Origin of the sequence: Bacillus sp. FSL W8-0645, assembly GCF_038007905.1 — a bacterium.
GTDB classification, from domain to species: domain Bacteria; phylum Bacillota; class Bacilli; order Bacillales; family Bacillaceae; genus Bacillus; species Bacillus pumilus.
The window spans coordinates 2,417,892-2,879,264 of the sequence record NZ_JBBOYC010000001.1 but is presented as its reverse complement, the minus strand read 5'-3'; the positions used below and the strand labels follow the sequence as shown (position 1 = coordinate 2,879,264).

At 41.6% G+C, this 461,373-nt stretch carries 461 protein-coding genes, 23 tRNA genes, 3 rRNA genes, 1 other RNA gene, 8 pseudogenes, 4 riboswitches and 9 other annotated features (2 of these 509 running past the window's edge); of the genes and pseudogenes, 384 read left to right on the top strand and 112 right to left on the bottom strand.

The window, feature by feature from the left end; translation table 11 throughout:
- The 15 genes and pseudogenes from NST39_RS14885 to NST39_RS14815 form a co-directional block, all read left to right on the top strand.
- Positions 1–993: the 3' portion of a baseplate J/gp47 family protein gene (locus NST39_RS14885; protein WP_113768008.1), read on the top strand. It extends 57 nt beyond the left edge of the window; 993 of the gene's 1,050 nt are visible here — the last part of the coding sequence; its start codon lies off the left edge, out of view; the stop codon is at positions 991–993.
- A complete protein-coding gene (locus tag NST39_RS14880) occupies positions 977–1,900 on the top strand; it encodes a YmfQ family protein (protein WP_341029044.1) in 924 nt (307 codons plus the stop codon). The genes NST39_RS14885 and NST39_RS14880 overlap by 17 nt, the downstream gene beginning before the upstream one ends.
- Before the next feature lie 11 nt (positions 1,901–1,911).
- Positions 1,912–2,295 (top strand): phage tail-collar fiber domain-containing protein, encoded by a 384-nt coding sequence (locus NST39_RS14875; protein WP_065099033.1) that lies wholly within the window; start codon positions 1,912–1,914, stop codon positions 2,293–2,295.
- 14 nt (positions 2,296–2,309) lie between these two features.
- Positions 2,310–3,188 carry a hypothetical protein gene (locus tag NST39_RS14870; RefSeq protein ID WP_341029042.1) on the top strand — a complete coding sequence of 293 codons (879 nt, stop codon included), beginning with the start codon at positions 2,310–2,312 and terminating at the stop codon, positions 3,186–3,188.
- Positions 3,189–3,198: 10 nt separating this feature from the next.
- A complete protein-coding gene (locus NST39_RS14865) occupies positions 3,199–3,528 on the top strand; it encodes an XkdW family protein (RefSeq protein WP_341029041.1) in 330 nt (109 codons plus the stop codon).
- Positions 3,525–3,698 carry an XkdX family protein gene (locus NST39_RS14860; RefSeq protein WP_341029040.1) on the top strand — a complete coding sequence of 58 codons (174 nt, stop codon included), beginning with the start codon at positions 3,525–3,527 and terminating at the stop codon, positions 3,696–3,698. Before NST39_RS14865 ends, NST39_RS14860 begins: the two co-directional genes overlap by 4 nt.
- Before the next feature lie 8 nt (positions 3,699–3,706).
- On the top strand, positions 3,707–4,918 hold the full coding sequence (locus NST39_RS14855) for a hypothetical protein (protein WP_341029039.1): 1,212 nt from the start codon (positions 3,707–3,709) through the stop codon (positions 4,916–4,918).
- 22 nt (positions 4,919–4,940) lie between these two features.
- Positions 4,941–5,066, top strand: a pseudogene (locus tag NST39_RS14850) (BhlA/UviB family holin-like peptide); the annotation flags it as partial.
- 385 nt (positions 5,067–5,451) lie between these two features.
- On the top strand, positions 5,452–6,777 hold the full coding sequence (locus NST39_RS14845; protein WP_341029037.1) for a hypothetical protein: 1,326 nt from the start codon (positions 5,452–5,454) through the stop codon (positions 6,775–6,777).
- 13 nt (positions 6,778–6,790) lie between these two features.
- Positions 6,791–7,111 carry a hypothetical protein gene (locus NST39_RS14840; protein WP_341029036.1) on the top strand — a complete coding sequence of 107 codons (321 nt, stop codon included), beginning with the start codon at positions 6,791–6,793 and terminating at the stop codon, positions 7,109–7,111.
- Positions 7,108–7,251, top strand: a complete 144-nt coding sequence (locus NST39_RS14835) for an XkdX family protein (protein ID WP_341029034.1) — start codon at positions 7,108–7,110, stop codon at positions 7,249–7,251. The genes NST39_RS14840 and NST39_RS14835 overlap by 4 nt, the downstream gene beginning before the upstream one ends.
- A 36-nt stretch (positions 7,252–7,287) precedes the next feature.
- Positions 7,288–7,500: a BhlA/UviB family holin-like peptide gene (locus NST39_RS14830; protein ID WP_003213245.1), complete on the top strand. Its 213-nt coding sequence runs from the start codon at positions 7,288–7,290 to the stop codon at positions 7,498–7,500.
- Between the two features lie 11 nt (positions 7,501–7,511).
- The gene (locus NST39_RS14825) at positions 7,512–7,775 is read left to right on the top strand and encodes a phage holin (protein ID WP_341029033.1); all 264 of its coding nucleotides are present in this window, start codon (positions 7,512–7,514) and stop codon (positions 7,773–7,775) included.
- 19 nt (positions 7,776–7,794) lie between these two features.
- On the top strand, positions 7,795–8,598 hold the full coding sequence (locus NST39_RS14820) for a peptidoglycan recognition protein family protein (protein WP_341029031.1): 804 nt from the start codon (positions 7,795–7,797) through the stop codon (positions 8,596–8,598).
- Between the two features lie 114 nt (positions 8,599–8,712).
- Positions 8,713–8,901 (top strand): hypothetical protein, encoded by a 189-nt coding sequence (locus NST39_RS14815; protein WP_319610232.1) that lies wholly within the window; start codon positions 8,713–8,715, stop codon positions 8,899–8,901.
- A gap of 54 nt (positions 8,902–8,955) precedes the next feature.
- Here NST39_RS14815 and NST39_RS14810 read toward each other — a convergent pair.
- Positions 8,956–9,028: transfer RNA gene (locus NST39_RS14810), tRNA-Ala, on the bottom strand.
- 72 nt (positions 9,029–9,100) lie between these two features.
- Positions 9,101–9,658: a choline uptake/conversion transcriptional regulator CudC gene (gene cudC, locus NST39_RS14805; RefSeq protein ID WP_106066358.1), complete on the bottom strand. Its 558-nt coding sequence runs from the start codon at positions 9,656–9,658 to the stop codon at positions 9,101–9,103.
- Positions 9,659–9,865: 207 nt separating this feature from the next.
- On the opposite strand from cudC, the gene betB reads away from it, so the two are divergent.
- Together betB and NST39_RS14795 are read left to right on the top strand one after the other, a co-directional pair.
- On the top strand, positions 9,866–11,335 hold the full coding sequence (betB, locus tag NST39_RS14800; RefSeq protein ID WP_341029026.1) for a betaine-aldehyde dehydrogenase: 1,470 nt from the start codon (positions 9,866–9,868) through the stop codon (positions 11,333–11,335).
- Between the two features lie 27 nt (positions 11,336–11,362).
- Positions 11,363–12,571: an iron-containing alcohol dehydrogenase gene (locus tag NST39_RS14795; protein WP_341029023.1), complete on the top strand. Its 1,209-nt coding sequence runs from the start codon at positions 11,363–11,365 to the stop codon at positions 12,569–12,571.
- 239 nt (positions 12,572–12,810) lie between these two features.
- Here the strand turns inward: NST39_RS14795 and NST39_RS14790 are convergent, their stop codons facing one another.
- The gene (locus NST39_RS14790; protein WP_003213650.1) at positions 12,811–13,290 is read right to left on the bottom strand and encodes a DinB family protein; all 480 of its coding nucleotides are present in this window, start codon (positions 13,288–13,290) and stop codon (positions 12,811–12,813) included.
- A gap of 204 nt (positions 13,291–13,494) precedes the next feature.
- Here NST39_RS14790 and NST39_RS14785 point away from each other — a divergent pair, with 204 nt between their 5' ends.
- Together NST39_RS14785 and NST39_RS14780 are read left to right on the top strand one after the other, a co-directional pair.
- On the top strand, positions 13,495–14,025 hold the full coding sequence (locus NST39_RS14785) for a hypothetical protein (RefSeq protein ID WP_341029020.1): 531 nt from the start codon (positions 13,495–13,497) through the stop codon (positions 14,023–14,025).
- Positions 14,026–14,036: 11 nt separating this feature from the next.
- Positions 14,037–15,584, top strand: coding sequence for a flotillin family protein (locus NST39_RS14780; RefSeq protein ID WP_003213366.1), 1,548 nt, complete (start codon positions 14,037–14,039; stop codon positions 15,582–15,584).
- A gap of 230 nt (positions 15,585–15,814) precedes the next feature.
- Here NST39_RS14780 and ftsW read toward each other — a convergent pair whose 3' ends face one another.
- The 3 genes from ftsW to NST39_RS14765 are packed head-to-tail and all read right to left on the bottom strand — an operon-like array spanning position 15,815 to position 18,758.
- Positions 15,815–16,948 (bottom strand): putative lipid II flippase FtsW, encoded by a 1,134-nt coding sequence (gene ftsW / locus NST39_RS14775; RefSeq protein ID WP_445662398.1) that lies wholly within the window; start codon positions 16,946–16,948, stop codon positions 15,815–15,817.
- 5 nt (positions 16,949–16,953) lie between these two features.
- Positions 16,954–18,108 (bottom strand): rod shape-determining protein RodA, encoded by a 1,155-nt coding sequence (gene rodA / locus NST39_RS14770; protein ID WP_341029015.1) that lies wholly within the window; start codon positions 18,106–18,108, stop codon positions 16,954–16,956.
- Positions 18,109–18,122: 14 nt separating this feature from the next.
- Positions 18,123–18,758 (bottom strand): DUF1232 domain-containing protein, encoded by a 636-nt coding sequence (locus tag NST39_RS14765; protein ID WP_341029013.1) that lies wholly within the window; start codon positions 18,756–18,758, stop codon positions 18,123–18,125.
- 169 nt (positions 18,759–18,927) lie between these two features.
- Here NST39_RS14765 and NST39_RS14760 point away from each other — a divergent pair, with 169 nt between their 5' ends.
- On the top strand, positions 18,928–19,482 hold the full coding sequence (locus NST39_RS14760; RefSeq protein WP_341029011.1) for a GNAT family N-acetyltransferase: 555 nt from the start codon (positions 18,928–18,930) through the stop codon (positions 19,480–19,482).
- Between the two features lie 240 nt (positions 19,483–19,722).
- Here the strand turns inward: NST39_RS14760 and thiT are convergent, their stop codons facing one another.
- Positions 19,723–20,298: an energy-coupled thiamine transporter ThiT gene (thiT, locus tag NST39_RS14755; RefSeq protein ID WP_044140737.1), complete on the bottom strand. Its 576-nt coding sequence runs from the start codon at positions 20,296–20,298 to the stop codon at positions 19,723–19,725.
- A 98-nt stretch (positions 20,299–20,396) separates the two neighbouring features.
- A riboswitch (TPP riboswitch) is annotated at positions 20,397–20,498 on the bottom strand.
- 435 nt (positions 20,499–20,933) lie between these two features.
- Here thiT and NST39_RS14750 point away from each other — a divergent pair.
- The 3 genes from NST39_RS14750 (at position 20,934) to rrf (ending at position 25,772) form a co-directional block, all read left to right on the top strand.
- Positions 20,934–22,482, top strand: a 16S ribosomal RNA gene (locus NST39_RS14750).
- Positions 22,483–22,664: 182 nt separating this feature from the next.
- Positions 22,665–25,595: ribosomal RNA gene (locus NST39_RS14745) — 23S ribosomal RNA — on the top strand.
- A gap of 61 nt (positions 25,596–25,656) precedes the next feature.
- A 5S ribosomal RNA gene (rrf, locus tag NST39_RS14740) occupies positions 25,657–25,772 on the top strand.
- The 16S, 23S and 5S rRNA genes sit together here, the layout of an rRNA operon.
- 259 nt (positions 25,773–26,031) lie before the next feature.
- Here rrf and NST39_RS14735 read toward each other — a convergent pair.
- Both NST39_RS14735 and NST39_RS14730 read right to left on the bottom strand, forming a co-directional pair.
- A pseudogene (locus NST39_RS14735) lies at positions 26,032–27,036 on the bottom strand (IS3 family transposase).
- 112 nt (positions 27,037–27,148) lie between these two features.
- Positions 27,149–28,339 carry a cytochrome P450 family protein gene (locus tag NST39_RS14730; protein ID WP_341029008.1) on the bottom strand — a complete coding sequence of 397 codons (1,191 nt, stop codon included), beginning with the start codon at positions 28,337–28,339 and terminating at the stop codon, positions 27,149–27,151.
- 460 nt (positions 28,340–28,799) lie between these two features.
- Between NST39_RS14730 and NST39_RS14725 the strand changes: the two are divergent.
- Positions 28,800–28,982, top strand: a pseudogene (locus tag NST39_RS14725) (IS1182 family transposase); the annotation flags it as partial.
- A 75-nt stretch (positions 28,983–29,057) separates the two neighbouring features.
- Here NST39_RS14725 and NST39_RS14720 read toward each other — a convergent pair.
- Positions 29,058–29,936 (bottom strand): helix-turn-helix domain-containing protein, encoded by an 879-nt coding sequence (locus NST39_RS14720; protein WP_341029006.1) that lies wholly within the window; start codon positions 29,934–29,936, stop codon positions 29,058–29,060.
- Positions 29,937–31,034: 1,098 nt separating this feature from the next.
- On the opposite strand from NST39_RS14720, the gene NST39_RS14715 reads away from it, so the two are divergent.
- The 21 genes from NST39_RS14715 (at position 31,035) to NST39_RS14615 (ending at position 33,007) form a co-directional block, all read left to right on the top strand.
- A tRNA-Val gene (locus tag NST39_RS14715) sits at positions 31,035–31,110 on the top strand.
- A gap of 33 nt (positions 31,111–31,143) precedes the next feature.
- Positions 31,144–31,219 (top strand) — tRNA-Thr (locus NST39_RS14710).
- A gap of 37 nt (positions 31,220–31,256) precedes the next feature.
- A tRNA-Lys gene (locus tag NST39_RS14705) sits at positions 31,257–31,332 on the top strand.
- An 8-nt stretch (positions 31,333–31,340) separates the two neighbouring features.
- Positions 31,341–31,423, top strand: a tRNA-Leu gene (locus tag NST39_RS14700).
- Between the two features lie 30 nt (positions 31,424–31,453).
- A tRNA-Gly gene (locus NST39_RS14695) sits at positions 31,454–31,525 on the top strand.
- A 12-nt stretch (positions 31,526–31,537) separates the two neighbouring features.
- Positions 31,538–31,623, top strand: a tRNA-Leu gene (locus NST39_RS14690).
- Positions 31,624–31,634: 11 nt separating this feature from the next.
- Positions 31,635–31,711: transfer RNA gene (locus NST39_RS14685), tRNA-Arg, on the top strand.
- A 7-nt stretch (positions 31,712–31,718) separates the two neighbouring features.
- Positions 31,719–31,795: transfer RNA gene (locus tag NST39_RS14680), tRNA-Pro, on the top strand.
- A gap of 8 nt (positions 31,796–31,803) precedes the next feature.
- Positions 31,804–31,876, top strand: a tRNA-Ala gene (locus NST39_RS14675).
- Positions 31,877–31,900: 24 nt separating this feature from the next.
- Positions 31,901–31,974, top strand: a tRNA-Met gene (locus NST39_RS14670).
- 4 nt (positions 31,975–31,978) lie between these two features.
- Positions 31,979–32,055, top strand: a tRNA-Ile gene (locus NST39_RS14665).
- Positions 32,056–32,062: 7 nt separating this feature from the next.
- A tRNA-Ser gene (locus tag NST39_RS14660) sits at positions 32,063–32,155 on the top strand.
- 23 nt (positions 32,156–32,178) lie between these two features.
- Positions 32,179–32,255 (top strand) — tRNA-Met (locus tag NST39_RS14655).
- Positions 32,256–32,303: 48 nt separating this feature from the next.
- A tRNA-Asp gene (locus tag NST39_RS14650) sits at positions 32,304–32,380 on the top strand.
- Between the two features lie 18 nt (positions 32,381–32,398).
- Positions 32,399–32,471, top strand: a tRNA-Phe gene (locus NST39_RS14645).
- A gap of 27 nt (positions 32,472–32,498) precedes the next feature.
- Positions 32,499–32,574 (top strand) — tRNA-His (locus NST39_RS14640).
- Positions 32,575–32,585: 11 nt separating this feature from the next.
- Positions 32,586–32,659, top strand: a tRNA-Gly gene (locus tag NST39_RS14635).
- A 17-nt stretch (positions 32,660–32,676) separates the two neighbouring features.
- Positions 32,677–32,753 (top strand) — tRNA-Ile (locus NST39_RS14630).
- Positions 32,754–32,759: 6 nt separating this feature from the next.
- Positions 32,760–32,834: transfer RNA gene (locus NST39_RS14625), tRNA-Asn, on the top strand.
- Between the two features lie 3 nt (positions 32,835–32,837).
- Positions 32,838–32,928 (top strand) — tRNA-Ser (locus NST39_RS14620).
- A gap of 7 nt (positions 32,929–32,935) precedes the next feature.
- Positions 32,936–33,007: transfer RNA gene (locus tag NST39_RS14615), tRNA-Glu, on the top strand.
- 77 nt (positions 33,008–33,084) lie between these two features.
- Here the strand turns inward: NST39_RS14615 and NST39_RS14610 are convergent.
- From NST39_RS14610 to NST39_RS14600, 3 genes are all read right to left on the bottom strand, one after another.
- Positions 33,085–33,561, bottom strand: coding sequence for a TspO/MBR family protein (locus NST39_RS14610; protein ID WP_106066853.1), 477 nt, complete (start codon positions 33,559–33,561; stop codon positions 33,085–33,087).
- 86 nt (positions 33,562–33,647) lie between these two features.
- Positions 33,648–34,382 carry a TraR/DksA C4-type zinc finger protein gene (locus NST39_RS14605; protein ID WP_341029004.1) on the bottom strand — a complete coding sequence of 245 codons (735 nt, stop codon included), beginning with the start codon at positions 34,380–34,382 and terminating at the stop codon, positions 33,648–33,650.
- 117 nt (positions 34,383–34,499) lie between these two features.
- Positions 34,500–35,438, bottom strand: a complete 939-nt coding sequence (locus NST39_RS14600) for a 1,4-dihydroxy-2-naphthoate polyprenyltransferase (protein ID WP_341029003.1) — start codon at positions 35,436–35,438, stop codon at positions 34,500–34,502.
- A 381-nt stretch (positions 35,439–35,819) separates the two neighbouring features.
- On the opposite strand from NST39_RS14600, the gene NST39_RS14595 reads away from it, so the two are divergent.
- From NST39_RS14595 to menC, 6 genes are all read left to right on the top strand, one after another.
- Positions 35,820–37,238, top strand: a complete 1,419-nt coding sequence (locus tag NST39_RS14595; RefSeq protein WP_341029002.1) for an isochorismate synthase — start codon at positions 35,820–35,822, stop codon at positions 37,236–37,238.
- Positions 37,231–38,973: a 2-succinyl-5-enolpyruvyl-6-hydroxy-3-cyclohexene-1-carboxylic-acid synthase gene (gene menD, locus NST39_RS14590; protein ID WP_341028999.1), complete on the top strand. Its 1,743-nt coding sequence runs from the start codon at positions 37,231–37,233 to the stop codon at positions 38,971–38,973. Before NST39_RS14595 ends, menD begins: the two co-directional genes overlap by 8 nt.
- The gene (gene menH, locus NST39_RS14585; RefSeq protein ID WP_341028996.1) at positions 38,958–39,776 is read left to right on the top strand and encodes a 2-succinyl-6-hydroxy-2,4-cyclohexadiene-1-carboxylate synthase; all 819 of its coding nucleotides are present in this window, start codon (positions 38,958–38,960) and stop codon (positions 39,774–39,776) included. The genes menD and menH overlap by 16 nt, the downstream gene beginning before the upstream one ends.
- A gap of 20 nt (positions 39,777–39,796) precedes the next feature.
- On the top strand, positions 39,797–40,615 hold the full coding sequence (menB, locus tag NST39_RS14580) for a 1,4-dihydroxy-2-naphthoyl-CoA synthase (RefSeq protein WP_003217719.1): 819 nt from the start codon (positions 39,797–39,799) through the stop codon (positions 40,613–40,615).
- Between the two features lie 71 nt (positions 40,616–40,686).
- Positions 40,687–42,147: an o-succinylbenzoate--CoA ligase gene (locus tag NST39_RS14575; protein ID WP_341028994.1), complete on the top strand. Its 1,461-nt coding sequence runs from the start codon at positions 40,687–40,689 to the stop codon at positions 42,145–42,147.
- Positions 42,134–43,258, top strand: a complete 1,125-nt coding sequence (gene menC / locus NST39_RS14570) for an o-succinylbenzoate synthase (RefSeq protein WP_341028992.1) — start codon at positions 42,134–42,136, stop codon at positions 43,256–43,258. The genes NST39_RS14575 and menC overlap by 14 nt, the downstream gene beginning before the upstream one ends.
- A gap of 106 nt (positions 43,259–43,364) precedes the next feature.
- Here menC and NST39_RS14565 read toward each other — a convergent pair whose 3' ends face one another.
- The 4 genes from NST39_RS14565 to NST39_RS14550 all read right to left on the bottom strand — a co-directional run bounded on the left by NST39_RS14565 (position 43,365) and on the right by NST39_RS14550 (position 46,208).
- The gene (locus tag NST39_RS14565) at positions 43,365–43,556 is read right to left on the bottom strand and encodes a hypothetical protein (RefSeq protein ID WP_111911376.1); all 192 of its coding nucleotides are present in this window, start codon (positions 43,554–43,556) and stop codon (positions 43,365–43,367) included.
- Positions 43,557–43,581: 25 nt separating this feature from the next.
- Positions 43,582–43,740, bottom strand: coding sequence for a DUF1540 domain-containing protein (locus tag NST39_RS14560; RefSeq protein WP_111911374.1), 159 nt, complete (start codon positions 43,738–43,740; stop codon positions 43,582–43,584).
- Positions 43,741–43,808: 68 nt separating this feature from the next.
- On the bottom strand, positions 43,809–44,855 hold the full coding sequence (locus NST39_RS14555; RefSeq protein WP_185108921.1) for a cytochrome d ubiquinol oxidase subunit II: 1,047 nt from the start codon (positions 44,853–44,855) through the stop codon (positions 43,809–43,811).
- 21 nt (positions 44,856–44,876) lie between these two features.
- Positions 44,877–46,208, bottom strand: a complete 1,332-nt coding sequence (locus NST39_RS14550; RefSeq protein ID WP_065098664.1) for a cytochrome ubiquinol oxidase subunit I — start codon at positions 46,206–46,208, stop codon at positions 44,877–44,879.
- 175 nt (positions 46,209–46,383) lie between these two features.
- Here NST39_RS14550 and NST39_RS14545 point away from each other — a divergent pair, with 175 nt between their 5' ends.
- A complete protein-coding gene (locus tag NST39_RS14545) occupies positions 46,384–46,626 on the top strand; it encodes a type B 50S ribosomal protein L31 (RefSeq protein WP_003217579.1) in 243 nt (80 codons plus the stop codon).
- A 278-nt stretch (positions 46,627–46,904) separates the two neighbouring features.
- On the opposite strand, the gene NST39_RS14540 is transcribed toward NST39_RS14545, so the two are convergent.
- Entirely contained in the window at positions 46,905–47,894 is a 990-nt protein-coding gene (locus NST39_RS14540) for a metal ABC transporter substrate-binding protein (protein ID WP_341028989.1), read from the bottom strand.
- Positions 47,895–48,107: 213 nt separating this feature from the next.
- Here NST39_RS14540 and NST39_RS14535 point away from each other — a divergent pair, with 213 nt between their 5' ends.
- The gene (locus tag NST39_RS14535; protein WP_044142136.1) at positions 48,108–48,674 is read left to right on the top strand and encodes a beta-class carbonic anhydrase; all 567 of its coding nucleotides are present in this window, start codon (positions 48,108–48,110) and stop codon (positions 48,672–48,674) included.
- 1 nt (position 48,675) lies between these two features.
- Here the strand turns inward: NST39_RS14535 and yidD are convergent, their stop codons facing one another.
- Positions 48,676–48,900: a membrane protein insertion efficiency factor YidD gene (gene yidD / locus NST39_RS14530; RefSeq protein ID WP_003217666.1), complete on the bottom strand. Its 225-nt coding sequence runs from the start codon at positions 48,898–48,900 to the stop codon at positions 48,676–48,678.
- A 126-nt stretch (positions 48,901–49,026) separates the two neighbouring features.
- On the opposite strand from yidD, the gene NST39_RS14525 reads away from it, so the two are divergent.
- Positions 49,027–49,500 carry an S-ribosylhomocysteine lyase gene (locus tag NST39_RS14525; protein ID WP_003217624.1) on the top strand — a complete coding sequence of 158 codons (474 nt, stop codon included), beginning with the start codon at positions 49,027–49,029 and terminating at the stop codon, positions 49,498–49,500.
- Between the two features lie 114 nt (positions 49,501–49,614).
- Positions 49,615–50,049: a FixH family protein gene (locus NST39_RS14520; RefSeq protein ID WP_341028985.1), complete on the top strand. Its 435-nt coding sequence runs from the start codon at positions 49,615–49,617 to the stop codon at positions 50,047–50,049.
- Between the two features lie 8 nt (positions 50,050–50,057).
- On the opposite strand, the gene ytzI is transcribed toward NST39_RS14520, so the two are convergent.
- Positions 50,058–50,204: a YtzI protein gene (gene ytzI / locus NST39_RS14515; protein ID WP_034665318.1), complete on the bottom strand. Its 147-nt coding sequence runs from the start codon at positions 50,202–50,204 to the stop codon at positions 50,058–50,060.
- Positions 50,205–50,335: 131 nt separating this feature from the next.
- On the opposite strand from ytzI, the gene NST39_RS14510 reads away from it, so the two are divergent.
- The 4 genes from NST39_RS14510 (at position 50,336) to NST39_RS14495 (ending at position 52,003) form a co-directional block, all read left to right on the top strand.
- On the top strand, positions 50,336–50,773 hold the full coding sequence (locus tag NST39_RS14510) for a Dps family protein (RefSeq protein WP_044142138.1): 438 nt from the start codon (positions 50,336–50,338) through the stop codon (positions 50,771–50,773).
- Between the two features lie 125 nt (positions 50,774–50,898).
- Positions 50,899–51,090: a hypothetical protein gene (locus NST39_RS14505; protein WP_003217712.1), complete on the top strand. Its 192-nt coding sequence runs from the start codon at positions 50,899–50,901 to the stop codon at positions 51,088–51,090.
- 156 nt (positions 51,091–51,246) lie between these two features.
- Positions 51,247–51,651: a phage holin family protein gene (locus NST39_RS14500; protein WP_341028983.1), complete on the top strand. Its 405-nt coding sequence runs from the start codon at positions 51,247–51,249 to the stop codon at positions 51,649–51,651.
- 43 nt (positions 51,652–51,694) lie between these two features.
- Positions 51,695–52,003 (top strand): hypothetical protein, encoded by a 309-nt coding sequence (locus NST39_RS14495; RefSeq protein ID WP_044142141.1) that lies wholly within the window; start codon positions 51,695–51,697, stop codon positions 52,001–52,003.
- Positions 52,004–52,040: 37 nt separating this feature from the next.
- Here the strand turns inward: NST39_RS14495 and NST39_RS14490 are convergent, their stop codons facing one another.
- On the bottom strand, positions 52,041–52,832 hold the full coding sequence (locus NST39_RS14490; protein ID WP_341028982.1) for an AIM24 family protein: 792 nt from the start codon (positions 52,830–52,832) through the stop codon (positions 52,041–52,043).
- A 22-nt stretch (positions 52,833–52,854) separates the two neighbouring features.
- Positions 52,855–53,508: a TerD family protein gene (locus NST39_RS14485; RefSeq protein ID WP_341028981.1), complete on the bottom strand. Its 654-nt coding sequence runs from the start codon at positions 53,506–53,508 to the stop codon at positions 52,855–52,857.
- A gap of 248 nt (positions 53,509–53,756) precedes the next feature.
- Between NST39_RS14485 and ytkD the strand changes: the two genes are divergently transcribed.
- Positions 53,757–54,233, top strand: a complete 477-nt coding sequence (gene ytkD, locus NST39_RS14480; protein WP_044142144.1) for an RNA deprotection pyrophosphohydrolase — start codon at positions 53,757–53,759, stop codon at positions 54,231–54,233.
- Positions 54,234–54,268: 35 nt separating this feature from the next.
- Here ytkD and NST39_RS14475 read toward each other — a convergent pair whose 3' ends face one another.
- From NST39_RS14475 to NST39_RS14465, 3 genes are read right to left on the bottom strand one after another with little or no spacing between them, the layout of a single operon-like run.
- Positions 54,269–55,015, bottom strand: coding sequence for an ABC transporter permease (locus NST39_RS14475; RefSeq protein ID WP_419250643.1), 747 nt, complete (start codon positions 55,013–55,015; stop codon positions 54,269–54,271).
- Positions 55,016–55,049: 34 nt separating this feature from the next.
- Positions 55,050–55,820 (bottom strand): ABC transporter ATP-binding protein, encoded by a 771-nt coding sequence (locus tag NST39_RS14470; RefSeq protein WP_341028979.1) that lies wholly within the window; start codon positions 55,818–55,820, stop codon positions 55,050–55,052.
- Positions 55,821–55,835: 15 nt separating this feature from the next.
- Positions 55,836–56,837, bottom strand: coding sequence for an ABC transporter substrate-binding protein (locus NST39_RS14465; protein WP_106065805.1), 1,002 nt, complete (start codon positions 56,835–56,837; stop codon positions 55,836–55,838).
- 173 nt (positions 56,838–57,010) lie between these two features.
- On the opposite strand from NST39_RS14465, the gene NST39_RS14460 reads away from it, so the two are divergent.
- The 6 genes from NST39_RS14460 to NST39_RS14435 are packed head-to-tail and all read left to right on the top strand — an operon-like array spanning position 57,011 to position 62,147.
- Positions 57,011–57,739 (top strand): carotenoid biosynthesis protein, encoded by a 729-nt coding sequence (locus NST39_RS14460; RefSeq protein WP_341028976.1) that lies wholly within the window; start codon positions 57,011–57,013, stop codon positions 57,737–57,739.
- On the top strand, positions 57,708–58,454 hold the full coding sequence (locus NST39_RS14455) for a lysophospholipid acyltransferase family protein (RefSeq protein WP_341028975.1): 747 nt from the start codon (positions 57,708–57,710) through the stop codon (positions 58,452–58,454). The genes NST39_RS14460 and NST39_RS14455 overlap by 32 nt, the downstream gene beginning before the upstream one ends.
- A complete protein-coding gene (locus NST39_RS14450; RefSeq protein WP_341028973.1) occupies positions 58,439–59,566 on the top strand; it encodes a glycosyltransferase in 1,128 nt (375 codons plus the stop codon). Before NST39_RS14455 ends, NST39_RS14450 begins: the two co-directional genes overlap by 16 nt.
- Positions 59,563–61,044 carry a phytoene desaturase family protein gene (locus NST39_RS14445; RefSeq protein ID WP_341028971.1) on the top strand — a complete coding sequence of 494 codons (1,482 nt, stop codon included), beginning with the start codon at positions 59,563–59,565 and terminating at the stop codon, positions 61,042–61,044. The genes NST39_RS14450 and NST39_RS14445 overlap by 4 nt, the downstream gene beginning before the upstream one ends.
- 26 nt (positions 61,045–61,070) lie before the next feature.
- A complete protein-coding gene (locus NST39_RS14440; protein WP_268453136.1) occupies positions 61,071–61,865 on the top strand; it encodes an alpha/beta hydrolase family protein in 795 nt (264 codons plus the stop codon).
- A 39-nt stretch (positions 61,866–61,904) separates the two neighbouring features.
- A complete protein-coding gene (locus NST39_RS14435) occupies positions 61,905–62,147 on the top strand; it encodes a DUF2584 domain-containing protein (protein WP_003217584.1) in 243 nt (80 codons plus the stop codon).
- A gap of 45 nt (positions 62,148–62,192) precedes the next feature.
- On the opposite strand, the gene pckA is transcribed toward NST39_RS14435, so the two are convergent.
- Entirely contained in the window at positions 62,193–63,779 is a 1,587-nt protein-coding gene (gene pckA, locus NST39_RS14430) for a phosphoenolpyruvate carboxykinase (ATP) (RefSeq protein ID WP_003217554.1), read from the bottom strand.
- A 227-nt stretch (positions 63,780–64,006) separates the two neighbouring features.
- A riboswitch (SAM riboswitch) is annotated at positions 64,007–64,140 on the top strand.
- 195 nt (positions 64,141–64,335) lie between these two features.
- On the opposite strand from pckA, the gene metK reads away from it, so the two are divergent.
- Positions 64,336–65,538, top strand: coding sequence for a methionine adenosyltransferase (gene metK / locus NST39_RS14425; RefSeq protein ID WP_003217547.1), 1,203 nt, complete (start codon positions 64,336–64,338; stop codon positions 65,536–65,538).
- 148 nt (positions 65,539–65,686) lie between these two features.
- A complete protein-coding gene (gene asnB, locus NST39_RS14420) occupies positions 65,687–67,585 on the top strand; it encodes an asparagine synthase (glutamine-hydrolyzing) (protein ID WP_044142155.1) in 1,899 nt (632 codons plus the stop codon).
- Positions 67,586–67,727: 142 nt separating this feature from the next.
- On the opposite strand, the gene NST39_RS14415 is transcribed toward asnB, so the two are convergent.
- Positions 67,728–68,243: a gamma carbonic anhydrase gene (locus NST39_RS14415; RefSeq protein ID WP_012010975.1), complete on the bottom strand. Its 516-nt coding sequence runs from the start codon at positions 68,241–68,243 to the stop codon at positions 67,728–67,730.
- A gap of 45 nt (positions 68,244–68,288) precedes the next feature.
- On the opposite strand from NST39_RS14415, the gene NST39_RS14410 reads away from it, so the two are divergent.
- Together NST39_RS14410 and NST39_RS14405 are read left to right on the top strand one after the other, a co-directional pair.
- Positions 68,289–69,068: an alpha/beta hydrolase gene (locus NST39_RS14410; RefSeq protein WP_065098653.1), complete on the top strand. Its 780-nt coding sequence runs from the start codon at positions 68,289–68,291 to the stop codon at positions 69,066–69,068.
- Between the two features lie 31 nt (positions 69,069–69,099).
- On the top strand, positions 69,100–70,179 hold the full coding sequence (locus tag NST39_RS14405; RefSeq protein WP_341028966.1) for a tetraprenyl-beta-curcumene synthase family protein: 1,080 nt from the start codon (positions 69,100–69,102) through the stop codon (positions 70,177–70,179).
- Positions 70,180–70,325: 146 nt separating this feature from the next.
- Here the strand turns inward: NST39_RS14405 and NST39_RS14400 are convergent, their stop codons facing one another.
- Together NST39_RS14400 and NST39_RS14395 are read right to left on the bottom strand one after the other, a co-directional pair.
- Positions 70,326–70,898: a tRNA (mnm(5)s(2)U34)-methyltransferase gene (locus NST39_RS14400; protein WP_341028965.1), complete on the bottom strand. Its 573-nt coding sequence runs from the start codon at positions 70,896–70,898 to the stop codon at positions 70,326–70,328.
- Positions 70,895–71,860 carry a TIGR01212 family radical SAM protein gene (locus tag NST39_RS14395; RefSeq protein ID WP_216886899.1) on the bottom strand — a complete coding sequence of 322 codons (966 nt, stop codon included), beginning with the start codon at positions 71,858–71,860 and terminating at the stop codon, positions 70,895–70,897. The genes NST39_RS14400 and NST39_RS14395 overlap by 4 nt, the downstream gene beginning before the upstream one ends.
- 152 nt (positions 71,861–72,012) lie before the next feature.
- Here NST39_RS14395 and NST39_RS14390 point away from each other — a divergent pair, with 152 nt between their 5' ends.
- The 7 genes from NST39_RS14390 to NST39_RS14360 all read left to right on the top strand — a co-directional run bounded on the left by NST39_RS14390 (position 72,013) and on the right by NST39_RS14360 (position 76,899).
- Positions 72,013–72,288: a YtzC family protein gene (locus NST39_RS14390; protein WP_034665376.1), complete on the top strand. Its 276-nt coding sequence runs from the start codon at positions 72,013–72,015 to the stop codon at positions 72,286–72,288.
- 141 nt (positions 72,289–72,429) lie between these two features.
- Positions 72,430–72,609, top strand: coding sequence for a hypothetical protein (locus tag NST39_RS14385; RefSeq protein WP_003217546.1), 180 nt, complete (start codon positions 72,430–72,432; stop codon positions 72,607–72,609).
- Between the two features lie 17 nt (positions 72,610–72,626).
- On the top strand, positions 72,627–73,019 hold the full coding sequence (locus tag NST39_RS14380) for a GntR family transcriptional regulator (RefSeq protein WP_044142160.1): 393 nt from the start codon (positions 72,627–72,629) through the stop codon (positions 73,017–73,019).
- Entirely contained in the window at positions 73,012–73,890 is an 879-nt protein-coding gene (locus tag NST39_RS14375; RefSeq protein ID WP_003217564.1) for an ATP-binding cassette domain-containing protein, read from the top strand. Before NST39_RS14380 ends, NST39_RS14375 begins: the two co-directional genes overlap by 8 nt.
- Positions 73,884–74,879 carry an ABC transporter ATP-binding protein gene (locus tag NST39_RS14370; RefSeq protein WP_341028961.1) on the top strand — a complete coding sequence of 332 codons (996 nt, stop codon included), beginning with the start codon at positions 73,884–73,886 and terminating at the stop codon, positions 74,877–74,879. Before NST39_RS14375 ends, NST39_RS14370 begins: the two co-directional genes overlap by 7 nt.
- A gap of 21 nt (positions 74,880–74,900) precedes the next feature.
- Positions 74,901–75,599 carry an ABC transporter ATP-binding protein gene (locus NST39_RS14365; protein ID WP_044142163.1) on the top strand — a complete coding sequence of 233 codons (699 nt, stop codon included), beginning with the start codon at positions 74,901–74,903 and terminating at the stop codon, positions 75,597–75,599.
- Positions 75,589–76,899: an ABC transporter permease gene (locus NST39_RS14360; protein WP_341028960.1), complete on the top strand. Its 1,311-nt coding sequence runs from the start codon at positions 75,589–75,591 to the stop codon at positions 76,897–76,899. Before NST39_RS14365 ends, NST39_RS14360 begins: the two co-directional genes overlap by 11 nt.
- A 62-nt stretch (positions 76,900–76,961) precedes the next feature.
- On the opposite strand, the gene NST39_RS14355 is transcribed toward NST39_RS14360, so the two are convergent.
- Positions 76,962–77,663 carry a coiled-coil domain-containing protein gene (locus NST39_RS14355; RefSeq protein WP_341028959.1) on the bottom strand — a complete coding sequence of 234 codons (702 nt, stop codon included), beginning with the start codon at positions 77,661–77,663 and terminating at the stop codon, positions 76,962–76,964.
- A gap of 86 nt (positions 77,664–77,749) precedes the next feature.
- Positions 77,750–78,553, bottom strand: a complete 804-nt coding sequence (locus NST39_RS14350) for a PAS domain-containing protein (RefSeq protein ID WP_341028957.1) — start codon at positions 78,551–78,553, stop codon at positions 77,750–77,752.
- A 425-nt stretch (positions 78,554–78,978) separates the two neighbouring features.
- Here NST39_RS14350 and NST39_RS14345 point away from each other — a divergent pair, with 425 nt between their 5' ends.
- The 6 genes from NST39_RS14345 (at position 78,979) to NST39_RS14320 (ending at position 86,582) form a co-directional block, all read left to right on the top strand.
- The gene (locus NST39_RS14345; RefSeq protein ID WP_223250657.1) at positions 78,979–79,308 is read left to right on the top strand and encodes a DUF4257 domain-containing protein; all 330 of its coding nucleotides are present in this window, start codon (positions 78,979–78,981) and stop codon (positions 79,306–79,308) included.
- Positions 79,309–79,411: 103 nt separating this feature from the next.
- Positions 79,412–79,633, top strand: a binding site (T-box leader).
- A gap of 97 nt (positions 79,634–79,730) precedes the next feature.
- Positions 79,731–82,145, top strand: a complete 2,415-nt coding sequence (leuS, locus tag NST39_RS14340) for a leucine--tRNA ligase (protein WP_065098645.1) — start codon at positions 79,731–79,733, stop codon at positions 82,143–82,145.
- 130 nt (positions 82,146–82,275) lie between these two features.
- Positions 82,276–83,178 (top strand): dienelactone hydrolase family protein, encoded by a 903-nt coding sequence (locus NST39_RS14335; RefSeq protein ID WP_111911352.1) that lies wholly within the window; start codon positions 82,276–82,278, stop codon positions 83,176–83,178.
- A gap of 46 nt (positions 83,179–83,224) precedes the next feature.
- Positions 83,225–83,977 (top strand): NAD-dependent epimerase/dehydratase family protein, encoded by a 753-nt coding sequence (locus NST39_RS14330; RefSeq protein ID WP_065098643.1) that lies wholly within the window; start codon positions 83,225–83,227, stop codon positions 83,975–83,977.
- A gap of 219 nt (positions 83,978–84,196) precedes the next feature.
- The gene (locus NST39_RS14325) at positions 84,197–85,057 is read left to right on the top strand and encodes a carbohydrate ABC transporter permease (RefSeq protein WP_087976618.1); all 861 of its coding nucleotides are present in this window, start codon (positions 84,197–84,199) and stop codon (positions 85,055–85,057) included.
- Between the two features lie 25 nt (positions 85,058–85,082).
- Positions 85,083–86,582, top strand: coding sequence for an extracellular solute-binding protein (locus NST39_RS14320; RefSeq protein WP_341028954.1), 1,500 nt, complete (start codon positions 85,083–85,085; stop codon positions 86,580–86,582).
- A gap of 45 nt (positions 86,583–86,627) precedes the next feature.
- Here the strand turns inward: NST39_RS14320 and NST39_RS14315 are convergent, their stop codons facing one another.
- Entirely contained in the window at positions 86,628–87,467 is an 840-nt protein-coding gene (locus NST39_RS14315) for an aldo/keto reductase (protein ID WP_341028953.1), read from the bottom strand.
- Positions 87,468–87,479: 12 nt separating this feature from the next.
- On the bottom strand, positions 87,480–88,667 hold the full coding sequence (locus NST39_RS14310; protein WP_341028951.1) for an MFS transporter: 1,188 nt from the start codon (positions 88,665–88,667) through the stop codon (positions 87,480–87,482).
- 155 nt (positions 88,668–88,822) lie between these two features.
- Between NST39_RS14310 and NST39_RS14305 the strand changes: the two genes are divergently transcribed.
- The gene (locus NST39_RS14305; RefSeq protein WP_003217763.1) at positions 88,823–89,194 is read left to right on the top strand and encodes a winged helix-turn-helix transcriptional regulator; all 372 of its coding nucleotides are present in this window, start codon (positions 88,823–88,825) and stop codon (positions 89,192–89,194) included.
- 37 nt (positions 89,195–89,231) lie between these two features.
- Here the strand turns inward: NST39_RS14305 and NST39_RS14300 are convergent, their stop codons facing one another.
- Positions 89,232–91,532 (bottom strand): helix-turn-helix domain-containing protein, encoded by a 2,301-nt coding sequence (locus NST39_RS14300; RefSeq protein WP_065098638.1) that lies wholly within the window; start codon positions 91,530–91,532, stop codon positions 89,232–89,234.
- Between the two features lie 230 nt (positions 91,533–91,762).
- Here NST39_RS14300 and NST39_RS14295 point away from each other — a divergent pair, with 230 nt between their 5' ends.
- The 7 genes from NST39_RS14295 (at position 91,763) to NST39_RS14265 (ending at position 97,045) form a co-directional block, all read left to right on the top strand.
- Positions 91,763–92,728: an ABC transporter permease gene (locus NST39_RS14295; protein WP_065098637.1), complete on the top strand. Its 966-nt coding sequence runs from the start codon at positions 91,763–91,765 to the stop codon at positions 92,726–92,728.
- An 18-nt stretch (positions 92,729–92,746) separates the two neighbouring features.
- A complete protein-coding gene (locus tag NST39_RS14290; RefSeq protein ID WP_341028946.1) occupies positions 92,747–93,859 on the top strand; it encodes a glycoside hydrolase family 88/105 protein in 1,113 nt (370 codons plus the stop codon).
- Entirely contained in the window at positions 93,856–94,380 is a 525-nt protein-coding gene (locus NST39_RS14285) for a lipoprotein YteS (protein ID WP_341028944.1), read from the top strand. The genes NST39_RS14290 and NST39_RS14285 overlap by 4 nt, the downstream gene beginning before the upstream one ends.
- Before the next feature lie 17 nt (positions 94,381–94,397).
- Positions 94,398–95,690 carry a Gfo/Idh/MocA family protein gene (locus NST39_RS14280; RefSeq protein WP_341028942.1) on the top strand — a complete coding sequence of 431 codons (1,293 nt, stop codon included), beginning with the start codon at positions 94,398–94,400 and terminating at the stop codon, positions 95,688–95,690.
- Positions 95,691–95,711: 21 nt separating this feature from the next.
- Entirely contained in the window at positions 95,712–96,395 is a 684-nt protein-coding gene (locus NST39_RS14275; RefSeq protein ID WP_106065789.1) for a YesL family protein, read from the top strand.
- A gap of 54 nt (positions 96,396–96,449) precedes the next feature.
- Positions 96,450–96,761: a rhodanese-like domain-containing protein gene (locus NST39_RS14270; protein WP_341028940.1), complete on the top strand. Its 312-nt coding sequence runs from the start codon at positions 96,450–96,452 to the stop codon at positions 96,759–96,761.
- A 101-nt stretch (positions 96,762–96,862) separates the two neighbouring features.
- Positions 96,863–97,045 (top strand): sporulation protein Cse60, encoded by a 183-nt coding sequence (locus NST39_RS14265; RefSeq protein ID WP_003217582.1) that lies wholly within the window; start codon positions 96,863–96,865, stop codon positions 97,043–97,045.
- Between the two features lie 45 nt (positions 97,046–97,090).
- Here NST39_RS14265 and NST39_RS14260 read toward each other — a convergent pair whose 3' ends face one another.
- The 4 genes from NST39_RS14260 to NST39_RS14245 form a co-directional block, all read right to left on the bottom strand.
- Complete coding sequence (locus NST39_RS14260) at positions 97,091–97,615, bottom strand: CbrC family protein (RefSeq protein WP_044142183.1); 525 nt, start codon at positions 97,613–97,615, stop codon at positions 97,091–97,093.
- 339 nt (positions 97,616–97,954) lie between these two features.
- The gene (gene opuD / locus NST39_RS14255) at positions 97,955–99,487 is read right to left on the bottom strand and encodes a glycine betaine transporter OpuD (protein ID WP_106066867.1); all 1,533 of its coding nucleotides are present in this window, start codon (positions 99,485–99,487) and stop codon (positions 97,955–97,957) included.
- A 139-nt stretch (positions 99,488–99,626) separates the two neighbouring features.
- Entirely contained in the window at positions 99,627–99,824 is a 198-nt protein-coding gene (locus tag NST39_RS14250) for a hypothetical protein (protein WP_050943538.1), read from the bottom strand.
- Positions 99,821–101,092 (bottom strand): BaiN/RdsA family NAD(P)/FAD-dependent oxidoreductase, encoded by a 1,272-nt coding sequence (locus tag NST39_RS14245; protein WP_341028938.1) that lies wholly within the window; start codon positions 101,090–101,092, stop codon positions 99,821–99,823. Before NST39_RS14245 ends, NST39_RS14250 begins: the two co-directional genes overlap by 4 nt.
- 175 nt (positions 101,093–101,267) lie before the next feature.
- On the opposite strand from NST39_RS14245, the gene NST39_RS14240 reads away from it, so the two are divergent.
- Positions 101,268–102,890 carry a putative polysaccharide biosynthesis protein gene (locus tag NST39_RS14240; protein WP_341028935.1) on the top strand — a complete coding sequence of 541 codons (1,623 nt, stop codon included), beginning with the start codon at positions 101,268–101,270 and terminating at the stop codon, positions 102,888–102,890.
- A gap of 16 nt (positions 102,891–102,906) precedes the next feature.
- Positions 102,907–103,623, top strand: coding sequence for a pseudouridine synthase (locus tag NST39_RS14235; RefSeq protein WP_341028932.1), 717 nt, complete (start codon positions 102,907–102,909; stop codon positions 103,621–103,623).
- A 76-nt stretch (positions 103,624–103,699) separates the two neighbouring features.
- Here NST39_RS14235 and NST39_RS14230 read toward each other — a convergent pair whose 3' ends face one another.
- Positions 103,700–103,921 (bottom strand): DeoR family transcriptional regulator, encoded by a 222-nt coding sequence (locus NST39_RS14230; protein WP_008356419.1) that lies wholly within the window; start codon positions 103,919–103,921, stop codon positions 103,700–103,702.
- A gap of 371 nt (positions 103,922–104,292) precedes the next feature.
- Positions 104,293–105,591, bottom strand: a complete 1,299-nt coding sequence (locus NST39_RS14225; RefSeq protein WP_044142189.1) for an NCS2 family permease — start codon at positions 105,589–105,591, stop codon at positions 104,293–104,295.
- A 94-nt stretch (positions 105,592–105,685) separates the two neighbouring features.
- Between NST39_RS14225 and pepV the strand changes: the two genes are divergently transcribed.
- Together pepV and NST39_RS14215 are read left to right on the top strand one after the other, a co-directional pair.
- Positions 105,686–107,086, top strand: a complete 1,401-nt coding sequence (gene pepV / locus NST39_RS14220) for a dipeptidase PepV (protein WP_341028929.1) — start codon at positions 105,686–105,688, stop codon at positions 107,084–107,086.
- 23 nt (positions 107,087–107,109) lie between these two features.
- Complete coding sequence (locus NST39_RS14215) at positions 107,110–107,736, top strand: Type 1 glutamine amidotransferase-like domain-containing protein (RefSeq protein WP_341028928.1); 627 nt, start codon at positions 107,110–107,112, stop codon at positions 107,734–107,736.
- Positions 107,737–107,953: 217 nt separating this feature from the next.
- Here the strand turns inward: NST39_RS14215 and cysK are convergent, their stop codons facing one another.
- Positions 107,954–108,883, bottom strand: coding sequence for a cysteine synthase A (gene cysK / locus NST39_RS14210; protein WP_044142192.1), 930 nt, complete (start codon positions 108,881–108,883; stop codon positions 107,954–107,956).
- 94 nt (positions 108,884–108,977) lie between these two features.
- On the opposite strand from cysK, the gene thpR reads away from it, so the two are divergent.
- The 4 genes from thpR to NST39_RS14190 all read left to right on the top strand — a co-directional run bounded on the left by thpR (position 108,978) and on the right by NST39_RS14190 (position 112,550).
- On the top strand, positions 108,978–109,529 hold the full coding sequence (gene thpR / locus NST39_RS14205) for an RNA 2',3'-cyclic phosphodiesterase (RefSeq protein ID WP_052465550.1): 552 nt from the start codon (positions 108,978–108,980) through the stop codon (positions 109,527–109,529).
- A 25-nt stretch (positions 109,530–109,554) separates the two neighbouring features.
- Complete coding sequence (locus tag NST39_RS14200) at positions 109,555–110,490, top strand: hypothetical protein (protein ID WP_044142194.1); 936 nt, start codon at positions 109,555–109,557, stop codon at positions 110,488–110,490.
- Between the two features lie 48 nt (positions 110,491–110,538).
- The gene (locus NST39_RS14195) at positions 110,539–111,468 is read left to right on the top strand and encodes a YegS/Rv2252/BmrU family lipid kinase (RefSeq protein ID WP_044142195.1); all 930 of its coding nucleotides are present in this window, start codon (positions 110,539–110,541) and stop codon (positions 111,466–111,468) included.
- Positions 111,469–111,749: 281 nt separating this feature from the next.
- The gene (locus NST39_RS14190) at positions 111,750–112,550 is read left to right on the top strand and encodes a phosphotransferase family protein (RefSeq protein ID WP_189286481.1); all 801 of its coding nucleotides are present in this window, start codon (positions 111,750–111,752) and stop codon (positions 112,548–112,550) included.
- On the opposite strand, the gene NST39_RS14185 is transcribed toward NST39_RS14190, so the two are convergent.
- Positions 112,547–112,822, bottom strand: coding sequence for a YtzH-like family protein (locus NST39_RS14185; protein ID WP_126740821.1), 276 nt, complete (start codon positions 112,820–112,822; stop codon positions 112,547–112,549). The two genes, NST39_RS14190 and NST39_RS14185, sit on opposite strands and share 4 nt — an antisense overlap.
- 188 nt (positions 112,823–113,010) lie before the next feature.
- Here NST39_RS14185 and trmB point away from each other — a divergent pair, with 188 nt between their 5' ends.
- The 3 genes from trmB (at position 113,011) to NST39_RS14170 (ending at position 116,387) form a co-directional block, all read left to right on the top strand.
- Positions 113,011–113,652: a tRNA (guanosine(46)-N7)-methyltransferase TrmB gene (gene trmB / locus NST39_RS14180; protein WP_044142198.1), complete on the top strand. Its 642-nt coding sequence runs from the start codon at positions 113,011–113,013 to the stop codon at positions 113,650–113,652.
- 115 nt (positions 113,653–113,767) lie between these two features.
- Complete coding sequence (locus tag NST39_RS14175) at positions 113,768–114,616, top strand: YtnP family quorum-quenching lactonase (protein WP_341028925.1); 849 nt, start codon at positions 113,768–113,770, stop codon at positions 114,614–114,616.
- A 73-nt stretch (positions 114,617–114,689) separates the two neighbouring features.
- Positions 114,690–116,387, top strand: coding sequence for an NAD-dependent malic enzyme (locus NST39_RS14170; protein WP_341028924.1), 1,698 nt, complete (start codon positions 114,690–114,692; stop codon positions 116,385–116,387).
- A gap of 42 nt (positions 116,388–116,429) precedes the next feature.
- On the opposite strand, the gene NST39_RS14165 is transcribed toward NST39_RS14170, so the two are convergent.
- Positions 116,430–116,744 carry a PepSY domain-containing protein gene (locus NST39_RS14165; protein ID WP_065098623.1) on the bottom strand — a complete coding sequence of 105 codons (315 nt, stop codon included), beginning with the start codon at positions 116,742–116,744 and terminating at the stop codon, positions 116,430–116,432.
- A 199-nt stretch (positions 116,745–116,943) separates the two neighbouring features.
- Between NST39_RS14165 and NST39_RS14160 the strand changes: the two genes are divergently transcribed.
- Positions 116,944–118,017 (top strand): M42 family metallopeptidase, encoded by a 1,074-nt coding sequence (locus tag NST39_RS14160; protein WP_341028922.1) that lies wholly within the window; start codon positions 116,944–116,946, stop codon positions 118,015–118,017.
- 42 nt (positions 118,018–118,059) lie between these two features.
- On the opposite strand, the gene NST39_RS14155 is transcribed toward NST39_RS14160, so the two are convergent.
- A complete protein-coding gene (locus tag NST39_RS14155; protein ID WP_044142201.1) occupies positions 118,060–118,506 on the bottom strand; it encodes a YtoQ family protein in 447 nt (148 codons plus the stop codon).
- Positions 118,507–118,707: 201 nt separating this feature from the next.
- Between NST39_RS14155 and NST39_RS14150 the strand changes: the two genes are divergently transcribed.
- The 11 genes from NST39_RS14150 (at position 118,708) to ccpA (ending at position 130,294) form a co-directional block, all read left to right on the top strand.
- On the top strand, positions 118,708–119,736 hold the full coding sequence (locus NST39_RS14150) for a PTS transporter subunit IIC (protein ID WP_065098621.1): 1,029 nt from the start codon (positions 118,708–118,710) through the stop codon (positions 119,734–119,736).
- Positions 119,723–120,043, top strand: a complete 321-nt coding sequence (locus tag NST39_RS14145; protein ID WP_003217665.1) for a thioredoxin family protein — start codon at positions 119,723–119,725, stop codon at positions 120,041–120,043. Before NST39_RS14150 ends, NST39_RS14145 begins: the two co-directional genes overlap by 14 nt.
- Before the next feature lie 19 nt (positions 120,044–120,062).
- A complete protein-coding gene (locus NST39_RS14140) occupies positions 120,063–120,875 on the top strand; it encodes a DUF1444 domain-containing protein (protein WP_341028920.1) in 813 nt (270 codons plus the stop codon).
- Between the two features lie 16 nt (positions 120,876–120,891).
- On the top strand, positions 120,892–121,497 hold the full coding sequence (ytpR, locus tag NST39_RS14135; protein ID WP_044142204.1) for a YtpR family tRNA-binding protein: 606 nt from the start codon (positions 120,892–120,894) through the stop codon (positions 121,495–121,497).
- A 196-nt stretch (positions 121,498–121,693) separates the two neighbouring features.
- Positions 121,694–124,447 carry a DNA translocase FtsK gene (locus NST39_RS14130; RefSeq protein ID WP_341028918.1) on the top strand — a complete coding sequence of 918 codons (2,754 nt, stop codon included), beginning with the start codon at positions 121,694–121,696 and terminating at the stop codon, positions 124,445–124,447.
- Between the two features lie 303 nt (positions 124,448–124,750).
- Positions 124,751–126,049, top strand: coding sequence for a UDP-N-acetylmuramate--L-alanine ligase (gene murC, locus NST39_RS14125; protein WP_065098618.1), 1,299 nt, complete (start codon positions 124,751–124,753; stop codon positions 126,047–126,049).
- 225 nt (positions 126,050–126,274) lie between these two features.
- Positions 126,275–126,694 carry a DUF948 domain-containing protein gene (locus NST39_RS14120; protein ID WP_024424855.1) on the top strand — a complete coding sequence of 140 codons (420 nt, stop codon included), beginning with the start codon at positions 126,275–126,277 and terminating at the stop codon, positions 126,692–126,694.
- Between the two features lie 26 nt (positions 126,695–126,720).
- Positions 126,721–127,191: a YtxH domain-containing protein gene (locus NST39_RS14115; RefSeq protein ID WP_341028915.1), complete on the top strand. Its 471-nt coding sequence runs from the start codon at positions 126,721–126,723 to the stop codon at positions 127,189–127,191.
- A 33-nt stretch (positions 127,192–127,224) separates the two neighbouring features.
- Entirely contained in the window at positions 127,225–127,548 is a 324-nt protein-coding gene (gene ytxJ, locus NST39_RS14110) for a bacillithiol system redox-active protein YtxJ (protein ID WP_003217729.1), read from the top strand.
- A gap of 216 nt (positions 127,549–127,764) precedes the next feature.
- Positions 127,765–128,841: a bifunctional 3-deoxy-7-phosphoheptulonate synthase/chorismate mutase gene (locus NST39_RS14105; RefSeq protein WP_268485218.1), complete on the top strand. Its 1,077-nt coding sequence runs from the start codon at positions 127,765–127,767 to the stop codon at positions 128,839–128,841.
- Positions 128,842–129,292: 451 nt separating this feature from the next.
- Positions 129,293–130,294 carry a catabolite control protein A gene (ccpA, locus tag NST39_RS14100; protein WP_034665514.1) on the top strand — a complete coding sequence of 334 codons (1,002 nt, stop codon included), beginning with the start codon at positions 129,293–129,295 and terminating at the stop codon, positions 130,292–130,294.
- 42 nt (positions 130,295–130,336) lie between these two features.
- On the opposite strand, the gene NST39_RS14095 is transcribed toward ccpA, so the two are convergent.
- Genes NST39_RS14095 through NST39_RS14085 form a run of 3 tightly spaced genes read right to left on the bottom strand, consistent with a single transcriptional unit; the run spans position 130,337 to position 132,807 of the window.
- Positions 130,337–131,497, bottom strand: a complete 1,161-nt coding sequence (locus NST39_RS14095) for an acetoin utilization protein AcuC (protein WP_341028913.1) — start codon at positions 131,495–131,497, stop codon at positions 130,337–130,339.
- Positions 131,494–132,135, bottom strand: a complete 642-nt coding sequence (locus tag NST39_RS14090; protein WP_044142210.1) for a CBS and ACT domain-containing protein — start codon at positions 132,133–132,135, stop codon at positions 131,494–131,496. The genes NST39_RS14095 and NST39_RS14090 overlap by 4 nt, the downstream gene beginning before the upstream one ends.
- Positions 132,136–132,174: 39 nt before the next feature.
- Positions 132,175–132,807 (bottom strand): GNAT family N-acetyltransferase, encoded by a 633-nt coding sequence (locus NST39_RS14085; protein WP_044142211.1) that lies wholly within the window; start codon positions 132,805–132,807, stop codon positions 132,175–132,177.
- Positions 132,808–132,962: 155 nt separating this feature from the next.
- Here NST39_RS14085 and acsA point away from each other — a divergent pair, with 155 nt between their 5' ends.
- The 6 genes from acsA to NST39_RS14055 all read left to right on the top strand — a co-directional run bounded on the left by acsA (position 132,963) and on the right by NST39_RS14055 (position 141,395).
- Entirely contained in the window at positions 132,963–134,687 is a 1,725-nt protein-coding gene (acsA, locus tag NST39_RS14080; RefSeq protein ID WP_044142212.1) for an acetate--CoA ligase, read from the top strand.
- A 59-nt stretch (positions 134,688–134,746) separates the two neighbouring features.
- Positions 134,747–134,985, top strand: a binding site (T-box leader).
- 52 nt (positions 134,986–135,037) lie between these two features.
- Positions 135,038–136,306, top strand: coding sequence for a tyrosine--tRNA ligase (gene tyrS, locus NST39_RS14075; protein WP_106065767.1), 1,269 nt, complete (start codon positions 135,038–135,040; stop codon positions 136,304–136,306).
- A 319-nt stretch (positions 136,307–136,625) separates the two neighbouring features.
- Positions 136,626–137,204 carry an esterase/lipase family protein gene (locus NST39_RS14070; protein WP_376699985.1) on the top strand — a complete coding sequence of 193 codons (579 nt, stop codon included), beginning with the start codon at positions 136,626–136,628 and terminating at the stop codon, positions 137,202–137,204.
- 369 nt (positions 137,205–137,573) lie between these two features.
- Positions 137,574–138,122 (top strand): hypothetical protein, encoded by a 549-nt coding sequence (locus tag NST39_RS14065; RefSeq protein ID WP_341028910.1) that lies wholly within the window; start codon positions 137,574–137,576, stop codon positions 138,120–138,122.
- A 390-nt stretch (positions 138,123–138,512) separates the two neighbouring features.
- Positions 138,513–139,076 carry a cysteine hydrolase family protein gene (locus NST39_RS14060; protein ID WP_341028907.1) on the top strand — a complete coding sequence of 188 codons (564 nt, stop codon included), beginning with the start codon at positions 138,513–138,515 and terminating at the stop codon, positions 139,074–139,076.
- Positions 139,077–139,352: 276 nt separating this feature from the next.
- On the top strand, positions 139,353–141,395 hold the full coding sequence (locus tag NST39_RS14055; protein ID WP_341028906.1) for a collagen-like protein: 2,043 nt from the start codon (positions 139,353–139,355) through the stop codon (positions 141,393–141,395).
- A gap of 178 nt (positions 141,396–141,573) precedes the next feature.
- On the opposite strand, the gene rpsD is transcribed toward NST39_RS14055, so the two are convergent.
- Positions 141,574–142,176 carry a 30S ribosomal protein S4 gene (gene rpsD, locus NST39_RS14050; RefSeq protein ID WP_003216816.1) on the bottom strand — a complete coding sequence of 201 codons (603 nt, stop codon included), beginning with the start codon at positions 142,174–142,176 and terminating at the stop codon, positions 141,574–141,576.
- A 299-nt stretch (positions 142,177–142,475) separates the two neighbouring features.
- Entirely contained in the window at positions 142,476–142,973 is a 498-nt protein-coding gene (locus NST39_RS14045) for a GAF domain-containing protein (RefSeq protein WP_066030548.1), read from the bottom strand.
- A 126-nt stretch (positions 142,974–143,099) separates the two neighbouring features.
- Here NST39_RS14045 and refZ point away from each other — a divergent pair, with 126 nt between their 5' ends.
- Entirely contained in the window at positions 143,100–143,765 is a 666-nt protein-coding gene (gene refZ / locus NST39_RS14040) for a forespore capture DNA-binding protein RefZ (RefSeq protein WP_044139330.1), read from the top strand.
- Here the strand turns inward: refZ and hisJ are convergent.
- Entirely contained in the window at positions 143,735–144,550 is an 816-nt protein-coding gene (gene hisJ, locus NST39_RS14035; protein WP_106066880.1) for a histidinol-phosphatase HisJ, read from the bottom strand. The two genes, refZ and hisJ, sit on opposite strands and share 31 nt — an antisense overlap.
- A 340-nt stretch (positions 144,551–144,890) precedes the next feature.
- Here hisJ and ezrA point away from each other — a divergent pair, with 340 nt between their 5' ends.
- On the top strand, positions 144,891–146,594 hold the full coding sequence (ezrA, locus tag NST39_RS14030; RefSeq protein ID WP_341028902.1) for a septation ring formation regulator EzrA: 1,704 nt from the start codon (positions 144,891–144,893) through the stop codon (positions 146,592–146,594).
- A gap of 41 nt (positions 146,595–146,635) precedes the next feature.
- Here the strand turns inward: ezrA and brnQ (NST39_RS14025) are convergent, their stop codons facing one another.
- Positions 146,636–147,979, bottom strand: coding sequence for a branched-chain amino acid transport system II carrier protein (gene brnQ / locus NST39_RS14025; protein ID WP_065098606.1), 1,344 nt, complete (start codon positions 147,977–147,979; stop codon positions 146,636–146,638).
- Between the two features lie 208 nt (positions 147,980–148,187).
- On the bottom strand, positions 148,188–149,531 hold the full coding sequence (gene brnQ, locus NST39_RS14020) for a branched-chain amino acid transport system II carrier protein (RefSeq protein ID WP_065098605.1): 1,344 nt from the start codon (positions 149,529–149,531) through the stop codon (positions 148,188–148,190).
- A 200-nt stretch (positions 149,532–149,731) separates the two neighbouring features.
- On the opposite strand from brnQ (NST39_RS14020), the gene NST39_RS14015 reads away from it, so the two are divergent.
- The 5 genes from NST39_RS14015 to NST39_RS13995 all read left to right on the top strand — a co-directional run bounded on the left by NST39_RS14015 (position 149,732) and on the right by NST39_RS13995 (position 154,937).
- Positions 149,732–150,874 carry a cysteine desulfurase family protein gene (locus NST39_RS14015; RefSeq protein WP_113767557.1) on the top strand — a complete coding sequence of 381 codons (1,143 nt, stop codon included), beginning with the start codon at positions 149,732–149,734 and terminating at the stop codon, positions 150,872–150,874.
- Positions 150,875–150,878: 4 nt separating this feature from the next.
- On the top strand, positions 150,879–152,084 hold the full coding sequence (gene thiI / locus NST39_RS14010; RefSeq protein WP_341028899.1) for a tRNA uracil 4-sulfurtransferase ThiI: 1,206 nt from the start codon (positions 150,879–150,881) through the stop codon (positions 152,082–152,084).
- Positions 152,085–152,173: 89 nt separating this feature from the next.
- Entirely contained in the window at positions 152,174–152,386 is a 213-nt protein-coding gene (locus NST39_RS14005; protein ID WP_003216385.1) for an alpha/beta-type small acid-soluble spore protein, read from the top strand.
- 225 nt (positions 152,387–152,611) lie between these two features.
- The gene (mbcS, locus tag NST39_RS14000; protein ID WP_341028897.1) at positions 152,612–154,192 is read left to right on the top strand and encodes an acyl-CoA synthetase MbcS; all 1,581 of its coding nucleotides are present in this window, start codon (positions 152,612–152,614) and stop codon (positions 154,190–154,192) included.
- A 130-nt stretch (positions 154,193–154,322) separates the two neighbouring features.
- Positions 154,323–154,937: a LysE/ArgO family amino acid transporter gene (locus tag NST39_RS13995; protein ID WP_341028895.1), complete on the top strand. Its 615-nt coding sequence runs from the start codon at positions 154,323–154,325 to the stop codon at positions 154,935–154,937.
- 115 nt (positions 154,938–155,052) lie between these two features.
- Here NST39_RS13995 and NST39_RS13990 read toward each other — a convergent pair whose 3' ends face one another.
- Positions 155,053–155,484, bottom strand: a complete 432-nt coding sequence (locus NST39_RS13990) for a MarR family winged helix-turn-helix transcriptional regulator (RefSeq protein WP_341028893.1) — start codon at positions 155,482–155,484, stop codon at positions 155,053–155,055.
- A gap of 117 nt (positions 155,485–155,601) precedes the next feature.
- On the opposite strand from NST39_RS13990, the gene NST39_RS13985 reads away from it, so the two are divergent.
- Positions 155,602–156,189 carry an NAD(P)H-dependent oxidoreductase gene (locus tag NST39_RS13985; RefSeq protein WP_044139320.1) on the top strand — a complete coding sequence of 196 codons (588 nt, stop codon included), beginning with the start codon at positions 155,602–155,604 and terminating at the stop codon, positions 156,187–156,189.
- A gap of 104 nt (positions 156,190–156,293) precedes the next feature.
- Entirely contained in the window at positions 156,294–157,646 is a 1,353-nt protein-coding gene (locus NST39_RS13980; protein ID WP_341028891.1) for an amidohydrolase family protein, read from the top strand.
- Between the two features lie 40 nt (positions 157,647–157,686).
- Here the strand turns inward: NST39_RS13980 and NST39_RS13975 are convergent, their stop codons facing one another.
- Entirely contained in the window at positions 157,687–159,624 is a 1,938-nt protein-coding gene (locus NST39_RS13975; RefSeq protein ID WP_341028889.1) for an ABC transporter permease, read from the bottom strand.
- On the bottom strand, positions 159,614–160,375 hold the full coding sequence (locus NST39_RS13970; protein WP_341028888.1) for an ABC transporter ATP-binding protein: 762 nt from the start codon (positions 160,373–160,375) through the stop codon (positions 159,614–159,616). Before NST39_RS13970 ends, NST39_RS13975 begins: the two co-directional genes overlap by 11 nt.
- Before the next feature lie 309 nt (positions 160,376–160,684).
- Between NST39_RS13970 and NST39_RS13965 the strand changes: the two genes are divergently transcribed.
- Together NST39_RS13965 and NST39_RS13960 are read left to right on the top strand one after the other, a co-directional pair.
- Positions 160,685–161,029: a PadR family transcriptional regulator gene (locus tag NST39_RS13965; protein WP_044139316.1), complete on the top strand. Its 345-nt coding sequence runs from the start codon at positions 160,685–160,687 to the stop codon at positions 161,027–161,029.
- Positions 161,020–162,258 carry an FtsW/RodA/SpoVE family cell cycle protein gene (locus NST39_RS13960; protein WP_341028886.1) on the top strand — a complete coding sequence of 413 codons (1,239 nt, stop codon included), beginning with the start codon at positions 161,020–161,022 and terminating at the stop codon, positions 162,256–162,258. Before NST39_RS13965 ends, NST39_RS13960 begins: the two co-directional genes overlap by 10 nt.
- Positions 162,259–162,328: 70 nt before the next feature.
- On the opposite strand, the gene NST39_RS13955 is transcribed toward NST39_RS13960, so the two are convergent.
- The 8 genes from NST39_RS13955 to NST39_RS13920 all read right to left on the bottom strand — a co-directional run bounded on the left by NST39_RS13955 (position 162,329) and on the right by NST39_RS13920 (position 170,691).
- Complete coding sequence (locus NST39_RS13955; RefSeq protein ID WP_341028882.1) at positions 162,329–163,333, bottom strand: sensor histidine kinase; 1,005 nt, start codon at positions 163,331–163,333, stop codon at positions 162,329–162,331.
- The gene (locus NST39_RS13950) at positions 163,333–164,022 is read right to left on the bottom strand and encodes a response regulator transcription factor (RefSeq protein ID WP_148660152.1); all 690 of its coding nucleotides are present in this window, start codon (positions 164,020–164,022) and stop codon (positions 163,333–163,335) included. Before NST39_RS13950 ends, NST39_RS13955 begins: the two co-directional genes overlap by 1 nt.
- 110 nt (positions 164,023–164,132) lie before the next feature.
- Complete coding sequence (locus NST39_RS13945; protein WP_044139313.1) at positions 164,133–165,053, bottom strand: iron-hydroxamate ABC transporter substrate-binding protein; 921 nt, start codon at positions 165,051–165,053, stop codon at positions 164,133–164,135.
- Positions 165,054–165,254: 201 nt separating this feature from the next.
- Positions 165,255–165,854 (bottom strand): response regulator transcription factor, encoded by a 600-nt coding sequence (locus NST39_RS13940; protein ID WP_341028879.1) that lies wholly within the window; start codon positions 165,852–165,854, stop codon positions 165,255–165,257.
- The gene (locus NST39_RS13935; RefSeq protein ID WP_341028877.1) at positions 165,851–166,987 is read right to left on the bottom strand and encodes a sensor histidine kinase; all 1,137 of its coding nucleotides are present in this window, start codon (positions 166,985–166,987) and stop codon (positions 165,851–165,853) included. The genes NST39_RS13940 and NST39_RS13935 overlap by 4 nt, the downstream gene beginning before the upstream one ends.
- A gap of 118 nt (positions 166,988–167,105) precedes the next feature.
- Complete coding sequence (locus NST39_RS13930) at positions 167,106–168,155, bottom strand: fatty acid desaturase (protein WP_065098593.1); 1,050 nt, start codon at positions 168,153–168,155, stop codon at positions 167,106–167,108.
- Between the two features lie 189 nt (positions 168,156–168,344).
- Positions 168,345–169,787: a DEAD/DEAH box helicase gene (locus NST39_RS13925; protein ID WP_341028873.1), complete on the bottom strand. Its 1,443-nt coding sequence runs from the start codon at positions 169,785–169,787 to the stop codon at positions 168,345–168,347.
- 100 nt (positions 169,788–169,887) lie between these two features.
- On the bottom strand, positions 169,888–170,691 hold the full coding sequence (locus NST39_RS13920) for an NAD kinase (protein WP_105926307.1): 804 nt from the start codon (positions 170,689–170,691) through the stop codon (positions 169,888–169,890).
- A 444-nt stretch (positions 170,692–171,135) separates the two neighbouring features.
- Between NST39_RS13920 and sppA the strand changes: the two genes are divergently transcribed.
- From sppA to NST39_RS13885, 7 genes are all read left to right on the top strand, one after another.
- A complete protein-coding gene (gene sppA, locus NST39_RS13915) occupies positions 171,136–172,137 on the top strand; it encodes a signal peptide peptidase SppA (RefSeq protein ID WP_050943576.1) in 1,002 nt (333 codons plus the stop codon).
- A gap of 14 nt (positions 172,138–172,151) precedes the next feature.
- Positions 172,152–172,673 (top strand): RDD family protein, encoded by a 522-nt coding sequence (locus NST39_RS13910; RefSeq protein ID WP_065098589.1) that lies wholly within the window; start codon positions 172,152–172,154, stop codon positions 172,671–172,673.
- A gap of 98 nt (positions 172,674–172,771) precedes the next feature.
- Positions 172,772–173,479 carry a DUF2953 domain-containing protein gene (locus NST39_RS13905; RefSeq protein WP_044139306.1) on the top strand — a complete coding sequence of 236 codons (708 nt, stop codon included), beginning with the start codon at positions 172,772–172,774 and terminating at the stop codon, positions 173,477–173,479.
- Between the two features lie 14 nt (positions 173,480–173,493).
- Positions 173,494–173,946, top strand: coding sequence for a GerW family sporulation protein (gene ytfJ / locus NST39_RS13900; RefSeq protein ID WP_341028871.1), 453 nt, complete (start codon positions 173,494–173,496; stop codon positions 173,944–173,946).
- A gap of 112 nt (positions 173,947–174,058) precedes the next feature.
- The gene (gene tpx, locus NST39_RS13895; protein ID WP_003216787.1) at positions 174,059–174,559 is read left to right on the top strand and encodes a thiol peroxidase; all 501 of its coding nucleotides are present in this window, start codon (positions 174,059–174,061) and stop codon (positions 174,557–174,559) included.
- 88 nt (positions 174,560–174,647) lie between these two features.
- Positions 174,648–175,622 (top strand): class I SAM-dependent methyltransferase, encoded by a 975-nt coding sequence (locus NST39_RS13890; RefSeq protein ID WP_044139305.1) that lies wholly within the window; start codon positions 174,648–174,650, stop codon positions 175,620–175,622.
- A gap of 229 nt (positions 175,623–175,851) precedes the next feature.
- A complete protein-coding gene (locus NST39_RS13885) occupies positions 175,852–177,036 on the top strand; it encodes an acetate kinase (protein ID WP_044139304.1) in 1,185 nt (394 codons plus the stop codon).
- A 134-nt stretch (positions 177,037–177,170) separates the two neighbouring features.
- Here NST39_RS13885 and NST39_RS13880 read toward each other — a convergent pair whose 3' ends face one another.
- Positions 177,171–178,523 carry an IS1182 family transposase gene (locus tag NST39_RS13880; RefSeq protein ID WP_341026608.1) on the bottom strand — a complete coding sequence of 451 codons (1,353 nt, stop codon included), beginning with the start codon at positions 178,521–178,523 and terminating at the stop codon, positions 177,171–177,173.
- 194 nt (positions 178,524–178,717) lie between these two features.
- Here NST39_RS13880 and NST39_RS13875 point away from each other — a divergent pair, with 194 nt between their 5' ends.
- The 7 genes from NST39_RS13875 (at position 178,718) to NST39_RS13845 (ending at position 185,616) form a co-directional block, all read left to right on the top strand.
- Positions 178,718–179,233 carry a MogA/MoaB family molybdenum cofactor biosynthesis protein gene (locus tag NST39_RS13875; protein WP_341028867.1) on the top strand — a complete coding sequence of 172 codons (516 nt, stop codon included), beginning with the start codon at positions 178,718–178,720 and terminating at the stop codon, positions 179,231–179,233.
- Between the two features lie 173 nt (positions 179,234–179,406).
- Positions 179,407–180,618, top strand: coding sequence for an argininosuccinate synthase (locus NST39_RS13870; RefSeq protein ID WP_003216486.1), 1,212 nt, complete (start codon positions 179,407–179,409; stop codon positions 180,616–180,618).
- Positions 180,615–181,988, top strand: coding sequence for an argininosuccinate lyase (argH, locus tag NST39_RS13865; protein WP_341028866.1), 1,374 nt, complete (start codon positions 180,615–180,617; stop codon positions 181,986–181,988). Before NST39_RS13870 ends, argH begins: the two co-directional genes overlap by 4 nt.
- A 119-nt stretch (positions 181,989–182,107) precedes the next feature.
- Entirely contained in the window at positions 182,108–182,509 is a 402-nt protein-coding gene (locus NST39_RS13860; RefSeq protein WP_341028864.1) for a hypothetical protein, read from the top strand.
- 130 nt (positions 182,510–182,639) lie between these two features.
- Positions 182,640–183,395, top strand: coding sequence for an SDR family oxidoreductase (locus tag NST39_RS13855; protein WP_044139333.1), 756 nt, complete (start codon positions 182,640–182,642; stop codon positions 183,393–183,395).
- A 67-nt stretch (positions 183,396–183,462) separates the two neighbouring features.
- The gene (locus NST39_RS13850; RefSeq protein ID WP_065098585.1) at positions 183,463–184,146 is read left to right on the top strand and encodes a metal-dependent hydrolase; all 684 of its coding nucleotides are present in this window, start codon (positions 183,463–183,465) and stop codon (positions 184,144–184,146) included.
- Positions 184,147–184,293: 147 nt separating this feature from the next.
- Positions 184,294–185,616 carry a CBS domain-containing protein gene (locus NST39_RS13845; protein WP_341028861.1) on the top strand — a complete coding sequence of 441 codons (1,323 nt, stop codon included), beginning with the start codon at positions 184,294–184,296 and terminating at the stop codon, positions 185,614–185,616.
- Positions 185,617–185,683: 67 nt separating this feature from the next.
- Here the strand turns inward: NST39_RS13845 and NST39_RS13840 are convergent, their stop codons facing one another.
- Positions 185,684–185,986 (bottom strand): YtpI family protein, encoded by a 303-nt coding sequence (locus NST39_RS13840; protein WP_003216665.1) that lies wholly within the window; start codon positions 185,984–185,986, stop codon positions 185,684–185,686.
- 147 nt (positions 185,987–186,133) lie between these two features.
- Between NST39_RS13840 and NST39_RS13835 the strand changes: the two genes are divergently transcribed.
- On the top strand, positions 186,134–187,075 hold the full coding sequence (locus tag NST39_RS13835; protein ID WP_044139298.1) for a DHH family phosphoesterase: 942 nt from the start codon (positions 186,134–186,136) through the stop codon (positions 187,073–187,075).
- Between the two features lie 51 nt (positions 187,076–187,126).
- Here the strand turns inward: NST39_RS13835 and NST39_RS13830 are convergent, their stop codons facing one another.
- From NST39_RS13830 to NST39_RS13820, 3 genes are all read right to left on the bottom strand, one after another.
- Entirely contained in the window at positions 187,127–187,312 is a 186-nt protein-coding gene (locus NST39_RS13830; RefSeq protein WP_003216400.1) for a hypothetical protein, read from the bottom strand.
- 109 nt (positions 187,313–187,421) lie between these two features.
- Complete coding sequence (gene ytrI / locus NST39_RS13825) at positions 187,422–187,925, bottom strand: sporulation membrane protein YtrI (protein ID WP_341028859.1); 504 nt, start codon at positions 187,923–187,925, stop codon at positions 187,422–187,424.
- Complete coding sequence (locus NST39_RS13820; RefSeq protein WP_034661856.1) at positions 187,922–188,263, bottom strand: YtrH family sporulation protein; 342 nt, start codon at positions 188,261–188,263, stop codon at positions 187,922–187,924. Before NST39_RS13820 ends, ytrI begins: the two co-directional genes overlap by 4 nt.
- 137 nt (positions 188,264–188,400) lie before the next feature.
- Between NST39_RS13820 and dnaE the strand changes: the two genes are divergently transcribed.
- The 7 genes from dnaE to NST39_RS13785 all read left to right on the top strand — a co-directional run bounded on the left by dnaE (position 188,401) and on the right by NST39_RS13785 (position 198,836).
- Entirely contained in the window at positions 188,401–191,736 is a 3,336-nt protein-coding gene (gene dnaE / locus NST39_RS13815) for a DNA polymerase III subunit alpha (RefSeq protein WP_341028858.1), read from the top strand.
- Between the two features lie 141 nt (positions 191,737–191,877).
- Complete coding sequence (locus NST39_RS13810) at positions 191,878–193,110, top strand: NAD(P)-dependent malic enzyme (RefSeq protein WP_341028857.1); 1,233 nt, start codon at positions 191,878–191,880, stop codon at positions 193,108–193,110.
- Positions 193,111–193,414: 304 nt separating this feature from the next.
- Positions 193,415–194,290: an acetyl-CoA carboxylase, carboxyltransferase subunit beta gene (gene accD / locus NST39_RS13805; protein WP_065098582.1), complete on the top strand. Its 876-nt coding sequence runs from the start codon at positions 193,415–193,417 to the stop codon at positions 194,288–194,290.
- Positions 194,275–195,252 (top strand): acetyl-CoA carboxylase carboxyl transferase subunit alpha, encoded by a 978-nt coding sequence (gene accA, locus NST39_RS13800; protein ID WP_003216264.1) that lies wholly within the window; start codon positions 194,275–194,277, stop codon positions 195,250–195,252. Before accD ends, accA begins: the two co-directional genes overlap by 16 nt.
- A 341-nt stretch (positions 195,253–195,593) precedes the next feature.
- On the top strand, positions 195,594–196,553 hold the full coding sequence (gene pfkA / locus NST39_RS13795) for a 6-phosphofructokinase (RefSeq protein ID WP_341028856.1): 960 nt from the start codon (positions 195,594–195,596) through the stop codon (positions 196,551–196,553).
- Between the two features lie 27 nt (positions 196,554–196,580).
- Entirely contained in the window at positions 196,581–198,341 is a 1,761-nt protein-coding gene (gene pyk, locus NST39_RS13790) for a pyruvate kinase (RefSeq protein WP_050943588.1), read from the top strand.
- A gap of 105 nt (positions 198,342–198,446) precedes the next feature.
- The gene (locus tag NST39_RS13785) at positions 198,447–198,836 is read left to right on the top strand and encodes an FxsA family protein (RefSeq protein ID WP_061409064.1); all 390 of its coding nucleotides are present in this window, start codon (positions 198,447–198,449) and stop codon (positions 198,834–198,836) included.
- 25 nt (positions 198,837–198,861) lie between these two features.
- Here the strand turns inward: NST39_RS13785 and ytvI are convergent, their stop codons facing one another.
- Positions 198,862–199,980, bottom strand: a complete 1,119-nt coding sequence (gene ytvI / locus NST39_RS13780) for a sporulation integral membrane protein YtvI (protein ID WP_341028853.1) — start codon at positions 199,978–199,980, stop codon at positions 198,862–198,864.
- Between the two features lie 100 nt (positions 199,981–200,080).
- Here ytvI and NST39_RS13775 point away from each other — a divergent pair, with 100 nt between their 5' ends.
- The 20 genes from NST39_RS13775 (at position 200,081) to NST39_RS13680 (ending at position 222,554) form a co-directional block, all read left to right on the top strand.
- Complete coding sequence (locus NST39_RS13775) at positions 200,081–200,545, top strand: DUF441 domain-containing protein (protein ID WP_044139290.1); 465 nt, start codon at positions 200,081–200,083, stop codon at positions 200,543–200,545.
- 375 nt (positions 200,546–200,920) lie between these two features.
- Positions 200,921–202,039, top strand: a complete 1,119-nt coding sequence (gene citZ, locus NST39_RS13770) for a citrate synthase (protein ID WP_341028852.1) — start codon at positions 200,921–200,923, stop codon at positions 202,037–202,039.
- Between the two features lie 150 nt (positions 202,040–202,189).
- Complete coding sequence (icd, locus tag NST39_RS13765) at positions 202,190–203,461, top strand: NADP-dependent isocitrate dehydrogenase (RefSeq protein WP_044139289.1); 1,272 nt, start codon at positions 202,190–202,192, stop codon at positions 203,459–203,461.
- A gap of 34 nt (positions 203,462–203,495) precedes the next feature.
- Complete coding sequence (gene mdh, locus NST39_RS13760; protein WP_007501693.1) at positions 203,496–204,434, top strand: malate dehydrogenase; 939 nt, start codon at positions 203,496–203,498, stop codon at positions 204,432–204,434.
- A gap of 186 nt (positions 204,435–204,620) precedes the next feature.
- On the top strand, positions 204,621–205,349 hold the full coding sequence (locus NST39_RS13755) for a response regulator transcription factor (protein ID WP_341028850.1): 729 nt from the start codon (positions 204,621–204,623) through the stop codon (positions 205,347–205,349).
- The gene (gene pnpS, locus NST39_RS13750; RefSeq protein ID WP_341028849.1) at positions 205,342–207,084 is read left to right on the top strand and encodes a two-component system histidine kinase PnpS; all 1,743 of its coding nucleotides are present in this window, start codon (positions 205,342–205,344) and stop codon (positions 207,082–207,084) included. Before NST39_RS13755 ends, pnpS begins: the two co-directional genes overlap by 8 nt.
- Positions 207,085–207,338: 254 nt before the next feature.
- Positions 207,339–209,978 carry a DNA polymerase I gene (gene polA, locus NST39_RS13745; RefSeq protein ID WP_341028847.1) on the top strand — a complete coding sequence of 880 codons (2,640 nt, stop codon included), beginning with the start codon at positions 207,339–207,341 and terminating at the stop codon, positions 209,976–209,978.
- 28 nt (positions 209,979–210,006) lie between these two features.
- A complete protein-coding gene (gene mutM / locus NST39_RS13740) occupies positions 210,007–210,840 on the top strand; it encodes a DNA-formamidopyrimidine glycosylase (RefSeq protein WP_065098575.1) in 834 nt (277 codons plus the stop codon).
- A 174-nt stretch (positions 210,841–211,014) separates the two neighbouring features.
- Entirely contained in the window at positions 211,015–211,647 is a 633-nt protein-coding gene (gene ytaF, locus NST39_RS13735; RefSeq protein WP_003216274.1) for a sporulation membrane protein YtaF, read from the top strand.
- 14 nt (positions 211,648–211,661) lie between these two features.
- Positions 211,662–212,267, top strand: coding sequence for a dephospho-CoA kinase (coaE, locus tag NST39_RS13730; protein ID WP_341028846.1), 606 nt, complete (start codon positions 211,662–211,664; stop codon positions 212,265–212,267).
- A gap of 170 nt (positions 212,268–212,437) precedes the next feature.
- Positions 212,438–213,460, top strand: coding sequence for a glyceraldehyde-3-phosphate dehydrogenase (locus NST39_RS13725; RefSeq protein ID WP_065098574.1), 1,023 nt, complete (start codon positions 212,438–212,440; stop codon positions 213,458–213,460).
- Positions 213,461–213,694: 234 nt separating this feature from the next.
- Positions 213,695–214,075, top strand: coding sequence for an adenosylmethionine decarboxylase (speD, locus tag NST39_RS13720; protein WP_003216492.1), 381 nt, complete (start codon positions 213,695–213,697; stop codon positions 214,073–214,075).
- A gap of 185 nt (positions 214,076–214,260) precedes the next feature.
- Entirely contained in the window at positions 214,261–214,647 is a 387-nt protein-coding gene (locus NST39_RS13715) for a cytosolic protein (protein WP_321999454.1), read from the top strand.
- 4 nt (positions 214,648–214,651) lie between these two features.
- Positions 214,652–215,110, top strand: coding sequence for a transcriptional regulator NrdR (gene nrdR / locus NST39_RS13710; RefSeq protein WP_003216720.1), 459 nt, complete (start codon positions 214,652–214,654; stop codon positions 215,108–215,110).
- 102 nt (positions 215,111–215,212) lie between these two features.
- Complete coding sequence (locus NST39_RS13705; RefSeq protein WP_341028842.1) at positions 215,213–216,637, top strand: replication initiation and membrane attachment family protein; 1,425 nt, start codon at positions 215,213–215,215, stop codon at positions 216,635–216,637.
- A gap of 17 nt (positions 216,638–216,654) precedes the next feature.
- The gene (gene dnaI / locus NST39_RS13700; protein ID WP_065098572.1) at positions 216,655–217,584 is read left to right on the top strand and encodes a primosomal protein DnaI; all 930 of its coding nucleotides are present in this window, start codon (positions 216,655–216,657) and stop codon (positions 217,582–217,584) included.
- Between the two features lie 33 nt (positions 217,585–217,617).
- On the top strand, positions 217,618–218,256 hold the full coding sequence (locus tag NST39_RS13695; protein WP_113767543.1) for a TVP38/TMEM64 family protein: 639 nt from the start codon (positions 217,618–217,620) through the stop codon (positions 218,254–218,256).
- Between the two features lie 60 nt (positions 218,257–218,316).
- Positions 218,317–219,186 carry a putative sporulation protein YtxC gene (ytxC, locus tag NST39_RS13690; protein ID WP_065098570.1) on the top strand — a complete coding sequence of 290 codons (870 nt, stop codon included), beginning with the start codon at positions 218,317–218,319 and terminating at the stop codon, positions 219,184–219,186.
- 43 nt (positions 219,187–219,229) lie between these two features.
- Positions 219,230–219,477, top strand: a binding site (T-box leader).
- Between the two features lie 45 nt (positions 219,478–219,522).
- Positions 219,523–221,463 carry a threonine--tRNA ligase gene (gene thrS / locus NST39_RS13685; RefSeq protein WP_065098569.1) on the top strand — a complete coding sequence of 647 codons (1,941 nt, stop codon included), beginning with the start codon at positions 219,523–219,525 and terminating at the stop codon, positions 221,461–221,463.
- Between the two features lie 170 nt (positions 221,464–221,633).
- Positions 221,634–222,554, top strand: a complete 921-nt coding sequence (locus NST39_RS13680) for a methyl-accepting chemotaxis protein (RefSeq protein WP_341028838.1) — start codon at positions 221,634–221,636, stop codon at positions 222,552–222,554.
- Positions 222,555–222,607: 53 nt separating this feature from the next.
- Here NST39_RS13680 and NST39_RS13675 read toward each other — a convergent pair whose 3' ends face one another.
- Positions 222,608–223,387 (bottom strand): HAD family hydrolase, encoded by a 780-nt coding sequence (locus NST39_RS13675; RefSeq protein WP_061409040.1) that lies wholly within the window; start codon positions 223,385–223,387, stop codon positions 222,608–222,610.
- Positions 223,388–223,562: 175 nt separating this feature from the next.
- On the opposite strand from NST39_RS13675, the gene NST39_RS13670 reads away from it, so the two are divergent.
- The 8 genes from NST39_RS13670 to NST39_RS13635 all read left to right on the top strand — a co-directional run bounded on the left by NST39_RS13670 (position 223,563) and on the right by NST39_RS13635 (position 229,138).
- Positions 223,563–225,296, top strand: coding sequence for a sensor histidine kinase (locus NST39_RS13670; RefSeq protein ID WP_341028836.1), 1,734 nt, complete (start codon positions 223,563–223,565; stop codon positions 225,294–225,296).
- Between the two features lie 20 nt (positions 225,297–225,316).
- Positions 225,317–226,054 (top strand): LytR/AlgR family response regulator transcription factor, encoded by a 738-nt coding sequence (locus NST39_RS13665; protein ID WP_044139936.1) that lies wholly within the window; start codon positions 225,317–225,319, stop codon positions 226,052–226,054.
- Between the two features lie 136 nt (positions 226,055–226,190).
- Entirely contained in the window at positions 226,191–226,634 is a 444-nt protein-coding gene (gene lrgA, locus NST39_RS13660; RefSeq protein WP_003216712.1) for an antiholin-like murein hydrolase modulator LrgA, read from the top strand.
- Between the two features lie 14 nt (positions 226,635–226,648).
- Positions 226,649–227,344, top strand: coding sequence for an antiholin-like protein LrgB (lrgB, locus tag NST39_RS13655; RefSeq protein ID WP_170966027.1), 696 nt, complete (start codon positions 226,649–226,651; stop codon positions 227,342–227,344).
- A 129-nt stretch (positions 227,345–227,473) separates the two neighbouring features.
- Positions 227,474–227,605 (top strand) — a sequence feature (ribosomal protein L20 leader region).
- A gap of 71 nt (positions 227,606–227,676) precedes the next feature.
- A complete protein-coding gene (infC, locus tag NST39_RS13650; protein ID WP_044139937.1) occupies positions 227,677–228,192 on the top strand; it encodes a translation initiation factor IF-3 in 516 nt (171 codons plus the stop codon).
- Between the two features lie 24 nt (positions 228,193–228,216).
- Entirely contained in the window at positions 228,217–228,417 is a 201-nt protein-coding gene (gene rpmI / locus NST39_RS13645; protein WP_003216324.1) for a 50S ribosomal protein L35, read from the top strand.
- 31 nt (positions 228,418–228,448) lie between these two features.
- Positions 228,449–228,808, top strand: a complete 360-nt coding sequence (gene rplT / locus NST39_RS13640) for a 50S ribosomal protein L20 (protein ID WP_003216409.1) — start codon at positions 228,449–228,451, stop codon at positions 228,806–228,808.
- Positions 228,809–228,871: 63 nt separating this feature from the next.
- Positions 228,872–229,138, top strand: coding sequence for a DUF1294 domain-containing protein (locus NST39_RS13635; protein WP_044139938.1), 267 nt, complete (start codon positions 228,872–228,874; stop codon positions 229,136–229,138).
- Positions 229,139–229,155: 17 nt separating this feature from the next.
- Here the strand turns inward: NST39_RS13635 and NST39_RS13630 are convergent, their stop codons facing one another.
- Entirely contained in the window at positions 229,156–229,560 is a 405-nt protein-coding gene (locus NST39_RS13630) for a sigma-w pathway protein ysdB (protein ID WP_341028832.1), read from the bottom strand.
- Between the two features lie 179 nt (positions 229,561–229,739).
- Here NST39_RS13630 and NST39_RS13625 point away from each other — a divergent pair, with 179 nt between their 5' ends.
- Together NST39_RS13625 and cstA are read left to right on the top strand one after the other, a co-directional pair.
- On the top strand, positions 229,740–230,828 hold the full coding sequence (locus NST39_RS13625) for a M42 family metallopeptidase (protein ID WP_050943605.1): 1,089 nt from the start codon (positions 229,740–229,742) through the stop codon (positions 230,826–230,828).
- Positions 230,829–231,180: 352 nt separating this feature from the next.
- Positions 231,181–232,977 carry a carbon starvation protein CstA gene (gene cstA / locus NST39_RS13620; protein ID WP_065098566.1) on the top strand — a complete coding sequence of 599 codons (1,797 nt, stop codon included), beginning with the start codon at positions 231,181–231,183 and terminating at the stop codon, positions 232,975–232,977.
- 41 nt (positions 232,978–233,018) lie between these two features.
- Here the strand turns inward: cstA and sspI are convergent, their stop codons facing one another.
- Complete coding sequence (sspI, locus tag NST39_RS13615; protein WP_003216243.1) at positions 233,019–233,240, bottom strand: small acid-soluble spore protein SspI; 222 nt, start codon at positions 233,238–233,240, stop codon at positions 233,019–233,021.
- Positions 233,241–233,353: 113 nt separating this feature from the next.
- Between sspI and NST39_RS13610 the strand changes: the two genes are divergently transcribed.
- The 3 genes from NST39_RS13610 to pheT all read left to right on the top strand — a co-directional run bounded on the left by NST39_RS13610 (position 233,354) and on the right by pheT (position 237,938).
- Positions 233,354–234,097: a TrmH family RNA methyltransferase gene (locus tag NST39_RS13610; RefSeq protein ID WP_044139942.1), complete on the top strand. Its 744-nt coding sequence runs from the start codon at positions 233,354–233,356 to the stop codon at positions 234,095–234,097.
- Between the two features lie 376 nt (positions 234,098–234,473).
- Entirely contained in the window at positions 234,474–235,508 is a 1,035-nt protein-coding gene (pheS, locus tag NST39_RS13605; RefSeq protein WP_341028828.1) for a phenylalanine--tRNA ligase subunit alpha, read from the top strand.
- A 15-nt stretch (positions 235,509–235,523) separates the two neighbouring features.
- A complete protein-coding gene (gene pheT, locus NST39_RS13600) occupies positions 235,524–237,938 on the top strand; it encodes a phenylalanine--tRNA ligase subunit beta (RefSeq protein WP_341028827.1) in 2,415 nt (804 codons plus the stop codon).
- Positions 237,939–238,179: 241 nt separating this feature from the next.
- Here the strand turns inward: pheT and rnhC are convergent, their stop codons facing one another.
- The gene (gene rnhC / locus NST39_RS13595) at positions 238,180–239,103 is read right to left on the bottom strand and encodes a ribonuclease HIII (protein WP_341028826.1); all 924 of its coding nucleotides are present in this window, start codon (positions 239,101–239,103) and stop codon (positions 238,180–238,182) included.
- Between the two features lie 134 nt (positions 239,104–239,237).
- Between rnhC and zapA the strand changes: the two genes are divergently transcribed.
- The 15 genes from zapA to NST39_RS13520 all read left to right on the top strand — a co-directional run bounded on the left by zapA (position 239,238) and on the right by NST39_RS13520 (position 256,134).
- A complete protein-coding gene (gene zapA / locus NST39_RS13590; protein WP_044139945.1) occupies positions 239,238–239,504 on the top strand; it encodes a cell division protein ZapA in 267 nt (88 codons plus the stop codon).
- 7 nt (positions 239,505–239,511) lie between these two features.
- Entirely contained in the window at positions 239,512–240,045 is a 534-nt protein-coding gene (locus NST39_RS13585; RefSeq protein ID WP_003216761.1) for a CvpA family protein, read from the top strand.
- A 114-nt stretch (positions 240,046–240,159) separates the two neighbouring features.
- Positions 240,160–241,872, top strand: a complete 1,713-nt coding sequence (gene polX / locus NST39_RS13580) for a DNA polymerase/3'-5' exonuclease PolX (protein ID WP_341028824.1) — start codon at positions 240,160–240,162, stop codon at positions 241,870–241,872.
- Positions 241,873–241,893: 21 nt separating this feature from the next.
- Positions 241,894–244,251: an endonuclease MutS2 gene (locus tag NST39_RS13575; RefSeq protein ID WP_341029976.1), complete on the top strand. Its 2,358-nt coding sequence runs from the start codon at positions 241,894–241,896 to the stop codon at positions 244,249–244,251.
- Between the two features lie 14 nt (positions 244,252–244,265).
- Positions 244,266–244,670 carry a DUF350 domain-containing protein gene (locus NST39_RS13570; RefSeq protein ID WP_007501637.1) on the top strand — a complete coding sequence of 135 codons (405 nt, stop codon included), beginning with the start codon at positions 244,266–244,268 and terminating at the stop codon, positions 244,668–244,670.
- A 162-nt stretch (positions 244,671–244,832) separates the two neighbouring features.
- Entirely contained in the window at positions 244,833–245,288 is a 456-nt protein-coding gene (locus NST39_RS13565; RefSeq protein ID WP_126740793.1) for an immunity 63 family protein, read from the top strand.
- A gap of 101 nt (positions 245,289–245,389) precedes the next feature.
- Complete coding sequence (locus NST39_RS13560) at positions 245,390–247,111, top strand: AMP-binding protein (protein WP_341028822.1); 1,722 nt, start codon at positions 245,390–245,392, stop codon at positions 247,109–247,111.
- A gap of 167 nt (positions 247,112–247,278) precedes the next feature.
- Positions 247,279–247,863 carry a TetR/AcrR family transcriptional regulator gene (locus tag NST39_RS13555; protein WP_003216590.1) on the top strand — a complete coding sequence of 195 codons (585 nt, stop codon included), beginning with the start codon at positions 247,279–247,281 and terminating at the stop codon, positions 247,861–247,863.
- Positions 247,864–247,889: 26 nt separating this feature from the next.
- Entirely contained in the window at positions 247,890–248,669 is a 780-nt protein-coding gene (locus tag NST39_RS13550) for an enoyl-CoA hydratase (RefSeq protein WP_126740791.1), read from the top strand.
- A gap of 31 nt (positions 248,670–248,700) precedes the next feature.
- Positions 248,701–249,474, top strand: coding sequence for an electron transfer flavoprotein subunit beta/FixA family protein (locus tag NST39_RS13545; RefSeq protein ID WP_065098560.1), 774 nt, complete (start codon positions 248,701–248,703; stop codon positions 249,472–249,474).
- Between the two features lie 44 nt (positions 249,475–249,518).
- Positions 249,519–250,496 carry an electron transfer flavoprotein subunit alpha/FixB family protein gene (locus NST39_RS13540; RefSeq protein WP_341028819.1) on the top strand — a complete coding sequence of 326 codons (978 nt, stop codon included), beginning with the start codon at positions 249,519–249,521 and terminating at the stop codon, positions 250,494–250,496.
- A 75-nt stretch (positions 250,497–250,571) separates the two neighbouring features.
- Entirely contained in the window at positions 250,572–252,050 is a 1,479-nt protein-coding gene (locus NST39_RS13535) for an alpha-N-arabinofuranosidase (protein ID WP_341028818.1), read from the top strand.
- 245 nt (positions 252,051–252,295) lie between these two features.
- The gene (trxA, locus tag NST39_RS13530; RefSeq protein WP_341028815.1) at positions 252,296–252,610 is read left to right on the top strand and encodes a thioredoxin; all 315 of its coding nucleotides are present in this window, start codon (positions 252,296–252,298) and stop codon (positions 252,608–252,610) included.
- Positions 252,611–252,749: 139 nt separating this feature from the next.
- A complete protein-coding gene (uvrC, locus tag NST39_RS13525) occupies positions 252,750–254,522 on the top strand; it encodes an excinuclease ABC subunit UvrC (RefSeq protein ID WP_341028812.1) in 1,773 nt (590 codons plus the stop codon).
- A gap of 63 nt (positions 254,523–254,585) precedes the next feature.
- A riboswitch (Lysine riboswitch) is annotated at positions 254,586–254,763 on the top strand.
- Positions 254,764–254,904: 141 nt separating this feature from the next.
- Positions 254,905–256,134 carry an aspartate kinase gene (locus tag NST39_RS13520; RefSeq protein ID WP_341028809.1) on the top strand — a complete coding sequence of 410 codons (1,230 nt, stop codon included), beginning with the start codon at positions 254,905–254,907 and terminating at the stop codon, positions 256,132–256,134.
- A 168-nt stretch (positions 256,135–256,302) separates the two neighbouring features.
- Here the strand turns inward: NST39_RS13520 and NST39_RS13515 are convergent, their stop codons facing one another.
- A complete protein-coding gene (locus NST39_RS13515; protein WP_113767532.1) occupies positions 256,303–256,746 on the bottom strand; it encodes a YslB family protein in 444 nt (147 codons plus the stop codon).
- A gap of 280 nt (positions 256,747–257,026) precedes the next feature.
- Between NST39_RS13515 and NST39_RS13510 the strand changes: the two genes are divergently transcribed.
- The 5 genes from NST39_RS13510 (at position 257,027) to NST39_RS13490 (ending at position 261,580) form a co-directional block, all read left to right on the top strand.
- A complete protein-coding gene (locus NST39_RS13510; protein WP_044139954.1) occupies positions 257,027–257,635 on the top strand; it encodes a succinate dehydrogenase cytochrome b558 subunit in 609 nt (202 codons plus the stop codon).
- Positions 257,636–257,672: 37 nt separating this feature from the next.
- Positions 257,673–259,433: a succinate dehydrogenase flavoprotein subunit gene (sdhA, locus tag NST39_RS13505; RefSeq protein ID WP_003216403.1), complete on the top strand. Its 1,761-nt coding sequence runs from the start codon at positions 257,673–257,675 to the stop codon at positions 259,431–259,433.
- Between the two features lies 1 nt (position 259,434).
- Entirely contained in the window at positions 259,435–260,199 is a 765-nt protein-coding gene (gene sdhB / locus NST39_RS13500) for a succinate dehydrogenase iron-sulfur subunit (protein WP_003216443.1), read from the top strand.
- Positions 260,200–260,320: 121 nt separating this feature from the next.
- Complete coding sequence (locus tag NST39_RS13495; protein WP_044139955.1) at positions 260,321–260,782, top strand: acyl-CoA thioesterase; 462 nt, start codon at positions 260,321–260,323, stop codon at positions 260,780–260,782.
- A 78-nt stretch (positions 260,783–260,860) separates the two neighbouring features.
- Complete coding sequence (locus tag NST39_RS13490; RefSeq protein ID WP_341028804.1) at positions 260,861–261,580, top strand: biotin--[acetyl-CoA-carboxylase] ligase; 720 nt, start codon at positions 260,861–260,863, stop codon at positions 261,578–261,580.
- Positions 261,581–261,805: 225 nt separating this feature from the next.
- On the opposite strand, the gene NST39_RS13485 is transcribed toward NST39_RS13490, so the two are convergent.
- Positions 261,806–262,936 (bottom strand): 2-methylaconitate cis-trans isomerase PrpF family protein, encoded by a 1,131-nt coding sequence (locus tag NST39_RS13485; protein ID WP_341028802.1) that lies wholly within the window; start codon positions 262,934–262,936, stop codon positions 261,806–261,808.
- 136 nt (positions 262,937–263,072) lie between these two features.
- Here NST39_RS13485 and NST39_RS13480 point away from each other — a divergent pair, with 136 nt between their 5' ends.
- From NST39_RS13480 to NST39_RS13435, 10 genes are all read left to right on the top strand, one after another.
- Positions 263,073–263,933 (top strand): LysR family transcriptional regulator, encoded by an 861-nt coding sequence (locus NST39_RS13480; protein WP_003216318.1) that lies wholly within the window; start codon positions 263,073–263,075, stop codon positions 263,931–263,933.
- Between the two features lie 153 nt (positions 263,934–264,086).
- A complete protein-coding gene (locus NST39_RS13475; RefSeq protein ID WP_044140038.1) occupies positions 264,087–265,403 on the top strand; it encodes a CitMHS family transporter in 1,317 nt (438 codons plus the stop codon).
- Positions 265,404–265,608: 205 nt separating this feature from the next.
- On the top strand, positions 265,609–265,833 hold the full coding sequence (gene gerE / locus NST39_RS13470; RefSeq protein WP_003184172.1) for a spore germination transcription factor GerE: 225 nt from the start codon (positions 265,609–265,611) through the stop codon (positions 265,831–265,833).
- A 149-nt stretch (positions 265,834–265,982) separates the two neighbouring features.
- The gene (locus NST39_RS13465) at positions 265,983–266,423 is read left to right on the top strand and encodes a MarR family winged helix-turn-helix transcriptional regulator (protein WP_003216546.1); all 441 of its coding nucleotides are present in this window, start codon (positions 265,983–265,985) and stop codon (positions 266,421–266,423) included.
- Between the two features lie 7 nt (positions 266,424–266,430).
- Entirely contained in the window at positions 266,431–267,249 is an 819-nt protein-coding gene (racE, locus tag NST39_RS13460; protein ID WP_445662386.1) for a glutamate racemase, read from the top strand.
- A gap of 101 nt (positions 267,250–267,350) precedes the next feature.
- Entirely contained in the window at positions 267,351–268,412 is a 1,062-nt protein-coding gene (locus NST39_RS13455) for a GerMN domain-containing protein (protein WP_341028799.1), read from the top strand.
- A gap of 151 nt (positions 268,413–268,563) precedes the next feature.
- Complete coding sequence (rph, locus tag NST39_RS13450; RefSeq protein WP_341028798.1) at positions 268,564–269,292, top strand: ribonuclease PH; 729 nt, start codon at positions 268,564–268,566, stop codon at positions 269,290–269,292.
- 10 nt (positions 269,293–269,302) lie between these two features.
- Positions 269,303–269,899, top strand: a complete 597-nt coding sequence (locus NST39_RS13445) for an XTP/dITP diphosphatase (RefSeq protein ID WP_341028795.1) — start codon at positions 269,303–269,305, stop codon at positions 269,897–269,899.
- Between the two features lie 14 nt (positions 269,900–269,913).
- On the top strand, positions 269,914–270,438 hold the full coding sequence (locus NST39_RS13440) for a metallophosphoesterase (RefSeq protein WP_341028792.1): 525 nt from the start codon (positions 269,914–269,916) through the stop codon (positions 270,436–270,438).
- Positions 270,439–270,558: 120 nt separating this feature from the next.
- A tRNA-Arg gene (locus NST39_RS13435) sits at positions 270,559–270,632 on the top strand.
- A gap of 153 nt (positions 270,633–270,785) precedes the next feature.
- On the opposite strand, the gene NST39_RS13430 is transcribed toward NST39_RS13435, so the two are convergent.
- Entirely contained in the window at positions 270,786–270,974 is a 189-nt protein-coding gene (locus tag NST39_RS13430; RefSeq protein WP_106029063.1) for a hypothetical protein, read from the bottom strand.
- A 231-nt stretch (positions 270,975–271,205) separates the two neighbouring features.
- Between NST39_RS13430 and NST39_RS13425 the strand changes: the two genes are divergently transcribed.
- Both NST39_RS13425 and NST39_RS13420 read left to right on the top strand, forming a co-directional pair.
- On the top strand, positions 271,206–271,385 hold the full coding sequence (locus NST39_RS13425) for a hypothetical protein (protein ID WP_341028790.1): 180 nt from the start codon (positions 271,206–271,208) through the stop codon (positions 271,383–271,385).
- Between the two features lie 521 nt (positions 271,386–271,906).
- Entirely contained in the window at positions 271,907–272,548 is a 642-nt protein-coding gene (locus NST39_RS13420) for a DUF4241 domain-containing protein (RefSeq protein WP_341028787.1), read from the top strand.
- Between the two features lie 174 nt (positions 272,549–272,722).
- On the opposite strand, the gene NST39_RS13415 is transcribed toward NST39_RS13420, so the two are convergent.
- Positions 272,723–273,112 (bottom strand): immunity 50 family protein, encoded by a 390-nt coding sequence (locus NST39_RS13415; RefSeq protein ID WP_341028784.1) that lies wholly within the window; start codon positions 273,110–273,112, stop codon positions 272,723–272,725.
- A 20-nt stretch (positions 273,113–273,132) separates the two neighbouring features.
- Positions 273,133–273,291 (bottom strand): HNH/endonuclease VII fold putative polymorphic toxin, encoded by a 159-nt coding sequence (locus NST39_RS13410; protein ID WP_341029975.1) that lies wholly within the window; start codon positions 273,289–273,291, stop codon positions 273,133–273,135.
- 101 nt (positions 273,292–273,392) lie between these two features.
- Between NST39_RS13410 and NST39_RS13405 the strand changes: the two are divergent.
- From NST39_RS13405 to NST39_RS13375, 7 genes and pseudogenes are all read left to right on the top strand, one after another.
- Positions 273,393–273,578: pseudogene (locus tag NST39_RS13405) on the top strand (Kelch repeat-containing protein); the annotation flags it as partial.
- Between the two features lie 254 nt (positions 273,579–273,832).
- The gene (locus NST39_RS13400; RefSeq protein WP_024427820.1) at positions 273,833–273,982 is read left to right on the top strand and encodes a teichoic acid D-Ala incorporation-associated protein DltX; all 150 of its coding nucleotides are present in this window, start codon (positions 273,833–273,835) and stop codon (positions 273,980–273,982) included.
- A 14-nt stretch (positions 273,983–273,996) separates the two neighbouring features.
- The gene (gene dltA, locus NST39_RS13395) at positions 273,997–275,502 is read left to right on the top strand and encodes a D-alanine--poly(phosphoribitol) ligase subunit DltA (protein WP_341028782.1); all 1,506 of its coding nucleotides are present in this window, start codon (positions 273,997–273,999) and stop codon (positions 275,500–275,502) included.
- Complete coding sequence (gene dltB / locus NST39_RS13390; RefSeq protein WP_065098549.1) at positions 275,499–276,683, top strand: D-alanyl-lipoteichoic acid biosynthesis protein DltB; 1,185 nt, start codon at positions 275,499–275,501, stop codon at positions 276,681–276,683. Before dltA ends, dltB begins: the two co-directional genes overlap by 4 nt.
- Before the next feature lie 21 nt (positions 276,684–276,704).
- Positions 276,705–276,941, top strand: coding sequence for a D-alanine--poly(phosphoribitol) ligase subunit 2 (gene dltC, locus NST39_RS13385; RefSeq protein WP_003216498.1), 237 nt, complete (start codon positions 276,705–276,707; stop codon positions 276,939–276,941).
- Positions 276,941–278,107: a D-alanyl-lipoteichoic acid biosynthesis protein DltD gene (gene dltD, locus NST39_RS13380; RefSeq protein ID WP_341028780.1), complete on the top strand. Its 1,167-nt coding sequence runs from the start codon at positions 276,941–276,943 to the stop codon at positions 278,105–278,107. Before dltC ends, dltD begins: the two co-directional genes overlap by 1 nt.
- A 95-nt stretch (positions 278,108–278,202) precedes the next feature.
- A complete protein-coding gene (locus NST39_RS13375; protein ID WP_113767517.1) occupies positions 278,203–278,622 on the top strand; it encodes a YkvA family protein in 420 nt (139 codons plus the stop codon).
- A gap of 230 nt (positions 278,623–278,852) precedes the next feature.
- On the opposite strand, the gene NST39_RS13370 is transcribed toward NST39_RS13375, so the two are convergent.
- Positions 278,853–279,896 (bottom strand): lactonase family protein, encoded by a 1,044-nt coding sequence (locus tag NST39_RS13370; protein ID WP_341028779.1) that lies wholly within the window; start codon positions 279,894–279,896, stop codon positions 278,853–278,855.
- Positions 279,897–280,328: 432 nt separating this feature from the next.
- Here NST39_RS13370 and ilvE point away from each other — a divergent pair, with 432 nt between their 5' ends.
- From ilvE to yihA, 14 genes are all read left to right on the top strand, one after another.
- Positions 280,329–281,243, top strand: a complete 915-nt coding sequence (gene ilvE / locus NST39_RS13365) for a branched-chain-amino-acid transaminase (protein ID WP_044139975.1) — start codon at positions 280,329–280,331, stop codon at positions 281,241–281,243.
- Positions 281,244–281,251: 8 nt separating this feature from the next.
- Positions 281,252–281,498: a binding site (T-box leader), on the top strand.
- Between the two features lie 121 nt (positions 281,499–281,619).
- Complete coding sequence (ilvB, locus tag NST39_RS13360; RefSeq protein WP_341028777.1) at positions 281,620–283,344, top strand: acetolactate synthase large subunit; 1,725 nt, start codon at positions 281,620–281,622, stop codon at positions 283,342–283,344.
- A complete protein-coding gene (ilvN, locus tag NST39_RS13355) occupies positions 283,341–283,859 on the top strand; it encodes an acetolactate synthase small subunit (RefSeq protein WP_003216637.1) in 519 nt (172 codons plus the stop codon). The genes ilvB and ilvN overlap by 4 nt, the downstream gene beginning before the upstream one ends.
- A gap of 18 nt (positions 283,860–283,877) precedes the next feature.
- On the top strand, positions 283,878–284,906 hold the full coding sequence (gene ilvC / locus NST39_RS13350) for a ketol-acid reductoisomerase (RefSeq protein WP_341028774.1): 1,029 nt from the start codon (positions 283,878–283,880) through the stop codon (positions 284,904–284,906).
- The gene (locus NST39_RS13345) at positions 284,893–286,446 is read left to right on the top strand and encodes a 2-isopropylmalate synthase (RefSeq protein WP_113767514.1); all 1,554 of its coding nucleotides are present in this window, start codon (positions 284,893–284,895) and stop codon (positions 286,444–286,446) included. Before ilvC ends, NST39_RS13345 begins: the two co-directional genes overlap by 14 nt.
- An 18-nt stretch (positions 286,447–286,464) precedes the next feature.
- The gene (leuB, locus tag NST39_RS13340; RefSeq protein WP_126740778.1) at positions 286,465–287,562 is read left to right on the top strand and encodes a 3-isopropylmalate dehydrogenase; all 1,098 of its coding nucleotides are present in this window, start codon (positions 286,465–286,467) and stop codon (positions 287,560–287,562) included.
- 40 nt (positions 287,563–287,602) lie between these two features.
- The gene (gene leuC / locus NST39_RS13335; protein ID WP_113767512.1) at positions 287,603–289,018 is read left to right on the top strand and encodes a 3-isopropylmalate dehydratase large subunit; all 1,416 of its coding nucleotides are present in this window, start codon (positions 287,603–287,605) and stop codon (positions 289,016–289,018) included.
- A 13-nt stretch (positions 289,019–289,031) separates the two neighbouring features.
- A complete protein-coding gene (gene leuD / locus NST39_RS13330) occupies positions 289,032–289,631 on the top strand; it encodes a 3-isopropylmalate dehydratase small subunit (protein ID WP_003216415.1) in 600 nt (199 codons plus the stop codon).
- A gap of 131 nt (positions 289,632–289,762) precedes the next feature.
- Complete coding sequence (gene ddcA, locus NST39_RS13325) at positions 289,763–290,770, top strand: DNA damage checkpoint antagonist DdcA (protein WP_065098542.1); 1,008 nt, start codon at positions 289,763–289,765, stop codon at positions 290,768–290,770.
- A gap of 239 nt (positions 290,771–291,009) precedes the next feature.
- Complete coding sequence (gene tig, locus NST39_RS13320; protein ID WP_003216748.1) at positions 291,010–292,284, top strand: trigger factor; 1,275 nt, start codon at positions 291,010–291,012, stop codon at positions 292,282–292,284.
- Between the two features lie 251 nt (positions 292,285–292,535).
- Positions 292,536–293,801 carry an ATP-dependent protease ATP-binding subunit ClpX gene (gene clpX / locus NST39_RS13315; protein WP_044139984.1) on the top strand — a complete coding sequence of 422 codons (1,266 nt, stop codon included), beginning with the start codon at positions 292,536–292,538 and terminating at the stop codon, positions 293,799–293,801.
- Positions 293,802–293,937: 136 nt separating this feature from the next.
- Entirely contained in the window at positions 293,938–295,599 is a 1,662-nt protein-coding gene (gene lonB / locus NST39_RS13310) for an ATP-dependent protease LonB (protein WP_012010784.1), read from the top strand.
- A 171-nt stretch (positions 295,600–295,770) separates the two neighbouring features.
- Positions 295,771–298,095 (top strand): endopeptidase La, encoded by a 2,325-nt coding sequence (gene lon / locus NST39_RS13305; RefSeq protein WP_113767509.1) that lies wholly within the window; start codon positions 295,771–295,773, stop codon positions 298,093–298,095.
- Complete coding sequence (yihA, locus tag NST39_RS13300; protein ID WP_003216344.1) at positions 298,092–298,679, top strand: ribosome biogenesis GTP-binding protein YihA/YsxC; 588 nt, start codon at positions 298,092–298,094, stop codon at positions 298,677–298,679. Before lon ends, yihA begins: the two co-directional genes overlap by 4 nt.
- Before the next feature lie 43 nt (positions 298,680–298,722).
- Here yihA and NST39_RS13295 read toward each other — a convergent pair whose 3' ends face one another.
- Positions 298,723–299,208, bottom strand: a complete 486-nt coding sequence (locus NST39_RS13295; protein ID WP_044139987.1) for a hypothetical protein — start codon at positions 299,206–299,208, stop codon at positions 298,723–298,725.
- Positions 299,209–299,450: 242 nt separating this feature from the next.
- Here NST39_RS13295 and hemA point away from each other — a divergent pair, with 242 nt between their 5' ends.
- From hemA to ysxE, 8 genes are all read left to right on the top strand, one after another.
- Positions 299,451–300,818 carry a glutamyl-tRNA reductase gene (gene hemA, locus NST39_RS13290; RefSeq protein WP_268453079.1) on the top strand — a complete coding sequence of 456 codons (1,368 nt, stop codon included), beginning with the start codon at positions 299,451–299,453 and terminating at the stop codon, positions 300,816–300,818.
- A 7-nt stretch (positions 300,819–300,825) separates the two neighbouring features.
- On the top strand, positions 300,826–301,656 hold the full coding sequence (locus NST39_RS13285; RefSeq protein ID WP_044139988.1) for a cytochrome c biogenesis protein: 831 nt from the start codon (positions 300,826–300,828) through the stop codon (positions 301,654–301,656).
- Positions 301,657–301,697: 41 nt separating this feature from the next.
- Positions 301,698–302,633 carry a hydroxymethylbilane synthase gene (gene hemC, locus NST39_RS13280; RefSeq protein WP_341028768.1) on the top strand — a complete coding sequence of 312 codons (936 nt, stop codon included), beginning with the start codon at positions 301,698–301,700 and terminating at the stop codon, positions 302,631–302,633.
- Positions 302,630–303,421 (top strand): uroporphyrinogen-III synthase, encoded by a 792-nt coding sequence (locus NST39_RS13275; RefSeq protein ID WP_065098537.1) that lies wholly within the window; start codon positions 302,630–302,632, stop codon positions 303,419–303,421. The genes hemC and NST39_RS13275 overlap by 4 nt, the downstream gene beginning before the upstream one ends.
- Positions 303,418–304,389: a porphobilinogen synthase gene (gene hemB / locus NST39_RS13270; protein WP_106066908.1), complete on the top strand. Its 972-nt coding sequence runs from the start codon at positions 303,418–303,420 to the stop codon at positions 304,387–304,389. Before NST39_RS13275 ends, hemB begins: the two co-directional genes overlap by 4 nt.
- Before the next feature lie 27 nt (positions 304,390–304,416).
- Entirely contained in the window at positions 304,417–305,709 is a 1,293-nt protein-coding gene (hemL, locus tag NST39_RS13265) for a glutamate-1-semialdehyde 2,1-aminomutase (protein WP_044139991.1), read from the top strand.
- Between the two features lie 317 nt (positions 305,710–306,026).
- On the top strand, positions 306,027–307,292 hold the full coding sequence (locus NST39_RS13260) for a LysM peptidoglycan-binding domain-containing protein (RefSeq protein ID WP_113767504.1): 1,266 nt from the start codon (positions 306,027–306,029) through the stop codon (positions 307,290–307,292).
- 37 nt (positions 307,293–307,329) lie between these two features.
- Positions 307,330–308,361, top strand: a complete 1,032-nt coding sequence (gene ysxE / locus NST39_RS13255) for a spore coat protein YsxE (protein WP_341028764.1) — start codon at positions 307,330–307,332, stop codon at positions 308,359–308,361.
- A gap of 46 nt (positions 308,362–308,407) precedes the next feature.
- Here the strand turns inward: ysxE and NST39_RS13250 are convergent, their stop codons facing one another.
- A complete protein-coding gene (locus NST39_RS13250) occupies positions 308,408–308,596 on the bottom strand; it encodes a hypothetical protein (RefSeq protein ID WP_003216497.1) in 189 nt (62 codons plus the stop codon).
- Positions 308,597–308,764: 168 nt separating this feature from the next.
- Positions 308,765–308,994, top strand: a binding site (T-box leader).
- 59 nt (positions 308,995–309,053) lie between these two features.
- Here NST39_RS13250 and NST39_RS13245 point away from each other — a divergent pair.
- The 20 genes from NST39_RS13245 to pheA all read left to right on the top strand — a co-directional run bounded on the left by NST39_RS13245 (position 309,054) and on the right by pheA (position 327,315).
- The gene (locus NST39_RS13245) at positions 309,054–311,696 is read left to right on the top strand and encodes a valine--tRNA ligase (RefSeq protein WP_341028762.1); all 2,643 of its coding nucleotides are present in this window, start codon (positions 309,054–309,056) and stop codon (positions 311,694–311,696) included.
- A 65-nt stretch (positions 311,697–311,761) separates the two neighbouring features.
- A complete protein-coding gene (locus NST39_RS13240) occupies positions 311,762–313,066 on the top strand; it encodes a bifunctional folylpolyglutamate synthase/dihydrofolate synthase (protein ID WP_341028759.1) in 1,305 nt (434 codons plus the stop codon).
- A 147-nt stretch (positions 313,067–313,213) separates the two neighbouring features.
- Entirely contained in the window at positions 313,214–313,933 is a 720-nt protein-coding gene (locus NST39_RS13235) for a prepilin peptidase (protein ID WP_341028757.1), read from the top strand.
- 168 nt (positions 313,934–314,101) lie between these two features.
- Positions 314,102–315,121, top strand: a complete 1,020-nt coding sequence (locus NST39_RS13230; RefSeq protein WP_341028754.1) for an SPOR domain-containing protein — start codon at positions 314,102–314,104, stop codon at positions 315,119–315,121.
- A 177-nt stretch (positions 315,122–315,298) separates the two neighbouring features.
- Positions 315,299–315,868, top strand: a complete 570-nt coding sequence (locus NST39_RS13225) for a Maf family protein (protein WP_065098531.1) — start codon at positions 315,299–315,301, stop codon at positions 315,866–315,868.
- A 48-nt stretch (positions 315,869–315,916) separates the two neighbouring features.
- The gene (gene radC, locus NST39_RS13220) at positions 315,917–316,591 is read left to right on the top strand and encodes a RadC family protein (RefSeq protein WP_044139998.1); all 675 of its coding nucleotides are present in this window, start codon (positions 315,917–315,919) and stop codon (positions 316,589–316,591) included.
- Positions 316,592–316,681: 90 nt separating this feature from the next.
- Entirely contained in the window at positions 316,682–317,701 is a 1,020-nt protein-coding gene (locus NST39_RS13215) for a rod shape-determining protein (RefSeq protein ID WP_003216532.1), read from the top strand.
- A 27-nt stretch (positions 317,702–317,728) separates the two neighbouring features.
- The gene (gene mreC / locus NST39_RS13210) at positions 317,729–318,628 is read left to right on the top strand and encodes a rod shape-determining protein MreC (RefSeq protein WP_003216396.1); all 900 of its coding nucleotides are present in this window, start codon (positions 317,729–317,731) and stop codon (positions 318,626–318,628) included.
- Positions 318,625–319,143 (top strand): rod shape-determining protein MreD, encoded by a 519-nt coding sequence (gene mreD / locus NST39_RS13205; protein ID WP_217012257.1) that lies wholly within the window; start codon positions 318,625–318,627, stop codon positions 319,141–319,143. The genes mreC and mreD overlap by 4 nt, the downstream gene beginning before the upstream one ends.
- 54 nt (positions 319,144–319,197) lie before the next feature.
- Positions 319,198–319,881, top strand: a complete 684-nt coding sequence (minC, locus tag NST39_RS13200; RefSeq protein ID WP_034661644.1) for a septum site-determining protein MinC — start codon at positions 319,198–319,200, stop codon at positions 319,879–319,881.
- 2 nt (positions 319,882–319,883) lie between these two features.
- Positions 319,884–320,687, top strand: coding sequence for a septum site-determining protein MinD (gene minD / locus NST39_RS13195; RefSeq protein WP_003216504.1), 804 nt, complete (start codon positions 319,884–319,886; stop codon positions 320,685–320,687).
- A gap of 312 nt (positions 320,688–320,999) precedes the next feature.
- Positions 321,000–321,791 (top strand): M23 family metallopeptidase, encoded by a 792-nt coding sequence (locus NST39_RS13190; RefSeq protein WP_113767499.1) that lies wholly within the window; start codon positions 321,000–321,002, stop codon positions 321,789–321,791.
- Positions 321,784–322,653, top strand: a complete 870-nt coding sequence (locus tag NST39_RS13185) for a M50 family metallopeptidase (RefSeq protein WP_044140001.1) — start codon at positions 321,784–321,786, stop codon at positions 322,651–322,653. The genes NST39_RS13190 and NST39_RS13185 overlap by 8 nt, the downstream gene beginning before the upstream one ends.
- Positions 322,654–322,719: 66 nt before the next feature.
- Positions 322,720–322,792 (top strand) — a sequence feature (ribosomal protein L21 leader region).
- A gap of 12 nt (positions 322,793–322,804) precedes the next feature.
- Positions 322,805–323,113 carry a 50S ribosomal protein L21 gene (gene rplU / locus NST39_RS13180; protein ID WP_003216781.1) on the top strand — a complete coding sequence of 103 codons (309 nt, stop codon included), beginning with the start codon at positions 322,805–322,807 and terminating at the stop codon, positions 323,111–323,113.
- Positions 323,114–323,127: 14 nt separating this feature from the next.
- Entirely contained in the window at positions 323,128–323,466 is a 339-nt protein-coding gene (locus tag NST39_RS13175; RefSeq protein WP_044140003.1) for a ribosomal-processing cysteine protease Prp, read from the top strand.
- 12 nt (positions 323,467–323,478) lie between these two features.
- Complete coding sequence (gene rpmA, locus NST39_RS13170; RefSeq protein ID WP_003216586.1) at positions 323,479–323,763, top strand: 50S ribosomal protein L27; 285 nt, start codon at positions 323,479–323,481, stop codon at positions 323,761–323,763.
- Positions 323,764–324,017: 254 nt separating this feature from the next.
- Complete coding sequence (locus tag NST39_RS13165) at positions 324,018–324,602, top strand: sporulation initiation phosphotransferase B (RefSeq protein ID WP_012010758.1); 585 nt, start codon at positions 324,018–324,020, stop codon at positions 324,600–324,602.
- A 30-nt stretch (positions 324,603–324,632) separates the two neighbouring features.
- Positions 324,633–325,919, top strand: coding sequence for a GTPase ObgE (gene obgE / locus NST39_RS13160; protein ID WP_012010757.1), 1,287 nt, complete (start codon positions 324,633–324,635; stop codon positions 325,917–325,919).
- 55 nt (positions 325,920–325,974) lie between these two features.
- Complete coding sequence (locus tag NST39_RS13155) at positions 325,975–326,418, top strand: ACT domain-containing protein (protein WP_003216269.1); 444 nt, start codon at positions 325,975–325,977, stop codon at positions 326,416–326,418.
- A gap of 18 nt (positions 326,419–326,436) precedes the next feature.
- Complete coding sequence (pheA, locus tag NST39_RS13150; protein WP_034661622.1) at positions 326,437–327,315, top strand: prephenate dehydratase; 879 nt, start codon at positions 326,437–326,439, stop codon at positions 327,313–327,315.
- A gap of 24 nt (positions 327,316–327,339) precedes the next feature.
- Here the strand turns inward: pheA and NST39_RS13145 are convergent, their stop codons facing one another.
- Together NST39_RS13145 and NST39_RS13140 are read right to left on the bottom strand one after the other, a co-directional pair.
- Entirely contained in the window at positions 327,340–327,882 is a 543-nt protein-coding gene (locus tag NST39_RS13145) for a transcription repressor NadR (RefSeq protein ID WP_050943655.1), read from the bottom strand.
- Positions 327,883–327,885: 3 nt separating this feature from the next.
- Positions 327,886–329,028, bottom strand: a complete 1,143-nt coding sequence (locus NST39_RS13140; RefSeq protein WP_445662385.1) for an IscS subfamily cysteine desulfurase — start codon at positions 329,026–329,028, stop codon at positions 327,886–327,888.
- A 94-nt stretch (positions 329,029–329,122) separates the two neighbouring features.
- Between NST39_RS13140 and nadB the strand changes: the two genes are divergently transcribed.
- The 5 genes from nadB (at position 329,123) to NST39_RS13115 (ending at position 334,799) form a co-directional block, all read left to right on the top strand.
- Positions 329,123–330,697 (top strand): L-aspartate oxidase, encoded by a 1,575-nt coding sequence (gene nadB / locus NST39_RS13135; protein ID WP_341028748.1) that lies wholly within the window; start codon positions 329,123–329,125, stop codon positions 330,695–330,697.
- The gene (nadC, locus tag NST39_RS13130) at positions 330,679–331,542 is read left to right on the top strand and encodes a carboxylating nicotinate-nucleotide diphosphorylase (RefSeq protein ID WP_113767493.1); all 864 of its coding nucleotides are present in this window, start codon (positions 330,679–330,681) and stop codon (positions 331,540–331,542) included. The genes nadB and nadC overlap by 19 nt, the downstream gene beginning before the upstream one ends.
- Positions 331,529–332,638, top strand: coding sequence for a quinolinate synthase NadA (gene nadA / locus NST39_RS13125; RefSeq protein WP_217012253.1), 1,110 nt, complete (start codon positions 331,529–331,531; stop codon positions 332,636–332,638). Before nadC ends, nadA begins: the two co-directional genes overlap by 14 nt.
- Before the next feature lie 131 nt (positions 332,639–332,769).
- Entirely contained in the window at positions 332,770–334,050 is a 1,281-nt protein-coding gene (safA, locus tag NST39_RS13120; protein ID WP_278175887.1) for a SafA/ExsA family spore coat assembly protein, read from the top strand.
- 131 nt (positions 334,051–334,181) lie between these two features.
- Positions 334,182–334,799, top strand: a complete 618-nt coding sequence (locus tag NST39_RS13115; protein WP_113767490.1) for a YhcN/YlaJ family sporulation lipoprotein — start codon at positions 334,182–334,184, stop codon at positions 334,797–334,799.
- 48 nt (positions 334,800–334,847) lie between these two features.
- Here the strand turns inward: NST39_RS13115 and NST39_RS13110 are convergent, their stop codons facing one another.
- Positions 334,848–335,480 (bottom strand): LysE family translocator, encoded by a 633-nt coding sequence (locus NST39_RS13110; RefSeq protein WP_113767489.1) that lies wholly within the window; start codon positions 335,478–335,480, stop codon positions 334,848–334,850.
- Positions 335,481–335,717: 237 nt separating this feature from the next.
- Positions 335,718–335,826, top strand: a riboswitch (TPP riboswitch).
- Positions 335,827–335,954: 128 nt separating this feature from the next.
- On the opposite strand from NST39_RS13110, the gene thiC reads away from it, so the two are divergent.
- Positions 335,955–337,715: a phosphomethylpyrimidine synthase ThiC gene (thiC, locus tag NST39_RS13105; protein WP_126740764.1), complete on the top strand. Its 1,761-nt coding sequence runs from the start codon at positions 335,955–335,957 to the stop codon at positions 337,713–337,715.
- 35 nt (positions 337,716–337,750) lie between these two features.
- On the opposite strand, the gene NST39_RS13100 is transcribed toward thiC, so the two are convergent.
- A complete protein-coding gene (locus NST39_RS13100; RefSeq protein ID WP_003216600.1) occupies positions 337,751–337,897 on the bottom strand; it encodes a hypothetical protein in 147 nt (48 codons plus the stop codon).
- 192 nt (positions 337,898–338,089) lie between these two features.
- On the opposite strand from NST39_RS13100, the gene NST39_RS13095 reads away from it, so the two are divergent.
- Positions 338,090–338,272, top strand: a complete 183-nt coding sequence (locus NST39_RS13095; protein WP_003216799.1) for a hypothetical protein — start codon at positions 338,090–338,092, stop codon at positions 338,270–338,272.
- Between the two features lie 231 nt (positions 338,273–338,503).
- Here the strand turns inward: NST39_RS13095 and NST39_RS13090 are convergent, their stop codons facing one another.
- Positions 338,504–339,148 (bottom strand): protein kinase family protein, encoded by a 645-nt coding sequence (locus NST39_RS13090; protein ID WP_341028742.1) that lies wholly within the window; start codon positions 339,146–339,148, stop codon positions 338,504–338,506.
- Between the two features lie 238 nt (positions 339,149–339,386).
- Here NST39_RS13090 and NST39_RS13085 point away from each other — a divergent pair, with 238 nt between their 5' ends.
- From NST39_RS13085 to yajC, 7 genes are all read left to right on the top strand, one after another.
- Entirely contained in the window at positions 339,387–339,887 is a 501-nt protein-coding gene (locus NST39_RS13085) for an intercompartmental signaling factor BofC (protein WP_185107331.1), read from the top strand.
- A gap of 148 nt (positions 339,888–340,035) precedes the next feature.
- A complete protein-coding gene (gene ruvA, locus NST39_RS13080; RefSeq protein ID WP_044140019.1) occupies positions 340,036–340,641 on the top strand; it encodes a Holliday junction branch migration protein RuvA in 606 nt (201 codons plus the stop codon).
- A gap of 11 nt (positions 340,642–340,652) precedes the next feature.
- Positions 340,653–341,657: a Holliday junction branch migration DNA helicase RuvB gene (gene ruvB / locus NST39_RS13075; RefSeq protein WP_050943663.1), complete on the top strand. Its 1,005-nt coding sequence runs from the start codon at positions 340,653–340,655 to the stop codon at positions 341,655–341,657.
- On the top strand, positions 341,650–341,850 hold the full coding sequence (locus NST39_RS13070) for a DUF2905 domain-containing protein (protein WP_012010741.1): 201 nt from the start codon (positions 341,650–341,652) through the stop codon (positions 341,848–341,850). Before ruvB ends, NST39_RS13070 begins: the two co-directional genes overlap by 8 nt.
- Before the next feature lie 34 nt (positions 341,851–341,884).
- Positions 341,885–342,913 carry a tRNA preQ1(34) S-adenosylmethionine ribosyltransferase-isomerase QueA gene (queA, locus tag NST39_RS13065; protein ID WP_044140021.1) on the top strand — a complete coding sequence of 343 codons (1,029 nt, stop codon included), beginning with the start codon at positions 341,885–341,887 and terminating at the stop codon, positions 342,911–342,913.
- A 31-nt stretch (positions 342,914–342,944) separates the two neighbouring features.
- Positions 342,945–344,090, top strand: coding sequence for a tRNA guanosine(34) transglycosylase Tgt (gene tgt / locus NST39_RS13060; RefSeq protein WP_044140022.1), 1,146 nt, complete (start codon positions 342,945–342,947; stop codon positions 344,088–344,090).
- 48 nt (positions 344,091–344,138) lie between these two features.
- Positions 344,139–344,405 (top strand): preprotein translocase subunit YajC, encoded by a 267-nt coding sequence (yajC, locus tag NST39_RS13055; protein WP_003216659.1) that lies wholly within the window; start codon positions 344,139–344,141, stop codon positions 344,403–344,405.
- A 49-nt stretch (positions 344,406–344,454) separates the two neighbouring features.
- Here yajC and NST39_RS13050 read toward each other — a convergent pair whose 3' ends face one another.
- Complete coding sequence (locus tag NST39_RS13050) at positions 344,455–344,832, bottom strand: TIGR04086 family membrane protein (protein WP_044140023.1); 378 nt, start codon at positions 344,830–344,832, stop codon at positions 344,455–344,457.
- Between the two features lie 165 nt (positions 344,833–344,997).
- On the opposite strand from NST39_RS13050, the gene NST39_RS13045 reads away from it, so the two are divergent.
- The gene (locus NST39_RS13045) at positions 344,998–345,660 is read left to right on the top strand and encodes a DUF421 domain-containing protein (protein ID WP_044140024.1); all 663 of its coding nucleotides are present in this window, start codon (positions 344,998–345,000) and stop codon (positions 345,658–345,660) included.
- Between the two features lies 1 nt (position 345,661).
- Here NST39_RS13045 and spoVB read toward each other — a convergent pair whose 3' ends face one another.
- Positions 345,662–347,212 carry a stage V sporulation protein B gene (gene spoVB, locus NST39_RS13040; protein WP_341028735.1) on the bottom strand — a complete coding sequence of 517 codons (1,551 nt, stop codon included), beginning with the start codon at positions 347,210–347,212 and terminating at the stop codon, positions 345,662–345,664.
- Between the two features lie 115 nt (positions 347,213–347,327).
- On the opposite strand from spoVB, the gene NST39_RS13035 reads away from it, so the two are divergent.
- From NST39_RS13035 to dtd, 8 genes and pseudogenes are all read left to right on the top strand, one after another.
- A complete protein-coding gene (locus NST39_RS13035) occupies positions 347,328–347,624 on the top strand; it encodes a post-transcriptional regulator (protein WP_003216788.1) in 297 nt (98 codons plus the stop codon).
- Positions 347,625–347,665: 41 nt separating this feature from the next.
- Positions 347,666–349,894 (top strand): protein translocase subunit SecDF, encoded by a 2,229-nt coding sequence (secDF, locus tag NST39_RS13030; protein ID WP_003216337.1) that lies wholly within the window; start codon positions 347,666–347,668, stop codon positions 349,892–349,894.
- A 185-nt stretch (positions 349,895–350,079) separates the two neighbouring features.
- Positions 350,080–350,569: pseudogene (locus NST39_RS13025) on the top strand (cation:proton antiporter regulatory subunit).
- Between the two features lie 102 nt (positions 350,570–350,671).
- A complete protein-coding gene (locus tag NST39_RS13020; protein WP_144469243.1) occupies positions 350,672–351,025 on the top strand; it encodes a LapA family protein in 354 nt (117 codons plus the stop codon).
- Between the two features lie 81 nt (positions 351,026–351,106).
- Complete coding sequence (gene recJ, locus NST39_RS13015; protein ID WP_217012248.1) at positions 351,107–353,431, top strand: single-stranded-DNA-specific exonuclease RecJ; 2,325 nt, start codon at positions 351,107–351,109, stop codon at positions 353,429–353,431.
- Positions 353,432–353,454: 23 nt separating this feature from the next.
- Positions 353,455–353,967 carry an adenine phosphoribosyltransferase gene (locus NST39_RS13010; protein ID WP_003216770.1) on the top strand — a complete coding sequence of 171 codons (513 nt, stop codon included), beginning with the start codon at positions 353,455–353,457 and terminating at the stop codon, positions 353,965–353,967.
- A gap of 142 nt (positions 353,968–354,109) precedes the next feature.
- The gene (locus tag NST39_RS13005; protein WP_044140028.1) at positions 354,110–356,320 is read left to right on the top strand and encodes a RelA/SpoT family protein; all 2,211 of its coding nucleotides are present in this window, start codon (positions 354,110–354,112) and stop codon (positions 356,318–356,320) included.
- An 18-nt stretch (positions 356,321–356,338) separates the two neighbouring features.
- The gene (dtd, locus tag NST39_RS13000) at positions 356,339–356,782 is read left to right on the top strand and encodes a D-aminoacyl-tRNA deacylase (protein WP_044140029.1); all 444 of its coding nucleotides are present in this window, start codon (positions 356,339–356,341) and stop codon (positions 356,780–356,782) included.
- 96 nt (positions 356,783–356,878) lie between these two features.
- On the opposite strand, the gene NST39_RS12995 is transcribed toward dtd, so the two are convergent.
- Positions 356,879–358,435 (bottom strand): SH3 domain-containing protein, encoded by a 1,557-nt coding sequence (locus tag NST39_RS12995; RefSeq protein WP_426552288.1) that lies wholly within the window; start codon positions 358,433–358,435, stop codon positions 356,879–356,881.
- A gap of 161 nt (positions 358,436–358,596) precedes the next feature.
- Between NST39_RS12995 and NST39_RS12990 the strand changes: the two genes are divergently transcribed.
- The 5 genes from NST39_RS12990 (at position 358,597) to NST39_RS12970 (ending at position 363,326) form a co-directional block, all read left to right on the top strand.
- Positions 358,597–358,767: a YrzK family protein gene (locus NST39_RS12990; RefSeq protein ID WP_157957781.1), complete on the top strand. Its 171-nt coding sequence runs from the start codon at positions 358,597–358,599 to the stop codon at positions 358,765–358,767.
- A 58-nt stretch (positions 358,768–358,825) separates the two neighbouring features.
- Positions 358,826–359,065, top strand: a binding site (T-box leader).
- Positions 359,066–359,139: 74 nt separating this feature from the next.
- Positions 359,140–360,414 (top strand): histidine--tRNA ligase, encoded by a 1,275-nt coding sequence (gene hisS / locus NST39_RS12985; protein ID WP_003216423.1) that lies wholly within the window; start codon positions 359,140–359,142, stop codon positions 360,412–360,414.
- Between the two features lie 18 nt (positions 360,415–360,432).
- Positions 360,433–362,211, top strand: coding sequence for an aspartate--tRNA ligase (gene aspS, locus NST39_RS12980; RefSeq protein ID WP_341028728.1), 1,779 nt, complete (start codon positions 360,433–360,435; stop codon positions 362,209–362,211).
- 77 nt (positions 362,212–362,288) lie between these two features.
- Positions 362,289–362,469: non-coding RNA, 6S RNA (gene ssrS / locus NST39_RS12975), on the top strand.
- A 92-nt stretch (positions 362,470–362,561) separates the two neighbouring features.
- Complete coding sequence (locus tag NST39_RS12970; protein ID WP_044140034.1) at positions 362,562–363,326, top strand: tRNA threonylcarbamoyladenosine dehydratase; 765 nt, start codon at positions 362,562–362,564, stop codon at positions 363,324–363,326.
- 33 nt (positions 363,327–363,359) lie between these two features.
- On the opposite strand, the gene NST39_RS12965 is transcribed toward NST39_RS12970, so the two are convergent.
- A complete protein-coding gene (locus tag NST39_RS12965) occupies positions 363,360–364,625 on the bottom strand; it encodes a replication-associated recombination protein A (protein WP_065098515.1) in 1,266 nt (421 codons plus the stop codon).
- A 207-nt stretch (positions 364,626–364,832) separates the two neighbouring features.
- Between NST39_RS12965 and cymR the strand changes: the two genes are divergently transcribed.
- The 8 genes from cymR to NST39_RS12925 all read left to right on the top strand — a co-directional run bounded on the left by cymR (position 364,833) and on the right by NST39_RS12925 (position 371,695).
- Positions 364,833–365,252 (top strand): cysteine metabolism transcriptional regulator CymR, encoded by a 420-nt coding sequence (cymR, locus tag NST39_RS12960; protein WP_044139599.1) that lies wholly within the window; start codon positions 364,833–364,835, stop codon positions 365,250–365,252.
- An 18-nt stretch (positions 365,253–365,270) separates the two neighbouring features.
- Positions 365,271–366,413 carry a cysteine desulfurase family protein gene (locus NST39_RS12955; RefSeq protein WP_106066921.1) on the top strand — a complete coding sequence of 381 codons (1,143 nt, stop codon included), beginning with the start codon at positions 365,271–365,273 and terminating at the stop codon, positions 366,411–366,413.
- A gap of 95 nt (positions 366,414–366,508) precedes the next feature.
- Positions 366,509–367,627, top strand: a complete 1,119-nt coding sequence (mnmA, locus tag NST39_RS12950) for a tRNA 2-thiouridine(34) synthase MnmA (RefSeq protein WP_341028724.1) — start codon at positions 366,509–366,511, stop codon at positions 367,625–367,627.
- Between the two features lie 60 nt (positions 367,628–367,687).
- The gene (locus tag NST39_RS12945) at positions 367,688–368,341 is read left to right on the top strand and encodes a tetratricopeptide repeat protein (RefSeq protein WP_185107042.1); all 654 of its coding nucleotides are present in this window, start codon (positions 367,688–367,690) and stop codon (positions 368,339–368,341) included.
- A 19-nt stretch (positions 368,342–368,360) separates the two neighbouring features.
- The gene (gene recD2, locus NST39_RS12940; protein ID WP_065098513.1) at positions 368,361–370,745 is read left to right on the top strand and encodes an SF1B family DNA helicase RecD2; all 2,385 of its coding nucleotides are present in this window, start codon (positions 368,361–368,363) and stop codon (positions 370,743–370,745) included.
- A 134-nt stretch (positions 370,746–370,879) separates the two neighbouring features.
- Complete coding sequence (locus NST39_RS12935) at positions 370,880–371,338, top strand: PRC-barrel domain-containing protein (RefSeq protein WP_065098677.1); 459 nt, start codon at positions 370,880–370,882, stop codon at positions 371,336–371,338.
- Positions 371,339–371,351: 13 nt separating this feature from the next.
- Positions 371,352–371,543: a hypothetical protein gene (locus tag NST39_RS12930; protein WP_003216308.1), complete on the top strand. Its 192-nt coding sequence runs from the start codon at positions 371,352–371,354 to the stop codon at positions 371,541–371,543.
- Between the two features lie 20 nt (positions 371,544–371,563).
- Complete coding sequence (locus NST39_RS12925) at positions 371,564–371,695, top strand: YrzQ family protein (protein WP_003216198.1); 132 nt, start codon at positions 371,564–371,566, stop codon at positions 371,693–371,695.
- A 208-nt stretch (positions 371,696–371,903) separates the two neighbouring features.
- Here the strand turns inward: NST39_RS12925 and NST39_RS12920 are convergent, their stop codons facing one another.
- The 4 genes from NST39_RS12920 to NST39_RS12905 form a co-directional block, all read right to left on the bottom strand.
- Positions 371,904–372,554 (bottom strand): amino acid ABC transporter permease, encoded by a 651-nt coding sequence (locus NST39_RS12920; RefSeq protein WP_065098512.1) that lies wholly within the window; start codon positions 372,552–372,554, stop codon positions 371,904–371,906.
- Positions 372,555–372,569: 15 nt separating this feature from the next.
- Positions 372,570–373,223: an amino acid ABC transporter permease gene (locus tag NST39_RS12915; RefSeq protein ID WP_341028718.1), complete on the bottom strand. Its 654-nt coding sequence runs from the start codon at positions 373,221–373,223 to the stop codon at positions 372,570–372,572.
- 79 nt (positions 373,224–373,302) lie between these two features.
- Positions 373,303–374,112: a transporter substrate-binding domain-containing protein gene (locus tag NST39_RS12910; RefSeq protein WP_341028716.1), complete on the bottom strand. Its 810-nt coding sequence runs from the start codon at positions 374,110–374,112 to the stop codon at positions 373,303–373,305.
- A 13-nt stretch (positions 374,113–374,125) separates the two neighbouring features.
- Positions 374,126–374,854 (bottom strand): amino acid ABC transporter ATP-binding protein, encoded by a 729-nt coding sequence (locus tag NST39_RS12905; protein ID WP_044139592.1) that lies wholly within the window; start codon positions 374,852–374,854, stop codon positions 374,126–374,128.
- Positions 374,855–375,021: 167 nt separating this feature from the next.
- On the opposite strand from NST39_RS12905, the gene NST39_RS12900 reads away from it, so the two are divergent.
- The 16 genes from NST39_RS12900 to NST39_RS12825 all read left to right on the top strand — a co-directional run bounded on the left by NST39_RS12900 (position 375,022) and on the right by NST39_RS12825 (position 392,102).
- Positions 375,022–376,086 carry an AI-2E family transporter gene (locus NST39_RS12900; RefSeq protein WP_341028714.1) on the top strand — a complete coding sequence of 355 codons (1,065 nt, stop codon included), beginning with the start codon at positions 375,022–375,024 and terminating at the stop codon, positions 376,084–376,086.
- Positions 376,087–376,132: 46 nt separating this feature from the next.
- Positions 376,133–376,341, top strand: a binding site (T-box leader).
- A gap of 80 nt (positions 376,342–376,421) precedes the next feature.
- The gene (gene alaS / locus NST39_RS12895; RefSeq protein WP_340960713.1) at positions 376,422–379,058 is read left to right on the top strand and encodes an alanine--tRNA ligase; all 2,637 of its coding nucleotides are present in this window, start codon (positions 376,422–376,424) and stop codon (positions 379,056–379,058) included.
- Between the two features lie 89 nt (positions 379,059–379,147).
- Positions 379,148–379,414, top strand: a complete 267-nt coding sequence (locus NST39_RS12890) for an IreB family regulatory phosphoprotein (protein WP_024718370.1) — start codon at positions 379,148–379,150, stop codon at positions 379,412–379,414.
- A 3-nt stretch (positions 379,415–379,417) separates the two neighbouring features.
- Positions 379,418–379,834 carry a Holliday junction resolvase RuvX gene (gene ruvX, locus NST39_RS12885; protein WP_003216519.1) on the top strand — a complete coding sequence of 139 codons (417 nt, stop codon included), beginning with the start codon at positions 379,418–379,420 and terminating at the stop codon, positions 379,832–379,834.
- Positions 379,835–379,849: 15 nt separating this feature from the next.
- On the top strand, positions 379,850–380,134 hold the full coding sequence (locus NST39_RS12880; protein ID WP_003216483.1) for a DUF1292 domain-containing protein: 285 nt from the start codon (positions 379,850–379,852) through the stop codon (positions 380,132–380,134).
- Positions 380,135–380,288: 154 nt separating this feature from the next.
- Positions 380,289–380,855 (top strand): biotin transporter BioY, encoded by a 567-nt coding sequence (locus NST39_RS12875; RefSeq protein ID WP_341028711.1) that lies wholly within the window; start codon positions 380,289–380,291, stop codon positions 380,853–380,855.
- Positions 380,852–382,315: an acyl-CoA synthetase gene (locus NST39_RS12870; RefSeq protein WP_341028710.1), complete on the top strand. Its 1,464-nt coding sequence runs from the start codon at positions 380,852–380,854 to the stop codon at positions 382,313–382,315. Before NST39_RS12875 ends, NST39_RS12870 begins: the two co-directional genes overlap by 4 nt.
- Positions 382,303–383,391, top strand: coding sequence for an acetyl-CoA C-acyltransferase (locus NST39_RS12865; protein ID WP_126740749.1), 1,089 nt, complete (start codon positions 382,303–382,305; stop codon positions 383,389–383,391). The genes NST39_RS12870 and NST39_RS12865 overlap by 13 nt, the downstream gene beginning before the upstream one ends.
- A gap of 73 nt (positions 383,392–383,464) precedes the next feature.
- Positions 383,465–384,547, top strand: a complete 1,083-nt coding sequence (gene mltG / locus NST39_RS12860; protein ID WP_065098505.1) for an endolytic transglycosylase MltG — start codon at positions 383,465–383,467, stop codon at positions 384,545–384,547.
- A gap of 210 nt (positions 384,548–384,757) precedes the next feature.
- Positions 384,758–385,423 carry an O-methyltransferase gene (locus NST39_RS12855; protein WP_113767474.1) on the top strand — a complete coding sequence of 222 codons (666 nt, stop codon included), beginning with the start codon at positions 384,758–384,760 and terminating at the stop codon, positions 385,421–385,423.
- Complete coding sequence (locus NST39_RS12850; RefSeq protein ID WP_113767473.1) at positions 385,420–386,349, top strand: peptidase U32 family protein; 930 nt, start codon at positions 385,420–385,422, stop codon at positions 386,347–386,349. Before NST39_RS12855 ends, NST39_RS12850 begins: the two co-directional genes overlap by 4 nt.
- A gap of 20 nt (positions 386,350–386,369) precedes the next feature.
- Complete coding sequence (locus NST39_RS12845) at positions 386,370–387,638, top strand: peptidase U32 family protein (RefSeq protein ID WP_169056908.1); 1,269 nt, start codon at positions 386,370–386,372, stop codon at positions 387,636–387,638.
- Between the two features lie 7 nt (positions 387,639–387,645).
- Positions 387,646–388,278: a uridine kinase gene (gene udk / locus NST39_RS12840; protein WP_065098502.1), complete on the top strand. Its 633-nt coding sequence runs from the start codon at positions 387,646–387,648 to the stop codon at positions 388,276–388,278.
- 824 nt (positions 388,279–389,102) lie between these two features.
- On the top strand, positions 389,103–389,576 hold the full coding sequence (gene greA, locus NST39_RS12835; protein WP_003216248.1) for a transcription elongation factor GreA: 474 nt from the start codon (positions 389,103–389,105) through the stop codon (positions 389,574–389,576).
- Between the two features lie 50 nt (positions 389,577–389,626).
- Positions 389,627–391,369, top strand: coding sequence for a peptidoglycan D,D-transpeptidase FtsI family protein (locus NST39_RS12830; protein ID WP_341028705.1), 1,743 nt, complete (start codon positions 389,627–389,629; stop codon positions 391,367–391,369).
- A 67-nt stretch (positions 391,370–391,436) separates the two neighbouring features.
- On the top strand, positions 391,437–392,102 hold the full coding sequence (locus NST39_RS12825; protein ID WP_106065657.1) for a YrrS family protein: 666 nt from the start codon (positions 391,437–391,439) through the stop codon (positions 392,100–392,102).
- Positions 392,103–392,226: 124 nt separating this feature from the next.
- Here the strand turns inward: NST39_RS12825 and NST39_RS12820 are convergent, their stop codons facing one another.
- Both NST39_RS12820 and NST39_RS12815 read right to left on the bottom strand, forming a co-directional pair.
- Positions 392,227–393,579, bottom strand: coding sequence for an IS1182 family transposase (locus tag NST39_RS12820; RefSeq protein ID WP_341026608.1), 1,353 nt, complete (start codon positions 393,577–393,579; stop codon positions 392,227–392,229).
- A 126-nt stretch (positions 393,580–393,705) separates the two neighbouring features.
- Entirely contained in the window at positions 393,706–393,909 is a 204-nt protein-coding gene (locus tag NST39_RS12815; protein WP_034620637.1) for a YrzA family protein, read from the bottom strand.
- 186 nt (positions 393,910–394,095) lie between these two features.
- Between NST39_RS12815 and NST39_RS12810 the strand changes: the two genes are divergently transcribed.
- From NST39_RS12810 to NST39_RS12780, 7 genes are all read left to right on the top strand, one after another.
- Complete coding sequence (locus tag NST39_RS12810; protein ID WP_341028704.1) at positions 394,096–394,737, top strand: class I SAM-dependent DNA methyltransferase; 642 nt, start codon at positions 394,096–394,098, stop codon at positions 394,735–394,737.
- Positions 394,738–394,751: 14 nt separating this feature from the next.
- Complete coding sequence (mtnN, locus tag NST39_RS12805) at positions 394,752–395,447, top strand: 5'-methylthioadenosine/S-adenosylhomocysteine nucleosidase (RefSeq protein WP_044139580.1); 696 nt, start codon at positions 394,752–394,754, stop codon at positions 395,445–395,447.
- Positions 395,448–395,493: 46 nt separating this feature from the next.
- Positions 395,494–396,417, top strand: coding sequence for a PLP-dependent cysteine synthase family protein (locus tag NST39_RS12800; protein WP_044139579.1), 924 nt, complete (start codon positions 395,494–395,496; stop codon positions 396,415–396,417).
- Between the two features lies 1 nt (position 396,418).
- On the top strand, positions 396,419–397,567 hold the full coding sequence (locus NST39_RS12795) for a bifunctional cystathionine gamma-lyase/homocysteine desulfhydrase (RefSeq protein WP_044139578.1): 1,149 nt from the start codon (positions 396,419–396,421) through the stop codon (positions 397,565–397,567).
- 72 nt (positions 397,568–397,639) lie between these two features.
- Positions 397,640–397,870 (top strand): YrhC family protein, encoded by a 231-nt coding sequence (locus NST39_RS12790; RefSeq protein WP_041815772.1) that lies wholly within the window; start codon positions 397,640–397,642, stop codon positions 397,868–397,870.
- A gap of 446 nt (positions 397,871–398,316) precedes the next feature.
- Complete coding sequence (locus NST39_RS12785; RefSeq protein WP_065098496.1) at positions 398,317–398,451, top strand: YrzI family small protein; 135 nt, start codon at positions 398,317–398,319, stop codon at positions 398,449–398,451.
- A gap of 160 nt (positions 398,452–398,611) precedes the next feature.
- Positions 398,612–398,773, top strand: a complete 162-nt coding sequence (locus NST39_RS12780; RefSeq protein ID WP_155114467.1) for a hypothetical protein — start codon at positions 398,612–398,614, stop codon at positions 398,771–398,773.
- Positions 398,774–398,816: 43 nt separating this feature from the next.
- Here NST39_RS12780 and NST39_RS12775 read toward each other — a convergent pair.
- Positions 398,817–398,900 (bottom strand): annotated as a pseudogene (locus NST39_RS12775) (YjcZ family sporulation protein); the annotation flags it as partial.
- A 308-nt stretch (positions 398,901–399,208) separates the two neighbouring features.
- On the opposite strand from NST39_RS12775, the gene NST39_RS12770 reads away from it, so the two are divergent.
- From NST39_RS12770 to NST39_RS12725, 10 genes and pseudogenes are all read left to right on the top strand, one after another.
- The gene (locus NST39_RS12770; RefSeq protein WP_065098495.1) at positions 399,209–399,811 is read left to right on the top strand and encodes a class I SAM-dependent methyltransferase; all 603 of its coding nucleotides are present in this window, start codon (positions 399,209–399,211) and stop codon (positions 399,809–399,811) included.
- A 420-nt stretch (positions 399,812–400,231) separates the two neighbouring features.
- Positions 400,232–401,446: a formaldehyde dehydrogenase, glutathione-independent gene (fdhA, locus tag NST39_RS12765; RefSeq protein ID WP_050943691.1), complete on the top strand. Its 1,215-nt coding sequence runs from the start codon at positions 400,232–400,234 to the stop codon at positions 401,444–401,446.
- A 198-nt stretch (positions 401,447–401,644) separates the two neighbouring features.
- Positions 401,645–402,589, top strand: coding sequence for an ABC transporter ATP-binding protein (locus NST39_RS12760; RefSeq protein ID WP_341028702.1), 945 nt, complete (start codon positions 401,645–401,647; stop codon positions 402,587–402,589).
- 19 nt (positions 402,590–402,608) lie between these two features.
- Positions 402,609–403,775, top strand: a complete 1,167-nt coding sequence (locus NST39_RS12755; protein ID WP_341028700.1) for an ABC transporter permease — start codon at positions 402,609–402,611, stop codon at positions 403,773–403,775.
- The gene (locus NST39_RS12750; RefSeq protein WP_341028697.1) at positions 403,768–404,889 is read left to right on the top strand and encodes an ABC transporter permease; all 1,122 of its coding nucleotides are present in this window, start codon (positions 403,768–403,770) and stop codon (positions 404,887–404,889) included. Before NST39_RS12755 ends, NST39_RS12750 begins: the two co-directional genes overlap by 8 nt.
- An 88-nt stretch (positions 404,890–404,977) precedes the next feature.
- A pseudogene (locus NST39_RS12745) lies at positions 404,978–405,217 on the top strand (alanine:cation symporter family protein); the annotation flags it as partial.
- Positions 405,214–406,371 (top strand): iron-containing alcohol dehydrogenase, encoded by a 1,158-nt coding sequence (locus NST39_RS12740; protein ID WP_341028694.1) that lies wholly within the window; start codon positions 405,214–405,216, stop codon positions 406,369–406,371. The pseudogene NST39_RS12745 and the gene NST39_RS12740, both read left to right, overlap by 4 nt.
- A gap of 167 nt (positions 406,372–406,538) precedes the next feature.
- Positions 406,539–407,288: an SDR family oxidoreductase gene (locus NST39_RS12735; RefSeq protein ID WP_106066927.1), complete on the top strand. Its 750-nt coding sequence runs from the start codon at positions 406,539–406,541 to the stop codon at positions 407,286–407,288.
- A 372-nt stretch (positions 407,289–407,660) separates the two neighbouring features.
- Positions 407,661–408,881, top strand: a complete 1,221-nt coding sequence (locus NST39_RS12730) for an MFS transporter (protein WP_106065651.1) — start codon at positions 407,661–407,663, stop codon at positions 408,879–408,881.
- Between the two features lie 70 nt (positions 408,882–408,951).
- Positions 408,952–409,992, top strand: coding sequence for a 2,3-butanediol dehydrogenase (locus NST39_RS12725; protein ID WP_341028690.1), 1,041 nt, complete (start codon positions 408,952–408,954; stop codon positions 409,990–409,992).
- Between the two features lie 156 nt (positions 409,993–410,148).
- On the opposite strand, the gene NST39_RS12720 is transcribed toward NST39_RS12725, so the two are convergent.
- From NST39_RS12720 to NST39_RS12705, 4 genes are read right to left on the bottom strand one after another with little or no spacing between them, the layout of a single operon-like run.
- The gene (locus NST39_RS12720; protein ID WP_341028688.1) at positions 410,149–410,862 is read right to left on the bottom strand and encodes an amino acid ABC transporter permease; all 714 of its coding nucleotides are present in this window, start codon (positions 410,860–410,862) and stop codon (positions 410,149–410,151) included.
- A 12-nt stretch (positions 410,863–410,874) separates the two neighbouring features.
- Complete coding sequence (locus tag NST39_RS12715; RefSeq protein ID WP_003216763.1) at positions 410,875–411,573, bottom strand: amino acid ABC transporter permease; 699 nt, start codon at positions 411,571–411,573, stop codon at positions 410,875–410,877.
- Positions 411,570–412,430: an amino acid ABC transporter substrate-binding protein gene (locus tag NST39_RS12710; RefSeq protein WP_341028687.1), complete on the bottom strand. Its 861-nt coding sequence runs from the start codon at positions 412,428–412,430 to the stop codon at positions 411,570–411,572. Before NST39_RS12710 ends, NST39_RS12715 begins: the two co-directional genes overlap by 4 nt.
- Positions 412,427–413,191, bottom strand: a complete 765-nt coding sequence (locus NST39_RS12705; protein ID WP_034620634.1) for an amino acid ABC transporter ATP-binding protein — start codon at positions 413,189–413,191, stop codon at positions 412,427–412,429. The genes NST39_RS12710 and NST39_RS12705 overlap by 4 nt, the downstream gene beginning before the upstream one ends.
- Positions 413,192–413,335: 144 nt before the next feature.
- Between NST39_RS12705 and NST39_RS12700 the strand changes: the two genes are divergently transcribed.
- From NST39_RS12700 to NST39_RS12585, 24 genes are all read left to right on the top strand, one after another.
- Positions 413,336–414,499, top strand: coding sequence for an acyl-CoA dehydrogenase family protein (locus tag NST39_RS12700; RefSeq protein ID WP_341028686.1), 1,164 nt, complete (start codon positions 413,336–413,338; stop codon positions 414,497–414,499).
- Positions 414,500–414,623: 124 nt separating this feature from the next.
- Entirely contained in the window at positions 414,624–415,412 is a 789-nt protein-coding gene (gene blaBPU / locus NST39_RS12695; RefSeq protein WP_341028684.1) for a BPU family class D beta-lactamase, read from the top strand.
- A gap of 166 nt (positions 415,413–415,578) precedes the next feature.
- Positions 415,579–422,574, top strand: coding sequence for a DNRLRE domain-containing protein (locus NST39_RS12690; protein ID WP_341028683.1), 6,996 nt, complete (start codon positions 415,579–415,581; stop codon positions 422,572–422,574).
- A 4-nt stretch (positions 422,575–422,578) separates the two neighbouring features.
- Positions 422,579–423,070, top strand: a complete 492-nt coding sequence (locus tag NST39_RS12685; protein ID WP_341028681.1) for a DUF2716 domain-containing protein — start codon at positions 422,579–422,581, stop codon at positions 423,068–423,070.
- Between the two features lie 182 nt (positions 423,071–423,252).
- A complete protein-coding gene (locus tag NST39_RS12680; protein WP_341029973.1) occupies positions 423,253–423,450 on the top strand; it encodes a DNA-binding protein in 198 nt (65 codons plus the stop codon).
- 67 nt (positions 423,451–423,517) lie between these two features.
- A complete protein-coding gene (locus NST39_RS12675; RefSeq protein WP_341028679.1) occupies positions 423,518–424,198 on the top strand; it encodes a hypothetical protein in 681 nt (226 codons plus the stop codon).
- An 89-nt stretch (positions 424,199–424,287) separates the two neighbouring features.
- On the top strand, positions 424,288–424,632 hold the full coding sequence (locus NST39_RS12670; RefSeq protein ID WP_341028678.1) for a hypothetical protein: 345 nt from the start codon (positions 424,288–424,290) through the stop codon (positions 424,630–424,632).
- Between the two features lie 12 nt (positions 424,633–424,644).
- Positions 424,645–425,493: a hypothetical protein gene (locus NST39_RS12665; protein WP_341028677.1), complete on the top strand. Its 849-nt coding sequence runs from the start codon at positions 424,645–424,647 to the stop codon at positions 425,491–425,493.
- A gap of 72 nt (positions 425,494–425,565) precedes the next feature.
- Positions 425,566–426,036: a hypothetical protein gene (locus NST39_RS12660; RefSeq protein ID WP_341028675.1), complete on the top strand. Its 471-nt coding sequence runs from the start codon at positions 425,566–425,568 to the stop codon at positions 426,034–426,036.
- Between the two features lie 150 nt (positions 426,037–426,186).
- Positions 426,187–426,843 (top strand): hypothetical protein, encoded by a 657-nt coding sequence (locus NST39_RS12655; RefSeq protein WP_341028674.1) that lies wholly within the window; start codon positions 426,187–426,189, stop codon positions 426,841–426,843.
- 73 nt (positions 426,844–426,916) lie between these two features.
- Positions 426,917–427,675, top strand: coding sequence for a hypothetical protein (locus NST39_RS12650; protein ID WP_341028672.1), 759 nt, complete (start codon positions 426,917–426,919; stop codon positions 427,673–427,675).
- A gap of 47 nt (positions 427,676–427,722) precedes the next feature.
- On the top strand, positions 427,723–427,965 hold the full coding sequence (locus NST39_RS12645) for a DNA-binding protein (RefSeq protein WP_341028671.1): 243 nt from the start codon (positions 427,723–427,725) through the stop codon (positions 427,963–427,965).
- A 70-nt stretch (positions 427,966–428,035) separates the two neighbouring features.
- Positions 428,036–428,353, top strand: a complete 318-nt coding sequence (locus NST39_RS12640) for a DUF2750 domain-containing protein (protein WP_341028670.1) — start codon at positions 428,036–428,038, stop codon at positions 428,351–428,353.
- Positions 428,354–428,437: 84 nt separating this feature from the next.
- Entirely contained in the window at positions 428,438–429,052 is a 615-nt protein-coding gene (locus tag NST39_RS12635; protein ID WP_341028668.1) for a hypothetical protein, read from the top strand.
- Between the two features lie 71 nt (positions 429,053–429,123).
- Positions 429,124–429,729: a hypothetical protein gene (locus NST39_RS12630; RefSeq protein ID WP_341028666.1), complete on the top strand. Its 606-nt coding sequence runs from the start codon at positions 429,124–429,126 to the stop codon at positions 429,727–429,729.
- A gap of 93 nt (positions 429,730–429,822) precedes the next feature.
- Positions 429,823–430,299 (top strand): hypothetical protein, encoded by a 477-nt coding sequence (locus NST39_RS12625; protein ID WP_065098479.1) that lies wholly within the window; start codon positions 429,823–429,825, stop codon positions 430,297–430,299.
- 60 nt (positions 430,300–430,359) lie between these two features.
- Entirely contained in the window at positions 430,360–430,758 is a 399-nt protein-coding gene (locus tag NST39_RS12620) for a YxiG family protein (protein ID WP_341028663.1), read from the top strand.
- Between the two features lie 59 nt (positions 430,759–430,817).
- Positions 430,818–431,165, top strand: a complete 348-nt coding sequence (locus NST39_RS12615; protein WP_341028661.1) for a YxiJ family protein — start codon at positions 430,818–430,820, stop codon at positions 431,163–431,165.
- 18 nt (positions 431,166–431,183) lie between these two features.
- A complete protein-coding gene (locus tag NST39_RS12610; RefSeq protein WP_341028659.1) occupies positions 431,184–431,390 on the top strand; it encodes a hypothetical protein in 207 nt (68 codons plus the stop codon).
- A 224-nt stretch (positions 431,391–431,614) separates the two neighbouring features.
- On the top strand, positions 431,615–432,484 hold the full coding sequence (locus NST39_RS12605; RefSeq protein WP_341028657.1) for an alpha/beta hydrolase: 870 nt from the start codon (positions 431,615–431,617) through the stop codon (positions 432,482–432,484).
- 75 nt (positions 432,485–432,559) lie between these two features.
- On the top strand, positions 432,560–432,916 hold the full coding sequence (locus NST39_RS12600; RefSeq protein ID WP_113767452.1) for a winged helix-turn-helix transcriptional regulator: 357 nt from the start codon (positions 432,560–432,562) through the stop codon (positions 432,914–432,916).
- Between the two features lie 189 nt (positions 432,917–433,105).
- The gene (hxlA, locus tag NST39_RS12595; protein WP_003216301.1) at positions 433,106–433,738 is read left to right on the top strand and encodes a 3-hexulose-6-phosphate synthase; all 633 of its coding nucleotides are present in this window, start codon (positions 433,106–433,108) and stop codon (positions 433,736–433,738) included.
- Complete coding sequence (gene hxlB, locus NST39_RS12590) at positions 433,735–434,292, top strand: 6-phospho-3-hexuloisomerase (protein ID WP_341028652.1); 558 nt, start codon at positions 433,735–433,737, stop codon at positions 434,290–434,292. Before hxlA ends, hxlB begins: the two co-directional genes overlap by 4 nt.
- A gap of 140 nt (positions 434,293–434,432) precedes the next feature.
- A complete protein-coding gene (locus NST39_RS12585; protein WP_341028650.1) occupies positions 434,433–435,158 on the top strand; it encodes a DsbA family oxidoreductase in 726 nt (241 codons plus the stop codon).
- A 33-nt stretch (positions 435,159–435,191) separates the two neighbouring features.
- Here NST39_RS12585 and NST39_RS12580 read toward each other — a convergent pair whose 3' ends face one another.
- Positions 435,192–436,292 carry a GntR family transcriptional regulator gene (locus NST39_RS12580; RefSeq protein WP_044139549.1) on the bottom strand — a complete coding sequence of 367 codons (1,101 nt, stop codon included), beginning with the start codon at positions 436,290–436,292 and terminating at the stop codon, positions 435,192–435,194.
- A 273-nt stretch (positions 436,293–436,565) separates the two neighbouring features.
- On the opposite strand from NST39_RS12580, the gene NST39_RS12575 reads away from it, so the two are divergent.
- The 4 genes from NST39_RS12575 to NST39_RS12560 all read left to right on the top strand — a co-directional run bounded on the left by NST39_RS12575 (position 436,566) and on the right by NST39_RS12560 (position 441,750).
- A complete protein-coding gene (locus tag NST39_RS12575; RefSeq protein WP_341028647.1) occupies positions 436,566–438,191 on the top strand; it encodes a xylulokinase in 1,626 nt (541 codons plus the stop codon).
- Positions 438,185–438,889: an L-ribulose-5-phosphate 4-epimerase gene (locus NST39_RS12570; protein ID WP_341028645.1), complete on the top strand. Its 705-nt coding sequence runs from the start codon at positions 438,185–438,187 to the stop codon at positions 438,887–438,889. Before NST39_RS12575 ends, NST39_RS12570 begins: the two co-directional genes overlap by 7 nt.
- Positions 438,890–438,906: 17 nt before the next feature.
- Complete coding sequence (araA, locus tag NST39_RS12565; RefSeq protein WP_341028643.1) at positions 438,907–440,328, top strand: L-arabinose isomerase; 1,422 nt, start codon at positions 438,907–438,909, stop codon at positions 440,326–440,328.
- Positions 440,329–440,409: 81 nt separating this feature from the next.
- A complete protein-coding gene (locus tag NST39_RS12560) occupies positions 440,410–441,750 on the top strand; it encodes a sugar porter family MFS transporter (protein WP_341028641.1) in 1,341 nt (446 codons plus the stop codon).
- Between the two features lie 35 nt (positions 441,751–441,785).
- Here the strand turns inward: NST39_RS12560 and NST39_RS12555 are convergent, their stop codons facing one another.
- Both NST39_RS12555 and NST39_RS12550 read right to left on the bottom strand, forming a co-directional pair.
- On the bottom strand, positions 441,786–441,998 hold the full coding sequence (locus NST39_RS12555; protein ID WP_044139544.1) for a hypothetical protein: 213 nt from the start codon (positions 441,996–441,998) through the stop codon (positions 441,786–441,788).
- Between the two features lie 35 nt (positions 441,999–442,033).
- Positions 442,034–442,351, bottom strand: coding sequence for a hypothetical protein (locus NST39_RS12550; RefSeq protein ID WP_341028639.1), 318 nt, complete (start codon positions 442,349–442,351; stop codon positions 442,034–442,036).
- 178 nt (positions 442,352–442,529) lie between these two features.
- On the opposite strand from NST39_RS12550, the gene NST39_RS12545 reads away from it, so the two are divergent.
- The 5 genes from NST39_RS12545 (at position 442,530) to NST39_RS12525 (ending at position 445,879) form a co-directional block, all read left to right on the top strand.
- Positions 442,530–442,823 carry a CotD family spore coat protein gene (locus NST39_RS12545; RefSeq protein WP_044139542.1) on the top strand — a complete coding sequence of 98 codons (294 nt, stop codon included), beginning with the start codon at positions 442,530–442,532 and terminating at the stop codon, positions 442,821–442,823.
- Positions 442,824–442,874: 51 nt separating this feature from the next.
- On the top strand, positions 442,875–443,441 hold the full coding sequence (locus NST39_RS12540; protein WP_341028638.1) for a GNAT family N-acetyltransferase: 567 nt from the start codon (positions 442,875–442,877) through the stop codon (positions 443,439–443,441).
- 43 nt (positions 443,442–443,484) lie between these two features.
- Entirely contained in the window at positions 443,485–444,015 is a 531-nt protein-coding gene (locus tag NST39_RS12535; protein WP_445662397.1) for a delta-aminolevulinic acid dehydratase, read from the top strand.
- A 159-nt stretch (positions 444,016–444,174) separates the two neighbouring features.
- On the top strand, positions 444,175–445,587 hold the full coding sequence (locus tag NST39_RS12530) for a polysaccharide deacetylase family protein (protein ID WP_341028635.1): 1,413 nt from the start codon (positions 444,175–444,177) through the stop codon (positions 445,585–445,587).
- 100 nt (positions 445,588–445,687) lie between these two features.
- Positions 445,688–445,879 (top strand): hypothetical protein, encoded by a 192-nt coding sequence (locus NST39_RS12525; RefSeq protein ID WP_003217441.1) that lies wholly within the window; start codon positions 445,688–445,690, stop codon positions 445,877–445,879.
- A gap of 52 nt (positions 445,880–445,931) precedes the next feature.
- On the opposite strand, the gene NST39_RS12520 is transcribed toward NST39_RS12525, so the two are convergent.
- Positions 445,932–446,063 carry a hypothetical protein gene (locus tag NST39_RS12520; protein ID WP_341028633.1) on the bottom strand — a complete coding sequence of 44 codons (132 nt, stop codon included), beginning with the start codon at positions 446,061–446,063 and terminating at the stop codon, positions 445,932–445,934.
- A 140-nt stretch (positions 446,064–446,203) separates the two neighbouring features.
- On the opposite strand from NST39_RS12520, the gene NST39_RS12515 reads away from it, so the two are divergent.
- From NST39_RS12515 to NST39_RS12505, 3 genes are read left to right on the top strand one after another with little or no spacing between them, the layout of a single operon-like run.
- Positions 446,204–446,629, top strand: coding sequence for an NUDIX hydrolase (locus NST39_RS12515; RefSeq protein ID WP_341028631.1), 426 nt, complete (start codon positions 446,204–446,206; stop codon positions 446,627–446,629).
- A 32-nt stretch (positions 446,630–446,661) separates the two neighbouring features.
- A complete protein-coding gene (locus tag NST39_RS12510; protein WP_341028629.1) occupies positions 446,662–447,078 on the top strand; it encodes a hypothetical protein in 417 nt (138 codons plus the stop codon).
- A 9-nt stretch (positions 447,079–447,087) separates the two neighbouring features.
- Positions 447,088–447,384 (top strand): DUF3986 family protein, encoded by a 297-nt coding sequence (locus tag NST39_RS12505; RefSeq protein ID WP_341028628.1) that lies wholly within the window; start codon positions 447,088–447,090, stop codon positions 447,382–447,384.
- A 109-nt stretch (positions 447,385–447,493) separates the two neighbouring features.
- Here the strand turns inward: NST39_RS12505 and NST39_RS12500 are convergent.
- The 6 genes and pseudogenes from NST39_RS12500 to sigK form a co-directional block, all read right to left on the bottom strand.
- Positions 447,494–447,891, bottom strand: a pseudogene (locus NST39_RS12500) (sigma-70 family RNA polymerase sigma factor); the annotation flags it as partial.
- A 40-nt stretch (positions 447,892–447,931) separates the two neighbouring features.
- Complete coding sequence (locus NST39_RS12495; protein ID WP_341028626.1) at positions 447,932–448,252, bottom strand: hypothetical protein; 321 nt, start codon at positions 448,250–448,252, stop codon at positions 447,932–447,934.
- A gap of 12 nt (positions 448,253–448,264) precedes the next feature.
- Positions 448,265–450,130, bottom strand: coding sequence for a DEAD/DEAH box helicase (locus NST39_RS12490; RefSeq protein ID WP_341028625.1), 1,866 nt, complete (start codon positions 450,128–450,130; stop codon positions 448,265–448,267).
- 96 nt (positions 450,131–450,226) lie between these two features.
- On the bottom strand, positions 450,227–450,694 hold the full coding sequence (locus tag NST39_RS12485) for an ImmA/IrrE family metallo-endopeptidase (RefSeq protein ID WP_341028624.1): 468 nt from the start codon (positions 450,692–450,694) through the stop codon (positions 450,227–450,229).
- 72 nt (positions 450,695–450,766) lie between these two features.
- On the bottom strand, positions 450,767–451,405 hold the full coding sequence (locus NST39_RS12480; protein WP_341028623.1) for a hypothetical protein: 639 nt from the start codon (positions 451,403–451,405) through the stop codon (positions 450,767–450,769).
- Between the two features lie 584 nt (positions 451,406–451,989).
- A complete protein-coding gene (gene sigK / locus NST39_RS12470; protein WP_034738387.1) occupies positions 451,990–452,718 on the bottom strand; it encodes an RNA polymerase sporulation sigma factor SigK in 729 nt (242 codons plus the stop codon).
- 231 nt (positions 452,719–452,949) lie between these two features.
- On the opposite strand from sigK, the gene NST39_RS12465 reads away from it, so the two are divergent.
- The 4 genes from NST39_RS12465 (at position 452,950) to NST39_RS12450 (ending at position 456,031) form a co-directional block, all read left to right on the top strand.
- Positions 452,950–454,071: a response regulator aspartate phosphatase gene (locus NST39_RS12465; protein WP_044139447.1), complete on the top strand. Its 1,122-nt coding sequence runs from the start codon at positions 452,950–452,952 to the stop codon at positions 454,069–454,071.
- Positions 454,072–454,249: 178 nt separating this feature from the next.
- Positions 454,250–454,990 (top strand): polysaccharide deacetylase family protein, encoded by a 741-nt coding sequence (locus NST39_RS12460; RefSeq protein ID WP_217012229.1) that lies wholly within the window; start codon positions 454,250–454,252, stop codon positions 454,988–454,990.
- Positions 454,991–455,074: 84 nt separating this feature from the next.
- Entirely contained in the window at positions 455,075–455,803 is a 729-nt protein-coding gene (locus NST39_RS12455; RefSeq protein WP_341028618.1) for an SGNH/GDSL hydrolase family protein, read from the top strand.
- A 78-nt stretch (positions 455,804–455,881) separates the two neighbouring features.
- The gene (locus tag NST39_RS12450) at positions 455,882–456,031 is read left to right on the top strand and encodes a hypothetical protein (protein ID WP_003217499.1); all 150 of its coding nucleotides are present in this window, start codon (positions 455,882–455,884) and stop codon (positions 456,029–456,031) included.
- Positions 456,032–456,167: 136 nt separating this feature from the next.
- Here NST39_RS12450 and NST39_RS12445 read toward each other — a convergent pair whose 3' ends face one another.
- On the bottom strand, positions 456,168–456,308 hold the full coding sequence (locus tag NST39_RS12445; protein ID WP_003217327.1) for a sporulation histidine kinase inhibitor Sda: 141 nt from the start codon (positions 456,306–456,308) through the stop codon (positions 456,168–456,170).
- A gap of 362 nt (positions 456,309–456,670) precedes the next feature.
- Here NST39_RS12445 and NST39_RS12440 point away from each other — a divergent pair, with 362 nt between their 5' ends.
- The 8 genes in view from NST39_RS12440 to NST39_RS12405 are tightly spaced (at most 21 nt apart) and all read left to right on the top strand, a layout consistent with a single transcriptional unit that may run on beyond the window.
- Positions 456,671–457,192 carry a YqeG family HAD IIIA-type phosphatase gene (locus tag NST39_RS12440; RefSeq protein ID WP_044139602.1) on the top strand — a complete coding sequence of 174 codons (522 nt, stop codon included), beginning with the start codon at positions 456,671–456,673 and terminating at the stop codon, positions 457,190–457,192.
- A 2-nt stretch (positions 457,193–457,194) separates the two neighbouring features.
- On the top strand, positions 457,195–458,295 hold the full coding sequence (gene yqeH / locus NST39_RS12435; protein ID WP_044139444.1) for a ribosome biogenesis GTPase YqeH: 1,101 nt from the start codon (positions 457,195–457,197) through the stop codon (positions 458,293–458,295).
- Positions 458,296–458,316: 21 nt separating this feature from the next.
- Positions 458,317–459,159: a shikimate dehydrogenase gene (gene aroE, locus NST39_RS12430; RefSeq protein WP_341028615.1), complete on the top strand. Its 843-nt coding sequence runs from the start codon at positions 458,317–458,319 to the stop codon at positions 459,157–459,159.
- Positions 459,153–459,443 carry a ribosome assembly RNA-binding protein YhbY gene (gene yhbY, locus NST39_RS12425; protein WP_003217501.1) on the top strand — a complete coding sequence of 97 codons (291 nt, stop codon included), beginning with the start codon at positions 459,153–459,155 and terminating at the stop codon, positions 459,441–459,443. The genes aroE and yhbY overlap by 7 nt, the downstream gene beginning before the upstream one ends.
- 13 nt (positions 459,444–459,456) lie before the next feature.
- On the top strand, positions 459,457–460,026 hold the full coding sequence (locus NST39_RS12420) for a nicotinate-nucleotide adenylyltransferase (protein WP_341028612.1): 570 nt from the start codon (positions 459,457–459,459) through the stop codon (positions 460,024–460,026).
- A complete protein-coding gene (gene yqeK, locus NST39_RS12415) occupies positions 460,016–460,579 on the top strand; it encodes a bis(5'-nucleosyl)-tetraphosphatase (symmetrical) YqeK (protein ID WP_341028610.1) in 564 nt (187 codons plus the stop codon). Before NST39_RS12420 ends, yqeK begins: the two co-directional genes overlap by 11 nt.
- A 12-nt stretch (positions 460,580–460,591) precedes the next feature.
- Positions 460,592–460,948 (top strand): ribosome silencing factor, encoded by a 357-nt coding sequence (gene rsfS, locus NST39_RS12410; protein WP_003217467.1) that lies wholly within the window; start codon positions 460,592–460,594, stop codon positions 460,946–460,948.
- Positions 460,945–461,373, top strand: partial view of a class I SAM-dependent DNA methyltransferase gene (locus tag NST39_RS12405; protein WP_341028609.1) — the 5' portion only. The gene runs 315 nt beyond the window's last position; only the first 429 of its 744 coding nucleotides appear in the window; the start codon lies at positions 460,945–460,947; its stop codon lies off the right edge, out of view. The genes rsfS and NST39_RS12405 overlap by 4 nt, the downstream gene beginning before the upstream one ends.

Sequence of the window (461,373 nt, the reverse complement as noted above, 5' to 3'; positions counted from 1 at the left end):
GATGACATAGATAAAAGAGAAAACAGTGTCATTTGGAATGCCTTGGCACCTGCTGCAGCTGAACTGGCCCAGTCCTATATTTGGCTTGATCAAGTATTCGAGCTGGTCTTTGCAGATACAGCACAAGGAGAGTTTCTAGATCGGCGGGCTGCTGAAGTAGGAATTGAAAGAAAAGCAGCGACTAAAGCGGTTTGGTCCGCAGCTATTCAGCCGGAGGATATCAATATCCCAGCTGGCTCACGGTTTTTTATTGAAGACGTCTATTTCCAATATTCGATTGATGGCACGCTAGAATGCGAGACACCTGGCAGGGTCGGCAATGGTCAATTAACAGATCAGCCGCTACTTTCACTTGATACAATCCCAGGGCTTGAATCGATTATCATGAAAGATTTGGTGATACCCGGACAAGAGGAAGAAGATGACGCTTCGTTATATGATCGCTACTTAATACGTGCTAGGCGGGAGGCTGTCAGTGCCAACAAGGCGCATTATAAAAAATGGGCTGAGGAAGTGACAGGGGTTGGCAGAGCGAAGGTATTCCCGCTTTGGAACGGAGAAGGGACGGTCAAGATTGTCATCACAGACGGCAATCTAGATGTTGCATCAGATCTGCTTGTTAAAAGAGTACAGGAATATATTGACCCAGTGCCAGGCGAAGGAGAAGGACAAGCGCCTATCGGTTCAAAAGCGACCGTCGAAAGCGCCAAATGGCTGAATATTGACATAGAAGTAGCCGTCGAACTTCAAATGGATTGGACCCTTGAAGGAGCGCAGAAAGAAATAGAAGAAAAGGTCAAAGCGCTGTTGAAATCAATCGCATTTGAAAAGAGTACCATTCGAATGTCCGCATTAAATGACATTCTGTACCATTCAGAAAGTGTATCAGATTATGCAAACGTGTTATTGAATGGGGAGTCAAAAAACTTAGTGTTACAGGACATTGAGATACCGCGTCTGAGGCAGGTGAAGGTTATTGAGCAAACAGGATGAAATGAAAAACTACTTGCCGCCATATTTTACAGAGATTTATGAAGTCGATCACCTGCTCAAAACAGAAGCGCCAGAGTTTGAGCAATTGGATGAATCCATTTTCGATTTAACGGATCAGTTCTTCCCTTTGACAGCGACATGGGGATTGAATAGATGGGAAAGAATGCTGAAGGTGCAGCGAGAATCAGATGATTCCATTGAACTTCGCAGAGCACGCTTACTCAATATGATGTCAAACATTCCACCGATCACGTATCTTTCTTTAGAGAAATCGGTGAATCGTTTTCTCAAAAATCCAAGTGCCATCATCCGTCTGACCACCAATCGCTATCATTTCGCCTTACGTGTGAACCTAGATGATCTGCAAAACACTAGATATATTGTAGAAATACTTGAAACGTTAAAGCCGGCTCATTTGGCTTATACGTTCACTGCATTTCATCATACCGATGTACATGAAAAAAATGATCATCACGGGAGGCTCACACTGCGAAGCAGAGTGGGTTTTTTCGATCATATCCCAATTTTACTCAATGGTGAATTTGTATTAAATGGTACGTTTTATCTGAGCGGAACACGAGGGACAACAGAGGTTCCGACTCGTTTTCAGCATTCGTTGAAGATGAGAATGCCGCTTCAGCATAAGTCAGAGAACACATACCGAATGAATTATGTCATGACTGGAGCGGTACATGAAACAAGGCAAAAAGCGGCACTGACATTACGCACAAAAAACCAGCTGTCACATCAAACCAAAAAGAAAATGACGTTCCGATTGCCAGTACATGTCCAAACTGAACAGGGCGGCAGCTTACTAATTAAGGATCATTACTGGATTCTCGACGGATCTGTTCCGCTGGACGGATCAAAAATGCTAGCAGCTACTTCTCAAAAAATAGAGCTATAAGGAGGATCACAATGGCTGATCAATTAACCGTAACAACATTATATGCACGTCAACAAATGGCAAAGGCAAGAGCAGAAGGAACAAAACTCACAAAAGTCGTTAAAATGGCATTTGGAAATGGCGGGACGAAGGATGGCAAACCGATCTCACTAGACGGTACTGAACAAAAACTCAAAAAAGAACTCGTCCAAAAAGAGATTGATTCGTTTACATTCATGGAACCAGCAAAAATCCGCTACACCTGCACGATCGCCGAAGGAGAACTTGCAGGAGAAGTCATCAACGAACTAGCACTTGTCGACGAAAGCGGCAAATTCACCGCCATCCGCACCATGACAGACAAACAAAAAGACGGCGACATCGAATTCGTTTTTGAGATTGATGATATTTATTAATGGAGGGGAATGAAATGGACATCAAATCACCTTTACCGTTTGAAACCTCTGACAAAGCACATGCCAACTTATTTAACCGGATGGTCGACACTCTAGTAGAGAATGACAATGCGCTCAGGCTACAAATAGAAGGAATCACAAATGAAAGCTTATTTAAACTAACAGGCGATCAAGCCATTCAAGATGCATCAGTCAGCGGTGAGGAATATCCAGATGGCATTACGTTCATGGATATTGGACAAGCGAATGATACCGGATATCCTACGAGATTTGGCTTTGTGAAAAATGAAAAATATAGTAACTTTCGATTTGTTCAATATTACTATGGGACTGGAAACGAAGCGGGCAGTTATTTTGATAGCACGGGTACATGGTGCCGTCATTGGTGGACTGGATCTGGTTGGACCGACTGGCAAAAAATCTCTGGCTTTCTTCATACGAACATTGGTACAACTGGTAAGCAGTTGCTTAATAATGCTGAGCGACAAAAAATTCTTTTTAATCGAAAAATAAAAGATAGTCACAATAATTTTGATATAAAAAATAGTCGTTTTATTTGTCCGGAAAACGGAATGTACCTAGTAAACGCAGGAGTCTATATTGAGACGGTTCAAATGTATGCAAATTTTGAGCTGTCTATCTTTTTAAATGGTAAAAATTATAAAAATATATCTCATTATAGACATCTCCCTGCCACACCCTCTGAAACTGCAAAACTTGATATAGGTTTATATGGGGCTGCGAATGTGCCAGCGAATAAAGGAGATTACGTTGAAATTTACATGTATATAGGCTATGCGGGAAATTCCGATCGTTATATATCTGATAATTCAGGCTGGTACAACTATTTCGATATTATGGAATTAGGCGGCCGCAATTTCCCGAGAGTGTAGGAGGATTCAGATGATTTTATATGAAGCCATTAAATATAAATACCCCGATGCGGACCCGCAAAAGGATTTTGAATTAAGAAATGACGGTGCTGGTTCGTATATAGACGAGTGGCATCTAGATGTGCCAAAGCCAACGGCAGAAGAATTGAAAGAATGGTGGGAGGAATCTCAAATCAATCCAAGGTATCACCCACCCCTTCCTCTAGATTATCTAGCACAAGAAGTAGCTAAAGAAAAGCTGATGAGAAAACAGCTTGAACACCAATGTGATTTTCTAACAAACGAACTAGTGGCGCTAAAAAAAGAGATCCTTTTATTTAAAGGAGAGAGTGAAACATGAATTATTGGGTAATGGCATTATATTTTCAATGGGTGACACCTGGATTGGTCAAACAAGCAGTTGAACTAGGTGATTGTTCAATGGAAGATCTAAATGAAGGATATGAGCAAAGGGTGCTCACTTTAGAGCAACTGCAAGAAATTAAACCAAGCATCAAAGCAAGGGAGTGAAAACAATAATGGAAATAAAAGAACCAATACCTTTTGAGGTGAATGATAAAGCGCATGCCGATTTGTTCAATGACATGGTCAAAGTACTACTTGAAAATGATACTGGATTATTAGAACAGCTCTTAAAACATACAAGTGATGCGAGAGCACATGCATCTGAAGCAGAAAAGAAAAAATGGAACGAATCTCAGAGCTATAAGATTACAGCAGATAATGGAAGTCAGTTAATTAATGTTCCAGCTGATGCTAGAATTTTTGATGCGATAAAAGGCAAAGGAACATGTACATTTTATGCAGCTTCTGGAGTCGAAGATTCACCAACCCCAGCAAATATTTCATTGAGAGGTTTACAGACAGTAGGTCAAGATAACATTGGTACTGGTTTTGCTGTAGATGTTGCGGGTAATGCTTATAGTTTTTACTATAATGCTGCACATACCGCTATTAACTGGACAAAGCTCCCATCGAATACTGAAAGAAACAAATGGAATGATGGACAACTATCTAAGATCACCTCAGATAATGGAGGGGTGATTCTATCTGTTTCTGATGGTGAAGATTTACTTGAAAAGGTTGTTTCTTTAGGGCCAAGGCATGGTACATTTTATGTCACAGGTAAAGCATTAAACACCCCAACAACCAGATCGTGTCGGGGTATGTATCATTTTACTTCTCAAGATAGCAATGGAAAAGGGACATTTGGATGGATCATGGCAATAGATTATAACAATTACATGTATACAAACTATCTTGACTTAAATTTGGGATGGCAAGGCTGGAAACGTGTTTTAACAAAGGAGGATATGGATAATACTTCTTTTGTTGATACGTATGATCTTGATAATTCCTCCGTTTCAGCTGCTGAAAATGTTCCAACAAAGCTGAATTTCGGCGAATCAAGGTCAGATGATTTAGGAGAATATAATCGTTCACGGTCTGAAATCACGTTGAAAAATAATGGTCTGTATTTGATTAGACTTTATCTTAATAGCAATAACATTACTGTTGGATCAGATAGTATTTTGTCATGCTATGTGAATGGGACAGAATTTCAACGTTTAGGAAATTGGAATCCTGTCATCTCATCAAGTATATGTGTATTGTATCTTCAACAAAAGTTTAAAGCGGGAGATAAGTTAACATTTTATATTACACCAAAAAACACTGGCAGAACAATTACGGTAAATAGAGCTTATGTCACCTTGTCGCAGCTAAGATAGGGACATTTGAAAAAGAAAGTGTGTGAGCAAATCGGAGGAAGATGTCGTTCAAAACTTTAAGACACAAGGCTCATTTGCCGTTCTCTTTTGTATTCTGTTTTATGTGCTCAATACAACAAAGGAACGGGAACATAAGTTCAATGCACAATAGATGTTGTTGAAATAATTGGTTTAATTGCGGAGGAAAGATATGGTTTAAATCTATTGTTTTTACATTAAAGAAAGGGTACAGGTTCATAAAAATCAACCCACTTTATTGGAGTAGGGTCAAGTATAGGTAAGAGCAATACACCACAAATTCATAAAACCGCAATCGGGACAGATGGAAAAGTTTGTGTTCAAGATTGTTCTAATCATCTTAATCCTAATGAATTTATCACGTTTGGATTCCGATTTAGAACGAAATGAAATAGCTGATTTTATCATAACATCGCCTAAATAATAATGTTTTTTGAAAGGAGAAATAAATCATAAAAACACCTCAACCTTTTCAGACGAGCGATAAAGCTCATGCAGATCTCTTTAACGATCTAGTGAAGATTTTGATTGAAAATGACCAGGAACTATTAGAACAATTCAACCTTCATACGGGAGATGCAATTCCTCACATATCTGGTTCAGAAAAGAAGAAATGGAACGAATCTCAGCTATATAAACTGACAAATGATAACGGATCACATTTGGTCAGTATTCCTTCAGGTGGCAGTATTTATGAGGAAATTAAAGGGCTAGGTGCCTGCTCATTCTATGCCCCAGGTGGGGTTGGAGTAGTCGATTCTCCTGCTATTGGTAACGCTGCATTAAGGGGCTTCCAGCTTGTAGGACAAAACCATATTGGTGTAGGAATCGCAATTGACACATTAGGAAATACATTTTGTTTTTCTTATTATGTAAAAGATATTGCAATCAATTGGGTGCAAATGCCAACTCAAAATGAAAAAAACAAATGGGATGCAGGACAATTGTCTAAAATCACGGCTGACGATGGAAAAGCATATGAAAGAATTAATGCAGATGATCCTAGTATTTTAGATAAGTTGATACAATTGCCGGGGGTTCACTCTTGGTACATTCATGAATCACATCCAGATCTTCCGACAAGAAGTTCCATGAGGGCTTTGTCTGTTTTTAGTGAAAATACCTATGGCTGGGTCATTGGTGCAAACAATACAGGAGATGTCTATATTAACCGTTCAACAACTGATGTAACAGGTACACAACAAGAGTGGAGCGGTTGGAAACGCCTTAATGACCATAATCTATTAAATTCAAAGGGACTAAGACTTTCAATGTCAATAGGAACTGATATTTTAACGTTACCATCAGGATTTTACTTTGCTGTAGGGTCTAATGTTTTAAATATGCCTGTCGATAATGATTCTTCTTGGTTTAATATCGATATCTTAGAAACTGTAAATGGTAGAAAGAGCATTCATGTCATTAGAAGTTATGACAACACTCATTGGTTTGGTACTGTTCATACTGACGGTGTCTTTAAAGGGTGGAAAAAAATAGTAACTGATGCTGATTTTGAAAATGTTCAGTGGCTAAATGTCACATTAGACAATGGCTCCTCTATTGGAGACAGACCGGTTCAGTATGCTAAATGGGGAAATTTATTATTGTTGAGAGGTCACCTAATAGCAAATAGAGAAGTGATCTGTGGAAAGATTCCAATCACGGGCTTACCGAATTTACCAGATAAAGGCATAGTAGTATCAGTTCCGGTATCAGGTACAACGGGTCATAGTAAATTATATATATATAAGACAGGAGAGCTAAAATTAACCGGTTTACATGCAGTGAATAACAGTGCAGTAACAGGCTACTATTTAGATACGGTCGTCCCATTAAATTAAGGAAGTGATAAAAATGATACTAGCTTATGAATACAATCATCAAAATGAATTGGTCAGACCTATCGAAGTGTTCGAAAGAGATGATGAAGGCAATTATGTCATTCCAGATCAATGCATAACGATTGCACCACCCAATCATCCTTCTTTTTATAAAGCTGCATTTGATGTGGAAAAACAACACTGGTATGAATCAGCGACACAGGAGTATATAGATAGCCTAAAGCCATCCCCTCTCCCGCCAAGTGATATAGAACTTTTAAAGAAACAAAATGCTTTGTTATCAAAACAATTAACGCAGTTATTGGCTATGCAGAAAGGGGGAAATTCAGAATGATGTTTCCAACTGTAGCAGATATCAAACAATTCTGGGACTGGCAGTGTTACGGCCCAGAGGACATTGCATTTTATGTAAGCATTGGCTGGATCTCGGCAGATGACTATCAAGAAATAACAGGAGATAAATACAAAGCCTAATGGCTTTATTTTTTTGCCGGAAAGAAGGTGATTTCAATGGAAGTAGATGTTGTTCAAAACTTAATGACACAAGGCCCGTTTGCCGTTCTCTTTTGTTGGGTGCTGTTTTATGTATTAAACACAACAAAGGAAAGAGAAAACAAGCTCAATGAACAAATCGAGGCGCAAAATGATGTGTTAGCAAAGTTTAGTGAGAAGTATGATGTGGTGATCGACAAACTCGACAAAATTGAACGGAATTTAAAATAGGAGGAGAAATCATGAAGACATTCGACAAAGGCACTGTGATTCGCACAGTGCTTCTTTTTATTGCCCTCATCAATCAAACGCTCGTGATGTTTGGACAAACGGTGCTGCCGATTAGTGAGGAACAAGTACAAACCGCTGGTGAGGCACTTTATGTAGCAAGTTCTAGCATTTTTACGATGGTTACAGCCATTATCGCTTGGTTTAAAAACAATTATGTAACCTACAAAGGTCAATTACAAAAAGATACCCTGAAACAAAGAGGGCTAACAAAATAATCGTTGAAGGAGAAACAATATGGTCAATATTATTCAAGCCTATATTCCAAAACACAACCGCAACAGACCAGGAAATACGATGAAGCCACTCTATATTACGGTGCATAATACCTCTAACACGGCAAAAGGTGCAAATGCGGGGAGTCACGCTGCATTTGTTGCACGTTCAAGTACCGGAGTCAGCTGGCATTACACTGTCGACGATCAGGTGATTTATCAACATTTACCGTTAAACGAAAACGGCTGGCACGCCGGAGATGGCAGAGGCAATGGCAATATGAAATCAATCGGAATTGAAATTTGTGAAAATGCAGACGGCAACTTTGAACAAGCAGTCGAAAATGCCCAATGGCTCATTCGAAAGCTGATGGGCGATTTGGGAATTCCTTTATCAAATGTAGTGCCTCATAAACATTGGAGCGGGAAAGAATGTCCAAGGAAATTGCTCGGACGGTGGGATCAATTTAAAGCTGGAATAGCCACAGATCGTACCGGCAGCAAAAGCACAAGAAAGCCAGTTCGAACAGAGAACTTGAGTCACAAAGCACCAGTTACCAAACAGAAATCGTCAAATCTGCCATCTGGCATCTTAAAAATAACCAAGCCCTTAACAAAAGGACCACAAGTCACAGCTGTCCAAAAAGCCTTATCTTCCCTCTATTTTTACCCAGACAAAGGGGCAAAAAACAACGGAGTTGATGGCTATTATGGACCAAAAACAGCGAATGCGGTCAAGCGGTTCCAGCTCATGAATAGTCTAGTGGCAGACGGGATATACGGTCCGAAGACGAAGAACAAAATCGAACGATTGCTGAAAAAGTGATCATTCATAAAGTGCTATCAGCAGGTGAATGGATTTCCCCTTGCTGATAGCTAACAAAAAATGACATCATTTGTGATATAATCGACCGAATCACTATCATAAGGGGAGAGTGAAATGAAAAAGGAACTGTTCCAAGTCATCATGCTGTCAGTGCTGCTCATCTATTTCTTTTATCACGGAATGACGAGTGATTATCCTGTGTCTTACACAATCATTCTCATCACGGCTTATGTCTCTGTGATCGCGTACCGCATCATAAAGATATTAAGGTTAAGAAAAAACAAAGAACAAACAGAGCTGTAAGAAATAAATACATAAAAAAACCATCCTTGATTTCTCAAGAATGGTTTTTCGTTATGGAGCATAGCGGGATCGAACCGCTGACCTCTACGCTGCCAGCGTAGCGCTCTCCCAGCTGAGCTAATGCCCCGATGTGTTACGACATAATTAATTATAATCAATCCTCCTGTAAAATTCAAGCTTTAAAACGCACACACATCGTCTATTTATCTTTCTGATCAATCGGGATATAGTCAAAGATTTCCCCTGAATGAACAGAGTCTGCTAAGCGTCTCAGCCAGTCATAGTAGGCCTTTGAGCTTTCAAGCTGCTCTATGAGCTGCTGCGCTTCCTCTCTTATATGTTCCTCCAGCTGATCATCACGAGCCACCTCTTGAAGCCGCACTTGCGCTTCTTCTATCGCCGCTAAATTGACCTCGACCTCTCGTTCCCACTTTTGTGGAAAGAAGTTCATGAAAAACTTAAAAAAGTCTTTTTCAGCAACAAAGCTGTGTTTTCTTCGTCCTCGGTGAAAGGTCTTTTTGACAATATTCATGTCTTGCAGTTTTTTCACACCCGTACTCATACTTGGCTTGCTCATTTGCAGCTCTTCACGCATTTCATCCAGCGTCATTTCTTCATTTAAATACATGGTCCCATAGAGAATACCAGCACTTCGTGTAATTCCATAGAGATCCATCGTTTCAGCTATGGAATCAATGACTAGATCTTTAGCAGCTAAAATACGATCCTCTGCTTGTGACTGCTCCTGCTTTTTCATCTTGTCCCTGCTTTCTATTTAGAGAATTCAATACGTTCAAAAAAATCTTTATGGACTATATGTTAACGAAAGAATGAAAAATGTCAAAAGAAAATGAAGCATATCTCCCTTTGACAGAAAAATTTGAACATGATACGTTAATTATGTTCAAAACGTTAAATTTTTATTTAACAAATTTATTGAAAAGAATCAAAGGAGGTTCCTTCTATGAGTCAAACACTATTTATAGATGGACAATGGGTTGGCGCCAAAAGTGGCGACACGCGGGATATCATCAATCCATTTAATCAAGAAGTGATCGCGACAGTCAGTGAAGGATCAAGAAATGACGCGCAGCTCGCCATTAAGGCAGCGAGAAAAGCCTTCGATCAAGGTGACTGGGCAAACTTGCCTGGACTTGAAAGAGGAAATATGGTGTTTAAGATTGCTGAATTGATTAGACGTGATCTTGATGAACTAGCCAAATTGGAATCGCTTGATACTGGTAAAACAGTAGAGGAAAGCAAAGCTGATATGGACGATATTGCGAACGTGTTCCAATATTATGCAGGGCTTGCCGACAAAGATGGTGGGGAAATCATTGCATCGCCGATCCCGAACTCAAAAAGTGAATTAGTCAGAGAGCCTGTCGGTGTATGCGGGCAAATTACTCCTTGGAACTATCCATTGCTTCAAGCGAGCTGGAAAATCGCTCCTGCTCTAGCGGCGGGGAATACAATCGTATTAAAGCCAAGTGAGATTACACCACTCACCACGATCAAAGTATTCAAACTCATGGAAGAAGCAGGCATTCCAGCAGGGGTTGCGAACCTAGTCCTTGGGCCAGGTGCAACGGTTGGTGATGAGCTTGCTGTGAATGATCAAGTAGATTTGATTTCATTTACAGGCGGTATTGAAACAGGCAAGAAAATCATGCAGGGAGCCAGTGGGAATGTGAAGAAAATCGCCCTTGAGCTCGGCGGGAAAAATCCGAATATTGTGTTTCAAGATGCTGATTTAGACGTAGCGGTTGACCAGGCAATGAATGCTGTGTTTTTCCATTCAGGGCAAGTGTGTTCAGCAGGTTCACGTTTGCTAGTGGAAGAATCCATTCATGATGAATTTTTAGAAGAACTGGTGAAGCGTACGAAAAAAATCAAGCTAGGCAACGGCTTTGATGAAGAAACCCAAAGCGGCCCGCTCATCTCAGCTGAGCATCGAGAAAAAGTAGAAAAATACGTCAGCATTGGGTTAGATGAAGGCGCCAAATTAGAAACAGGCGGAAAAAGACCTGACGCAGAGGAGCTTTCAAATGGGTTCTTCTACTTGCCAACGATTTTCTCAGGCTGCACGTCAGAGATGCGAATTGTCCAGGAAGAAGTCTTTGGCCCAGTATTGACAGTTGAATCCTTCCGTACAGAGGAAGAAGTGATTGGGCTGGCAAACGATACGATTTATGGATTAGCAGGAGCCGTGTGGTCTTCTGATATCAGCAAGGCCGAAAGAGTCGCTCGTCAATTAAGATTAGGCACAGTTTGGATCAATGATTTCCATCCTTATTTCGCTCAAGCACCTTGGGGTGGATATAAGCAATCAGGTCTAGGACGTGAATTAGGGCGCACCGGGCTCGAGGAATATACGGAGCTGAAGCATGTATATCGTAATACAAAACCTGAAGCGATTCGTTGGTTTCAATAAAAATCACACATTTGGAGGAGATTCTATATGACATTAAATATGAAAATTGAAAGCATGCAGAAATTCCATACATTTGAAATTCCGACTGTCATCAAACATGGCATCGGTGCAGTGAAACATGTTGGGGAAGAAGTAAAAGCATACGGTGTCTCAAAGGTATTACTTGTAACAGACCCAGGTATTTACCTGGCGGGCGTGGTAGATCCAGTGATTGCTTCATTAAAAGAAGCACAAATCGATGTGGTGCTATTTGATAAAGTAGAGCCAAACCCGCCAGTCCGGTTAGTGAATGAAGGCTCTGCGTTATATGAAAAAGAAGACTGTAATGGATTAGTTGCAGTAGGCGGCGGAAGCTCAATGGATACAGCGAAGGCGATCGGTGTAGAAGCGACGCATGAAGGCTCAGTCCTTGATTACGAAGCGGCAGAGGGAAAAAAAACGCTTGAAAAGAGAATCCCACCTTTAACCACTATTCCAACAACGGCTGGTACAGGTTCAGAAGTAACGCAGTGGGCAGTGATTACAGATGAAGAAAGAGAATTCAAATTCAACACAGGTGGCCCGCTCATTGCAGCTCACCTCACAGTCATTGATCCAAAGCTTCATGTATCCATGCCGCCTCATGTGACAGCAATGACTGGAATTGATGCACTTGCACACGCCATTGAATGCTATACAATGAAATTTGCTCAGCCTATTACAGATGCGGTCGCGCTCATGGCCATTGAATATGCAGCTCATTATATTCGCCGTGCCTTTGCCGATGGTGAGGACTTAGAAGCCAGATATGGAATGGCACAAGCTGCAATGCTTGCCGGGCTTTCTTATGGAAGCGAATCAGCTGGAGCTGCACATGCGATGAGTCAAACACTCGGAGGCATTATTCCTGTAGCGCACGGTCAGTGTGTCGCAGCAATGATGGGACCGGTGATGGAGTATAACTGGAAAGGGTATCCCGAAAAATTTGCTCGTATTGCGCAAGCATTTGGAATTGATATTAGCCGAATGTCAACAGAGGAAGCCGCAAAAGCAGCAGTGAACTGGATGTATGATTTAGTGGAAGACCTAGAAGTTCCTTCATTAGAAGAACAAGGGGTATCAAAAGATATGATTGACCGCTTATCTAAAGAAGCAATGAAAGATCCGCAAACAATTGGAAATCCAAGAGATCTAAACGAAAAAGCGTACAACTGGATTTATGCTCGCTGTTTTGATCTAACACCTAAAACAGTGTAACAATGAAAAAAAGGCTCCCAAAAGGGAGTCTTCAGATTGTTGACAAAGGGCTAAAATGATCTTGATTTTAGCCTTTTGTCTTCTTTTCAGCGTGATAGAAAACCTTTGCAGTCTAGAAAGGACGAGTACTGGCGCGGAGCGAATTTGTCATTCGTGAGCACCAGCACGCAGGACTGACACCGAATGCGAGGTTTTGTCTACACGCTGAAAGGCTCCCAAAAGGGAGTCTTTTTTATGTCTTATAGCTGTTCTTTAATTTCTTTGATTTGATGGATATGGCGTTTTTCGTGTGCGCCGATAAAATCAAGATATTGCTTAAGGGATAACTCTTCAAACACAGGGTGTGCAATGACGCGCTTGAAATCATCCTCAGTAAATGTTGATAAAATTTGATTGAGCTGCTCACGTGCTGTATCGAGCTCATCTTTTAAATGTGTAGGTGTCACATGCTTGCGCTCAGGCTCAACAATACTAGGCGCAGTCGCTTTTCTAGAACGATCCTCTGCCATTTCCACCGGCTTTGGCTCATATTCTTTGATCGGTGCTTTTTTTCCCTCAGCAGCTAGATGTTTTGCTGCCACGAGGTCCATCTTCTTTAAATGATCTGCCACCTCTTGAATACTCCAAGTATCATCAGATAATTTTTGATTCAATTGTTCTTCGTTCAAACCTTGTAGCTCTTGCCACAATTCTTGTCTTGCATCATGTAATAAACTCATTTTCATCACCTCAAGATCAAATTTTAACATACTGGTACATGACAATCATTCTTTAGCTATCGGCGAATTCCTGTGAAGAATTGTGAGGAAATTTGAAACCTTTACAAAAGTGGTTCGTATTACCTGTTAGAAGGAATACATTGGAGGTGAGCATGGTCTAAATGAAACAAAGGCTGTTCATTTCATGAAGAAAGGGTGAGGAAGATGGATGTGTTCGGGCTGCCACTTCAGACGCTGTATTTATACATATTGATCATATCAGGAATCCTGACACTTGTTTTCGTCTTTTTCGGCGATGTATTTGATGGATTGTTTGAAGCGATTCCTGTTCCATTCCTTCAACCAACATTAATTCTCGCATTTCTTACCTTTTTCTCGGCTGGAGGGTTTATCTCTGAAAAAACAGCAATTGTAGGGAGTGGACTTGGCGCAGTCTTATCTGCCATCCTCGCAGTAGTTCTTGTGACCTGTTTGAATGTATTTGTCTTAGTCCCGCTTTCCTCAGCTGAAGAATCTCTCTCATATACGGAAGCCGACTTAAAAGGAAGAACTGGGGAGATCATTGTATCTGTTCCAAAAGACGGGTTTGGAGAAGTGCTGTTAATTAGTAATAGCGGGAAAATCTCAAAGCCTGCCGTCAGTTTCGACGAAGAGGAGATTCCATATGGAACTCGGGTACTGGTCGTCGAAGTGAACAAAGGCGTCTTATCAGTTATACCGAATGAAGAAATCTAGGAGGGAATGCTATGCCAGGAACAACCATTTTGATTATCATTGGAATTGTGCTTGTGATTCTGATTGCACTTATTGGTGTATTTGTTTCGAAATACCGGACTGCAGGTCCAGATGAAGCGTTAATCGTCACAGGAAGTTACCTAGGAAGTAAAAATGTCCACGTGGATGAAGGTGGAAACAAGATTAAGATTGTAAGAGGCGGAGGTACCTTTGTACTCCCTGTTTTTCAACAAGCAGAGCCGCTCAGCTTACTATCTAGCAAGCTAGATGTTTCAACACCTGAAGTCTATACTGAACAAGGTGTTCCAGTCATGGCGGACGGAACAGCCATCATTAAAATTGGTGGATCGATTGAAGAAATTGCTACTGCTGCAGAGCAATTTTTAGGTAAAACAAAAGAAGACCGCGAAAACGAAGCGAGAGAAGTTTTAGAAGGACACCTTCGCTCCATTTTAGGGTCAATGACAGTTGAAGAGATTTATAAAAACAGAGAGAAATTCTCTCAAGAAGTACAGCGTGTCGCTTCTCAAGATCTAGCGAAAATGGGCCTTGTCATTGTATCGTTTACAATCAAAGATGTCCGTGATAAAAATGGCTATTTAGAATCACTAGGTAAACCTAGAATTGCCCAAGTGAAACGCGATGCAGATATTGCAACAGCAGAAGCAGATAAAGAAACACGTATCAAACGTGCAGAAGCAGATAAAGATGCGAAGAAATCTGAGCTTGAGCGTGCCACTGAAATCGCTGAAGCAGAAAAGATCAATGAGCTGAAAAGAGCAGAATTCAGACGTGAACAAGATACAGCAAAAGCAAGTGCCGACCAAGCGTACGATCTTGAAACAGCACGTAACCGTCAGCACGTAACTGAACAAGAAATGCAAGTGAAAATCATTGAACGTCAGAAGCAAATTGAATTAGAAGAAAAAGAGATCCAGCGTCGTGAGCGTCAATACGATTCTGAAGTGAAAAAGAAAGCAGATGCGGATCGTTATGCGGTTGAGCAGTCAGCTGCGGCGGAAAAAGCGAAACGCCTCGCTGAAGCAGATGCGAAGAAATACAGCATTGAAGCAATGGCAAAAGCAGAAGCTGAGAAAGTCCGAATTGACGGGCTTGCCAAAGCGGAAGCTGATCGTGCGAAAGGGGAAACAGAAGCAGAAGTCATTAGACTGAAAGGACTTGCGGAAGCGGAAGCGAAAGAGAAAATCGCTGAAGCATTCGAACAGTATGGTCAGGCAGCAATCCTTGATATGATTGTGAAAATGCTTCCTGAATATGCGAAGCAAGTCTCTGCACCACTTTCTAACATTGATAAAATTACGGTTGTGGATACGGGAGGTAACGGAGAAGGTAGCGGTGCCAATAAAGTCACTGGCTATGCTACAAACCTCATGTCCAGTCTGCAAGAAAGCCTGAAAGCATCCTCTGGAATTGACGTCAAAGAAATTATTGAGAACTTTTCCGGCAAAGGCAATGTGAAGCAAAGCATTCAGGAACTAACGAATGAAATCAAACAACCAAGAAAAAAAGAGATCGCTGATACTCAAATAGAAGAATAAAATCAATAGACACCTTCCATCAGAAGGTGTCTTAGATTGTTGACAAAGTGCTAAAATGATGTTTATTTTAGCACTTTGTCTTCTTTTCAGCGTGATAGAAAACCTTTGAAGTCTAGGAAGGACAGCTACTTTTGCGGAGCGAATTGAACATTCGTGAGCACCAGCGCGCAGACCTGACAACGAATGCGAGGGTTTGTCTACACGCTGAGACACCTTCCATCAGAAGGTGTCTATTTGGCATGCGCCCGATATGGATTCCTTTTTACATATGAAGAAAGATTTACGAGAATACCAGCAGATATCATCATGAACACTAGGGAGGAGCCGCCATAACTAATGAAAGGAAGCGGAATGCCTGTGATCGGAAGGAGACCAAAGACAGCACCTAAATTAAAGACTGCTTGGAGCATGATTTGAAACGTAAGCCCGATCGTTAACAGTTTTCCAAAAGGGTCATGTAAAGCCCGCACAATTCGCATTGCGCGATACATGATGAGTAGATATGCACCCATCACAATCAAAATGCCCATGATGCCCAGCTCTTCACTGATAATGGCCATAATAAAATCCGTATGGGCTTCTGGAAGAAAGCCTAGCTTTTGAATACTCCCGCCTAAGCCATTCCCTGTCAGTCCGCCTGAATTCATTGCGAGATACGAATGAATCAGCTGATAGCCATCTCCATCTTCATACTGAAAAGGATCACGAAAAGAAGTCAGCCGCTTCAAACGGTAAGGAGCAGTCACTGCAAAAAAAGTGATACATGCTAAGGCAGTCGATCCTAGCAAAATGAGATGGCGCGTTTTCAGCCCAGCGCATAATAAAATGATGCCACAGCTTAATAAAATAGACACAGCTGTGCCTAAATCAGGCTGCTTTAAGATTAATAAAAAAACAAGACTTAAAAGGATGAGTGGCGGCAGCACGCCTTTTTTAAAAGATGTAATGTACGCCTGTTTTTTCGCGTACACATAGGCAAAATAGATCACCATCACTAGTTTCACAGCTTCAGAAGGTTGGAGCATAAGAGAGCCCAGCTGAATCCACCGCTGTGAATTGTTTTTGACAACACCGATTCCAGGAATCAGGACTAGGATGAGACATAGCAATGACAGCATGACAAGCCATTTCATCCATTTACGATAAATCTGATAAGGGAAAAGAGTGGCAATGAAGAAAAAGAATCCCCCAATCAGGAGCCATTGCCATTGTTTGATAAAGAAATAGCTGCCCTTCTCATACTTTACTTCTCCTAAAGGATAACTTGCACTGTACACCATCAGTAAACCAAATAAGCAGAGGAACACAATCGTTCCAGCAAGAACGCGGTCAACTTTTTTGAAATGAGATAGAAGAAATACCATCATCTTCAATTCCAGTTGTCTCCAAACATATAGGATGATGACCTGATATTGACACTAAACACGAGGCCAATGGCGATCATGTTAGTCAATAGCGCACTGCCTCCATAACTGATAAAAGGAAGCGCAAGTCCCGTCACAGGCATTAAACCGATTGTCATCCCTACGTTTTGGAAAACTTGAAACACGATCAGCCCAACGACACCTGCACATATGTACAATCCATAAAGCGTATTAGCATGCATAGCCACATGAATGATTCGATAAATCATCATTAAGTACAAACACATCAAAAGGGAGGCGCCGATAAAACCAAACTCCTCACCAATGACGGCAAAGATAAAATCCGTATGCGCTTCAGGGATATTACCTCCTTGTACTTGATGACCCTGTGTAAAACCGCTACCTGATAATTGACCTGATCCAATGCCGAGCATCGATTGTTTCAGCTGATACCCGTATGTTGAATCAAATTCATCGGGAGAGAGCCAGCCATAAATGCGATCAAGCTGATGTGGCTTAATGATTTTTGTGAAATGCTCAAAGTGTTCGTTGTGTAAGTAGACCAAAAATGAAAGAAGTGCAAGAAAAGAAGCCATTAATGCGGCCATCATCTTGCTGGAAATTCCTGACACAAGCATCAGTGTAAAGGCGATAGATAATATCACGAGGGCTGTCCCTAAATCAGGCTGAATTAAGATGAGGAAAAAAGGGACAACGGTCCAGCAAACGACTTTACTTATAGGAATGATGCTTTCTTTAAACGAAAATCGCTGATGCTTGTATTGGTTCAAGACAGCCGCTAGCAGCAGGATCACAAAAATTTTCATGAACTCTGATGGCTGAACTTTGATTGAACCGAAGCTGATCCATCTTTGGGATCCGTTTTGACTCGTTCCGAAAAAATGCACAAGAATAATGAGAAAAATACCACCTGTAAATAACCGAAAAGATAAACGCTCAAGAAGTTCATAATCAAAGTATGCAGCAACGGCCATAAGACCGAAACCGACGATATACCAGAAAATTTGTCTTTTGACGAAATAAAACATATCCTGTGATTCATACTGTCCTGATCCGCTATATACAGCTATCAGGCTGATGACAAATAAACAAATCACAGTGAGTAAAAGTATGAAGTCAATGTTGTACTGTTTTTTCATAGCTTCTTGTCCTGTTACCTATTTGTCAGCTGGTCTATGACGATTTTCACAGCCGCAGCATCATCAATATAGCCGATCGGAAAAATAAAATCTGGTATTAAGTCAACAGGCATAATGAAATAAAGGAGTGTGCCCCCCATCAGCATTAATTCTCGAGAAGTACCTCGTTCGGTCATAAATAAGCTGTACATGTCTTTCAAATGCTGAAGGAATGGCCCGGCGCCGTTTACCGCCTTCATCTTTTTCTCAAACTTTGCTGAGATCGTTTTTTTTCCCTCGTTTGTTTGGCTATAGGTCTCATATTCGTTTAGCTTTTGTTTCAATTTGATCTGACTAAATGTACCGTCGTAGACCTCCTCATCTTTCAGTGTTTTTTCGATCTCTACGACCGTTTGTATGAACGTATCACTATGTACCTTTTCGTTTTTGATTGGAAACCCTGAAGCAGCTAATAGTTGATCTAATGATAGGTTCAGAGAATCTGAAAGCCGCTGCAGATGATTCAAAGTTGGTTTTCTTTTTCCATTCATGATTCGAGACAGTGTCGCTTTATCAATTTCTGTGTACGTGCTGAGCTCTCTTAAAGATAGAGATCGTTGTTGCAATCTTTCCTTTAAGAGAGACCCAAGCTCAGTTGTTTTAGAATCCATTTTACGCCTTCCTTTGTATGATGTATCAACTCTTCTATAAAAGAAGTCGTACCCAATATAAAGGCGTGTTGACAAAATGTCAACGAATATCCTTTATTGATTGAATTTTAGGAAATAGGAATTTATCATAATAAAGATAGGATGAAAACAGTGAGAAGGAGTGGCGCGTATGAAGGTGAGGCATGCTGTACAACAAGATATTCCTAAAATTGCAGAAATACATGTGAAGAGCTGGCAGACGACTTATCAAGGCATTATTAATCAGGATTATTTGGATGGTTTAAATATAGAAGATCGAGAAGAGAGCTGGAGAAGAAGGTCACTTGAAGGGACGTTTGTCGCAGAAGATGCCGAGGGGGTATTTGGTTTTGCTTCTTTTGGAAAACAACGTGATGAGCGCTATCCAACATATGATGGAGAACTTTACGCGATCTATTTATTGCAAGAGAAACAGAGATCAGGAGCAGGTATCGCTTTAATTACAGAAGGAGTGAGTTATTTAATAGAGAAAGGGTATCAGAATATCATGCTGTGGGTATTTGAACAAAATTCGGCAAAGCATTTTTATCAAAAGCTTCAACCTCATTTTGTCGTTACCAGCCAGTTCAAGCTGGCTGGCGAGAAGCATGATGAAATAGGGTATGGGTGGGAGCTGCCTGTATTAAATGACCATCTACACCGAATTAAATCGTCAGCTTCCAATAATAATGAGAGAAAAAAGTGAAAAGCACAGCTAAAAGCATATAAGAGATAAGAGGAGAAGCTTCTACTTTTCCTTTTATTCCTGCTATTTTTAAAGCTTCATGGAAACCTGCCAAAAAATAAGCAAGACTGAGAATATAGCAGCACAGCATAATGGAGTAAGGGTTCATTGGCGTACCTCCAACATGAAATCTTCTACTATTAATAGATTCCATAGAGCGGCAAATTATGCATAAAAAAATAACCAGCTGAAATCAGCCAGTTATTTTTGGTGAGGAAAAACCAAACGAGATGCACTTGGTATGAGTATGCAAAGAACGATACTGCAAATAATAAATGAAGGAACCATATATGTGCTGTTATAAATTAAAGAGTAAACCCAACCTGGAGTTCCTTTTGGTGCATAATGAGAAAAGAAAACAACACCAGAGATAAAGAACGTCAACAGTCTAAAGAAACTTGCAACAAATACGGATAAGGTAATATAGAAGAATTGCTGCTTTCGCTTTTGATCCTGAATGGCTTTTTTAATCAATCCAGAAAATAGGCCGCTTAGGGAAATGACAACAGATGCGACGAAATAATCGAGAAATCCTTGAACTGGTGTAGCGATAATAGGGCCATTCATCAGCTGAAGGCCTGCAATAAGCACACCAATGATAAACCCGGTTGATATTCCCCATCTAATAGACATAAGAATGACGGGTATCATAATCAGCGCAAGAGATCCGCCGTTCGGCATTCTTAAAAAGAGACCTGATAAGTAATCTAATACTAGTGCAAGTGAAGTCATAATTGCGATTTCCATCAGTCGTACCAATTGATTTGATTGCTGCATAAAAAAATCTCCCTTTTCATGAATTGAGCAAGGAGAGACCGTGTAAGGATGAGTATGTTATTCATAGAAAAACATATCGAGTTGAATACACCACATGTATTCAATTGAATCCACATTCCTACTTCAGTATTAACTGACAGGTTCAAAGGGTCAGAACAACGAATGTTCACTCTCAGCACAAAGCTCCCCCTGCGGTTATTTAGTTTTCTTCTATTATAAATATACTAAAGACCTTCAGGATCAACAATAGAGAATTCCTGTGACAATCAATTTTTGTATGATTATATAGGAAGAGATAAGAAAAAATAAATTATTTAGAAAAAATACTTGTTTCCTCTCTCAAAAGGTGTTATATTTGTATTCGCCGCTAAAACAGCGCGGTTATTAAATAACATAAAGAAAAAAGTTATTGACTTTATCTTGATAGAATGTTATATTAATAAAGTCGCCTCTGAGAGACGGCGAAGATGATCTTTGAAAACTAAACAAGACAAAACGTACCTGTTAATTCGAGTTTTATAAAAAATCCTATGAAACATCATAGGTAGTCAGTCAAACGCTGACGAGGCAGGAAATGATCACATACTAAGTTCGCTACATCGTGTAGCAACGCATGTGTGATATGCATCCTGCATACCTCGGAGAGTTTGATCCTGGCTCAGGACGAACGCTGGCGGCGTGCCTAATACATGCAAGTCGAGCGAACAGAAGGGAGCTTGCTCCCGGATGTTAGCGGCGGACGGGTGAGTAACACGTGGGTAACCTGCCTGTAAGACTGGGATAACTCCGGGAAACCGGAGCTAATACCGGATAGTTCCTTGAACCGCATGGTTCAAGGATGAAAGACGGTTTCGGCTGTCACTTACAGATGGACCCGCGGCGCATTAGCTAGTTGGTGGGGTAATGGCTCACCAAGGCGACGATGCGTAGCCGACCTGAGAGGGTGATCGGCCACACTGGGACTGAGACACGGCCCAGACTCCTACGGGAGGCAGCAGTAGGGAATCTTCCGCAATGGACGAAAGTCTGACGGAGCAACGCCGCGTGAGTGATGAAGGTTTTCGGATCGTAAAGCTCTGTTGTTAGGGAAGAACAAGTGCGAGAGTAACTGCTCGCACCTTGACGGTACCTAACCAGAAAGCCACGGCTAACTACGTGCCAGCAGCCGCGGTAATACGTAGGTGGCAAGCGTTGTCCGGAATTATTGGGCGTAAAGGGCTCGCAGGCGGTTTCTTAAGTCTGATGTGAAAGCCCCCGGCTCAACCGGGGAGGGTCATTGGAAACTGGGAAACTTGAGTGCAGAAGAGGAGAGTGGAATTCCACGTGTAGCGGTGAAATGCGTAGAGATGTGGAGGAACACCAGTGGCGAAGGCGACTCTCTGGTCTGTAACTGACGCTGAGGAGCGAAAGCGTGGGGAGCGAACAGGATTAGATACCCTGGTAGTCCACGCCGTAAACGATGAGTGCTAAGTGTTAGGGGGTTTCCGCCCCTTAGTGCTGCAGCTAACGCATTAAGCACTCCGCCTGGGGAGTACGGTCGCAAGACTGAAACTCAAAGGAATTGACGGGGGCCCGCACAAGCGGTGGAGCATGTGGTTTAATTCGAAGCAACGCGAAGAACCTTACCAGGTCTTGACATCCTCTGACAACCCTAGAGATAGGGCTTTCCCTTCGGGGACAGAGTGACAGGTGGTGCATGGTTGTCGTCAGCTCGTGTCGTGAGATGTTGGGTTAAGTCCCGCAACGAGCGCAACCCTTGATCTTAGTTGCCAGCATTTAGTTGGGCACTCTAAGGTGACTGCCGGTGACAAACCGGAGGAAGGTGGGGATGACGTCAAATCATCATGCCCCTTATGACCTGGGCTACACACGTGCTACAATGGACAGAACAAAGGGCTGCGAGACCGCAAGGTTTAGCCAATCCCATAAATCTGTTCTCAGTTCGGATCGCAGTCTGCAACTCGACTGCGTGAAGCTGGAATCGCTAGTAATCGCGGATCAGCATGCCGCGGTGAATACGTTCCCGGGCCTTGTACACACCGCCCGTCACACCACGAGAGTTTGCAACACCCGAAGTCGGTGAGGTAACCTTTATGGAGCCAGCCGCCGAAGGTGGGGCAGATGATTGGGGTGAAGTCGTAACAAGGTAGCCGTATCGGAAGGTGCGGCTGGATCACCTCCTTTCTAAGGATATATGGAGCAGCGTGCGTTTTCGTCTTGTTTAGTTTTGAAGGATCATTCCTTCAAGACATGTCTCTAGCGAGACAGGATTGTTCTTTGAAAACTAGATAACAATAAGTAATACATTCACATTGAATGCAATGCAAAGTTCATCACACATAGTGATTCTTTCTAAAGTAAGAAATGGTTAAGTTAGAAAGGGCGCACGGTGGATGCCTTGGCACTAGGAGCCGATGAAGGACGGGACGAACACCGATATGCTTCGGGGAGCTGTAAGCAAGCTTTGATCCGGAGATTTCCGAATGGGGAAACCCACTGCTCGTAATGGAGTAGTATCCATACTTGAATACATAGAGTATGAGAAGGCATACCCGGGGAACTGAAACATCTAAGTACCCGGAGGAAGAGAAAGCAAATGCGATTCCCTGAGTAGCGGCGAGCGAAACGGGAACAGCCCAAACCAAGAGGCTTGCCTCTTGGGGTTGTAGGACACTCTATACGGAGTTACAAAGGAACGATATAAGCGAAGAGGTCTGGAAAGGCCCGCCAAAGAAGGTAACAGCCCTGTAACTGAAATGTTGTTCTCTCCAGAGTGGATCCTGAGTACGGCGGAACACGTGAAATTCCGTCGGAATCCGGGAGGACCATCTCCCAAGGCTAAATACTCCCTAGTGACCGATAGTGAACCAGTACCGTGAGGGAAAGGTGAAAAGCACCCCGGAAGGGGAGTGAAATAGATCCTGAAACCGTGTGCCTACAAGTAGTCAGAGCCCGTTAAAGGGTGATGGCGTGCCTTTTGTAGAATGAACCGGCGAGTTACGATCCCGTGCAAGGTTAAGCAGAAGATGCGGAGCCGCAGCGAAAGCGAGTCTGAATAGGGCGCATGAGTACGTGGTCGTAGACCCGAAACCAGGTGATCTACCCATGTCCAGGGTGAAGTTCAGGTAACACTGAATGGAGGCCCGAACCCACGCACGTTGAAAAGTGCGGGGATGAGGTGTGGGTAGGGGTGAAATGCCAATCGAACCTGGAGATAGCTGGTTCTCTCCGAAATAGCTTTAGGGCTAGCCTCAAGGTAAGAGTCTCGGAGGTAGAGCACTGATTGGACTAGGGGCCCCTACCGGGTTACCGAATTCAGTCAAACTCCGAATGCCGATGACTTATCCTTGGGAGTCAGACTGCGAGTGATAAGATCCGTAGTCGAAAGGGAAACAGCCCAGACCGCCAGCTAAGGTCCCAAAGTATACGTTAAGTGGAAAAGGATGTGGAGTTGCTTAGACAACCAGGATGTTGGCTTAGAAGCAGCCACCATTTAAAGAGTGCGTAATAGCTCACTGGTCGAGTGACTCTGCGCCGAAAATGTACCGGGGCTAAACGTATCACCGAAGCTGCGGACTGTTCTTACGAACAGTGGTAGGAGAGCGTTCTAAGTGCTGTGAAGTCAGACCGGAAGGACTGGTGGAGCGCTTAGAAGTGAGAATGCCGGTATGAGTAGCGAAAGACGGGTGAGAATCCCGTCCACCGAATGCCTAAGGTTTCCTGAGGAAGGCTCGTCCGCTCAGGGTTAGTCGGGACCTAAGCCGAGGCCGAAAGGCGTAGGCGATGGACAACAGGTTGATATTCCTGTACCACCTCCTCACCATTTGAGCAATGGGGGGACGCAGGAGGATAGGGTAAGCGCGGTATTGGATATCCGCGTCCAAGCAGTTAGGCTGGGAAATAGGCAAATCCGTTTCCCGTAAAGGCTGAGCTGTGATGGCGAGCGAAATTTAGTAGCGAAGTTCCTGATTCCACACTGCCAAGAAAAGCCTCTAGCGAGGTGAGAGGTGCCCGTACCGCAAACCGACACAGGTAGGCGAGGAGAGAATCCTAAGGTGATCGAGAGAACTCTCGTTAAGGAACTCGGCAAAATGACCCCGTAACTTCGGGAGAAGGGGTGCTTCTTAGGGTGTTAAAGCCCCGAGAAGCCGCAGTGAATAGGCCCAGGCGACTGTTTAGCAAAAACACAGGTCTCTGCGAAGCCGTAAGGCGAAGTATAGGGGCTGACGCCTGCCCGGTGCTGGAAGGTTAAGAGGAGCGCTTAGCGTAAGCGAAGGTGCGAATTGAAGCCCCAGTAAACGGCGGCCGTAACTATAACGGTCCTAAGGTAGCGAAATTCCTTGTCGGGTAAGTTCCGACCCGCACGAAAGGCGCAACGATCTGGGCACTGTCTCAACGAGAGACTCGGTGAAATTATAGTACCTGTGAAGATGCAGGTTACCCGCGACAGGACGGAAAGACCCCGTGGAGCTTTACTGCAGCCTGATATTGAATGTTGGTACAGCTTGTACAGGATAGGTAGGAGCCTTGGAAACCGGAGCGCTAGCTTCGGTGGAGGCATCGGTGGGATACTACCCTGGCTGTATTGACCTTCTAACCCGCTGCCCTTATCGGGCAGGGAGACAGTGTCAGGTGGGCAGTTTGACTGGGGCGGTCGCCTCCTAAAATGTAACGGAGGCGCCCAAAGGTTCCCTCAGAATGGTTGGAAATCATTCGCAGAGTGTAAAGGCACAAGGGAGCTTGACTGCGAGACCTACAAGTCGAGCAGGGACGAAAGTCGGGCTTAGTGATCCGGTGGTTCCGCATGGAAGGGCCATCGCTCAACGGATAAAAGCTACCCCGGGGATAACAGGCTTATCTCCCCCAAGAGTCCACATCGACGGGGAGGTTTGGCACCTCGATGTCGGCTCATCGCATCCTGGGGCTGTAGTCGGTCCCAAGGGTTGGGCTGTTCGCCCATTAAAGCGGTACGCGAGCTGGGTTCAGAACGTCGTGAGACAGTTCGGTCCCTATCCGTCGCGGGCGCAGGAAATTTGAGAGGAGCTGTCCTTAGTACGAGAGGACCGGGATGGACGCACCGCTGGTGTACCAGTTGTTCTGCCAAGGGCATCGCTGGGTAGCTATGTGCGGACGGGATAAGTGCTGAAAGCATCTAAGCATGAAGCCCCCCTCAAGATGAGATTTCCCATTCCGCAAGGAAGTAAGATCCCTGAAAGATGATCAGGTTGATAGGTCTGAGGTGGAAGCGTGGTGACACGTGGAGCTGACAGATACTAATAGATCGAGGACTTAACCTATATTCTAATGTGAAGCTTGAACATTGTTATCTAGTTTTGAGAGAACATTCTCTCCATCAGGTTTGGTGGCGATAGCGAAGAGGTCACACCCGTTCCCATACCGAACACGGAAGTTAAGCTCTTCAGCGCCGATGGTAGTTGGGGGTCTCCCCCTGTGAGAGTAGGACGCCGCCAAGCAATTATTAAAAAGTTTCCCTAAAAGGAGAAACTTTTTTTGTTTACTAAATATCTTTACTGAGGGAAGTGAGTTGACCTTTTCTGCTCAATAGCATGAGATATGTGTGAAGAGGGTGTCATTTATACTTGATCGTGTCACGTCACTCAGCACTTCCTATCAATAAAGGGACTGACCCCCGTTTTTGAGACAGGGATCAAAACACCTTTATAAAACAGCCAGTTGCCGAAACTCTTTTGGTGACTGGTTGTTTAATTTCAATTAAATTCGGATATTGTTATAATAATCAATATACTGCTTGACTGTTTTTTCTACAATGGCTGTTGTAGTGTTTTGTTTGTCAGGTGGTGGAGATAGAATCCTTCTGATTTTAAACTGGAGTGGAAGGATTCGATGGGGGCATTATCAGCGGGCATTCCCTTACGGGACATGCTCATGGTAATGCTTTTTTCCTTTATCTCCTTTTGATAAGCATATGAAGTGTAGACCGAACCCTGATCACTATGAAGTACGCAGCCTTTAGGCAATGTCTGTAACTGCTTCAATGTATCTAAAACAAGAGAAACATCCTGTTTATCACCAATCGTATAAGCCACAATCTCACTAGTATATAAATCTTTTATGCTGGATAGATAAAGTGTTTTTTGGCCAAATGGCAAATACGTTATATCTGTCACCAGTTTTTCAAGTGGCTTTGTCGCAGAAAAATCTCGTTTTAAGTGATTTTCTGCAATGTAATAGGGTTGACCTGTCTGTTTACGCTTTTTTACTTTCACACGACACTGTAAACCGTAGGTTTGCATAATACGTTGTACCGTTTTATGGTTCATTTTCATTTCTTTTCGCAGTAGGGCTGTTATTTTACGATAACCGTACATATATTGGTGTGACTCGCAAAGAGATGAAATGAGGTCGATTAACACCTGCTGTTTTGGCAGATAATCTTGTTTTTTCCAACGGTAAAATGTTGATTTTGCGAGCTCAAACATCTGACAGAATGCACTTATACTCACTGTGTCTTTTACCGTATCATAAATCGACACGAACGCTTCTTTTTTCACTTCCTTTCCCATATGAATATTGCTTTCCAACTGGTTGATGAAACCGATGGGTTTCACCCTCACGATACCATTTCATCCACGTTTTCACTTGTGTGCTATTCTTAATTCCTAACTTGTCCATCATTTCTTTTGTCGGGATCCCCGCTAATCTTATTTGAACGGCCTCTTCTTTTACGCTAATCGAATAACTAACTCTTTTTCCCATACAAAAACACCTCCAAATTGTTTTCAGGTTTGCTATACCCGATTTTCAACTTAAAGGTGTTTTATATTTGTCTCACTTTATGGGGGCAGTCCCCACAACGAGTGGTTATTTCTTAAAAATTAAATACAATCGGGATCTTTTTAGCGCCTCTAATGATCATACCAGGTCTCCATTGAATTTGGTCAAAATGGCCATCCAATCGTAAATCAGGTAGTCGTTTAAAGAGAGAGCGGATAGCAATCTCGCCCTCTAATCTGGCTAAAGGTGCACCTAAACAAAAATGGATGCCTTTACCAAAAGCGAGATGGTCATTCACTTTCCTTGTAATATCAAATGACTCTGGCTCTACAAACCGGCTTTTATCTCTGTTAGCTGATGAGAAAGAAATAAACACCATCTCCCCGGCTTTTATTTTTTTTTCACCTAGCTCTACATCTTCTGTTGTCCAACGAATATTACTAACTTCTGCAGGACCATTAAAACGAAGCATTTCTTCAATGGCAGAATGAATTAAATGAGGATTTTCTATTAGCTTATCTTTTTGTTCTGGATGTTCTAGTAAAGCAAGGACGCCATTGCCGATTAAATTAACAGAGGTTTCATGTCCTGCTAAGATTAGGACAAAGACAAGCGCATACATTTCGTTCTCACTCAATGAATTACCATCTTCCTCAGCTCGAATGAGATCACTAAGTAAATCATTTTTTAAATTAGATTTTCTTAATGTGATTAATTCCTTTAAGTAGTCGACAAAAGAGATGATGGCCATCTCACTTTGTGTGGCTTGTTCAGGGTTGTGAATTCCTTCCATAATTGTGTTTGACCAAGAGCGGAATTTGTCCTGATCATGTTCTGGTATTCCGAGCATTTCACAAATAACGATGATGGGAAGTGGGAATGCATAATCATCAATGAGATCCATTTTTTGATGAGATTCTACCTTGTCCAATAGTTCTTCACTAATTTCTTCAATTCGACCTCTAAGGTTTTCTATCATTTTAGGAGTGAAAGCTTTTTGTACAAGCTTTCGTAAGCGTCGATGATCATCACTGTGAACACTTAATAAATTTTTACTCATAATGGCTTTATATGGATCTGTTTCCTCTTTTTCGTTTGGAGTGGGGTTAATGACATATCTAGGATCTTTAAGGACTTTTAATGCATATTCATATGTTGTAACAATCCAGGCATACTCTCCATTAGGTAATATGAAACGATAAATTGGGTCTGTTTCTCTAATTGATTGATAGATAGGGAATGGATTTGATATAAATGATTCATCAAGAAAATTAACTTTACTCAAATTAAATAGCCTCCTTTATTAGACACATGGTTTGAAGAGGAAATACTCTCCTCGGTCTACTTCTAAATCTTCCATCGTGGTAAGGTATAGATGTTCAAGAGTACTGTTTGATTGCGCTTGAGAACTTACAAACACCCACTTAAAGCTATGAACCATCCAAAAGTGCGTAACTAGGATATACCATTCTAATTACTAATGTTATGGAAAATACTATTGAAAAAGATGATGACCATTTGCTAATGTAACTTGACATTCAATCATTCATCATTATAAGCAATTACACTTGCTTTCTATATAGATATTTTAAGAAAAATATTGTTTTTTTAATCACTTTCTTAAAGTAACAATGTTTATCTAAATGAATATCCAGGATGTCGAGAAAATCTCGACATCTTTTTTCCTTAAAGTTTCAATCTCTTTATTTTATAAGAGAGAAAAACCCATCGTCTGTCTCTAGAAAAGAAAAGTAACAATAGAGCGAAGCTTTGCAGATTCTAAACAACTGCATAGGCTTCCCTACTGTCGATGGAGGAGATAATAAAATGTGAGTGAGCATGTTCTTCTTGCAGCTGCGTGTCAGAACATGAAGGTTGCCATACACCTAGCCAAGCTGTATGGGAGGCTTTTTTCAATACAATTCTAAGAACATAAGACTTTAAAAATAAAAAAAGATTGTAGAAAACATGAGTTTCGTTACATCTAAATAAAAATCGTTCCTTTATTGAGCGTTTTTTCGATATTTGGATGGGGTTTCTCCTGTTTCTTTCTTGAAAATCGAGGAGAAGTGACTTTGATCATGAAAATGAAGCATCATACAAATAGAAGAAATTGTGTAGTCAGAATGGCAAAGGAGTCTTTTGGCTTCTTTTAAGCGCTCTTGTTTAATGTAGCACCCGAGTGGAATGCCAACCTCCTTTTTAAATAGCTGTGACAGGTAGACCGGGTTCAGACCGATGTAATCGCCTAGGACTTTACTCGACAGTTCATCGTATATGTGATTGAAAATATAGGTCATGCACAACCTGATATATTTTGAATAAGGACTTGTTTTGTTTTCTACTACTTTCTCAGCTAGTTTAAATAAAAAAGAATGAACTGTAGAGTGGATGTCATCTATTTGACTAAATGCTTCGATTTTCAGAATATAGAAATCACTCATAGTATACGCCAATTCAGAGTTTACACCACCTTCAATGGCGGCTCTTGTAGCCAAGGAGATAGTGATGATAGAGTGATTTTTAATACTTCTAATATTGCTGTGTGGGGAAAGAATGCTAACTTTATCAATATCCATTTGCTCTAAATGAAATTTCAGCTTTTCCTTATTGCCTTCTCTAATACTGTTCCATAATTGTTGTTCTAAATGATAGCTTATATGAAAAGATTCATTGATCTTGCGTGTTCTTAAATCTTCTTCAACCATAAGATCTGTTTCGTTTTCATCGCTTTCTTTCTTATAGAGAATCATATCAAGGGTAAATGAAATAGGCTGTTGATAAAGTAAATAATATGACAAATTACAGATAGAAAGAATCTGCTTCGAACTGATCCGTTTTAATTCATTAAAATAAACATAAAAATCTTTATAGTTAGCCATAGGTACTTGGTTGTCCCGCATAATGCTTATGACAAAATCCTCCGAAACTTCGTAGAGCAAGAAGGGACCTATGAGAAGCATCCCCTTATTCGAATCAGAGTTCATCTGGAAGATCAGAAAGGATTCCATATAAGAAGTTGTTGTTAAGATGGGCTTGTATTCTGTAGTGCTCTTTGAAATGAGCTCTTCGATGAAGGAAGTGGTTGTAGAGAACGGTCTATCTAAGGAAAAGCTTGCTGGATACCATTCATTTTGATTAGAATAACAATAAGCATTCAATTCGAATATGTCTTGAATTAGATGGATTTCATTGGAAAAAGGGGGGTTTAATGGGGCTCTCAAAAAAATTTACCTCCTTTATTGAATTAAATATAAAATATCATAATCTCTTTAAAATCTATACATATTTGAATTGTGTTTTTGCTATAATAACAATCGTGATGTGACGATGGATGGACCAGGTCAAAAGCTTATCAAATAAACTAGGGTCTCAAAATCTAAAATCTTTTTTAGCAAAATGGAAGGTGTTTTGTAAAGTGGATGGACCTCTTGAGAAACAAAATTTTACATGAATTCTAATCAACATCATGTGAAAGTCGTAGACAGAAATACAATGATCAGGATATTAATGAAGAATGCAGATTTTAGACAGTATAAAATCAGGTGACAACTTAGAGCTATTCCGCTACCTACTACTAACATTTCAACAGAAATGATTGAAGCGGCAACACAAAATTCCTCTCAGGGCTGATTCATTTTTAAAAGGGCGGTTGACCGAAGAAAAACTTGAATGTTTACTCGAAAGTTTTAATCATGGTTCAATTAACAGGCGTTCAACTTCAAACCATCAATGTAAGAATGGTTATTACATATAAGTATACACTCTAGCTTGTTCATCAATAAAATGGGAAAAAATCAAAATGTTTAGTAATACTTTTCTGGGAAAGTTTGAAAATAAAAAAATGCTTTACAAGTAGGGAGTGTAGCATGTATAATAACCTTTGTCAGCTTAGCAAAGTGAGTGGACTTAGCAGTTGATTATACATCTAGTTGATTTGTTTTGATACAAAAACAAATTAAACCTAGTGCATATTTATTGGAGGATTAGCTCAGCTGGGAGAGCATCTGCCTTACAAGCAGAGGGTCGGCGGTTCGAGCCCGTCATCCTCCACCATATTTATTCTTACATAATGTTGGGATAGATAAAGCCGGTGTAGCTCAACTGGTAGAGCAACTGACTTGTAATCAGTAGGTTGGGGGTTCAAGTCCTCTTGCCGGCACCACTTTCATATGGTAAGATAGACAAGTCGCTTTTAAAGCGAGCCATTAGCTCAGTTGGTAGAGCATCTGACTTTTAATCAGAGGGTCGAAGGTTCGAGTCCTTCATGGCTCACCATGTTTCATGCGGGTGTGGCGGAATTGGCAGACGCGCTAGACTTAGGATCTAGTGTCTTTATGACGTGGGGGTTCAAGTCCCTTCACCCGCATTGCCAAATAAAATAAAGAAATCCTGTAATGCGGAAGTAGTTCAGTGGTAGAACACCACCTTGCCAAGGTGGGGGTCGCGGGTTCGAATCCCGTCTTCCGCTTATACCATCCACGCCGGGGTGGTGGAATTGGCAGACACACAGGACTTAAAATCCTGCGGTAGGTGACTACCGTGCCGGTTCAAGTCCGGCCCTCGGCATTATACAATAAGCGCCCGTAGCTCAATTGGATAGAGCGTTTGACTACGGATCAAAAGGTTAGGGGTTCGACTCCTCTCGGGCGCGCCATTAAGATCGGGAAGTAGCTCAGCTTGGTAGAGCACTTGGTTTGGGACCAAGGGGTCGCAGGTTCGAATCCTGTCTTCCCGACCATCTTTTATGGGGCCTTAGCTCAGCTGGGAGAGCGCCTGCCTTGCACGCAGGAGGTCAGCGGTTCGATCCCGCTAGGCTCCACTTTTAAAAGATTATTTTGATCATGGCGGTGTAGCTCAGCTGGCTAGAGCGTACGGTTCATACCCGTGAGGTCGGGGGTTCGATCCCCTCCGCCGCTATAAAGGACCTTTAGCTCAGTTGGTTAGAGCAGACGGCTCATAACCGTCCGGTCGTAGGTTCGAGTCCTACAAGGTCCACCATCTATACGGAGGAATACCCAAGTCCGGCTGAAGGGATCGGTCTTGAAAACCGACAGGGGTGTCAAAGCCCGCGGGGGTTCGAATCCCTCTTCCTCCGCCATATTTTTTAAAAACTTATATCATCGCGGGGTGGAGCAGTTCGGTAGCTCGTCGGGCTCATAACCCGAAGGTCGCAGGTTCAAATCCTGCCCCCGCAACCAAATTATTTTATGTACCAATGGGGAGTGCTCATTGAGTACAACCAAAATGGTCCGGTAGTTCAGTTGGTTAGAATGCCTGCCTGTCACGCAGGAGGTCGCGGGTTCGAGTCCCGTCCGGACCGCCATTTTTAAAATGAATACTTGGCTCGGTAGCTCAGTTGGTAGAGCAACGGACTGAAAATCCGTGTGTCGGCGGTTCGATTCCGTCCCGAGCCACTTTTATAAAAAAATATTGATAGTATGGCGGTTGTGGCGAAGTGGTTAACGCACCAGATTGTGGCTCTGGCACTCGTGGGTTCGATTCCCATCAATCGCCCCATACATATTTTTGCGGGTGTAGTTTAGTGGTAAAACCTCAGCCTTCCAAGCTGATGTCGTGGGTTCGATTCCCATCACCCGCTCCATTTGTATATCCGTTCATGGGCCTGTAGCTCAGCTGGTTAGAGCGCACGCCTGATAAGCGTGAGGTCGGTGGTTCGAGTCCACTCAGGCCCACCATGATATTCCGCAGTAGCTCAGTGGTAGAGCTATCGGCTGTTAACCGATCGGTCGTAGGTTCGAGTCCTACCTGCGGAGCCAAATGGAGAAGTACTCAAGTGGCTGAAGAGGCGCCCCTGCTAAGGGTGTAGGTCGCGCGAGCGGCGCGAGGGTTCAAATCCCTCCTTCTCCGCCATTTATCTGGCCCGTTGGTCAAGCGGTTAAGACACCGCCCTTTCACGGCGGTAACACGGGTTCGAATCCCGTACGGGTCATGTTTAAAAGAGATCTTGTCAAAGATCTCTTTTTTATTTTCTTCAAAAAAGAAAGACCGCCATTATAGCGGTCTTTTTTACATGTTCATGGAATAGATCGTATAAGACAAGTATGTTGCAAAGAAGCCCCATAAGACATAAGGAATTAGTAAAATTGGAACGACTTTGCTTAGTTTACGTGAGACGATGACAAGAGCAAGTGCTGTCAGTGCTACAAGCAGGCAGTCGATCGTAGCGGCAAATAGATCTTTTTGTGTAAATTGAAAAAAACTAAAGGCTTGATTAAATACATAATTTAGAAGAAAAAGAATCCAAAATGGTAAAGTGATTTTTTGAAATCCGTACTTTCCATAAATGATCGCTGCGGACAACGAGATGAGAGCAAATAAGACAGCCCACACAGCACCAATTACTCCACCACTCGGTGTCCATTCCGGTTTATTTAATGCATCATACCACTCTCTGTCAATCGGAAACAAGAACCCAGCAATAGAGAATAATGCGTATGTAATAAAGAAGACAACCACTGCCCAAACGATACTTTTTCTAGCCATTAAGAATCTCCTCCAATCAAATTCACTCTTAAAATGATTTCCCAATCATTACATGATATAAACATAAAGCCCCCAATATGAGGGGACTAATGATTTTCTTCTGTATAAGGTTCTTCTTCGTACGGCTTCAAGTCACCAAATACCGTCATGATGCCTTCTTCGTCTAATGCTTTTTCATAGGCTTCGTGAGCTTTATTTGGATATACTTTACTTGCCTTGCCTTCAATATCAGCAGCTGCGAATCCTTCATAGTCTTCGACATAATCTTCATCTTCTGATTGTGTATACACATCATCGTATGTCAATGGAGGAAATTCCATATCAGACGGCGTATCAGAGTTTCCGTAGCGTTCTACGTCTTGATATGCATCCTCTCCATCATAGGCTGCACTTTCTTCATTTTCGAATTGCCCTGATGGCGGACTTAATAAATCCTCTTCAATCGGACGGTTTTGTGAAACGGTTTGTTCTTTTGAATGCTCTGTGCATGTGACGGCACTAGGTAAGGCTTCTAAGCGTTCCTTTGGGATAGGTGATTTACAGACCTTGCATAGGCCATAAGAGCCGTCTGTGATGGCTTGAAGTGCTTCATTAACGTCTAACAGATGTTCATGTTCCAAACTGTTTAACGCAAGATCCTTCCCGCGTTCGAACAGCTCTGTCCCTTGATCACCTGGGTGATTATCATAGGCTGACAGGTCTCCGACCGAATCATAAGGAAATGATACTTTTTGTTCATCGTCATGGCTTTTGGCTTCGAGTTCGTGCTTTTCATCGAGAAGTCGCTGCTTCAAATGATGTAATTCGTCTTTAGACAACAAAGCGATCATCCTTTCATATCAAACATAATGTTAGTATGAGCAATTTTATCTGTAAGACTAGTTCCAATTTGAAGCAATTCCTCATGAAAAAACGCCTGCGGCTGCAGGCGTTCTTTGTTACGCGATATAGTATTGTAAGATCAAAGCGATTGTCAGCAGGAAACCGAAAAATGTATTGGTTTGAGCTGTAGATTTCATGGCATTCATTAATTCAATTGGTTTTTCTTTTTGCCTAAATTCTTTGATAGCTGTATATGCTTTTGGCACACTGAGTAAAACAAGAAGACTCCAAAGGCTGACAATATCTGTGAAGATATAAACAAAAATAAGTACATAAGAGATCAAAAACATGGAAAGTAAAATGTTCACAGCAGCCTTTCGCCCAGCAAGAATAGCAAGTGTTTTTCGTCCATTTTCTTTGTCGCCGTCTAAATCGCGGATATTGTTTGATAGTAAGATGGCACCAACTAAAATAGAAATTGGTAATGAGACGAGAACAGCTTTAGACGTTAGTGTGCCTGTTTGAATATAGAAACTGATCAGGATGATTCCTAGTCCCATAAAAGCACCTGACACAAGTTCTCCAAAAGGTGTATATGCAATAGGAACAGGACCGCCTGTATAGAAATAGCCTGCTGCCATACAAATGAGTCCTATCAGTGCAATCCACCAGCTAGACATCATGCAAATATACACTCCTAGTAGTAAAGAAAGCGCAAATAGTGCATAAGCAAGGCTGAGAACGGTTTTAGGCTTCACGCCATTTCTGACAATGGCGCCGCCGATGCCGACAGATTTCTCATTGTCCAATCCGCGAACATAATCAAAGTACTCATTAAACATGTTCGTTGCGATTTGGATAAACATAGATGCAAACAGCATAGCTAAAAATAGCCCAACATGTATTTGACCACTTGGAAGTGCTAGAACAGTTCCTAAAGTAACGGGAATAAATGCTGCTGTTAATGTATGCGGTCGTAATAAATTCCACCAAATCCGCCAGTTCTTATCAGGCTTAATCGGTGAAAGCTGATCTGATATCGATTGATGCTGCATAAAATATACTCCTTTAAATAAAAAAATACGTACACGTCCAAATTCCAGTTTAGCAAAGTTCAAAAAGGTGTCAATATATTGATGCGATGAAACCTGAAAAAGATGTTTGCTAATCGTTGCCATATCGAGAGAAAGCTTGATCTTAGAACAAGACTTTCCATTTTTCTTATAGATGCTCTCGTTTCAAGAAGCAGAGGGAAAAAATCTAGAAAGCGTGATATAATAAGGATTCGAGGTTTTAAAAGCTGTTTTCTTTACTAAGTTCATCTGTTAAGGTTTATAATAGAAAAGCAGGTCATTCGACATACTCGAATGTTCACGTATTTTTTCATTATGGTTTTATTTTTTTATGTTATTTCATGGATTTTGGAGGAATGTATCATGGTGACAACAGTGCAAAGTACTTTCCGACAGGAAGCGCTTGCGACATTAGAAGAAGCGAATAACGTCAACCATGCTGTTTTGATAAGCTACTCCAGAAGAGTTGACGATCTGGATCCTCTTGCCTTTTTCCAAAGCGGCGAAGCGGATTTTTTAGGCGAGCGGTTTTTTTGGTCTGATCCAGAAAGCCAAATGATATTTTCTGGACTTGGCAGAGCGGCCGTTATTAAATCATCTGAGCAAGGCAAGGAACGATTTGATACAGTTCATCAAGAATGGGAACAGCTGAAGCAGCACATGTTCCATTTTCATGATGAGAAGGAGTTAAGGCAAGCGGCTGTTGGTCCGCTTTTATTTGGAGGATTCTCATTTGATCCTTATGAAGAGAAGGCGCGTCACTGGGAAGCTTTTGGCGAAGCTCATTTTTTTGTGCCATCGATGATGCTCACTGTCTCGAAAGAATGCACGTTTCTTACGATCAATGAATGGAAGCAGGTGGACGGTAATGTTCATCAGCTCATTCAAGAATTAGAACAAAAAGCCTCTCATTACGAAACATTACCGCTCAGACATGGTGGACAAGCTGAACTTGTTCATATGGAAGAACGAGATGTGAAGGAATGGATGAAGGCGATCCAAGAAGCGACAGACCACATTCGTGCAAACGAATATGAAAAGGTTGTTTTAGCAAGAGAAGTCTTGCTTCACTATAAAAATCAAATTGAACTCGCTCCACTGTTATCAGAATTATTAAAGCATCAAACAACGAGTTATGTATTTGCGGTTGAACAGGGAAGACAAGCATTTGTCGGAGCTACGCCGGAACGCTTAGTGAAAAAAAGCGGCGGAGAGGTCTTTTCATCTTGTTTAGCAGGTTCGATTGTTCGTGGAAAAGATGAAGAGGAAGATCGAGCATTAGGCGAGAAACTGCTGCATGATGAGAAGAATTTGATTGAACATCAAATTGTTGTCAATATGATTGAGCAAGCATTTGAGGCTAATTGCCTTCGCGTGCATAAACCAAATCAACCTAGTCTTTATAAAACAAAAAACATTCAGCATTTGTTTACACCGATTGTAGGAGAAATTAAAAACAGCTGTTCCCTCTTTTCGTTAATTGAACAGCTCCATCCGACGCCAGCATTAGGCGGATATCCGAAGGAAAAGGCGGTTGAGGTCATTCGTGAAATCGAACCGTTGAAACGTGGCTGGTACGCAGCGCCGGTAGGGTGGATTGACTCTCAGGATAATGGAGAATTTGCTGTTGCCATTCGGTCAGGTCTTATTGAGGAAGACCATGTTCGTTTGTTCGCTGGCTGCGGCATTGTAGAGGATTCCCTTGCAAAGCAGGAGTACGAGGAAACGCAAGTGAAATTAAGACCAATGCTATCTGCCCTTGGAGGTCGTCCTATTGAATAATCAAATCATGACAATATATATTGGCAGATTGATGGATGAATTTGTCCAAGGTGGCGTACAAGAGGCAGTTGTCTGTCCAGGTTCTCGTTCGACCCCGCTTGCAATGCTGGCTCTAGCCCACCAAGACATCAATGTCCATGTATTAGTGGATGAACGGTCTGCTGCTTTTTATGCGCTTGGTCTTGCAAAAGCAAGTCAAACACCAGTGCTGCTTATTTGTACGTCAGGTACAGCAGCAGCTAACTTTTACCCAGCCATTGTAGAGGCACATTATTCCCGTGTCCCACTTATTGTTTTAACTGCTGATCGACCGCACGAATTGAGGGAAGTTGGGGCACCTCAAGCGATTGATCAGCAATTCTTATTCGGTAAGTTTGTTAAATGGTTCACAGACTTAGCATTGCCAGAAGAAAGTCAGACGATGTTACGCTATGTTCAGACGGCTGCGGCAAGAGCAAATCATATGTCGATGCAAGAGCCGAAGGGACCTGTACAAATCAATGTCCCTCTGAGAGAACCATTGCTTCCTGATTTGTCTATTGATCCTTTCGAGCGAGAAGAAACAGACCGGAAAAAAGTATTAGCTATAGGACAGGCTTTCCCAAATGATGATGCGATATCTGAAATTGAGACGGTCATGAACCGTTCCAAAAAGGGACTGATTGTGTGTGGCGAGCTTCATACGGAGGAAGAGAAAGAGGCAGTAATACGTCTTTCAAAAGCCTTGCATATACCGATTTTAGCGGACCCGCTTTCTCATTTGCGAAATGGTCATGAGCATGCAGATCTTATTATTGATGCGTATGATTCTTTATTGAAAGATGAAGCATTGCAGCAGCACCTATTGCCGGATATGGTTATTCGTTTTGGACCGATGCCTGTGTCTAAGCCTTTATTCAAGTGGCTGGAAAAACATGCGAAAGTGAATCAGATTGTTGTTGATGCTGCCGGAGGTTTTCGAGATCCTGGGCTGAGTGCTTCATATGTCATTGAAAGTGATGTGGCAGCTTTTGTAGATGAAGTAGTCAATAGAGCGGATCAACGTGAGGATACAAGTTTTCTAAAGCGCTGGCAGGATGCAAATTCATCATTCAGAACGCATGCTTCCCATTATTCTGATGAGGATCTGTCATTTGAGGGGAATGTGTACCGTCAGCTTCAGCATCTTTTGCCGAAGGAGAGTGTCCTGTTTATCGGGAATAGTATGCCGATTCGTGATGTGGATACATTTTTTGAAGCGCAATCGAAGCCTTTTCGAATGATGGCGAATCGAGGAGCAAACGGTATTGATGGTGTTGTGTCTACAGCACTTGGCACGTATGCAGCTTTGAAACAGCCGGTCACCTTAGTGATTGGAGACTTATCATTTTACCATGATATGAATGGTCTCCTTGCAGCGAAGTTGATGGACATTCCACTGACGGTGGTGTTGTTAAACAATGATGGAGGAGGCATCTTTTCTTTCCTTCCGCAGGCGTCTGAGGAACCGTATTATGAAAAACTCTTTGGTACACCGACTGGACTGAATTTTGAGTATGCTTCGAAGTTGTATGGGGGAACCTATGCGAAACCGTCAACGAAACAAGAGTTACATGATGTCTACAAGGCGCATATAGAAGAGCCTGGACTTCATTTAATTGAAATTGAAACAGATCGGCATTCTCGTGCAAGCAAGCATCGTCAAATGATGGATGACATATTGGAAGAAGTGAAAAAAGAATGTCTTCTTTCATAATACGGATGCGTGATGGTGTGGCGTACGAGGTGGTGGATCAGAATCCATCAGGTGAGAATGCCACGCTATGCTTACACGGTTTCACTGGAAGTGCGGCTTCTTGGACATTCTTGAATGCTTATATGGAAAATACAAGATTGATTCAAGTCAGCCTGCTTGGACATGGCCGCACGGACTCACCAGAAAGTATAAGAAGATATGCGATGTCGCATCAGCTAGCAGATCTTGCAGAGATTTTAAACCAATTAAAGCTTCACAAAGTGAATATTCTCGGATATTCTATGGGAGGACGTATTGCTTTATCATTTGCCTCTCGTTATTCAGAGCGAGTCAACAAGTTGATTCTAGAGAGTACCTCTCCAGGGCTTCGCACGTTTAAAGAGCGGATGGCAAGACTCAAACATGATCATCAGCTGGCTCAGAAAATGAGACATGAAGGTTTAGTGAAGTTTGTGGATTTTTGGGAGAGTATCCCACTGTTTGCTTCGCAGAAAACTTTATCAGCTGACACGCAGGCTCAACTACGAGAGGAAAGGCTAAAAGCCAATCCACTTGGACTGGCTCGCAGTTTAGAAGGCATAGGAACAGGTTCGCAGCCCTCTGTTTGGAAGGCTTTAAAGCATATGAATTTACCTGTTTTGTTGATTTGTGGAGCGCTTGATGAAAAGTTCTGCAATATCGCCACATGTATGCAGCAGGAGCTTGAAGGCAGTCAATTTATATTAGCTGAGCAGGCTGGGCATACAGTTCATGTGGAACAACCACATTTTTTTGGTAAAATAGTTAGTGAGTTTATTACCTAAGGTTAGAGGAGGAACTATTGATGGCTATTGAATGGCAAACTGAGCGTCAATATGACGAAATTTTATATGAAACATGCAATGGGATTGCAAAGATCACGATAAATCGTCCACATGTACATAACGCGTTTACACCAAAGACTGTGAGTGAATTGATTGATGCATTTTCACGTGCTCGTGATAATTCAAATGTTGGTGTGATCGTACTTGCAGGTGCTGGCGGCAAAGCATTCTGTTCCGGTGGAGATCAAAAAGTACGCGGTCATGGCGGTTATGTAGGAGACGATCAAATTCCGCGTCTAAATGTACTCGACTTACAGCGTTTAATTCGTGTGATTCCAAAACCTGTTGTTGCGATGGTTGCTGGTTATGCAATCGGCGGCGGGCACGTTCTTCATATTGTATGTGACCTGACAATTGCAGCAGATAATGCGATTTTTGGACAAACTGGTCCAAAAGTAGGCAGCTTTGATGCTGGTTATGGTTCAGGCTACCTTGCACGTATTGTTGGTCATAAGAAAGCGAGAGAAATCTGGTACTTATGCCGTCAATACAATGCACAAGAAGCGCTTGATATGGGACTTGTTAATACTGTTGTACCATTAGAGCAGCTTGAAGAGGAAACAGTGAAGTGGTGCGAGGAGATGCTAGAAAAGAGCCCGACTGCTTTACGATTCTTGAAGGCTGCATTTAATGCAGATACGGATGGATTAGCTGGAATTCAACAATTTGCAGGAGATGCGACACTTCTTTATTACACAACAGATGAAGCAAAAGAAGGACGCGATTCCTTTAAGGAAAAACGCAAGCCGGACTTCGGTCAGTTCCCGCGTTTCCCTTGATTCAATCATAGCGATGAAAAACAGCTTAGTGCATCAGACTAAGCTGTTTTCTTTTACGAAAAGGAGGTGTCATGATGAAGCAACCGAACTGGCTGCTGCACCGTGCTAATTTAACACCAGAAAGAGTCGCGCTCATTTATCAGGATAAACAGTGGACATTTCGCGATTTAGCTGATGAAGTCAATGAGCTTTCAAATAGACTTGCACAAGCATCATTAAAAAAAGGGGAAACGGTCGGGCTTTTGATGAACAACCAGCCTCAAATGGTGATGCTTGTTCATGCTTGTTTTTCATTAGGATTCAAAATCGTGCTATTGAACAATAAGTTAACAAAAGCTGAAAGGCGCTATCAACTTGAAGATGCAAAAGCAGCCGCTTTATTTACTGAACCTGTTTATGCAAGTGATCATAAGGGTGATCTACCCGTTTATACAATGGAGACTTTACCTGAAGCAGGTCACGACAATGTAAAGAAAATCGAAAGCGAATTTGATTTGAATGAAACAGCAACGATCATGTATACGTCTGGCACAACAGGACAACCAAAAGGGGTCGAGCAAACGTTTGGTAATCATTTTTATAGTGCTGTTTCCTCTGCACTCAATATGGGCCTCAGAGAGGATGACCGCTGGCTTATTGCACTGCCTCTTTTTCATATTAGCGGGTTATCCGCTTTATTTAAGTCGGTGATTTATGGGATGACTGTCGTACTTCATCAAAAGTTTGATGTCGATGAAGTAAAGGATTCGATTGAACAGCATCGTGTGACGATGATATCTGTTGTTCAAACGATGTTATCCCGTTTATTAAGCAGGCTGGAAGAATGTCCGTCTTCTTTGCGCTGTCTGTTATTAGGCGGAGGACCTGCGCCTTTTGCGATGCTTCAAGAAAGCAAAGAGAAAGGTTTCCCTGTGTTTCAATCCTACGGCATGACAGAAACCTGTTCACAAATTGTGACCCTTGCGCCTGAATTTAGTGTAGAGAAGCTTGGATCAGCGGGAAAACCCCTTTTTGGATGTGAGCTGAAAATTCAAGATGGTACACGCATTTGTCGTCCTTTTGAGCATGGCGAAATTATGGTGAAAGGGGCAAATGTCATGAAAGGGTACCTTTACCGTGAAGAGGCGACCGCAGCTGCTTTTGATCAAGGCTGGCTGAAAACGGGTGATATCGGCTATGTGGATGAGGAAGGATTTTTATTTGTGCTTGACCGCCGTTCAGATTTAATTATTTCTGGCGGTGAGAATATTTATCCTGCTGAAATTGAAGCGATCCTGTTAACACATCCGCATGTAAAAGAAGCCGGAGTGACGGGTATGTATGATGATAGATGGGGAGAGGTACCAGCTGCCTTTCTTGTCACAGACCATAAAATACCGGAGAACGAGCTCTATGCTTTATGTGAGTCGCATCTAGCAAAATATAAATGGCCTGCCGCTTTTCACTTTGTGGACGAGCTGCCAAGAAATGCGTCAAATAAATTGCAGAGGCACAGACTCAAGTCAAAGGGGTTTTTAGATGATTCAAATTGAACGAGTGATTTTATATCATGTCACGATGAAGCTCAAGCAACCATTTACCACAAGTCTTGGAACCATCTCAGAGCGTGAGTTTATTATTGTCGAGGTAAAAGATCAAACGGGATTGACTGGATGGGGAGAGGTGTCAGCCTTTTCTTCTCCGTGGTATACAGAAGAAACCATTGAGACTTGTTACCATATGCTGAGAGCTTTTTTTATACCAAATGTGCTGACACGCACCTTTACACACCCTTCAGAAATACCAGACAGCCTGTACCAATTTAAAGGCAATAGGATGGCGAAAGCGGGAATTGAAGCGGCTGTTTGGGATATTTATGCGAAGCGTGAGAATAAGTCGTTACGAGATGTATTAGGCGGCACCAAGGATAGAATACCTTCTGGTGTTGTGGCGGGGTTAGGACCCGTTGATGACATGCTGAAGCAAATACAGCAATTTGTGGACCAAGGTTATCAGCGGGTGAAGGTGAAAATTAAGCCGGGGCAGGATATTGGACTCCTTAAAAAAATTAGAGAGTCTTTCCCTCACCTCTCGCTAATGGCGGATGCAAACTCTGCTTATGAGTTAAAGGATATTAGCAAGCTCAAGCAGCTCGATGACATTCGTTTATTAATGATTGAACAGCCATTAGCTGCAGATGATATCGTCGATCATCGCCATTTGCAAAAGCATTTAAAAACACCGATATGTTTGGATGAAAGTATTTGTTCCTTAGATGATGCTAGAAAAGCGGTAGAGCTTGGCAGCTGTCAAATTATTAATGTGAAGCCTTCACGAGTTGGTGGGCTGACAGAAGCCCTTAAAATCCATACATTCAGTAAGGAGCATCAAATTCCGTTATGGTGCGGTGGAATGATTGAAACAGGTATTTCCCGCGCGCAGAACGTGGCACTTGCTTCGCTTCCGCAATTTACAATTCCAGGTGATATTTCAGCTTCGTCAAAATATTGGGAGCAGGATATCATTTTTCCTGAAATCAAGGTTGAAAATGGCTTTATAGAGGTACCTCGTTCCCCAGGAATGGGCGTAGAAGTGGATTATCAAGCGCTTCGTTCCTTTTCAGATAAAATTGACGTCTTTACAAAACATGATTTTGTGATGTGAAAATGAGGTATTCACCTTTTGCACATCCAATAAAATCTATATATAGTGAGAGAAAGTTTTTCCTTCCTGTCTCAACAAAAAAGAAAGAGCGGTGATCCGCTCTTTCTTACTCTTCTACCAGTTTGCTGTCATAAGCAAGCTGTCCAATATAGTGATCCATTTCACTCGGCATGTCTGCTGCATGGCCATATTCATAATCCCAAAGGTTTAAAAAGGAGTGAGCAGACTGATAAAATGCGGCTTCGTCCGCGTCATGAATTTCGTCAAAAAACGTTTGAAGCAGCCGATCGTGTTTCAATGCGATGCGCCTCCTTAAATGAGACTTAAAGATCTTGTGGTTTAAACGTTTTACAATCCGTTTCTTCACTTTTTTCAGCCGTTTTTCCTGTGTGGCTGACGACATAGATTGCATCTGCCCCACAGCGGTTTCCAGCATTCCAATAGGAACAGTTATTGACTTCACAAAGGATTTTTTGACTCATACAGATGACCTCCTTTTGAGTATGTCTTTCTTATATAATGTAACCGAAATGAACCTCATCCATTCACGTTAATCTTCCTGGCGAATATAGCGCTTATCCTTCATAAACAATTTCCAGAAGAAATAGAACCCAGGGAATAAGATGATAAAACCTACAATATACGTGATAAATAATGCTCTAAATGTCACAGGGTCTGTAAATCCAGACATGATTGTAATATCTGGATAGGCCATATAAGGCAAATGGGCACGTCCGTACACATAGCTTGCTAAAAAATATTGTACGGTAATCGCAATGACAGCTAAACGCGGCCGGCCTTTCCGATGCTTAAACCGGCTATTTGGTAAAAATAGAGCCAGCCCTGCTAGCAAAAACATCAGGAGTGATACAAGAAGAATAGGGATGTTCTGCATCATTTTTGTGAACAGCCAATTTGCCTCGCTTCTTAATGTCAGCATGATGAAAAAGGCCATCATGAGTGAAAGCGGACCCGTAATGAGCGCTCCTCTTCTATAAATGCTGTAAGCTTCATCTTCATCAGCCACATTCGAGAAATCAGCTAAAAGCAATGACGAAAGAAAAAGGGTGCTAAAAATGGCAAAGCCGACAAAAGAATAGACATTTGCACTTGTAAAGACCAGTCCAAGATCTAATGAGTAGTTGTTGTTCTCCTCAAAGATAAATCCACCATGTGTAATCGGAAGAACCATGATCAGGATCGATGGAATGATAAAGCCGCTAATCCCTGAAATATAAGTCACTGCTTTTCTGTATTTTTTAGGGAGAGAATGAGAAAACACGAGAAATCCGCTTCGCAGTGCAAGAAGCAATAATATGATGCTACCGGGTATTAATAAAACAGTACCAAGGACAAAGGTCGCACCTGGAAACATGCTAAACAACGCAACAACAATTGCCACAATGAATACGTTAGTTACTTCCCATGTTGGAGAAAGGTACTTATTTGCGATATTAGCGGCCTTTGTTTGTTCTTTATTCATATAAATCATGGACCAAAATCCTGCGCCGAAATCCATTGATGCCATCACTGCATAGATAAAAACGAACCCCCATAAGATGGTGATTGCAATGAGTGCATCAGTTGTCACATCCATTTGCATCTTGATCGCTCCTTTTTAAGATTCTGTTAACCGTAGGTCTTCTTCAATCGAATGTTTTCTAAAGTAGTACGTTAGCACAATCACAGTTGCTATGCCTAAGATGAGATAGACAATGGCAAAAAGGATAAAGAGAGTGCCAATTGAGCCTGATGATGTGACGACCTCTGAGGTTTTGAGCATTCGATAAATAACCCATGGCTGACGGCCTGTACATGCAAAGATCCAGCCGAACTCAATGGCCAAAAGACTAAGGGGCCCGCCGAATAAGTAAAGAAAAAGGAGCCACTTCGGATAATGATCGCGTTTTAAAATTTTACGGTAAAGCAGTGCTAACACCGCAAACAAAATGAGGACTGAGCCAATAATGACCATGCCATTAAATAACGTGTGAATAAATAAAGGCGGCCACTCATCACGAGGGAAATCATTTAAGCCTTTGACCACCGTATCAAAGCTATTTCCTGCCAGAAAACTAAGCGCCCAAGGGATTTCAATTGCTCCTTTAATTTCCTTTGAATCGGCATCAGTAAAACCACCTATTGCGAGCGGCGCATGTGATTGTGTTTCAAATAAACCTTCAGCACCAGCTAATTTTTCTGGCTGATATTCATACAGAAGCTGAGCAGACTCATGACCATTTATGGCCGTTAGAAATGAGAAGAGGCCTCCTACAATAAGTCCAAGAAAAAGGGCTTTTCGATGAAACGTATAGAGTTTCTCATTCTTTCTTGTTTTGAGCATTTTAAAAGCTGCCACTGATGCAATCACAAAAGCACCTGTTGTAAAAGCAGACAGCACGACATGTGTCGCAGTTACGACAAAGCTTGGATTGAAAAAGGCCTTCCAGGGCTCGATATTCGTAATTTCTCCATTGACCATTTGAAAGCCAGCAGGAGTTCCTTCAAACGCATGTACGTTTGTGATCAGAATCGCTGAAGCGGCTGCGCCAATCACGACAAAAATAACGGTAATGATGCGCATAGCAGGTGATAGGCGATCCGCTGCGTACACATAAATAGACATAAATAATGCTTCAATAAAGAACGCATAAATTTCAATCTGAAATGGAAGTGACATGACCTTTCCGATGACCTCCATAAAACCTGGCCATAGAAGAGCGAGCTGGGTACCAGCAATCGTGCCTGTTGGAATGGCGACACCTAACAAGACAGCCTGCGCTTTCGTCCACCGTTTGGCCATGACAGCATAGTGAGGGTCCTTCGTTTTTTGGAAGATGAGTTCAGCTAACAAAATCATTAGCGGGATGCCGACGCCAAGCGAGGCATAAATAATGTGAAAGCCCATGGTTGTGCCGAACAGGCTTCTAGCTAAAACGAGATCAGTCAATTTTTTCTCCGCCTTTCTTATCACTTCTCTTTTTCATGATGTTATTATTCTCCACCATTTTTAGATTATTCTTCCTGACTAAGAAAGCTTGATTTTTGACAAGTTGTAAAAGGGGGAGTAGAATATAATTATAAAACGTAATCATTACGTTTTGATAACGAAAGGAGTTTTGACATTGAAAAGAGATATTCATCCAACCTCACATGAAGTTGTATTTATGGACGTAAACAGCGGTTACCGCTTTTTGAGTAAATCGACAAAGTCATCCAATGAGACAGTAGAATGGGAAGATGGGAAAACGTATCCTGTCATTAAAGTAGAAACAAGCTCTGATACGCATCCTTTTTATACAGGACGCCAAAAATTCGGAGAAAAAGGCGGAAGAGCCGAGTTGTTTAAGAAAAAGTATCAAATGTAATATAAAAAGCACACCCTACAATGGTGTGCTTTCAGCCTGTAGACAAACCCTCGCATTCGTTGTCAGTCCTGCGTGCTGGTGCTCACGAATGTCAAATTCGCTCCGCGCCAGTACTCGTCCTTCCTAGACTTCAAAGGTTTTCTATCGAGCTGAAAAGAAGACAAAGGGCTAAAATCAAGATCATTTTAGCCCTTTGTCAACAATCTGAAAGCACACCCTACAATGGTGTGCTTTTTTTACAGCAAGAAACCCCGGATAATCACCCGGGGTTTTAACAATTAATCATTTAAAGCGGTTTTTAAGGTCTTTAGATTTTGTTTCATTAAGCTGACGTAGCTTTCGCCATTTTTGGCATCATCTTCAGTAATAGATTCTAGATTTTTAAGTGTGAGGCTTTTAGCCCCAATTTCACTGCGGATCGTATCTGAGACTTTGCTGCTGACGTTGTTTTCAAAAATCACATATTGAATGTGATGCTTTTCAGCTTTTTGTACAATGCTTTCGAGCTGCTTTTGTGAAGGCTCTTCAGAAGCAGATAACCCTAATACACTGATTTGTTCAATGCCGTAGCGCTTTTCCCAATAACCGTAGGCTGCGTGGGAAACAAGGATTTCTTTATGTTTTGCTTTAGATAACGTTGTGTTGAACTCTTGATCTAGCGATTGTAAATCCTTTTTTAGTTTTTCGTAGTTTTTTGTGTATTCGTCTTTATGATCTGGATCTAATGAAACGAGTGTGTCTTTAATGTTTTTCGCCATTTGCTGTGCATAAACAGGGTCTAACCATGCATGAGGATCTTTATCTCCGTGATCGTGTCCATCATGGTCATGGTTTTCGCCTTCATGATCGTGATCATGGTCTTCGCCGTCTTCTTGTGAATGCTCTTCTTTTGTCGATAACAACTTGATGCCTTCGGATGCTTTGACTGTTTTCACGCCTTGGTCTTTTAACGTAGAAGCGGTTTTGTCAGCGAATGCTTCAGCGCCTGTGCCGCTGTAGATGAAGGCGTCTCCTTCAGCCATTTCAACCATCGTTTTTGAACTTGGTTCAAAGCTGTGTGCATCTGCATTGGCAGGGTACACGCTTTGCGCATGAACATGAGAACCACCAATTTTTTCAGTGAAATCTTGAATCGGGAAAATTGTGGTGTAAACGGTTAGTTTTCCATCTGCTTTCCCTTTTGAAGCATTTGTCCCCGCACTGCTTGAGCAAGCGGCAAGACCGATCGCAAATAAAGCAGCTATTAACATATAAAAGATTTTTTTCATGTGGAAAATGTCTCCTCTCAATCTATTAGATAGAAATGATTACGATTTAATGTCCTGAGTTATTGTATCGTAATAATTACGATTTGAAAAGAGGAAAATAAAAAATTTTCATCAGCAGATGTTTCCTTTAAAAAAAATGCGCTGCAAAACGTGACGAAATTTCTCACATTGTGCTATATTTATTTTTAAAAAAGATAAAGGAATGGACAACGTATGAAACTTTTAGAAGAAATCATCGAATATAATCAACAATTTATTGAAGAAAAGAAATACGAAGAATTTACAACAACGAAGTTTCCACAAAAAAAAGCTGTCGTTCTGTCATGTATGGATACAAGACTTGTCGAGCTGCTTCCACGTGCAATGAACATGAAAAATGGAGATATCAAGATCGTTAAAAGTGCTGGTGCTCTTGTGTCTCATCCATTTGGAAGTATTATGCGAAGCATTTTAGTGGCTGTTTATGAATTAAATGCTGACGAGGTTTATGTCATTGGGCATCATGATTGCGGTATGAGCAAAATAGACAGCCAAACACTTTTAAACAAAGCCATTGAGCGTGGTATCCCAGAAAAACGTATTGAAGTACTGGAATACTCAGGAATCGATTTTAAACAGTGGCTCAAAAGCTTTAGTTCGGTTGAAGAGAGCGTGAAGGACAGTGTGTCCGTTGTGAAAAATCACCCGCTTCTCCCATCAAATGTGCCTGTGCACGGTCTTGTCATTGATCCTGGAACTGGCAAGCTTGACGTAGTCGTCAACGGATATGAAGAAAAATAATTTATTTTTCCTTTTTCGGCGGGACAGGATCGATGCCGCCAGGATGGAGTGGATGACATTTTAAAATCCGTTTGATGGTGAGCCAGCCGCCTTTTAAAGCGCCATGCGTTTTGATCGCTTCTAGCCCATAGTTTGAGCATGTTGGGTAAAACCGGCAACTAGGCGGTGTAAGAGGGGAAATACATTTTTGATAAAAGCGTATGATGCCGATAAAAATTTGTTTCATAAAGGTTCCTCCTTGTCTGTCTTTCACAGTATAAGAAAAAAGGACAAGGAAGGAAAGTTTTATAAACTAAACTGGTCGGAGAAATATGTTATAATATAGGAAATTGCAATTATAGGAGTGGTGATTATGCCTTCAGTTGAAAGCTTTGAACTTGATCATAATGCTGTAAAAGCGCCATACGTTCGTCATTGTGGCGTTCATAAAGTGGGATCAGATGGAGAAGTCAATAAATTTGATATTCGTTTTTGTCAGCCAAACAAACAAGCAATGAAACCTGATACGATTCATACATTAGAGCATTTACTTGCGTTTAACATTAGAACACACTCAGAGAAATACGATCATTTTGATATCATTGATATTTCTCCAATGGGCTGCCAGACAGGCTACTATTTAGTGGTCAGTGGTGCACCAACTCCAAAAGAAATCGTTGAACTTCTTGATGCAACATTCAAGGATGCAGTTGAGGTAACAGAGATTCCTGCTGCAAACGAAGAGCAATGCGGTCAAGCGAAGCTTCATGACCTTGAAGGTGCAAAACGTTTGATGCGTTTCTGGCTTTCTCAAGATCAAGAAGAGCTTCTCAAAGTATTTGGTTAATCGATCATAAACCGGACATGATGATGTCTGGTTTTTTTGTATTCGATCATGAGATGTCAAAATAGGGGATATTTGTTAAAATGGACATGTCAGTAAAAGAAAGGGGAACGCGGGATGCGAAAAATGTTGGGAATGATATTGATGCTTTTGTTACTAAGTGCATGTGGGAACTCTGCAGCAAATAGTGGCAAAGGGGAGGTACCTGAGCTATTAGAAGTGAAGCTTACAGGACCTGAACAAGTGGAGAAAAATGAAAGCGTTATAGTAAAAGCAGCTGTCACATATGGTGATACGCCTGTTGATGATGCAGACGAAGTTCAATTTGAAGTGTGGAAAGATGGCGATAAGGATAACAGCAAGATGATTCAGCCAAAGAAAGAGAACAAAGGTGTATATGAATTGCATACAGCCTTTAAAAAAGATGGCCTTTATATCATACAAGTCCATGTGACAGCTAAACAGCAGCATAATATGCCAAAGACAAACATCAATGTAGGTGATGTGAAAAAAGAGAGTTCATCTACTGAAGAAGAAACCTCACATCATTAAGTGTCACTTTATTTCGGGTTAGGACGTTGGTTTGGTTCAGCATCCTGTGGTGAATCGATTTTATGCTTATATTCATAAGCCTTCGATGTTGTCCACAACGATAAAAAGACAACGATTGAGATAATGATAAAGCTGATAATTCCAAGTAGCAGCATCTAACTCCCTCCTTATTTCCATATTAACATATATTTCATGCAGTCAAAATAGAAGAAATTCATGGCAGGTTTCAGTATAATAGGAAAAGGGTATTCTCATACTAAACGCAATTACATAAGGAGGAATAAACATGTCTGAAAAATTATTACACGTCGTCAATAAACAAGTAGCAGATTGGACTGTGCTTTACGTAAAATTACATAACTATCACTGGTACGTAAAGGGAAAAGACTTCTTTACACTCCATGAGAAATTTGAGGAACTTTATACAGAAACAGCGACATACATTGATGATTTGGCTGAGCGTATGCTCGCGTTAAATGGAAAGCCTGTTGCGACAATGAAAGAATGCTTGGAAATTTCTAGCATTCAAGAAGCTGAAGGTAATGAATCAGCGGAGCAAATGGTGAAAAATCTATACGATGATTTCTCCAATATCGCTGAAGAATTAAAGCAAGGAATGGAGCTGGCTGGAGAAGTTGGCGATGAAACAACAGGTGATATGCTGCTTGCGATTCATCAATCTATCGAGAAACACAACTGGATGCTTAAAGCATTTTTAGGATAATACGTATGTGGAAGGAATGTCGATTATGAAGAGATCGACATTCCTTTTTTGTTGGAATCGGGATAGACAGCCCATTGAAATCATAGGGCTTTCAGCCGAAGAGAAAAGAGAAGGGAGGGGAGAAGATGTCTTCTATTGCAGGAATGATGAGTCAGCAAGTCGCGAGCATTCAAAAAACACTTAATATTAGTTTGTTGAATTCACAGCTTGCTACGAATACAGCACAAGCCATGGTCATGCTGGATCAAGTTCAGCAGCAGCCTCAAGCTGTTCAACCAAAGGATTCAGACGCTCGCTTTATTGATGTGAGAGTCTAAAGATGGAAGCCGCCGCACAAGGCGGCTTTTTTTCTTGTCATCACTCTGTCTGATTTAAAAGGCGACGCCTTTATTTTTTGTCGTCCAAGCTATTGCGAAGATCTGGCATATAATATTGAGGTAAGGAGTTCCACTCTGAAAGGATGTTGATGCCAAGTGAGCAAGGATTTAGGCATCTTTTCGTTGTTTACAGTCAGTTTGTCAGCGATGGGCTTTCTGTTTGGTGGAGCAGGAAATTTACTGATGATATTAGTAACACTCATGGCCATTGAATTAATTTGTTCAAGCCTAAGAGAATCTTTGACAGGACAGCTCACAATGAAACGTTTTTCTACACGGCTTGTTCGAAAGATTGTGACGATCTCCTTAATATCCATGGCGCATTTCTTCGATGTCATGCTGAAGACAAATGGGATGATTAAGGATTTAGCGATCATCTTCTATATTATTTATGAATCTTACCAAATCGTCTCGACAGCCAATGCCCTCGGAATTCCCATTCCACAGTTGTTTATTGATGTGTTGGACATGTTAAAAAATAAATTGCGCAAAAAGCCGTAATTTCTTCATATCTGGTCATACTAAAGGAAAAAGGATGAATCAGATGACGAGACACACATATTATGTATCCGTACAGGATGGGTCGATATCGCAGCATAGAGATGCGGCGGCTTGGCAATTTCAAATAGAAGCAGACGATGATCAAATTTTGCAGCTGAGAGACTATTTCGATGAACAGTATATGACAGATTGGAAAGGCTTCTTTCGAGCGCATGTTCCGTATCTTGAATATCATTATGACAGTCCGAATGATGAAATGGATCGAAAAAGAAAAGAGATATACTCAATGATTTTCGAGCTCGGGAATGAAGAGACAAAGAGCTTTATTGAAACAAATGGATTAATGAATTGAAAAAGCATGTAAGCATGTAGAGATTTTCTACATGCTTTTATTTTCGCGGTTGTAAGATGCCTCCGATCAGGTCACTAAGCCCGCCTCTATTCTCTTGCTGAGATGTCTGTGAATTAGTGAATTCATGAGAGGAGTTCTGGCTCTGAGGCTTATAACGGTTATCATCTAAACCAACCCGTAAGCCGGATGTACGCTCAGATGGCTGGATAATGACAATTTGGTCTTGTTCTTGGAACTCAAATAAGTAGGATTCACCAGATGTTTGTCCGATGAGGGTCTTCCAGTTCACATCTAATTTGACCTTCGGTGCTTTACCTGTCCAAGCAACGATGGCGTCAGGGTCTACACGGCAAGGGGCTTTTAAAATGAGCGGGTTTCCATTTGTTTTAATGGCGACCTGCGCTCCGTGGCCTTGATAGGAGAGCTTTGATGTAAACAGTCCTTTCTGTGATAAAATCCCTACGCCTACTGGTGTCACGCCGTAATGACATTCCTCAGTAAAGGCAAGTAAATCCTCACTTTCTACACTTACATGCTGCCAAGGACCGCTCGGCTCAAGATTAATCACTGTCACGTGCTCGCTGGAATCAGCCAAATAACAAGTACCTTGTCCACTTACTTCCATCACCTCAAGGTTTTCACCTGTCAATTTTCTGCTGATATGGTTAAATACTTGACTGACCATATTTCCTTTGTTCGCACCGAGTAGTCGTTTGCGGTATTGAAACGTACCTTGATCGGCAATCATTGCACCTTTTTTCGCAAAAAAGATTCCGCTGCCTTCTGCTTGTAAAGTGAGTTCTTCTATCGTGTTGAAATGAAATCCCATTGGTGCTGGCTCCTTTCCTGCGTCAAGATGTGAATCCGTAGATGCGGCATAAATCATTTAAATCTAGCGTAGTTCCTTGCCCGGTTGCGATGATTTTCCATTCTTCCTCATCTCTTATGAGTTGAGCACAAATAATGGAGGTACAATACGAATAATCTTCTGTTAATTGAAAGGTACAAATCTCTTGTTGTGAGATTTGATCAGTCAGATGCACGTAAGCGTTCGCCACTTGTCCAAAATGATGCTTGCGCTCGTGTGCATCATGTATCGTGGCTGTTACAACGATTTTATGAATATTAGGAGAGACTCTGCTTAATTGCATAATGATCATTTCATTGTCTCGATACCCGCCGCCAAATTGATGATCACCAAGATGGCGAACAGCCCCGTCTAAGCTTTGCTGCTGATGATAATAGATCAGATGGCTTGGAGACAACAGTTTGTCCTCTTCATTTAAGAGAAACACTTGCGTATCTAAATCAATTGGCTGGCCAGCCAAATCCCAGCCAAGCCCGATTTGAATTTGGTCGATATTTGGATTGTCTTTAGTTAAATCTAGCTTTTGCCCTTTGATGAGGTGTTTCTTGATCACCTCATGAGGGGCGTCTTCTTTTTCAATTTTATTGGGCGTAAGCGATTGATCTTTTTCTTGTTTTGACCCATTTGTTATCCTCATGCTGTTTTCCTCCTCGTCGTAATAGGACAAACACTAATTGATTTACGTCATTAAGAGATAAAAGGTTTCATGATTAAAATAGGGTGAAGTTGGGGATGATAAAAAGGTTTTAGCAACGATACCTCATTTTAAATACAGACGAAATGAAACCACTCGTTTGTTTCACTTTTGATAAAAATTCTTCAGAGAAATGTGATCTGTGGTATGATGTTTTACAAGAAGCAAGGACAGGATATGAGGGATTTTACATGCATGTATTTAAAGACTATTATCATAATACGGTCAAGCTCTCCTTTGAAGAGAAGCCTTTTTCAAGTCATCCAAAGCATGTTTGGGCCATCTGCCGTTACCAGGGGAAATGGCTGCTCACTGAACATGAGGATCGGGGCTATGAGTTTCCAGGAGGGAAAGTTGAGCCAAATGAAGAAGCAGACCAAGCCGCTATACGTGAGATTCAAGAAGAGACGGGTGCTGTTGTTCGTGAATTAACGTATATTGGCCAATATCAGGTGCTAGGCAGAGAAAAGATCATCGTAAAAAATATTTATTTCGCTGATATTGAAAGGCTAGTGAAGCAAGACACGTATTTTGAAACGAAAGGTCCTGTTCTTTTCGCAGACTTGCCAAGATCCATCGCAAAAAATAAGAATTTCAGTTTTATTATGAAAGATGATGTGTTAAGACAAAGTCTTGCTTATTTAGAAAAGAACGGTTTGATTCGTTAAAAAAAGCGAGCGCAGGGAGACCATCCCTGCGCTTTTTATTTTTGGAGAAAACGGCGTTCGAGCCATTCCACAAGCTGGTACATGATGGTAGCAAACACAGCAATAATGAAAAGACTTAAGAACACGAGTGTAAAGTTGAAGACTTGAAAGCCGTATATGATCATGTAGCCAAGCCCTTTTGAGGATACAAGAAATTCCCCTACAATGACCCCAACCCAAGAAAGACCAACATTCACTTTGATGGCAGAAATCATCGTTGGAATACTAGCTGGCAAAATGACCTCACGAAAGACGACGCTTTTTTTCGCGCCAAAGGTTTTCATCACCTTTAAATAATTCTCATCGATCTCTTGAAAGGCAGTGTAAATGACGATCGTCGTAATGATCACACTAATGATCGCACCCATGGCGACGATGCTAATCATACCAGGTCCAAGGGCAACAATTAAAATGGGGGCGAGGGCAACTTTTGGCATGGCATTTAAAATAACTAAATAAGGATCAAGAACGTTTGCTAATCGGGTAGACCACCATAAGGCGGCAGCGAGCAAAATGCCGCAAAAGGTACCAAGTAGAAAACCGAGCACCGTTTCAAATAATGTAATACTCATATGATTCATTAAAGAACCATCTTGAATTTTTTGCACAAACAATTGGCAGACCGCAGATGGTGAACTGAAAATAAGCGGATCAATGAACCTGAAATGACTGGCAAGCTCCCAAAGCGAAAAGAAGCTGGCGAATATGATGAGCTGATAGATACGTGTGATCCGTTTTTCCATTCGGTATTTTTTGCGATAGGCTTCATGTAAAAGGTCACTGTGTTTCAACTGTTTTCAGCTCCTTCCAAATCGTTTGAAAGAGCTCTTGGAAATGCAGGGTCTGTCTCGCATCAAAAGGAGAGAGAGCCCTTATGTCGTCTGGAACGGTAAAGATTCGCTGGATAGAGCCTGGATGTTTTGAGAATAAGAAAATGCGGTCACTCATCGCAATGGCTTCGCCAATGTCATGTGTCACAAGGACTGCTGTTTTTTGATAGTCTTTTAATGTGTGAAAGACGAGATCTTCTAATGTGAGTTTGGTTTGGTAGTCTAGCGCTGAAAATGGCTCATCTAGTAAAAGCAGACCGGGATCAACTGCAAGCGTTCGGGCGAGAGCCGCACGCTGCCTCATTCCACCAGACAGCTCCTTCGGATATTTTTCCTCGACTTCAGGCAGTCCAAGCTTTGGCAGTAAATCAAGGGCAGCTGAGGTGGCCTCATGCGAATCTTGTTTCGCAATTTTTAACCCGAGAATGACATTTTCCTTGATGGTCTTCCAAGGAAACAAATAATCTTGCTGGAGCATATAGCCGATTTGATGCTCCTGTTGATTTGGTTCTTTTCCTTCGATTAAAATTCGACCTTCAGAGGGCGGCGTAATTCCTGCGATGATAGACAGCAAGGTGGTTTTTCCGCAGCCGCTGGGACCAATAAATGAGATGAATTCACCTTGGTCTATCTCCATCTTGATGTGCTGTATAGCTGTTGTTTTTTCTTTTAAAGAGAAGTACGTATGGGTCACATGGTCAATTTGAAGGAAAGACATGTGCTACCTCCTATTCTATTTGTGATCTGTGACCTTCTTTGCAATGGATGAATCGACAAGTTGTTTGTACGGGATAAATTCCGGCAATTCACCGCTCTCCTTCATGATTTCCTGCAATTTGTTCCATTCCTCTTCATTTAGAAGGGGATTTGTTGCATAGGAATCTTGCTGTTTGTAGCGTTTGATGGCAGTTGATAAGACTTCAAGATCTGTATCAGGAAAATGAGACTGAATGGCCTTTGCGATCTCCTCAGGCTGCTTGGCTTCTACCCATTTCTGCGCTTTGTAAATGGCCCGGATGAAGGCTTCAGCGGTCTCTTTGTTTTCCTCTAAGTAACTCTTCTTTGCCATGAAGGTGGTATATGGCACCTTGCCAGAAGCTTCTCCAAAGGAGGCGGTAATGTACCCTTTACCTTCTTTTTCGAGTAAGGAAGCGGTCGGTTCGAATAACTGTACAAAATCGCCAGTTCCAGAGGAGAACGCACCTGAAATGTTGGCAAAATCAATATTTTGAATCATACGAAGATCCTTTTTTACATCAATGCCTTCTTTTTTCAAGACATATTCACCAACCATTTGCGGCATGCCGCCTTTCCGCTGTCCTAAGAAGTCTTTTCCTTTTAATTGATCCCAAGAGAATTGGTTTACTTTCTCCCTTGAAACAAGAAATGTGCCGTCTGTTTGTGTCAGCTGTGCAAAGTTTATGACAGAATCCTTTGTGTCTTGAGCCTCTACATAGATAGAGGATTCAGACCCGGTCAGGGCGATATCAGCACCGCCTGATAAGAGAGCTGTCATCGTTTTATCGCCGCCCCAAGTGGTTTTTAGTTCAACCTCCAGGCCTTCTTCTTTGAAGAAATCCTCTGATAAGGCGACATATAGCGGAGCATAAAAGACCGAATGGGTCACCTCGGCTACTTGTACGGTCTGCTCCTGTTCTTTTTTACAGGCGACAAATGGAATAAAGAGCAGGACGACGACGATGAATGCCAGTCTGACTTTGATGGAACGATTCAAGAGTAATTCGCCTCCTTTGTTCTAGATCACTATTAAAGTATGTGAAAAGGGATTTTTGGTGAGTGCCTAGATGAAAATAAGAAGCGCATTGTTTATTTATAGAACGCGTCTTTTTTTCTATACTAGAGGCATGAAGGCTTTCTTGAATTTGGCAGAAATAAAGGAGCGGTTTCGTGTATAGATTGAGTTGGGTATTTATTGGATGGTATTTAGTAGGTCTGATCTTAATGGTCTTTTTTGAAGTGCCAGCATGGCTTCAGTTTGCAAACGGAATCTTTCTTGTGCTGTATGCTTGCTGCGTCATCGAGATTGGGAGACAGATTTATGGGTCATGGGGGTTTGTCATCAAAAGGGCAGCCATTGTCGGGGTGCTTACATTTACGGTGGAGTGGGTAGGGATCACAACGGGGTTTCCATTTGGGGCCTATGACTATTATCCGACGCTAGGTTTTCTAGTGGCGGGGGTACCGTTAACCATTGCATTTGCTTGGGTTGGCGTGTTTTTAAACAGCCTTTTTTTATCCAGTCAGCAGTCAAAGTGGAGACGAGCCGTCGAAACGGGAATATGGATTGTGTTGCTTGACCTCATATTAGATCCAGTAGCAGCTGAGCGGAAGTTTTGGGTGTGGTATGACGGCGGTGGGTTTTATGGTATTCCTTTTGAGAATTTTGTGAGCTGGGGTATGATTGGAGCAGGACTTTCATTTCTTTTCCCGCTTGTCTCAATTGATCAAAAGGCACTCAGTTGGACGAGTCGTATTTATCAGGCGATGGTGTTCTTTTTTGGTCTTTTGGCATTAAAGGGCGGACTTGATGTCATTTTTTATTTAGCACTGATCATTGTCATTTTGTGTGAAGGAAGGGTTCGATTTGAAAGAAAGCGACAAAAGCCGATCGTTTAGACGTCTATTTTCACTTTATCTAGAGCGATATTTACTCCATAAGCATTTCCGCTGTGTCATGATGAAAGGTTCGGTGGACCCGAAGGAAAACCTGCCTGTTCTTTATCTCGCCAATCATAGCTCATGGTGGGATGGACTGATCATTTTTCTTTTAACAGAAAAGGTGTCTGAACTTGATCACTACATGATGATGGAAGAGAAGCAGCTGAAGCAATATGCTTTTTTCCGAAAGCTTGGAGCGTTTCCAGTTCATAAAGAGAATCTGAAAAGTGTGAAGCAAGCATTAATGACTGCAAGAGAGAACATGCAGGATGGCGGAGCGGTATGGCTTTTTCCACAGGGGAAAATTATGCACCAGGATGTGCGGCCGCTTCAACTGGAGGGAGGGGCTTCTTTTTTAGTGAGGCAATTTGAGCAAGTCGTGGTGAAGCCTGTAACCTTGCAGTATACATTTAATCAATTTCAAAAGCCGACAGTTTCTGTTGTGTACGGTGATGATGCCATCGTATCTGGAAGCTCCCTGCGAAGCAAGGATGTGACCCGTATACTTGGCGATCTGCTTGAAACGCAGTTAAACAGGCATCAAGCACAGGTCATTGCGGATCCTGATTTTTCAATAAACGAAGAATTTAAACAGATCACAAGGACAAGTCAGTCAACAAGTGATGCGTTTGATTCTTTTAAAAAGTGGGTGAGAACATGGCGCTCTTCTTAACTGTAATCAGTGTGCTGTTGCTTTGTCAGTTTCTATTCACCATATGGAATATGAAACAGTTTCCTGTGTTAAAGCCCGCTTCCTTTTCGCCAGATGAACCCATTTCGTTATCGATCTTGATTCCGGCTAGAAATGAGGAGAAACGGATAGAAGCCTGTCTTCAGTCGATCGTTGATCAACTTCTTTATCCGAAAGAGGTGATTGTACTTGATGATCATTCGACCGATCAGACAAGAGCGATTGTGGAGCGCTTCTCACAAACATATCCATGGATTCGTGTGCAGTCAGGCCGGCCATTAAAGCCAGGCTGGCTAGGAAAATCATACGCCTGTTCTCAGCTCGCTGAGGTGGCGGCTTCTGATTGGCTGTTATTTTTAGATGCGGATGTCCGGTTGAAACGGGGAGCAATTGAAGCTGTGTACGAGCAGTTATGCGCGCAAAAAACGGGCATGCTGTCAGGTTTCCCAGAGCAAAAAACAGGAACATTCTTTGAGCATCTTGTCGTTCCCATGATGATGTTTACGATTGGCTGTCATCTGCCTGTGAAGTGGGTCAGAAAATCAAAGAATCCGGCTTTTGCCGCCGCACATGGGGGCTTTATTGCCATTGAAAAGAGTTGCTATCACAATATCGGCGGGCATGAAGCGATTAAGGATTCGCTAGTGGATGATATGGCATTGGCTAGACGGGTGAAGGAACAAGGCTTTCCGTTCACACTTGCAAGTATTCATCCGTTTGTGTATATGAGAATGTATGAGAGTGGACAAGAGGTATGGGAAGGTTACAGGAAAAATTTGTTTCCAGGTGTCAATCGAAGCATTGCTTTGTTAAGCAGTGTCTTTTGTTTATACACCCTGCTTTATTTGGCTCCAATCATTTGCTTGATGGTGGCTTTGCTAAAGCTGGATGTGCTTAGTATATGCTTAGCCATTCTTTGCTACGGACTAGGTGTGTCGATCAAAGCGGCAATTGATATTGAGAACGGAAGAACATCTACAATGGCCTTTTTATTACCGGTCAGTATTTTGAGTCTGATCGCCATTGGCTTTGCTTCTATGAAAATCGGGCTGAAAAAAGAAGGGTATGAATGGAAAGGGAGAAGGTACGAATGAAAAAAGTGATCATCATCGGCGGCGGGCTTGGCGGATTATCAGCAGCGATCCGCTTACAGTCACGCGGGATTCAGGTCACCATATTAGAAAAAGAAGCAGCTTTAGGCGGGAAATTGCAGCGCCATCAGGAGGCTGGCTATTCTTTTGATCTAGGACCGAGTACCATTACAATGAAGTCATACTTTGAGGAAGTATTTGCTTCCTGTCATAGAAGGATGGAGGATTACGTCACATTTTATCCGATTTCTCCTCTGACCAAAAATGTTTTTTCAGATGGACATACGGTCGAATTTACGTCGAATATTGAGCAGATGGAATCACAAATTGCAGCATTCAGTCCTGAAGATGCGAAGCAATACCGTGCATTTTTACAGGAATCAAAGATGCTTTTTCAACAGGCTGAGGATCAGTTTTTAAATCGTTTGTTATTGACGTGGAAGGATAAGGCGGATGTAAAGCTCGTGAAAGCACTTCTCTCTGTCAAACCGTTTACAACCGTTCAACGCTTGCTGCGTCAATATTTCCATCATCCGCATACATTGGCGATGTTTGGACGGTATGCTACATACATCGGCTCTTCTCCCTATGAGGCTCCGGCTATTTTTAATATGATGGCGTATTTAGAAGGGGAGAAAGGGATATATGGCATAAAGGGCGGTACATATCGTTTAGTTGAAGCATTTGAGACTTTGGCAAAGGAATTAGGCGTACAGATTCACCTGAATGAACAAGTCAACAAGATTCATGTGAAGGACCGGCGAATCAAAGGAGTAGAAACGGCTCACCAGATGTATGAAGCAGATCAAGTCATTGCCGGAGCGGACGCGCTGACTGTCTACCGCCATCTGATTGATGAAAAAGACCGTCCAAGCTTTTTAAATCAAAAGCTTGCTGCCATTGAACCGTCACTATCTGGCTTTGTTCTCTTATTAGGTGTACCTAAAGTCTATGAACAGCTGTCCCATCACAATGTGTTTTTCCCAGAGAATTATGAGCAAGAATTCAAGGATATTTTTCAGAAAAAACAACTGCCTCAGGATCCAACGCTTTACATATGTTATTCAGGTCATTCAGAACCAGCTTTAAGCGGAGGACCGGGAAGAAGCAACTTGTTTGTACTGGCGAATGCGCCTTATGTGACAAAAGAGCAAGATTGGGACATGCTAAAGGAGACATACCCGCAGCATATGAAAACAAAATTAAAGGAAAAGGGTCTCTTTGATCTGGATAATGTGGCCGAATATGAAGCGGTTCAAACTCCGCTTGATCTGCAGCAGAAAACGGGCGCATATCATGGAGCCATTTATGGTATGTCTTCCAACTCGTTCAAGCAGGCGTTCTTCCGCATCAATAATCAGTCAAAGGACATTGAAGGACTTTGGTTTGTTGGAGGAACGAGTCATCCAGGCGGCGGCACGCCGATGGTGACTAAATCAGGCCAGCTTGTGGCAGAAGCGATCATCAAGCATTTGACGTAAGAACAGATGAAAAGGAGAGAAATCAAGTGATTGTGGAAAAAAGAAGGTTTCCGTCCCCCCATCCGCATATTCACTTATTTACAGTGACCTATGAGGCAGATGGACTTCGGATCAAAGGGTTGCTCGCTGAACCAGCCGGAGAAGATCTCTATGACGGCTTTTTGTATTTAAGAGGCGGCATAAAAAATGTGGGGATGGTCAGACCAGGCCGGATTGTGCAATTTGCCGCGCAGGGATTTGTTGTATTTGCGCCCTTTTACAGAGGAAATCAGGGAGGCGAAGGAAACGAAGACTTTGCCGGAGAGGACCGGAAAGATGCTTTTGCTGCCTTTCAATTGTTAAAGCATCATAAAAAGGTGAAGCAGGAGCGTATTCATATCTTTGGTTTTTCGCGCGGAGGCATTATGGGCATTTGGACCGCTGTTGAAATGAAACAGGAGGCCGCTTCCTTTGTGACATGGGGAGGCGTCAGTGATATGAAGCTCACCTATGAAGAGCGTGTGGATATGAGAAGGATGATGAAACGTGTGATTGGCGGTCCCCCGCACAAGGTGCCAGAGGCCTATGAGGATAGAACGCCTTTAAATGATGTGGATAAAATTGAAGCGCCTGTTCTCATCATCCACGGAGAAGAGGATCAGAATGTATCCATTGAGCATGCGTATTTATTAGAAGATGCGCTGCGCCAGCACGGAAAGTCAGTGGAGACTTGGTATTTCCATGGATACAACCATTATTTTCCGCCGCAGCACAATCGGGAAATTGTCAGAAGGCTGACGACGTGGATGCACAGCCGGAAAAGCGGAAATGTGGTAAAATAAGCAGTATAACGAAATTTAGAAAGTAGGGGGATTTTCAATATGGGAATGCCTGTTGAATTTAATACAATGATTGTCACGAAGGGAAAAGAGACAAGAATTGAAGAGAATGTATTTGAACTCATGAAGGAAGGGTACCGCATTTATCCATTAAATATTCCGCTTGAGGTGCGTAAAACGAAAGACGGAGAAAAAACAGGGACAGCACACGTTGAAAAGCTAGAGCTTACAGACAATGTGACAAAGGTGACTTACCGTCTCGTATCATTACATTCAACGAACTAACAAAAAAAGCTGAGGGAATGATTCCCCTCAGCTTTTGTCATTTGATTATACGAGTGGTCCGCCTTTGGCTTCAATGTCACTTGCTGCGTGGCTGAATTTTTGGAAGTTCTTTTTAAATTCATTGGCAAGGAAGTGTGCTTTTTCTTGATAAGCCTCTTGGTCATCCCATGTTTTAGATGGTTGAAGCACTTCATCTGGTACGCCAGGAATATGAAGCGGGATGTGTAATCCAAAGATGTCATCAGTGATCATTTCGGCGTTGTCGAGGTCACCTTCGATCGCTGCTTGCACCATTGCTCTTGTATGCGCTAGGTTCATACGTTTGCCTGTACCATAACCTCCGCCAGTCCAGCCTGTATTCACAAGGAATACTTTTGCGCCGTGCTCATCAATTTTTTTGCCAAGCATTTCAGCATAGACGTGAGCTGGAAGCGGCAAGAATGGTGAACCAAAGCAAGTAGAGAATGTCGTTTCTGGTGATGTGACACCGCGCTCAGTTCCTGCTAATTTACTTGTGTAACCGCTCAAGAAATGGTACATCGCCTGTTCTTTTGTTAAACGGCTGATTGGAGGTAAAACGCCAAATGCATCAGCTGTTAAGAAGACAATGGCAGATGGGTGTCCTGCGATACTTGGCGTCACGATGTTATCAATCATTTCGATTGGGTAAGCAGCTCGTGTGTTTTCAGTAAAGAACGTGTCATCATAATCTGCTTCACGTGTTTCTTCATCAAGCACAACATTTTCAAGAACTGATCCAAAGCTGATGGCTTTGTAGATTTGCGGCTCTTTTTCTTCGCTTAAGTTCACACATTTCGCATAGCATCCGCCCTCAATATTGAAGACTCCTGAGCCAGACCAGCCGTGTTCATCGTCACCGATCAGCTTGCGGCTTGCACTTGCAGAAAGCGTCGTTTTCCCAGTACCTGAAAGGCCGAAGAATAGTGCGACATCGCCTTCTTGACCGACGTTTGCTGAGCAGTGCATGGATAAAATATCTTGCTCAGGAAGCAGGTAGTTCATGACAGAGAAGATGGACTTTTTCATCTCTCCTGCATACTCTGTTCCACCGATCAGAATGGTGCGTTTTTCAAAAGAAACGATAATAAACGTTTCAGAGTTTGTGCCATCTGTTTCAGGATCTGCTTTAAAATGCGGTGCAGATAAGATGGTGAATGGTTTTTCGTTTGAAGAAGGTGTTGATCCGTCAGGTCTGATGAATAGTTGCTTTGCAAAGAGATTGTGCCATGCAAATTCGTTTACCACTGTAATTGGCATACGGTATCTTTCATCTGCGCCGGCAAATCCTTCAAAGACGAATAGTTCATCACGTTCTTTTAAGTATGACACAACCTTTGTATATAAACGGTCAAATGCTTCTTTAGAAATCGGCTGGTTGACTTGACCCCAATCAATTTTATGTTCAGAGCTTTCTTCTTTTACGATAAATTTATCTTTAGGCGAACGTCCTGTGTAGGCACCCGTTGTAGCACGGACAGCTCCTGTTGATGTTAAAACGCCTTCATCACGTGCCAAAATCTTTTCAACAAGTTTCGGAACAGATAAATTTTGGTGCGTATTTTCTAATGAGAGCAATGACTGCAAATCTTCTTTTAAATCCACTGAGTTCATAAAAAAACCCTTCCTTTACCGTTGAATTTGTTTTGTTTCGATTAGTATAACACATTCATAACAATAGTCTATACTATTTAAATATTTTTGTGTGTGTTTTTTCATTTCTGCTATGAAAATATGCTTTCTGGTGATGCTCATATTGTGGTGAAAAAAAGGGAAGATAATTCTGATGAAGCATTGACATAACGCAAGTATTTAAGATAAGATATCTTATTGAACGGATACTCTTATCCCGAGTTGGTGGAGGGACAGGCCCGATGAAGCCCAGCAACCGGTTTCTTATGAAAAGGCATGAATATGCTGAGAAACCAAGGTGCTAACCTGATGCAAGGTACAAGAACACCTTGAGCGATAAGAGTGAAAGGCATGCGATCCCAGACCCTTTCCTCGCAATGAAGGAAATGGTTTTTTTATTTTTGGGACATCATATGAACAAATTGCCAATAACATCTCTAATAGAAACGTTTTCAAATATAAGAGGGAACGAGTTCCGTATCATATTGGAGGCCTCATCTTGGGATGATGTGGTCTTGTACAGGAGGAAATAGCCATTATGAGTCAAAATCGTCGTTTATTTACTTCAGAATCAGTGACAGAAGGACATCCGGATAAAATCTGTGATCAAATTTCAGACAGCATTTTGGATGAAATTTTAAAGAAAGATCCAAATGCACGTGTTGCCTGTGAAACTTCTGTTACAACGGGTCTCGTATTAGTAAGCGGAGAAATTACAACGTCTACTTATGTCGATATTCCAAAGACGGTGCGTGACACGATTAAGGAAATTGGCTACACGCGTGCGAAATATGGTTTTGATGCGGAAACATGTGCAGTGCTCACATCTATTGATGAACAGTCTGCTGATATTGCGCAAGGTGTAGACAAAGCGCTTGAAGCACGTGAAGGCACAATGACTGAAGAAGAACTTGATGCGATCGGTGCAGGTGACCAAGGATTGATGTTTGGTTTTGCCAACAACGAAACCGAAGAACTTATGCCGCTGCCGATTTCACTAGCGCATAAATTATCTCTCCGTTTAACTGAAGTTCGCAAGGATCAAACACTTGCTTATCTACGTCCAGATGGAAAAACACAAGTAACAGTAGAATATGATGATCAAAATAAACCTGTTCGTATTGATACAGTGGTTATTTCTACGCAGCATGCACCAGAAGTGACGCTTGAACAAATTCAAAGCGACTTAAAAGAGCATGTCATCAGCCCTGTCGTTCCAAGTGAACTGATTGATGAACAGACAAAATACTTTATTAACCCAACTGGCCGTTTCGTGATTGGTGGACCTCAAGGGGATGCTGGTTTAACTGGACGTAAAATCATCGTTGATACGTATGGCGGATACGCTCGTCATGGCGGCGGTGCTTTCTCTGGGAAGGACGCAACAAAGGTTGACCGTTCAGCGGCATACGCTGCTCGTTACGTAGCGAAAAACATTGTAGCTGCCGGCCTTGCAGATTCTTGTGAAGTACAACTTGCTTATGCAATTGGTGTTGCACAGCCTGTATCGATTTCAATTGATACTTTCGGAACAGGAAAAGCTTCTGAAGAAAAATTAATTGAAGTGGTTCGTGCGAACTTCGATCTTCGTCCAGCTGGCATTATTAAAATGCTTGACCTGCGTCGTCCGATCTACAAACAAACAGCTGCATACGGACATTTCGGCCGTCATGATTTAGATCTTCCATGGGAAAAAACGGATAAAGCCGATACACTTCGCAAGGAAGCATTAGGACAATAACAACATATAAAACCGCTTATTTTAAGCGGTTTTCCTTTTGATTAAAAAAAATTCTACAATAAGCGAAAAAATGTGAAACAAAATCGGACAAATAACTGTCTAATTATAGGTCTACTTTTAAGAAATAACATAACGTGGAGGCAATAATATGTGTGGGTTTGTTGGTGTGTTTAATCACCGTCCATTGTCCGAAACTACTGAGCAGGAAGAGTTAATTAAACAAATGAATCGTCTCATCGTTCACCGTGGTCCGGATGATGAGGGTTACTTTCATGATGAGCATGTAGGATTTGGATTTAGACGTTTAAGTATTATAGATGTTGAGCACGGAAAGCAGCCGCTTTCTTATGAAGATGAAAAGTATTGGATTATTTTTAACGGGGAAATTTATAACTATGTGGAGCTGAAGGAAGAGCTTGTGAAAAAGGGCTATACGTTCAGCACAGATTCTGATACGGAAGTACTGCTTGCCACATACCGTCATTATAAAGAAGAAGCGGCTTCTAAGCTTCGCGGCATGTTTGCATTTTTAATTTGGGATAAAGAAGCGCAGCAATTATATGGCGCAAGAGATCCTTTTGGCATCAAACCGCTTTATTTTACACAAATGGATGAGCAAGTGTATTTTGCGTCTGAGCGCAAAAGCTTGATGGCTGTGAACGAGAACATTTTATTTGATGAGACTTCATTGCAGCAGTACATGTCGTTCCAATTCGTTCCTGAGCCAAATACGCTTGATCAAAAGGTGCATAAAGTTGAGCCTGGTCATCAGTTTATTTTACGCCCAGGACAGGAGATCGAATTTAAGACATACTGGAAAGTTCAATTCAAGCCTGAGCAAACACAAGAACAGAAGTTAATCGAAGAAGTACGTGATGCGATCTATGATTCTGTGAAAGTTCACATGAGAAGTGATGTACCTGTTGGTTCATTCCTCTCAGGTGGTATTGATTCTTCCTTCATCGTGTCTGTCGCAAAGGAATTACACCCTGAACTGAAGACATTCTCTGTTGGCTTCCAGCAGGATGGCTTTAGTGAAGTCGATGTCGCGAAGGAAACAGCTGATAAGCTAGGCTTACAAAACTTCAGCGCCGTCATTTCTCCAGAGGAATATATGAACGAGCTTCCGAAGATTGTCTGGCATTTAGACGATCCTTTAGCTGATCCGGCGGCGATTCCATTGTATTTCGTGGCAAAAGAAGCGAAGAAACAAGTGACGGTTGTTCTTTCAGGTGAAGGAGCGGACGAGCTGTTCGGTGGATATAATATTTACCGTGAGCCTATTTCTCTTAAACCATTTGAATCTGTACCATCTATGCTGAAAAAGCTTCTTCTTCGTCTGGCTCGTTTAATGCCAGAAGGAATGAAAGGGAAGAGCTTTATCGTTCGCGGCTGTACGCCATTAGAGGAACGTTATATCGGTAATGCGAAAATCTTTGAAGAGCCAGTGAAGAAAAACCTCTTAAAGCATTATGATCCAAGCATCACGTATCGTGACGTAACGAAGACATACTTTGAGGAAAGCGCAGGCTACAGTGATATTAACAAAATGCAATATGTTGATATCCATACGTGGATGCGCGGAGACATCTTATTGAAAGCAGACAAGATGACGATGGCGAATTCTCTTGAGCTTCGTGTTCCATTCCTTGATAAGGTCGTTTTTGAAGCGGCTTCTAAAATTCCAGAAGAGCTGAAAACAAAAGATGGCACAACGAAATATTTATTGCGTAAAGCAGCAGAAGGCATTGTGCCTGACCATGTGTTAAACCGTAAAAAGCTTGGTTTCCCTGTGCCAATTCGTCATTGGTTGAAAAATGAGATGAATGCTTGGGCAAAAGACATCATCAAAAACAGTCAAACAGATGAATACATTAACAAAGAGTATGTGCTTGATTTATTAAATGAGCATTGTGCTGGTAAAGCAGATCATAGCCGTAAGATTTGGACCGTCCTTATCTTTATGATTTGGCACAGCATTTATGTGGAGCGCAGCATTGATCCAGAGCAGTTGAATCATCAACCGAAAGAAGTTATCTTTAGTTAATGAAAAAAGGTTTTCAGCACAAAGCTGAAAACCTTTTTTGTTATGATAGAAAGCGGCGGAAAAGGGTAAAATAACAAGCGGTTCATAGTTATTGCTTAATATCCTGAAAAAAACATGATAAAGTGAAGATACGCGTATGATGTTAACGGGATATAAGGGAACGATAGTATTGTCCTTTTTCTACATATTCTCTACGGATTCTGTCCATGTCTTGGATATCTTCATCTGTTAACTGCCGGACGACCTTGGCTGGACGGCCGAAAGCGAGTGATCCTTTTGGAATGACCTTTCCTTGAGGGACAAGACTACCTGCACCGATAAAGGCACCTTCGCCAATTTCTGCACCATCGAGAATGATAGACCCCATACCAATGAGGGCATTTTTTCGAATGATTGAGCTATGTAATGTGACTTGGTGTCCAATGGTAGCACCATCTTCTATAAGAAGTGTTTTTCCAGGACTTTGATGCAGACAGGATAAATCTTGAATATTGACGTTTTTTCCAATTCTCACAGGAGCGACATCGCCTCTGATGACGGTTTGGAACCACACGCTCGAATATTCTCCAATCGTGACATCTCCAGTAATGGTGGCGTTATCTGCGACAAAGACCGATTCATGAATCTCAGGTGTAAACTGATGATATGGATAAATCACTTTTTCGACTTCCTTTCTTAATACAACATTTGTGAGGTGTTTACTTTGTGGACTTGGCATGCTGAAAGACCAGTTGGTACAATTGTGATTGTACATGGTGCGAGTGAATATCACGGCCGATATAAATGGGTGATCGAAATGTGGCGAAATGCCGGCTATCACGTCGTCATGGGTGACCTCCCTGGGCAAGGGACATCGACACGTGCACGCGGCCACATTCGTTCGTTTCAAGAATACATTGATACAGTAGATGAATGGATCGAACATGCGAAATCATTCAGGCTTCCTACTTTTTTACTTGGACACAGTATGGGCGGACTCATTTCAATTGAGTGGGTCAAGCAGTACACCCATACGAAGATTGATGGCCTTATTTTATCATCACCTTGTTTAGGTCTGCAATTTAAACCGAAGAAGCTAATGGATTTTGCATCAAAAGGTCTAAATGTGCTCGCACCGTCCTTTAAAGTCGAGTCAGGGCTGTCGATTGAACTAGCCACACGAAATCAGGCTGTGATTGAGGCAGACTCAAATGATTCCCTTTACGTAACAAAGGTGTCGGTTCGCTGGTACCGAGAGCTGATCAAAAATATTGATGCAGCCATGCAGCCTACGAATGTCTTTAAATCGATTCCGCTCCTTTTAATGCAGGCGGGCGATGATAAAATCGTCGATAAAACGAGGGTGATCAAATGGTTCAATGGCATTGAATCAACCAATAAATCATATCGTGAATGGGAAGAGCTGTATCACGAAATTTTTAATGAACCGGAAAGAGAAGATGTGTTTAAGGCAGCAAGAGCCTTTACAGATCAATATATTTGATGGTGAGCTTTTAAGTTAGGGGTGGATTGATTTGTCAGTACCAGAGCGTCCTTTTGCACTGATGACAAAGGTGTATAAAGATATTTTTCCGCTTGTTCATCAGGAGCTAAAAAAGTGGCGAGCTCATGCAGAAATGATTGAAAATGAAGAACTGCGAACGCAGGCATTAGCAAGCATATCGAGTAAAGCCTTTCACTGCGAAGGCGGAGGTATTTTATCTCTTCTAGCAGGTGAGGCGAAAGAAACGTGTATTGAATTCATTGTGGCGTATCAAACCATCAGTGATTACTTAGATAACCTATGTGACCGCAGTACGTCGCTTGATCCAAAAGATTTTCATATGCTGCATCAAGCAATGAGAGATGCGCTTGATATTCATGCTGAGCTCAAGCCGTATTATCAATTCCGTGATGAGCAAGAGGATCATGGGTATTTACATGCGCTTGTCCGCACATGTCAAGACGTGCTGTCACGCCTTGAGCATTATTCGATTATTCAGCCGTATTTACACACGCTGTGTGATTATTATAGTGATTTACAAGTACATAAACACGTGGTCCCTCATGAACGTGTGCCTCGACTAGAGTCATGGTTCCGCCAATATGAAAAGGATTTGCCTAAGATGGAATGGTATGAATTTTCAGCTTGTGCAGGATCAACGTTAGGGATTTTCTGTCTTGTGGCGTACGCGCTGCAGCCGGACTTTACAGAAAAGCAGGCGAAGCAAATTTACGAAAGCTATTTCCCTTATATTCAAGGTCTGCACATTTTACTTGATTATTTAATTGACCAAGAAGAAGATAGGCTTGGAGGAGATCTGAACTTTTGCTCCTACTATGCCTCTCATCATGAGATGATGGATAGACTTCAGCATTTTATTGAAAAAGCGGATGAACAGCTGAAAGGCATTCCGCACGAAAACTTTCACAAATTAATTAACAGAGGATTATTGGCAGTCTATTTGTCCGATGAAAAAGTGACAGCCCAAAAAGAGATGAATAAGCTGGCAAAACGGCTGATCAAATCAAGCGGGAAAACATCGTTCTTTTTCTATATCAACGGAAGAGCTTACCGGACCTATCAGAAAATGCCTTGGATGAAATCCTCATAAAAAAGCTCAAATCCTAATGGATTTGAGCTTTAGCGTATAGACAAACCCTCGCATTCAGTGTCAGGTCTCTGCTCCGGTGCTCGCCCTTCCTAGACTGCAAAGGTTTTCTATCACGCTGAAAAGAAGAAAAAAAGCTAAAATGAACATCATTTTAGCTTTTTTTCAATGGCGACCACAAAAGGCGGGTCGTTTTGAATATTCATGTATTGATATGATAAAACTTGTACCTCTTCATGAGGAAGTGATCTGCAATAGTCGAGAAGCACTTCTTTTTCTCTTTTCCCTTCTGGGTGTCCATGATAAATCACAAGGACGATCAGACCTCCGGGTTTAAGCCAGTCGAGGAGCTGCTCAATGGCTTCAATGGTTGTATCGGCCTGAGTAGTGACGGCTTTATCGCCTCCGGGCAAGTACCCAAGGTTAAACACTGCGCCAGAGATATGTGCATATACATCTCTTGGCAAGTGTTGAGCCAGTTTTTCATGACCATCGTGAATCAGATGAACATATGGATATCGCTCGCCAAGCCTTTGGCGCGTCTGCTGTATGGCTTCTTCTTGTACGTCGAATGCGAAAACTTGTCCATCATGACCGACAAGATCAGCTAAATAGAGTGTATCGTGGCCATTTCCCATCGTTGCATCAATGACGATGTCGCCTTTTTGACAAGCCCGTTCTAACAGCTCTTTACTAAAAGGGAGCATGCGTTTCAAGATCATTTTGCTGCTTCTTCCAATCTGACGAAACGTTTGCCTTGGTAGCTGTTACGTCTTTCAAGCTCAGCATTAATGGCATTTAATACTTCCCACTTATTTACACTCCACATTGGACCGACCATTAATTCAATCGGGCCATCGCCTGTAATACGATGAATAATCATTTCTGGCGGCAGGATCTCCAACTGATCACAAACAAGCTGGACATATTCTTCCTGGTTTAGAAACTCCAATTTGCCTTTTTCATATTGCTTGACCATCGGGGTTCCTTTTAAAAGGTGAAGCAAATGAATTTTAATTCCTTGCACATCTAAATCAGCAACAGCTTTTGCTGTCTCCATCATCATGTCCCGGTTTTCAAGAGGCAAGCCGTTGATGATATGCGAGCAGACACGAATGCCGTGTTTTCGCAGTTTTTCTACACCTTCTACGTAGCATTCATAATCATGGGCACGGTTAATGAGCATCGCTGTCCGTTCATGAACCGTTTGAAGACCAAGTTCTACCCAGAGATAAGTGCGCTCATTTAATTCAGCTAAATACTCCACCACGTCATCTGGCAGGCAGTCAGGTCTTGTCGCAATAGATAAACCAACCACACCATCCAAATTCATCACGGTTTCAAATTTTTCCTTTAAAACAGGAAGCGGGGCGTGTGTGTTTGTATACGCCTGAAAATACGCCATATATTTTCCGTCTTTCCATTTTGTATGCATCCGGTCTTTGATTTCGTTAAATTGAGTGACGAGATCATCCGCCCGGTTTCCTGCAAAGTCACCAGATCCTGCGGCACTGCAAAATGTACAGCCTCCGTGGGCTACAGTACCATCACGGTTTGGGCAGTCAAAGCCGCCATCTAATGCCACTTTAAATACTTTATGACCAAAGTGCTCTCGCAAATGATAGTTCCATGTGTGATAGCGTTTTTCGCTGTTTGAATATAAAAAAGGGTTATGCTGATCCAAGTCAGTAACCTCCTTGCGTAATAATAGGCATCCTTAAAGTTTAACAAAAATCAAGAAGGAGGACAATTAAATCTGTCCAACATTTTCTTTAGTGAAAAAGCTTTACGTGGGCAAAATAGGCGGGAGCATTGATGAAATGGAGGGAATGCAGGATGGCAACAAGGCAGTCAATCGATGAATTTATCCAAAAAAGTACTGAAACCCTTGAGTTTGCAAATGAGCAATTTGATTTGAACTTACGCCAAGAGCATTATAATGAGGACGAATTTTCTAAGGCGCAGCTTATGCTTGAAGATGCAGTCAACGAATTAGAAAAATTAAAAGATGTCGCCAATGACCAGCAAAGAGAGCGGTTAGATAGGGCACGTGTTCAAATTCAAAGCTTGCAAAATCAAATGATTTTAGGTATTTCTTACGACAACGAATGATAAACAGATCCTTTTTTAAAGGGTCTGTTTTTTATTTTTGAAAGGATATTGACTTTTTATTTGAGTGTCTATATTGTATTAAGTGTACTACATCAACTAATACACTAAAGGCACTTAAAAAGTGAAGAAAGGTGTTCAACCATGAAAAAAGAAAAAAAACCAATCAATTTGAAGTGGATGGTGCTGGCTGTTGTGTTAGCATGTACATTTTTTTTCGTTCTCGTTTTCATTGGTTTTGAAGTTCAAAAAGATTTGATACTTAATTCAATCCCTTTAATGCAAGGGCATGAACAAGCAATAGGACTGCAAAAGCATGAATGAGAAAAGAGGGAGCCATCATGATTCAAATAGATCCACGAAGCGCTGCGCCAATATATGAACAAATCATTGAGCAACTCAAAATTTTATGTCTAAAAGGTGTAATGAAGCCTGGTGACAAACTGCCCTCTGTCAGAGAGCTCGCCACTATTATCATCGCCAATCCAAACACCGTCAGTAAAGCATATAAGGAGCTTGAGCGGGAAGGGATTATTGAAACACTAAGAGGTCGCGGTACGTATGTAACAGAAGAGGCTCAGTTAAAGCTGAATGAAGGGAAGGTATTGGAGATGAAGGAGCAATTAAGACAACTCATTATAGAAGCTCATTATGCCGGTATTGATATTCAACAACTGAAGGAATGGATAGAAGAGATCGGCTCAAGTCTTGAGGGAGGAAAAAAAGTTGATTGAGGTTAGAAATGTATCGAAGACATTAAATGGACGTGAAGTACTTAGTAACGTTTCCTTCAAAATAGGCGAAGGTGAGATCTTTGGTTTGCTTGGCAGGAATGGCTCTGGTAAAACAACACTTCTCCGCTTGATCCAGCAAATTCTTCTTCCAGATGAAGGAGAGATTTATTTTAAAGACGTGCTTGTGAAAGACCACCCGTTAGTAAAGCAAAATATTGTGTATATGCCAGTCGTCAATCCCTACTTTGACAGATACAATTACGGGCAGCTTGTCCAGCTGTTAAAGCATATTTATCCGAAGTTTGACGTGACATATGCCAATGAACTTGTGAACCGCTATGAAATTCCGGAAAAAGTAAAATACCGTGAACTATCGACAGGGTTAAAAAAGCAGCTGTCATTAATTTTAAGCTTTGCGATCAAGCCAGCTGTGATTCTGTTAGATGAACCAACAGATGGTATTGATGCCGTCACAAGAAATGATGTTCTTCAGCTCATGATCGACGAGGTAGCGGAACGTGAAACGTCGATTCTCATCACATCGCACCGATTAGAGGATATTGAGCGTATGTGTAACCGAATCGGGTTTTTAGAAGGAAATCAACTCACAAGTGTCATGGATCTTGATGAATTAAAGAATGATTATGTCAAAATCCAGATGGCTTTTGAAGAAGATATGAACTTGAGTATACGAAAAAATGGTGTTGCTATATTAGATCAAGCTGGCATTTTTTATACAGCGCTTGTTCTTAAAACCGATGTAGAGGCTAAAGAGTACTTAAAGTCGCTGCAACCAAAAGTATGGCATGAACTGCCTGTCAATTTAGAAGAAGTATTCATTGCAAAGTTTGGAGGGAAACGGAGATGGTAAAGCGGCAATTATTATATAAGGAGTGGAAGCAATCAGAGCTGACATTTATTTTAGTCATGCTGGTTGCAGTCTTTACGACGCCATTATCCTTTTTACTTGGATACTCATCCTTTCAAACTTGTTTAAATGATACGACATGTACAACAGTAGATGATGGCTTTTATTATAATTTCAGTTCTGATATTTTTATCGCCCTCTCATGGACTATGGGTTTGCTTTTTGCGATTATCCAGCTGGGATATGAAAGAAATAAAGGGCAAATCGATTTTACTTTATCCTTGCCGTTTAGCAGAAGTATCATTTTTCATACAAAGTTTTTCTTAGGTGCCGGAATCATAACGCTCGTTCATGTGTTGTCATATTTTCTCACTTACTTACTCATATTAGGCACTCAACCAAAAGAGACGTTTGACTTTAATAGTGGTTACTTCATTGCGCTCGTATCAACCTTAATGATTTATAGTTTGTGTCTTGCAGCAGGTGCGTTAACAGGAAGCGCAATTAGTCAAGCCATTGTTACATTCAGTACATCAATATTGCCATATTTATTAATTTGGCTTCCGATGTTTCATTTAGATTTTATTTTCAGAACGAATAGGCATTGGGTCGATGTCAGTTATGAATACTTTATTATGCCTATCGCCCCAATTACTTATATAACAGACCGTTTTCAATTTCGAGATATAGATAAATATCCACTTTGGTTCACTGGTGAAGAATTCATCATACCCATTGTGATGATGATTGTATTTTATCTCATTGGTTTGTTTAGCTTTATCAAGCATCCTATTGAACGAAATGGCCGTTTCTTCCTTTACTCAAAAATGGATAGACCGATTCAGATTTTGGTCATTGTCTTCGGTGTTCTAGGATTTGGATGGGTTGGATTTTCTTCTGACACTTCCATGTTTGGTTATATTGTTGGCATGATCATCGGCGGCGTTGTAGGCGCACTAACAAGTTATTTCTTAATATATCGAAAAAGATAAACAGAGAGTAGGGGAGTAGAGATGATTCAGGTTCAAGCGTTAGATCATGTGTTTACAATTGGTAAAAAAGGCAGAGAGAATGAGATTCCTGTGCTAAAAGGGATTGACCTATCCATCAAAAGAGGCGACATTGCTTGTATTGTGGGTCGGAGCGGTTCGGGGAAATCGACCTTATTGAACTTAATTTCAGGATATATTACGCCAACGAGCGGACAAATTGTCATTGATGGGACCGATGTGACTGGGTTTAATGAAAAAGAGTGGGCGGACTTCCGCTTAGATCACTTTGGTTTTATCTTTCAAAGCTTTCAATTGATCGGGAGCTTAACGACGTATGAAAATGTTGAACTTCCGCTCACTTTAAAAGGTGTGAAGCCGTCTGAACGAAAGGCGAAAGTAGAAGAAATGCTGAAACGAGTAGGTCTAGAACATCATGCAGGGCATTACCCGAATGAGTTGTCAGGCGGGCAGCAGCAGCGTGTGAGTATTGCAAGAGCCTTGATTTTAAATCCATCTATTATTTTAGCGGATGAACCAACAGGCAGTCTAGATTCAGAAACCGAAGGAGAAATTTTAGCCTTTATCCAGCAGCTCAATCGTGAAAAAGGAATCACCTTTGTCATCATTACACATGACGATGAAGTCGCTTCAATCGCAGATACCACGTTCCAGCTTCATGATGGTGTATTAAAGAAAGGGGAACAATCCATTGAAATTTAGAGATCAGGTCAAATTCATTAGAAGAAACATGAAGAAAAATAGATTGCGTGTGTTTATGACCATTCTTGCGACGACAATGGCATGCTCTTTCTTAATCGTTTTAGCATCTGTTGGTTTTGGTCTGCAAAAATCGGCGCAAGATGAAATCATGAAACAGCAAATCATCACAGAAGTGAAAGTGTTAGGCAAGGAAAAAGGTGACGTCAAAGTAGATGATTTAAAGAAATATGATCATGTGAAATCTGTCGTCTCAAGAACGGCGCTCATTCCACCGGTAAACGTCGAGCTCGATGATCGCTCAGGTGAAACGCAGGCTGCTCTAACCGATATGAAAGAAGAAAAAGAAGCAGGGCTTGAGCTAGACCGAGGGAAAGTCCCAACATCAGCGAATGAAATTGTGGTCGGGTATCATATGGCTGAACAACTGTGGACAAAAAAAGAACGCCAAGCCTATGAAAAAAAATTAAATCAGACATCAAATGGTGAAGAAATGCCAAAGGAGCCTAAGGGCTACACGAAAGATATTATAAATAAAGTGATTCAAGTCAAAGTACCAAAACTCAATGAAGAAAATGAAGTCGTCAAAGAAAAAACATTTGATTTCCGTGTAGTAGGTGTGTTGAAAAAGCCGAATCTGGAGTGGCAAGAGGATCATAAAATTTTTATTCCGAATGCGTATGAAAAGGAATTTGGTCAAATACTCGATCTATCTCCTGAAGCAGGAAATGTCGAGAAAATGACTTCTGTTTATGCAGATAAATTCGATAATGTCGGTGCACTCACGAATAAGCTGACAGATGAGGGCTACCAAGTCATCTCTGTGACGAATCAGCTTGAAGGTATGGATATGTTCTTTACAGTCTTCAAAATTGGACTTATTTTTGTTGGATGTATTGCGGTCATTATTTCTGCAATTGGTATTTTTAATACGATGACAATGGCAGTAACAGAGCGAACACAAGAGATTGGTATTATGAAAGCCATTGGCGCGAATCCATCGATTATCAAGCGAATGTTCCTGATGGAAAGTGCTTATATTGGGGTGATTGGGTCAATCATCGGAATTATCATCTCATATATCATTAGTTTCGCCGTCAATTTAATTATTCCAGCTATTTTGTCGTCCATGTCAGAGGGAGGGTCAAGTGATCAATTCTCGATCACCTTCTCCTACATTCCACTCAGCCTTGTGATTACGGCAACAGTGATTAGCGCAGGGGTAGCGATCCTTTCAGGGCTCAACCCAGCACGTAAAGCAACAAAAACGAATGTATTAGCAGCATTAAGAAGAGAAATCTAAAAAAAGAACCTCCTAAGGCACCCAATTGGGCTGACAGGAGGTTCTTTTTTCGTGATACATAGCTATTGCTTAGGTGCCCGGTACCCTGCACGCTCTGCTTCTTCTACGGAGCAAAACATTTTGGTTACATTTTTGGTTCTAGAGTAGTATCTGCTGCTCGGTGTGTGATAAATACCGTTGACACTTCCTTTAATGTTACAGGCTGCAGATTCTTTTTTTGTTTCCTTCTGTGATTCATGACCGCCTGTGCTTTTTCCTTCATCTTTAGGAGCGGAGCGCTGAACGGTAGAAGACTCCGTATCGCTGCTGTTTTTCTTGTTCTCTTTTTTAAGTGTTTCGATGCTTGAGGCAAGCTTGTCTATTTTCTCTTCAAGCGCTTGAATGGTCTTTTCTTGCTTTTTGACTGTTTCTTTTTCTGAGGTGATGGTTTCTAGTTTTTTCGCTAGTTTTTCTTTATCCTTTGTTGCGTCCTCTAAAGAAGCGGTAAGTTCCTCTTTATCAGCTTTTAAGTGCGTTATGTCAGATGTGAGCTGCTTTTGATCCTTTAACAGCTGTTCTGAAGATGGATCTGCTTGTGCCTTCGGTGCATCTGTGGCAGCAAACGGTAATGACATAATGGAAAAGATGAGACCCAAGATCAAGAAAGGATAAAAAAGTTTCTTTGAAAAGATCTGCGCATTCTGGTGTTTGAGTAATAAGAAATTGACGGCATATCCTATGGCAAAACAAACACATAAAAGACCTATGATGAGTAACATCATCATCTAGTAGCCCCCCTACATCTTTCATTACACCTATCATACCTCATTTTTCCATTTTTAGGGGGCGTTTCAACTAAAAAAACCCTGTTTTACACAGGGTTTTCAGCTAATGGTAATCCTTTGATTGCTTCCTTAACCGTCAAATAAGTGATTGTATCCTGAAAATCTGTATCCAAGTCTTTCATTTTCATTGCAAGCTGCGGTTTGATCCCTGTGATGATCAGTTCGGTTCCGGTTAGATTAAGAAGACAATGCAGCTTGAAAATGCGTGCTGCAACGGAATCATCGACATCGATTAAGCCAGAAAGATCGACAATTAAATAATCATCCTTTGAATCATCTAATATACAAGTTAACTTCGCGACAATTGCATCAAAGCGTTCTTCAGATAGTTTTCCAATGAGTGGCAGAGCAGATACACCATTTTTGATTGGGACGATTGGCGTCGAAAGAGAGGTGACTTCCTGTAAGGAATCTTCTAGGAGCTGTTCATATTCTTTCTGTTTCGTAATATCCTTTTGAAAGCCAATGAAAAATGTTTTATCATCTTGTTCAATGTATAGAGGATCTATATTGAGTTCATTCCAAAAAAAAGTACCGTCTTTTTTATAATTTTTCAGCTGTGTGGTAATAGGTGTTTTATTCTGTATTCCATGACGTATTAAATCGAGCTGCTTTTGATCTGTGTCTTTCCCTTGAAGGAATCGACAATTACGCCCAAGAATCTCATCTGGTTTGTATCCAGTCATGTGTGTAAAGCCATGATTCACATAAACGATAGGGTTGTCCTCTAAAGAAGGGTCTGTAATGACAACACCGATCCGCGCATGATCTAACGCTTTTTTTATGAGTTCAAGCTGTTTTTGTAAGCCGAAGATGTTCGAGCTGACCATATTACCCTCCTTTGTTGCTGCTATCAGACATATCAAATGGTTGTCTTTTCAACCAAAGGTATTCCTTACTAACGTAACATAACATATGTTCTGTTTCAACGATTGCAATGGCTTTGTTAAATTTGTCATCATAGTTTGTCCTCCATTAGAATATAGTAAGTAAGGAGACTTTTCTTTAGAAAAAGAAGGAATCAATTGCTTATAATTCATAAAATGACATAAATAGTTAATATGAATTAGGTAAAAATGATTCCAATGCATCAAGATTGTTTCGGGTCATTCACATATAATGGAAGAAACAAGCTTTTTTTCTTCGTTAGAGAGAATAGACCTTTTACATGGATTATGACGGAACAGCAGAATGGCATTACAGGGGGCTGGACAGCCTGAAGTCGCTTTACTATTCTAAGGGCTTTAGGAAGGTGATGAAAATGCTGCAACAAGTCATTATTGCTTGCGCCATTGGAGGGGTCATGGGCATTCTCGGTCACGTAAAGAAAAAAGGCAGGCTAGAGAAGCCCAGAATGACAAAAAAGTTTATTTATTTAGGGTTTATTGAAGATTGGCTCGTTGGGATGATTGCCGCTACACTGCTTGTCTTATCCTCAAATCCCGATTCTAGTCTGCACTTGGTCATCTTATCAATTATTTCAGGTTACGGAGGAGAAGCAGTTCTCCGAAGCTTTGATTTTGTAAGAGAACAGCATTCACAGAATGCAGACTCCAACCGTCATAACCGATCTCCACACGAATAATATCCTCTACTTTACCCTGATCTAGGGTACATTCCCATTGTATACAAACCTGCTTGCACTTATGATCATAATTCTATAAAATACTACTTAGATGACGGTTACGATAAGAACAGTGAAGAGGAGTAGTAGGAAAGCAGTATTTGTCTTTAGAGAATTGACGGCTGGTGAAAGTCAATCAAATCTGCTTCTGAACTCGCCTCAGAGTTGCAGTTGCGTTAAAGCTTCTGTCGCATGTCTGCGTTAAAGATATTAAGTGAGCGTACAAACAGAAAGTTACGCTAACAAGGGTGGTACCGCGGGAACCAAAAAATCTCTCGTCCCTTTCCAGGGATGAGGGTTTTTTGTTGATTTTAGAAAAATCTGAATTCTTGCAGTGGTCATCTGAGCAGATACAGCCGTACATATTAAAGGAGGTTTTCACATTGAGTTTTCAGCATCGGGAAATTGAAAAGAAGTGGCAGGATTATTGGCTGACACATAAAACATTCGCCACATCTGACTCGGAAGATAAACCAAAGTTCTATGCACTTGATATGTTTCCATACCCATCAGGAGCAGGACTTCATGTCGGGCACCCTGAGGGCTACACAGCAACGGATATTTTATCACGCATGAAACGTATGCAGGGATATGATGTTCTTCATCCAATGGGATGGGACGCATTTGGTCTTCCAGCAGAACAGTATGCACTAGATACAGGGAATGATCCGGCGGTCTTTACAGAAGAGAACATCAATAACTTCCGCCGCCAAATTCAATCACTAGGGTTCTCATATGATTGGGATCGAGAAATCAACACGACTGATCCAAATTATTATAAATGGACACAATGGATTTTCTTGAAATTGTACGAAAAGGGATTGGCGTATATCGATGAAGTACCAGTGAACTGGTGCCCAGCGCTTGGCACAGTCCTTGCAAATGAAGAAGTCATTGATGGAAAAAGTGAACGCGGAGGGCATCCGGTTGAAAGACGTCCGATGAAGCAATGGATGCTAAAGATTACGGCATATGCGGACAGGCTGTTAGAAGATTTAGAAGACATTGATTGGCCTGAAAGCATTAAAGATATGCAGCGTAACTGGATCGGACGTTCAGAAGGTGCACATGTTCATTTCGAAGTAGAAGGACATGATGAACAGTTTACTGTATTTACAACGCGTCCTGATACATTATTTGGTGCAACCTATGCGGTACTTGCACCAGAACATGCACTTGTTGAAAAAATCACAACAGCTGCTCAAAAAGAAGCAGTCGAAGCATATATGAAAGAAATTCAATCTAAGAGCGACTTAGAGCGGACAGATCTTGCAAAAACGAAGACGGGTATTTTCACAGGCGCTTATGCCATCAATCCATTAAATGGTGAAAAGATGCCGATCTGGATTGCAGATTACGTGCTGGCTACTTATGGAACAGGCGCGATTATGGCGGTACCTGCCCATGATGAGCGTGACTATGAATTTGCCAAAACATTTGATCTGCCAATCAAGGCAGTTGTCGAAGGCGGAGACATTGAAAAAGAAGCTTACACAGGTGATGGAAAACACATTAACTCTGATTTCCTCGATGGATTAGGAAAAGAAGAAGCGATTGAAAAAGTCATTGCATGGCTGGAAGAACATCAAAAAGGCGAAAAGAAAGTCACTTATCGTTTAAGAGACTGGCTATTTAGCCGCCAGCGTTATTGGGGTGAGCCAATTCCAATTATTCATTGGGAGGATGGAACTTCTTCAGCTGTTTCTGAGGAAGAGCTTCCACTGATTTTGCCTAAGACGACTGAGATTAAGCCAAGTGGTACAGGTGAATCACCTTTAGCCAATATTAAAGATTGGGTTGAGGTTGTCGATCCTGTTACAGGTAAAAAAGGACGCCGTGAAACCAATACAATGCCGCAATGGGCAGGCAGCTGCTGGTATTTCTTACGTTATATTGACCCGCATAACTCAGAAGAGCTTGCATCTCCTGAGAAGCTAAAGAAATGGCTTCCTGTTGATGTATATATCGGCGGAGCAGAACATGCTGTACTTCATCTTCTATATGCACGCTTCTGGCATAAGTTCTTGTATGATATCGGTGTTGTTCCGACAAAAGAACCTTTCATGAAATTGTTCAACCAAGGAATGATTCTTGGGGAAAATAATGAAAAAATGAGTAAATCAAAAGGAAATGTCGTCAATCCAGATGATATCGTAGAATCTCATGGTGCGGATACATTACGACTTTATGAAATGTTCATGGGACCTTTAGATGCATCAATCGCTTGGTCTGAAACAGGACTTGATGGCGCTCGCCGTTTCCTTGATCGTGTATGGCGTCTATTCACAAATGAAGATGGCACAATCAGTGATAAAGTAACGGAGCAAACTGGAGGCGCATTAGAACGAAGCTATCATGAAACCGTGATGAAGGTAACAGACCATTATGAAGGCCTGCGCTTCAATACAGGGATCTCACAATTAATGGTGTTTATCAATGATGCCTACAAGGCTGATACACTTCCGAAAGAATATGCAGAAGGCTTTGTGAAACTACTTTCTCCAATTGCACCGCATGTAGCGGAAGAGCTTTGGAATAAACTTGGTCATGAAGGGTCTATTTCTTATGAAGCATGGCCGCAATATGACGAGTCAAAGCTTGTCGACGATGAAGTAGAAATTGTCGTACAATTGAATGGGAAAGTGAAAGCAAAATTAACCGTTCCTGCTGATGCAACAAAAGAACAGTTAGAAGAGCTTGCGAAAAATGATGCACGTGTAAAAGAACAGCTTGAAGGGAAAACCATTCGCAAAGTGATTGCGGTTCCTGGGAAGCTTGTCAATATTGTTGCGAATTAGTGATGACACCCATCGGTATGAACCGGTGGGTGTTCCTTATTTCCCGGGACATAATTTTGTCGAAAACAAGGTGATTGCACTATCGATCTCGTATGTTAACAGATGATCAACAAAAGGAGGAGTGACGTCAATGGAAAAGGAAAGCAAACGTGAACAACTGCTCAGTCTGTTAGGAGAAATGCCAGAACGCCATCGCGTGGAGGCATATACGTTAAAGATCGAGGATCGTGAATCGTACGTAGTCGAAACACTCATTCTTTCAATTCATGGTGTGGAGGAAGTGCCCGCTTATTTTGTGAAGCCGAAGGATACGGTGAAAAAAAGACCCGTTGTGCTCTTTCAGCACTCTCATGGTGGGAACTACGTCGATGGGAAGGAAGAGCTCATCAAGGGTGCTCATTATTTGCAAGAGCCTTCATATGCGAAAGAGTTCACCTCAAAAGGCTATAGTGTCCTGGCTATTGATCATGCAGGATTTGGTGAGAGAAGAGGAAGAACCGAAAGTGAAATTTTTAAGGAAATGCTTTTAACAGGGAAAGTGATGTGGGGCATGATGCTGTATGAAAGCATGTGTGCAATTGATTATGTGCTGTCTCGACCTGATGTGCTGCCGGACCGGTTAGCTGTTTTTGGAATGTCAATGGGCGGGCTTCTTTCCTGGTGGACGGCTGCGCTTGATGAGAGGGTCAGTGTGTGTATTGATCTTTGTGCACAGGTCGATCACCACACATTAATTGAAACGAACAATTTAGACAGGCATGGCTTTTATTACTATGTACCAAGCTTAGCAAAGCACTTTACGGCAGCTGATATTCAAGCAATGATTTTTCCAAGGCCGCATTTAAGCTTAGTTGGAAAACTTGATCCACTCACACCTGCTGAAGGCGTCGCACGCATTCAAAAGGGATTGAGCCAAACTTATCAAGCGGCTTCATTAAAAGAACGGTATCAGCTTGTTGGTCTTCATGCAGGTCATTTTGAAACAGCCGCTATGCGTCACGAGGCCACTCGATTCTTAAAAAAATGGCTGTAATCTATAAAGGCTTGGACATACTACGTCATTAGAAAGGAGGAGACACATGAAGAAGATCACGATCATTGGCGGGTGCGGTGTGATCGGCCGTATTTTAACAAAAACGCTCTCTTCTGAGTATGAGATCACCATTATTGATCAAGCGAGCTGTGTAAAAGGAGTTATTATTGCAGATGCAACGAATGAACAGGAATTATATGAGGCGATTCCGCGAGATACAGATGTCATCATACACCTTTTAAACATGGAGATGACGCATGATGTGATGAATCATGAGGAGTTTGAAAAAATGAATGATATTTTTTGGAGGAGCTCTTATTCTATGTTTCGATCAGCTACAAGTCTCGGCATACGAAAAGTCATTTTTGCAAGCAGCAATCACGTGACTGATCGTTATGAAAAAGATGGACGCTCCTTACTAGGGAGACATATTACAACAAACGATGTACCTGCGACTAAAAATGTCTATGGCATTTTAAAATTTGCTTCTGAACAGCTAGGCCGTCTGTTCCATGATCAAACGGGAATGTCTGTTATCAATTTACGGATTGGAACGGTTGTGACAGATGAGATGGAGGCATTACACGAGAAAGAACGGACGAAACGAACACTTCTTTCACATGAAGATCTAGCAGGGATGATAAAGGCAGCGATTGAAACGGCCGTTCCCTTTGGGACATATTATGCCGTATCAGAAAACGAAGAAAAGCCTTGGTCTACGGAAAACACGAAGCAGGAGTTAGGCTACAGACCTGATGTGAATACGACGGAAATCCTTGAAGAAAATGATCGGGCGTAGGGCATAATCATGTCATTAGCTGATGATCTTATTCTTTTGTTTCATGAGCATAAAAGCACGACTGACAGGATCGACCCAGTTGGACTGTCAAGATGATTATAGACGCTTTCTTCCCCCATTTGTTACATTTTAATCACGATATCGTCACAGGCTGCAGCTTATTTTCGGATAAAATGATAACGCTTTCAAAGAAAGGGTGTGATGAACATAGATCGTTCTATTAAAGGCCGATTGTTCAACTTATTTAATTACTCTTTTCTACTCATGTTCGCATTAATATGTGTGCTTCCGTTCATCCATGTCATTGCAGCCTCTTTTGCTACAGTAGAAGAGGTCATCACGAAGAAGTTTATCTTGTTCCCGACCACGTTTTCTTTAGAGGCCTATCGGTATATTTTCTCTACGGATATTGTGTACCGCAGCCTTATCGTGTCCATTCTTGTGACACTCGTTGGAACAGCTGTCAGCATGTTTTTGTCCTCACTCATGGCATATGGGCTGTCTCGTCAGGAGTTAAAAGGCCGGAGAACATTGATGTTTCTCGTTGTCTTCACGATGCTATTTAGCGGAGGCATGATTCCGACGTTTATTGTGGTGAAAACACTTGGTCTGCTTGATACCTATTGGTCACTGATTCTACCGGTTGCGATCAATGCGTTCAATTTGATCATTTTGAAAAACTTCTTTCAAAACATTCCGGCAAGCCTTGAGGAATCAGCAAAGATGGATGGCTGTAACGATTTAGGGATTTTCTTTAAAATTGTGCTGCCACTTTCTTTGCCAGCTATTGCGACCATTTCACTTTTTTATGCCGTGACGTATTGGAATACGTACATGACCGCCATCCTGTATTTAAATGATTCAGTGAAATGGCCGATTCAGGTACTTCTAAGGCAGATTGTCATTGTTTCGAGCGGAATGCAAGGGGATATGTCGGATATGGGATCATCCACACCACCGCCAGACCAAACGATTAAAATGGCTGTCATTGTGGTAGCCACCATTCCCGTTCTGCTTGTCTATCCATTTATTCAAAAGCATTTCAACAAAGGGGCATTACTAGGTTCTGTAAAAGGTTAAAAAAAAGGAACAACGGAGGGATCTTATGGGGAGAAAGAAATTATGGTTGATTGCGTTTGTCCTGTTATTTGCAGCAAGCGGTATTCTATCCGCATGTTCAAGCAAAGGAACAAGTTCATCAGATGAAAAGGTTGATTTAGACAAAAAAGTGAAGATGACATGGATGGCCATTTTGTATCATCAGCAGCCGCCGAAAGATTCGGTTTTAAAAGAGATTGAGAAGCTCACAAATACAGAACTTGATATTACGTGGGTGCCGGATGCTGTGAAGGAAGACCGGTTAAATTCTGCACTTGCCGCCGGGAATTTGCCGCAGATTGTGACGATTCAAGACATTAAGAATTCGTCTGCTATTAATGCGTTCAGATCAGGTATGTTTTGGGAAGTCGGTCCGTATTTAAAGGATTATCCAAATTTAAGTAAGATGAACGAACTGATTAATAAAAACGCCTCTATAGACGGTAAGCTTTATGGCATTTATAGAGAGAGACCACTTTCAAGACAAGGAATTGTCATTCGAAAGGATTGGCTTGAAAATTTAAATTTGGATACACCAAAAACCTTAGATGATCTTTATGAGGTAGCGAAAGCCTTTACTGAAAAAGATCCGAATCAAAACGGAAAAGCGGATACAATTGGCTTTACGGATCGGAACGATTTGATTTATGGCGCATTTAAAACACTTGGTTCATATGAGGGAATGCCAACAGACTGGAAAGAAGAAAACGGCAAATTCACGCCAGACTTTATGACAGATGAGTACATGAATACGATGAATTACATGAAAAAACTGCGTGATAATGGCTATATCAACAAAGACTTCCCTGTGACAAGCAAAACACAGCAGCAGGAATTATTCTCACAAGGAAAAGCAGGAATCTATGTTGGAAATATGGTTGATGCTGTGAACTTGAGAGATGACGCGACAGATAAAAACATGAAAGTCGATATCTTGAACCGAATCAAAGGTCCAGATGGCAAAGAACGGGTGTGGGCATCAGGTGGTCATAATGGCATCTTCGCATTCCCTAAAACAAGCGTGAAATCAGAGGCAGAATTAAAGCGAATTTTGGCCTTCTTTGATCGCATTGCAGAAGAAGATGTCTATGGTCTCATGACGTACGGTATAGATGGTGAGCATTATAAGAAAGAAGAAGGGAATACATTTGTCAGGGAAGAAAGCCAAGTGAAAAGCTGGCAGACAGATGTACAGCCGCTTGTCAGTCTAGTAGGCATTGATAAACGTTACTTGAAAAATAAAGGGGATGCCGTTCGTACAAAATATGAAGAGCTAGAAGAAGACAATCAAAAGATCATCGTCGCCAACCCTGCTGAAAGCCTGTATTCAGAAACAGCCTCAGAACGAGGAAATGAATTGAAAAAAATCATCGATGATGCGACCTATAAGTTCATTCTTGGAGACATCAGTGAAGATCAATTTAAGAAAGATGTAGAGAAGTGGAAATCAAATGGTGGTCATAAAATCATAGAAGAATATGAAGCTTCCTTTAAAAAATCAAAATGATCAACATCAACACCCCCGCACAGTTAAAGAGCGGGGGTGTTTTTATTAAAAATCAAAGTTGTCTGGGTCTGGACCGATCCGTTTGTTTTCATTTAAGTCAGAAAGACGTTTCATATCCTCATCAGATAAGACAAAATCAAATATATCTGCATTTTCTTTTAAACGATGCGCTTTCGTTGATTTTGGAATGGTAATGACGCCTTTTTGCACATCCCAGCGCAAAATAATTTGAGCAGGTGTTTTGCCGTATGTGTCCGAGAGTTCTTTGATCACCGGATGATGAAGCAGTTCCCCCTGCATGAGCGGTGACCAAGCTTCCATTTGAATGCCGCGAGAGTTCAAATACGTATAGAGTGCTTCCTGCGTTAGTTTTGGGTGAAACTCGACTTGATTGATGGCTGGTATGATGTCTGCATCTTTTAATAGTTCGTCTAGATGATGCGGCTGGAAGTTGCTCACACCAATGACTCTAACCTTTCCTTCACGATACAAGGTTTCCAGCGCACGCCAAGCGTCTTTATATTTTCCTTCAACCGGCCAATGAATTAAATATAGATCCAAGTAGTCAAGCTGAAGTTTTTTCAAGCTTTCCTCATATGCTTGTAGAGTGGATTCATATCCTAAATCGGCATTCCACACTTTTGATGTCACAAAGAGGTCTTCGCGGCGCAGTCCTGTTTCTGCAAGACCAAGTTGTATGCCTCGTCCAACCCATTCCTCATTGCCATAAATAGCCGCTGTATCAATACTGCGATATCCTATTTGAATGGCTGTTTTGACGGCGTCTATTAATTCTGCACCATCTTCAACCTTGAATACACCGAGACCAAATCCTGGCATGTGGACCCCATTGTTTAATGTTTTTGTACTTTGTAAATGATTCATATTGAAGACTCCTTAGATGGTTTGATTTTGTTCTTGTTGTTCCATTCGAAAACTAATCATCGTGAGAATCGCTGCGATGAGGACCATGATACCGCCGACCCAGCCTGTATGCACAAGCCCAAGAATATCTGTCACGATGCCGCCTAAAAATGAGCCGATGGCGATACCAGCATTAAAGGCAGCAATATTCATAGCGGAAGCGACGTCGACTGCTCCAGGTGTGTATCTTTCTGCAAAATCAACGACAGCTACTTGAAGCCCTGGTACATTCATGAAAGCAAACAGTCCCATCAGCATGACGGTTGTGATGCCTAGCACCGTAAATCCAGCAGTCAAGCTAAGGATAAACAAAATGATGCTTTGGATGATAAACATGTAAATCAGTGCTTTCATTGGCTGCTCATTAGCAGCCTTTCCGCCAATGACATTTCCAGCTGCGATCGTGATCCCGTATAAAAGCAAGATCAATGCCACCGCCCCAGGCGCAAGACCTGTCACATGCTGTAAGAGAGGGGATAAATACGTAAAGACGACAAAGGTTCCTCCGTATCCTGTTGCTGTAATGACAAATAGAAGCAAGATTCTTTTTGTTTTTAATAAAACAGCTTGATCCTTAAATGATGTTTTCACGCCTTGCTTTAATTGAGATGGAACAAGAAAATAGTTAGATATTAGTGCGATCATACCAATAATGACAATCACACCGAATGATGTCCGCCAGCCGAGCTCATGACCAAGAAATGTCCCGAATGGCACGCCCGTCACAGTCGCTACTGTTAAACCAGTGAACATAAAGGCAATCGCGCTTGCCCGTTTTTCTTTCACTACAAGGCTTGCAGCAATCGTAGAGCCAATGGACATAAAGATTCCATGGGACAAGGCTGAAATGATCCGTCCGATTAAAAGTACTGAAAAGGTCGGAGCCATCGTGGCAAGTGTATTTCCAATCAAAAAGACGAGCATAATGAGCAAAAGCAATGTTTTTCTTTTCATCGTTGAAGTCAGAGAAGTCAAAATAGGCGCGCCGAATGTCACACCAAGTGCATATAAAGAGACGGTCCAGCCCGCCTGGCTGACGCTCACTCCAAAGTCCTCCGAAATCATTGGCAAAAGACCGACACTAATAAATTCAGTGGTTCCTATAGCAAAAGCACTAATAGCTAGTGCGAGAAGGGCAAAGTAGTTTTGTTTTTTCTTCATGAATCAGTTCACATCCTTCTGTGATGACATTTTGATAGACGAAGCCGATCGGCAAGAGTTATTATCTAACATGGATGACGAAAAAAAAAGTACGTACTTTTTTGTAATATAGGTACTAAAAAGTGCCTGTTCGTATAAAGAGGAGTGAGGATTTAATGGAAAAGAAAAAATATAATATCTCCGTGGAAGCGACCCTTGAGGTCATTGGCGGAAAGTGGAAGTGCGTGATTTTATGTCATTTAACACATGGGAAAAAACGTACAAGTGAATTGAAGCGACTCATGCCAAACATCACACAAAAAATGCTTACACAACAGCTGAGAGAGCTTGAAAGTGATGGGGTGATCAACCGGATTGTGTATGAGCAAGTGCCGCCTAAAGTGGAATATGAATTAAGTGAATACGGTCAGTCGCTCGAAAGAATTCTGAATGCGCTATGTGATTGGGGAGCAGCTCATATTGAACGTGTGTACGGAGAGCCGCTTTCAGTGCTAGAAGACAGCATTTTAAATGAACAGTTTAAATAAAAAAGTCCCGCTTCCTATGAGAGCGGGACTTTTTGTCTTATATGCCTTTTTTCTGGTCACGGTATTTGCCAGGGGTCGTGCCTTCTAGTTTTTTGAAGGAACGGATGAAGTTTTGCGGGTTTTTATATTTCAGTTTTTCCGAAATTTCTTTGACGGACATATCGGTCTCCACGAGCCAGTTTTTGGCGACATGGTGTCTGTAGGATGAGAGATATTCACTGAAGGAGATATCCATTTCCTTTCTAAAAATACTGCTTAAATAATTTGGGTTGTAATGCAGGCGTGTGGCAATTTCATCCAATGTGAGATCTGAGTCGAATTCTTGATGAATGATATGGATGATCTTTTCTGAGATGTTTTTGTATTGTGATTCCTCGCGTGCACCTAGCTGGTCAATAATCGGCCGAATGATCTCATGTTTCAACCATGCTTCGGTATCTTCAAACGTTTTAAATTCAAAAATCGTATCATACAGCATTTTATTGTCTTCGACCTCAAATAATTCAATGCCAAGCAAATGCATCAGCTCAATCAAATTGTTTAAAAAACGGGCGAGGGCGATATGGTACTCGTGCGGTCCTGCATTTTTCGAGAAAATGGATTGCAGGAGCACATGTAAATAGTGATCTGCCTTGCCTTGATCACCTGCTTTCATCGCATCAAATAAATCATGCTGCAGCTGCTTTGGAAAATGGGTTTTAAACGTTTTTCCTTGCTGGATATGTTCATATAAGATAATGGACTTTTTCTCTGCTTTGAGTCTGTATTTTAAGGCCTCTTTTCCTTCAATGTAAGCCTGTTTTGCCATCGTGAGCTCCTGAAACTGACGGCTGATTCCGATGCTGATCGATAAACCAAGCTGTTCCTCGATACGCAGCTGAATCGTTTCCGCTAATTGGTTTAAATATTCAGTAAACTCTTCATCTGACTTTGAGTGATTTAGGATAATCGTCGTTTGATGCTGATTGACAACTGTTGGCTGAAGGTGCTCCTCTTGCGGAATAATCTGCTCAATCAGTCCATTGATCGCAAATAAAAGTAAGTCAGCATCCTTTTTTTCATAAGGTGTTCCTTTTAGCGTATCAATTTGGGTCACAAGCATGGATAAGTGAGACCAGTCCTGAGGGAATCCTAAACTTTGGAACCGGTTGTTAATTTCTTCTTCTGTCAGCTTTCCGAGCAATAGCCGCACCATAAAGTATTGCTGGAGGTGCGTGACTTGCTGCTCAATACGTTCCTCTAAATCATTGTTTTGATCCTTCATTTGTTTAATACTCGACTCAATCAACTCAAATTCATTTTGAAAAGGCTGCTTTTGCAAAAAGGATTCATTGCGTGCAAAGGACTCATATAACAAGCGGATTGGTTTATAAAAATGTCTGGACCCAAACCATGAAAATAGTAATGAAAGCGCTAACAAAATAAAACAGATAATAAAGGTGATCCACCCAATTGATTTCGTTTGTGCCTTGAGTTCTGGAATGGAAACAAAGGATAGGTACGTCCATTCGTTATAGTCTGATTTTTGAAACGTAATTTGATAGTTTAGTTCCTCGATCTTCATGTTAAATTGACCTGATCGCTCTTCACGTGATAGGACATGCTTGACGAACTCTTGATTTTTCAAGGATTCACCAATTTGTTCTTTGCGGTTATGTAGCAGCACTTTTCCATTAGTATCAATGACAAACATACTGTCAGATTGAGAGAAGTCAGGCATATTGTCAGCAATCATGCAGCTCGGAATGCTGGCGACAGCGATCCCTTTTTTCTGGACACTGTTCATAGGGAGTTGTTTGATTAAGTTCACATTGTATTTGCAAAAGGAGGCCTTTCCTTCTTTTGTCGCAACAAGTGGATTATTCTCTTCAAGTGCCCAGCTGGAATGACTCGGAATATTGAGGTAAGAGGTGAGCGCTTTCTCTTGGTCTCCGCTTGTGACATGATAAAGCCCTGAATTGTTCATGTACCAGTCTTCCATTTTACTGACGAGCGTAATATTGGAAAGATCGGTGTCAAAGGTTTGCAGGTAGTTCAGTTCCTGCTGTACTTGATTATAAAGCTGGAATTGGTCTGGATTTAAAGGTTCTGCCAGTGTTTGAAGGAGAGGCGGCGAACTGACATAGTGAGTGAGAGAATGATCAACTGTCTTTAAAATATGCTCAATATTGGATTGCGTTTGTTTAACGCTGTCCAGCTTTTCATTTGAGATATTTTCGAGTGCTGTTTTTTGTGAATGCTGATAAGAAAAAATACCGACAATGATGACAGGAATCGTACTAAGCATGAAAAAAAACGTGACGAGCTTGTAATAAAATTTATATTGCCTTCTTTTCATAAAACCCCCCATTTCAAACGGAACAATCTTTTCCTCTTTATTTATTAATCCAAAAATCTGGTAGGTTTGTCAATAATCATTTTCTGAGATTAGGATCATTTTCTCATGTTTTATGTAACGTTTTGAGTAGCTTCCCCTAAGTAAATATGATCTGATGATATGATTGTAGACGGATTTTTCATCCTTAAGATACAGTTAACACATGCATCAGCATGAGGGAGGCTTTATCTATGAAAACAGAGGATGTCATTGCCAAGGGTATGCCTGCGGCAGCTTTGAAAAAAGAAAGAAGAAAGCGCTTACTTAATCAAATGCTTAGTCAAAAGTTTTTGTATGTCATGATTTTGCCAGGGCTCATTTATTTTCTTGTCTTTAAATATGTGCCGATGTGGGGCCTGATCATTGCCTTTCAAGATTATCAGCCGTTTCTCGGTATTCTTGGCAGTGAGTGGGTTGGCTTCAAACACTTTATTCGATTGTTTACAGAACCAACATTTTTCATCTTATTAAAAAATACACTGATTTTATTTGCCATGAATGTTGTGATTTTCTTTCCAATTCCGATCTTATTGGCCTTGCTTTTAAACGAGGTCAGATTGGCCTTGTTTAAGAAATTTGTGCAGACGATGATATACATTCCTCACTTCATGTCATGGGTGATTGTCGTGTCCTTATCCTTTGTTTTGTTAACAGTAGATGGCGGGTTAATCAATGAATTGATTGCTTTCTTTGGAGGGGAAAAGATTAACTTCCTTCTTAGTCAGGAATGGTTTAGGCCGATGTACATTTTACAAGTGATTTGGCGGGAAGCAGGCTGGTCGACGATCATTTACCTTGCGGCGATTACAGCGGTAGATCCGCAGCTATATGAAGCAGCGAAAATGGATGGAGCCGGCAGACTGAGACAAATGTGGCACATCACTCTCCCTGCCATTAAAAGCGTAATTGTCGTTCTGCTTATTTTAAAAATTGGTGACACATTAGAGCTTGGCTTTGAGCATGTCTACTTATTACTCAATGCAACGAACCGGGAAGTAGCAGAAATCTTTGATACGTACGTTTATACAGCTGGTCTTAAGCAAGGGCAATTCAGCTATAGTACCGCTGTTGGTCTATTTAAAGCAGCCGTTGGACTCATTTTGGTTATGCTGGCGAACCGTTTAGCGAAGAAATTTGGGGAAGAAGGTATTTACTAAAAAGGGAGATGAAAAAGAATGACATTATCGACTAAAAAGGGATCACCACTTGAGCATGCAGAGAAATTAGCACAAACAATTATGAAAGCGCATACACCAATCGAGCTACCTCCAGCTGGAAGATGGCATTATCATCAAGGCGTTTTTCTTTGCGGTGTGATGAAGCTATATGAGTCAACGGGGAACGAGACATATTTCAATTATGTGAAAAGCTATGCAGATTCGCTCATTGATGAGTATGGAAACCTGTTATTCCGGAGAGATGAGCTTGATGCGATCCAAGCAGGGCTCATTTTATTCCCTCTTTATGAACGAACAGGAGAGAAGCGGTATGTGCTGGCAGCGGAGAAGCTCCGCGGGCTTTATCGCACATTGAATCGCACATCTGAGGGCGGATTTTGGCATAAAGACAATTATGCTTATCAAATGTGGCTGGATGGTCTCTACATGGGCGGACCTTTTGCCTTAAAGTATGCAAAGCTGAAAGATGAAGAGGAACTGGTGGATATGGTGATCCAGCAAGAGCATCTCATGAGAAAGCATACAAAAGATGAAAAAACAGGTCTGTATTATCACGCGTGGGATGAACGAAAAGTGATGCCATGGGCTGATCAAAAGACAGGCTGTTCTCCCGAGTTTTGGGCAAGATCATTTGGCTGGTATGTCCTTGCATTAGCAGATATGATCGAGGATCTGCCAGAGCAGCATGAGGGGCGAAAGGTGTGGAAGGAAACGCTGACACACATGCTGGAAAGTGTAGCTAGGTACCAGGATCAAGACACAGGTCTCTGGCATCAAATCATTGATAAAGGTACTCATAGCGACAACTGGCTTGAAAGCTCTGGATCGTGTTTATTCATGTACGCCATGGCAAAAGCCATGAACGAAGGGTATGTCAGCCTCCGCTACGCTGATCATGTGGTGAAAGCATATCAAGGCTTAATTCAGCATAAGACGGCTGAGACAGAAAACGGTGATTTTACCATCAATGATATATGTATCGGAACATCCGCTGGATTTTATGATTACTACGTCGGTAGAGAGAGAAGTACAAATGATTTGCACGGGGCAGGCGCTTTTATTATGGCGTTAACTGAGCTAGAGAAGCTGCCTGTTTTTCAAAAGGCATGAAGAGGCAAAAAAGGGTTGCTGCATGGCTCATCAGCTTCATCGCTGCCTTTTGTTTGTCAGCCTGTCATGGGAAAACAAACGGTATCGATGTTCTGATTTTTTCTGACATGTCAAAGGGGATGAAGGATCAATTAGTCGAGAAGGCTTTTCAAACGGACCAAGAAACGTATAGCGTCCACATCTTTCCCGCGATTCCTGAAAAACTTCTTGTTGAAATTACCGCAAAAGAGGGGGATATCATGCTTGTCCCGGAAGAAATGTTTCGAACGTATGATGATCCTGAAAGCTTTCAGTTACTTGAAGAAATGGGCATTGATGATCAAGCGGCAGGGCCATATACGGTCGAGAACCAAAAGACAGGGAAAACGGTTGATTATGCGGTTCAAGTTAGTAAAGGCACGAAAAAGCTAAATGGCTATACCTTTCGATTACATCGAGATATGGTCGCTTTTATTCCCGTGTATGCAGACAAGTCCAAAGAGGCGCTGTCTCTCATGAAACAGCTTCGTGAAAATCGATAGAAAAAGGGGTGGGGCCTGTGAAACGGATTGTGGTTTGCGGACTCAGTCATCGTGCGTTCAATATGTTTATTAAACCACTCACAGAGGATTTCAATGAGTATTACAGGATTACAGGGCTTTTAGATATAGATTATCACCGGTATACACTTTGTCAGGAGCGTTTTCCATCACTGCGGGGCGTCTCGTTTTTTCATGAAGAGGCATTTGATCAAATGGTGAAGGAAGCAAAGCCAGATATCGTCATTGTGGCAGGCAGGGATGACACACATGTCACCTATATTTTGCAAGCACTTGACCATGATCTCGACGTCATCACTGAAAAGCCGATGGTCACAACAGCAAAAGACGCCAAAAAAGTAATGGAAAAAGAAAAGGAAAGTAAAGGAAAGGTCACAGTCACTTTCAATTATCGCTACAATCCATTTCATCGAAAGATCAAAGAACTCATTTTAGAAGGAAAGATTGGAAGGGTCACATCTGTTGAACTGAGCTGGCTCATTGATACGTATCATGGTGCTAGTTATTTCAAAAGGTGGAACCGAACGCGGCAATTCTCTGGCGGGCTATCCATTCATAAATCGACGCATCATTTTGATTTGGTCAATTGGTGGATCAATCAAAAGCCGAAGCAAGTATTTGCCTATGGGGCGCTGAACTATTACGGAGATAAAAGTCCTTGGAATCCTTTGCAGGGGGGAGAAAACAGGTATTGCGGAACATGTCATGTGAAGGATACATGTCATTATGAAGCAAGGTGGAATCCGAGGGTAGTACGCTCAAAGGTCGAGGACGATCATATCGAATCCGGTCAGGAGCAAACGCAACAATACACCAATTATCGCCCAGACGCCTGTATTTTTGATGAGGAAATTGACATTGAGGATACATATGTGGCATCAGTGGCATATGACCAAGGGGCTCTCTTCAGCTATTCGATTCAATTCTCAGCTCCATATGAAGGATACCGGCTTGCCATAAATGGGACGAAGGGGCGTATTGAAACAAATGAGTTTCATGTGCCATCAAGAATTCCTTTTCAATTCCCAGAACAGACGATTTCTTATTATCCGATGTTTGGAGCAAAAGAGACGATTGAAGTTGTGAAGCAGCCTGGGGGACATGGCGGCGGAGATCCTTTGCTTTTGGCCGATTTATTTATCGGTAAAGATCCTTTAATTCACTATGACATATCAGCAGGGGCAGAGGCTGGTGCTTATTCAATTGCACTTGGGGAAGGCATGTGGCGGTCTGTTGCAGAGAAGCGCCCAATTGACATAGAAGAGTTGCTTCATAAAGAGACGGTGTCATAAAAAAGAGAGGAGGGGAAAGAGGTGGATCATGATGGTTCAATGAGCAGAATGCTTCGAATGTGTGAGTGGGTGATGCGACTCGCCTATACGAATTTGCTATGGCTGCTGTTCACTATGCTGGGGCTTGGGATCTTTGGATTGATGCCTGCGACCACTGCGTTATTTTCGGTGATGAGAAAGTGGATACAAGGGCATGAGCAAGTGAGCGTTTTCCGGACTTTTTGGAAGGTGTACCGTGAGGAGTTTGTACGCTCTAACTTGATTGGAGTGGCGCTTTTGATCATAGGAACGATTATATATGTAGACCTTGCGTATATTTATCCAACAAGCTGGTTTTTGCATGTGCTTCGTTTTGCCATTTATATCTTTGGTTTTCTCTTTGTTGTGAGCTTGTTTTATATTTTTCCGCTGCTGGCTCATTATGATTGGAAAAAACGTCTCTATCTGAAATTCTCTCTTTTGCTTGGTATTTCATATTTGCAATATACACTCTGTATGCTCGTTTTCTCGGCTCTGCTGTTTGTTCTCTTTGCTTATTTGCCGGGGATCGTGCCGTTCTTTAGTGTGAGTATACTCGCCTATGGTCATATGTGGCTCGCCTACCAAGTATTCAAAAAAGTAGAGTTCGAAAGTGAGCAGCAGACAGCCGAAGTAAAGAAACGCCTGCCGTCTTTCCTGCAATCGAAGCGGGTGAATACACAGTGATGCAGTTCATTTGCTATAATGGTGTCACCGTGATTAAAAGGAGAGATGAGCACCGTGTCAGTAAAAGAAATCTCAATAGAAGAATTAAAACAAAAGCTAGAGCAAGAAGAAGCCATTCAGCTTGTTGATGTGCGTGAGGACGAGGAAGTAGCAGAAGGAATGATTCCAGAAGCTGTCCACATCCGAATGGGAGATATTCCTGAGAAACTGGATGCATTCGATCAAACGCAGGAGTATTATATTATTTGCCGCTCTGGTAAACGTAGTGAAAATGTCTGCTATTTCCTAGAAGACCAAGGCTATCAAGCGACCAATGTCGTTGGCGGAATGCTTGCTTGGACAGGAGAAACAATACCGAAGCTGTAAACAGAAGTCCTTTCATCTCATAGATGAAAGGCTTTTTTTGTTCATATGCCCGCCCTCATGTGCATAAAGATAGAGTAGCGAGAGAAGGGAGAGTGGCATATGTGCTAAAGGTAGCTGTATTTGATGAAGAGCACGAAAAAGATTTGCAGAGCGAAATCAATCTTTTTTTAAAAGGAATGGATGACGACCAAATCATTGACATCAAGTACAATGTAGCGGTGATCTGTGAGCAAGGAGGAGAACAGCTCTACTGTTTTTCTGCACTCATTTTATATAAAAAATAGACGGTATCAAAAAAAGGACCTGTTTGAAGGGTCCTTTTACTTTGTTTAACTGGCGTCAATATATAAACGATGCTTGTTGCAGTGAACACATTGAAAGAGATAGCCTTGCAGATCCCCGCCGTTGACAAGCCATTGCTTTAGGTTCTCTTTCGTTAATCCTCCGCCGCTGCAAATGTCTTCGATATCTTCTGTGAGCTCTTCCTCTAAATGTTCTATCTCTTTCCATCCGACATACTGGACGATCGCACAAAAATCTCCGCAATGGCTTAACCAATATTCCTGCTGCCAGCCGCGATAACCAGGTGTTCTATAGATCAGTTCATCTATATATTCCTCTTGCTCAACGTCATCACAGCTTGCATCGTCTTGAAAGATGCCATCGTATTTTTTAGCGGCTGAACCATCTTTAATGCACCAAGGGCAAATTCCTTTCACATCTTCAACAGAATAAAATGGACCATGATACACATATTCTCTTTCTTTTTCACAAACAGGACATGTCGTAGGCTCTTTTTTGATCACGTTTAACGAAACTGGATCTGGGTTGTACTTGAATGTAGGCAGCGTCATATAAACCTCCATTATGTAGAAATGATTTCATCATTATTTTACAGGAGTCCTCCTGCTTGCAACAATCTTAAATTGTATATATAGATAGAAAAAAGCCGTTCTTATGAGGAACGGCTTTTCAGCGTGTAGACAAACCCTCGCATTCGGTGTCAGTCCTGCGTGCTGGTGCTCACGAATGTCAAATTCGTTCCGCTCCAGTACTCGTCCTTCCTAGACTTCAAAGGTTTTCTATCACGCTGAGTTGAAAAGAAGACAAAGGGCTAAAATAAAGATCATTTTAGCCCTTTGTCAACAATCTGAAAAGCCGTTCTTATGAGGAACGGCTTTTTTCGCTTGAGATTATGCTTTTTTTACTCTTGGACTTCGTGGTTTACTGACTTTATTGGCTTGCTTGATGGCTCTTCGTTCATCATTCAGTGACTTGTACAGTGAGATAATCATCAAAATAATGACAACGGAGAACGGCAAGGCTGCGAGCTTGGCTGTATTTTGCAAGGCTTCAAGTCCCCCTGAAAATAAAAGAACGGCAGCAACAGAAGATTGGATAATACCCCAGCTAACTTTGACACTGCCAGAAGGGTTCAATGATCCATAGGTTGTCTGCATTCCAAGCACAAATGTAGCTGAATCAGCCGATGTAATAAAGAATATAGCGATTAAAATAAGTGCTAGAATCGATGTGATCATCGCCAGCGGATATTCATTTAGTACACCGAAGAGCATTGTTTCTGTTGATAGACCCGCAACATCGACAATATTTTTTTGCTGTAAATCCATCGCAGATACACCGAAAATCGAGAACCATAGGAATACTAAGATAGAAGGAGCCACTAAGACACCTACTAAAAATTCTCGAATCGTTCGTCCGCGTGACACCCTTGCGATAAAGATACCGACAAATGGTGCCCAAGAAATCCACCATGCCCAATAAAAGATTGTCCATCCATTAATCCATTCTCTCTTCTCAGGATCATTTGGAGATAGACGGAAGCTCATTTGAACGATGTTGGATAAGTATTGCCCAATTGAGTCAGTAAATGAATTTAAGATAAAAACAGTTGGACCTACCAAAAGTAAGAAAAACATCAGAACAGCTGCTAATACCATGTTGATATTACTTAAGTATTTAATGCCTTTTCCAATCCCGCTTAGAGCAGATGCAAGGAAAAGCACCGTCACAATCATGATAATGATCAATTGTGTGCTAAAAGTATTCGGAATTTGAAACAGGTAATTCAATCCACCGTTTATTTGTGCCGCGCCTAATCCTAGGCTTGTCGCAACACCAACTACAGTTGCAAATACCGCAATACAATCGATGGTTTTTCCGATCCATCCATTCGTTTTATTTCCTAATACTGGCTGCAACGTTGCACTGATTAAGCCAGGTGCATCTTTTCTGAATTTAAAGTAAGCAATACAAAGTGCAACAATGGCATAAATAGCCCATGCATGAAGCCCCCAATGGAAAAAAGTATATCGAAGGGAATCTCGGAATGCCTGCGCCGTTTCAGTATCACCTGTTGGTGACTGGATAGCATAGTGGCTGATTGGTTCAGCTGCTCCGTAAAAAACAAGACCAATTCCCATACCGGCACTAAATAGCATCGCAAACCAAGAAAATAAGCCGAATTCAGGCTCTTCTCCAGGTTTTCCTAGCGTAATCTTACCGATTGGGCTAAAGATAAAGAATAGACAAAAGCCGACGAGTAGTGACACCACTAACAAGTAATACCAGCCAAAGTCATTTGTAATGTATGTTTGGATTTGATCTGTGACATTTTGCAGTGTTTCTGGAGAAAAAGCTCCCCATATGACGGTAACAAATGTGATCGCAATCACAATCCAAAATACACTTGATACGTTTTTCACACCATCTCACTCTCCTGTTGTTCTACACGTTTAAGCAGAGGATTTACTTAATATCCCCTAACTCAACTAATTTCAAACAAAAAGAGGCGAGCTTCTCACTCGACCTCTACTTTACCGTAACATGTTTTGCTTCCATTAATCAACTATCGATATGTGAAGATGATTTTTCTTCGATTCGTTTACGAAGACGATAAACGTATTCTTTTAAACAAACAGCGAAGATGGTAAACGCCAACACAATGGCAACTTTTAATGGGGTAATGGACAATTTTAAGAAAACAGCGGCTGTCAAACTAATCACAACTGCTAGGATAATCGGAAGTGCACGTCTTATCATGAAAATCTCTCCTTTGCTTCGAGTGCAGCATTCATACCAGCAAGTCTGCCTGTTACAAGTGCTGACGTGATATTGTATCCGCCTGTATAACCATGGATGTCTAGAATTTCTCCGCAGAAATAAAGACCGGGCATTTTTTTAGACGCCATTTTTTTCGGTTCAATTTCTTTCACAGAAACGCCGCCTCCTGTGACAAACGCTTTGTCCAAAGAGAGTGTACCGTTCGCATGAACGATAAAATGTTTGCAATCATGGGCGAATGCGCGCAGTTTGTCCTTAGCAAGACCAGAAAAAGTGTCTTGCGGATCTATACCGTTCCTCTCTAACAGAAACAATAAATAGCGTTCTTGCATCCAAGACTTTAGGACATTTTTAATGGCTTTTTTTGGTTCATCTTTTAGGTCTCGATGAAGCTTTTGGAACAGATCTTCGTCATTAAGCTTCGGATATAAGTCTATTTGCAGACGGACGACCTGCTGTTTTTTCAATTCTTTCACCACAAATCCGCTGCATCTAAGAACAGCTGGGCCGGATAAGCCAAAGTGTGTAAAGATCATATCCATGACATGTGTGACGACGGGTTTTCCTTTTTTATTTAAAACACTGACAGCCACACTTCTTAAAGAAAGCCCTTGGAGCACTTTTTCTTTTATAAAACGTTCATCTGATGTGACCGGTACTTCTGTTGGGAAGAGCTCTGTAATTGTATGACCAGCGGCTTCTGCCCATGCGTAGCCGTCACCAGTAGAACCAGTATGCGGCACACTTTTTCCGCCAACAGCAATCACAACGGAATTACTTGAAATTTTTTCATCATTATTTGTAACAATTCCGGCTGCTTGTCCGTCTTGATACAGAACTGTTTTAATCTTCTCATTCGTTCGAATGGTCACATTGAGGTTGCGGAGCCTGTCTAAAAGGGCATCCACAACAGATTGTGCTTTGTTTGAGACAGGGAACATACGTCCATGATCTTCTTCTTTAAGTTCAATGCCGAGGTTTTCAAAAAACGAAATAATATCCTCGTTATTGAACTCAGAAAATGCACTATATAAAAAACGGCCGTTTCCGGGAATATGCTTGATGATTTCTTCTACTGGAAGGCGATTGGTGACGTTACAGCGTCCACCGCCAGAAATGGCGAGCTTTCTGCCAAGCTTGGTTCCTTTGTCAATTAACAGAACAGTTGCACCGTGCTCTGCTGATGCAATCGCGGCCATCAGTCCAGAAGGTCCACCGCCAATGACAATGACATCATAATGTTTCATGTTACATTCCTCTTTCTACTTTCAGTCATTCATCTATTATAACGAAAATTGGGGAAGGCTGAAATATGAATTGATTGGTTTTGTACCTTCTGTATTGGATTTGTTACCTGTGCGTCGAAATGATGTGGTAAAATAGTTGAGTTGAATATTCATTAGAAAAATGGTGGTTAAGCGCATGTCTAATAAACTGCTTCGTGGTACGTTGGTTTTAACGATAGGGACTTATCTCTCTCGTATTCTTGGTATGATTTATTTAATTCCATTTAGCGCAATGGTTGGAGCTACTGGTGGAGCGCTATTCCAATATGGATACAATCAGTATACGATCTTTTTAAGTATTGCTACGCTTGGTTTTCCAACAGCGGTATCAAAATTTGTTTCTAAATATAATGCAATCGGCGATTATGAGACAACGAGAAAAATGTTCAGGGCGGGTATGTCGGTCATGCTTGTCACCGGGATTATCGCCTTTTCTATTTTATATTTGACCGCACCGATTTTTGCCAAGATTCAGCTTGGCGGATCAAATGAAATAGGTGGTTTGACTGTCGATCAAGTGGTATATGTGATTCGGATGGTCAGTTTAGGTCTTTTGGTTGTACCTATTATGAGTCTTGTGCGGGGGTTCTTCCAAGGACACTCTATGATGGGACCGACAGCTGTTTCCCAAGTCATTGAGCAGCTTGTCAGAATCATCTTTCTACTAACAGCAACGTTTATTATTTTAAAAGTGCTTGATGGCGGTCTTGTCATCGCTGTCGGATATGCCACATTTGCAGCACTTATTGGCGCATTTGGCGGTTTATTCACGCTTTATTTATATTGGCTGAAGCGCAAGGATCGACTCTTATCCATGCAGCCGAATACAGGTGCTTCCTCTGACTTATCTTATAAGCAAATGTTTACAGAGCTATTTAGCTATGCGGCACCGTATGTGTTTGTTGGACTGGCGATTCCAATTTATTCTTACATAGATACAAACACTATTAACAGAGCCATGATTGCATCAGGACATCAGGATATTAGTACAGCGGTATTGTCTATTGTGACGTTATATTTACCGAAGCTCGTGATGATTCCTGTGTCGCTTGCAACAGCGTTTGGCTTAACCTTGATACCAACGATTACAGAATCATTTACAGCTCGTAACTACAAGCTGCTCAATAGACAAATTGATCAGACAATGCAGGTCATATTATTTTTCGTGCTGCCTGCTTCATTTGGTATCTCAGCATTAGCTGGACCGGTTTATTGGTTTTTCTATCCGTCTGTTCATCCTGAGATTGGGATGTCAATTTTGTTCTGGTATGCACCTGTTGCGTTATTGTTTTCTTTATTCACCATTAATGCAGCGATTTTGCAGGGAATTAACAAACAAAAATTTGCCATCGTCAGTCTGTTGTTAGGGATCATCATTAAAACGGTTCTGAACATTCCGTTAATCAGCTGGCTGCAAGGAAATGGTTCTGTGCTTGCGACTGCGTTAGGCTATAGCGCGTCCATCTTGTATATGTTTATCATGATTAAGCGCCATGCCGGCTATTCGTTCCGCAGGATTTTCAAACGATTTATTCTCATTATTATTTTGACTGCGATTATGGCTGTAGTGGCGTATGCGACATGTCAGCTTGTGAGCCAAGTGATTTCGTATGAAGGTGGAATTGTTAATGCGGGCATCGTCATTTTGATTTCAATGATCACTGGCGGCGGTGTGTATCTGTTCCTGTCATATAAGGTAGGATTACTTGAGCGTGTACTCGGCAGCCGTATGCCGACATTTTTAAGAAAAAAGAGTTAAGAAGAGGTGGAGTTTCATGAGGCTTGATAAATTACTTGCTAGCAGCGGCTTTGGTTCAAGAAAAGATGTAAAGAAGCTGGTCAAGGCACGGGCAGTCACCGTGAATGGAGAACTGGCGAAGCAGGTGAAAGATCATGTTGATCCATCGAATGATGAAGTGCTCGTACACGGAGAGCGTGTAGAGTATAAAGAATTCATTTACTTAATGATGAACAAACCAGGTGGGGTCATCTCAGCTACTGAAGATTTGCGGGATGAAACGGTTGTCGATTTACTTGAGCCGGAGGATATCGCAAGGGAGCCATTTCCTGTTGGGAGACTGGACAAGGATACAGTCGGTCTTCTCCTCCTCACAAATGATGGACAGCTTGCACATCAATTACTTTCTCCAAAAAAGCATGTGCCAAAAACGTACGAAGTTCATTTGAAATATCCATTAGGAGATCAAGACATCAAGCGCCTTGAAGAGGGTGTTATCATTTTAGATGATTACCGTACAAAGCCGGCAAAGGTTGAAGTAGATGCGAATGAAAGTGAAGATACACGCATCCGTTTAACGATTACTGAAGGAAAGTACCATCAAGTGAAGCTGATGGCGCAAGCGGTGGGAAATGAAGTCATCTTTTTAAAAAGGCTCTCGATGGGGGCTGTCTCTTTAGATGAAGACCTAGCGCCTGGAGAGTACCGTGAATTAACGGATGAAGAATTAGACAGCTTAATCAATCGACCATAAATATAGAACAAAAGACAAAAGAAAAGAACCGGCATATCACCGGTTCTTTTTGTTATATGGACAGTTCATTATACGCTTAAGATGATATTTTTACTTTTTTTCTCGTTGTTTCCCATTTGCCTCTGCTTGGACTATGAACAAGATCGTTATAGGCAAGCACGTTTAAGTCTCTTTGAATGGTTCTAGGTGTGATCCCGAATTCATCAACCAGCTCTTGTGTCGTCACAAGACCTTTCTCTTGAATGAACATATAGACTGATTTTATTCGAGTCATCATACGGTTTGTTGAAGGTTTCAAAAAACCACTCCCTATCAATAAGATCGGATGGACTTGACTAACCACAACTTACTACACTAAAACTGCGAAATGAGGACATTCAACAATGGTAAATGTTCGTTTTTCTTATTATTTTACTCTATTATACACGATATTATGCATCTAGTTCCACCAAAAAGTCAACTTTACATGTTATTTAACTTGTCTTCATGAATCGAAACATGGTATATACCATGTTTTGAATTCGGTTACAACCCAATGGGCGTAAGGCGTATGGAGAATACTGTCACATTCAAACGTCCAAAAATGAAACATAGAAAATTTACAAAATAAAAAATTCACTCATCTTAAAAAGACACATCCCTTGTTAGAATGTGCCTTTTTTGTTTCTGTTATCCTTCTAAGAAAAAGAGCTGAATGAAAAATAAAATGGCAAAGATAAGGACAAGAACATGTACCTCTCTCCATTTCCCTTTTGCCAGTTTCACAAGTGGATATGAAATAAATCCAAGTGAAATTCCGGTTGAAATACTAGATGTCAGCGGCATGGAAAGAATCACAAGAAAAGCAGGGAATGCTTCGTCTAGCTCGTTCCAGCGAATGCGTGACACGGAGTTCATCATCAAGCACCCGACAATGATGAGAACAGGTGATGTGATGGATGGTAAAGAAGAAATGGCTTGAACGAGCGGACCGAAAAACAATGCCACAATAAACAGTGCAGCGACTGTTAAAGACGTTAGCCCGGTTCTTCCGCCAGCAGCAACCCCAGAGGATGATTCAATATAAGCTGTTGTTGGGCTTGTTCCAAACATAGAACCAATCGTCGTTGCAGCAGAGTCAGCGAGCAGGGCTCTGCGTACCTTTGGCAGCTGGCCTTTTTTCATGAGTCCGGCTTGTTCAGCCACTCCGATCATTGTGCCCGTTGTATCAAAAATCGTCACTAGTAAGAAGGAGAAGACGACCGCATATAAATGATGAGAGAATACATCACCAAAGGCAGCGAATGGATTTGTAATCAGCATACCTTCTGGCAGTGCAGGGATGTCCATCAGCATCTTAGGGAAATGAAGCTGTCCTGTTACAAGGGCAATCAGTGTCGTTGCTAACATGCCGATAAACAGAGCACCATTGATTTGAAGTACCATTAAAATAACAGAGATCATTAAGCCGACAAGCGTTAAAATGACAACAGGCGAGCTTAAGTTGCCAAGCTTCACTAGATTTTCCGGGTCAGCTGTGATAATCCCAGACTGACGGAGGCCGATAAATGCAATAAAAAGCCCGATTCCGGCTGTAATGCCGTATTTTAAATTATCTGGAATGGCTTGAATCAGTTGTTTTCTAAGGGATGTTAACGATAAAATAATAAAGAGTATACCAGCAACAAATACCGCACTGAACGCTGTTTGATAGCTGATGCCGCCACCACCGACAACTGTAAAGGTGAAATAGACATTCAGCCCCATACCTGGTGCAATCGCAATCGGATAGTTTGCAAAAAGTGCCATCCAGAGCGTACCGACGACAGCAGCGATAATTGTTGCAGTAAAGACTTGGTCAAAAGGAATGCCTGCTTTTGAAAGAATTCCTGGATTAACGGCAACAATATATACCATGGTAAAGAATGTCGTCATACCAGCGATTAATTCTCTCTTTATGTTGGTTTGGTTTTCTTTTAACTGAAACATAAAATCCTCCATTTACGAACATTATTACAAAACAATTAATATAATATTCGTTTTAAGGGTGGATTGCAACCTTTTTTCAAGGAGGAATGGAAAAATGAATTGGGAAGCTGAAGTCATACGAAAAAAAGACGACTTAATAAAGGACACACAATCTTTTTTGCAAATTGAAAGTGTCCTTGATGAAGAAGGTGGAAAAGAAGGACAGCCATTTGGTGAAAAAGTCGATCAGGCCCTTCAGTATATGCTGAAAAAAGGGGAAGACGAAGGCTTCACAGTCAAGAATGTGGATGGCTATGCAGGTCATATTGAATATGGAGAAGGCGAAGACATTGTAGGTGTGCTATGCCATGTGGACGTTGTGCCTGCTGGTGACGGCTGGACTACCCCGCCATTTTCAGCAGACATAAGAGAAAATAAAATATTTGCACGAGGCGCCATTGATGATAAAGGGCCAACCATGGCGGCTTTCTACGCACTGAAGATGTTAAAAGATACGGGGATGAAGCTGTCAAAAAAGATTCGAATGATCATTGGAACAGATGAAGAAAGTGATTGGCGCTGTGTGGACCATTATTTCAAGCATGAGGAGATGCCACAAATTGGATTCGCGCCAGATGCTGATTTTCCGATTATTCATGCTGAAAAAGGGATCGTTGATGCCATTGTGTCATTTACATATCAACGTACAGAACAACATCAGCGCTATACGCTCAAGCAATTCACATCGGGTATGCGGCTGAATATGGTGCCGGATGATTCAACTGCCACTGTGACAGCGGCACAAGAACACGATGCTGAATCATTAAAAACAGCTTTTGAAGCTTATCTTGCTGACAATCAATTATCAGGTGAGGTAAAGAATGTAGCGGATGGACTGCATTTCACATTAAAAGGTGAATCAGTTCATGCCATGGAGCCGGCGCATGGCATCAATGTGGGCATTCATATGGCCAATTTCCTATGTGGACAAGAATTAGATGAAGACGGGCTTGCTTTTACCTCTCAAATCAATGCTTTATTTGATCAGGATACAAGAGGGAAAAAGCTGGGGATTGCTTGCAAAGATGACATTAGCGGAGATTTGACCTTGAATGTTGGCACGATCCGCTATACACAAAGCGAGGAAGCGAAGCTAGGATTAAATGTCCGCTATCCAGTGACAGCAGACGGCAAGGACGTTAAAAAAGGGATCGAAGGCATCAAAGGGGCTACCCTTCTAAAATTTGATGACAGCCCTCCACATCATGTCTCAAAAGATCACCCGCTTGTCAAAACATTGCAGCGGGTATATGAGGAACAAACGGGAGATCCAGCTCATCTGATTGCCATTGGTGGAGGAACGTATGCGAGATCTTTAGAAGCGGGCGTTGCCTTTGGCCCTCTCTTCCCTGGCAGACCAGATTGCGCACATCAGAAGGATGAATATATCGAAATCGATGATCTGCTAAGAGCAACCGCACTATATGCACAAGCCATGTATGAATTGGCAAAATAGAAAAAGAGAAGAGGGGATTCACAGTGAAAAAAATGTTCTTATGCTCTTCATTCAAAGACAGCTATTCTCTCTTGTCTGACTTTGCGGGTGAATCATTAAAAGGGAAACGCGTGACATTTTTTCCAACAGCAAGTGCTGTGGAAGAAGTCACGCACTATGTAGAGGCAGCAAAAGAAGCCTTTCATCAACTCGGTATGCAGCTAGAAACCGTTCAAATAGCTGAGCAGTCTACCGAAGAAATCACAAAGATGATGAAACAAAATGATGTGATGTACGTATCAGGAGGCAACACCTTTTATTTGCTGCAGGAATTGAGAAAGCACGGTCTCGATGACGTGCTAAAAGAAGAAATCAATAAAGGCAAGCTGTACATTGGTGAATCTGCAGGGAGTATCATCATGGCGCCAAGCATTGAATATATTTCCGTGATGGATGATCGGCAGAAGGCACCAGAGCTTTCATCTTATCAAGGATTCAATGAGATAAGCTACTGTCCGGTACCGCATATGTACAATACCTATTTAGGCGAGGCTGCGCAGCAAATCATGGAGCAGTATGAGCAGACGCTCGATTTATGCCCGCTTACTGACGAGCAGGCTTTACTCATCACAGGGGAGCAGGCTGAGGTGAAGTCCGACAAATCGTCCTAACCTTGAAACAGCATGTAGACAAACCCTCGCATTCGGTGTCAGTCCTGCGCGCCGGTACTCACGAATGTCAAATTCGCTCCGTTCCGGTGCTCGTCCTTCCTAGGGCTGCAAAGGTTTTCTATCACGCTGAAAAGAAGACAAAGGGCTAAAATCAAGATCATTTTAGCCCTTTGTCAACAATCTCAAAGGAACAGGGATTCATGACCCTGTTCCTTTTTTAATCTTGAAAAACATCACTTGATAAGTATCGTTCGCCTGTATCTGCTGTCATACAGATCACAATTTGATCTGCCGGTAATTGCTTGGCTGTTTCAATCGCAGCATAGCAGGCTGCACCAGATGATGGACCAACTAAAATTCCTTCAAGACGGGCAAGCTGACGTGTGATAGTGTACGCATCTTCATCGCTTACTTGCACGATCTCATCATAGACATGCTCATTTAAAATATGAGGAATAAATCCTGGACTTGTGCCAACAAGTTTATGTTTGCCAGGTTTCCCGCCAGATAAGACTGGAGATCCCTTCGGCTCTGCCACACGTATGGTTAAATGAGGGAATGCTTTCTTTAATTCCTCACCAGTGCCTGTAATGGTTCCGCCAGTTCCTGCTGTTGCGACAAAGGCTCCAAGGGGCTTGCCAAGTTGTTTGACAGCTTCCATGATTTCAACAGCCGTTGTGCCTCTATGAGCATCTGGATTCGCTCTATTATCAAATTGCATCGGGATAAAGCTATGAGGAATTTGAGCTGCCAGCTCCTCTGCTTTGCGAATACAGCCTGGCATTTTTTCTTCTCCTGGGGTTAAAATGACCTGCGCCCCGTAAGCCTTCAAAATATTGATTCGTTCCTTTGTCATCGTATCAGGCATCACAAGGATGGCTTGATATCCTCTAGCTGCTGCGTTCATAGCTAAACCAATCCCTGTATTCCCACTCGTCGGTTCAATAATGGTCGCTCCTTTTGTAAGCTTCCCTTGTTTTTCAGCCTCAACGATCATATTGTAAGCAGCGCGGTCCTTCACACTGCCGCTAGGATTAAACGATTCCAGCTTTAAATAAACAGCTGCCGCATTGTCTGGCTGAAGCCGCTGTAATTGAACAAGTGGTGTATCGCCAATCAGCTCAGCTATATTTTGTGCAACCTTCATCATGTGACACCCTTTCTTCTCATTCCGCATTTCTTTAGTTATACTATCATCAATGGGGATTCGTAAAGTTTGTTATAAAAGGACAGGTGATATTGTGTCAGAAAACCGTCATTATTTTATTGGGGTTCACATCCCTGAACAACTTGCGCATCAAATCAAAAAAGACATTGATCAAAGAAGCGGACTGTCTTTTCAAAAATGGACAGCACCACATGATTATCATGTGACCTTGATCTTTTTAGGTGCCATTCCAGATGAGCGCTTAAAGAAGATCATCGAGCTGCTTGAGATCCTCTCAAAGGAAGCCGCTGCATTTTCACTTGAGCTGAATGAGGTCGGACAGTTTGGCACGAAGGAGCGCCCAAGAGTCTTTTTTGCAAAACCTGATGAAAGTGAACCACTTATGCAATTAAGAGAAAAGGTGAAAGAAGCCGTATTGTCAGCAGGACATCCTGTTGAAAAGAGACCGTTTCATCCGCATATGACGATTGCACGCAAATGGAACGCGGATCACTCTTTTGCAGAACAAGCGCCTTTACGCAAAGAGCCATACGTGATAGAGGTTTCTTGTATGACTCTATATGAAATACGTCCGAGAGAAACCCCGCGTTATCACGCAATCAAACAATTTGCACTACATAAATGATTCTAAAAGTTGGAGTGAGCAGCAGATGGCGCAAATTATCAAAATTCAAGATTATATATCACGATATGAACAAGACCCGCATCACTACATCAATCAATTCATTCGATTGAAAAAGCAAAGGTGGGACGAGTTAAAAAAAGCTTCAAAAGAGAAGACGCAGCATTCATTTGACCAAATCTCTGAACAAGTGCCTAAACAAGAGGAGGAAAAGAGAAAGAAATTCTCCTTAAAGAGAAAGCAAAAAGAAGCCGATATGAAGAAGGAACGGGACCTGAGTCTTTTTAACGAGCCGACAGATATAGAGCAAGGTGTCTTTACAAACGTTCCTACAGATGAAACGAAGCTCATTCATTTTTTTAAGGATCATCTATTCGATGTTCAATTAAAATGGGCGAGCTCGACGATTTCCAACATTTCGACCGTTTCCCATCACATTCGATATGACGAAAAGCTGCGCATGCTTGCTAGGCAGCTTCCGGATTCATATTTTGTGATGTACAAACCGGTGCTGCTCATTCAAAAAGCAGAGATGGAATTATGTCCAGTCCTCATTACGCCGCTGGAAGTGATTTGTTTATCCTTCTTAGAGGCAGAGCCTGACAGCGTATATATCGGAACGAAGGAACGTTTTTGGGAAAAGCGGGCGAATGGGAAAGCGGTTCAGTCCGTTTTGAATCCTTGCGCAAGCCTTCTACGCTCTGGCACCGTCGTGTCAAAGATCTTACAGCAAAGCGGTGCCCATCTTCCTGTGAAAAAAATCTTGATCAGCCGTACCTCTTATATTGACTTACCGGAAGTTCCATACGGGATGGAGGTTGTCGATAAGAAGAAGGCGGAAGATTGGTTTGAAAAGCAGCGGAAAAATACTGCGCCGACAAAGCATCAGCAATTTAAGGCGACAAAAGCATTACTTGCTTATGGTGAATCAGACAGCAAAAGAAGGCAGGAATGGCTCGATTAAAGGCATAATGGAAGGTCACGAAAAATGAGACCTGAGTGGAGCTAATATATGAATGAATGGTACTTTATCGTTAATCCAGCAGCAGGACATGGAAAAGGACTTCGTACATGGAGGAGCATAGAGAAAGAACTACAAAAGGTGGAGATCTCATATCGATCGTTTCTCACCCAGCATGAAGGTCATGCAGAAGTATTGGCAAGACAAATTAGCGCCATGCAAGATGACAGGCTGAAGCGCCTGATTGTCATTGGCGGTGACGGAACCATTCATGAAGTCCTAAATGGCTTAAAGGAAATGGATCATGTGCAGCTAAGCTTTGTCCCCGCCGGTCATTGGAATGATGCGGCGAAGGGCCTTGGCATCCATCGTCAAGATGTCCTAAAAGAAGTGAGAAAGCAAAAGAGAATGCTCACCAAAACATTTTCACTCGGCTCCTTTCAAGATCACGCAGAAAGCGCGCAATCCGTTCTCTTTCTCAATCATATCGGTGCGGGGTTTGATGCGCATGTGCTAAGGAAAACAGTGTATTTCAGAGGAAAAAAGTGGTTGAAACGACTGGGGCTTGGGTTTATCATCTACCCGCTGTCATTTCTCCATTCTTTATGGTCCTTTAAGCCGTTCGACCTTGCGCTGTTTATTGAAAACGAGAAGAAGGTCTTTCGCCAAGTGTGGTTTGTGATTGTTTGTAATCACCCCTATTACGGAGGCGGGCTGGAAGCAGCACCAGAAGTGAGCGCGAGGCAGCCAGGCTTTCAAACACTCGTTGTCACAGATTTGAATCCATTTAAAGTGCTATTGTTTCTAAGTGCGATGGTGTTTCGCAAGCACCTTGGAATGAAGGGCGTTACCCTGTTTCAGCACGAAGAAGCGTACTTGGAGGCAGATGGAAAAATCTTATTTCATGCAGATGGAGAAGTGATTGGTGCAACGCCTGTTTTTGTGAAGACGAGTGATCGCTCCTTAAAATTACGTGCTTAAATCATGTCTCATGAATGTCCTAGTCAAAGAACCATGAAAAAAGCCTTTCTTTTCATAAGGTTCTTGTCCTGATTTTCTAGTTTTGCTTGACGAGTATAAGAAGGTAACGATAAAATCTATAGGACGGCTATTGTTTAGCATCTCATTCTCAATAGCTGTCCTTTTTGTTTTTATGATCATATAAATAAAAAAACAGCCTATTGACCTTCAATCGGCTGAATTTTGTCGACTAAAAAAGCACGATTTAAAATATTTTAAGAAATGATGGGTTGAAAATTGATATGAACTGGTTGGGACAAATATTAGGTAGCGAATGGCACATCTCTCCTGCTGGAGGCGCTACGGGAGATGCGTACTTCGCAACACACAATGACCAAAAGCTATTTTTAAAACGCAATACGTCACCGTTTCTTGCGGTTTTGTCAGCTGAAGGCATTGTGCCGAAGCTTGTCTGGACAAAACGGATGGAAAATGGGGATGTCATCACTGCGCAGCACTGGCTGAGCGGCAGAGAGCTGAAGCCAAAGGACATGAATGACCGTCCTGTCGCAGAGCAGCTAAGAAAAATTCATACATCGAAAGAATTGCTTGATATGCTGAAACGATTAGAGAAGCACTCTCTAGACCCAGCATCCATTCTGAAGCATTTAAAACAGTCCATATTTAAAGAGCAAATTGATTCGCGCGATGTCACACGTGCCATCCAGTACTTAGAGAAGCATGTGGAGGCAGTTCAATTTGAAGACAAGGTCGTGTGTCATTGTGACCTCAATCATAATAATTGGCTGCTGACAGATGAAAACCAGCTTTACTTGATCGATTGGGATGGGGCGATGATTGCTGACCCAGCCATTGATCTTGGACCACTTTTATACCATTATGTTGAAGAAGAGAACTGGGAAAGCTGGCTCTCAATGTACGGTGCCCCGCTGACGGACAATTTGCGAAAACGCATGGCTTGGTACGTCCTCGCTGAAACCGTATCGTTTGTCGTGTGGCATAAAAGAAAAGGAAATGAAAAAGCGCAGCAAGAAGTGCAAGCGGAGCTGAGCGCACTCTTACAGCGGTTAAACATTCATTAAGACAGAGGAATATTCTCGACCCACTCTGACAAATGCGATTGATGCGCCTCAATATGTGCATCAATTGAACTGACAGAAGTGCCCTTTTGGCTGTAATCATAAATATCTGTTAATAATTGACGAATGTCGGCATCAAGGTCTTCTTTTGCCAGCATGAATTGAATCACGCGTCCCACCTGTTCATATTCTGCAACAGTCCCGCAGCAATCCAACTGGTGATCGGTTAAAATATCTTTGATTAATTGAAGCTGATGTTGACGGTTTAATCCCATACGTATGCTCCTTTTCTGCATGTCATTTATGTGGTTAAACTGTGCATTCAGCGCCCAATTTATACATGCGGCAGACCAGCTCAAGCGAAGGGCTGGTCTTTTTCATATGCGCATAAAGATGCTGTCTTGCGGGTCTTTATGTTTCATGGTATCTTGATAAAATGTAAAGAAAATAGAGGTGTATCAAATTGAGAATGCGACATAAACCATGGGCTGATGATTACTTAGCTGAAAATGCTCATATTGCCTTAGCAAGCCCCGAGCAATATAAAGGGAAATGGCATGAGCTATTTGGAAATGATCATCCAATCCATATCGAAGTTGGCACAGGAAAAGGGAGCTTTATCGCTGGAATGGGCAAGCTTCATCCTGATATCAACTATATTGGCATTGAATTATTTAAAAGTGTCATTGTGACAGCAGTAGATAAAATCAAAGAGACAGATGTTGAAAATGTAAAGCTCTTGAACATTAATGCGGAAACGCTGACAGATGTGTTTGCGGCAAATGAGATTGACCGAGTGTATTTGAATTTCTCTGATCCGTGGCCAAAAGCAAGACATGAAAAGCGCAGATTGACGTTTAAGGCCTTTTTAGAGCGATATGAACATATTCTTCGTCCAGGCGGTGAATTGCATTTCAAAACAGATAACCGCGGGTTATTTGAATATTCTTTAAAGAGCTTTTCTGCATATGGCCTTCTTTTAACGTATGTAAGCTTAGATTTACATAAGGACGGACTAGAAGGAAATGTGATGACGGAATACGAAGAGAAATTCTCGTCTATGGGACAACCTATCTATCGATCAGAAGTGAAATTTCCAGAATAACAAGTGACATCAAGCTGGCTGCAAAAAAAATTGCAGTCAGTTTTTTTCATGAAAAGATTGATGCATGCGATTTTTGGCTGTATTTGCTACGATAGAAAAAGGAGGGATGACAGCAATGGAGACAATGAACATAGGTGACATGGAACTGTTCTGGTTAAACGGGGGAGATACACACATGGACGGCGGTGCGATGTTTGGTGTGGTGCCAAAGCCGTTATGGTCAAAAAAATACCCGGTGAACGATCGCAATCAAATTGAACTGCGGTGTGACCCAATCCTTATACGGTGGAATGGTCTCCATTTTTTAGTGGATTCCGGCATCGGATCAGGTAAGCTGACGGATAAACAAAAACGCAATTACGGCGTAACAGAAGAGACGAAATTGGAAGAGTCACTCGCGGCACTCGGCCTGCAAACAGCAGATATTGATTACGTTTTAATGACGCATCTTCACTTCGATCATGCAAGCGGATTAACAAAACGTGAAGGAGAAAAGCTCGTGTCTGTTTTTCCGCAAGCAAAAATCATCACATCCAAAATCGAATGGGATGAAATGAGGGCGCCTAACATCCGCTCAAGAAATACATATTGGAAAGAAAACTGGGAGCCTGTAGCAGATCAAGTGGTGCCATTTGAAGAAAGCATCGAAGTAATAGAAGGCATTGAGCTGCATCATACAGGCGGTCATAGCAATGGCCATAGCATCTTAACGCTCACAAGTCAGGGCGAAACAGCGATTCATTTAGCTGACATTATGCCAACGCACGCTCATAAAAATCCATTATGGGTCTTGGCATATGATGATTACCCAATGACTTCAATTCCAGCTAAGCAAAAATGGCAGGCATATGCAGAAGAAAAAAATGCGTGGTACTTGTTTTATCATGATGCGATTTACCGCGCTGTTAAGTGGGATGAAGATGGGCAAATCACACATGAAGTCAAAAGAGAAACAGGGAGATAAAAGATCATCTGCATGTTTTTTCGCCTTTCACACAAAATAACGACAAAATGAACTTGTGAAAGGAAGAGTGCAGGTGAACCAATTTTATCGTGTACATGGTGATGTCATTGAAACACCATTAAGAGGGATGGAAGTCATGTCCGTCCCTTATTTAAACAAAGGGGTTGCATTTACGAAGGAAGAGCGGGAAGAGCTTGGTTTAAAGGGATTTCTACCGCCTAAAGTTTTAACATTAGAGGATCAGGCAAAGCGTGCATATGAGCAGTTCAAGGCACAGCCGGATGAACTTGGGAAAAATGTGTATTTAACATCACTTCATGACAGAAACGAAGTGCTTTTTTACAAATTATTAAATGAGCACTTGGCAGAGATGCTGCCGATTGTCTATACACCGACGGTTGGAACAGCCATTCAGCGTTATAGCCACGAGTATCGAAAGCCAAGAGGGCTTTATTTATCAATTGATGACTTGGAAGGCATGGAAGAGATATTTGCCTCTTACGGTGTGGATGAATCCATTGACTTAATCGTTGCGACAGATGCAGAAGGCATTTTAGGTATTGGAGACTGGGGTGTTGGCGGTATTGCCATTTCAGTCGGGAAACTTGCTGTTTATACAGCTGCAGCAGGCATTGATCCTAGCCGCGTGCTGGCCGTAGTACTTGATACCGGGACGAACCAAGAAAGTCTCTTGAATGATCCGCTTTATGTTGGAAATCAGCATTCTCGCGTTCGAGGCGAGCGTTATGATCAGTTTATCGATCAATATGTAGAGCTTGCCCGCGCAACCTTTCCAAATGCACTCCTTCACTGGGAAGACTTTGGGACAAAAAATGCACGAGCCATATTGGAAAAATATAAGGAACGGATTTGTACATTTAATGATGACATTCAAGGAACTGGAGCTGTTTCACTTGCTGCGGTTCTGGCATGTGCAAAAGCTTCGAAGGTTCCGCTGAAAGATCACCGAATCGTCATTTTCGGAGCGGGTACGGCAGGGATTGGCATAGCGGAGCAGATCCGTGATGCGATTGTCAGAGACGGAGTCAAAGAAGAGGAATCATATGATCATTTCTGGTGTATTGATAAAACAGGTTTACTTACAGATGATTCGCCTGACATTCAGCCATTTCAAAAGCCATATGCAAGACGTTCTGACGAAGTAAAGGATTATGCCCGTAATGGTCCTAAGCATTCCATTGATTTATTAGAGGTCGTCAAACAGGCTAAACCAACCATCTTAATTGGCACCTCGACAGTAGGAGGAGCATTTACAGAGGAAATTGTGAAAGAAATGGCGTCACACGTAGAGCGCCCAGCCATTTTACCGATGTCGAACCCGACACCTCTTTCAGAAGCAAAGCCTGAAGATCTCATTGAGTGGACAGAAGGTCGCGCCCTTGTGACAACGGGAAGCCCATTTGACCCTGTCGAATATGGTGGCGTGACATATGAAATTGGGCAAGCGAATAATGCTCTTGTGTTCCCAGGGCTTGGTCTTGGAACGATTGTGTCTAAAGCACGCCTCATGACAGACAGCATGTTTGTTGCGAGTGCTGAAGCGATTGCCAGCATGGTCAATGTCGGAAAGCCAGGTGCAGCGATGCTGCCAAGTGTTGATCAGCTTCGAACCGTTTCAGCGACAGTAGCTGTTCGTGTGGCGCAAGCAGCGATCGATGAAGGAATTGCAGAGGAAACGCCTGAGGACCTTATTCAGGCAGTACAGGACGCTATGTGGCATCCTGTGTACAAAAAAATCAAAGCCATATAAAAAAGAAGCTTCGCAAGGACACCCTTTGCGAAGCTTTCTTTATCAAGCCACAGAATCAATGACATCCACAATCATGCCTGTTTTGGCATCAATCATGACTTCGTACTGTTCAAGCTCGCCAAAGGCTGAGCGAGTAATGCCAGATTTGTACACATCAATCGTTTCACCATTTACGTTATACGGTTCTGGTACAGTATAAATCCAAGAGCCATCAATTGGGCCGCGCTGTTTAAAAGCGGATTTCACAATTTTTAATGCTTTTTCAGACGAGATATACGTAGGGAAAAATACTTTCTTTGCAACAATTGCAGCGGCTACGCCAATACTCGCACCAATCAGAACATGTTTTAACTTCAACGTGCTGCACCTCCGTATTGCTGTTTTTTCCATTATACAAAACTTGTCCATTGATGTTAAGGAATCCGAATAGTTGAAAGCATATTCAAAATTTCTGGAGAGATACTTGGAAAACCGAAAGAATTCTTATAGTATAAAGTGAGTGTTATTTTTATAGGAATATATATGGTCATTACATAGAAACGAGGTAAATCGTAGAATGAATGAAGAAACATTGTCGCTTTTCCGAAATTTAACAGAATTACAAGGTACTCCAGGTAATGAGCACCATGTGCGTGCTTTTATGAAAAAGGAACTTGAGAAATATTCTGACGAACTCATTCAGGATCGTCTTGGCGGTGTGTTTGGGGTTCGCAAGGGACCAGAGAACGCACCTAAAATCATGGTGGCTGGTCATATGGATGAAGTAGGATTCATGGTTTCATCCATTACAAAAAACGGGATGATACGCTTCCAAACACTCGGCGGTTGGTGGAGTCAAGTCATGCTGGCGCAGCGTGTCGACGTTCATACCGATCACGGGCCAATTCCTGGTGTCGTCTCTAGTACACCGCCTCATCTTCTAACACCAGAACAAAAAAGCAAACCTGTGAAACCATCAGACATGCTCATTGATATTGGTGCAGACAGTGAAGAAGAGGCAAAAGAACTTGGTGTTCGCCCAGGACAGCAAATCGTGCCTGCAACAGTCTTTACCCCTATGGCGAATCCTAAAAAGATTTTAGCGAAGGCTTGGGATAACCGCTATGGCTGCGGACTTGCGATTGAATTATTAAAAGAAATAAAAGACGAACCACTTTCATGTCATCTGTATTCAGGTGCAACGGTTCAGGAAGAAGTAGGGCTTAGAGGGGCAGAAGTAGCTGCGAATATGATTCAGCCGGATCTGTTTTTTGCTTTAGATGCAAGCCCTGCAAACGATGTGACAGGTGACAAAACCCAATTCGGCCAGCTTGGTAAAGGTGCACTTTTGCGTATTTTTGATCGAACCATGGTTACGCACCGCGGGATGAGAGACTTTGTGCTTGATACGGCTGAGTCAAACAATATTCCATACCAATACTTCGTATCACCAGGTGGTACGGACGCTGGACGTGTGCATATTTCAAACCAAGGCGTGCCTTCTGCTGTCATTGGAGTGTGTGCTCGCTACATTCACACAAGTCATTCAGTATTGCATGTGGATGACTATGCAGCGGCAAAAGAATTAATCGTCCGTCTTGTGAAAAACTGTGATCAAAGTACAGTGGATTCTATATATCAACAGGTGTAAATGTAAACAAAAGGCTGCCTCTTTCAAGAGAGCAGCCTTTTGTTATTGCTGTTCAAACACGTAAGATAACGCTTTGATCGCTTGGTTCACGGTTTCCACAGTGATATTCGCTTTATTTGATAGTTCCTTTAACGGATGGTGCAGTTCTTTTGGGCGGATCAAAATGAGAGGTTTCCCTTTTGCGATGGCAGCAGATGCATCCATTGCCGTGTTCCACTGTTTATATTTCTCACCAAAGCGGGCAATGACGACGTCTGCCTTGTTTAATAGGATCTCAGTACGGAAATTGTTCAAATCAGAAGCAGCATCATCTTTGAATATGGCATTCGGCTGCTCACCTAAAATGTCCTCACCAATGTGATCGGAGCGGTCATGATTCTCCATTGGACCAACAAATGTCACTGGCAGTTTCAACGATTGGCTTTTCTCCTTGATTTCATCACGCCACTTGCTATGAATTTCTCCTGCTAAATAGACGGTTAATTGCATAACGATCTCCTCCTTTTGTACAAACTTAGTAAAGGTTTGCCCTGTTTCTTTTCATGTTACACAAGAAGTGCTTGATAAAGCAAAAAAAATATGATTATGATATTCATGGTAGAGACTATTTTTTCATCGTAAGAATACTACATATAATGGGAAGGACAGGCCTTTTCGTCTTTCCTATGAGAAAGCAGGAAGACGACGTTGATGACTTATTTGAAAAGAAAGGGAATCTCCCTTTCGCCAAAAGTGTACTTCATTGATGCACTCTCTTATATGGCTTTAGGTCTATTTGCTACATTAGTAGTAGGTCTGATTTTAAAAACAGCAGGCGGTTTGTTATCACTTCCGCTCATCATCAAAATGGGAACACTCGCAATGGGGCTCATGGGACCAGCGATTGGCGTAGCCGTGGCGTACCGGTTACAGGCATCTCCATTGATCATTTTTGCAAGTGTTGTTTCAGGTGCTGCAGGAGCAGAGCTTGGTGGACCTGCTGGAAGCTTTGTCGCAGCATTAATTGGTGTAGAACTCGGCAAACTGGTCAGTGGTGAGACAAAAATTGATATTATTTTGACACCGCTTGTCACCATCATCACTGGTTTTTCCACCGCCGCTTTGATCGGTCCAGGGATTGAAGCCATGATGACAGGGCTTGGCAGGCTCATCATGTGGGGGACTGACCAAAGTCCACTGATCATGGGCATGCTAGTAGCAACCATTGTTGGACTTGCCCTCAGCTCACCAATTTCAAGTGCTGCGCTTGCGCTCATGCTTGATTTAAGCGGTCTTGCTGCTGGTGCTGCAACGATCGGCTGCTGCGCTCAAATGGTCGGTTTTGCCGCTGCTGGCTTTAGAGAAAATCGTTTTGGTGGTCTTGCTGCTGTCGGTATTGGCACGTCAAAATTGCAGCTACCGAACATTGTAAAAAATCCCCTTATCCTTATTCCCCCTACGATAGCGGGCCTCATTCTCGCGCCAATTGGTATTATTGGCTTTGGGATGGTCAATAATGCGGCAGGGGCAGGAATGGGAACGAGTGGCCTTGTTGGACAGCTCATGACACTGACGGTTATGGGATTTCATCCATCTGTTTTTCTAGCGATTGCTCTTTTGCATATCGTTGGCCCGGCAGTGATTAGTTTGGTAGTATCAGAATGGATGAGAAAGAAAGGCTATATACAATTCGGAGATTTAACCATACAAACTGGAGGAATGAAACATGAAAAAAATTGAATCAAACGAAGAATTACAAAAAGTGATTCAAGAAGACTTAACAGTATTGCTATTTTCAGCGGACTGGTGCCCGGACTGCACCTTTATCGAACCATTCTTGCCAGAGCTTGAAGCAAACTACCCAGAATTTGAGTACTTCTATGTGGATAGAGATCAATTTATTGACACTTGCGCAGAGTGGGAAATTTACGGCATTCCAAGCTTTTTAGTATTTAAAAATGGGCAAGAGATTAACCGCTTTGTCAGCAAGGATCGTAAAACGAAGGAAGAGATTGAAGCATTTTTAACAGATTCTCTTTCTAAATAATGAAAGGAGAGTCTAAATCATGGCAAAAATGACATCAAGACAGCTTGCGAACGAACTCAAAAGCCGTCTGACAAATGACAGCTGGTCACACCAGTTTAACCGAGAAAAAGACACGCTTCGTATTGAAGATAAACAAACAGGCAAAGGGATCACACTAGAGCTCCCGCCAATCATTGCAAAGTGGGAAGTAAAGCCTGATGAAACATTGGATGAGATCGTTTATTATGTGAAAGAGGCGCTAAATGCCATGAAAGGCGAAGCGCAGCACATCTCAGGAAAAGAAAAGCAAATTTATCCGGTCATTCGATCCACTTCCTTTCCCGAGACATCAAGTGACGAGATTCCGCTCGTTTTTGATGAGCATACAGCTGAAACGAGAATCTACTATGCACTTGACCTTGGAAGCACCTATAGGTTAATTGATGAAAAGATGCTTCAAAAGGAAAATTGGACAAAAGAGCGAATCAGGGAAACCGCAAGCTTCAATGTCCGCTCACTTGAAACTGTGGTGAAAATGGATGAAGTGGCAGGCAACCGGTTTTATTTCTTCCGTGCGAATGACGGATATGATGCAAGCAGACTTTTAAATGAATCGATTTTACAAGAATACGCGCAAAAAATAGAAGGACAGATGGCCATTTCTGTCCCCCATCAAGATGTATTCATCATTGCAGATGTTCGCAATGAATCAGGCTATGATATTTTAGGACAGATGTCGATGAGCTTCTTCGCCAGCGGCACGGTTCCGATTACCGCATTGTCATTTTTATATGATGAGGGCAAGCTTGAACCGATTTTTATTCTTGCTAAAAGCAGACCAAAACAGCAGTAGAAGGGAATTTTGAAGAATGAACGTTTTTTATAATGCAGAAGGTGTAGGCGACACACTCCTTATTTCATTGAAAGATGTGACGAGAGAAGAAGTAGGTCATGAGACGTTTGGAGATGTCGTAAGAATCTTCAATCAAGAAACAAAAGAAACAACAGGTTTTAATATCTTCAATGCGTCCACTTACATGAAAATTGAAGAAAACGGATCTGTACCGCTTTCTGAAACACTTGTTCAAGATATCAACGAAATTTTAAACCGCAATGGTGTCAGTGAAACGTTGACTGTGGATCTATCACCAAAATTTGTTGTCGGTTATGTAAAGGAAAAAGAAAAGCATCCGAATGCAGATAAATTAAACATTTGCCAAGTGGATGTTGGCGATGAAACATTACAAATCGTGTGCGGTGCACCTAACGTTGATCAAGGTCAATATGTCGTGGTTGCAAAGGTTGGGGCAGTGATGCCAAGCGGTTTAATCATCAAAGATGCTGAGCTAAGAGGTGTTCCATCAAGCGGAATGATTTGTTCAGCAAAAGAATTAGATCTTCCAGACGCGCCTGCTGAAAAAGGAATTCTTGTTCTAGAGGGAAGCCATCAAGCTGGCGAACCCTTTCAAGCATAACCTCCCATAAACGGGCACATCAGAGCGAAGATTGTGTTATACCAAAAGTCACTAAGTACGTACTTAGTGACTTTTTTTCATCTACAGACAGCACAAATAGCAAAGAGCGGCACTTTTCTCGCTTTTCTGCATGAAAAAGCAATGGTATACTAAAAATCGCCCAAGAAAACGTAAGGGGAGTTAAAGTGAGTGATAAATGATGAGTTGGTTAGATAAATTTTTTAGTGTATTTTTAGGAGAAGAAAAGAAAGAAGAAAAAGCTGTGAGACCTGAGGAAGGTCCAGTTGCACCAAAGCAGCCAGTTTTTGAACAGCATAAAGAATATAAAAAAATTGAAGATACAAAAGTCTATTATGAATATCCGACAGGCAACTTCCGCTTTCCGCTCGTTCCAGATGAACCTCAGCGTGACGGAGTAAAGCAGGAAAGAAGACGCCCAAAGCAAGGCCAGCCAAATGCTAAGCAGAAGACCTATGAGTCAAAACAAACGGTTCAGCCTGACATGAATAAAAAGCCATTCAAACCAGAGCAAATTCCATCACCGATCTATGGCTATCATCAGGATATGCGGCCGAAACGAACAGAGTCGAAAGAAGAATCATCTTCTGTTCAAATGAAAGCAGCAGAAACAGCGCAGCGTGTCACCCTGTTATCAGAAGAGGCAGAGCGTGAACGAAATGTCAGACAGCAAATGAACATTCCATCAATACGGAAAGAAAATCGTATGGAAGAAACAGTTCCAGCGCCAGCAGAAGAAAGAGTGGACATGCAAACAGACGTGACCCCGCTTACTTTGCAAGAGGAGCTCGCTTATCACGATCACGTTCAATCAACGATGGAGCGTTTAAATGACGAGCCTTTCATTCAAACAGAGGAAAAAGAGCCAGCCTTTTCTGAGCCTCAAGACCACATTGAAGCTGACTTACATCATCAGCAAACCGAAGTATATCACAAGCCGCCGGTAGAGTCTGAGCCTGTACAGGATGTTTCCAGTGAAAACGAAGAAATACAAGACAAACCGGTAGAACAGTTTGTAGATCATACTCAGGAAATAGAAATAGAACCGTTGACATTCGAAACAGATGAAGACACGCATTCCGCTATTGAAATGGAAGTAGACATACCGGCAGAAGAAGTAGAGGTACTAGACGTCATCTCAGCAGAATCAGTCGAGGATATAGAAGCTGATTCCTTAGAAGACCATCAAGAAGAAGTGCCAGCGGCAGCATTAGAAGAAACAGAGCCAGTTGCCGAGCATGATCTGCAAGAAGAGCAATTGATAGAAGAAGCGGAAATAGTAGAAGATCAAGTGATGCCAATAGAACAAGAAGCAGACGATGAGACCGCTACTGAACGAGTAGAACCTGTCATAGAGCAGCAAGAAAAGCAAGAACAAGTGCATGAAGTGATGGAAGAAAAACCGAAACAGGCATCTCCTCAGCCACAACGTACAAGTGGACAAACCTCAACGGTTCCTTTTAACGTCATGATGTTAAAAAGTGATCAGCGCGTGCAAGGACAAAAGAAAGCAGCAGATGCCCAAGGATATGTGTTTCCAAGCCTCGCCCTTTTAGACGTACCTCCAGCTCAAAAAGAAGAGGACGGGACATGGGTGAAAGAGCGAGCAGAGCTACTCAATGCCACGCTGAAAAATTTCAATGTCAGAGCAAGTGTTGTTCATGTCACGCAAGGCCCTTCTGTGACAAGGTTTGAAGTACATCCAGAACCAGGGGTCAAAGTGAACAAAATCACGAACCTGTCAGATGATATTAAACTCAGTTTGTCCGCAAAGGATATTCGAATTGAAGCACCGATTCCAGGAAAGAACACGATCGGGATCGAAGTGCCGAACCTTCACAGCAAAATGGTTTTCTTACGAGAGATGATCAGAAGCAGTGCGTTTAGAGACAATCCATCTCCTTTAACAGCAGCACTCGGATTAGATATCTCAGGACAGCCTGTTGTCGTTGATTTGCAAAAAATGCCGCATGGCTTAATTGCTGGAGCAACAGGTTCAGGAAAAAGTGTCTGCATCAATACCATTTTAGTGAGCTTAATGTTTAAAGCATCACCAGATGAAGTGAAAATGCTGTTAATCGACCCTAAAATGGTCGAATTAGCGCCGTATAATCATATTCCGCATCTCGTGAGTCCTGTTATCACTGATGCTAAGACAGCGACAGCTGCTCTGAAATGGGTAGTGGATGAAATGGAAAGACGCTACGAGCTGTTTGCGCACTCTGGTGTGAGAGAAATCAAACGATTCAATGAGCTTGTCAAAGAAAAACAAATGGGTGAAAAACTACCTTATCTTGTCGTGGTGATCGATGAGCTCGCTGATTTAATGATGGTCGCACCAAATGAAGTCGAAGAAAGCATTTGCCGAATCGCGCAAAAAGCAAGAGCGTGCGGCATTCACTTATTGATTGCGACACAAAGACCTTCTGTAGATGTCATCACAGGTCTGATTAAAGCCAATATTCCAACAAGAATTGCTTTCTCTGTCTCAAGTCAGGTAGATTCTAGAACGATCATCGACATGGCAGGTGCAGAAAAGCTTCTCGGAAAAGGAGACATGCTCTTCTTAGAAAATGGCTCCGGCAAGCCTACGAGGCTGCAAGGGAACTTTGTATCAGACCGCGAGATCGATCAAGTGGTGGCACATGTGAGGAAACAACGCAAGCCGGTGTTCCTTTTCGAACAGGAGGAATTAATGCTCCAAGGCTCTGCGATTACAGATGAAGACGAATTGTTTATGGATGCCTGCCGTTTTGCCATTGAGCAGAATAGCGCTAGTACATCGAGTTTGCAGAGAAGATTTAGAATTGGCTACAATCGTGCAGCCAGATTGATCGACATGATGGAACGCGAGGGCATGATCTCTGGTGCAAAAGGCAGTAAGCCAAGGGAAGTCCTCATGACACTGAGTGACTTAGAACAGCTGATCTAAACAAACCACTTCATTTTTTTCATAAACATGGTATGATAGCACATAGGTGCAATTTTGGAATTGGACGCTTTTCGCATGCCTGTCAGAACGCTTTTTTATGTAAAATGAGCGAAAGCAGGTGTTAGAAATAGGAAAGTTGTCGGATACTAATCATAGTTAATATTGATTAGAATAGGAAGATCGGAAAAAAATCTTTATTTGGAGCTGCGATCTGTGAGCCGCTAGAGACGAAAATCACAAGTTGCAAATTGAAATGAGCGTCATATACTGTAAGTCAGATAGACGTTTGTTGGAGGTACAATTATGACTGTTTATCATTTTGTTGGAATAAAAGGGACAGGTATGAGTCCACTGGCCCAAATTCTTCATGATACTGGGTATACTGTCCAAGGATCGGATATCGAAAAACATATCTTTACACAAAAAGCATTAGAAGAGAGAAATATTAAAATTCTTCCATTTGACCCAGATAATATTCAGCCAGGGATGACCGTCATTGCAGGTAATGCATTTCCTGATACACACCCTGAGATTGAACGCGCCCTTTCTGAAGGGATTCCTGTCATTCGTTACCATAAATTCCTTGGAGAATACATGGATACATTCACAAACGTTGCGATTACTGGTGCTCATGGTAAAACGTCAACAACAGGTCTGCTTGCCCATGTGATGCAATCAGCGAAACCAACTTCATACTTAATCGGTGATGGATCTGGTATGGGGAAAGAAAACAGCGAGTATTTTGTATTTGAAGCATGCGAATACCGCAGACACTTCCTCAGCTATCATCCAGACTATGCGATCATGACCAATATTGATTTTGATCATCCTGATTACTTCTCGGATATTGACGACGTGTTTGATGCGTTTCAAAACATGGCACTTCAAGTGAAAAAAGCCATTATCGCTTGCGGTGATGATGAGCATCTGCCTAAGATTCAAGCGAAGGTACCTGTTGTGTACTACGGTTTCAATGAAGAAAATGATTTTCAAGCACGCAATGTTGTGAAAAACACGGAAGGCACTACATTTGATGTCTTTGTACGAAATACGTTTTATGATACCTTCTACATCCCTGCCTATGGAAATCATAATGTCCTTAATTCATTAGCTGTGATTGCATTATGTCACTATGAAGCCATTGATGTAGAGCTCATCAAAGGGGCACTCACGACATTTGGTGGTGTCAAACGCCGCTTTAATGAAAAAGTAGTCGGTGAGCAGGTTTTAATTGACGACTATGCCCATCACCCAACGGAGATTGAAGTCACAATTGAAGCAGCACGCCAAAAGTATCCAGACCGTGATATTGTCGCTGTCTTCCAGCCACATACCTTCACACGTACACAGCAATTCTTAAGTGAATTTGCTGATAGTCTGAAAAAAGCGGACTATGTATACCTATGCGATATTTTCGGTTCAGCCCGTGAAAACATTGGGAAGCTGAGTATTGAAGATTTACGAGAAAAAATCCCGCAGGCCCAATTGATTGCAGAAGAAGATACATCTGTGCTGAAAGCGCACAAAGATGGGATTTTGATCTTTATGGGAGCAGGAGACATTCAAAAATATTTGCGTGCTTATGAAAAAGTCGCTGTATAAATACTTAAACGAAAAGTGCCGTTTTGATCGGCACTTTTTTTATTTTGAATAAAATGTGACAAAGGGGCTAAATGTGTCAAGAACTGCTGCTTTTTTTCATTCGCTGTGGACAGGAATTAGCCAATAAGTGTAGAATTATTAATCAATCGGTCATTCTAGGCGATGTTTGAATGATACAACGAGAGGGTATTGAATTAAATATGCCCGCAACAAAGGAGGTATCAGATGATTATTATTCTATATCTAAGCGTTGCACTGATCGCAATTGCTTTCCTCATTCTTGTCATCTACTTGTCCAAAACATTAAAATCCTTACAGCTGACATTAAAGAATGTTGCATCAACTTTAGAAGGTCTTGAAGGTCAGATGCAAGGGATCACCACAGAGACAGCACAGTTGCTACATAAGACGAATCAGCTTGCTGAAGATATTCAAGACAAATCGGCAAAACTCAACACAGTTGTGGATGCGGTGCAGGGAATTGGCGGCTCGATCAACCAATTTAATACAAGCATAAAGCAGGCAGCTGGTGCGGTTTCTTCATCCGTTGAACGAAATCAAGAAAAAGTCACGGATGTGGTAAGCTGGAGTAACGCAGCACTTGAAATTTATAAAAAGTGGAAACAGCGTAAACACCAAAAATAAACCATTTTCGCATAGGAGGAATAATCATGAGCAAAGACGGAATCAATAGCAAAGACTTTTTGATCGGAACACTTATTGGTGGCATAGTTGGTGCAACAACAGCATTATTCTTAGCGCCGAAGTCAGGGAAAGAGCTTCGCGATGATTTGAACAACCAAGCGAATGCTTTAAAAGACAAAACAGATCAACTCACAACAGATGCAAAGGAAAAAGGCACTGAATATGTGACGATTGCGAAAGATAAAACGTCTGAATTATCTCAGCTGGTGGCAGAGCAGTCAAACCAAATTTTAGACAAAGTGAAAGACATAAAAGAACGTGCAGCTGGAAAAGCTAATCATGTGAAAAGTGAAGCAGAAGATGCGGCAGCTGATCTAGCAAGTGAAGCAGAAGATGTAGCAGATGAAGCCAAAGTACGAGCACAAGAAGCGAAATCAGAAATTGAAGATGGCATTAAAGATGTCAAAGAAAAAGTAGAACAATCAACTAAAGGCTAACTCTTACTGCACAGAGTGAAGAAGGAGAACATCATGTCAAAACAACTCATTGAAACAGAAGAACAGTTTGATCAACTAACGAATCAAGATGGGACCTTTGTCTTTTTTAAGCACAGTTTGACATGTCCGATCAGTCAAGCGGCTTTTCAAGAGTTTGAAGCATTTGCGTCTGCACATGAAGACGTGCCAACTTATTTCTTGCAAATTCAAAACACAAGAGAGCTTTCATCCTATGTGACAGAAAAGTCAGGGGTAAAGCACGAAAGTCCTCAGGCACTCGTCTTTAGCGGTGGAAAAGTAAAATGGCATGCATCCCACTCAAGCATTACAAAAGAAGCGCTTGAACATAATGTGTAGAAGAAACGTCAGCAATTGCTGACGTTTTTTTGATAAAAAAAGGTTTACTTCAATCAAAACTATGCTATAATCTTACACATAATACTTTATCGCTTAAAAGCGTTTGGGTAATAAAGAAAATTTTCGTGACAATTCCGAAATCTTTGTTTATAATAAACCCTATCATGAGAGAATGAAAAAAAAAAGCGAGAACAGGCAGAGGAAAGGATGACAAAAATGAGCAACAATGAACTAGAACAATTGAGACAGCAGGCAGATGAACTAAATCTTCAAATCTTAAAACTGATCAATGAAAGAGGAAGCATTGTAAAAGAAATTGGAAAGGCGAAAGAAGCGCAAGGTGTCAACCGTTATGATCCTGTCAGAGAGCGCACAATGCTGAACCAAATTCTTGAAGCAAATAATGGACCATTCGAAAACTCAACAATTCAGCATATTTTCAAAGAGATTTTCAAAGCAGGCCTAGAGCTTCAAGAAGATGACCACAGCAAAGCACTTCTTGTTTCTCGTAAGAAAAAATCGGAAAATACAATCGTGAACATCAATGGAGAAGCGATCGGTGATGGGAAACAGCGTTTCATCGTTGGACCATGTGCTGTTGAAAGCTACGAGCAAGTCGCAGAAGTGGCGGCAGCAGCGAAACAGCAAGGACTAAAACTACTTCGCGGAGGTGCATTTAAACCACGCACAAGTCCATACGATTTCCAAGGACTTGGTGTAGACGGTCTGAAAATTCTAAAGCGTGTAGCGGATGAATACGGTCTTGCTGTCATTAGTGAAATCGTCAATCCTGCTCATATTGAAGAAGCGATTGAGCATATCGATGTCATCCAAATTGGTGCACGAAACATGCAAAATTTCGAGCTATTAAAAGCAGCCGGATCTGTGAAGAAACCAGTTCTTTTAAAACGTGGTCTTGCAGCGACTATTTCAGAATTCATCAATGCAGCTGAATACATCATCGCCCAAGGAAATGACCAAATCATCCTTTGCGAGCGCGGTATCCGCACATATGAAACAGCGACAAGAAATACACTAGATATTTCTGCTGTGCCAATCTTGAAACAAGAAACACATTTACCAGTCTTTGTTGATGTGACGCACTCAACTGGACGTAGAGATCTTCTCCTTCCAACAGCGAAAGCAGCTCTTGCGATTGGAGCAGACGGTGTCATGGCAGAAGTGCATCCAGATCCATCTGTTGCTCTATCTGACTCAGCGCAGCAAATGGACATTCCTCAATTCGAAAAATGGTTAGATGCGTTAAGACCACTTGTCAACATTCACGCATAATCATAGATAGAAAAGCCGCCGGATGACTGCCCGGCGGTTTTTCTATGGATAAAATACGATGAAGATTGGGAATGAAAGGAAAAGAGCACATTGCAAGCTTTAAAAGTGCTTGTTCACAATGTTTTCATTTTTAAAATTCAATAGAATCTGCTAAGATCGTTGTCATAGCTGACGTTCTCGACGATTTTTCATGAAATATGATTCAATTTACAGGTAACAAGCTCATTAAAGTTTGTTTAATTTAGTTATAAAAAGAAAGGGAACGTTTTCATATGGTGAAAAAACGTGTATAATTTCATAAAAGAATGTCATTTTGATGTAGATTGAAAAATTATGTGTCTCTTTTCATCGTTTTAATGACAAATAGGATATTATTTTCCTCGTATCTGACATGTCTCTATCCAATTGGTGAATGCTATAGATATGAAGTGTATTTGAAGGAGTGATTTATGTGAATAATGTTACAATATATGATGTAGCAAGAGAAGCAAATGTAAGTATGGCAACGGTATCACGCGTAGTGAATGGGAATCCGAATGTAAAACCAACAACAAGAAAAAAGGTACTTGAAGCGATTGATCGCCTTGGCTATCGCCCGAATGCTGTGGCGCGAGGCCTTGCAAGTAAAAAAACAACAACGGTTGGGGTCATCATCCCTGATATTTCTAGTATCTTCTATTCGGAGCTTGCTCGCGGAATTGAAGATATCGCCACAATGTATAAGTACAACATCATTTTGAGCAACTCAGATCAAAATACCGATAAAGAGCTCCATCTTTTAAATACAATGCTAGGTAAACAAGTAGATGGAATTGTCTTTATGGGTGGAAATATCACAGATGTGCTTGTTGAAGAATTTAAGCGCTCTCCTGTGCCAATTGTTCTTGCTGCATCTGTTGAAGAGCAGGCTCAAACACCATCTGTCAACATCAACTACGAGCAAGCGATTTATGATTCAGTTCAGCTTTTAGTTGAAAAAGGACATAAGCGAATTGCCTTCGTATCTGGCCCAATGTCAGAACCGATTAACTCTATGAGAAAGCTTGCAGGCTATAAGCGTGCGCTTGAAGAAGCGGGCATCGCATTTGACGATGCGCTCGTCGCTGAAGGCGATTATTCGTATGATTCTGGAATTGAATCACTTGCTCACTTGCTTGAGCAGTCTGACAAGCCGACAGCTGTTATTGCGGCTACGGATGAAATGGCGCTAGGTGTCATTCATGGAGCACAAGATAGAGGCGTATCCATTCCTGAGGATTTAGAAGTGATTGGTTTTGATAACACGAGACTTTCTCTCATGGTGCGTCCTCAGCTGACAACTGTTGTTCAGCCGACGTATGATATTGGTGCTGTCGCAATGAGACTGCTGACAAAGCTGATGAACAAAGAGCAAGTGGATGACCAAATTGTGGAACTTCCACACAGAATTGAAGAAAGACAATCAACAAAATAAAACGAAAAAGCAGGCTTACACATCAGTGAATGCCTGCTTTTCTTATGCATTTTTCTTTTCTCTTCTAACGGGCATCAGTGCTTTTTCTACAGTTTGAGCATTTTTTTCTGTGATTTCTGCTTTTCTTGGGATCGGTGGATATAAATCGTCAGGATCTCCCCATGTGGATGGGAGGGTGACAGGCGATTGTTTATGCCAAGCCTGAACCCAGTCCTGAGGCAGTTCATCAGGCGGGGTAATGCCTTTCATTTCAAGCCAAATCCGGCTCCACGCCCTTGGCACGACACGCCAAATATCATATCCTCCTCCGCCGACAGCGATCCATTTGCCATCACAATATTGATGCGCTAACTCATGGGCAAGTCTAGGAATTTCCTCATATATTTTCATGGTGGCAGATAAATGGGTTAACGGATCATAGTAGTGTGCGTCTGCACCGTTTTGCGTCAAAATCACATCTGGTTTAAAAAAAGCAGCAATTTCAGTCACTGCTGTTCGGTATGCTTCAAGGAACGATTCGTCTTCTGTAAATGCATCAAGCGGAATATTGTAGGCGTAGCCATAGCCTTTATCATGACCTCTTTCCTGTACTTGTCCAGTTCCAGGGAACAAATAGCGTCCCGTTTCATGAATTGAGACTGTACAAACCTCAGGGTCGTCATAGAAACTGAATTGTACACCATCTCCGTGATGGGCATCCGTATCAATATACAAAATTCTTGCACCGTATGTCTTTTGAATATATTGAATCGCCACTGAGCTGTCATTATAAATACAGAAGCCAGATGCACGCCCTTTAAACCCGTGATGAAGTCCCCCGCCAAGATTCAGTGCATGCTGCGAGTGTCCCATCATTACTTGGTCAACGGCTGTGAGTGTCCCGCCAACAAGGAGAGAAGCTGCCTCATGCATACCTGCAAACATCGGGGTATCCTCCGTGCCAAGACCGTAGCGCTCCCCCTCTGCTGTAGAGAGCTTTCCTTCACTAGCCCGCTGCACAGCTTGAATATAATCGGCTGTATGGACGAGCTTTAATTCCTCAAGGGTCGCCATACGCGGTGCGACGATCTCATCATTTGTTAACGCCTTCATTTTTTGAAGCATGTCATATGTTAAGTAGACACGAAGCTGATTGAAGGGATGGTCTTGGTGAAACTGGTACGTTTGAAAAGAGGGTGAAAAAACAAAGGTCGCTTCCTTCATTTGATCGTCTGCTCCATAGGCCACAGCACCTTATAGCCTTTTGCACGAATCAGCTTCGTCACATGATCTGCATGCATGGTTTGAAGGCGGAAGACGAGTACTTTAGATGATTCATTTGCATGCGGATACACAAGCACACTCAGCATTTGAATATGCTGCTCCTTTAAAATGGTCGTAATGTCAGCAAGACCTTCTGTCATTTGGTCCACTTCTACCTCTAAGTGTGACCCAGGCTGATCTGCACCTGTCAGTCTGACAAACGTACGAAGCAAATCAGTCTTTGTGATAATGCCTACAAGCTTGCCGCGTCTCACTACTGGAAGGCAGCCAATTCCGTGTTCAAAAAAGACACTAGAAATCTCTTCAACGAAATCAAGCGGATGAGCAGTAATCGTCTCTAATACCATGATCTCTTCAACAGGCCGCTGAATAAAGAGCTTCCTTTTTTCTGTTTCAAATATACTTGGACTGGCATTTTTAATATCTCGATCTGTCACCATCCCAATGACAGAACCTTGATCAGATACGATCGGAATATGCCGAATGTGATGTGCACTCATTTTTTTTATGGCTTCTTCAATCGTATCGGTTTTTCGCAGCGTGATCACATCACGCTCCATAATTTGTTCAATCATCATTGTTTACCAATCCCCTTTGCCAAAAAAACGAATTGAACGTTAATACATAAAGCGTTGATGGAAGCGAAGACGATCGAAGCGCTCAATCGAATCAGGATTCACATTTTTCCCGATTCTGGCCATTAAACAATTGGCTGGATGTGAGCTGATCTCTGGTTCGTCTGTTGCAAACCAAACAAGACCGCCTGCGTTCATCATTTTCTCCATCATCTTGCGGTACTCCCACACGTTTTTCTTTGTCCCCTTTAAATCCCAATGCCAGTAATATTCAGTTGTAATAATGATATAATTCTCCATTTGCTCATCCATCATGCTCACATCAAGTAAATGCTTACCAAGTGAGCAGCCTCTAAATGGAGGAGCGACCTCAATCGCGCCAAGCTCGATTAAATTGTCCATGTTGCCCTCTGACCAGCGCTCAAGCGGATCAGGATATAAATACGTGACATAGCCGACAACAAGCTCATCCACTCGTGCAATGATAATACGTCCTTCTGGAAGGTCTGCTATTTCAACAAGTGCTTGTTTCTGTTCCTCTGGCGTGCGAAATGCCGTTAGGCCTTCATGAAACGTATAGTTCGCAAGCTCTGATGCAGGTACCGGACCTTCAATAAGGATGGTACCTGTTTCTCGCTCAATGGTTTTTGAATAATAAGTTTTAGGATGCTCCACGTATCCACCGCCTCAAATTCTAGTGAGTCGTCTCTATTTTATCTTAAAACCTGCAAGAATTAAAACGGTTTCACTATAAGTTTTTTAAAAATTGAGAAAAAAAGTCATCTATACTATAATGGTCATTGTAAACGTATGCAAAGGGGGACTGTTTGATGAAAGTGGAAACGCTACCATCAGTAAAAGGAAACTATCATTTAAATGATTATGAGCAGGCATACAAAGAATTTTCATGGGAGGAAGCAAGAAAAAACTTCTCATGGTATGAAACAGGAAACATAAATGCAGCCTATGAAGCGATTGACAGACATGCGGACTCGTTTCGTAAGAACAAGGTGGCGCTTCACTACAAAGATTCACAGCGGGATGAAAAGTATACGTTCAGGGATATGAAAATCAACACAAATAAAGCGGGAAATCTATTCAGAGAAAAGGCGCATGTGCAAAAAGGGGATCGCGTATTTATCTTTATGCCAAGATCACCTGAGCTCTATTTTCTTCTGCTTGGCGCAGTTAAAATTGGTGCGATCGTTGGCCCGTTATTTGAGGCATTTATGGAAGGTGCGGTCAAAGACCGTTTAGAAAATAGCGAGGCGAAGGTCATTGTGACAACGCCGGATCTGCTTGAACGAATTCCGTTTGCAGAGCTTCCAAAACTTGAATCCGTCATCATTGTCGGCGGTGAAAAGGAAGATATCGATGGCGTTCGGACAATCCATTATGAAGAGGCTTTTGCGCAGGCGGCGAAGGACCTTGAAATCGAATGGATGGATGAAAAAGACGGCTTTCTGCTTCATTACACGTCAGGGTCGACAGGTACGCCAAAAGGTGTGCTGCATGTCCATGGTGCAATGGTGCAGCAAGACCAGACTGGTAAATGGGTGCTTGATCTGAAAGAAGACGATGTCTACTGGTGTACAGCTGACCCAGGCTGGGTAACAGGCACAGTGTACGGCATTTTTTCACCGTGGTTAAATGGGGCGACGAATGTCATTTTAGGCGGCAGATTTAACCCTGATACGTGGTATGAAACGATTGAATCACTAGGTGTGACCGTTTGGTACAGTGCACCGACCGCCTTTAGAATGCTAATGGGGGCAGGAGATGACCTCATTCAAAAATATGATCTCAGCTCGCTCCGTCATGTGTTAAGTGTAGGTGAGCCTCTTAATCCAGAAGTCATCCGCTGGGGAGATGCTGTATTTGGCAAACGAATTCATGACACTTGGTGGATGACTGAAACCGGTGCTCAGCTGATTTGTAATTATCCATGCATGGACATTAAACCAGGCTCAATGGGAAAACCGGTTCCAGGCGTAGAAGCTGCGATTGTGGATAATGCCGGAAATGAACTTCCGCCATATCGGATGGGCAACCTCGCCATCAAAAAAGGCTGGCCGTCTATGATGCATACGATCTGGAACAATCCTGAAAAATATGAATCTTACTTTATGCCGGGAGATTGGTATGTTTCAGGAGATTCAGCTTATATGGACGAAGACGGATACTTTTGGTTCCAGGGACGTGTCGATGATGTGATCATGACATCAGGAGAGCGGGTCGGTCCTTTTGAGGTGGAAAGCAAACTGGTCGAACATCCAGCCATTGCAGAGGCTGGTGTCATTGGAAAACCAGATCCGGTCCGCGGTGAAATTATTAAAGCATTCATTGCGCTTAGAAGCGGGTATGAGCCGACAGATGAGCTAAAAGAAGAGATTCGTACGTTTGTGAAAAAAGGACTCGCTGCACATGCGGCACCGAGAGAAATCGAGTTTAAGGACAAACTGCCTAAGACGCGAAGCGGAAAAATTATGAGACGTGTGCTAAAGGCGTGGGAACTGAATTTACCGGCTGGCGACCTATCGACAATGGAAGATTAATTTTTTTCATCAGTTGACTTGATATCAAAAGTATGTTTAAAATGGCATTAGTTGAATATGTAAAGGTTTTGACTGAGATTCAGTAGAATCATCTTTCCCTGTCCAAGAGAGCTGACGGCTGGTGCGAGTCAGTACAAAGAGATATTCGAATTACCCTCACGAACCGCTTTTACGAAAAGGAGCATACGTGCTGCCCTGATTAGTGAAAGAACGGATCTGTCCGTTATCAGTGTAAGTGAAAAGATGTGATTTGTTGTCTTTTAAGCAGGGTGGTACCGCGATATATATCGTCCCTTCGTTCATTCGAAGGGGCGTTTTTTATGTTAAATTGTAAAAAAGGAGAATGAAATATGAGTCAATTGATGGAAGAGTTATCGTTCAGAGGATTAATTCAGCAGCAAACAGATGAAGAAGGTTTAACAAAATTATTATCGGAAGAAAAAATTAAGCTTTACTCCGGTTTTGACCCAACAGCGGACAGCTTACACATTGGTCACCTATTGCCAATTTTAACATTACGCAGATTCCAGGAAGCAGGCCATCACCCGATTGCCCTCGTTGGCGGCGCAACTGGACTAATTGGCGACCCTAGCTTCAAAAAAGCAGAACGTTCACTAAACCCAGCAGAAATCGTCGAACAGTGGTCAGATAAAATCAAAGGACAGCTCTCACAATTTCTTGATTTTGAAGCAGGCGAGAACCCAGCCGTTATCGTGAATAACTACGACTGGATCAGCCAAATGAATGTCATCACGTTCCTTCGTGATATTGGAAAAAACTTCGGTGTGAACTTCATGCTGGCAAAAGATATCGTCAGCTCACGGATTGAGACAGGGATTTCGTACACAGAGTTCAGCTACGTCATCCTGCAATCTTTAGACTTCTTAAACCTTTACAGAAATGAAAACTGTAAGCTGCAAATTGGCGGTAGCGACCAGTGGGGAAATATCACATCTGGACTTGAGCTGATCCGTAAGTCTGAAGCAGAAGGGGCAAAAGCATTCGGTTTAACGATGCCGCTTGTCACGAAAGCAGATGGCACGAAGTTTGGTAAAACAGAAGGCGGCGCCATCTGGTTAGATAAAGAAAAAACATCTCCATATGAATTCTACCAATTCTGGATCAACACAGATGACCGTGACGTCGTGAAATACTTAAAATACTTTACGTTCTTATCGAAAGAAGAGATCGCATCGTACGAAGAAAAAGTGCAAACAGCACCTGAAAAACGTGAAGCACAGCGCCGTCTAGCAGAGGAAGTCACGACACTTGTACATGGCCGTGAATCACTAGAACAGGCAGTCAACATCTCAAATGCGCTATTCAAAGGCGAGATTAAATCTCTTTCAGCCGAAGAAGTCAAAGTAGGCTTTAAAGATGTTCCATCAATGGAGAAAAGTAGCACAGAAGAGTTAACACTTGTCGATGTCCTTGTGGAATCAAAGCTGTCACCATCAAAACGTCAAGCACGTGAAGACATCACAAATGGGGCAGTTTCCATTAACGGAGAGAGACAAACTGATAAAGACTATGTCCTTTCAGCTGAAGATAGAATTGAAAACCAATTTACTGTTTTAAGAAGAGGGAAAAAGAAATACTTCCTTGTGAATTACAAATAAGAACGATGTGCAGCCGGCTGCGATAACCGGCTGCTTTTTTTATGCAACATGAGAGATGAGTGCTCTGTTAAGAGTCTATTAGACGTTAAAAGAGACTTAGTCTAGTCTTTTGGCATTGGCGTTTTAGAAAGTCAAAGGTGCTTTTTCAGTAATTATTTTCTATAAAATAAAGCAACAAACAGTGCCTTGTTCACTTTTCTGACATATTTTTCTTGTATAAAATAGAGTCGAATAAGATGAATTAGGGGGAATGAAAGTGATTTGTTTTAAGAAAAAGAGTTTGCAAATTCTTGTTGCCCTTGCCTTAGTGATAGGTTCAATGGCCTTCATCCAGCCGAAAGAAATCAAAGCGGCTGAGCACAATCCGGTTGTGATGGTGCATGGTATGGGAGGAGCGTCTTACAACTTCGCTTCGATTAAAAGTTACTTGGTCACACAAGGCTGGGATCGAAATCAATTATTTGCTATCGATTTCATAGACAAAACAGGGAATAACCGCAACAATGGCCCGCGTCTATCTAGATTCGTCAAAGATGTGCTAGGCAAAACAGGTGCCAAAAAAGTAGATATTGTGGCACATAGTATGGGCGGAGCGAACACGCTATACTATATTAAGAATCTAGACGGCGGTGATAAAATTGAAAACGTCGTCACACTTGGTGGAGCGAATGGACTCGTTTCACTCAGAGCATTACCAGGCACCGATCCAAATCAAAAAATTCTTTATACATCTGTCTATAGCTCAGCCGATATGATTGTTGTCAACAGCCTCTCGCGTTTAATTGGCGCAAGAAATGTCCTCATTCACGGCGTTGGTCACATCAGTCTATTAGCTTCAAGCCAAGTCAAAGGGTATATCAAAGAAGGACTGAACGGCGGGGGCCAGAATACGAATTAAAGGAAAAATGAAAAAAGACAGCGAAATGTGCTGTCTTTTTTTGTTATCTGTGTAAAAAAGTTTATTTTTTAAATTTAATTAATCTAGAGAGAGATAATGACCTATTTCGAAACATCATTATCATTAGAATAGTAGGTGTTTTAAACTCTATAATGGCTGTTTGCTTTAATTTTTAGTTTGAGAATATAAATATAATGTTAACACAATGAAGAATACAACTTTTATCTCAATAATTGATTGGAAAAGGATGTTATAGTATGTAGATGTTGGGGGGAGCTATATGAATTTATGTGCTTCATTTTTGATTGAAAAAGTTCAATCTTAATATTACACGTGAAAGTTAAAATACTATAATTTAAAGGGGATATAATGAGAAACAGAGTATTCTTTAAAAAAACAATTTTTATTATGGTAGCATTATTTTTGGGTTTTTCCGTTGTTGCTTCACCAATCGCAACTGCCAAAACAAATTCAAATGAAACAAATGTGAATTTACTAGCTAAAGATTTAGAGTTTTTAATGGAGAGAGCTAGTATATATGATCAAAATAATCAATTGATTGGTTTTGATTTTGAGAAATTAAGAAATAGATTTGGAGATAAAAAAGAATTTAAAATTTTAGAAAATGAAATAAATAAAAACGGAATTAAGATAGAAAAATCTTCAGATTTAAAGACTCAGGCTGCTAAAGGAACCTGGGGCGATTGTATGATTGATTCATTAAAGGATCATTTTGGTGTGGCAATGATAGAAGTGGCTTTAACTGGTGGTCTCTGGGGCTATCTAGAAAAGAAGGCTTATAAAGAAGCTGCTAAGCTTTTGCTGAAGATTGGAATTGGTGGAAATGTTATCGGTTTAGTAGCTTTCCTTACTTGGTATTCAGCTAAATGCATGGAGGGAAGAGGGCCGTGGGCATAGTAAGTTGGTAATTCATCGGCTTAATATAAAAGGAGGAAAAAATGATACAAAAACTAAAGTTATATTTCTTAGGATATTTTTTTTATTTCCCATTATCATTTTTCATCATCTATATCATATGGATGTTTATGATTAAATCAGCTAAATTATTTGATGTTATTTCTAACAGTACGTCAATCATTGGAATTTATTATATAATTGCCAGTGTGTTCTTTGTTTTTTTACTTCAAACCAAATTTAAAGATGTTAAGTAAAGTGAAAATAAAAAGAAGCTAGTAAGTCTGCATATGTCTTCTAGTTTCTTTTTTCAATTTAATTAAAGCATGTACAAATGGATCACCATTCCCTACACTATCTATATTGAACGAGAATCTTCGGAGGTGAGCGTTTGTGCAAACGAGTCAAAAGGCTTTGATCATTGTCGATGTACAGAAGGCGTTCGAGCATGAAAAATGGGGAGAACGTAATAATCTAGAGGCAGAGAAGAATATTAGCCGTCTATTAACGTTTTGGAGAGAGAAAGGCTGGAAAGTGATTCATATTCAGCATACAGCTGACAATCCGGATTCTTTATTTTATCCGGCAAATGAAGGGCATTGCTTCAAAGGTATCGCCAAACCGCTAGATGATGAAATGGTGATACAAAAGAAAGCCAACAGCAGCTTTATAGGCACAAACTTAGAGGAACAACTAAGATCAAACGAGATCGACACTGTTGTAATCGCAGGATTAACAACACCGCACTGCGTATCTACAACAACAAGAATGAGCGGCAATCTAGGCTTTGATACATTTCTCATTTCTGATGCATCTGCTGCCTTTGGACTAACAGATCAAAACGGTACATATTATGATCCCGAAATGATTCATCGGCTATCACTTGCTACATTGCATGATGAATTTGCTACTGTCATGACAACAGAGCAATTGATTAGTGATTTGATGGAAAAATAAAAAATCACACTTGAGAGAAACATGGAACAAAAGATCCTCTAGAATTCTAGGGGATTTTTTTTATGATAGAATTTATGGATTTGAACAGTTTCTAGTCATCATGAAAAAAATAGACAAATTTAGCGCAAAATTCAATCAAATTTTCATAAAAGGCTTTTGTCAGAGTCTAGCAAATGATGTTGATTCTACGCTTATCTTTATTCTTTGGAGATTTAACTTATCTGCACGTATTTATAGATGTAACATATCTATAATGATAAAGGAGATGAATAACTGATGGGTTGTGATAAGTATAAAAAATGCCCTAAATGTAAACAGAAACTATCAAAATCAAATTGTTGCATCATTTGTGAAACAAAAGTAATTGTAGGACGAAGAGGATTACGGGGATTACGAGGGGTTCGAGGAGCCACAGGAGCGACCGGTCCAACAGGTGCAACAGGCACGGGTACAGGAGCAACGGGAGCAACGGGTGCCGCAGGAGCTACAGGAGCCACAGGTCCAACAGGTGCAACGGGAGCCACAGGAGCGACCGGTGCAACGGGAGCAACGGGTGCCGCAGGAGCTACAGGAGCCACAGGTCCAACAGGAGCAACAGGAGATACGGGTGCCACAGGAGCGACCGGTCCAACAGGAGCAACAGGAGATACGGGTGCCACAGGAGCGACCGGTCCAACGGGTGCAACAGGAGCAACGGGTGCCGCAGGAGCGACCGGTCCAACGGGTGCAACAGGAGCAACGGGTGCCGCAGGAGCTACAGGTCCAACAGGTGCAACGGGAGCCACAGGAGCGACCGGTCCAACGGGTGCAACAGGAGCAACGGGTGCCGCAGGAGCTACAGGTCCAACAGGTCCAACAGGTGCAACAGGAGATACGGGAGCTACAGGAGCGACCGGTCCAACGGGTGCAACAGGAGCAACAGGTGCCGCAGGAGCCACAGGTCCAACAGGAGCGACCGGGGCAACAGGAGCAACGGGTGCCGCAGGAGCTACAGGTCCAACAGGTGCAACGGGAGATACGGGAGCCGCAGGAGCAACGGGAGCCACAGGAGCAACGGGTGCCGCAGGAGCTACAGGTCCAACAGGTGCAACGGGAGATACGGGAGCCACAGGAGCAACGGGTGCCGCAGGAGCCACCGGTCCAACAGGTGCAACAGGAGATACGGGAGCCACAGGAGCGACCGGTGCAACAGGTGCCGCAGGAGCCATAGGTCCAACAGGTGCAACAGGAGATACGGGAGCTACAGGAGCGACCGGTGCAACAGGAGCAACGGGTGCCGCAGGAGCTACAGGAGCGACCGGTCCAACAGGTGCAACAGGAGCAACGGGTGCCGCAGGAGCCACCGGTCCAACAGGTGCAACAGGAGATACGGGAGCCACAGGAGCGACCGGTGCAACAGGTGCCGCAGGAGCAACAGGAGCAACCGGTCCAACAGGTGCAACAGGAGATACGGGAGCAACAGGAGCAACCGGTCCAACGGGTGCCACAGGAGATACGGGAGCCACAGGAGCGACCGGTGCAACAGGAGCCACAGGAGCGACCGGTCCAACAGGTGTAACAGGAGATACGGGAGCCACAGGAGCCACAGGTGCAACAGGAGCAACGGGAGCCGCAGGAGCAACAGGAGCGACCGGTCCAACAGGTGCAACAGGAGCCACCGGTCCAACGGGAGCCACAGGAGATACGGGAGCAACAGGAGCAACAGGAGCAACAGGAGCAACAGGAGCAACCGGTCCAACGGGTGCAACAGGAGATACGGGAGCCACAGGAGCAACGGGAGCCGCAGGAGCCACAGGAGCAACGGGAGCAACAGGAGCAACGGGTGCCACAGGAGCAACGGGAGCCGCAGGAGCAACAGGAGATACGGGAGCAACAGGAGCAACGGGTGCCACAGGAGCCACAGGAGCAGGGCTAGCTGAATTTGCATATGTATACAATCTAAGTGCTGAAACAGTAGCTTTAGAGGCCCCGGTGATTTTTGACTCAACTGGAATTATTACTTCTGGTATTACACATGCCCCTGGAACTTCTCAAATTATAGTCACCAATCCAGGAAACTACGAGGTTACTTTTTCAGTTTCTGGCGTAGAGCCAAATCAATTTACCCTATTTGTAAATGGAGGTCCTGTGACGAACACAGTTTATGGGTCAGGAGCTGGTACTCAACAGAATAACGGTCAGGCAATCCTCGCTCTAGCAGCGGGTGACACGCTTACTCTTGTAAACCATACTTCCGCAGCAGCAGTTACTCTTCAAACCCTAGCAGGAGGGACTCAAACAAACGTGAATGCTTCTATTATTATTAAAAAATTAGACTAACTTAAATATGTAGAAATGCTTTTAGAAGTTTTGTCTGGTGCTCGTCTTGTGTATTGTCTGTTTTCTATATATGTTTTAAATTCATTTGTTCATAGAAGAATGCAGAAAAAACCCTAGATCACCTTGAACAATCAAGGGATCTAGGGTTTTTTTGACCTCTCTTTGGAGAGTCATGAAATTAACGAGAGTAGAACTCAACGATTAGTTGTTCGCTGATTTCAGGCGCTAATTCAGAACGCTCTGGAAGACGAGTGAAAGTTCCTTCAAGCTTTTCAGCATCGAAAGTAAGGTATTCAGGAACGAAGCTGTTAACTTCAACTGATTCTTTCACAACTGCAAGGTTTTGAGATTTCTCACGAAGAGCAATCGTTTGACCTGGTTTCACAGAGAAAGATGGGATGTCTACACGGCTTCCATCAACAAGGATGTGACCATGGTTGACTAGCTGACGAGCTTGGCGGCGAGTACGAGCAAGGCCAAGACGGTATACTAGGTTGTCAAGGCGAGTTTCAAGAAGGATCATGAAGTTTTCACCTTGTTTACCAGGAAGTTTATCAGCTTTGTCAAATAGTGTACGGAATTGACGTTCGTTGACACCGTACATGTGACGAAGCTTTTGCTTCTCTTGTAATTGTAAACCATATTCAGATAGTTTTTTGCGTTGTCCTGGACCATGTGGGCCTGGAGCGTAAGGGCGTTTTTCAAGTTCCTTACCTGTTCCGCTTAATGAAATGCCTAAACGGCGGGAAATCTTCCAACTTGGACCTGTATAGCGAGCCATAATGTGACTCCTCCTTATTTGTTTTTATTTGTGAAAAATAAAAACCGTCTGTTCTTTGTCTTTTCCGTCATTATGTTTTCATGCATCCTCGCTCCAGCAGCAGGGAGTTACAAGATGCACCTTCATATAGAAGGAACAAAATGATACAAAAAAGCCGAACAAAAAGGCTGCCATATTTCACACAAATTCTATTATATGACGCTGGATAGGAGAAGTCAACCTATTTAAAGGGCAATGGCGATGCTTTGCGTCTGCGAAGAAAACAAAAAAGCAGACAATATGCCTGCTTTTTTGTAAGATTACGCATTTGTAGAGGCGGATAATGCCTTTTGGAGTACCTCGGTAAATTGAATTAAGTAGGTTTCATCTACTTCACTGAAACGGTCTTTCACGGGACTGTCAATGTCGAGCACCCCAATGATCTCTCCATTTACCTTGAGCGGAACGACAATTTCAGATTGTGATGCTGCATCACATGCAATATGTCCAGGGAATGCGTGCACATCAGCGATACGCTGGACTTCACCTGTTGCAAATGCAGTACCGCAAACGCCTTTTCCAGATGGGATACGCACACATGCAGGCAGTCCGTTAAACGGTCCGAGCACAAGCTCGCCGCCTTTAGCCAAATAAAATCCTGCCCAATTGACCTCTGGGAGTGAATGATACAATAGCGCCGCCGCATTTGCTAGGTTGGCAATTAGATCAGGCTCGCCATCTGTAATGGCTTCGACCTGTTTAACGAGCAATTGATAGTCTTTTGATGGATCGCCAGACTGTTTTTCGACATGAAACATGAAAATCTCCTACTTTCTATCTCAAAAATACATAACTTGCGTTTCGCATGTGGGATTTGTCGAGCAAATATAAAAGGAACTTCCGCCTTCATCTTGAAGTATGTACACATGAAGAGGGGTGAGCGGATGAAAGCATCAACAACCGTGCAAACAAAAGACCGTATTATTGAAGCTGCCATCAGACTTTTTAACCAAAAAGGATTTTCTGGAACCTCTGTCCGTGAGATTGCGAAGGAAGCAAACGTCAACGTTGCCCACATTTCTTATTACTTTCAAGGAAAAGGAGGGCTGCTTGAGCAGCTCGTATCCGATTTTTATGAAGGCTATATTCACATGATTGAATCACATATCCATCACATGGAAACTCGTCATGCAAAAGAATGCTTACTACATGTGGTTTTTGATATTTTATCTTATCAGCACAAGCACCGTCAATTAACCCGTTTCGTTTATCGAGAGGTGACGATTGATTCGACGCTCATTAGAGAAATTATGTCGACCTATTTAACGAAAGAAAAATATTTGTTTCAGCTCATCATTGAAAAAGGAAAAAGCACCCATGTGATTTGTGAGCAGCTCTCCATCTCATCTTTTATGATTCAGCTGAAATCACTACTCATGATGCCCTATTTACAGCCGCAATATTTAACGGAGGTGCTTTATTTAAATCCAAATGAGCCTTATTTCTATCAAATGTATTTTAAGGAACTGAGCCGCTCGCTTCATCATTTACTAGAACCAAAAAAGCCGGCATTAGATTCTCATTTAAAACTCATGATGTCTTCGAATTGATCATAAGCATATCCGAGATCTTCCGCTTGATGGGCATCAGACCCAAAAATGAGCGGAATTTTTTTCTGTTTTGCAAGATCAATCATCCATTGATCTAAATAGATACTTCTGGCATATGTTTTACGAAGACCTGATGTATTAAAATCTAAGGACATGCCTTTTTTTTCCGTTTCTTCAAGACAAAGGGTGACCTTTTGACAAAGTGCAGGTGTCATCTCAAATGGGAAAAGCTGTTTAAATTTCTGCACAAGGGTGATATGACCGATTCTATTTGGCTTATAGCGACCTAAAGATGATAGAATAGAAGAGTAAATTTGGTCATAGTAGCTTTGATAGACCTGTTCGATGCTGCCGTAGAGGCTTATTAGCTGCTGGAAGGCATGCTCGTCAAAATCAAGGCAAATATAATCATCGCAAGCAGGAAGAAAGTGAACAGATAAAATGCTATCGTCTAGTTCTGGACCATAGCAGTCTAAAAAGGCACTTGTTTCCTCTTCATACTCTTTGATATAGTCAACCTCAAGCCCAGTTTTTACTATTAATTGGCCTTTATATTCCTGTTTCAACTGATCCAATTTCGTTATATACGATTCAAGTTCTTGGAGCTTCATGGCACTATCCTGCTCTGGTGTTGGATCATGGAACGATGGAGGCAGAGGGGCATGCTCGGTAAAGGTTATGGAATCAAATCCCTTTTTGATGGCTTTTTCAATATAAGAATGAAAAGAATCAAGCGAGCCGTGCGGGCAAAACGGTGTATGTAGATGTGCATCTTGCTTCAGCATGTCGTCACCTCTTGTCGATATTTTGAAAAACGTCATGTTTATCAGCGAAAATAATGAAAAATCATGACCAAAAATGCTGGTTACATGGTATCATAATAACAATGAAAACGACAGCTTCCGCATACATAAAAGCAGGTCACATGAAGACGTGTGATCAAATGATAGAAAGCACTCAAATACTTTCTTGAAAAACATACATACAACCGTGAATGGATGGTATTGGAAAATATACGATCCTGTTTATAAAAAAACAAATGCAAAGCGGACACGAAAGGGTTCTCAGGTCTACTCGGGACACTTTTACCCTGACATCACTTAGATCACAACAAGGGGGCTCATTATGGAGTTTATCATCGGTTTAATTGTCATTTTGCTTGCTTTGTTTTCAGTCGGTTATTTCCTCAGAAAAAATATATATAAAGAGATTGACCGATTGGAAGCATGGAAAATTGAAATTTTGAACAGATCAATTGTAGAAGAAATTTCAAAAATCAAACACTTAAAAATGACCGGAGAAACAGAGCAATTTTTTGAAAGATGGCGTGCAGAGTGGGACGATATCGTCACAGCCCATCTTCCAAAGGTAGAGGAGCTATTATATGACGCAGAAGAGTATTCTGATAAATATCGATTCTCCAAAGCCAAGCAGGTTCTAACGCATATTGAGGACTTGCTGAGTGCTGCTGATTCGAACATTGAAGACATTTTAAAAGAAATTGCAGACCTTGTCACAAGCGAGGAGCAAAATCGCAAGGACATTGAAAAGGTCAAAGAGCAATATCAAACGGTTCGAAAAAATCTACTTGCGTACAGCCATTTATATGGCACCCTTTATGACAAAATGGAGCAGGACTTAGATGAGGCCTGGGAAGGGATCAAGCAGTACGAGGAAGAAACAGAAAACGGAAACTACATGAAAGCAAGAAAGATTTTGCTTGAGCAAGACCGCAGACTCGACCAGCTTCAACTATATATCAATGATGTACCAAAGCTTATTGCAGACTGCAAACAAACCGTACCAGGTCAGCTGACGAAGCTGAAAGACGGATATCAAGAAATGTCAGAAAAAGGCTACAAGCTGGAGCACATTCAGATCACGAAAGAGCTGGAGACTTTAAACAAACAGCTTGCGAGGGCGGAAAAATTGCTCATTGATGAACTCAATTTAGAAGAGGCATCAAGCATTCTGCAAATGATTGATGATGCGATTGAGACGCTGTATGATCAGCTGGAGGCGGAAGTAGAGGCAGGTCAGGAAATCAAAAGCAGAATGCCTGAGCTCACAGAAGCATTCGAAAAGCTCGAGCAAGATCACACACAAACAAAGGCAGAAACGGCTCTTGTGAAAGAAAGCTACAAGCTGACAGCAGGAGAACTCGATCAACAGAAAGCATTTGAAAAACGTTTAGAAGAAATTGAAAAGCTGATGAAACAAATCCGTGAGAAGCTTGATCGTGATCACGTGGCATATTCATTATTAATGGATGAAATCAATCAGCTGGAGACCTTTATCGAAGATGCAAAAGCATTGCATGACACATTTAAAGGTCATCTCCAATCGTTAAGAAAAGAAGAATTACAAGCGAGAGAAACACTGGCTGAGCTCAAAACCATGCTGACAGATACAGTACGCCAGCTGCATAAAAGCAATATTCCAGGTGTACCTGCTGAGATGAAAGAGCGGGCTGAAAAAGCGCAGGAGATGATTCATCAAGTGCATGAGCAGCTGGAAAACCTGCCGCTCAACATGCCGGCAGTAAATCAGCAATTAAAAGATGCCTCTGACACAGTCAGAAATGTTGTGGATGAGACAGAAGAAATGCTTGGTAAAGTGGATCAAATTGAACGAATCATTCAATACGGCAATCGTTTTAGAAGTCAAAACCATATTCTTTCAGAACAATTAAAAGAGGCTGAACGAAGATTTTACGCCTATGATTACAACGGATCATTTGATATAGCAGCAGCGGCTGTTGAAAAAGCATCACCCGGAGCTGTTCAAAAGCTGTTAGCTCAGCAAAAAAAAGAGTATCAGCATCAATAAAAAAGCTGAAGTCCTATCAGTGGACTTCAGCTTTTTTTATATTATGACGCTTGTTTTTGACGCTCTTCTGAAGCAGAAGAAGTGAAAAGAGAGATTACAAATCCGATCACGATCCCAAGTATTGCAGGGACAATCCAGCCTATGCCAAGGTCATATAAAGGTAGTATTGATTGGAAGAAGTCTTTTATTGGATCGATTGGAAGTTTCGCAGCTGCTAAGCCGTCAAATAAGCTGACGCAGCCTGTTAAAATTAAAGAGAGAGCATATACAGGTCTTCTATGTCCAAGCCACTTATCAGCAAGTGACAAAACAATGATCACAATCGCTAGCGGATAAATCGCAGTTAAAACTGGTACAGAGAAAGCGATAATATGAGCAAGTCCAAAATTCGAAATGATAAAACTGAATAATGTCACGAGTGTAACGACCATTTTATACGAAAGTTTAGGTAGTAACTTCGAGAAATACTCTCCGCATGATGTAACGAGGCCGATACTTGTTGTTAAACAAGCAACCGTAATCGCAGCACCCAACACAATATTTCCTAAACTGCCAAATAGGAATTGAGAAGACTGAGCCAAGATTTTACTGCCATCTCCAACAAAACCAATGGCGTGTGTACTTGAAGCGCCTAAATAAGCAAGAGATAGATAAACAAATGTTAATCCGCAAGCTGCAATCAGACCCGCTTTGATACAAGCAGATGTCAGTGCCTTTTTACTTGTCACACCGCGTCCTTTAATGGCGTTGATGACAACAACCCCAAACACAATAGAAGCAAGAGCATCCATTGTTTTATAGCCCTCTAAAAATCCTTTGAAAAATGACCCGTTGCTATAGGATACATCAGGTGTGCCAATGACGCCCATCGGCGTTAAAATGGCTTTGACAATAATAAGAAGAATAATCGTAAATTTAATCGGTGTTAACACTTTCCCTACACGATCTACAATCTTCGTTGGATTTAGAGCAAGATAATACGTAATACCAAAAAAGACAAGTGTGAATAAAAGAAGTGAGAGCCAAGCTGGTACACCTGCTAAAAAGGGTAATGCACCAATTTCATATGAAACCGTTCCTGTACGAGGAATAGCGAAAAGTGGCCCAATAGATAAATATAAAATGACGGTAAACGCTGTTCCAAAAGCTGGGTGAGCTTTATCAGCTAATCCTTTCGCATCTCGACCTGTCAAAGCGATTGCAATAATCCCTAGAAGAGGTAAACCGACACCTGTTAATAAAAATCCGCCCATTGCTTTCCATACATTTGTGCCAGCATATTGCCCAAGCTCTGGTGGATAAATCATATTTCCGGCGCCGAAGAATAGAGCAAATAACATAAAACCGATAATAACTGTATCTTTCGTCGACAATGTTGCCTTCATTGAATATAAAGCCTCCAATATTATGTTGAAATATTCTGTTAATTAGTTGCTAAAACCGTTCTTCATTAACATTCACTAATTATAAAGGATGTGCATCTGATGTCAACATGTGTTTTCGTACAAAAATCATGAATTTTTCTATTTTAGTATATGGAGGACAATAAAAAAACATCCCCTTCATCTTTGGAAGGGGATGTTTGAAGCATGATTATGATGCGAGCTGTTTAGGCGGGCTAGTAAACATAGAGATGAGTACGCCAATACCTGCGCCGATAATTGCTGGTACGACCCATCCAATGCCTAAATCGTAAAATGGAATGAATGCGTCTAAGAAGGCAGGCAAACCACCGAGATTGAATTTGGCAGCCAGTAAGCCGTCAATAATGGCAAAAAACCCAGTGAAAATCAGGGGTACTGCATAAATCACTCGTCTACCGTTAATCCAGCGGTCAAGGAATGACAATAAAATAATGACAATTGCCAGTGGATATATCGCTACGAGTACAGGGACCGATAGAGAGATGATTTGTGCCAGTCCAAGGTTTGCAACCAATGTGCTAAATAAAGAAACAATGAGTACGACTGTGCGATAAGAAAGTGCTGGGAAAAGCTTTGAAAAATATTCGCCGCATGATGAGACAAGCCCAACACTAGTTGTGAGACAAGCAAATAAAATGGCTACACCAAGGACAATGTTACCAGCAGAACCAAATAAAAAGCTTGCTGATAGTGAAAGCAGTTTGCCGCCTTCATTTGCCCCAACCATTCCGGTTGTATCAGGACTTGAAGCACCGACATAAGCAAGCGAGATATACACTAGTGCTAGTCCAGCTGCTGCAACAAGGCCAGCTTTTATACAGGCCGCCGCAAGAGATTTGCGCTCTGTGATGCCTCTTTCTTTAACAGCTGTCACAACAACGATTCCAAATACGAGAGAAGCGAGAGCATCCATTGTTTTATAGCCCTCTAAAAACCCAGTGAAGAGAGGGTTTGCTTTATAAGTCGCATCAGGCGCACCGATTATTCCCATCGGTGTAGCTATGGCTTTAAATACAATAATTGCAATGACCGTTAATAAGATAGGTGTCAACACTTTGCCGATTCGATCAACAAGCTTTGAAGGGTTCAAAGCGAGCAGATACGTAATCGTGAAAAACACAAGGGTGAATAAGAAAAGCGGTACCCATGAAGAGATTTGTGTTTCAGACAGAAACGGTGCTAATCCAATCTCGTAAGAAACCGTACCTGTTCGCGGGATAGCAAAAAATGGTCCTATGGATAAATACAGAATGACAGTGAAAATGGTTCCAAATATAGGATGGGCTTTATCCGCAAGGCCTTTTGCACCGGTACCTGTAAGGGCGATAGCAATAACTCCTAGAAGCGGAAGACCAACTCCTGTGAGTAAAAATCCACCGATAGCAAGCCAAACATTCTCACCTGCATATTGTCCAAGGACAGGCGGGAAAATCATATTTCCTGCGCCAAAGAATAATGCAAAAAGCATTAAACCAATGGCTAATGTCTCTTTTATACTTAAACTATTTTTCAAAATAGTTCCTCCTTATCCAATGTAATGTGCTAAATTTAAATATTCTGACAATTTAGGTGTTTATGTGCCAATTGCACTATGCATGATATAGTGAAAATGAAAAGTTGTCAACTGCCATTTTCAGAAAATTCTCTGTCTGACTTCATTATGGTAACATATAAATGCATTTATTTTTAAAGCTTTTTGTAAGGAGTCCAAGTATGATTTATCTCGATAATAGTGCAACAACAAAACCGTACCCTGAGGTTTTACAAGTATATCAGCAAGTGAGTGAACGTTTTTTTGGGAATCCGTCTTCGCTACATCAGCTCGGAATTGATGCGAGTCGCTTGCTAAGTGAAACGAGAAAACAAATCCTTCACTATACAGGTTTGAAACAATATGAGGTTATTTTTACTTCTGGTGCAACAGAAGCAAATAACATCGCCATTAAAGGAGCAGCTCTCGCCAAAATGAATCGGGGGAAACATATTGTGACAACAGCAATTGAACACCCCTCTGTCATCGAATCGTTTGAACAACTGAAGGCTTTATTTGGTTTTGACATCTCCTATATTCAAGTAAATGAGCATGGCCATGCAGATATGAACCATTTAAAAGAAGTGCTTCGCCCTGATACAGTGCTTGTCAGCATGATGCACGTCAATAACGAAACGGGTGCCATCCAGCCGATTGAAGAAGCTGCTGGCATGATTCGTGAGCATGCTGAAAATGCCCTATTTCATGTCGACGGGGTGCAGGGAATGTGCAGAGTAGCACTTGATAAACAACTGGATGTGGATCTTTTAACGATATCTGGCCATAAAATTCATGGCTTAAAAGGCACAGGAGCGCTCTTTTTAAAGAAAGGTGTAGTGCTCGCACCTTTTATCACAGGAGGAGAGCAGGAATTAGGCCTACGTTCAGGTACCGAAAACCCTGCTGGTGCTGTCAGCTTAGCAAAAGCCATGAAACATTCATTCGAACTGCTGAAAATACATCATGATGAAATGCTAAACTTAAAAACGCAGCTGCAAAAGCAGCTTGGAGAAATAGAAGGTATTGTCATCAGCACACCGCTGACGCAAAGTGCGCCGCATATTGTGAATTTTTCAGTGCCAGGTATTCAAATCGAGGTCCTTCTTCATATGCTTGAAAAAGAAGGCATGTATGTTTCGACAACCTCTGCCTGCTCAGCCAAGAAAAAGGAGCCAAGCCATGTTCTCCTAGCGATGGGGAAACCGGAAGAAGTGGCAAAAAGCAGTATGAGAATCAGTTTGACGTATGGACAAGGACCAGAACTAGCGCCGCAAATCATCACATCGATCGCACAAAGTGTGAAAAAATTAAAAGGAATGAGATAACAACATGAAATATGATCATATTTTAGTCCGTTTTGGTGAAATTTCAACAAAAGGAAAAAATAGAAAGAAATTTATTGAAAAACTAAGGCAGCATATCCGGTTTGTATTGAAAGACTTTGAAGCATTAAAGTATGCATCTGACAGAGACCGCATCACGATCATGCTGAACGGGGAAGACCCTGAACCGATTTCAGAACAGCTTAAAGGTGTATTTGGCATTCAGAGCTTTAGTCTGGCAGTGAAATGTGAGACAAACCTCGATGCCATCAAAGAAGCGGCACTCACAGCGGTACAGGAAGTATATGAACAAGGAGATACATTTAAGGTCTCAACGAAACGCTCTTATAAGCAATTTGAACTTGATTCAAATGAAATGAACCGGGAAATTGGCGGACATGTGCTGAAGAATACGGAAAACTTAACGGTCAATGTCAAACAGCCGGATGTGCATTTGCGCATTGAAATAAGAGAACATGCGACATATATTACATTTAAAGATGTCAAAGGTGCAGGCGGACTGCCAGTTGGTTCAAGCGGAAGAGCGATGCTCATGCTTTCAGGCGGCTTTGACAGCCCAGTTGCCGGCTATCAGGCCATGAAACGCGGAATTCAAATTGAAGCTGTACATTTCTTTAGTCCCCCATATACAAGTGAACGTGCCAAGCAAAAGGTCATTGATCTTGCAGAATGTTTAGCGGCATATGGAGGCGAAGTGAAGCTGCACATTGTTCCTTTCACCAAAATTCAAGAGCTGATTCACAAACAAGTACCTGAAAACTATACGATGACATCAACAAGAAGAATGATGCTGAAAATAGCAGATAAAATAAGAGCGAAGCGTGATGCACTTGCGATTATTACCGGTGAAAGCCTTGGCCAAGTCGCAAGCCAGACGCTTGAAAGCATGTATGCCATTAATCATGTCACAAATACGCCAATCATTCGCCCGCTGATTGCGGTTGATAAAAATGACATTATTGATGAAGCGAGACGAATTGGCACATATGATACAAGCATTCAGCCTTTTGAGGATTGCTGTACGATCTTTACGCCGCCGTCTCCTAAAACAAAACCAAAGCTTGAGAAAGTAGAACGCTACGAAAGCTTTGCTGATTTCGAGCCAATGCTTGATGAGGCAGTGGATCAAATCGAAACGATTATCGTCAAAAATGAGAAGAAAGCGGCTGACGAATTCGCTGATTTATTCTAAAATAAAAATTTCATAATAATTACCATAAAATCAATCGCATGAAGTCATGTGTTTCTACACATTCTATATTCACAAGGAGGTGAGAACACATGGCTCAACAAAACAGACAAAGCAGTTCTAACCAATTAGTCGTTCCAGGCGCTGCACAAGCGATCGACCAAATGAAGTATGAAATCGCTTCAGAATTTGGCGTAAACCTTGGACCAGAAACAACAGCTCGCGCTAACGGATCAGTTGGTGGAGAAATCACTAAACGTCTTGTATCTTACGCTCAACAACATATGGGTGGCGGATCTTTCTAAGACACACAATTGAAAAGCTATGGCTTATGAGCGGGATTATTCCCGCTCTTTTCTTTTTGTACATATTAATTGTTAGAATATTTTTAAAAAAGAGGACGAATGGCGAAAATTATGGCATAATACTAGGAGTAGGTCCTAATTCAAGCATTTTTCAGTTATGAATGTTAGAATAGGTAAATTGAAACATGAATGGTTTCATAGAAAGAGGCAAAAAGGAGCTGTACCATGAAAAGAGAAGACTTAATTGCACCAGAACAATATAACTTAGTCAGCGAGATTGAAGCATTCAGTCATAACCGCGAGAAAATGGCTCTGCACTGGCAGGACGGAAATGGCGGGGAAGCGCATGTGACTTATGCAGCTTTAGTGGAAGATGCCAATAAAATCGGACATGTGTTGTTAGATGCAGGCTTTAAAAAAGGCGATAAAATCATTGTGATGGTGCCGCGCATGCTAGAGGCATACAGCATTTATTTGGCTATTTTGAAAACAGGGATGGTCGTCATTCCTTGTTCAGAAATGCTGCGTGCAAAAGATTTAGATTACCGAATTGAACATGCAGAAGCAAAAGGAGCGATCGTTTACTCTTCATTCATTCAATCGTTCGATGGAACCAATCAGCCAAACGATTTTAAAACATTCTCAATCGGTGAAAACGATCATGGCTGGACAAACATTTCCGCGCAAAAGGAAGAGCAATCAAGCGAGCTGCAAATGGCTCCAACAACACGCACAGACATGGCGTTCTTATCCTATACATCAGGTACAACTGGTAACCCAAAAGGGGTTGTTCATACACATGGCTGGGCATATGCACATTTACGCACTGCTGCCAAAGCATGGCTCTCCATTAATGAAGGAGATAAAGTGTGGGCGACAGCAGGACCAGGCTGGCAAAAATGGGTGTGGAGCCCTCTCTTATCTGTGTTAGGAAGTGGCGCAGAAGGCTTTGTATACGGAGGGAAGTTCAATCCAAATACGTACTTAGAGCTACTTCAAAAAAATGAAATCAATGTCCTATGCTGTACGCCGACAGAATACCGATTTATGGCGAAAGTAGATGACTTGAGTCAATACGAGCTTCCAAAGCTGCATAGTGCCGTGTCTGCGGGAGAGCCGCTGAACCGTGAAGTCATTGATACATTCAAAAAGCATTTCGATATAGAAGTACGAGATGGCTATGGCCAAACAGAAAGCACACTGCTCGTAGGGGTGCTAAAAGGAATGGACATCAAGCCTGGTAGTATGGGCAAACCAACACCTGGTAACGAAGTCGAGATCATTGATGAAGACGGCAACGTATGCGTTCCTGGAGAAGTTGGTGACATTGCGGTTCATCTCGAAACGCCAGCGCTATTTAAGGAATACTACAAAGATGAAGAGCGTACAAAGGCGCAGCGCCGTGGGAATTACTTTATTACCGGTGACCGAGCGAAAAAAGATGAAGATGGATACTTCTGGTTTGAAAGCCGCAGAGATGATATCATCGTCAGCTCAGGCTATACCATTGGGCCGTTTGAAGTAGAAGATGCGCTGATTAAACACCCAGCAGTTAAAGAATGTGCGGTTGTGGCTAGTCCAGATGAAATCAGAGGATCCATCGTGAAGGCATATGTTGTCCTGCGTGATGAATCAGCACAAAGTGATAAGCTGATCAAAGAGCTGCAAACACATGTCAAAAACACAACAGCACCTTACAAATACCCAAGAGAAATTGAATTCATTGACGAACTGCCAAAAACACCGTCAGCGAAAATCCGTCGTGTCGAGCTGAGAGAAAGAGAGCTTGCACGTAAAGGATTATGATGAATAAACGAAAAGCGTTTGGATGAAAGCATCCAGCGCTTTTTTTATGGAAAATTAAATCTGCTGGAAGTGATTGTGATGTTTTATGTTAAAATGTGAAGGAATTACTGGAAAAGGAGAATGTTAGAAGATGTTCATTGCCATCGTTCATGGAATTGTGCTTGCCTTTGGCCTCATTTTACCATTGGGCGCACAAAATGTATTTGTGTTTCAGCAAGGAGCGCTTCAGCCGCGATTATATCAGGCTTTACCTGTTGTTATCACTGCTGCTCTTTGTGACACACTTTTAATTACGTTAGCTGTCATTGGAGTTTCTGTTGTGGTGTTCACCATTCCTATGCTGCAAATGTGTCTTTATCTCATTGGATTTTGTTTTTTAGTTTATATGGGATGGTCTGTGTGGAACACAAGCTCATCAACAGATGCTAAAGAGCAGCGGGAATTCATGCCTGCGAGAAAACAAATTCTCTTTGCCTGTTCAGTTTCACTTTTAAATCCCCACGCCATTCTCGATACCATTGGCGTGATTGGAACAAATTTGCTTCAATATAACGGGTCAGAAAAACTGGCATTTACACTCGCTTGTATCATCGTGTCCTGGTTATGGTTTATTGGGCTCGCTCTTTTAGGGAAAATGCTAGGGAAGTTAGATACAAACGGTAAGTGGATGAACCGTATCAATAAAGCTTCAGCGGTCATGATCTGGCTTGTCTCGTTATATATTGCGTATCAATTGGTTGTATAAAAGTACATAGAGAAAAAAGAGAGAAGCGTTTGGGCAGATGAGAGCCCGCGCTTTTTTGTATTTTGAAGTTTAGCCACCTTTGCATGAGCGTAGCGCTCATGCTTTTTTCATCAGGTCATTTTTTGAAAATCGTTTGATTTAATAGGCGGAAAGCTTGTACGATATCATCCATTTGTTCTATATCCGAGGAAGTTAGGCTGTCTAATAGCATCCTTTCGATATGCTGGAAGGCTTCGTTCATACAGGCACGACCTTTGTCAGACAGCATGATCACATGCTTTCGCTTATCATCTTTGTCTTCCTTTTTATCTATCAATTGTTTTTCGTGTAGTTTTTTTAGTTCTCTGCTGACATTCGGAAGAGACATGTGCTGACAGTCGGCAATTTCACTAGGCGTAAGCGGTTCGCTGACTGCTAGCTGCTCTAGTATTAAGTATTGCAAGGTCGTTAAGTTAGCTGGTTTGACTTTGTTCATCAGGTCATGTTTTAGTTCTGAAAAAGTAGAAGCAAATGCTACGAATTCCTTGAAGAAATGGGGATGCTTCATGTTTATCACCTCCTACGTAACATACCAAAATTATTATCAAAAAACAATTATCATTTGACAACTATAAAACGGAGGTATATCCTTTAGTTATCAAATGATAATAAAAGGAGCTAACACATGAATGTACTCATTATTTATACCCACCCCCATCACAATAGTTTAAATGGTGCTTTTTTAAAAGAAATTATGAAAGGCACTGAAGAGAATCCACTAGTTCATGAAGTGAAAATCATCGATTTATACAAAGAAGAATTTGATCCCGTGCTGATTTTTAATAAAGAGAAAAAAAGGCGTGACATGCATAAGGACCCTGACATTCGGGTGTATCAGGAGAAGATCAAATGGGCGGACAAAATCGTGTTCGTATATCCTATTTGGTGGGGAAGACCTCCAGCCATGCTGCTTGGCTTTATTGACCGCATGTTTGCTGCGAATTTTGCTTATCGTCAAACAGGCGGGCTGTTTCCAGAAGGACTGTTAAAAGGAAAAAGTGCTGTTTGTGTATCGACGATGCAAGGACCAACCAACTACCCTTTGTTCTTTTTGCAAAATGCACACAAGATCTTAATGAAACGAGCCCTTTTACACTATGTCGGAATCAAACCTGTGAAGTTCTTTGAGTTCGGCATGATGGAAAGCCCAAAAGGAAAACATGACGTCAAATTAAAACGTATTTACAACTATTTCAGAAAAATCAGCTCATAAAACAGTTAGCGAAGTCACTTTTCTTCTAATTCGATCCTTTTATGTTTTAAAATAACAGTGAGGGTGGGAGAACTCTTCCTCGTCATTTGAAAAGGGGGATATGGATGAAGAAAACATTGTTTAAAGATGCAGCGCTTTTAACTCTTGATCCAACTTTAGGTTTTTTAGAAAAAGGAGATTTATTAATTGAAGGGACACACATTTTAGAAGTCGGACCTTTAATTGAAGCAAATGATGCCGCCATTGTTGATGCGTCCGATATGGTGATCATGCCAGGGCTTGTGGATACACATCGTCATGTGTGGCAGTCTGTCATCAGAGGCATAGGCACAGATTGGTCTTTGCAGACATATTTGAGCAAAATCTATTATGGGAACTATGGTGCGATGAGACGCCCATCTGACGATCGAATTGCAAATTATTTAGGGGCATTAGATGCATTAGATGCCGGAGTGACCACATTTCTAGACTGGACGATGATCAATTCAATGGATCATACAGAAGAACTCATCGGAGGGTTGAAAGATGCGGGCATTCGAGCTGTTTTTGCTTTCGGTTCCTCTGGAGATGCTGAGTATTGGGATAGGGGGAGCACGCTCACCAATATGGAGGACGCAGCACGCGTGAAAAAAGCACATTTTCAATCATCAGATCAGCTTTTGACAATGGGGCTTGCGATTCGTGGACCAGAGTTTTCTTCATGGGAAACTTCAGTATTTGAAATTGAAACAGCCCGGTCGCTAGATGCTTTATGCAGTATGCACATTGGCTTTGGGAACTGGGGAGCGGAGGATCGTTCGATTGAGCGGCTTCACAAAGCAGGGTTACTTGGACCTGATCTCAACATGGTGCATATCAATGCAATCGATGCGGATCAAATGAAGATGCTGGCAGATAGCGGAAGCTCCATATCCATTACACCTGAAATTGAGATGATGATGGGTCACGGTTATCCTGTCACAGGACTTGCGATCGAACAAGGTGTTCTTCCAACGCTCGGTGTAGACGTGGTCACAGCGACAGGCGGAGATTTGTTTGCTCAAATGAAATTCGGGCTTCAGGCAGAGCGTGCGATCCAAAATCAATCATTGCTGATGGAGGGCATCATGCCAGGACCTGAACTTGGGATTTCTGCTCATCAAATGCTTGAAGCTGCGACGATCAATGGAGCTCGTGCATTACAGCTTGATCATAAAATTGGCTCGCTCACACCTGGAAAAGAAGCTGATTTCATCCTGATCGACCGGACAAGCATGAATCTTCTGCCGATGACAGACCCTGCTGGAGCGGTTGTCCAAACGGCACATCCTTCAAATGTTGATTCTGTCTATGTGGCTGGAAAAGCAGTGAAACGAAACGGAAAGCTTGTCGGTGTGAACCTAGAAGAGGTCAAACGGAAAGCTTATGCGGCAAGAGATCATATTCTATCACATAAGTTTGAATCAACTCCATCATAAACAAACATATCCCCATAGGCAACTGCCTATGGGGAATAAATTACAAGGATTCTTTAATGACCTTTTTGTAATACTGGACAGATAGGAATCCGAAGATAGAATATAACACCGTATAAATCGACATGACGATGAGCATTGGTGTCCACAGTTCACCGCCGAATAAAAACCAGCCTGATTGTATTGCAAAGTAGCTGTGCAGTAATCCGATGATGAGCGGAATCCCAAAGTTAAATAGCTGTTTGAGCCGAATGCCTTTTAATAGATCTTTCTCTGTAAAGCCAAGCTTACGTAAGATCGTGTACGAGCTTTGTTCCTCTTCACTTTCATTCATCTGTTTGAAGTATAAAATACAGCCTGATGTGACAAGGAAGCTTAGGCCTAAAAATCCGAGGACAAACATCATCAGTCCCATTGTTTGTTTCTGCTGCTGAGCTGAAGCTAATTGAGACATGCTGTCATCACCCATTTTTAAAGAAGTAAAGATGTCATTGGCTTGTTCAATATGTTTCTCATCATTTACATTGATCGCAATATATTGGTTATTCTCAAGCTGAAGCTTAGGATCCTTGTTTTGGTCCAGCTGTTCAAAGACGTTTTGACTAACAACGGCAACAGGCATGCCGCCAGCAGTGAACCGGTAAGAGATTAAGTAATCTTTTTTCATATCAATGACTTTTAAATCAAGCGGTTGCTTGATAAGAAGTTTCACATCACCCGAGCTTTGAATCGGCATGAATTTCTTCAATAAATCACTGTAGCCGCTTAAGATGACTTCGTTGTTTTCAACATGAATATGAGGTGCATTTTTCTCACTGATCACAGGCAGTGTCAAGACTCCTGGATCCTTCTTCAAACTTTGTAATTCCGAATCCATGATCTTCTTTGCGTCAAAATCCGCTTGAATGACCTTGAACTGCTTTTTTTCATATGCAATATGCTTGTCTGAAAGTGCACGAGTGAAGGTGGCTGCTTCCTTTTCAGAGCCCATGACAAAATGTGATGGAATCTGTTGTTCAGCCGTTTTTTCTGCTGAGTAATAGGAAATGTAGCTTAAAGATAACAACCCGATCGCAAGAGCAGATACGGTTGTAATAATCGTTAAAAGCAGTGCACTTGATTTTAACCGGAACATAATAGATGACAAAGACAGGACTTCATGAATGGCGAGATAGCCATTTTTTCTTTTCCGTACAATATTGGCAATGAAAGAAACAGAGCCTTTATAAAAAAGAAAGGTACCGATAATGACAGAGGCTAGAATATAAATCATGGCTGAAAATAACTCAAGCATGGACGTGTATGAGCCGCTAAAAAGCTGAGAAGAAATATAATAGCCTGAGCCGATCAAGACAATACCGAAAACCCCAATGATGATTTCAAACACAGAGATTTTTTTCACACGCTGCTCTGTAGAAGACGTGGTTCTAAACAAAGATAAAATCGTCTGTCTATTAATAAACCATCTATTTCTTAACATAATTAATCCATAGATGATGAAAAAGACGATGAGTGTCTGCAAAAGGGCCATGCCTGAAAAATGCAGGTTGGCGATGGCATTCACGCCGGTTACTTTAAATAACACCATCAGCATGAGCTTTGAACCGATAAATCCAGCTATGATGCCAACAGCCATTGAGAACATGTAGAGGATAAAATTTTCTGCATTGAGCAGTTTGGCAATTTTTTGTTTCGTCATGCCAATGAGCTGCAGGAGACCTATTTCTTTCCCTCGGCGTTTAATAAAAATGCTGTTCGCATATAACAGGAAGATCCCAACAATGGCAATGAGTAGCACCGAAGCGGCTTTAATCGATGCACCGCCCTTAATGGACCCTTTTACATCATCAAGTGCTGGTGAGTACTGCAAGGTGACAAAAGAAAAGTAGAGCGCCACACTAAATACAAGAGCGAACACGTATAAGTAGTAATTTTTCAAATTTTTCTTCAGGTTTCGGAAGACGAGCTGATTAATGTTCATGCTTCACACCGCCTAAGACACCTTGCGTTTTCATAATATCCTCGAAAAACATCTTTCTCTCTAAAGCACCTTTATTTAACTGAGTATAGATTTGTCCGTCCTTGATAAAAATGACGCGTCTTGAATAGCTGGCTGCGACAGGATCATGTGTCACCATGACAATGGTTGCTTTTCGTTTTTGATTGAAATCTTGCAGCTTATTGAGTAAATCAGATGCAGATTTGGAATCAAGCGCTCCAGTAGGTTCATCCGCAAAAATCAGACTCGGCTCATGAATGAAGGCACGAACTGCTGATGTCCTCTGCTTTTGTCCACCAGAGAGTTCATTCGGGTATTTGTCTCTTAGTTCATAGATACCCATGTCCTCCGCAAGCTGTTGAAAACGTTCGAAAGCTTCTTTCTTCGGCGTTTTGGAGATAGATAATGGCAAGAGGATGTTCTCTTTGACCGTGAGTGTATCAAGTAAGTTATAATCCTGAAAAACAAAGCCAAGCTGCTTTTTTCTGAATTCTGCGAGCTGCTGATCCTTCATTTGTGTCATCTCAACATCTGCAATACGAATCGATCCGCTGGATACATGATCAATAGAGGACAATACGTTCAGAAGGGTTGTTTTCCCCGAACCTGATGGCCCCATGATGCTGACGAATTCTCCGGCTTCAATGGTCAAGTCAATGCCACTCAGCACCTCTTGTTTGTTGAATTTATTTCCGTAGCTTTTATATATTTTGCGAGCTTCTAAAATGTTCATTTGTCGATCCCCTTTTCTATTTCATTGATACCTCTAGTATAAAAAGAAGCCCGCCGCACTTCCTTCGATTTGGCGAACAAAACAGACGAGCATGTGACATTGTTGTCACATGCTTGTTTTTTTAAACAGTTCACGTATTTTGTTTAAGTTTATTTCTGATCATCACACATTCATTTTATCTGTTTTTCATTGTTATGTATCAATCTTCTTGGATTTTTCTTGGAGGAGCTTTACAAGGTCATTTTAATCATGTATGATATGCATATTAAATATATGCATAGTAAATCTATGTATAGGGAGTGACCAATAATGAAAGTAAGTAAAGAGCTTTTAAAGGGAAGTACAGCTACTCTAATTTTAAGCTTGTTAAATGAAAAGCCAATGTATGGATATGAAATGATCAAAACATTAGAGGAGAAGTCAGAAGGTATTTTCAGCTTTAAAGAAGGAACAATCTATCCTATTTTGCACAACTTGGAGGGGAAAGAATTCATTATCTCTTACTGGGGCGAAGGGAATGGCAACCGGAAAAGAAAATATTACAAAATAAATGAACAAGGAAAAGCATTTATGAACGAAAAGAAAGAAGAATGGGATGTTTTCAAAAATGCAGTCGATGGCGTGTTGAACGGAGAGAAAATCGCATGGGATTAGAAAAAAAGTTTGAAAAGTATATGAAGAATGTATGTAAACGAGTCAAAAATAAAGATGTCCATTCGGAAATCAAACTTGAACTTATGGATCATCTATACACGCTAAAAGAGGAAGCGATGAATGCTGGGATGTCTGAAGCAGAGGCTGTAGATCAAGCGCTAGAGCAAATTGGGGATGCGGCCATTCTTGGAGCACAGCTTCATGAAACACATAAAACCCAAATGGATCTTAAAATGATTCTTCTTGTGTTAGCCGCTTGTTCTTTTGGACTGCTTGTCATGTACTTTTTGCAGTTTCATTCAGGGTTTACAAATCTTCAAGATATGAATATTTTTTATAAAAGTCTCACCTATTATTTAGTTGGACTAGTGCTTATGTTTGTTTTATTTTCCTTCGATTATCGGCGCTTATTGTCATACTCTTGGCATTTATACATAGGAACGCTTGGAATGGTGCTTCTGACGATGATTTTTGGCATAAGAGTAAACGGTGTTCTGTTTTTAAGATTAAGCGATATCTCAATCAATTTGACGGAGGTCGTACCATTTCTTGTGGCTGTTTCTTTAGCAGGTATTTTTCATTCATGGAATTGGGAGAATGGTTTTAAAGCTTGGCTTGGAGTAGGGGTGATGGCTTTACCAGTTATGTTAATCAGTATTATCGGTTTTCTTCCTGCAACTGTCATCTGTTTTGTCATGTGCTTAACGATGATGTATGTGTCTAGTGCACGTTTAAGCCAAATCATTCCGCTGGCAGCAGCAGGCGGTTTATATCTAATGTTTTCTCTTTTTCAAGCAGGTAGACAACTTTACACAGTCCATCAATTTAGTTCAAACGGACTTCAAATCATTCCTTCTGCAATGTCCGAGGTTCACACTGATTGGATGTTTACATATATCATTTTTTCATTTGGCTGGCTAGCAGGAGTCGTTGTACTTATGTTGTTTGTCATTTTTATTTACCGAATCTTTCATTCAACAAAACGCGTAAAAATGGCTTATGGCAAAATGCTGATGACAGGTTTTGCAGCTGTGTTTGCAGCAAAATTGATTTTAAGCATTGCTACTAATTTCGGCTTGCTGCCTTTTTCTGGATTGGCCATGCCTTTCATGAGCTATGGCGGTTCTCATATTCTGCTTGAATTGATGGCTGTTGGGATGATTTTAAGTATTTATAGACGTAGAAAGATGGGAGATGTTGTGGGTCAAGAGGCAGAGAGCATTTCTTAAATCAAAGAGTGAAATCTCTTCGCACTTGCTTGGGAGCCAGATGCGAAGAGATTTTGATTCGTCTATTTTGTCACATGCTCGCAATATGCACAAAATCATTCTTTTTCGGAAAGATGAAGGTGAAGGTTGTGCCTTGATCTATCGTGGAGTTGACCTCGATCTTGATATGAAGAGCGTCTGCTCCTTTTTTTGTTAAATAGAGTCCCATTCCTGTTGAGGCTGTGTCATTGTGATGTCTTGTTGAGGTAAAGCCTTTTTCAAAAATACGTGGAATGTCTCTTGGGTCAATTCCTCTGCCTTGATCTGTAATCGTCAGCATCACTTGGTCATCCATTTTCTTGCTTTCAATGGCAATATCGGACGAATGACTGTACTTGACTGCATTTGTGAGTACCTGCCTGATCATAAAGGATAACCATTTTGTATCACTTAATACGTGACGTTCTTCTAGCGTGATTTCAAAGCCGATTCCTTTTTGCATGCACCATGATTGGAGCGCTTTGATTTCCTTCGCTATGATGCTTTGCAGGTCCAGCTGTTCAATAAATAAATCATTTTCGATATGACGTATTCTGCTTTGATGCAGCTGGGCATCGAGTAATAAATGAATTCTGAGCCATTCGTACGTCATATTCGATTTCAGCGGCTGTTCTGTTAAACGGTCAATCATTAAGTGCATCGCTGTGAGAGGTGTTTTCACTTCATGTATCCATGAGAGCAATTCATCCTTCTCTTCTTCAAGGGCGATTTGCTGCTCTGCTGCCATTAGCCTGTAGCGGGCAATTTGCTCAGACGTCGCATCATGTACAAGCTGTTCAAATGGGGAAGATGGAGTGAGCCGCATTTGATGATCAATATGATCGTCCCATTCTTTCAGACGCTCATAATACGCCGTTTCTTTACGGTATCGGAAAAAGAGAAAGACGATCATGAAAAACGTAGATAATAACACAATATAAAAAAGCGACGCCATTGGAATGGTTGTATCCAAATAAGCAACAAGCAGAATGAGGAGCTGCAAACCAAGAAAGAACAGGATCCAGCTTCTTCGTTCTTTTAAAAATGCTTGCAGCATCATTGATCATCCTTTTCTTTTGCAAGATAGCCTTGGCCCACTTTTGTTTCAATGTAGGTGCCAAGGGAGATCTCATCTAGTTTTTTTCTAAGGCGATTGACGTTTACGGTCAGTGTGTTGTCACTGACAAACCGTTCATCCTCCCACAATGCTTGAATGAGTGATTCACGGCTGACAATATGATTTTTATGCTGAATCAATTCCTTAAGAATAAACAGTTCATTTTTTGTTAATTCCACTTCACCGTGGTCATTTGTGACGGTGTTTTTTTCTAGATCAATCGTAGCGCCGCACCATACCTTTAGGCTAGCCGGTTCTGCATTATAATCATGCACGCGGCGAAGAACAGCACTGACTTTGGCAATGAGCACGTCAAAGTGAAAGGGCTTTTGTACAAAATCATCGGCACCGAGCTGCATTGACATGACCATATCAGCAGGATGGTCACGAGAGGAGAGGAAGATGATTGGTACATTTGAATGATGCCGAATCATCCGGCACCAATGAAAGCCATCGTATTTTGGCAGCTGTATATCAATAATGACGAGATCAGGCTGAACAGAAGTGAATTCCTGCATCACCTGTTGAAAATCGTGAATCCCATAAACATCATAGGACCAGTTGACTAGACGTTCTTTGATTTCTTGGAAGAGGGTTGTATCGTCCTCAATGAGTAGAATTTTAAACAAAACCAGCACCACACTTTTTGTATTCGCTTGTATGTCATTGTAGCGGAAAAAAGATGCTGCCGCTAGAAGCAGATAAGAAAAAAGCAAGGGAAGGGGTCCCTTGCTTCTGTTTATTTACCTAAAAAGTGCTTTTTAAAGAATGATAGTTGATACTCGAGTGTGAGCGGATCATTAAAATAGAATTCTTCTGCATTTGCCACATACACACGATGTTTTTTCACAGCTGGTATGGACTTGTAAATTTCACTGTTTTGATAGGAATTGTCCATTTCGCTGTTTTTACTAATGATCATATAGTCTCCAGCAAATTCAGGGATGACCTCTTGCGAAACTGCATAGTAGCCAGCTTTTAATGCTTTTTCTTTCACTTTTTCAGGCATTTTTAGTTTCATTTCTTGGTAGAGAATTTCTGTGCCGCGGCCCCATGCATCTCCAAACACGTAAAGATCTTTTGTGCCGCTTTCAAATACAGAAACCGTCGCATCCTTACCGATTTTTGCTTTGATTTCTTTTCCAGCTTCAGCTGCGCGTTCTTTAAAATCTTTTACCCATGATTTGGCTTCTTTTTCTTTGTTTAATACTTTTCCAATTTCAATATGCTGCTGAAGGTAATCGACTTTGTTATACGTAAACAAGACGGTTGGTGCGATTTTTTTTAGTTTTTCTACATTTTTTGTATTGCTTAAGCCAATGATGACATCAGGCTTTAGCTTCATGATTTTTTCCACATTCTCATCCGACACTTCTTCCACATTTTTTAATTCCTTTTGGAAGCGTGGGTTCTTTTTTGACCAAGAGTCGACGCCGACCAGGTTCACACCAAGTGACTTGACATTACCTGTGTAGGAACCAAGTACAACGACACGTTTTGGATGCGCTGGCAGCTTCACAGGGCCATTTTCAGATTCATATGTAATCTTGTCTGATGATGTTGATTGATTTCCTTTATTTGAGGAAGAGCTGCTGCTATTGCCACATGCGCTCAATGCAAGTACAAAGATGAGCATCAGAGGGAACAATATTTTCTTCATGAATGTAGACTCCTTTGAAATCGGCACATTAGCCGGGTATTTGATTGTATGAGTGATAATGATAATTATTATCACTTGGATATCATATCATAGAAGTACGGTCTATTGTCAATTACATTTTGATAGTTGGTGATAAAAAATAGGAGGGGAGATTTTTGGTAGAAAAAAAAGATCAAGGCACCGTATGACCTGATCTTTTTTTTATTTAAACCAGCCTTTTTCTTTAGAGCGTGTGATAGCCTCAATACGGTTTTTCACTTCTAGTTTATCTAAAATAATGGAAATGTAGTTACGGACAGTGCCGCTTTTAATGCTGAGTTCCTTTGCGATCTCTTTCGTGTTTTTGCCGTCTGCGACGAGTTCAAGGACGGATTTTTCTCGTTGGGTTAAAGGATTTTCGTCGCTATATAAGTCTTCCATCAATTCAGGGGCGTATACCTTTTTTCCTTTCATCACGCTGCGAATGGCACTTGCCAGATCTTCGCTTGGGCTGTCTTTCAGCATATAGCCGCTAACGCCAGCTTTCAGCGCCCTTTGGAAATATCCAGAACGGGCAAAGGTCGTTAAAATGATGATTTTCACATCTGATTCCTTGAGTTCTTCGGCTGCATCAAGTCCCGTTTTCCCTGGCATTTCAATATCCATTAAACAAATATCAACGGGGTGTTTTTTAGCAAAATCAATGGCGTCCTGTCCGTTTGTGCCTTTTCCAACAACCGTCATATCATCTTCTAAATCAAGTAGTGAACCGAGTGCACCAAGCAGCATTTGCTGATCCTCTGCGATAAAAATGTTGATCATTTCATTCCCTCCTTGTCTTTTGCTGCTGAATCATTTGGAATGCTCATGATCAGCTTCGTCCCATTTTTTGTCTCAAGGTGAAGGCGTCCATTTGCAAATTCCAATCGTTCTCTAATCCCTAAAAGGCCATGTCCCTTCGTTTGAGAGGAGGGGGGATCTCCTTTAAATGTCCCATCATCTTCAACTGTGATGACCGCTTCTTTTGACTTTTGATGAATGGTTATTTTACAGAATGTGGCATCACTATGTTTGACGATATTGGTGACCGCTTCTTTGATACACATGCTCACAATGTTTTCGTTGAGAAGAGAGATATGTTTCGGTGCTTCCTTTTCATCATAGATCAATTCAATCCCGGCCGCTTCGAGAATTTGCTCTATGTTCAACATTTCATCCTTGATCCGAATACCTTTCATGGAGGAAACAATTTTCCGCACTTCATTGAGAGACGTTCTGGCTGTTTGCTGGACACTTTTCAGTTCGGCGCGTGCCTGCTCTGGGTCTTTATAAACCAGTTTTCGTGCAAGATCACTCTTTAAACCGATGAGGGAAAGCTTTTGTCCAAGGGTATCATGCAGATCACGTGCAATGCGCTGCCTTTCTTCAATTTTTACAAGGTCAGCAATACGTTCATTGGCATCTTCTAATTTCTCTTCGAGCCGTTCACGTTCCTTCCTGCTTCGAATGCTGAGAGGGAGGAGAATGGCACTAATGAGTGTAATGAGAACCAAGGGAATTTGCGTGAGAAACCAGCCCTTTTTTAAGATCAGACTGAAGTTTACCGCAATGGCGGCGCTCCCGACATGAATATAGTATAAGATATAGAAAGGTACTTTTCTTTTAATATGCCCATTGAAATAGGCGATGCAAAAAGCGAAATAAATGTAGCTGTAGAGTATGACATAGCCAGTAGAAATCGCAATCAAGAGAAGGCCTAATACATATAAAGACCAGCCTTTTGCGATAAAGGCAAAACGATAGACAGCGAAAAAGACAACGTTCAAAATAATGCCGATCACAATGCCTAAAGTCGAAGGAGCCTTAATGATAAAATAAAAGGGAAGGATGAAAAAAATGGCCCATATATACGGGGATATCCCATGCAATTTTTGAATTTTAAGTTGTTTTTTCATCCGTGAATCACCTTTTCCATTTTTTCATTCTTTTTCACTACTTTATCAAATTGAACACGTTATCGCATCCTGTAAATACCAACAAGCTCCTTCTATTGTAAGAAAGAGCTTGCGTCGTTTATGCATTCTTCTTGAGAATGTCTCCTTTGATGACAGGTGTGCTTCTCGTCTGACGTGCTTCTTTAAAGGTAACGAATGCTTTCGTTTCTTCATCCCAAAGTCTAAATTTCATTGACTCGATGCTTGTTTTTAAAGTGATGGTTGGAACATTTTGAAGCGGCTCACTATGCTCATGTGCATGCTCCAAGTGATAATTTGGTACCCTCGGACTTAAATGATGGACATGGTGATAACCGATATTACCTGTTAACCACTGAAGAAGCTTTGGCAATTTGTAAAAAGAACTGCCTTCTACAGCTGCCTGCACATAATTCCAATTCTCATCTGCTTCAAAGTAAGAATCCTCAAACGTATGCTGCACATAAAACAGCCATACACCGATTGATCCAGAAATCAGAAAGATTGGACCTTGGACAAGTAACAAACCTTCCCAGCCAAAAAGGAGATAGGTCGCCCCTGCGAGCAAAACAATCGATATGTTTGTGAAATAGGTATTCCAGCGCTCTTTTTTACGAGCATTTTTGACGTTGAAACGGTTTTGAAACAGGAAAACAAAGATCGGTCCTAAAATAAACATGACAAAAGGATTGCGATAAAATCTGTAGCGGAATTTCGTCCAAGCTGATGCTTCTTGATATTCTTTGACTGTCAGGAGCCAAATGTCGCCAGTACCTCGTTTGTCTAAATTACTGCTTGTGGCATGGTGAATTGAATGATCTCTTTGCCATTGAAGATAAGGGAAAAGGGTGAGTACACCCGTTATGAAACCAAACAGGTGATTCAGCGGCTTCTGTCTGAAAAAGGATTGATGGCAGCAGTCGTGAAAAATAATAAAGACACGTACTAAAAAACCAGCTGCAATAACCGCAAAGAAGAGGGTTAAAAGGTAGGAGATGTTCAGGCTATAATAGGCAAGAAACCAAAGCCCCAAAAATGGAATAAATGTATTAAGGAGTTGCATGATACTTTTTTTTGAATCAGCACCAGAAAATTGACCAACTTGTTTTCTTAAAGTCGCTTGCTGCTGTGTGTTTGTTGAAGTCGTCATGAACGTTCAAGTCCTTTCCGTTTCTTTCTACTTCAAAGTATAGAAGGAAAGGCGTCATGCTCATAGTAGCACCCATCATGTATTCGATATGACATTTGTCATGTTGATTGCAGGAAAGGCTGACGGTATCAGGGTTTGTAAGCTTATTTTATTTTAAATAAAAAAGTAAAGGCGATTAGCCTTCACTTTTTATGAACGTGCTTCATGAACTTTTAACTGCTTGCCTTTAATGGTTGTGTGGCGCATGGCATTCAGCACAAGAGGGCCTTTACCGTTTAAAATATCGACATATGTTTTTGTATCTTGAATGGTAATAATCCCAATGTCATCAAAGGCAACGCCTTCTATTTTGGCAATGGTCCCAACGAAATCAACAGCCCGCAGCTTCTTTTTCTTCCCGCCGTTAAAATAAAGCTTCATTATATCCTTTTCAACGCCTGCCTGTTTATTTTCCTTTTGAATCGGCGTTTCAATCTTTTCTTCAAAGCGTTCTACATGCTGCTCTGCGTCTTCCTTTGTTGGGTATGGCTGCGTCTTGAAATCAATACCTGCTTCCTGCTTTAATTCATCAATCAGAGGCTTTGCATTATTGGTCATAAACGCAATGGTTTTTCCGCTTTTTCCCGCTCTGCCTGTTCTTCCTGTTCGGTGAATATAGCGCTCTTTTTCATAGGGGAGGTCATAATGAATCACATGTGTCATATCACTGACATCAATGCCCCGGGCTGCTATATCGGTTGCGATCAAATAACGGAATTCGCCGTTTTTGAATTCATCCATGACAGCGAAGCGGTCTTCTTGTCTCATGCCTCCATGAATTTTGTCACAAGGCACATCCCATTCATCCAGCTTTATCGTGAGTTCATTCACTCGGTCCTGTGTATTACAGAAAATAATGCAGCTATCTGGATTTTCAATGACGATCGTACGCTGAAGAAGAGAGAATTTCGCTTCTTCTTCCGTTTCAATCACGGTGTGGGTGATTTGTGGTACAGACGTTTCCGCGCGTGCTATTTCAATTACTTTTGGTGATTGTAGAAACTGTTCACTTAATTTCTTCATCTCATCAGACATGGTCGCTGAAAAGAGCATTGACATGCGCTTTGGTGGCAGATACTGAATAATAGAAGAGACTTGATCAATAAATCCCATGTTCAGCATTTCATCCGCTTCATCTAACACGAAAAATTTAAGGTTTTCTAAGGAAAGAGTACCTTTCTCAAGGTGATCTAAGACTCGTCCTGGTGTTCCGCACACAATGTGGTTTTTTTGTGCAAGCTCTACTTTTTGAGCTTGGAAAGGGGCTTTTCCATAAATGGCAGTGGCTTTGATTCGTTTCAATCGTCCAAGGCTTGTGAGATCCTGTTTGACCTGCATGGCGAGTTCTCGCGTTGGAACGAGGATAAGGGCTTGAGGTTTATTTTCAGCCCAATCGACCATTTCACAAATCGGGAGACCATAGGCTGCGGTCTTGCCGCTGCCAGTCTGAGATTTGACAATCAAATCCTGCCTTGAAAAAGCAACGGATAATGTCTCGTGCTGAACAGGTGTAGGTGTATGGAAGTGAAGTGCTTCTAGCGCTTGTTTTAATTCATGGCTTAATGGATATTGATCAAATTGTTGTAATGTCATCGTGTTCTCCTTTTCGTACATTCATACTTGTGACATCATACCATAATCATGACCGGGAATGAAAAAACATGAAAAAAAGCCCCGTAAAGGAGCTTTTTGATTAAAGGAATCTGCGTTTTACTTTTTCCCAGTAGGAGTTGTCTTTTAATTTTACCGTTTTAATGACTTTTCCTGAAAGGCCGATGTCAATTTGTTTGACGTGTTTCGTGCCAAGCGCTTCGTTATCAAGCCCGATAATCGGATGGTCGTTTCCGTCCTGCACAACCTTCAGCGTTAGCTTGCGGTCACTGCTTAAGATGAAAGGAGCACCCAGTGTACGATACGAGTTGTTGTTTAGCGATGCGAGCTCTGTGACTTGCATACAAGGGAGCATCGGATCAACCACTGCGCCATTTACCGATTTGTTGTAGGCTGTTGAGCCAGTCGGAGTAGAAATAATCATTCCGTCTCCTCTAAATGTTTCAAAGTGGAAATCATCTATATACACATCGATCACAAATGTTTTAATAATGCTTGAGCGGATCGACAGTTCATTTAAGCAATGGAACTGGTTTGTACTGTCAACGCTTACATCAATGATCGGATATTTTCTCACTTCAATCTGTTCAGTGTTCATGGCATCAATCATTTTATCAAAATGTTCTAATGAAAAATCGCAGTATAAATGCGAATTCTCTGTTTTTGATACCCCTACATACAAGCAGTCATCACGGAAATTCGTTTTACGGACTGCTTGAAGAAATGTGCCATCTCCGCCAATTGAAGCAATAATATGGGCATCTTCTGCACGCTTTACGACTTGAAAGCCTTGTTCAGTAGCGAGCTTCTCCAGAGAAGAAATGTGTCCATCCAATTCATGATCTTTTTTGTAAAAGAAAAATACATTGCGACGATTGTCTGTCATTGACGTTCTCCCCTTCGTTGTCAAAAGTAGATTTAGAGTAATAAAGGGCTTACATATGAAGCCTTGCTCACATTTTACACTTTTTTCATATGAAAGTAAAAACATTAGAAAAACCTTCATGATGGTGGCATTCATTTTTAGAAATGAGTCAATGTAAGGGATTTGAAAAGGGCAGAATTTGAGCATAATTGAATAGCTGTTTTCTCATGAAAGAGTGGATTAGGTGTTTCGTTGTGGTGAAGCTCTAGACTATTAGATGCAGCGAGAGGAGAAAAAAGCCAATTTTTCGTCATGCGTATCATTTGGCAGACGATGTAAAGTTGATCGTGAATAAAGAGAGGTGCTATCATATGATGAAATGAAATGTAAAAAACCACAATTCCTGTGAAACATTTCATGTGAATATTCGTATCAATGAAGAGAGACAAAAAGGAGGAGAAAAAGATGAATGCGAAAAGATGGGTAGCGTTAATCATTGCACTTGGAGTTTTCGGATTTTCAATTGTGATTAGTGTCACGACGGCTTTGTATGAAAGCTTCAATGACAATAAAATGAGCTATCAATTTGGGGATGAAATAGAAGAAAAGGTACTAGAGGATGGAAGCGGTGCTGGAAAAATAGCGGTTCTTGAGATTAATGGAACCATTCAAGATAATGGCGGCGCATCAAGTCTATTAGGCGGAGAAGGTTACGATCATCGTGCATTTCTTAAGGAACTAGAAAAAGCGAAAGATGATGCTTCAGTAAAAGGTGTACTGCTGCGCGTCAACTCTCCTGGCGGCGGTGTCTATGAAAGTGCAGAAATACATAAAAAATTAGAAGAAGTGAAAAAAGCGAAGAAGCCGATTTACGTCTCCATGGGCTCAATGGCAGCTTCTGGCGGTTACTACGTATCAACTCCAGCCAAGAAAATCTTTGCTTCACCTGAAACATTAACAGGATCGTTAGGTGTGATCATGCAAAGCTTGAACTATTCAAAGCTGGCAGATAATTTAGGGATTAAATACGAAACAATTAAGAGCGGAAAATTCAAAGACATCATGTCGCCAAATCGTGACATGACAAAAGATGAGCGCGACATCATGCAAAGCATGGTCGATAACTCGTATGAAGGATTTGTCAAAGTCATCTCTGAAGGACGCGGCATGTCAAAACAGAACGTCAAGAAAATTGCTGACGGCCGGGTCTATGACGGAACACAGGCGAAATCGAACGGATTAGTCGATGAGCTTGGATATTATGAAGATGCAATCAAAGCAATGAAGAAAAATGAAAAAGGGTTAAAAGGAGCGACAGTGATCAGCTATTCTCAAAGCTTTGGCTGGAACTCTCTCTTCAATATGAGCGCAAGTAAACTCTTTAAAAGCGAAATTGATTTTCTCAATCTAAAAGAAACACTGGCTGGCTCAAACGGGTCTAAACCGATGTATCTCTATTCAAAATAAAGGAGGGATCATAGATGGATTCTACATTCGATGAAGTAACCGAAAGCCGTAGCCAAGAAGAATCGAATCCGGCCTTTGCGAAACGTGCAGTGATTGAAGCACAGGCGTTTGCAGGCTTTTGGATTAGGTTTTGGGCATTTATTCTTGATTGGCTTGTCGTCTGGGGTGTCAACCATTTGACGGTTTCTCCAATCTTTAGTCTGTTTGGCTGGTCCAAAGGAGGAGGATGGTTTTCTCCATTCTCTGTCACAACGACGATAGTATTCCTGCTTTATTTCGCCATCATGACGAAAATCTTTCAACAAACGCTTGGGAAAATGGTGTTTGGGATCAAAGTGGTCTCACTTCAACCTGAGAAGAAACTGGCATGGGATGTCATTTTCTTTAGAGAGATTGTGGGACGCTATATTAATACGCTTTTTGTACTCTATGCTGTTGTTGGATTCACACCGAAAAAGCAAGGGGTTCATGATTACTTTGCCGATACGGTGGTCGTCCATGAACATTTATATGAAAAAACAGAAGCAAACGTATAATCAGAGGAGTTTGGCCGGGTACCGGTCAAACTCTTTTTTTATGATTGGGTATAAAATCCAGAATGAGAGCCATAATCGTAGAGGAAGCATCATTTGTTATGGAGGAAGTGAGCACAGTGCTTTACGTTTGGATCGCAGCTTTTTTGTTCCTTGGGATCTTATTGATCTTCATGAAAGTGACCATTTCACTGGATTATTCACATGCAAATGACAATGACCACCTTGCACTGAAGATCATCACCTTATATGGAATCATCAGACTCAAAAAAGACATTCCGATGGTGAGGGTCAATCCAGAAGATCAAACGATTGATATACGTGAAAAGAAAATGGCGAGCGCCAAAACCCCTAGTCACGAAAAAGAATCCATACATAAAAAAGTGGGAAAACGTGATATGAAGCAAATCCTTCATCAAATGGAGCGCATCACAAAAGAGATCGTCGATTTAAACCGGATCATGCGTAAATTCTTCATTCACATGAGAATTGTATCGTTTCACTGGTCAACATGGATCGGCTTTCATGACGCCGCTTTAACAGGTGTAGCAGCCGGCGGGGTGTGGTCAGTGAAAGGAGCACTGCTTGCCTTTATGCAGGAACATCTCACCTTTAAGCATAAACCGGTATATGAAGTCATTCCTGCCTTTCAGCACAATGTGTCACAAACCCAGTTTACATGTATAGCTTATTTTCGTATTGGACATGCTATGCTTGCAGCCATTCGTTTACTTGTCCATTGGTTAAAAGGAAGAAAGGCGAGAAAAAGTGCCTCTCTTCAAGCAACGAAGAATGAATCATCTGTTTAAGGAGGAACCCGAAAATGGCAGATCATCCAATCCAAGGTCTTATGAAGACAGCGATGGAAAACATAAAAGAAATGATAGATGTGAATACGATCATCGGCGATCCAGTCGAAACACCTGACGGCAGTGTCATCCTCACTGTATCGAAGGTTGGTTTTGGATTTGCAGCAGGCGGCAGTGAATTTAACGGGAACCAAAAGAAAGAAAAACGTTCTGATGATCAAGAACGAAAAGAACCGAGACTCCCATTTGGCGGAGGAAGCGGCGGAGGTGTGTCTATTACACCAATCGCCTTCTTAATTGTCGGAACAAACGGCGTTCGAATGCTTCATTTGGATGAACATACACATCTGCTTGATAAAATATTGGATTCTGCTCCTCAAGCAATTGAACGTCTTCAGCACATGTTTAAGAAGGATGAACGGGAGAACCGTCATAAAGAACGAAAACTAGATGACATAGACCTTTAAAAAGTTAGCTGCGCTGCAGTTAACTTTTTTTTCGAAAGCGAAGATTAGGCTTTGCAGTTTTTTGCTTTCTCTACTATGATAGAACCATACATTTGATAAGGGAGGAATTGTTTTGGCATCGATCACATTTAAAGGGAGTTCTGTCACGCTTGTAGGAAATGAAGTAAAAGTAGGCGAGCAGGCTCCGGATTTCACGGTATTAACGAACTCACTAGGGGAAGTTTCACTTTCGGATTTAACAGGAAAAGTGACGATCATCTCAGTGATTCCTTCTATTGATACAGGTGTGTGTGACGCACAAACAAGACGTTTCAATGAAGAGGCAGCCGGTTTAGGCCCGGTCAATATCTATACAATTAGTGCAGACCTTCCATTTGCACAAGCACGCTGGTGCGGAGCAAACGGAATTGAAAATGTCGAAACATTATCTGATCACAGAGATATGTCATTTGGTGAAGCATTCGGTGTATATATGAAAGAATTGCGTTTATTGGCGCGTGCAGTTTTCGTATTAGACCCTAATGGGAAAGTGGTTTACACTGAATACGTAAGCGAAGCAACGAATCACCCAAATTATGAAAAAGCCATTGAAGCTGCAAAATCACTGTTATAAAAGCAGCATCGACAAGAGCTCCGGCTTCATACTGGGGCTCTTTTCAATGAGAACATATAGCTTTTAACAAAGCGAGGAGAGAAAAGCATTGCAGAAAGATCAAGTAAGTACGATTTTCGAGCTGCTCGATACAGCTTCTATTCGATTAAAAAAGGATCAAAGCATTTCCTATATTGAGGCATTAGCTGAAGCAGGAGAAGCCTTTTTCCAAGCAAATGATCGAGACGGTTTACTAAAGGATGTAATAGAGAAAGCAGATTTTGCTTCTTATGATCATGAGCAGATTCGTAAAGCGTTTCAGCTCGCCGTATTGAAAGGACAAAAGGATATTTCCCATCCAAATCGTCAGATGACCCCAGATACGATCGGGCTGTTTGTCAGCTATTTGGTGAATAAATTTTTAGAAGGTCAAAAAGAGCTAGTTGTCTTTGATCCAGCAGCAGGGACAGGGAACTTACTGCTTGCTGTCTTAAATAATCTGACTGCAGAAACAAAGCGCGGCTTTGCGTCTGAAATTGATGATGTACTCATTAAAATTGCATGGGCACAGGCGAACTTGGAAGAGAAGGAAGTCGAGCTTTTCCATCAAGACAGTCTTGAGCCGCTTTTGATCTCTCCAGTAGATGTCACTGTATGCAGTCTGCCAGTTGGTTATTATCCAAATGATGAGCGTGCAGCAGACTATGAATTAAAGGCAAAAGAAGGACATGCATTTGCGCATTATTTATTTATTGAACAAAGCCTTCGTTATACAAAAGAAGGCGGATTCTTGTTCTTCATCATTCCAAACGATTTGTTTGAAGGAAAAGAAAGCGTGCAATTAAAGGACTTTATCAAAGATCAGGCATATATGAATGCATTAATTCAGCTGCCGGTCTCCATGTTCAAGGACAAAAAGCACGCCAAAAGCTTGTTTGTGATGCAAAAGAAAAAGGAAGGGCTCGAAGCACCAAAACGGATGCTGTTTGCCAATCTGCCGTCTTTCTCACAAAAAGAATCAATGGTGGGTGTAATGAGAAAATTAGACCAGTGGTTTATAGAAGAAAAAGAAACGAAAGAATAGCCAGAGTGATGTCTGGCTATTTTACTATTCAGAAAATATCGACTTATCGATGTAAGCGATAACAGTTCGAAGGTGCACTTGAAATGCAAAGTTTTCAATGTTTAAATGAAAAAGTCAGATATTTTTCGGACTAATCGTTAAACTATAAAAGACCCGTCAAACAGGTTGAATATAGCACCGGAAAAAACGTGAAACCTTATATAACAACTGAGTAAAAGGAGCGACAAGAATGTCTAAAATTATTGCAATCAACGCAGGAAGCTCATCTCTTAAATTCCAATTGTTCGACATGCCAGAAGAAACCGTTTTAACAAAAGGTCTTGTTGAAAGAATCGGAATGGACAACAGTATCTTCACGATTTCTGTAGATGGAGAAAAGAAAACAGAAGTCACAGATATTCCAGATCATGCAGTAGCGGTTAAAATGCTACTTGAAAAACTAATTGAATTTAACATCATCAAAGACTTTAATGAAATTGATGGCGTAGGACACCGTGTTGTTCACGGCGGAGAGAAATTCAGCGACTCTGTTCTTTTAACTGATGAAGTCATCAATGACATTGATAAGCTTTCAGAGCTAGCACCACTGCACAACCCTGCAAACGTTGTAGGAATCAAAGCATTCAAACAAATTCTGCCTGACGTACCAGCGATTGCTGTGTTCGATACAGCCTTCCACCAAACAATGCCAGAGCAGTCTTACCTATACAGCCTTCCGTACGACTACTATAAAAACTTTGGTATTCGTAAATACGGATTCCACGGGACAAGCCATAAGTTCGTCACAGAGCGTGCATCAGAGCTCTTAGGCCGTCCTCTTGAAGAGCTTCGTTTGATCTCTTGTCACCTTGGAAATGGTGCGAGTATCGCAGCAGTTGAAGGCGGAAAATCAATCGATACTTCAATGGGCTTCACGCCGCTTGCGGGTGTTGCAATGGGTACACGTTCAGGTAACATTGACCCTGCCCTTATTCCATTTATTATGGAGAAAACAGGACATACAGCTGAAGAAGTACTTTCTACTTTGAATAAGAAGAGTGGTCTTTTAGGTGTGTCTGGTCTATCAAGTGACCTTCGTGATATTGAAGAAGCAACAGAAGAAGGAAACGACCGTGCAGAAGTAGCTCTTGATATTTTTGCAAGCCGTATTCATAAATACATCGGTTCTTATGCAGCGAGAATGAATGGCGTAGATGCGATCATCTTCACAGCTGGAATCGGTGAAAACAGTTCAGAAGTGAGAGCACGTGTACTTCGTGGTCTGGAATTCATGGGCGTTTACTGGGATCCTTCTCTTAACAACATGAGAGGCGAAGAAGCATTCATCAGCTACCCGCACTCTCCTGTGAAAGTGATCGTCATTCCAACGAACGAAGAAGTCATGATTGCAAGAGACGTTATGCGCTTAGCGTAATTAAAATGAAGAAGCTCTTTTCCAAAAAGGAAAAGAGCTTCAGATTGTAGAGAAACTCATGTTTTTCTACAATCTTTTTTATTTTCATCGTAATGATGATGGATGAGATTTAATGAAAAAGGCCTCCCACACACCTAGCCTAGCTTCGCTAGGTGTGTGGCAATCTTCTTCATGTTTTGACAGGCAGCTGTGAGAAGCACTTGCTCACTCACATTTTGTTTTCCCCTCAACCGGCAGTAGCGAAGCCCATGCAGTTGTTTTGAATCTGCAAAGCTTCGCTCTATTTTTTCTTTTCTTTTTTTATATAGCTCTTTTCCAGAAGCAGACAGACGATTTTGTCTGATCTTTTCTTTATGTTCTTCCCATACATGTCTTGAGATCACTTTTTGATGATTTTTCGACCTTGTACAGCTCTCTAGGAAAGGACACGATACGCATTTTTTAGGGTCTGATTTGTAGAACCGATAACCTTTTCGATCAGTTGTTGTATATAATAGCTTCTCACCATTTGGGCATATGTAGTGATCATGTTCAGAGTCATACTGAAATTTCCACTTCTCAAATAATCCTCTTGTTGGATGAAAGCGTCTATGTGCGATGACACCAAAAATACGGCGATCGGATAAACCTTTACAGATTGGCGTTGTCAAATAACCAGAATCAAGGGCAACCGCTTCTACTTGAAAACCAAATCGGGCGATTTGGTGATCCAATCGATCAAGATACGGAACAGAGTCATGGATATTGCCGGGCGTGACATGGGCATCCGTGATGATATTGTACTTCATATCCGTTGTACGGTGGTCTAGGTAGAAAAAGCCTTCTGGCTTGTTTTCACGATAAAGATAGCCACTTTCAGGATCAGTCGTACTTTGGCGAATGTCTTTTTTCGTTTGCACCTCCTCTTTTACCTTTAAGGGCTTTTTTCCGTGTGCCACCCGATCTTCTTGGACCGCTTCTTCTAATTCATTTATATAGCTTTGGGTATCTTGTTCAATCGTTTTTCTCGTATATTTATGTTTATTGGCATTGGCTTTAAGATGAGTCGAATCAGTAAAAAGAACGCGGCCTCCTACCATATCATGATTGATGGCTTGAAGCACAATTTCATCAAAAATGTCTTGAAAAATCGTTGTATCTTTGAATCGAGTACGACGATTCCAGCTAATGGTCGAGTGGTGGGGAACGGGGTCATTGATGTTCAAACCTAAAAACCATCTATACGCCATGTTATAGTAAATTTCTTTTTCAAGTTGTCTTTCAGAACGGATACCGTACAGGTAACCGATAAACATCATTTTGAACAAAATAAGTGGATCAAGAGAAGGGCGACCTTTATTCTCGCTATAATACGGTTTTACTTTATCTACAATAAATGAAAAATCAATGTACTGATCAATTTTACGAAGCAGGTGATCCTCTTCGACCAGTTGATCTAGCAATACAAATTCGGCTTCGTGCTGAGAAGAATTTCTAGTGTGGAACATGAGAAAAACACCTTCCTTTAGTATGCTTTTCTCTATTATAAAACGGGGGAATGGAAACTTTAAGGGAAAAAATAAAGCTGTCGAGATTTTCTCGACAGCCTGAAGCTCTTTTCCAAAAAGGAAAAGAGCTTTTTTCTGTTAAAAGCAGCATGCTATAATGTTGTCCAATACGAAGCAAAAGGGAGCGGAGCGAAATGAGCGTGACAGAACATAAACGTGAGGCGAAAACGAGGCTTTATGTGAAAGTCATTACGGTCAGTGATACAAGAACGAAAGAAACAGATAAAAGCGGCCGCTTGATGATTGATTTGCTTAAAGAACAGGGACATCTCATTCTTGCATACGATATTGTAAAAGATGACATTGGAGCGATCCAAGACGCTGTGTTAGAGGGAACAGGCGAACCGAAAATAGATGCCGTCTTGTTAAACGGGGGCACAGGTATTGCGGCAAGGGATGTCACCATTGAAGCGATCACCCCGCTTTTCTCCAAGGAGCTGCCTGGCTTTGGTGAAATCTTTCGCATGCTCAGCTATACAGAAGACATCGGTTCTGCTGCTATCTTGTCTAGAGCAACTGCTGGGGTCGTTAACCAAAAAGCGGTCTTTGCCACACCAGGCTCTACTGGAGCTGTTCGTTTAGCCATGACAAAACTCATTATTCCTGAGCTTCCTCACGTCTTGCGAGAGCTTGAAAAGGATCAAAAATAGCCCAAAATGACTCTGCCAAGAAAAATTGGCAGAGTTTTTTTCATAAAGGGGTTGAAAAAACAATTTTTCCTTGTTACAGTGTATACATACTAAATGCATGTTTATAAATTATAACTTATTTTTATGCAAAAAACATTCACAGAATCAAAACAAGTGAGAGGAGCTTTTCAATCATGTCACAAAATAAAAAAGTCGTATTAGCATATTCCGGAGGTCTTGATACCTCTGTTGCAGTTAAATGGTTACAAGAGCAAGGATACGAAGTCGTTGCTTGCTGCCTGGACGTAGGTGAAGGAAAAGACTTAGCATTCGTTCAACAAAAAGCACTTCAAGTCGGAGCGGTTCAGTCTTACATGATTGACGCAAAAGAAGAATTCGCAGAGGAATTTGCACTAACTGCTTTACAAGCACACACGATGTATGAAGGGAAATATCCGCTTGTATCTGCATTATCTCGTCCACTTATTGCAAAAAAACTAGTGGAAGTCGCAGAAAAAGAAAATGCAGTAGCGGTTGCGCACGGATGTACTGGAAAAGGAAACGACCAAGTCCGTTTTGAAGTATCCATTAAAGCGTTGAATCCAGACCTAGAAGTTCTTGCACCAGTGCGTGAGTGGAAATGGTCCCGTGATGAAGAAATCGATTATGCACAAAAACATGGTATTCCAATTCCGATTAACTTAGACAGCCCATATTCAATCGACCAAAACCTTTGGGGCAGAAGTAACGAGTGCGGCATTTTAGAAGATCCTTGGGCTGCACCGCCAGAAGGAGCGTATGATTTAACGACGCCACTTGAAAAAACACCTGACACACCTGAAATCATTGAAATCACGTTTGAAAAAGGAAAACCAACAGCTATTGATGGTATTCAGTATTCATTATCTGATCTCATCCTTCATTTAAATGAAGTCGCTGGTCAGCATGGGGTTGGCAGAATCGATCACGTTGAAAACCGTCTTGTAGGCATTAAATCTCGTGAAGTGTACGAATGCCCAGGTGCTGTCACACTTCTAAAAGCACATAAAGAGCTTGAAGATTTAACACTAGTGAAAGAAGTCGCACACTTTAAGCCAATCGTTGAACAAAAAATGGCTGAATTAATATACAATGGCTTATGGTTCTCACCTCTTAAAGGAGCACTAGATGCTTTCTTACAAGAAACACAACAGAACGTAACAGGTGTTGTACGTGTGAAACTATTTAAAGGCCATGCCATTGTAGAAGGACGTAAATCACCATATTCACTTTATGATGAAAATCTAGCAACTTACACAAAAGCAGATGAATTCGATCATGATGCAGCGGTAGGGTTTATTAACCTTTGGGGCTTACCAACAAAAGTAAACAGCATCGTGAATAAAAAGGAGCAGGTTAAAGCATGAAAAAGCTTTGGGGAGGCCGATTTCAAAAAACACCAGAAAAATGGGTCGATGAGTTTGGCGCGTCCATTCATTTCGACAAACAATTAGTCAAAGAAGATCTGACCGGCTCCCTTGCTCATGCAAGTATGCTGAATACATGCGGTATCTTGGGCGATGACGAGGCCGCTGCCATTAAAGATGGACTGAATACGCTCATGAAAAAGGCAGAGGCAAATGAACTCGAATTCTCAGTGGATTATGAGGACATCCATTTAAACCTTGAAAAAATGCTCATTGATGAGATTGGTCCGCTTGGCGGCAAATTGCATACAGCGAGAAGCCGGAATGATCAGGTTGCAACCGATATGCATTTATATTTGAATAACCAAGTAGAGCATATCATTGAACTGATCTCTTCCTTTCAAACAGTGCTAGTGGAAAAAGCAGAACAGCACGTTGAAACGATTTTTCCAGGATATACGCACTTGCAGCGTGCACAGCCTATTTCCTTTGCGCATCATATGCTCGCCTATTTCTGGATGCTAGAGCGTGACAAAGCACGTTTCCAAGATTCTTTGAAGCGAATTAACGTGTCTCCACTTGGATGCGGGGCGTTAGCAGGAACGACATTCCCAATTGATCGTGAATATACAGCAGAGCTGCTTGGCTTTGATCATATTTACGAAAACAGCCTTGATGGCGTGAGTGATCGGGATTTCATTTTAGAGTTTTTGTCTAATAGCAGCCTTGTGATGATGCACCTCTCGCGTCTTTGTGAGGAAATCATTTTATGGTGCTCTCAAGAATTCAAATTCATTGAGCTTGATGACACATATGCAACAGGCAGTAGCATGATGCCGCAAAAGAAAAACCCGGATATGGCAGAATTGATCCGCGGGAAAACAGGCCGTGTGTATGGCAACCTGATGGGGCTTCTCACCATTATGAAAGGCTTGCCGCTTACGTATAACAAAGACTTGCAAGAAGATAAAGAAGGCATGTTTGATACAGTCAAAACCATTGCTGGCAGCCTGCAAATCTTCACAGGCATGATTCAAACAATGACAGTGAACGAAGATGTCATGAAAAAAGCAACAAAAGAAGATTTCTCAAATGCGACCGAAGTGGCAGACTATCTTGCGAAAAAAGGCATGCCATTCCGTGAAGCACACGAAATCGTTGGCAAGCTCGTGTATACATGCATTCAAAAAGGCATCTACTTAAGTGATCTTCCGTTTGAGAAATTTACAGAAGCGAGCGATCTTTTTGAAGAAGACATTTACACCGTTCTTGATCCTTATGTTGCTGTTGAAAAAAGAACAAGTGCAGGTGGAACTGGATTTAAACAAATTCAACTCGCTTTAGAAAAAGCAAAAGCCTGCCTAGCGTAACTGACCAAAACCATTCGTTGATACGGATGGTTTTTTTTCATGGAAAAAGGAGATTGATCATCATTGGAGAAGTTTGAAAACATACCAGTGTTAAGCTGAAGAGGGAGTGACAGCAGTTCATGAAGAAAACGCTTCAGGCTTTGTTTGACCAGCCCATCGTATCAGTTGAAACGTTAGGAGAACAGTACGACGGACGGGCTAATGATGTGTGGCTGATCTCCTTACAAGACAAAACGGAATATGTGGTGAAATCTCCTAAAATGACAATAGTAGAAAGTGAATTTGTATATGGGATCAACATGATCTATGGAGTAAATGCCCATACAGGACCAGAACATCTCGAACAAATCAATGAAAAGCTGGCTCATACGAATTCCTTTCATATTCCGGAAGTTGTTCGTAAAGTGAAGAAGGCGGGGAGACACTATGATGTCATGGAAAAAGTAGAAGGAACGCCTTCTATCGTTTTGTTTCGCTGCTTCTTGATATTCATGGCTCGTGGGATATCCAAAAGTGGATGAATCATCCTTCATTTTTTCATTCTAAATAGAAATAACAGAAAGGGTTCATAAGTGCGCCAGATGCAGGTTTATAGTAAAGTAAAGATAAGAAACATGTGAACTTGCAACCTTTGTTTTAGGAGGAGATTGTGTGCGACACGCATTAATAACAGCGGGTTCTAAGGGACTTGGCAGGAAAGTCACCGAGTCTTTACTGAATATGGGGTATTCTGTGACAGTGAATTATCGAAGTGATGATGAAGCTGTGCGGCAGATGAAAGAAGAATTGCAGCAATATGAAGAAAAGCTTCAATTTGTCCAAGGCGATGTGACAAACAAAGAAGATTTAAAAAACATGGTCGAGCTGGCAGCCGAGCGATTTGGACGGATCGATGCCTTGATTAACAATGCCGGACCTTATATTTTTGAACGAAAAAAACTAGCGGATTATTCCGAAGATGAATGGTATCAAATGATGGAAGGCAACCTATCTGCTGTGTTCCATTTGTTCCGTATGGTCATCCCAATGATGAGAAAGCAAGGCTTCGGCCGAATTGTCACATATGGCTTCCAAGGCGCAGACCATGCGCCGGGATGGATGCACAGATCAGCCTTCGGAGCAGCAAAAGTGGGGCTGGCGTCACTTACGAAAACCATTGCGATTGAAGAAGCCGAAAATGGCATCACAGCCAATATGGTTTGTCCAGGCAAAATCGTTGGAGACATGAAAGAATCGACAATAGAAGAAGCACGCCAGATGAAAGATGATGAAACGCCGATTGGCAGGTCTGGTACTGGAGAAGATATCGGGCGCATCATTTCCTTTTTATGCGATGACCGCTCTGATCTGATTACAGGAACCGTTATTGAAGCAACAGGTGGTCTTAACGTCATTCACAGACATTAAGTTTTTCAGTTTTTTTATACAGGGAATAGATGAAATGAGATCAAATTCGAAAGGTGGATATACTCACATGAAAGCTACATATCACGGACATTCAGCCGTACACATTGAAACAAACGGATACCATATTTGGATTGATCCATTTTTAAATGGAAATAAGCACACAGATATCAAACCGCAAGATGTCAAAGCGGATGTCATTTTGCTCACGCACGGGCATGGAGATCATGTCGGTGATACCATTGAAATCGCTAAAAACAATGACGCGCTCGTTATTGCGCCATTCGAGCTTGCCACTTATTTAAGCTGGCAAGGGGTGAAAACGCACCCGCTTTCTATTGGGGGCGGACGTGAGTTTGAATTTGGTAAAGTGAAGCTCACTCAAGCGTTCCATGGTTCTGCTATCATTGATGAAGATGCAAAAACGATTACGTATACAGGTATGCCATCAGGTATTTTATTTACTGCAGAGGGCAAAACGATTTATCATGCCGGAGACACTGCACTCTTTTCAGATATGAAGCTGATCGGTGAGCTGAATCATATTGAGCTTGCATTCCTTCCGATCGGTGATAACTTCACGATGGGACCGGACGATGCAAGAATCGCAGCCGAATGGCTTCGGGCGAAGCAAGTCGTGCCAATTCACTACAGCACATTCCCGCCGATTGAGCAGGACCCACATGCATTTGCAGACAGCCTGCATGGCGGCGTCGGTCATGTGTTAAATAGCGGAGAATGGATAGAGATTTAATCAACATAGCAAAAAGCCGGCACTCAAATGCCGGCTTTTTTTGTTTACATGTATCGCGCTGAAAAAAAGACAAATTGCTATTAAAAGCCTCCTGCCCTTATAATGAAACTTAGATGAAAACGCTGAAAACAAAAAGGGTGAACGGGATTGGCGACAAAGCATGAACAAATTTTATCGTATATTGATTCATTAGAAGTCGGAGAGAAAATTTCTGTCCGGCGTATTGCGAAAGAAATGAAAGTGAGTGAAGGGACCGCTTACCGGGCCATCAAGGATGCTGAAAATAAAGGATTCGTTAGTACCATCGAACGAGTTGGTACCATTCGAATTGAACAGAAGAAAAAAGAAAATATTGAAAAACTGACATATGCAGAAGTGGTCAATGTGATTGACGGACAGGTGCTTGGAGGACGAGCGGGCTTACATAAAACATTAAACAAATTTGTCATCGGAGCGATGGAGCTTGATGCGATGATGCGCTATACGGCAGCTGGAAACCTGCTGATTGTCGGAAACCGGATCAATGCCCACAGACAAGCATTAGAGGCAGGAGCAGCTGTGCTGGTCACGGGCGGCTTCTCAACAGATGATGAAATCATTCAGCTCGCAGATGAGCTTGAGCTGCCGATCTTATCGACAAGCTACGATACATTTACCGTAGCAGCTCTCATTAACCGGGCCATTTATGACCAACTCATAAAAAAAGAGATTGTGCTTGTGGAAGATATTTTAACGCCGATCGAACGAACAGTGTACTTATCACCAGAGGACAAGCTTGAAAAATGGTATGAAAAGAATTATGAAACTGGTCACGGACGCTTTCCGGTCGCAGACGACCAAATGAAAATTCACGGCATTCTCACCTCAAAGGATATCGCGGGACATAACCGCTCCACACCGATTGAAAAGGTGATGACGAAAAACCCACTGACAGTCATTGGCAAAACCTCTGTCGCTTCTGCTGCTCAAATGATGGTATGGGAAGGCATTGAGGTGCTGCCTGTTGTAGATGATTATGCGAAACTGATTGGAATGATCAGCCGTCAGGACGTGCTGAAGGCGCTTCAAATGATTCAAAAGCAGCCACAGGTCGGAGAAAAATTGGATGATGTTGTCTCAAGAGGGTTTAAAGAGACCGATACAGAAAAACCAAAGGCAGATGCCGTGTATCAATATGAGGTCACACCACAAATGACAAACCAGCTCGGAAACATTTCATATGGCGTGTTCACGCAAATTTTAATTGAATCCGCCAACCGCTTCTTAAAGTCTCATAAAAAAGGAGAGCTGATTGTCGAAAGTCTCTCTGTCTACTTCTTAAAACCGGTTCAAATGGAATCCACGATACAGATTAAGCCAAATATTTTAGAAGTAGGACGCAAGTTTGGAAAGCTGGAAGTAGAGGTTTATCATCAATCGAATATCGTTGGTAAAGCGATGCTGATGGTGCAGCTCATGGAGAGAGGATAATCATAAAAGGGCGATGATGAAAAAGACAAAGGGCTAAAATAAGCATCATTTTAGCCCTTCTCTCTTATTATGCGTGATCTTTTTCGCCTTCCTTTAAAAAGAGCGGAAGGTAATGCTTGTAGGCTTTATATCCAGCCCACGTACTGCCGATACCGACAGCAACAAAAATAAATCCAATGACAAATGCGAGTGACGAGCGGTTTAAAAATAATTGATTCACACCGAAGAGCAGGACAAAGCAGCCAAGTGCCATACTGGATTTCGCCGACCAGAATTTCTTTTCGACTGGGCGGTTCGTACGGACATTCTTTGCTTTGTAGTATAAATAAAACATGGCAGAACAAATAATAAACACAATCAAAACAAGCATGTGCTAAGCCTCCATTGTAAGTGGTTACAACCCTATTTTAAACGTAAATAGGCTTGCTTACTAGAATAAATTGTCTATTCCTCACTTTTCCGTCAGGATAGATTATGATTTAATATTAAAAAGAGTATCGGATAAGAAGGAGTTTTTATGAAAAAAGAACTGATTAGAACCATATCATTATATGACACCATCATCATTCATAGACATGTAAGACCAGATCCTGATGCGTATGGATCGCAGTGCGGCCTTACGGAAATCTTGCGTGCCACCTATCCAGAAAAAAATATTTATGCAACAGGAACCCCGGAGCCAACCCTTTCATTTTTGTATGAACTTGATGAGGTGCCGGATGACGTGTACAAAGATGCCCTTGTCATTGTCTGTGATACAGCCAATCAAGCAAGAATTGACGATCAGCGCTATTCAATGGGCGACAAGCTGATGAAAATTGACCATCATCCAAATGAAGATCCTTATGGTGATTTGCTTTGGGTAGATACAGAGGCAAGCTCTGTGAGCGAAATGATTTATGAATTGTATTTAGAGGGGAAAGAAGAAGGATATCAGCTGAATACAAAGGCGGCTGAACTCATTTATGCCGGCATTGTAGGAGACACAGGCCGCTTCCTTTTCCCAAATACGACGAAAAAGACGCTCAAATATGCTGGAGAACTTATTGAATATCCATTTTCATCTTCAGACCTTTTCAATCAATTGTATGAGACGGATCTGAATGTCGTGAAATTAAATGGCTATATTTTTCAACATATTTCTTTGTCAGAGAATGGGGTCGCTTCTGTTTTCATTAAGCAGGATATTTTGGAATCGTTCCAAACGACAGCGCAGCAAGCCTCACAGCTTGTTGGGACACTTGGAAATATTGCAGGGATTAAGGCATGGGTCTTTTTTGTGGAAGAAAATGATCAGATTCGTGTTAGATTCCGCTCGAAAGGCGTCGTCATTAATACCATTGCGAAAAAATATCATGGCGGCGGCCACCCGCTTGCAGCTGGTGCGTCTATTTATGATTGGGCCGTGGCAGATGAGATTTTGCGTGATTTAGAAGAAGTATGTAAATCATCATCATGAGAGAGGGGGGCTTCAAGTCCCCTCTCTCTTTTTTTGTCATGGAGAAAAGGGTTACTTGCATACAGGGATAAACCAGCAGCCGATGTCAGTTGAATCTTCATAGGCTTGGAGATTTTGATGTTTTAATTCTTTTTTAATTAAATGAGCCATCATTTCTGTCTCAGCATAAGCACACATGCCGTCCTTGATCCGGCTTGCTTTGTCTCGTGCCATTTGACGATAGCTATAAACCTCCATTGTCCTCACCTCTTTCTGTTTTAGATCTCGTTCTACTTTTAGTGTATAAAAATTAAGGGGGAAAAGCGATCATTGAGGGCAGAAATTCATAAAAATTCCACATGATCATTTATTCAGCAAATGAAATGCGCACTTCAAGTGAAAGCTTCGTATAGATCGTCAGCTCCGTCACTTTGGCGCGGTATGCCTTTTCCCGAATGGTATATTCTTTGTTTTCGACCGTGCGTTTTAATAATTCCTTTGTTTTATAGACACTTTCAATATCCTTTGTAATAACCTCTGAGATATCCTCCTTGACCTGATCTTCAAATTTTAGCGTATCTGGCTCTGGGATTTTATATTGCTCACGATTGACGAGATGGACATCTACGCTTTGGATCAGCAGTCGCTTCTTATTATCCTCATTTAACTTATGCAAATCTTCCCGATAGAGTGTGATTTGTTCTTTCAGACTGTCCATATGGTGCTGCTGGCTTCTCAGCAGTGTCACCTGCTTTTCCTGAAAGATTCCGTATGTAAAGAGGAAAATGAGCCAGCTCACAATCGCCCCAAACATCATCCCCGCAAAAAAACGCTGCCAGCCTGGACGTTTGTAAAGCTCCGGTACCCTCATGATGACACATGCTCCTGTGTGAGCCACGTGATAATAAGATAACCTGTTTGCGCACCGCCCATGGCAGAAACAATTAATAAAATCTGTTTGAAAATATCACGCGTGTTCCCTTCAAAAATGCCTCGTTCAAAGCTATAAACAGCATCAAACGTTCCGCCGATAGCTGCGACAAGTGCCCAAATCTTTAAACGGTTGGCAAGACTCGTAATAATGGATAAAGGCGGCTGACCAGACAAATAAGCACCAACACCGCCTATAATGGCACCACCCAAAATGACCCCAAGTGCAATAAAATAACAGCTAATAAAATTTGGAATAAAAGCTTCCTTCACATCCATTTTGTCCACCTCACTCTATTCAATATATGGTGCGTGCGGGACAAGTATGAACGGACAGAAAAGAAAGAACATTTGTTTCTCATCGCATCGCGTTTTATAATGAAAGAATGACTTTAGACGAAAGGAGTGGATTAAGCATGTCTTATGTTCATCTTCAGGTCCACAGTGGATACAGCTTATTAAGCAGTGCAGCAAAAGTAAAGGAGCTCGTGCTGAAAGCAAAAGAACTTGGCTGCAAGGCGCTTGCTCTTACCGATGACCATGTGATGTATGGAACGGTTGGATTTTATAAGGAATGTAAAAAACATGGCATCAAGCCGGTCATCGGTTTAACAGCTTCTGTCTTCATAGATGAACAAGAGACAGAGGCTTATCCCTTGGTACTCCTTGCCAGAAACAATGAAGGCTACCAAAATTTGATCAAGATCAGCAGTGTGCTGAAATCAAAATCAAAAGCTGGACTGAAAGAGAAATGGTTGAAAAGCTATCACCGCGGGCTCATTGCCATCACACCAGGCGTTTCCGGCTACATTGAAACGCTGCTTCAGCATGATCAGATAGAAGAAGCGCATGATGCGGCGAAACAATTGAAACATATTTTCGGTGAGGGACATGTGTACATCGCACTTCAGCCATTTCAGCAAGACGAATCGCTTGCCGGTAAACTGAGGGACGTCTCAAAAAGTGCGGACATTCCTCTTGTTGCGACAGGAGATGTCCACTACATCAACCTGGAAGACAAAACGGCCTATACGTGTTTAAAGGCGATTAAAGCAGGGCAGCAGCTGCCTGAGGTTGAGGAAGACCGAGCAGAAAAGCATTTCAGAACCTTTGAAGAAATGAAGGAATGGTATACGCAGGATATGGAGCTGCTGACAAGAACGGTGGAGATTGCAGACCGCTGCGAAGTCGATTTAAATCTTGGGCAGACAAAACTCCCATCCTATCCGACCCCTGATCAATCAACAGCAGATCAGTTTTTACGCAAAGTGTGTGCAGAAGGGATGAAGCAAAGAAAGATTGCTTCAAATGACGCGTATGTGAAAAGGCTTGAGTATGAACTGAGCATTATCCAAAAAATGAATTTCAGTGATTATTTTCTCATCGTGTGGGATTTTATGAAGTATGCCCATGACCAAGGCATTGTCACAGGGCCAGGACGGGGATCGGCAGCAGGCTCACTTGTTGCCTATGTACTGTTTATTACGGATGTTGATCCGCTCCGTCACGGTCTGTTATTTGAGCGTTTCTTAAATCCTGAGCGAATCAGTATGCCTGATATTGATATTGATTTCCCCGATACGAGAAGAGATGAAATCATTTCTTATGTAAAAGACAAATACGGAGACATGCATGTGGCGCAAATCGTCACGTTTGGAACCCTTGCAGCAAAAGCAGCCTTAAGAGATGTCGGACGTGTGATGGGGATTGATTCAAAAGCAGCGGACCGTCTCGCAAAGCTGATTCCATCAAAGCCAGGAACGACGCTGAAAGAAGCGCTCACTGCATCTCCTGAATTAAAAACAATGCTCCAGCAGTCCGAAGAGCTCAGGCAAGTCTTTCAAACTGCTTTAAAGGTTGAAGGCTTGCCAAGACATACCTCGACACATGCAGCCGGCGTTGTGCTGAGCGAGGAGCCGCTGACAGAGATCGTTCCTATTCAAGATGGCCATGATGGTGTGTATTTAACGCAGTATGCGATGAATTATTTAGAAGATCTCGGGCTTTTAAAGATGGATTTCTTAGGACTAAGAAACTTAACCTTAATTGAATCCATTAAAAACCAGATTGAAAGACAGGAAAACGTCCACATTAACTTTAGTGACATTTCATATGAAGATCAGAAAACATTTGAATTGTTATCAGCGGGAGATACAACTGGGATTTTCCAGCTTGAATCACAAGGGATGCGTCAGGTGCTGAGACGCCTCAAGCCCTCTAGTTTAGAAGACATCGTGGCAGTCAATGCCCTCTATCGCCCAGGTCCAATGGAGAATATCCCGCTTTTTATCGACCGAAAGCACGGTAGAGTCAAGGTCTCTTACCCGCATCCTGATTTGTATGACATTTTAAAAGACACATATGGCGTCATCGTCTATCAAGAGCAAATCATGCTGATTGCAGCGAAGATGGCAGGCTTTCAGCTTGGCGAGGCAGATCTATTAAGAAGAGCCGTTTCGAAGAAGGATAAAAAGGTCCTTGATGAAGAGCGGAGCCATTTTGTTGAAGGATGCCTAAAAAAGGAGTATCCTGTTAACATTGCAAATGACGTTTATGACTTAATCGTCAAATTTGCAAACTATGGTTTTAATAGAAGCCATGCTGTTGCATATAGCATGATTGGCTTTCAGCTTGCTTACTTAAAAGCGCATTATCCGTTATATTTTATGTGCGGACTTTTAACGAGTGTGATTGGAAATGAAGACAAAGTCGCTCAATATTTCTATGAGGCAAAGGAAAAAGGGATATCTGTGTTGAAGCCTTCTATTAATAAGAGTGAATTTCCATTTACGGTTGAAAAAGGGGAGATCCGCTACAGCTTAAGAGCGATCAAAAATGTCGGAGTGTCAGCTGTAAAGGATATATACAGGGCAAGACAGGAAAAGCCGTTTGAAGATTTATTTGATTTTTGCGCAAGAGTATCAGTAAAGAGTGTCAACCGAAAAACGATTGAAGCGCTCATTTTTTCAGGGGCGATGGATGAGCTTTATCCAAATCGTGCGTCGTTATTGGCATCAATAGATATTGCATTAGACCACGTGTCATTTTTAAATCCAGATGATCAGCTCGACTTTCTGGGGGATACAACCTTCTCCATTAAGCCAAAATATGCGGAGATAGAAGAATTGCCGCTTGTCGATCTCCTGCAATTTGAAAAAGAGGCACTTGGACTATATTTATCAAATCATCCTGTACAAGCGTACCGAGATCGCTTAAAAGAGAATGGTGCAGTGGAAATCATCAGACTTTCTTCCTATATAAAGCGAAGGGTCTCAATGGGTGGTCTTTTGACAAAAGTGAAATCGATTCGAACAAAAAATGGACAATCGATGGCATTTGTCACATTTGGGGATGAAACGGGAGAAATGGAAGGCGTCGTCTTTCCAGAGCAATTTAGAAAGCTGTCCCCCTTACTTGAGGAGGGCGCCATGCTTTATGTTGAAGGCAGAATAGATGTCAGAAATGACAGCAGCCAGATCATCGTGCAAGAAGCCGTTCTGCTTGAAGAGATGGGCACACAAAGAAAAGAGTCTGTCTACATTCGGGTGAAAGAAGAAAATCATACGCAGGAGCTGCTAGAGCAAGTAAAGCGGGTGATCTCGATGCACAGCGGAGAAGCAGATGTCTATTTGTATTATGAGAAGCAAAAAAAGACAGTGAGACTTCCAGATGCATACAAAGTTCATGCAGATCATGCTGTCATTTTCCAGTTAAAAGAGCTGCTCGGTGAACAAAACGTTGTGATTAAATGATGACAAATCGTCTGAATATGTTTTACAAATTCACCTATTGTGTTATCATTTTAAAGATTCTGTGTATTTAAAACTGCCAGTATGTGCTTATCAACTTAGCAATTCATTAAATCATTTTCCACTTGAAGGAGTGTTCATCACATGTCATTAAGAGAAGAAGCATTACATATGCACAAAGAGAATCAAGGCAAACTTGAATCAAAATCAAAAGTACAAGTGAAAAATGCGAAAGACTTGAGCTTGGCTTACTCACCTGGTGTTGCAGAACCATGTAAAGATATTTATGACGACACAAGCAAAGTGTATGATTATACAATGAAAGGCAATATGGTCGCTGTTGTCACAGACGGAAGCGCTGTTTTAGGGCTTGGAAATATTGGTGCAGAAGCATCTCTTCCAGTCATGGAAGGAAAAGCTGTATTATTCAAAAGCTTCGCTGGCGTTGATGCCTTCCCAATCGCGCTTGCGACAAACGATGTAGACAAAATCGTTGAAACAGTAAAGCTTCTTGAGCCAACGTTTGGCGGTGTCAACCTTGAAGATATTGCAGCTCCAAACTGCTTTATTATCGAAGAGCGCTTGAAAAAAGAGACAAACATTCCAGTGTTCCACGATGATCAGCACGGAACAGCGATTGTGACAGTAGCTGGACTTGTCAATGCACTGAAACTGTCTGGAAAATCAATGTCCTCTATCAAAGTGGTGGCAAACGGCGCTGGAGCAGCGGGAATTGCGATTATCAAGCTTCTATATCATTTCGGTGTACGTGATATCATCATGTGTGATACAAAAGGCGCAATTTACGAAGGCCGCCCGAACGGTATGAATGCAGTGAAAAATGAAGTGGCTAAATTCACGAACCAAGACCGTAAAGAAGGTTCATTAGAAGAAGTGATTGAAGGCGCTGACGTCTTCATCGGGGTTTCAGCAGCAGGAGCTCTAACAAAAGAAATGGTTGGAAAAATGGCAAAAGATCCTGTCATCTTCGCAATGGCGAATCCTAATCCAGAGATCATGCCAGAAGATGCACATGCAGCAGGCGCAAGTGTTGTAGGAACTGGCCGTTCTGACTTCCCGAACCAAGTGAACAACGTACTGGCATTCCCAGGAATTTTCCGCGGAGCTTTAGATGTACGTGCAACCCACATTAACGAAGAAATGAAAATTGCAGCCGTAGAAGCAATTGCTTCTCTTGTTTCAGATGATAAATTGTCAGCTGAATACGTCATCCCTGACCCATTTGATGCACGTGTAGCACCAGCGGTAGCGAAAGCGGTAGCAAAAGCAGCAATGGAAACTGGTGTTGCAAGAATCAAAGTCGACCCAGAAGAAGTCGCTGAAAAAACAAGAAAATTAACGATTATCGGCGAATAATCAATTGGAAAAGTGTGCACGTTCTTTCTGAAATTGGAGGAAAGACGTGCACTATTTCCTCTCATACGCGAAAATTTTTTCATCCGGAATGATATTTTTTTGTAGACGTTCACAATTCACATATATCAACTGCTCAGCGCCCCAAACACATACTCATTTCTCATCAATTCCCCACTGAAAAAATTGAATGAAGGATGACAGCGTTTGACAAAAAAAGTACAATAGTTTCGGTACAGTTATGACATGTCCTATAATAGTGGATGTGCGTGTAAAGAAAAAACCCTTCAAAAAGGGAGGTAGTCATTTGTCAATCAAAAATATTTTCAGTAAAAAGAAAAAATATGCATCTGTACCCTCTGAACAGGCAAGTCAAGATGTGCCTGAAGGCATCATGACCAAATGTCCGCAATGTAAAAAAATAATGCTCACCAAAGAACTAGATAAAAATTTACGTGTTTGCATGAATTGCGGTAGACATTTGCAAATGAATGCAAAACAGCGTATTGACAGCCTTGTTGACGAAGGCACATTTGAAGAATTTAACGGGCATCTGATCTCAGAAAACCCGCTCGGATTCCCAGGCTACGAAGAAAAGCTTGAGAAAGACAGAGAAAAAACGTCTTTGAATGAAGCCATTGTTACAGGTCAAGGTGAAATTGAAGGCAAGCGTGCTGTGATCGCTGTCATGGATGCCACATTCCGTATGGGCAGCATGGGCTCAGTTGTTGGTGAAAAGATCACACTTGCGATCGAGAAAGCAAAAGCGGACAAGGTGCCATTTATCATCTTTACTGCATCAGGCGGAGCGAGAATGCAAGAGGGGATCCTCAGTCTTATGCAGATGGCAAAAACAAGCTCAGCATTAAAATTGTTCAGCGAGGACCAAGGTTTGATTATCTCTGTGATGACGAACCCAACAACTGGCGGTGTATCAGCTAGTTTCGCGTCTCTTGGTGATTACAACTTTGCAGAACCTGGTGCTTTAATTGGGTTTGCAGGTCGTAGAATCATTGAACAAACCATTCGTGAAGACCTGCCAGAGGACTTCCAAACGGCTGAATTTTTAATGAAGCATGGTCAATTGGATGCTGTCATTCATCGTGCAGAGATGAAAGAAACATTAGGCCGAATCTTAGCATTACACAGCACAGGAGGTGAACGAGAGTGGCTGGAGAACTAGAATTTGAAAAACCTGTCATTGAACTTCGAGCGAAAATTGATGAACTGAAAAAGTTCACACAAAACTCAGAAATGGATTTAAGTGCAGAAATTGAGCGTCTTGAAACACGTCTGAGCAAACTTGAAGCAGACATTTATACAAATTTAAAGCCGTGGGACAGAGTACAGATTGCTCGTCATGCGATGCGCCCAACAACTCTCGATTACATTCAAGAGCTGTTTGACAACTTTTTCGAGTGTCACGGTGACCGTTTTTATGGCGATGATGAAGCGATCGTTGGAGGAATTGCCACGTTTAAAGGGCTTCCTGTCACGGTGATTGGCCATCAGCGCGGTAAAGATACAAAAGAAAACTTGCGCCGTAATTTCGGAATGCCTCATCCAGAAGGCTACCGTAAAGCGCTGCGCTTGATGAAACAAGCAGATAAATTTAATCGCCCGATCATTTGCTTTATTGATACAAAAGGAGCTTATCCTGGTAAAGCAGCTGAAGAACGCGGGCAAAGTGAAGCAATTGCGAAAAACCTATTCGAAATGGCAGGACTTCGTGTACCGGTTGTCTGTATTGTCATTGGAGAAGGTGGAAGTGGCGGCGCACTAGGCTTAGGCGTAGGAAACCACCTATACATGCTAGAGAATTCAACGTATTCAGTGATTTCACCTGAAGGTGCAGCAGCACTGCTCTGGAAGGACTCATCACTTGCGAAAAAAGCTGCAGAATCAATGAAAATTACGGCTCCAGACCTAAAAGAATTAGATATTATAGATGATGTTATTAAAGAAGTGCAAGGTGGAGCACACCGAGACGTGAAACAACAAGCAGCCTACATTGAAAAAACATTAAAACAGTCACTTACATCTTTGCTCAAACTAACACCTGAAGAACTAGTCGAACAAAGATATCAAAAATACAAAGCAATCGGGAAAGTATCGGTTGAAAATCAATATATTGGGGTAAACTAAATAAACGTGCAGCCTTTTTGGCTGACGTTTATTTTTTTCATCTTTTTTCATGAAAATCGTCCTCATGTAAGCGCTATTTGAAAATAATTTTCTTTTGTTTTCATAAAGTTTGAAACGTCTGAAAACCCTGATACGGTGGGCTTTAGAAGGCTGTATCTTCCTCACTTTTGAAAGAATTGCTTTCATGACTGACTTAACTTTTGTTTAAAAACGGTTTATTTAATTGTATAATAAGTACGGTTTTAGAAATACGTATTGAAAACATCCGGTTTTGCTCATGATTGTTTTCAAGCAGTGGAAATGGTATGTTTAATTCATATATGGTCTCTGAGGTGAAAAAGATGAAGCGTATAGGAGTTTTAACGAGCGGTGGGGATTCCCCAGGAATGAATGCAGCTGTGCGCGCAGTTGTAAGGAAAGCGATTTACCATAATGTTGAAGTTTACGGTATTTATAATGGATATTCAGGTCTAATTAACGGTAAAATTGAGAAACTTGAAATAGGTTCAGTTGGCGATATCATTCATCGTGGAGGAACAAAACTTTACACGGCAAGATGCCCTGAATTCAAGACAGTTGAAGGTCGTGAAAAAGGCATTGAGAACTTAAAAAAATTCGGTATTGAAGGACTTGTTGTGATCGGCGGAGACGGTTCATTCATGGGAGCGAAGAAATTAACTGAGCTCGGTTTTCCATGTGTAGGTGTCCCGGGTACAATCGACAACGATATCCCAGGTACTGATTTCACTATTGGCTTTGATACAGCACTGAATACAGTCATTGACGCCATTGATAAAATTCGTGATACAGCCACATCTCATGAACGTACATACGTAGTGGAAGTAATGGGAAGACATGCTGGTGATATTGCTCTTTGGTCAGGTCTTGCAGGCGGAGCCGAATCTATTTTGATTCCTGAAGCAGACTATGACATGGATGAAATTATCGCAAGATTAAGAAGAGGGCACGAGCGCGGCAAGAAGCACAGTATCATCATCGTCGCAGAAGGCGTAGGCAGCGGTGTTGAATTTGGTAAGCGGATTGAAGAGGAGACAAGCCTTGAAACCCGTGTATCTGTCTTAGGACATATTCAGCGCGGAGGTTCTCCAAGCGCATTTGACCGAGTACTCGCAAGCCGTTTAGGAGCATACGCAGTAGAACTTCTTCTTGAAGGAAAAGGCGGACGTTGTGTGGGCATTCAATGCAACGAACTCGTTCACCACGATATTTTAGATATCTTAGATAAAAAACATACAGTCGATCAAAATATGTACCGACTTTCACAAGAGCTCTCTATATAAAACGAGAAGACCTTAGGAGGAACAGTAATGAGAAAGACAAAAATCGTTTGTACAATCGGTCCAGCAAGTGAAACCATTGAAAAGCTGACTGAATTGATTGAAGCAGGAATGAATGTAGCCAGACTAAACTTCTCTCATGGAGATTTTGAAGAGCATGGTGCACGCATCGAAAACATTCGTAAAGCAGGTAAAACATTAGGCAAGGACATTGCGATCCTTCTTGATACAAAAGGTCCAGAGATCCGTACACGTACAGTTGAAAACGGCTCAATTGAGCTAGTCGCTGGTGCAGATCTTATCGTAAGTATGGAAGACATTGTTGGAAATACGGAAAAAATTAGTGTGACGTATGAAGAGTTAATTCATGATGTAGAAGTAGGCTCAACGATTCTATTAGATGATGGTCTTATTGGTTTAGAAGTCAAAGAAATTAACATGGACCGCAAAGAAATCGTCACAAAGGTCATGAATACAGGCACGCTCAAAAACAAAAAAGGTGTAAACGTTCCAGGTGTAAGTGTGAACCTGCCAGGTATTACAGAAAAGGATGCCAATGATATTCTGTTCGGAGTTGAACAAGGCGTCGATTTCATCGCAGCTTCTTTTGTGAGACGAGCTTCTGATGTTCTTGAAATTCGTGAGCTTCTTGAAAAGAATAACGCGGCTGACATTCAAATCATTCCTAAGATTGAAAACCAAGAGGGTGTTGATAACATCGATGAAATCCTTGAGGTATCAGACGGTTTGATGGTTGCACGTGGAGATCTTGGTGTAGAGATCCCGGCAGAAGAAGTACCGCTTGTTCAAAAAATGCTGATCAAAAAATGCAATCGCTTAGGCAAACCAGTCATCACAGCGACCCAAATGCTTGACAGCATGCAGCGTAATCCTCGTCCAACTCGTGCGGAAGCAAGTGACGTGGCAAATGCTATTTTTGATGGCACAGATGCGATTATGCTTTCTGGTGAAACAGCAGCAGGAACATATCCAGTGGAAGCTGTACAAACGATGCATAACATTGCATCACGTTCAGAAGATGCACTCAACTATAAAGCCATTCTTTCTCGTAGAAGCGAAGAAGTAGATGTCAGCATTACAGATGCCATCGGTCAATCTGTTGCACATACAGCGATGAAGCTTGACGTTGCAGCGATTGTGACACCTACGGAAAGCGGTCATACAGCGAGAATGATTTCAAAATATAGACCAAAAGCACCAATCGTAGCAGTCACAGCAAACGAATCAGTAGCGAGAAAGCTGTCTCTCGTATTCGGTGTATTTGCAAAGAGCGGATCGAAAACGACATCTACTGATGAAATGCTTGAGAATGCAGTCGAGAAGTCGATTGAAACAGGCTATGTGAGACATGGCGATTTAATCGTTATTACAGCTGGTGTGCCAGTTGGTGAAACAGGTACTACGAACTTAATGAAAGTTTATGTTGTCGGTGACATCATTGCGAAAGGTCAAGGAATTGGCCGTAAATCTGCATTTGGACCGGTTGTCATTGCACAAAGCGGAAAAGAAGCAGAGGAAAAAATGTACGATGGTGCGATTCTTGTCGCAAACTGTACAGACCGTGACATGATGGGTGCTTTAGAAAAAGCATCTGCCTTGATCACTGAAGAAGGCGGCTTAACAAGCCATGCAGCAGTCGTTGGACTTAGCCTGGGCATTCCAGTGATTGTGGGTCTTGATGGTGCTACAACACTGCTAAAAGAAGGCGAAGAAATTACAGTAGATCCGGCACGCGGAGCGATCTACAAAGGCCGTGCAAGCGTCCTTTAAATGATACACACGAGGGGAGTTGTCTGACTCCTCTCTTTTTTTATGTTACACTAAAAAAAAGTAAAACAGCTTTCGGGTGAAAGATACCCCATGAGGTGATATGGCTTGAAAAAATATTTACTACTATTATTGATTCTGTTCCCTGCAGTGGAAATCAGTTTATTTTTAATATCAAGTAAAATCATTGGCATTTTGCCAACGATGCTGATGATCGTACTCACGAGTGCATTAGGTGCTTATTTTGCAAGAAAACAAGGAATCGAAGCTTTTCAAAAAGTGCAAAGAGATTTACAATATGGCAAAATGCCAGGGGTAACGATTGTCGATGGTTTTTGCATTCTAATCGGCGGTCTACTGCTGCTCATTCCCGGCTTCTTATCAGATATCATCGGTGCGCTGCTGCTCATTCCGATGACGAGAAAGCAAATCAAGCCGCTTTTTGAACGCTGGCTCAGGAACATGTCTAATCGCAGTCGCTATACAATTATTCGCTAAAGAGACCTTGAGCTGAAGGTCTCTTTTACTTTTGCATGCCGTACCGAATATAGTGATAGATATCCCTGAAAACACCTGCATTACGAAATGCTTGCCACACGACAAGGGAGGCAGGGCCAATGACGAGTCCGAGGAAACCCAACCATTTTAACCCAACAAATAGTGCCACAAGGGTGGCTAAAGGATTAAGCCCAATGGATTTGCTTAAGACTTTTGGCTCTGAAATTTGTCTTTGAATGAGCACGACAATATACAAAATGCCGAGCCCGATGGCGAGTGAAAGGTTTCCTGTCATAGCAGAGTAAATGATCCATGGCAGAAAAACAGTGCCGCTCCCGATATAAGGAAGTAAATCGACAAACCCAATACATAAAGCAATGACAAGGGCGTGCTCGACTTTTAAGATGATCAGTCCAATGACGACAAGGCCGATGGTCATAGCAACAAGCAAAAGCTGCGCCTTCATAAAACCGGTAATGGCTTTTTTGATTTCAGATAAAATGGCTCGTGTATGCTGCATCCATTTTGCGGGAAAGATACGAGAACCATATTTTTTTAATGTAAACCAATCTTTCGTGATAAAAAAAGTCGCCAGTGCAGAAAACAAAAGGGTTGCGGCTGCATCAGGCAAAAGACCTAAAAAAGCCGGGATGAGCTCGAGTGTTTTTGAAAGAAAAGTCCCTATTTTTGCGGCAGCTTCATCGCCTAGCGCTTGGATTTGTCCCAAAATCGATTCCTTTTGACCTGCTTGAAGTGTATTAAATTGGGCGGTTACATCATGGTACAAAGGCAGGATCTTATCTGTAAAAAACTGTTCCACAATCCCAATCATTTGATCAAGGTGACCAGGCAGAACCTTTGCCAAATAAGCACTTCCTGAAATGATTTCTGCTACTAAGAGTGTGATGAAACCGGCTGCTACTACTAAAAAGAGCAGTAGTACAATGACGACAACAAATCCTCTCGGCATTCCGGTGATCTCTTCTATTTTGCATACAGCAGGGTGAATCAGGCAGGATACAATAAGTGCAATCCAAAAAGGATATAAAAAAGGAAAAGACTGATATAAAAAGACAACCGCAAATACAACAATGCCGATCATCATCAAACTTCGTAGAAAAATGGCCATATAGGTGTGATTCACACAATCCCCTCCAAAAAACAAGCATGTCCGATACTTCATTTTATTCAAAAAGATTAGTAATATGAAAAGGTCGCAATAAAAAGAAAGGAAGGGGCGGCGTATGTTTACTCAAGCAAATTTATTTTTGGTTCTTTTACTCGTTATTGCACTTATTGCAAAAAACAATTCATTAATTTTAGCGGTTTCTGTGCTCATTGGGATTAAACTGATTGGTTTGGATCAAAAAATTTTCCCGGTTCTTCAATCGAAAGGCATCAATTGGGGGGTCACCGTCATTACAATTGCTGTGCTTGTTCCTATTGCAACAGGTGACATTGGATTTAAGCAGCTTGGAGAAGCCATGAAATCTTCTTATGCTTGGATTGCACTTGGAGCGGGTATATTAGTAGCATTAATCGCAAAAAACGGTATTGTGCTACTCGAAAATGATCCGCATATCACAGCAGCGCTTGTGTTCGGGACGATTTTGGCAGTTAGCTTATTTAAAGGTGTAGCTGTCGGTCCGCTGATCGGAGCAGGAATTGCTTATTTGGCGATGCAGGCTGTGAAATTTTTCAGCGGTTGAAAAGAGAGTGGTTCATGCCACTTTCTTTTTTATTTTTTTCTTGCGTGAGCTTTTGCAAAAAAACATAATTAAATATAATAAAAGAAGCAAAATCCCTTTATTCCATGCCTGATATGAAAGACTGGAAAAAAAAATATCAAAAAAAATTATAGTTAAACATTTAACAAATGTCTGATTATTGTTTATAATGGGAATAGGCTTAATTTTGAACTCATTGATCACACAAGAGATATGAGGCTAAAAGCGCTCTAACCGTATAGGTAAATGTAAGCATTTTCTTTTCTGAACCTGCCGTCTTATTCGGATTGGATAGCGCTTTCAAAAAGCGAGAATTCTGCAACGAAGGGGAATCTTTTTAAAAAGGGGAGATTGAACATGACAGCAACAAGAGGTCTTGAAGGTATTGTGGCAACAACTTCATCCGTAAGCTCAATTATTGATGATACTCTTACTTATGTAGGGTACAATATCGATGATTTAACTGAAAAAGCTACATTCGAAGAAATTGTCTACCTGTTATGGCACCTAAAGCTGCCGAATGAGCAAGAGCTGAGTGAGTTAAAACAGCAGCTCAACGAAAATGCTCACATTCCGCAAGAAATCATTGAGCACTTTAAATCATATTCGCTGGATGGGGTTCATCCAATGTCTGCGATTCGTACAGCGGTATCCTTACTAGGATTACTTGATGACGAATCAGAGATTATGGACAAAGAAGCGAATTACAGAAAAGCCATTCGCTTACAGGCGAAAATTTCTGGACTAGTTGCTGCGTTTTCACGTATTCGTAAGGGATTTGAGCCTGTACAGCCAAAAGAAGAATACAGCTATGCTGCGAACTTCTTGTATATGCTAAATGGCGAAGAGCCGTCACCAGTAGAAATTGAGGCAATTGATAAGGCACTCATTCTACATGCGGATCATGAATTAAACGCATCGACATTTACAGCGCGTGTATGTGTTGCTACACTATCAGATATCTACTCTGGTGTAACAGCGGCTATCGGTGCGCTGAAAGGACCACTTCATGGCGGAGCCAACGAAGGCGTGATGAAGATGCTTTCAGAAATTGGCGAAGTTGAAAACGTAGATTCCTATATTCATGGTAAGCTAGAGAAGAAAGAAAAAATTATGGGCTTTGGCCACCGTGTATACCGTCAAGGTGACCCGCGTGCAAAGCATCTAAAAGAAATGAGCCAGCGTTTAACAAACCTGACTGGCGAGCCGAAATGGTATGAAATGTCTGTTCGCGCAGAGGAAATCGTGACATCAGAGAAAAATCTTCCACCAAATGTTGATTTTTATTCTGCATCTGTATATCACAGTCTTGGGATTGATCATGACTTGTTTACACCAATTTTCGTGATCAGCCGATTCTCTGGATGGATTGCTCACATTTTAGAGCAGTATGACAACAATCGTCTCATCCGTCCAAGAGCTGACTACATTGGACCTGATCTTCAAACCTTTGTTCCGATCAGTGAAAGAGACTAATGTTTATAGAATAAGCGGAGGCTGATCCTCAAGAAGGCCAATCAGCCTCTATATCAACAAAAAAACGAATCATGTGAAAAACTTCTTCGCTTGCAGACATCAAGCCAAGAAGTTTCAAATATTCACTACATAACCTGGGAGGTAATATCATTGTCACAAGGCGAAAAAATTACAGTTACTGGCGGCGTATTGAATGTACCAAATAATCCAATTATCCCGTTTATCGAAGGGGACGGAATCGGTCCTGACATTTGGAAAGCAGCATCAAGAGTACTTGAAGCCGCTGTAGAAAAAGCATATAAAGGTGAAAAGCAAATCACTTGGAAAGAAGTATATGCCGGTGAGAAAGCTTACAATAAAACTGGAGAATGGCTTCCTGAGCAAACACTTGAAGACATTCGTGAATACTTAATCGCAATCAAAGGACCACTGACAACACCAATCGGCGGAGGAATCCGTTCATTAAACGTGGCACTTAGACAAGAGCTTGATCTATTCACATGCTTACGTCCAGTTCGCTGGTTCAAAGGCGTACCGTCTCCTGTGAAACGTCCAGAAGACACAGATATGGTCATCTTCCGTGAGAATACAGAAGATATCTATGCTGGTATCGAGTATGCACAAGGATCAGACGAAGTGAAGAAGTTAATTGACTTCTTGAAAAACGAATTAGGTGTAAACAAAATCCGTTTCCCAGAAACATCAGGTATCGGAATCAAGCCAGTTTCTGAAGAAGGAACTTCTCGCCTTGTCAGAGCGGCTATCCAATATGCAATCGACCAAGGCCGTAAGTCTGTGACACTTGTTCACAAAGGAAACATCATGAAATTCACAGAAGGAGCCTTCAAAAACTGGGGCTACGAAGTGGCTGAAAAAGAGTTTGGCGACAAGGTCTTTACATGGGCACAATATGATCGTATTGTGGAACAAGATGGAAAAGATGCGGCAAACAAAGCGCAAAGTGAAGCAGAAGCTGCTGGCAAAATTATTGTCAAAGACAGCATTGCAGATATTTTCCTTCAACAAATCCTAACTCGTCCAGCTGAGTTCGATGTTGTGGCAACAATGAACTTAAACGGAGATTACATCTCTGATGCTCTTGCAGCACAAGTTGGTGGAATTGGTATCGCACCAGGTGCGAACATCAACTACGAAACAGGACACGCTATTTTTGAAGCGACTCACGGAACAGCACCTAAATATGCTGGTCTTGATAAAGTGAACCCATCTTCTGTTCTTCTATCAGGCGTGCTTTTACTTGAGCACCTTGGCTGGCAGGAAGCAGCTGATCTAGTGATTCAATCTGTTGAAAATACAATTGCATCAAAAGTCGTCACTTACGATTTTGCTAGATTAATGGATGGCGCAAAAGAAGTGAAATGTTCTGAGTTTGCTGACGAGCTCATCAAAAACTTGTCTTGATTCTTAAACTTTAAAGTTAAAGGGGAAAAAGGAAATGGCAAACAAGCGTAAAAAAGTATCTGTTATCGGAGCAGGCTTTACTGGAGCAACTACAGCATTTCTAACGGCTCAAAAAGAATTAGCGGACGTCGTATTAGTCGATATCCCGCAGCTTGAGAACCCAACAAAAGGGAAAGCACTTGATATGCTGGAAGCAAGTCCTGTTCAAGGCTTCGATGCAAACATTACAGGAACTTCTAACTACGAAGATACAGCCGGTTCTGATGTCGTGGTCATTACGGCGGGGATTGCAAGAAAGCCGGGAATGAGCCGTGACGATCTCGTGTCAACAAATGAAAAAATCATGCGCAGTGTGACACGCGAAATCGTTAAATATTCTCCAGAAGCCATCATTGTTGTATTAACAAACCCTGTTGATGCAATGACGTATGCAGTTTATAAAGAATCAGGATTACCAAAAGAAAAAGTCATTGGACAATCGGGCATTCTTGATACAGCACGTTTCCGTACGTTCGTTGCTCAAGAATTAAACCTATCTGTTAAAGACGTGACGGGCTTTGTGCTTGGTGGACATGGCGATGACATGGTTCCTCTTGTTCGTTACTCTTATGCAGGCGGTATCCCGCTTGAAACATTGATTCCTAAAGAGCGAATTGATGCAATTGTTGAAAGAACAAGAAAAGGCGGCGGCGAAATCGTGAACCTATTAGGTAATGGTAGTGCATATTATGCACCTGCTGCTTCACTAGTCGAAATGGTTGAGGCGATCCTTAAAGATCAGCGCCGAGTCATGCCGACGATTGCTTACCTTGAAGGTGAATATGGCTACGAAGGCATTTACCTAGGTGTACCAACAATCGTAGGTGGAAACGGCCTTGAGCAGATCATCGAGCTTGAGCTGACAGAAGAAGAAAGAAGTCAGCTTGACCGTTCTGTTGAATCTGTTAAGAATGTCATGAAAGTATTGTCTTAATATGAATAAAAAAGAAGGCTTCTCGTATGAGGAGTCTTCTTTTTGTTTACAAAACAAATCTTGTCGAAATTTTAAATTGTTCTCTTGTTAAGCTTTCGTTAAAATGAAAGAGAAAGCATGACTTCTCGCTTTTCACATAAGATACAAAAAACGGATGCAGGGGAAATCACTAATTGGAGGCACAACATGAATAAAAAAATATTAGTTGTGGATGATGAAGAATCGATTGTAACACTTCTAACCTATAACCTTGAAAGAGCGGGCTATGATGTCGTCACAGCAAGAGACGGGGAAGAAGCGCTTGAAAAAGCAGCAAGTGAACAGCCTGACCTTATTGTATTAGATTTAATGCTTCCGAAGATGGACGGCATTGAAGTGTGCAAACAACTGAGAATTCAAAAAATGATGTTCCCTATTTTAATGTTGACAGCAAAGGACGATGAATTTGATAAGGTGCTAGGTCTTGAGCTTGGGGCCGATGATTACATGACAAAGCCATTCAGTCCTAGAGAAGTGGGTGCTCGGGTAAAAGCCATCTTGAGAAGAGCACAGCAATCTCAGCCTGCCCCCACGCAAGAGGAGAAGGAAGAGATCGTTGCAGATCAAATCAAAATTGGTGAACTGCGCATTTTACCAGAACACTACGAAGTCTATTTCCAAGAAAAGCGTCTAGAGCTGACGCCAAAAGAATTTGAACTACTGCTTTATTTGGCGAAGCATAAAGGACGTGTCCTCACGCGTGATTTATTGCTAAGTGCCGTTTGGAATTATGACTTTGCAGGTGACACTCGTATTGTGGATGTCCATATTAGCCACTTGCGGGACAAAATTGAAAAGAACACGAAAAAACCAACATACATTAAAACGATTCGCGGCTTAGGCTACAAATTGGAGGAGCCGAAGTCAAATGAGTAAAATTAGAACCCGTCTGTTTTCGGGACTCATTTTTCTCCTTTTTATTGTGTTTGTGGCACTTGGTCTTTTCTTGGATCACATGTTCCATGTTTTCTATGAAACAAAATTAACGGAACGAATGGAAAAGGAATCGAGCTTTCTCCTGTCTTCTATGAATGGTGATGATCTAAAGGCGAAGCAAAACAAAGAGGTCCTCAACCAGGCAAAGCAGCATTTTGATATGAATGCGTCGATTGTGGATTTAAAGGGGAATATCATACATACAACGGGTCAAGCAGAACAAAAGGCCGTCATTCAAAACACACTAAACAATGAACGTCTCCAAACAAAAGGGGTCGTTATTGACGATGAGAAGGATGCGCTTTTCCATTATGCTGTCCCGATCTTAAAACAAAACGAACCAGCGGGTTATTTATTTCTTCATGCGTCATACGAGCCTTTAAATGAAATTGACGGCCAGCTTTGGCTTGCATTAGCCTTTTGTCTTGGCTCGGCGATTATCATTATCGTTTTCTTTGGGTACCGCATGTCGATGAAATATGTGAAACCAATTGATTATGCGACAAAGGTAGCCAAACAGCTAGAACGCGGGAACTATGATACGAATAATTATGAAGAGCTGATGATTGAAACAAGTGAACTGAATACTTCCATGAAGCGTTTGGCAGGAAGTCTTCAAGAAATGACAAGTGCCGGTGAAATGCAGAGAGACCGGCTGCAAACGGTCATTGAAAATATTGGAGCGGGGATTATATTGATTGATAAGATGGGGTATATCCACCTCGTCAATCGAACCTTCCGCAAGCAGTTTAAGGTGCAAAAGCACATTTACATGCACAAGCTGTATCACGAAGCGTTTACCCATGAAGAGATTATCGAATTAATTGACGAGATTTTCATGACAGAAACGAAGGTGCGGAAGTTTTTACGTCTAGCCGTTGACATTGAACGCCGCTACTTCCAAGTGGATGGTGTACCCATTTTAAGTACAGACGATGAATGGAAAGGAATTGTTCTCGTATTTCATGACGTGACAGAAACGAAGCAGCTGGAGCAGATGCGAAAAGATTTTGTCGCCAATGTGTCTCATGAGTTAAAAACACCGATTACGTCGATTAAAGGATTTTCTGAAACCCTTCTTGATGGCGCGATTGATGACAAAGAAGCACTGACAGAATTTCTTTCTATCATTTTAAAAGAGAGTGTCCGTCTAGAAACATTGATTCAAGACTTACTTGATCTTTCTAAAATTGAGCAACAGCAATTCAAGCTGAATATTCAAGAAGCCAATGCGACAGAAATCATCCAAGAGATTCAAGTGCTGTTAAGTCAAAAGGCTACAGAAAAAGGCATTCAATTACATGTGCGTGTCCCAAAAGAACCGGTCTATGTCATGGCAGACCCGCTAAGGTTAAAGCAAATCTTTCTCAATCTCGTTAATAATGCCCTTACCTATACACCAGAGGGAGGAAGTGTCACCATCTCAGCAAGACCGCGAAAAGGTGCCTATGAATTTGATGTAGCAGATACAGGAATTGGTATGAAGAAAAGTGAGATTCCAAGAATATTTGAGAGGTTTTATCGAATTGATAAAGATAGAAGCAGGAATTCAGGCGGTACAGGTCTTGGTCTTGCCATTATCAAACACCTTGTGGAGGCGCATGAAGGAACAATTTCTGTCGGCAGCAAACAAGGTAAAGGAACGACTTTTACAGTGAGCCTGAAATCGACATAGAGAAAAAAGGAAAGTCACGTTAAAATTTACATGATCTTTACAATGAATTCATGTTTTGTTAAACATTCATTGATAGGATGAATAGGAACCCCTTCATCCAAGGAGCCAATTTTGGAAGGACGAAAACACTTGTTGTTTTCGTCCCTTTTTTATGCAGGCTCGACTATTTTCTTTTCAAAATAAACTTTGATAAAATGAAGATACAATGTGTGAAAGAGACGGCTGAGATGGCTCAGCCGATGGAGGATTAAAACATGACAGACAAAAAGAAATTAGTGTTAGTGGATGGAAACAGCCTCGCATATCGAGCTTTCTTTGCTTTGCCGCTATTATCAAATGATAAAGGCGTACATACAAATGCTATTTATGGCTTTGCGATGATCTTAATGAAGATGCTGGAGGACGAGAAGCCAACCCATATGCTCGTCGCATTTGATGCGGGAAAAACAACATTCCGCCACGAGACATTTAAAGAATATAAAGGCGGAAGACAAAAAACCCCGCCAGAGCTATCAGAACAAATGCCGTTCATCCGTGAACTATTAGATGCCTATCAGGTGAAAAGGTACGAGCTTCCTCAATATGAGGCAGATGATATTATCGGTACATTGGCTGTCGAGGCAGAAAAAAACGGCTTTGAAGTCAAAATCTTCACAGGAGATAAAGACTTAACCCAGCTCTCAACAGATCATACGACAGTGGCTATTACGAAAAAAGGCATCACAGAAGTAGAATACTACACACCTGCTCATATTGAAGAAAAATATGGCTTGCGACCAGATCAAATCATTGATATGAAAGGGCTGATGGGAGATTCATCAGATAATATCCCAGGCGTCCCAGGTGTAGGCGAAAAAACAGCCATTAAATTGTTAAAGCAGTTTGAAACAGTTGAGAACCTGCTTGAACATATTGATGAAGTGAGCGGGAAAAAGCTTAAAGAAAAACTTGAAGAATATAAAGAACAAGCAGTCATGAGTAAAGAGCTGGCGACCATTCTCGTAGAAGCACCTATTGATGTGTCGAGCAAAGATCTCGCCTACGAAGGTCCACACATGGATCAAGTGATCTCTCTTTATAAAGAACTAGGCTTTCAAACCCTGCTAGAGCGTCTAGGAGAAGCACCAGAAACAGATGAACAGGTTGAAGTAGACGCATTAGAAGTGAAAAAAATGACAACTGTAACGGGCGATATACTGACAGATCATGCAGCCCTTGTGGTAGAACAGCTTGGAGACAATTATCACGAAGCGGATTTGATCGGTTTTGCGATCCATAATGAAAATGGTGCGTTTTTTATGACGAAAGAAGATGCGCTTCAATCAGATGCATTTAAAGAATGGGTACAGGATGAAACGAAGAAAAAATGGGTCTTTGATTCAAAAAGAGCAGTTGTCGCTCTCAGATGGCATGATGTCGACCTAAAAGGTGTCGACAATGATGTTCTGCTCGCTTCCTACGTCGTCAACCCGCAGAAATCATACGAAGACGTCGCAAGTGTAGCGAAGGAATATGGTCTGAATATCGCTCTTTCTGATGAAAAAGTATACGGAAAAGGAGCAAAACAGGCGATTCCACCTGAAGATGAACTGAAAGAACATCTTGGACGAAAAGCAGCGGCGATCTCAGCCTTGCATGATTTAACACTAGAAGCATTAGAAAAAAATGATCAGCATGAACTATATGAAGATTTAGAGCTGCCGCTAGCACTCATCTTAGGCGAAATGGAATCTCTTGGAGTAAAGGTAGATCTACAGCGCCTAGAGAAAATGGGCGAAGAATTAACGAAAAAGCTTAAAGAATATGAAGAAACCATTCACCGCTTAGCAGGAGAAACGTTTAACATCAATTCTCCTAAACAGCTTGGTGTCATCCTTTTTGAAAAATTAGGTCTCCCGATTATCAAGAAGACAAAAACAGGCTATTCAACGTCTGCAGATGTGCTTGAAAAGCTTGAAGATAAGCATGAAATCATTCGATCCATTCTGCACTACAGGCAAATCGGAAAGCTGCAATCGACCTATGTAGAAGGGTTAATGAAAGTAACGCGTAAGGATACCCATAAAGTGCATACAAGGTTTAATCAAGCACTCACCCAAACAGGAAGATTAAGCTCAACAGATCCAAACCTTCAAAACATCCCGATTCGTTTAGAAGAAGGACGGAAGATTCGTCAAGCATTCGTTCCTTCAAAAGAAGGCTGGCTCATGTTTGCAGCTGACTATTCACAAATCGAGCTGCGTGTACTTGCTCATATTTCACAAGATGAGAATTTGATCGAAGCATTTACGCAGGACATGGACATTCACACGAAAACAGCGATGGATGTGTTCCATGTTTCAGAAGATGAAGTGACTTCCGCTATGAGAAGACAAGCCAAGGCGGTAAACTTTGGTATTGTATATGGAATTAGCGATTATGGACTTTCTCAAAACCTTGGGATCACAAGAAAAGAAGCCGCCGCATTTATCGAGCGCTATTTAACAAGCTTTAAAGGCGTGAAAACCTATATGGAAGAAGTCGTCCAGGAAGCGAAACAAAAAGGCTACGTCACGACGCTTCTCAAACGCAGACGATATATCCCAGATATCACAAGTCGTAATTTTAATATCAAAAGCTTTGCAGAACGAACAGCCATGAACACACCGATCCAAGGCAGCGCAGCCGATATTATTAAAAAAGCGATGATTGATATGGCGCGAAGGCTCAAAGAAGAAAACCTGCAGACAAATCTTTTATTACAGGTGCACGATGAATTGATCTTCGAAGCGCCGAAAGAAGAAATCGCCATCCTTGAAAAGATTGTTCCTGAAGTCATGGAAAATGCACTTCAGCTTGATGTGCCGCTAAAAGTTGATTTTTCTTCAGGTCCATCTTGGTACGATGCGAAATAAATAATAGAGAGAAAAAGGAGCGAGGAGAATGCCGGAATTACCAGAAGTAGAAACCGTCCGGCGCACTCTCAAGCGGTTAGTCGAAGGAAAGACGATTGAAACGGTCGATATCAAATGGCCAAACATCATCAAACGTCCTGGGGAGCCGGAAGAGTTCGCAAGAAGAATGGTAGGAGAAACTATACAAACCATTGAAAGAAGAGGGAAGTTCCTCCTCTTTCATTTAGACCATTATGTGATGGTCTCCCATTTAAGGATGGAAGGAAAATACCGTGTACATGAAGCGCATGAGCCTTATGATAAACACGTACACGTCGTCTTTACGTTTACAGATGGGACGGAGCTTCGGTACCATGATGTGCGTAAGTTTGGCACGATGCATTTATTTCAGCCGGGTGAAGAGGAAAAGGAACTCCCGCTATCACAGCTGGGATATGAACCATTTGATGAACAGTTCACTCCTGAGTATTTATGGGAGAAATTGAAAAAAACAACCCGAATGGTCAAAACAGCACTGCTTGATCAAAAGATTGTCGTAGGACTTGGTAACATTTACGTAGATGAGGTCCTGTTTAAATCAGGGATTCATCCAGAAACAAAAGCGAATCAGCTCAGCCTGGAATCCTGCAAGGTGCTTCACAAACAGATCATCGATACGCTTCAAGTGGCGGTAGATGCGGGGGGAAGCACGATTCGTTCTTATATCAACTCACAAGGAGATATTGGCACATTTCAATTGCAGCTTCTTGTATATGACCGGCGGGGAGAGCCTTGCCAAACATGCGGAAGCATCATTGAGAAAACAGTAGTCGGAGGGCGCGGCACGCACTTTTGTGTGACCTGCCAAAAACGTCCTCAATAAAACTTAGCCATGAGCATGCTTCCTTTTTGCTATGCATACGATAAAAAACATTCATTTTTCAGCAAGGTGTAGACTGACACACAGCCCACCTGCTCTTCATATAGTGAAGAAGAGTCTAAGGACGCCTAGAGACTCTTGATCATCGTTGCATGAACAGAAAGGAAGAGTTCAGGTATGATTTCGATTTCGCTCCTGTTTTTAGCTATTGCAGTCAGCATCGACAGCTTTTCTGTAGGCTTTACGTATGGTCTCCGCAAAATGAGGATCCCATTTAAAGCTATCGTCATTATTGCATGTTGCTCAGGGATTGTGCTGCTCATTTCTATGCTGATTGGCAGCCTGCTGACGACATTTCTCCCTGTTTCAGTGACCGATAAACTGGGGGGAGGCATCTTAATTGCCATTGGCCTTTGGGTCCTGTATCAATTTTACAAACCAGCGAAAGAGCGTGATTTGCTTCTTCATGAAAAGACATTGCTCAATGTGGAAGTCCAATCACTTGGGCTTGTCATTCACATTTTAAGAAAGCCGACAAGTGCAGATATTGACCGATCTGGGACGATTAATGGAATAGAAGCGGTACTTCTTGGAATTGCTTTATCCATTGATGCATTTGGCGCAGGGATTGGCGCAGCGATATTAGGCTTTTCTCCAATTGTCATGAGTATCACGGTGGCAGTGATGAGCTCACTTTTTGTATGTATCGGGCTACGAGCCGGTCATTACTTGGCAAATTGGCGCTGGATCGATAAACTTGCATGTTTACCAGGGCTTCTGCTCATATTAATTGGGGTTTGGAAGCTGTAAAAGGAGGAAATCAATTGACGCTTGTCATTGGATTAACAGGCGGGATTGCTAGCGGAAAAAGCACAGTCTCACAGATGATAAAAGAGCAGGGCATCCGGGTTGTGGACGCAGATGTGATTGCAAAAGAAGCGGTCGAAAAAGGAACACCCGCCCTTCATCATATCGTTCAAACCTTTGGTGAGGGTGTCCTCCTGCCAAATGGAGAGCTAGACCGGCAGCAGCTGGGAGCCATTATTTTTTCTAATGAAGAGAAAAGAAAGCAGCTAAATGCGATCGTTCACCCAGAAGTGCGAAAGGAAATGCTCAGGCAGCGAGATGAAGGAATCGACAGCCGAGAAACATTCGTTGTCCTGGATATCCCGCTTTTATTTGAGAGTCAGCTGGAAAGTCTCGTCGACCGCATTATTGTGGTGTATACAACACCAGAATTACAGCTATCACGACTCATGAATCGAAACGACCTTAGCGCGGAAGAAGCGCTGAATCGGATTCACTCTCAGCAGCCTCTTGAGGAAAAATGTAAGAAAGCAGACCGGGTGATAGAAAATACACAAGATCTCGCTTTTATTAGAAAGCAATTGCAGAACATATTAAATGAATGGGAACATACAGATAAGTAAGAGTACATACACGTACTCTTCTTTTTTTATGCTTTTTATATTTCTCATGAAAAGAACAGCCCTTTTTAGAAAATATACGTTTATATACTGGCAATTACATTCTAATGTGATATACTAATTTCATAAATAAATTTATTGAGTATAACACATAATAGAGGAGTGACCTGTTCATGAAGGTAAAAGCAGCGATCAATGGGTTTGGCAGAATTGGACGCATGGTCTTCAGAAAAGCAATGCTTGATGATCAAATTCAAATTGTAGCGGTGAACGCAAGCTATCCTGCCGAAACGCTAGCACATTTAATTAAATATGATACAAATCATGGACGTTACGAATGCGATGTGACAGCAGAAGATGACGCACTGATTGTAAATGGGAAAAGAGTGCTTTTGCTCAATAACAGAGACCCAAAGCAGCTTCCGTGGGGAGAGCTTGGGATTGATATCGTCATAGAAGCAACAGGAAAATTTAATTCAAAAGATCAAGCGATGGGCCATATAGATGCCGGAGCGAAAAAGGTCGTACTTACAGCTCCAGGTAAAAATGAAGACATTACAATTGTGATGGGTGTCAATGAGGATGATCTTGATCCTGAAAAGCACGTCGTGATTTCAAATGCATCTTGTACAACAAACTGTTTAGCACCAGTTGTCAAATTGTTAGATGATGAATTCGGTATCGACAACGGTTTAATGACAACGGTTCATGCGTATACAAATGATCAAAAAAATATCGACAACCCGCATAAGGATTTGCGCCGGGCAAGAGCATGTGCCCAGTCCATTATTCCAACGACGACGGGTGCCGCTAAAGCGCTTTCTTTAGTGCTGCCGCACATGAAAGGGAAATTGCATGGACTTGCACTTCGCGTGCCAGTTTCCAATGTATCGATGGTTGATCTTGTTGTCGACTTGAAAAAAGATGTCACAGCAGAAGAAGTCAATGCAGCCTTCTCAAATGCATCAAAAACTTCTCTTTCCGGTATTTTAGATTACACGGATGAGCCGCTTGTTTCTACAGACTTTAATACGAACCCTTATTCAGCTGTCATAGATGGACTGACAACGATGGTGATGGGGGATAGAAAAGTAAAAGTTCTTGCATGGTATGACAATGAATGGGGTTATTCATGCAGAGTGGTGGATCTTGTGAAGTTTGTCGGATCGCAGATGAAAGAGCTTTCTGCTGTTTGAAATGAAGAAGACGAACGTCCCTTTTCAAGGAATGAGAGAAAATCCCATTGAAAACACAGCTTGCAAAATGGGTCTAAACAAAGTATACTATTTTTCGTGAACTTCTTGTTCGCAGACTCATTCGGGTATACTTAAAGGGTTAGGACCTCTTTGGACTAACTTTCCCCCGTGGTATATGTCCGGTCCGGCTGCTTAGAACTTCACTCTTTCATTCTTGTTTAAGGGGGGTCCATGATGGAAACAATCGGACGTCACGTTATCTCCGAGCTATGGGGATGCGACTGTGATAAACTGAACGACATGGATTTTATTGAAAAAACGTTTGTAAATGCAGCTTTGAAATCAGGAGCTGAAGTAAGAGAGGTTGCTTTTCACAAATTTGCACCTCAAGGAGTAAGTGGAGTTGTCATTATTTCTGAATCTCATCTGACAATTCACAGCTTTCCTGAACATGGTTATGCGAGCATAGATGTTTATACTTGCGGCGACCTAGATCCGAATATCGCAGCAGATCATATCGGAGATGAATTAGGTGCTGAAACAAGAGAAAACATTGAAATTCCTCGAGGCATGGGACCTGTACAAGTGAAACAGGCACAAGCCAAAGCACTGTAAACATAAAAAAGATTGCAATGGGAGCTGGCCAAAAGCATTGAAATGCCTTTGTGTTATGCTCCTTTTTATATTTGTTTGATAGAGAAAATCCAACATTCCCCAACTTGCCTATACTTTTGTTCTAGGAAAACAAAGGTTTTTTTTATAAAATAAAGAAGAGGCATTATGGCAAAGGGGATACGTAGATGATTTTAGGACAAAAGTTCAAACGGTTCATGTCAAACCATACAGAAACATCTGACGAGCATCCAGTGTCAGAACTGAAAAGCCATTACTACAAATCGACGAATGCGCAAGTTTTTCAAGCGCTGGAAGCCATGCTTTCTGGGCACGCTTCCTATCAAGTGACATCTGTTTCAGCAGAACGAGGTGAAATCAGCGCAAACATCAGTATGCCGAAAAAAGCCTTTCTCGTAGCGACTGTCATTTCAATTCGTCCTTTTGAAACAGCTGTCGATTTTAATGTGACAACAGAAACAGCCTTGCCAACAGATTTTGGCTATAGTGAGAAAACGGTTTTTTCCCTTTATGATGAACTAGACAAACAACTTCCAAGAATAGATCGGAGCTGATGAAATGAAATGTCCCACATGTCAGCACCTTGGCACAAGGGTGCTTGATTCAAGACCAGTAGATGAAGGGAAATCCATCCGTCGTAGAAGAGAGTGCGAAAGCTGCCAATATCGCTTTACGACGTTTGAGAAATTAGAAGAATTACCACTGATTGTGGTGAAAAAAGAAGGAATTCGAGAAGAATTCAGCCGCGAAAAGATGCTGAGAGGACTCATTAAAGCATGTGAAAAGCGTCCTGTTGCTTTAAAGCAGCTGGAGGATGTCTGCTTTAATATTGAAAAAGAACTGCGTAATCAAGGCATGTCAGAAGTGAAAAGTGAGCTTGTAGGTGAAATGGTGATGGACGAGCTGGCAAAAATTGATGAAGTGTCTTACGTCAGGTTTGCCTCCGTTTACCGGCAGTTTAAAGATATCAACGTCTTTATTGATGAATTAAAAGATTTATTAAAGAAAGAACGCTAAAAAAGAGCTGAAGATTCTTCACGCTCTTTTTCCTGCGTAAAGCGTAAAACGCAAAAAGGGTGTACAATAGAAACAATTGCAATTCATGGGGAGGATCAGCATATGACAGAGCATTGGAAGGAAGTGCTAGCCGTCGATCCGTATGTCGTCAAAAGCGCTTCATTGCTCGGTGACATCGATAGACAGCTCATCACTCTTTTATATCAGCCGCTTATAGGCATGTCCGCTTTCAGCTTATATATGACGCTGTGGGGAGAGCTGGAACAAAATCGTATGTGGGGAAAACCCGCACCTCATCGGCAGCTCATGGTCATGCTGCAAACGAATTTGAATGATATTTTTGAGGAACGTTTAAAGCTTGAAGCGATTGGGTTACTCCGCACATATGAACAGGAAACGGAAGAAGGCAGACTGTTTACATATGAGCTTGTGCCGCCGCTAAGACCAGATGAGTTTTTCCAAGATGGTATGCTGAATGTCCTGCTGTACCATCGTGTAGAGAAAGCGAAATATATGCAGCTTCGTGATTATTTCTCATATCCCGGTGTTCCGGCAGAGGCAAAGAACATCTCGCGGTCGTTTGAAGAAGTCTTTCACGTATTGCAGCCAGGTGAACGCAGGATGACAGAAGAAATCAATCAGGCGTCATCACTTGATCAGGGCTATGAATATGTGACCGTTGGATCGAGTCAACCGGCTCCTCTCTCAGACGATTCTTTTGATTTCGATTTATTGTTAGCAGGCATGTCTGATATGATGATTCCAAGAAAGGCTTTGACAAAGCAGGTGAAAGAAACCATTAAGAAGTTAGCCGTTGTATACGGCATCACCCCGCTTCAAATGCAAAATATTGTAGCAGGCGCCTGCGGTTCGGATCAAATGATCTCAACAGAAGAGCTGAGAAAAGCAGCAAGAGACTGGTACCAAATTGAATACAGAGGCGAGCAGCCAAAACTCATTGATCAAAAACAGCCGAGACACTTGCGTCAAGATGCTTCAAAAGCGCCGGCGGCAGATACACCTGATGCCAAATTGATTGAAAAGCTAGATCATATTTCGCCAAGGGAGCTGCTAAAAGATATGGCTGACGGCATTGAGCCAACGTATGCCGACTTAAGAATTGTCGAAGATATTATGCTTGAGCAGCAGCTAGAGCCAGGTGTCATGAACGTTTTGATCTACTATACATTACTGAAAACAGATATGAAGCTGTCGAAAACATATATGCAAAAAATCGCCGCTCATTGGGTGAGAAAGAAAATTAAAACCGTAGCGGCGGCCATGAAAATGGCCAAAGAAGAGAACAGGCAAATGACAGAGTGGGCGCAGCAGAAAAAGCAGCGCAGCACATACGGATCAGGGAAAGTTGTCCGTGAAGAGAAGCTTCCTGACTGGATGAAAGAAACCGAAACGAAAGAACAGCCGGCAAAAGAACAAACAGACAACCTATCGACAGAAGACCTCGAACGAGAAAAAGAAAAACTGTTAGATCAGTTTAAAAATATGAAAAAGTACAATGCACATTAAGATGAGGTGAGATGAGGATGAAACCGATCGGTCGTTCATTTGAACAGCTAAAAGGGCGCGTAGATTTTCGTGTAAGATACAATCAGATTAAAGAAAGTGTACTATCTGATGAAAATGTAAAAGCCTTTTTACAGGAGCACCAAGAAGACATACACGAAGACATGATCAATCGTAGCTTGAACCGGCTTTTTGAATATGTACAGCAGTCGAAGGGCTGTTCATATTGCTTAGATGAAGAGAACGTCAATGCGATTTTAGACGGTTATCACCCGAAGCTTGTGATCAAAGGTCAGAGTATTGATATTGAATATTCCCCTTGTCCAGTCAAGCTGCGGCTCGATAGACAGAAAAAACAGCAAGAACTCATGAAAAGCATGTACATTCCGCAAAATGTTCTTCAAGCGACGTTCTCTGATCTGAACGTTGTGGGAAGGCAGGAAGTCATTCAAAAAGTAGGACAATTCCTGCAAAGCTATGATGAGACGGGCAAAGGGAAGGGCTTATATTTACACGGAAAGTTCGGAGTAGGAAAAACGTATATTCTGGCAGCCATTGCGCAGCAGTTAGCGGAGAAGGAATACCCATCTCTCCTTGTGTACGTGCCTGAATTTGTGAGAGAGCTAAAAAATTCGTTAGCCGATCACACACTAGAATCAAAACTGAACATGGTCAAATCCACTCCTATTTTAATGCTTGATGATATTGGGGCAGAATCGATGACAAGCTGGGTTCGAGATGAACTACTCGGAACGATTTTACAATACCGTATGGCAGAGCAGCTGCCGACTTTCTTCTCTTCTAATTTCGCACCAAGTGAACTAAAGCATCACTTTACGTACTCACAGCGCGGGGAAAAAGAAGAGGTCAAAGCCGCTCGTTTAATGGAACGAATTCTCTATTTAGCAGAGGCAGTCTTGCTCGAAGGAGAAAACCGCCGTCATTTATAAAACCGTCTATCACCTGAAGGAGGAGCTAATGAAATGAACAAAAGAAAATGGCTGCTTTTTCTCGTGATTGCAGGTCTCGCTGTTTTACTTTGGTGGCTGAACAAACAGCATCTTCAGCTGGCGCCGAAAGATGTGAAGAATTGGGTGCTTCAATTTGGACTGCTGGCTCCCTTTGTTTTTCTTTTCTTATCTCTTTTTCGCCCGTTTGTTCTCATCCCACTTACGGTCTTTTCGCTGGCAGCAGGTTTGGCATTCGGAAGTGTCCTTGGGACGATTTATGCCCTCGTTGGTGCTACTGCCGGGGCAATAGGCTCCTTCCTTCTTGCTACAACCTTTCGTTCAAAAAAGAAGGATACAGAATCAAGCAGCCGGAAGCTGAGAGCGGTGACGTCCCGCATTCAGGAGCATGGGTTTCTTTACATTTTGTTATTGCGAATTGCCCCAATCCATTTTGACTTTGTCAGCTATGCGGCAGCAGCTTCACGTGCAAATTATCGTGCATTTACGGCAGCTACCTTTTTAGGCTTAATACCGGGTACAGTTGCATTAAATGTCCTTGGCTCAAGCTTTGTCAGCGGCAATTATGCCGCTTTAGCAATCGTTTGTTTGATTTATCTGATCTTTATCTCAGTTCCGCTCATTTTAAAAAGAAAGATGCCTGATTTATTTTAGGCGTCTATTTTTTATGTTCTCCCCATATATATGTAACAGATGTCGTTAGGGGGGACAAACATGCTTGAAATAATCTTTGAAGATGAATATGATACCGCTGCTTTTTTACATCTTGCTGAACACTTGGACAGTCGGCATCACATGTCAATTCAACAAGGGAAAGACCGGCTTCTCATAGAGGCGAAGGAATCAAAAGAAGGACTTGAGTCCATTGTGCGGCCATTACTAGTTCACTTTTTTTTGGAATGCAAAGAAAATGAGCGCATGCGCAGCATTCTTGAAAACACGTATTTATTTAAAGATCCTGAAGAGCAGCACCAAATTCTTTCAATTGCCCACAGCATCATGAATGGGGATTTAGATGATATTCCCGGCATTCATCAAGAACCGTCAAGAGAAGCCCTGTTAACAAAGGAGCTTGAGACCATTTCTTTACAGCAAGGTATTTTTTCAATTGGTTCATTTATGACATTCAGACTGTCAGAGTATGACAGGAGGCTGAAGAACTATGTTGAAGTCTCCATTGAAGAATACAAAATGGAACAAGAATATCAAAACTTTATTCAATCGCTTCGAGACTATGTGATGGCAAAAGAACCAAAGCTCGAAAAAGTACATGTTGTGCATCAGGATCGCCTGATGATTTGGGAATTTCGGTACGCTTCTGAGCGTGATCAAAAACAATACATAGACAGACAGTTTGTAAGAGAGCATCCAATGTATATTGATTCGCAGCTGATTGCACCACTCGTATCCATAGCGCCCAAAAAGATTGACCTGTTTACAAATGATACGGGTCACTCGATGGTACAGACCATTCAAAATATTTTTCAAGAAAGGGTCGAGGTATTCCCGGCTCATTCATTTCAAGAACACAATGTTCAATTTGTCCATGACCATTTGGAAGAGAAAAGTGAAAAGCTTTCTTGATTTTCACGAAAAAACGTTTTATAATACGGTGTAACTTCATACAGAGACCGTATTGATAAGGACATGAACAAATGAATACCCGCTTAAAGAGAGGGAAGCCTTGGCTGAAAGCTTCCTAGCAGAGGACCATTTGCTTTACCACCTTTGAACATCAGCTGTGAACGTTTTAGTAATGGCTGACGGGAATTCCCGTTATCGAAACACAAGCCGTGTTTGCTTATGAAAAAGAAAGCTGCAAATACGGGAAAAAGGGTGGAACCACGATTCCGTTTATTCAACCTCGTCCCTTTCCAGGGGGCGGGGTTTTTATATTGCCAAAAAAAGGAGTGACCAGAGATGTCAGAACAAATTCAACTTACATTTCCAGATGGAGCAGTCAAGGAGTTTGACAAAACAGCTACAACAGAAGACATCGCGGCATCAATTAGCCCAGGCCTAAAGAAAAAAGCGCTTGCCGGTAAATTGAACGGTAAAGAAATAGATCTGCGTACGCCGCTACTAGAAAGTGGAACAATTGAGATCATCACAGATAAAAGTGATGAGGCACTCGATATTATGCGCCACAGCACAGCTCATTTGCTAGCACAGGCTATCAAACGCCTGTATGGAAAAGAGCATCACGTTCAGTTTGGCGTAGGTCCTGTGATTGAAAATGGCTTCTACTACGATGTGGACATCGATGTTGCCATCACACCTGAAGATTTACCAAAGATTGAAAAAGAAATGAAAAAAATCATTAACAGCAATCTGCCAATCGAGCGAATTGAAGTATCAAGAGAAGAAGCGAAAAAACGCTTTGAAGCGATTGGTGATCAATTAAAGCTTGAGCTGTTAGAAGCGATTCCAGAAGGTGAAGCTGTTACGATTTATGAGCAGGGTGAATTCTTTGACCTCTGCCGCGGTATTCACTTGCCATCAACAGGGAAAATCAAAGAGTTTAAGCTGTTAAGCCTTGCAGGTGCATACTGGAGAGGTGACAGCAACAATCAAATGCTTCAGCGTATTTACGGTACAGCTTTCTTCAGCAAAGATGATCTAAATGAGCACTTACGCCTGCTTGAAGAAGCGAAAGAACGCGATCACCGTAAACTAGGAAAAGAGCTAAAACTGTTTGCGAACTCTCAAAAGGTAGGTCAAGGTCTACCGCTGTGGCTGCCAAAAGGCGCAACGATCCGCCGCGTGATTGAGCGTTACATTGTCGATAAAGAAGTACGACTTGGTTATGAGCATGTGTATACACCGGTTCTTGCGAATGTCGAATTGTATAAAACATCAGGGCACTGGGCGCATTATCAAGAAGACATGTTCCCTGTGATGGAAATGGACAACGAAGATCTTGTTCTTCGTCCGATGAATTGTCCTCACCATATGATGATTTACAAAAACGAGCCGCATAGCTATCGCGAATTGCCAATTCGTATTGCAGAGCTTGGTACAATGCACCGTTATGAAATGTCAGGTGCTTTATCTGGCCTTCAGCGTGTTCGCGGTATGACATTAAACGATGCACATATCTTTGTACGTCCAGATCAAATCAAAGACGAATTCATTCGTACAGTTCGCCTAATTGAAGAAGTGTATCAAGACTTTGGCTTGAATGACTACACATTCCGTTTATCTTACCGTGATCCAGAAGATACTGAGAAGTATTTCGACGATGATGCAATGTGGAATAAAGCGCAATCGATGCTAAAGGATGCAATGGACGAGCTTGGTCATGACTATTATGAGGCAGAAGGCGAAGCGGCATTTTATGGTCCGAAGCTTGACGTTCAAGTGAAGACAGCTCTTGGAAAAGAAGAGACACTGTCTACTGTACAGCTTGATTTCTTACTTCCAGAGCGCTTCGATCTCACATATATCGGAGAAGATGGCAAGCACCATCGTCCAGTCGTGATTCATAGAGGTGTTGTTTCTACAATGGAGCGTTTTGTTGCCTTCTTAATTGAAGAATACAAAGGAGCCCTTCCAACTTGGCTGGCACCTGTACAATTCCAAGTCATCCCGGTTTCACCGTCTGTCCATTTAGACTATGCGAAAAAAGTACAAGAACGTTTGCAGCTTGAAGGTCTTCGTGTAGAGCTTGACAGCCGTGATGAAAAAATCGGATACAAGATTAGAGAAGCGCAAATGCAAAAGATTCCGTACATGCTAGTCGTCGGAGATCAAGAAGCAGAAAATGGTGCAGTCAATGTAAGAAAATACGGAGAGCAAGATTCAGAAACAATGGATCTTGAAGCCTTTGTGAAACATGCAGTAGCAGAAGCGAAAAAATAATCTTTTTCAAGCGAAGTAGCCAGTGATCTTTCTCTTTAGATCACTGGCTTTTTCTTTTTGGGAAAAATCCTCCACTAGTGATCCAGTCCTTTGAATCATACGTTTAGATAGTGCGAAAGTATGGGTAAGTATGTACTATTGGTTCGAGTTAAATTGGGGGAATGAAAGCGATGACGCAAACAACAAACACTTTATCATCACAAGTATTGGAGCGATCAGCAGTACTTCGTGCATTGGAACACTCACTGGCGATGATTGAATTTGATGTGACAGGTGAAGTCCTATGGGTCAATGATATTTTTGCAAAAGCCATGGGCTATTCAAAGCAAGAGATGATTGGTTTAAAACATAGACAGTTTTGTCCTCCTCATATTGCAGAACACGCAAGCTATCAAATGTTTTGGAAGCGTTTGAAAGAGGGGCAAGTCTTTCAGGAAAAGGTGCAGCGGACGACGAAGAATGGTGACAGCTTATGGCTTGAAGCGACATATACACCTGTCCGCAATGAAGAGGGACACGTAGTGGGTGTTGTGAAAGTCGCAACAGACATAACAGAGAGAGAAAACACGATGAAACAGGTCGTAGACGATTTAAAGGAGATGTCTGCGAAATTAATGGAGCGAGCAGAAGTGGGCATCCAGCATAGTCAAAGAGTCAATGTCTCCTTTGATCATATAGCAAACGAAACAGATCAAAATATGAGCTTACTAGAAGGATTAACAGAGCAGGTAGAGTCCATCAGCTCCATCGCTACAACGATTAACAGCATTTCCTCACAAACCCAGCTCCTTGCATTAAATGCGGCGATCGAAGCAGCCCATGCAGGTTCCTATGGAAATGGCTTTAGTGTAGTGGCGGCAGAAATTCGAAAGCTTGCAACTGATTCAAAAGAAGCGATCGTCAAAGTAGATCAATATGTAAAGGCGATTCATGCGGAAGTAGAGAAGGTCAGCAGCGGAACGAGCCGGGCCAAGACAACGGTGTTTACAAATCGCGATCTTGTAAAGCAGGCAAGTGAGGAATTTATGAATGTAGGAGAAGCAGCCCGCAGCTTAGACAAGCAAGCGCAAAGTCTAGCGGTCATTGTGTAGTTTGAGCACACAAAAACACCCAATCTCGTCAGGAGAAGGGTGTTTTTTGTGTTCTATTTTAATATATCAAACAATTCATGTAAGTCTTTGATTTCATAATCTGGCGTTACATCTGTTTCATTCTTTTTGCCATGCCGATTGATCCAAACGGTTTGAATCCCGGCTCGAGATGCCCCAAGAATATCTGTTTTTGGATTGTCTCCGACCATGATCACATCGTCTTTTGTTAGATTTAACAGCTGAAGGCAGTGTTCAAAGATGCCAGGGTCAGGTTTGCCTTTCCCGTAATCTCCTGAAATCACAATTTCATTAAAATAAGGCGCAAGCTCAGGAACACCTGCTAGTTTTTCTTTTTGAAGACTAGGATCTCCGTTTGTTAAAAGAAGCAATTCATAGCTGCCTTTCAGACGGTCTAAAACAGGGTACGTTTCTTCATAGACAAATGGGCGTTTTCTCCGCTCGGCTGCAAAGAAATCAGCCAAATATTGTCCAAATGCCTCATCGTCAATTCCTGCTTCTTTTAAGCCATTGGTCCAAGCATTCTTGCGGTACTCTGGTGCAAGGGCATTCAATTTTTGAAAGCCTTCGCTAATCGGTTCACTAAAATTGGACCACAGTCCTTCGAAAGGATTAATTCCGATCATGACAGTATAATCATATGTTTCATAGGACGAATACAGCTTTCTTGCTTCTTCACGAACAATCTGTTCAAATGTTTCTGGATTCAGTCCATATTTTTTTTCCGCTTCGCGGCATGTTTCCTGAAAAGTGGTATGAATGCTTTTTTCATCCCAAAGCAAAGTATCATCTAAATCGAAAAATACGGCTTTCATGATCTTCTCCCTTGTTATGTATGTGTTACCTTCAATTGCAAGTGACGGCTCAAGTTCATTTTACAATAGAAGATGAGGGCAATAAAGAAAAGATTTGAGAGATATTTGAACATTGACCGCACATGATAGAATAGAAAGACAGTAAATAATACATACATCAATTGAGGTGGCAGGTTTGCTTCATTTAATTATTATGATGATCGAGCGTGTTGGGATCATCGTTATTTTAGGGTTTGTGCTTGCCCATGTGAAGGGCTTTCGCAATCTATTGCTTCATAATGAAGGGTTTCGAAAAAAGGCAGTTCTTGTCTTTATTTTTGCTTCTTTTAGTATTATCAGCAATTACACAGGAATTGAAATCCAGCAGCAGATGGTCATGAATCATGAGTTTTCCTATCATCTCGGCTCGTCAAGCTCAATTGCCAATACGAGAATCATGGGAATCGAAATGGGCGGATTAATAGGAGGGCCGTTTGTTGGAATTGGTGCAGGGCTTCTAGCTGGGATTCATCGCTATTCATTAGGAGGAAGCACGGCACTCAGCTGTGCGATTTCTTCGATTTTAGCCGGTGTGATTGCAGGCTATGTCGGCAGCAGGTTTAAGCGGAAGAATCGAATGGTGACACCTCGCCAAGCCGCACTTTTTGGTGTGGCAATGGAATCCTTGCAAATGATCATTATTCTTCTATTTGCAAGACCATTTGCTGATGCTTGGGGGCTTGTGAGTATCATTGCTTTGCCGATGATTTTTGTGAATGGAATTGGCAGCTTTATCTTTTTATCGATTTTACAGTCAGTCATTCGGCAAGAAGAGCAGGCAAAGGCGATGCAGACACACCGTGTATTTTCAATCGCCGATCAAACGCTGCCTTTCTTCCGCCAAGGGTTAAATGAACAGTCATGTAAAAGCGTGGCGGAGATCATTCATCGATTAACAGAAACAGATGCGGTCTCCTTAACCGATACAGAAAAGATTTTAGCGCATGTTGGAGATGGGACAGATCATCATATTCCATCGAAAAGCCTCATTACAGGGCTGTCGAAACAAGTATTGATGAGCGGCAAAATTATGAAGGCGCATTCGAAAGATGAAATCAATTGTTCAGTCACCCATTGCCCGCTTCAAGCGGCGATTGTGCTGCCCCTCACCTCCAATGGTCAAACGATCGGAACATTAAAAATGTATTTCAATTCTCCGGTCGGATTAAGCAGGGTGGAGGAGGAGCTTGCAGAAGGCTTGGCGATGCTGTTTTCCACACAGCTTGAGCTTGGGGAGGCAGAAACCCAAAGCCGTCTGCTAAAAGATGCAGAGATCAAAGCGCTTCAAGCGCAAGTGAATCCGCACTTTTTATTTAACGCCATTAATACCATCTCTGTCTTGTGTAGAACGAACGTAGAGATGGCTAGGAAGCTGCTGCTGCAACTGAGTATTTATTTTCGATCCAATTTGCAAGGCGCCCGCCAGCTGCTCATTCCACTTCATAAAGAAATTCAGCATGTAGAAGCATATTTGTCACTTGAACAAGCGAGGTTTCCAAATAAATACCATGTGACCTTTCAAATTGAAAAGGAGCTGGAGCAGGTGATGATTCCACCATTTGTGCTTCAGGTGCTTGTTGAAAATGCAGTGAGACACGCTTTTCCTAAACATCAAACGAGCTGTGAAGTCATCGTATCCGCTGTGATGAAAGATGGGCATGTCAATATGAAAGTGACGGATAATGGACAGGGAATCGAGAATGACAAGATGGCTCAGCTATTAAAAGCGCCTGTTGAATCCAAAGAAGGAACAGGTACGGCTCTTTTTAATTTAGATCAGCGGTTAAGAGGGATTTTTGGCAGACAAGCCGCTTTATCCATTCATAGCGGTCAAGGCACCGACATCTCATTTCGCATTCCAATGGACTAAGTAAAAAAGGATGATTTTCGTTGATAAACGTATTAATCGTAGATGATGAAGTGTTAGCAAGAGACGAATTAAAATACTTATTACGCAGAACGAAAGAGGATGTTCAAATAGAGGAAGCAGAAAATATAGAATCTGCTTTTGACCGGATGGTGGATCATAAGCCGGATCTGCTCTTTTTAGACATTGATTTATCAGGTGAAAATGGATTTGATATTGCCAAAAGGCTCAACCGGATGTCTGATCCGCCAGCGATTGTATTTGCGACAGCATTTGATCAGTATGCGCTGAAGGCGTTTGAGGTCAGTGCGCTTGATTATTTAACAAAACCATTTGATGAAGAACGGCTTTTGCAAACGATCCAAAAGTTTAAAAAGTGGAAATCTGTTGAGACGCAAGACCACCAGCTGTCAGATGAGAAAATCCCCCATCAGCAAAAACTAGCCATTTCAGTTGATGACTCAATTGTCATTCTGCAAGTAGAAGAGATCATGTATGTAGGGCTCAGTGAGGGGAAAAAGGTCGTGAAAACAAAGGATCACATGTATGAGGTCACAGAACCGCTTGTGGTCATTGAAAAGAAACTCCCTGAGGCTTACTTTATGAGGGTTCATCGAAGTTATATCGTGAACACCTCTCATATGAAAGAAGTACAGCCGTGGTTTAATTCGACGTATAATCTGCATATGACAGACGGGTCGATTATTCCTGTCAGCCGCACTTACGCCAAAGAACTAAAGAAGTCGCTCCTGCTAGAGTAGGACGGCTTTTTTATTTGTATTTCAATACTCGTTTTCTGCATTTCATTCATTGAATTCGGCGAGTTTGATTGTAAACGCTTCATTCATTTATTTCATGCCGTATACTGAGGGCAGTCGAAGAAAGAGGTGAAGGGGCATGAGTGCCACTAAAGTATATGGATTTCTATCTCAAGCATTTATCTTTGCAACCGTAATGTTCGTTTCTAATCTCATTTCAATGTATTTACCAATTCCGATGCCTGCATCTGTGATTGGTCTGGTTCTATTATTTGTTTTGCTGACAACGAAAATCGTCAAACTGGAGCAAGTGGAGCAATTAGGTACATCATTGACAGGGCTCATTAGCTTTCTATTTGTTCCCTCTGGTATCTCGGTTATTCAATCACTAGGTGTCATGCAAGAAGTAGGTGTGCAAGTCGTCGGTGTCATTATCATTGCAACGATTATGTTACTAGCAGCGACAGGGCTATTCACGCAGCTTCTCATGCAATTATCAGACAAACCACAGAAACGTAAAGAGACAAAGGAGAGCAAATCGACTCCTTCTCATTCTAATAAACCAGCTTCAAGTACGCATTAAAGGAGAGATGCAGGATGGGTACAAGTACGATGAGTCCTTATTTTGGTATAGTCGTCTCATTGGTCGCCTTTGGAATCGGTACATTCTTATTTAAAAAATCAAAAGGCTTCTTCTTATTCACACCACTTTTTGTGGCCATGGTGTTAGGTATTTTATTTTTAAAAATTGGCGGTTTTTCCTATGCAGATTATAATGAGGGCGGCAAGATTATCAAGTTTTTCTTAGAGCCTGCGACGATCGCTTTCGCTATTCCGCTTTATAAGCAGCGCGCATTGCTTAAAAAATATTGGTGGCAGATTTTATCCGCTATTTTTGTAGGGTCACTTTGTTCCATTACAATTGTGTATGTCGTAGCAAAAGGAATTCATCTTGATGCGGCTGTAATGAAAAGTATGCTCCCACAGGCAGCGACGACAGCGATTGCTCTTCCGATTGCAAAGGATATTGGCGGAATTGCAGATATCACAGCCTTTGCGGTCATATTTAATGCAGTCATTGTGTATGCACTAGGTGCTTTCTTCTTAAAATGGTTTCGAATTAAAAATCCAGTGGCAAAAGGGCTTGCACTCGGTACATCAGGACATGCACTTGGCGTCTCTGTTGGGATTGAGATGGGAGAAGTAGAAGCGGCCATGGCAAGTATCGCCGTTGTGGTCGTAGGAGTTGTGACCGTCATTGTCATCCCAATCTTTATGCAATTCATTCTTTGATGGCGTCATTGTTTTGAAAAAGCCTTGCCCAATTCGTTTAATCATGCTAAAATGAAAAAGTTGTTTCAAGAGTTCGCTTACTTGACGGACAAATGAAAATTGTGTAGAATAATTAACGAATTGAATAGATATCACAAGCAGAAGCACCCGCTTCTCACCTGATTGACACGTGTTTGTAGTTGACAGGTTGACCGTACATTTATTTTTTCATGCAAATGTTCGCAGTGTGGGTGTTTTATATGCCCACACTTTTTGTTTGCCTGTAAAACATACAACGAAATGGTCAAAATGAATTGTGAACTCAATTCAAAATCTCATGGAGGTGGCTCACTATTAGCAAAGATCAATTAGTTAATGAAGGTATTCGTGCGCGTGAAGTTCGTTTGATCGGACAAAATGGCGATCAGCTGGGGATTAAAACCCGCCAGGAAGCTCTGGAGATAGCTGCTAAAGCCAATCTTGACCTTGTGTTAGTTGCTGCAAATGCAAAACCACCTGTTTGCCGAATCATGGACTATGGTAAGTTCCGATTTGAACAGCAGAAGAAGGATAAAGAGGCACGTAAGAATCAGAAAATCATTAGCTTAAAAGAAGTTCGGTTGAGCCCGACAATTGATGAACATGATTTTAACACGAAGCTCCGTAATGCAATCAAATTCCTTGAAAAGGGCGATAAAGTGAAAGCTTCTATCCGCTTTAAAGGGCGTGCGATTACGCATAAAGAAATCGGACAGCGCGTGTTAGACCGTTTCTCTGAAGCTTGCGCTGAAGTAGCAACAGTAGAAACAAAACCTAAGATGGACGGACGTAGCATGTTCCTCATGCTTGCACCAAAAGTCGAAAAGTAAAGTAACAGAGGGAGGAAATATCCAATGCCAAAAATGAAAACTCACCGCGGATCTGCTAAACGTTTCAAAAAAACAGGTTCTGGTAAACTTAAACGTTCTCATGCGTACACAAGTCACCTGTTCGCTAACAAATCTACAAAGCAAAAACGTAAATTGCGTAAGAGCGCAATCGTAAGTGCTGGAGATTTCAAACGTATCAAACAACAACTTGCAAACATCAAGTAATTTGGAATAGGAATCATAGGAGGGAATTACAATGCCAAGAGTAAAAGGCGGAACTGTGTCGCGTCAGCGTCGTAAAAAGGTTCTTAAATTAGCAAAAGGTTATTTCGGTTCAAAACATAGATTATACAAAGTAGCAAACCAACAGGTGATGAAATCTGGAAACTACGCTTTCCGTGACCGTCGTCAGAAAAAACGTGACTTCCGTAAACTATGGATCACTCGTATCAATGCTGCAGCTCGTATGAACGGTCTTTCTTACAGCCGTTTAATGCATGGCCTAAAGCTTTCTGGTATCGAAGTAAACCGCAAAATGCTTGCTGACCTTGCTGTGAATGACCTAAGTGCATTCAATCAGCTTGCTGATGCTGCAAAAGCACAACTAGACAAGTAAGTCATATAAAAGATCATTCCGTCGAGGGGTGATCTTTTTTGCTCATCATGTGAGGTGAAATGAATGAATATCGCGTTGATTGTGCTGCTCATCTTGGTAAATGGCTATGGTTTCTTTCTCATGGGAGAGGACAAGCGCCGGGCAAAAGCGCATAAATGGAGAATTTCAGAGGCGCACTTATGGAGTGCTGCCGTGCTTTTTGGGGCTTTCGGATCGTATCTAGGGATGCAGTATTTCCGTCATAAAACAAAGCATCCTGCCTTTCAAATTGGCATGCCAGTGTTAATCATGGTGCAGTTGATCATATTAGGGTATATCAAGTTCATCTGAAAAAGGAGCAGACGCCATCAAGACGGCGTGTCTGCTCCTTTTTTTTGTTTGATTTTTTTAATGGGCTGATCCCAATCAATTTTTGTTTGAGGATAACGTTCGATAATGTTATCCTCCAATTTTTCAAAGTCTTCTAATGTAAATTCACTTAGCTTCTCAGGTGACTCCGTCCAAACGTAAATGGAGTGGACAAATAGAGGATGATCCTTAGACGGAACATGCTTCTCCCCTTCAAACAAGACACCTTTATAGACGAAATTAAAATTTTTACGTGCATTTTGTTGTTCGTCCATAAAATAAAAGCCTTCTTTTAATTGTGCTTGTTTCAGCTTTCTTCTCGGATTTGAGAAGAATTTTACCGCCATGTAGAAGATGTAGACAAGCAGTGCAACAAGAGCTAGTCTAATGAGGATTACAAACATGACAGGATGCACCTCCAATACCGTTATCTGATATACTACGAATGACAAGGCCAAAAGGTTTCAACTTTTTTTAAAAAAATATTTCGTAAAACGAAAAAATATTCATAAAAAGATCGTATTGAACGAAAAAGGTTTTGTATAATAAGAATGCACCATGAAGATAAAGGAGGATATATGGAATGACAAAGCTAGATCAAACATTAACTATGCTGAAAGACCTAACGGATGCAAAAGGGATTCCAGGAAATGAACGTGATGTCAAAAAAGTCATGCAGACATACATAGAATCATATGCAGATGAAGTCTCCAGTGACCGCCTTGGCAGCTTAATCGCTAAGAAGGAAGGAAACGCAAACGGACCTAAAATTATGCTTGCTGGTCACTTAGATGAAGTAGGATTCATGGTGACAAAAATTGATGACAAAGGCTACATTCGCTTCCAAACTGTCGGCGGATGGTGGTCACAGGTCATGCTCGCGCAGCGTGTGACCATTGTAACGAAAAAGGGAGACATTACAGGTGTGATTGGCTCAAAGCCGCCGCACGTCTTGTCACCTGAAGCTCGAAAAAAATCGATTGAGATCACAGATATGTTTATTGATATCGGTGCATCAAGCAAAGAACAGGCAATGGAGTGGGGCGTTCTGCCTGGAGATCAAATCGTCCCTTATTTTGAGTTTACAGTGATGAATGATGAAAAAATGCTCCTTGCAAAAGCATGGGACAACCGTATCGGCTGTGCAGTTGCGATTGATGTCATGAAGAACTTACACAATACTCAGCATGAGAATATTGCTTACAGTGTTGCAACTGTACAAGAGGAAGTTGGCCTGCGCGGGGCTAAAACAGCAGCGGCTACAATCCAGCCTGATATTGGATTTGCCATTGATGTTGGTGTAGCAGGAGACACGCCGGGCATTACTGAAAAAGAAGCAACAAGCAAACTTGGCAAAGGGCCAACGATTGTTGTATTTGATGCTTCGATGGTATCTCATAAAGGGCTTCGGGATTTTGTTGTCCAAACAGCGGACGAATTGAACATTCCTTACCAATACGACTCCATGCCTGGCGGCGGGACAGATGCTGGCGGTATCCATTTAACAGGTCATGGTGTGCCATCACTATCGATCGGGATACCAAGTAGATATATCCATACTCATGCAGCGATGATTCACCGAGATGATTATGAAAATGCAGTGAAGCTTTTAACAGAAGTGATCAAAAGACTTGATCAAAAAACGGTTGAGCAGATCACGTACGGTTCTTAAGTAAGAAAGCCTTTCCTCAGTATAGGGGAAGGGCTTTTTTTATTTCATTGAATTTCCCAGGAAATGAACTGTCATTTTAAGTTACGCCAAAAGAACTGTTTTTGGCAGAAGAAGAAAAAATATTCTAGTGAATAAGGCACATGTGATCTGGCTTTTATTTTTGTAAGATGAAAGCAATAAAAAGGACAGAGCCTAAAGAATGCCCTGTCAAAAGAGAGTTTATGGAAGTAGGTGAAGCTACCTTAAGAATAAACACATTATTCTTATTTGTCAACTTGGTTTTAAAAGAGAGAAAAATCAATCAATTTATGTTATATTTGTAACAAATTGTTTGTGCAAAGGGGATGATTAAATGAATGCGGTTACAATTGTCATAGCATCTATGTGTATTTTAGCGATTGCCTATCGTCTTTATGGCACATTTATGATGGTCAAGGTCTTAAAGGTGACAGACGATCATCCTACACCAGCTCACACATTAGAAGACGGGAAGGATTATGTGCCAACTAATAAATGGGTCACATTTGGGCATCACTTTGCTGCGATTGCAGCTGCCGGCCCATTAGTGGGTCCGATTTTAGCCGCACAATTCGGGTATTTACCGGGTCTCCTTTGGCTGTTAATTGGCGCAGTGATTGGCGGAGCTGTACATGATCTTGTCGTCTTATTTGCGTCGATGCGAAAAAAGGGGAAATCGTTATCAGAGGTAGCGAAGGAAGAGTTAGGACCTGTCGCAGGATTTTGTACAGGGCTTGCGATGCTGTTTATCATTACGATCACAATGGCTGGTTTGTCTATGGTTGTGCTTCATGCGTTAGAACGTAACCCTTGGGGGACATTTGCAGTCGGAATCACGATTCCAATTGCGATGGGGGTTGGTCTTTATTATAAAAAGACAGGCAATTTAAAACTGGCGACAACTGCGGGATTTATTTTGCTGATGGTTGGCGTATTCCTTGGGCCGAATATTCAAGGAACGGCACTTGGCGATCTTTTAACACTTGATACAAAAACGCTTGCTCTTGCCTTGCCGGTCTACGCTTTTTTTGCAGCGGCATTGCCGGTTTGGCTGCTGCTCGCACCGAGGGATTATTTAAGCAGCTTTATGAAAATAGGTGTTTTTATCGCATTGATTGCTGGAATCTTTGTCGTCAATCCAACGATTCAATTCCCAGCCTTTACGGAGTTTGTGAATGGAGGAGGTCCTGTTTTAGCTGGTCCTGTCTGGCCTTTTATTTCGATTACCATTGCTTGCGGGGCCATATCTGGTTTCCACGCATTTGTTGGATCTGGGACAACGCCTAAGATGCTTGACCGCTGGAGCGATATGAAGCCTGTCGCTTTTGGCGCAATGCTAGTAGAATGTCTAGTTGGAATTATGGCGTTAATTGCCGCTACGGCTCTTCATCCAGGCGATTATTTTGCGATAAACAGTACGCCAGAAGTGTTCAGAACACTCGGGATGAGTGTCGAGAACCTTCCGCAGCTGAGTAAGGAAATTGGTCTTGATTTAGAAGGAAGAACGGGTGGAGCTGTGACATTAGCTGTAGGGATGGCGTATATCTTTACGGGAATTCCGTTCTTTGGTCATTTGGCGTCTTATTTTTTCCAATTCGTCATTATGTTTGAAGCTGTTTTTATTTTAACTGCTATTGATGCAGGGACACGTGTGGCACGATATTTGATTCAAGACTTCTTTGGCGAAGCTTATAAACCGCTTAAACGAAATGACTGGGTCCCTGGGTCGGTGTTCGCAAGTGCGCTTGCTTGTTTTATGTGGGGCTATTTGCTTTACTCTGGAGACATCGGGTCCATTTGGGCGCTGTTTGGGGTGTCAAACCAGTTAATGGCATCGGTCGGTCTCATCATCGGAGCAACCGTTGTATTAAAAATTGCAGATAAAAGGCGATATATGCTGACTTGTTTAATTCCACTTGCTTACTTATATGTGACAGTGAATTATGCGGGCTATTGGATGGTAGCAAATGTATACCTTAATCCCGAGGCGTCAGGTTACAGCGTGCTGAATGCGGTGCTATCAATCATTATGCTGATCTTAGGATTTGTGATTATTGTGTTTGCGATTAAAAAATGGGTCGACATTTGGCGTGATCCAGCGCTTCGGATGGAAACACCGATCACTGGCTAAATGAAAAAGCCGGTTTGCTATGATAAGCAAACCGGCTTCTTTTATTGCTGTTGATGAGGCTTTAAGCCTTGCTCTAATGTTTCAAGAATCTCATTTTTCTCGTTTTCTGATGCTTCTTGCCATAGCACTTCGAACAACACGCCAAGGCCTGGCAGCATTTTTTCCTCACCGCTTTGAATGGCATCTAAAATCGTATGCTCAAGTTGCTCTTGATTATGGCCAGTGATGTTTTGAATGACTGCGCCTCTTAAATTAAAATCCATTGCCCACACTCCTTTTTTGATGGTATTAGCCCTATTCTGTCTCAAAGACAGGTTTATTATGTAGTGTGCATGAGATATAATAAATTCATGATATTTAAAGGAGTTAAAGTCGCTTGAAATATATAGAATCAGCTAAAAACACAAACATTAAACAGTGGAAAAAGCTCCATACGAAAAAAGAACGAACGAAAACGGGGCTGTTTCTCGTGGAGGGAATCCACTTAGTGGAAGAAGCATTGAAGAGCGGAGTTGTGAAAGAATTAATGGTCACATCGCCTGATAAGCTTCCTTCTCATATTGATCCGGACATTGAACTGTATGAACTGAGCGAGGAAGCCTTTTCTGCCATGACCGAAACGGAAACGCCTCAGCACATTGCGGCAGTTTGTACAGTTCCTGTATTTGAAGAAAAGAAGTATGAACGACTTCTTCTATTAGATGCAGTGCAGGACCCAGGGAATCTAGGTACACTCATTCGGACAGCAGATGCCGCTGGACTTGATGCTGTGATCTTAGGCGATGGAACAGTTGATGCGTTTAATGGAAAAACGCTCCGTTCCGCACAAGGGTCGCATTTCCACCTGCCCATTTTAAAGCAAAGCCTTCAGCAGACCATACCAGTATGTAAGGAGCAAGGCATTCCTGTATACGGAAGTGCGTTAAACAATGCGAAAGCGTATAGAAGCGTAACGGCAGAAGGTTCGTTTGCATTAATTGTGGGCAATGAAGGTGCGGGTATAAACCCAGAGATTCTGCAAATGACAGACCACAATTTATATGTGCCGATGTATGGACAGGCAGAATCATTAAATGTGGCTGTTGCAGCAGCTGTTCTTGTCTATCATTTGCGTGGATAGTGTTGCATCATGCGCTCATTTTCACTATAATGAAACTAATATTTTAAAAACCATGATAGAGGAAGATTGTTTCAAAGAGCGGCCTGATAGGGAGAATGCATCGTAGACTGAAAGTGCATTTAAGGAATGCTGAAACAGGAATTCACCTCTGGAGTTGTCACCGGGACCGCAAGTTTTGCGTAAAGGTGAACCGGATTCGTTTGATTCCGTTATGTCAATGAAGCTTATTTGCACATGTATTTGTGCTTAACAAGGGTGGTACCGCGACCACAACTCGTCCCTTCTTTTTTAGAGGGACGGGTTTTTTTATTGTCTTCAAACGATCAAACAGCCGTTTATCCAGACGGTTTTGTATATCAAAAGGAGGATTACACTCATGCAAGAAACGTTAAAACAGCTTGAATTAGAAGCGATAGCGAAGGTTGAAGCAGCTAGCTCGCTCAAAGAAGTCAATGACATTCGTGTTCAATATTTAGGGAAAAAAGGGCCGATCACAGAGGTGCTTCGCGGAATGGGCAAGCTGTCCGCAGAAGAAAGACCAAAAATGGGCGCACTCGCAAACGAAGTGAGAGAGCAGATTGCTGGTGCTATTACTGAAAAAAATGAACAGCTGGAAAAAGAAGAAGTGAAGAAGAAACTTGCGTCTCAAACGATCGATGTTACATTGCCAGCAAGCCCAATCAAAATAGGGGCAAGACATCCATTAACGATTGTTGTCGAAGATATTGAAGATTTATTTATTGGTATGGGCTATACCGTTGAGGAAGGTCCTGAGGTCGAAACGGATTATTATAACTTTGAAGCGCTGAATCTTCCAAAGGAGCATCCGGCACGTGATATGCAGGACAGCTTCTATATTACCGAGGATACACTACTCAGAACACAAACGTCACCAGTTCAAGCACGTACACTTGAAAAATATAAAGGACAAGGTCCTGTGAAGATCATCTGCCCTGGGAAAGTATATAGACGAGACAGTGATGACGCGACTCATTCACATCAATTCATGCAGATTGAAGGGCTTGTTGTCGATCACAATATTAGTATGAGTGATCTAAAAGGTACGCTAGAGACAGTGGCGAGAAAAATGTTTGGTGAAGATCGTGAAATTAGACTGCGTCCAAGCTTTTTCCCATTCACAGAACCATCTGTCGAAGTGGATGTGTCTTGCTTTAAATGCGGAGGAAAAGGCTGTTCTGTATGTAAAGGAACAGGCTGGATTGAAATTTTAGGAGCTGGGATGGTTCATCCAAATGTCCTGAAGATGAGTGGATTTGATCCAGAAACTTACCAAGGCTTTGCTTTTGGAATGGGTGTTGAACGGATTGCAATGCTCAAATACGGCATTGATGATATTCGCCATTTCTACACAAATGATATTAGATTCACAAAGCAATTCAAGCAGGACTAAGAGGAGGAAATCAACATGTTTGTTTCATATAAATGGTTAGAAGACTATGTCGATTTAGAAGGCATTCAGCCGGATGAATTAGCAGAAAAAATCACAAGAAGCGGAATTGAAGTGGAAGCCGTTGAATATAAAGGCGAAGGCATTAAAGGAGTTGTCGTTGGACACGTCGTGGAGCGAGAACAGCACCCGAATGCCGACAAATTAAACAAATGTCTCGTGGATATCGGAGAAGACGAACCGGTTCAAATTATTTGCGGAGCTCCGAATGTGGATAAAGGACAATATGTGGCTGTCGCAACGGTTGGCGCAGTCCTTCCTGGGAATTTTAAAATTAAAAAAGCAAAGCTGCGCGGCGAAGAGTCTCATGGCATGATTTGTTCTCTGCAAGAATTAGGTGTCGAAAGCAAACTCGTACCAAAGGAATATGCAGAAGGTATTTTTGTTTTCCCAAATGACGTCAAACCCGGGGATGATGCCCTTCAGGCACTTCAATTAGACGATGCGGTACTTGAGCTTGGCTTAACGCCAAACCGTGCGGATGCCCTGAATATGCTAGGTGTCGCCTATGAGGTTGCAGCCATTTTAGGGAAAGACATCAAACTTCCTGATACAGCACATGACATGTCTTCAGAAAAAACAGCAGACTATATTTCGGTGAAAATTGAAGATCAAGAAGCGAATCCACTTTATGCTGCGAAGATCATTAAACATGTAAAGATTGGACCAGCACCGCTTTGGATTCAAACAAGATTGATGAATGCAGGCATTCGCCCAATTAACAACGTCGTCGATATTACGAACTTTGTACTGCTTGAATACGGTCAGCCGCTTCATGCGTTTGATTATGACCGCTTTGGTTCAAAGCAAGTGGTCGTACGTAAAGCGACTGATAGCGAAAGCATTCAAACACTTGATGAGCAAGAACGTACACTTTCATCAAAGCATCTTGTGATCACTAACGGAACGAAAGCGCACGCTGTCGCAGGCGTCATGGGCGGTCTTGAATCAGAGGTGCGTGATGAAACGACAACAATTCTTTTAGAAGCGGCATATTTCAACGGTCAAACAGTCCGTCAAGCATCTAGAGACTTAGGGCTTCGCAGTGAATCAAGCACACGATTTGAAAAAGGACTTGATCCGCAGCGTACGAAATCTGCAGCCGAAAGAGCAGCGCAATTGATCAGCATCTATGCAGGCGGTGAAGTGCTAAGCGGGACTGTGGAGGAAAACCACCTTGAAACAAGTATGAATGTCATCCACGTATCCACTGAGCGTGTGAACAAGGTGCTTGGCATGAGCATCTCAAAAGAAGATATGATTCAAATCTTCAACAAACTGGGCTTTACAGTGGGCGAATCAAATGACGTTCTTGTCGTAACCGTTCCTTCTCGTAGAATGGATATCACGATTGAAGAAGATCTCATTGAAGAAGTTGCGAGATTATACGGCTACGATAACATCCCGTCTACACTGCCTGCGACAGCTGGTACAGTTGGCGGTCTCACGCCATACCAAATGAAGCGCAGAAAGGTGAGACGCTTCTTAGAAGGCGCAGGTCTTTCTCAAGCGATCACGTATTCATTGACAAATCAGCATAAGTCTACAGCTTTTGCACTGAATCCAGCTTATAAAACGAGACTTTCCCTGCCAATGAGTGAAGAACGAAGTGTGCTTAGACAAAGTCTTCTGCCAAACTTACTTGATTCTGTTGCATATAACTTGGCAAGACAAGCTGATTCATTTGGTTTTTATGAAACGGGTTCTGTGTTCTTAGCAGAAGCTGAAGGAGCAAAACCGGTGGAAAAAGAGCATGTCGCTGGTGCGCTGACAGGCTTATGGCATAAAAATCTTTGGCAGGGCGAGAAAAAAACCGTCGATTTTTATGTAGCGAAAGGAATTGCAGAAGGTCTATTTGAAAAGCTTGGTGTATCAGACCAAATCACATATGTTCAAGCAGAGCGTGAGGGTCTTCACCCAGGTCGTACAGCAGATGTTCATTTAAATGGAAAAGTCATTGGGTTTGTTGCTGCACTTCATCCAGTCATTGAAAAGGAATTAGATTTAAAAGAAACATATGTCTTCGAGTTTGATTTAACAGATGTGATGACGTCTGAATCGAAGGATATGAAATATACAGCGATTCCGAGATTCCCTGCTGTGACAAGAGATATTGCACTTGTTGTAGATCAGAATATCTCAAGCGGACAGCTGGAGCGCGTCATCTATGAGGCAGGCGGGGATTTACTGACAGACCTATCCGTCTTTGATGTGTATGAAGGTGAACATATGGAAGAAGGCAAAAAATCTGTTGCATTCTCTCTCCAATATTTAAATCCGGAACAAACATTGACAGAGGAAGAAGTCACGGCTGTTCATACAAAAGTATTGAAAGCATTAGAAGATACGTATCAAGCCGTCTTGCGCGGTTAAAGAAAAAAGAGCTATGGCCTTATGGGCCTAGCTCTCAGCGTGCAGACAAACCCTCGCATTCGGTGTCAGTCCTGCGTGCTGGTGCTCACGAATGTCAAATTCGCTCCGCGCCAGTACTCGTCCTTCCTAGACTGCAAAGGTTTTCTATCACGCTGAAAAGAAGACAAAGGGCTAAAATAAAGAACATTTTAGCCCTTTGTCAACAATCTGAGAGCTATGGCCTTATGGGCCTAGCTCTTTTTTATAGCCATTTTTTCGCTTTTTGTGTGTTGGCAAAATGCAGTTTTGTAAATTGACGTAAAGCCTCTTCGCCGTGCAGCTTGATGAGCTTTGCAGCCGCCTTGTCCACATGAGGACCGGCTCCTTTTGGGATGTCAAACCCTGCTGCTTTAGATAACTTATCCATTTCAATTAAAAAAGCGTATCTTGCAATAATGGAAGCCGCAGCAACTGACAGATGAATGCCTTCTGCTTTTGTGCTAAAGTACGTCCGCTCCCGAATGATTTTTTTCCCAGCAAGATGCTTGAAATAAATGCCCGGTTCTGCAAATTGGTCAATCAAAATAGCTTCAGGCTGCTTCCCGTCTAATTTCTCTAGCACAGAAGTGATGACTTGGTTATGAAGAAGCGCCTTCATTTTCCCTTGGCTCATGCCCTTTTCCTGCATCGCATTGTACTTTTCATTTCGGAGCACGAGAAGGCTGAACGGAATGGTTTTGATGAGATCTTTGGCAATGTTGATAATTTGCGGGTCTTTTAGGCCTTTTGAGTCTTTTACGCCAAACTCTTTCATGAGAGCAAGCTGGCTGGCATCAACATAGGCGGCACAGACCGTTATCGGTCCAAAATAATCACCTGTTCCTACTTCGTCTGAACCGATGACGGACATAGAAGCAATCTCTGACGGCGGACTATATTTTGTGACAGCCGGTGCTTTTGGGCTCTTCGTATCAGCTGCTTTTAAATGGCTGAATTGACTGGCTTCAGCTTCTGCCTTTTGTCCTTGAAATAGCACTTTTCCAGATCGATAGGCTGTAATCGTACAGCCAGGAACCTTTGCTTGAAAAAGGGCGCCTGGTGGTAACGTATCAGTTAAGTGGTGCGCATACGCGCTCTTCATTTTTTTAAGGTCTTCTGATGTTGCTTTTAAGACGGATTGGGGCACAGTGGATAACTCCTTTTTACCTTGATATCATTGATTTCTAAAGTGTACCATAACAGGGAAGGGCTCGTCTTTCCATTCAATGTCTAAACATGTTATGATAGAGACTAGGATTCTCGTGGAATGGAGGAGAAACGTTGTCTGACGGCGGTAAAACGAAAACAACAAAAACAACAGTTGAGATTTACGGACAGTCCTTTACGATCATCGGTCAAGAAACGAAGATGCATATGCGACACGTTGCTTCAATTGTTGATGATAAAATGAGAGAAATAAATGAAAAAAACCCATACCTTGATATAAACAAACTAGCTGTACTGACAGCAGTCAATGTCGTCCACGACTACATGAAATTAAAAGAGCAATACGAAAAACTAGAGATTCAGCTTAAAGAAAAGGAATGAAATTACCGTGATCGATATCATCATTTTGTTTTTGCTTCTTATGGGAACGCTTGTCGGTCTAAAACGCGGGTTTATTCTTCAATTTATTAAATTGATCAGCTTTGTTGTTTCTATCTTAGTGGCTTCCATGTTTTATCAGTCACTTGCACCACAGCTTACGTGGATTCCAGCACCTAATTTTAGCGGCGGTCAAGCGCAGCTCGCTTTCTTTAGTGGGAATTTAGAAACAGCTTATTATAATACCATTGCGTTTATCATTCTGTTTATCTTGACCAAAATCCTGCTCGCCATCATTGGCGGATTGCTCACAACCATTGCAAGTATACCTGTCATTAAGCAGGTCAACAAACTGCTTGGCGGTGTTTTAGGATTTCTTGAAACCTATCTATTTGTATTTATTCTCTTGTTTGTCGCTGCATTACTTCCAGTCGATGCACTGCAAACAATGTTGAGTAAATCCATATTAGCAGATGCGATCGTAAGCAACACCCCTTATCTGTCCGGTCTTGTCAAAGACTTATGGACGACGTATGGAGTTTAAAAACTTCTCCTTTCTTGGAGAAGTTTTTTCTCATTCCATGACAGAAAGTTGTAGGATGAAGGAAAAGTTTGTATATTTAAAAAGGAAGATGCCAAAGCGGCTGGAGGATGAGAGATGAATAAAAAAGATATTATCAAACTTCTTGAAACAATTGCAGTATATATGGAGCTAAAAGGAGATAATCCTTTTAAGATTTCTGCCTTTCGTAAAGCAGCAGCGGCACTGGAGCAAGATGACCGCAGCCTTTCTCAAATAGATGATCTATTAGCATTACCTGGCATTGGAAAAGGAACCTTTGCTGTGATCACTGAGTATATCGAAAAAGGACAATCAGAAACACTCGAACAATTAAAAACGGAAGTGCCCGAAGGACTTGTCCCGCTTTTGAAATTACCAGGACTCGGCGGGAAGAAGATCGCTAAGCTTTACCAAGAGCTTGGCATCCATGATGCACAATCTCTAAAAGAAGCATGCGAAGCGGAAAAGGTACAAGAGCTTGCTGGCTTCGGCAAAAAAACAGAAGAAAAGATTCTCGCAGCGCTTGAGGAAGCAGGAAAGCAGCCAGAACGACTGCCAATTGGCTTTGCATTAGATGTGGCAGAGCGGATTGATTATGCGCTTGAAGAGATGAAAGGTATCATCCGTTTTTCAAGAGCCGGCAGTTTAAGACGTGCACGCGAAACCGTCAAAGATTTAGATTATATCATTGCAACAGACAATCCTGAGCAAGTTAGAGAGCAGCTCGTTGCACTTGATGATGTGAAAGATGTTATCGCAAGCGGTGATACGAAGGTATCTGTTGTGCTTGCCCTTGATTTTGAGATCAGTGTCGACTTCCGGCTTGTGACAGTAGACCAATTCGCAACTACGCTGCACCATTTCACTGGCTCAAAAGATCACAATATTCGAATGCGTCAGCTTGCGAAGGAACGCGGAGAGCGCATTAGCGAATATGGTGTGGAAACAATTGAAACTGGAGAAGTAAAAACGTTTGAAGACGAAAGCGCTTTTTATGCACATTTTCAACTTCCGCTCATTCCGCCAGAAATTCGTGAAACCGGAGCGGAGATTGATACGTATAAAGAAAGTATGCAGTTTGTAGAACTGAAAGATATTAAAGGCGACCTTCATATGCACTCGACATGGAGTGACGGAGCATTCTCTATTCGTGAGATGGCGGAAGCATGTATCGCCAAAGGCTATGAATACATGGCGATTACAGACCACTCGCAATATTTAAAAGTAGCAAACGGTTTAACAAAAGAACGTTTGCGTCTGCAAGCAAAAGAAATTGATAAGATTAATCAGGAATTCGAGCATTTTCACATTTTCAAAGGGGTCGAAATGGATATCCTGCCGGATGGATCATTAGATTATGATGATGACTTTTTAAAAGACATGGATTTTGTCATTGCGTCTATCCATTCTAGCTTCTCTCAGCCGGAAGAAGTCATTATGGAACGCCTTGAAAATGCCTTGCGTAATCAGCATGTCGATTTAATTGCACATCCAACAGGCCGTTTGATCGGCAGACGGGATGGCTATGCCTTAAATATAGATCAGCTCATAGAGCTTGCGAAGAAAACAGGCACTGCACTTGAGCTCAACAGTAATCCGTCAAGACTTGATTTGAAAACAGAGCATTTAATGAAAGCAAATGAAGCGGGTGTGAACATCATGATCAATACAGATGCGCACAACATCGCCATGCTGGAACATATGGAAGTCGGTGTAACAGCTGCAAGAAAGGGCTGGACACCAAAAGTAAATGTCGTGAATACTTTTACTCTAAACGAGATCAAAAAGTTTTTAACGCGTGACAGGTAGTCGTTAGGAGGCTGGACCATGCTGCAACAAAAAGTGTTAGCATCATTAGAATTTCATAAAGTAAAAGAAAAAGTGATGTCCTATACCGCATCCACATTAGGAAAAGAAAGAGCGCAGGATTTAACACCTCTGACAGATATAGAAACCATTCAGCATTTGCTGGAAGAGGTAGCAGAAGCGCAAGATGTGATCCGCTTAAAGGGATCAGCGCCATTTGGCGGGCTTACGGATATTAGACGCGCAGTGAAACGGGCAGAAATCGGCAGTACATTAAGTCCTTCTGAGCTGATGGAAATCGCAGGACTATTATATGCGGTGAAAAATATGAAGAACTTTCTCACATCCATGTATGAAGATGGAGTAGACATACCGCGCCTTCATACATATGCTGAGACGCTCATATTACTGCCTGAAATCAGAAAAGAAATCGAAAGCTGTATTGGTGATAATGGAGAAGTGCTTGATCATGCAACCCCTGCACTTCGTTCATTGCGTATTCAACTACGCTCACTAGAATCAAAGGTCCGCGATAAATTAGAAGCAATGATTCGTTCACAATCGGCTTCGAAAATGCTGTCAGACACAATTGTCACCATTCGTAATGACCGGTTTGTTATTCCTGTGAAACAAGAGTACCGCTCGAATTACGGCGGCATTGTTCATGACCAGTCTTCATCAGGGGCGACCCTTTTTATTGAGCCGCAAGTGGTCGTGGATGTAAATAACACCTTGCAGCAAACCCGTTTAAAAGAGAAGCAAGAGGTTGAAAAGATCCTGCAAATGCTGACAGAGAGCGTGTCAGAGCACATTGGGGAACTGCTTCACAATGTAAAGGAACTGCAGACGCTAGATTTTATTTTTGCTAAAGCTAAATATGCAAAGACAGAAAAAGCCACAAAACCTGCTGTGAATGATCAAGGAGAAATCTATTTAAAACGAGCAAGACATCCTCTATTGCCCCGGGATCAAGTTGTCGCAAATGATATTGAGCTCGGTAAAGATTTTTCAACGATCGTGATCACTGGACCAAATACAGGGGGAAAGACCGTTACTTTAAAAACGCTAGGTCTTCTAACGTTGATGACACAGGCGGGTCTCCATATTCCAGTTGAAGAAGGCTCTGAAGTGGCTGTGTTCGACCAAGTCTTTGCCGATATTGGAGACGAACAGTCCATTGAACAAAGCTTGAGTACGTTCTCATCTCACATGGTCAATATTGTAGATATCTTAAAGCATTTGACTTCTAACTCTCTCGTGTTATTTGATGAATTAGGGGCAGGAACAGACCCAGCTGAAGGTGCGGCTCTTGCGATGAGCATATTAGATGAAGTGCATCAAACGAATGCACGTGTCATCGCAACGACTCATTATCCCGAGCTGAAGGCATATGGGTATAACCGGGAAGGCGTCACGAATGCAAGCGTGGAGTTTGATATTGAAACCTTATCACCAACGTACCGCCTGCTCATCGGTGTGCCTGGACGAAGTAACGCATTTGAAATTTCAAAGCGTCTTGGTTTGCCAGATCACCTCATAGACCGGGCAAAAGCGGATATGCATGCAGAGCATAATGAAGTAGACCAAATGATTGCTTCATTAGAAGATAGCAAGAAACAAGCAGAAGAAGAACTGCATGAGACAGAATTCTATAGAAAAGAAGCAGAAAAGCTTCATAAAGAATTGCAAAGACAAATTCTTGAATGGAATGAGCAAAAGGAAAAACTGCTTGAAGAAGCTGAACAGAAAGCGAAAGAGAAAATTGAACAAGCATCAAAAGAAGCAGAAGATATCATTCAAGAGCTCCGTTCGATAAAAAGTGAGCACCGCTCATTCAAAGAGCATGAACTCATTGATGCGCGAAAGCGTCTTGAAGAAGCCGTTCCTGAGTTTGACAGAAAGAAGAAGCCAGAGCCAGCGAAAAAAGCAGTAAGACAGCTGAAGTCAGGCGACGAAGTCAAAGTGCTCACCTTCGGGCAAAAAGGAACGCTGCTTGAACAAACAGGCGACAAAGAATGGAGTGTCCAAATGGGCATTCTGAAAATGAAGGTAAAAGAAAAAGACATGGAATTTATCAAATCAGCACCTGAATTTAAGCAAGAAAAAGCCATCACGGCAGTTAAAGGGAAAGACTATCATGTCTCGCTTGAGCTTGATTTAAGAGGCGAGCGCTATGAAAATGCCTTAAGCAGAGTCGAAAAATATTTAGATGATGCTGTATTAGCTGGTTATCCGCGCGTGTCTATTATTCACGGAAAAGGAACTGGTGCCCTTAGAAAAGGGGTTCAGGAATTACTGAAACAGCATCGAAGTGTGAAAAATGCTCGTTTTGGCGAACAAGGTGAGGGAGGATCAGGCGTCACCATCGTCGAATTAAAGTAAAAAGGAGAAAACGCATGAAAGCCTTTTGGGAAAATGAACTTGTGGAAATTGCCGCCTATTATAGCGTGGCCGTCCTGTGTCTCGTCTTATTTCTAACCATTTTTGAACTCGTCACCTCCTATAAGAACTGGGAAGAGATTCAGCGGGGGAACTTAGCCGTTGCCATGGCAACAGGCGGGAAAATCTTTGGGATTGCAAATGTGTTTCAGCATTCAATCGCTCAGCATAATTCCCTTCTTCAAATGGTTGGATGGGGCGTATACGGCTTTGTGATGCTGCTTGTCAGCTATTTCATTTTTGAATTTTTAACACCGCGTTTTAAAGTAGACAAAGAGATTGAAAATGATAATAGAGCGGTCGGGTTTATTTCACTCATCATTTCAGTTGGGCTGTCTTACGTAGTAGCAGCCGGCATTTAAGGAGACGACATGGAAAAGCTAGCAAAAGTATTAATCGTAGTTGCCTGCACTTTTGCGGTCATTGGTGCCGTTTATCTGTTCCTGTGAAATGAAGAAAACAACGTTAGAAAGCTGTCAGGGAACCCCTTGGCAGCTTTTATCTCATCAAAGGCGGCGAATGACATGAAGCACATTCTGCAAAAAGACGAATTGATCAAGCGCATTGATACTTGTCTTCAAATGACATCCCTTCCAAGAGACATATACAAACCGTATATTGCACGTCCATTTCAAATGTCAGGATTTTTTGATGATTTGAGTCCCTATATTCAAATCGATTCGAGTGGTTATATCCTCATACAATATGAACGAGGAATTCAAATGCTGCATAAAAGAACAAAAGTGGCGGATGAAGTCATTTACTGGATTTTAGAAGACACCATTTTTCTCACGGTTTACATCGACATGATGAGGAAGTATCAAGTCGACAACATCCAGACGCATTTACCGAATGATCCAAGTATCCATCAACAGATCGTGGATAGAGTCAACGAGTCATTTCGTACAATTGGCGGTTTATATGAACAGTGGCATCATGAAGGAAAAAGAGCTTCTATCGAAACACCGGCGAACAAGTAAACATGTGCAATTGAACCAAGCCCTATTAGAAAAAAGCAAACTGCCCTAAGGAAAAGTTTGCTATAATATAATAGTACGAAAGTTCAGGAAGGAGGGTTTTTATGCAGTCAGATAAACGTTGGCTTCTGCATTACCCGAATCAAATTCCCCACGAACTCACCATCCCAAATGAAACATTACAATCTTACTTATTCAGCTCCGCAGAGGCTGCACCTGAGCATACAGCCATTCATTTTCTAGGAAAGAACATCACCTATGAACAGCTGCAAGAAGACGTATTGAAACTAGCCAGTCATCTGATGAAAATTGGCGTGAAAAAAGGTGACAGAGTAGCGATCATGCTGCCGAACTGTCCTCAATCGGTCATTTCTTATTATGCTGTTTTAATAGCAGGCGGCATCGTTGTTCAAACAAACCCGCTTTATACGGAGAAGGAACTGGAATATCAAATGGAAGACAGCGGCGCCAAAGTGCTGATCACGCTAGATTTGTTGTATCCAAAGGCTCATAAAATGAAAGCGCTGACAAGTATGGAGCACTTAATCGTCACCAAACTACAAGATTATTTACCATTCCCGAAAAACATACTGTTTCCTATTGTGCAAAGAAGAAAAAATAAAATGGTCATCCAAGTGGAGAAAAATGACACCATTCATCACTTCGCGCAGATTATGAAAGAATCGGAAGGTGAACAGCAGATACCCGCACTTGCCTTTGACCCGAAAGAGGATATCGCTGTTTTGCAATATACAGGCGGAACGACCGGGTTACCAAAAGGGGTCATGCTCACACATGAGAATATTTTAGCGAATACTGAAATGTGCGCTTCCTGGATGTATAAAACGACCAGGGGGAAAGAACGCATCCTCGGCATCATTCCGTTTTTTCATGTCTACGGAATGACGACCGTTTTAAATCTTGCTGTCAAAGAAGGACATCAAATGATTCTTCTTCCACGCTTTGATGTCGCTGATACCCTCAAAACCATTGAAAAACAGAAGCCGACGCTATTTCCAGGCGCACCAACAATGTATATCGCCTTGCTGCATCATCCGAACATTGAAAAGTATGACCTGTCGTCCATCTCTGCATGTCTAAGCGGCTCAGCGGCACTTCCTGTTGAAGTCAAACAAAGCTTTGAAAAATTAACAGGAGGACGCTTAGTGGAGGGGTACGGACTTTCAGAAACCTCACCCGTCACTCATTCTAACTTTTTATGGGGAGCGAACAAAACAGGCAGCATTGGCTGTCCGTGGCCGAATACAGATGCAGGTATTTATTGCGAAGAAACCGGAGGCCTCAAAGAACCATATGAGCATGGGGAAATCATTGTTAAAGGCCCCCAGATCATGAAAGGATACTGGAATCAGCCAGAGGAGACAGAGGCTGTATTACGAGATGGCTGGTTTTTCACCGGAGATATAGGGTATATGGATGAGGACGGTTTTTTCTATATCGTCGACCGGAAAAAAGATGTCATCATTGCGAGCGGCTATAATATTTATCCAAGAGAAGTCGAAGAAGCCCTTTATGAGCATGAGCTTGTACAAGAAGTCGTCGTCGCCGGTATTCCAGATCCGTACAGAGGAGAAACAGTGAAAGCATTTGTTGTGCCGAAAAAGGGTGCCTACTTAACAGAGGACGAACTTGATCGCTTTGTCAGGACGAGAATTGCCTCATTTAAAGTACCGCGCGTGTATGAATTTAAAGAATCACTGCCTAAAACAGCCGTTGGGAAGATTTTGCGCAGAGTATTAATTGAAGAAGAAAAAAGAAAGCACGCTTCTTCATCTGAAACGCCTGCCGATCAACCGAAAACATAACGGCCTGCATCATCCGGTCCATCGGCCGGATGATTTGAATGTTGACTGTCTGCTCTGGTATGTTAAAGGTGGAAAAGAAAGAGAAGATCACTTGACAAATCGCCCGTTTCTTTTTAACATAAAGTTATGAATGAATACTCATTCAATCCAGAAAGGGACGAAGCACATTGAAGCAGAAAAGACCGAAGTACATGCAAATTATTGATGCAGCAGTTGTGGTGATTGCAGAGAACGGCTATCACCAATCACAAGTTTCAAAGATTGCGAAACAAGCAGGAGTAGCAGACGGAACCATTTATCTTTATTTCAAAAATAAAGAGGATATTTTGATCTCATTGTTCAAAGAAAAAATGGGACAATTCATCGAACGGATGGAAACAGATATTCAAAAGAAGCCGTCGGCGAAAGAAAAGCTTTTACTGCTCATTGAGGAGCATTTTCGTATGCTTGCGCAAAATCATCATTTGGCTCTTGTGACACAGCTTGAACTTAGGCAGTCAAACCTTGAGCTGCGGCAAAAAATCAATGAGGTGCTGAAAGGGTATTTAAATATGCTCGAGTCGATTTTAGCAGAAGGAAAGAAAACAGGAGAGTTCAGACAAAATCTAGATGTCCGTTTAGCGAGACAAATGGTATTTGGGACGATTGATGAAACCGCTACAACATGGGTCATGAATGATCAAAAATATGATCTTCCTGCACTCGCAGAAAACGTACGTGATCTACTCTTAAACGGAATACATCAATCTTAAAGACATTTTGAAAAAGGATGATTGACATGGAAAAGATACTCACCTTACATCATGAAGGACAGACAGCACTTATCACGATTCAGCATCCACCAGCAAACGCCTTATCTTCTCAGCTGCTCACCGAGCTTAATGAGATGTTTGACCAGCTCGAACAAAATGAAGAAGTAAGAGCCATTGTGATCCACGGAGAAGGTAGATTTTTCTCAGCAGGTGCTGATATTAAGGAATTTACGACGTTACAGGAAGAGTCTGACTATTCAAGCCTTGCAGACAGAGGGCAGCAGGTCTTTGAACGGATTGAACAATGTCCAAAACCTGTCATTGCCTCAATTCACGGAGCTGCATTAGGCGGGGGCCTTGAGCTTGCCATGTCTTGTGATATCCGAATCGCAACAAAGGATGCGAAGCTTGGATTGCCGGAACTAAACCTCGGCATCATTCCGGGATTTGGCGGTACGCAGCGCCTGCCGCGCTATGTTGGTTCTGCTAAAGCGCTGGAAATGATGGGTACAGCTGAACCGATTACAGGTGAAGAAGCATTCGCCTGCGGACTCGTTTCAAAGCTGGCAGAAACAGAGGAAGAGGCGCTCGAAGCAGCCAAAACACTTGCGTCAAAATTTGCAACGAAAAGTCCAAAGTCACTCGAGTATGTGCTGGATTTATTGAATGCGACAAAATTGTATTCATATGATGGCGGTATGAAGCTAGAAGCCAAAAAGTTCGGTGAGATTTTCCAATCGAATGACGCCAAAGAAGGTATACAAGCCTTTATCGAAAAGCGCAAACCGAATTTTAAAGGGGAATAAAGGATTCAAACGAAACAAGGGGGAGAAATGGATGAATATATTTGTTTTGATGAAGCGTACGTTTGACACGGAAGAGAAGATTTCCATTCAGTCTGGTGCAATTCAAGAAGATGGAGCAGAGTTCATTATTAATCCTTATGACGAGTACGCCATAGAAGAAGCCATCCAGCTTCGCGACGAGCACGGGGGAGAAGTGACCGTTGTGACAGTTGGCAGTGAGGATGCGGAAAAGCAGCTGCGAACAGCGCTTGCTATGGGCTGCGATCAAGCCGTTTTATTAAATGTGGAAGACGACTTAGAAGAGTGGGATCAATATTCAGCTTCTACGATTCTTTACCATTATTTAAAAGACAAAGAGGCTTCCTTGATTTTAGCAGGGAATGTGGCAATTGACGGGGGCTCTGGACAGGTTGCCCCGCGTCTTGCTGAATTACTTGGGTTTTCATATGTCACAACAATTACAAGTATTCAAATTGACGGCGGCTCTGCTTCGATTGAACGAGATGCAGAAGGTGATGTGGAAGTCATTTCTGCTGAGCTCCCGCTTGTTGTCACTGCGCAGCAAGGTCTCAATGAGCCTCGCTATCCATCATTACCTGGCATTATGAAGGCAAAGAAAAAGCCTTTAGAAGAATTGGAACTGGATGATTTAGATCTGGATGAAGACGATGTGCCATATAAAATCAAAACAATTGAACGTTTCTTACCGGAGAAAAAAGAGGGTGGCAAGGTGCTGAGCGGTGAGCTTCAGGATCAAGTCAAAGAACTGACGGATTTATTAAGAAATGAAGCAAAGATCATCTAAACATCCACTTTACGATATCACGAGAACAAGGGGGAACTTGAAAGATGAGTAAAAAAGTTGTTGTACTTGGAGAAAGTCGTGACGGTAAATTAAGAAATGTGACATTTGAAGCCATTGCTGCCGCTCATCAAGTGGCAGATGGCGGTGAAGTCATTGGCGTGTTAATAGGGGAAGACGTCAAAAACCTAGCGAATGAACTGCTTTACTATGGAGCGGATCATGTCATGATTGTGGAGCATCCGCACCTTTCATATTATACGTCAGATGGTTACACGCAGGCGCTTCAAGCCATATTAGATCAGGTTAACCCAGATGCCGTCCTCTTTGGCCATACGTCTATCGGAAAAGACTTGTCGCCGAAAATAGCTGCACGCTTGCAGACTGGTCTAATTTCAGATGCGATTGATGTAAGCGTTACCGGAGAACATCTTGTTTTCACAAGACCGATTTACTCTGGAAAAGCCTTCGAAAAAGTAATTTCAACAGATCGTCTGCTTTTGGCGACTATACGCCCGAACAACGTGGCACCTCTTGAGCGGGATGCCTCACGAAGCGGAGACATTACACCCGTTTCTGTCGATATTCAGAACCTGCGAACGATCGTGAAGGAAGTCATTAAAAAAACGTCAGAAGGTGTAGATTTATCTGAAGCAAAGGTCATCGTCGCCGGGGGACGCGGGGTCAAGAGCAAGGAAGGGTTTGAACCGCTGAATGAACTCGCTGAGACGCTGGGCGCAGCAGTCGGTGCCTCGCGTGGTGCCTGTGATGCAGACTACTGTGATTATGCCCTGCAAATTGGGCAAACAGGCAAGGTCGTCACACCTGATCTCTATATTGCGTGCGGGATATCAGGAGCGATTCAGCATTTAGCCGGAATGTCTAACAGTAAAGTCATTGTGGCGATTAACAAAGACCCAGAAGCCGAGATCTTCAAAATTGCCGATTACGGAATCGTCGGTGACTTGTTTGAAGTGGTACCGCTTTTGAATGAAGAGTTAAAAAAGATGAATATCCACTCGTAACGCTCATACACTCAGAATGCCTAGGTATTCTGGGTTTTTTTGTATGTAATCAATACACAAAGGAGCGGTTGACAAGTGAAGGGGACAGTAAAAGTGAATGACGTGATCGGACGTATTTCTAAACACATCTATGGACATTTTCAAGAGCATTTAGGAAGAGGGATTTATGACGGGATTTGGGTCGGAAAAGATTCAGAGATTGAGCATATTGAGGGGATTCGTACTGATGTGTTAAAAGCCCTTCAAGCATTACATATTCCGGTGCTTAGGTGGCCGGGCGGCTGCTTCGCAGACGAGTATCATTGGGCAAATGGTGTGGGAGATCTGAGCGAACGAAAGCCGATGGTGAACACTCATTGGGGTGGTACGGTTGAATCCAATGCATTTGGTACGCATGAATTTATGAAATTGTGTGAGCTGCTTGAATGTGAGCCTTATATTTGCGGAAATGTGGGAAGTGGGACAGTTCAAGAATTAGCAGACTGGATCGAGTACATCACTTTTCCAAAGGGAACACCTATGTCTGATTGGCGCATTCAAAATGGAAAACAAGAACCTTGGGATTTGACCTATGTTGGTGTAGGAAACGAAAGCTGGGGCTGCGGCGGGAATATGACGCCTGAATACTATGCCGATTTATATAAACGATATCAAACGTATGTGAGAGAGTTTGCAGGTCAGACGATATACAAAATTGCGTGCGGCGCCAATTCAAATGATGTGAATTGGACAAAAGTATTAATGGAGCGGGCCGCACCTTGGATGGATGGACTCAGTTTGCATTACTACACTGTACCTGGTACGTGGGAGAAGAAAGGGTCAGCGACTGAATTTGATGAAGATGAATGGTTTATCACGTTGAAAAAAGCCTATGAGATGGAACGGCTTGTCGTGGATCATGGAGAGATCATGGATCGTTATGATCCAGACAAGCGAATTGGGATGATTATTGATGAATGGGGAACATGGTATGACCCAGAACCAGGGACGAATCCAGGATTTTTGTATCAGCAAAACACACTAAGAGACGCACTTGTTTGTGCCCTTCATTTTCATATCTTTCATCGTCATTGCCAGCGGATTCATATGGCGAATATTGCCCAGACAGTCAATGTTCTGCAAGCAATGGTGTTAACGGAAGACGAAAAGATGCTTCTGACGCCTACGTATCATGTGTTTCACATGTTTCAAGTGCATCAAGAGGAGGAAGCACTTGAAGTGGAATTCGTGTCAACGCCTTATGAACGCAGTGGTGAAAAAATACCTCAGGTTAGTGTGTCAGCTTCGCGTTCGTCAGATAAGATGCATATTAGCTTCTGTCACCTGAATCCACATGAACAAAACGAAGTATCCCTAGCCATTGAAGGTTTGGATGCAGAAACGAAAGTCACAGGCCGCGTGCTGACAGCAGACCGCATGAATGCGCACAACACATTTGATGATCCTCATGCTGTCCAGCCAGTAGAGTTTCAGCAATTTGCTGTAAAACCCGGTGAGTTGACCATAGAGCTGCCGCCAATGTCTGTGGTGATGATTACGATTGATCTCGCTTGATCGCATATTTAAATGTTTGATGAGCAGGATGTTGGGGCATCATACATTGTAAACGAAGCGGAAAGGGAGTTATTTATATGCTTAGAACGATTCTCATGATTATCGGTGCAATTGTTGTCATTGGTGCGATTGTACGGTTTGTTTTTTAATTCATTTCATAAAAAAAGATTCGTAAGCATTTCATTCGCAAGTCACATTGGTAGATGCTATACTAAAAATCATAATTTACATTGGAGGAATGAATAATGGCAATCGTAAAAGCTACTGACTCAACATTTTCACAAGAAACTGCAGAAGGTGTTGTTATTGCGGACTTTTGGGCACCATGGTGCGGACCTTGTAAAATGATTGCTCCAGTTCTTGAAGAACTTGATCAAGAAATGGGCGATAAAATGAAAATTGTAAAAATTGATGTAGACGATAACCAAGAAACTGCTGGTAAATACGGCGTGATGAGTATCCCAACACTTCTTGTTTTAAAAGACGGTGAAGTGGTAGAAACGTCTGTTGGTTTCAAACCAAAAGAAGCACTTGCTGAGCTTGTTAACAAACATCTATAAACCTGTCTATGCCCTAGCGGCATACTCAATGAAGCGGTTCTCGTAAAGACGAGAGCCGCTTTTCTTTCAACATGGTATAAAACAAATGTTCGTGATACACTAGAAGGAGTGAAAGAGGAAAACAAGGACGGATGAAAAGATGAACAAAATGATCAAAGAAAAGCTATCGGTCTTGCCAGATCAACCAGGCTGCTATTTAATGAAAGATCGACAAAATACAGTCATTTATGTGGGGAAGGCAAAGGTCTTAAAAAATAGAGTACGCTCTTATTTCACGGGATCTCATGACGCCAAAACGCAGCGGCTTGTCAGTGAAATTGAGGACTTTGAATACATTGTCACCTCTTCTAATATCGAGGCACTCATTTTAGAGCTAAATTTAATCAAAAAATACGACCCAAAATACAATGTCATGCTCAAGGATGACAAAACGTATCCTTTTATTAAAATTACGAATGAACGGCATCCTAAGCTGATCGTCACCCGTCATGTGAAAAAGGACAAAGGGAAATATTTCGGACCATACCCGAACGTACAGGCAGCACGTGAAACGAAAAAACTGCTCGACCGTTTATATCCTCTCAGAAAATGTGCCACCCTTCCTGATCGCGTCTGTCTCTATTATCATCTTGGACAATGTCTCGCGCCATGTGTGTATGACATTTCTGAAGAAACGAATAAGCAGCTCGTGGACGAAATCATAAGGTTTCTAAACGGAGGACATCAGCAAATCAAAAAAGAACTCACCGAAAAGATGCAGGAAGCCGCCGAACAATTAGAGTTTGAGCGGGCAAAAGAACTGAGAGACCAAATCGCTTACATTGACTCTACGATGGAAAAGCAGAAAATGACGATGAGCGATTTATCAGATCGAGATGTTTTTGCATATGCCTATGACAAGGGCTGGATGTGTGTCCAGGTCTTCTTCATCAGGCAGGGGAAATTGATTGAACGCGACGTCAGCCTGTTTCCTATGTATCAAGATCCTGAGGAAGAGTTTCTCACGTTTATGGGACAATTTTATGCAAAGAACAACCACTTTCTGCCGAAGGAAATTTTGGTGCCAGATAGCGTAGATCAAGAGATGATTGAACAATTGCTTGAGACGAACGTTCATCAGCCGAAAAAAGGAAAGAAAAAGGATTTGCTTTTACTTGCCCATCAAAATGCCAAAATTGCCTTAAAAGAAAAATTTTCGCTCATTGAGCGTGATGAAGAGCGATCCATTGGTGCAGTGAAGCAGCTTGGAGATGCACTAAATATTTATATGCCTTACCGGATTGAGGCATTTGATAACTCGAATATTCAAGGTGCAGACCCGGTTTCTGCCATGGTCGTCTTTCAGGACGGGAAGCCATATAAAAAGGAATACCGAAAATACAAAATTAAAACCGTCACAGGTCCAGATGATTATGCATCGATGCGTGAAGTCATTAGAAGGCGATATACCCGCGTGTTAAAGGATGAGCTCCCGCTACCAGATTTGATTTTAATTGACGGAGGAAAGGGACAGATCAATGCAGCGATAGATGTGCTTGAAAATGAATTGAATCTGTCTGTCCCAGTAGCAGGTCTAGTCAAAGATGAAAAGCACCGGACGTCGAATCTGATGATGGGCGATACACTGGAAATTGTTGCACTAGAGCGGAATAGCCAGGCCTTCTATTTATTGCAGCGTATTCAAGATGAAGTGCACCGGTTCGCGATTAGCTTTCACCGGCAGCTGCGCGGAAAAAATGCATTTCAATCTATTTTAGACGATGTGCCAGGTATCGGAGAAAAGCGTAAAAAACAGCTTCTTAAACATTTTGGCTCTGTGAAAAAGATGAAAGAAGCCTCTATCCAAGACTTTCAGGATGCTGGCATTCCGAAACAAACGGCCGAGCTTTTAATGAAAGCGTTAAAAAAATAGATTGTACTTTTTCCAAAAGTCTGTTAAGATTGTGACTAAATTTAATAAATGAACGTGTTGTTTGTTGAAGATAGAGGTGCGAACTTCAAGAGTAAGCCTTCAGAGATCGATGGGGTCTAGGAAGAGGGCTGAAAGGGGAGCGTCGCCGAAGTGAATAAAATCCACTCATTTTATTCGCTGGCTGTACATTGAAGAAATGTAGGGCTGTCAAGAATGTATTTCTTGGAGGGCTATCTCATTGTTTGCATCGTTTGATGATGATTATAAAGCAATGGGAGATCTGTTCTCTCATTGCTTTTTTTATTTGCAGTGAGCAGGCAGTCTCCAAAGCCGCTTCTTTCCTCTTCTCTCACACGTGATCTTTTGAAAAAGGGTGGTAGACATGGGACTAATTGTACAAAAATTTGGCGGAACGTCTGTTGGATCGACAGAAAAAATTCGCAATGCTGCAGAAAGGGTCATCGCTGAACGCGAGGCCGGACATGATGTGGTTGTGGTTGTGTCGGCAATGGGTAAATCAACGGATGTTCTAGTAGACCTAGCGGAAGAACTCACAGATCATCCGAGCAAAAGAGAAATGGATATGCTGCTTGCAACTGGAGAGCAAGTGACCATTTCCTTATTAACGATGGCGCTGCAAGCAAAAGGCTATGATGCCATTTCCTTTACAGGCTGGCAGGCTGGTATGAAAACAGAGCAAGTACATGGTAACGCAAGAATCGTGGATATTGATGAATCAAGAATAAAAGAGGAATTAAGTGCTGGGAAAGTGGTTGTTGTGGCAGGCTTCCAAGGAATTGCAGATAATATGCATATCACAACACTTGGACGTGGTGGATCAGATACTACAGCTGTGGCACTTGCTGCTGCACTAAAAGCGGATAAATGTGATATTTACACAGATGTACCAGGAGTATTTACGACAGATCCGCGTTATGTACCGGCCGCGCGGAAGCTTGCAGGTATTTCATACGATGAGATGCTCGAACTGGCTAATTTAGGTGCTGGTGTCTTGCATCCGAGAGCTGTCGAATTTGCGAAAAATTATCAAGTCCCACTAGAAGTCCGTTCTAGTATTGAAAATGAATCGGGTACGTTAATTGAGGAGGAATCATCCATGGAACAAAATTTAGTCGTCAGAGGCATTGCATTTGAGGATCAGATTACACGCGTGACGGTGTGCGGTCTTTCAAGCGGTCTCACCACATTGTCGACCATCTTTACGACACTTGCGAAGCAAAATATCAATGTCGATATCATCATTCAGTCCGTCACAAGCACCAATCAGACGTCGATCTCTTTCTCTGTGAAAACGGATGATTTGTCTAAAACAGTTGAAGTGTTAGAAGAATATAAAGGAGCACTTGGCTACGAACAGATCGAGACAGAAAGCAAATTAGCCAAAGTATCTATCGTTGGATCTGGTATGGTCTCAAATCCAGGCGTAGCCGCTGAAATGTTCGCTGTGTTAGCGGAAAAAGATATACAAGTGAAAATGGTCAGTACGTCTGAAATCAAAGTCTCAACAGTGGTTGGCCGGGACGATATGGTCAAAGCAGTTGAAGCACTGCATGATGCGTTTGATTTATCAAAGGTAGCTGCGCATTCTTAAAGAGGCAGAGAGGTGTATCTCATGAAAGAGTGCACCTCTTTTTTATATTCGAAACCGCCGCATACAAGAAAGGAAAACGTGCGTAAACCCATTCACTAAGTATGCTATGATAGAAGAAGACAAACAAAAAAAGGCGTGACCTGAAGTCCGCGCCTTTCATAAAGAGTGTTAGCTAGGGTCTCTTAAATCCCATTTAACGGTTAAAATGACTTTATCAGCACGCTTTTTCACTTGTTCATAAGATTCAGCCACGAGCTCGTTGAGAAGCTGGATTTGTTCAGCAATAAAACCTGCTTCCATCTGAAAGCATGGCTCCTTTTGATAGGTGAGTCGATTTGATACAAGTGGACCTTCGAGCTCAAACTCAATTTCCTGTTTTTTCGAATGGACCATCGTGAGAGTTCCCCATCCGGCATCATGGAAAAATTCGGGGATTTTCTCCCATGACTCTTGAGGAAATTTACGAGCAAGCAGCTTACCCGCAAAATACATCATAGATGAATGGTCCTGACCAAGAATATCAGGCAGCAGAACTTCGCGTATCAGCTCGTAGGCAAATCCATTGACTTCAATTTCTTTTAGCTGTTCTAAGTTAGATTCGAATTTATTCATTGTACGGCTCCCCTCTTTCAACAATTTATTATAGCTTATGTGAGCATATGATGACAGAGTTTTCCCTGAAGTCTAAGAAATTCTTATTGTAGTAAAACGAATTTTGATTTAAAACTTTTAAATTTCGGAAAATTTTAATTTATGTACGCGGTTTCTTGACGCTTTTTTGACATAGGAGTAAAATGAAATTGTCAATAAATTTGAATAAAGTGCTTACAATTGAAAGAAGCGGGGGTAAGACAATTTTCAGCAATTGCACTTTTTACTAGGGGGTAAAGTAATGTCGGGGAACAAAGAATTTTTTTATCGGAGATTGCATTCTTTGCTTGGCGTCATTCCGGTCGGTCTATTTTTAATTCAGCATTTAGTGGTGAACCACTTTGCGACGAGTGGACCAGAGGCGTTTAACAAAGCTGCACACTTTATGGAACAGCTTCCATTCAGATATGCACTTGAGCTGTTCGTGATTTTCTTACCACTGATCTATCATGCTGTTTATGGGGTGTACATAGCCTTTACGGCACAAAATAACACGTCTCGCTTCAGTTACTTAAGAAACTGGTTGTTCAGACTGCAAAGGGTTTCAGGTATCATCACATTGATTTTTGTCACTTGGCATGTATGGGAAACGCGAATTCAAGCGCAGCTTGGAGCTGAAGTGAACTATGACATGATGGCGAATATTTTAAGCTCTCCATTTATGCTAGGCTTCTATATTGTCGGCGTTTTATCTACTATTTTCCACTTTGCTAATGGCTTGTGGTCATTTGCTGTCAGCTGGGGAATTACTGTTTCACCACGCTCACAAAGAATCTCCACATATGTGACATTAGGTATATTTATAGCGCTTTCATATGTAGGGCTAAGAGCAATTTTCGCTTTTGTTTAAGAGGAAATAGATTAGTAGAAGAGGGAGAGGGGCTACAATGAGTAATTCTAGCATCATCGTTGTCGGAGGCGGCTTAGCTGGTCTCATGGCAACTATTAAAGCAGCAGAAGCGGGAACAGCTGTTAAACTATTTTCAATCGTACCTGTAAAACGTTCGCATTCTGTATGTGCACAGGGCGGAATCAACGGAGCGGTGAATACAAAAGGTGAAGGGGATTCACCTTATGAACATTTTGATGATACGGTGTATGGCGGAGACTTCTTAGCCAACCAGCCGCCAGTAAAGGCAATGTGTGAAGCAGCGCCGTCCATTATCCACTTACTTGATCGGATGGGTGTTATGTTTAACAGAACACCAGAGGGATTACTGGACTTCCGCCGTTTCGGGGGAACACAGCACCACCGTACAGCATTTGCTGGAGCTACAACAGGTCAGCAGCTATTATATGCACTTGATGAGCAGGTTCGCCGCTATGAAGTAGCAGGACTTGTCACGAAATATGAAGGCTGGGAATTCCTTGGCGCTGTGTTAGATGACGAGGAAGTATGCCGAGGCATTGTCGCTCAGAACTTGACGACAATGGAAATTGAATCCTTCCGTTCAGATGCAGTGATCATGGCAACAGGCGGTCCTGGAATCGTGTTCGGAAAATCAACAAACTCCATGATTAACACTGGCTCTGCTGCATCTATCGTCTATCAGCAAGGGGCTCATTATGCAAATGGAGAATTCATTCAAATTCATCCAACAGCGATCCCTGGAGATGACAAGCTTCGTCTCATGAGTGAATCGGCTCGTGGTGAAGGTGGACGTGTTTGGACATATAAAGACGGGAAGCCTTGGTACTTCCTTGAAGAGAAATACCCGGCATACGGAAACCTTGTACCGCGTGATATCGCAACGCGTGAGATCTTTGACGTATGTGTCGAGCAAAAGCTTGGCATCAACGGAGAGAACATGGTATATCTCGATCTTTCTCATAAAGATCCAAAAGAACTTGATATTAAACTTGGCGGCATCATTGAAATCTATGAAAAATTCATGGGTGATGACCCGCGTAAGCTTCCAATGAAAATTTTCCCTGCTGTTCATTACTCAATGGGCGGATTATGGGTTGATTATGATCAAATGACGAATATCAAAGGCCTATTTGCTGCCGGAGAATGTGATTACTCTATGCACGGCGGAAACAGACTTGGTGCAAACTCACTGCTTTCAGCCATTTACGGCGGAATGGTCGCTGGACCAAATGCTGTGAAGTACATTAGCGGCCTTGAAAAGTCTGCGGAAGACCTATCTTCTGCAACATTTGACAGCGCTGTGAAGAAAGAGCAGGAGAAATGGGACAACATCCTCGGCATGGACGGAACAGAAAATGCGTACGTGCTTCATAAAGAGCTTGGAGAATGGATGACGGATAACGTCACAGTTGTTCGTTACAATGACAAACTCTTAAAAACAGATCAGAAGATCGAAGAACTAATGGAGCGCTACAAGCAGATCAACATCAACGATACAGCTTCATGGAGCAACCAAGGCGCTGCCTTCACACGTCAGCTTGACAACATGCTTCAGCTGGCAAGAGTCATTACGATCGGGGCTTACAACCGAAATGAAAGCCGAGGCGCACACTACAAACCGGACTTCCCAGAGAGAAACGATGAAGAGTTCCTAAAAACAACGATGGCTACGTTCAAAGGAAAAAATCAAAAGCCTGCATTCCACTATGAGGACGTCGATGTATCGTTAATTGCACCTCGTAAACGAGATTACTCGAAGAAAAAGGTGGAGAAATAAGATGAGTGAAAAAAACACGATTCAATTCATAATCACACGTCAAGATACAGCAGATGGGAAGCCTTATGATGAAGAATTCGAAATCCCTTACCGCCCAAATATGAACGTCATTTCCGCACTCATGGAAATTAGACGGAACCCGGTCAATAAACAAGGGAAAAAAACAACGGCGATCAACTGGGATATGAACTGTCTTGAAGAGGTGTGCGGAGCTTGTTCTATGGTCATTAATGGAAAACCGCGCCAGTCATGTACAGCCTTGATTGACAAGTTAGACCAGCCGATTCGTCTTCAGCCGATGAAGACATTCCCGGTTGTGAGAGATTTGCAGGTTGATAGAAGCCGGATGTTCAATTCCTTGAAAAAGGTGAAGGCATGGGTACCGATTGATGGTACGTATGATCTTGGTCCTGGACCAAGAATGCCTGAGAAAAAACGTCAATGGGCATACGAGCTTTCTAAATGTATGACATGTGGTGTCTGCCTTGAAGCTTGTCCAAACGTGAATGATAAGTCTTCCTTTATGGGACCTGCACCGCTTTCGCAAGTTCGTCTATTTAACGCACATCCGACAGGTGCGATGAATAAGTCTGACCGTCTAGAAGAAATTATGGGGGACGGTGGTCTTGCGAACTGCGGGAACTCCCAAAACTGTGTGCAGTCTTGTCCGAAAGGAATCCCGCTGACAACGTCAATTGCTGCACTTAACCGAGATACAACTTTACAAGCGTTCCGTAACTTCTTCGGAAGCGATCACGCAGAATAACATTACATTCAGTCCTCTTTGCCAATCATGATGAGTGTTTAAGAGGCTAGATGCAACATATAAACAAACGCCTCTTCCAATACGGGAGAGGCGTTTTGTTTCCAAATAAGGAGATGGTCAAGTGAGATTGCCGTCATATATTGAAGAACCGTTTGAAGAGTGGAGGGCATCCTTTCGATTTTATGTCGAAACGACCGTTCGTTTTTCAGAAACGGATATGTTTGGCCATATGAACAATGTTACCCCTTTTGTGTATTTTGAAGAGGCGCGCATTGCCTTTTTTCAAAAAACAGGAATTGTTGATAAACGGATGAAACGTGTGAGAGAAACCATGACAGTCGTCGCTAACCTGCAATGTGATTACATCAAGCAGGTAGAGATTGGAGAGAGACTTCGTGTGTATGTCAAGCCGGAAAAAGTCGGTTCAAGCTCACTCATTCTTCATTATTTAGGAGAAAATGAGCAGCAGGAACCATGCTTTACAGGCTCAGTCACCATGGTGCAAATTAGTAAAGACACAGGCACTTCTGTCCCATTTACTGAAGAAGAAAAAGAGACATTTCAGGCGCAGCGAAATGAGTAGCATGCTAGCTCATCAACGTGTACGCTTCATTTTGTTATAATAAAAGCATCATATCAAGAAGAAACAAGAGGAGAACATATGAAGATTTTTCAATATGACACCATTGATAGTACAAATAATGAAGCAAAAAGGCTTATGCAGCAAGGAGAAAAGCCTTCATTTGCTGTCTATGCACACCAGCAGACAGCAGGAAGAGGCAGACTCGGCAGGCCGTGGGAAACAACTTTAGGGAATGTGGCGGTAACCATGACAGTCTTACCGCCAGAAGAACTCTCCACCCAGTCAACGATCGCCCCGCTGACAGCACTAGCAATCTATGATGTGCTGAAACCACTCATAAGAGCGAACGATCAACTGGCGATCAAATGGCCGAATGATATCCTCATTAATGAAGCAAAGGTATCCGGCACATTAATTGAAGCAGACCGCAGCGCCATTTATATCGGTGTTGGCATCAATGTAGAGACGAAGCCGGAGCATGTCCCGTACAAAACCATTTGCTTATCAGAGCTGACAGAGGCGAAAGCCGATCAGCTAGTGAAAGACCTGGCAGCGGCTTTTGAAAAATACCATACACGCTGGCAGAATGAAGGGTTTGAAGCACTCACTGCCCTTTATAACAAACGGTTATATCGTCTCAACAAGCCGCTTCGCATTTCGTTAGATCGTGAAAAACAAACATGGGAAGAAGGCATTTGCTGCGGCGTTAACCGCTTTGGTCATCTTCAGCTAAAAGATGATAAAGGACAGATCAAAGCTCATTCTGCCGGAGATATTGATGCCCCGCTTCAACATTAAAAAAAGCAGACGATGTTCTCGTCTGCTCAGCGTGTAGACAAACCCTCGCATTCGCCCGCAGGTCTGCGCGCTGGTGCTCGTGAATGTTCAATTCGCTCCGCAAAAGTAGCTGCCCTTCCTAGACTTCAAAGGTTTTCTATCACGCTGAAAAGAAGACAAAGTGCTAAAATAAAAATCATTTTAGCACTTTGTCAACAATCTAAGCAGACGATGTTCTCGTCTGCTTTAGGCTTCTCTTTTAATATGAGGCTGCACAATATAATCTTGTTTCGTAAAGACAACCCCGTCTAGAATTTCTCTTGCGGTTCGAATGACTTTGACTCTGTTTTGAGACACGTCAATGTCCGTTTGCATTATCCCGGCAGGATGCCCAATTCGAAGCGTATCATGTTGTCCATCATAAAGCTGTGCAGGAAGCGTATGTTCCATAAAACAGCTGGCTGACACGCAGACAGAGCCGGTAATGGCAAGCGCTTGGTGTGGTCTTTGCATCGATAGCATGCGTACGACGATATCCATATCGGCTGCTCGTCTCATCACTCCGTTTGTATCCACATAATCAGCAGGCTCGCTAATGATCGCAAGCTTCGGAACAGCTGGAGACTGTAATGTCGCCATGTCTTTTGGTGCAAAGTGACACATTTCGGCAGCGATGGAACGAATCTCTTCTAAATCATCCAGTAATTCGTCTGTAAACTCTTCAGGCAATTCAGTTCCATTTAAATGAAAATCCTTCGCACGGACAAAGGCAATGGGATTTGCAATATCAACGATCGAGATCGGAATCTCTCCGAATTTTGTCTGAATCGTATCCATGCGGTTCCCTGTCGGAAAGGTTTTACCTGTCACAGCGCCTTCAGGATTTTCAAAAGATAAATAAATGGGAGAACCTGTCCCTTTTACTCCTGGAATTTCTGCCTGTCCCTCAAATTTTACTTCTCCATTTTCGACTTCGACCTCTGCTACAATGACTTTATTTGTGTTGGTATTGAGGATACGTACAGTCGTAATGGGCTCAACCGCTTGAACAAGTCCTTTAATGATGGCGTAAGGTCCAACCGCTGATGAGATATTCCCGCAGTTCCCTTTAAAGTCGACATATCTCTCATTGATGCTGACTTGTGCAAACGTATAGTTCACATCCACATCTGGACGTGTGGCTTTATCGATAATGGCCACTTTACTTGTTAAAGAATTACCGCCGCCGATTCCATCGACCTGCAACCGGTCAGGGCTGCCCATAATGTCTAGTAGAAATGCCTCGAGCTCATCGTGTTCAAATGGTGCATTGTTTGCTTGAATGAATACCCCTTTACTTGTACCGCCTCGCATGATTGTGATTGGAACTTTTCTCATTACTCTCACCCTCAATTTTTTAATGAACTGTTTATCTAATCAAAATGGTAAAGTATAATAAGAAATAAGTTAAATACATTATTTTAAGATGAATCAATAAAATTTTTTTATAACTAGTGAAAAAGGAGGGCACACAATGGATGAGAAAGACTGGCGGTTTTTAAAGGTGCTTTATGAAGAAAAGAACATCACAAAGGCGGCAGAAAAATTATTTGTCTCTCAGCCTGCCTTAAGCTATCGGTTGAAGCAGCTTGAAGAAGAGTTCGATATGAAGCTTTTCTTTAAAAGAAAACGAGGGATTGAATTTACGTCAGAAGGCGAGTACTTGGCTGCATACGCAAATGACATGCTCAAACAGCTTCAGCAAACGAAAGATGGCATGCTGAATATGCAAAAAAAGGTCAAAGGGACAATCCGGTTAGGGGTCTCAAGTAACTTTGCTCAGTATAAGCTCCCAGAAATTTTAAGAGAATTTTCTAAGCAGTATCCACATGTTCAATTCATGGTGAATACAGGCTGGAGCACGAAAGTCATGGATTTATTAGGCACATCGAGTGTCCATTTAGGGATTTTAAGAGGGGATTACGACTGGAATGGAGAGCGGTTTTTGCTCGATAAAGAGCGGCTTTGTATCATTTCAAAATCAGAAATCCAGCTGAAAGACCTCCCAAATCTGCCGCTCATTGACTATCATACAGATAGTTCATTAAAACGATTGATTAACAGATGGTGGCAGGAAACGTTCACCATGCCTCCACTTGTGACGATGGAGACAGACCGCCAGGATACATCAAAAGAGATGGTCAAGCATGGTTTAGGCTATGCCATTGTCCCAGAAATTTGCCTCAGACCAAGTGATGAGCTATTTGTAAAAGGTCTTTCGTATAAAGATGGACAGCCCGTTTTAAGAGATACATGGCTAATGTACCAGCCAGACTCCCTTCATTTATCTGTTGTGAAAGCATTCATTGAGTTTTTAAGAAGTCAGCAAGGCTGATTATAAAAAAAATTTATAGAATATACGAAAAAATCAATATTTTCATTATGAAAAAAGCTATTATATCCTTGAAATAGAAAGCGCTAACATATAGATCGCAAGTGCAAGGGGGTGCTTGCAGATCATGTAAAGAAGAGGATGGAGGGATATAAAGTGCTAGCTATTTTAGGGATCTTGATGGTCTTGACATTTACATTTCTCATTATGACAAAACGTATGCATCCGGTGGTGGCTCTAACCGTTGTACCTATCATATTTGCATTGATCGGTGGCTTTAACAAAGGATTAGGGGACATGATGCTTGATGGACTGAAAACTGTTGCACCATCAGCTGCTTTATTGTTATTTGCCATTTTATTCTTTGGTGTCATGCTGGATGCTGGATTATTTGATCCTCTGATTAAACTCATTTTACGTATTGTAAAAGGTGATCCTGTCAAAATTGCTTTTGGGGTAGCGATTTTGTCTATGCTTGTTGCTTTAGATGGTGATGGAACAACAACGTATATGATTACCGTATCAGCAATGCTACCACTTTTCTTAAGAATTGGGATGAACCCATTAATTTTAGGAACGATTTCATTATTGTCTTTAGGAATTATGAGCGGAATGACGCCTTGGGGCGGTCCGGCTACCCGTGCCATCGCGGCGCTTGGATTAGATGCTGGTGAATTTTTTATTCCATTAATTCCAACAATGGTTGGAGGCGGTCTTTTTATTCTTTTTACTGCGTATGTGCTTGGAAAAAAAGAGCGGAAACGAATTGGGGTTGCAGAGATTCAGTACAAAGAAGAGGCCTCGATCTCCCCTGAATTGGCAGCGTCAATCGAAGATGGAGTAGAAGACATGAAAAGACCCAACCTCATTTGGGTGAACTTCTTCTTGACGATTGCGGTGATGGCGACACTTGTTTTAGATATTGTACCGATTCCAGTTCTCTTTTTAATTGGATTTGTCATCGCTCTCATGATCAACTATCCAAAGGTTGAAGATCAGCGCGAGAGAATTTTGTCGCATGCAGGAAATGCCTTAACGGTCATTACCCTTGTGTTTGCAGCAGGAATTTTCACAGGCATTTTTTCGGGGACAAAAATGGTGGAGTCCATTGCTCATTTGGTCATTTACATGATTCCAGATTCCTACAGCTCATTTTTTCCGCTGATTGTTGCTTTGACGAGTATGCCATTTACATTTGTTCTTTCAAATGATGCTTATTATTTCGGGGTGCTGCCAATCTTGGCTGAAGCCGGTGCAGCATACGGGATTGATCCGGTGGAGATTGCACGTGCCTCTATTATAGGACAGCCTGTTCACTTGCTGAGCCCTCTCGTGGCTTCAACGCTGCTTCTTGTCAGTATGCTGAACAAAGATATTGGTGATTTGCAAAAATATGCACTGCTGTGGACCGTGTTAACTGCCCTTTTTACAACATTGATCGCTTTGTTGACAGGTGCCATTTCTATCTTTTAAATAGGTGTATGAAAAGGACGATGTCTCAGGTAGGAGACTCGTCCTTTTTTGTGCGGATAAAAGCGCACAAAATGGACGCTCATATGCGGGAATTCTCGATTTTAACGTCACCTACCTCGAGCAACCGGCATATGATATCTCGACTATACAGAATCCCATTCTATAGAGACTAGAGCTCTCACCTTAGCAAGGAGGGTTACAATACTTGAAGGAGAAAGAGTTTCAATCCAAGCCGCTATTAACCAAAAGAGAAAGAGAAGTATTCGAATTGCTCGTCCAAGATAAAACAACAAAAGAAATTGCAAGCGAGCTTTTTATTAGCGAAAAGACTGTTCGAAATCATATTTCGAATGCCATGCAAAAGCTAGGAGTCAAAGGTCGTTCACAGGCCGTAGTCGAGCTTCTGCGTATGGGTGAGCTAGAGCTCTAAAGTCAGCCGGTTTTCCTTCCATACAAGGGAGGAACCGGTTATTTCTATATGGTTTCCATGAGTCTCTTCTTGCATTTTCTCTGAAAAACGAGGAAAATAGGAATGTACGTTTTAATCAAAGTGAGATGCTATAGTGAGGTATCAATGAAATGGAAACGAATGAGTTCGACCATGTAGCAGAGATTGAAAAATCATTGCGCCATATTGCTGCAATTATTAAGCAAAAAGGCAGAGAAATCCTGAATCAATATACGATTACACCTCCCCAATTTGTAGGGCTTCAGTGGCTTTATGAATTCGGAGATATGACAATAGGTGAGCTATCACAAAAGATGTATTTGGCTTGCAGTACAACCACCGACTTAATTGATCGAATGGAAAAAAGTGAACTTGTCGAACGAGTAAAAGATCCTTCTGACCGCCGCGTGGTTCGCATTCATTTATTGCCTGAAGGCGAGCGGATCATTCAAGAAGTGATTGTTAAACGCCAAGAATACGTCAGTGAACTTCTAGGGGCTTTCTCAGAAGAAGAAGCCATCGTTTTCAATCAATCCTTAACGAAACTACAGCAGCAAATGAAAAGAAAATGAGGCGATTTTGTTGGATCAACCAATCGGCGTCATTGATTCCGGCGTCGGCGGTTTAACCGTTGCAAAGGAAATCATGAGACAACTGCCAAAAGAAAAAATCATTTACGTAGGCGATACAAAACGGTGCCCGTATGGCCCGCGGAAAGAAGAAGAAGTTCTTCAATATACTTGGGAAATGGCACACTACTTATTAAGACATCACCATATTAAAATGCTCGTCATCGCATGCAACACAGCGACGGCGATCGCACTAAATGAAATCAAAGCAACGCTTGATATTCCGGTCATTGGCGTGATTCAGCCCGGCGCCCGCACAGCCATCAAGGTGACAAACAATCAGCAGATTGGTGTCATTGGTACAGCCAATACGATCAAAAGCGAGGCATACAAAGAAGCTTTGCTATCCCTAAAAGCAGGACTAGCGGTTCAAAGTCTGGCATGTCCGCTGCTTGTTCCCTTTGTGGAAAGCGGGACGTTTTTAGATCAGACAGCAGATGAAGTGGTGAAAGATTCACTTGAACCGATGAAAGAAACAGGAATTGATACACTCATTCTTGGCTGTACACACTATCCGATTTTAAAAGAGTCGATTCAGCGCTTTATGGGCAGTGATGTGAGCATCATTTCATCAGGGGATGAGACAGCTAGGGAAGCGAGTACAATTCTTTCCTATAAAGGACTGTTAAACACTTCTAAGGAAGCACCTGTCCATACATTTTATACAACAGGGCAGCAGCAAAATTTTGAAAACATCGCTCGTGACTGGTTTGGCTACCTGCCAGGGAAGGTCGAAACCGTATCACTCGAACACGTCTATCAGCAATAACCCGCTTCTTCTTGAGGTGGGTTATTTTTTTATGAAAAGGGTCTAATCCGCAGAGGGAGCTCGTATACATAGTAGTACAAACTACTAGAGGAGGGTGAAGTATGCTGAAAAAAGGATCTACAGCAGCTGTGACGTGTATCGCGTCAGCCATGCTTTTGTCAGGATGCGGATTGTTTCAAACAGACCAAGCGAAAACAGAGATTGACCCGCCACAAAACGTCACGTATGTGAAAGAAAATAAAGAAGATAAACAAACAGCCAAAGAAGGAAAAGAAGAGAAGAAGGCAGATACAGTCATGAGAGAATTATATTTAATTGATAAAAACGGGTATGTCGTCTCTCAATCCATGCCACTGCCGAAAAATGAAGGAAGTGCCAAACAAACCCTTGAATACCTTGTGGACGGAGGACCGATTTCTAACCTCATGCCAAATGGATTCCGGGCTGTTTTGCCGGCCGACACGAGCGTATCTGTCGATATTAAAGACGGAACGGCCGTAGTGGATTTTTCAAATGAATTCAAAAACTATAAAAAAGAAGATGAACAGCGAATCCTGCAATCTGTCACTTGGACGTTAACGCAGTTTGATTCTGTCGCCAAAGTCAAATTGAAAATGAATGGTCATGAACTAAAAGAAATGCCTGTGAACGGTACACCGATTTCAGATGATTTAAGCAGAGAAGACGGTATTAATATTCAGCACGAGGCTGCCGCTGATATGACATCGACAAAGCCAGTGACGGTTTATTACTTAGCTGAATCTGATGAACAGACGTACTATGTTCCTGTCACCAAAAGAACGCCAAAAGACGAGGATGATCCGATTACAGCAGCTATTGATGAGCTCGTCTCTGGACCGAGCAAAAAAAGCCATTTGCTCACAGACTTTGATCAAGATGTAAAGCTGAATGATATCCCGAAAGTAAAAGACGGACATGTGACACTTGATTTCAACGAATCCATTTTCGGCAGCGCAGATGAAAAGAAAAAGGTCATTTCACAAAAAGTTCTTGATAGCATTGTGCTCACATTAACAGAGCTACCGGACGTCAAAAGCGTCTCCGTTAAGGTAAACGGCAAGGCTGAGCTTGTGAACGAAAAAGGAACAGAGCTGACAAAGCCGGTTTCAAGACCAGAACAAGTGAATACAGGTAGTTTTTAACGGCACACATTGATATAATGGAGAAAAAGAGGCATGCATATTCGCTGCCTCTTTTTTATTCCAAGCGATTAGAACGAGCCGAGGTTGTCAAAGTTAGTAGGAGAACCCCGCTGGCACCCGCGCGGAATGTATATTGTAACGGAGGTAAATCATGAGATTAGATGAAAGACACTATGACGAATTAAGAAAAATTAAAATAGAGGCAGGCTACATTACGCATCCAGAAGGCTCTGTCTTAATCTCAGCGGGCAATACGAAGGTGATTTGTAACGCATCCATCGAAGACCGCGTACCTCCTTTTTTAAGAGGAGAAGGAAAAGGCTGGATTACAGCAGAATATAGCATGCTTCCAAGAGCAACCGCTCAAAGAACCATTAGAGAATCATCTAAAGGAAAAGTGACAGGACGTACAATGGAAATTCAGCGATTAATTGGACGAGCACTCCGTGCAGTCGTTGACTTAGAAAAACTTGGCGAACGCACGATTTGGATTGACTGTGATGTCATTCAAGCAGACGGCGGTACACGCACAGCATCCATTACAGGTGCTTTTGTTGCCATGACACTTGCGATTCAAAAGCTTCGAGCAGAAGGAGTCATCAAACAAAACCCGATCACTGATTATTTAGCGGCGATATCCGTCGGAATTGATTCTCAGCAAGGTCTTCTGTTAGATTTAAATTATGAAGAAGATTCTTCAGCTGAAGTAGATATGAATGTTATCATGACAGGCGCTGGACGCTTTGTTGAACTTCAAGGCACAGGCGAAGAAGCGACATTCTCAAGAGAACAGCTAAACGGACTGCTTGATTTAGCCGAAAAGGGCATCAAAGAATTAATCGAAAAGCAAAAAGCAGTGACAGGAGAAGTCATCGAATAAAAAGAAGGGTTTGATCAGGATGAAAACAGCCATCATTGCAACGCACAATGCGGGCAAAGCGAAAGAATTCAAAGCCATTCTTGAGCCAATAGGATTCACGGTCAAAACACTAGCAGACATCGGCTTTACTGAAGAAATTGAAGAAACAGGACATACCTTCGAAGAAAATGCCATTATCAAAGCCGAGGCGATTCAAGCCAAAGCGGGTGAAATGGTCATTGCAGACGATTCCGGTTTGTCGATTGACTATCTTGGCGGAAAACCTGGCGTCTATTCAGCCAGATACGCTGGTGAACATAAAAACGATGCTGAGAATGTAGAAAAAGTGCTGAGCGAACTTCAAGGCATTGAAAAAGAAGACCGCACAGCTAGATTCAGATGTGCCCTGGCTGTCAGCATACCAGGTAAAGAAACAAAGACGGTAGAAGGATCAGTAGAAGGTTTTATCGCACAGGAACCAATCGGCGAAAATGGCTTCGGATACGACCCGATTTTCATCGTCAAAGACCAGACGATGGCCGAATTATCACCAGAAGAGAAAAACAAGATCAGCCATCGAGCGGTCGCGCTTCAAAAGCTTTCATCACTGCTAGACGCAAATGAATAAGGGGGAATGAAGCCATGAAGATACTCATCATTAGTGACAGTCATGGACTCACAGACGAACTTCAAACCATTGCCAAACGGCATGCGGCTGAAGTCGACATGATGATTCACTGCGGAGATTCAGAACTCGAAACGAACCACCCAGCCCTCGAAGGATACAAAGTCGTCAAAGGAAATTGTGATTTTATGGGCGATTTTGAAGAAGAGCTCCTGCTTTCACTTGATGGAGGCGGAAAACTATTTCTCACTCACGGACATCTGCATGGCATCAAACAATCCTTGCTTCAAGTCTACTACCGTGCAGAAGAGCTAGGCGCAGACATCATCTGCTTTGGCCACTCGCACATCCCAGGCAGTGAGCTGCTAAGAGGAAAACTACTCATTAACCCAGGCAGCGTGCACCTGCCAAGAGTGCGTAAAGAGCGCAGCTACGCTATACTGACACTAGATGGAAGCGAAGCAAACGTACAGTTTTTCACAGACGAAGGTCAGGTCATACAAGACCTCGAAAACACTGTCACATTGGAAGGTATTTCATAAGGGTGCAGCATTTGCCCCTTGTGAAAAAACTTTCGAAAAACCGTTGACTTTGAAGAACAATAGTAATATAATAAATCTTGTCGGTGAGGTACTCACCAACAGAACACTACATAACAACATGTCCCAGTAGCTCAGCTGGATAGAGCAACGCCCTTCTAAGGCGTCGGTCGGGAGTTCGAATCTCTCCTGGGACGTACTAAGAAAAAAGCCTGAAATCCTTGATATAAAAGGATTTCAGGCTTTTTTGTTTTGAAATTTAAGTTTAGCTTTTGCTTTAAATTAGAATGTTAAAAGTGTATACAAAAAGAAAGGGAGCTGCATAAACGACAGCTTCCTAGACGAAGAGTTTAACTTTTCTTTTTTCTGTAGTCTTTCACTAAGCTCGAAACCACTAAACCCATAACACTAAAAGCCACAATATAAAATAAAACATTTGTTACAGGTGTATCAATTTTCCCTAAGATCATCACAAGGGCAATAATAGCGCCGGGTAAAGTAATTAATAACATTTTGGATGGTTTGCTTTGCTGTGTCACTGAATGACCTCCTGATTGATCCATTATCTAGGTATTTTAGTTAATTTTAGCATATAGAGATTATACGAACAATATAAGGGAGGGGAGCAACCCACTTATAGAGCGAAACAAAAACCCACTTCTGCTTGTGGTCGAAATCAATCTAGACTTGCGTATATCTGATTTTGTGGAAATTATTTCAATTGAACCTTTTGTGTAATAAAATGTATATGATTTATACAAAGGGGTGAGATGGCGGTGAAGCATTTTTTAACGGCAATCGTAGTGGCTGTCATTGTGGGGATCATTGTTTATGTTGCAGATGATCGTTTAAGTATGTTTCCGTTGATGCTGATTTTAGCGGTTTCGATCTATATCGTAATCAGGATTAGCGAATCATTGATAAAAAAATATTCCAAAGAAAATAGATAATAACACAGCCCCTCAAATGGAAGGGCGTTTTTTAATGAACCTTCCATTTATATTTAACTAATGAAAAAGACACCGCAAAAGGATAATTAAATATTATTCGTTTTGAGAATGAAGATGAACGTATTGCATATGCAATCATAAAGTTTAGCAGCAAAAGTAGTGTTAAGTAGGATCCTGCATTATCAAATGGGCAGATAGAAAGCGATTTACAGGGGGAATTCTTTTCAGGGTATGGAATTGATACTGGAAATGGATGTTCTATGGATGATCATGCTTTGAAATATATACTTTCTGAACAAAGTCAAAACGGTGAAGATGACATATATGATGAACTTGAAGAGTCATTAGAGAAACGTTATGAGGATACAAGAAGCTGAGATGAGAATGGTGATGAAGCTTGTCTTTTTAAAGATTTTTTATTGACGGATTAAAAGAGAGAAAATAAAACAGGAATAAAAGACAAAACAGAGAAAAATACATAATCTCAAACGTCTTAGAAAAATAATGAAAGGAATGATCCCTTGTACAAAATTGATCCAACAAACTTAATTTTTGAAAATGGAGAGAAAAAAAGCAGCTCAGAAGGTGATCAATTATTTGCTAAACAGTTAGGCCATATCGAGATCACGAGCGGTCATATCGTTGCATGTGATCCTTTTGTTTCAGAAGGGGACCAGTCTTTTACGAGGAAGGTGGCTCTGGGGAAATATCCTATTCTACTTGTAGTAAAGCGATTAGAAAGTGGTGACGAACGCGTCGCCTATGCAATGATCAAGTTTACAAACGAGCAAGCAATAGAATGGGAGCTTGCCACACGAGCAGGGCAGGAGCTCAAACATCTAAAAGAAAACGAGTTTTTCGGTTACGGTGTGAATACGGGAATGGGTTGTTTCATGGATGCGGAGGCAGCACTATATTTACAAGCTTATGAGGATAAGCGATATAAAGAGGACAATGATTTTTATTTTTATGAGGAATTTGCAGAAGCGCTTGAGCAAAACTACAAGCACACATGGGACTGGCTCGTCGCCCGTTTTCATGACAAGATGGACATTGCCATGTTTACAACAGGCTTCGGTGACGGGATGTACCCAAGCTTTTGGGGGCTGGATGAAAATGGAGAACCTGCTTGCCTTGTGACGGATTTTCTTATTATGGAATGACGAGAAACCCATGGAATCAGGGGTTCTTTTTATTGTTCATAAATTCAGTATATTCATAGATATAGTGAAGTGTATAATGAGATGTTTTATGAAAGTGGCTTCTATTAATGAAAAGAAGCCACTTTCATTTAGGTCTAATACTGTGTTGTTATCTATATAATCTGCGAAACGATTTTAAGAACCAATTAGCCCCGGAGAAATTTGTTCAACTCTCGCCCAATCAAATATGGTTTCGATTTGCATTTGATTCTTACAGTTTATTTTTAATAACCCTTCATTCTCTGTTGTGCTAATCTCAAAATGATCAATTATATTATTATTTCCTAAGTGATTAATTTTTAAATCCGTTACACCAATGAATGATAATTCAACGTAGACAACATCAAAATTCCCCCAACGTTTAGGTTTATTCTTCACGGAGTCTTTTGTCATTAGTCTTATAAATAGGGTAGGACCATCTCTGTTTAAATCAACATTCATGATCTCTGCATTTTTAAATTGTGGGATCTCCCCAAAAATTTGAGTCATCGCTTGTGGGTTCATAAATTTTTCTTCTCTAATCATTTGGAAACTCCTCGTTTGGGTTATTTATTGTTTCTTCTTTCAAAATAATAATGGTCTTCTACACCTTCAACTTTACCATTGCGTGTGTTGTTTTCAGGTCTTACATTGTGGTGTGAAGGTTGATTTCCGACGCCACCTTCTCCAAAATCGTGACCATTTGAATGATCCTGAATAACAATCTTCTTACCATAACAATATAAAAAAATGTAATGAATAGGAAAAAAGTAGTGAGTGATAAAGCTTTAAATACAATCTATTGGTCAACACTTTGCTGAAGTAGTATGACCTCTCCATGAAAGAAGTCAACGCTTTCCTATCCTGGTACAAAAAGCGTGATGCCGGAGAAGGACCAGGGTTTTATGAAATTGATGAGCATGACAACAATAAAGGTCCCTTTGAAAGTAAAAAGGATTATGTGGTGTTCAAAAACATTCTCATGTTCGAAGTCAATAAATATAAGAAGTAATTGAAATCAAAGCCATCTAGGCAAACTAGGTGGCTTTTGCGTTTATTCGACAGCTTTCACCAATTTTAAGGCAAATTTAAGCTGGAATTTCATTTCAAATACATTAAATCTTTGTTACAATAAGACAGCTTTGCCTAGAGACACGTTTATCGATTCGACATCTTTCTTTCATAATTTCTTAAAAATTTTATGTTTTGATATGAAACTCTTTGAATGATTCATGCGTCTCTATAAGTGTCAAAAGAAAAGAGGTTATCAATATGCTATTCAAAAAACTATCGGAAAATAAGTCTGTAAAATGGATAGGATATACAAGTTTTTACTTACTTATTTTGCTATTATTGTTTTTTATTTACGGATTCCATACAGCAAATACGGGATCATTCATTTACAACGATTTTTAATTGGAGATTAAACTATGAAACTATTACACACGATTCATGAATACCAACAAACGAAACCAACACAGCCAGCATTTGTTTCTCAACATGCTTCGATCACATATGATGAGCTTTGGCATCTATCAGACCAAATGGCTGGTGCCATCGATGCAGTCGCAACTGGCAGTGCACCTGTCATTGTATACGGTCATATGGAGCCAGAGATGCTGATTTCATTCTTAGGCAGTGTGAAATCAGGTAGACCATACATTCCGGTCGACATCTCAATCCCTGCTGAGCGTATCGTCTCAATTATTGAAAGCTCAAAAGCCAGTCTGTTGATTTGTGCAAATGAGCAGAATGTACTAGATGTAGAAGAACACATTGAAGTGAAAAGTGCGGCATCGCTTTTAGCTCTTGAAAAAGAAGCACCGCCATCCTCGCAGTGGGTTCAACAAGATGATGTTTTTTACATCATTTATACGTCTGGCAGTACCGGAAAACCGAAAGGCGTTCAGGTAACAGCCAATAATTTAGAAAGCTTTACAGAGTGGATGTGCCGAGACTTCCCAATTGGTGAGGGACGCACGTTCTTAAACCAAGCACCCTTTTCTTTTGACTTATCAGTGATGGATTTGTATCCAGCGCTTCAATCAGGCGGCACGCTTTACTGTTTAGTGAAAGATCTAGTGAATAAGCCGAAGGATATGTTTGCAGCACTTGGTCAATCTGACGTTGAAGTGTGGACATCAACACCTTCATTTGTGCAAATGTGCTTAATGGACCCTTCCTTTACAGGGGAGCTTTTACCAGAGCTGAAAGTTTTCATGTTCTGCGGAGAGGCACTTCCTGTATCTGTAGCAAGTGCACTCCTTGAGCGTTTTCCAAAAGCGCAGGTCTTTAATACGTATGGTCCGACTGAAGCAACTGTTGCGATCACATCGATTGAAGTCACGCAGGCCATTCTTGATCAGCACGATTCTTTACCAGTCGGCTATGCCAAACCGGATACAGATATCGTCATTTTAGATGAAGAAGGCAAGACCCTTCCTGATGGTGAAAAAGGGGAAATTGTCATCGTGGGGCCAAGCGTCACGAGAGGCTACTTAGGTGAACAAGCCTTAACGGATAAAGTGTTCTTTGAATACGAAGGACGCCCTGCTTACCGCACAGGAGATGCAGGTGTGGCGCAGGATGGTTTGATTACGTGCCACGGTCGTCTGGACTATCAAATTAAGCTGCACGGATACCGAATGGAGCTTGAAGAAATTGAATATCATGTGAGCGAGACAACGTATGTCAATGCTTGTGTGATTGTGCCATTCCAGCCAAACGGTCATGTGGAATACTTAATTGCAGCCATTGTTCCAGCAGCACATTCTTTTGAAAAGGAATATCAGCTGACAAGTGCAATTAAGAAAGAAATGGCGGATTCACTGCCTGCGTACATGATTCCAAGAAAGTTTATTTATCTTGAGCAGCTGTACATGACGCCAAACGGGAAGGTTGACCGTAAAAGAATCGCGAAAGAGGTTCTTCTATGATTCCGTTTAGTTCATTCTTTTTCTTCATTCTAATTGCTGTTCTTCTTTTGCCGACGATCATTCTTGGTCTTCGCGGCAAAAGAATGCAGGGCTACAACATGTTTGCAACGGTTGTGGCACTCGCGCTTATTTTCTCAAAGGATGCACATGGCGCGCTGCTGCTCTTCTTGTTTACAGTGTGGCAAGTCTTGATCATCCGCTTGTACCTTTCGTACCGGTTGAAAGCAAATCAAGCGTCTGTCTTCTATATGGCAGTGGTGGCATCGATTTTGCCGCTTGTACTATCAAAGGTTTTACCGTTCTTTTTAACTCATCAGCCGCATCAACCGCCGCCAATGAACTGGCTGAGCTTTTTAGGGATCTCGTACTTAACATTTAAAGGTGTTCAGTTAATTATCGAGACAAGAGACGGCTTGATTAAGAAGAAAATTCCGATTCACCGTTTGGTCTATTTCATTGTCTTTTTCCCGACGATTTCATCAGGTCCGATTGATCGTTACCGCCGGTTTGAAAAGGATATGGATACGCCGCCTGAAAAGGAAGCGTACAGTGATCTTCTATACGCCGGTATGCATAAAATTTTTATCGGCTTCTTATATAAGTTCATTATTGGTTATCTGATTCACACGTATATTCTGATGAATATTCATCACATTAGCAGCAGTCACTTTGTTCAACAGTTAACGTATATGTATGCGTACAGTATGTATTTGTTCTTTGACTTTGCTGGCTATACAGCATTTGCTGTTGGTGTGAGTTATATGATGGGCATTAAATCACCAGAAAACTTTAACAAACCGTTTATCAGCCGGAACATTAAAGACTTCTGGAATCGCTGGCACATGTCCCTGTCCTTCTGGTTCAGAGACTACGTGTTTATGAGATTTGTGTTCTTTATGACAAAAAAGAAGTGGATCAAGAACCGTATGGCTGTATCAAATATTGGGTACTTTGTCCTCTTTCTATTGATGGGTGCTTGGCATGGTCTAGCACTTCAATATATTATTTACGGACTATATCACGCAGTTGTGATGTCCGGTTACAATTTATTCGAGAAATGGAATAAAAAACACAAGTGGTGGCCGGATAATAAGGTCACAATGGTTGTGTCGATCATTATTACATTCCATGTGATTTGTTTCGGATTTTATATTTTTTCAGGAAAACCATTTCATCATTAATGATTAAGGGAGTAGAAAATTATGGAATTTAAAAATCAAGTATACGGTATTATTGCAGAGGTTTGTCAGGACGACGTTGTGAAAGAAAATCCAGAGATTGCAATTTTTGACGAGGGTCTTCTCGATTCATTTGGTACAGTAGAACTGCTTATGGCCATCGAAAGTCAACTTGGAATTACTGTTCCGATTACAGAGTTTGATCGTGATGTGTGGGATACACCGAATCACATTGCTGAGCAGCTGGCAGAGATGAAGTAATGAAAAAGCGTTTTTTTGGGCCGCTTATTTTAGCGGCTGTTCTATTCATTGGTGTTCTTCTTGTACCAAATGCATGGCTCTCACATCTGATCCAAAAAGACAAATTACAAAAGTCAGCCACAGAATTAGATCCGGGGATGTTTCAAGGGCTTTATTTACAAGACGAAATGCTAAAAGATCCAACTTATTTGCCGATCTATGGATCTTCTGAACTGTCACGTTTTGATCCATATCACCCTTCGAATTTCTTTCATGAGAATCCTCAAGGGTTTACACCTTATCTTATTGGAAAAGGTGGATCGCAATCATTAATTCATGCGATGAACTTTGCTGCTCATATGGATGAGTTAAAAGGGAAGAAGCTTGTATTTATCGTGTCCCCGCAGTGGTTTGTAAAATGGGGATCTGACGAAAATCACTTTGCACCGAACTATTCAGCGCTTCAAGCGCTGAATCTCGCTTATAATAAAGAAATTGATCCAACTGTGAAAAAAGAACTGATCAAGAGAATCATGACGTTTAAAGCAGTGAAGAACGACATGGTCATCACAGAGCTTTTTAAAGCAGAGCTTTCTGGGAACAAATTCGCTTATGGCGCGATTTCTCCTATTGCAAAAATGTATTATGGCATGCTTCAAAAGAAAGACATGTACTATACAATTGGATCGGGGCATGAACGTAAGCTTCAACCGTCTCCGTCAGTCAAAGGAAAAACATGGACTGAGCTTGAGAAAGAAGCGAGCGTTTTTGGTGCGAAAAGAGCAGGGGACAACCCGTTTTATATTAATCAAAAACTGTTTGAGCGCAAGCTGAAACCGATTATGAAAAAGATGAAAGATTCTCGTGAAGACCACTCTTATGCGGAATCACCAGAATACAAAGATTTTCAAATCATGCTGGATATTTTAAAACAGGCAGGGGCAAAGCCTTTGTTTGTGACGATTCCTGTCAACGGAAAATGGTATGATTATACCGGTTTTCCAAAAGAGGGACGTACAGAGTATTATGAGAAAATCAATCGTCAAATACGTGATAACGGGTATGAAGTCGCAGATTTGACTAAGCATGAGTACGATCCTTACTTCTTTAAAGATACGATTCACGTGTCTTATAAAGGATGGGTGTACATCGATAAGGCAATCGAAAAGTTTTACAAAGAGCAGTAGAATGCAGCAGCTTTCTGCTGCTTTTTGTTTGTTGAATCGGCGGATATCTTGTATAAAGAAGGGAAAAGGGCTATGCTGTAAATGGAGGCGATATGATGAATCGTTCTGAGAAAAAAGAACTATTGAAGCGTTCGAAAAAGCATTTTAATGATCAAGCCTTTTGGAAAAAGTTAAAAAGAACGGCACAAAAAGCTGGTGTCTCTCTTGTCTATGCTGTGCTATTACTTTACTATACATTGCAAAAACCTGAAGTACCTGTCAAAGCAAAAACCCTTATTATTGGGGCGCTTGGATACTTTATCCTTCCAATTGACCTTATTCCCGATACATTGATTGGTGTCGGCTATACAGATGATTTAGGCGCGATCACATTTGCTCTGATTCAAGTAGCGGTCTACATTGATGATGATGTGAAAGGAAAAGCGAAGGACAGGCTGTCAAAATGGTTCGGTGAAAAAACCGATACGTCTCTGATTGATCAAAAACTTGAAGATGGCGGGATGCCGTCTGCATAAAGAAAAGCCTCCACAGTTGGAGGCTTCAGCGTGTAGACAAACCCTCGCATTCGGTGTCAGTCCTGCGTGCTGGTGCTCACGAATGTCAAATTCGCTCCGCGCCAGTACTCGTCCTTCCTAGACTTCAAAGGTTTTCTATCACGCTGAAAAGAAGACAAAGGGCTAAAATCAAGATCATTTTAGCCCTTTGTCAACAATATGAAGCCTCCACAGCTGGAGGCTTTTTTTCATTATCCTAAAAATTTCACGCAAACTGGATGAGGGACTGAGATGTCTGATTGTAAGACAGTAAGTCGTCCTGTTTCTTTGTCGCGTTTGTATAACACTAGGTTGCTAGATTCTTGGTTTGAACCGACGAGGAATTCTTCAGTTGGATCAAGCACAAAGTCTCTAGGCCAGTTTCCTTCAGATGAAGCAATCTCGACAAGACTTAATTGGCCTTCAGCGTCTGCTTTAAAAATCGCAATGCTGTCATGTCCGCGATTTCCTGCATAAACAAATTGGCCGTCTGAAGAGACGTGAATGGCACTGCCTTGATTGTTCTCTGCAAAGTCGCTTGGAATGGTTGCGATCGTTTGGATCTCTTCGAAATGACCATCTTCAAAGTAACGAAGCACAATCACCTCTGAGCTTAGCTCTGTCATCACATATGCCACAGGTTTCGTTGGATGGAATGTGATATGACGAGGCCCGGTGCCTGGTTTTGTTTCAAATGTATGAGCTAGCTCAAGTTTGCCGTCTTCTTTCTTATACGTATAAATGCCATCTGTCCCAAGGTCAACAGCCACTGCAAATTGTTCATCTGGTGTCAGACCCATAAAGTGAGTGTGCGGTTTTTCCTGACGATCTTCATTAGGGCCAGTTCCTTCATGCTGCGCCTGTGACAGCGTGCGGATTACTGAGCCATTTTCAGAATCGATTTCATACATCTCTGCTGTTCCTTTATGATAGTTTGCTGTAAAAGCTGTTTTTGTTTGACTGTCCACGCTGACGTGACAAGGAGAAGCGCCTTCGGCAAGTTCTTGGTTGATGAAACGAAGTGTGCCGGTTTCTGCATCGATTTGATAAGCAGCTACGCCGCCCTGTGATCCTTCTTTCACAACAGCATACACAAATTTTTGAGAATCTGAGACGGTTAAATATGTAGGATTTTCAAGTTCAGCAGCTACTTCTACTTTCTCAATCTGCTGTTTGTCTGTATTTAATGTAAAAGTATAAATGCCTTTACTGTCTCCCTTTGTATACGTTCCGATATAACCTCTGATGTTAGCCATGTATTGCCCTCCTTCTATAAGATGCTCTCATTCTATCATAAATTCATAGGAAAACGCTTTAGAAAGGCATGACGAAAGAAAATCAAAAGCGTTGGAATCTACCAGTATACATTAAAAAAGATGTGAAAAAATATGACAAACGTTTTCTCAAATGAAAAGCGTTCAGGTAAAGTAAATAAATTGAAGAAAAAATACAAAAAATTTTAAGTTTTTTCATTCCTTGTCTAGCAAAGGTGTAAGCGTATACATTTAATTTTGATTAGTCTAAATTGTCTAATAATTTTAAAAATGCTGTTGACACTGTATGGAAAGCGGCGTAAGATGGGTTCAACAAAAGCTAAACAAACACGCAGAGCAAGCGTGAGACGCTTCAATATAAAATGTCTGAAAATTCAACTACTTTTTGTTTGAAAGAGAGGGTGCTCACTGAAAATGGAAGACCAAAAGGAACAGTGGATCTTTTTAAACGATGAACTCGTGAAAAAAGAGGATGCGAAGATTTCAGTTTATGATCATGGCTTCTTATACGGTGACGGTGTGTTCGAAGGGATACGCGTGTATAACGGAAATATCTTTCGAATGAAAGAACATTTAGACCGCCTGTATGATTCCGCCAGATCGATTATGCTGAACATTCCATATTCACTTGAGGAACTCACGGAAAAAATGATTCATACAGTTGAAAGGAACGGCCTAAAGGATGCCTATATCCGTCTTGTTGTCTCAAGAGGAGCTGGTGATCTTGGTTTAGATCCAAACAACTGCGGGAGAGCCAACACAGTGATCATTGTAGAGCCGCTGGCCATCTTTCCAAAGCACCTATATGAAACAGGGATTGACATTGTGACGGTACCGACGAGACGAAATCGTCCCGATGTACTGAGTCCAAAAGTGAAATCATTAAATTATTTGAATAACATCCTTGTCCGAATCGAAGCCCATATGGCCGGTGTGAGTGAAGCGCTGATGCTGAACGATCAAGGGTACGTGGCAGAAGGTTCTGCAGACAATGTGTTTATTTATAAAAAAGGTAAGCTCTATACACCGCCAGGTTATATCGGCGCTCTTGAAGGCATCACAAGAAATGCCATCATGGAGATTGCAGAAGACTTAGGCTACGAAGTGAAAGAAGAACCATTCACAAGGCACGATGTGTATACAGCAGAAGAAGCTTTTCTAACAGGAACCGCAGCCGAAGTGATCGCCGTTGTAAAGGTTGACGGCCGTACAATCGGTGAAGGAAAACCTGGGATCCACACAAACAAACTTCTTGAACAATTCCGCAAGCGAGTAGTTGAAGAGGGAGAAAAAGTCGTTTTTACAGATGAAAACATTCACGCAAGCTAAATAGATATCGATAAACGTTGAAGAGGACTAGTAGTTTTAGAGTCAGTATCTACAGAGAGCCGGTGGTAGCTGGAAACCGGTGTTACTTTCTAAAATGAACTCACCTCTGAGTGTCTGCTTGAATTGATAGTAGGGCAGACCGAGTGACATTGCTCACTCGTTACCAAAATGGATGAAAGATGTCCATGAGACGGCAGCAGATGTTGCCGTGAACAAGGGTGGTACCGCGAAAAACAAAGCTTTTTCGCCCCTTTGACCTAGTGAAAAGTAGTGTCATTGTGGGGTGAGAAGGCTTTTTTATATGGTTAAAATCACGATCTTGAATAGAAAAGGGTGAAAAAACTTGACTGAAGCAAGACAAAGAGGAGGAAAACAAATGGGGACAAATGTACAAGTGGAGACGGAAACATCTAAAGCACCACAAACGATGAACGGTGCACTCATGCTAATTGAAGCACTTAAAAGAGAAAAAGTAGAAGTCATTTTCGGATATCCAGGCGGAGCGGTTTTACCGATCTACGATAAAATTTATGATTCTGGTTTATTTCATGTCCTGCCAAGACATGAACAGGGAGCGATTCATGCGGCAGAAGGATACGCTAGAGTATCTGGCAAGCCGGGTGTTGTCATTGCAACATCAGGGCCTGGAGCGACAAACCTTGTCACAGGAATTGCAGATGCAATGATTGATTCACTTCCTCTTGTTGTCTTCACAGGACAGGTGGCAACCTCAGTTATTGGATCAGACGCTTTCCAGGAAGCAGATGTGCTCGGCATCACAATGCCTATCACAAAGCACAGCTATCAGGTGAGAAATCCAGAGGAATTACCAGGTGTCATTAAAGAAGCGTTCCACATCGCAACGACAGGGAGACCTGGTCCAGTCTTGATTGATATTCCAAAAGATGTGGCAGGTATTGAAGGAACGTTTGAATACGATCAGCCAATCGATTTACCTGGTTATCAGCCAAAAGTGGAGCCGAACTATTTACAAATTCGCAAATTAGTAGAAGCTGTCAGTAGAGCGAAGAAACCGGTCATTCTAGCAGGAGCTGGCATTCTTCATGGCAAAGCATCTGAAGAATTAAGGCAGTATGTAGAGCAGCAGCAAATCCCAGTCGCTCATACACTGCTAGGACTTGGCGGCTTTCCGGCAAAGCATCCTCTTTTCCTAGGGATGGCTGGTATGCATGGCACATATGCGGCGAACATGGCTCTTCATCAATGTGATTTGCTCATTTCAATCGGTGCGAGATTCGATGACAGGGTAACTGGCAATCTCAATCACTTTGCGAAACATGCGAAGGTAGCACATATCGATATCGACCCAGCAGAAATTGGCAAGAACATTCATACCCATATCCCGGTTGTTGGAGACAGTAAGCTAGTCCTCGAAGAGTTGATTAAGCAAGACGGGAAGCAAGGAGAGTCAGACGAATGGAAAAACCAACTAGATCAGTGGAAGGAAGAATATCCACTCTGGTACGTTGAAAACGAAGCAGAGGGCTTTAAACCTCAAAAGCTGATTGAATACATTCATCAATTCACAAAAGGTGAAGCCATTGTGGCAACTGATGTTGGACAGCATCAAATGTGGGCAGCGCAGTTCTACCCGTTTGAAAATGCAGATAAGTGGGTCACATCTGGCGGCCTCGGTACGATGGGCTTCGGTTTACCGGCAGCCATTGGCGCTCAGCTAGCTGATCAAGAGTCAACGGTTGTCGCGATTTTAGGAGACGGAGGTTTCCAAATGACCTTGCAAGAACTTGCCGTTATCCGTGAGCTGAACCTTCCAGTGAAAGTGATTGTTCTAAATAATCACAGCCTTGGGATGGTAAGACAATGGCAAGAAATTTTCTACGAAGAACGCTACTCATATTCTAAATTTTCAGAGCAGCCAGACTTCGTTAAATTATCTGAAGCTTATGGCATTAAAGGAATCAGAATCTCAACAGACGAAGAGGCGAAAGAAAAGCTTGAAGAAGCGCTAACCTCTAGAGAGCCTGTTTTCATCGATGTCAATGTAGCGAGAGATGAAAAAGTATTCCCGATGGTAGCACCGGGGAAAGGACTTCATGAGATGGTGGGGGTGAAACCTTGAAAAGAATTATTGTGTTGACTGTATTAAATCGATCAGGCGTACTGAACCGAATCACTGGCCTTTTTACCAAACGACACTACAACATTGAAAGCATTACGGTCGGCCATTCTGAGATTCAAGATGTATCACGCATCACGTTCGTCGTCCATGTAGACCAAGAGAAAGACATCGAACAGCTGACAAAACAGTTGAACAAACAAATTGATGTTCTCAAAGTAACAGACATTACAAACCAATCAATCGTCCAGCGAGAGCTGGCTTTGATAAAAGTCGTTTCTGCACCAGCATCTAGAATGGAGATCACAGGGGTCATTGAACCGTTTAGAGCTTCTATTGTAGATGTGAGCAGAGAGAGTGTCGTCATTCAGGTGACAGGTGAGTCTTCAAAAATTGAAGCACTCATTGAATTACTTAAGCCATACGGCATTAAAGAAGTCGCCAGAACTGGCACCACGGCCTTTGCGAGAGATAATCAGCAAAAGCCGCAACAAAATAAAACAATTTCAATTGTCTAAACAAAAGGAGAGAGTCAAATGGTAAAAGTATATTATAACGGTGATATTCAAGAAAACGTATTAAATGGTCAAAAGGTTGCCATCATTGGATATGGATCACAAGGTCATGCACATGCATTGAACTTAAAAGAGAGCGGCGTAGATGTCATCGTCGGCGTGAGAAAAGGCGGATCTTATACAAAAGCACAAGAAGACGGCCATCAAGTATTCACAGTAAAAGAAGCAGTAGCACAAGCAGATGTCGTGATGGTACTACTACCAGATGAGCAGCAAAAGAAAGTATATGACGAAGAAATCAAAGATCAATTAGAAGCAGGCAACTCACTTGTTTTCGCACACGGATTCAACGTTCACTTCCATCAAATTGTTCCTCCTAGTGACGTAGATGTGTATCTTGTGGCTCCAAAAGGTCCGGGACATCTTGTGAGAAGAACATATGAGCAAGGCGCTGGTGTACCTGCACTATTTGCTATCTATCAAGATGTATCTGGTCAAGCGAAAGACAAAGCACTTGCTTATGCAAAAGCAATCGGCGGAGCAAGAGCGGGCGTTCTTGAAACAACATTTAAAGAAGAAACGGAAACGGATCTATTCGGTGAGCAAGCAGTCCTTTGCGGGGGTCTTACTTCACTAGTAAAAGCAGGATTTGAAACATTAACAGAAGCAGGTTATCAGCCAGAGCTTGCATACTTCGAGTGTCTACATGAACTGAAACTGATCGTTGATCTTATGTACGAAGAAGGATTAGAAGGCATGAGATATTCGATCTCTGATACAGCACAATGGGGTGATTTCGTATCAGGACCACGCGTTGTGGATGCAAACGTAAAAGAATCGATGAAAGCTGTCTTGACTGATATCCAAAACGGAACATTTGCAAAAGAATGGATTGTTGAAAACCAAGTGAATCGTCCACGTTTCAATGCGATCAATGCTAATGAAAATGAGCACCAAATTGAAATCATCGGAAGAAAGCTTCGTGAAATGATGCCTTTCGTCAAACAAGGAAAGAAAAAGGAAGCGGTGAGCGTCGGTGCGGAAAATTAATTTTTTTGACACAACACTTCGAGATGGAGAACAATCACCAGGAGTGAACTTAAATGCACAAGAAAAGCTAATCATTGCAAAGCAGCTTGAGCGCCTTGGGGTTAATATCATTGAAGCGGGTTTTCCCGCTTCATCCCGAGGGGATTTCTTAGGCGTACAAGAAATTGCTAGAACGATCAAAAACTGTTCAGTTGCTGGTCTTGCGAGATGTGTAAAAGGTGACATTGATGCTGCATGGGAAGCATTAAAAGATGGAGTGGAACCAAGAATTCATATCTTTATTGCTACTTCTGATATTCACTTGGAGCATAAACTAAAGAAAACACGTGAAGAAGTCGTAGAACAGGCTGTCTCCATGGTGAAATACGCGAAAGAACGTTTTCCAGTTGTCCAGTGGTCAGCAGAAGATGCGTGCCGTACAGATCTTGCTTTCTTAGCAGAAATTGTAGAGAAGGTCATCGACGCTGGAGCGAGTGTCATTAACTTGCCAGATACAGTTGGATATCTAGCGCCAAAAGAGTATGGCAATATTTTTAAATATATGAAGGAACACGTTCCAAATATCGACCGTGTCAACTTGTCTGCTCACTGTCATGATGATCTAGGAATGGCTGTAGCAAACTCACTTGCAGCCATTGAAAATGGAGCAAATCAAATTGAAACGGCTGTTAACGGAATTGGAGAACGTGCAGGAAATGCCGCATTAGAAGAAATTGCAGTCGCTCTTCATATTCGAAAAGACTTCTACAAGGTCGAATCAACGATTCAATTGAATGAAATTAAGCGTACAAGTGATGTAGTGAGCAAATACTCAGGAATGATTGTACCGCGTAATAAAGCAGTCGTTGGCAACAACGCTTTTGCACACGAATCAGGTATCCACCAAGATGGTTTCCTCAAAGAAAAAACAACCTATGAAATCATTTCTCCAGAGCTTGTCGGTGTGACAACAGACGTACTTGTCCTTGGGAAACACTCCGGAAGACATGCGTTTAAAGACCGCATGAAAACGCTAGGTTTTAAACTAACAGAAGAAGAAATCAATAAGTTCTTTGAAACCTTCAAGAACTTGACAGAGAAGAAAAAAGAAATCACAGATGATGATTTGATTTCTATTATATTGGAAGAAAAAGTAGCAGACCGAAAAATTGGCTACGAATTTGAAAGTCTTCAAGTGCATTATGGAACAGAACAGATGCCGACAGCAACGGTCTCTTTGAAAAATCAAGAAACGCAAGAAGTCATTCAAGAAGCAGCTACAGGCGCAGGCAGTGTAGAAGCTGTGTACAACACGCTGGAGCGCTGTATGGAGGAAAGAATTCATTTGCTAGACTACCGTATTCAATCAAATGGAAAAGGCAGAGATGCACTAGCCGAAGTATATGTGACTGTTTCAATAGAAGGAAAAGAAACAGCAGGACGCGGTGTGGCGCAAGATGTGCTGGAAGCATCAGCGAAAGCCTACGTCAATGCAGTAAACAGGCATTTAATCTTTAAATCAAATCTCATTGAAATTGAGAAACATCACGCGATCTCATAGGAAAGGAGGTAGGTCCTCATGAAAAAGAAAATTGCACTTTTGCCCGGCGATGGAATCGGACCGGAAGTTGTGACATCAGCGGTCGCTGTCCTCAAAGAGACAGCGGCACAATTTAGGCACGAATTCGAATTCGAAACGGCGCTCATTGGCGGTATCGCAATAGATGAAAAAAACAATCCGCTCCCAACAGAAACGGTTGATGTATGCAAGAGCGCAGATGCGATTTTATTAGGAGCAGTCGGCGGACCAAAATGGGATCAAAACCCACCAGAGCTTCGTCCGGAAAAAGGCTTGCTCGCCATTCGTAAACAATTGGACTTATTTGCCAACATCCGTCCTGTTAAAGTGTTCGATAGCTTAAGCGAGGCGTCACCGTTAAAACAGGCTCACATTAACGGAGTCGATTTTGTCATCGTTCGTGAATTAACAGGCGGTCTCTATTTTGGTGAACCAAGCGAGCGCTACACAGATGAAGAAGGAAAAGAAGCTGCGGTTGATACGCTTCTTTATACAAAGGAAGAGATTGTCCGTGTACTAAAAGAAGCATTCGCCATGGCGTTAACGAGACGGAAAAAAGTAACGTCTGTGGATAAAGCGAATGTTCTGGCTTCTAGTAAACTATGGCGGGATGCGGTAGAAGAAGTGGCTTCTCAATATCCAGACGTTGAATTTGAGCACATGCTCGTTGATAATGCCGCCATGCAGCTGATTTATAAGCCTGCACAATTTGATGTCATTGTGACAGAGAATATGTTTGGTGACATTTTAAGTGACGAGGCTTCAATGATTACTGGATCACTCGGTATGCTACCATCTGCTAGTCTATCAAGCACCGGCCTCCATTTATATGAGCCGATTCATGGATCAGCACCCGATATTGCGGGGCAAAACGTCGCAAACCCTCTGGCAACTATTTTGTCGGCAGCAAGCTTGCTTAGAACATCCTTTGCGTTAGAAGAAGAAGCGGCTGCCATAGAAGAAGCTGTGGAAGTTGTTCTTGCCTCTGGCAAAAGAACAAAGGATTTATCGACAAAAGAGGGAACGTATCAAACAACTGAATACATCACTCATGCAGTTGTAGACGCACTTAAGCAGCGCGTGAAAACAATTGTATAAATAGAATCTTGTGGAATTAGGTAGAGGGAGGAAAAGGGTTATGCCTCGAACAATCATCGAAAAAATATGGGATCAGCACGTTGTCAAAAGCGGCGAGGGGAAACCAGACCTTTTGTATATTGATCTGCACTTGGTGCATGAAGTCACATCACCTCAAGCGTTTGAAGGATTAAGACAAAAAGGGCGCAAGGTGAGAAGACCTCAAAATACGTTTGCAACAATGGATCACAACATCCCGACTGTGAATCGATTTGTGATCAAAGATGAGGTTGCTAAAAAACAAGTGAGTGCTCTAGAGCGTAACTGTGCTGAATTTGGTGTCCGTCTAGCTGACCTTCACAGTGTAGACCAAGGAATTGTCCATGTCGTTGGACCAGAGCTTGGTTTGACACTTCCAGGAAAAACAATCGTTTGCGGAGATAGTCATACATCCACTCATGGCGCATTTGGCGCACTTGCTTTTGGAATCGGTACAAGTGAGGTTGAACATGTACTTTCCACACAAACACTTTGGCAGCAGCGTCCGAAAACATTAGAAATTAGAGTAGACGGAAAGCTACAAAAAGGGGTAACGGCCAAAGATGTCATTTTAGCAGTCATTGGTGCGCATGGCGTGAAGTTCGGATCAGGTTATGTCATTGAATACACAGGGGAAGTATTCAGAAACATGACGATGGATGAACGTATGACCGTTTGTAATATGTCGATTGAAGCAGGCGCAAGAGCAGGATTGATTGCACCTGATGAAGTCACCTTTGAATATTGCCGCGGCCGCAAATATGCACCGCGGGGAGAAGACTTCGAAGCAGCGATTAAAGAATGGGAAGAACTTAAAACAGATCCGGGTGCAACCTATGATAAAACGATTGTTTTAGATGGGAATGAGATTTCACCAATGGTCACATGGGGAATTAACCCAGGAATGGTGCTGCCTGTAGATGCATCCATCCCAGGACCTGAAGATTTTGCGCAAGAGGATGACCAAAAAGAAGCGATTCGTGCGTACGAATACATGGGTGTTCATCCGCATCAGCGTATTGAAGATATTACGATTGAGCATGTGTTTATTGGCTCATGTACGAACTCAAGAATGACTGACTTACGCCAAGCAGCTTCTATGATAGAAGGACAAAAGGTAGCTGAACATGTCAGAGCGATTGTCGTGCCTGGCTCTCAAAGCGTCAAATTGCAAGCAGAAGAAGAAGGTCTTCATGAAATCTTCCTTGAAGCTGGATTTGAATGGAGAGAATCTGGCTGCAGTATGTGTCTAAGCATGAATAACGATGTGGTACCAGAAGGTGAACGCTGCGCATCCACATCAAACCGTAACTTTGAGGGCCGTCAAGGAAAAGGTGCGAGAACGCATCTTGTCAGCCCGGCAATGGCTGCAATGGCTGCAATACATGGCCGATTTGTCGATGTCAGGAAGTTTAATCAAGAGAAAACAGTCGTGTAAGGAGTTGTCATAAATGGAGCCTTTAGTCACACACAAAGGAAAAGCCGCTGTGCTTAACCGTATCAACGTAGATACAGATCAAATTATTCCGAAGCAATTTTTGAAAAGAATTGAACGAACAGGATATGGCCGGTTTGCCTTTTTCGACTGGCGGTATTTAGCCGATGGCAGCCCAAATCCTGATTTCGAACTGAATCAGCCGATTTATGAAGGTTCATCCATTTTGATCGCAGGAGAAAACTTTGGCTGCGGATCATCAAGGGAACATGCCCCTTGGGCACTTGATGACTATGGTTTCAAAATTGTCATCGCACCATCATTCGCAGATATTTTTCACCAAAACTGTTTTAAAAATGGGATGCTTCCGATTCGTCTTGATTATGATGTGTGGAAAACATTCGCTGCGTCATATGAGAACAAAGGGTATGAGATGACGGTTGATCTTGAAAAACAGCAAATAGAAGATCACGAAGGGAATATCACTCCTTTTGATGTGGATCCTCACTGGAGAGAAATGCTCCTGAATGGCTATGATGAGATCTCATTAACTTTACTACTAGAAGATGACATTCAAGCATTTGAAGATAAGCGCAGCAGCTGGCTGCGTGCGTAAACAACAAGAAGCCGTCCACCCGCACCCGAGGTGTGACGGCTTCTTTTTTGCATGAAAACCTCTCGTTACTTGTGTTTACTAACCTTCGTTGGTAAACTGATAAAAAATATGCGCCCGAAAGGAAAGTAAGCATGAAACATGACAAGAAGAAAGATAATGTCATTTTGTTTCCTGGTCTGAAAGAAAGACTGATTGAAAAAGGAATGGCAGCATTAAAAGATAAACAGTATCAAGAGGCGCTTCACTTGTTTTCAGAAGCAAAATCTTATGATGACGATGAAGAATCCGATATTCATCTCGGTATGGCGATTTGTTTTCTGGAGCTGGGCGAGCTGCAGGATGCAAAACGTGTGTGTGAAAAGATGCTGAATGAGGGATATGGTCATTACTTCACCGTGCTTCAAGTGTATATGACAATCTTAATTCAGCTGAAAGAATATGAAGAAGTGAAGCGGACAATTGAGGCAGTACTTGAGGAAAACCACCTTCCAGCAGAAAGCGCAGAGCATTTTTACAAACTGCTCGAATTTAGTAGAAAAATGATCGAATCGCCTGAACAGATTTTAGATGAAGATGAGGAGGTCGGCAGTGAAATCAATATAGATGATATGCTCGAGCGGCCAGAAGAGCAGGTGCAGTTCATCCATTCGCTGAAAGACCGAAACATCACGCCGCACATGGGTCTATTAAATACGATCCTACAAAAGCCTGATGGAAACCCTTTGGTCAAATCATTGATTCTGCAGCTTCTGTCAGATCATGATGTGGCAAAGCCGGTTCATGTGACGAAATTCGGTGATTCTTTAACGCTTGTTCCTTCTGAGGCTGTTAAACCAGAGCAAATGCCGCTGCTTCAGCAAGTCCTTCGTAAGCTCGATGACACACTAGGCAATGAGAACCCAACCCTTTATCAAGGCGTGGAAGAGTTATGGCGCCGGCACTTATTTGTGCTATATCCGTTTCTTCCTAAATACACAGATCCGAATCTTTGGGCAGCAGCACTTCATAAAGTCGGCTATGAAATGCATGGGATCGAGATTGACCTCGAAGAATTGCATCTATTGTATGAATTTGATGAACGAGAGCTGAGAGAAGCTTGCACAATGCTGAAAGATATTGAAGAAATTTCTTATTTGTAATTTGTCGATTTAGTTGAAAGACGGACTTGTTATGTTATAATATAATGGTTGTATTTGTGCATATATCGTGCAGTTGTCGATTCCAATGGTTGAAAGACGATATGTATAATCAAGTCAAATGTTGTATACATAATACCGCTTCTTTAGCGGCGTGCGTGGTTTTTAATTGGACGAAGTCTTTATGATGCTTTAGAATGTAACAACGCACAATCTGAATAGATTTTTGGAGGGAAACACACATGTCAGTAAAATGGGAAAAACAAGAAGGTAACGAAGGCATCTTAACTGTAGAAGTTGATGCTGAAACATTTAACAAAGCACTTGATGATGCGTTTAAGAAAGTTGTCAAGCAAGTATCGATCCCTGGATTCCGTAAAGGGAAAGTACCACGTGGTCTTTTCGAACAGCGTTTTGGTGTAGAATCTCTTTATCAAGATGCATTAGATATTCTTCTTCCAGTTGAGTATCCAAAAGCAATCGACGAAGCTGGTATCGAGCCAGTTGACCGCCCTGAAATCGATGTTGAGAAAATCGAAAAAGGCGAAAGCTTAATCTTCACTGCAAAAGTAACAGTGAAGCCTGAAGTGAAACTTGGTGACTACAAAGGTCTTAACGTAGAAAAAGACGACGCTACTGTCACTGATGAAGATGTACAAGAAGAGTTAAAAGGCATGCAAAACCGTCAAGCTGAGCTTGTTGTCAAAGAAGAAGGCGCAATCGAAAACGGCGATACAGTTGTTCTTGATTTCGAAGGATTCGTTGATGGAGAAGCATTTGAAGGCGGAAAAGCTGAGAACTACTCTCTTGAAGTAGGTTCTAATTCATTCATCCCTGGTTTTGAAGAACAGTTAGTTGGTCTTGAAACTGGAGCTGAAAAAGACGTAGAAGTCACTTTCCCAGAAGAATACCATGCTGAAGACCTTGCAGGTAAACCAGCTGTATTCAAAGTGAAAATTCACGAAATCAAAGCAAAAGAACTTCCAGCACTTGACGATGAGTTCGCGAAAGATGTTGATGAAGAAGTAGAAACTCTTGCTGAACTAACTGAAAAAACAAAGAAACGTCTTGAAGAAGCGAAAGAAAACGAAGCAGAAGGTAAACTTCGTGAAGAGCTAGTTGAGAAAGCTTCTGAAAATGCGGAAGTTGACATCCCACAAGCGATGGTTGACACAGAGCTAGACCGTATGATGAAAGAATTCGAACAACGCCTTCAAATGCAAGGAATGAACCTCGAGCTTTACTTCCAATTCTCAGGACAAGATGAAAATGCGCTGAAAGAGCAAATGAAAGAAGATGCTGCTAAACGCGTAAAATCTAACCTAACACTTGAAGCAATTGCTGCTGCAGAAAACTTACAAGTGTCTGATGAAGAAGTAGAAGAAGAGCTTTCAAAAATGGCTGAAGCATACAACATGCCAATTGAAAATATCAAACAAGCGATCGGATCTACTGACGCAATGAAAGAAGATTTAAAAGTTCGTAAAGCAATTGATTTTCTTGTAGAAAACCGTTAATATGGTGCATAATAATAAAACAGGGCGCGAGTGACTCGTGCCTTGTTTTGTACAATTTTTGACTTATCATCGCTTCTTTTGGAAACGATAGTGTAAGTCGCATCTTTCTGTTATACATATCTCGATGTGCAGTGTTAGAAACACATCATTACCGTCTTTTAGGAAAGTATGGTAAAATGCATACATACTGGACCCAGAAAGGTAGCTGACTGTTAGCTACAGGCAAGTGAAGAAGAATAAGGGGTGAAAGAATGTTTAAATTCAACGAGGAAAAAGGTCAATTAAAATGCTCGTTTTGCGGAAAAACGCAAGATCAAGTGCGTAAACTGGTCGCAGGACCTGGCGTATATATATGTGATGAATGTATCGAGCTTTGCACGGAAATAGTTGAAGAAGAGCTCGGCACTGAGGAAGAAGTTGAATTCAAGGATGTTCCGAAGCCTCATGAAGTTCGGGAGATTCTTGATGAATATGTCATCGGCCAAGAAAATGCGAAGAAATCCTTAGCTGTAGCGGTTTATAATCACTACAAACGGATCAATTCCAACAGCAAGATTGATGATGTTGAGCTTTCGAAAAGTAATATCTCTATGATTGGGCCAACAGGAAGCGGTAAAACATTACTTGCTCAAACGCTTGCTCGTATTTTAAATGTGCCATTTGCGATTGCAGATGCAACATCACTAACTGAAGCAGGTTATGTTGGTGAAGACGTAGAGAATATTTTACTAAAGCTGATCCAAGCAGCCGATTATGATGTAGAAAAAGCGGAAAAAGGCATTATCTACATCGATGAGATCGATAAAGTAGCAAGAAAATCAGAAAACCCTTCTATCACTCGTGATGTATCTGGGGAAGGTGTTCAGCAAGCACTATTGAAAATTCTTGAAGGAACTGTCGCTAGTGTACCGCCTCAAGGTGGACGTAAGCATCCTCATCAAGAATTCATTCAAATCGATACAACAAATATCCTCTTTATTTGTGGTGGAGCCTTTGACGGCATTGAGCAAATCATCAAACGCCGCCTTGGTCAAAAAGTCATTGGATTCGGTGCGGAAAATAAAATCGAAGATCTTGAAAAAGAAGTTCTTCTATCAAAAGTACTCCCAGAAGACTTGCTTCGCTTCGGTTTAATCCCAGAATTCATCGGTCGTCTACCGGTTATTGCAAGCCTAGAGCCGTTAGATGAAAAAGCACTTGTAGAGATCTTGACGAAGCCTAAAAATGCACTCGTTAAGCAGTATACAAAAATGCTTGAGCTTGATGATGTAGAGCTAGAATTTGAAGAAGATGCTCTTAGCGAAATTGCGAAAAAAGCAATTGAGCGTAAAACAGGAGCTCGTGGTCTACGTTCAATTATTGAAGGCATCATGCTTGATGTGATGTTTGACCTTCCATCACGTGATGATATTGAAAAATGTGTCATCACTGGTGCAACAGTTGCTGATGGCGAGTCGCCGCGTCTTGTGTTAAAGGACGGCACAGTTGTCAATAAAGATACGAAAACATCTGCATAAGAGTAGTCTCACTCCTGAATCTTTTTGATTCAGGAGTTTTTTATTTATCGATGAAGTGGTGTTTATTCCGTCCAGCTCTAGGAAATACTAGCAGACAGAAACCAATACATACGAAAGATGAAGGAGGGAGCACCGATTGAGCTGGACAGGAATCGTATTATTCATACAGCTGTTCTTTGGTATCGTCATCGGGCTGTACTTTTGGAACTTACTGCGAAATCAGCGCACACAAAAGGTGACGATAGACAAAGAGTCAAAGAAAGAAATGGAAGCACTCAGAAAGATGCGATCAATCAAGCTGAGTGAACCTTTATCAGAGAGAGTCCGGCCAAAGGGGTTTCAGGATATTGTGGGGCAGGAAGACGGCATTCGTGCACTAAAAGCGGCACTATGCGGGCCGAACCCACAGCATGTCATCGTCTACGGACCACCGGGAGTCGGTAAAACAGCCGCTGCCCGTCTTGTGATGGAAGAAGCAAAGCGTCACGCTGATTCACCGTTTAAAAAAGATGCGGTCTTTGTAGAGCTCGATGCCACAACCGCGAGATTCGATGAACGAGGCATTGCAGACCCGCTTATTGGTTCCGTGCATGACCCAATTTACCAAGGGGCAGGGGCAATGGGACAGGCAGGCATTCCGCAGCCAAAACAAGGAGCCGTCACACATGCTCATGGCGGGGTTCTGTTTATCGATGAAATTGGCGAGCTGCATCCGATTCAAATGAACAAAATGCTCAAAGTGCTGGAAGATCGGAAAGTCTTTTTAGACAGTGCCTACTACAGTGAAGAAAATACCCAAATCCCGAATCACATTCATGATATTTTCCAAAATGGACTTCCGGCTGATTTTCGATTGATTGGTGCCACGACAAGAACACCTGACGAAATTCCACCAGCGATCCGGTCAAGATGTCTGGAAATTTTCTTTAAAGACCTTGACCAGCATGAACTGAAAATCGTCGCTGCCAAGGCTGTCCAAAAAATTCAAAAGGAATTAAGTGATGAAGGGCTTAACCTGTTAACCTCCTATGTGAAAAATGGACGTGAAGCGGTCAACATGGTGCAGATTGCCGCTGGCATGGCGGTCACGGAAAACCGAAAAGACATCACAATCGAAGATGTAGAATGGGTCATTCATTCAAGCCAGCTGACACCAAGATATGAACAAAAAGTACCGGAAAAGCCAAAAGTGGGGGTAGTCAATGGACTGGCCGTTTATGGACCAAACAGCGGTGCCTTGCTTGAGATTGAAGTGAACATCTGTAAGGCGCTTGAAAAAGGCAGTATCAACATTACAGGCATTGCAGAAGAAGAAAGTATTGGCAATCAATCGAAATCCATTAGACGAAAAAGTATGGCCAAAGGGTCAGTCGAAAATGTATTAACTGTGCTACGAAATTTAGGTATTCGGACAAATGAATATGACATCCATATTAATTTTCCAGGCGGTGCCCCTATTGATGGGCCGTCTGCTGGGATTGCCATGGCGACCGCAATCTTCTCAGCCATACATCAAATCCCGATTGATCATCTAACAGCCATGACGGGTGAAATCGGATTGCAAGGTCAGGTGAAGCCGATCGGTGGTGTGATACCGAAGATTAAGGCAGCGAAGCAGGCTGGTGCCACAACCGTCATTATTCCTTATGACAACCAACAGTCAATCTTAAAAGAGATTGAAGGGGTCACCATTGTGCCTGTGAAGCACTTCCAAGAAGTGCTGGATCAGTGTCTGGTTAACCCGCCAGACGAGAAGAAAGATGGACTAGAAGATGAAATGAAAAGAAAATCTGTTTAATCCCCATCACATATGGGGATTTTTTAGTGAAATAGATCTTTTTTTCTTTTTCAAGATAAAAAGAAAGGGTATACTACGGTAAGATCAACATTTCTTAAGTCTTTTACATTGTACAAGACTGAAACAGGTATATTATAATGATTCATACTAGTGACGGAGGTGTCAATCAACATGGCAGATGAAATCAAAAAGAATGTTCCGCTCCTTCCATTGCGAGGTTTGCTTGTTTATCCAACAATGGTCTTGCATTTGGACGTTGGACGCGAAAAGTCTGTTCAAGCATTAGAACAGGCGATGATGAACGATCATATGATTTTTCTAGCAACACAGCGGGAAATTTCAATAGATGAACCAGGTGAAGAGGAAATTTTCAAAGTCGGCACCTACACAAAAATTAAACAAATGCTGAAGCTGCCAAATGGAACGATTCGTGTACTCGTTGAAGGCTTAAATCGAGCACAGATCGAATCATATGTCGAGCTCGAGGACTATACGTCTGTCGACATTAAAGAATTAGCAGAAGAAGAATTAAAGGACGCAGAAGCAGAAGCACTCATGCGTACATTGTTAGATCACTTTGATCAATACATAAAAATTTCAAAAAAAATCTCAGCTGAAACATATGCAACAGTGACGGATATTGAGGAACCGGGGAGAATGGCAGATATCGTTGCTTCTCACCTGCCGCTCAAACTAAAGGACAAACAAGAAGTACTGGAAACAGTGGATGTCAAAAAACGGCTGAACCGGGTCATCAGCTTAATTCACAATGAAAAAGAAGTACTTGAGATTGAAAAGAAAATCGGGCAGCGCGTGAAACGTTCAATGGAACGGACGCAAAAAGAATATTATTTACGTGAACAAATGAAAGCCATTCAAAAAGAGCTTGGAGACAAAGAAGGGAAAACTGGGGAAGTCAGTTCTTTAATGTCTAAAATCGAAGAGTCGAGCATGCCGGATTCTGTTCGTGAAACGGCGCTCAAAGAATTGAACCGTTATGAAAAAATTCCTTCAAGCTCTGCTGAGAGCTCTGTGATTCGAAATTATATTGATTGGCTGATCGGTCTCCCGTGGGGCATCTATACAGAAGATCGTCTAGATTTAAAGCTTGCAAGTGAAATTTTAGATGATGAGCATCACGGGCTGGAAAAGGTCAAAGAACGGGTGCTTGAATATCTTGCTGTACAGAAGCTGACCAATTCATTAAAAGGACCGATTCTTTGCTTAGCAGGACCTCCTGGAGTAGGGAAAACATCACTTGCCAAATCGATTGCCAAATCACTTGACCGAAAGTTTATCCGTATCTCCCTTGGCGGTGTGCGTGATGAATCCGAGATTCGTGGACATAGAAGAACGTATGTAGGTGCGATGCCAGGCCGTATCATTCGCGGAATGAGCAAGGCAGGAACGATGAATCCGGTCTTCCTTTTAGATGAAATTGATAAAATGTCCTCTGATTTTAGAGGTGATCCATCTTCTGCGATGCTCGAAGTCTTAGACCCAGAGCAAAATCATAACTTTAGCGATCACTATATTGAAGAAACATTTGATTTGTCTCAGGTGTTATTTATTGCCACTGCCAACAATTTAGCAACCATTCCAGGTCCACTTCGTGATAGAATGGAGATTATCACGATTGCAGGGTATACAGAGGTTGAAAAAGCAGAAATTGTGAAAGATCATCTTCTGCCGAAGCAGCTAAAGGAGCACGGATTAAAGAAAGGGAACTTGCAGCTTCGTGAAACAGCGATTTATGATACGATTCGCTATTACACAAGAGAAGCTGGTGTTCGTGGATTAGAGCGTCAGCTTGCGGCGATATGCCGTAAAGCGGCAAGAGCGATTGTGGCTGAAGACCGCAAACGCATCACGGTGACAGAAAAGAACTTATCTGAATTTCTCGGAAAAAGACTTTACCGTTATGGTCAGGCTGAAACGACAGACCAAGTGGGAGTTGTCACAGGACTTGCGTATACCACTGTTGGCGGAGACACCTTGTCAATTGAGGTATCACTTTCTCCGGGTAAAGGCAAGCTGTTGTTAACAGGTAAGCTTGGTGATGTCATGAGAGAATCTGCACAGGCGGCATTCAGTTATATTCGTTCCAAAGCAGATGAACTGAACATTGATCCTAATTTTAATGAAAAGCATGATATTCATATCCATGTTCCAGAGGGTGCGGTTCCAAAGGACGGGCCATCAGCTGGTATCACCATTGCGACGGCTCTTGTATCAGCCCTCACAGGACGACCTGTGTCAAAAGAGGTTGGTATGACAGGAGAGATTACGTTAAGAGGAAGAGTGCTTCCAATTGGCGGACTAAAAGAAAAAGCATTAGGCGCACATCGCGCAGGACTGAAAACCATTATTCTTCCAAAGGACAATGAGAAGGATATTGATGATATTCCTGAAAGTGTGAGAGAAGGACTAACCTTTATTCCAGTCTCGCATTTAGATGAGGTGCTTGAGAAAGCGTTGGTAGGAGAGGGAAGATGAAAGTAACAAAATCAGATATCGTCATCAGTGCGGTAAAACCAGAGCAGTACCCGAGCGGGGGACTGCCTGAAATCGCTCTTGCTGGACGATCAAATGTTGGGAAGTCCTCGTTCATCAACTCATTGATTAATCGTAAAAATTTAGCACGTACGTCTTCTAAACCAGGTAAGACTCAAACGCTTAATTTCTACATCATCAATGATATGCTCCATTTTGTGGACGTTCCAGGTTACGGCTTTGCTAAAGTATCAAAGACAGAGCGTGAAGCCTGGGGTAGAATGATCGAAACGTATATTACAATGCGTGAAGAATTAAAAGCAGTCGTCCAAATTGTGGACCTGCGTCATAAGCCATCAGTAGATGATGTGAACATGTATGAATTCCTGAAATATTACGGAGTTCCTGTGATCGTCATCGCAACAAAGGCGGACAAAATTCCAAAAGGCAAATGGGAAAAACATGCGAAAGTCGTCAAACAGACACTCGACATTGCCCCATCAGATGAACTAGTCCTATTCTCTTCTGAAACAAAAAAGGGAAAAGACGAAGCCTGGAATGCCATCCTTGCGAAGATTAATAACTAAAAAAAGGCATCTGTCATGAGCAGATGCCTTTTTATTGTATAAGTTATTTCCTTTTTAAAAATAATAAGAGGAGACTAACAGCAATCAGTACATAAGGCCAGTACAATTCAAAACCGGAAGTAGGGATCGAAAGGGAACTTAGCTGTTTTGTAATTTGCTGAAAGAAATAAAGGAACAGACCGAGTGCAATGAGAACAACACTTTCAATACGATATTCTTTTTTCTGAGATGATTTCACAAAAAGAGCAAGTCCAACGATGAATACGATCATCGTAAATGTGTCTGGCCAGTAGTCCAATTTTGGCTGAAGAATAAAGTGTAGCGAAAGGCCCGTCATCAGCATACCGATAAACACATGAGCGCTTTCTTGCTCCTTCTTTCCTTGATATAAGAAAGCAAGGCCAAAAAGCAGTACGAGTGTATACCATTTCTCTTGATCCTTCCAAATGTCAAATTGACCTCCTGAGAGAATGGCATATAGCGCTACAGCCAGCAAAGTGAGCGGCAGCAAAATGGATTTCTTCTTCAAAGATGTCACCTTCTTTTAAGCAGATCATTTGTCCGCACGCGCCAAATCTGGTAAATTGCTTGAAGTGATGATATGGCATAATGGGTGTCGAACATTTTTCTACTATATCACAACATTTTTGAAATCTGTTCACAATTTTCATCCAGTTAAAAATGAATATATGTTATAATCACTATAAATAATAAATTCTATATTGTAATTATTATAAATTAGACAGGGCGTTGGGGGTGCAAGCTGAAGTTATGCATATTCTTGTTGTGGGTTTAGATTATAAAACAGCCCCTGTTGAGATACGGGAACAGCTGAGCTTTGAACCGAGCGAGCTCGGAACAGCGATGTCCAAGCTTAAAGAAGAAAAAAGCATTCTAGAGAATATCGTCATCTCAACATGTAATCGAACAGAGATCTACGCAGTGGTAGATCAGCTTCATACTGGACGGTTTTATATAAAAAGATTTTTAGCTGATTGGTTCGGTTTAGAAAAGGAAGATGTCTCGCCATATTTGAAGTTCTATGAAAATGATGGAGCGGTCGAGCATTTATTCCGTGTGGCCTGTGGACTTGATTCCATGGTGATTGGCGAAACACAAATACTTGGTCAAGTGCGCTCTAGCTTTAAAGTAGCTCAAGAGGAGAAGACCATTGGTACCGTTTTCAATTATTTATTCAAACAGGCGGTCACCGTTGCAAAACGCTCTCATGCGGAAACAGACATTGCGTCTAATGCCGTGTCTGTCAGCTATGCAGCTGTCGAGCTTGCGAAAAAAATCTTTGGACGTCTTTCTGATAAACATGTCCTGATTCTTGGTGCGGGTAAAATGGGCGAACTAGCGGCTCAAAACCTTCAAGGTCAAGGGATTGGTCAAGTAACGGTTATCAATCGAACGTATGAGAAAGCAAAAGAATTGGCAGGCCGTTTTTCAGGAGAGCCTAAAAGCTTAAACCAATTGGAAAAAACATTATCCGAAGCTGACATTTTAATTAGTTCCACTGGTGCGAAACAATTTGTCATTACAAAAGAAATGGTCGAAAGTGCGAATAAAAAGCGGAAGGGCAGACCTCTATTTATGGTGGATATTGCGGTCCCTCGTGATTTAGATCCAGCCATTTCTGAAGTAGAAGGTGCTTTTTTGTATGACATTGATGACCTTGAGGGCATCGTTGCAGCTAACTTAAAAGAGCGTCGTGCGGTGGCTGAGCAGGTTGAGCTCCTCATTGAAGCAGAAATTGTGGAATTTAAGCAATGGCTGAATACGCTTGGTGTGGTTCCTGTCATTTCTGCACTTAGAGAAAAGGCGCTGACGATTCAAGCGGATACGATGCAGAGTATTGAGCGAAAGCTTCCGAATCTCACACATCGTGAAATGAAGCTATTAAATAAACATACGAAAAGCATTATCAATCAAATGCTGAAAGATCCTATCTTAAAGGCAAAAGAAATTGCCGCGGAGCCGAATGCAGAAGAAAAACTTTTACTGTTCAAAGAAATCTTTGATTTACAGGTTGAAGATGAAGAGCAAAAGGCGGAGCCGATACAGGTGGAGCAAGGGTCATTTCAGCTGTTTAAACCAAATATGGCACAAGGCTTTGCTACAGTTGCCAGTGAGTGATTAAGCGATGATGGAATCCATTGTAGCGAGACTAGGCGAAGCGACGACCTTGATCTATGCACTAAGTGTCTTGTTCTATTTCATAGATTTTCTTCAACACAACCGGAAGGCTGGAAAAATGGCTTTCTGGTTGCTTTCTATTGTCTGGCTGCTGCAAACAGTCTACATGTTCTATATTATGATGGAAACAGACCGATTCCCTGTGTTGAATGTAGCAGAGGGGTTATATTTTTATACGTGGGTGCTTGTGACACTTTCACTTGTTCTCACAAAAATATTGCGTGTTGAATTTATCGTCTTTTTTACAAATGTCATCGGTTTTTCCTTGATGGCGATTCACACCTTTACACCATCTGATCTCCACTCAGCAGAACTAACTGGGAAGCTGACGAGTGAATTGCTTGTGATTCATATTACGATGGCGATTTTATCATACGGTGCCTTTTCACTTTCATTTGCTTTCTCTCTACTCTATCTCTTTCAATATCGTTTGCTGAAAAAGAAAAAATGGGGAAAATGGCTTCTGAGAATTGAAGATTTATCGAAGCTTGATCATATGGCATACGTATTAAACATTATTGGCGTGCCGATGCTCTTACTTAGTTTGATTCTTGGCATCATTTGGGCATATATTTCGTATGATACGTTGTACTGGACAGATACAAAGGTGCTTGGTTCGTTTATTATGCTGTTTTTATATGGTGTTTACTTATATATCAGATTGGTGAGAAATATGCAGGGCAAAGTCGTGGCACTGTGGAATGTCGGTTCATTCTTTGTGCTGATGATCAATTATTTTCTGCTTGGTAGCTTATCAACCTTTCATTGGTTTCAATAAATAATGATGAGTCTTAAGGGCATTGTCGGGAGGAAGACGAATTGCGTACAATTAAAGTAGGTTCTAGAAGAAGTAAGCTTGCAATTACACAAACAAAATGGGTCATTCAAAAGCTGTCTGAACTAAACCCTTCTTATTCTTTTGAAATAAAAGAGATTGTGACAAAGGGTGATCAAATTTTAGATGTGACCTTATCAAAGGTTGGCGGAAAAGGACTGTTTGTCAAAGAAATTGAACAGGCGATGCTGAATCACGACATCGATATGGCAGTTCACAGTATGAAGGATATGCCGGCTGCTCTTCCTGCAGGATTAGTCATTGGCTGTATTCCTGAGCGTGAAGATGTAAGGGACGCTCTAATTTCGAAGGATCATCTGCGTCTTCATGAGCTGCCGAAGGGTGCTATTGTGGGAACGAGCAGCTTACGGCGCAGTGCCCAGCTTCTTCAGGAAAGACCAGATCTGAACATTAAATGGATTCGAGGAAACATTGATACACGATTGGAAAAGCTGAAAAATGAAGAATATGATGCCATTATTCTAGCGGCTGCCGGTCTGTCCAGAATGGGATGGAGCAAAGAGGTCGTGTCTGAATTTTTATCTCCTGAGACTTGCCTGCCCGCAGTTGGTCAAGGCGCTTTGGCAATTGAGTGCCGCGGAGATGATGAAGAGCTATTGCAGCTTCTCGCTCAATTTACGAATGAATACACAAAGAAAACGGTTCTCGCAGAAAGAGCCTACCTCAAACAAATGGATGGCAGTTGTCAGGTGCCGATCGCTGGCTATGCAACGATGAATGAGCGTGATGAAATTGAACTGACGGGTCTTGTGGCATCTGCTGACGGACACACGATTATTCGAGAAACTGTATCAGGCACTGACCCTGAAGCAATTGGAACAGCATGTGCGAAGCAGATGGCTGATAAGGGAGCAAAGGATTTAATCGACAAGGTGAAAAAGGATCTGTCCTCCCAATGACCATAGGGCAATCGCTTCACGGACAGACGGTGCTTGTCACTCGAAATGAACGTCAAGCGGGTGTGTTTCAGCAGAAGATTGAAGAGCTGAACGGCCATGCTGTTTTAACCTCTCTTATTCGATTTGAGCCTACGCTCACAAATGAAAAAGCGCAGGCCTTTTTAAAGGACTTAGAAAATAGCCAATGGCTTGTTTTCACGAGTGTAAATGGCGCGTCTTTTTTTCTGAGCTACATAGAAGACCATCATTTACATAAGAGTTTATCCCATTTGAAAGTGGCTGCGGTAGGTGAGAAAACCTCTGCCTATCTTGAGCAGCACGGCTTGAAGGTGGATGTAGTACCAGAACGATTCATAGCGGAAGAGCTCGCAGATGCGCTGCTTGACCATGTGCGTCTGGGAGAGCGTGTGTTTGTAGCAAAAGGACACCTGTCTCGAGATGTCGTGAAGAAAACGCTTGTTCCACTTGGCATAGAAGTAAAGGAATGGATTTTATATGAAACGGTCAAGGATGAGGAAGGAATTGCCGCTCTCAAAACGGCAATGACGAAGCAATCATTTGATTTTATTACATTTACGAGCTCATCCACTGTCCATTCATTTATGCATGCCATGGAGGCAGATGCAGCGAAGCTAGCTGCTTCTGACACCTGTTTTGTGACGATCGGTCCTCTGACAAAAGAGGCACTGCTTCAATACGGGATTTCTTCTGAAACCCCAGATACTTATACGATAGACGGAATGCTTGAATTGATGTGCCGTTTATCTGAAAGGAAGTTGAACCAATGATGAAATTTAACAGACACCGCAGACTGCGGACAAGTGCAGGAATGAGAGAATTAGTCAGAGAAACCTTTTTAAGACCATCTGATTTCATTTATCCGATCTTTTTTGTAGAGGGAGAAAATGTCCGAAAAGAAGTCCCTTCAATGCCGGGTGTTTATCACATTTCAGTGGACCTTGTAAAAGAAGAAGTCCAAGAGCTTGTTGATCTTGGCATCAAATCAATTATTGTATTTGGTGTTCCAGATCATAAAGACCATGTGGGCAGTGAGGCGTATCACGATCATGGCATTGTGCAAAGAGCGACGCTTGAGATCAAAAAGCATTTCCCAGAGCTTGTGGTCATTGCAGACACTTGCTTATGCCAATATACAGATCATGGACATTGCGGGATTGTTGAAGATGGTGAAATTTTAAATGATGAATCTCTTCAGCTTTTAGCGAAAACAGCTGTTAGCCAAGCGCGCGCAGGTGCAGATATCATTGCTCCTTCAAATATGATGGATGGATTTGTTGTGGCCATTCGTGAGGCGCTTGATAAAGCTGGCTTTATTCATGTACCTGTCATGTCATATGCTGTGAAATATGCAAGTGCGTTTTACGGTCCGTTTCGTGACGCAGCGCATAGCACACCGCAGTTTGGAGATCGTAAAACATACCAAATGGACCCTGCAAACCGTTTAGAGGCACTAAGAGAAGCGCAGTCTGACGTAGAAGAGGGAGCTGACTTCCTCATTGTGAAACCATCTCTTTCTTATTTAGATATTATGCGTGATGTCAAAAATGAATTTACACTCCCAGTTGTTGCATACAATGTGAGCGGAGAATATGCAATGGTCAAAGCCGCTGCTCAAAATGGGTGGATTTCTGAAAAAGAGCTTGTTCTTGAAATGCTGACAAGCATGAAACGTGCAGGAGCAGAACTCATCATTACGTATCATGCAAAAGATGCAGCAAAATGGCTCTCAGAATAAAGAACGGATAGACAGGAGGACGTTGAAATGGGACGTAGCTATGAAAAATCAAAGCAAGCATTTGAAGAAGCGCAGCATTTAATGCCTGGCGGTGTCAACAGCCCTGTGCGTGCATTTAAATCAGTGAACACAGACCCGATTTTTATGGAGCGAGGCAAAGGCGCCAAAATCTATGATATTGATGGAAATGAATACATCGATTATGTCTTATCATGGGGACCACTTATTTTAGGGCATACGAATGACCGTGTGGTTGAAAGCATTCAGCGAGTGGCAGAAAAGGGGACAAGCTTTGGTGCTTCCACATTAGTTGAAAATGAATTAGCTAAGCTTGTATCAGAGCGGGTACCTTCTATCGAAGTCATTCGTATGGTCAGCTCTGGTACAGAGGCAACTATGAGTGCGCTTCGTCTAGCTCGTGGCTTTACAGGCAGAAATAAAATTGTGAAATTTGAAGGCTGCTATCATGGCCACGGCGATTCCTTGCTCATTAAAGCAGGTTCAGGCGTCGCAACGCTTGGGCTTCCAGATAGCCCAGGTGTACCTGAAGGGACTGCAAGCAATACGATCACAGTGCCTTACAATGATTTAGAAAGCATTCAAGTTGCATTTCAGGAGTTTGGAGACGATATTGCAGGTGTCATTGTCGAGCCGGTTGCAGGAAATATGGGGGTTGTCCCTCCGCAAGACGGTTTCTTACAAGGGCTGAGAGACATCACAGAGCAATACGGAGCTTTACTCATTTTTGATGAGGTCATGACCGGCTTCCGTGTGGACTATCACTGCGCGCAAGGTTATTTTGGCATCACACCTGATCTGACGTGTCTTGGTAAAGTGATTGGTGGCGGCCTCCCGGTTGGCGCTTATGGCGGAAGAGCGGATATTATGAGACAAATTGCGCCAAGCGGTCCAATTTATCAAGCAGGAACGTTATCTGGTAACCCACTTGCGATGACAGCAGGCTTAGAAACCTTAAAACAGCTGACACCTGAGTCTTATGAAGAGTTTAGACGAAAAGGAGACCGGCTGGAAGAAGGCATTTCAAACGCGGCGAAAACACACGGAATTCCATTAACGTTTAACCGTGCGGGTTCGATGATTGGATTCTTCTTTACAAATGAAGAAGTGGTCAATTATGACAAAGCCAAAACAGCTGATCTCGCTTTATTTGCTGAATTTTACAAGGAAATGGCCGACCACGGCATCTTCCTTCCCCCTTCTCAATTCGAAGGACTATTCCTGTCAACAGCTCACACAGATGAAGACATCGAATATACGATTGAGACAGTGGAAAAAGTATTTCAAAAACTACGTCGATAAACGAAAGCTGATATGGAGACATATCGGCTTTTGATCATGACACAAGGCTTGTTTTCAGCCTTGTGTCTTCTTTTCGGCGTGAATTGAAAACCTTTGAAGTCTAGGAAGGTCGAGCACAGGAGCGAATTGATATTCGTGAGCACCTGCGCACAGGACTGACAACGAATGCGAGGGTTTGACTACACGCTGCGCCGATATGGAGACATATCGGCTTTTTTGTGTTGCTGAAAACCAATCATATTTTCACTGCCTCTCACATACATCTGTATTGACATCTAATTTTATTTTGAAGGATTAGATGAAAGGAGGACACCGACTTGTCTCAAAACAATCGATTACAGTTTTCAGTAGAAGAATCAATCTATTTCAAAAGCGGACAGGAAGTCAGTGAGCTGCTGTCTATTTCTCTCGATCCTGACATTCTCGTTCAAGAAGTGAATGATTATGTTTCGATTAGAGGTTCACTCGAGCTAACAGGAGAATACAACATAAATCAAGAGGAGCTATTGGGTGAATTGAGTTCCTATGCATCATACAGAGAAGCTGATGAGGTGAAGGTCAGAGAAGACGGGACGGCGGAGCTTCTGCATCAATTCCCAGTCGATATCACTATTCCTAAAAACAAAATCAGTCATTTAAATGATGTGTTTGTGTTTATTGATGCGTTTGATTACCAGCTGACAGAAAATCGTTTGCTGACCATTCAAGCTGATCTAGCGATTGAGGGTCTTTTAGACGAGGAAACGCCTCAAGCGCCTGTAGAGGAGCCGTATGAATTTGTTCATCGTTCTGAAGAAGAATATGGCGACGTGACCTACGATTATCAGCTGCAGCCAGAAGATGAAGAGCAAGAAGAGCTACAAAACTATGAACGTGAGATTGATGAGGATCAGGCTGTATTACAGCATGACACGCGCACCGAAGAAGAAAAGCAGGAAGAAGAAATTGAGATAGAGCTGGTGAGTAGGGAAGAAGAAACCGAAGAACTGGAAGAATCGGAAGAACGGGAGGAAACGGAGAGCCAAGAAGAAGTGGCGCTTGGTTATCGCTCCTTACCTGAAGCTCAGGTGCAAGAACCACCATTTTTTGAACCGCCTAAGCTCTTAGAAGAAGAGAAACGGGAGGATACATTCTTTGAGGTGGAAGTGAGAAAAGATCCCGAAGCAGCTGAAGAGCTGGAAGAAACGGTTCAGCCGTATCCAGTATTTGAATCACCCGCTTATCACGTGGAAGAGGAAGAGGCGCAGGATGATACGTACCAGCTCGGACGGTTATATGAACGAGAAGCACCAAAAGTATATGAGTCAGCTCAAGAAGAAGAGGAGTTTGAAGAAGACGTGAGAGAAACGTCTGGCAGTGAAAACTCTCTTTATTTAACAAAGCTGTTTGCTAAGCAGGAGGAGGAAGATTTTTCTCGCATGAAAATATGTATAGTTCAGCAAGAAGATACGGTCGATCGTATTTGTGAGAGATATCAGTTGAATGTGCAGCAGCTCCTTCGCACAAACTCATTATCGATGGATGCGGAGCTTGAAGAAGGGCAGATTCTTTATATTCCTGAATATCAAAAAAGCAATGCCTAACAAGAGATAACCGATCAAGAAAATGTGGTGAGTGAACGTGGATGAGATCCAATCTGTCCTATATGAATACGGGCTTGAGGCGGAATACATTGAACCCGTCAGTCCTGCTGTCGTCAAAGTGTATACAAAGCAGGGCGTATTTGCCTTAAAGCGAGTAAAAGCCAGTCGACATATGCAGTTTACAGAGCAAATGCTTGAACTAGAATCAAAGGGCTATCGCTCTTTTGTGCCGATTTATCGGACGAAGAGCGGTTCTTTTTTCTCAAGTCATCGTGAAAGCCAGTACGCATACTATCTCATGCCTTGGCTGACGAATGAAAAGAGAGAAGAGCAGGACGATAAACATGAATATTTATTTCAAGAGATTGCAAGACTTCATAAGCGGACTGAAGTGATGATGGATATATCAGAGCAAGAGATCGAAGCGCACTACACACAAATCAAGACCAAATGGGAAACAGAGAAAGACATGTATGAACGATTCATAGAGCGGGCAGAGCAGACTTGGTATATGTCGCCATTTGAACTGGCTGCTGCGATGTATTTTTCAGAGGCGATGTCTGCCAGCGAATTTGCCCTTGAACGACTAGAAGATTGGCATGAAGAAATGAAAGATAAAGAAACAACTCGTGTTGTGTTAAATCATGGGCAGCTGTCGATTCATCACTTTTTGTATAATGATGTGGGTACAGGACATTTCACCAATTTTGAGCGGTCTAAAAAAGCCGCCCCCATTTATGACCTTCTGACCTTTTACTTTCGGACATTCAAAACCTATCCCACGTCTTGTCCTGAATGCACTTCCTTGTTTTATACGTACCAAAAAGGAAATCCTCTTCGGGAGGAAGAGCTTCATTTGTTTCTTAGTTACCTTGCTTATCCGCAAGGTCTGTTTGATACAGTTAAAACCTATGAAGCAGGCGGGCAGGATGAGATGGAAAGCTGCCAACAGCTGTTAAGAGCGTATTGGCAGATGAAAAACTCAGAGCCGACCGTCATGAAAATTCACGAGATTGAGCAGGCTAGACGGCTTGAAGAAGAACAAAGTGCCTCGTCATCAGCGGAATGACGAGGTTATTTTGTGTTCATATTGGCCGGTACATAAGCGCGAGTCTTTAAAACCAATCAAGGTGAAAGGCGCAGGCGAGAAAAATGAGAATACCTAGGATGAGGACGTCAAATGTTGTGGGGAAAATGATCGTACGAAACCCTTGAAATATCGCAATCGGGAGAACGACTTGGGAGGCCACTGCCCGAATTTGTCTCAGCCAGGGGGGAAGTGTGTAAGGATTGATCTTTTTCAAAGCAAACGCCCTCCTTCTTTATTTTGTTATTATCATATGGGCAAAAAGGCAAAGGGTGCTTGCCCAATTTGTATAAAGAAGAAGAAAAGCGGAAAAGATGATTGACGAAAACAAAAGGCATTTAGTAATATAAATAAAAGATGAGTATGTGCTGATGAACGTGATATATCGTAAGCGTGGATCAGGAAGAGTACAAGCAAGACCCTAAAGAGAGGGAGACCATGAGCTGAAAGGTTTCCTAGGATGTACTTGTTTGGAAGGTCGCCTGTGAGCTTAATTTCTTGAATGAACAAGTAGAGAAATTCGGGAGAACCCCGTTATCCTTTAGAGTGTATGGGACACGTCTATGTGTTCCATGAAAAAAGGTGGTACCGCGAAAAAGCTTTTTCGTCCTTTTATAAGGATGAAAAGGCTTTTTTTATGTTTCATCAGCCGAAAAAATGTGGAGGTTACATAAATGGAAACAAATAATCAAGAAATGCCAACAAAGTACGACCCAAATGCGATTGAAAAAGACCGCTATACGTACTGGCTTGAAGGAAAATTCTTTGAAGCACAAAATGACAAAACGAAAGATCCATATACAGTCGTCATTCCTCCACCAAACGTGACAGGAAAACTGCACCTTGGGCATGCGTGGGATTCTACACTTCAAGACATCGTGACACGTATGAAGCGGATGCAGGGCTATGACGTTCTATGGCTTCCAGGAATGGATCATGCCGGTATTGCGACCCAAGCAAAGGTTGAGGCAAAGCTTCGCGAAGAAGGCGTAAGCCGTTATGACCTTGGCCGGGAGAAATTTGTGGAAGAAACGTGGAAATGGAAAGAAGAATATGCGGACTTTATTCGCAGTCAGTGGGCGAAAATGGGACTTGGTCTTGATTACTCACGTGAACGTTTTACATTAGATGAAGGTCTGAATAAAGCGGTACGCCAAGTGTTTGTTCAATTGTATGAAAAAGGGCTTATCTATCGTGGAGAGTACATCATTAACTGGGATCCAGCGACGAAAACGGCACTTTCTGATATTGAAGTCATTTATAAAGATGTTCAAGGCGCGTTTTATCACTTAAGATACCCACTTTCAGATGGCGCGGGTTCAATTGAAATTGCGACGACAAGACCTGAAACAATGCTCGGAGATACAGCCGTTGCCGTGCACCCTGATGACGAACGTTATCAGCATTTGATTGGAAAAACGGTGGTCTTGCCAATTACAGGACGCGAGATTCCAATCGTTGCTGATGACTATGTCGATATGGAATTTGGCTCAGGAGCTGTGAAAATTACACCTGCTCATGACCCGAATGACTTTGAGCTTGGAAATCGCCATGATCTAGAGCGTATTCTTGTCATGAATGAAGATGGCACAATGAATGCAAATGCACTGCAATACAAAGGAATGGACCGCTTTGAATGCCGTAAACAGCTTGTTAAAGATTTGCAAGAAGAGGGTATTTTGTTCAAAATTGAGGACCATATGCATTCAGTTGGTCATAGTGAGCGAAGCGGAGCTGTCGTTGAACCTTATTTATCTACTCAATGGTTTGTAAAAATGCAGCCGCTGGCAGACGAAGCCATCAACCTTCAAAATGGGGACGACCAAGTTCAATTTGTTCCAGACCGCTTTGAAAAGACGTATTTACACTGGATGGAAAATATCCGTGACTGGTGTATTTCTCGTCAGCTATGGTGGGGACACCGCATACCAGCTTGGTATCATAAAGAAACGAAAGAAGTATATGTTGGACTGGAAGCACCAGAAGATTTAGAGAACTGGGAACAGGATAACGATGTGCTTGATACATGGTTTAGTTCAGCGCTTTGGCCTTTCTCTACAATGGGCTGGCCGGATGCAGATAGTGAAGACTTCAAGCGCTACTATCCAACAAACCTGCTTGTTACAGGCTATGACATCATTTTCTTCTGGGTCTCTCGCATGATCTTCCAAGGTCTTGAATTCACAGGAGAAAAACCGTTTAAAGACGTTCTGATTCATGGGCTGATCCGTGACGAGCAAGGACGGAAAATGAGTAAGTCGCTAGGTAACGGAATTGATCCAATGGAGGTCATCGACAAGTACGGTGCAGATTCATTAAGATATTTCTTAGCAACTGGAAGCTCACCAGGTCAGGATCTTCGCTTTAGCTTTGAAAAGGTTGAATCCACTTGGAACTTTGCGAACAAAATTTGGAACGCATCACGTTTTGCTTTAATGAACATGGATGGCTTAACGTATGATGAGCTTGATTTAACTGGAGAAAAATCAGTTGCTGACCAATGGATTTTAACTCGCTTAAATGAAACGATTGAAAGTGTCACACAGCTAGCTGACAAGTATGAATTTGGTGAAGTGGGCAGACATTTATACAACTTCATTTGGGATGATTTCTGTGATTGGTACATTGAGATGGCGAAGCTTCCGCTTTATGGAGAAGATGAAGCAGCGAAGAAAACGACTCGTTCGATCCTTGCGTACGTATTAGATCAGACGATGAGACTTCTTCATCCGTTCATGCCATTCTTAACAGAAGAAATCTGGCAGCATCTTCCGCACGAAGGTGAATCGATTACTGTAGCGTCTTGGCCTAAGGTGAAACCGGAGCTTTCAAACGAACAAGCGTCTGCTGATATGAAACTGCTTGTGGAACTCATCCGCTCTGTTCGTAACATCCGCAGTGAAGTGAATACGCCAATGAGCAAACAGGTGGAGCTTTACATTAAAGCTTCTACATCTGATGTGCAGGAACGCTTAGAGAAAAACCGTTCATATATTGAACGCTTTACGAACCCAAGTGTACTTGAAATTGGTACAGATGTTCCAGCTAGTGATAAAGCGATGACGGCTGTTATTTCTGGAGCAGAGCTCATTCTGCCGCTTGAAGGCTTAATCAACTTAGATGAGGAAATCGCTCGTCTGCAAAAAGAACTTGATAAGCTGACAAAAGAAGTAGAGCGCGTCCAGAAAAAGCTTGGCAACGAAGGCTTTATGAAAAAAGCGCCTGAAAGTGTCGTAGAAGAAGAGCGTGCGAAAGAACGTGACTATGTCGCAAAACGCGAAGCTGTTCAAAAGCGTATTGAAGAGCTGAAAGCATAAGGTTGAAAAGACGGCTCCTAACAAAATGGAGTCGTCTTTTTTGAAAATTTCGGATGAAATGAGAGATGACATTGTTTACAACCTATCATGAAGCCATTGAGTGGATTCACAGTAGACTGGCCTTTGGTGTAAAACCGGGTCTTGAAAGAATGAAGTGGCTGATGAACAAACTAAGCCATCCGGAACAACGCATAAAAGCGGTACATGTTGCAGGTACAAATGGAAAAGGTTCAACGATTGCGTTTACTCGTTCCGTTTTACAGGCAGCAGGCTATTCAGTCGGCACCTTCACCTCCCCGTTTATTTTAACGTTCAATGAACGAATCAGCGTGAACGGAGCACCTATACAGGATGAAGAATGGCTGAGTTTGGTGAATAAAATCAAGCCTTTTGTTGATGAGTTAGATCAAACAGAGCTTGGCGCAGCAACAGAGTTTGAAATCATTACCGCATGTGCATTTGCTTATTTTGCCGATGTGCAGCAAGTAGACTTTGTCCTATTAGAGACAGGACTTGGTGGAAGACTTGATTCAACAAATGTTGCCGTACCTATCTTAACAGCGATTACGTCGATTGGTCATGATCATATGGCGATTCTAGGTGACACACTTGAACAAATTGCATCTGAAAAAGCGGGCATTATCAAAGAGGGTATTCCGATCATCACCGCAGTTCATCAACCGGAAGCACTTGCGGTCATTCAAAACATCGCAAAAGAAACGAAGACGGAATGCATTTCATTACAGGATACTTGTACCTTCAGTCATCAGCAGCCAACAGAAACAGGAGAACAATTTACGTTAAGCACATCAAAAAGGCAGTATCCGGAGCTTGAAACAGGGTTAATCGGAACGCATCAACAGCAAAATGCTTCCCTTGCTGTTCTACTCATTGAATGGCTGGAGCAAGAAGGCTATATTAGCGTGACAGAAGAGCAGGTATATGAAGGTATTCGGCATGCTGTTTGGGCTGGGCGATTTGAAAAAGTCAAAGATCATCCACCAGTGTATATAGACGGCGCTCATAATGAAGAAGGAATCGACCGTTTAATTGAAACCGTGCAAGCCCATTTTTCTAGTAAACAAGTACATGTCTGTTTTAGTGCTTTAAAAGATAAGCCGTACAAGCAAATGATTCAAAAGCTTGAAACAGTTAGTTCCTCTATCCATTTTGTTTCATTTGATTTTTCAAGAGCTGAATCAGCGGAAAAGCTTTATGCGTGCAGTCAGTTAGAGGCAAAATCGTATGATGATGACCCTCGTGCAGTGATTGAATGGATTCAGAAAAAGAGTGATGATCCTTCAGCGGTGATCCTTGTGACAGGCTCTCTTTATTTTATTTCAGATATACGAAATCGTATGATCGGGTAACGAAAAGACGCAAATGGCTTTGATGCCTCCTGCGTCTTTTTCTTTTTATATGTAGAAGAGGGGGAAAATCAAATTTTCACTAGATGCTTTAGTGGGTAGGATCATGGTAAAATCCAGTCTATCTTATTACCGGAAGGAGCACCACATATGATTGAGATTTTTCTGTTTTTTGCAGGCATCACGATGGGGTCGTTCTTTCATCTCGTTGGCGAAAGACTGCCAGTGAAGCGATCTATTCTCTTCCCTCGATCTCACTGCACAGCCTGTAAACAGCCGCTATCCCTGCATGAGATGATCCCACTCGTTTCTTATGCTGTATGGAAGGGGTCTTGTAAACATTGCGGCATTCGGCTGTCTAAGCTATATCCAATGGTTGAGCTGCTGACAGGCGGTCTTTTTTTGTTCATTTATAGGATCGCTGGTTTTTCGTTTGAAGGTCTTTTTCTTGTGATTCTTTGTAGTTTATTCGTGATTGCTGTCGTGAGTGATCTTCTCTATATGAGGGTACCGAACGAGCTGTTTCTCTTCTTTTTCCCTCTTTTCGTCATATACCGCACGTTGGAACCGCTTCTTATTTGGTGGGAAGGGGCGGCTTCTCTGATTTTTTGCATTCTTTTGTTTTCTAGTTTAGATTATTTTAAGCCGAATAGTATGGGCGGAGCTGATATGAAGCTATTCAGTGTGCTTGCGTTTTGCTTTGGCTTCAAGCCGTTCCTTCTCATGCTTTTTCTCTCATGTATCGCTGGAATGGTTTATGCAAGGGTCTTTTCCTTTCGAGTAAACGAGCCATTCCCTTTTGTTCCTTCGATCACTATTTCTTTTTTGCTGTATCTCTGTGGTGCTCCTGTCTTGTTTTTATTTGGCTAGTCGAAGGGGTGAAAAAATTGGCGAACACTTTTTTGCCCTGCCGACAAAAGTCTTGTTCTTTTTTTTTACTGCTATGGTAAAGTGTGAAACAGAAAGAAGGACGGGTTAAATTCGCGCTGATTCATTGGACAGAAAGGTCTTTCTTACAAACATGTCAGAAAGCGGGGAATGACAGTGAAAAAGAGGCAGGCAAAAAAACAAGGTCTAAAGGTCAATATTAATGGCAAGGAAGAAATGGTACATGAAGATGATCATCAGCCGCCAAAACAGCAAGAGGATCAAGTGACGTTTTCGAATTGGGAGGAAAAGAGACATTCGGAACAGGAGACAGCGGCTTCTCAGGAAGATTCGTCTAAACCGAAAGAAGAAGATTTCCAGTGGGATGATGCTGCTGATCATATTTATCATTCTGATCCAAAAGTCGTCACACCTTATCAAAAGAAAAAAAGCTCCTTTGATCAGAAGTTCGGTAAAAATCGCGGTCCCTTCAAGAGAGTGATGACAACGATTGTGTTTGCGGTCGTTCTTGGGACAGGCCTTGGGGTGTTTGCGCTTAGTTTAAGCCAAGATGGTACACCAAATCCTTCAGGTGGAGATATCAGTGTCTCGGCATCTGATTCTGGAAATCAATCATCGATGAAAGCCGGCGGGGATGCACCGAATGCAGGTACTACAGATGAATCAAAAGAGAACAAAGATGAAAAAAGTGCCTCTGGCAGTTTATCAACCTTTGTTGTACAGGCTGGGAAATTCTCTTCTGAAAAAGGAGCAGATGACTTAGTTGGCAGTTTAAAAGATGCAGGGTATGCAGGGAAAAAGATTTCCATGGATGATGGATATTATGTCATTGCCGGGCTTGCGACAGAGCAGGGGATGACAAGCGCTGTAGGGAAGAAATTGATTGATCAGCACTTTGAGGCGTGGGGAGGAAAGGAGCTCTCATTTCAAGTACCGGATGAGCTGACTAGTTTAATAGAAAAGGCATCTGTATTATCATCCAAAGTAATTGCAGGTGATGAAGTGGATCAAAAGGAAGTCACGCAGCTAATTTCTGAGCTTGAAAGTGCCAAAACAGAGGATGCACCGGCTAAAAGCAGTTTGCTGAAAGCTGTGCAGCTATTAAATGACCCAACCGCTGAAAACGGCTGGAAATCTCAGCAGGCATTGCTTGATCAATTAAATACGTAAAATCATTTTTTAAGAAACGAAACTAGTCAAAAAATGACTAGTTTTTTTCTTTTGCATCCAACATAATGATGAAGGTACATGAAAAATGAATTTTCGTAAATTGTCGGTAAGATGTACATTTGCTAGGATGAATGGGTATCTTACTTCTTAGGCTAAACCCTGAAAGGATGAACAAACATGAACCAATTGATTCTCGCATCGCAATCACCTAGAAGAAAAGAATTGCTTGATCTAGCAGGGTTTTCTTATGACATTCAAGCAAGTCATTTAAAAGAAGAAATAAATCGAAACCTTTCCCCTGCTGAGAACGTCCAATGGTTGGCAGAACAAAAAGCAAATGATATTCAAAGATTAAATCCCAAAGCTGTGGTCATTGGTGCAGATACAATTGTTGCAATTGACGGCAAATGTCTTGGGAAACCAAAAGATAAGAAAGAAGCGGCTTTTATGCTTCAATTATTATCAGGAAAGACACATCAAGTCTTGACGGGTGTCACGGTTCAGTCAGAGAATAGAAAAGAAACATTTTATGAACAGACAGAAGTGACATTTTGGACGCTGACTCAAAATGAAATAGACCGCTATATTGATACGGGTGAACCCCTTGATAAAGCGGGAAGCTATGGCATTCAAGGGAAAGGCGCACTGTTTGTTCAAAAAATAGATGGTGATTATTTTTCCGTTGTCGGTCTACCTATTGCGAAAATAGTCAGAGTGCTTGAAACCTTTGGAATCACCCCTTTTTGAAGACAGGAAGGAATTCTAAAAGGAGTGGTCACCCTGAACGATTTCCCTATGCTGCTAAAGCATCTCCCTCATGATGAAAAACCGAGAGAACGATTTATCAAATACGGGCCCAGCAGTTTGTCAAATCATGAACTTGTTGCGATCCTTCTAAGAACAGGCACAAAAAAAGAATCAGTTCTCCAAATTTCTGCAAGACTTCTGCAAACATTTGGCGGTCTTCGCTCTGTAAAAGAGGCCTCAATTGAAGAAATGTCGAAGATTCGAGGAGTTGGAAAGGCGAAGGCGATTTCTCTTTTAGCTGCTTTAGAACTCGGCACTAGATTACACCATCAAACGACGGATAACCGCTATGTGATCCGCACACCAGAAGACGGAGCGAATTTTGTGATGGAAGATATGAGGTTTTTACAACAGGAGAATTTTGTTTGTTTATATCTGAATACTAAAAATCAAGTTCTTCATAAACATACTGTGTTTATTGGAAGTCTGAACTCATCCATCGTTCACCCGCGTGAAATTTTCAAAGAGGCCTTTAAACGTTCGGCCGCTTCATTTATATGTGTGCACAACCATCCATCTGGAGATCCGACGCCCAGCAGGGAAGATATTGAAGTTACACAACGACTTTTTGAATGTGGAAAGCTGATTGGAATACAGCTGCTTGATCATCTGGTCATAGGTGATCAAAAATTTGTGAGTTTGAAGGAAAAAGGGTATTTGTAACACTTTTTTTTTCAATGTTTTACGATATAATAGAGTTTATGAGTTTTTCCCTAAAGGGAATTTTGGTTTAAGAAAGGAAGATACATACATATGTTTGGAATTGGTACAAAAGACCTTGGAATAGATCTTGGAACAGCGAATACGCTTGTTTTTATTAAAGGGAAAGGCATTGTTGTAAGAGAACCTTCGGTCGTAGCTTTGGAAACTGATACGAAGTCTATAGTGGCGGTTGGAAATGACGCGAGAAACATGATTGGCCGTACACCTGGTAATATTGTGGCACTTCGCCCAATGAAAGACGGAGTTATTGCAGATTACGAGACGACAGCAACAATGATGAAATATTACATTAATCAAGCATTAAAAGGCAAAGGGCTTTTTGCTCGTAAACCTTACGTGATGGTATGTGTACCATCTGGTATTACAGCTGTAGAAGAGCGTGCAGTTATTGATGCAACAAGACAAGCTGGTGCACGTGACGCATACCCGATTGAAGAGCCATTTGCTGCGGCGATTGGTGCTAACCTGCCTGTATGGGAGCCAACAGGAAGTATGGTTGTTGACATTGGCGGCGGTACAACAGAGGTAGCCATTATTTCTCTTGGCGGTATTGTGACATCACAATCAATCCGCGTGGCAGGAGATGAAATGGATGATGCGATCAGTAGCTACATCCGTAAAACGTATAACCTGATGATCGGTGATCGTACGTCAGAAGCTATTAAAATGGAAATCGGTTCTGCGCAGCCTGATGTACATGATGAAATGGATATTCGGGGCCGTGACCTTTTAACTGGTCTGCCAAAAACAATCTCGATTACAGCAGATGAGATTGCAAAAGCGCTTCGCGATACAGTGGAAACAATTGTTGATGCGGTGAAAATGACACTTGAAAAAACTCCGCCTGAGCTGGCAGCAGATATTATGGACCGTGGAATCGTCTTAACTGGCGGCGGTGCATTGCTTCGTAATCTTGACAAAGTCATTAGTGATGAAACGAAGATGCCAGTCATTATTGCTGAAGACCCGCTTGACTGTGTGGCAATCGGAACAGGAAAAGCACTAGAGCATATTCATTTGTTCAAAGGAAAATCAAAAGATAATCGATAATCGGGCGTAAATAAAGAGGTGTAAGACATGCCGCAGTTTTTTATGAATAAAAGATTAATGTTGCTCCTTGTCTGTGTCATCGTACTGGTGGCCATGATTGGTTTTTCAGTGAAAAGCGGCAGAGGTGCTTCATGGCCGGAAAAATTAGTGGGGGATACGACAGGCTTTTTTCAAGGTGTCTTTCATAAACCATCACAATTTATCGCCGGTATTTATGGGAACGTACAAGATTTAAAGAACACATACGATGAAAACGAACGTCTTCGAAAAAAACTTGATGGACAAACCCAATATGAGGCGAAGCTTCAAGAACTAGAAGATGAGAACAAAAAGCTTCGCAAGCAGCTCGGTTATGTGAACTCTATTCGTGATTATACGCCAATTCTATCAACGGTTATCGCTAGAAACCCGTCCCTTTGGGATAGCTTTGTCATGATTGATAAAGGGAAAAAACAAGGCGTTGACAAAGATATGGCGGTCACAAATGAGAGTGGTGCGTTAATTGGGAAAATTGAAAGTGATAAGCTCAACAATTTTACTTCGACTGTAAGGTTGCTAAGCTCTACTGACCAAAATAATAGAATTTCAACGAAAATTTTTGCGAAAAAGGGCAAAGAAGAACTCAACGGAATTATTAACGGCTACGACAGTAAGAAAAAAATGCTGACAATGAATATTCTGAAATCTGATGCAGATGGAGATGTCAAAAAAGGAGATCTTGTTGAAACATCTGGAGCAGGGGGCGTATTCCCTCAAGGCTTGACGATTGGTAAGGTGAGTGAAATCGAGCCAGATCATTACGGCCTGACAAAAATCATTTATGTAGAACCAGCGGCTGAACTCAACAATTTAGACCGCGTGATTGTGGTGAACCGCAGCTCAAGTACGGCAGATGCATCTGAATTGACGAAGGAGGAAGGCTCGTGAGACGTGTCCTTCTTGCTTTCGTCATGTTGTTTATCTTCGTATTTGACAGTATTTTTGTCGATCTAGTGAAGCTCCCATTTGTTACAGACAATCAAATTTTAGCTCCTCATTTCATCTTACTCGCACTTGTATTTATGACGGCTTTTGTGAATCAAAAATATGGTGTGATTTTCGGTTTTATCTTTGGACTTTTATATGATATTTCGTATACAGGCATACTTGGTGTTCATATGTTTGGCTTTGGAGCGCTCTGCTATTTGCTAGCGAAAGCCTTTAAAGTTTTGCAAACGAATATGTTAGTGGTCGTCTTTCTGTCGATTATTGCTGTTTCCGTGATGGAGTTTTATGTATACGGCGTTCAAGCGACAATTCAACCAGGTATTATGCCGTTTAATACGTATGTCATCGAACGCTTTATTCCAACGATTCTTTTAAATACTGCTGCGTCTCTCATACTTGTTGTGCCGCTTAGGCTCTTTTTCATCAATATGAAACAAGGACTGATCGACGAATAAAAGCAGGAGTTTGTCCAAATACGGCGAAATGAGTATGTTGTTGAGGTGAGCATCTTGAAAACTCAAAAACAGCAATATGTGACGATAAAAGGTACAAAAAACGGATTAACATTACAGTTAAATGATGACTGTTCGTTTGATGACCTTCTTTCTGGCTTGCGAGAGGTTCTTTTACTTGAGCAATATACAGATGGAAGGGAAGGTCATAAGGTTAATGTGCATATTAAGCTTGGTTTTCGGTATTTAACAGAGGATCAGGAAATGCGTTTGACTGAAGCAGTCTCTGAAAATGAACATCTCGTCATTCACTCTATTGAAAGTGACGTCATGTCAACTGAAGAGGCGAGACGATTAAAAGCAGAGGCCGAAATTACCTCTGTAGCCAAAATTGTGCGCTCTGGACAGGTACTGTATGTTGAAGGAGATCTCTTATTAATAGGAGATGTCAATCCTGGCGGAACGATTCGTGCAGGGGGGAATATTTTTGTGCTCGGCGCTTTAAAAGGCGTGGCACATGCTGGATGTAATGGGAATAAACAAGCTGTCATTGCGGCATCTCGTATGATTCCAACACAGCTTCGCATCGCACAAGTGTTTAACCGTGCACCAGATCAAAAAGAAGATGGAAATGAAATGGAATGTGCTTATTTAGATATAGATGGCAACATGATCATTGAACGCCTGCAGCAATTGGCTCATATAAGACCTAATCTGACAAGGCTTGAGGGAGGAATGTGAAATTGGGCGAGGCTATTGTGATTACCTCAGGAAAAGGCGGCGTTGGCAAAACAACAACATCTGCAAACTTAGGCACAGCACTAGCAATTCAAGGGAAAAAGGTGTGTCTAGTTGATACCGATATTGGCCTTCGGAATTTAGATGTCGTGATGGGGCTTGAGAACCGCATTATTTATGATCTAGTCGACGTAGTAGAAGGAAGATGTAAAATTCACCAAGCGCTTGTAAAAGATAAGCGTTTCGAGGATCTTTTGTATCTTTTACCCGCTGCTCAAACAAGCGATAAAACGGCTGTAGAACCAGAGCAGATCAAAGAATTAATTCAATCATTGAAACAAGACTTTGATTATGTCGTCATTGATTGCCCTGCTGGAATTGAGCAAGGCTTTAAAAATGCTGTATCTGGTGCAGATAAGGCAATTGTCGTGACGACGCCTGAGATCTCAGCTGTGAGAGATGCCGACCGTATCATCGGCTTGTTAGAACAAGAAGATATCGAACCACCTCGTTTGATAGTCAACCGTATTCGTACACACATGGCGAAAAGTGGCGATTCAATGGATGTGGATGAAGTTGTCCATCACTTATCGATTGATCTTCTTGGCATTGTCGCTGATGATGACGACGTGATTAAGGCTTCAAACAATGGTGAACCGATTGTCATGGATGCTAAAAATAAAGTCTCGATTGCATATCGTAATATCGCCCGCCGCGTACTAGGCGAATCTGTTCCACTTCAATCATTTGAAGATGAAAACAAAGGAATGTTTGCTAAGCTGAAAGCATTTTTTGGTGTAAGAGCTTAATAAGCATTCAGGTAAGATGAGACCGATTCGATCAGAATCGGTTTCAGCGTGTAGACAAACCCTCGCATTCGTTGTCAGGTCTGCGCGCTGGTGCTCACGAATGTTCAATTCGCTCTGCGCCAGTGCTCGCCCTTCCTAGACTTCAAAGGTTTTCTATCACGCTGAAAAGAAGACAAAGGGCTAAAATAAACATCATTTTAGCCCTTTGTCAACAATCTAAGACCGATTCGATCAGAATCGGTCTTTTTGTTGCATATCAGATGAGGTCGCCACATAAAATGTACAAACTGTTTGTATGTAAAGGGTGATCTCATGAAAAGAGTGGACGAGTACCGAAAGAAAATCGCGCAGCGCCGCAAAACGAAGCAGTCAGCTGCTCCATCTAAGAAGACGACTTTTAAGAAAAAAGAAGATATCCCTCCATGGGTCATGCTGACAGAGGAAGAAAAGCATTCAGGGTCGTCTTCCTTTGAATCGTCGTCTCATCAGCCGAAGAAATATCAGCATCCGCTATTTAACCCCAATGCCTTTGTGCTGAAGTGTTTATTATCTGCATCCCTTGTCTTGATTGCAGCCATTTCATTTAAAGGTCAGGCAGGGCCGTTTCAGCAGCTGAAGCCGATCATTACGCAGACCTTTGAGCAAGATTTTCAATTTGCTGCTGCCAATCGCTGGTTTGAGAAAACAGTTGGAAACCCCCTTGCCTTTTTAACAGACAAAAAGGAAGACCAAAAAGATGTACAAGCGAACCAAGAACTGGCCGTACCTGCTTCTGGAAAAGTGCAGGAATCCTTTACGCAAAATGGAGCAGGTGTCAAAGTCGAAACATCGGCTGAAGCGATTGACAGTATGAAGGAAGGCTATGTAGTAGAAGTGAAAAAGAAAAGTGACACAGGGCTGACAGTGGTCGTGCAGCATGCGGATAACAGCTATAGCTGGTACGGTCAATTAAAGAAAGCCAATGTGGCCTTATACGATTTTGTCGATAAGGGTGAGAAAATTGGCCAGATCTCACTTGATGATCAAGGAAAGGGCACATATTACTTTGCCATTAAGCAAAATGAACAGTTTATCGATCCTATTCAGGTGATGACCTTTGAATAGATGGCTGATCATGCTGACGAAAATTCACATTCATCCGCTGCTGTGGATTGTAATGGCGTTTGCGATTCTCTCTGGTCAAATCAAGCCGCTGCTTTGTCTGCTCATTATCGTCTTTGTCCATGAGCTTGGACATGCAGCGGCTGCTTGCTATTATCATTGGCGCATTCGGCGGATTTTTCTACTCCCGTTTGGCGGAGCGGTAGAAGTAGAAGAGCATGGGAACCGCCCGCTAAAGGAAGAGCTGGCGGTCATTTTATGCGGGCCGCTCCAGCATGTACCGCTCCAGCTTATGGCATGGTTTTTCATGGAAGCTTCTTTTATTTCACACGACATTTTTACAATGTTCACTTTTTATAATATGGCGATTTTCCTTGTGAATCTTTTGCCGATTTGGCCGCTAGATGGCGGAAAATTATTCTTTTTGCTCTTATCAGCATATTACCCGTTCCAACGTGCACATGCCCTTGCCATAAAAGGCTCCCTTGTCTTTTTCATTCTATTGACAGGTGGATTACTTTTGTTTGCGCCGCTTCAATTTAACGGCTGGGTGCTGCTCACTTTTTTAGCCTATTCACTCGTGATGGAGCACCGGCAGCGGCATTATGTCAGGGTTCGTTTTTTACTAGAACGCTATTACGGTAAAAAAGAGCAAAAGGTAGAAAAGCTGATTCCGCTGAGAGCGAGCGCTGAGGAAAAAGTATATGAAGTAATGGCGCGATTCCAAAGAGGCTGTAAGCATCCGATTATTATTGAAAGAGATGGAGTGAAAATGAGCCAGCTTGACGAAAATGAACTGCTTCATGCGTATTTTTCAGATCGAAGAACCACCTCCTCAATGGAAGAGCTTCTTTTGCCGTACTAGTGATGAAAATACGTTGACATTCTGCGTCTAATTTGATATATTTTTTAATGTTATGGATATGTAGCACCCGTGCTACAACCGCGCGAAGCAGGTGTAAAGAGCCTAAGGCCCCCTGTATTCGGCGAGTCTGAGTTTATTAGGAGGTGCAGAGATGTACGCAATTATCGAAACTGGTGGTAAACAAGTAAAAGTTGAAGAAGGTCAAACTGTTTATGTTGAAAAACTAGCTGCTGAAGCAGGTGAAACAGTAACTTTTGAAAACGTATTGTTTGTCGGCGGAGACACTGTCAAAGTGGGTAACCCTTCAGTTGCTGGAGCAACAGTAACGGCTAAAGTTGAAAAACAAGGTCGCGGTAAGAAAATTACTGTGTTCAAGTACAAACCGAAGAAAAACAACCACAAGAAACAAGGTCATCGTCAACCTTACACTAAAGTTGTTATCGAAAAAATCAACGCTTAAGGCGTGTGAGTGATATGATCAAAGCAACCATTACTCGGTCGGCAGCAGATGAAAGCATTACGTCTTTTCAGATGACTGGACATGCCGAGTTTGCTGAAAAAGGTCAGGATCTCGTTTGTGCAGGAGTATCTGCTGTTGTTTTCGGCTCAGTCAATTCAATTATTGCACTGGCAGGATTGGACCCTCTGCTCGATATTGGCGAGGAAGGCGGCTATTTCTCTTTTGAATTGCCAGCTGATACAGATCCAGTATCCTTTGAAAAAGCCCAGCTGCTTTTAGAAGGCATGGTCGTTTCCTTAGAAACAATCGAACGAGATTATCACGATTATGTGAGAATATCTACAAAAAAATAGGAGGTGAACTTCATGCTTAGATTAGATCTTCAATTTTTCGCATCTAAAAAAGGGGTAGGTTCTACAAAGAACGGACGTGACTCTGAGTCTAAACGTTTAGGCGCTAAACGTGCTGATGGTCAATTCGTAACTGGTGGTTCTATCCTTTATCGTCAACGTGGAACGAAAATCTATCCAGGTGAAAACGTTGGACGCGGAGGCGACGACACTCTTTTCGCTAAAATCGACGGAACAGTTAAATTCGAACGTTTCGGTCGTGACCGTAAAAAAGTGAGCGTATATCCTGCGGCACAATAATTGCTAAAAACTCCGGTCATTGACTGGAGTTTTTTTCACTTTTTACAAGTAGTATCGAAGATGAAAAAGAGATGCACTCCATCAATATCAAAGAACGTTTGCTGACTTTGCCTCATTTTCTCCTATAGATCAGAAAAAACAACCTTTCCTCACATAACTAGTGTTTTTCTATGCTGTCTTCTCTGTTATAATTCAGGGAGACATAGTGATGATAAGACTCCTAAAAGAGAGACCAAACGATTGGGAGTGCGATAATGGAAGAGATATCAAGTAAACAAAACGAAAAATTAACTCACGTTGCATTAACAAATGAATTGATCTATCTGCTCAGTCGTTCAAGACATGACTGGATGAATAAATTGCAGCTGATCAAGGGCAACTTGACATTAGAAAAATATGACCGTGTGTTTGAAATTATAGAAGAAATGGTCATTGAAGCACAGCATGAATCCAAACTCTCAAATTTAAAAATTCCCCAATTGGCCTATTACTTTCTAACATTTAATTGGGAGTCGCATTTTATCACCTTAGAATACGAAGTGCTTGGTGAAACCCGAGACTTATCAGCATATGAATCGCAGCTGCTAACGGTATCACAGGAGTTGTTTTCGATATTCGATCAATCAGTTTGCCAAAAAACTGAAAATCATTTAACGGTCACGTTCCAAACAGATCATGAAGAGAATGATGTGGTCTTATATTTTGATTTCAAAGGAAAATTAACAAGTTTGGATGCGTTAAATGCGTTTCATGACGCAAACTATCCATGTATGAGTGTAGTTCAATTTCATGTGACAAGTCATGAGTCCATGATCGAGCTTTGTTTGAGGCAAGAATGAGATATGTGATGCAGAGAAACGGAGGAAGTTATGTTTGTAGATCAGGTTAAAGTGTATGTTAAAGGCGGTGACGGCGGAAACGGTATGGTGGCGTTTCGTCGTGAAAAATATGTGCCAAAAGGTGGACCGGCTGGCGGCGATGGTGGAAATGGTGCAGATGTTGTATTTGAAGTAGACGAGGGACTTAGAACATTGATGGACTTTCGTTACAAACGCCATTTTAAGGCGGATCGCGGCGAGCACGGAATGAGTAAAAACCAGCATGGTCGAAATGCGGAAGAAATGATTGTCAAAGTTCCGCCCGGTACAGTTGTGACGGATGCAGAGACGGAACAAGTACTCGCAGACTTAACAGAGCATGGACAGCGGGCAGTCATTGCAAAAGGCGGACGAGGCGGACGAGGAAATTCACGTTTTGCAACACCGGCAAACCCTGCGCCACAGCTTTCTGAAAATGGCGAGCCAGGTAAAGAGCGTGACGTCATCTTAGAATTAAAAGTACTTGCAGATGTTGGGCTTGTTGGTTTCCCAAGTGTCGGGAAGTCAACGCTGCTTTCAATTGTCTCTTCTGCGAAACCGAAAATTGCGGATTATCATTTCACTACGCTTGTGCCGAACCTAGGAGTTGTCGAAACAGATGATAACCGAAGCTTCGTCATGGCGGATCTGCCAGGACTGATCGAAGGCGCGCACGAAGGCGTTGGCTTAGGTCATCAATTTTTACGCCACATTGAGCGGACACGTGTCATTGTCCATGTGATTGATATGTCAGCACTTGAAGGACGTGACCCGTACGAAGATTATGTGACGATTAATGAAGAGCTTGAGCAATACAATATGAGATTGACTGAGCGTCCACAAATCATTGTAGCGAACAAAATGGACATGCCAGATGCAGCTGACAATCTAGCGGCATTTAAAGAAAAATTAACGGATGACTATAAAGTGTTTCCAATTAGTGCGATCACAAGAGAAGGGCTTCGTGAGCTTTTATTTGAAATCGCCAATCAGCTTGAAACAACACCGGAATTCCCGCTTTATAATGAAGAGGAACTGTCTGATAACCGCGTGATGTACAGGTTTGATGAGGGAGATGCACCATTTGAGATCACAAGAGATCCTGATGGTACATTTGTCATAACGGGTAAAGCACTTGAGCGACTGTTTAAGATGACAGATTTCTCAAGAGATGAGTCCGTGAAACGATTCTCTAGACAACTGCGCGGAATGGGCGTCGATGATGCCTTACGTGAGCGTGGTGCACAAGACGGCGACATCATTCGTCTGCTTGAATTTGAATTTGAATTTATTGATTGATCAAAAGGAGGGTCCAGTCCATGGGCTCTCCCGTTTTTAAAAGGGGAGAAAACAGGTGAAAGAAGAAACGTTCTATTTAGTAAGAGAGGATGTCCTTCCAGATGCGATGCGAAAAACGCTTGAAGTTAAAAAGCTTCTCGATCGCAAAAAAGCGGATTCAGTTGCTGATGCTGTTCAACAAGCGGATTTAAGTCGCAGTGCTTTTTATAAATACAGAGATGCTGTTTTTCCATTTTATACGATGGTGAAAGAGCAGATCATCACATTGTTTTTCCACCTTGAGGATCGGTCTGGGGCTCTGTCAAGACTGCTTCAAATTGTGGCTGACTCTGGCTGTAATGTGTTATCCATTCACCAAACGATTCCGCTGCAAGGAAGAGCAAATGTCACCCTATCCATTAGCACGGCTGGTATGGCAGATGATATCAATACAGTCATGAATCAATTAAGAAAACTTGAATTTGTCGAAAAAGTTGAAATTCTAGGTTCTGGGGCGTAAAAGGAGAGATCATAGCAGATGAAGCAATTAACTGTAGGTTATTTTGGACCAGAGGCAACATTTACTCATTTGGCCGTATGCTCTTGCTTTCCAGCAGATGCAGTGCAGCGTGCCTATGCAACGATTCCGCAATGTATGGATGCTGTGTCAAAAGGCGAAGTCGATTTGGCGGTCGTTCCACTTGAAAATGCACTCGAAGGATCTGTGAACTTAACGATTGATTATTTAATTCATGAAGAAGCGCTGTCCATTGTTGGTGAAATGACAGCACCAATTCGGCAGCATTTGCTTGTCCACCCATCAAGAGCGGAAAGCTGGGAGACATTAGATGTGATCCAATCACATCCGCATGCGATTGCCCAGTGTCATCAATTTCTGAAAAAGCAGTACCCAGATATTCCGCATCGTCCAGTTGAATCAACAGGTTATGCAGCGAAATATATCAGTGAGCATCCGGATGAGGCTGCTGGGGCCATTGCGAATGAAATTGCCGCACAAACGTATGGTTTAACGATTGCAAAAAAAGACATTCATGATTATCCGCACAATCATACACGCTTTGTTATTTTACATAAAGATCCTAAAGCATCGTTCCCAATGAATGCAGGGTTCTCATCGAAGCCAAAAACGACCATTGTCGTCAGTCTGCCAAAGGATGACCAATCAGGTGCATTGCACCGCGTGTTATCTGCCTTTTCTTGGCGAAATCTCAACTTGTCAAAAATTGAATCTCGTCCAACAAAAACTGGTCTTGGACACTATTTATTTATTATAGATATAGAAAAAGAAATGGATGATGTCCTTGTCCCTGGTGCGATTCAGGAATTAGAAGCGATTGGCTGTGAAGTCAAATTGCTCGGCAGCTACCAAACATATGAACTAACGAATGAAAAATAGTGTCCTATAAGGGACACTATTTTTTTAGTCTTTAATTAAAAAGCCAGCATCATCGAGCGCTTGGATGGCTTGGTCAAGCTGCTTTTGACTGTAAGAAGTGAGTGTATGTAAATGCACGCCGTCTGTTAGTTCTGACAAGTAGGAGGCGCCCGTGTTAGAAATGTGATGAACGAAATCAGCTACTTGCTTGCGGGTGCTGACGCGAATAGAGGCCGTTAGTTCACCGTAAACAGGGTGCTCTATAATCACATCTTTTACCGTCACACCAAAGTCTACAATTAAGGTCAGTTCCTCTTCTGTACGAACAGGATCATGCTTGCAGGCGATGATTTGTTCAATTTCTCTTTCTGGCGCATGCTGAGATGCCATATACACATAGCCTTGACTTGTGGCAATAATGGGTTCGTTTTTTGCTTTCAATAGTGAGATATCTTGTACAATGACTTGTCGAGAGACAGCCGCCTTTTTAGCCAAAAAGCTTCCGGTGAGCGGTGTATCTGTTTCTTTCAACCACTCTAAAATGGCGTTTCTTCTCTCTTCGCCAATGAGTTTCCTCTCTTGCTCCACGTCTTATGCCCCTTTCTTCTCCTTTTGCAATTGTTCAAATGTATGCAAAAGCTGATCGATGTCCTCTTTTGACGACTTCGATCCAAATGATAGTCGAATGAATTGAAGAGCATCACGATCTGATACGTGCAATGCCTTCACAGCCGGGGAAGGATGGTGATAACCAGAAGCACATGCGCTTCCAGTCGATATACAAATCCCATGCCGGTTACATGCTAACATTACATATTGTCCTTCAAACCCTTCAAAAAAACAACCAATAATATGAGGCAACATAGGGCGATTGCCATTGTTCTGAAGTGTACGAACAGGAAGCTGTCTCATTTTCAGCTGCTGATGAAAATAATCACGAAGCTGCTCATTTTGCCGCTTTTGCTCATCTAGCTTAAGTATCAATTGTTCGCTCGCAGCAGCAAAAGCACCGATGCATGGAACGTTCACTGTTCCAGGGCGGAAGCCATTTTCCTGAACTGCACCTGAATATAGTGGCTTCCAAGGAACATGAGCACCCATATAGACAGCACCAGCGCCCTTAGGTGCATACACTTTATGGCTCGATATGGATACAGCATCAACCCCAAGCTCCTTGATGGACACACGAACCTTTCCGAATGTTTGCACGGCATCTGTATGAAAAAGAATGTGCCTTTCTTTTAAAATGGGTGCTAATTCAGCGAGCGGCTGGATAATCCCTGTTTCTGAATTAGCATGCTGGATAGATACTAATCCTGTTTCAGGCAATAATGCATCTTTGAGAATGTCCTGAGTGATGATCCCATCTTGATTCGGTTCAATGATCGTAACCTTCGCGCCAAGACGCTCTAAGCTCTTAACCGCATGATGAACAGAAGGATGCTCTACAGAAGTTGTGATGACATGCTGCCTGTCTGCTGGCAGACCATTTGCCATCGATTGAATCGCAAGAAGATTGGATTCCGTTCCACCGCTTGTAAAGTAGATGTCCTCTGGTTCGCCCTCAAGAATGGCAGCGATTGATTGTCTGCTGTAAGTCAGTATGTCATTTGCTCTTCCACCTGCATCATGTAGACTACTTGCATTCCCGTAGCAATCTTTACTTAGCTGCTGAAATACATGCAGTGCCTCCTCCGAAACAGGTGTAGAAGCTGCGTAATCTAAATAAACCAATCCATCCATCTCCTATGAGAAAATTTTTTCTTGTATTTATTGTAGTGTTGTGTAATGATATGTGTCAAGACAGGTGTAAATGACAGGAGGGGCGATGGTGTCATCAATCAAAAAAATCATTGTGGTGGGATCAGGCATTGCAGCGCTTTCCTTTGCAAAAACCATTTCAGCAAGCTGCCAAGTCATCATGATGACAAAAAAACAATTTTCCTCTAGTAATTCCATGCTTGCACAAGGAGGAATCGCTGCTGCCTTTTCAGCACAGGATTCTGTTCATCAGCATGTACAAGACACATTAGCTGCCGGCTGTGATCACAATGATGAAAGGGCGGTACAAGAGATCGTAAGTCTTGGAAAGCATATGGTGGAGCAGCTCGTAGAAGAAGGCTGTCCATTTGATCAAACGGAGACGGGCGTGCCGCAATTAGGTAAAGAGGGGGCGCATACGACTCATCGCATTTTGCATGCAGGAGGAGACCAAACAGGTAAAACCCTCGTGCAGTATTTAAAAAATCAGCTTGGCTCACATATTCATTTATATGAAAATTCCCATGTCGTTGATCTGCTCGTTCACGAAGGAACCTGCATAGGAGTGGTCTGGAAAGACGAGAAAGATCGCGTACATACTATGACCGCAGATGCCGTTGTTTTATCCACGGGCGGCTGCGGCTCCCTATATGAAACAAACACAAATGACCCTTCTATAACAGGAGACGGACTGATGATGGCTTATCGAGCCGGAGCACAATTAGCTGATCTCGAATTTGTTCAATTCCATCCCACCCTCTTGACGATCGCTGGAAAAGCAGTCGGTCTCGTTTCAGAGGCAGTCCGAGGAGAGGGAGCTTATTTAGAAGATGAAACAGGCAGGAGGATCATGAAAGGCATTCACCCACAAGCTGATTTAGCGCCTAGAGATATTGTCGCTAGAGCTATTTTTCATGAGCAGCAATTAGGTCATGATCTGTATCTCAATATCAGCGAAATTCCACATTTCTCAGTTCGTTTTCCAGCTATTGCTGCAATGTGTGAGCGGGCAGGTGTCGATATGGCAAGCGGCAGGCTCCCAGTTTCCCCTGGTATGCATTTTTTAATGGGCGGAATCTGCGTGAATGAATATGGTGAAACGACGCTTCCATCTCTTTTTGCTATCGGAGAAGCAGCCTATACAGGCTTACACGGAGCGAATCGATTGGCGAGTAATTCTCTCTTGGAAGGTCTCGTTTTAGGAAACAAAGCGGCACGGAGAATTGAACAAATACCTAAAAAGAAAAAAACAATCCCTTCTTTCTCTATTCAAGAAGTATGGTCCGTGCCAGAGATTTCAGAGGATCAGTTGAGACAATGGATGACGACATATGCCGCAATTGTAAGAGAAGAAAAAGGGCTAAAGACCTTGCTTCAAACATTACAGCAAGTCCCTTATCAGCAAGTGAATGTGAAGAATATCACAAGCCAACAGATCGAATTAAGTAATCAATGGACATTAGCGATTTGCCTAGTGAAGTCTGCATTACTTCGTACAGAAAGCAGAGGCGGTCATTATCGAATGGATTATCCAAAGCGGAATGATGCTTTGTGGAGGGGCATGCAGATTGTCCATGAAAAAGGCCGCGTTTACATGATGAAAAATGAAAGGATCGGTGCCAAATGGAACGTTTACAGTTAAAACAAATGCTGACTCATTTTTTCACAGAAGATATTGGCTTTGGAGATGTATCTGCTGATGGCATTTTTGGAGAAAAGAAAGGAACAGCCTATATCATCGCAAAACAATCGGGTGTATTGGCAGGTTCTCAAGTCATTGACATAGGGTACCGCCTGCTGAATGAACAGATTCAGGCTGAGTTGTTTTTTGAAGAAGGTGATTGGATTCATTCAGGGGCAGTGCTGGCGAAAATAAAAGGACCAGTCAGCGACTTATTAAAAGGAGAACGGGTCATTTTGAATGTCTTGCAGCGCATGACAGGTATCGCTACTTTAACACATGAAGCAGTGCAGCGATTAGCGGACCCGTCGATTACGATTTGTGATACGAGAAAAACGACGCCCGGCTTGCGTATGTTAGAGAAATACGCTGTGAAGACAGGTGGGGGAAAGAATCATCGCTTCGGCTTATCAGATGGGGTAATGATTAAAGATAATCATATCGCCGCATGCGGCTCTATTCGTGAAGCAGTAGAGAAAGCAAGAGCATATGCCGGTCATATGGTGAAAATTGAAGTAGAAATTGAATCAGAAACGCAGCTAAAGGAAGCCATTGATGCAAAAGCCGATGTCATCATGTTTGACAACTGCTCTCCAGACGAAGTCAAACGTTTTAAACAAATGACGCCTGAGACAATTCTGACCGAGGCTTCAGGAGGTATCACGCTAGAGACATTGCCAAGTTACAGAGGGACAGGTGTCGACCTTATTTCACTTGGTTTTCTGACACATTCTGCTCCAGCATTTGATTTTAGTATGAATATGGAATTCAGTCATAAAGGGGGAACAACTCATGTCACTGCTTGATGTACTCGCGAATCAACATGCAGCCATGATGCCAGAAGAATATAAACACCGATCTGTTGAGGAGATGAAGCAGCGTGTGTTAGACATTAAACGAGCCTTTGGATCAAAGCTTTTTATACCGGGGCATCATTATCAAAAGGATGAAGTCATCCAATTTGCAGATGCAACAGGAGATTCATTGCAGCTCGCACAAATAGCCGCGGACAACAAGGAAGCGGAGTACATTGTGTTCTGCGGTGTTCACTTCATGGCTGAAACGGCAGACATGCTGTCAAACAAGAATCAAAAGGTTCTATTGCCAGATATGAGAGCAGGCTGTTCAATGGCAGATATGGCAAACATGAAACAAACGGATAGAGCATGGGAGCAGCTCACTGATCTGTTTGGGGAGACAATTCTTCCACTTACGTATGTCAACTCAACAGCTGATATTAAAGCATTTGTCGGAAAGCATGGCGGGGCCACTGTGACATCATCAAACGCTAAAAAAGTGCTGGAGTGGGCGCTCACACAAAAAGAGAGGATTCTGTTTCTCCCTGATCAGCATTTAGGGCGTAATACGGCCTTTGATTTAGGCATTTCACTTGAAGAAATGGCTGTCTGGGATCAAATAGAAGAAAGGCTCATCACCGATCAGCCGCTTTCCCGCATCAAGATGATTTTATGGAAAGGCCATTGCTCTGTCCATGAGAAATTTACGGTGCGAAATATTGAAGAAACGAGAAAAAGAGACCGTGACATTCAAATTCTTGTCCATCCAGAGTGCACGCATGAAGTCGTCACGGCTTCTGATCTTGCCGGTTCAACGAAATTTATTATTGATACGATCAAGGAAGCACCAGCAGGAAGCAAGTGGGCGATTGGAACAGAGATGAATTTGGTTAAGCGGATCATAGATCAGCATCCAGATAAACAAATCGAATCCCTCAATCCGGATATGTGTCCATGTTTGACGATGAATCGGATCGATCTCCCTCATTTGTTATGGTCACTAGAAAGCTTAGAGAAAGGTAATCCGGTCGGTTTGATTCAAGTCAATGAAGACACGACAAAAGACGCTTTACTTGCACTGAATAAAATGCTCGCCATTAAATAATGAATCAGCCCCTCCTATCAGAAAACAAGTTTTTATCATATTGGCTTGTAAATAGGCATAAATTTATGGTGAAACATATTGTACTTCTGACATAACCGTTACGTTCACGTTTTGCATAGGAGGGGAAAACGTTGAAAATTCATATTGTGCAAAAAGGAGACTCCCTTTGGAAAATTTCAAAGAAATACGGAGTCGACTTTCAAGAATTGAAAAAACTAAATTCACAGCTCAGTAATCCAGATTTGATCATGCCGGGTATGAAGATCAAGATTCCATCTAGTGGTGTTCCTGTAAAAACAGATCATCAGAAAGCAAAAGAAATGCCAAAGCCGAAAGAACATCCGTATGTGAAAGAAAAGCCAAAAGATGTCGTGCAAGTGCAAGATACGAAGCCGAAAGAAAAGCCAAACGAACCTGTACCTTATGTACCGCCAGTGCCAAAGATCGAGCAGCCAGCTTTTCCGCAAGTCGATGTGAACTATTATCAGACCAATCTGTACCAGCCATTCACGCCTCCTCCCAAAAAAGAACATCATGAGAAAAAAGATCACGTTCATGAAAAGAAAGATCACGCTCATGACAAAAAGGATCATAAAGATCATGTTCATTATGAGAATAAGGAGCATAAAGATAACAAGGACCATTTCCATCATGAAAATAAGAACTATCAAGATAACAAAGACCATTTTTATGATGAAAATAAAGGTCATTTAAAAGATGATGTGGCAAAGGGGTATGATCCGTTTATTCATATTCCGCATCAAAAGGAGGAGGGAAAAGATATGGAACACAGCAATTACCCAAACCTTCCTAATTTCCCGCAAATGCCGAATGTAGGAGGCGCAGCGGTAGGGGGAATGGCTGAGAATAAGGAACATCATCACCATCACCAGCATCATGACGCATATGATCCTTATTATGGTCATGGTCATTACATGCCGGCAATGTATCCATATCCGCAGCAAATGGTGCCAGCATCGCCAATTTTACCAGGGTCAGGTCTTTGTTATCCTATCCAGCCTTATTATCACCATCATCACATGATGCCATATCCATACCCAGCGCAGCCATATTATCCTGCGTATCAAGCGCCAGCTTATTACGGAGAACATTATGAACATCATGCAAACGACGGGCATCACTGGCACCACCATATGCATCCAAATGCCAATGCCAACGCAAATGTCAATGCGAACGTGAATCAAGGCTTTTATCCAAATGTTTCAAATGAAGCTTACGGCAAGGAAGACTGCGGATGTGATGATGGCATGAAGCAGCATCAGCCGTGGCCAGGACATTACCCGAATCCTGTACCTTATGGCCAAATGGGGGCTTATCCAGCTCAGCCTTATATGCAGCCATATCCAGGTCAATCTGTTTTTGCAAGACCAGAGGAAGACGAAGAAGAGTAATGACAGAAGGAGCGATCTCAATCGTTCCTTTTTTTGTTTATAACTGACAGCTTGATTTTTTCCCAAACTGTACATGCTAAAACAGAGCCTGTTTCGCGCTCGAGATTGAATTTGTACAGGGGGTTTTTCGTTTGAGACAAAAATGGCAAAAAACGATCGCATTAGTGCTTCTTCCTATTGGATTAACGGCATGTGGTGCAAATGACAATGCAGGTGTAGATACACGACATAATCAATCAGGTCAGCCAGTCGGATATCATTCGAATAACCGTGCGGATGACAATAACCAAGATCATCAAGGGCCAGTTTCAGAGCTCATGGAGGGAATGAACGGTGGGAATACAACGAATGTTGATTATCGAACCCGTCCTCAAGCTGATGATCGAACGCCTCTCGCAGGTGGAGATGGACGCTACAGTCATGGAGATATGAACTATCATAACCAAATGTCGTTCTCTGGCTACGATAAACAAGAGAACGTGCAGCGTTCAAGAAAAATCGCCAATCGCGTCAATAAAATGAACCACGTTGCAGACTCACAGGTGATGGTAACTGATGAAAGTGTGTATATTGCCATTAAATCAGATGGACGTCTAACGTCAGAAGGCGTATCACAAGTGGAAGAAGCAGCGACTCGTTATGCGGATGGAAGAGCTGTCCAAGTGATTAAAGACGAGGGTGCTTTCACACGCTTTAGAGATATGAGAAGAACACAATTTGAAACAGGTCAAACAGGCATGACTCGATAGGTTGAAGAATAAAAAAGGCTAAAGTTCCTCAAGAACTTTAGCCTTTTCTTAAAAATAAACCTTAATGCCTATATAAAATTCGTAAAAGAAATAACAGCCAAATCCAAGTAATAAAATACCAGCAATAATGGATGTCCATTTGATCATCGTTCGATTCATCACTTTTCTTGTTAAGGATATAAGGGTGAGAAGACCGATGTCATGAAGGAGAATCCCTGCCAAAATACCGCCTGATGCCAGCATAAATTCAGATGAATCTGTTTTTGTATATGCATCTGCCAGTACAGCTCCGAATACAGAAACCCAGAACACAAGGTTTCCAGGAGACACCGCAACAAGCAAGCCGTTTCTGTACGTTTTTGCGAAAGATTTATTGACTTTTTCGCCAGCTAAATGGATGTCTTGATCCGCATGTTTAATGGAATCGTATGCGAGAATCATTAAGAATATAGCTCCGATCAGCCAGAGCGGGATTTGGACAAATGGCAGTGATAAAAACTGAGCAAATCCAGCATATAAAGCCAAGATTAGTAGGAGATCGATGGTCATACCGCCTGCTCCTACAGTTAAACCATGAAAGAAGCCGTTTTTTAATCCCTGTTTTGTCATTTCAACCGTGATCGCTCCAACTGGCAGAGCAATTGAGAATCCTATGACGATAAATGTGAGAAATGTTTGCAATCGACTAGAACTTCCTTTGAAAAAGTTTGTATAAAAATTCTCCGTTTAGATTAATTATACATAATAGGAGAAAAGGATCAATGGTTATTTCAGATTTTATCTAAATGTTTGGGATAGATGATGTATATAAAGGTGTATATCAAGCTGGCTTTATCTCTTTTGTAGTGGAAAGGAACTATTTTCCTAAAACTTCTTTTTTTCATGTCATCTCTATGCTACACTGTTGTGGAAATGAATAAATGTGACTAGGGGTGCCCGCGGCTGGGCTGAGAGAGAAGTGTATGCTTCTTAACCCTTTGGACCTGATCTGGCTCGTACCAGCGTGGGGAAGTTGAAGATGATACATGTGTCATATGAATGACATTCATGTTTATTTCTAACGACGAAACCAGGTTCTGTTCATAGAGCCTGGTTTTTTTTGCTGGTGCTGATTCCATCCTGTCCGGTGACAAGAAGAGAAGGAGAGAACAGCAAATGAAAGAAAAGAAAAATATCCCAACAACTCAATCCTTATTATCAAGCTTTGAAGGCAGCCGAAAGGTGTATGAGAAAGGGTCAAGACCTGACATCTTAGTGCCAAAAAGAGAGATTGCCCTCTCACAAACGGTGACGCAGGCAGGAAATATTCAAAATGAACCGATTCGTGTGTACGATACGAGTGGACCTTACACCGATGAGCGTGCTCATATCGATGTTACAAAGGGGCTTCATCGTCTGAGAGCGGCATGGATCGAAGAAAGAGAGGATACAGAAAGCTATGAAGGACGTCATGTAAAACCTGAAGATAACGGATATCGCTCCAAAGAGAAAGCGTCACATCATCATGTTCTTACTGATTTTCATCATGAGCCGCTTCGCGCAAAAAAAGGTGCCTGTGTGACGCAAATGCATTATGCAAAAAAAGGTATTGTGACGCCTGAAATGGAGTTCATCGCGTTAAGAGAAGGGCTAAGCCCTGAGATCGTGAGAGAGGAAGTAGCCAGCGGAAGAGCGGTCATTCCAGCGAATATTAACCATCCTGAAAGTGAACCGATGATTATCGGAAGGCATTTTCATGTCAAAATCAATGCGAACATTGGTAATTCAGCTGTGACATCATCCATTGATGAAGAAATTGAAAAAATGACTTGGGCCATCAGATGGGGTGCAGACACCATGATGGATCTGTCTACAGGAAAGGACATTCATACAACAAGAGAATGGATCATACGCAATTGTCCAGTCCCAGTAGGCACCGTTCCCATTTATCAGGCGCTTGAAAAAGTGAATGGCGTGGCAGAAGATTTGACGTGGGACGTGTACAGAGACACGTTAATTGAACAAGCAGAGCAAGGAGTAGACTACTTCACGATTCATGCGGGAGTGCGGTTAAGGTATATTCCGCTGACAGTCGATCGGGTGACCGGAATTGTTTCAAGAGGCGGTGCCATTATGGCAAGATGGTGTCTTGCCCATCATCAAGAAAATTTCCTTTATACCCACTTCGAAGACATTTGTGAGATTATGAAAACGTATGATATTGCTTTTTCACTTGGAGACGGACTCAGACCAGGATCAATAGCTGATGCCAATGATGAAGCGCAGTTTGCAGAGCTGGAAACGTTAGGTGAATTGACAGAGATCGCTTGGAAACATGATGTACAGGTGATGATTGAAGGGCCTGGACATGTTCCAATGGATAAAATCAAAGAGAATGTAGACAAACAAATGGAGATTTGCAAAGAGGCACCATTTTATACATTAGGACCTCTTACAACAGATATTGCTCCGGGATATGATCATATTACATCTGCTATCGGCGCAGCTATGATCGGCTGGTATGGGACAGCGATGCTATGCTATGTGACGCCAAAAGAGCATTTAGGTCTGCCGAACAAAGAAGATGTAAGAGAAGGTGTGATTGCCTATAAAATTGCTGCACATGCTGCTGATCTAGCAAAAGGACATCCTGCTGCTCAAAAGCGCGATGATGCTTTATCGAAAGCAAGGTTTGAATTTAGATGGCGGGACCAATTCAACCTGTCACTTGATCCAGAAAGAGCGATGGCGTTCCATGATGAAACATTGCCTGCTGAAGGCGCTAAGACTGCCCATTTTTGCTCGATGTGCGGACCGAAGTTTTGCAGCATGAAAATTTCCCATGATATTCGCAATCAATCAGAAGAAGTGAAAAAAGAGATGGAGAAGAAGGCGAAGGAGTTTATCAGCCAAGGAAGTCAAATATATTCATCCTAAAAAAGAACCTCGCACGCATGTTGTGCGGGGGGTTATCAGATCGCGGATAAGGCTTTTCTTAAGAGGTGGAAAAATGCCTTTAATGCAACCCCTATCATATCCAGACTCGGAATGAGGGCATCTGTTAAATGAAACACGACTGTTTGTCTTTCTGGAGATGTTCGTTTCTTTTTCCGTTTCATAAAGAAAACCTCCTTTTTAAAATAATATACTTCTTTGCAAAGAAGAGGGATAGAGATGTTGTTTGAATTTAAACAAAATTTAAACTTCTTGTGTTTGACAGGAAAGAAGGAGGGGAAACGAGTTGAGTAGAGAATGAATGAAAAGAGCCGATCTATTTGGCAAGCTAACAAGAGAGAGTGGAAGGTGATCTTATGATGAAAGTATTTAAGGTAACATTTCATATGAACAATGGGGAAGTGCTTGATTTCGAGCTAAAACGTCCAGCTACCTATGATGTGTATAAGAAAATTGAAGAAGCCAATCATTGGTTTAAGCTGAATAACGAAATCATTAACTTATTAAATGTGAATAGCATCCATGTTGAAACAGATTGACACAGAAAAACCGCTCAGTGAGAGCGGCTTCAGCGTGTAGACAAACCCTCGCATTCGGTGTCAGGTCTGCGCGCTGGTGCTCACGAATGTTCAATTCGCTCCGCGCCAGTGCTCGTCCTTCCTAGACTGCAAAGGCTTTCTATCACGCTGAAAAGAAGACAAAGTGCTAAAATAAACATCATTTTAGCACTTTGTCAACAATCTAAAGCCGCTCAGTGAGAGCGGCTTTCATTATGCAGAGAAATCATTCCGATTATTAAGCTGACCGCGGGACAGCCAGTTCTTTTTATATAAATAAGCAATCACTTCAAGCCATAGACGCGGTGCTTTTTTCGGGAAAAAAGGTTTTTGATAATAAGCGTAAGCGGCTTTTAAATCATCCCACTGATGGCAAGCTTTTGTTTGTGTGAAACGGGCAACATCGATGACCCTGACCTGTCCTTCCTTTGTTAAGATCAGATTCCTCAGATGGATATCAGAAGGATTCAATCCTTTCTCGCGTGCTTCTTCTAGCGCATCATCGACTTGCTCAATCATTTGTTTTTTAATAGGAATCCCCTTTGTGAGGCATTCATAGAATGTATATCCTTTAATATATTCCATTAAAATATACTGATCCCCAGATTCATAAATCTCAGGGTAGTAAGACGAACCAGAGAGCTTTTCATAAATAGCGGCTTCTTTGCGGGAAATATGCTGATAAGAAGGGAAAAAGACTTTTAGCGCCATTTTCTTGCCGTCTTTTTTGTATGAAAAGACATAGGCACTTCTTCCTTTGCCGCACAGCTCAAGCTCTGCCGGTTTAAAGGCAAGCTTATGAAGACGTTTATCCTCATGATACTGAATCGATTCGGCTAATCTTTTGACTTCTGACATTGACTTCACCTTCTTTGGTTTCAGTTTATGCGGCTGAAAAACGAATGATGAAAAAACCGAGCATTCGATAAAGCAATGGATTGTATAAAACATACCATTTACGAATGAAGGATACAACGAAAGACTCTTCCCATATATTCATGTCATCGATTTGGTTAATGTTTAGAAAAATGGGTCAAACTACATATGTCATGCATCGATCTCATGTTCTAAAGAGGTGTAAATAGTGAAAGTGAAGATGAAATGTTTCGTTACAGGACTTATCATGACAAGTGTGCTTTTTTTCGCTGCGGATATGGAAGGAAAAGAACACTTGCAAAAGCAGTCAAACTCGATCACCGTGCAGCTTGAAAAAGTCTATCTAGACGGAGATGTGAGTATTGAAAGACACCGGGCATCATTAGAAGACAAAGACACATTCTGGTCGCAGTATAAAGGCTGGACGCTAGTAGAGCAGAAAGAGGATTTTGCGCTTTTTAGAAAGCAAATTGATGATATCTCTCCATTAAGTAAAGCAAATGGATATATCGGATTATCAGAGGACGGTGTGATTTCTACGTTTCATGGAAGGCCTGACAGCTGGGCGGAGCCCATTCATCTCTTTTTTCAAATTGATACGTCCCGTTTAGAAAGTCATGTGGAGGAGCAGCTTCAGCAAGGCATTCCTTTTCGAACAAAGGATGAATTTGAGCATGTGCTTGAAGTCATGAAGCCTTACCGAAATGAAATATCGTTTTAAAGCGTATAACAGCTTGCTGGTGTGAAGGCCGCAAGCTGTTTTTCGTAGTGTCATCGTAAAAATGCATTGAGCGAACGTATGTTAACTTTTATTGCGGTTTTCTTCTCGATTTATGTTACAATGAAGAACAGTCAAAGAGGTGAAAACGGTGATAGAGTTTGTAAAAGGGACCATTGATTATGTGTGCCCGCAATATGTTGTCATAGAAAACGGCGGAGTGGGATATCAAGTCTATAGCCCAAACCCGTTTATCTATCAAATAAATAAACAAGAAACGATTTATACGTATCATTACATAAAGGAAGACGCTTTTTCGTTATATGGATTTCAAACACGAGAAGAAAAAGCGCTGTTCACAAAACTGTTAAATGTCACAGGGATTGGGCCGAAGGGGGCTCTAGCGATTCTTGCTTCCGGTGATCCAGGCGCTGTCATTTCAGCGATAGAACGTGAAGATGAAGCGTTCCTGATTAAGTTCCCTGGTGTTGGCAAAAAGACAGCTCGCCAAATCATTCTCGACCTAAAAGGAAAGCTAGCTGATGTCGTGCCCGAAATGATTGGCAACCTATTTAATCACGAGGACCATATTCAGGTCGAAACGCAGCAAACGGCATTAGACGAAGCGCTTGAAGCCTTAAGTGTTCTCGGATACGGTGATCGCGAAATTAAAAAAGTTCTTCCATTGTTAAAAGAAGAAAAGAATCTCACAACCGATCAATATGTGAAAAAAGCTTTACAAAAAATGTTGAAATAGGGTGATGTCTCATGGATGAACGGCTCGTCTCAACTGAAGCAGACAACCATGAATCAGCCATTGAGCAAAGTCTGCGGCCACAGACACTTAGCCAATATATCGGTCAGCAAAAAGTAAAGGATAACCTCAGCGTGTTTATTGAGGCTGCCCGGATGAGGCAGGAAACACTCGATCATGTCCTTTTATACGGACCGCCTGGACTCGGGAAAACAACGCTTGCGTCGATTATTGCCAATGAAATGAATGTTCAGCTGCGTACAACATCTGGACCAGCGATTGAACGTCCTGGTGATTTGGCGGCGATTTTAACGTCTCTTGAGCCAGGTGATGTGTTGTTTATAGATGAAATTCATCGCTTGCAGCGCTCAATTGAGGAAGTGCTTTATCCGGCCATGGAGGATTTTTGTTTAGATATCGTCATTGGCAAAGGAGATACAGCACGCTCTGTACGGCTTGATTTACCGCCATTTACCCTTGTAGGTGCCACGACCCGCGTCGGGCTTTTAACAGCGCCGCTTCGTGACAGGTTTGGGGTACATGCAAGATTGGAATACTATGAGCAAAGAGATTTGGCTCACATTGTTTCAAGAACAGCCGAGCTGTTCGAGATTGGGATCGATCTTCGCTCAGCCGAAGAGATTGCAAGACGTTCCCGCGGTACGCCGAGGGTTGCCAACCGTCTGCTCAGAAGAGTAAGAGATTTTGCGCAGGTGCTTGGGAATCATGCGATTACCGAGGACATTGCGGAAGATGCCCTTGAGCGCCTTCAAGTCGACAAGCTTGGTCTTGATCATATCGATCATAAGCTGCTTTTAAGTATGATTGAAAAATTTAGAGGCGGTCCTGTTGGGCTTGATACGATCTCAGCGACAATTGGAGAAGAATCACATACGATTGAAGATGTGTACGAACCGTATTTACTGCAAATTGGTTTCCTGCAAAGAACACCAAGAGGACGGGTCGTCACAAGAGAAGCGTATGAACATTTTCAAATGGAGGTTCCGATTCGTGACTGAATTCCCTAAAATATTGATGATTTTAGGTGGTGTCCTTTTTGCCGCAGGATTAGTATTTCAATTGGTTGGTAAGCTTCCAGGTGATATTTTTGTGAAAAAAGGAAATGTGACGTTCTTTTTTCCTGTGATCACATGCATTGTCATTAGCATCGTGCTCACGATATTACTTAATATCTTTGGACGGATGAAATAACGTTAACTAGTTAACTACAGAATAGGTGAAGGAAATGAAGCTAGAACTATTTGATTTTGATTTACCAGAAAGATTGATTGCACAAGTACCGCTTGAAAAACGAGATGCATCAAGACTGATGGTCTTAAACAAACAAACGGGTGAGGTGACACACGATACATTCTCACAAATCACCGATTATTTTCAAACGGGTGATTGTCTCGTTTTAAATAATACGCGCGTTTTGCCGGCACGTTTGTTTGGAATGAAAGAGGATACAGGTGCAAAAGTTGAACTTCTTCTCTTAAAACAAGAGGAAGGCGATAAATGGGAAACACTTGTAAAACCAGCCAAACGGGTGAAAAAAGGAACAGTTATCACCTTTGGTGATGGACGGCTTCAAGCGGTATGTACAGAAGAATTAGAACATGGCGGCAGAAAAGTTGAGTTTCAGTATACCGGCATTTTTTATGAAGTACTTGAATCCCTCGGTGAGATGCCGCTGCCTCCTTATATTAAAGAGCAGCTTGACGATCGTGAACGCTATCAAACGGTGTATTCGAAAGAGGTTGGCTCCGCTGCTGCTCCAACTGCTGGTCTTCACTTTACAAACGAGCTGCTGGATGCGCTGAAAGCAAAAGGTGTGCACATCGCATTCATTACACTGCACGTGGGGCTTGGTACTTTTCGTCCGGTCAGTGCAGATCGTATTGAAGAACACGAAATGCACGCAGAGTTTTACGAAATGAATGAAGAAACAGCGGCAGAGCTTAATCGCGTTCGCAAGGAAGGCGGGCGGATTATTTCAGTGGGGACAACGTCAACGAGAACGCTAGAAACCATTGCAAGTGCGCATGATGGCGAATTCAAAGCGTCAAGCGGCTGGACGTCAATCTTTATTTACCCAGGCTATACATTCAAGGCAATTGATGGTATGATCACGAATTTCCATCTGCCCAAATCCTCGTTAATCATGCTTGTCAGCGCATTAGCTGGACGAGAGCATGTCCTAAAAGCGTACAATGAGGCTGTAAAAGAGGAATACCGATTCTTCAGCTTTGGCGATGCCATGCTGATTCAATAACATCATACAACAAAGACAGGAGGGCTCATTTTTGTCGCAATTACCGATACGTTATGAGTTCATTAAATCATGCAAACAAACAGGTGCACGACTAGGGCGCGTTCATACACCGCACGGCTCCTTTGACACACCTGTATTTATGCCGGTAGGTACACTGGCTACAGTCAAAACGATGGCGCCTGAAGAATTAAAGGCAATGGAAGCAGGCATCATCTTAAGCAATACGTATCACCTATGGCTTCGTCCAGGTCATGACATTGTGAAAGAAGCAGGCGGCCTGCACAAATTTATGAACTGGGATCGAGCGATTTTGACCGATTCAGGCGGATTCCAAGTATTCTCTTTGAGTGAATTTAGAAAAATTGAAGAAGAAGGCGTCCACTTCCGTAATCATTTAAATGGAGATAAGCTGTTCCTTTCTCCTGAGAAGGCCATGGACATCCAAAATGCGCTTGGCTCTGATATTATGATGGCATTTGATGAATGCCCACCATATCCAGCAGAATACGATTATATGAAACGATCTGTAGAGCGGACAAGCAGATGGGCAGAACGCTGTCTAGAAGCGCATCAGCGTCCAGAGGATCAAGGACTGTTTGGAATTGTCCAAGGCGGAGAATACGAAGAGCTTCGCAAACAAAGTGCACAAGATCTGGTTTCACTTGATTTCCCAGGCTACGCCATCGGAGGCTTATCTGTTGGTGAACCAAAAGATGTGATGAACCGTGTACTCGAGTTCACAACGCCATTGTTACCAACAGACAAGCCAAGGTACTTAATGGGTGTCGGCTCACCAGATTCCTTAATTGACGGTGCCATTCGCGGTGTAGATATGTTTGACTGCGTGCTGCCAACGCGAATTGCCAGAAACGGTACGTTGATGACAAGCGAAGGACGTCTTGTTGTGAAAAATGCAAAATATGAGCGTGATTTCAGACCAATCGATGAAAACTGTGACTGCTACACATGTAAAAACTACACACGCGCTTATATTAGACATTTAATCAAAACAAATGAAACGTTCGGAATTCGATTAACAACTTATCATAATCTTCATTTTCTGTTAAAATTAATGGAGCAAGTGAGAGAAGCTATCCGTGAGGATCGTTTAGGTGATTTTAAAGAAGAGTTTTTTGAGCGTTACGGCTTTAACGAACCGAATGCGAAAAACTTTTAACGCATAAACGAAAAGGCTTTACAATGCTTTAGAAAGGGGTGAAATAGAATGGATGGTGGTATGGGTTCAATCATTATGATTGTTGTCATGTTTGCTGTGCTTTACTTCTTATTAATCCGTCCACAGCAAAAGCAACAAAAAGCTGTGCGTCAGATGCAGCAATCTTTATCAAAAGGCGATAAAATCGTCACAATCGGTGGTTTACACGGTGAAATCGACTACATTGATGAATCAAAAGTGGTCATCAAAACAAGCGAAAACAACCGTTTAACTTTCGATCGACGTGCTATTAGAGAACTAGCTGACAAAGGCTAATCCTCCGATACATAGCCATAAAAAAAAGAGCGATATATCCGCTCTTTTTTTATTTGCCTCGAAGATTGACGCCAATCATTCCGCCGAGCATACAAATTCCTAGAAATGCCCCATGATAGATGAACTGCTCTGGTGAAAAGGTTTCTCCAAACCCTAAATATTGAAACAAAAATACAGTGAGAGAAAAGATCATAGAAGTGATCGCACCAATGAGCCAGCCGCGCTCCTTTGCTTTTCCTCCAGAAATGATCCCCCCTAATAAAAGCGCCACAAAGGACAAAATCATAATCATCCATTTAAACGATGATTCCTGCATACTTGTGAAGGTAAGCATGAGCGATACAAGTAAGCTTGTGGCAATCATCACGATAAAAATGGCCATTAAGCCGGATAAAATCCCTTTTCCGATTTGTTTCGTTTCCTGCATGTGATTCGTCTCCTCTCCAATTGACCGAAGCTTGTCTTTTACTAAAATGTATTCACTATGAAGAAAAAATAGACATGTTTCTCACGATAAAAACAGAGGCTTTCTTTTCTACATAAATAAAGGGTTTTGACACAAGCTATGTTAGAGAAGGAGGGTTTACATCACATGCAGGACATCTTGATTATCTCCATGAGAACAATCATTTTATATTTTCTTATTTGGTTTATTTTTCGGTTAATGGGCAAGAGAGAAATTGGCGAATTGAGTATTTTAGATCTTGTCATTTTTATGATGATCGCAGAAATTGCGGTTCTCGCCATAGAAGAAGTCGAGGATCACATGTTACATACGGTATGGCCGATCCTGCTGTTAACCTTCATTCAAATCACACTCGCCTACCTCTCATTGAAATTCCAAGGTGTCCGGCGCTTTCTTGACGGTAAACCGGCCCTGCTCATTATCAATGGGAAAATCGACGAGGGTGCGATGAGAAAACAGCGATACAATTTTGATGACCTGCTCATTCAATTAAGAGAAAACAACATCGATAGCATTCAGGATGTGTCTTACGCCATTTTAGAGCCATCTGGAAAGCTTGCGGTCGTTGAAAAAGAAAACAAGCACACACACGGAGCGCTTGAGCTGCCACTTATTGCTGATGGCGTTGTACAGCACGATCATTTGAAGCAAATTAATCAAAATGAACAGTGGCTGAAAGATGAGATTGCCAAAAGGGGCTATCATGAAATTGATCAGATTTCCTACTGTAGCTTTAATCAAAAGACATTTTATATTGATTTGAAAGATGAAGTGATCAAGAAGACATGAGCTAAAGCAGTTTCCCTATAAACGGGATACGGCGAAGCTCTTCTCGCTTCACTAGCCCTAGACAGATTAATAGAATGACATACAGCGCGCACGTAACAAAGATCAGTATCACAAGCTCAATCGGGGCAGAAAAGAGCCCATTTACTTGAGATTTCAGCCAAAGGCTGACAGCCCCAGTGCCGATGATCACAAGAACGCATATCCCATATTCCTTCATTGGTAAATGAATAGGCAGTACTTTACCGACAGTTGCCGCATGAAGCAGCGTGACAAGGACGATGCCGATTAATATTGCAAGTGCTGCCCCCATAATGCCAAAGCCCGGCTGTGAAGCAAGGACAAAAATCATTCCTGTTTTCACAACAGCACCTATCAGACTATTTGTCATCGCCGCACCAGCTAAATTGAGTGCTTGCAAGACGGCTTGAAGCGGCCCTTGAAAATAATATAGAAGGAAAAATGGTGCCATGAATTTTACATAAATAGCCGCATGCGATGAACCATACATAAAGAGCGTTAAATCTTCTGCGTAAACGAAAAGAATAATACAGGAAATACCTCCGCTGAGTAGACAAAGACGCATCGCCTGCTTCAGCCTGTATTCGACCGTTTTGCGTTTGTTCTGCTCCATTCCTTCACTGATCGCTGGGACCAGTGCAGTGGAGAGAGAATACGTAATAAAGCTAGGCAGTGTCAAAAGGGTTAGCGCAAGACCAGTCAACTCTCCGTACTGTCTTGTTGCCTCGACAGCCGCATATCCAGCAATGGCAAGACTTTGCGCGACAACTATCGGTTCTAAAAACCACGAAATATTCCCGATAAAACGGCTGCCTGTTGTTGGCAGGGCAATACTCATCAATTGCTTAAACGTGTCCTTACCGTCATGAATCGCCTTAAAAAATCGTTTTCGAATACGAATGGTCTTTTTATAACGAAAGGCAATCAGTAAATAAGCAAGTGAAATCATCTCTCCAATAACAGATGAAATCATCGCACCTGCTGCCGCATATTCAATCCCATAAGGAAGGAAAGCTGTTGTACATACTGCCACTAGAGAAATTCTTGCAACCTGTTCCAGTACTTGAGATATGGCAAGCGGGCTCATTTGCTGTCTGCCTTGAAAATACCCTCTTAGCACACTGGAAATGGCGATGACTGGGACAACGGGCGTAATGGCAAGCAGTGGATAGACCGTTCTAGGATCTGTCAGCATATTTTCTGCCATGATGGGTGCAAACCATAAAAAGAGCGGCGTGAATATCAGGCTGAGTGTCCCTGTTATCGCAAGGGACATGACAAGAATACGTTTTGTTTTCTGTTTGTCACCCCGGGATTCTGCTTCTGCGACAAGCTTGCTAATAGCGACAGGCAGTCCGAATTGTGTGAGCGTCACAGCGAGAAAAAAGGTAGGAGCAGCCATCATATAAAGCCCGACTCCTTCTTCGCCAATGAACCTTGCAATGACAATTCGATTGACAAAACCCAATATTCTCGTGATAAAACCTGCTAAAATTAAAATAATTGTCCCTTTTAAAAACGTTTGCTTCGTCAAATCAAAGATCACCTGCCTTCTCAAACGACATAGAATCATATACAATAAGATATGCGTGTATATCGTCCAAGCATGACAAGTCTCTCGATAAAAACTGAAAAGGGGGAGCATCCCATTGACACAACATCCGGCTGCAATTTACAAAGACCATTTAAAGCCTTTTCTGTTCAGTAAGCTTGAAGAATTCATCGTTTTGGGCTATAAAGATGTAGATTTAGAGGAATTATGGTCATACTTAGAGAATAAGAAGTGGAAGAAAAAACAAGAGTATCCGATTCATGAAATGGTTGCAGATATTTTATCTGTGAAAATTGGCGAATTTATGAACTATGCAACCGTTCAGTCGTTTAAAACGTCTGCTTTTTTGGACAGTGAAGATGGCAAGAATATGCTAGATGAACTGTTGAAATAAGCCATCTTAATGGATTCAGGTGTTTAAGGAGGAAATACATAATGAAAAAAGGGCGCATTCTTGCGTTTTTCTTAGTGGTTCTGTTAATCGGAACTGGCGTAGGCTTACTAACAAAGCCTGTTGCGAAAGATATGACGCTAGGGCTGGATTTGCAGGGTGGATTTGAAGTCCTATATGATGTACATCCAGTGAAAAAAGAGGATAAAATCACAAATAGTGTCCTCGTCAGTACAGTGGAGGCTTTAAACCGAAGAGCCAATGTGCTAGGTGTAAGTGAGCCGAACATCTCGATTGAAGGCAACAATCGTATCCGCGTGCAGCTTGCGGGAGTAAAAGATCAAAACAGAGCTAGGGAGATTCTTTCCACTGAAGCACAGCTATCCTTCAGAGATACGAATGATAAAGAACTCCTTAACGGGGCTGACCTGGTCGAAAACAGTGCAAAACAAACATTCAGTCAAACGAATGAGCCAATTGTGACGGTTAAACTAAAGGATGCGAAAAAATTTGGTGACGTCACAAGAAAAGTAGCGGCGATGGCGCCGAATAACCAGCTTGTCATTTGGCTTGATTACCACAAAGGAGATTCCTTCAAAAAAGAAGTCTCAAAATCAAACCACAAATATGTCTCTGCGCCGAATGTGAATCAAGAAATTAACAGCAGTGACGTGCAAATTGAAGGGAAATTTACTGTTCAAGAGGCAAAGGACCTTGCAAGTATTTTAAATGCCGGGGCATTGCCAGTGAAATTAACAGAAAAATATTCAACATCTGTGAGTGCACAGTTTGGTGAACAAGCACTGGACGAAACAGTGTTCGCAGGAATTGTAGGAATCGCATTTATCTTCTTATTCATGCTGCTTTATTACCGATTACCTGGTCTTATCGCTGTCATCACACTTTCAGCTTATATTTACATTACGCTTCAAGTGTTTGACTGGATGGGTGCAGTCATGACGCTGCCTGGAATTGCGGCATTGATTCTAGGGGTAGGGATGGCTGTTGATGCCAACATTATTACTTATGAGCGGATCAAAGAAGAGCTCAAGCTCGGCAAATCAGTCCGTTCTGCTTTCAGATCAGGGAACCGCCGATCATTTGCAACCATCTTTGATGCAAACTTAACAAGTATTATTGCCGGCGGCGTGCTGTTCTTTTTCGGGACAAGCTCGGTAAAAGGATTTGCAACGATGCTCATCCTATCGATTTTAACTAGCTTTATCACAGCTGTCTTCCTATCAAGATTCCTTCTCGGTCTTCTTGTTGAAAGTCGCTATCTTGACCGAAGAAAAGGCTGGTTTGGTGTTCGTCAAAAAGACATTATGAACATTCATGAAACAACAGAAACCACCGAGCCAAAAACGCCATTTGATAAGTGGGATTTCGTCAGCAAACGTAAAGGATTTATGATTTTCTCAGCTACTATCACCATTGCGGGAATCATCGTTCTTTCCATCTTCAAGCTGAATGCGGGAATTGACTTTACAAGTGGAACTAGAATTGATATCCAAAGTGATCACAAGCTGTCAACTGAACAAGTCGAGCAAGACTTTAAAAAGCTGGACCTTGAGACAGACAGTGTCGTGTTATCGGGTCAAAAAGAAAATCAGGCAGCAGCGAGATTTGTCGGTGTGCCGAACAAAGAAAAGATTGCTGAAGTGAAAGATTACTTCAAAGATAAATACGGAACGGAGCCGAACGTAAGTACAGTGTCTCCGACTGTTGGGAAAGAACTTGCCCGAAATGCATTATATGCTGTCATCATTGCTTCAATCGGGATCATTTTATATGTCTCCGTTCGATTTGAATATAAAATGGCCATTGCAGCGATTATTTCACTGCTGTATGACGCATTCTTTATCGTGGCCTTCTTTAGTATTACGCGTTTAGAGGTGGATGTCACCTTCATTGCGGCGATCCTCACAGTCATCGGATATTCGATCAACGACACGATCGTCACCTTTGACAGGGTTCGTGAACAAATGAAGAAGCGCAAACCAAAAACGATTGAAGATCTATCGTACATTGTGAACTTAAGTTTACAGCAAACCTTTACGCGATCTGTCAACACGGTATTAACCGTACTTGTCGTTGTGATCGCACTGCTTATCTTTGGATCAGCGTCAATTACAAACTTCTCCATCGCCTTACTTGTCGGTCTGTTAACAGGGGTGTACTCATCTCTATATATCGCAGCGCAAATTTGGCTCATGTGGAAAGGCCGCGAGATGAAAAAACCGGCGAAGATTGATACTGAGCAAGATATTTAATTGAGTGAGACTGCCCAAGCGGCAGTCTTTTTTCTTTAGTTTTTCCGGAAATAAGACGATTCGAAAAAAAAATCGGGTATCATTGATCTTGAAATGGTCTTTTGCTATAATGACATACGTTTAGACCAGTATAGAAAGCAAGTGTCCGTTTGAGGCATTTAGCTTTATTCATTGAAGGGGCTGTTATGAAGGTTCGGGAAACTGAACTGCCAGGTATCGGTCACAAAGCCGAAATGATCACAAAAAATAATGAGAAGCTTGCCATCATTACACACGATGACGGCAGGAGAGAAATGTATCATTTTCAAGAGGACGATCATGAAGAATCTATTTCTGGTATCTTGCTAAACGATGAAGAAGCAAGTCAAATTGCAGCAATCTTAGGCGGCATGGTATATAAGCCGAAAGCGTTTGAAACTGTAGAAGTAGCCATTGATGAACTGATGATTGAATGGTTTAAGATTGAAAAGAATGCACCAGCTGTTCAGCAAACCATCGGTGACCTGAGTGTCCGCCAATATGATCAAGTAACAGTCATCGCTATCGTGAGAAAATCATATGAGAAAATGTGAAATCCAGGACCTGAAACGGTCATTGAAGAAGGGGATACCCTTGTTATTTCTGGAGCTAAGACAAGAAATAAAGAACCTCATTAATGAAAAACTCAGCAGCTAATTCATGCCCATGCTGATAGATTTTCTTCCGCTCATTTCTTTCTGTGTTTAAAAAGGACAATAAAAAGGGAAGAATAAAAGAAAAAGCTTGGGGGATATGTAGATGAACAAACAACAATGGACCATCATACTCGCATTTATTTTCGTATTAATTGTCTCAGTATTTGCCGTGATCAATGTGCGGCCAGTGCAAGTTGACTACTTATTTGGATCGGCTGAATGGCCGCTGATTCTTGTCATTATTGGTTCTGTGCTCATGGGCGGACTCATTGTGGCTTTTGCAGGGATCTTCCAAATTGTGAAACTAAAACGTGAACTAAAGGCTTTAAAAGCTGAGCGTGCAGCCGCACCTGCACCTGTTGTTTCGAATAAAAAGGTCGACAAAGACGTTCAAAAGAAACCGAATGTGACGCCTTTAAAAGAACAGCCAGCATCATTTGACCGGAAGGAAAAATAATCTTCCAGCACAATTTCATAAAATAAAAATTGAAACCCCTCAGGCCACTCTAGTATAATAGTGTGGTTGAGGGGTGAATTTATGTTATTATCCAAAATGCGCTGGGAATATGAACATCCAAGCGAAGAAAAAGTGAAATCACTCTCTGAAAATCTGAATATTTCAGCGCTGACTGCATCGCTTCTTGTAAAAAGAGGACTCGAAGAAGTAGAAGAAGCGAGGTCTTTTTTATTTGATCAAAAAGCCGAATTTCATGATCCATTTCTATTAAAAGGAATGAAAGAAGCAGTAGAGCGCATCAACAAAGCGATCGAAGAGCAGGAATCGATTGTGATCTTCGGAGACTATGATGCGGATGGTGTGACAAGTACGTCTGTGCTTTTACATACATTAAAAGAGTTGTCTGCGAAAGTAGACTTTTATATTCCAGATCGATTTAAAGAAGGCTATGGGCCTAATGAACAGGCTTTTCGATATATCAAAGAGCAAGGCGCATCGCTTGTCATCACCGTCGATACAGGCATTGCAGCTGTAAATGAAGCACGTATTGCAAAAGAAATAGGGTTAGACCTGATCATTACAGATCATCATGAACCAAGTGAGGAGCTTCCTGAGGCACTTGCGATTGTCCATCCTAAGCAGCCGGGATGTGAGTATCCGTTTAAAGAACTTGCCGGTGTAGGCGTAGCGTTTAAAGTGGCGCATGCTCTTCTTGGAAAGCTGCCAACTCAGCTGTTAGATCTTGCGGCAATTGGGACAATAGCGGATCTTGTGCCGCTTCATGATGAGAATAGATGGCTCGCTAAAAAAGGGCTTATGCAGCTTAGGCAGTCGAATAGACCGGGGCTGAAGGCGTTATTAAAAGAAGCAGGTGCTACTCTTGAAGAAGCAAATGAGGAAACGGTCGGCTTTCAAATTGCGCCAAGGCTGAATGCTGTAGGGCGAATTGAACAGGCCGATCCAGCTGTTCATCTTCTCATGACAGAGGATAAGGATGAAGCAGAAGAACTCGCTCGTTTTGTACAAGAACTGAATAAAGAACGTCAAAAAATTGTGAGTACGATCACAGAAGAAGCCATTCAAATGGTGGAAGAGACAGGTGATGACCAGTCTGCAATCGTTGTAGCGAAAGCTGGCTGGAATCCGGGTGTTGTCGGAATTGTTGCCTCTAAATTGACGGATAAATTTTCTCGTCCGGCGATTGTGCTTGGAATAGATGAAGAGACGCAAATGGCAAAAGGATCAGCGCGGAGTATTCCTGGCTTCGATCTATTTTTCCATTTAAGCAAATGCCGCGACATTCTGCCGCATTTTGGCGGGCACCCGATGGCTGCGGGTATGACACTTCGGGCGGATGATGTTCCTTTACTAAGGGAAAGATTAAATCAATATGCGAATGAAACGTTGACAGAAGAAGATTTTATTCCGATTCAGCGGGTTGATGCTGTATGCAAGGTAGACGAATTGACGGTTGAAGCGATTGAAGAAGTGGGGATGCTGTCACCATTTGGCATGCAGAATCCAAAGCCGTTCATCATGATTGAAGATGTGAGACTTGAAGAAATCCGAACAATTGGAGCAAATCAGAATCATATTAAAATGTCTCTGAAAGATGAAGATAAGCTGCTTGACTGTGTCGGTTTTCATCAAGGTCAATTAAAAGAAGAAGTTGTCACAGGTAGCCGCATTTCCGTCATTGGTGAAATGTCCATCAATGAATGGAATAACCGGAAGAAACCACAGCTCATGCTAAAAGATGCCCGAGTAGATGAATGGCAGCTGTTTGATTTGCGCGGCAAAAAGGATTGGGAAAAGACCATCTCCACGCTTGATCCAGAAAAATATGTGGTGGTCTGTTTTGACGAAGAAACAAAACAGGATGTCAATATCCCGATTCATCATGTCCATGCAGAAAATGTTTCAACATTCGATGTAGAAGGCAAGTATGTCGTCTTTGCAGATGTTCCTGCAGATGAACACTTGCTAAGGCAGCTGTTAGAAAACCAAAAGCCAGCTAGAGTTTATACGGTTTTCCAAAGAAAAGAAGATCATTTCATGTCCGCTTTCCCTAGCCGTGATCAATTCAAATGGTTTTATGGATTCTTGTTAAAACGAGGAAGTTTCCCTCTCAAGGAACAAGGAATGGAGCTTGCGAAACATAGGGGCTGGACAAAAGATACAATGATTTTTATGACAAAGGTGTTTTTTGAACTTGGTTTTGTTAAAATAGAGAATGGTGTGCTGTCAATAGTACGTGATGCCCCTAAAAAAGATTTAACAGCATCAGCATCCTATACAGCAAAACAACGATTGATGGAACTCGATCAAACACTAACATATTCCTCAGCCAAAGAGCTGAAGGAATGGCTGAATAGCATGATGAGCGAAGTCTCACCTGTGCTTTGACGTACGAGGAGGAAAAGGAAAAGATGGATTTAAAACAATATGTGACAGTTGTACCTGACTACCCAAAGGAAGGTGTACAATTTAAAGATATTACAACGTTAATGGATAAAGGCGAAGTGTACCGTTATGCAACGGATCAAATCGTTGAATACGCGAAGGAAAGAGACATTGATCTCATTGTTGGACCTGAAGCGCGTGGATTCATTATTGGCTGCCCTGTAGCATACGCACTTGGTGTAGGTTTTGCACCGGTTCGTAAAGAAGGAAAGCTTCCTCGTGAAGTCGTTAAAGTCGAATACGGCTTAGAATATGGGAAAGATGTATTAACGATTCATAAAGATGCGATTCGTCCTGGTCAACGTGTATTGATTACAGATGACTTACTTGCGACTGGTGGAACAATTGAAGCGTCCATCAAGCTTGTAGAGGAATTGGGCGGCGTTGTGGCAGGAATTGCATTCTTGATTGAGCTGACGTATCTGGACGGCAGAAAGAAGCTTGACGGTTACGACATCTTGACGTTAATGCAATACTAATGGAGTTTTACGAAAAAAGCACTCGGTAAGAAGGGTGCTTTTTTCCTATCAAAAATCTTTTAGCGGACTTCTTCTCTTTACATCTATCGAATTTTTCTTGATAATAAACTACAATACAGTTTTCATTTAAAAAGGTGATTCCATGGCGAACGAACAAGTTTTAACGGCGCAGCAGGTCATTGACAAGGCAAGAGAATACCTGTCCGCTGAACATATTCAATTTATAGAGCGAGCATATGAATATGCTGAAAATGCACATAAGGAGCAATACCGGAAATCTGGTGAGCCTTATATTATCCATCCAATTCAAGTGGCGGGGATTCTTGTTGACCTTGAAATGGACCCATCGACCATTGCAGGCGGTTTCCTGCACGATGTTGTCGAGGATACAGATGTGACATTACAGGATTTAAAAGAGTATTTTAACGAAGAAGTTGCGATGCTTGTTGATGGTGTAACAAAGCTCGGGAAGATTAAATATAAATCACAAGAAGAACAGCAGGCCGAAAACCATCGAAAAATGTTTGTGGCAATGGCGCAGGATATACGCGTCATCTTGATTAAACTGGCAGACCGTCTGCACAATATGAGAACGCTCAAACATCTTCCTCAGGAAAAGCAACGTAGAATTTCAAATGAAACTCTTGAAATCTTTGCACCGCTTGCGCACAGATTAGGGATTTCAAAGATTAAGTGGGAGCTTGAAGATACAGCGCTCCGTTACTTAAATCCGCAGCAATATTACCGGATCGTGAATCTCATGAAGCGCAAACGAGCGGAACGTGAGGAATACTTGGATGAGGTTGTCAATGAAGTAAAAGATCGTGTGTCAGAGGTAAACATCAAGGCTGAATTTTCCGGAAGACCAAAGCATATTTATAGTATTTATCGCAAAATGGTCCTGCAAAATAAGCAGTTTAATGAAATTTATGATCTGCTGGCCGTTCGTATTTTGGTTGACAGCATTAAAGACTGCTATGCCGTGCTCGGGATTATCCATACATGCTGGAAGCCGATGCCAGGCAGGTTTAAGGATTATATTGCAATGCCAAAGCCGAACATGTACCAATCGCTTCATACAACAGTGATTGGGCCAAAAGGTGACCCGCTTGAAGTTCAAATCCGAACAGTGGAAATGCATGAAATTGCAGAGTACGGAATTGCTGCGCACTGGGCATACAAAGAAGGAAAAGAGTCAGCAGAATCAACGGAGGAAGCTGTCTTCCAGAAGAAGCTCTCTTGGTTTAGAGAAATCCTTGAATTCCAAAATGAATCGACAGATGCAGAAGAGTTTATGGAATCGTTAAAGATCGATCTCTTCTCTGATATGGTGTTTGTCTTTACTCCAAAAGGAGACGTCATTGAACTGCCATCGGGTTCCGTGCCGATTGACTTCTCTTACCGGATTCACTCGGAAATTGGGAACAAAACGATCGGTGCGAAGGTCAACGGAAAGATGGTCACGCTCGATCATAAATTGAAAACAGGTGACATTATTGAAATTCTGACATCAAAGCACAGCTATGGGCCAAGTCAGGATTGGGTCAAACTTGCCCAAACCTCCCAAGCGAAGCACAAGATCAGACAGTTTTTCAAAAAACAGCGCCGTGAAGAAAATGTCGAAAAAGGCCGAGAACTCGTGGAGAAAGAAATCAAAAACCTTGAGTTTGATGTCAAAGACATCCTGACAGCTGAAAACCTGCAAAAAGTGGCTGACAAATTTAATTTTTCAAACGAAGAGGATATGTATGCAGCGGTTGGTTATAACGGAATTACTGCACTCCAAGTCGCCAATCGTTTAACTGAAAAAGAAAGAAAACAAAGAGATCAAGAAGAACAAGAAAAAACGGTTCAAGAAGTGACAGTAGAGCCAAAGACATATCACGGGAAGAAACGAGAAGCAGGTGTAAGAGTCAAAGGGATAGATAACCTGCTTGTCCGCTTATCTAAGTGCTGTAACCCTGTTCCAGGTGATAGCATTGTTGGTTTTATTACGAAAGGCCGAGGCGTATCTGTTCACCGTGATGACTGTCCGAACGTGAAGACAGGAGAAGCGCAAGAACGGTTAATTCCGGTAGAGTGGGAGCACGAACAGCCTGCTCGAAACCGTAAAGAATACAATGTGGAAATTGAAATACTAGGATATGATAGACGCGGCTTACTCAATGAGGTGCTTCAAGCAGTCAACGAAACCAAAACGAACATCTCGTCGGTTTCTGGTAAGTCTGACCGTAACAAAGTGGCGACGATCCATATGGCGATCTTTATCCAAAACATTAACCATTTGCACAAAGTGGTAGAACGCATTAAACAAATCAAAGACATCTACTCTGTTCGCCGATTCATGAATTAGAAAGGAAGTATATCGTCTATGAGGCTTGTTGTGCAGCGTGTGACAAGTGCATCTGTGAAGGTAGAAGAAGAGATCACAGGTGCCATCAATGAAGGATATATGGTACTCGTTGGTGTCACACACGAAGATACAGAAGAAGATGTGCATTATTTAGCTGATAAGCTTGCACATTTACGTATTTTTGAGGATGAAAACGGGAAAATGAATCATTCGTTATTGGATGTAAAAGGAAGCGTGCTGTCTGTGTCTCAGTTTACTCTTTATGGTGATACGAGAAAGGGCAGAAGGCCAAATTTTATGAAAGCAGCCAAGCCAGATGCTGCGAACGCCCTTTACGAAAGTTTCAATAAAGCCCTTAGAGAAAAAGGTATTCATGTAGAAACTGGCCGCTTTGGCGCGATGATGGATGTGTCATTGACCAATTCAGGGCCTGTCACTATCTGGATGGATAGCAAAGAATAGATTCACTTTAGACTGTAGATAAACTCTTGCAGGAGTTTGTTTAGAGTCTTTTTCTTTTGCGATCAAACAAAAAAGAGGCGCAGTGGCCTCTTTTTTCTAGCGGAAATATTGTTTTAATCCTTCTGTCATTCCTTCTGTGACTCGTTCTTGGTAAGAGGCGCTATAAATGATGGCTTCCTCCTGAGGATTGCTTAAATAGCCGAGTTCATATAAAAGAGAAGGACGTTTGTTTTCTCTTAACACGAAATAATCTCCGAATTTGACACCCTTATCAGGGATTTGAGAGCGTTTAGCGACTTCTGTATGAACGTTTGTCGCTAATTGCTGGTCTTTTGCTGCTTGATAATAATATGCCGTACTTCCTCTGACACTTGGGTCCATAAAACTATCATAATGAAGACTAATAAATGCATCTGCATTTCTGTAATGAGATGTTGCAACCCTCGATTGAAGGCTGATAAAAGTATCTTCACTTCTTGTTAAATAGACATTTGCACCAGAAGCCCTTAATTTTCCTGCCAGTAAATTGGCGGTTTTGATGGTAATGTTCTTCTCAAACGCACCATCTGCTCCAATCGTGCCGCTGTCTTTTCCGCCATGACCTGGATCAAGAACAATCGTTTTTCCTTTTAAAGAACCAGTTCCTGATGAAGAATCCTGCTGTGGTCTTGGTGCCTCGCTGCTATTTTTATTCGTTTGAACGACCCAGCTTGCTACATAACCAGTTCCGCCGTTTGATAACGTCACCTCGTACCAGTCACCTTGCGTGCGAACAATTTGATAGGCAGCGCCTTTTGTGGCTCTTTCTGCAATCTGAGCAGAGGTAGAAGCACTTTTTCGAATGTTGGTGCCATCGTAGACAATGTACGCTTTCTTTTGGGAAGCCGAAGAAGATGGATTCTTTTCACCAGCCGAACTCGCTCCATTGCTTGTGACGATGTAATAGCTTGCTGCCCAGCCTTTCACACCTTTTGCCTCAATTTCATACCAGCCGTTCTGCTCGCGCAAAATGGTGATCTGTGTGTTGCGGGCAAGTGAAGCGACGACTTGTGCATTTGGTGCCGCCGATTGCCTTACATTCAAGCTCGATACGCCAACTGTGCCTGTCTGTTTAGAGCGAGAGGACTCGCCAGAGCTTGATTGAGCAGCTTTTTGGCCGCCTGACACATAATCAGAGTGAACCCAGCCTACTGCTTGTTTATACGAAATTTTTGTCCATTCGCCGCTTGTCTGCAGCTTTTTAGCGGAAGCGCCTTGCGGGAAAGTTCCGACGACTTGATAGGAAGTCCCAGGGCCTGTCCGTATGCGAAGATCAGAGGCTGTCGATGTAATGGAACCGCTGCCTGCTGAGCTTTGATTTTGCGTCTTTGGCTTAGCGGAGTTTTGGCCGCCAGATGATGTCGTAATCAGCCATGAGACGACCCACCCTTTTTGACCGTTCGATAGCCCGATCTGCACCCATTCTCCTTGTTTCGTGAGAATGGGATAGCTTTCTCCGCGCTTCACAACAGCTGCGATTCCATAGCTTAAGCCAGGGCCCGTTCTCACATTGATTTCATCTGTAGCGACCACAGCTTGATCAGTTTGTGCTGTAGCATGTGTCATAGGCAAAGTACTTGCAATGAGAACAAAACAGGTAAGCAGCATCATCATTTGATTGTGTTTTTTTAGTTTCAAAACGATGTTTTCCCCTCCCTTGTAAAACCGATGAATGTAAATTCGTTATGTAATGGACTAATTCCTTGCAGTTTCCCTAATAAAAATGAATCAATCTGTTTATACTAAATAAAAACGTGATAAAAGGATGTACAAACATGAGATTAAGTAGAAAATTAGGACGAGTGCAATATAATGGACATCGTGATATCGATCGCTGGCAGCACGACGAAATGGATCAACCAGGCTTCCTTGAAGAAACCGCATCTGAATACGGATGTACGTCAAAAGAAGAGCTGGAAAAGAAAAAGAGGCCCGGCAAGGGTTGACAGAGTGGCAGCACCGACCTTATTATAATATAAATCAACACACTTGAAAATTTAAAATGTGGAACTGATGATAGAGAATAGTAGGGTAAATTGCGTGAGCAGAGAGGAATCGCCTTAGGCTGAAAGCGAATCCGCATGGCATTTATCACGAAAGAACACTCTGTAGGTTTCCTGCTGAACGCTCTAAAAATGAGTCAATAGGCGGAGAACGTGAATCTGCGTTAAGGATTTGAGCGGGAACATGGCTAGATCATGTTCCAACTAGGGTGGCACCACGGGTATAACTCTCGTCCCTACTATACACATAGTAGAGGCGGGGGTTTTTTATATGTCCACATAAAAAAATGAATGATGGTCGTAGGAGGACGAAAAATGAGTTTTAATATTCCAAGAGGCACACAGGATATTTTACCTGGAGAGTCAGAACGCTGGCAGTATGTTGAACAAATTGCAAGAGATACATGTGCGGCCTTTCAATACAAAGAAATCCGCACACCGATTTTTGAGCATACAGAGCTGTTTGCACGGGGAGTAGGCGAATCAACCGATATCGTTCAAAAAGAGATGTATACATTTGAAGATAAAAAGGGGCGCAGCATCACCCTTCGTCCAGAGGGAACGGCATCAACCGTACGTTCTTATGTTGAAAATAAATTATTTGCACAGCCGGCGCAGCCAACAAAGCTGTATTACATTGGGCCAATGTTCCGCTATGAACGTCCGCAAACGGGAAGATATCGTCAATTTTATCAGTTTGGGATTGAAGCGATCGGTTCAAAGGATCCAGCCATTGATGCAGAAGTTATTTCCCTTGCGATGAGTGTTTATGAGAAAGCAGGTCTTTCAAACTTAAAGCTCGTCATTAACAGCCTTGGTGACAAAGAGAGCCGTGCAGACTACCGCAAGGCACTTGTTGAGCACTTTGAGCCAAGAATCGATGAATTCTGTCATGACTGTCAAACCCGTTTACATCAAAATCCGCTGCGAATTCTTGATTGTAAAAAGGATCGTGACCACGAATTGATGGCAACGGCTCCATCCATTCAAGATTACTTAAATGATGAATCACGGACTTATTTTGAAAAGGTCAAACAATACTTAACAGATATAGGCGTTGAATATGTCGTCGATCCGAACTTAGTGCGCGGCCTTGATTACTACAATCACACGGCATTTGAGATCATGAGTAATGCTGAAGGCTTTGGTGCGATTACCACATTAGCCGGCGGAGGCCGATATGATGGACTTGTTGAAGGAATTGGCGGTCCTGAATCACCAGGAATCGGTTTTGCTATGAGTATTGAGCGTTTCCTATCAGCAATCGATGCTGAAGGGATTGATCTTCCACTGCAAGATGGCATTGATTTATACATTGCTGCACTCGGTGATGATGCGAAAGATTACGCTGTTTCATTATTAAATCGTCTGAGAAAAGAAGGCATTTCAAGCGAAATGGACTATACAGGGAAGAAATTAAAAGGACAATTTAAAGCGGCTGATCGATTAAAAGCCAAGTTTATTGCAGTCCTTGGTGAAGATGAGCTGGCGCAGCACATTGTGAATGTAAAAGATACGACAACGGGTGAACAAATTGAAGTGAAGCTTGATGAGCTGATTCAAATGATGAAGGCCCACAAGAAGGCGTAAAGAAGGAGTGGAATGTTTGTGTTTGGTAGAACTTTTTATTGTGGAGAAGTAACAGAAGACCAAATCGGTCAAACCGTTGTATTAAAAGGGTGGGTTCAAAAAAGACGTGACCTTGGCGGACTAATCTTTATTGATCTGCGTGACCGTACAGGAATTGTACAAGCTGTTTTCAATCCAGACCTTTCAAAAGAGGCACTCGAGACAGCAGAATCGATTCGTAATGAATATGTCCTTGATATTAAAGGAACGGTTGTCGCAAGAGAAGAAGCAACGATCAATCCAAATCTAAAAACAGGGAAAATTGAAATACAAGTCGAAACGGTCAGCGTGTTAAATGAAGCGAAGACCCCTCCTTTTGTTATTTCAGATCAAGCGGACGAGGTATCAGAAGATGTGCGCTTAAAATACCGTTACTTAGACCTTCGCCGTCCTGCTATGTTTGAAACGATGAAAATGCGACATGAAGTCACAAAAGCATTCCGCCATTTCTTAGATGACAACGGCTTTCTAGATATTGAAACACCGATTTTAACTAAAAGTACGCCAGAGGGTGCACGTGACTATCTTGTTCCAAGCCGTGTACACGAAGGAGAGTTCTATGCCTTGCCTCAGTCCCCGCAATTATTTAAACAATTGCTGATGGTCTCAGGAATGGATCGATACTATCAAATTGCCCGCTGCTTTAGAGATGAAGACTTGCGTGCTGACCGTCAGCCGGAATTCACACAAGTCGATATCGAAATGTCCTTTATGAGTCAAGAGGACATTATGACGCTTGCTGAAGAGATGATGGCAAAGGTGATGAAAGATGTCAAAGGCGTAGATTTGACATTGCCATTACCTCGCATGACTTATGATGAAGCGATGAACTCTTATGGTTCTGATAAACCAGATACACGTTTTGAGATGAAGCTTGTCAACATTTCAGACACGGTAAAAGACTCTGATTTCAAAGTCTTTAGCGGAGCTGTAAAAAATGGTGGAGCTGTGAAAGCCATCAATGTCAAAGGGGCTGCAGCGAACTACTCAAGAAAAGACATTGATGCCCTTGGTGCATTTGCTGCGAACTACGGTGCAAAAGGTCTAGCTTGGCTTAAAGCAGAAGGGACAGAATTAAAAGGGCCGATTGCTAAATTCTTTGACGAAGCAAAGCAAGCAGAATTAAAAGAGCAGCTTCAAGTCGAAGAAGGCGACCTTTTACTCTTTGTTGCAGATAAGACGTCTGTTGTCCATGACGCACTTGGCGCCCTTCGCCTAAAACTCGGCAAAGAGCTTGAACTCATCGATGAGTCTGTATTCAACTTCTTATGGATTGTTGATTGGCCGCTGCTTGAAAAAGATGAAGAAGAAGGCCGCTTCTATGCTGCCCATCATCCTTTCACAATGCCAGTACGCGACGATCTTGAATTAATTGAGACAAGCCCAGAAGACATGAAGGCACAGGCATACGATCTTGTCCTGAATGGCTATGAGCTTGGCGGAGGTTCGATTCGTATTTTCGAAAAGGACATTCAAGAAAAAATGTTTAGCTTACTTGGGTTTTCAAAAGAAGAGGCTTATGAACAATTCGGCTTCCTTCTAGATGCTTTTAAGCACGGTGTTCCTCCGCATGGCGGAATCGCGCTTGGTCTTGACCGCTTAGTGATGCTGCTTGCCGGCCGCTCTAACCTAAGAGACACGATTGCGTTCCCGAAAACGGCAAGTGCGAGCTGCGTGTTAACAGATGCTCCAGGCCATGTGAGCGAAGCGCAGCTTGAAGAGCTAAGTTTAGCCATTAAAACAAAAGTAAAACAGTAAAATAGACGCATGGATATAGGCATGTAAACGCTTGAAAAAGCGGCATGCCTATGATATGCTTTCTTCAATCAATAAATAAAGTCCTGATACGTACGATGGTTACCTAGTTTTGACCGAACATTTTTTTATACGGGAGCTTGCCTTTCCTTTCTGCATAAATGCCTCTTTAGAGGACTTATAAAGTCAGGAAGAAAGCACCCACCTGCATGGTGCGGGGTTCAAAACGAAGGAAAAGCTGGCGGCGTTGTCGGGACTTTTTTGTGTTTTTTTCTTTTTCAGAAGGATGACGAAGAAGGTTGAATATGATATGATTCTTTCGATTCATTTTAAATAAAGGTGGAGTGAGGCACTTGTTACATCAGTTTTCAAGAAACGAGCTTGCCATTGGCAAGGAAGGCTTAGATATATTAAAAAACAGTACAGTGGCAGTGCTTGGTGTGGGCGGCGTTGGTTCATTTGCAGTTGAGGCACTCGCTCGTTCAGGTGTTGGCCGTATTGTTCTTGTTGATAAAGATGATATTGATATTACAAATGTAAATCGTCAGCTGCCAGCATTGCTTTCAACAGTTGGTCAGCCAAAGGTTGACTTAATGCAGGCGAGAATCGCTGATATTAATCCAGAATGTGAAGTTGTTGCACTCAAGATGTTTTATACAGAGGAAACATATGAGCAATTTTTTGAATATCCGCTTGATTATGTCATCGATGCGTCAGATACGATTCACTATAAAATTCATTTAATGAAAGAGTGTCTGAAACGCAATGTGAACATCATTTCAAGTATGGGAGCAGCAAACAAAACAGATCCGACCCGCTTCAAAATTGATGACATTTCAAAAACACATACCGACCCAATTGCAAAAGTCGTGAGAACGCGTCTACGCAAAGAAGGGATTCGTAAAGGGATTGAAGTCATCTTCTCTGATGAAAGTCCGATTGTGATTCGCGAAGATGTCAGAAAAGAAGTTGGAAATGATGAAGCGAAGATTCGCAAGGCACAAATGCCGCCATCATCCAATGCATTTGTCCCGTCTGTTGCAGGATTGATCATGGGTGGTCATGTCATTATGCAGCTTTTGAAAGATATTCCAATTACACGTGTGAAAGATAAATAAACAGCCCACCTGCTAATAGGCAGGGGGCTTTTTTTATTTTTGGCGTTTTAAGTTCTCATATACCTGTTTCAGTGCGCCTTCAAATTTACCTGTTTGCTTCGGTTCATAGTATTGCTTGTTTTTCAGCGGATCAGGTAAGTACTGCTGCTTCACCCAGCCGTTTTCATAATCGTGTGGGTATAAGTAATCGACACCTCTGCCGAGTGCTGTAGCTCCTTTGTAGTGAGCATCCTTTAAATGAACAGGGATTTCACCAATTTTCCCTGAACGAATGTCACCAAGTGCCGCATCGATCGCCTTATATGCTGAGTTGGACTTAGGAGAAAGACACAGTTCAATGACTGCGTTAGCCAGCGGAATTCGGGCTTCCGGGAAGCCGACTCTTTCTGCTGTTTGAACAGCGCTTAACACACGAGGGCCTGCCTGCGGACTAGCTAAGCCAATATCTTCGTAAGCCATCACGAGTAATCTCCTTGAAATGCTTTCAAGGTCTCCTGCTTCAATCAGTCTGGCAAGGTAATGCAGCGCCGCATCTGCGTCAGATCCTCTAATGGATTTTTGAAAAGCCGAGAGGACATCATAATGAGCATCACCATTCTTATCATGTGAGAAGCTCTTTTTTTGTAAACATTCTTCTGCTGCGGCAAGAGTAATCATAATATGCCCAGCCTCATCTGCTTTTGTCGATAAAACAGCTAGTTCTAACGCATTTAAAGCAGAGCGTACGTCTCCGCCGCATCCATTGGCAAAATGATTCATCGCTTCATCGTCTACTGCCACCTCATACCCGCCAAGTCCGCGATGTTCATCCTGTAACGCTCTTGTTAATGCAGCCTTGATTTGCTCTGTTTCAAGCGGTTTTAGCTCAAATATTTGTGTCCGGCTTCGAATGGCAGGGTTGATCGCATGATAGGGGTTAGCCGTCGTTGCGCCAATTAAAATGATCATGCCATTTTCTAAATAAGGAAGAAGAAAATCCTGCTTTCCTTTATCAAGCCTGTGAACCTCGTCTAAAATGAGGATGACCTGGCCGCTCATTTTCGCTTCAGCGGCGACAGCTTCCATATCCTTTTTGTTATGAATGACCGCATTCAACGTCCGAAACGCAATGCTTGTACTGCCAGCGATCGCCGTCGCAATCGATGTTTTTCCGATGCCCGGCGGTCCGTATAAAATCATCGAGGATAAATGTTTTGCCTCGACCATTCGTCTAATAATTTGACCTTCTCCAACGAGATGCTCCTGCCCAATGATGTCTTCAATATGACTTGGGCGCATCCGGTACGCTAAAGGTTTCATGATTATCTCTCCTAAAGCAATGTCTTGTTTGTATAGAGTACCGAAATTTCTTCAAATAGAAAAGGGATGCGTCCTCTTATCGCGCTCAGAACCGGCAAATGAAAGTTGGCTGAAAGTATGATATAATTGCTTTTGGTCTATATAAGCGTATATGAAATCAGAAAAATAATTGATGACATAGAAATAGAAAACGCAGAGGTGTTTAACTTGAAAATTTCTACTAAAGGCAGATATGGTCTGACGATCATGATCGAATTAGCCAAAAAACATGGCGAAGGCCCTACATCATTAAAATCAATCGCTCAAAACAATAATTTGTCTGAGCATTATTTAGAGCAGCTTGTATCACCACTTCGGAATGCTCGTCTTGTGAAAAGTATTCGCGGTGCATATGGCGGCTATGTTCTTGCACATGAACCAAACGAGATCACAGCCGGTGATATTATTCGTGTATTAGAAGGACCGATTAGTCCTGTCGAAGTCATTGAAAACGAGGAACCAGCAAAGCGTGCACTTTGGATTCGGATTCGTGATGCAGTAAAAGACGTACTGGACAATACAACTCTTGAAGACTTGGCAAGCTATCAAGATGACGAGGATCAAGAGGCGTATATGTTCTATATTTAGATCAGAGGTGTACCGGGAATGGAACGTATCTATTTAGATCATGCAGCCACAACGCCGATGGATCAGCGTATTGTGGACAAGATGATGCCTTACTTTACAGAGATATTTGGCAATCCCTCTAGTATTCATTCATATGGGCGCGAGGCAAGAAAGTGGCTCGATGAAGCAAGAGAAGTGATTGCAGGAGAATTACACTGTAAACCACAGGAGATCATCCTCACAAGTGGAGGAACAGAGGCGGACAACCTGGCGATTACAGGTGTGGCCATGGCAAGACAGCATGAAGGAAAACATATCATCACAGCAAAAACAGAGCATCATGCGGTGCTGCACACATGTGAACGCCTAGAGAAGCTAGGATTTGACGTGACATATTTAGATGTGGATGAAACTGGATTGATTCATCTTGAACAACTAAAACAAGCACTAAGAGATGATACGATTCTTGTGACCATCATGTACGGCAATAATGAAACAGGTGTGATTCAGCCAATCAAAGACATTGGCGAGCTTTTACACAATCACACTGCTCATTTTCATACAGACGCCGTGCAGGCGTTTGGAACAATGCCAATCGATGTAGCAGACCTTCATATTGATCTCTTATCTGCTTCTGGCCATAAGCTAAATGGTCCAATGGGAACGGGCTTTTTATATGTAAACGAAGGCGTGAAACTTTCTCCGCAAATTTTCGGAGGAGAACAAGAAAGAAAACGCCGTGCTGGCACTGAAAATGTGGCAGGGATCGTCGGACTTGCAGAAGCTGTTCAATTAACGAAGCAAAATAGAAGAGAAAAAGCCATGCATTATGGTAAGCTCAAAGAAATCATGCTACAAGTATTCGAAGAGGAATCACTTACTTTCTCTATCAATGGGCACCCGGAAGAGACATTGCCGCACATTTTAAATGTTCATTTCCCGGGCGTTTCTATCGAATCGTTACTTGTGAATTTAGATATGGAAGGAATTGCTGTTTCAAGTGGATCTGCATGTACGGCTGGATCCGTCCTTCCTTCGCACGTGTTAAGCGCCATGTATGGCGAAGAAGCAGACAAGCTGACGTCCTCAGTCAGAATAAGCTTCGGTCTTGGGAATGAAGAGGATCATGTGAAGCAGGCGGCGCGCAAGATAGTAGCTGTTGTCAAACGCTTAGCCAAATAAACGTTCCTCTTTTGTTCGTGTGTGAAAAATGAAACAGCCAGGCACCTGAAGAACGAAACGCACATGCTGTTTCATTGAAAATGGAGTTGATGAAGATGACAAAAAGACCAGAAGACACAAGAGTTGTGGTCGGTATGTCCGGAGGAGTCGATTCATCAGTTGCTGCTCTTATGCTAAAGGAGCAAGGCTATGATGTAATCGGCATATTTATGAAAAACTGGGATGACACAGATGAAAATGGTGTATGTACAGCAACGGAGGACTATGAGGATGTCATCCGCGTATGTAACCAAATTGGAATCCCTTATTATGCAGTGAATTTCGAGAAGCAATATTGGGACAAAGTGTTTCAATATTTCCTTGATGAATATAAAGCGGGCAGAACGCCAAACCCTGATGTCATGTGTAACAAAGAAATTAAGTTCAAAGCGTTCCTTGAGCACGCATTGTCACTCGGTGCGGATTATTTAGCAACAGGTCACTATGCGCGCGTCGACAGAACTGGCGATGAAGTCAAAATGCTAAGAGGTCTTGATGCCAACAAAGACCAAACGTATTTCTTAAATCAGCTGACTCAGGAACAGCTTGATAAAGTCATGTTTCCAATCGGTGATCTAGAGAAAAAAAGGGTTCGTGAATTGGCAAAAGAAGCAGAGCTCGCAACAGCAACGAAAAAAGATTCAACGGGTATTTGCTTTATTGGAGAAAGAAACTTTAAAACGTTCCTCGGTCAATATTTGCCTGCACAGCCTGGCGTGATGCAGACGATGGACGGAGAAGTCAAAGGGGAGCACGATGGACTGATGTATTACACGATCGGTCAGCGCCAAGGTCTTGGCATTGGCGGTAGCGGTGATCCTTGGTTTGTCGTTGGAAAAGACTTGGAACAAAATATCCTGTTTGTCGAACAAGGCTTCCATAATCCACTTTTATATTCTGAAAGCATTTCAGCCGTCAATATCAGCTGGACTCGTCCTCATATTGTCGGTGAAAACGGTGAATTAACCTGCACAGCTAAATTCAGATACCGTCAAGAAGATCACCATGTGAAGGTGAAAATGACAGGTGAGCAAGAAGCGATGGTCATCTTTGATGAACCCGTTCGTGCTGTCACACCAGGACAAGCGGTTGTCTTTTATGATGGCGACGAATGTCTCGGCGGCGGAACAATTGACGATGTCTTTAAGGTCGGCCAAAAGCTGTCGTACGTGTAACATGTTTTCAAAACCTCAACGTCGCTGTTGAGGTTTTTTAATGAAAGGATGAGAGAGCGAATGAATCATAACGAAATCGGCATAGAAGCCTTAAATCAGGGGAACATCGAAAAAGCAGCAGAAGCTTTTACGAAAGCCATTGAAGAAAGCCCGAAAGACCCGGTTCCATATATTAACTTTGCGAACTTGCTTTCAAGCATTAATGAATTTGAACGTGCGTTAAACTTCTTTCAAAAAGCAATAGAACTTGATCACGCCGCAGCTGCAGCCTATTACGGGGCAGGAAATGTATACACATTAAAAGAAGACTTTATGAAAGCAAAAGACTATTTTGAACAAGCACTACAAGCTGGGATGGAAAATAGTGATTTATTTTATATGCTGGGGCAAACGCTCATCAAATTAGAGCAGCCGAAGCTTGCGATGCCTTATCTTCAGCGTGCCATCGAACTGAATGAAGATGATAATGAAGCAAGATTTCAATTTGGCATGTGCTTAGCTAATGAACAATTGCTGGAAGAAGCGGTGACGACCTTTACCGAGGTGATCGTGCGTGATCCGCAGCATGCAGATGCCTTTTATAATTTAGGGGTTGCGTATGCATACTTAGAGAAAAAAGACGCAGCACTTGAGATGCTAGGAAAAGCCATTGACGTGCAGCCTGACCATATGCTGGCACTACATGCGCAAAAGCTGATTCAAGAAGCAGAATAGACGGAAGGAGGGAAGACCTGTGCAGGAACATCCAGATCAAATGAAGCTTGAGGACGAACCGTTTTTAAAAGGGACAGTTCAAGCCGTTATTTTCCATAATGAAAGTAATTTATACTCGGTGTTAAAGGTGAAAGTCATTGAAACATCGGAAAACTTAGAGGAAAAAACAGCATCTGTCACAGGCTACTTCCCAGCACTTCATGAGGAAGAAACTTACACCTTCTATGGCAAAGTCACAAGCCATCCGAAATTTGGTGAACAGTTTCAGGCCACTCATTTTCAAAAGGAAGTACCGACAACAAAGCAAGGAATCATTCATTATCTCTCAAGTGATTTATTCGAAGGGATAGGGAAAAAGACGGCGGAAGAAATTGTAGGGCAGCTTGGCACCCAGACGCTTCATAAAATTATGCGTGACCCAGCGGTTTTGTATGACGTTCCGCGCTTATCAAAAAAGAAGGCAGATAAGCTGGCCGCAGCGCTCCAGGAGCATCAAGGACTGGAACAAATCATGATCAGCCTGAATCAATACGGCTTTGGTCCGCAGCTCAGCATGAAGATTTATCAAGTGTACGAGAGTGAGACGCTGCAGAAGATTGAAGAAAACCCGTATCAGCTCGTCAAGGATGTCGAAGGGATCGGATTTATTAAGGCGGATGAACTTGGCGCTAGAACCGGCATCTCAGGAAATGACCCAGAGCGAATCCGTGCAGCCTTGCTTTATACAGTGGAGACAGCCAGCCTTCAGGACGGTCATACGTACATACAAACAAAGGATTTGATCGTCGAAACCCGAAAACTGCTCAATCAGACAGGCAATGAGTACAAAGTGACGGAAATGGACGTCGCCAATCAGATCATTGCACTTGGCGAAGGGAAAGAGATGATCATTGAAGATGAGCGCTGCTATCATCCGTCCTTATTTTATGCCGAGCAAAGTGTCGCCAAACGTATACAAAAAATCGTCTCCCAAACGGAATATGCAGATCAATTCCCTGAATCAGAATTTCTGCTAGCTCTTGGTGAGCTCGAGGAACGGCTGGGCGTCCAGTATGCACCGACACAAAAGGAAGCGATTCAAAAGGCGCTCATGTCCCCAATGCTGCTTTTAACAGGCGGACCTGGGACTGGGAAGACAACAGTCATTAAAGGGATTGTTGAGCTTTACAGCGATCTTCACGGGGTATCTCTTGATCCGAGTGATTACAAAAAAGATGAATCCTTTCCATTTGTGCTTGCGGCGCCAACTGGACGAGCAGCTAAACGGATGACAGAATCAACAGGGCTTCCAGCTGTGACGATTCACCGGCTGCTTGGTTGGAACGGGTCAGAGGGATTCTCGCATGATGAAGAACAGCCGATTGAAGGAAAGCTTGTCATCATTGATGAATCAAGTATGCTAGATATTTGGCTTGCGAATCATTTGTTTAAAGCCATTCCTGATCATATCCAAGTGATCATGGTGGGGGATGAACATCAGCTTCCGTCAGTCGGACCAGGCCAAGTGTTAAGAGACTTGCTTGCATCACAAGCTGTGCCAGCTGTTACCCTGACAGATATTTACCGTCAGGCAGACGGCTCCAGCATTGTTGAACTTGCACATGATATGAAAAATGGCGTCCTGCCAAAGGATATTACCGCACGTTCAAAGGATCGATCTTTCATAAAATGCTCAGTTGATCAAATGAAAGAAGTGATTGAGAAGGTCGTCAGCAATGCTGCTCAAAAAGGCTATTCAGCTAAAGACATTCAAGTGCTTGCGCCCATGTATAAAGGAAAAGCAGGCATTAATGAGCTCAATAAAATGCTGCAGCACATTTTGAATCCTAAAAAACCAAAGGGCAGAGAAATCCCATTTGGTGATGTCGTGTACCGGACCGGTGATAAAGTGCTTCAGCTAGTGAATCAGCCAGAGAACAATATTTTTAACGGTGATATTGGCGAGATTGTCTCGATTTTCTATGCGAAAGAAAACACGGAAAAAGAAGACATGGCTGTGATCTCCTTTGATGGGAATGAAATCACCTTTACAAAAAAGGATTTTCATCAATTTACACATGCCTATTGCTGTTCGATCCACAAATCACAAGGCAGTGAATTCCCCATCGTTGTGCTTCCAGTCGTGAGAAGCTACTATAGAATGCTTCGGCGAAATCTGCTGTACACAGCCATTACACGAAGTAAAAAGTTTTTAATTCTGTGCGGCGAGGAATCAGCACTGGAGTGGGGCGTGAAAAACAATGAGGATTCGCTCAGACAAACGTCCTTAACGATGCGGCTCGTGCAAACCGAAGAGGTTATGGATGCGGAGCTTGCAGCACTTCAAAAAGAACTGCCGTTTAGCGTGCATGATGCAAATATCGGTATGGAGGGAATCACTCCATTTGATTTTATGCATGAATAAAAGGCTTCCAGATGGGAGCTTTTTTAGCATGAAAAGAAATCCTCATATTTCGTTCATGGAAGCCATTTCTTCGTATGAGTCTTGACGCAAACGCACACGATAAGACTGTTCCGCAAAAGGTGGTTGAGCACATTTTGAGAACATGTCGAGAGCTTGAAGGAATGTCAATCTATACAGGTGAAACGTCTCATTCACTTGGTTCGATAAAAGATATTTGTTTATTAGCCGGAGGCAACTGCGGAGGATATGTGTTAGATGGGAAAAAGAAAGACTGTGCACTCGTTCCATTCTCGGCTGGGGATCAGCTGACAGACAAAGGCTTATATGTGAGCTGCCAGGAGGGAATAGGCATGGAATCCTCCGCCCCATCCTTCTTATTTTCGAAATTGAAAAAGAAAATGATGCAGTCGCCTGACGGTGAAAATTTAGGCATTTTAGAAGATGTATACTTTTGCACAAATTCGGGCACAATCGTAGCATATGAACTCTCGGACGGCTTCTTTACAGAGCTATCAGGGATTCGAAAACAGCTTCAGGCTGCCGGAACCTTGATCAACGTTCAAAAGGAAGCACTTGTTCTAAACCGAACGTAAAGAGGTGCTGATTATGCTCATTTGCCCAAATTGCAAATGTAAAGACATCGGAAAAATTGGGGTCAATCAATATTATTGCTGGGGCTGTTTTATTGAATTGACGCTGTCAAAAGGCAAAATATCTACACACCAAGTGGAAGAAGACGGAACACTAAGCAGCTTAGATGATCTGTTTAGTGATGATGAACGTTCAATTCAACTATAAGTGTTAAGGGGGAATTTCGAATGGGCAAAATGACTTCTTCACTATTAACGCTTGGTGCAGGTGCACTCGCATATCACTTTGCAAGCCGATATGATATGCCATCAAAGCGGGATATGAAAAAGCTAAGAAAACGCGTTATGAGAATGATGTAAGCAAATAATTGTTGGCAAAGGGCTAAAATGACCTTCATTTTAGCCCTTTGTTTTCATTTTCAGCGTGATATAAAACCTTTGAAGTCTAGGAAGGGCGAGCATCGGAACGGAGCGAATTTGACATTCGTGAGTACTGGAGCGCAGACCTGACACCGAATGCGAGGGTTTGCCTACACGCTGAGACATCCGCCAAAAGCGGATGTCTTTTTTATGCCTGCCTATATTCTAATCGGCGCGCCAGTAATGATAAGCTGAAATTGACGACAAAATACATCATTGCCGCTAATAAGAAAATGGGCAGTAAGTAAGATTGGCTCTGACCGTTTAATATTTGAGCGTGATGCAATAGTTCTGGAAGGGCAATCACAACGGCAAGCGATGTATCTTTTAAAAGAGAAATAAATTGACTGACAATCGGCGGTACCATTCGGCGTAAAGCCTGCGGCATAATAATCATTTTTAACGTTTGGATATAGGTTAAACCAGAAGACCTGGCTGCTTCGATCTGTCCCTTATCAATTGATTTTAAACCGCTTCGAATAATTTCTGACAGCATTGCTGATTCAAATACGGTTAAAGCTGCAATAGCTGAGGCTGTAATGCTCAGCTTAATGCCGATTTCGGGCAGTGCAAAATATGTGAAAAAGATGATCAATAAGAGCGGCAGGTTTCGAATGGTTTCGACGACGACTGCAACGATCTTTGATAAAACTGGAATTTGAGCGAACCGTAATGTGCCAATGACTAATCCAATGAGAAAGCTCAAAATGATGGAGATAAAAGCCACTTTTAAGGTGACAGCAAATCCTTCAAGTAAAAAGGCGAGATGATCAGGCTGGTAGGCACCTAGAAAATCCATGATGTTTCCTCCTTTCTAGTGGCTTCTTGCTAATCTTTTTTCTAAATAACCAACGCCTAAACTGAGCGGAATCGTTAATAGCAGATAGAACATGGCAACAAAGATGTAGACATCAAATGTCACAAATGTTCTAGAAGCGATGAGGTCTCCTTGATACATAAGGTCAAACCCTGCAATAACACCTAAAATAGAGGAGTTTTTGACAAGGTTAATAAATTGATTCCCAAGAGGGGGAATGACAATTTTAATTGCTTGCGGCAGAATGATATACCGCATCGTCCCGCCATAGGATAGACCTGAAGCACGGGCTGCTTCCATTTGTCCAAGCGGTACAGCTTGTATCCCTGCGCGAATGGCTTCAGCAATAAAGGCAGAGGTATAAATGGCAAGGGCAATTGTGCCAGCGGTGAAGCCATCTGCTACAATGCCTAGCACGGGTAATCCAAAGAAGAAGACAAATGTAATCAATAATAACGGAATATTCCGAACAAATTCCACGTAAGCCGTTCCTAATAAGTTGAGCGGCCTAAGTGGCGCAATTCTCATAATGGCAATGAGTGTACCGATCAAAAAGCTTCCAATCAAAGCAATGACACTTGCACCAACGGTATATTTGAAGCCTTCTACATAAAGATGAAAATTTTCAATAAGAATGGAAAACCGTAGCAATCAGTTCACTTCCTTCCTATCAACAGGTGAGCCAATGAGCGGCTCACCCTGAGAGAATCATTCTTCACAAGTCAAACGGTTATTCTTTGATCCATTTTTGATGAATCTTGTCATACTCTCCATTGTCTTTTAAGGTTTTTAGGGCTTTATTGATCGCAGCTGTTAATTTCTGATCACCTTTTTTCACAGCAATACCATAAGGCTCATCTGTAAAGGTGCCGCCGACGACTTCGTAATTTGAATCCTCATCTGCCATACCAAATAAGATCGCATTATCGGTTGTCAGCACTTGCCCTTGGTTTGATTTTAAAGCTGTAAAAGCCTCCTGATAGTTCTCAAATTCTAATACAGACGCTTTAGGTGCTTTCTCGCGGATATTTTGAGAAGAAGTAGATCCTTTCACTGCAAGCACTTTCGTCCCTTTTTTAAGATCATCAATCGATTGAATGTCGCTTCCTTTTTTCACAAGCAGTGATTGTCCTGCTTCAAAGTAAACATCTGAGAAATTGACTTCTTTTTTACGCTCTTCGGTAATCGTCATGGTTGCGACGATCGCATGAATATCTCCTTTTTGCAGTAGTGGAATTCTCGTTTTTGATGTCACTTCTTTGAATTCTGCTTTTCCTTCATCACCGAGCATTTCATTTGCAATAGCTTTTGCAATATCGATATCAAACCCTTCGATATCTCCACTGCTAGGATTTTTGAGACCGAAGAGACGTGTATCATTCTTGACCCCGAATATGATTTTTTTGTCTTTCTGAATGGTTTCTAAAGAGCTTCCTTTTTTTGCATCAGTCGAGCCTTTTTCAGCAGATCCGCAAGCAGCCAATGCAGCAATACAGCAAGTCATAAAGAGTAGTAGGCCAAAGCGTTTCATTTTTTTCATCAAATCATTCCCCCTAGTGATTTAAAATACGGCTTAAAAAGAGCTGAGCGCGTTTCTCACGCGGTTTCTCATAAAATGCAGCCGGTGTTGACTCTTCAAGAACTCTGCCTTCATCAATAAAGACAATACGGTCGGCGACTTCTCTGGCAAATCCCATCTCATGAGTGACGACAACCATGGTCATTCCTTCTCGGGCGAGCTGCTTCATCACATCTAGTACCTCTCCAATCATCTCTGGGTCAAGTGCGGATGTCGGTTCGTCGAACAGCATGACTTCTGGTTTCATCGCAAGCCCTCTTGCAATGGCAACACGCTGCTGCTGTCCGCCTGAGAGTCTTGAAGGGTAGGCGTCCGCTTTATCAGGAATACCGACTTTATTTAAATAAAATTCGGCTGTTTCCCTCGCTTCTTCCTTGCTCACCTTTTTCACCTTCATTGGCGCAAGCATAATGTTTTCAAGCACCGTCTTATGAGGGTAGAGGTGAAAATGCTGAAACACCATCCCAATATTTTGCCTGACAAGATTGATGTTGGTCTTCGGATGCTGAACAGGCACTTCGTTGACGAGTACCTTTCCCTCATCAATGCTTTCAAGACGATTGATGCATCTGAGCATCGTGCTTTTACCTGATCCTGAAGGACCGATGATCACGACAACCTCACCTTTTTGAATATGTAGGTTAATGTCTTTCAGTACATGGAACTGGCCATAATGCTTGTTGACTTCTTCGAATGTGATCATGAAGAACCTCCTCTTGTACATGATGGAATATTCAGTGTAGACATTTTAGTGACTTTGGATGGAGCTGTATGTTTCATGTGTATTCATTTTTAACAAAGTTAGGACAAATTTTATTTACATGGATAATTACAGAAGATGGATAAACAATAAGAAAAGAGGTGAAAAAGGTGAAGAAACGTCCGGTCCAATTTCTGATATATGCCGCAGGGGTCCTGCTTGTCCTTGCATCCTTGTTCATTTTACTGCAGCTCGACGAGTTATGGATGCCTATTTTTTTGTTGTTCAAGGCGGTTCTAATTCCGCTTCTCATTGCCATTTTTATTTCTTATCTGCTTTATCCGATAGTGGAAAAATTGCACGCGGGGGGCTTACCAAGGACTGTTAGTCTCTTATTGATTTATGTACTGTTTTTTGGCGGGATTGGGCTTGCGGTTTATAAAGGAGCGCCTGTCATGATCAAGCAGTTAAATGAGTTGTCAGAACAAATTCCTGTGCTTGCTGAAACGTATAATGGCGCTTTATCACATATTCATCATCATACAAGCCATTGGCCTGACGGACTTCACGACCGTTTGGATCGCTTAATTGTTCAATCGGAGACATATGCAGCTAACGGCGCGGAGCGGATGATTCTTAGCTGTAAAGTATTACTTGATTACGCATTAATTGCAGCACTCATTCCTTTTCTTGTTTTTTATATGGTGAAGGACATGAATACGATGAAGCGGGCTGCATGGTATTTGACGCCGCCATCTTTTCGGAAGAGGGGACATGCGTTTGTGAAGGCAGTTGATGAATCACTTGGTAATTATATTAGAGGGCAAATACTTGTCTGTTCATTAATTGGGGGGGCAGCAGCCATTGTGCTTTGGCTGTTTCATATCCCGTATCCGCTTGTCCTAGGTATGCTGATTGGTGCAACGAATGTCATTCCGTATTTTGGACCGATTATCGGTGCGGTTCCCGCTGTCTTTATTGCGTTTACCATCTCGGTTAAATCGGTTATGATTGTGCTGATTACAGTAGCGGTGCTGCAATTTTTAGAAAGCAACATCCTCAGCCCGATCATCGTAGGGAGAAGCCTTCATATGCATCCTGTCGTCATTATGCTTGTCTTAATTGCAGGAGGAGAGTTATTTGGTTTAATTGGCATGATTTTAGCCGTACCAACTGCCGCTATAATCAGAGTGATCATTGTGCAATATATTCTCATGAGACGAAGCGTTCATTGACAAGAGGAGCCGAGTTGTCTATAATAATTTCGATTCATACTACATACTGAATTCAATGACGGACCCGAGTACGTTAAAAAGCTGTTGCAGAGAGAGGCTTTGTTTTGCTGAGAAAAGCCTTATCAGACCTTTAACGGAAGCTAGTCCCGAGTGCAGATAAACACTGCCGCTCTCTTCCGGCGTTATCGGATGTGAAGGTGATAGACGAATAGGTCTATAATCAGGGTGGTACCGCGAGAGCATCTCGTCCCTGTGTAAGTCGTTTTGTGCTTGCATAGGGCGGGGTGTTTTTTCGTTTGTGTGGAGATTGATGAATGATAAGGGAGGATTTTTGAATGAAAACTTTAACTTCAGCTCAAGTACGCCAAATGTTTTTAGACTTTTTTAAAGAAAAAGGACATGCTGTAGAACCGAGTGCATCACTCGTACCGCATGATGATCCGACACTTTTGTGGATCAACAGCGGCGTGGCAACATTAAAGAAATACTTTGATGGCCGCGTTGTACCTGAAAATCCGCGTATTTGCAACGCGCAAAAATCGATACGTACAAATGATATTGAAAACGTAGGAAAAACGGCACGCCATCATACGTTCTTTGAAATGCTCGGCAACTTCTCTATTGGTGATTATTTTAAAGAAGAAGCGATCGAATGGGCGTGGGAGTTCCTTACAAGTGACGAGTGGATTGGTTTTGACCCGAATTTGTTATCTGTCACTGTCCATCCAGAGGACGAAGAAGCGTATGTACTATGGAGAGATAAAATTGGTGTACCAGAAGAACGTATTATTCGCCTTGAAGGCAACTTCTGGGATATTGGCGAGGGCCCAAGTGGACCGAATACCGAAATTTTCTATGACCGCGGTGAATCATACGGTCACGACATGAACGATCCAGAATTATATCCCGGCGGAGAAAATGAGCGTTATCTAGAAGTGTGGAACCTAGTGTTCTCTGAATTTAACCATAATCCAGATGGGTCATACACGCCGCTTCCGAAGAAAAACATTGATACAGGGATGGGGCTTGAACGAATGGTATCTGTCATTCAAAACGTGCCAACGAATTTTGATACAGATCTATTCATGCCAATTATTCGTGCAGTTGAGACCATTTCTGGAGAAAGCTATGGCGAGACAAAGGAAAAGGATACAGCATTCAAAGTCATTGCGGACCACATCCGAACGGTTGCCTTTGCTGTAAGTGATGGAGCGCTTCCTTCCAATGAAGGCCGCGGGTATGTGTTAAGACGTTTGCTTCGCCGTGCCGTGCGTTATGCAAAAACCATTCACATCCATCGCCCGTTTATGTTTGACCTAGTTCCAGTTGTGGCGGAAATCATGAAGGATTTCTACCCAGATGTACAAGCGAAAGAAGAATTTATTGCGAAAGTCATCAAGAATGAAGAAGAACGCTTCCATGAAACACTGAACGAAGGCTTAGCTATTTTGTCAGAAGTCATCAAAAAAGAAAGAGACAAAGGCAGCACGCAGATTTCAGGTGAAGATGTATTTAAGCTGTATGATACGTATGGATTCCCTGTCGAGCTCACAGAAGAATATGCAGAAGATGAGAATATGACAGTGGATCGAGAAGGCTTCCAGGCTGAGATGGAGAAGCAGCGTGAACGTGCAAGAAATGCGAGACAAGATGTCGGCAGTATGCAGGTTCAAGGCGGCGCTTTAGGAGATATTAAAGTAGAAAGCACATTTGTTGGCTACGAAAATCTAACGGCAGATGCCCATATTGTCGAATTGCTTCAAAATGGTGAAATTGTTACAGAAGCACATGAAGGCGATACAGTGCAAATTTTGTTAGATGAAACACCTTTCTATGCGGAAAGCGGCGGACAAGTGGCTGATAAAGGGACATTGAAAAGCGCTGAAGTGAACATTGACATCAAAGATGTGAAAAAGGCGCCAAATGGTCAGCATGTTCATGAGGGAGTAGTCGTAAGCGGTACAGCCAAAAAAGGACTTGAAGTCACTGCGGAAGTGGAATCAGCTCTTCGAAAAGGCATTGTGAAAAACCATACAGCGACACATCTTTTGCATCAGGCGCTAAAAGACGTTTTGGGCAGCCACGTGAACCAGGCAGGATCATTGGTGAATGAAAATAGACTTCGCTTTGACTTCTCTCACTTTGGACAAGTCACAAAAGAAGAATTGTCTCAGATTGAAAAAATGGTGAACGAAAAGATCTGGGAAGGCATCTCTGTTGCTATTGACCTGAAGCCGATTGCTGAAGCAAAAGAAATGGGTGCAATGGCGCTCTTTGGCGAGAAGTATGGTGATATTGTCCGAGTTGTCCAAGTAGGCGATTACAGCATCGAGCTATGCGGCGGCTGTCATGTGCAAAATACTGCGGAAATCGGGTTGTTTAAAATTGCATCTGAATCGGGTATTGGTGCTGGAACACGCCGGATTGAGGCGGTGACTGGTAAAGGGGCATACGAAGAATTAAATGACCAGCTGACGATTTTAGAGCAGGCAGCGAGTGAGCTGAAGTCAAATACGAAGGATGTACCAAAACGTATCGCTTCATTGCAGGCAGATTTAAAAGAGGTTCAAAGAGAAAACGAATCTCTTCTTGCAAAATTAAGCCAGGCTGAAGCAGGCTCTATTTTAGAGAAAGTGACAGAAATCGGCGGAGTAAAAGTGTTAACTGAAAAAGTAAACGCGAAAGACATGAACCATTTAAGAACAATGGTTGATGACTTAAAAGCCAAATTAGGATCAGCTGTCATTGTGCTCGGAGCCGTTCAAAACGGAAAAGTAAACATTTCAGCAGGAGTGACAAAAGACGTCATCGAAAAAGGTCTGCATGCAGGGAAACTTGTGAAACAGGCAGCTGAAATCTGCGGCGGAGGCGGAGGCGGACGCCCAGACATGGCACAAGCAGGCGGAAAACAACCGGAAAAGCTAGAAGAAGCACTGGCAATTGTCGAAGAATCTGTCAAATCCGTTTTATAATCAGGCGATGTAGTGTAGAATAATGGTATTAGATGAGCGGTTAGAAAAAAGCTTGCTAGTAGAATGTTGGAAGAGAGGTGCAAGAAGCAGTGAGTTCATTTGATAAGACAATGAAGTTTAACTTCTCTGATGATTCAGCTGAAACCAATGTGAATGAAGTGCTCATTACAGTATATGACGCACTCCAAGAAAAAGGATACAACCCGATCAATCAAATTGTCGGATACTTGCTGTCAGGCGACCCTGCTTATATTCCAAGACATCAGGATGCTCGCAACCTAATTCGTAAACTAGAACGAGACGAATTAATTGAGGAATTGGTTAAATCGTACTTAGAGACACATAAAGAGGCGTAAAACATGAGAATTTTAGGCTTAGATTTAGGCACGAAAACCCTTGGTGTTGCGATCAGTGATGAAATGGGCTGGACAGCGCAAGGGATTGAAACAATTAAAATTGATGAAGCAGGCGGAGACTTCGGTCTCAGCCGCCTGTCCGAAATCGTCTCGCAATATGGAACGGATAAAATTGTACTTGGTTTTCCAAAAAATATGAACGGTACGGTCGGTCCTAGAGGCGAAGCCAGCCAATCATTTGCGAAAGTGTTAGAAAACACGTACAATGTTCCTGTTGTGCTTTGGGACGAGCGCCTGTCGACAATGGCAGCGGAAAAAATGCTCATTTCTGCAGATGTGAGCAGACAAAAGCGTAAAAAAGTCATTGATAAAATGGCGGCTGTTATGATCCTGCAAGGGTACTTAGACAGCTTAAATTAAAATGAGGTGAATCAAATGGAACACGGAGAAAAGCAAATTACAATCGTTGATGATAATGGAAATGAACAGCTTTGCGAAGTACTATTTACTTTTGAAAGCGACCATTTTAACAAATCATATGTTCTTTACTACCCAATTTCTGAGCAAGACAATGAAGAAATTGAAATTCATGCATCAAGCTTCACGCCGAACGAAAACGGTGAAGATGGCGAGCTAGAGCCTATTGAAACGGATGAAGAGTGGGACATGATTGAAGAAACGTTAAATACGTTCTTAGATCAAGAAGAAGACGAAGAATAGAACGAATAAAAAGCCTGTGAACGGATCTTAGTGATCTTTCTTCACAGGTCTTTTTTTGCGATCAATATGTTAACTTTATTTTATTTTATGTTGACATAATAAACTGTACCTTTTACTCTATTTTTAACAATGTATTGAGTGAGGGGTATGGAAATTGAAAATTCAAGATATGATGCAAATGGCGCTAATGACTGCGGTTATCGGTATGTTAGGATTGATCCCGCCGATTTTACTTACGTTTACACCTGTACCCATCACATTGCAAACGGCAGGTCTGTTGCTTGCTGGGGGGCTGTTAAAGCCAAAACAGGCACTGATCAGTTTGCTTCTGTTTCTCTTGGTTGTGGTAGCAGGCGCACCTCTTTTGTCAGGGGGCAGAGGCGGGGTAGGGGTCTTTTTTGGACCAAGCGGTGGATTTTTACTTGCTTATCCAGTGGCTGCCTTCATGATTAGTTTGTGGATCAACCGACTGAAAAAAATAACCACTCTGCGTCTTTTTATGATCTATGCGGTATGCAGTATCGGAATTTTGTATCTATGCGGCATTCCTTTTCAAGCGATGATGATGGATATCAAGGTCACTCAGGCAGCTCTTCTTAGCCTGATTTATATTCCAGGTGATCTCATCAAAGCGGGCATATGTGCCGTTCTCACGGTGAAAATCATTGCGGCAATGTCATATCGAAAAAGGGATGTGCATAAAGGGAGGCGTGCAGTTTGAACAGAATAACGGAAAGCTATACATTACATGCAGAAATGAACCCAGATCATATCGCCATCGTTGATGGACAAGAAAGGATCACTTATCAAGATTGGTATGAGCGTGTCCGGCTATCAGCGCAATGGTTACAACAAACGGCTCATGAGCAAAAAAGAGTCGCTTTTTTATTATCAAATGGTGCTTCTTTTCTCCAAATATTTGCTGGCGCTGCTTCTGCAGGGTGGACAGCTATCCCGCTTGATCCGAGATGGAGCCATGAAGAATGTGTAGAAAAGCTTTTGTTAAGTGAGGCAGCTCTCGTCATTATCGAGGATCGATATTTAAATAGATTTGAAAAGTACAGCGAAGACATGCATGTTCTTTCTTTATCTAAATGGAAGGAAAAAATGAGCCTCATCACACAAGGTCCATCTAACAAATGCGTCAGCGAGAACGACCCTATCTTTTATATGGGATTTACGTCAGGATCAACGGGTTCACCTAAAGCCTTTATCAGGCGTCAGCAGTCATGGATCGAAAGCTTTCGAACGACAGCTGGCACATTTGGAATCACTCATCAAGATCATGTTCTTATAACAGGTACACTCTTATCCTCTCACTTTTTATATGGTGCCATCAGTACATTATACTTTGGCGGCACAGTGACGCTTTTAGAAAAATTTACGCCAGTGAAAGCGAAGAAAGCCTTACAGACAGGAGACATTACTGTGATGTATACTGTTCCGACAATGACAGAATCGTTGCTGGAAATAGACGCTTTTGAGAGAGATAATCCGCTTCTTGTCATATCATCTGGAGCAGATTGGGGCATTCCTTCAAAGAAACAACTCGTGACCAACTATCCGCATGTGACATTTTTTGATTTTTACGGCACATCAGAGTTAAGCTTTGTTTCCTACTTATCTTCAAATGACTTTTTGCAAAAACCTTCTTCTGTCGGACAGTCTTTCTCTCCCATTCAAATTGAAGTGAGGCGAGCTGATCAAACTGTCTGCCAGCCAAATGAGATAGGAAGAATTTATGTGAAGAGCCCAATGTCTTTTGCAGGCTACTTACATGAAGTGAAACCGCCGGAAGAGTGGATAACAGTTTATGATATGGGCTGGCTGGATGAAGACGGCTATTTATATATGAGCGGACGTGAAAATGGCATGATCGTCTATGGAGGGCTGAATATTTTTCCAGAGGAAATTGAGCGTGTGCTAAATGAACAGCCAGAGGTGAAGCGATCGGTTGTAGTTGGCGTTCCTGACCCATATTGGGGTGAAATCCCTGTTGCCATTATTGAAGAAGGACAGCACACAAAGAGGATTCGGCAAGCTGTCAAAGAAAAACTGGCGGCCTACAAGGTGCCTAAAAAATGGCTTGTCATTGATCAAATAATTGAAACATCCGGCGGAAAAATAGCACGTGTCAGCATGAAAAAGTGGGCGGAGGAACAATTGTCATGCAAGCAGTAATTGTACAAGCAAAACGGACACCCTTCGGTGATGAAAACGGGATGCTGAAGGATTATCGTCCAGAGCAATTAGCCGCGCCCCTTATTCAGTATTTGTCTAAAGGGATGACACCGGACGACATCATATTAGGAAATGTTGTAGGAGGCGGCGGGAATATGGCTCGTCTGTCCTCATTAGAAGCAGGGCTTTCTTTAGGAGTACCCGGTATGACGGTTGATAGGCAGTGTGCTTCAGGTCTAGAAGCAATCCGAACAGCTTGCGTCATGGTTCAATCAGGGGAAGGTTCAATGTATATCGCTGGCGGAACTGAGAGCATTTCCAGATCACCAATGAAAGAAAGAGCACGCTTTTCACCGGAATGGATAGGAGATCCGGCTATGGGAGAAGCAGCAGAGCTGACCGCTTCGAGATTTTCTGTCACAAGAAAAGAACAAGATGACTATGCGCAATTAAGCTGGGAAAGAAGTATAGACGCAATCAAACGTGGTACATATTCTGAAGAAATCGTTTCGATTGACGGACTGAGCATAGATGAAGCAGCCGCGAAAATAAGGCCGATGGCGAAACTGATCCAGCGGGCAAAGCCTGTATTTTCACCGGGAAAAGGATCTGTGACTGCCGCCAATAGCTGCAAAGAAGCAGATGGTGCAGCAGCGGTCGTTGTGATGGAAAGAGTGCTAGCGGAGGCAAATGGGTTTCAGCCAATGCTGCGATATGCCGGAAGTGCTGTTGCGGCAATGCATCCCAATTTTCCAGCTGCTGCGCCGATTGATGCGATGAAGAAACTTCTAGATCAAGAGAAAATCAAGGCAGAAGATGTTGCACTGTTTGAAATCAATGAAGCTTTTGCTCTGAAAATAGCGCTGATTGCTCGTACGCTGGATATTCCTTATGACCGAATCAATAAAAGAGGCGGTGCACTTTGTCTTGGGCATCCATATAGCGCATCGGGCGCTGCGATGATGGTGAGACTATTTTATGAAGCGCGCACCTTACCGAATGGAAGCTATGTCATGGCTGCTATTGGGAGCGGTGGCGGCATTGGTTTAGCCGTATTATGTCAAGTTCTGTCATGACATGCATGAGCAAGTAATTGCCGAACTCCGTCGAATCATGTACTATAAAAGCGAGATGTGAGGAGGGCCATGCATGTTTTCAGAACAAAAGAAACGACCATTTTTCAAAAGGAAAATGGGGATCGTCCTGTTATCTGTTCTTGCTGTCATCATCATTGCAGCATTATCAGGCTTTTTATATGTTAAATCAGCACTTGGACCGGTCGATCAAAAAAGCAAACAAACGATTAATATTCATATTCCTAATGGGACATCTGTCCGTGAGATTGCGGGCATTTTAAAAGAAAATGGGCTCATTTCGAATGACACGATTTTCACTTATTATGCAAAATACAAAAATGCGTCCGGCTTTAAAGCAGGATACTTTCATTTGAAACAAACGATGGACGCAGACACGCTGATTCAAAAGCTGACATCTGGAGGGACAGACTACGCCTTTCAGCTTGTGATTCCAGAAGGAAAACAGCTGTCTGATATTGCGGTAGTTATTGCAAATCAGACGAATTTTTCAGCGAAAGAAGTGGAAGCGAAGCTGGATGATCCTGCGTTTATTCAAACGTTAATGAAAAAATATCCGAAAACGGTGACTTCACAGGTAAATGGCAAACAGGTGAAACATCCGTTAGAAGGTTATTTATTCCCTGCGACGTATCCATTTTATCGTGAGGATGAATCACTCGAAACGATCATTGAAACGATGATTAAACAAACAGATCAATACGTGAAAACGTATGAAAAAGGCATGAAAAAGAGAAACATGTCCATACATGATGTGTTAACGATGGCATCACTGATTGAAATGGAAGCAACAGAAAAGACGGATCGCGCTAAAATCTCCAGTGTATTTTATAACCGGTTGAAAAAGGACATGCCGCTTCAAACCGATCCAACCGTTCTCTATGCACTAGGTGAGCATAAATCCCGTGTTTATTACAAAGACCTTAAGGTGAAATCTCCTTATAATACGTATAACAACAAGGGGCTGCCGCCTGGACCTATTGCAAATGCTGGCGAATCTTCATGGAAAGCCGCACTGCATCCAGATAAAACAGATTATGTGTACTTCCTTGCGAAGAAAAATGGAGAAGTCGTCTTTACAAAAACGTTAAATGAGCACAACAAAGCGAAAGCCAAATACATCACAGGCAGCAATTAATGTACATGTGAATCGAAAAAGACTGTAGACAATACAAGATTGCCTGCAGTTTTTTTCGTTGGAATATCCAATTTATAGGTTCGCAATTACCACTTCTTTGTGGTAAAATATATCGGGTTGTTTTACTTAGATGAACGAAAGATTGACGAGAAAGAGAGCTGCAACAGGCAGGACTCTTCTTTTTCAGGTCATGAAGGAGCTAGACAAATAATGACTATCGAAGATGATCAAATGAATGATTATATTGAACATTTAATTCACCCAAGTCCTGATGCAATCGCTCAATTAGAGGCATATGCAAAAGAGCATCATGTGCCAATTATGGAAAAGGTGAGCATTGAACTTTTACTGCAGCTGCTGTCGATGAAAAAGCCGAAGAAAATTCTTGAGGTTGGGACAGCGATAGGCTACTCCGCCATTCGAATGGCGACAGCTTTACCAGCTGCTGAAATTTTTACGATTGAGCGAAATGCGAAACGCTATGAAGAAGCGACACGGAACATTGAGGAATTAAAGTTAAAAGAAAGAATACACGTGTTCTTTGGTGATGCCATGGAATCGGCTAAAACAGTCCAAACGATGGCGCCCTATGATGTGATCTTTATTGATGCCGCAAAAGGGCAGTACAAACGTTTTTTTGAGCTGTTTGAACCGATGCTTGCTCATGACGGAATGATTATTACAGACAACGTATTATTCAAAGGCTTAGTGGCAACGAACTATGAAGAAGAAATTGAAGATAAACGAAAAAAACAATTAATTGGAAAAATTGATCGATACAATCAATGGCTTATGTCAAACCCTGATTTCCAAACGTGCATTATTCCAGTGGGAGACGGGATCGCCATTAGTACAAAAAGAGGTGACCAATTATGAAAAAACCAGAATTGCTTGTGACGCCAAGCAAGGTGTCAGATGTACTGCCATTAATCGAGGCGGGAGCTGATGCATTCTTAATAGGCGAACAAACATACGGTATTCGTCTTGCAGGCGAGTTTTCAAGAGAAGATGTGAAACAGACGGTTGAGCTTGCACATGCGCATCACAAAAAAGTGTATGTGGCGATGAATGCGATTTTTCATAATGATCGTGTGCAACTGCTTGGAGATTACTTAACCTTTCTCGACGCATTAAACGTAGATGGCGTCGTTTTTGGAGACCCAGCAGTGATCATGGCCGCCAAAGAAACAGGGGTAAGCCTGAATCTCCACTGGAGTACAGAAACGACTGGGACAAACTATTACACTTGTAACTACTGGGGCAGAAAAGGTGCAACGCGTGCTGTTCTTGCCAAAGAACTGAATATGGACAGTGTCATTGACATCAAAGAAAATGCCGAGGTGGAAATCGAAATTCAAGTCCATGGCATGACATGTATGTTTCAATCAAAACGTACGCTCATTGGCAACTACTTTGAATATCAGGGCAAACAAATGGACGTCGAAGGCAGAAATATGGAGGAAGGACTATTCCTTCATGATCAAGAGCGTCAAAACAAATACCCTATTTTCGAGGATGCAAACGGCACTCATATTATGAGTCCAAATGATGTGTGTATGATTGACGAATTAGAGGAATTTGTTGATGCAGGCATTGACTCCTTTAAAATTGACGGAATTTTAAAGTCACTTTCTTATATGACAGAGGTGACGTCTCTATATAGAAAAGCAATTGATTTATTAGCGACTGACAAAGACGCGTATGAAGATCAGAAAGAGGACTGGGTGAAGCGGATTGAAGAGATTCAGCCAGTGAATCGTTCAATTGATACAGGGTTCTTCTTTAAAGAAACGGTTTATTAATATAAGAGGAGGCAGAGGAAATGGCACTATTGAAAGACGGTATTTCTGAAATGATTGACGGGAAACGTGTCATTACAAAAAAACCAGAACTGCTTGCACCAGCAGGAAACTTGGAAAAGCTGAAAATTGCTGTACATTACGGAGCAGACGCGGTCTTTATTGGCGGAAAAGAATTTGGGCTTCGCTCAAATGCCGATAACTTTTCAATTGAAGAAATGGCTGAAGGTGTCGCATTTGCAAACAAATACGGTGCACGAATTTATGTGACGACGAATATCTTTGCCCACAACGAAAACATGGACGGGCTGGAGGAATACCTTCAAGGGATTGAAGGCGCTGGAGTAGCGGGCATTATTGTGGCTGACCCGCTGATCATTGAAACGTGTAAACGTGTCGCACCGAAGCTTGAAGTCCATTTAAGCACACAGCAATCTCTTTCGAACTGGAAAGCTGTTCAGTTTTGGAAGGAAGAAGGGCTTGAGCGTGTGGTGCTTGCTCGCGAGACAAGTGCGCTGGAAATTAGAGAAATGAAAGAAAAGGTCGATATTGAAATTGAAACGTTCATTCACGGTGCGATGTGTATTGCTTACTCTGGCCGCTGCGTGCTCAGTAACCATATGACGGCAAGAGATTCTAACCGCGGGGGCTGCTGCCAGTCCTGCCGCTGGGATTATGATCTTTATAAACTAGAAGGTTCTGAGGAAGCGCCATTATTTGGAGAGGAAGACGCACCATTTGCGATGAGTCCAAAAGATTTAAAGCTTGTCGAATCTATTCCTCAAATGATCGAAATGGGAATTGACAGCTTAAAAATCGAAGGACGGATGAAATCAATTCATTATGTAGCAACTGTCGTGAGTGTGTATCGCAAAGTCATTGACGCCTATTGTGCGGACCCAGACAATTTTGTCATTGAGCAGGAATGGTTAGATGAATTAGATAAATGTGCAAACCGCGATACAGCACCAGCCTTTTTCGAAGGTGTACCAGGTACGGATGAACAAATGTTTGGCATTCATGGAAAGAAAACGACATTTGATTTCGCTGGTCTCGTTCTTCATTATGATGAAAAAGAACAAATCGTCACATTGCAGCAGCGTAACTTCTTTAAAGCTGGTGACGAAGTCGAATTTTTCGGACCAGAAATTGAGAATTTCACATGCAAAATTGAGACGATTTGGGATGAAAAAGGCAATGAACTAGATGCCGCTCGTCATCCGCTGCAAATCGTCAAATTCAAGCTCGATCAAAAAGTATACCCTAGCAACATGATGAGAAAGGGGAAATAACAGGCACATGAGGAGTAAACCAGTTGTCATTGGAATTGCTGGCGGCTCGGGTTCAGGTAAAACGAGCGTCACCAATTCAATCTATGAAAAATTTAAAGGCCATTCCATCCTCATGCTTCAGCAAGATTTATATTACAAAAATCAAAGTCATATGCCATTTGAAGAGCGTCTGCTTACGAACTATGATCATCCGCTCGCATTCGACAATGACCTGATGTTTGAGCATTTGGAACAGCTCTTAAGGTACGAATCCATTGAAAAACCAATATATGATTTCAAGCTCAACACACGTTCAGAAGAGACTGTCCATGTTGAACCAAAGGATGTTATCATCGTTGAAGGCATCTTTGCACTAGAAGACGAACGCCTAAGAGACTTAATGGATATTAAACTGTATGTCGATACAGATGCAGATCTACGCATCATTCGCCGCATTTTACGCGATACGAAAGAAAGAGGCCGTTCAATCGATTCTGTGATTGAACAGTATGTATCTGTTGTCAGACCAATGCATAATCAATTCATTGAACCGACGAAGCGATACGCTGACATCATCATCCCAGAAGGCGGCCAAAACCATGTGGCGATTGACTTAATGGTGACAAAAATTCAAACGATTCTTCAAAGCCGAGCAGAGTAACTGATGTTGAAAAGACCTTTACATTGTAAAGGTCTTTTCAACATCATCCAGCGTGTAGACAAACCCTCGCATTCGGTGTCAGTCCTGTGCGCCGATGCTCACGAATATTAAATTCGCTCCGCTTCTGTGCTCGTCCTTCCTAGAGTGCAAAGGTTTTCTATCACGCTGAAAAGAAGACAAAGAGCTAAAATAAAAACCATTTTAGCCCTTTTTCAACATCATCATAAAGAGAGTAAATACCAATATTTCACTTGTTTCTAAAAGTAGAAGCTGCTTAAATATTTTAAGAAGTAACACTTTGAATGAAAGATTTGATATGATAGGAAAACAATGATGTGAAATAGATGTAGAAAAATGTCGTTTTCAAGCTGAATATTGAAGTGGTTTCGATTTTGTAAAAGTATATTAAAAAAACGACAAACAAATCATCACAAATTTTCAAACAATTCTTGATCAAAAAGCAATTATGTAATAATATAGCATAGACATATCGTACACTGACCATATTATGTATTGGGAAGATGGAGAATGGATAAGCTATTCTTCTACATATGATCGAAATGGCGAACGAGGTACAGGAGCTTCCTGTGCCTTTCCACAGTTTGTGCGATGAAGATAGATCATCTTTGGGCCACTGAGAGTGGTTCTGTCTGAAAAAAGGCATAATAGTTGCATCTAAAAGGGACGCCATGTAAGATGGACTTTTACAAATATGGGACAGAAGGAATGAGGGCATGAAGAAGTCCTCATTCTTGTATATTTCAGTCGTCACTCACGTGCAGAAAGTATGTATGATGAGGATTAATAGAAGGAGTGAATGATTCATGGCACAAGAGAAAGTATTTCCAATGACAGAAGAAGGAAAACGGAAATTAGAAGAAGAGCTTGAACATTTGAAAACGGTTAAACGTAAAGAGGTTGTAGAGCGAATTAAAATTGCTAGAAGCTTTGGAGACCTCTCTGAAAACTCGGAATATGATTCTGCTAAAGAAGAGCAAGCGTTTGTAGAAGGGCGTATCACTACGCTTGATAATATGATTCGCAATGCCAAAATTATCGAAGATGAAGGAAACTCAAATATTGTCTCACTTGGTAAAACAGTCACTTTCGTTGAATTACCAGACGGAGAAGAAGAGTCTTACACAATCGTCGGAAGTGCAGAAGCTGATCCGTTCGAAGGAAAGATTTCAAACGATTCACCAATTGCAAAAAGCCTGTTAGGCAAACAAGTAGACGACAAAGTAACCGTTCAAACACCTGGCGGAGAAATGTTCGTCCAAATTGTAAAAATTTCATAATTACGTTTATACGATAAACACCTCGTCCACAATAGGGACGAGGTGTTTTTATGCGCAAAAAACGTAGAATTCAATGGACAGGTGCTGTTATTTTTATGCTGCTGCTTGGTCTTCTCATCAGACTGGCAGAAATTCAACTGTTTTTCACAGAATCTTTTTCAAAACTTGATATCAATTTAATACAAGAAAGTGTCAAACAGCGTACAGAAGAAGTGGTCATTTCAGATGGCCGCGGTGAATTTTTAGATCGAAACGGCGAGGCGCTTCTCACAAAAGAACAGCCTGCAGTGATCTTATTTCCTTTCCTGCAATATGATCTTCCTCATTTAAAACAAACCGCCTCTATTCTTGAGATGGAAGAAGATGAACTCAAAAAACAGCTGACAGAAACCAAAAAACCTCTCATTCTCAAAGATGACATCACGAAAAAAAAGCTGAAAGACATCAATGATATGAAATATTCAGGTGTGTACGGCGTATATATGAAAGAGAAGGACAAAAAAAGACTTGCCCTCCACACATTAGGCTTCACGAGTGAAAATCCAGAATTACTCAGAAAGCGTTATCCTGACAAAAAAGAGCTTTCCATCCGTACAGAAATCGGCACTTTTGGGCTGGAAAGTACCTTTGACGAATTTCTATTACCCGAGCAAGACACAAAATTGTTATATCATGTGGACGGAAGGGGAAACCCTTTGTTTGGGATGGACGTCAAATATACAGCAGAGGCTCATTCATTTTATCCTCTTCAAGTTCAAACAACAATTGATGAAAACATGCAAGCTGAAATGGAGAAAGTTCTGAAAGACCAAGGCGTCGAAAAAGGCGGGGCCGTTCTGCTCGACATTGAAAGCAGCAGTGTGCTGGCGATGGCAAGTACGCCAAACGTCACAAGCAAAAACCGGCATGAAGCAAGAAATTACATGCTGACTGCCATGGCACCAGGCTCTGTCTTTAAAACCGCTGTACTTGCCGCAGCAATCGAAAAAAACCTCGACCAGCCACAAACGATGTATGACTGTCAAAAGAATTTATATGGAGAGCCAGAAGGAACGCAGGAAGTGCTGAATCTGTCTGAGAGCTTTTCGCAGAGCTGTAATTATACCTTTGCAACACTTGCTGACAAGCTGATCCAAACAGATGATCAAATCATTGAAAAGACGGCTGCAAAGCTTGGACTCATTGATCGAGCTGGCTGGGAAGGGGATGTCTATCATAAGCAGCATTTCAAACAGTTTGATCGTGAAGAAACCGGCAATGTGTGGGGGGATAAAAGAGACAAGCATGTCAAAAAAGCCATTGCTCAAACCGCAATAGGACAAAAAAATGTCAAAACGACTCCTTTGCAAATGGCCAATATGATGGCGTCGATTGCGAGAGGCGGAGAACGAAAAGAAGTGAAAATCGCTGAAAAAGTGCTGTATCAAAACGGAACAACGATGTTAACCTTTCAAAACAAACGACCAGAAGGGGGCAGTATTGACCGCTATACAGCTCAAAAGCTGCAAAAGTACTTAAGGCAGGTGGTGACATCTGACAAAGGAACAGGAAGAAGGTTTCAAGACCTTCCATTTGATGTGGCGGGGAAATCAGGCACTGCCCAAACCGGCAGTAAAGATAAAAAGGGGAATCCGCTTTATCATAAATGGTTTGCTGGATACTTTCCGGTGGAAAAACCAAAATACGCCCTAGTCGTTGTTCACCTTGATGAGGCAAGTGGCCGGGCTAAGACAAATGATGCGTTTTATGATATTGTAAAAAAGGTCAACGAAATTGAAAAAAAACAGACATAGAACATTCCTTCATGTCATGTTAGAATAGTAACGACTTAGGGAACAGAGGCAAAGGAGTGCAGAGATTTTGAGTAGAAATTCTCGATTTGAACATCGTGATAAGCGCAGAAAGGCCAATATGGTGCTTAACATATTAATTGGTATCGTTGTGGTGCTTATTTTGGTTGTCGCAACGAGTTTATTAATTTTTAATAAACCGAAAGACACAGATGTTGCGAAAGAACCATCTAAAACGGCGCCTGCAACAAGTGAAAACAAACAAAAATCAGATGAAGATGTGAAAGATCAAAAGAAAGACACATCCGATGATTCAGATGCAACAAAAGATGACTCATCTGATCAAGACGACGATACGAAGAAGTCAGATGATGAAAAAGAGCCTAATAAAGATGCGTTAAAAGATGCCAAAGAAACAGATGGCGGCAAAACGAGTGACGTAGACAAAACATACGAAAGCGATGACTGGGAGCCTGTAGGAACAGAGCAATCCGGTTCACATACAGCAACCTATGATTCTAACTCAAAAGACTGGAAAGAAATGATGAAAGCCATGTCCTATGCGACGGGAATTTCAGAAGATCAAATGACAGTTATTTGGTTAGGAAATAACGGAGGCCCTCAAGATGCAAAGGGAACCATCCGTGACAAATCAACAGGCGAACGCTACCGCGTGGAAATCACATGGGTAGATGAAAAAGGCTGGAAACCTGTAAAGGTTGAAAAATTAAAATAAACATAAAAAAGATAGCAGTCATGCTATCTTCAGATTGTAGAGAAACTCATGTTTTTCTACAATCTTTTTTATTTTCATCGTAATGATGATGGATGAGATTTAATGAAAAAGGCCTCCCACACACCTAGCCTAGCTTCGCTAGGTGTGTGGCAATCTTCTTCATGTTTTGACAGGCAGCTGTGAGAAGCACTTGCTCACTCACATTTTGTTTTCCCCTCAACCGGCAGTAGCGAAGCCCATGCAGTTGTTTTGAATCTGCAAAGCTTCGCTCTATTTTTTCTTTTCTTTTTTTATATAGCTCTTTTCCAGAAGCAGACAGACGATTTTGTCTGATCTTTTCTTTATGTTCTTCCCATACATGTCTTGAGATCACTTTTTGATGATTTTTCGACCTTGTACAGCTCTCTAGGAAAGGACACGATACGCATTTTTTAGGGTCTGATTTGTAGAACCGATAACCTTTTCGATCAGTTGTTGTATATAATAGTTTCTCACCATTTGGGCATATGTAGTGATCATGTTCAGAGTCATACTGAAATTTCCACTTCTCAAATAATCCTCTTGTTGGATGAAAGCGTCTATGTGCGATGACACCAAAAATACGGCGATCGGATAAACCTTTACAGATTGGCGTTGTCAAATAACCAGAATCAAGGGCAACCGCTTCTACTTGAAAACCAAATCGGGCGATTTGGTGATCCAATCGATCAAGATACGGAACAGAGTCATGGATATTGCCGGGCGTGACATGGGCATCCGTGATGATATTGTACTTCATATCCGTTGTACGGTGGTCTAGGTAGAAAAAGCCTTCTGGCTTGTTTTCACGATAAAGATAGCCACTTTCAGGATCAGTCGTACTTTGGCGAATGTCTTTTTTCGTTTGCACCTCCTCTTTTACCTTTAAGGGCTTTTTTCCGTGTGCCACCCGATCTTCTTGGACCGCTTCTTCTAATTCATTTATATAGCTTTGGGTATCTTGTTCAATCGTTTTTCTCGTATATTTATGTTTATTGGCATTGGCTTTAAGATGAGTCGAATCAGTAAAAAGAACGCGGCCTCCTACCATATCATGATTGATGGCTTGAAGCACAATTTCATCAAAAATGTCTTGAAAAATCGTTGTATCTTTGAATCGAGTACGACGATTCCAGCTAATGGTCGAGTGGTGGGGAACGGGGTCATTGATGTTCAAACCTAAAAACCATCTATACGCCATGTTATAGTAAATTTCTTTTTCAAGTTGTCTTTCAGAACGGATACCGTACAGGTAACCGATAAACATCATTTTGAACAAAATAAGTGGATCAAGAGAAGGGCGACCTTTATTCTCGCTATAATACGGTTTTACTTTATCTACAATAAATGAAAAATCAATGTACTGATCAATTTTACGAAGCAGGTGATCCTCTTCGACCAGTTGATCTAGCAATACAAATTCGGCTTCGTGCTGAGAAGAATTTCTAGTGTGGAACATGAGAAAAACACCTTCCTTTAGTATGCTTTTCTCTATTATAAAACGGGGGAATGGAAACTTTAAGGGAAAAAATAAAGCTGTCGAGATTTTCTCGACAGCCTGAAGATAGCAGTCATGCTATCTTTTTTAGATATTCGCCTTAAAATGAACAACCGCTGTATACAAAATCCGGTCATCGATCACAGTCGTTTGATGACTGACAGAATGAACGGTCAGCAGAATTGCCTGATTATGTTCAATTTGTTTTTGGATCTTTTGTTCAAGTTCTTTTAAAGACGATGCTTCAAAGAATTCAATTTTATCCTTTAGAAAATCCAACTGAAAATCCATTTGATTCACCTCTCCATACTCTTCATTCATCTTAATCTCTCTCCTTTAAAAGAGCAAATATTTTTCTACCCCTCCCAGTATTTTTTAGTAGGAAAGAAACTGAAGATGTGGTAGGATAGGAACTGTTCGACGAATTAAAACATACTATACGCATAGGAATAAATAGATAAAGTGGAGGGAAAGAAAATGGGACGTGAGTTTCTTTCTTTATTTGATCATTGGGCTGACTCTTATGACGACACGGTAAGTGGTCATGATGAGCAGTATGAAGAAGTGTTTCGCCGGTATCCGGTTATTTTAAAAGAAATTGTTCTGCGTGCAGGTCAAGATGTTCTTGAGTTTGGAAGCGGCACGGGGAATTTAACAGCGGCACTGCTCGCAGCTGATAAGAACGTATTTGGCGTTGAACCATCAGACGCCATGAAGAAAGCGGCTCTTCAAAAGGGTATACCCGATGTGTTTCATGATGGGGATTTTTTATCATTTCCAGCGGCGCCATTTGAGCCTGATACAATTGTCAGTTCATATGCTTTCCACCATCTAACGGACGAAGAAAAAAAACAAGCCATTCACACCTATAGCAACATCCTTCACTCAGATGGTAAAATAGTCTTTGCTGATACAATGTTTCAAAATCAAGCAGCACACCAAGCTGAAATTGACAAAGCGAAGGCGGCAGGATTCGATCAGCTTGCTGAGGATTTAGAAACGGAATATTATCCATCCATCGATGTGCTAAAGCAAATCTTTGAAGAAGAAGGTTTTAGTACGTCCTTTCATCAAATGAATGATTTTGTTTGGATCGTAGAAGCGAAGAAAAGGGAATGAAAGGATGTTTTGATTTGAAAATCGCAGTCATAGGTGCAATGGAAGAAGAAGTGACGATATTAAGAGATCAACTAAAGAATGCTACACAAGAAAACATCGCTGGGTGTGAATTCACAACAGGTGTTTATGAAGATAAAGAAGTGATTTTATTAAAATCAGGGATTGGAAAAGTGAATGCAGCGGTTAGCACAACACTTCTGCTTGACCGCTTTCAGCCGGATTATGTGATCAATACAGGATCAGCTGGCGGTTTCCATCACACATTAAATGTAGGGGATATTGTCATCTCTACTGATGTTAGACATCATGATGTGGATGTCACGATCTTTAATTACGAATACGGACAAGTACCAGGATTGCCAGCTGCTTTTGTTGCAGACGAAAAGCTTGTGAAGCTGGCAGAGGAATCGGCTTTAGAGATCGATCATATTCAAGTGGCAAAAGGTACGATTGCAACTGGAGATTCGTTTATGAATGATCCGGGTCGTGTAGCGTTTGTGAGAGAGAAGTTTCCAGAGCTATATGCGGTGGAAATGGAAGCCGCAGCCGTTGCACAAGTTTGCCAGCTCTTTGGAACGCCATTTGTTGTCGTTCGAGCGCTATCTGATATTGCAGGGAAAGAATCCAATGTCTCATTTGATCAATTTCTTGAGCAAGCAGCGATTCACTCAACCGACCTTGTCTTGCGTATGATAAAGCAAACTCAATAAAAGAAGGGGATTCCCCCTTCTTTTCCATACAAAGGAAGGGAATCATATGGCTGTCATACAGGATATTACAGAATTAATTGGCCGCACACCGCTTTTAAAACTGTCAGGAATCGGCATCCCGGAAGGTGTAGAGGTATATGCAAAGCTTGAAATGATGAATCCGGGTGGAAGTATTAAAGATCGTTTAGGTGATATGCTCATAAGAGAAGCATTGGCATCTGGCAAATTGCGCCCTGGCGGAACCATCATTGAAGCAACTGCTGGAAACACAGGAATTGGGCTTGCCCTCAGTGCAAGAAAGCATCAATTGCGGACCATTTTTTGCGTACCAGAACATTTTAGTCAAGAAAAACAACAGCTCATGAAGGCGCTCGGTGCAGACATTATTCATACACCAAGAAAAGAGGGCATGAAGGGTGCGATTGATCGAGCCCTTGAACTAGAGGCAAGCCTTGACAATGCCTATTGCGTTTTACAATTTAAAAACCAAGTAAATCCATTGACTTACTATAAAACGCTTGGTCCAGAATTATGGTCCGACCTGCAAGGAAACATCGATGTATTCGTGGCAGGAGCGGGATCTGGCGGGACTTTTCAAGGGTGTGCTGCCTATTTAAAAGAGCAGCATCCTGCGTTAAAAACAGTTGTTGTCGAACCTGAAGGATCGATTTTAAATGGAGGAGATCCGGGTCCGCATAGAACGGAAGGAATCGGCCTTGAATTTATCCCAGATTATATGGAATCTGCTTTATTCGATGAGATATATACCGTCAGTGATGATGATGCTTTCCAAATGGTGAAAGAAGCTGCTGAAAAAGAAGGCGTTCTCATCGGGAGTTCTTCGGGTGCCGCGTTATTTGCCGCTTTAGAAGAAGCGAAGAAGGCAGCACCTGGGACAGTCATCGTCACCATTTTTCCTGACAGCAGTGAACGGTATTTAAGTAAAGGCATTTATGAGGGAGGAAAATAAAATGAAACCAAAAACAATGATGATACACAGTGGAACAACTGGTGATGAAAAAACGGGCGCTGTGTCTGTACCTATATACCAAGTGAGCACATATAAGCAGCCGAAAGCAGGCGAACATACAGGATATGAATATTCAAGAACTGCGAATCCAACAAGAACGGCACTAGAAACCGTCATTCGTGACCTTGAAGGAGGAGCAAACGGCTACGCATTTGGTTCAGGAATGGCTGCCATTACGGCAGTGATGATGCTGTTTAACAGCGGAGATCATATTGTCCTGACAGATGACGTATACGGCGGAACGTACCGCGTCATCACAAAGGTACTCAACCGTATTGGCATTCAAGCGACCTTTGTTGACACAAGTGATCCTGAAGCAGTGAAAAAGGCGATTTTACCTGAAACAAAAGCGGTTTACATTGAATCACCAACCAATCCTTTACTGAAAATGACTGATCTCAAAGCGATCGGCCAATTGACAAAAGAAGCCAACATCTTAATGATTGTTGATAATACATTTTTCACACCTTATTTCCAAAGGCCAATTGAATATGGGGCGGACATTGTCCTGCATAGTGCCACTAAATATTTAGGCGGCCACAGTGATGTCGTAGGCGGGCTAGTTGTAACAGCGACGGAAGAGCTTGGGGAAGAACTGCATTTTGTTCAAAATTCTACTGGTGGAATTCTTGGACCGCAGGATTCATGGCTTCTCATGAGAGGAATCAAAACGCTTGGACTAAGAATGGAAGCACATCAGCAAAATGCACAGAAAATCGCTGAGTTTTTAGAACAACATCCAGCAGTCACACGTGTTTATTACCCAGGTCTTGATGCTCACCCTGGACATGAACTTGCAAAAACGCAAGCATCAGGCTACGGCGGCATGATCTCTTTTGACATTGGAAAAGAAGAACATGTCGATGTGTTTTTAAGTCAGCTTAAGCTGTTTACGATCGCAGAAAGCCTTGGAGCGGTTGAAAGCTTAATCTCTGTTCCTGCTCGAATGACTCATGCGTCCATTCCAAAAGACCGCCGCGAGGAGCTTGGCATCACTGATGGGTTAATTCGTATATCCGTCGGGATTGAAGATGTGGATGATTTACTGAATGATATGAAGCAGGGACTAAACGCACTAGTGAATGGATAGATTTACATGCCACTACCTTTCTTTTACTATGTTAAGCTATCAATAGACATGTTAAACAGGAAGGTGATTCAAGTGAAGAAAAAGTGGAGTGGTTTAGTGACAGATTACAAGCAGTACGCTTTTATTTTGCTTGCTGTCAGCACCTTTTTATATATTGGTACGATCATACCAAACCAACACATCGAAGCATCTCCAAAAATGCTGATGATGGGAATTGATTGTGTTTTCTTATTAGCAGCTTTTCTTTGTGTGAGACGCGCGATCTTTTTTCAAAAGAAACTGCAAGAACTAGATGAAGATTAATTCGAAAAGTCTCCTCATTTACGTGAGGAGGCTTTTTTGATTGTATTGGACAATCGGACAAGAATAAATGTAGAAATTTAGTCAAACACACAAAAATCATCTTTTTTACTAAAAACAGGTTTACAAAATGGTGCTTGCTGGATATACTAACAAAGTAATTAAAAACGTAAAGGAGGCTGAAGAATATGTTATTCGTTTCTATTGTCATCAAATCAACAAATAATTTCATCATGTCATCAGCCTGTGGAAGAGCTCGTGTCCTTCCTTTACCTTATACGGTGCACACGCTTCAAAACTGTTAAAGTAAACGAGGATTTTACGTATCATCCATTGCAGGTTGGAAGACACTGTCTTTTGATCTGCATTTTTGTGTGCCCGCAGGTCAACTGACAAAGAAGATCTGCGGGTTATTTCGCGTGCTGCGAACTGAAGGGAGGTGAGCGTATATGACAATCCATTTATTTTTTATCACATTGACGATCCGACGAAAATACAAAGACATTGAAACAGTTCTTTATGAACAACAAGTCGAAACATTTTATGAAGAAATGAAGCAGAAACAACTAGAGTATATGAACTAAAATACGAAAAGAAAAATGCGAAAAGGAGGAGATTGACATGTTTATGATGCTTGCAATGCTTAATTGTTATACTATGGAGAAGGATCAGGTTTAGACACGCTCCACATTGATCATCTGCACATATGATATCCGTAAAAGGAGATTGTGAGGTGATCAACGAATGTCGATGTCACCATATATGAGGTTTCCGTCAGTGGGGCACGGGTATACATCCATTCCGCATTCCTTAAAGCATGGATACGGTAATCCGTACCGAATGCAAAGAGAGCAAGAGGAAATGCTCAGACAATATATGTATCAGTACCGAGCTTATTGGTATTAAAGAAAAGGAGCAGGAAACGTTATCGTTTCCTGCTCCTTTTACATTAGCAAATCCAACTTGCACCGATGATGATCAACAAAATGAACAGTACAACAAGCAAAGCGAATCCGCCTGCAAAACCGCCACCGTAACCACCGCAGCCTCCAGCATAACCTCCACCAAAGCCCATAATCTAGCACCACCTTTATCTAATCAAGATACATTCATAAAATATGCAGCTCATGCAGAAAACGAAATCAATCTGAGCACAATTAATGAAAACGCCTATTCGGATTAAATTTTTTAAAGTTCTGCGAAACATTTTCTGAAAAGATGCCGTCTAATCAATAACAAATAATTAGGACTAGGTCTTAAAATTTGTTAGGCGTGAGCCGATATGAAAAGTAAGAAAATTCGTAAATAGTTTTATTTACTGGTGCAAAGCAGGTGTTAACATTGATTCAAAGCTGGATTGGAAAACAAATGAGGGAACCAAAAGGCTTGTTCTCAAAATGGGTTGCCCGCTATATGGAAAAAAATCATCATAATATCAATGAATGGACGATTCAACTCTTAAATATACAAGAAAATGACCGGATTTTAGAAATCGGTACTGGAAGAGGCATGACATTATCGAAGGTAGCAGAGAAACTTGATCGCGGTAAAGTATATGGAGTGGATGCCTCTCGTCATATGATCAAATATGCAAAAAGAAAACATAAGAAGCTTGTGGAACAGGATAAAGCCGTCGTGACTCTTGGTAAAGCCGAGCATTTACCTTTTGAAGACAGATCATTCAATAAATTATTTACGGTGCAGACCATTTATTACTTGAAGGATATTGAGCAAGTCATGAAGGAAGTGTACCGTGTTCTTCAAGTGGATGGAGAAGTATTCTTATCTTTCCAACAGCAGGAACTGATGAAGGAACAAAAGCGGTCACAATCTTTTTCATCGTATAGTGAACAAGAGATTAGCCGCCTATTTTCAGCGTATCACTTCAGAGAAGTTTCGGTTTATCACTATGATACATACATCTGTATCAAAGCGTTAAAATGATGAAAATATTTCCCAGGTAATGAACAAGCATTCTAAAAGAGGCTCTTTGTGAGAGGAGCTTCTTTGCGTGTATTTGAATCATGTTTGAACGAATTAAAAAAAGTCTCTTCATCGAAGAGACTTTTGTATATGATGTAGGCGCCAGCCAGGTGTGTAAGGAATGATAGTATATATAAGGAATTTGTTTGTCGATTAAGGATACCTGTCTGGCTTATTTCTTATATCGACACCGTTCTTCAAAAGTTTAGCTTTTTTTTCAATATTTTCTTTTTTATTTGACTGGAAGATACATTTTTCTCTCCGTGATAGACATTTTTCGCTTTTTTTTTATCAATTGTGCCATTTGGAGCAGGGAATTGCTTCATAAATAGAGAAAATTGTAGAGACTTCATTTTTAAACAAAAAGGGAGGAATGAAAACATGTCGGGAAACAAAGGTGTCGTTTATAAAGGAGCAGGAAATGTAGCAGTTGAGGATATTGGATACCCTGATTTGATTTTAAGAGATGGCCCGGGTGTACCGAAAGCCAATGTGGGGCGCAAATGTGAGCATGGCGTCATTTTAAAAGTAGTGACGACGAATATTTGCGGAAGTGACCAGCACATGGTGAGAGGTCGTACGACTGCGCCTGCAGGACTAGTCCTTGGTCATGAAATTACAGGTGAAGTCGTTGAGGTTGGACGAGATGTGGAGTTTATTCAAAAAGGAGACCTTGTGTCTGTTCCCTTTAATATTGCTTGCGGACGATGCGTCATGTGTAAGGAACAAAAAACCCATGTGTGCTTAAATGTAAACCCGGACCGTCCAGGTTCTGCCTATGGATATGTCGATATGGGCGGATGGGTTGGCGGCCAATCCGAGTACGTCATGGTGCCGTATGCAGATTTTCAGCTGCTGAAATTTCCAGACAAAGATCAAGCGATGGAAAAAATACTTGATCTGACGATGCTTTCCGATATTTTCCCGACAGGTTTTCACGGTGCTTATACGGCTGGAGTAAAGCCTGGTTCAACTGTATATATAGCCGGTGCAGGGCCAGTAGGTCTTGCCGCAGCGCATTCCGCTCAGCTTCTTGGCGCTTCTACGGTCATTGTCGGTGATTTGAATGAACAAAGGCTGGAGCAGGCCAGAAGCTTTGGCTGTGAGACGATCAATTTAAGAAAACATGATCGAATCGGCGAACAAATCACCAATATCTTAGGAGAGCCAGAAGTAGACTGTGCCGTCGATTGTGTCGGCTTTGAGGCTTCAGGTCATGGAGATCAAGGAGAAGCGCCTGCAACCGTTTTAAATACAATTATGGATATTACCAAAGTTGGCGGTAAACTTGGAATCCCAGGGCTTTACGTCACAGAAGACCCAGGTGCAGTGGATGCTGATGCAAAAGTTGGATCACTGAAAGTGCGAATTGGACTCGGCTGGGCAAAAGCCCATACCTTTGTGACAGGCCAAACCCCTGTCATGCAATATCACCGCAGTCTAATGAAATCCATTTTAAGCGGAAGAGCACAAATCGCCAAAGCGGTGAATGCGACCGTCATTAACCTTGATCAAGCCCCTCAAGGATACAGCGACTTTGATTCAGGTGTAGCGAAGAAATTTGTCATTGACCCGCATGGGATGATTTCTAAATAATGAATCAATGAGAATAATCGAAAAAACTTACGGGAGAGTGTATCCTGTAAGTTTTTTTGTGTTCTATTTTAAAATGACCTGTACTATTCTCTTGCAATACATCTCATGTTAAAATATATAAATTGGAAAAATTATTCTATAGTTGAAGTTCATACCAGATGATTTAATTGATTTTAAATGACTAGGGAGAGGTATTGATTGCTAAACGTACACAACATCAAGAAATATTATAAAGATAAACAGGTATTAAAAGGGATAACCTTTCACTTAAAAAAAGGAGAATCTTTTGGACTATTAGGTCCGAATGGTGCGGGAAAATCCACATTGATTGGCATCTTGACAGGGCTGATTCATGCCACAAGCGGCACCATAACGATTGAAGGTATAGATTTAAAAAAAGAAACAAAAAAAGCGCAGCAAATGATAGGAATTGTTCCGCAAGAGATCGCTTTATATTTACAATTGACAGCAAAAGAAAATTTAATGTTTTGGGGGAAAATGTATGGACTCAAAGGAAAAGAGTTGAAAAGCAGAGTACAAGAAACACTTGAGCTAATTGGTCTTAAAGATAGAGCAAATGATCAAGTAAAAGTATTCTCTGGAGGAATGAAAAGAAGAGTGAATATCGGCTGTGCGATATTACATCAACCTAAACTATTAATCATGGATGAGCCAACTGTAGGCATAGATCCCCAATCTAGAAATCATATATTAGAAACAGTTAAGACATTAAATGGAGAAGGAATGACCATTATATATACTAGTCATTACATGGAAGAAGTCGAATTTTTATGTGAAAGAATGGCTATTATGGATCATGGGTCTATCATCGCTTTAGGGGATCAGCATGAATTAAGTGAGCTTGTCGGAAATCAAAGAGAAATTGTTTTGACCATTAAATATGAACATGGACAAAATGATATAGATCGAGTGCGTCAATTCATACATGAAGTCGACCCTTTAAAGGAAATCGTCGTTCAAGGAAATCAAATGAAAATATTTGATCAACATCCTCAGCAATTATTAAGCCATCTCATTCAAGGTGTGACCGCATTAAATATTCAAATTATTTCAGCAGAAATCGTAGAACCAAATTTAGAAAATGTCTTTTTGTATTTAACTAGTAAAAATTTGAGGGATTAGACTGTTTAGAGGTGAACACATGAGCATCTGGGTTGTACTAAAAGATCTATTATTGTTTTTTAGAGATAAGAAAAGCTTTTTTACACTTTTTTTTATGCCTATTATATTGATTGCTATTTTAGGTGCAGCATTTGGAGAGAATATGAAGCAAGAAAGTGAAGTCAGCATCAATTCATTTCGTGTAGGAGTTACAGATCAAGATAAGTCCGCTACAAGTAAAATGTTTCTATCGACATTGTCTAATAGTGGGCTCAGTGACATCATTGATGTGAAGGTCATCTCGAAAGATCAGCTAGAGAAAGATTTAAATAATAGAGAAATCAAAGTGGGAATCATCATCAAGCCGAATTTTGAAAAAAGCCTATTAAATCACCATCATGTGCAATTGAATATTTTGAAAGGACCAAATTCAGCCTTACAAGAAATGGTCTTAGAAAATGTGGTTCTACAATTCTTTCAAAATTATCATATGAATCGTATTCTGATGCCGTTAAATCAAGGTGAAAAAGTGGAAATCGTTTCTCATCAACTAAAGAAGGAACTGGTGAACGAAAGGAATATCCATATCAACAGCCAGCCGATTACGTCTTTCCAATACTACGCGGGCGGGATGGGTGTGCTTTTTTTATTAATGACTGTTGTTTTCTTAGTTGGAAGTATGATAGAGGAAAAAGAGGAAGAGGTTTATAAAAGGTTAGTTGTATCAAAATTAAGCAATACTAGTTACATCGTTGGAAAGTTATTGGGTATTGTTTTGATGAGTATGATTCAACTTGCGGTCATTATTTTATTTACTAGCTTTGTCTTTAAGGTGAACTGGGGAGAGCCTTTTACTGTTGTTATGATCGGATGTAGTTTTATATTAAATGCTGCGGGTTTCGGGGTGCTGATTGGTTCTTTTATCAAAAGGGAAAAAACGTTTAACAGTGTGGGGATTTTAGGCACTCAAGTGTTAGCTGCTTTAGGTGGAAGTATGGTTCCCTTATACTTATTTCCACAATGGTTGATCAACATAAGCTATTTCTTGCCTAATTCTCTTGCACTTCAAATGTTTTTGAAAAGTATGGCAGGTGCTGATTTTAGTGAAATTCAAAGCGGGTTTATACTAAGCTGCGGGATGGGACTAGTTTTCTTCATCACTGCTTTAATTAGAATGTCTTTTGAAAGGAAGCATCGCTATGCATAAAATATCAGCCATTATTGCTTTAAAGCTAAAAGAAACATTAAAGTCCCCATTGACGCTCATTTTTTTATTTGTTATGCCAATCGTATTTAGTTTTATTTTTGGAAGTACGGCATCTGATACAAAGAAACCTATAGTTGCTTTTATTCAAGAGCATAGTGATGGTAAACTGAATCAAGAAATTTTTCATATCCTTGAAAAGAACACTAAATTTCATTGGATAAAGACGACTGAAAGCGAAGCAAAAGATTTAGTTTATGATGAAAAGGCAGTTGCGTCAGTTAAAGTCGCAAGACAATTAAAGAGCCATTTAAAAGAAAACAAAGAGATTTTTGATGTGACAGTTTATAAGAAAACTGAGGAATATGCAGTCTTATCTCCCTATTTAAAAGAGACAGCGTCCATCATTTATCAAATCAATCAGGGTGTAAAAGAGCAGAAAAGTGTTTCTCTCACCAATGCTTTAAACGAGTTAAATGAATCTGGCACCATTTCATTGGTTGAAAAAAATCAAGATGGTGAGGCAACCCAGCAGCCAAATTTAATACCGCTTGGCTTTACTATTATGTTTATGATGTTTGCGATCTCAAGCTCAGCGTCATCTATCCATTTGGAATATAAAGATTATACATGGCAAAGATTACTTTCAAGTCCCATCCAGAAAATATCTGTGCTATTGGGCTATTTCATAGCTTATTTTCTTCTTGGATGGATACAACTGGGTGTCCTTCTGACCATATTATCACTATTCTTCAATGTATACTTAGGCAACTTTATGCTTATTTTAGTGTTTGGATCATTCGTTATTGGTCTTGTTGTGAGTTTAGGTTTTATGATTGCAACCTTATCTCATACAAAAAAGCAAGCTGAAGTATTTAGTGCAATTATCATTGTAGGAACTTGCATGCTAGGCGGTATTTATTGGCCATTAGATATCGTTCCAGACATGATGAAGAAGATCTCGTTGGCTATACCGCAAACATGGATGATGTCTGGTTTTGGTGAGATGATGAGCGGTACTGTTAATCACACTATCTTATTATTAGACATCACAGTTTTAGCTGCTTTTACGATTATTTTTATGGTGATTGGTTTGAAAAATATCCGATCCTATTAATCTCTTTCCATGAAATTACTTTTATCTTTTAGAAAGCTTAAGCCCCTCTATATAGCTATAGAGGGCTTTTGTATACAATAACTATTCAGTATTGACGTTGGCCGACTTGTCGATGGCCATTATGGCAATTGTCAATTTGATTGCAATTGCTATCCTAGGCAAATATGCTTTTGCCGCTTTAGATGATTATATTCAACAAAGGCTGTTAGGCAAAAATCCTGTCTTTTATGCATCTAGCATTCCAGGTTTAAAAGAAATAGAGTGGTGGGGAGCAGAAAAACAAACGGCTCACTCAACAAACTTAAATGAAGGAGTAGAAAAATCATGATGAATTTTGAATATCATTGCCAAACAAAAATGATGATGGGGACTGGTCAATCAAAAGAAATTGGATCTATAGTAGAGGATATTGTATTGCCGGGCGCCACAGTGATGATTGTGACAGATGCTGGTGTGAGAAACGCAGGGCTAGTTCAGCCTATTGAAGCGTATTTGCAGGAAGCCGGTTATTCCGTTTTTATATTTGATCAAGTATCTCCAAACCCTAGAGATAATGAATGTCTAGCTGGTGCAGAGCTCTTTAGAAAAGAACAAGCATCAGCGGTCATTGCGATTGGTGGCGGAAGTCCAATGGATACGGCGAAAGCGATTGCTTTATTAGGTCCAAATGGCGGCATTCCTGAAGATTATATATCAGGGAAGAAGGCGTATGCTAATCTATCTCCATTAATTTGTATCCCAACAACGGCTGGTACTGGCTCTGAGGTGACCCGTTCATCTGTCATTACGTTAGCTGCTTCACATAAAAAAATCACATTAAAACATGCCTTGCTTCGGCCAACCATTGCGATTTTAGATCCTGCTCTTACATTGACGGTGCCAAAAGGCATAACAGCCGCAACAGGTGTAGATGCATTGGTACATGCTATTGAAGGCTATTCTTGTAAAGTAACAAATCCTATTTCAAAAGCAATGGGTGCAAGTGCAATGGAGACAATTGTGAAATACTTACCCAAGGCATATGAAAATGGCTCTGATTTAGAAGCGAGATACAAAATGCAGGAAGGGAGCTTACTTGCTGGCTTATGCTTCGGTTCAGCCGATGTCGCAGCCGTTCATTGCTTAGCAGAAGCACTTGGTAGTCTTTATGATACACCTCATGGTATCGCAAACGCGGTATTTTTGCCTTATGTTATGCAATTCAATGCAGTTGAAAACAAGGTATTACACGCAGAGCTTGCCAAAATAATGAGCTTTGCAGATAAAACGGATTCAGATGATGTGGCGATTCAAAAATTAATTGATGGCATGTATATATTCACAAAAAATTTAGGTATTCCAGCACTAAAAGACTTATCTTATATTAAAGAAGAGGATTTTGAAAAAATGGCTGAATTAGCAGAACAAAACGGCTCTACATCCAGCAATGTTCGTACCGTTACGAAAGCCGACTACTTAGATATTTTAAAGGCTGCTTTTTAAAATCACCATATAGAAAAATAGAATGATCAATGAATTCCCTAGGAACACCTTCCTCATGACATTATCACTTGGAGGGTGTTCTTTTATGTTTCATGTAGCTAGGTATCGTCTACATATGAGTGGTATGATAGACGACAACATCTGATGGAGAAAGGATTGGATAAACGATGAACTTTCACAATAAAACCGTCGTCATCACAGGCGCAGCCAATGGAATTGGTGAAATGATCGCCTGGGGCTATGCAAAAGAAGGAGCGCGAGTGGTGCTTGCAGATATAGATGAAGAGAAGGGGAAGCGATTGGAGAAAGAGCTAAAAAAAGAATCGTTAGAAGCTTATTTTAAGAAAACAGATGTGACGCAAGAAACGGATATTCAACACTTAATGTCGTTTGCGGTGGAGCGCTGTAAAACGATTGATATTCTCATTAATAATGCTGGTGTCATGTGTACAGTATCGCCTTATGAATTAACGGTCGATGAGTGGGATCGTGTGTTACAGACGAATCTAAGAGGAACTTTTTTATGTGCAAGAGAAGCAGCACGTTATATAAAAGAGAATCCAAAAGGCGGTTCTATTGTGAACATTTCATCCACCCGAGCAACCATGTCAGAGCCAAACACAGAAGCATATGCTGCATCAAAAGGTGGAATATCGGCGCTGACTCATGCCTTAGCGGCTTCTTTTAGTCCGGATCATATCACAGTGAATAGCATTTCACCTGGATGGATTGAAACGAAGGATGAGGAGAATCTTCGAGAGATCGACCACAAGCAGCATCTTTCCAATCGAGTCGGCACACCAAAGGATATTGTGAAGGCTTGCTTTTATTTAACCGATGAGGATAATCAATTTGTGACCGGCACAGATTTAGTCGTTGATGGCGGCATGACGAGAAAGATGATCTATGCTGATTAACTCGAAAAAAACATTGACGCTTTGATCAAGGCGCTGTACAATATGTAACAATTCAGCTGAAGATCGTGATGAAATAAAGACACAGCGCAAATAGAGAAGAGTACATCATGAGCCGTCCCGCACAGAGAACTCCGTGAAGCTGAGAAGGAGCCGGGCAGCATGATGGAACCAAGCCTCTTAGCTCTTCACCGGATTCCTTCGGATGGTGGTGCAGCGACATTCTCCCGTTACAGAGATGGGTTCATGATGACCTGCTAAGGTTCATCTGGCAACAGATGAATAAACTGAGGTGGCAACGCGGAGTAAATCCCGTCCTCAAGACAGAAATGTCTTGGGGGCGGGATTTTTTTATGACAAATAGGGGGAAAAGTGATGAAAAAACATTGGCGGGATATGAGTTTGCTGCTTGGAGCCATCGGAATTGCGAACATAGGAGAATGGATTTATATGATTGCTCTCCATCTGCTTATTTTTCAAGAAACGGGCTCTGTGCTGGCTGTAACAGCCGTCTATATGCTGAGACCGGCTGCGGCTCTTTTGACAAACAGCTGGTCTGGCAGTTTGATTGACAGGCTGAATCAGCGGAAAGTGATGATCAGCTTAGATATCAGCCGGGCTATCCTGATCGCATGTATACCCTTTGTGTTATTTTCAGGACATCTGCTTACCCTGTATGTGATGGTGTTCCTTATTCAAATGGCACAAGCGATGTTTCATCCAGCTTCGATGGTCTATATGACAGGATTGATCCCGGCGAATAACCGAAAACGGTTTAATGCCATTCGCTCATTATTACAATCGGGTGGATTTTTACTTGGACCCGCTGCAGCAGGTTTGCTTTTTTTAATCGGTACACCTGTTTTTTCAATTTATATAAATGCGATCTGCTTGTTGGTATCTGCTCTGTTAACGATGTGCTTACCGAATTTGCTCAAACAAGATGCTGACCAAAAGCGCTTTTCTCTTTCGATGTTAAAAGAGGATGCGAAGCTTGTTCTTCGGTTTAGTTTGACATCACGCCAAATTATGGCGGTGTATTTATTATTTAGTGCCGCTATCACGGTACTTCCTACTGCCATTGACTCTCTTGAAACAGCCTTTGCAAAAGAAGTGTTGCTGTTAACTGATACACAATATGGTCTTCTTGTGAGTATAGCTGGGGCAGGCATTATCGCAGGGGCAGGTCTCAATTCGGTGATTGTGGAGAAGCTGCCTGTTTCGATCATGCTAGGGGTTGGCAGTTTGTTTGTGGCATGTGGCTATCTCATTTATGCTTTTTCCAGCACATTGTTTGCAGCCGCTGTTGGATTTTTTATATTAGCATTCTTTTTAGCATTTGCGAACACAGGTTTTATGACTTTCTATCAAACGAATATCCCGGTAGAGGTGATGGGGAGGGTAGCCAGTTTTTATGCTTTGATTGAAGCTATTCTGACGATCATGCTGACAGGTGTCTCTGGTGGACTTGCACATGTTTTATCAATCCGAACCTCCGTTGTCACCGGGTGTGTATGTATGTTTCTTGTCTGTTTATTGCTATGTTTTGTCATCTTTCGTTCATTGACTGGCAAAAAGATAGTGCATCCTACTTAGAAAATTAAAAAAATTATGTTATGATTATTTAAGTAAGTTAATGAAATTGATGAGAAAAGGAGTCTTACACATGAAAGCACTACGCTGGCACGATCAAAAGGACATTCGACTAGAGGAAATTGATGAACCAAAAGTTGCTCCAGGAAAAGTGAAACTTAAAGTAAAATGGTGCGGCATTTGTGGTAGTGATTTACATGAATATCTAGGAGGACCTATCTTCATTCCAGTGAATGAACCTCATCCACTGACAAAAGAAAAAGCTCCTATTACACTGGGACATGAATTTTCTGGTGAGGTTGTTGAAGTAGGAGAAGACGTCAGCAATTACAAAGTAGGCGATCGAGTGGTTGTTGAGCCTATTTTTGCAACTCACGGACATCAAGGTGCTTACAACTTAGATGAAAACATGGGCTTTTTAGGACTTGCCGGAGGCGGCGGTGGATTCTCTGAATATGTATCTGTCGATGAAGAATTACTTCATTTATTACCAGACGAAATTTCATATGAGCAAGGGGCACTTGTAGAGCCTTCAGCAGTTGCTTTATATGCGGTTCGTTCTAGTAAAGTACAAGCTGGCGATACAGCGGCTGTGTTTGGTTGCGGACCAATTGGCTTGCTTGTTATTGAAGCATTAAAAGCAGCTGGTGCTACTGATATTTACGCAGTAGAATTATCTAAAGAACGCCAAGAAAAAGCGAAAGAGCTTGGAGCGATCATTGTTGATCCTTCTCAATATGAAGATGTTGTTCAAGAAATTGCACGCCGTACAAACGGTGGCGTCAATGTTTCTTTTGAAGTGACAGGTGTACCTGTTGTATTGAAGCAAGCAATCCAATCAACTAGAATTTCAGGTGAAACAGTCATTGTGAGTATTTGGGAAAAAGGCGCAGAAATTATGCCAAATGACATTGTCATTAAAGAACGTACAGTCAAAGGAATTATCGGCTACAGAGACGTATTCCCATCTGTATTAAACTTAATGAGAAAAGGCTATTTCTCTGCTGATACGCTCGTCACAAAGAAAATCAAGTTGGATGATGTGATCGAAGATGGTTTCCATGCATTAATCAATGAAAAAGATCAAGTGAAAATTTTAGTTAGTGCTGAATAGTAAGACAACGAAGGGGAATGGTAAAAGCCATTCTCTTTTCTATTCATAGTGATCAATCAATGGAAAGAGCAGGACAATTTCCTTTAACATACTTAAAAAAAGGTGAATAAATGGATCAAAAAAAGTCGATCAGGTTCTCGTGCCTGATCGACTTTTTTATCGTCCAAGAGATCTTCCGTACATGCTGACTCGTTTCTCTAACAAAGCAAAAGCGAGTTCAAAGAAAATGCTAAGCAGCCAATAGATCAACGCAGATACGAGGTATGTTTCTAAAAACTGATAGCCATCATTTGCAATAATCCGGGAAATACCCATAATTTCAAGTACACCAATTGTAAACGAAAGAGATGTAGCTTTTAATAACTGAATGAGCTGATTTCCTAGATTCGGTAAGGCAACCACAAATGCCTGTGGCAAAATAATGCGCATCATTGCTTGGCGTGTCGTCATCCCCACAATTTTTGCTGCTTCAAGCTGCCCTTTGTCTACCGCAAGAAGTGCACTCCGAACAACCTCTGTTAAATGGGCGGCTGAATGGAGGCTGAATGTAATAAGGGCAACAGCTAATGGGGAGACCATATCTGGATGAAAGGTCAGCCCGAATGTATCGTTCACTTTGGTTAGAACAAAAGGAAGTCCATAAAAGAAAGCGAACAACTGAACAATAAGAGGTGTTCCTCTAAAAAAGGAGACATAAAGCGTCACAAGCTGCCTGAGTACAGGAATGCGAAAGAGACGAATGAAAGCAAAAACAGATCCAATCATCAGGCTTACAGTCATGGAAACGAGTGCAATCAATAAAGTAAAAGGAACGCCTTTTAAAATATGAGGTACTTGGTCAATCGCAAATGGAATATCAATGGTTTGCATCAAATCGCCTCCTTAACGTGACAGGCTGGTGCGGCCTTTTACAAATTTCCTTTCAAGCAGCATGGTGATCAGTTCAATACTCATACAAATGAGCCAATACACAATCGCAATGATCACATACACCTCAAACATACCGATTCCGTAGTTATTTCCTAAAATGATCTTCACCTGTCCCATGATATCAATGAGTCCGATTGTAAAGGCAATCGCTGTGTCTTTCACGAGATCAATGGTGTAATTTCCGAGGTTCGGCAGTGCAATGAGGAAGGCCTGCGGGATAATGATCCTAATCAACGCCTGTGTATCTGTCATCCCAACAATGTAGGCGGCCTCGAGCTGATCCTTCCCGACAGATGAATACGCACTGCGAAAGACTTCAGATAAATAAGCGCCCGTATGTAAAGAAAACGTCATCATTACAAATAGCACACGATCCCAATGATTGATTTGAATCCCTGCCACAAGCAAAAGCTGAGGCAGGCCAAAATAAATCAAGAAAAGCTGAACAATTAAAGGCGTACTCCGTGTAAAAGATAAATAAATAACAGCCAATTGCTTCAGTACTGGGATTTGTTTGATACGAATACATGCAAATAGCAAGCCGATGATGATGGCAAAAAACAATGACACGATAATAATGAAAAAAGTGAGTGGCAGGCGTTCAAGCACCTGTAAAAAAATGCGCAACCAATCTCCAGCTGTAAACGTCATGACGCTTCCTTCCTTTCTTCATTTTGATCGCCTTGCTCTGAGATGTCATCAATATCTTGAAAGAAATCAACCCCAAACCACTTTTTCGCTAGCTTAGGCAGTGTTCCATCATCAATCATCTCTTGGGTGATCCGGTCCAAATCTTCTGCAAGCTGCTTCTCGCTTGGCTGTAAGACAAGATAGATAGGCTCCTTTGACACAATGCCGCCAACTTTGACCTTTAGGTTTAAATGCTTTTGAATGGTATCAAAGGTTGAAATGTTCATAAATGCTGCATCGGACCGTCCGGTTTCAACACGCTTTAAGTTGAGTTCATTTGAAGGACTTTCAATAGTCGTCAACGGAATATCCGGATCATGCTCTTTATTATATTGATTTAATATCGAACGCAAGCCTCCGCTAGGGCTGACAGGGGCCAGTTTTTTAGATGTCATATCATCAAGCGATCGAATCTCCTTGTCTGATTCATTCACAATTAAACCTGTCATCGAATAACCATACGGGACCTTAGGGTAAAGGAAACGCTTTTCACGTTCAGGATTACTAAAAAACCAATTAGCCGCCATTTCAAACTTCCCTGCGCCTACACCAATTAAATTCGATTCTTCCTCGCCAAAAATGTAATCAAAATGTACGTGAGGAAGTCTTTTTTCCACTTCATTTAAATAATCAATGTTATAGCCAATCGGTTCGTTTCGTTCATTTGTTGCTAAAAAGGGTGGATTGACCTCTGCACTCAGTGCGACTTTTACAATTTTTCTACCATCATCTGTCGTGGTTTTCACACTGCTACAGCCCAGCAGAGAGAGAAGAAACAGAAGGACACCGGCCGTTATGAATGCTGTCTTTTGTTTCATTTGTCTTTCTCCGATTCTTGCCACATGCCGCGATGAATTCTTGATAAAAATTGTTTCGTTCGTTCATGCTGTGGCTTCAATAGGACGTCTTCTGGTGAGCCTTTTTCAACGATTTCGCCATCTGCCATAAAGATCACCGTATCCGCCACGTCCTTTGCAAAAGAAATTTCATGCGTCACAATGACCATTGTCATCCCTTGGCTCGCAATATCTTTGATCATTTCAAGAATTTCTCCTACCATCTCTGGGTCCAGTGCCGACGTAGGTTCATCAAACAAAAGCACTGAAGGGTTCATCGCAAGTGCACGGGCTATGCCAATTCGCTGCTGCTGACCACCGGATAATTCACTCGGAAATGCATCCTTTTTATGAAGCAGTCCAATTCGCGTTAAAAATTGCTCTCCGACCTTTTCTGCTTCTTTTTTAGACATGTTTTGAGACACGATCAATCCTTCTGTAATATTTTCAAGTGCTCGTTTATTCTGAAACAAGTGATAATGCTGAAACACCATGGAGGATTGCTGCCTGAGTTTTAGCAGATCTTTTTTATGATATCGTTCAAATTGAATCGTGGCTTCACCAACCGTCAGCTCACCTTTGTCTGGAATATCGAGGCTGTTTAAGCTGCGAAGAAGTGTTGTTTTTCCTGATCCGCTCGGTCCAATAATGGCGACCACTTCACCTTCTTGTACGGTAAAATCAATTCCTTTTAACACATGGGTCTGCCCATAAGATTTATGTAGATTAGTAGCTGAAATCATAAAAGCATCACGTTCCTTTGACATATGTACTTAATATTGATAAAATTTAACACATTAAATCCTATAAGTAAAGTGTGTTTTATTTATTCCGATTGGAAAAATCAGATATGATAGATTGTGAGATATAGAGGAGTTGGATACGTTTTGTCTAAAGCATTATTTGTCGATACCGATTTTCAAAAAACATGGCTCAATCAACTAGAATCTCTTCGTGAAACGATCGAACAAACGGCAAAAGAACATGATGAAGGCGCTTATTTTCCTGAAAAAAATATTGAATCATTAGTAGAGATGGGCTATACGACGTTGTCTCTTCCTGCTGAATACGGAGGCGGAGGTCAATCTGTGAAGGATATGGTTCTGTTTCAAGAGACGCTCGGCAGTATGGACGGAGCGACTGCCTTATCAATCGGCTGGCACCAAGGGGTTGTAGGCGAAATTTACGAAAAGAAACAATGGAATGAGCAGCAGCTGCAATTCTTTGCGGAAGAAGTGAAGAAGGGCGCCCTTGTCAACCGTGCCGTGAGCGAGGCGCAGACAGGCAGTCCAACAAGAGGCGGGAAGCCTGGGACAACAGCCACTAGATCAGGTAATGAGTGGATCATCAATGGACGTAAAATTTTCACAACGATGTCACCGGCACTTACATACTTTTTAGTCGGCGTATGGATCGAGGAAAAAGAGGCAATAGGCTTCTTCTTAATTCATCGTGAGACAGAAGGTATTTCAATAGAAGAAACGTGGAATGTTGTGGGCATGAGAGGAACTGAAAGTCATGATTTAATCTTAGATCAGGTGAAGGTTTCAGATGACATGCTTGTGGAGGTGCAAAAAGGGCCGCGGGGCGGTATGCTAAATCCTTGGATCGCTCATATTCCGTCCTGCTATTTAGGCATTGCACAAGCAGCAAGAGACTATGCTGTTCAATATGCCATCACCCATTCACCGAACAGCATTAACGGCACAATTAGTGACCTGCCAAATGTCCAAACACTGATTGGTGAAATCGACTTACTATTAAAGCAAGCACGCCACGTCATCTACTCAACGACCACATTGTATGAACAGCCAGAGAAAAGAGAGCTGTTAATCAATGAATTTGGTGCTGTGAAGCATACCGTCGTTAATCATAGTTTGCAAGTTGTCGATAAAGCTATGCGTTTAGTCGGCGCGAAAAGCTTAAGTCTAGACTGTCCACTGCAGCGTTACTATCGAGATATTCGTGCCGGGCTCCATAACCCGCCAATGGACGATATGACGATATCAAAAATCGCGAACCAGGCCATTCAAGAGAAAAAAGAGAGCTAATATACAGCAAAAAGCCGGATAAACCGGCTTTTTTTATTTGAAAGAAAAGAGGACAAGCGTACCTTATGTCCCATCGCTTAAGCATGCTACAATCATGAAAATCATGAGAAAAGGAGCGGTTGTCTTGAAGAAAAAGTATATAAAATGGTTGTTTTCTGGCATCGTGCTGATGGCACTTTGTATCAGCCAGTCGTCATCAACTGAAGCAAGATCACCAGCGTGGTCAGTAGATGAATTCTTTAAAAATCGGGAAGGCACGTTTGTGATTCAAGAAGTAAAAGAAAAGTCCCCATGGGTGTATAACAAAAAAAGAGCGAAAGAGCGCTTTGCGCCCCAATCGACATTTAAGGTAGCAAATGCCTTAATCGGACTCCAAACGGGCGCAGTGAGAGATGAATACGACATCAAATATTGGGATGGTGTAAAAAGAGAGATTGACAGCTGGAATAGGGATCATACATTAGGATCTGTGATGAGAGATTCAGTCGTCTGGTACTATCAAGCCATGGCGCGTGACATTGGAGAAAAACGCATGAATCATTGGGTCAAAGCCATTCATTATGGGAACGAAGACATATCTGGCGGAATCGATCAATTTTGGTTAAGCAGTACCCTGCGAATTTCCCCAATCGAACAAGTTCGTTTCCTCAAACAGCTATATGAAGAGACTCTTCCATTTGACCTAAAGAACATGAGAACAGTTAAACGAATGATGGTGCAAGAAGAAGAGAAATACGCCACCCTATACGGAAAAACAGGCTCGGGATCAGGCATCGGCTGGTACGTAGGCTTTATCAAACATGAAAACAAAACCTACATCTTCGCCACAAATATCGAAGGCACCGGAATAGAAGCAAAAGACATCACCTATCGCATTTTGAAAAAATATCATTTGATTGAAGCATCCGTTTAGGGTGCTTTTTTATGTGAAAAAGGATATATATTGATAAGTTGATGATATATGGTTTAGTTTGAAAGAATGATATATTTATAGAAATATATTGAAGTATCATTTCGAATGTATTATTATATATGGCGTAATGTTACAAATGTTACAAATATATGATAAGGAGATTAATATGAACCTAAAAAGAAAAGTAAATTGGAAAAGAAATATTGCAGCACTACTAGCGTTTGTGATGATTTTATCAATGTTTCCTACTGATATTTTTGCAGAAGGACATGACAAAAATACAAAATCAAGTCATAACAGCTTAGAAGAATTAGATAATTCAAAAGCTCTGGAAATGGCAGGTATTGACGAAAATGAAATTGGAAAGGATGGAGAAGTTCTTTCAGAAAGAACAGAAAACAGCAAGCTTTTTTATGAAGGAGAGGGTGTATTTACACAAGAGGTATATCCTGATCCAATTCATATAAAAGAGACCCCAGATGCTGAGTGGGAGGACATCTCTCCAGAATTAAAGACGATCTCGAAAAAAGAAATAGAAACAGAAAATGCGAAATTAGAAACAACTTTTCAAAAGCAAATGAAACAAGGACTATATGCAACATTTGAACACAAGAAGCATCAAATTGAATTTTCAATTTTAAACGCTTCAGGGAAAAACAAATCAGAAATCAATTCCAAAGATACCTCTGCACAATTTAAAGAGAACACCAACGAGCTTACATATGAAGAGGTATTTCCAAATATAGATTTACGATCATTTACCTTTAATGAAAACAACAAAGAAGATATTGTACTCAATCAATATGATGGTTACAATTCATTTACATTTAAAATAAAGACTGATCTAACTGGGGAAATTGTGGAAGACGGTTCTATTACATTTTATGATCAGAAAAAACGGACCATTTTTCAAGTCCCTAAACCGTTTATGACGGATTCTAATTTAGATGAAAAGTCAGGTGAAGTGGCTCGCTCAGAAGATGTGAGCTTTAAATTAGAAAAAGAAGACGATGGTTATTTACTTCGTGTGACAGCAGATGAAAAATGGCTCAAAGATCCTGAACGAGTTTATCCTGTGTCTATCGATCCTTCGACTTCTTTATCTGTGTCAGCAGACACATTTATCATGAGTAAGTACCCAACAACAAATTATTCATCCTCTACGCAAAAATGGGATGCTAAACTTAAAAGTTATGTACTCAAAACAGGTTATTACGATAAAACAACTGGTACAAACTATGCGTTTATGAAGTTTAATTCATTCAAGCCGATTCAAAATATGAATGTAACAAAAGCGACGCTTAAAACATATGTTGCTCATTCATATTACGGGACGAAGGCTACTGGTCTTTGGCTGGATACAGTGAATGCCAACTATGACCATACAAAACTAACATGGAACAATAAACCAAGCTCCAAAAACATCGGCAAAGCCAATGTATATAAAGGACAATGGGCGAGCTATGATGTGACATCGACCATCAAAGCTTGGAATAGTGGGACAGCCAACTATGGATTTAAATTACATGCGAATGGAAATAAACAAGACCATTGGAAAAAACTGATCTCATCAACAAACTCAACCAAAAAACCAGTCATTGAAGTAACGTATACCATTCCACAGGCAAATGCACCAACTGTAAAAGGTTTTAGTAATGGAAATGGAACAGGTTACTTCAATTTAAGTTGGAAAAAGGTGTCTGGTGCTAAAGGCTATAAAGTATGGCTATATAACGGAAAAGAGTATGAAGCCATTTCAGTTGGAAATGTAGCATCATGGAGTACAAAAGGAAAAAATATATGGCCGACAGCAAGCGAGATTGCAGCTAAAAAATATAAACTTCATTTAGATGGAAAAGGTGGCACTGAATTAGCAGTTGATCCTTCTCCAGTTTACAAAAACTCAGGCGGCAATTATGCGACAAGTAAAAATTATTGGGTAGCTGTAAGTGCAATTTTTGACCAAGGTGAAGGCGCAATGTCAGCAAAAGTAAAACCTGTCGTGCCAAATGTAGCTAGAGCGAAAGCACCTAGTACAAAAGGCTTCAATAATAACAACGCAACAGGTTACTTTGATCTTTCTTGGAATTCAGTTTCCGGTGCGACCGGTTATAAATTACAAATGTTTAATGGGAAAAGCTACGAGACATTGGATCTTGGGAATCAAACATCATGGTCAACAAAAGGGAAAAAAGTATGGCCGACAGTTGCTGAGATCAAAGCAGGTAAATATGCATTGCACCTCCAAGATGGCAAAGGGGCGGAGCTTCCAATTCATCCTGGTGCGACTTACAAAAATGCTGGAGGAGATGCGGCTCAAAAACATTATTCCTTCAGAGTGATTGCCTACAATAAAGATGGAGAAGCTATTGCTTCACCGCCAGCTGGACCAACTTTACCTGATTTATCTAGACCGAAAGCTTTATCTGGATATGCTTATACGAATACGAAAGAGAGCCAAACGGGTTATATCAATTTACATTGGGACAAAGTGAAAAATGCAAAAGGGTATAAAATTAACATCTATAATGGTAAGGCATATCAATCATTTGATGTTGGTGATGTCGATCACTGGACAACACAAAACAAGAATATTTGGCCGACTCCTACTGAAGTTAAAAGTGGGAAATATGTGCTTCATACAGATGGTAAGGGCGGAGAATTATCGCTAGACCCATCACCAGTATATGAAAATGCGAATGGAAATTATAAAGGACGCAAGAACTACTCCTTTACTCTTTCCGCCTACGATGCAAATGGAGAAACCATTCCGACACCAGCCTTTAACCCGACATTCCATGAAGGTGCCGAATTTCTTGGAACAGAGGATTACTGGTCGATTATTGATATACCAGACGGCCAGCTTAATGGTGCAACTGGTAATGTCATTGTCAGTGAAGAAGAAATGTCGATTGATGGTAGAGGACCGGGACTTGGAATTGGTCGCACATACAACAGTTTAGATGCAGCTGACCATCTGTTTGGTCAAGGGTGGTACGCAGATGTAGAAACAAGCATCACGCCAACAAAAGAAGGTGCCATCTATCTTGATGAGGATGCCACAACTCATGTTTTTACAAAAAAAGCAGATGGTACGTATCAACCACCAACAGGTATTTTCCTTGAATTAACGGAATCGAAAGATGAATACATGTTAAAAACGAAGGATCAAACCTTTGCGCACTTTAGTAAAAACGGTGGGAAAATCGCCAAGGTTGTAGATGGACATAAAAATACAACGACATACAAATATAACGAAAACAATCAGCTCACATCAATAGAAGATGCATCTGGCCGAAAAATAACAATGGAATATGATGAAGATGGTCATATCATCTCGGTTCAAGGACCAAAAGGAAAAAAGCTTTCATATGAGTATGATGCAGGCTTCCTAATGAAAGTCATTGATTCAGATGGAACGAGTATCTCATATGAATACGACAAAGAAGGCAGATTGATTAAACAATTCTCTCAAAACAGCACAGAAGATCAGCCTGTTTTTACAGAATACCAATATGAAAATCACCGTTTAGTCAAAGCGATCAATGCAAAAAAAGAAACCTTTGAGTACGCATATGATTTATCTAAAAAGACACTCATGCTGACGCAGCCAAACGGCCGGAAAATACAGTATACGTATAACGAAGCAGCCAATCCAATTCAAGTTGTAGATGATGCGGAAGGGCTTAAAATCACCACTAAAACGAAATATGAAGGCAACCAAATCGTAGAAGAAACTGACCCAAATGATGTAGAGAAAGGAAAAGCTACAGAAAGCTATTCGTATGACAAAAATGGCAACGTCATTCAGGCGAAAGATGCTTACGGGACAGAAACCTACGAGTATAACAAAAATAATGATGTCACTAAAGTGAAAGATACAGAAGGAGATATTACAGATATCGCCTACGATGGATTAGATGCTGTATCTGAAACGGATCAAAGTGGAAATATGTCTTCAGCAAGTATTTATGACTCGTACGGGAATTTGGTACAAACGAGTAAAGAACTTGCTGCAGGTGCGAGTATATTAAAAAATGGCAGTTTTGAAGATACGCTAACTGGCTGGAAGCTTACAGCATCTAAGGATGACGGGAAATTAGCGCAAATAGCTGGGAAAAGTGGTGCGTTATCTGGTAATCGAGTGTTAGAGATCAGTTCACAATCCACAACGGAAGGAACCGAACTTGGCTATTCTTCTGCTACTCAAGAAGTAATACTAGAGCCAAATACGACTTATACACTGAGTGGAAAAATAAAGACAGAGCTAACAAAAGCAAGAGCATTTTTTAACATCGATTTAAGAGATACAAACAACAAACGAATTCAATGGATCAGCAATGGCTACAGCACATTATCAGGCAAAAACGATTGGACAAAACGCCAAGTCACGTTTACGACGCCATCTCATGCAGGCAAAGCTGTGATCTATATGGAAGTGGATCATCGAGATAAGGCTGGAAAAGGAAAAGCTTGGTTCGATGAGATTCAGCTAGAAAAAGGCGAAGTTTCATCAAGTTATAATCCAGTCAAAAATAATTCCTTTACGGATAAAACAACAAGCTGGAGCGGAACAGGTGGTTCATTAGATAATGAAGAAGGCTTTAACGATGACGTTTCGTTAAAAATGACAAGAACCTCTTCATCTCAAGCAAATGTCATCTATAAACAATCTGTACCGATTGAACAAAGTGCAAATGATCAATCTGTGTATGTCACATTGACTGGGATGTCTAAGGCTGAAAATGTCAAAGTCTCAAATGAAAATGACTACTCACTTCAAGCGTCCGTTACGTATACAGATGGCACAACAGGAACGTTTAATGCGAAATTCCCAACCGGTACACAAGAGTGGAACCGAGCAGCGGTTGTCATACCAAAAACAAAACCATTGAAAAAAGTCGACGTTCAGATTGTTTTCCAAAAAAGCGCGACTGGAACGGTTTGGTTTGATGATATCCGTCTAGTAGAAGGTAGTCTGTTAACGAAAACCACTTACGACGAGAAAGGGAACTATGCAGTTAAAGAAGAGGATGAGCTTGGTTACTCATCTCAATCTGCCTACGACGAAACGGGCAAAAATCTTTCTGAAACAGATGCGAAAGGCGAAAAAACAACATTTGAATATGACCAGGCTGATCAGCTGAAGAAAATCACTTTATCTAACGGGACATCTATTGTGAGAACCTACGATAAAGAGGGCAATGAACGGTCGAAAACCATTCGTGCTGATTCAGATCAGACGTATCAATTTGAATACGACCTAATGGGCAAATTGACAAAAACCATTGATCCATTAGGAAATGTGTTAAAAAGTGAATATGATGCGAATAGCAACTTAATCAAAACCATTTCTGCTAATGGACATGAAGTGTCTCTCACGTATGATGGAACAGACCGAGTGAAATCAAAGTCATACAATGGAACAGAAAAATATCACTTTAGCTATGATAAAAATGGGAACGAAACAACGGTTGTCAACAAAGAACAAAACACAACCAAAAATCGAACATTTGACCAACAAAACCGCATCACAAAGTTAACAGAGCGTGGCAGTAGCCAAACTTGGACGTATCCAGCCAATTCAGATAAACTGAAATCCTTTGAGTGGACACACGGAAATCAAAAAGGAACGAACCAATTCAGTTACAATAAGCTTGATCAAATGACGCAGATGAAGGATTCGAGTTCTACGTATTCGTTTGATTATGATGAAAATGGAAATGTCCAGTCCTTTATTACAGGTAACGGCAGTGGTGCTAGCTTTGCTTATGATGAGCGCAACTTAATCAATGATTTGCACATTGGAACAAGCCAAGGCACGACAATCTTAAACGAAGCTTACGAATATGATCAAAATGGAAACAGAATAACGCTTGATCAAGGAAGCAACGGGAAGATTCGTTATGAATATGGAAAATTAGATCAATTGATCAAAGAAACTCATCCAGATGGCACGGTTATTGAGTACACATATGATGGGTTTGGAAACAGAAAAACAGTAACGACTGAAAAAAATGGCAATAAGAAAACAAACAATGCATCATTCAACATCATGAACCAGCTGACAAAGGTAAATGATGAGACATTGACTTATGATAAAAATGGCAATAGAACGTCTGACAGGCAATTCCTTTATGAATGGGATGCAGAAGATAACATAACGGCCATCACGAAAAAAGGCGAAGACAAGCCATTTGTCACTTATAAATATGATGAGCGTGGATATAGAATTCAAAAAACAGTGAATGGAAAAGTCACCAATTATTTTTATGACGGCGACAGCCTAAATGTTTTATATGAAACAGATGGGGACAACGAAGTCACAAAAGCATACACATACGGTGAGAGTGGACAACTCCTTGCATTCACACAAAACGAGAAAAAATATTTCTATCACTACAATGCACACGGTGATGTCATTGCCATCACAAATAGTGCAGGAAAAATCGTTGCTGAGTACGAATACGATATATGGGGCGTTCCAACAAAGGTAAAAGAAGATGAAGAAGTAAAAGAAAACCCATATCGCTATGCTGGCTACCGCTTCGACGAAGAAACAGGACTTTACTATTTAATCGCCCGCTACTATGAACCGAAAAATGGCGTATTCCTATCACTTGACCCAGACCCAGGAAGCGATGGAGATGCACTAGATCAAAACGGATATACCTATGGAAACAACAACCCAGTCATGAATGTGGACCCAGACGGCCATTGGGTATGGTATGTTGTGAATGCAGGATTTGCGGTATATGATGGATACAAAGCTTATAAATCAGGTAAAGGCTGGCGGGGTGTAGCTAAAGCTGCAGCAATAGGTTTAGTCGGAAGCGCTGTGGTTAAAGGTGCAAAAATAGCTTATAAGGCGTATCGTCTTAAGAGAGTGCATAAGGCACCGGCGCATGTTAAAAAAGTAGCAAAACATATTTCCTCTAAAGGAGGAGCAGCACCGAAAGGATATAAAGGTGGTCGCACATATCGCAACAAACCTAAGAAAAAAAGATATTGGAAGCTACCTGGAAACACAACATATAGAGAATATGATGTAAAACCAAAGATTAAAGATATAAATAGAGGTAATGAGAGAATTGTGTATGGAAGTAATGGGAAGATGTATTATACTAAAAATCATTATAAGTCATTTAAAAGAATAAGGTGAAGAAATGAACTGGGATATCTTAACCGATAAAAAAAATGAAGAGTTATGGAATATTGTTCATAAAAAAATTAAATGGAATCCTGGTAGTAAATTAGTAAAAATAAAACCTCCAAAACCATACAAAAGGTTTTATATTAAAATGAGTGATCGAAATACAAAGTATAATTTAAATGAACTAGAGGAATTCGAATGTGATATTTTAACTTTTTTTAAAAAATGCACTGATTTTAATGAACGAATTTACGCTTTGGAATGGCAACACTCCGGTTATTCTTTTTCACCACATATGCCGATGGAATTAGATGATTTCGGAGACTGGCTTATTCCACCTTATCCTGATGGAGATTATCGTTTTTTCTTTAAAGCGGATTTGGAATGGGGGGTACTGGGGGATCCAGTTCAACATCAAATTATTATTTATGGTGAAAGTTTGTTGTTAGAAATTGAAAAAAACAAACCCAAAATTTTAAAAGATCGTAAAAATAGTTTTTTTTAGATTGTTAAAACAGAATTATTTTAAATGCAAAAATACTATGTGAAATATAAATTTTCATTTTGAAGAAATTTAAATGACTTGATAGTGTTATTGGAAATGTGCTTTGTAGTATGTACTATAAGGCACATTTTGTTTTTCGGTTAAATAAACAACAAGTTGATGAACATCTATAAGTTTAAGATATTTTGAAGGGGACGATCACAATAGAAAAAGTATCTGATTGGGCTGAAATTTACGTTTCTGCAGACGATCCAAAAATAGACGATGATCAAGTTTGGGATATGTTAATTCTTTTGAGTGGAATTGATTTGAAAGATACACCTCATTCTTACTTGCATTCTGTAGATGATTTGAATGACTGGATAGAAAAGTACCAATAGTTCCTAGTATATCAGCTTGCTATATTCTTATGGTTAAACCTCAATCTAAATAAAAGGAGTGAATGTTATGCCTGAAACAGTTATCGCAATTCCAGGATTTTGGTCACATCATTTAAAAGAACTAGAAGAATTGAATGATTATATATTCGTGAATGATCGAATCATACATAAACGAACTGGAACTGATTACGACCTTGAAGTAGTGGATCATATTGATCAATTAAGCGAGACTTTCCTTCCAAATGAACAATTCAATTCAGAAGAACTTAAACAAATAGATACGCATCAAACATGCTTGTATATCATTGGAATGACTGAATCCTTAGAAGAACTAAACGCTCTTGTACAATTGACTACGGCTTTACTAAAGATTGATGGCATGGCGATAAAAGTTGAATCATCAGGCCGTTCTTTTATGAAGAAGACATGGCAAAGTTTAATAGAAGATTTCAATCCTTATCAATATATGACTTCTATTGTTCAAGAAAGTGATGTTGTGTATGTCACCAGTGGTTTTCAACAATTTGGAGAGCCTGAAATGATGTTTGAAGGGTTTCATGCTGAAGAAACAGAGCGGTACTTTTTAAACTGGATAAACAAATCTATTCAAGAAAAAAGAGAAGCTTTAAAAGAAAAGGTTATCAATGCTGAAGGTCAGCAGATAAAGTTAGATCTTATTGAATACGATTTTTATCCTGAAGATGATCTGTTTTACAATCCATATGGCGTCGTCGTATTCAATAAGTAATTTCTAAATTTGCGGTATATGATGGATACAAAGCACATAAATCAGGGAAAGATTGGAAAGGTGTAGCGGCTGCAACCGTATCAGGATTTTTGGGTGGTGGAAAATTAAAGGGAGCGAAAAGGGCTTATAATTTTACGAAAAGTAGCGGGAAACGAAAAGTAAAAAGTGTTGATTGGGATCATATCAAATCAGGTCATTCTGCAAAATCTAAAAAGAAAAATAAGGGAAAATTTAGAAGTAATAAAACATTAAAAAGAACTACACGGGATACCTTGAAGACGGGAAAGGCTAGAGCTGGGAATAAACCTGGCTCAACAGTTTATGAGAAAACTTATAAAAAATATGTTGGTGTCAATGGGAAAGGAAAAAAAACAAAGAGAGTTAGAGTGGTAGTCCAAAAAGATGGTACTTTAAGAACAAGCTTTCCATATTAGGAGTTGAGATTATTGATAAGTAAAATAACTACAGAGAAAGTAATTGATTTTCCAAAAGAAGATCTAATTTATTTTAATGTTGGAAGAGATGAGAAAATATATAAGGTATTTCTTATTGATGATCAACTAATACTTCAAGTAGTCAAGGATCATATTATTATAATGAATAAATCATTAAATGAACTTGATTCTGATAGCTATATTTATTTAATACAAGAAATAAACGATACCATTGTCATTGTGTTTGAACAAGATTATATATGTAAAATAAATTTTTTAGATTTAAAACAAAATAATATGGTAGAAATATGTTCATTTTTACTAGGTGTTAATACATTTCATCTGGATGAAAATGGATTATTATGGATTGGTATGTCAGAAGAGGGGATATTTGATGAATTAAATCCTAAGGGTAAAGGAATTTACTGTATTAACTTAATTATAGGAGAAATGTTATTTGAGGAAGAATTTAAAGGGATAATGTATGAATGCTCTTCAATACAAACTCTAGGTTCAGAACTATACACTAGCTATGAAGAAGAGCAAACAATTGTTATTTCAACTTTTTCTTACGATTTAAACCCTGAAAATCAATCATGTCAAAAAAAGAAAATGTACCACCTAGATAGAAAAGAATACAGGTACTGTGACCAACTATATGTTTCTGAGAGTCAAATTTTGTTATTTAATAATATGGAAAATAAACAGTATGCTTTTAAAATAGTTGACGATGAAACGTTTATAATGAAATTATTTTTAGATGGAATTGATCCCTCACAGTGTGATCCTACTTACAAAGTAGTTGGAGGATATCTTTATATTTTGGTAGAAAATGAGCTATATAGAAGTAAACTAATGTAGTAGTAAGAATATCATGAATTACTTTTAGTATTAAATATAAAACCCTCTATAGGAATTAGGGAGGGTTTTATAATGGAGGAAAAGTTGGAGAAAGTTAAATTAAACACGCTGACCAAAGAATCTATCGCAGATATCGAAAAAGAAACAACAAATATCGCACTGAATCTAGTGAAAGAAAAACAAGCAAAATTTAAAGATTTAGGTTTAACAATCAATGCTGAATTTGGAAGATTCGTATATGGGAAAAAATATAGAGGGAGAGAAATTCAAGTCTCAGATTGTTTTACAGAAGGATATCATTCATCCATATATTTTTCAGTAGATTATCTAAATGGCGAAGAGTTTCATGATGGTGAAGATGGTGATCAAGGTTATTGTATAGACCATCTTGATATTTGGATTTGTGTATCCAATAATCTCATGAGCAAAAAAGGAGATTTAATAGAATTTGAAAATGAAGCAGATTTGCGGGGAATGATTTTACCATTAATTGATGAACTTTATGAAGAAGCAACAGAAATTCTTCAATTTCTAAGCAGCTAGGATTTTTTCAACCGGTCTAAAAAGAAGAGAAATGGTGCTTCAATGGGAACAAGATAAAGTAGAGCATTTGCAGTAAAGAAAGCAAAGGAATAATATAAGCAAACATTCAAGGATAAGGTGATTAAAATTTTATTAGGAGGCTTATAAGAAGTGTATTTGAAAAATATACAATTAATGTCAGATGACGATCGTGGAATTTTAGCTAGTCAATCCCTTTGTATGACTGAAATGTTTTTATACGAATTAGAAAAGAAATTTCAAACGAAAGATTGTGAGGCTATTGTTTTGATATGTGGATCTTTTAAAGACTACAAATTAATTAGTACCTCAAAAGAAGAACCTAACATGTTATTTTTTAAAAATACGTATGAGCTAGAAGTACCCTTTTGTTACAGTGAATTTGAAAATGCAATAAATAAGAAAAAAATCTTAGCAGAGACTTTGGAAAATGGGATGCTCTATCTGTGTGAACTAAAAAAATGGGACAGTCAGCTAGTCAAAGCGACATTTAAGATAATGAAAGAGAAGGAATATAAAGCGGAGATTAAAGGGAAAACAAAACTAAGTCCCGATAAAAAAAAGAAAGCTCACCCACTTATCGAATTAGATTTAAATCAGTTTACTCTTTATCTTGTAGTTGAAGATAATAAACGAAATATCTTAGATAAAAAATTAATTGCTGAAACCGATACCTACTTAGAAGAAATTTCTTATCATATGAGAGAGCTTAAATGGTTAACGGATCATGAAGTGGCACTTTTCAAACGTGCAAATAAAACAGTTTATACAAGTATACGTTTATCGTGATAAAGCAAAATGAAAATAGCATACATAACACTTGATGAAATAAAAAATGCAATATATAAGGAGTGTATTCTAAATGGGTTTTTGGGAAGAAGAACATAAGAAAAAGACCATCATGATCGGTGATGACGGACTAGATATTTTTGAAGAAGCGATCGAACAATTCTATGAAATGACTGAGGAACATTTGGAGAGAAAGCCAACGATTGATGAGATGCTTTTGACAATCATGACGGTCTTAAACAATGGAGGCAGTCACTATTTTGATGATTTAAATGAGAAAGAAGTAACGGATATTAAAGTAACAACTAAAAAAGCAAAAACTTTATCTAAAATAGAACCAGGAGCTATTATTGAACTCCCATTAGAGGACATTGGAAAAATGAGCTACGCTTTAATCATTTCAGGTGAGGGAAAAAATCAATATGATAATATTTTAATCCAATACTATGATTTGTTTGTTGATGAAAGAATAGAAAAAAGTGAGTTAAAACAATTGATGAAAAAAGAGAATGGATTATTTGTTGCAAACTCAGGTTTGACAGGCTTTTTAAATGGTTCATGGAAAGTCATCACAAAAATAAATCAAGATTTTATAAAAGAAGAGGATCTACAAAATCTGAAATTCGTGGAATACCGAGATGCAAATTATTACGTGAGCGAGGGAAAAGAAGGTTCCATTGCACCTGTTATGGACTTAGAGATTGCTGATCCAACAACGGCTAAAATGATATTTAACCCGATTGGTATACTTAGCGAATACACTATTAAAAGCATTCTTTCTTTATATTTTAAAGGGATGTCAATGGAGGATATTATCAAATATGAAATATAGGCAGTTTACAGCGTGAAGTAAGTTTTGAGAAAGGAAGGATGTAATGAATGGACGAACCAAAAATGCTAGACTGTTTAAATAAAATACGAAAAGTCTTAAAGGGGACGATTACAAGAGAACAAGTGTCTGATTGGGCTGAAATTTACGTTTCTGCAGACGATCCAGAAATAGACGATGATCAAGTTTGGGATATGTTGATTCTTTTGAGTGGAATTGATTTGAAAGATTCACCTCATTCTTACTTGCATTGTGCAGATGATTTGAATGACTGGATAGAAAAGTACCAATAGTTCCTATATATCAGCTTGATATATTCTTATGGTTAAGGCTCAATCTAAATAAAAGGAGTGACGCTTGTCCATGCATCCGAAAGAATTAGAAACCACCATCCAATTACCTGCGAAAAAACGTTATGACTATTTCATCAAAAAGATTGTTGATTTTGAGGAGGTTTGGTCATTAAGAAATGAGAATGGATGGGTGATGTCAGAGGATGAACATCGTGTACCGCAGCTTCATTTTTGGCCGACAAAGGAACATGCTGCTTATTGTGCGGTTGAACCATGGGGAAAATCAAAGCCAGAAATGATTGATTTAGACGATTTTATAGAAGCGTGGCTGCCGGGAATGATAGCAGATGGAATCAATCCGTCCATTTTCTATAATCGAAATGATTAGGTGTCAATTGAAATTCAAACATTAAAAGAAGATATAGAGGAAAAATTAAAAAACTACTAGCTCAACAAGAGTGGAGGTAATTGTTTGAAACGGCTTGAAGACTTATTTATTCGTTCAGAAAAAGAATTCAACTTCTATCAGAATTTAGTAGATCTTGTGTTTGACACAAATAAAGAGCTGCCACAACAAGTCTTCCGTAAGACATTTGATTGTTTTTTGTTTCAAGAGTTTGATTGGGCATTGAGTGATGATATTTTACCAACCATAAAAGAGTTATCAACTGTTACTCAAGATAGAGAATTTTTGACTGCAGTCCTTCAACCAGATCCAACTGATTATTATTTGAAGGAATTTGGTTATTATAATTGGCTGAAAGCGAGTGTGGACATTTCAGGTGAGGATTATGTAAATGCACTATGGACGCACCCAAAAGAGTCAATAGCGGATGATATCATAACGAATTCATACATAGTGATCTGGTTATCACATTCTTTGCAGTGGGCGATTTGGGCAGATAGAGATATGGAAATTTGTATCATAGGAATGGTATCAACAAAAGATTCTGTGAAAAATAGGTTATTTAAAGAAGGATGGAAACCAATGGATCACCCTGTTTTAGCAAATTGGTTTGAAGGATTATTGAAGGATCAAAAAACATTCAATGACTATTTCACTCAAATGCTTTCTAATTATGCATAATGCTACAAGCGGTGAAATGGAGTATCAATGACTAATGATAGACTTATCCGAAGATATGAAAGGAGCATATAGTGAAACATTTGTTTATATCCGATCCAAAAGAATTTGAACATGTTCTATCGTTTGTTCATTCGCTCGTTCACAGTACAAAGACATTCCCTGATCAAGTGTTGAAAACGAAAACCCCTCATTATTTATTCGAAGAATTCCATTGGTTGTTATCAGATGGTAGCTGGGACATGTTAAAAGGTTTAGCTTTGAATCATCATGATGACTATATACTCATGGCTGTATTAGATGAGCAGAAGAGCATGGATGATTATTATCGTGATTTTGGTTATTATCCTTGGGTGAAAATCCCATTAAACCTCACGCCAAGTGATTACCTCGATCTCTTAACGGATTATCCGATAGAGAGTGTAAATGATAGCATAATGGATATTGCTTCACGTGTGATATGGGTTTCCCCTTCTGCGAAATGGGTCATTTATGGCGAAAGAGGTTATGAGATAGGAGTACTAGCGATTCATCAATTAGAACAAATGAATAAACAATTGGTAAAAACGTGGAGAACTTTAGATGAGATTGTATTAGGTTGGATTTCAGTTGTATTTCCGAATCAAAAACTTCCTGATGATTTTAAAAAAGAACTGATTCGAAATTATAAAAATAAATAATAAATGTTACATATATCTACATGTTCTGATTTTGATACTGTAGAATATTTTTAGTTTCGTCTGATGTTTTAAATTGATGAGGTGGAGCAAGTAATGAGAATCGTATTAGCAAATGAGAAAAATTTATTCGAAGTAAATGAATTAATGAAGAAAATCAATTTAAACGTAGAAGAGTATCATTGGGTCATAAGTGATGTGACACTCACAATGCTTCATGATCGGCAAAATCAATCCCATTCAGAAGTCATGCCAGATTATACGGATTTTTTATTTCTGAAGGGTGAACATTTCAAAAAATTCTTACATGACTATTCTTATTCTTTTATTTTCGCTGTTTTGACCGCATTGCCTCGTCATGTAGATCATTTGAATATCAGTTCAATACCTCAAATTGAAGATAATGAACGATATTGGAACGTGAATTATACACCCGTTATTCCTCAAGCTGTGTTTGAAATCGGATTTTTTGATTCGACAGATGTTATTTTTACAGGAGATCAGAATATCTTAAGCAAATTTCGAAAAAAAGCGGACTTTATTTCATTTGAAGAATATTTACAAACTCCGTGACAAGATAAGAATAGAGTTCATCCTGAAAAAATAGGGGAATACGTTAGGGGAGTGAATGAGTTGTTTAGCAGTATAGAGAAATGGATCGATTATTTAGATGGTGTCTGTGATGTACTGGCATTCTCATTTGATTTTTTTCGTAAAGAATTAGTCATAAGCATTAGTATAACTGAAATAAATGATGCTCGGCATCATGAATTGCGATTTATGAATGTGGCAAGTTTTTATTATAATGGGGGTGAAGGTAATGATAGATTTGAAGAATTGATACAAGAAGAGATGAATTGGCAAATTTTCGAATGCAGTTACCATCCTCAAGGGATAGGGAACCTTAAAAATGAACTACTTGAGGAATTTGATGCAAATGCAAACTTTCTATTTAACATAAATTGTATGTTACTCGCGATAGAAGCGAAAAACGTATGTTTCGACTCACAGGAATTTATTTGCAGTGTATAGGAAGATCTCATTAGCGTCTAAATAAGAATTAAAAACATTCAGAGAATGGGGAAAGATCCATGAAAATCAGTCGTGATAAACAAGATTTATTCGATGATTTAAAACAACGTTATCAATACTTATTAGATTCGGCTTATCCAGATGAAATCGTCTCTTTTGAAGAAGAAACTGCGATATGCTCAGGAGATTTTTATATGTTTTTTACACTTGTTGCAGGCAGCTTAAGTTATGTGATCGATCATAAACGAATACCGAAAAAACAGTTAAACGTGCTGCGTCAGTCATTTGAAGAGCAAACTCCTCAAATCAAATCGTATCAACATATCCTTGAATCGTATCCTTTATTGCATTCCTATGTTCAATACCATGAAGAAACAAGAAAACGAATCATTGCACTTATACAATAACCTCTTGGAGGCCAAACAATGACATGGTTTTTAAATGAAAAAATCCAGAAGCAAATCCCTGATTTCGATATCAGTCTTCTAAAGCAAATCAATGAATTTCACTACTTTAAAGAGTATAATGAACATTACGACTTGATCAACTGTATTGTTCTGCACATCCCATATGAATCCCCGAATCTACAAGCAGACATTCATGTGAAATTTACCAACGTCTCTTCTGTTTAAATCAGAGATTTGGAGTTAACAAATGATGACTATATTTTATTGGACATTCAGTTTTTGGATAGAGGCTGGGAAAATTTGAATTACTTTGTCGAAGATTATGAAGAACAGTATTTTTCTTTTTATTGTGAAACGGTTCAAGTCATACAAGTCGTTTCAAATGAATCGGGCTAGTCTCTCTACATATGTGCGAATCATGCTTCCCCATCCCAACATAGAAAGGTGCAATGACATTGAATCGAATGATGAAGTGGCTTTTATTTGCAGCAGTCATCGCTGGCTTATTGGTATGCGCATTCTTTGTGTTCCGTTTAAACCAGCCTAAGCCAACGACAAACATCCATTATGCAGACACACAAAACAAACAGCAAACACTCGATATGTATATGCCAAAGGGAAAAGATGAAGACAAAAAGAAGAAGCATCCAGTCATGATCTATCTCCATGGCGGCGGCTGGACAGGCGGAGATAAGAATAGAGTCGCTTCAAAGGCGGATTATTTTACTGGTCAAGGGTATGTGTTTGTTTCGATGAATTACAGGCTTCACCCTGATGCCAACTATGAGCAGATGGCAGATGATACGGCAAACGCCATCAAATGGGTCAAGGATCATGCAGATGAGTATCAAATTGACTCATCAAAAATCAATGTTATGGGTCACTCAGCGGGCGGTCATTTGACGGCACTGGTGGCCACAGATTCGACTTACTTAAAGCGTGTGGGACTGTTGCCAAAAACGATCAATTCCATCGTGATTTTAGATGGGCCGTTAAACATCAATCAATTTATACAAGCTATTCCATCGTATAAAAAAGTATTTGGCAAGCAGGAGAAGAACTGGACAAAGGCATCACCTGTCACTTATATGAATCAAGCGAATGTACCACCTGTTTATTTGGTCACGGGCTGGGAAAATCCAGAGGTGTACCGATTTGCAGAAAAACTGAATCATGATAAAGGCTCGCGGTTTGTTTTTCGGGTTCATTCGCTGAGCCACAGTGACTTGAATAAATGGTTTGGATCAGACAGGGCGCCAAAAGAAGCGCAAGAAATGACAAAGGCTGTCATGTCTTTTGTGAATAAACAGAATCAATAACGAAGACCGTATGCTCGACAATCTAATTTGCCGCAGTATATGATAAAGCGTAAATGGTTTGAACCAAAGGAGTGTATGTCGTTGTCATCACGTATGGAAAATAAAGTGTTCAATTGCGAAAAAGAGCTGACGCTGAATATTATCGGCGGTAAGTGGAAAATGCTGATTTTATGGCACCTTGGCAGAGAAGGGACAAAACGATTTGGTGAGTTAAAGTCGTTAATGCCTGGGATTACGCAAAGAATGCTTGTCAATCAGCTAAGAGAATTAGAGGAAGATCATATTGTGCATCGGGAGGTTTATCCTGTCGTTCCGCCAAAGGTTGAGTATTCACTCACAGAACTAGGAGAAAGCTTAATGCCGATTTTAGAGTCGATGTATGATTGGGGAAAACAGTATCTCGACAGCAATTTTTTAAAAGATGATAAATAGTAATACATGCAAAAGATACTGGTCGAAAGACAGTATCTTTTTTGTAACCATATGCGAAAAAGTATAGTATGTAAAAAAAAAGTGCGTACTTGGATTGCTTCCATCCTGTTGTTATACTCATTTCATCGTTCAAGAAGCCCTATTCACGGAGCTCTTGAAGATGAGATGAAAAAACGGGAGTGAACGTTCATGAAATTACAATTAGCGTTAGATTTAGTGAATATACCAGAAGCGATTGAGCTGATCAAAGAAGTAGAAGGATCTATTGATGTAGTCGAAATTGGAACACCTGTTGTGATCAACGAAGGCTTGCGTGCCGTCAAAGAAGTCAAACAGGCATTTCCAAACTTACGTGTACTCGCCGATCTGAAAATTATGGATGCTGCCGGTTATGAAGTGCAGCAGGCATCCGAAGCTGGAGCTGATATCGTGACCATTCTTGCAGCGGCAGAAGATATGTCCATTCAAGGAGCGGTGAAAGAAGCGAAAGCAAGAGGGAAACAGATTTTAGTGGATATGATTGGCATCAAAGATATCGCAGGTCGTGCAAAAGAGCTGGATGAGCTAGGAGTCGATTATATTTGTGTACACACAGGCTATGACCTGCAAGCGGTTGGACAAAACTCATTTGCTGACCTTATGACCATTAAACAAGTCGTCAAACAAGCGAAAACAGCGATTGCAGGCGGAATTAAGCTTGATACGTTACCTGAAGTCGTGAAATTAAATCCTGATTTGATCATTGTCGGCGGCGGTATCGCAAGCCAAGATAATAAAGCAGAAGTGGCCGCACAAATGAAGCAGCTGATCGCACAATCATGAAGACCAGTGACTATGTGAAAGCCATTTTAAATGAGCTTTCTGAGCACTCGCCTGCTATTCAAGACGAACAAGCAGAGCGGCTTGTCTCAAGCATTTTAACTGCAAGAAAGGTCTTTGTGGCAGGGGCTGGCAGGTCTGGTTTGATGGGAAAATCATTTGCCATGAGACTCACTCATATTGGCGTCAAGGCTTATGTGATCGGTGAAACCAATACTCCTTCCTTTACAGAAGAAGATCTCTTGATTGTCGGGAGCGGATCTGGCCGTACAGAGACTTTGCTTGTCCTTGCAAAAAAAGCAAAAGCAATTGGCGGAAAAGTGGCAGCTTTCACGCTTTCTGCTGAGTCACCTCTAGCTGATCAATCGGATCAAGTCATCTTACTGTCAGGTGCGCCGAAGGATCAACAGGAAGGAAGCCATCATACCATTCAGCCAATGGGCTCGCTATTTGAGCAGTCGCTTCTTCTGACATACGATGCGATCCTTTTGCGGTTAATGGAAATGAAAGAGCTCGACACACATACAATGTACGGTCACCATGCAAATTTAGAATAGTCATTTTCAAAGCCTTTCCTTTCTTAGAAGGAGAGGCTTTTTCATTTGAATCAAGATCAGAATCTTGACATAACTGATTTGTTGTAACTATAATTGTTACATCGTTAAAGAAAAAGCGTAAACACGGAAGGAAGATGAACATGAAAGTACAAATCTGGTCAGATATTGCCTGTCCTTTTTGTTATATAGGAAAAAAACAACTAGAAACAGCGCTTGGACAATTCCCTCAAAAGGAACAGGTAGAAATCGAGTTTAAGAGCTTTGAGCTTGATCCACATGCACCTGCTCAGGTCGATTATGATGTCCATGATATGCTCGTCAAAAAATATGGGATGAGCCGCAGCCAGGCCATGGCGATGAATGAGCAGGTGAAGCAGGCCGGCAAAGAGAAAGGAATCGATTTTCAATTTGATCCACTCGTGTTGACTAACACCTTTGATGCCCACCAGCTGGCGCAATATGCTGGTCAAATGGGAAAAGGCGATTTCGTCATGGGAGAGCTGTTTCAAGCATATTTCACAGATGGAAAGCATGTTGGTGATCGTCAAACCCTTTTAGATATTGCAGAAAAAGCGGGTCTTGATTTGCAGGAAGTACAGCAAGTTCTAGGCGGCGAAGAGTTTGCAGATCATGTCCGAAAAGACGAACAAGAAGCGAGACAGCTTGGTATCAATGCTGTTCCGTTTTTCTTGATCAATGGCAAATATTCAGTGGCAGGTGCACAACCAGCCGATACCTTCCTGCGTGCACTTGAAACGGCTTGGACAGAAGAAGCAGCTCAAGCTGAGAAAGAGGCTGCCAATTCATTTGAAGCAGCATGTGCAGATGGCGTATGCGCAGTGCCTACCCCTAAAGAAGAGATCTAATCATATAAAAAATGAGCCTTCTCCAAAAAGGGCTCATTTTTTTCTTGCATTCATTTGTTTGATCGTTTCACCTGGAACCAATTCAGGTTCGTAAAAGGTTTGATGAGGGAGATTCTTCTTCCCTTGCACCTTTTTAATCATCCAGTCTGCTGCATCCCTGCCCATTTGCTCCTGAGGGTGGGTCAGTGTTGTTAGCTTCACATTGGCATTTTTCTGGGCAATATACGAATTGTCCTGTCCAATAATGGAAAGATCCTCTGGAATGGACAGACCGATGTCACTGCATACATTGGCAACTTCTAATCCAACCTCATCGTTATAGCAAACAAGGGCAGTCAGCTCATGCTGATGCTTTAATAAGAAAGTTTTAATATCATCCCCCAAATGCTGCTTCGATTCTGTATCGAAAAAGAGGACGTGCTCAGGCAGAAAATTAAGCTTGGCTTCGCCGAGCGCTTGAATATAGCCTTTCATTCGGTACTTTCCCTGTAAATCATCTGTTTTTGAAATGAGCCCGATTTGCTGATGTCCCGAGGTGATCAGCTCTTTTGTGGCTAAATAGCTAGATTTCACATCATCCAAACAGAGAAAAGGAACCTCTAACTGCTCATAATAGGCATTGATCATAATGAGCGGTACATCCTGTTCTTTAAAAGATAAGTAGTACGAGATGTTCGGATTATATAAATTACTTTTCGTCGGCTCGACAATGAGTCCGTCCACACCAAAGGACAGCATCATTTCAAGCGCTTTTTTCTCCTGTTCTACATCATTATTTGTACTCGCCAGTAACAACGAATAGTTCTCTTCGTTTAATCGGCTTTCAATGCCTCGAATGATGGAAGGGAAAATGTAATCGGATATGTATGTCGTGATAACCCCAATCGTTTTCATATGCGCATGTCCCGCAGGCTTTGTTTGATATTGATTGGTCACAAATGTGCCTGAACCTTTCTCACTTCGCAAAAAACCTTCGCTCGACAATTCTAAGATGGCCTTTCGAACTGTATGCCTGCTCACTTGATACATCTCCTGCAGGCTTGATTCAGTTGGAATACGTTCCCCGATCCGGTAATCCCCTGTAAGTATTTTGCTTTTTATATCATCGATAATGATCTGGTACTTCTTTTTCATCGTTTCACTTCTTTCTCAGTTGATCATCTACTCGGATTGAGAAGAAATTGTATGGACATATTTTAACATGGTTGTCGAATCAAAAACAGGCGCTTTCCCTTTCTGACGTTTCAGCTTTAGAAAAGTGCAGGTTTTTGTCATATTGTGTATGTACAACTATATTTATTATTGACATATGTACGTACAAATATTATATTGTGAATGTGCACAGAGAATCAATGAATCTAGAAAACTAAAATTGAAATCGCTATCAATCATGGAGGTGAACGCAGAATGAATCATGAAGAGACGACCAAAGCCTTAAAAGAAGGACGGACATCTTTAGGCATTGAATTTGGTTCAACACGAATTAAAGCTATTTTAATAGATGAAGCGTTTCAGCCAATTGCCCAAGGTGCATTTGAATGGGAAAGTTCTCTCCAGGAAGGAATTTGGACGTACAATTTAATTGATATCATTACAGGTCTTCAAGTAGCGTACCGAGAGATGAAAGAGCAAGTCGAGCAAAGGTATGGCGTGACGATTCAAACCATTGGCTCAATTGGGGTATCAGCTATGATGCATGGCTATGTGGCATGTGATCATACAGGAGAGGTACTCGTTCCGTTTCGCACATGGCGGAACGCAACAACCATTGAGGCGAGTCAAAAACTGACGAATGTCTTCCAATTTCATATTCCAGAAAGATGGAGCATTGCCCATTTGTATCAAGCCATATTAGAAGAGGAAAAACATCTTTCCCGTTTAGAATATATGACCACTCTATCAGGATACATTCACTGGCTTTTAACAGGAAAGCAGGTCATTGGCATTGGAGATGCATCTGGCATGTTCCCAATTGATGAACAAACGAAAGATTACAATGAAGAAATGCTTCATCAATTTGAAGACTTGATCGCAGAAAAAGGCTATCCGTGGAAGCTCCGTCACCTTCTGCCGCGAGTTTATTTAGCAGGCGAGGAGGCTGGCGTGTTAACGGCAGCAGGAGCAGCCATTTTAGATCAAGGCAAACACTTACAGCCAGGGATTCCATTTTGCCCCCCGGAAGGTGACGCCGGAACGGGCATGGTGGCAACAAACAGTGTAGAAAAACGGACAGGGAACATTTCAGTTGGGACATCTGTTTTTGCCATGATTGTGCTAGAGCAGGAGCTAAAGGGTGTGTATCCAGAAGTGGATATGGTCACAACGCCGGACGGACTGCCAGTTGCAATGGTTCATGCGAACAACTGTACAAGTGACTTAAATGCTTGGATGAATATCTTCAGAGAGGCATTTGACGCACTAGGCATGCAAGTGTCGTCAGAAAAGGTATACGAAGCTTTATTGCAGCAGGCGTTAGAAGCAGATCGAGATGGCGGCGGGCTCTTAAGCTATGGCTATTATTCTGGTGAAAATATTACAAGACTGCCAGAAGGAAGACCTCTTTTTGTCAGATCAGCTGAAAGCCGCTTTAATCTGGCTAACTTCATGCGTACCCATCTTTTTTCTGCTTTTGGCGCAATGAAAATAGGGATGGACCGTTTAAAAGAACATGAACATGTTGCGATTGATCGGTTATTAGGGCATGGAGGGTTATTTAAAACACCGCTCGTTGGTCAAAAAATGGTGGCAGCAGCGCTTGATACACCTGTATCAGTCGTTTCTACTGCGGGAGAAGGCGGTGCGTTTGGAATGGCTGTCCTTGCTTCCTATATGGTCCATCATCAAAAGCAAACATTGGCTGAATTTCTCACGCATCAAGTGTTTGCCCATACATCAGAAGAACTGATAGAACCCGATCCGCTTGATGTCAAAGGCTTTGGCGAATTTTTAAAGCGCTATCAAGACGGCCTTCCGATTGAAGAGGCGGCAGTAGCATATCTGATGTCAAAGAAAGGAGTGACAACCGTATGTTAGAACGCTTAAAAGAAGAAGTATACGAAGCCAATTTAGATTTGCCGAAATACGGACTTGTGAAATTCACATGGGGTAATGTCAGTGCGTGTGATCGTGACAGCGGTCTATTCGTTATTAAGCCTAGCGGGATAGCGTATGAGCAATTATCAGCAAAAGACATGGTTGTGGTCGACTTTGACGGTGAAGTAGTGGAAGGGGAATACAGCCCTTCATCAGATACTGCCACACATGCTGTCCTTTACAAACACTTTGAGGAAATTGGCGGTATATCACATAGCCATTCCATGTGGGCAACTGTTTGGGCGCAGGCAGGTCTCGATTTACAGGCAATGGGCACAACACATGCCGATACATTTTACGGCGCTGTTCCGTGTGCTCGATTTCTGACAGACGAAGAAGTGAATCGTGGTTATGAGGTAGAAACGGGCCGGCTGATCATCGAAACGTTTGAGAAAAGAAACTTAGATGTGATGGCGGTGCCGGGTGTATTGCTTCAAGGCCACGGCCCATTTACGTGGGGGAAAGATGCAAAAAGTGCGGTCACAAACAGTGTGATTTTAGATGAAGTCGCCAAAATGAATTTGTTCGCAAAGCAATTAAATGAATACGCAGAACCTCTTCCGCAGCGAATTTTAGATAAACATTACTTAAGAAAACACGGAGAACATGCGTATTACGGACAAAAACCTTCAAGATAAAGAAAAGAGGGATATCTATGTTAACAAGTCAACATAAAGAATGCTGGTTTATTGTCGGATCACAGCATTTATACGGAGATGAAGCACTGCAGAAAGTAAAAGCAGATGCACAAAAAATGACGGATGCCTTAAATGAGAGCGGTTTACTTCCTTATCCAGTGATCCTTCAGGAGCTAGCTGTCAGTGCGGATCAAATCACAAAGCTGATGAAAGAGGTCAATTATCGTGATGAGGTTGTCGGCGTCATGACGTGGATGCATACATTTTCACCGGCAAAAATGTGGATACGCGGGACCAATCTTTTGCAGAAGCCTCTTTTGCATCTTGTCACACAGTATTATGAAAAGATTCCGTGGGACACGATCGATATGGACTATATGAATCTTCATCAATCTGCCCATGGAGACAGAGAATATGGCTATATCAATGCACGTTTAAATAAACAAAACCAAATTGTTGCCGGTCATTGGTCTAAGCCGGATGTGCAGCAGCAAATCGCTGAATGGATGGACGTGGCAGCTGCCTATCATGAAAGCTTTCAGATTAAAGTGGCAAGGTTTGGTGACAACATGCGTCATGTGGCTGTCACAGAAGGTGATAAAATCGAAGCCCAGATTCAACTAGGATGGACCGTTGATTACTTTGGCATAGGCGATCTCGTCGAATATGTGAATGCAGTAGAAGAAGCAGAGGTAGATGCATTATTTGCGGAATATTTAACGCAATATGATGTGGATTATGGAACGTATTCAGTTGAAGATTGGGAAAAAAGTGTCAAGGAGCAAGCCCGATATGAGATTGCCATCCAACGTTTTTTAGATGAAGGCGGCTACAATGCCTTTACGACGAACTTTGAAGATTTACATGGAATGAAGCAGCTGCCAGGACTTGCGGTACAGCGGCTGATGGCAAAAGGGTATGGCTTTGCCGGGGAAGGCGATTGGAAAACGGCTGCGCTGGACCGGTTATTAAAAGTGATGAGTCATCATCAATCCACTGGTTTTATGGAGGACTACACGTATGAAATGACCTCTGGACAGGAAGCAGTGCTGCAATCTCATATGTTAGAAGTAGATCCGGCGCTCGCCCATACGAAACCTGTCATTGTCGTATCTCCGCTTGGAATCGGAAACAGGGAAGATCCAGCTCGCCTTGTGTTTGATGGAAAAGCCGGGGAAGGTGTTGTTGTTTCTATTGCTGATTTTGGGACTCATTTCAAATGGCTCATACAAGAAGTCGAAGCCTTTGAGCCGGAGGAAGCAGCACCTCATTTACCGGTTGCACGTGTGCTCTGGAAAATCAAGCCGAATTTTCAGGACGGCGTCAAAGCATGGATTAAGCAAGGCGGGGGTCATCATACAGTCGTATCCCTCAATTTAACGGTTGATCAAATTGTTCATTTTGCAAAGCTTGTGAGTGCAGAGTATGTGGTTTTATAGAAGGGTGAAAGGTCTTCTACTGAGTGCAGTAGAAGCACGGGATGAAATGAAAGCGGTTAATTAAGTGAGGGGGTCATCCACTTGGAGAAAAAAGTGTCAAGCAAATTTATCTTCTTTTTCGGGTCCTTTGCAGGCATCTTATTCGGATATGATATTGGGATTATTGCAGGGGCAGAAGGACATATTCAGCAAGAATTTCAGCTCAGCCCATTATGGCTTGGAATTGTCGTCTCTTCATTAATGGGCGGGGCGATTATCGGTTCCATTTTAAGCGGTCTGTTAGGGGATAAATTTGGCCGCAGAAAGCTTATTTTGGTCTCATCCGTTATCTTTTTTGTCGGAGCGATCGGATCAGCTATCGCACCAGAAGAGATCTCATTAACCATTGCACGTATCTTTTTAGGGACAGCTGTAGGAACAGCCTCATCTTTGGTGCCGGCATACATGTCTGAAATTGCTCCTGCTAAAATCCGCGGGAAATTGTCTGGGCTCAATCAGCTCATGATCGTAAGTGGACTATTGCTGAGCTATATTGTTGCATTTGTGTTTGAACCTGTTCCAGACAGCTGGCGCTGGATGCTCGGTAGTGCCGCTTTATTTGCCATCGTACTTTATATTGGTATGCTGAAGCTTCCTGAATCTCCGAGATATTTAATTAAACACGGAATGGCTCATAAAGCACGGGAAGTATTAGGATCACTGCGCTCTTCTGATGAGGAAATTGAAGCAGAGATGCAGGAAATTTTAGAAGTCGCGAAAGAAGAACGCTCTGGTATTCGCGAATTGTTCCAAAAGAAATTCAGAATGGCTCTTTTCATAGGGGTTGGGATGGCGACCCTTCAGCAAATTCAAGGGGCGAACTCCATTGTGTATTATGCAACGAGTATTGCTCGGAATGTAGGGCTTGCACCTCAGGTTGCCGCAGGTTTTACAGTCATTGTCGGTGTCATTTTTGTCGTCACCACCGTGATCTTTTTACAATTTGTTGACCGGTTCGACCGCCGAACGATTCTCACCGTAGGGGGAACGGGCATGGCCCTTTCTTTCTTTGCACCAGCCGCATTAGGTGCACTTGGCGTGAGTGAAGGGATTTTAAACTGGGTGACATTGATTTCACTTTGCTGCTTTATCTTGTGCTACGCCTTCTCATGGGCACCGATCACGTGGATCATCATCGGCGAAATCTTCCCGCTTTCTGTCAGAGGTATCGGCGCAGGTATTTCATCTGCCTTTAACTGGACGGGATCGTTAGCCGTTGGACTCGTGTTCCCTATTCTGGCAGATAAATTCAGCTTTGGGGTCATTTTCTCCTCATTTGGTGTCATCTGCTTAATCGGACTATTGTTCACCCGCTTTGTACTAGTTGAAACAAAAGGAAGAAGCTTAGAGCAAATCGAAACCGATATGGCAGCACGAGTATAAAGAAAACCCTCTATCCCATGTGGATAGTGGGTTTTTTACTCAAGCGTCTGTTTTAGCTCATCTGGCAATAAATCAATCAATTGATCATAAGAAGATAAATCCAGCACTTCAAGCAGCGCATAATATTTTGCATAAACCTCACTCAGCTGATCAGGATGATTCGTTTCATATCGATTCAAATGCATTTGAGTCAGTTCAAGTGCAATGTCTAGCTTGTTTCGTTCGATTGGTTGTGTCGTATTGATCATATCGTTCACCTCGTGTTTGATAATGAGTGGGAAGGTTATGGGGCGGTACCGCAGCTAACCTTGTATTCATTTTCCTCGACCTTTTTCGAATAGCAGACAGAAGGTGTCATCCCTGTTTCACTTTTCCAAGCCTGCCAGTAAACATCATAAAGCTGGCCATACTCAGGATCTTTGTACTTCGTTTTTTTCAAAATAGCAAAATAGCTTTGGTAAGGGTATCCTTTTTGGTAAATTGATTTCCGGATAGCGCCTTTTTCGGTTGAATTTGTGAAGATCATAGGTGATAGCATTGGAAGAGCAATAATGATGACAATAAATATCATGAATAAAAAGAGTTTATGTTTTGTTTTCATAGATGTCCTTTCTGCGCAAGATATCATTTGTATAATATGTTAAAAATGACCTTTTGTAAAGAAAGAGAAAACGAGATGAATAGTGGATTTTTTAAAAAATAGACAAGTATCTAATCACGAATGACGTTTCTTACATACGATAGAGTGTAAGTGAAAGACAAATTGAAGGGGTGTTGAGATGAGCCGGAATCGATTAGATGATTTTTTCTTTGGGCCTCGCAGAGGAAACCATGGAGGAGATGAAACGGTTGTTTTCCCCACACGTCAAATTGTCAACACAAGAACGAATGAACAAACCATTAGAAAAATTCATCCAACGCATATCACAAACGTCAATAAAAACATCAAAAGAATTGAAAACTACTATCCTGTCACTGAGTCGACTCATAACGAGTATATCGTGAAAGAATACGATTGCGGCAGTGATATAAAAAACCCTTGCTGCCGTCCAGTGAAACGCTGTAAGTGGTAATGAAGGGGGCATCCTTTTATGGGATGCCTTTTTATTTTCAGGAGAAAAATTTTGATCAAAATCTCCTTTCAAGATAAAATTGGAAGTATCAATCATTCTGTTGGGGGCGATGTTCTGAATATTCGATTGTTAATTCCAGATGATGCTGAAGAATATGCCGCGTTGAGACTAGAAGCACTACGATTACATCCAGAGGACTTTGCGATGAGTTATGAAGAAGAGCAAATCGGTACAATAGAAAAATACGCAGCTCGTTTTGCTTCCGTACAATTTACGTGGACCTTTGGCGCCTTTGATCAAGGGAAGCTTGTGGGGATGGTCACACTCATCCAAAAAAACTTACAGAAATTAAAGCACCGAGCGAATGTGGCAGCGATGTATGTTACAGCGAATGCCCGCGGAAAAGGAGTAGGCAAGGCCTTGATAATGGAAGTTCTTTCATTCGCAGGAAAACGACAAAACATCGAGCAAATGTATTTATCAGTCGTGACGACCAATCACTCAGCCAAACGCTTGTATCGCTCTATTGGATTTGAGTCATACGCACTTGAAGAAAAAGCACTAAAATGGCCTGATCATACATATGTAGATGAGGAAAAAATGGTTTTATTTTTATGATAGTCTGGAGGAGATAAAAGTGGATCAACAGACCATACGCATCATGTTAGCAGCAGGACCAAATAGTGAGCTGGAATCTTTTGCGCTGCGTGCAGCACTTGAAAACTTCGGCGTAAAAGTCGATATGCAATGGATCGGAAGACCAAATGACCTGATCAATGTGTTATCTGGAAAAAATAGAGGAGAAATCGATTACATTCTTCTATCGTTTCATGGGGAAGAAGGAGCATTTCTCATGCCAGAATTAGGGGAAGATGTATACGAAGATGGAGAGCCTAGAGGAGATGCTTTTGGAGCGGATGAAATCAAGCAGTATGCTTCATTAAAAGGGGTTCACGTTATTTCTACAGGTTGCACACTAGGTGAGAAAAAATTAGCAGATGCCTTCTTAGAAGCAGGTGCCATGTCCTATATAGCGCCGGATGATTACATTGATGGAGATGCGGCATTTATCTTTGTATTGACCTTGCTTTATGAGCGCTTAAACAATACAAAGACGGTCAGAGCGGCTTTTGATCGAGCGAGTTCGATTGATGAAGAAACGAAATTATTTCAACTATATATGCAAAAATAATGTTAGGGCTGAGAAATCAAGCCCTTTTTCTATTCCTCTTTTAAATTGTGTCTAAAATGTGACAAGTTTGTTTTTTGAAAACTAAATTGGGTTCACGCAAAGTCTATCCTACAAACACACGTCATCAAGGCATGACGCCATCACGAGAGGGGAATTATTGTGTCAATGAAATGGAAAATCAGTCTCGTCCTATGCGGACTTGCAATCATCATCGGAATTGCTGCATTTTATCATAATCAGCAGGCAAGTGGGACGGAGAAGAAGAAAGTAGAACAAGATGCGAGCTATAAAGAAGTGGAAATAGTCACCCTCGTGAATGACGGGAGATACATGAGATATGCAGTCAACTATCCGGTGTTTCATCAAAAAAAGCTAGATCAAGAGATGAAAAGATTTGCAGAAACAGCGCTAGACAAATTCAAAACATCATTTAGCGAAGCGAGCGATGTCGATGAAGAGAATCGATACGAATTAAATATAGATTACGAGATTATTCATTATGCCAAGCAAACCGTTGCGATTAAATTCAATACATATGAATTGAAAGGCGGAGTAAAAGGCGAACATCAAACGAAGTTGTTCAATTTTGATTTCAAGAAACAGCATTTTTTATCAATAGATGATTTATTTTTATCAAAGAAAGAAAATCTGCAAAAACTGTCACATATGACATTTGATGAATTAAAAAAAGATCGCTCTCTTGCTGAAAATGAGCATTTGCTCAAACAAGGAACGTCTCCTGCGGCAGAGCATTATCAATATTTTTCCATCAAGGATCGTTTTATTGAATTTTACTTTCCAGCAGGGCAAATCGCACCAAGCGAACAAGGCCCTCAAGTGCTGGCGATTAAAAAAACAGTGCTTAAAGGAATGTTAAAACCAGAATATATCAATAAAGAAAAGAACAAAAACGAGAAAAAAGAACCGATTCCAAAAAGAAAAATCGTAAAACTGCCAAAACAGTCAGCATTCAACCCAAATCAAAAAGCCATTGCCCTGACATTTGACGATGGACCAAATCCATCAACGACTTCAAAAATTTTAACAGCTTTAAAAGAAAACAAAGGACATGCGACATTTTTTGTATTAGGCAGCAGGGTTCAATATTACCCCGATATGCTAGGTGAGATCAGAAAGGGTGGGAATGAAATCGGAAATCATTCCTATAGCCATCCTTTACTCACAAGACTGCCATTAAAACAAGCCGTCAAACAAGTAGAAGAGACCCAACAAATCATTGAAAAAGCTGGCGGGTTCACACCGACTCACTTTAGACCGCCATATGGAGGAACAAACGGGCAAATTAACGCGGCTGTCAACATGAAAGTCACGCTTTGGGACGTAGATCCTGAAGACTGGAAACATCGCAACAGCCAGTACGTCGCGAGCTACATTCTCACACATGCGTCTAGCGGAGAAACCGTCTTAATGCACGACATCTATGACACCTCGGCAAACGCAGCTGTCACGATTATCAAGGAATTAACCAAACAAGGATATCAATTATTAACAGTTTCAGAGCTTGAGCAGTGGAAGGAAGCCCGGGCGAAGAAAGGTGAATTGAATACGTAATGATCATGCGAATCTTAGTGGATTCGCATCTTTTTTTAAAGCCAATTATGAAAATAAAGGGAAATGATGTTAAAATGAGTGTGGAAAGGGAGGGCTTCGGATGGTATTGATGAGGTTGATCAGCCTATATATGCTGACAGCGTTTTGTTTGGGTTTTATCGTCAATTATGTACCTGGTTTGATGCTGCCCATTTATATTCTTGCGATGATCGGGCTCATTTTATGTCTCGTTCATATTGCTCTGCATTATATTCGTCGAATCAGATATATGTTGCTTCATGAAAAACGGTAAGAATTCTCTAATTGCTTTCCCTAAAAAACTTCCCTCTAAATGAGAGAAGTTTTTATTTTTTCGGTTTTTGATGTTCTAACAGTTGTATGATTTTCTCGTTTGACTCTTTCATTTGTCTTAATACAGAAACGATATTCCCAGTAAACCCAATGAGGACAATAAGTAAAATGATGATGATCCACATGCTATGGCCTCCTATCTGCTCTTTTGCTTCCTTATCCATTACCTTGTCAAGGATACAGTATAATGAATGTATTGAAATGAACAGTTCGTGCTATTTATTCGACAATAGATGTGAACAGAGAATGATTGAGGGGGATTCATTTGAAACGAGTAGACGTAGTATCAGCTATTATTTATGATGAGGAAGAAAATATGTTAATGGTCAAAAATGTAAAGGGATATTGGGAAGTTCCTGGTGGTGCTGTAGAAAAAGGAGAACACCTGCATCAAGCCGTGGTCCGCGAGGTGAAAGAAGAGACAGGGTATGTTTGCAAAGTAAATGAACTTCATTCGGTTCGAGAAGCATACTTTCAAGACAAAAAGCATCATGCGCTGATGATCACCTTCTTTGCCGAAATCACCGGAGGACAAATGAGTATTCTCGATCCGGATCATGATATTGAAGAAGTAAAATGGGTCAGCAAGCAAACTTTTCAAAAGCTAAACCCCAAGCTATATAACTGGCTAAAATTAAACGAAGAACCACAAGCTTTTTATCAATTTGAAGGAAATAGAACAGTTGGTTAACAAGCTGATATAGGTATGAAGGAGAGATATGGATGTTTTTATACTACGGCCCCACAGGAGCTCCAGTAGAAAATCCAGAAGAAGAATTCTTGAAAAGAATCTTCTTTCAAGAAGATGAAGAGTATTGGAAACAAGGAAATGGGGAATCTTCCATTGAGATTGAGGGAGATTGGGAAAGTGAAAGTCTAGTTTTCTTTTATACGGAACCGTATGGTTTCTTGATCATGAGGTATCCAAATTTTTTGGTTCCTTTTAAAAAGGGAGAAAAAATTGAAACGATCGAGCATTTGGTCGCAGGAGCCCCATTGTATGTGCCGTCGTGCAGCTATATTAATCGGGATCAAGCATATCAAATCGTTCATCATTTTTTGACGACAAAAACGGTTCCTGATTTTGTTGAATGGGTCGAGTTGAGGGATATTGATTTTCAGAAGGATATGAAAAGTTAGGGGCGCAAGATGAAAGTGAGTACAGAAGAAAAATTATATAGTTTAGATGATACTATGCATTTACATGTAGGATATTATGAACATGGTTTTGATTATGAAGGCGTATTTTTTAAGAGTTTAGAAACAGGGAGATGGCTCTTGTTTTTTGATCAAAAAAGTTATGGGGTAACGCTTTTAAAGGAATATGAGAAATGGAATGATCTAGGGTTATTGATTGGAGAATATCTGATTGAAGATGACCAAATTGAGGAGGAAGGTCATAAGCTTTTTGAGCGTTTCTTAAAAGAAAACAGCATAGTGAAATAAATGAGGATAAAACATGACATAGTTTTCTTTTGTGTATGTGGTCTATATTGTGATGTTCAAATAAAAACAGACCCAACAAGGTCTGTTTTTATTAGTAGTTGGAAAAAGTTCACTTCCCCTTCTCCCGCTTCCGTTTCTCCTTCTCCGCCCGGTAAAACTCATGAAACATCTTCATCAGCGCCCGCTTCTCAATCCGGGACACATAGCTCCGCGATATCCCGAGCTCCTTCGCTATTTCCCGCTGCGTTTTTTCTTTCTTTAAATCAAGGCCAAATCGGCCGACGATCACTTCTTTTTCCCGGCCGTCGAGAATGTCGATATACTCCTTTACTTTTTCAAGCTCCATGTTGAGCTGGATGGTATCGATCACGTCTTCATTTTCTGATTTTAAGACGTCAATTAATGAAATTTCGTTGCCTTCTTTATCCTGACCGATTGGGTCGTGTAAGGAGACATCCTTTTTGTCTTTTTGAGTGCGCGTAAATGCATCAGAATTTCATTATTAATGTCAAGAGGGGGGGCAAATAAAAAAAGCCAAAAATGGCTTTTATACTACAGCAGTAGATTCAGAATAAATTAGGTTTTTTGCTTTTTTATAATATCTTTGAATTTCTTCATCCCTATTATAAACTTCGTTTTCTTCTCCATCGTAGATGGATCTTAGACTAATTAATTTGTCATTTTGAAATGAGTATGTGAAAGTAGCTATTTTATTGTCAACTAAACATGTTGAAGTTGCTATTAAAAAATTGTCCTGATATTTAAAATCAATAGAAAGATAATTGTCTAATTTAACATTTCTCAATAGATCATGTGGGGTTATCTTTGGACTGTGAATTTCATCGTATAGTTGTTCTATTATATTCAATTTATACACCTCTTATTTTAAATGACTACTCATAACTTTACGCGCGTGTTTATCCAATTCATATACCTGCTTGATTGCATGGTCGTATTCATCGATCTCCCATTTATTTCGAATTTCGCCGATATAGTCTCTCAATGATATATTAAAATATTGTCCCAGTAAAGCACCGTTATTTTCAGAGTTTCTGTAAAGGAACTTGTATTTATTAGGTAGCAGGAATTTATGTTGTATAAGCTCAGTACCTTGCAATTCGAGATTAAAATCAATCATTAACTGCGGGATCACTTCTTCTCTTACAAGTTGGTCAATTTCTTGTTTTTTGCTTTTTAAAGTTAAGTCTGGTCTTAGTAACTTTTCTTTCTCCAATTCTGATTGAGATTGCAAATAAAGAGACTTTGCTTGTTCTTCTGATATATTTAACATATTTTGAAGTTCATTTATTTTCTGTTTTTCTTCTGCCATTTTCTCTTTTCTTAACTTAAAAAGTTCGCTGTCAATATATGTATCTTTTGTGGTTTTAAACTCATCAGACTCTTCCAAAAAGCCAAATGAAACGTCTTTGGGAGATCGGTCTGTTGGTTCAATAGGGTAATCTCTGTTAATTTCTTTAATAATTTCTTTTTTTCTAATTTCTTTTTTATAAAAATCCCATAAAGAATCTAAACCAAGTTCTTTATGATGTATAGCAACAGCAATATTATCTTCAATGCTTACTTTATTTACTACATCATCTTCTGAAATTGATCTTAGGACTCTACCTATAAATTGAGCATAAGGTAACAAGGTTTTAAAAGGTCTAAATATTGCGGCTATTGATAAAAATTTATGATCGTAACCTTCACCTAACATAGCTACGTTAATTACTACATCCACTTTATGATTGTTGATTTTATCGAACTCTTTTTCTCTTTCAATTTTTTCCATACCACTATGAACAATTGAGCAATTATATCCTTTTTGTTGATATGAGTTTTTTATTTGTTCAGCATGCCATATACTACAAGCGACCGCTATAATTTTATGAGGGTTGCCAGTTTTTTGTTTTTTTTCATCTAAATATTTAAGAGATTGTGCAATAATACTATTATTAGTTTCAGGCGATAAAGCAACGGATCTTAAAATCCAATCCTCATCTTTTATACCTAAATCTCTAATTTCTTCAAGAGTGTAAACCACATCACTATTCTTATCTATTGTTAGATAAATTGTCTCAGGTATGTAATCTATTTTTTCAAGACTCTTTACATAACCTTTGGCCATTGCTTTACCTAAACTATAGTTAAAAACTTCTTTTCCTTTGATTTTCTTTCCATCACTTCGAAAGGGTGTCCCAGTTACTTTTAGAACTTTTGCTTTTTTAAAATAATCAATAGCATCTTTCCAAGTCTTAGCTTCAGAATGATGAGCTTCATCAATGATTATAAAGTCAAAGAAATCCTCAGGTACGCGTTTAAGAAGAGTTGATCTTAATCGTTGTTGTAACTTATGAATGTTTAGAATAACAATATCAGCTTTTTCTAAAACTTCGTCAGTTAATGACCTATCATACTCAATCACAGCGGGTAATTCAGTATATGATTCAAACACTCTCGTAAATAACCAGAAATTTTTTGAGAATAGTGGATCTAACGATCCTAGTACTGAGTCTCTAATCACTGTTTGAGGAGTAATAATTAATACTTTACCATTTGAAATATTATATGGGGCAATCCCCATTAAACCCGTTTTGCCTGTTCCAGTAGGTAATACTACAATAGCATGCTCATTTTTGTCTTCAGAATTAAAGTGTTCTTGTAATTTTTTGTATGCCTGTATTTGCGGGTCTCTAAGAAATGAATTTTCTAGGATATTAGGACTGGATGTTTGGAAGTAAGACATTTTCTCCTCCTGAATTAATGAAATTTTTCCCAATCAAAATCCATTATAAACAAAAAAAGCATTAAGTGAATTGATTCGACAAAAAAAGACATTTTTTTACGATAAAGATATACTATAGTTTAATTTCAGTCTGTTAACAACAAATGGCTGTGTAACCCTAAAAATAGTTGATATATCTTTAATTAGGTAATTTTCTGGAGTAAACTGTATATTTTTCAACATAAATGTCGGAATACAAAACTTATATGCAAAACGCTTCGCCTGCATTTCCTGCAGCTCTCTAAACAGTGGGGGCATAATCAGTTGATTTCCTTCATGTCTAAGCGCATGACAAAGTTCATGACCAAAATCTTGCCATTGTTCTTGAGGACTGAGGCGATTATCGATGATAATAGTTCCAGCATAGTACCGGCTGCTGATGTTTAAGAATTCGACTTTTAAATTGGAGCGGTATGCGATGTCTAATAGATCAAGTTCGGATGGATTTGTTATGTTGATTTGATGATAGAATGCTTCGATCCAGTCATCTAAGTGTGTTGTGTTTTTTGGTAAAATACGTTCCAACTAAAGCAACTCCTTTAAAATAAGAACATTCGTTCTGTATGTGGGTAAAAAATAAATACTCTTAATGAGCATTTATTTTAAATCAACTATTAATTCTTTTGTTTCGGCAACATTACTAAAATTTTCGTCTAATGGTGATTCTAAAACAAGTCTGATACTTTTAATTTTTGAAGCATCAGACTGAATAGGAACATCAATTTCAACTTCTTTTTTTGCATGCCCATAAATTTTCGTCTCTAATTGATCAGTACGAAGATCGTTACTATTCACTTTAATCTGTTCTTTTGTATCTAAGATTAGATGACTAATACCTACAAAATTTATTATATCTTTACCTTTGTTTTCAATTGAATATTTAATTGAAATAACATTAAAGGGATCCTTCAACGGAATTTCTGTCATTGTTTGATAATCATCTAAGCGATCATCTGGAATTTTAGACAGTTTAGACAAATTTACGCCTTCAAATTCTATTTGAAGAGGACCCAAGTTTTGTGGGTCTATATTTTCTTGGGTTTTTATTAAATCTAATATTTCTCCTGTTTCTTCATTTATATAACTTGTGCTAGTTTTATCTTCTTTTGTTTCTTTTTTATGAGAAGTTTTTTCCTGTGGTTTTTCAGCAGTTTCATCTGCTGTTTTAGTTGAATTACACCCAACTAAAAGTACAAATAATGATAAGCAAATTGAGAATAATAGTCTTTTTCGCATAACTTCCCCCTAATTTTCTTTCTGGTTAACTCGTAAATAATTTAATCTTCTATAATTGCAAATATGAACTTAAATCCAAGTAGGTTTTTATTGTAATTATTTTCCCCTCCATGTAATGTTTTGAAGAATTTCTTAATCTTATCATCGGATGCATCTTTAAGTTTATTTAAAGAAAAGTTTTGTTTTTGGATCTAAATACTCTTTTAACACAACTTCATTTGAACTATCGAGGACTTCTCCTGCTTACCTACAGAATGGATGTTATAAATGACGAGAAAATAAAAAATTTGTTCCTCAAGTGCTAGAGATAATAGACGATGAAACATTAATTGTAATTTGGGAAAATGCAATTGAGTCAAAAATGATTGATATGGATGAATTAAATACCTTGAGAAAATATTTAGTTGACCATTATCCTAGAAAAGACGATAATAACCATTTGTTTTTCATTAACAAGAAGGACATCGAAATCATTTAAAAGGGTAGCTATTATGTAAAGAAATGAAGAGAGACAGTAGCTGAGTGCCAAAATAAAACAGACCTAATCAGGTCTGTTTGTTATTAGAAGTTGGAAAGAGTTTGTTTCACTTCCCCTTCTCCCGCTTCCGTTTCTCCTTCTCCGCCCGGTAAAACTCATGAAACATCTTCATCAGCGCCCGCTTCTCAATCCGGGACACATAGCTCCGCGATATCCCGAGCTCCTTCGCTATTTCCCGCTGCGTTTTTTCTTTCTTTAAATCAAGGCCGAACCGGCCGACGATCACTTCTTTTTCTCGGCCGTCGAGAATGTCGATATACTCCTTTACTTTTTCAAGCTCCATGTTGAGCTGAATCGTATCAATCACATCTTCATTTTCGGATTTTAAGACATCAATTAAAGAAATTTCATTGCCTTCTTTATCCTGACCAATGGGGTCATGCAAGGAGACATCCTTTTTTGTTTTTTTGAGCGCGCGTAAATGCATCAGAATTTCATTTTCAATACACCGTGCCGCATACGTTGCCAGCTTTGTTCCTTTTCCAGAGGAATAGCTTTCGATGGCTTTAATGAGTCCGATCGTCCCGATGGAGATGAGGTCTTCAGCGTCTTCCCCTGTATTTTCAAATTTCTTGACAATATGGGCGACGAGCCGAAGGTTATGTTCAATCAGCATATTTCTTGCGTGTTCATCGCCCTGTGCCATAAGGGCTAAGTATTTTTTTTCATCATCTCCCGAAAGGGGCTGTGGAAAGGCATTATTTTTGACATAGGACACTAAGAACACTAATTCTTTGACCATCAATCCCATCGCTGTAAATACTCCTGCCACGATTTTCACCTCCACCATGTTTAGGCCACTGCCTATATCCTCAAATGTATGTGAAGGGGGGATTGTCTGTGTCTGTACGATGAAAAAATCATCTTTTTCGAAAAAAATGGGCTTCTGTTCGTCTGTTTTTGCTGCCCTTCTCATATGTTTGCGGTTTCTTTGCGGTGCTTGGCGGTCAAGAAGCGTGCTAAAATATGTAATATTAGACCGAAAAGGAAGGGGTTTTTTCGGAACATGGGGAAGGTTCTTTCTTCACATGTAGGTATGAAAATTAATGAATGGTATCGAATGATACGGCAGTTCAGTGTTCCAGATGCGGAAATCCTGAAAGCAGAAGTAGAAGCGGAAATTGAACGGATGGAAGAGGACCAGCATTTACTGATTTATTATCAGCTCATGTGTTTTCGGCACCAGATCATGCTTGACTATATACACCCTTCAAAATATCAACCTTTCTCAGTATCTAATCTTGTCGATAAAATCGAAAACTCCAATCATGAGTTATCTGATATGCTGCATTATTACCATGCATTTTTTCGTGGCATGCATGAGTTTAGTCAAAAAGAATATTTAGAAGCCGTCAAATATTACCGAGTGGCAGAAAAACAGCTGTCTATGGTATTTGATGATATTGAGCAGGCTGAGTTTCATTTTAAAGTAGCAGAAGCCTACTATATTATGAAGCAAACGCATGTCTCAATGCATCATATTTTAAAGGCGCTAGAAATATACGATCAGCATGATGCTTATTCTATTCGCATCATTCAGTGCCTGTTTGTGATCTCAGGAAACTACCAAGACTTAAAACGAAAAGATCGGGCACTGCCTCATTTAAAAAAGGCAAAACAGCTCGCATCACAAATTGATCACCCGCGGATATACAGTTCAGCGCTTTATAATTTAGGAAAATGTTATGGGGAGCTGGGCTACCTTGAGGAAGCACAACGCTATTTAACGGAATCGGCTGATATTGCCTGTAAAGAGCAGCTTCCCACGCTTCCACATACGCTCTATACGCTCGCAAAACTGCTTTTTAGACAAAATGAACAAGAAGCAGCACGCCGCATATTAGAAGATGGAAAATTAGCTGCAAAGAAGCATGAAGACCAGCTGTTCTGTCATATGTTTGAGTATCTAGATGCTTTATATGTTCAAGGAATGAATGAAAAACAACTGCAAAAAACCATTGATTATTTGGAAAAACTTAGCCTATACTCTTATATAGAGGATATCTCACTAGAAATTGCGACAGCCTTAGAAGCCTCTCAACAATACCAGAAGTCCAACCAGTATTATCAGAAATTATTATGGGCTCAAAATCAAATTCAAGAAGGAGAGTGTCTGTATGAATTCTAAGCAACGTTCGACAGTTGAAGAGAGAAACCAAACGTGAAACAAAAAGCGGGCCCATATGGCCGGCTTTTTTTATGTGAAAAATGAAGTCAGGGAGGAGCAGGTATGATCATGAACCTTGAATGAATTCATCAGAAAGCGGGCAATTTAATCTGTAATGATGTTCTGTGGAGGCGGTCTGATGAAAGGGTTGCATATCTTTATGTGTGTATTGGTATTATGCGTTTTTGTTCCTAATGAAATAGAGGCACGAACATTAAAAAGAATCGACCTGGAAAAAACGGGACGAGCGTTTTGGGACATGAGAGAGGAACGGAAGAAGATTGCGATCACCTTTGATGATGGACCTCATCCAGTTTACACGAATCAAATATTGGATGTGCTGAAGCAGCATCAAGTAAATGCCAGCTTTTTTGTCGTAGGAAGCCGGGTTCACGCATATCCAAGGATCGCAGAACGGATTGTGGACGAAGGAAATGAGCTTGGCAATCACACAATGAACCATACGTATTTTGACCTGTTATCATCAAAGGAGATCAAGCAGGAGCTAAAAGAATCAGCGGCTCATATTGCTTCACTCCAGCCTGGCGGGCCCTTATTATTTCGTCCTCCTGGCGGCCGCTTGACGATGAAATCTTTCCGCATTTTGTCAAAGCAAGGATATGATGTGGTCATGTGGTCCTTTACGCAAGATCCGAAGGACTGGTCAAGACCAGGCGCGCATAAAATTGCGAGCCGCATTATTGATCATATTCAAGGCGGCGATATCATTCTTTTGCATGATGGTGGGGGAAACCGGAAGCAGACGGTCGAAGCACTGAAACAAGTGATACCTGAATTAAAGGATCGAGGATATGAATTTGTCAAAGTGAGCGAACTGCTGCATCATGACAAAGCGTATGTACCAGTTCAACTGCAATAGGAAGTATTCGTCAAAAACAGTCATTCATTGAAACCAAAAGTCTTGTCGTTTACTATATGAAGAGGGCTTTTGGAGGTGAATGTTGTGAAGAAATATGTTGTCCTTTTCATCCTGCTTTGTGTCGCTGCTGGGTGCTCAAAGCCAGAACAAGAAAGTATCATTGCATTTGGCGACAGCAATACAAAGGGATCAAACTGGGACTTCCGAGATTATCCAACATCTGAAAAATGGGTGAATCTCATGAAAAACGTCGAGCGCGGTCAAATTCAAGTGAAGAACGCAGGGATTGGCGGGCAGACGACTGAAGATGCGAAGCTTCGCTTTGAGCAGGATATTTTAAAGCAGAAACCAACTTACGTCCTCATCATGTTCGGTACGAATGATGCGGCGATTTTAGACGGGAAACATCCCCGAGTGACGAAAAAAAGATTTAAAGAAAATGTAACCTACTTCATTTCTGAAAGTAGAAAAGCAGGCATTGCCCCGATTCTCATGACTTGTGTACCTGTTGTAGAAGGCGGAAAAAAGGGCTTGTATTATTACTCTAGGTATAAGTCATCTTATTTTGCTGAGAGAGGCGGTGCAAGAGCTTGGCAAAATTCCTATAATGACATCACGAGAGAAATTTCCAAGGATCAGCAAGTACCACTTGTCGACAACTGGAAAGCGTTCATCCGAGAAGCTGGTGAAGATAGTGACAATGCGCTGATTCAATCAGGTTTGATCGACCCTTCTGGCAATCATATGACGCCAAAAGGGGCAAGAATCATTTATAACGAAATCAAAGAGAGTGATGTCATCAAACATTTTTAAATGATGGCCATCTGCCTAAACAAGACCATCCATTTAGCATAGTCTAACAGTATATCTTCCTAGAAGGAGGTAACTGATATGTGGGGATGCCCTTATCCTTACCCTGCGTGTTCGCCTTATCCAGCTCAAGGAGCAGGAATCGGTTACGCTTTTCTTGTTGTGTTCCTTGTGGTCATTTTGGTCGTAGGTGGAGGGTTATGGTTTTGGAATGAACAGCCTTGCAAATAAGACACCTCTTCTTTACTTGAGAAGGGGTGTTTTTTACGGAAAATAGTAGTAAGCCTATAGCGCAAGTGATATAATATCAGTCACCTGAGTTTAAAAAAGGAGAGTGCTCGGGAGGCATGGTTCCTGTGATATGGAATTAAGAGGAAACAGAGAGCATATGCCCGAGCGAACGTCTTTTCATTTCTGTCTCAATTAATTCAATGAAGTCGCGATTTAAGTTCATTTCATTTGCTTTATAATACGATTCTATAAGTAAATCATCTGACAGCTTTTTCATACTAGAAACCCATATGATGGGAAAAACACCTCCCCCGAAAAAGTTGGCATAAAACTTGAGGAAAAGACATATCATCATAGGTTGATCGAATGTCTCTGAAGTACCTTTAATCTACCATGAATGGGAAACAAGAACAATCGTTCTGTTATCCACATGGTGAAGTGGATAACTTGTGGGTAGAGTGTTTATAATTGAATGAAAGCGTGATGAAATATAGGTGGATAATGTGTGTAAAATTATCCACACCTGTTGAAGGTCCTCATCATATGTCGAAAACTTTTTCATTGTATTCGATAGACAGACAAATTGTGATTTGATTCGACACAATCGCTGAAAAACCAATGGAAGAAAGGGTGCAAATTGTGCTAAAGAAGTATTTCTTACCGGATGAATTTGTGAAAAGCATTTTCCACATTTCACCGCAAAAACTAAAAGAACGAAATGTAAAAGGAATTATTACCGATTTAGATAACACACTAGTAGAATGGGATCGTCCAAGTGCGACGCCCCGCTTAATTGAATGGTTTCAAGAAATGAAGGATCACGGGATACAAGTGACGATTGTATCGAATAATAATGAAAAAAGGGTCAAGCTTTTTTCTGAACCAGTTCATATCCCGTTTATTTATAAAGCGAAAAAGCCGATGGGAAGAGCTTTTAATAAGGCCGTCGCTGATATGCAATTGAAAAAAGAAGATGTGGTGGTCATTGGGGATCAGCTCATGACCGATGTTCTAGGCGGGAATCGTCACGGCTTCCATACGATTTTGGTCGTCCCTGTTGCTGCCTCAGACGGATTTTTCACTAAGTTTAACAGGCAGATTGAACGCAGAATTTTAGGAGCCTTAAAGCGTAAGGGCCACATTCAGTGGGAGGAAGAGTAATAATGGAAAAGGTTGTTTGTATTGGCTGCGGTGTAGCCATTCAGACGGAAGATAAAGATCAATTAGGATATGCGCCGGCAGCATCTCTATTGAAAGAAGATGTGATCTGTCAGCGCTGTTTTAGGTTAAAGAACTACAATGAAATACAAGATGTTTCTTTAACAGAAGACGACTTTTTAAATATATTGCACAGCATCGGAGAGACAGATTCTCTGATTGTCAAGGTCGTTGATATTTTTGACTTTAACGGAAGCTGGATTAATGGGCTGAGTCGTATTGTCGGTGGTAACCCGATTTTACTCGTCGGCAACAAAGTAGATATTTTACCGAAATCCGTGAAAAAAGATCGTTTGATTCATTGGATGAAACGGGAAGCGAAAGAAAACGGATTGAACCCGATCGATGTGTTCTTAATCAGTGCAAGCAGAGGTCAGGGCGTACCTGAGGTAATGGAAGCGATCGATCATTATCGCGAGGGAAGAAATGTCTATGTCGTCGGCTGTACGAATGTTGGGAAATCCACATTTATCAATCGAATCATCAAAGAAGTATCTGGCGAAGAGAATGTGATCACCACATCCCAATATCCAGGTACAACACTTGATGCCATTGAAATTCCGCTTGATGACGGATCTGCTCTATTTGATACACCGGGCATTATCAACCGTCATCAGATGGCGCACTATGTCAGCAAAAATGACTTGAAGATCTTAACACCGAAAAAGGAATTGAAACCGAGAACGTTCCAATTAAATGAAGCTCAAACGCTTTATTTTGGCGGGCTGGCTCGATTTGATTATGTAAAAGGCGGCAGAACGTCATTTGTCTGCTATATGCCAAATGAGCTGAACATACACAGAACAAAGTTAGAGAACGCAGATGATTTATATGAAAAACATGCCGGAGAACTGCTATCACCGCCATCAAAAGAGGGGATGGAAGATTTTCCTCCACTCGTTCCGCATACCTTTACCATTGATCAGCCGAAAATGGATATCGTCTTCTCAGGCTTAGGGTGGATCACGGCAAATGATGCAGGCAAGCAAATCAAAGTCTATGCGCCAAAAGGCGTGCATGTGTTTATGAGACGTTCGTTAATTTAAATGTTCAGAGGGGGAGAGACCTTGAAACCTTTATACGGAGTAATCGGTAACCCTGTTGGCCATTCAATGTCTCCGGATATTCATAATGCAGCATTAAAGGATGCTGGAATTGATGGACATTATCATGGCTTTCAAGTAGAAAATGATGACCTGAAAGATGCGATTAGCGGTATGAAAGCCTTAGGAATCAGCGGCTTTAACGTCACTGTTCCGCACAAGGTAGACATCATGCAGTACCTGGACAAAATTGATGTGACAGCTGAACGCCTGCGTGCTGTCAATACGGTGCGGCTTGAAGGAGGTCGGTTCGTCGGGTACAACACAGATGGAGAGGGCTTTCTTCATTCATTGCTTGAAGCCTTGAATCAGCCATTATCAGAGCTGTCATTTCTAATGATTGGTGCTGGCGGAGCGGCAAATGCGATTTATACGACAATTGCTGACTATGCACCGAAAAGCTTTGATATCACCAATCGTACCATTGAAAAAGCGGAGGCTTTAATTGAAAGTGCAGATGGGAACTTCACTTCTAGTGCCATTACATTAAAGACGGCGGAAGAGCAGCTTGGGGAATATGATGTCATCATCCATACAACCTCAATTGGTATGCACCCGAATGTTGAAGAAACCCCGATTTCTTTAGTAAACGCAAAAAAAACAGCGGTTGTTTGTGATATTGTGTATAATCCAATAGAAACAAAACTGCTCAGAGAAGCAGCTGGGTTAGGTTTGAAAACAGTAGATGGTGTCGGCATGTTTGTTGGACAAGCAGCTAGAGCCTTTGAACTGTGGACAGGCATCACGCCTGACGCAAGAAAAATGAAGTCAATTGTGATACAGAAATTAGGAGGAACACCATGTTAAAAGGGAAACAAAAACGTTTTTTACGTGCAAAAGCACATCATTTATCACCTATTTTTCAAGTAGGAAAAGGCGGGGTAAATGACAATATGATCAAGCAAATTTCCGAGGCGCTTGAAGTAAGAGAATTGTTAAAGGTCAGCATATTACAAAACTGCGACGAGGACAAAACGGAAGTTGCGAAAGCACTTGTCAAAGGTGCAAAAGCTGAACTTGTTCAAACAATCGGAAATGTGATTGTCCTTTATAAAGAATCAAAGGAAAATAAACAAATTAAGCTGCCGTAAAGGTGGATGTGATATGAAAAAAATAGGGTTGTTCGGCGGTACGTTTGATCCTCCTCATAATGGGCATTTGCTGATGGCAAATGAGGTGCGTTTTCAAGTAGGGCTTGATGAAATTTGGTTTATCCCAAATCACAAGCCTCCTCATAAAACAGACCGGAAGCGAGCAGATAGTCGTCACCGGGTGAAAATGGTGGATGCGGCGATCCAGTCAAATCCACATTTTCGATTGGAGCTCATTGAAATGGAGCGAGAGGGTCCATCTTATACAGTAGATACGGTGGAGCTTTTAAAGAAGCGTCATCCTGATGATGAGTTCTTTTTTATGATTGGAGCGGACATGGTCGAGTATTTGCCAAAATGGCATCGGATAGATGATTTGCTTCAGATGATTACTTTTATTGGGATGAAAAGACCGGGTTATACCCGAAATACGACATATCCTCTTTTATTTGCAGATGTTCCAGCTTTTGATGTATCATCGACATTGATTAGGCAGCGAATCATGCAGGAAAAACCTGTCGATTATTTGATACCGAAAGCTGTTGAGCGTTATATAAAGGAGCATCACTTATATGAATCGTGAAGAAGCATTAAGCTGTGTCAAAGAGCAGTTAACAGAGCATAGATATACACATACACTCGGGGTTATGGAGACGGCCATTTCATTAGCGGAACGGTTCGGTGCAGATGTGAAAAAAGCAGAGATCGCCGCTATTTTTCATGATTATGCGAAATTTAGACCAAAGGATGAAATGAAGGGGATTATCCAGCAGGAACAGATGAACCCTCTATTGCTGGAATATTCGCCCGAGCTTTGGCATGCCCCGGTTGGTGCCTATTTGGTTAAAAAGGAAGCAGGCATTAACGACCAAGATATTTTAACGGCCATTGAATTTCATACATCAGGCAGACCAAACATGACATTACTTGAAAAGGTCATTTATGTCGCTGATTATATCGAACCAGGACGTCATTTCCCTGGTGTTGAAGAAGTAAGAGAGTTAGCAGAGCAAGATTTGGATAGTGCACTGATTCAGTCAATAAAAAACACGATCAGCTTTTTATTGAAAAAGAACCAGCCAGTCTACCCAGATACGCTAGCGACTTACAACTCACTTGTGCATAAGAACAATTAAGGAGGAATTTGGATGGATTCATCATCAATTTTAAACGTCGCGGCAGGAGCGTGCGATGATAAACGGGCTGAGGATATTATTGCCCTTAATATGCAAGGAATCTCACTTGTTGCCGATTATTTTCTCATTTGTCACGGGAACTCTGATAAACAAGTGCAGGCCATTGCAAGAGAAGTAAAACATCTTGCAGAGGAAAGTGGAATCGAAGTGAAGAAGATGGAGGGCTTTGATGAAGCAAGATGGGTATTGATTGATCTTGGTGATGTCATTGCTCATGTGTTCCACAAAGAAGAAAGAGGATACTACAACCTAGAGAAGCTATGGGGAGATGCGCCGAGAGAAACGCTTTCACTTGGCATTAACTCATGATTTATCAAGGGTTTGCAGGTGTGTATGACGAGCTCATGACACATGCACCTTATGATGAATGGGTTCAGTGGATCCAGCTGAATATCAAACCGAATGCTGCCATTATTGATGTGGGCTGTGGAACTGGAGAGATTTCTCTTCGGTTAGCTGAAAAGGGTTACGCAGTCACTGGAATTGACCTCAGTGAAGAAATGCTGGCTTTCGCGCAGCAAAAAGCACAGGCGAAAAAGCAGTCCATTCAATTTTTACATCAAGATATGAGAGAGCTGACGGGTTTTGAGCAAGTCTTTCAAGCGGCGGTTATATGCTGTGATTCCTTGAATTACTTAAAAAACGAAAATGACGTCAAAAAAACCTTTAAAAACATGTTTCAGCTTTTAGAGGCAGATGGGGTTTTACTCTTTGATGTTCATACTCCTTATAAA

Excerpts from the sequence above, each read along its gene's own strand:
- NST39_RS13415 (WP_341028784.1), bottom strand. The coding sequence starts at position 273,112 with ATGATTAGAGAAGAAAAATTTATGAACCCACAAGCGATGACTCAAATT.
- NST39_RS12605 (WP_341028657.1), top strand. The coding sequence starts at position 431,615 with ATGACATTGAATCGAATGATGAAGTGGCTTTTATTTGCAGCAGTCATC.
- rplT (WP_003216409.1), top strand. The coding sequence starts at position 228,449 with ATGCCAAGAGTAAAAGGCGGAACTGTGTCGCGTCAGCGTCGTAAAAAG.
- hemL (WP_044139991.1), top strand. The coding sequence starts at position 304,417 with ATGGGACGTAGCTATGAAAAATCAAAGCAAGCATTTGAAGAAGCGCAG.
- NST39_RS14380 (WP_044142160.1), top strand. The coding sequence starts at position 72,627 with ATGATTCAAATAGATCCACGAAGCGCTGCGCCAATATATGAACAAATC.
- NST39_RS14310 (WP_341028951.1), bottom strand. The coding sequence starts at position 88,667 with ATGAAGAAAAAACAAAACTACTTTGCCCTTCTCGCACTAGCTATTAGT.
- hemA (WP_268453079.1), top strand. The coding sequence starts at position 299,451 with ATGCATATTCTTGTTGTGGGTTTAGATTATAAAACAGCCCCTGTTGAG.
- NST39_RS12910 (WP_341028716.1), bottom strand. The coding sequence starts at position 374,112 with ATGAAAAAAATGAAACGCTTTGGCCTACTACTCTTTATGACTTGCTGT.
- NST39_RS12820 (WP_341026608.1), bottom strand. The coding sequence starts at position 393,579 with ATGTTCCACACTAGAAATTCTTCTCAGCACGAAGCCGAATTTGTATTG.
- NST39_RS12645 (WP_341028671.1), top strand. The coding sequence starts at position 427,723 with ATGGACGAACCAAAAATGCTAGACTGTTTAAATAAAATACGAAAAGTC.
- NST39_RS12460 (WP_217012229.1), top strand. The coding sequence starts at position 454,250 with ATGAAAGGGTTGCATATCTTTATGTGTGTATTGGTATTATGCGTTTTT.
- NST39_RS13370 (WP_341028779.1), bottom strand. The coding sequence starts at position 279,896 with ATGGCTAACATCAGAGGTTATATCGGAACGTATACAAAGGGAGACAGT.
- ilvB (WP_341028777.1), top strand. The coding sequence starts at position 281,620 with ATGGGGACAAATGTACAAGTGGAGACGGAAACATCTAAAGCACCACAA.
- NST39_RS12740 (WP_341028694.1), top strand. The coding sequence starts at position 405,214 with ATGATGAATTTTGAATATCATTGCCAAACAAAAATGATGATGGGGACT.
- NST39_RS12730 (WP_106065651.1), top strand. The coding sequence starts at position 407,661 with ATGAAAAAACATTGGCGGGATATGAGTTTGCTGCTTGGAGCCATCGGA.
- NST39_RS13455 (WP_341028799.1), top strand. The coding sequence starts at position 267,351 with ATGCTGAAAAAAGGATCTACAGCAGCTGTGACGTGTATCGCGTCAGCC.
- mbcS (WP_341028897.1), top strand. The coding sequence starts at position 152,612 with ATGAAAAGAGAAGACTTAATTGCACCAGAACAATATAACTTAGTCAGC.
- NST39_RS14525 (WP_003217624.1), top strand. The coding sequence starts at position 49,027 with ATGCCTTCAGTTGAAAGCTTTGAACTTGATCATAATGCTGTAAAAGCG.
- NST39_RS12735 (WP_106066927.1), top strand. The coding sequence starts at position 406,539 with ATGAACTTTCACAATAAAACCGTCGTCATCACAGGCGCAGCCAATGGA.
- NST39_RS13985 (WP_044139320.1), top strand. The coding sequence starts at position 155,602 with ATGAATGTACTCATTATTTATACCCACCCCCATCACAATAGTTTAAAT.
- NST39_RS13020 (WP_144469243.1), top strand. The coding sequence starts at position 350,672 with ATGAACAAACAACAATGGACCATCATACTCGCATTTATTTTCGTATTA.
- pyk (WP_050943588.1), top strand. The coding sequence starts at position 196,581 with ATGAGAAAGACAAAAATCGTTTGTACAATCGGTCCAGCAAGTGAAACC.
- NST39_RS13965 (WP_044139316.1), top strand. The coding sequence starts at position 160,685 with ATGAAAGTAAGTAAAGAGCTTTTAAAGGGAAGTACAGCTACTCTAATT.
- mdh (WP_007501693.1), top strand. The coding sequence starts at position 203,496 with ATGGCAAACAAGCGTAAAAAAGTATCTGTTATCGGAGCAGGCTTTACT.
- NST39_RS14785 (WP_341029020.1), top strand. The coding sequence starts at position 13,495 with ATGGATGTGTTCGGGCTGCCACTTCAGACGCTGTATTTATACATATTG.
- NST39_RS14820 (WP_341029031.1), top strand. The coding sequence starts at position 7,795 with ATGGTCAATATTATTCAAGCCTATATTCCAAAACACAACCGCAACAGA.
- NST39_RS14130 (WP_341028918.1), top strand. The coding sequence starts at position 121,694 with ATGATGAGTTGGTTAGATAAATTTTTTAGTGTATTTTTAGGAGAAGAA.
- NST39_RS12525 (WP_003217441.1), top strand. The coding sequence starts at position 445,688 with ATGGTATTGATGAGGTTGATCAGCCTATATATGCTGACAGCGTTTTGT.
- NST39_RS12880 (WP_003216483.1), top strand. The coding sequence starts at position 379,850 with ATGGAACACGGAGAAAAGCAAATTACAATCGTTGATGATAATGGAAAT.
- NST39_RS14555 (WP_185108921.1), bottom strand. The coding sequence starts at position 44,855 with ATGGATGTGACAACTGATGCACTCATTGCAATCACCATCTTATGGGGG.
- dltD (WP_341028780.1), top strand. The coding sequence starts at position 276,941 with ATGAAAAAGCGTTTTTTTGGGCCGCTTATTTTAGCGGCTGTTCTATTC.
- uvrC (WP_341028812.1), top strand. The coding sequence starts at position 252,750 with ATGAACAAAATGATCAAAGAAAAGCTATCGGTCTTGCCAGATCAACCA.
- NST39_RS12545 (WP_044139542.1), top strand. The coding sequence starts at position 442,530 with ATGAGCCGGAATCGATTAGATGATTTTTTCTTTGGGCCTCGCAGAGGA.
- ytaF (WP_003216274.1), top strand. The coding sequence starts at position 211,015 with ATGATTTCGATTTCGCTCCTGTTTTTAGCTATTGCAGTCAGCATCGAC.
- NST39_RS14195 (WP_044142195.1), top strand. The coding sequence starts at position 110,539 with ATGAATGAATGGTACTTTATCGTTAATCCAGCAGCAGGACATGGAAAA.
- NST39_RS14055 (WP_341028906.1), top strand. The coding sequence starts at position 139,353 with ATGGGTTGTGATAAGTATAAAAAATGCCCTAAATGTAAACAGAAACTA.
- NST39_RS13905 (WP_044139306.1), top strand. The coding sequence starts at position 172,772 with ATGGAGGAAGTGAGCACAGTGCTTTACGTTTGGATCGCAGCTTTTTTG.
- ytxC (WP_065098570.1), top strand. The coding sequence starts at position 218,317 with ATGCTTGAAATAATCTTTGAAGATGAATATGATACCGCTGCTTTTTTA.
- NST39_RS12660 (WP_341028675.1), top strand. The coding sequence starts at position 425,566 with ATGGAGGAAAAGTTGGAGAAAGTTAAATTAAACACGCTGACCAAAGAA.
- NST39_RS14260 (WP_044142183.1), bottom strand. The coding sequence starts at position 97,615 with ATGACGCTGCCTACATTCAAGTACAACCCAGATCCAGTTTCGTTAAAC.
- NST39_RS14285 (WP_341028944.1), top strand. The coding sequence starts at position 93,856 with ATGAAGAGGCAAAAAAGGGTTGCTGCATGGCTCATCAGCTTCATCGCT.
- NST39_RS14760 (WP_341029011.1), top strand. The coding sequence starts at position 18,928 with ATGAAGGTGAGGCATGCTGTACAACAAGATATTCCTAAAATTGCAGAA.
- yqeK (WP_341028610.1), top strand. The coding sequence starts at position 460,016 with ATGAATCGTGAAGAAGCATTAAGCTGTGTCAAAGAGCAGTTAACAGAG.
- NST39_RS13570 (WP_007501637.1), top strand. The coding sequence starts at position 244,266 with ATGAAAGCCTTTTGGGAAAATGAACTTGTGGAAATTGCCGCCTATTAT.
- NST39_RS12905 (WP_044139592.1), bottom strand. The coding sequence starts at position 374,854 with ATGATCACATTCGAAGAAGTCAACAAGCATTATGGCCAGTTCCATGTA.
- NST39_RS13515 (WP_113767532.1), bottom strand. The coding sequence starts at position 256,746 with ATGAATAAATTCGAATCTAACTTAGAACAGCTAAAAGAAATTGAAGTC.
- sdhB (WP_003216443.1), top strand. The coding sequence starts at position 259,435 with ATGAGTGAAAAAAACACGATTCAATTCATAATCACACGTCAAGATACA.
- NST39_RS13935 (WP_341028877.1), bottom strand. The coding sequence starts at position 166,987 with ATGAAAAAACAACTTAAAATTCAAAAATTGCATGGGATATCCCCGTAT.
- cudC (WP_106066358.1), bottom strand. The coding sequence starts at position 9,658 with ATGAAAAAGCAGGAGCAGTCACAAGCAGAGGATCGTATTTTAGCTGCT.
- menB (WP_003217719.1), top strand. The coding sequence starts at position 39,797 with ATGGCTATTGAATGGCAAACTGAGCGTCAATATGACGAAATTTTATAT.
- acsA (WP_044142212.1), top strand. The coding sequence starts at position 132,963 with ATGAAAGTGGAAACGCTACCATCAGTAAAAGGAAACTATCATTTAAAT.
- ruvX (WP_003216519.1), top strand. The coding sequence starts at position 379,418 with ATGAGAATTTTAGGCTTAGATTTAGGCACGAAAACCCTTGGTGTTGCG.
- NST39_RS12480 (WP_341028623.1), bottom strand. The coding sequence starts at position 451,405 with ATGCGAAAAAGACTATTATTCTCAATTTGCTTATCATTATTTGTACTT.
- NST39_RS13425 (WP_341028790.1), top strand. The coding sequence starts at position 271,206 with ATGGCGGTGAAGCATTTTTTAACGGCAATCGTAGTGGCTGTCATTGTG.
- NST39_RS14305 (WP_003217763.1), top strand. The coding sequence starts at position 88,823 with ATGGAAAAGAAAAAATATAATATCTCCGTGGAAGCGACCCTTGAGGTC.
- NST39_RS13540 (WP_341028819.1), top strand. The coding sequence starts at position 249,519 with ATGAGTAAAAAAGTTGTTGTACTTGGAGAAAGTCGTGACGGTAAATTA.
- NST39_RS12995 (WP_426552288.1), bottom strand. The coding sequence starts at position 358,435 with ATGATGATGCTGCTTACCTGTTTTGTTCTCATTGCAAGTACTTTGCCT.
- NST39_RS13945 (WP_044139313.1), bottom strand. The coding sequence starts at position 165,053 with ATGAAGAAAATATTGTTCCCTCTGATGCTCATCTTTGTACTTGCATTG.
- NST39_RS12725 (WP_341028690.1), top strand. The coding sequence starts at position 408,952 with ATGAAAGCACTACGCTGGCACGATCAAAAGGACATTCGACTAGAGGAA.
- fdhA (WP_050943691.1), top strand. The coding sequence starts at position 400,232 with ATGTCGGGAAACAAAGGTGTCGTTTATAAAGGAGCAGGAAATGTAGCA.
- NST39_RS12420 (WP_341028612.1), top strand. The coding sequence starts at position 459,457 with ATGAAAAAAATAGGGTTGTTCGGCGGTACGTTTGATCCTCCTCATAAT.
- NST39_RS14145 (WP_003217665.1), top strand. The coding sequence starts at position 119,723 with ATGAAAAAAATTGAATCAAACGAAGAATTACAAAAAGTGATTCAAGAA.
- yihA (WP_003216344.1), top strand. The coding sequence starts at position 298,092 with ATGAAAGTAACAAAATCAGATATCGTCATCAGTGCGGTAAAACCAGAG.
- NST39_RS13190 (WP_113767499.1), top strand. The coding sequence starts at position 321,000 with ATGAAAAGAGTGGACGAGTACCGAAAGAAAATCGCGCAGCGCCGCAAA.
- metK (WP_003217547.1), top strand. The coding sequence starts at position 64,336 with ATGAGTCAAAATCGTCGTTTATTTACTTCAGAATCAGTGACAGAAGGA.
- menH (WP_341028996.1), top strand. The coding sequence starts at position 38,958 with ATGTCTTCTTTCATAATACGGATGCGTGATGGTGTGGCGTACGAGGTG.
- NST39_RS14485 (WP_341028981.1), bottom strand. The coding sequence starts at position 53,508 with ATGAGGATAACAAATGGGTCAAAACAAGAAAAAGATCAATCGCTTACG.
- NST39_RS13090 (WP_341028742.1), bottom strand. The coding sequence starts at position 339,148 with ATGTCAGAAGTCAAAAGATTAGCCGAATCGATTCAGTATCATGAGGAT.
- pckA (WP_003217554.1), bottom strand. The coding sequence starts at position 63,779 with ATGAACTCAGTGGATTTAAAAGAAGATTTGCAGTCATTGCTCTCATTA.
- NST39_RS13755 (WP_341028850.1), top strand. The coding sequence starts at position 204,621 with ATGAATAAAAAAATATTAGTTGTGGATGATGAAGAATCGATTGTAACA.
- refZ (WP_044139330.1), top strand. The coding sequence starts at position 143,100 with ATGAAAGCATCAACAACCGTGCAAACAAAAGACCGTATTATTGAAGCT.
- NST39_RS14200 (WP_044142194.1), top strand. The coding sequence starts at position 109,555 with ATGGCGCAAATTATCAAAATTCAAGATTATATATCACGATATGAACAA.
- NST39_RS13990 (WP_341028893.1), bottom strand. The coding sequence starts at position 155,484 with ATGAAGCATCCCCATTTCTTCAAGGAATTCGTAGCATTTGCTTCTACT.
- NST39_RS13675 (WP_061409040.1), bottom strand. The coding sequence starts at position 223,387 with ATGAAAGCCGTATTTTTCGATTTAGATGATACTTTGCTTTGGGATGAA.
- NST39_RS14445 (WP_341028971.1), top strand. The coding sequence starts at position 59,563 with ATGAAAAAAGTGATCATCATCGGCGGCGGGCTTGGCGGATTATCAGCA.
- NST39_RS13215 (WP_003216532.1), top strand. The coding sequence starts at position 316,682 with ATGTTTGGAATTGGTACAAAAGACCTTGGAATAGATCTTGGAACAGCG.
- NST39_RS13565 (WP_126740793.1), top strand. The coding sequence starts at position 244,833 with ATGAAGCACATTCTGCAAAAAGACGAATTGATCAAGCGCATTGATACT.
- NST39_RS14250 (WP_050943538.1), bottom strand. The coding sequence starts at position 99,824 with ATGATAAGACGTGCACTTCCGATTATCCTAGCAGTTGTGATTAGTTTG.
- NST39_RS14860 (WP_341029040.1), top strand. The coding sequence starts at position 3,525 with ATGAATTATTGGGTAATGGCATTATATTTTCAATGGGTGACACCTGGA.
- pnpS (WP_341028849.1), top strand. The coding sequence starts at position 205,342 with ATGAGTAAAATTAGAACCCGTCTGTTTTCGGGACTCATTTTTCTCCTT.
- mreC (WP_003216396.1), top strand. The coding sequence starts at position 317,729 with ATGCCGCAGTTTTTTATGAATAAAAGATTAATGTTGCTCCTTGTCTGT.
- NST39_RS13005 (WP_044140028.1), top strand. The coding sequence starts at position 354,110 with ATGGCGAACGAACAAGTTTTAACGGCGCAGCAGGTCATTGACAAGGCA.
- NST39_RS12955 (WP_106066921.1), top strand. The coding sequence starts at position 365,271 with ATGGAACGTATCTATTTAGATCATGCAGCCACAACGCCGATGGATCAG.
- NST39_RS13630 (WP_341028832.1), bottom strand. The coding sequence starts at position 229,560 with ATGTTTGTAATCCTCATTAGACTAGCTCTTGTTGCACTGCTTGTCTAC.
- NST39_RS13820 (WP_034661856.1), bottom strand. The coding sequence starts at position 188,263 with ATGGATGTGAAGGAAGCTTTTATTCCAAATTTTATTAGCTGTTATTTT.
- ytkD (WP_044142144.1), top strand. The coding sequence starts at position 53,757 with ATGCATGTATTTAAAGACTATTATCATAATACGGTCAAGCTCTCCTTT.
- NST39_RS14790 (WP_003213650.1), bottom strand. The coding sequence starts at position 13,290 with ATGAGTTTATTACATGATGCAAGACAAGAATTGTGGCAAGAGCTACAA.
- NST39_RS13980 (WP_341028891.1), top strand. The coding sequence starts at position 156,294 with ATGAAGAAAACATTGTTTAAAGATGCAGCGCTTTTAACTCTTGATCCA.
- NST39_RS14150 (WP_065098621.1), top strand. The coding sequence starts at position 118,708 with ATGACTTATTTGAAAAGAAAGGGAATCTCCCTTTCGCCAAAAGTGTAC.
- NST39_RS14115 (WP_341028915.1), top strand. The coding sequence starts at position 126,721 with ATGAGCAAAGACGGAATCAATAGCAAAGACTTTTTGATCGGAACACTT.
- NST39_RS14470 (WP_341028979.1), bottom strand. The coding sequence starts at position 55,820 with ATGTCTTTCCTTCAAATTGACCATGTGACCCATACGTACTTCTCTTTA.
- NST39_RS14535 (WP_044142136.1), top strand. The coding sequence starts at position 48,108 with ATGAAACTTTTAGAAGAAATCATCGAATATAATCAACAATTTATTGAA.
- NST39_RS14320 (WP_341028954.1), top strand. The coding sequence starts at position 85,083 with ATGGGGAGAAAGAAATTATGGTTGATTGCGTTTGTCCTGTTATTTGCA.
- NST39_RS14365 (WP_044142163.1), top strand. The coding sequence starts at position 74,901 with ATGATTCAGGTTCAAGCGTTAGATCATGTGTTTACAATTGGTAAAAAA.
- NST39_RS14095 (WP_341028913.1), bottom strand. The coding sequence starts at position 131,497 with ATGAAGGAAGCGACCTTTGTTTTTTCACCCTCTTTTCAAACGTACCAG.
- NST39_RS13970 (WP_341028888.1), bottom strand. The coding sequence starts at position 160,375 with ATGAACATTTTAGAAGCTCGCAAAATATATAAAAGCTACGGAAATAAA.
- dltC (WP_003216498.1), top strand. The coding sequence starts at position 276,705 with ATGGAATTTAAAAATCAAGTATACGGTATTATTGCAGAGGTTTGTCAG.
- ftsW (WP_445662398.1), bottom strand. The coding sequence starts at position 16,948 with ATGGTATTTCTTCTATCTCATTTCAAAAAAGTTGACCGCGTTCTTGCT.
- NST39_RS14450 (WP_341028973.1), top strand. The coding sequence starts at position 58,439 with ATGGCGCTCTTCTTAACTGTAATCAGTGTGCTGTTGCTTTGTCAGTTT.
- argH (WP_341028866.1), top strand. The coding sequence starts at position 180,615 with ATGAAAAAGCTTTGGGGAGGCCGATTTCAAAAAACACCAGAAAAATGG.
- NST39_RS14240 (WP_341028935.1), top strand. The coding sequence starts at position 101,268 with ATGTCTAATAAACTGCTTCGTGGTACGTTGGTTTTAACGATAGGGACT.
- NST39_RS12675 (WP_341028679.1), top strand. The coding sequence starts at position 423,518 with ATGCCTGAAACAGTTATCGCAATTCCAGGATTTTGGTCACATCATTTA.
- NST39_RS14600 (WP_341029003.1), bottom strand. The coding sequence starts at position 35,438 with ATGCAGCATCAATCGATATCAGATCAGCTTTCACCGATTAAGCCTGAT.
- alaS (WP_340960713.1), top strand. The coding sequence starts at position 376,422 with ATGAAAACTTTAACTTCAGCTCAAGTACGCCAAATGTTTTTAGACTTT.
- NST39_RS13490 (WP_341028804.1), top strand. The coding sequence starts at position 260,861 with ATGAAGATTTTTCAATATGACACCATTGATAGTACAAATAATGAAGCA.
- NST39_RS12830 (WP_341028705.1), top strand. The coding sequence starts at position 389,627 with ATGCGCAAAAAACGTAGAATTCAATGGACAGGTGCTGTTATTTTTATG.
- NST39_RS13775 (WP_044139290.1), top strand. The coding sequence starts at position 200,081 with ATGTTTACTCAAGCAAATTTATTTTTGGTTCTTTTACTCGTTATTGCA.
- dltA (WP_341028782.1), top strand. The coding sequence starts at position 273,997 with ATGAAACTATTACACACGATTCATGAATACCAACAAACGAAACCAACA.
- NST39_RS12640 (WP_341028670.1), top strand. The coding sequence starts at position 428,036 with ATGCATCCGAAAGAATTAGAAACCACCATCCAATTACCTGCGAAAAAA.
- NST39_RS12755 (WP_341028700.1), top strand. The coding sequence starts at position 402,609 with ATGAGCATCTGGGTTGTACTAAAAGATCTATTATTGTTTTTTAGAGAT.
- hxlA (WP_003216301.1), top strand. The coding sequence starts at position 433,106 with ATGAAATTACAATTAGCGTTAGATTTAGTGAATATACCAGAAGCGATT.
- NST39_RS12795 (WP_044139578.1), top strand. The coding sequence starts at position 396,419 with ATGAAACCAAAAACAATGATGATACACAGTGGAACAACTGGTGATGAA.
- NST39_RS14090 (WP_044142210.1), bottom strand. The coding sequence starts at position 132,135 with ATGATGATTGAACAAATTATGGAGCGTGATGTGATCACGCTGCGAAAA.
- NST39_RS14350 (WP_341028957.1), bottom strand. The coding sequence starts at position 78,553 with ATGGTCAGCTCGAACATCTTCGGCTTACAAAAACAGCTTGAACTCATA.
- NST39_RS14595 (WP_341029002.1), top strand. The coding sequence starts at position 35,820 with ATGGTGACAACAGTGCAAAGTACTTTCCGACAGGAAGCGCTTGCGACA.
- NST39_RS12490 (WP_341028625.1), bottom strand. The coding sequence starts at position 450,130 with ATGTCTTACTTCCAAACATCCAGTCCTAATATCCTAGAAAATTCATTT.
- NST39_RS14400 (WP_341028965.1), bottom strand. The coding sequence starts at position 70,898 with ATGATCTTGAAACGCATGCTCCCTTTTAGTAAAGAGCTGTTAGAACGG.
- hxlB (WP_341028652.1), top strand. The coding sequence starts at position 433,735 with ATGAAGACCAGTGACTATGTGAAAGCCATTTTAAATGAGCTTTCTGAG.
- tyrS (WP_106065767.1), top strand. The coding sequence starts at position 135,038 with ATGAGTCAATTGATGGAAGAGTTATCGTTCAGAGGATTAATTCAGCAG.
- NST39_RS13680 (WP_341028838.1), top strand. The coding sequence starts at position 221,634 with ATGACGCAAACAACAAACACTTTATCATCACAAGTATTGGAGCGATCA.
- thiC (WP_126740764.1), top strand. The coding sequence starts at position 335,955 with ATGAAAGAAAAGAAAAATATCCCAACAACTCAATCCTTATTATCAAGC.
- NST39_RS12465 (WP_044139447.1), top strand. The coding sequence starts at position 452,950 with ATGGGGAAGGTTCTTTCTTCACATGTAGGTATGAAAATTAATGAATGG.
- yajC (WP_003216659.1), top strand. The coding sequence starts at position 344,139 with ATGGATGGTGGTATGGGTTCAATCATTATGATTGTTGTCATGTTTGCT.
- NST39_RS13245 (WP_341028762.1), top strand. The coding sequence starts at position 309,054 with ATGGAAACAAATAATCAAGAAATGCCAACAAAGTACGACCCAAATGCG.
- sspI (WP_003216243.1), bottom strand. The coding sequence starts at position 233,240 with ATGGATTTTAATTTAAGAGGCGCAGTCATTCAAAACATCACTGGCCAT.
- NST39_RS13995 (WP_341028895.1), top strand. The coding sequence starts at position 154,323 with ATGTTCATTGCCATCGTTCATGGAATTGTGCTTGCCTTTGGCCTCATT.
- NST39_RS14140 (WP_341028920.1), top strand. The coding sequence starts at position 120,063 with ATGGCAAAAATGACATCAAGACAGCTTGCGAACGAACTCAAAAGCCGT.
- NST39_RS14355 (WP_341028959.1), bottom strand. The coding sequence starts at position 77,663 with ATGATGATGTTACTCATCATAGGTCTTTTATGTGTTTGTTTTGCCATA.
- NST39_RS14385 (WP_003217546.1), top strand. The coding sequence starts at position 72,430 with ATGAAAAAAGAAAAAAAACCAATCAATTTGAAGTGGATGGTGCTGGCT.
- secDF (WP_003216337.1), top strand. The coding sequence starts at position 347,666 with ATGAAAAAAGGGCGCATTCTTGCGTTTTTCTTAGTGGTTCTGTTAATC.
- NST39_RS14245 (WP_341028938.1), bottom strand. The coding sequence starts at position 101,092 with ATGAAACATTATGATGTCATTGTCATTGGCGGTGGACCTTCTGGACTG.
- NST39_RS14175 (WP_341028925.1), top strand. The coding sequence starts at position 113,768 with ATGGAGACAATGAACATAGGTGACATGGAACTGTTCTGGTTAAACGGG.
- NST39_RS14315 (WP_341028953.1), bottom strand. The coding sequence starts at position 87,467 with ATGAATCATTTACAAAGTACAAAAACATTAAACAATGGGGTCCACATG.
- NST39_RS13870 (WP_003216486.1), top strand. The coding sequence starts at position 179,407 with ATGTCACAAAATAAAAAAGTCGTATTAGCATATTCCGGAGGTCTTGAT.
- NST39_RS14290 (WP_341028946.1), top strand. The coding sequence starts at position 92,747 with ATGACATTATCGACTAAAAAGGGATCACCACTTGAGCATGCAGAGAAA.
- NST39_RS12845 (WP_169056908.1), top strand. The coding sequence starts at position 386,370 with ATGGCACTATTGAAAGACGGTATTTCTGAAATGATTGACGGGAAACGT.
- cysK (WP_044142192.1), bottom strand. The coding sequence starts at position 108,883 with ATGAAGGTTGCACAAAATATAGCTGAGCTGATTGGCGATACACCACTT.
- NST39_RS13850 (WP_065098585.1), top strand. The coding sequence starts at position 183,463 with ATGAAAGCTACATATCACGGACATTCAGCCGTACACATTGAAACAAAC.
- NST39_RS12650 (WP_341028672.1), top strand. The coding sequence starts at position 426,917 with ATGGGTTTTTGGGAAGAAGAACATAAGAAAAAGACCATCATGATCGGT.
- citZ (WP_341028852.1), top strand. The coding sequence starts at position 200,921 with ATGACAGCAACAAGAGGTCTTGAAGGTATTGTGGCAACAACTTCATCC.
- NST39_RS13830 (WP_003216400.1), bottom strand. The coding sequence starts at position 187,312 with ATGGAGGTTTATAGCTATCGTCAAATGGCACGAGACAAAGCAAGCCGG.
- NST39_RS13375 (WP_113767517.1), top strand. The coding sequence starts at position 278,203 with ATGAATCGTTCTGAGAAAAAAGAACTATTGAAGCGTTCGAAAAAGCAT.
- NST39_RS14780 (WP_003213366.1), top strand. The coding sequence starts at position 14,037 with ATGCCAGGAACAACCATTTTGATTATCATTGGAATTGTGCTTGTGATT.
- NST39_RS12785 (WP_065098496.1), top strand. The coding sequence starts at position 398,317 with ATGACAATCCATTTATTTTTTATCACATTGACGATCCGACGAAAATAC.
- NST39_RS13440 (WP_341028792.1), top strand. The coding sequence starts at position 269,914 with ATGAAGATACTCATCATTAGTGACAGTCATGGACTCACAGACGAACTT.
- polA (WP_341028847.1), top strand. The coding sequence starts at position 207,339 with ATGACAGACAAAAAGAAATTAGTGTTAGTGGATGGAAACAGCCTCGCA.
- NST39_RS13225 (WP_065098531.1), top strand. The coding sequence starts at position 315,299 with ATGAACCAATTGATTCTCGCATCGCAATCACCTAGAAGAAAAGAATTG.
- NST39_RS13485 (WP_341028802.1), bottom strand. The coding sequence starts at position 262,936 with ATGAGAAAAGTTCCAATCACAATCATGCGAGGCGGTACAAGTAAAGGG.
- NST39_RS13285 (WP_044139988.1), top strand. The coding sequence starts at position 300,826 with ATGATGGAATCCATTGTAGCGAGACTAGGCGAAGCGACGACCTTGATC.
- obgE (WP_012010757.1), top strand. The coding sequence starts at position 324,633 with ATGTTTGTAGATCAGGTTAAAGTGTATGTTAAAGGCGGTGACGGCGGA.
- NST39_RS13095 (WP_003216799.1), top strand. The coding sequence starts at position 338,090 with ATGATGAAAGTATTTAAGGTAACATTTCATATGAACAATGGGGAAGTG.
- clpX (WP_044139984.1), top strand. The coding sequence starts at position 292,536 with ATGTTTAAATTCAACGAGGAAAAAGGTCAATTAAAATGCTCGTTTTGC.
- NST39_RS13230 (WP_341028754.1), top strand. The coding sequence starts at position 314,102 with ATGACAGTGAAAAAGAGGCAGGCAAAAAAACAAGGTCTAAAGGTCAAT.
- NST39_RS14185 (WP_126740821.1), bottom strand. The coding sequence starts at position 112,822 with ATGGGATTAAACCGTCAACATCAGCTTCAATTAATCAAAGATATTTTA.
- NST39_RS14865 (WP_341029041.1), top strand. The coding sequence starts at position 3,199 with ATGATTTTATATGAAGCCATTAAATATAAATACCCCGATGCGGACCCG.
- NST39_RS13960 (WP_341028886.1), top strand. The coding sequence starts at position 161,020 with ATGGGATTAGAAAAAAAGTTTGAAAAGTATATGAAGAATGTATGTAAA.
- NST39_RS14520 (WP_341028985.1), top strand. The coding sequence starts at position 49,615 with ATGCGAAAAATGTTGGGAATGATATTGATGCTTTTGTTACTAAGTGCA.
- NST39_RS13550 (WP_126740791.1), top strand. The coding sequence starts at position 247,890 with ATGGAAAAGATACTCACCTTACATCATGAAGGACAGACAGCACTTATC.
- udk (WP_065098502.1), top strand. The coding sequence starts at position 387,646 with ATGAGGAGTAAACCAGTTGTCATTGGAATTGCTGGCGGCTCGGGTTCA.
- pheT (WP_341028827.1), top strand. The coding sequence starts at position 235,524 with ATGTTTGTTTCATATAAATGGTTAGAAGACTATGTCGATTTAGAAGGC.
- NST39_RS13520 (WP_341028809.1), top strand. The coding sequence starts at position 254,905 with ATGGGACTAATTGTACAAAAATTTGGCGGAACGTCTGTTGGATCGACA.
- NST39_RS13010 (WP_003216770.1), top strand. The coding sequence starts at position 353,455 with ATGGATTTAAAACAATATGTGACAGTTGTACCTGACTACCCAAAGGAA.
- NST39_RS14830 (WP_003213245.1), top strand. The coding sequence starts at position 7,288 with ATGGAAGTAGATGTTGTTCAAAACTTAATGACACAAGGCCCGTTTGCC.
- NST39_RS12535 (WP_445662397.1), top strand. The coding sequence starts at position 443,485 with ATGTTAGCAGCAGGACCAAATAGTGAGCTGGAATCTTTTGCGCTGCGT.
- NST39_RS14835 (WP_341029034.1), top strand. The coding sequence starts at position 7,108 with ATGATGTTTCCAACTGTAGCAGATATCAAACAATTCTGGGACTGGCAG.
- NST39_RS13835 (WP_044139298.1), top strand. The coding sequence starts at position 186,134 with ATGAAAAAAGAACTGATTAGAACCATATCATTATATGACACCATCATC.
- menC (WP_341028992.1), top strand. The coding sequence starts at position 42,134 with ATGATTCAAATTGAACGAGTGATTTTATATCATGTCACGATGAAGCTC.
- NST39_RS12865 (WP_126740749.1), top strand. The coding sequence starts at position 382,303 with ATGCAAGCAGTAATTGTACAAGCAAAACGGACACCCTTCGGTGATGAA.
- lon (WP_113767509.1), top strand. The coding sequence starts at position 295,771 with ATGGCAGATGAAATCAAAAAGAATGTTCCGCTCCTTCCATTGCGAGGT.
- nadC (WP_113767493.1), top strand. The coding sequence starts at position 330,679 with ATGGAACGTTTACAGTTAAAACAAATGCTGACTCATTTTTTCACAGAA.
- NST39_RS12585 (WP_341028650.1), top strand. The coding sequence starts at position 434,433 with ATGAAAGTACAAATCTGGTCAGATATTGCCTGTCCTTTTTGTTATATA.
- NST39_RS14560 (WP_111911374.1), bottom strand. The coding sequence starts at position 43,740 with ATGAGTCAAAAAATCCTTTGTGAAGTCAATAACTGTTCCTATTGGAAT.
- yhbY (WP_003217501.1), top strand. The coding sequence starts at position 459,153 with ATGTTAAAAGGGAAACAAAAACGTTTTTTACGTGCAAAAGCACATCAT.
- hisS (WP_003216423.1), top strand. The coding sequence starts at position 359,140 with ATGAGTTTTAATATTCCAAGAGGCACACAGGATATTTTACCTGGAGAG.
- NST39_RS12710 (WP_341028687.1), bottom strand. The coding sequence starts at position 412,430 with ATGAAACAAAAGACAGCATTCATAACGGCCGGTGTCCTTCTGTTTCTT.
- NST39_RS14510 (WP_044142138.1), top strand. The coding sequence starts at position 50,336 with ATGTCTGAAAAATTATTACACGTCGTCAATAAACAAGTAGCAGATTGG.
- leuB (WP_126740778.1), top strand. The coding sequence starts at position 286,465 with ATGAAAAAGAAAATTGCACTTTTGCCCGGCGATGGAATCGGACCGGAA.
- NST39_RS13875 (WP_341028867.1), top strand. The coding sequence starts at position 178,718 with ATGAGCGTGACAGAACATAAACGTGAGGCGAAAACGAGGCTTTATGTG.
- nadA (WP_217012253.1), top strand. The coding sequence starts at position 331,529 with ATGTCACTGCTTGATGTACTCGCGAATCAACATGCAGCCATGATGCCA.
- NST39_RS14120 (WP_024424855.1), top strand. The coding sequence starts at position 126,275 with ATGATTATTATTCTATATCTAAGCGTTGCACTGATCGCAATTGCTTTC.
- pepV (WP_341028929.1), top strand. The coding sequence starts at position 105,686 with ATGAATTGGGAAGCTGAAGTCATACGAAAAAAAGACGACTTAATAAAG.
- NST39_RS13625 (WP_050943605.1), top strand. The coding sequence starts at position 229,740 with ATGACAAAGCTAGATCAAACATTAACTATGCTGAAAGACCTAACGGAT.
- thrS (WP_065098569.1), top strand. The coding sequence starts at position 219,523 with ATGTCAGAACAAATTCAACTTACATTTCCAGATGGAGCAGTCAAGGAG.
- NST39_RS14070 (WP_376699985.1), top strand. The coding sequence starts at position 136,626 with ATGGCCTTCATCCAGCCGAAAGAAATCAAAGCGGCTGAGCACAATCCG.
- leuD (WP_003216415.1), top strand. The coding sequence starts at position 289,032 with ATGGAGCCTTTAGTCACACACAAAGGAAAAGCCGCTGTGCTTAACCGT.
- NST39_RS13235 (WP_341028757.1), top strand. The coding sequence starts at position 313,214 with ATGATTGAGATTTTTCTGTTTTTTGCAGGCATCACGATGGGGTCGTTC.
- ytrI (WP_341028859.1), bottom strand. The coding sequence starts at position 187,925 with ATGAGGGTACCGGAGCTTTACAAACGTCCAGGCTGGCAGCGTTTTTTT.
- NST39_RS12510 (WP_341028629.1), top strand. The coding sequence starts at position 446,662 with ATGTTTTTATACTACGGCCCCACAGGAGCTCCAGTAGAAAATCCAGAA.
- NST39_RS12555 (WP_044139544.1), bottom strand. The coding sequence starts at position 441,998 with ATGATCAATACGACACAACCAATCGAACGAAACAAGCTAGACATTGCA.
- NST39_RS12505 (WP_341028628.1), top strand. The coding sequence starts at position 447,088 with ATGAAAGTGAGTACAGAAGAAAAATTATATAGTTTAGATGATACTATG.
- NST39_RS14875 (WP_065099033.1), top strand. The coding sequence starts at position 1,912 with ATGGCTGATCAATTAACCGTAACAACATTATATGCACGTCAACAAATG.
- NST39_RS12705 (WP_034620634.1), bottom strand. The coding sequence starts at position 413,191 with ATGATTTCAGCTACTAATCTACATAAATCTTATGGGCAGACCCATGTG.
- NST39_RS12550 (WP_341028639.1), bottom strand. The coding sequence starts at position 442,351 with ATGAAAACAAAACATAAACTCTTTTTATTCATGATATTTATTGTCATC.
- NST39_RS14345 (WP_223250657.1), top strand. The coding sequence starts at position 78,979 with ATGAAAATGCTGCAACAAGTCATTATTGCTTGCGCCATTGGAGGGGTC.
- NST39_RS13465 (WP_003216546.1), top strand. The coding sequence starts at position 265,983 with ATGGAAACGAATGAGTTCGACCATGTAGCAGAGATTGAAAAATCATTG.
- NST39_RS14045 (WP_066030548.1), bottom strand. The coding sequence starts at position 142,973 with ATGTTTCATGTCGAAAAACAGTCTGGCGATCCATCAAAAGACTATCAA.
- NST39_RS13635 (WP_044139938.1), top strand. The coding sequence starts at position 228,872 with ATGAATATCGCGTTGATTGTGCTGCTCATCTTGGTAAATGGCTATGGT.
- NST39_RS13045 (WP_044140024.1), top strand. The coding sequence starts at position 344,998 with ATGCAGGACATCTTGATTATCTCCATGAGAACAATCATTTTATATTTT.
- NST39_RS12715 (WP_003216763.1), bottom strand. The coding sequence starts at position 411,573 with ATGACGTTTACAGCTGGAGATTGGTTGCGCATTTTTTTACAGGTGCTT.
- pheA (WP_034661622.1), top strand. The coding sequence starts at position 326,437 with ATGAAGCAATTAACTGTAGGTTATTTTGGACCAGAGGCAACATTTACT.
- NST39_RS14795 (WP_341029023.1), top strand. The coding sequence starts at position 11,363 with ATGACATTAAATATGAAAATTGAAAGCATGCAGAAATTCCATACATTT.
- NST39_RS13480 (WP_003216318.1), top strand. The coding sequence starts at position 263,073 with ATGGATGAGAAAGACTGGCGGTTTTTAAAGGTGCTTTATGAAGAAAAG.
- mutM (WP_065098575.1), top strand. The coding sequence starts at position 210,007 with ATGCCGGAATTACCAGAAGTAGAAACCGTCCGGCGCACTCTCAAGCGG.
- trxA (WP_341028815.1), top strand. The coding sequence starts at position 252,296 with ATGGCAATCGTAAAAGCTACTGACTCAACATTTTCACAAGAAACTGCA.
- ytxJ (WP_003217729.1), top strand. The coding sequence starts at position 127,225 with ATGTCAAAACAACTCATTGAAACAGAAGAACAGTTTGATCAACTAACG.
- NST39_RS12800 (WP_044139579.1), top strand. The coding sequence starts at position 395,494 with ATGGCTGTCATACAGGATATTACAGAATTAATTGGCCGCACACCGCTT.
- NST39_RS12750 (WP_341028697.1), top strand. The coding sequence starts at position 403,768 with ATGCATAAAATATCAGCCATTATTGCTTTAAAGCTAAAAGAAACATTA.
- NST39_RS12610 (WP_341028659.1), top strand. The coding sequence starts at position 431,184 with ATGACATGGTTTTTAAATGAAAAAATCCAGAAGCAAATCCCTGATTTC.
- NST39_RS14300 (WP_065098638.1), bottom strand. The coding sequence starts at position 91,532 with ATGAAAAGAAGGCAATATAAATTTTATTACAAGCTCGTCACGTTTTTT.
- tig (WP_003216748.1), top strand. The coding sequence starts at position 291,010 with ATGTCAGTAAAATGGGAAAAACAAGAAGGTAACGAAGGCATCTTAACT.
- lrgA (WP_003216712.1), top strand. The coding sequence starts at position 226,191 with ATGAGTGCCACTAAAGTATATGGATTTCTATCTCAAGCATTTATCTTT.
- NST39_RS12575 (WP_341028647.1), top strand. The coding sequence starts at position 436,566 with ATGAATCATGAAGAGACGACCAAAGCCTTAAAAGAAGGACGGACATCT.
- NST39_RS13085 (WP_185107331.1), top strand. The coding sequence starts at position 339,387 with ATGAAATGTTTCGTTACAGGACTTATCATGACAAGTGTGCTTTTTTTC.
- dtd (WP_044140029.1), top strand. The coding sequence starts at position 356,339 with ATGAGGCTTGTTGTGCAGCGTGTGACAAGTGCATCTGTGAAGGTAGAA.
- NST39_RS13705 (WP_341028842.1), top strand. The coding sequence starts at position 215,213 with ATGACAGAGCATTGGAAGGAAGTGCTAGCCGTCGATCCGTATGTCGTC.
- NST39_RS13975 (WP_341028889.1), bottom strand. The coding sequence starts at position 159,624 with ATGAACATTAATCAGCTCGTCTTCCGAAACCTGAAGAAAAATTTGAAA.
- thiI (WP_341028899.1), top strand. The coding sequence starts at position 150,879 with ATGAAATATGATCATATTTTAGTCCGTTTTGGTGAAATTTCAACAAAA.
- polX (WP_341028824.1), top strand. The coding sequence starts at position 240,160 with ATGAATAAAAAAGATATTATCAAACTTCTTGAAACAATTGCAGTATAT.
- leuC (WP_113767512.1), top strand. The coding sequence starts at position 287,603 with ATGCCTCGAACAATCATCGAAAAAATATGGGATCAGCACGTTGTCAAA.
- NST39_RS13695 (WP_113767543.1), top strand. The coding sequence starts at position 217,618 with ATGAACAAAAGAAAATGGCTGCTTTTTCTCGTGATTGCAGGTCTCGCT.
- ytzI (WP_034665318.1), bottom strand. The coding sequence starts at position 50,204 with ATGCTGCTACTTGGAATTATCAGCTTTATCATTATCTCAATCGTTGTC.
- sdhA (WP_003216403.1), top strand. The coding sequence starts at position 257,673 with ATGAGTAATTCTAGCATCATCGTTGTCGGAGGCGGCTTAGCTGGTCTC.
- NST39_RS13930 (WP_065098593.1), bottom strand. The coding sequence starts at position 168,155 with ATGACGACTTCAACAAACACACAGCAGCAAGCGACTTTAAGAAAACAA.
- mnmA (WP_341028724.1), top strand. The coding sequence starts at position 366,509 with ATGACAAAAAGACCAGAAGACACAAGAGTTGTGGTCGGTATGTCCGGA.
- yidD (WP_003217666.1), bottom strand. The coding sequence starts at position 48,900 with ATGAAACAAATTTTTATCGGCATCATACGCTTTTATCAAAAATGTATT.
- NST39_RS12925 (WP_003216198.1), top strand. The coding sequence starts at position 371,564 with ATGGGCAAAATGACTTCTTCACTATTAACGCTTGGTGCAGGTGCACTC.
- ddcA (WP_065098542.1), top strand. The coding sequence starts at position 289,763 with ATGAAACATGACAAGAAGAAAGATAATGTCATTTTGTTTCCTGGTCTG.
- NST39_RS12990 (WP_157957781.1), top strand. The coding sequence starts at position 358,597 with ATGAGATTAAGTAGAAAATTAGGACGAGTGCAATATAATGGACATCGT.
- araA (WP_341028643.1), top strand. The coding sequence starts at position 438,907 with ATGTTAACAAGTCAACATAAAGAATGCTGGTTTATTGTCGGATCACAG.
- rph (WP_341028798.1), top strand. The coding sequence starts at position 268,564 with ATGAGATTAGATGAAAGACACTATGACGAATTAAGAAAAATTAAAATA.
- NST39_RS14490 (WP_341028982.1), bottom strand. The coding sequence starts at position 52,832 with ATGGGATTTCATTTCAACACGATAGAAGAACTCACTTTACAAGCAGAA.
- NST39_RS12930 (WP_003216308.1), top strand. The coding sequence starts at position 371,352 with ATGCTCATTTGCCCAAATTGCAAATGTAAAGACATCGGAAAAATTGGG.
- NST39_RS13810 (WP_341028857.1), top strand. The coding sequence starts at position 191,878 with ATGTCATTAAGAGAAGAAGCATTACATATGCACAAAGAGAATCAAGGC.
- NST39_RS12445 (WP_003217327.1), bottom strand. The coding sequence starts at position 456,308 with ATGAAAAAGCTGTCAGATGATTTACTTATAGAATCGTATTATAAAGCA.
- NST39_RS14475 (WP_419250643.1), bottom strand. The coding sequence starts at position 55,015 with ATGGAAAAACGGATCACACGTATCTATCAGCTCATCATATTCGCCAGC.
- NST39_RS14370 (WP_341028961.1), top strand. The coding sequence starts at position 73,884 with ATGGTAAAGCGGCAATTATTATATAAGGAGTGGAAGCAATCAGAGCTG.
- NST39_RS13100 (WP_003216600.1), bottom strand. The coding sequence starts at position 337,897 with ATGAAACGGAAAAAGAAACGAACATCTCCAGAAAGACAAACAGTCGTG.
- NST39_RS13050 (WP_044140023.1), bottom strand. The coding sequence starts at position 344,832 with ATGCAGGAAACGAAACAAATCGGAAAAGGGATTTTATCCGGCTTAATG.
- NST39_RS14065 (WP_341028910.1), top strand. The coding sequence starts at position 137,574 with ATGAGAAACAGAGTATTCTTTAAAAAAACAATTTTTATTATGGTAGCA.
- dnaI (WP_065098572.1), top strand. The coding sequence starts at position 216,655 with ATGAAACCGATCGGTCGTTCATTTGAACAGCTAAAAGGGCGCGTAGAT.
- dnaE (WP_341028858.1), top strand. The coding sequence starts at position 188,401 with ATGTCTTATGTTCATCTTCAGGTCCACAGTGGATACAGCTTATTAAGC.
- ytpR (WP_044142204.1), top strand. The coding sequence starts at position 120,892 with ATGAACGTTTTTTATAATGCAGAAGGTGTAGGCGACACACTCCTTATT.
- NST39_RS14335 (WP_111911352.1), top strand. The coding sequence starts at position 82,276 with ATGGAAAAGGAAAGCAAACGTGAACAACTGCTCAGTCTGTTAGGAGAA.
- speD (WP_003216492.1), top strand. The coding sequence starts at position 213,695 with ATGGAAACAATCGGACGTCACGTTATCTCCGAGCTATGGGGATGCGAC.
- NST39_RS12580 (WP_044139549.1), bottom strand. The coding sequence starts at position 436,292 with ATGAAAAAGAAGTACCAGATCATTATCGATGATATAAAAAGCAAAATA.
- NST39_RS12600 (WP_113767452.1), top strand. The coding sequence starts at position 432,560 with ATGTCGTTGTCATCACGTATGGAAAATAAAGTGTTCAATTGCGAAAAA.
- thiT (WP_044140737.1), bottom strand. The coding sequence starts at position 20,298 with ATGCAGCAATCAAATCAATTGGTACGACTGATGGAAATCGCAATTATG.
- NST39_RS14495 (WP_044142141.1), top strand. The coding sequence starts at position 51,695 with ATGACGAGACACACATATTATGTATCCGTACAGGATGGGTCGATATCG.
- NST39_RS14105 (WP_268485218.1), top strand. The coding sequence starts at position 127,765 with ATGAGCAACAATGAACTAGAACAATTGAGACAGCAGGCAGATGAACTA.
- NST39_RS14160 (WP_341028922.1), top strand. The coding sequence starts at position 116,944 with ATGAATGAAGAAACATTGTCGCTTTTCCGAAATTTAACAGAATTACAA.
- NST39_RS13925 (WP_341028873.1), bottom strand. The coding sequence starts at position 169,787 with ATGACATTACAACAATTTGATCAATATCCATTAAGCCATGAATTAAAA.
- mltG (WP_065098505.1), top strand. The coding sequence starts at position 383,465 with ATGTTTTCAGAACAAAAGAAACGACCATTTTTCAAAAGGAAAATGGGG.
- NST39_RS13920 (WP_105926307.1), bottom strand. The coding sequence starts at position 170,691 with ATGACAGACAATCGTCGCAATGTATTTTTCTTTTACAAAAAAGATCAT.
- NST39_RS12850 (WP_113767473.1), top strand. The coding sequence starts at position 385,420 with ATGAAAAAACCAGAATTGCTTGTGACGCCAAGCAAGGTGTCAGATGTA.
- betB (WP_341029026.1), top strand. The coding sequence starts at position 9,866 with ATGAGTCAAACACTATTTATAGATGGACAATGGGTTGGCGCCAAAAGT.
- NST39_RS12625 (WP_065098479.1), top strand. The coding sequence starts at position 429,823 with ATGAGAATCGTATTAGCAAATGAGAAAAATTTATTCGAAGTAAATGAA.
- NST39_RS14815 (WP_319610232.1), top strand. The coding sequence starts at position 8,713 with ATGAAAAAGGAACTGTTCCAAGTCATCATGCTGTCAGTGCTGCTCATC.
- pfkA (WP_341028856.1), top strand. The coding sequence starts at position 195,594 with ATGAAGCGTATAGGAGTTTTAACGAGCGGTGGGGATTCCCCAGGAATG.
- NST39_RS14435 (WP_003217584.1), top strand. The coding sequence starts at position 61,905 with ATGGGAATGCCTGTTGAATTTAATACAATGATTGTCACGAAGGGAAAA.
- pheS (WP_341028828.1), top strand. The coding sequence starts at position 234,474 with ATGCAAGAAACGTTAAAACAGCTTGAATTAGAAGCGATAGCGAAGGTT.
- NST39_RS14155 (WP_044142201.1), bottom strand. The coding sequence starts at position 118,506 with ATGCAATTAACCGTCTATTTAGCAGGAGAAATTCATAGCAAGTGGCGT.
- NST39_RS14505 (WP_003217712.1), top strand. The coding sequence starts at position 50,899 with ATGTCTTCTATTGCAGGAATGATGAGTCAGCAAGTCGCGAGCATTCAA.
- yqeH (WP_044139444.1), top strand. The coding sequence starts at position 457,195 with ATGGAAAAGGTTGTTTGTATTGGCTGCGGTGTAGCCATTCAGACGGAA.
- NST39_RS12450 (WP_003217499.1), top strand. The coding sequence starts at position 455,882 with ATGTGGGGATGCCCTTATCCTTACCCTGCGTGTTCGCCTTATCCAGCT.
- NST39_RS13240 (WP_341028759.1), top strand. The coding sequence starts at position 311,762 with ATGACATTGTTTACAACCTATCATGAAGCCATTGAGTGGATTCACAGT.
- rpmI (WP_003216324.1), top strand. The coding sequence starts at position 228,217 with ATGCCAAAAATGAAAACTCACCGCGGATCTGCTAAACGTTTCAAAAAA.
- NST39_RS13560 (WP_341028822.1), top strand. The coding sequence starts at position 245,390 with ATGCAGTCAGATAAACGTTGGCTTCTGCATTACCCGAATCAAATTCCC.
- hemB (WP_106066908.1), top strand. The coding sequence starts at position 303,418 with ATGATGAAATTTAACAGACACCGCAGACTGCGGACAAGTGCAGGAATG.
- NST39_RS13840 (WP_003216665.1), bottom strand. The coding sequence starts at position 185,986 with ATGCTTGTTTTGATTGTGTTTATTATTTGTTCTGCCATGTTTTATTTA.
- NST39_RS14840 (WP_341029036.1), top strand. The coding sequence starts at position 6,791 with ATGATACTAGCTTATGAATACAATCATCAAAATGAATTGGTCAGACCT.
- NST39_RS13940 (WP_341028879.1), bottom strand. The coding sequence starts at position 165,854 with ATGATCAACATTTTTATCGCAGAGGATCAGCAAATGCTGCTTGGTGCA.
- NST39_RS12685 (WP_341028681.1), top strand. The coding sequence starts at position 422,579 with ATGAACTGGGATATCTTAACCGATAAAAAAAATGAAGAGTTATGGAAT.
- NST39_RS12690 (WP_341028683.1), top strand. The coding sequence starts at position 415,579 with ATGAACCTAAAAAGAAAAGTAAATTGGAAAAGAAATATTGCAGCACTA.
- NST39_RS13725 (WP_065098574.1), top strand. The coding sequence starts at position 212,438 with ATGAAGGTAAAAGCAGCGATCAATGGGTTTGGCAGAATTGGACGCATG.
- NST39_RS13165 (WP_012010758.1), top strand. The coding sequence starts at position 324,018 with ATGGAAGAGATATCAAGTAAACAAAACGAAAAATTAACTCACGTTGCA.
- NST39_RS14765 (WP_341029013.1), bottom strand. The coding sequence starts at position 18,758 with ATGGATTCTAAAACAACTGAGCTTGGGTCTCTCTTAAAGGAAAGATTG.
- NST39_RS14005 (WP_003216385.1), top strand. The coding sequence starts at position 152,174 with ATGGCTCAACAAAACAGACAAAGCAGTTCTAACCAATTAGTCGTTCCA.
- hisJ (WP_106066880.1), bottom strand. The coding sequence starts at position 144,550 with ATGCTGAAGCAAGATGCACATCTACATACACCGTTTTGCCCGCACGGC.
- NST39_RS14190 (WP_189286481.1), top strand. The coding sequence starts at position 111,750 with ATGAACTGGTTGGGACAAATATTAGGTAGCGAATGGCACATCTCTCCT.
- NST39_RS12570 (WP_341028645.1), top strand. The coding sequence starts at position 438,185 with ATGTTAGAACGCTTAAAAGAAGAAGTATACGAAGCCAATTTAGATTTG.
- brnQ (WP_065098606.1), bottom strand. The coding sequence starts at position 147,979 with ATGAAGGCAACATTGTCGACGAAAGATACAGTTATTATCGGTTTTATG.
- ruvB (WP_050943663.1), top strand. The coding sequence starts at position 340,653 with ATGGATGAACGGCTCGTCTCAACTGAAGCAGACAACCATGAATCAGCC.
- NST39_RS13175 (WP_044140003.1), top strand. The coding sequence starts at position 323,128 with ATGATCAAAGCAACCATTACTCGGTCGGCAGCAGATGAAAGCATTACG.
- NST39_RS12855 (WP_113767474.1), top strand. The coding sequence starts at position 384,758 with ATGACTATCGAAGATGATCAAATGAATGATTATATTGAACATTTAATT.
- NST39_RS13545 (WP_065098560.1), top strand. The coding sequence starts at position 248,701 with ATGAATATATTTGTTTTGATGAAGCGTACGTTTGACACGGAAGAGAAG.
- radC (WP_044139998.1), top strand. The coding sequence starts at position 315,917 with ATGCTGCTAAAGCATCTCCCTCATGATGAAAAACCGAGAGAACGATTT.
- rsfS (WP_003217467.1), top strand. The coding sequence starts at position 460,592 with ATGGATTCATCATCAATTTTAAACGTCGCGGCAGGAGCGTGCGATGAT.
- NST39_RS12965 (WP_065098515.1), bottom strand. The coding sequence starts at position 364,625 with ATGAAACCTTTAGCGTACCGGATGCGCCCAAGTCATATTGAAGACATC.
- NST39_RS13860 (WP_341028864.1), top strand. The coding sequence starts at position 182,108 with ATGAAGAAAACGCTTCAGGCTTTGTTTGACCAGCCCATCGTATCAGTT.
- ilvC (WP_341028774.1), top strand. The coding sequence starts at position 283,878 with ATGGTAAAAGTATATTATAACGGTGATATTCAAGAAAACGTATTAAAT.
- ilvE (WP_044139975.1), top strand. The coding sequence starts at position 280,329 with ATGGAAGACCAAAAGGAACAGTGGATCTTTTTAAACGATGAACTCGTG.
- asnB (WP_044142155.1), top strand. The coding sequence starts at position 65,687 with ATGTGTGGGTTTGTTGGTGTGTTTAATCACCGTCCATTGTCCGAAACT.
- rodA (WP_341029015.1), bottom strand. The coding sequence starts at position 18,108 with ATGAAAAAACAGTACAACATTGACTTCATACTTTTACTCACTGTGATT.
- rpsD (WP_003216816.1), bottom strand. The coding sequence starts at position 142,176 with ATGGCTCGCTATACAGGTCCAAGTTGGAAGATTTCCCGCCGTTTAGGC.
- NST39_RS14235 (WP_341028932.1), top strand. The coding sequence starts at position 102,907 with ATGAGGCTTGATAAATTACTTGCTAGCAGCGGCTTTGGTTCAAGAAAA.
- NST39_RS13910 (WP_065098589.1), top strand. The coding sequence starts at position 172,152 with ATGGATTCTACATTCGATGAAGTAACCGAAAGCCGTAGCCAAGAAGAA.
- NST39_RS14870 (WP_341029042.1), top strand. The coding sequence starts at position 2,310 with ATGGACATCAAATCACCTTTACCGTTTGAAACCTCTGACAAAGCACAT.
- NST39_RS12945 (WP_185107042.1), top strand. The coding sequence starts at position 367,688 with ATGAATCATAACGAAATCGGCATAGAAGCCTTAAATCAGGGGAACATC.
- NST39_RS14610 (WP_106066853.1), bottom strand. The coding sequence starts at position 33,561 with ATGGCTAGAAAAAGTATCGTTTGGGCAGTGGTTGTCTTCTTTATTACA.
- recJ (WP_217012248.1), top strand. The coding sequence starts at position 351,107 with ATGTTATTATCCAAAATGCGCTGGGAATATGAACATCCAAGCGAAGAA.
- NST39_RS13880 (WP_341026608.1), bottom strand. The coding sequence starts at position 178,523 with ATGTTCCACACTAGAAATTCTTCTCAGCACGAAGCCGAATTTGTATTG.
- NST39_RS14295 (WP_065098637.1), top strand. The coding sequence starts at position 91,763 with ATGAAAACAGAGGATGTCATTGCCAAGGGTATGCCTGCGGCAGCTTTG.
- queA (WP_044140021.1), top strand. The coding sequence starts at position 341,885 with ATGAAGCTAGAACTATTTGATTTTGATTTACCAGAAAGATTGATTGCA.
- NST39_RS12615 (WP_341028661.1), top strand. The coding sequence starts at position 430,818 with ATGAAAATCAGTCGTGATAAACAAGATTTATTCGATGATTTAAAACAA.
- nrdR (WP_003216720.1), top strand. The coding sequence starts at position 214,652 with ATGAAATGTCCCACATGTCAGCACCTTGGCACAAGGGTGCTTGATTCA.
- NST39_RS14015 (WP_113767557.1), top strand. The coding sequence starts at position 149,732 with ATGATTTATCTCGATAATAGTGCAACAACAAAACCGTACCCTGAGGTT.
- NST39_RS14330 (WP_065098643.1), top strand. The coding sequence starts at position 83,225 with ATGAAGAAGATCACGATCATTGGCGGGTGCGGTGTGATCGGCCGTATT.
- NST39_RS12920 (WP_065098512.1), bottom strand. The coding sequence starts at position 372,554 with ATGGATTTTCTAGGTGCCTACCAGCCTGATCATCTCGCCTTTTTACTT.
- NST39_RS14390 (WP_034665376.1), top strand. The coding sequence starts at position 72,013 with ATGGCAACAAGGCAGTCAATCGATGAATTTATCCAAAAAAGTACTGAA.
- NST39_RS14575 (WP_341028994.1), top strand. The coding sequence starts at position 40,687 with ATGATGAAGCAACCGAACTGGCTGCTGCACCGTGCTAATTTAACACCA.
- cstA (WP_065098566.1), top strand. The coding sequence starts at position 231,181 with ATGAATGCGGTTACAATTGTCATAGCATCTATGTGTATTTTAGCGATT.
- ezrA (WP_341028902.1), top strand. The coding sequence starts at position 144,891 with ATGGAGTTTATCATCGGTTTAATTGTCATTTTGCTTGCTTTGTTTTCA.
- NST39_RS12720 (WP_341028688.1), bottom strand. The coding sequence starts at position 410,862 with ATGCAAACCATTGATATTCCATTTGCGATTGACCAAGTACCTCATATT.
- NST39_RS13955 (WP_341028882.1), bottom strand. The coding sequence starts at position 163,333 with ATGCTGCAAGCATTTTTAAAAGAACGAAGAAGCTGGATCCTGTTCTTT.
- NST39_RS14855 (WP_341029039.1), top strand. The coding sequence starts at position 3,707 with ATGGAAATAAAAGAACCAATACCTTTTGAGGTGAATGATAAAGCGCAT.
- NST39_RS14720 (WP_341029006.1), bottom strand. The coding sequence starts at position 29,936 with ATGGCTAACTATAAAGATTTTTATGTTTATTTTAATGAATTAAAACGG.
- sppA (WP_050943576.1), top strand. The coding sequence starts at position 171,136 with ATGAATGCGAAAAGATGGGTAGCGTTAATCATTGCACTTGGAGTTTTC.
- NST39_RS12520 (WP_341028633.1), bottom strand. The coding sequence starts at position 446,063 with ATGTGGATCATCATCATTTTACTTATTGTCCTCATTGGGTTTACTGGG.
- NST39_RS12810 (WP_341028704.1), top strand. The coding sequence starts at position 394,096 with ATGGGACGTGAGTTTCTTTCTTTATTTGATCATTGGGCTGACTCTTAT.
- NST39_RS14540 (WP_341028989.1), bottom strand. The coding sequence starts at position 47,894 with ATGAAAAAAATCTTTTATATGTTAATAGCTGCTTTATTTGCGATCGGT.
- greA (WP_003216248.1), top strand. The coding sequence starts at position 389,103 with ATGGCACAAGAGAAAGTATTTCCAATGACAGAAGAAGGAAAACGGAAA.
- NST39_RS12780 (WP_155114467.1), top strand. The coding sequence starts at position 398,612 with ATGTCGATGTCACCATATATGAGGTTTCCGTCAGTGGGGCACGGGTAT.
- murC (WP_065098618.1), top strand. The coding sequence starts at position 124,751 with ATGACTGTTTATCATTTTGTTGGAATAAAAGGGACAGGTATGAGTCCA.
- NST39_RS13275 (WP_065098537.1), top strand. The coding sequence starts at position 302,630 with ATGACCATAGGGCAATCGCTTCACGGACAGACGGTGCTTGTCACTCGA.
- rplU (WP_003216781.1), top strand. The coding sequence starts at position 322,805 with ATGTACGCAATTATCGAAACTGGTGGTAAACAAGTAAAAGTTGAAGAA.
- ytfJ (WP_341028871.1), top strand. The coding sequence starts at position 173,494 with ATGGCAGATCATCCAATCCAAGGTCTTATGAAGACAGCGATGGAAAAC.
- NST39_RS14825 (WP_341029033.1), top strand. The coding sequence starts at position 7,512 with ATGAAGACATTCGACAAAGGCACTGTGATTCGCACAGTGCTTCTTTTT.
- nadB (WP_341028748.1), top strand. The coding sequence starts at position 329,123 with ATGGTGTCATCAATCAAAAAAATCATTGTGGTGGGATCAGGCATTGCA.
- NST39_RS12815 (WP_034620637.1), bottom strand. The coding sequence starts at position 393,909 with ATGGATTTTCAGTTGGATTTTCTAAAGGATAAAATTGAATTCTTTGAA.
- rpmA (WP_003216586.1), top strand. The coding sequence starts at position 323,479 with ATGCTTAGATTAGATCTTCAATTTTTCGCATCTAAAAAAGGGGTAGGT.
- NST39_RS13715 (WP_321999454.1), top strand. The coding sequence starts at position 214,261 with ATGATTTTAGGACAAAAGTTCAAACGGTTCATGTCAAACCATACAGAA.
- NST39_RS14225 (WP_044142189.1), bottom strand. The coding sequence starts at position 105,591 with ATGTTTCAGTTAAAAGAAAACCAAACCAACATAAAGAGAGAATTAATC.
- lrgB (WP_170966027.1), top strand. The coding sequence starts at position 226,649 with ATGGGTACAAGTACGATGAGTCCTTATTTTGGTATAGTCGTCTCATTG.
- NST39_RS13510 (WP_044139954.1), top strand. The coding sequence starts at position 257,027 with ATGTCGGGGAACAAAGAATTTTTTTATCGGAGATTGCATTCTTTGCTT.
- dltB (WP_065098549.1), top strand. The coding sequence starts at position 275,499 with ATGATTCCGTTTAGTTCATTCTTTTTCTTCATTCTAATTGCTGTTCTT.
- NST39_RS13885 (WP_044139304.1), top strand. The coding sequence starts at position 175,852 with ATGTCTAAAATTATTGCAATCAACGCAGGAAGCTCATCTCTTAAATTC.